The sequence below is a fragment of the Sporosarcina sp. So3-204 genome (assembly GCF_058068165.1).
In genome coordinates this window covers 346,030-807,402 of the sequence record NZ_CM176485.1, presented here as the reverse complement: position 1 = coordinate 807,402, position 461,373 = coordinate 346,030, and the positions used below count along the sequence as shown (strand labels likewise).

421 protein-coding genes, 11 pseudogenes, 2 riboswitches and 1 other annotated feature (2 of these 435 cut by a window edge) are annotated in these 461,373 nt (G+C 37.6%); of the genes and pseudogenes, 108 read left to right on the top strand and 324 right to left on the bottom strand.

Going from position 1 to position 461,373, the window contains the following annotated elements; all coding sequences use genetic code 11:
- From pepF to AC3RV6_RS03795, 5 genes are all read right to left on the bottom strand, one after another.
- On the bottom strand, positions 1-249 hold the beginning of the coding sequence (gene pepF, locus AC3RV6_RS03815) for an oligoendopeptidase F (RefSeq protein ID WP_489748137.1). It extends 1,575 nt beyond the left edge of the window; 249 of the gene's 1,824 nt are visible here — the first part of the coding sequence; the start codon lies at positions 247-249; its stop codon lies beyond the left edge, outside the window.
- Positions 250-300: 51 nt separating this feature from the next.
- Entirely contained in the window at positions 301-1,443 is a 1,143-nt protein-coding gene (locus AC3RV6_RS03810; protein ID WP_489748136.1) for a competence protein CoiA, read from the bottom strand.
- A 202-nt stretch (positions 1,444-1,645) separates the two neighbouring features.
- Entirely contained in the window at positions 1,646-2,305 is a 660-nt protein-coding gene (mecA, locus tag AC3RV6_RS03805) for an adaptor protein MecA (protein WP_489748135.1), read from the bottom strand.
- A gap of 245 nt (positions 2,306-2,550) precedes the next feature.
- Positions 2,551-2,946: a transcriptional regulator SpxA gene (spxA, locus tag AC3RV6_RS03800; RefSeq protein ID WP_489749178.1), complete on the bottom strand. Its 396-nt coding sequence runs from the start codon at positions 2,944-2,946 to the stop codon at positions 2,551-2,553.
- A 409-nt stretch (positions 2,947-3,355) separates the two neighbouring features.
- The gene (locus tag AC3RV6_RS03795) at positions 3,356-4,561 is read right to left on the bottom strand and encodes a putative glycoside hydrolase (protein WP_489748134.1); all 1,206 of its coding nucleotides are present in this window, start codon (positions 4,559-4,561) and stop codon (positions 3,356-3,358) included.
- A 124-nt stretch (positions 4,562-4,685) separates the two neighbouring features.
- Positions 4,686-4,917: a binding site (T-box leader), on the top strand.
- 62 nt (positions 4,918-4,979) lie between these two features.
- On the opposite strand from AC3RV6_RS03795, the gene trpS reads away from it, so the two are divergent.
- Positions 4,980-5,966 carry a tryptophan--tRNA ligase gene (trpS, locus tag AC3RV6_RS03790; RefSeq protein ID WP_489748133.1) on the top strand — a complete coding sequence of 329 codons (987 nt, stop codon included), beginning with the start codon at positions 4,980-4,982 and terminating at the stop codon, positions 5,964-5,966.
- On the opposite strand, the gene AC3RV6_RS03785 is transcribed toward trpS, so the two are convergent.
- The 3 genes from AC3RV6_RS03785 to AC3RV6_RS03775 form a co-directional block, all read right to left on the bottom strand.
- A complete protein-coding gene (locus tag AC3RV6_RS03785) occupies positions 5,923-6,216 on the bottom strand; it encodes a YuzI family membrane protein (RefSeq protein ID WP_489748132.1) in 294 nt (97 codons plus the stop codon). The two genes, trpS and AC3RV6_RS03785, sit on opposite strands and share 44 nt — an antisense overlap.
- Before the next feature lie 51 nt (positions 6,217-6,267).
- Positions 6,268-7,506: a beta-ketoacyl-ACP synthase II gene (gene fabF / locus AC3RV6_RS03780; RefSeq protein WP_489748131.1), complete on the bottom strand. Its 1,239-nt coding sequence runs from the start codon at positions 7,504-7,506 to the stop codon at positions 6,268-6,270.
- Between the two features lie 67 nt (positions 7,507-7,573).
- Positions 7,574-8,506: a beta-ketoacyl-ACP synthase III gene (locus tag AC3RV6_RS03775; protein ID WP_489748130.1), complete on the bottom strand. Its 933-nt coding sequence runs from the start codon at positions 8,504-8,506 to the stop codon at positions 7,574-7,576.
- A gap of 188 nt (positions 8,507-8,694) precedes the next feature.
- Between AC3RV6_RS03775 and AC3RV6_RS03770 the strand changes: the two genes are divergently transcribed.
- Complete coding sequence (locus AC3RV6_RS03770; RefSeq protein WP_489748129.1) at positions 8,695-8,877, top strand: DUF2929 family protein; 183 nt, start codon at positions 8,695-8,697, stop codon at positions 8,875-8,877.
- Positions 8,878-8,970: 93 nt separating this feature from the next.
- On the opposite strand, the gene AC3RV6_RS03765 is transcribed toward AC3RV6_RS03770, so the two are convergent.
- The 3 genes from AC3RV6_RS03765 to AC3RV6_RS03755 all read right to left on the bottom strand — a co-directional run bounded on the left by AC3RV6_RS03765 (position 8,971) and on the right by AC3RV6_RS03755 (position 12,397).
- Positions 8,971-11,121 (bottom strand): ATP-dependent Clp protease ATP-binding subunit, encoded by a 2,151-nt coding sequence (locus tag AC3RV6_RS03765; protein ID WP_489748128.1) that lies wholly within the window; start codon positions 11,119-11,121, stop codon positions 8,971-8,973.
- A gap of 146 nt (positions 11,122-11,267) precedes the next feature.
- On the bottom strand, positions 11,268-11,576 hold the full coding sequence (locus tag AC3RV6_RS03760) for a metal-sulfur cluster assembly factor (protein WP_489748127.1): 309 nt from the start codon (positions 11,574-11,576) through the stop codon (positions 11,268-11,270).
- A gap of 50 nt (positions 11,577-11,626) precedes the next feature.
- A complete protein-coding gene (locus AC3RV6_RS03755; RefSeq protein WP_489748126.1) occupies positions 11,627-12,397 on the bottom strand; it encodes a prolyl oligopeptidase family serine peptidase in 771 nt (256 codons plus the stop codon).
- A 137-nt stretch (positions 12,398-12,534) separates the two neighbouring features.
- Between AC3RV6_RS03755 and AC3RV6_RS03750 the strand changes: the two genes are divergently transcribed.
- The 3 genes from AC3RV6_RS03750 (at position 12,535) to AC3RV6_RS03740 (ending at position 15,717) form a co-directional block, all read left to right on the top strand.
- A complete protein-coding gene (locus tag AC3RV6_RS03750; RefSeq protein WP_489748125.1) occupies positions 12,535-13,350 on the top strand; it encodes a Cof-type HAD-IIB family hydrolase in 816 nt (271 codons plus the stop codon).
- A 166-nt stretch (positions 13,351-13,516) separates the two neighbouring features.
- A complete protein-coding gene (locus AC3RV6_RS03745; RefSeq protein ID WP_489748124.1) occupies positions 13,517-14,380 on the top strand; it encodes a DegV family protein in 864 nt (287 codons plus the stop codon).
- An 11-nt stretch (positions 14,381-14,391) separates the two neighbouring features.
- On the top strand, positions 14,392-15,717 hold the full coding sequence (locus AC3RV6_RS03740) for a CoA-disulfide reductase (protein WP_489748123.1): 1,326 nt from the start codon (positions 14,392-14,394) through the stop codon (positions 15,715-15,717).
- 110 nt (positions 15,718-15,827) lie between these two features.
- Here AC3RV6_RS03740 and AC3RV6_RS03735 read toward each other — a convergent pair whose 3' ends face one another.
- The 7 genes from AC3RV6_RS03735 to AC3RV6_RS03705 form a co-directional block, all read right to left on the bottom strand.
- Positions 15,828-17,273, bottom strand: a complete 1,446-nt coding sequence (locus tag AC3RV6_RS03735; protein WP_489748122.1) for an alpha-amylase family glycosyl hydrolase — start codon at positions 17,271-17,273, stop codon at positions 15,828-15,830.
- A gap of 270 nt (positions 17,274-17,543) precedes the next feature.
- Positions 17,544-17,927, bottom strand: coding sequence for a YisL family protein (locus AC3RV6_RS03730; protein WP_489748121.1), 384 nt, complete (start codon positions 17,925-17,927; stop codon positions 17,544-17,546).
- A gap of 63 nt (positions 17,928-17,990) precedes the next feature.
- The gene (locus AC3RV6_RS03725) at positions 17,991-18,890 is read right to left on the bottom strand and encodes a fumarylacetoacetate hydrolase family protein (protein ID WP_489748120.1); all 900 of its coding nucleotides are present in this window, start codon (positions 18,888-18,890) and stop codon (positions 17,991-17,993) included.
- A 76-nt stretch (positions 18,891-18,966) separates the two neighbouring features.
- Positions 18,967-20,133, bottom strand: coding sequence for a DUF418 domain-containing protein (locus AC3RV6_RS03720; RefSeq protein WP_489748119.1), 1,167 nt, complete (start codon positions 20,131-20,133; stop codon positions 18,967-18,969).
- Complete coding sequence (gene addA / locus AC3RV6_RS03715) at positions 20,130-23,822, bottom strand: helicase-exonuclease AddAB subunit AddA (RefSeq protein WP_489748118.1); 3,693 nt, start codon at positions 23,820-23,822, stop codon at positions 20,130-20,132. The genes AC3RV6_RS03720 and addA overlap by 4 nt, the downstream gene beginning before the upstream one ends.
- Positions 23,815-27,300, bottom strand: coding sequence for a helicase-exonuclease AddAB subunit AddB (gene addB / locus AC3RV6_RS03710; RefSeq protein ID WP_489748117.1), 3,486 nt, complete (start codon positions 27,298-27,300; stop codon positions 23,815-23,817). Before addB ends, addA begins: the two co-directional genes overlap by 8 nt.
- A 126-nt stretch (positions 27,301-27,426) precedes the next feature.
- Positions 27,427-28,032 (bottom strand): TVP38/TMEM64 family protein, encoded by a 606-nt coding sequence (locus tag AC3RV6_RS03705; protein WP_489748116.1) that lies wholly within the window; start codon positions 28,030-28,032, stop codon positions 27,427-27,429.
- Between the two features lie 136 nt (positions 28,033-28,168).
- On the opposite strand from AC3RV6_RS03705, the gene AC3RV6_RS03700 reads away from it, so the two are divergent.
- Together AC3RV6_RS03700 and AC3RV6_RS03695 are read left to right on the top strand one after the other, a co-directional pair.
- Positions 28,169-28,894: an AzlC family ABC transporter permease gene (locus tag AC3RV6_RS03700; RefSeq protein WP_489748115.1), complete on the top strand. Its 726-nt coding sequence runs from the start codon at positions 28,169-28,171 to the stop codon at positions 28,892-28,894.
- The gene (locus AC3RV6_RS03695; RefSeq protein WP_489748114.1) at positions 28,894-29,202 is read left to right on the top strand and encodes an AzlD domain-containing protein; all 309 of its coding nucleotides are present in this window, start codon (positions 28,894-28,896) and stop codon (positions 29,200-29,202) included. The genes AC3RV6_RS03700 and AC3RV6_RS03695 overlap by 1 nt, the downstream gene beginning before the upstream one ends.
- 48 nt (positions 29,203-29,250) lie before the next feature.
- Here the strand turns inward: AC3RV6_RS03695 and AC3RV6_RS03690 are convergent, their stop codons facing one another.
- From AC3RV6_RS03690 to ftsE, 8 genes are all read right to left on the bottom strand, one after another.
- The gene (locus tag AC3RV6_RS03690) at positions 29,251-29,502 is read right to left on the bottom strand and encodes a CsbA family protein (protein ID WP_489748113.1); all 252 of its coding nucleotides are present in this window, start codon (positions 29,500-29,502) and stop codon (positions 29,251-29,253) included.
- 32 nt (positions 29,503-29,534) lie between these two features.
- A complete protein-coding gene (locus AC3RV6_RS03685; RefSeq protein WP_489748112.1) occupies positions 29,535-30,704 on the bottom strand; it encodes a PDZ domain-containing protein in 1,170 nt (389 codons plus the stop codon).
- Positions 30,705-31,042: 338 nt separating this feature from the next.
- Positions 31,043-32,470, bottom strand: coding sequence for a S41 family peptidase (locus AC3RV6_RS03680; protein WP_489748111.1), 1,428 nt, complete (start codon positions 32,468-32,470; stop codon positions 31,043-31,045).
- 66 nt (positions 32,471-32,536) lie between these two features.
- Entirely contained in the window at positions 32,537-33,103 is a 567-nt protein-coding gene (locus AC3RV6_RS03675; RefSeq protein WP_489748110.1) for a peroxiredoxin family protein, read from the bottom strand.
- Positions 33,096-33,755 carry a hypothetical protein gene (locus tag AC3RV6_RS03670; protein ID WP_489748109.1) on the bottom strand — a complete coding sequence of 220 codons (660 nt, stop codon included), beginning with the start codon at positions 33,753-33,755 and terminating at the stop codon, positions 33,096-33,098. The genes AC3RV6_RS03675 and AC3RV6_RS03670 overlap by 8 nt, the downstream gene beginning before the upstream one ends.
- Positions 33,756-33,878: 123 nt before the next feature.
- Entirely contained in the window at positions 33,879-35,237 is a 1,359-nt protein-coding gene (locus AC3RV6_RS03665) for a murein hydrolase activator EnvC family protein (RefSeq protein WP_489749177.1), read from the bottom strand.
- Between the two features lie 44 nt (positions 35,238-35,281).
- Entirely contained in the window at positions 35,282-36,166 is an 885-nt protein-coding gene (ftsX, locus tag AC3RV6_RS03660) for a permease-like cell division protein FtsX (RefSeq protein ID WP_489748108.1), read from the bottom strand.
- Complete coding sequence (gene ftsE / locus AC3RV6_RS03655) at positions 36,156-36,842, bottom strand: cell division ATP-binding protein FtsE (RefSeq protein ID WP_489748107.1); 687 nt, start codon at positions 36,840-36,842, stop codon at positions 36,156-36,158. Before ftsE ends, ftsX begins: the two co-directional genes overlap by 11 nt.
- 236 nt (positions 36,843-37,078) lie before the next feature.
- On the opposite strand from ftsE, the gene AC3RV6_RS03650 reads away from it, so the two are divergent.
- Positions 37,079-38,652 (top strand): IS3 family transposase gene (locus AC3RV6_RS03650; protein ID WP_489748106.1). Its coding sequence is split into 2 segments (ribosomal slippage): positions 37,079-37,721 and positions 37,721-38,652, totalling 1,575 coding nucleotides; the frame shifts between segments, so codons are not numbered across the junction.
- Between the two features lie 72 nt (positions 38,653-38,724).
- Here AC3RV6_RS03650 and cccB read toward each other — a convergent pair.
- The 15 genes from cccB to AC3RV6_RS03575 form a co-directional block, all read right to left on the bottom strand.
- A complete protein-coding gene (gene cccB / locus AC3RV6_RS03645) occupies positions 38,725-39,054 on the bottom strand; it encodes a cytochrome c551 (protein WP_489748105.1) in 330 nt (109 codons plus the stop codon).
- Positions 39,055-39,290: 236 nt separating this feature from the next.
- Positions 39,291-40,392 (bottom strand): peptide chain release factor 2 gene (prfB, locus tag AC3RV6_RS03640; RefSeq protein ID WP_489749176.1). Its coding sequence is split into 2 segments (ribosomal slippage): positions 39,291-40,319 and positions 40,321-40,392, totalling 1,101 coding nucleotides; the frame shifts between segments, so codons are not numbered across the junction.
- 277 nt (positions 40,393-40,669) lie between these two features.
- Positions 40,670-43,177, bottom strand: a complete 2,508-nt coding sequence (gene secA, locus AC3RV6_RS03635) for a preprotein translocase subunit SecA (protein WP_489748104.1) — start codon at positions 43,175-43,177, stop codon at positions 40,670-40,672.
- Between the two features lie 535 nt (positions 43,178-43,712).
- Positions 43,713-44,276 (bottom strand): ribosome hibernation-promoting factor, HPF/YfiA family, encoded by a 564-nt coding sequence (hpf, locus tag AC3RV6_RS03630; RefSeq protein ID WP_489748103.1) that lies wholly within the window; start codon positions 44,274-44,276, stop codon positions 43,713-43,715.
- Between the two features lie 138 nt (positions 44,277-44,414).
- On the bottom strand, positions 44,415-44,786 hold the full coding sequence (locus AC3RV6_RS03625; RefSeq protein WP_489748102.1) for a PilZ domain-containing protein: 372 nt from the start codon (positions 44,784-44,786) through the stop codon (positions 44,415-44,417).
- Positions 44,787-44,943: 157 nt separating this feature from the next.
- On the bottom strand, positions 44,944-45,297 hold the full coding sequence (gene fliT, locus AC3RV6_RS03620) for a flagellar protein FliT (RefSeq protein ID WP_489748101.1): 354 nt from the start codon (positions 45,295-45,297) through the stop codon (positions 44,944-44,946).
- The gene (gene fliS / locus AC3RV6_RS03615; protein ID WP_489748100.1) at positions 45,294-45,695 is read right to left on the bottom strand and encodes a flagellar export chaperone FliS; all 402 of its coding nucleotides are present in this window, start codon (positions 45,693-45,695) and stop codon (positions 45,294-45,296) included. The genes fliT and fliS overlap by 4 nt, the downstream gene beginning before the upstream one ends.
- Before the next feature lie 37 nt (positions 45,696-45,732).
- Positions 45,733-47,259, bottom strand: coding sequence for a flagellar filament capping protein FliD (gene fliD, locus AC3RV6_RS03610; protein ID WP_489748099.1), 1,527 nt, complete (start codon positions 47,257-47,259; stop codon positions 45,733-45,735).
- A gap of 17 nt (positions 47,260-47,276) precedes the next feature.
- Complete coding sequence (gene flaG / locus AC3RV6_RS03605; RefSeq protein ID WP_489748098.1) at positions 47,277-47,654, bottom strand: flagellar protein FlaG; 378 nt, start codon at positions 47,652-47,654, stop codon at positions 47,277-47,279.
- Positions 47,655-47,871: 217 nt separating this feature from the next.
- Positions 47,872-48,663, bottom strand: coding sequence for an ABC transporter ATP-binding protein (locus AC3RV6_RS03600; protein ID WP_489748097.1), 792 nt, complete (start codon positions 48,661-48,663; stop codon positions 47,872-47,874).
- A gap of 45 nt (positions 48,664-48,708) precedes the next feature.
- On the bottom strand, positions 48,709-49,965 hold the full coding sequence (locus AC3RV6_RS03595; RefSeq protein WP_489748096.1) for an ABC transporter substrate-binding protein: 1,257 nt from the start codon (positions 49,963-49,965) through the stop codon (positions 48,709-48,711).
- Between the two features lie 67 nt (positions 49,966-50,032).
- Entirely contained in the window at positions 50,033-51,094 is a 1,062-nt protein-coding gene (locus tag AC3RV6_RS03590) for a branched-chain amino acid ABC transporter permease (RefSeq protein ID WP_489748095.1), read from the bottom strand.
- A 4-nt stretch (positions 51,095-51,098) separates the two neighbouring features.
- Positions 51,099-51,983 carry a branched-chain amino acid ABC transporter permease gene (locus AC3RV6_RS03585; protein WP_489748094.1) on the bottom strand — a complete coding sequence of 295 codons (885 nt, stop codon included), beginning with the start codon at positions 51,981-51,983 and terminating at the stop codon, positions 51,099-51,101.
- A 3-nt stretch (positions 51,984-51,986) separates the two neighbouring features.
- Positions 51,987-53,882 carry an AMP-binding protein gene (locus AC3RV6_RS03580; RefSeq protein WP_489748093.1) on the bottom strand — a complete coding sequence of 632 codons (1,896 nt, stop codon included), beginning with the start codon at positions 53,880-53,882 and terminating at the stop codon, positions 51,987-51,989.
- A gap of 16 nt (positions 53,883-53,898) precedes the next feature.
- On the bottom strand, positions 53,899-54,675 hold the full coding sequence (locus tag AC3RV6_RS03575) for an ABC transporter ATP-binding protein (RefSeq protein ID WP_489748092.1): 777 nt from the start codon (positions 54,673-54,675) through the stop codon (positions 53,899-53,901).
- A 341-nt stretch (positions 54,676-55,016) separates the two neighbouring features.
- On the opposite strand from AC3RV6_RS03575, the gene AC3RV6_RS03570 reads away from it, so the two are divergent.
- Complete coding sequence (locus tag AC3RV6_RS03570; protein ID WP_489748091.1) at positions 55,017-55,937, top strand: C40 family peptidase; 921 nt, start codon at positions 55,017-55,019, stop codon at positions 55,935-55,937.
- A 210-nt stretch (positions 55,938-56,147) separates the two neighbouring features.
- On the opposite strand, the gene AC3RV6_RS03565 is transcribed toward AC3RV6_RS03570, so the two are convergent.
- From AC3RV6_RS03565 to AC3RV6_RS03555, 3 genes are all read right to left on the bottom strand, one after another.
- Positions 56,148-57,533, bottom strand: coding sequence for a Mur ligase family protein (locus AC3RV6_RS03565; RefSeq protein ID WP_489748090.1), 1,386 nt, complete (start codon positions 57,531-57,533; stop codon positions 56,148-56,150).
- A 47-nt stretch (positions 57,534-57,580) separates the two neighbouring features.
- Positions 57,581-57,733, bottom strand: a complete 153-nt coding sequence (locus tag AC3RV6_RS03560; RefSeq protein WP_489748089.1) for a hypothetical protein — start codon at positions 57,731-57,733, stop codon at positions 57,581-57,583.
- A 114-nt stretch (positions 57,734-57,847) separates the two neighbouring features.
- Positions 57,848-59,239, bottom strand: coding sequence for a Mur ligase family protein (locus tag AC3RV6_RS03555; RefSeq protein ID WP_489748088.1), 1,392 nt, complete (start codon positions 59,237-59,239; stop codon positions 57,848-57,850).
- Between the two features lie 160 nt (positions 59,240-59,399).
- On the opposite strand from AC3RV6_RS03555, the gene AC3RV6_RS03550 reads away from it, so the two are divergent.
- The gene (locus AC3RV6_RS03550) at positions 59,400-60,635 is read left to right on the top strand and encodes an ATP-grasp domain-containing protein (RefSeq protein WP_489748087.1); all 1,236 of its coding nucleotides are present in this window, start codon (positions 59,400-59,402) and stop codon (positions 60,633-60,635) included.
- Between the two features lie 638 nt (positions 60,636-61,273).
- On the opposite strand, the gene AC3RV6_RS03545 is transcribed toward AC3RV6_RS03550, so the two are convergent.
- The 4 genes from AC3RV6_RS03545 to AC3RV6_RS03530 all read right to left on the bottom strand — a co-directional run bounded on the left by AC3RV6_RS03545 (position 61,274) and on the right by AC3RV6_RS03530 (position 66,624).
- Positions 61,274-61,708, bottom strand: coding sequence for a BclA C-terminal domain-containing protein (locus AC3RV6_RS03545; RefSeq protein WP_489748086.1), 435 nt, complete (start codon positions 61,706-61,708; stop codon positions 61,274-61,276).
- Positions 61,709-62,596: 888 nt separating this feature from the next.
- Positions 62,597-64,765, bottom strand: coding sequence for a YheC/YheD family protein (locus AC3RV6_RS03540; RefSeq protein WP_489748085.1), 2,169 nt, complete (start codon positions 64,763-64,765; stop codon positions 62,597-62,599).
- A 127-nt stretch (positions 64,766-64,892) separates the two neighbouring features.
- Complete coding sequence (locus tag AC3RV6_RS03535; RefSeq protein ID WP_489748084.1) at positions 64,893-65,306, bottom strand: CotY/CotZ family spore coat protein; 414 nt, start codon at positions 65,304-65,306, stop codon at positions 64,893-64,895.
- A gap of 106 nt (positions 65,307-65,412) precedes the next feature.
- Positions 65,413-66,624, bottom strand: coding sequence for an ATP-grasp domain-containing protein (locus tag AC3RV6_RS03530; RefSeq protein ID WP_489748083.1), 1,212 nt, complete (start codon positions 66,622-66,624; stop codon positions 65,413-65,415).
- 104 nt (positions 66,625-66,728) lie between these two features.
- Here AC3RV6_RS03530 and AC3RV6_RS03525 point away from each other — a divergent pair, with 104 nt between their 5' ends.
- The gene (locus AC3RV6_RS03525; protein WP_489748082.1) at positions 66,729-68,732 is read left to right on the top strand and encodes a methyl-accepting chemotaxis protein; all 2,004 of its coding nucleotides are present in this window, start codon (positions 66,729-66,731) and stop codon (positions 68,730-68,732) included.
- A 297-nt stretch (positions 68,733-69,029) separates the two neighbouring features.
- On the opposite strand, the gene AC3RV6_RS03520 is transcribed toward AC3RV6_RS03525, so the two are convergent.
- The 7 genes from AC3RV6_RS03520 to AC3RV6_RS03490 all read right to left on the bottom strand — a co-directional run bounded on the left by AC3RV6_RS03520 (position 69,030) and on the right by AC3RV6_RS03490 (position 75,998).
- Entirely contained in the window at positions 69,030-70,016 is a 987-nt protein-coding gene (locus tag AC3RV6_RS03520) for a YheC/YheD family protein (RefSeq protein WP_489748081.1), read from the bottom strand.
- Between the two features lie 77 nt (positions 70,017-70,093).
- On the bottom strand, positions 70,094-70,531 hold the full coding sequence (locus AC3RV6_RS03515; protein ID WP_489748080.1) for a hypothetical protein: 438 nt from the start codon (positions 70,529-70,531) through the stop codon (positions 70,094-70,096).
- A gap of 490 nt (positions 70,532-71,021) precedes the next feature.
- Positions 71,022-71,297, bottom strand: a complete 276-nt coding sequence (locus AC3RV6_RS03510; protein ID WP_489748079.1) for a zinc ribbon domain-containing protein — start codon at positions 71,295-71,297, stop codon at positions 71,022-71,024.
- A gap of 20 nt (positions 71,298-71,317) precedes the next feature.
- The gene (gene fmdA, locus AC3RV6_RS03505; protein ID WP_489748078.1) at positions 71,318-72,496 is read right to left on the bottom strand and encodes a formamidase; all 1,179 of its coding nucleotides are present in this window, start codon (positions 72,494-72,496) and stop codon (positions 71,318-71,320) included.
- Between the two features lie 535 nt (positions 72,497-73,031).
- Positions 73,032-73,763, bottom strand: coding sequence for a hypothetical protein (locus AC3RV6_RS03500; RefSeq protein ID WP_489748077.1), 732 nt, complete (start codon positions 73,761-73,763; stop codon positions 73,032-73,034).
- Entirely contained in the window at positions 73,750-75,093 is a 1,344-nt protein-coding gene (locus AC3RV6_RS03495) for an AAA family ATPase (RefSeq protein ID WP_489748076.1), read from the bottom strand. The genes AC3RV6_RS03500 and AC3RV6_RS03495 overlap by 14 nt, the downstream gene beginning before the upstream one ends.
- Before the next feature lie 707 nt (positions 75,094-75,800).
- Entirely contained in the window at positions 75,801-75,998 is a 198-nt protein-coding gene (locus AC3RV6_RS03490) for a hypothetical protein (RefSeq protein WP_489748075.1), read from the bottom strand.
- A 141-nt stretch (positions 75,999-76,139) separates the two neighbouring features.
- Here AC3RV6_RS03490 and AC3RV6_RS03485 point away from each other — a divergent pair, with 141 nt between their 5' ends.
- The gene (locus AC3RV6_RS03485) at positions 76,140-76,475 is read left to right on the top strand and encodes an LLM class flavin-dependent oxidoreductase (RefSeq protein WP_489748074.1); all 336 of its coding nucleotides are present in this window, start codon (positions 76,140-76,142) and stop codon (positions 76,473-76,475) included.
- A gap of 126 nt (positions 76,476-76,601) precedes the next feature.
- Here AC3RV6_RS03485 and AC3RV6_RS03480 read toward each other — a convergent pair.
- The 5 genes and pseudogenes from AC3RV6_RS03480 to tnpA (AC3RV6_RS03460) form a co-directional block, all read right to left on the bottom strand.
- Positions 76,602-77,129: pseudogene (locus AC3RV6_RS03480) on the bottom strand (IS66 family transposase); the annotation flags it as partial.
- Between the two features lie 25 nt (positions 77,130-77,154).
- Positions 77,155-78,302, bottom strand: a protein-coding gene (locus tag AC3RV6_RS03475) for an IS3 family transposase (RefSeq protein ID WP_489748073.1) whose coding sequence is annotated in 2 segments (ribosomal slippage) — positions 77,155-78,056 and positions 78,056-78,302 — 1,149 coding nt in all. Because the reading frame shifts where the segments join, the coding sequence is not laid out codon by codon here.
- Positions 78,303-78,370: 68 nt separating this feature from the next.
- The gene (gene tnpC, locus AC3RV6_RS03470; protein WP_489748072.1) at positions 78,371-79,432 is read right to left on the bottom strand and encodes an IS66 family transposase; all 1,062 of its coding nucleotides are present in this window, start codon (positions 79,430-79,432) and stop codon (positions 78,371-78,373) included.
- Positions 79,433-79,472: 40 nt separating this feature from the next.
- Complete coding sequence (tnpB, locus tag AC3RV6_RS03465) at positions 79,473-79,826, bottom strand: IS66 family insertion sequence element accessory protein TnpB (RefSeq protein ID WP_489748071.1); 354 nt, start codon at positions 79,824-79,826, stop codon at positions 79,473-79,475.
- Positions 79,826-80,128 carry an IS66 family insertion sequence element accessory protein TnpA gene (gene tnpA, locus AC3RV6_RS03460; RefSeq protein ID WP_489748070.1) on the bottom strand — a complete coding sequence of 101 codons (303 nt, stop codon included), beginning with the start codon at positions 80,126-80,128 and terminating at the stop codon, positions 79,826-79,828. The genes tnpB (AC3RV6_RS03465) and tnpA (AC3RV6_RS03460) overlap by 1 nt, the downstream gene beginning before the upstream one ends.
- 509 nt (positions 80,129-80,637) lie before the next feature.
- Here tnpA (AC3RV6_RS03460) and AC3RV6_RS03455 point away from each other — a divergent pair.
- From AC3RV6_RS03455 to AC3RV6_RS03440, 4 genes are all read left to right on the top strand, one after another.
- Positions 80,638-80,790 carry a hypothetical protein gene (locus tag AC3RV6_RS03455; protein ID WP_489748069.1) on the top strand — a complete coding sequence of 51 codons (153 nt, stop codon included), beginning with the start codon at positions 80,638-80,640 and terminating at the stop codon, positions 80,788-80,790.
- Positions 80,791-81,221: 431 nt separating this feature from the next.
- On the top strand, positions 81,222-81,377 hold the full coding sequence (locus AC3RV6_RS03450) for a PDC sensor domain-containing protein (RefSeq protein WP_489748068.1): 156 nt from the start codon (positions 81,222-81,224) through the stop codon (positions 81,375-81,377).
- 327 nt (positions 81,378-81,704) lie between these two features.
- Positions 81,705-82,070, top strand: a complete 366-nt coding sequence (locus AC3RV6_RS03445; protein WP_489749175.1) for a methyl-accepting chemotaxis protein — start codon at positions 81,705-81,707, stop codon at positions 82,068-82,070.
- A gap of 105 nt (positions 82,071-82,175) precedes the next feature.
- On the top strand, positions 82,176-82,370 hold the full coding sequence (locus AC3RV6_RS03440) for a hypothetical protein (RefSeq protein ID WP_489748067.1): 195 nt from the start codon (positions 82,176-82,178) through the stop codon (positions 82,368-82,370).
- Between the two features lie 250 nt (positions 82,371-82,620).
- Here AC3RV6_RS03440 and AC3RV6_RS03435 read toward each other — a convergent pair.
- A pseudogene (locus AC3RV6_RS03435) lies at positions 82,621-83,196 on the bottom strand (transposase); the annotation flags it as partial.
- Between the two features lie 126 nt (positions 83,197-83,322).
- Here AC3RV6_RS03435 and tnpA (AC3RV6_RS03430) point away from each other — a divergent pair.
- From tnpA (AC3RV6_RS03430) to tnpC (AC3RV6_RS03420), 3 genes are read left to right on the top strand one after another with little or no spacing between them, the layout of a single operon-like run.
- Entirely contained in the window at positions 83,323-83,646 is a 324-nt protein-coding gene (gene tnpA, locus AC3RV6_RS03430; protein WP_489746065.1) for an IS66 family insertion sequence element accessory protein TnpA, read from the top strand.
- Complete coding sequence (tnpB, locus tag AC3RV6_RS03425; protein WP_489746066.1) at positions 83,636-83,992, top strand: IS66 family insertion sequence element accessory protein TnpB; 357 nt, start codon at positions 83,636-83,638, stop codon at positions 83,990-83,992. The genes tnpA (AC3RV6_RS03430) and tnpB (AC3RV6_RS03425) overlap by 11 nt, the downstream gene beginning before the upstream one ends.
- Before the next feature lie 38 nt (positions 83,993-84,030).
- A complete protein-coding gene (gene tnpC / locus AC3RV6_RS03420; protein WP_489746067.1) occupies positions 84,031-85,620 on the top strand; it encodes an IS66 family transposase in 1,590 nt (529 codons plus the stop codon).
- 394 nt (positions 85,621-86,014) lie between these two features.
- Here the strand turns inward: tnpC (AC3RV6_RS03420) and AC3RV6_RS03415 are convergent, their stop codons facing one another.
- The 22 genes and pseudogenes from AC3RV6_RS03415 to fliB (AC3RV6_RS03310) all read right to left on the bottom strand — a co-directional run bounded on the left by AC3RV6_RS03415 (position 86,015) and on the right by fliB (AC3RV6_RS03310) (position 107,719).
- Entirely contained in the window at positions 86,015-86,686 is a 672-nt protein-coding gene (locus tag AC3RV6_RS03415; RefSeq protein ID WP_489748066.1) for a methyltransferase domain-containing protein, read from the bottom strand.
- Between the two features lie 26 nt (positions 86,687-86,712).
- Positions 86,713-88,764, bottom strand: coding sequence for a sulfatase-like hydrolase/transferase (locus AC3RV6_RS03410; protein ID WP_489748065.1), 2,052 nt, complete (start codon positions 88,762-88,764; stop codon positions 86,713-86,715).
- Between the two features lie 45 nt (positions 88,765-88,809).
- On the bottom strand, positions 88,810-89,964 hold the full coding sequence (gene pseC / locus AC3RV6_RS03405) for a UDP-4-amino-4,6-dideoxy-N-acetyl-beta-L-altrosamine transaminase (RefSeq protein ID WP_489748064.1): 1,155 nt from the start codon (positions 89,962-89,964) through the stop codon (positions 88,810-88,812).
- A gap of 12 nt (positions 89,965-89,976) precedes the next feature.
- Positions 89,977-91,023 carry a pseudaminic acid synthase gene (gene pseI, locus AC3RV6_RS03400; RefSeq protein WP_489748063.1) on the bottom strand — a complete coding sequence of 349 codons (1,047 nt, stop codon included), beginning with the start codon at positions 91,021-91,023 and terminating at the stop codon, positions 89,977-89,979.
- The gene (gene pseG, locus AC3RV6_RS03395; protein WP_489748062.1) at positions 91,020-92,012 is read right to left on the bottom strand and encodes a UDP-2,4-diacetamido-2,4,6-trideoxy-beta-L-altropyranose hydrolase; all 993 of its coding nucleotides are present in this window, start codon (positions 92,010-92,012) and stop codon (positions 91,020-91,022) included. Before pseG ends, pseI begins: the two co-directional genes overlap by 4 nt.
- Before the next feature lie 135 nt (positions 92,013-92,147).
- Entirely contained in the window at positions 92,148-93,338 is a 1,191-nt protein-coding gene (locus tag AC3RV6_RS03390; protein ID WP_489748061.1) for an acyl-CoA reductase, read from the bottom strand.
- Positions 93,335-94,396 carry a LuxE/PaaK family acyltransferase gene (locus AC3RV6_RS03385; RefSeq protein ID WP_489748060.1) on the bottom strand — a complete coding sequence of 354 codons (1,062 nt, stop codon included), beginning with the start codon at positions 94,394-94,396 and terminating at the stop codon, positions 93,335-93,337. Before AC3RV6_RS03385 ends, AC3RV6_RS03390 begins: the two co-directional genes overlap by 4 nt.
- A complete protein-coding gene (locus tag AC3RV6_RS03380; RefSeq protein WP_489748059.1) occupies positions 94,393-95,748 on the bottom strand; it encodes an AMP-binding protein in 1,356 nt (451 codons plus the stop codon). Before AC3RV6_RS03380 ends, AC3RV6_RS03385 begins: the two co-directional genes overlap by 4 nt.
- Positions 95,749-95,903: 155 nt before the next feature.
- Positions 95,904-96,743: a TylF/MycF/NovP-related O-methyltransferase gene (locus AC3RV6_RS03375; RefSeq protein WP_489748058.1), complete on the bottom strand. Its 840-nt coding sequence runs from the start codon at positions 96,741-96,743 to the stop codon at positions 95,904-95,906.
- A gap of 216 nt (positions 96,744-96,959) precedes the next feature.
- Positions 96,960-97,934, bottom strand: a complete 975-nt coding sequence (locus AC3RV6_RS03370) for a transketolase family protein (RefSeq protein ID WP_489748057.1) — start codon at positions 97,932-97,934, stop codon at positions 96,960-96,962.
- On the bottom strand, positions 97,927-98,769 hold the full coding sequence (locus AC3RV6_RS03365) for a transketolase (protein WP_489748056.1): 843 nt from the start codon (positions 98,767-98,769) through the stop codon (positions 97,927-97,929). The genes AC3RV6_RS03370 and AC3RV6_RS03365 overlap by 8 nt, the downstream gene beginning before the upstream one ends.
- Positions 98,762-99,520: an SDR family NAD(P)-dependent oxidoreductase gene (locus AC3RV6_RS03360; protein WP_489748055.1), complete on the bottom strand. Its 759-nt coding sequence runs from the start codon at positions 99,518-99,520 to the stop codon at positions 98,762-98,764. Before AC3RV6_RS03360 ends, AC3RV6_RS03365 begins: the two co-directional genes overlap by 8 nt.
- A gap of 38 nt (positions 99,521-99,558) precedes the next feature.
- The gene (locus AC3RV6_RS03355) at positions 99,559-99,798 is read right to left on the bottom strand and encodes an acyl carrier protein (protein ID WP_489749174.1); all 240 of its coding nucleotides are present in this window, start codon (positions 99,796-99,798) and stop codon (positions 99,559-99,561) included.
- A gap of 86 nt (positions 99,799-99,884) precedes the next feature.
- Positions 99,885-100,424, bottom strand: coding sequence for a UDP-4-amino-4,6-dideoxy-N-acetyl-beta-L-altrosamine N-acetyltransferase (gene pseH / locus AC3RV6_RS03350; protein ID WP_489748054.1), 540 nt, complete (start codon positions 100,422-100,424; stop codon positions 99,885-99,887).
- A 103-nt stretch (positions 100,425-100,527) separates the two neighbouring features.
- A complete protein-coding gene (locus AC3RV6_RS03345) occupies positions 100,528-101,154 on the bottom strand; it encodes a cytidylyltransferase domain-containing protein (RefSeq protein ID WP_489748053.1) in 627 nt (208 codons plus the stop codon).
- A complete protein-coding gene (locus tag AC3RV6_RS03340; RefSeq protein WP_489748052.1) occupies positions 101,151-101,939 on the bottom strand; it encodes an SDR family NAD(P)-dependent oxidoreductase in 789 nt (262 codons plus the stop codon). Before AC3RV6_RS03340 ends, AC3RV6_RS03345 begins: the two co-directional genes overlap by 4 nt.
- A gap of 3 nt (positions 101,940-101,942) precedes the next feature.
- On the bottom strand, positions 101,943-102,821 hold the full coding sequence (locus tag AC3RV6_RS03335; protein WP_489748051.1) for an aldo/keto reductase: 879 nt from the start codon (positions 102,819-102,821) through the stop codon (positions 101,943-101,945).
- 42 nt (positions 102,822-102,863) lie between these two features.
- Positions 102,864-103,829 (bottom strand): UDP-N-acetylglucosamine 4,6-dehydratase (inverting), encoded by a 966-nt coding sequence (gene pseB, locus AC3RV6_RS03330; protein ID WP_489748050.1) that lies wholly within the window; start codon positions 103,827-103,829, stop codon positions 102,864-102,866.
- A 9-nt stretch (positions 103,830-103,838) separates the two neighbouring features.
- A complete protein-coding gene (locus AC3RV6_RS03325) occupies positions 103,839-105,749 on the bottom strand; it encodes a motility associated factor glycosyltransferase family protein (RefSeq protein WP_489748049.1) in 1,911 nt (636 codons plus the stop codon).
- A complete protein-coding gene (locus AC3RV6_RS03320) occupies positions 105,703-106,305 on the bottom strand; it encodes a DUF8042 domain-containing protein (protein ID WP_489748048.1) in 603 nt (200 codons plus the stop codon). The genes AC3RV6_RS03325 and AC3RV6_RS03320 overlap by 47 nt, the downstream gene beginning before the upstream one ends.
- Before the next feature lie 232 nt (positions 106,306-106,537).
- A pseudogene (gene fliB, locus AC3RV6_RS03315) lies at positions 106,538-107,224 on the bottom strand (flagellin lysine-N-methylase).
- Positions 107,225-107,242: 18 nt separating this feature from the next.
- Complete coding sequence (fliB, locus tag AC3RV6_RS03310; protein WP_489749173.1) at positions 107,243-107,719, bottom strand: flagellin lysine-N-methylase; 477 nt, start codon at positions 107,717-107,719, stop codon at positions 107,243-107,245.
- 203 nt (positions 107,720-107,922) lie between these two features.
- Here fliB (AC3RV6_RS03310) and AC3RV6_RS03305 point away from each other — a divergent pair, with 203 nt between their 5' ends.
- The gene (locus AC3RV6_RS03305) at positions 107,923-109,188 is read left to right on the top strand and encodes a motility associated factor glycosyltransferase family protein (protein ID WP_489748047.1); all 1,266 of its coding nucleotides are present in this window, start codon (positions 107,923-107,925) and stop codon (positions 109,186-109,188) included.
- Between the two features lie 51 nt (positions 109,189-109,239).
- On the opposite strand, the gene AC3RV6_RS03300 is transcribed toward AC3RV6_RS03305, so the two are convergent.
- The 13 genes from AC3RV6_RS03300 to AC3RV6_RS03240 form a co-directional block, all read right to left on the bottom strand.
- On the bottom strand, positions 109,240-110,055 hold the full coding sequence (locus AC3RV6_RS03300; RefSeq protein ID WP_489748046.1) for a flagellin N-terminal helical domain-containing protein: 816 nt from the start codon (positions 110,053-110,055) through the stop codon (positions 109,240-109,242).
- 159 nt (positions 110,056-110,214) lie between these two features.
- The gene (gene csrA, locus AC3RV6_RS03295; RefSeq protein ID WP_489748045.1) at positions 110,215-110,436 is read right to left on the bottom strand and encodes a carbon storage regulator CsrA; all 222 of its coding nucleotides are present in this window, start codon (positions 110,434-110,436) and stop codon (positions 110,215-110,217) included.
- Between the two features lie 3 nt (positions 110,437-110,439).
- Entirely contained in the window at positions 110,440-110,889 is a 450-nt protein-coding gene (fliW, locus tag AC3RV6_RS03290; protein ID WP_489748044.1) for a flagellar assembly protein FliW, read from the bottom strand.
- A 160-nt stretch (positions 110,890-111,049) separates the two neighbouring features.
- Entirely contained in the window at positions 111,050-111,604 is a 555-nt protein-coding gene (locus AC3RV6_RS03285) for a DUF6470 family protein (RefSeq protein WP_489748043.1), read from the bottom strand.
- A gap of 104 nt (positions 111,605-111,708) precedes the next feature.
- Positions 111,709-112,608 carry a flagellar hook-associated protein FlgL gene (flgL, locus tag AC3RV6_RS03280; protein ID WP_489748042.1) on the bottom strand — a complete coding sequence of 300 codons (900 nt, stop codon included), beginning with the start codon at positions 112,606-112,608 and terminating at the stop codon, positions 111,709-111,711.
- A gap of 93 nt (positions 112,609-112,701) precedes the next feature.
- Positions 112,702-114,222: a flagellar hook-associated protein FlgK gene (gene flgK, locus AC3RV6_RS03275; RefSeq protein ID WP_489749172.1), complete on the bottom strand. Its 1,521-nt coding sequence runs from the start codon at positions 114,220-114,222 to the stop codon at positions 112,702-112,704.
- Between the two features lie 9 nt (positions 114,223-114,231).
- Positions 114,232-114,729, bottom strand: coding sequence for a flagellar protein FlgN (locus AC3RV6_RS03270; protein ID WP_489748041.1), 498 nt, complete (start codon positions 114,727-114,729; stop codon positions 114,232-114,234).
- 23 nt (positions 114,730-114,752) lie between these two features.
- Positions 114,753-115,013: a flagellar biosynthesis anti-sigma factor FlgM gene (gene flgM, locus AC3RV6_RS03265; protein WP_489748040.1), complete on the bottom strand. Its 261-nt coding sequence runs from the start codon at positions 115,011-115,013 to the stop codon at positions 114,753-114,755.
- A 96-nt stretch (positions 115,014-115,109) separates the two neighbouring features.
- Positions 115,110-115,544: a TIGR03826 family flagellar region protein gene (locus AC3RV6_RS03260; RefSeq protein WP_489748039.1), complete on the bottom strand. Its 435-nt coding sequence runs from the start codon at positions 115,542-115,544 to the stop codon at positions 115,110-115,112.
- A 31-nt stretch (positions 115,545-115,575) separates the two neighbouring features.
- A complete protein-coding gene (locus AC3RV6_RS03255) occupies positions 115,576-116,178 on the bottom strand; it encodes a ComF family protein (protein WP_489748038.1) in 603 nt (200 codons plus the stop codon).
- A gap of 2 nt (positions 116,179-116,180) precedes the next feature.
- Positions 116,181-117,548: an ATP-dependent helicase ComFA gene (locus AC3RV6_RS03250; RefSeq protein WP_489748037.1), complete on the bottom strand. Its 1,368-nt coding sequence runs from the start codon at positions 117,546-117,548 to the stop codon at positions 116,181-116,183.
- Between the two features lie 20 nt (positions 117,549-117,568).
- A complete protein-coding gene (locus AC3RV6_RS03245; RefSeq protein WP_489749171.1) occupies positions 117,569-118,417 on the bottom strand; it encodes a DegV family protein in 849 nt (282 codons plus the stop codon).
- 88 nt (positions 118,418-118,505) lie between these two features.
- Complete coding sequence (locus tag AC3RV6_RS03240) at positions 118,506-119,732, bottom strand: EAL and HDOD domain-containing protein (RefSeq protein WP_489748036.1); 1,227 nt, start codon at positions 119,730-119,732, stop codon at positions 118,506-118,508.
- Positions 119,733-119,954: 222 nt separating this feature from the next.
- Here AC3RV6_RS03240 and AC3RV6_RS03235 point away from each other — a divergent pair, with 222 nt between their 5' ends.
- Both AC3RV6_RS03235 and AC3RV6_RS03230 read left to right on the top strand, forming a co-directional pair.
- Entirely contained in the window at positions 119,955-120,731 is a 777-nt protein-coding gene (locus AC3RV6_RS03235) for an enoyl-CoA hydratase-related protein (RefSeq protein ID WP_489748035.1), read from the top strand.
- Positions 120,732-120,744: 13 nt separating this feature from the next.
- Positions 120,745-121,605 carry an RluA family pseudouridine synthase gene (locus AC3RV6_RS03230; RefSeq protein ID WP_489748034.1) on the top strand — a complete coding sequence of 287 codons (861 nt, stop codon included), beginning with the start codon at positions 120,745-120,747 and terminating at the stop codon, positions 121,603-121,605.
- A 377-nt stretch (positions 121,606-121,982) separates the two neighbouring features.
- Here AC3RV6_RS03230 and AC3RV6_RS03225 read toward each other — a convergent pair whose 3' ends face one another.
- The 3 genes from AC3RV6_RS03225 to AC3RV6_RS03215 form a co-directional block, all read right to left on the bottom strand.
- On the bottom strand, positions 121,983-122,267 hold the full coding sequence (locus tag AC3RV6_RS03225; protein ID WP_489748033.1) for a late competence development ComFB family protein: 285 nt from the start codon (positions 122,265-122,267) through the stop codon (positions 121,983-121,985).
- 105 nt (positions 122,268-122,372) lie between these two features.
- The gene (gene aspA / locus AC3RV6_RS03220) at positions 122,373-123,815 is read right to left on the bottom strand and encodes an aspartate ammonia-lyase (RefSeq protein ID WP_489748032.1); all 1,443 of its coding nucleotides are present in this window, start codon (positions 123,813-123,815) and stop codon (positions 122,373-122,375) included.
- 137 nt (positions 123,816-123,952) lie between these two features.
- Entirely contained in the window at positions 123,953-125,929 is a 1,977-nt protein-coding gene (locus AC3RV6_RS03215) for a S9 family peptidase (RefSeq protein WP_489748031.1), read from the bottom strand.
- A gap of 454 nt (positions 125,930-126,383) precedes the next feature.
- Between AC3RV6_RS03215 and mntA the strand changes: the two genes are divergently transcribed.
- Together mntA and hepT are read left to right on the top strand one after the other, a co-directional pair.
- Positions 126,384-126,791: a type VII toxin-antitoxin system MntA family adenylyltransferase antitoxin gene (gene mntA / locus AC3RV6_RS03210; RefSeq protein WP_489748030.1), complete on the top strand. Its 408-nt coding sequence runs from the start codon at positions 126,384-126,386 to the stop codon at positions 126,789-126,791.
- On the top strand, positions 126,781-127,194 hold the full coding sequence (hepT, locus tag AC3RV6_RS03205; protein ID WP_489748029.1) for a type VII toxin-antitoxin system HepT family RNase toxin: 414 nt from the start codon (positions 126,781-126,783) through the stop codon (positions 127,192-127,194). Before mntA ends, hepT begins: the two co-directional genes overlap by 11 nt.
- 78 nt (positions 127,195-127,272) lie before the next feature.
- On the opposite strand, the gene AC3RV6_RS03200 is transcribed toward hepT, so the two are convergent.
- The 7 genes from AC3RV6_RS03200 to lplA form a co-directional block, all read right to left on the bottom strand.
- Positions 127,273-128,976, bottom strand: coding sequence for a methyl-accepting chemotaxis protein (locus tag AC3RV6_RS03200; RefSeq protein ID WP_489748028.1), 1,704 nt, complete (start codon positions 128,974-128,976; stop codon positions 127,273-127,275).
- A gap of 179 nt (positions 128,977-129,155) precedes the next feature.
- Positions 129,156-130,709 (bottom strand): fatty acid--CoA ligase family protein, encoded by a 1,554-nt coding sequence (locus tag AC3RV6_RS03195; protein ID WP_489748027.1) that lies wholly within the window; start codon positions 130,707-130,709, stop codon positions 129,156-129,158.
- 340 nt (positions 130,710-131,049) lie between these two features.
- A complete protein-coding gene (locus AC3RV6_RS03190) occupies positions 131,050-132,984 on the bottom strand; it encodes an FtsX-like permease family protein (RefSeq protein ID WP_489748026.1) in 1,935 nt (644 codons plus the stop codon).
- The gene (locus AC3RV6_RS03185) at positions 132,956-133,738 is read right to left on the bottom strand and encodes an ABC transporter ATP-binding protein (RefSeq protein WP_489748025.1); all 783 of its coding nucleotides are present in this window, start codon (positions 133,736-133,738) and stop codon (positions 132,956-132,958) included. Before AC3RV6_RS03185 ends, AC3RV6_RS03190 begins: the two co-directional genes overlap by 29 nt.
- Positions 133,689-134,741, bottom strand: a complete 1,053-nt coding sequence (locus AC3RV6_RS03180) for a sensor histidine kinase (protein WP_489748024.1) — start codon at positions 134,739-134,741, stop codon at positions 133,689-133,691. Before AC3RV6_RS03180 ends, AC3RV6_RS03185 begins: the two co-directional genes overlap by 50 nt.
- A complete protein-coding gene (locus tag AC3RV6_RS03175; RefSeq protein WP_489748023.1) occupies positions 134,738-135,442 on the bottom strand; it encodes a response regulator transcription factor in 705 nt (234 codons plus the stop codon). Before AC3RV6_RS03175 ends, AC3RV6_RS03180 begins: the two co-directional genes overlap by 4 nt.
- A 76-nt stretch (positions 135,443-135,518) precedes the next feature.
- Positions 135,519-136,511 carry a lipoate--protein ligase gene (gene lplA / locus AC3RV6_RS03170; RefSeq protein WP_489748022.1) on the bottom strand — a complete coding sequence of 331 codons (993 nt, stop codon included), beginning with the start codon at positions 136,509-136,511 and terminating at the stop codon, positions 135,519-135,521.
- A 140-nt stretch (positions 136,512-136,651) separates the two neighbouring features.
- Between lplA and yhfH (AC3RV6_RS03165) the strand changes: the two genes are divergently transcribed.
- Genes yhfH (AC3RV6_RS03165) through yhfH (AC3RV6_RS03150) form a run of 4 tightly spaced genes read left to right on the top strand, consistent with a single transcriptional unit; the run spans position 136,652 to position 137,249 of the window.
- Positions 136,652-136,777, top strand: coding sequence for a protein YhfH (gene yhfH / locus AC3RV6_RS03165; RefSeq protein ID WP_489748021.1), 126 nt, complete (start codon positions 136,652-136,654; stop codon positions 136,775-136,777).
- A 31-nt stretch (positions 136,778-136,808) separates the two neighbouring features.
- Complete coding sequence (gene yhfH, locus AC3RV6_RS03160; RefSeq protein ID WP_489748020.1) at positions 136,809-136,934, top strand: protein YhfH; 126 nt, start codon at positions 136,809-136,811, stop codon at positions 136,932-136,934.
- 30 nt (positions 136,935-136,964) lie between these two features.
- Positions 136,965-137,090: a protein YhfH gene (gene yhfH, locus AC3RV6_RS03155; RefSeq protein WP_489748019.1), complete on the top strand. Its 126-nt coding sequence runs from the start codon at positions 136,965-136,967 to the stop codon at positions 137,088-137,090.
- A 33-nt stretch (positions 137,091-137,123) separates the two neighbouring features.
- Positions 137,124-137,249 (top strand): protein YhfH, encoded by a 126-nt coding sequence (yhfH, locus tag AC3RV6_RS03150; RefSeq protein ID WP_489748018.1) that lies wholly within the window; start codon positions 137,124-137,126, stop codon positions 137,247-137,249.
- Positions 137,250-137,297: 48 nt separating this feature from the next.
- Here the strand turns inward: yhfH (AC3RV6_RS03150) and AC3RV6_RS03145 are convergent, their stop codons facing one another.
- The 4 genes from AC3RV6_RS03145 to hemE all read right to left on the bottom strand — a co-directional run bounded on the left by AC3RV6_RS03145 (position 137,298) and on the right by hemE (position 141,686).
- Positions 137,298-138,149 (bottom strand): glycerophosphodiester phosphodiesterase, encoded by an 852-nt coding sequence (locus tag AC3RV6_RS03145; RefSeq protein ID WP_489748017.1) that lies wholly within the window; start codon positions 138,147-138,149, stop codon positions 137,298-137,300.
- A 111-nt stretch (positions 138,150-138,260) separates the two neighbouring features.
- Positions 138,261-139,676 (bottom strand): protoporphyrinogen oxidase, encoded by a 1,416-nt coding sequence (hemY, locus tag AC3RV6_RS03140; protein ID WP_489748016.1) that lies wholly within the window; start codon positions 139,674-139,676, stop codon positions 138,261-138,263.
- Between the two features lie 5 nt (positions 139,677-139,681).
- Positions 139,682-140,614: a ferrochelatase gene (hemH, locus tag AC3RV6_RS03135; RefSeq protein ID WP_489748015.1), complete on the bottom strand. Its 933-nt coding sequence runs from the start codon at positions 140,612-140,614 to the stop codon at positions 139,682-139,684.
- A 28-nt stretch (positions 140,615-140,642) separates the two neighbouring features.
- Complete coding sequence (gene hemE, locus AC3RV6_RS03130) at positions 140,643-141,686, bottom strand: uroporphyrinogen decarboxylase (RefSeq protein WP_489748014.1); 1,044 nt, start codon at positions 141,684-141,686, stop codon at positions 140,643-140,645.
- A gap of 201 nt (positions 141,687-141,887) precedes the next feature.
- Here hemE and AC3RV6_RS03125 point away from each other — a divergent pair, with 201 nt between their 5' ends.
- The 3 genes from AC3RV6_RS03125 (at position 141,888) to AC3RV6_RS03115 (ending at position 144,900) form a co-directional block, all read left to right on the top strand.
- Positions 141,888-142,406, top strand: coding sequence for an antibiotic biosynthesis monooxygenase family protein (locus AC3RV6_RS03125; protein WP_489748013.1), 519 nt, complete (start codon positions 141,888-141,890; stop codon positions 142,404-142,406).
- A 104-nt stretch (positions 142,407-142,510) separates the two neighbouring features.
- Positions 142,511-143,674: an amidohydrolase gene (locus tag AC3RV6_RS03120; protein WP_489748012.1), complete on the top strand. Its 1,164-nt coding sequence runs from the start codon at positions 142,511-142,513 to the stop codon at positions 143,672-143,674.
- A gap of 716 nt (positions 143,675-144,390) precedes the next feature.
- Positions 144,391-144,900 (top strand): competence protein ComK, encoded by a 510-nt coding sequence (locus AC3RV6_RS03115; RefSeq protein WP_489748011.1) that lies wholly within the window; start codon positions 144,391-144,393, stop codon positions 144,898-144,900.
- Here the strand turns inward: AC3RV6_RS03115 and AC3RV6_RS03110 are convergent.
- The 4 genes from AC3RV6_RS03110 to AC3RV6_RS03095 form a co-directional block, all read right to left on the bottom strand.
- On the bottom strand, positions 144,897-145,256 hold the full coding sequence (locus AC3RV6_RS03110; RefSeq protein WP_489748010.1) for a YhjD family protein: 360 nt from the start codon (positions 145,254-145,256) through the stop codon (positions 144,897-144,899). The genes AC3RV6_RS03115 and AC3RV6_RS03110 overlap by 4 nt on opposite strands.
- Positions 145,257-145,380: 124 nt before the next feature.
- Entirely contained in the window at positions 145,381-145,941 is a 561-nt protein-coding gene (locus tag AC3RV6_RS03105; protein ID WP_489748009.1) for a nuclear transport factor 2 family protein, read from the bottom strand.
- Between the two features lie 70 nt (positions 145,942-146,011).
- The gene (locus AC3RV6_RS03100; protein ID WP_489749170.1) at positions 146,012-146,686 is read right to left on the bottom strand and encodes a response regulator transcription factor; all 675 of its coding nucleotides are present in this window, start codon (positions 146,684-146,686) and stop codon (positions 146,012-146,014) included.
- A 26-nt stretch (positions 146,687-146,712) separates the two neighbouring features.
- Entirely contained in the window at positions 146,713-147,870 is a 1,158-nt protein-coding gene (locus tag AC3RV6_RS03095) for a sensor histidine kinase (protein ID WP_489748008.1), read from the bottom strand.
- Between the two features lie 147 nt (positions 147,871-148,017).
- Here AC3RV6_RS03095 and AC3RV6_RS03090 point away from each other — a divergent pair, with 147 nt between their 5' ends.
- Together AC3RV6_RS03090 and AC3RV6_RS03085 are read left to right on the top strand one after the other, a co-directional pair.
- A complete protein-coding gene (locus AC3RV6_RS03090) occupies positions 148,018-148,650 on the top strand; it encodes a YigZ family protein (protein ID WP_489748007.1) in 633 nt (210 codons plus the stop codon).
- Between the two features lie 153 nt (positions 148,651-148,803).
- Positions 148,804-149,865: an LCP family protein gene (locus AC3RV6_RS03085; RefSeq protein WP_489748006.1), complete on the top strand. Its 1,062-nt coding sequence runs from the start codon at positions 148,804-148,806 to the stop codon at positions 149,863-149,865.
- 287 nt (positions 149,866-150,152) lie between these two features.
- On the opposite strand, the gene AC3RV6_RS03080 is transcribed toward AC3RV6_RS03085, so the two are convergent.
- On the bottom strand, positions 150,153-151,196 hold the full coding sequence (locus AC3RV6_RS03080) for a glycosyltransferase family 4 protein (protein WP_489748005.1): 1,044 nt from the start codon (positions 151,194-151,196) through the stop codon (positions 150,153-150,155).
- 264 nt (positions 151,197-151,460) lie between these two features.
- Here AC3RV6_RS03080 and secA2 point away from each other — a divergent pair, with 264 nt between their 5' ends.
- The 3 genes from secA2 (at position 151,461) to AC3RV6_RS03065 (ending at position 155,234) form a co-directional block, all read left to right on the top strand.
- On the top strand, positions 151,461-153,821 hold the full coding sequence (secA2, locus tag AC3RV6_RS03075; protein ID WP_489748004.1) for an accessory Sec system translocase SecA2: 2,361 nt from the start codon (positions 151,461-151,463) through the stop codon (positions 153,819-153,821).
- Positions 153,822-153,823: 2 nt separating this feature from the next.
- Complete coding sequence (locus AC3RV6_RS03070) at positions 153,824-154,726, top strand: accessory Sec system S-layer assembly protein (protein ID WP_489748003.1); 903 nt, start codon at positions 153,824-153,826, stop codon at positions 154,724-154,726.
- Positions 154,727-155,015: 289 nt separating this feature from the next.
- Positions 155,016-155,234, top strand: coding sequence for a hypothetical protein (locus AC3RV6_RS03065; RefSeq protein WP_489748002.1), 219 nt, complete (start codon positions 155,016-155,018; stop codon positions 155,232-155,234).
- Positions 155,235-155,318: 84 nt separating this feature from the next.
- Here AC3RV6_RS03065 and AC3RV6_RS03060 read toward each other — a convergent pair whose 3' ends face one another.
- Complete coding sequence (locus AC3RV6_RS03060) at positions 155,319-156,020, bottom strand: glucosamine-6-phosphate deaminase (protein WP_489748001.1); 702 nt, start codon at positions 156,018-156,020, stop codon at positions 155,319-155,321.
- A gap of 258 nt (positions 156,021-156,278) precedes the next feature.
- Between AC3RV6_RS03060 and AC3RV6_RS03055 the strand changes: the two genes are divergently transcribed.
- The 3 genes from AC3RV6_RS03055 to AC3RV6_RS03045 are packed head-to-tail and all read left to right on the top strand — an operon-like array spanning position 156,279 to position 158,605.
- On the top strand, positions 156,279-156,425 hold the full coding sequence (locus AC3RV6_RS03055; protein WP_489748000.1) for a cytochrome c oxidase subunit 2A: 147 nt from the start codon (positions 156,279-156,281) through the stop codon (positions 156,423-156,425).
- Positions 156,426-156,446: 21 nt separating this feature from the next.
- Positions 156,447-156,950, top strand: a complete 504-nt coding sequence (locus AC3RV6_RS03050) for a cytochrome c oxidase subunit II (RefSeq protein ID WP_489747999.1) — start codon at positions 156,447-156,449, stop codon at positions 156,948-156,950.
- Positions 156,950-158,605: a b(o/a)3-type cytochrome-c oxidase subunit 1 gene (locus tag AC3RV6_RS03045; protein WP_489747998.1), complete on the top strand. Its 1,656-nt coding sequence runs from the start codon at positions 156,950-156,952 to the stop codon at positions 158,603-158,605. The genes AC3RV6_RS03050 and AC3RV6_RS03045 overlap by 1 nt, the downstream gene beginning before the upstream one ends.
- A gap of 335 nt (positions 158,606-158,940) precedes the next feature.
- On the opposite strand, the gene AC3RV6_RS03040 is transcribed toward AC3RV6_RS03045, so the two are convergent.
- Positions 158,941-160,254, bottom strand: coding sequence for an NAD-dependent malic enzyme (locus tag AC3RV6_RS03040; protein ID WP_489747997.1), 1,314 nt, complete (start codon positions 160,252-160,254; stop codon positions 158,941-158,943).
- A gap of 239 nt (positions 160,255-160,493) precedes the next feature.
- On the opposite strand from AC3RV6_RS03040, the gene AC3RV6_RS03035 reads away from it, so the two are divergent.
- The 3 genes from AC3RV6_RS03035 to AC3RV6_RS03025 all read left to right on the top strand — a co-directional run bounded on the left by AC3RV6_RS03035 (position 160,494) and on the right by AC3RV6_RS03025 (position 163,564).
- The gene (locus AC3RV6_RS03035) at positions 160,494-160,838 is read left to right on the top strand and encodes an SCP2 sterol-binding domain-containing protein (protein ID WP_489747996.1); all 345 of its coding nucleotides are present in this window, start codon (positions 160,494-160,496) and stop codon (positions 160,836-160,838) included.
- Positions 160,839-161,020: 182 nt separating this feature from the next.
- Complete coding sequence (locus AC3RV6_RS03030; RefSeq protein ID WP_489747995.1) at positions 161,021-161,773, top strand: NlpC/P60 family protein; 753 nt, start codon at positions 161,021-161,023, stop codon at positions 161,771-161,773.
- Between the two features lie 198 nt (positions 161,774-161,971).
- Positions 161,972-163,564: a SulP family inorganic anion transporter gene (locus tag AC3RV6_RS03025; protein WP_489747994.1), complete on the top strand. Its 1,593-nt coding sequence runs from the start codon at positions 161,972-161,974 to the stop codon at positions 163,562-163,564.
- 95 nt (positions 163,565-163,659) lie between these two features.
- Here AC3RV6_RS03025 and AC3RV6_RS03020 read toward each other — a convergent pair whose 3' ends face one another.
- On the bottom strand, positions 163,660-164,748 hold the full coding sequence (locus tag AC3RV6_RS03020) for a glycosyltransferase (RefSeq protein WP_489747993.1): 1,089 nt from the start codon (positions 164,746-164,748) through the stop codon (positions 163,660-163,662).
- Positions 164,749-165,271: 523 nt separating this feature from the next.
- On the opposite strand from AC3RV6_RS03020, the gene AC3RV6_RS03015 reads away from it, so the two are divergent.
- The 3 genes from AC3RV6_RS03015 (at position 165,272) to AC3RV6_RS03005 (ending at position 170,323) form a co-directional block, all read left to right on the top strand.
- Positions 165,272-166,177 carry a C40 family peptidase gene (locus tag AC3RV6_RS03015; RefSeq protein WP_489747992.1) on the top strand — a complete coding sequence of 302 codons (906 nt, stop codon included), beginning with the start codon at positions 165,272-165,274 and terminating at the stop codon, positions 166,175-166,177.
- A gap of 153 nt (positions 166,178-166,330) precedes the next feature.
- On the top strand, positions 166,331-167,989 hold the full coding sequence (locus AC3RV6_RS03010; RefSeq protein WP_489747991.1) for an N-acetylmuramoyl-L-alanine amidase: 1,659 nt from the start codon (positions 166,331-166,333) through the stop codon (positions 167,987-167,989).
- 168 nt (positions 167,990-168,157) lie between these two features.
- On the top strand, positions 168,158-170,323 hold the full coding sequence (locus AC3RV6_RS03005; protein WP_489747990.1) for a 5'-nucleotidase C-terminal domain-containing protein: 2,166 nt from the start codon (positions 168,158-168,160) through the stop codon (positions 170,321-170,323).
- Between the two features lie 145 nt (positions 170,324-170,468).
- Here AC3RV6_RS03005 and AC3RV6_RS03000 read toward each other — a convergent pair whose 3' ends face one another.
- The 4 genes from AC3RV6_RS03000 to AC3RV6_RS02985 all read right to left on the bottom strand — a co-directional run bounded on the left by AC3RV6_RS03000 (position 170,469) and on the right by AC3RV6_RS02985 (position 174,828).
- On the bottom strand, positions 170,469-171,557 hold the full coding sequence (locus AC3RV6_RS03000; protein ID WP_489747989.1) for an S-layer homology domain-containing protein: 1,089 nt from the start codon (positions 171,555-171,557) through the stop codon (positions 170,469-170,471).
- A 221-nt stretch (positions 171,558-171,778) separates the two neighbouring features.
- Positions 171,779-172,918, bottom strand: a complete 1,140-nt coding sequence (locus AC3RV6_RS02995) for a M20 family metallopeptidase (protein WP_489747988.1) — start codon at positions 172,916-172,918, stop codon at positions 171,779-171,781.
- Between the two features lie 59 nt (positions 172,919-172,977).
- Complete coding sequence (locus AC3RV6_RS02990; protein WP_489747987.1) at positions 172,978-173,241, bottom strand: hypothetical protein; 264 nt, start codon at positions 173,239-173,241, stop codon at positions 172,978-172,980.
- Positions 173,242-173,658: 417 nt separating this feature from the next.
- Entirely contained in the window at positions 173,659-174,828 is a 1,170-nt protein-coding gene (locus AC3RV6_RS02985; protein ID WP_489747986.1) for a pyridoxal-phosphate-dependent aminotransferase family protein, read from the bottom strand.
- A 282-nt stretch (positions 174,829-175,110) separates the two neighbouring features.
- Here AC3RV6_RS02985 and AC3RV6_RS02980 point away from each other — a divergent pair, with 282 nt between their 5' ends.
- Positions 175,111-175,341, top strand: coding sequence for a hypothetical protein (locus tag AC3RV6_RS02980; protein ID WP_489747985.1), 231 nt, complete (start codon positions 175,111-175,113; stop codon positions 175,339-175,341).
- Between the two features lie 70 nt (positions 175,342-175,411).
- Here the strand turns inward: AC3RV6_RS02980 and AC3RV6_RS02975 are convergent, their stop codons facing one another.
- Positions 175,412-175,567, bottom strand: a complete 156-nt coding sequence (locus AC3RV6_RS02975) for a hypothetical protein (RefSeq protein ID WP_489747984.1) — start codon at positions 175,565-175,567, stop codon at positions 175,412-175,414.
- 504 nt (positions 175,568-176,071) lie between these two features.
- On the opposite strand from AC3RV6_RS02975, the gene AC3RV6_RS02970 reads away from it, so the two are divergent.
- Positions 176,072-177,370, top strand: coding sequence for an oligosaccharide repeat unit polymerase (locus AC3RV6_RS02970; RefSeq protein WP_489747983.1), 1,299 nt, complete (start codon positions 176,072-176,074; stop codon positions 177,368-177,370).
- Between the two features lie 179 nt (positions 177,371-177,549).
- Here the strand turns inward: AC3RV6_RS02970 and AC3RV6_RS02965 are convergent, their stop codons facing one another.
- Complete coding sequence (locus AC3RV6_RS02965; RefSeq protein ID WP_489747982.1) at positions 177,550-179,814, bottom strand: phosphodiester glycosidase family protein; 2,265 nt, start codon at positions 179,812-179,814, stop codon at positions 177,550-177,552.
- A 184-nt stretch (positions 179,815-179,998) separates the two neighbouring features.
- On the opposite strand from AC3RV6_RS02965, the gene AC3RV6_RS02960 reads away from it, so the two are divergent.
- From AC3RV6_RS02960 to AC3RV6_RS02920, 9 genes are all read left to right on the top strand, one after another.
- Positions 179,999-181,915 carry an S-layer homology domain-containing protein gene (locus AC3RV6_RS02960; protein WP_489747981.1) on the top strand — a complete coding sequence of 639 codons (1,917 nt, stop codon included), beginning with the start codon at positions 179,999-180,001 and terminating at the stop codon, positions 181,913-181,915.
- Positions 181,916-182,356: 441 nt separating this feature from the next.
- Positions 182,357-183,502, top strand: a complete 1,146-nt coding sequence (locus AC3RV6_RS02955) for a polysaccharide pyruvyl transferase family protein (protein ID WP_489747980.1) — start codon at positions 182,357-182,359, stop codon at positions 183,500-183,502.
- Between the two features lie 177 nt (positions 183,503-183,679).
- Positions 183,680-185,218: a murein biosynthesis integral membrane protein MurJ gene (gene murJ / locus AC3RV6_RS02950; protein WP_489747979.1), complete on the top strand. Its 1,539-nt coding sequence runs from the start codon at positions 183,680-183,682 to the stop codon at positions 185,216-185,218.
- 156 nt (positions 185,219-185,374) lie between these two features.
- Positions 185,375-185,488: riboswitch (SAM riboswitch) on the top strand.
- Positions 185,489-185,767: 279 nt separating this feature from the next.
- Positions 185,768-186,589 (top strand): MetQ/NlpA family ABC transporter substrate-binding protein, encoded by an 822-nt coding sequence (locus AC3RV6_RS02945; RefSeq protein ID WP_489747978.1) that lies wholly within the window; start codon positions 185,768-185,770, stop codon positions 186,587-186,589.
- Between the two features lie 301 nt (positions 186,590-186,890).
- Positions 186,891-187,904 carry a methionine ABC transporter ATP-binding protein gene (locus AC3RV6_RS02940; protein WP_489747977.1) on the top strand — a complete coding sequence of 338 codons (1,014 nt, stop codon included), beginning with the start codon at positions 186,891-186,893 and terminating at the stop codon, positions 187,902-187,904.
- 3 nt (positions 187,905-187,907) lie between these two features.
- A complete protein-coding gene (locus AC3RV6_RS02935) occupies positions 187,908-188,579 on the top strand; it encodes a methionine ABC transporter permease (RefSeq protein ID WP_489747976.1) in 672 nt (223 codons plus the stop codon).
- A gap of 13 nt (positions 188,580-188,592) precedes the next feature.
- Positions 188,593-189,369, top strand: coding sequence for an enoyl-CoA hydratase/isomerase family protein (locus AC3RV6_RS02930; protein ID WP_489747975.1), 777 nt, complete (start codon positions 188,593-188,595; stop codon positions 189,367-189,369).
- A 240-nt stretch (positions 189,370-189,609) separates the two neighbouring features.
- Entirely contained in the window at positions 189,610-190,752 is a 1,143-nt protein-coding gene (locus AC3RV6_RS02925) for an alpha-hydroxy acid oxidase (protein ID WP_489747974.1), read from the top strand.
- Positions 190,753-190,770: 18 nt separating this feature from the next.
- Entirely contained in the window at positions 190,771-191,961 is a 1,191-nt protein-coding gene (locus AC3RV6_RS02920) for a CaiB/BaiF CoA transferase family protein (protein ID WP_489747973.1), read from the top strand.
- A 46-nt stretch (positions 191,962-192,007) separates the two neighbouring features.
- Here the strand turns inward: AC3RV6_RS02920 and AC3RV6_RS02915 are convergent, their stop codons facing one another.
- The gene (locus AC3RV6_RS02915; RefSeq protein ID WP_489747972.1) at positions 192,008-193,381 is read right to left on the bottom strand and encodes an FAD-binding oxidoreductase; all 1,374 of its coding nucleotides are present in this window, start codon (positions 193,379-193,381) and stop codon (positions 192,008-192,010) included.
- Between the two features lie 546 nt (positions 193,382-193,927).
- Here AC3RV6_RS02915 and sda point away from each other — a divergent pair.
- Positions 193,928-194,068 carry a sporulation histidine kinase inhibitor Sda gene (sda, locus tag AC3RV6_RS02910; protein ID WP_489747971.1) on the top strand — a complete coding sequence of 47 codons (141 nt, stop codon included), beginning with the start codon at positions 193,928-193,930 and terminating at the stop codon, positions 194,066-194,068.
- An 824-nt stretch (positions 194,069-194,892) separates the two neighbouring features.
- On the opposite strand, the gene istB (AC3RV6_RS02905) is transcribed toward sda, so the two are convergent.
- Together istB (AC3RV6_RS02905) and istA (AC3RV6_RS02900) are read right to left on the bottom strand one after the other, a co-directional pair.
- Positions 194,893-195,645: an IS21-like element helper ATPase IstB gene (gene istB / locus AC3RV6_RS02905; RefSeq protein WP_489747970.1), complete on the bottom strand. Its 753-nt coding sequence runs from the start codon at positions 195,643-195,645 to the stop codon at positions 194,893-194,895.
- A complete protein-coding gene (gene istA, locus AC3RV6_RS02900) occupies positions 195,638-196,930 on the bottom strand; it encodes an IS21 family transposase (protein WP_489746254.1) in 1,293 nt (430 codons plus the stop codon). The genes istB (AC3RV6_RS02905) and istA (AC3RV6_RS02900) overlap by 8 nt, the downstream gene beginning before the upstream one ends.
- Before the next feature lie 518 nt (positions 196,931-197,448).
- Here istA (AC3RV6_RS02900) and AC3RV6_RS02895 point away from each other — a divergent pair.
- The 4 genes from AC3RV6_RS02895 to AC3RV6_RS02880 all read left to right on the top strand — a co-directional run bounded on the left by AC3RV6_RS02895 (position 197,449) and on the right by AC3RV6_RS02880 (position 202,459).
- Positions 197,449-199,098, top strand: a complete 1,650-nt coding sequence (locus AC3RV6_RS02895) for an ATP-binding protein (protein WP_489747969.1) — start codon at positions 197,449-197,451, stop codon at positions 199,096-199,098.
- A gap of 4 nt (positions 199,099-199,102) precedes the next feature.
- Positions 199,103-199,807, top strand: coding sequence for a response regulator (locus AC3RV6_RS02890; protein ID WP_489747968.1), 705 nt, complete (start codon positions 199,103-199,105; stop codon positions 199,805-199,807).
- 206 nt (positions 199,808-200,013) lie between these two features.
- Entirely contained in the window at positions 200,014-201,348 is a 1,335-nt protein-coding gene (locus AC3RV6_RS02885) for a CitMHS family transporter (RefSeq protein WP_489747967.1), read from the top strand.
- Between the two features lie 628 nt (positions 201,349-201,976).
- The gene (locus AC3RV6_RS02880; RefSeq protein ID WP_489747966.1) at positions 201,977-202,459 is read left to right on the top strand and encodes a VanZ family protein; all 483 of its coding nucleotides are present in this window, start codon (positions 201,977-201,979) and stop codon (positions 202,457-202,459) included.
- A gap of 238 nt (positions 202,460-202,697) precedes the next feature.
- Here the strand turns inward: AC3RV6_RS02880 and AC3RV6_RS02875 are convergent, their stop codons facing one another.
- From AC3RV6_RS02875 to AC3RV6_RS02850, 6 genes are all read right to left on the bottom strand, one after another.
- Positions 202,698-204,467, bottom strand: a complete 1,770-nt coding sequence (locus AC3RV6_RS02875) for an L-lactate permease (RefSeq protein ID WP_489747965.1) — start codon at positions 204,465-204,467, stop codon at positions 202,698-202,700.
- Positions 204,468-204,658: 191 nt separating this feature from the next.
- Positions 204,659-206,122, bottom strand: a complete 1,464-nt coding sequence (locus tag AC3RV6_RS02870) for an FAD-linked oxidase C-terminal domain-containing protein (RefSeq protein WP_489747964.1) — start codon at positions 206,120-206,122, stop codon at positions 204,659-204,661.
- Positions 206,122-207,483, bottom strand: a complete 1,362-nt coding sequence (locus AC3RV6_RS02865) for a (Fe-S)-binding protein (protein ID WP_489747963.1) — start codon at positions 207,481-207,483, stop codon at positions 206,122-206,124. The genes AC3RV6_RS02870 and AC3RV6_RS02865 overlap by 1 nt, the downstream gene beginning before the upstream one ends.
- Position 207,484: 1 nt before the next feature.
- Positions 207,485-208,807, bottom strand: coding sequence for an FAD-binding oxidoreductase (locus AC3RV6_RS02860; protein ID WP_489747962.1), 1,323 nt, complete (start codon positions 208,805-208,807; stop codon positions 207,485-207,487).
- A 769-nt stretch (positions 208,808-209,576) separates the two neighbouring features.
- Positions 209,577-210,455 carry a formyltetrahydrofolate deformylase gene (purU, locus tag AC3RV6_RS02855; protein WP_489747961.1) on the bottom strand — a complete coding sequence of 293 codons (879 nt, stop codon included), beginning with the start codon at positions 210,453-210,455 and terminating at the stop codon, positions 209,577-209,579.
- A gap of 106 nt (positions 210,456-210,561) precedes the next feature.
- Entirely contained in the window at positions 210,562-212,259 is a 1,698-nt protein-coding gene (locus AC3RV6_RS02850; RefSeq protein ID WP_489747960.1) for a S8 family peptidase, read from the bottom strand.
- A 380-nt stretch (positions 212,260-212,639) separates the two neighbouring features.
- On the opposite strand from AC3RV6_RS02850, the gene AC3RV6_RS02845 reads away from it, so the two are divergent.
- Positions 212,640-214,667: a methyl-accepting chemotaxis protein gene (locus tag AC3RV6_RS02845; protein WP_489747959.1), complete on the top strand. Its 2,028-nt coding sequence runs from the start codon at positions 212,640-212,642 to the stop codon at positions 214,665-214,667.
- A 121-nt stretch (positions 214,668-214,788) separates the two neighbouring features.
- On the opposite strand, the gene AC3RV6_RS02840 is transcribed toward AC3RV6_RS02845, so the two are convergent.
- Positions 214,789-214,959 carry a hypothetical protein gene (locus AC3RV6_RS02840; protein WP_489747958.1) on the bottom strand — a complete coding sequence of 57 codons (171 nt, stop codon included), beginning with the start codon at positions 214,957-214,959 and terminating at the stop codon, positions 214,789-214,791.
- Between the two features lie 354 nt (positions 214,960-215,313).
- On the opposite strand from AC3RV6_RS02840, the gene AC3RV6_RS02835 reads away from it, so the two are divergent.
- The gene (locus AC3RV6_RS02835; protein WP_489747957.1) at positions 215,314-215,499 is read left to right on the top strand and encodes a hypothetical protein; all 186 of its coding nucleotides are present in this window, start codon (positions 215,314-215,316) and stop codon (positions 215,497-215,499) included.
- A gap of 353 nt (positions 215,500-215,852) precedes the next feature.
- Here AC3RV6_RS02835 and AC3RV6_RS02830 read toward each other — a convergent pair whose 3' ends face one another.
- From AC3RV6_RS02830 to AC3RV6_RS02815, 4 genes are read right to left on the bottom strand one after another with little or no spacing between them, the layout of a single operon-like run.
- Positions 215,853-217,205, bottom strand: a complete 1,353-nt coding sequence (locus AC3RV6_RS02830; RefSeq protein WP_489747956.1) for a tripartite tricarboxylate transporter permease — start codon at positions 217,203-217,205, stop codon at positions 215,853-215,855.
- Positions 217,206-217,207: 2 nt separating this feature from the next.
- Positions 217,208-217,447, bottom strand: a complete 240-nt coding sequence (locus AC3RV6_RS02825; RefSeq protein ID WP_489747955.1) for a hypothetical protein — start codon at positions 217,445-217,447, stop codon at positions 217,208-217,210.
- 51 nt (positions 217,448-217,498) lie between these two features.
- Positions 217,499-218,059, bottom strand: a complete 561-nt coding sequence (locus AC3RV6_RS02820) for a helix-turn-helix domain-containing protein (protein WP_489747954.1) — start codon at positions 218,057-218,059, stop codon at positions 217,499-217,501.
- A 4-nt stretch (positions 218,060-218,063) separates the two neighbouring features.
- Entirely contained in the window at positions 218,064-219,344 is a 1,281-nt protein-coding gene (locus AC3RV6_RS02815) for a hydroxymethylglutaryl-CoA reductase, degradative (RefSeq protein WP_489747953.1), read from the bottom strand.
- Between the two features lie 501 nt (positions 219,345-219,845).
- Here AC3RV6_RS02815 and AC3RV6_RS02810 point away from each other — a divergent pair.
- Positions 219,846-220,328, top strand: a complete 483-nt coding sequence (locus AC3RV6_RS02810; RefSeq protein WP_489747952.1) for a sigma-70 family RNA polymerase sigma factor — start codon at positions 219,846-219,848, stop codon at positions 220,326-220,328.
- Between the two features lie 62 nt (positions 220,329-220,390).
- On the opposite strand, the gene AC3RV6_RS02805 is transcribed toward AC3RV6_RS02810, so the two are convergent.
- The 3 genes from AC3RV6_RS02805 to AC3RV6_RS02795 all read right to left on the bottom strand — a co-directional run bounded on the left by AC3RV6_RS02805 (position 220,391) and on the right by AC3RV6_RS02795 (position 223,195).
- A complete protein-coding gene (locus AC3RV6_RS02805; RefSeq protein ID WP_489747951.1) occupies positions 220,391-220,924 on the bottom strand; it encodes a competence protein ComK in 534 nt (177 codons plus the stop codon).
- Between the two features lie 134 nt (positions 220,925-221,058).
- Entirely contained in the window at positions 221,059-222,114 is a 1,056-nt protein-coding gene (locus AC3RV6_RS02800; protein WP_489747950.1) for a DNA sulfur modification protein DndB, read from the bottom strand.
- Positions 222,101-223,195, bottom strand: a complete 1,095-nt coding sequence (locus AC3RV6_RS02795; RefSeq protein ID WP_489747949.1) for a DNA sulfur modification protein DndB — start codon at positions 223,193-223,195, stop codon at positions 222,101-222,103. The genes AC3RV6_RS02800 and AC3RV6_RS02795 overlap by 14 nt, the downstream gene beginning before the upstream one ends.
- Positions 223,196-223,553: 358 nt before the next feature.
- On the opposite strand from AC3RV6_RS02795, the gene AC3RV6_RS02790 reads away from it, so the two are divergent.
- Positions 223,554-223,730: a hypothetical protein gene (locus AC3RV6_RS02790; protein ID WP_489747948.1), complete on the top strand. Its 177-nt coding sequence runs from the start codon at positions 223,554-223,556 to the stop codon at positions 223,728-223,730.
- A 451-nt stretch (positions 223,731-224,181) separates the two neighbouring features.
- Entirely contained in the window at positions 224,182-224,772 is a 591-nt protein-coding gene (locus AC3RV6_RS02785) for a transposase (RefSeq protein WP_489749169.1), read from the top strand.
- A gap of 295 nt (positions 224,773-225,067) precedes the next feature.
- Here AC3RV6_RS02785 and AC3RV6_RS02780 read toward each other — a convergent pair whose 3' ends face one another.
- The 5 genes from AC3RV6_RS02780 to AC3RV6_RS02760 form a co-directional block, all read right to left on the bottom strand.
- Positions 225,068-226,648: a BCCT family transporter gene (locus tag AC3RV6_RS02780; protein ID WP_489747947.1), complete on the bottom strand. Its 1,581-nt coding sequence runs from the start codon at positions 226,646-226,648 to the stop codon at positions 225,068-225,070.
- 38 nt (positions 226,649-226,686) lie between these two features.
- Complete coding sequence (locus AC3RV6_RS02775) at positions 226,687-227,802, bottom strand: mandelate racemase/muconate lactonizing enzyme family protein (protein ID WP_489747946.1); 1,116 nt, start codon at positions 227,800-227,802, stop codon at positions 226,687-226,689.
- Positions 227,803-227,852: 50 nt separating this feature from the next.
- A complete protein-coding gene (locus AC3RV6_RS02770) occupies positions 227,853-228,992 on the bottom strand; it encodes a mandelate racemase/muconate lactonizing enzyme family protein (protein WP_489747945.1) in 1,140 nt (379 codons plus the stop codon).
- A gap of 68 nt (positions 228,993-229,060) precedes the next feature.
- A complete protein-coding gene (locus AC3RV6_RS02765; protein ID WP_489747944.1) occupies positions 229,061-229,690 on the bottom strand; it encodes a GntR family transcriptional regulator in 630 nt (209 codons plus the stop codon).
- Between the two features lie 287 nt (positions 229,691-229,977).
- The gene (locus AC3RV6_RS02760; RefSeq protein WP_489747943.1) at positions 229,978-231,360 is read right to left on the bottom strand and encodes an aspartate aminotransferase family protein; all 1,383 of its coding nucleotides are present in this window, start codon (positions 231,358-231,360) and stop codon (positions 229,978-229,980) included.
- Between the two features lie 258 nt (positions 231,361-231,618).
- Between AC3RV6_RS02760 and glnH the strand changes: the two genes are divergently transcribed.
- From glnH to AC3RV6_RS02730, 6 genes are all read left to right on the top strand, one after another.
- Positions 231,619-232,434, top strand: coding sequence for a glutamine ABC transporter substrate-binding protein GlnH (glnH, locus tag AC3RV6_RS02755; protein ID WP_489747942.1), 816 nt, complete (start codon positions 231,619-231,621; stop codon positions 232,432-232,434).
- An 88-nt stretch (positions 232,435-232,522) separates the two neighbouring features.
- Positions 232,523-233,191 carry an amino acid ABC transporter permease gene (locus AC3RV6_RS02750; RefSeq protein ID WP_489747941.1) on the top strand — a complete coding sequence of 223 codons (669 nt, stop codon included), beginning with the start codon at positions 232,523-232,525 and terminating at the stop codon, positions 233,189-233,191.
- Complete coding sequence (locus tag AC3RV6_RS02745; protein WP_489747940.1) at positions 233,188-233,910, top strand: amino acid ABC transporter ATP-binding protein; 723 nt, start codon at positions 233,188-233,190, stop codon at positions 233,908-233,910. The genes AC3RV6_RS02750 and AC3RV6_RS02745 overlap by 4 nt, the downstream gene beginning before the upstream one ends.
- A 26-nt stretch (positions 233,911-233,936) precedes the next feature.
- On the top strand, positions 233,937-234,734 hold the full coding sequence (locus tag AC3RV6_RS02740) for a nitrilase-related carbon-nitrogen hydrolase (protein WP_489747939.1): 798 nt from the start codon (positions 233,937-233,939) through the stop codon (positions 234,732-234,734).
- Between the two features lie 25 nt (positions 234,735-234,759).
- Positions 234,760-235,632, top strand: a complete 873-nt coding sequence (locus AC3RV6_RS02735) for a MurR/RpiR family transcriptional regulator (protein ID WP_489747938.1) — start codon at positions 234,760-234,762, stop codon at positions 235,630-235,632.
- 211 nt (positions 235,633-235,843) lie between these two features.
- Positions 235,844-237,247 (top strand): IS110 family RNA-guided transposase, encoded by a 1,404-nt coding sequence (locus AC3RV6_RS02730; protein WP_489747924.1) that lies wholly within the window; start codon positions 235,844-235,846, stop codon positions 237,245-237,247.
- Between the two features lie 694 nt (positions 237,248-237,941).
- On the opposite strand, the gene AC3RV6_RS02725 is transcribed toward AC3RV6_RS02730, so the two are convergent.
- From AC3RV6_RS02725 to AC3RV6_RS02705, 5 genes are all read right to left on the bottom strand, one after another.
- Positions 237,942-238,712, bottom strand: coding sequence for an ABC transporter permease (locus AC3RV6_RS02725; protein WP_489747937.1), 771 nt, complete (start codon positions 238,710-238,712; stop codon positions 237,942-237,944).
- A 49-nt stretch (positions 238,713-238,761) separates the two neighbouring features.
- Positions 238,762-239,511, bottom strand: coding sequence for an ABC transporter permease (locus tag AC3RV6_RS02720; protein WP_489747936.1), 750 nt, complete (start codon positions 239,509-239,511; stop codon positions 238,762-238,764).
- A complete protein-coding gene (locus tag AC3RV6_RS02715) occupies positions 239,508-240,323 on the bottom strand; it encodes an ABC transporter ATP-binding protein (protein ID WP_489747935.1) in 816 nt (271 codons plus the stop codon). Before AC3RV6_RS02715 ends, AC3RV6_RS02720 begins: the two co-directional genes overlap by 4 nt.
- A gap of 99 nt (positions 240,324-240,422) precedes the next feature.
- Complete coding sequence (locus AC3RV6_RS02710) at positions 240,423-241,499, bottom strand: ABC transporter substrate-binding protein (protein WP_489747934.1); 1,077 nt, start codon at positions 241,497-241,499, stop codon at positions 240,423-240,425.
- 1,107 nt (positions 241,500-242,606) lie between these two features.
- On the bottom strand, positions 242,607-243,794 hold the full coding sequence (locus AC3RV6_RS02705; protein WP_489747933.1) for a polysaccharide deacetylase family protein: 1,188 nt from the start codon (positions 243,792-243,794) through the stop codon (positions 242,607-242,609).
- Positions 243,795-244,299: 505 nt separating this feature from the next.
- On the opposite strand from AC3RV6_RS02705, the gene AC3RV6_RS02700 reads away from it, so the two are divergent.
- Entirely contained in the window at positions 244,300-244,734 is a 435-nt protein-coding gene (locus AC3RV6_RS02700; protein ID WP_489747932.1) for a universal stress protein, read from the top strand.
- 169 nt (positions 244,735-244,903) lie between these two features.
- On the opposite strand, the gene AC3RV6_RS02695 is transcribed toward AC3RV6_RS02700, so the two are convergent.
- Positions 244,904-245,908 (bottom strand): Rpn family recombination-promoting nuclease/putative transposase, encoded by a 1,005-nt coding sequence (locus AC3RV6_RS02695; RefSeq protein ID WP_489747931.1) that lies wholly within the window; start codon positions 245,906-245,908, stop codon positions 244,904-244,906.
- Between the two features lie 806 nt (positions 245,909-246,714).
- A complete protein-coding gene (locus AC3RV6_RS02690; RefSeq protein ID WP_489749168.1) occupies positions 246,715-248,325 on the bottom strand; it encodes a polysaccharide deacetylase family protein in 1,611 nt (536 codons plus the stop codon).
- Positions 248,326-248,853: 528 nt separating this feature from the next.
- Between AC3RV6_RS02690 and AC3RV6_RS02685 the strand changes: the two genes are divergently transcribed.
- Positions 248,854-249,753 (top strand): hypothetical protein, encoded by a 900-nt coding sequence (locus AC3RV6_RS02685; protein WP_489747930.1) that lies wholly within the window; start codon positions 248,854-248,856, stop codon positions 249,751-249,753.
- A gap of 723 nt (positions 249,754-250,476) precedes the next feature.
- Here the strand turns inward: AC3RV6_RS02685 and AC3RV6_RS02680 are convergent.
- Together AC3RV6_RS02680 and AC3RV6_RS02675 are read right to left on the bottom strand one after the other, a co-directional pair.
- Positions 250,477-251,622, bottom strand: a complete 1,146-nt coding sequence (locus AC3RV6_RS02680; protein WP_489747929.1) for a hypothetical protein — start codon at positions 251,620-251,622, stop codon at positions 250,477-250,479.
- Between the two features lie 6 nt (positions 251,623-251,628).
- The gene (locus AC3RV6_RS02675) at positions 251,629-252,888 is read right to left on the bottom strand and encodes a hypothetical protein (protein ID WP_489747928.1); all 1,260 of its coding nucleotides are present in this window, start codon (positions 252,886-252,888) and stop codon (positions 251,629-251,631) included.
- A 341-nt stretch (positions 252,889-253,229) separates the two neighbouring features.
- Here AC3RV6_RS02675 and AC3RV6_RS02670 point away from each other — a divergent pair, with 341 nt between their 5' ends.
- From AC3RV6_RS02670 to AC3RV6_RS02655, 4 genes and pseudogenes are all read left to right on the top strand, one after another.
- A complete protein-coding gene (locus AC3RV6_RS02670; protein WP_489747927.1) occupies positions 253,230-253,493 on the top strand; it encodes a hypothetical protein in 264 nt (87 codons plus the stop codon).
- Positions 253,494-253,713: 220 nt separating this feature from the next.
- The gene (gene uvsE / locus AC3RV6_RS02665; protein ID WP_489747926.1) at positions 253,714-254,679 is read left to right on the top strand and encodes a UV DNA damage repair endonuclease UvsE; all 966 of its coding nucleotides are present in this window, start codon (positions 253,714-253,716) and stop codon (positions 254,677-254,679) included.
- A 138-nt stretch (positions 254,680-254,817) separates the two neighbouring features.
- Complete coding sequence (locus AC3RV6_RS02660) at positions 254,818-255,042, top strand: nitrilase-related carbon-nitrogen hydrolase (RefSeq protein WP_489747925.1); 225 nt, start codon at positions 254,818-254,820, stop codon at positions 255,040-255,042.
- Between the two features lie 85 nt (positions 255,043-255,127).
- Positions 255,128-255,322, top strand: a pseudogene (locus AC3RV6_RS02655) (MurR/RpiR family transcriptional regulator); the annotation flags it as partial.
- 429 nt (positions 255,323-255,751) lie between these two features.
- Here the strand turns inward: AC3RV6_RS02655 and AC3RV6_RS02650 are convergent.
- Together AC3RV6_RS02650 and AC3RV6_RS02645 are read right to left on the bottom strand one after the other, a co-directional pair.
- Positions 255,752-257,155: an IS110 family RNA-guided transposase gene (locus AC3RV6_RS02650; RefSeq protein WP_489747924.1), complete on the bottom strand. Its 1,404-nt coding sequence runs from the start codon at positions 257,153-257,155 to the stop codon at positions 255,752-255,754.
- Between the two features lie 120 nt (positions 257,156-257,275).
- The gene (locus AC3RV6_RS02645) at positions 257,276-258,439 is read right to left on the bottom strand and encodes an acyltransferase family protein (protein WP_489747923.1); all 1,164 of its coding nucleotides are present in this window, start codon (positions 258,437-258,439) and stop codon (positions 257,276-257,278) included.
- A 546-nt stretch (positions 258,440-258,985) separates the two neighbouring features.
- On the opposite strand from AC3RV6_RS02645, the gene AC3RV6_RS02640 reads away from it, so the two are divergent.
- From AC3RV6_RS02640 to AC3RV6_RS02620, 5 genes are all read left to right on the top strand, one after another.
- Positions 258,986-261,220 (top strand): S-layer homology domain-containing protein, encoded by a 2,235-nt coding sequence (locus AC3RV6_RS02640; RefSeq protein ID WP_489747922.1) that lies wholly within the window; start codon positions 258,986-258,988, stop codon positions 261,218-261,220.
- A 161-nt stretch (positions 261,221-261,381) separates the two neighbouring features.
- On the top strand, positions 261,382-262,164 hold the full coding sequence (locus AC3RV6_RS02635; protein WP_489747921.1) for a glycosyltransferase family 2 protein: 783 nt from the start codon (positions 261,382-261,384) through the stop codon (positions 262,162-262,164).
- Position 262,165: 1 nt separating this feature from the next.
- Positions 262,166-262,504: a DUF2304 domain-containing protein gene (locus AC3RV6_RS02630; RefSeq protein ID WP_489747920.1), complete on the top strand. Its 339-nt coding sequence runs from the start codon at positions 262,166-262,168 to the stop codon at positions 262,502-262,504.
- Positions 262,505-262,507: 3 nt separating this feature from the next.
- Positions 262,508-262,849: a DMT family transporter gene (locus AC3RV6_RS02625; RefSeq protein ID WP_489747919.1), complete on the top strand. Its 342-nt coding sequence runs from the start codon at positions 262,508-262,510 to the stop codon at positions 262,847-262,849.
- A 22-nt stretch (positions 262,850-262,871) separates the two neighbouring features.
- Positions 262,872-264,128 (top strand): ArnT family glycosyltransferase, encoded by a 1,257-nt coding sequence (locus AC3RV6_RS02620; RefSeq protein ID WP_489747918.1) that lies wholly within the window; start codon positions 262,872-262,874, stop codon positions 264,126-264,128.
- Positions 264,129-264,245: 117 nt separating this feature from the next.
- On the opposite strand, the gene AC3RV6_RS02615 is transcribed toward AC3RV6_RS02620, so the two are convergent.
- Positions 264,246-266,480, bottom strand: coding sequence for an S-layer homology domain-containing protein (locus tag AC3RV6_RS02615; RefSeq protein ID WP_489747917.1), 2,235 nt, complete (start codon positions 266,478-266,480; stop codon positions 264,246-264,248).
- Positions 266,481-268,269: 1,789 nt separating this feature from the next.
- Between AC3RV6_RS02615 and AC3RV6_RS02610 the strand changes: the two are divergent.
- Positions 268,270-268,468 (top strand): annotated as a pseudogene (locus tag AC3RV6_RS02610) (ATP-binding protein); the annotation flags it as partial.
- A 347-nt stretch (positions 268,469-268,815) separates the two neighbouring features.
- Here the strand turns inward: AC3RV6_RS02610 and AC3RV6_RS02605 are convergent.
- The 4 genes from AC3RV6_RS02605 to AC3RV6_RS02590 form a co-directional block, all read right to left on the bottom strand.
- Positions 268,816-271,443 (bottom strand): YfhO family protein, encoded by a 2,628-nt coding sequence (locus AC3RV6_RS02605; RefSeq protein ID WP_489747916.1) that lies wholly within the window; start codon positions 271,441-271,443, stop codon positions 268,816-268,818.
- Positions 271,444-271,547: 104 nt separating this feature from the next.
- Positions 271,548-271,958: a GtrA family protein gene (locus tag AC3RV6_RS02600; protein WP_489747915.1), complete on the bottom strand. Its 411-nt coding sequence runs from the start codon at positions 271,956-271,958 to the stop codon at positions 271,548-271,550.
- 4 nt (positions 271,959-271,962) lie between these two features.
- Entirely contained in the window at positions 271,963-272,889 is a 927-nt protein-coding gene (locus AC3RV6_RS02595) for a glycosyltransferase family 2 protein (RefSeq protein WP_489747914.1), read from the bottom strand.
- A gap of 29 nt (positions 272,890-272,918) precedes the next feature.
- Entirely contained in the window at positions 272,919-274,466 is a 1,548-nt protein-coding gene (locus tag AC3RV6_RS02590) for a glucosyltransferase domain-containing protein (protein WP_489747913.1), read from the bottom strand.
- A gap of 314 nt (positions 274,467-274,780) precedes the next feature.
- Between AC3RV6_RS02590 and AC3RV6_RS02585 the strand changes: the two genes are divergently transcribed.
- A complete protein-coding gene (locus AC3RV6_RS02585; protein ID WP_489747912.1) occupies positions 274,781-276,028 on the top strand; it encodes an S-layer homology domain-containing protein in 1,248 nt (415 codons plus the stop codon).
- A 277-nt stretch (positions 276,029-276,305) separates the two neighbouring features.
- On the opposite strand, the gene AC3RV6_RS02580 is transcribed toward AC3RV6_RS02585, so the two are convergent.
- The 11 genes and pseudogenes from AC3RV6_RS02580 to AC3RV6_RS02530 form a co-directional block, all read right to left on the bottom strand.
- Positions 276,306-278,858, bottom strand: coding sequence for an S-layer homology domain-containing protein (locus tag AC3RV6_RS02580; RefSeq protein ID WP_489747911.1), 2,553 nt, complete (start codon positions 278,856-278,858; stop codon positions 276,306-276,308).
- A gap of 799 nt (positions 278,859-279,657) precedes the next feature.
- Positions 279,658-282,495: an S-layer homology domain-containing protein gene (locus tag AC3RV6_RS02575; protein ID WP_489747910.1), complete on the bottom strand. Its 2,838-nt coding sequence runs from the start codon at positions 282,493-282,495 to the stop codon at positions 279,658-279,660.
- Between the two features lie 478 nt (positions 282,496-282,973).
- Positions 282,974-283,693 (bottom strand): tyrosine-type recombinase/integrase, encoded by a 720-nt coding sequence (locus AC3RV6_RS02570; protein ID WP_489747909.1) that lies wholly within the window; start codon positions 283,691-283,693, stop codon positions 282,974-282,976.
- Between the two features lie 86 nt (positions 283,694-283,779).
- The gene (locus tag AC3RV6_RS02565; RefSeq protein ID WP_489747908.1) at positions 283,780-283,911 is read right to left on the bottom strand and encodes a hypothetical protein; all 132 of its coding nucleotides are present in this window, start codon (positions 283,909-283,911) and stop codon (positions 283,780-283,782) included.
- A gap of 190 nt (positions 283,912-284,101) precedes the next feature.
- Positions 284,102-284,425, bottom strand: a complete 324-nt coding sequence (locus tag AC3RV6_RS02560) for a hypothetical protein (protein ID WP_489747907.1) — start codon at positions 284,423-284,425, stop codon at positions 284,102-284,104.
- Positions 284,425-284,559 (bottom strand): annotated as a pseudogene (locus tag AC3RV6_RS02555) (JAB domain-containing protein); the annotation flags it as partial. The gene AC3RV6_RS02560 and the pseudogene AC3RV6_RS02555, both read right to left, overlap by 1 nt.
- 274 nt (positions 284,560-284,833) lie before the next feature.
- Complete coding sequence (locus AC3RV6_RS02550) at positions 284,834-285,820, bottom strand: DUF4179 domain-containing protein (RefSeq protein ID WP_489747906.1); 987 nt, start codon at positions 285,818-285,820, stop codon at positions 284,834-284,836.
- Positions 285,801-286,337: pseudogene (locus tag AC3RV6_RS02545) on the bottom strand (sigma-70 family RNA polymerase sigma factor). The gene AC3RV6_RS02550 and the pseudogene AC3RV6_RS02545 overlap by 20 nt, the downstream one beginning before the upstream one ends.
- Positions 286,338-286,557: 220 nt before the next feature.
- Entirely contained in the window at positions 286,558-286,923 is a 366-nt protein-coding gene (locus tag AC3RV6_RS02540) for a DUF6262 family protein (protein WP_489747905.1), read from the bottom strand.
- Between the two features lies 1 nt (position 286,924).
- Entirely contained in the window at positions 286,925-288,838 is a 1,914-nt protein-coding gene (locus tag AC3RV6_RS02535) for a tyrosine-type recombinase/integrase (protein WP_489747904.1), read from the bottom strand.
- A 2-nt stretch (positions 288,839-288,840) separates the two neighbouring features.
- Positions 288,841-289,027 (bottom strand): annotated as a pseudogene (locus AC3RV6_RS02530) (tyrosine-type recombinase/integrase); the annotation flags it as partial.
- Between the two features lie 109 nt (positions 289,028-289,136).
- Here AC3RV6_RS02530 and istA (AC3RV6_RS02525) point away from each other — a divergent pair.
- Both istA (AC3RV6_RS02525) and istB (AC3RV6_RS02520) read left to right on the top strand, forming a co-directional pair.
- Complete coding sequence (gene istA, locus AC3RV6_RS02525; RefSeq protein ID WP_489746077.1) at positions 289,137-290,678, top strand: IS21 family transposase; 1,542 nt, start codon at positions 289,137-289,139, stop codon at positions 290,676-290,678.
- Positions 290,671-291,423 carry an IS21-like element helper ATPase IstB gene (gene istB, locus AC3RV6_RS02520; protein WP_489745758.1) on the top strand — a complete coding sequence of 251 codons (753 nt, stop codon included), beginning with the start codon at positions 290,671-290,673 and terminating at the stop codon, positions 291,421-291,423. The genes istA (AC3RV6_RS02525) and istB (AC3RV6_RS02520) overlap by 8 nt, the downstream gene beginning before the upstream one ends.
- 53 nt (positions 291,424-291,476) lie before the next feature.
- On the opposite strand, the pseudogene AC3RV6_RS02515 reads toward istB (AC3RV6_RS02520), so the two are convergent.
- From AC3RV6_RS02515 to AC3RV6_RS02465, 11 genes and pseudogenes are all read right to left on the bottom strand, one after another.
- Positions 291,477-292,382: pseudogene (locus tag AC3RV6_RS02515) on the bottom strand (site-specific integrase); the annotation flags it as partial.
- Between the two features lie 131 nt (positions 292,383-292,513).
- A pseudogene (locus tag AC3RV6_RS02510) lies at positions 292,514-292,858 on the bottom strand (JAB domain-containing protein); the annotation flags it as partial.
- Between the two features lie 356 nt (positions 292,859-293,214).
- Positions 293,215-295,827 (bottom strand): hypothetical protein, encoded by a 2,613-nt coding sequence (locus tag AC3RV6_RS02505; protein ID WP_489747903.1) that lies wholly within the window; start codon positions 295,825-295,827, stop codon positions 293,215-293,217.
- A 467-nt stretch (positions 295,828-296,294) separates the two neighbouring features.
- Complete coding sequence (locus tag AC3RV6_RS02500) at positions 296,295-297,266, bottom strand: Rpn family recombination-promoting nuclease/putative transposase (RefSeq protein WP_489747902.1); 972 nt, start codon at positions 297,264-297,266, stop codon at positions 296,295-296,297.
- Positions 297,267-298,038: 772 nt separating this feature from the next.
- On the bottom strand, positions 298,039-298,827 hold the full coding sequence (locus AC3RV6_RS02495; RefSeq protein WP_489747901.1) for a hypothetical protein: 789 nt from the start codon (positions 298,825-298,827) through the stop codon (positions 298,039-298,041).
- A 30-nt stretch (positions 298,828-298,857) separates the two neighbouring features.
- Positions 298,858-299,733, bottom strand: coding sequence for a tyrosine-type recombinase/integrase (locus AC3RV6_RS02490; RefSeq protein ID WP_489747900.1), 876 nt, complete (start codon positions 299,731-299,733; stop codon positions 298,858-298,860).
- 103 nt (positions 299,734-299,836) lie between these two features.
- Entirely contained in the window at positions 299,837-301,684 is a 1,848-nt protein-coding gene (locus AC3RV6_RS02485; RefSeq protein WP_489747899.1) for a DUF927 domain-containing protein, read from the bottom strand.
- An 81-nt stretch (positions 301,685-301,765) separates the two neighbouring features.
- Positions 301,766-302,095 (bottom strand): hypothetical protein, encoded by a 330-nt coding sequence (locus tag AC3RV6_RS02480; protein WP_489747898.1) that lies wholly within the window; start codon positions 302,093-302,095, stop codon positions 301,766-301,768.
- A 23-nt stretch (positions 302,096-302,118) separates the two neighbouring features.
- Positions 302,119-302,496 (bottom strand): hypothetical protein, encoded by a 378-nt coding sequence (locus AC3RV6_RS02475; RefSeq protein ID WP_489747897.1) that lies wholly within the window; start codon positions 302,494-302,496, stop codon positions 302,119-302,121.
- 424 nt (positions 302,497-302,920) lie between these two features.
- Positions 302,921-303,100: a hypothetical protein gene (locus tag AC3RV6_RS02470; RefSeq protein WP_489747896.1), complete on the bottom strand. Its 180-nt coding sequence runs from the start codon at positions 303,098-303,100 to the stop codon at positions 302,921-302,923.
- Entirely contained in the window at positions 303,097-303,726 is a 630-nt protein-coding gene (locus tag AC3RV6_RS02465; protein WP_489747895.1) for a hypothetical protein, read from the bottom strand. The genes AC3RV6_RS02470 and AC3RV6_RS02465 overlap by 4 nt, the downstream gene beginning before the upstream one ends.
- Before the next feature lie 538 nt (positions 303,727-304,264).
- Between AC3RV6_RS02465 and AC3RV6_RS02460 the strand changes: the two genes are divergently transcribed.
- Positions 304,265-304,771 (top strand): hypothetical protein, encoded by a 507-nt coding sequence (locus AC3RV6_RS02460; RefSeq protein ID WP_489747894.1) that lies wholly within the window; start codon positions 304,265-304,267, stop codon positions 304,769-304,771.
- 64 nt (positions 304,772-304,835) lie between these two features.
- On the opposite strand, the gene AC3RV6_RS02455 is transcribed toward AC3RV6_RS02460, so the two are convergent.
- From AC3RV6_RS02455 to AC3RV6_RS02375, 17 genes are all read right to left on the bottom strand, one after another.
- Positions 304,836-305,264, bottom strand: coding sequence for a ribbon-helix-helix domain-containing protein (locus AC3RV6_RS02455; protein WP_489747893.1), 429 nt, complete (start codon positions 305,262-305,264; stop codon positions 304,836-304,838).
- 163 nt (positions 305,265-305,427) lie between these two features.
- Entirely contained in the window at positions 305,428-305,688 is a 261-nt protein-coding gene (locus AC3RV6_RS02450) for a hypothetical protein (RefSeq protein WP_489747892.1), read from the bottom strand.
- Entirely contained in the window at positions 305,678-305,959 is a 282-nt protein-coding gene (locus tag AC3RV6_RS02445) for a DUF960 family protein (RefSeq protein WP_489749167.1), read from the bottom strand. The genes AC3RV6_RS02450 and AC3RV6_RS02445 overlap by 11 nt, the downstream gene beginning before the upstream one ends.
- Before the next feature lie 57 nt (positions 305,960-306,016).
- Positions 306,017-306,892, bottom strand: a complete 876-nt coding sequence (locus AC3RV6_RS02440; protein ID WP_489747891.1) for a tyrosine-type recombinase/integrase — start codon at positions 306,890-306,892, stop codon at positions 306,017-306,019.
- Entirely contained in the window at positions 306,892-307,023 is a 132-nt protein-coding gene (locus AC3RV6_RS02435) for a hypothetical protein (RefSeq protein WP_489747890.1), read from the bottom strand. Before AC3RV6_RS02435 ends, AC3RV6_RS02440 begins: the two co-directional genes overlap by 1 nt.
- A 180-nt stretch (positions 307,024-307,203) precedes the next feature.
- Positions 307,204-307,527 (bottom strand): hypothetical protein, encoded by a 324-nt coding sequence (locus AC3RV6_RS02430; protein ID WP_489747889.1) that lies wholly within the window; start codon positions 307,525-307,527, stop codon positions 307,204-307,206.
- Positions 307,527-308,009 (bottom strand): RadC family protein, encoded by a 483-nt coding sequence (gene radC / locus AC3RV6_RS02425; RefSeq protein ID WP_489749166.1) that lies wholly within the window; start codon positions 308,007-308,009, stop codon positions 307,527-307,529. The genes AC3RV6_RS02430 and radC overlap by 1 nt, the downstream gene beginning before the upstream one ends.
- Positions 308,010-308,334: 325 nt before the next feature.
- The gene (locus tag AC3RV6_RS02420; protein ID WP_489747888.1) at positions 308,335-311,574 is read right to left on the bottom strand and encodes an S-layer homology domain-containing protein; all 3,240 of its coding nucleotides are present in this window, start codon (positions 311,572-311,574) and stop codon (positions 308,335-308,337) included.
- A 407-nt stretch (positions 311,575-311,981) separates the two neighbouring features.
- Positions 311,982-312,692, bottom strand: coding sequence for a WecB/TagA/CpsF family glycosyltransferase (locus AC3RV6_RS02415; RefSeq protein ID WP_489747887.1), 711 nt, complete (start codon positions 312,690-312,692; stop codon positions 311,982-311,984).
- Positions 312,689-313,996, bottom strand: coding sequence for a nucleotide sugar dehydrogenase (locus AC3RV6_RS02410; RefSeq protein WP_489747886.1), 1,308 nt, complete (start codon positions 313,994-313,996; stop codon positions 312,689-312,691). Before AC3RV6_RS02410 ends, AC3RV6_RS02415 begins: the two co-directional genes overlap by 4 nt.
- A gap of 113 nt (positions 313,997-314,109) precedes the next feature.
- Entirely contained in the window at positions 314,110-315,273 is a 1,164-nt protein-coding gene (locus AC3RV6_RS02405; RefSeq protein WP_489747885.1) for a S41 family peptidase, read from the bottom strand.
- Positions 315,274-315,999: 726 nt separating this feature from the next.
- Entirely contained in the window at positions 316,000-316,896 is an 897-nt protein-coding gene (locus AC3RV6_RS02400) for a nuclease-related domain-containing protein (protein ID WP_489747884.1), read from the bottom strand.
- A 951-nt stretch (positions 316,897-317,847) separates the two neighbouring features.
- Positions 317,848-318,738 (bottom strand): DMT family transporter, encoded by an 891-nt coding sequence (locus AC3RV6_RS02395; RefSeq protein WP_489747883.1) that lies wholly within the window; start codon positions 318,736-318,738, stop codon positions 317,848-317,850.
- 112 nt (positions 318,739-318,850) lie between these two features.
- Positions 318,851-320,155: a uracil/xanthine transporter gene (locus AC3RV6_RS02390; RefSeq protein ID WP_489747882.1), complete on the bottom strand. Its 1,305-nt coding sequence runs from the start codon at positions 320,153-320,155 to the stop codon at positions 318,851-318,853.
- Between the two features lie 192 nt (positions 320,156-320,347).
- Positions 320,348-321,646 (bottom strand): efflux RND transporter periplasmic adaptor subunit, encoded by a 1,299-nt coding sequence (locus tag AC3RV6_RS02385; protein ID WP_489747881.1) that lies wholly within the window; start codon positions 321,644-321,646, stop codon positions 320,348-320,350.
- Entirely contained in the window at positions 321,643-322,335 is a 693-nt protein-coding gene (locus AC3RV6_RS02380; protein WP_489747880.1) for a hypothetical protein, read from the bottom strand. The genes AC3RV6_RS02385 and AC3RV6_RS02380 overlap by 4 nt, the downstream gene beginning before the upstream one ends.
- A gap of 867 nt (positions 322,336-323,202) precedes the next feature.
- Positions 323,203-323,658, bottom strand: coding sequence for a transcriptional regulator (locus tag AC3RV6_RS02375; protein ID WP_489747879.1), 456 nt, complete (start codon positions 323,656-323,658; stop codon positions 323,203-323,205).
- A 201-nt stretch (positions 323,659-323,859) separates the two neighbouring features.
- Between AC3RV6_RS02375 and AC3RV6_RS02370 the strand changes: the two genes are divergently transcribed.
- Both AC3RV6_RS02370 and AC3RV6_RS02365 read left to right on the top strand, forming a co-directional pair.
- Complete coding sequence (locus AC3RV6_RS02370) at positions 323,860-325,440, top strand: hypothetical protein (protein WP_489747878.1); 1,581 nt, start codon at positions 323,860-323,862, stop codon at positions 325,438-325,440.
- Complete coding sequence (locus AC3RV6_RS02365; protein ID WP_489747877.1) at positions 325,437-328,181, top strand: DEAD/DEAH box helicase; 2,745 nt, start codon at positions 325,437-325,439, stop codon at positions 328,179-328,181. The genes AC3RV6_RS02370 and AC3RV6_RS02365 overlap by 4 nt, the downstream gene beginning before the upstream one ends.
- Positions 328,182-328,242: 61 nt before the next feature.
- Here the strand turns inward: AC3RV6_RS02365 and AC3RV6_RS02360 are convergent, their stop codons facing one another.
- On the bottom strand, positions 328,243-328,404 hold the full coding sequence (locus tag AC3RV6_RS02360; protein WP_489747876.1) for a hypothetical protein: 162 nt from the start codon (positions 328,402-328,404) through the stop codon (positions 328,243-328,245).
- Between the two features lie 201 nt (positions 328,405-328,605).
- The gene (locus AC3RV6_RS02355) at positions 328,606-329,046 is read right to left on the bottom strand and encodes a single-stranded DNA-binding protein (RefSeq protein WP_489747875.1); all 441 of its coding nucleotides are present in this window, start codon (positions 329,044-329,046) and stop codon (positions 328,606-328,608) included.
- Between the two features lie 276 nt (positions 329,047-329,322).
- Here AC3RV6_RS02355 and AC3RV6_RS02350 point away from each other — a divergent pair, with 276 nt between their 5' ends.
- Positions 329,323-329,754, top strand: coding sequence for a YwpF family protein (locus tag AC3RV6_RS02350; protein WP_489747874.1), 432 nt, complete (start codon positions 329,323-329,325; stop codon positions 329,752-329,754).
- Positions 329,755-329,815: 61 nt separating this feature from the next.
- Here the strand turns inward: AC3RV6_RS02350 and AC3RV6_RS02345 are convergent, their stop codons facing one another.
- The 40 genes from AC3RV6_RS02345 to AC3RV6_RS02150 form a co-directional block, all read right to left on the bottom strand.
- Positions 329,816-330,184: a hypothetical protein gene (locus tag AC3RV6_RS02345; RefSeq protein WP_489747873.1), complete on the bottom strand. Its 369-nt coding sequence runs from the start codon at positions 330,182-330,184 to the stop codon at positions 329,816-329,818.
- A 90-nt stretch (positions 330,185-330,274) separates the two neighbouring features.
- Positions 330,275-330,670: a hypothetical protein gene (locus AC3RV6_RS02340; RefSeq protein WP_489747872.1), complete on the bottom strand. Its 396-nt coding sequence runs from the start codon at positions 330,668-330,670 to the stop codon at positions 330,275-330,277.
- Between the two features lie 107 nt (positions 330,671-330,777).
- A complete protein-coding gene (fabZ, locus tag AC3RV6_RS02335; protein ID WP_489747871.1) occupies positions 330,778-331,221 on the bottom strand; it encodes a 3-hydroxyacyl-ACP dehydratase FabZ in 444 nt (147 codons plus the stop codon).
- 33 nt (positions 331,222-331,254) lie between these two features.
- Positions 331,255-331,551 carry a DNA-directed RNA polymerase subunit beta gene (locus AC3RV6_RS02330; RefSeq protein ID WP_489747870.1) on the bottom strand — a complete coding sequence of 99 codons (297 nt, stop codon included), beginning with the start codon at positions 331,549-331,551 and terminating at the stop codon, positions 331,255-331,257.
- A 51-nt stretch (positions 331,552-331,602) separates the two neighbouring features.
- Complete coding sequence (locus tag AC3RV6_RS02325) at positions 331,603-332,442, bottom strand: flagellar hook-basal body protein (protein WP_489747869.1); 840 nt, start codon at positions 332,440-332,442, stop codon at positions 331,603-331,605.
- A gap of 205 nt (positions 332,443-332,647) precedes the next feature.
- Positions 332,648-333,487, bottom strand: a complete 840-nt coding sequence (locus AC3RV6_RS02320) for a flagellar hook-basal body protein (protein WP_489747868.1) — start codon at positions 333,485-333,487, stop codon at positions 332,648-332,650.
- Positions 333,488-333,518: 31 nt separating this feature from the next.
- Positions 333,519-334,514, bottom strand: coding sequence for a rod shape-determining protein (locus AC3RV6_RS02315; protein WP_489747867.1), 996 nt, complete (start codon positions 334,512-334,514; stop codon positions 333,519-333,521).
- A gap of 152 nt (positions 334,515-334,666) precedes the next feature.
- Positions 334,667-334,957, bottom strand: a complete 291-nt coding sequence (locus AC3RV6_RS02310) for a sporulation transcriptional regulator SpoIIID (protein ID WP_489747866.1) — start codon at positions 334,955-334,957, stop codon at positions 334,667-334,669.
- 274 nt (positions 334,958-335,231) lie between these two features.
- Positions 335,232-335,900, bottom strand: a complete 669-nt coding sequence (locus AC3RV6_RS02305; RefSeq protein WP_489747865.1) for a peptidoglycan DD-metalloendopeptidase family protein — start codon at positions 335,898-335,900, stop codon at positions 335,232-335,234.
- A gap of 31 nt (positions 335,901-335,931) precedes the next feature.
- On the bottom strand, positions 335,932-336,897 hold the full coding sequence (gene spoIID, locus AC3RV6_RS02300) for a stage II sporulation protein D (protein WP_489747864.1): 966 nt from the start codon (positions 336,895-336,897) through the stop codon (positions 335,932-335,934).
- A 96-nt stretch (positions 336,898-336,993) separates the two neighbouring features.
- Positions 336,994-338,292, bottom strand: coding sequence for a UDP-N-acetylglucosamine 1-carboxyvinyltransferase (murA, locus tag AC3RV6_RS02295; protein WP_489747863.1), 1,299 nt, complete (start codon positions 338,290-338,292; stop codon positions 336,994-336,996).
- A gap of 365 nt (positions 338,293-338,657) precedes the next feature.
- A complete protein-coding gene (locus tag AC3RV6_RS02290; protein WP_489747862.1) occupies positions 338,658-338,894 on the bottom strand; it encodes a DUF1146 family protein in 237 nt (78 codons plus the stop codon).
- Between the two features lie 64 nt (positions 338,895-338,958).
- Positions 338,959-339,369: a F0F1 ATP synthase subunit epsilon gene (locus tag AC3RV6_RS02285; RefSeq protein WP_489747861.1), complete on the bottom strand. Its 411-nt coding sequence runs from the start codon at positions 339,367-339,369 to the stop codon at positions 338,959-338,961.
- Positions 339,370-339,522: 153 nt separating this feature from the next.
- On the bottom strand, positions 339,523-340,938 hold the full coding sequence (atpD, locus tag AC3RV6_RS02280; RefSeq protein ID WP_489747860.1) for a F0F1 ATP synthase subunit beta: 1,416 nt from the start codon (positions 340,936-340,938) through the stop codon (positions 339,523-339,525).
- A gap of 189 nt (positions 340,939-341,127) precedes the next feature.
- Entirely contained in the window at positions 341,128-341,982 is an 855-nt protein-coding gene (gene atpG, locus AC3RV6_RS02275; RefSeq protein ID WP_489747859.1) for an ATP synthase F1 subunit gamma, read from the bottom strand.
- A 98-nt stretch (positions 341,983-342,080) separates the two neighbouring features.
- Entirely contained in the window at positions 342,081-343,589 is a 1,509-nt protein-coding gene (gene atpA / locus AC3RV6_RS02270) for a F0F1 ATP synthase subunit alpha (protein WP_489747858.1), read from the bottom strand.
- Between the two features lie 25 nt (positions 343,590-343,614).
- Positions 343,615-344,154 (bottom strand): F0F1 ATP synthase subunit delta, encoded by a 540-nt coding sequence (locus tag AC3RV6_RS02265; RefSeq protein ID WP_489747857.1) that lies wholly within the window; start codon positions 344,152-344,154, stop codon positions 343,615-343,617.
- Positions 344,151-344,705: a F0F1 ATP synthase subunit B gene (gene atpF, locus AC3RV6_RS02260; RefSeq protein ID WP_489747856.1), complete on the bottom strand. Its 555-nt coding sequence runs from the start codon at positions 344,703-344,705 to the stop codon at positions 344,151-344,153. Before atpF ends, AC3RV6_RS02265 begins: the two co-directional genes overlap by 4 nt.
- Positions 344,706-344,838: 133 nt before the next feature.
- Positions 344,839-345,063, bottom strand: a complete 225-nt coding sequence (gene atpE, locus AC3RV6_RS02255; protein WP_489747855.1) for a F0F1 ATP synthase subunit C — start codon at positions 345,061-345,063, stop codon at positions 344,839-344,841.
- Positions 345,064-345,131: 68 nt separating this feature from the next.
- Positions 345,132-345,842: a F0F1 ATP synthase subunit A gene (atpB, locus tag AC3RV6_RS02250; RefSeq protein WP_489747854.1), complete on the bottom strand. Its 711-nt coding sequence runs from the start codon at positions 345,840-345,842 to the stop codon at positions 345,132-345,134.
- Positions 345,843-345,963: 121 nt separating this feature from the next.
- The gene (locus AC3RV6_RS02245) at positions 345,964-346,335 is read right to left on the bottom strand and encodes an ATP synthase subunit I (RefSeq protein WP_489747853.1); all 372 of its coding nucleotides are present in this window, start codon (positions 346,333-346,335) and stop codon (positions 345,964-345,966) included.
- A 428-nt stretch (positions 346,336-346,763) separates the two neighbouring features.
- Positions 346,764-347,915, bottom strand: a complete 1,152-nt coding sequence (wecB, locus tag AC3RV6_RS02240; RefSeq protein WP_489747852.1) for a non-hydrolyzing UDP-N-acetylglucosamine 2-epimerase — start codon at positions 347,913-347,915, stop codon at positions 346,764-346,766.
- Positions 347,902-348,531 carry a uracil phosphoribosyltransferase gene (upp, locus tag AC3RV6_RS02235; protein WP_489747851.1) on the bottom strand — a complete coding sequence of 210 codons (630 nt, stop codon included), beginning with the start codon at positions 348,529-348,531 and terminating at the stop codon, positions 347,902-347,904. Before upp ends, wecB begins: the two co-directional genes overlap by 14 nt.
- A 289-nt stretch (positions 348,532-348,820) precedes the next feature.
- Entirely contained in the window at positions 348,821-350,095 is a 1,275-nt protein-coding gene (glyA, locus tag AC3RV6_RS02230; RefSeq protein ID WP_489747850.1) for a serine hydroxymethyltransferase, read from the bottom strand.
- Between the two features lie 419 nt (positions 350,096-350,514).
- The gene (locus AC3RV6_RS02225) at positions 350,515-351,057 is read right to left on the bottom strand and encodes a TIGR01440 family protein (RefSeq protein ID WP_489747849.1); all 543 of its coding nucleotides are present in this window, start codon (positions 351,055-351,057) and stop codon (positions 350,515-350,517) included.
- A gap of 20 nt (positions 351,058-351,077) precedes the next feature.
- Positions 351,078-351,515, bottom strand: coding sequence for a ribose 5-phosphate isomerase B (gene rpiB / locus AC3RV6_RS02220; protein ID WP_489747848.1), 438 nt, complete (start codon positions 351,513-351,515; stop codon positions 351,078-351,080).
- Between the two features lie 173 nt (positions 351,516-351,688).
- Entirely contained in the window at positions 351,689-352,126 is a 438-nt protein-coding gene (locus AC3RV6_RS02215) for a low molecular weight protein arginine phosphatase (RefSeq protein ID WP_489747847.1), read from the bottom strand.
- A 55-nt stretch (positions 352,127-352,181) separates the two neighbouring features.
- Entirely contained in the window at positions 352,182-352,682 is a 501-nt protein-coding gene (locus AC3RV6_RS02210) for a manganese efflux pump (RefSeq protein ID WP_489747846.1), read from the bottom strand.
- A gap of 68 nt (positions 352,683-352,750) precedes the next feature.
- Positions 352,751-353,770 carry an L-threonylcarbamoyladenylate synthase gene (locus AC3RV6_RS02205; protein ID WP_489747845.1) on the bottom strand — a complete coding sequence of 340 codons (1,020 nt, stop codon included), beginning with the start codon at positions 353,768-353,770 and terminating at the stop codon, positions 352,751-352,753.
- Between the two features lie 50 nt (positions 353,771-353,820).
- A complete protein-coding gene (locus AC3RV6_RS02200) occupies positions 353,821-354,390 on the bottom strand; it encodes a stage II sporulation protein R (protein ID WP_489747844.1) in 570 nt (189 codons plus the stop codon).
- Between the two features lie 44 nt (positions 354,391-354,434).
- Positions 354,435-355,289, bottom strand: a complete 855-nt coding sequence (gene prmC / locus AC3RV6_RS02195) for a peptide chain release factor N(5)-glutamine methyltransferase (RefSeq protein ID WP_489747843.1) — start codon at positions 355,287-355,289, stop codon at positions 354,435-354,437.
- Positions 355,282-356,358: a peptide chain release factor 1 gene (gene prfA / locus AC3RV6_RS02190; RefSeq protein WP_489747842.1), complete on the bottom strand. Its 1,077-nt coding sequence runs from the start codon at positions 356,356-356,358 to the stop codon at positions 355,282-355,284. Before prfA ends, prmC begins: the two co-directional genes overlap by 8 nt.
- Positions 356,359-356,797: 439 nt before the next feature.
- Complete coding sequence (locus tag AC3RV6_RS02185) at positions 356,798-357,403, bottom strand: thymidine kinase (protein ID WP_489747841.1); 606 nt, start codon at positions 357,401-357,403, stop codon at positions 356,798-356,800.
- A gap of 161 nt (positions 357,404-357,564) precedes the next feature.
- Complete coding sequence (rpmE, locus tag AC3RV6_RS02180) at positions 357,565-357,798, bottom strand: 50S ribosomal protein L31 (protein ID WP_489747840.1); 234 nt, start codon at positions 357,796-357,798, stop codon at positions 357,565-357,567.
- A gap of 195 nt (positions 357,799-357,993) precedes the next feature.
- Positions 357,994-359,262 carry a transcription termination factor Rho gene (gene rho, locus AC3RV6_RS02175; protein WP_489749165.1) on the bottom strand — a complete coding sequence of 423 codons (1,269 nt, stop codon included), beginning with the start codon at positions 359,260-359,262 and terminating at the stop codon, positions 357,994-357,996.
- Positions 359,263-359,381: 119 nt separating this feature from the next.
- The gene (gene glpX / locus AC3RV6_RS02170) at positions 359,382-360,347 is read right to left on the bottom strand and encodes a class II fructose-bisphosphatase (RefSeq protein WP_489747839.1); all 966 of its coding nucleotides are present in this window, start codon (positions 360,345-360,347) and stop codon (positions 359,382-359,384) included.
- A gap of 63 nt (positions 360,348-360,410) precedes the next feature.
- Positions 360,411-361,691: a UDP-N-acetylglucosamine 1-carboxyvinyltransferase gene (murA, locus tag AC3RV6_RS02165; protein WP_489747838.1), complete on the bottom strand. Its 1,281-nt coding sequence runs from the start codon at positions 361,689-361,691 to the stop codon at positions 360,411-360,413.
- 20 nt (positions 361,692-361,711) lie between these two features.
- Complete coding sequence (gene fsa / locus AC3RV6_RS02160; RefSeq protein ID WP_489747837.1) at positions 361,712-362,362, bottom strand: fructose-6-phosphate aldolase; 651 nt, start codon at positions 362,360-362,362, stop codon at positions 361,712-361,714.
- An 80-nt stretch (positions 362,363-362,442) separates the two neighbouring features.
- On the bottom strand, positions 362,443-363,300 hold the full coding sequence (locus tag AC3RV6_RS02155) for a class II fructose-bisphosphate aldolase (RefSeq protein ID WP_489747836.1): 858 nt from the start codon (positions 363,298-363,300) through the stop codon (positions 362,443-362,445).
- 146 nt (positions 363,301-363,446) lie between these two features.
- Complete coding sequence (locus tag AC3RV6_RS02150) at positions 363,447-363,794, bottom strand: response regulator (RefSeq protein ID WP_489747835.1); 348 nt, start codon at positions 363,792-363,794, stop codon at positions 363,447-363,449.
- Positions 363,795-363,936: 142 nt separating this feature from the next.
- Here AC3RV6_RS02150 and AC3RV6_RS02145 point away from each other — a divergent pair, with 142 nt between their 5' ends.
- The gene (locus AC3RV6_RS02145) at positions 363,937-364,446 is read left to right on the top strand and encodes a DUF2529 family protein (RefSeq protein WP_489747834.1); all 510 of its coding nucleotides are present in this window, start codon (positions 363,937-363,939) and stop codon (positions 364,444-364,446) included.
- A 96-nt stretch (positions 364,447-364,542) separates the two neighbouring features.
- Here the strand turns inward: AC3RV6_RS02145 and pyrG are convergent, their stop codons facing one another.
- The 34 genes from pyrG to AC3RV6_RS01975 all read right to left on the bottom strand — a co-directional run bounded on the left by pyrG (position 364,543) and on the right by AC3RV6_RS01975 (position 400,721).
- Positions 364,543-366,165, bottom strand: a complete 1,623-nt coding sequence (pyrG, locus tag AC3RV6_RS02140) for a CTP synthase (RefSeq protein WP_489747833.1) — start codon at positions 366,163-366,165, stop codon at positions 364,543-364,545.
- A gap of 218 nt (positions 366,166-366,383) precedes the next feature.
- Complete coding sequence (gene rpoE / locus AC3RV6_RS02135) at positions 366,384-366,926, bottom strand: DNA-directed RNA polymerase subunit delta (protein ID WP_489747832.1); 543 nt, start codon at positions 366,924-366,926, stop codon at positions 366,384-366,386.
- Between the two features lie 215 nt (positions 366,927-367,141).
- Positions 367,142-367,294: a hypothetical protein gene (locus AC3RV6_RS02130; RefSeq protein ID WP_489747831.1), complete on the bottom strand. Its 153-nt coding sequence runs from the start codon at positions 367,292-367,294 to the stop codon at positions 367,142-367,144.
- Between the two features lie 134 nt (positions 367,295-367,428).
- On the bottom strand, positions 367,429-370,686 hold the full coding sequence (gene icmF, locus AC3RV6_RS02125; protein WP_489747830.1) for a fused isobutyryl-CoA mutase/GTPase IcmF: 3,258 nt from the start codon (positions 370,684-370,686) through the stop codon (positions 367,429-367,431).
- 57 nt (positions 370,687-370,743) lie between these two features.
- Positions 370,744-371,373, bottom strand: coding sequence for a TetR/AcrR family transcriptional regulator (locus AC3RV6_RS02120; protein WP_489747829.1), 630 nt, complete (start codon positions 371,371-371,373; stop codon positions 370,744-370,746).
- Between the two features lie 19 nt (positions 371,374-371,392).
- On the bottom strand, positions 371,393-372,532 hold the full coding sequence (locus tag AC3RV6_RS02115; RefSeq protein ID WP_489747828.1) for an acyl-CoA dehydrogenase: 1,140 nt from the start codon (positions 372,530-372,532) through the stop codon (positions 371,393-371,395).
- Positions 372,533-372,829: 297 nt separating this feature from the next.
- Positions 372,830-373,966 carry an acyl-CoA dehydrogenase gene (locus tag AC3RV6_RS02110; RefSeq protein ID WP_489747827.1) on the bottom strand — a complete coding sequence of 379 codons (1,137 nt, stop codon included), beginning with the start codon at positions 373,964-373,966 and terminating at the stop codon, positions 372,830-372,832.
- Between the two features lie 34 nt (positions 373,967-374,000).
- The gene (locus tag AC3RV6_RS02105; RefSeq protein ID WP_489749164.1) at positions 374,001-374,852 is read right to left on the bottom strand and encodes a 3-hydroxybutyryl-CoA dehydrogenase; all 852 of its coding nucleotides are present in this window, start codon (positions 374,850-374,852) and stop codon (positions 374,001-374,003) included.
- On the bottom strand, positions 374,842-376,056 hold the full coding sequence (locus AC3RV6_RS02100; RefSeq protein WP_489747826.1) for an acetyl-CoA C-acetyltransferase: 1,215 nt from the start codon (positions 376,054-376,056) through the stop codon (positions 374,842-374,844). Before AC3RV6_RS02100 ends, AC3RV6_RS02105 begins: the two co-directional genes overlap by 11 nt.
- A gap of 328 nt (positions 376,057-376,384) precedes the next feature.
- Positions 376,385-378,532: a (Fe-S)-binding protein gene (locus AC3RV6_RS02095; RefSeq protein WP_489747825.1), complete on the bottom strand. Its 2,148-nt coding sequence runs from the start codon at positions 378,530-378,532 to the stop codon at positions 376,385-376,387.
- A gap of 568 nt (positions 378,533-379,100) precedes the next feature.
- A complete protein-coding gene (locus tag AC3RV6_RS02090) occupies positions 379,101-379,817 on the bottom strand; it encodes a class I SAM-dependent methyltransferase (RefSeq protein WP_489747824.1) in 717 nt (238 codons plus the stop codon).
- A gap of 99 nt (positions 379,818-379,916) precedes the next feature.
- Positions 379,917-380,120, bottom strand: a complete 204-nt coding sequence (locus AC3RV6_RS02085; RefSeq protein WP_489747823.1) for a hypothetical protein — start codon at positions 380,118-380,120, stop codon at positions 379,917-379,919.
- Between the two features lie 80 nt (positions 380,121-380,200).
- On the bottom strand, positions 380,201-380,761 hold the full coding sequence (locus AC3RV6_RS02080; RefSeq protein ID WP_489747822.1) for a cysteine hydrolase family protein: 561 nt from the start codon (positions 380,759-380,761) through the stop codon (positions 380,201-380,203).
- A 97-nt stretch (positions 380,762-380,858) separates the two neighbouring features.
- Entirely contained in the window at positions 380,859-381,035 is a 177-nt protein-coding gene (locus tag AC3RV6_RS02075; RefSeq protein ID WP_489747821.1) for a hypothetical protein, read from the bottom strand.
- 103 nt (positions 381,036-381,138) lie between these two features.
- The gene (locus tag AC3RV6_RS02070; protein ID WP_489747820.1) at positions 381,139-381,333 is read right to left on the bottom strand and encodes a hypothetical protein; all 195 of its coding nucleotides are present in this window, start codon (positions 381,331-381,333) and stop codon (positions 381,139-381,141) included.
- 377 nt (positions 381,334-381,710) lie between these two features.
- The gene (locus tag AC3RV6_RS02065) at positions 381,711-382,505 is read right to left on the bottom strand and encodes an SDR family NAD(P)-dependent oxidoreductase (RefSeq protein ID WP_489747819.1); all 795 of its coding nucleotides are present in this window, start codon (positions 382,503-382,505) and stop codon (positions 381,711-381,713) included.
- Between the two features lie 51 nt (positions 382,506-382,556).
- Positions 382,557-383,570, bottom strand: coding sequence for a helix-turn-helix transcriptional regulator (locus AC3RV6_RS02060; protein WP_489747818.1), 1,014 nt, complete (start codon positions 383,568-383,570; stop codon positions 382,557-382,559).
- Positions 383,571-384,570: 1,000 nt separating this feature from the next.
- The gene (locus tag AC3RV6_RS02055) at positions 384,571-384,933 is read right to left on the bottom strand and encodes a DUF4181 domain-containing protein (RefSeq protein ID WP_489747817.1); all 363 of its coding nucleotides are present in this window, start codon (positions 384,931-384,933) and stop codon (positions 384,571-384,573) included.
- Positions 384,934-385,079: 146 nt separating this feature from the next.
- Positions 385,080-385,436, bottom strand: a complete 357-nt coding sequence (locus tag AC3RV6_RS02050) for a nuclear transport factor 2 family protein (RefSeq protein WP_489747816.1) — start codon at positions 385,434-385,436, stop codon at positions 385,080-385,082.
- Positions 385,437-385,938: 502 nt separating this feature from the next.
- Complete coding sequence (locus AC3RV6_RS02045) at positions 385,939-386,211, bottom strand: YesK family protein (RefSeq protein WP_489747815.1); 273 nt, start codon at positions 386,209-386,211, stop codon at positions 385,939-385,941.
- An 89-nt stretch (positions 386,212-386,300) separates the two neighbouring features.
- Complete coding sequence (locus AC3RV6_RS02040) at positions 386,301-386,543, bottom strand: hypothetical protein (protein WP_489747814.1); 243 nt, start codon at positions 386,541-386,543, stop codon at positions 386,301-386,303.
- A gap of 110 nt (positions 386,544-386,653) precedes the next feature.
- Positions 386,654-387,217, bottom strand: a complete 564-nt coding sequence (locus AC3RV6_RS02035) for a DUF6434 domain-containing protein (protein ID WP_489747813.1) — start codon at positions 387,215-387,217, stop codon at positions 386,654-386,656.
- Positions 387,218-387,313: 96 nt separating this feature from the next.
- Positions 387,314-387,538: a hypothetical protein gene (locus AC3RV6_RS02030; RefSeq protein ID WP_489747812.1), complete on the bottom strand. Its 225-nt coding sequence runs from the start codon at positions 387,536-387,538 to the stop codon at positions 387,314-387,316.
- Positions 387,539-388,614: 1,076 nt separating this feature from the next.
- The gene (locus AC3RV6_RS02025; RefSeq protein ID WP_489747811.1) at positions 388,615-388,788 is read right to left on the bottom strand and encodes a hypothetical protein; all 174 of its coding nucleotides are present in this window, start codon (positions 388,786-388,788) and stop codon (positions 388,615-388,617) included.
- Positions 388,789-389,086: 298 nt separating this feature from the next.
- Positions 389,087-389,773, bottom strand: coding sequence for a DUF3888 domain-containing protein (locus AC3RV6_RS02020; protein WP_489747810.1), 687 nt, complete (start codon positions 389,771-389,773; stop codon positions 389,087-389,089).
- Positions 389,774-390,256: 483 nt separating this feature from the next.
- Complete coding sequence (locus AC3RV6_RS02015; RefSeq protein ID WP_489747809.1) at positions 390,257-391,453, bottom strand: NAD(P)-dependent malic enzyme; 1,197 nt, start codon at positions 391,451-391,453, stop codon at positions 390,257-390,259.
- 54 nt (positions 391,454-391,507) lie between these two features.
- Positions 391,508-392,902: an allantoinase AllB gene (allB, locus tag AC3RV6_RS02010; protein ID WP_489747808.1), complete on the bottom strand. Its 1,395-nt coding sequence runs from the start codon at positions 392,900-392,902 to the stop codon at positions 391,508-391,510.
- A gap of 27 nt (positions 392,903-392,929) precedes the next feature.
- Positions 392,930-393,865 carry a dihydroorotate dehydrogenase gene (locus AC3RV6_RS02005; protein WP_489747807.1) on the bottom strand — a complete coding sequence of 312 codons (936 nt, stop codon included), beginning with the start codon at positions 393,863-393,865 and terminating at the stop codon, positions 392,930-392,932.
- Positions 393,865-394,653: a dihydroorotate dehydrogenase electron transfer subunit gene (locus tag AC3RV6_RS02000; protein WP_489747806.1), complete on the bottom strand. Its 789-nt coding sequence runs from the start codon at positions 394,651-394,653 to the stop codon at positions 393,865-393,867. Before AC3RV6_RS02000 ends, AC3RV6_RS02005 begins: the two co-directional genes overlap by 1 nt.
- On the bottom strand, positions 394,637-395,881 hold the full coding sequence (locus AC3RV6_RS01995; RefSeq protein WP_489747805.1) for a Zn-dependent hydrolase: 1,245 nt from the start codon (positions 395,879-395,881) through the stop codon (positions 394,637-394,639). Before AC3RV6_RS01995 ends, AC3RV6_RS02000 begins: the two co-directional genes overlap by 17 nt.
- Positions 395,882-396,015: 134 nt before the next feature.
- Complete coding sequence (locus AC3RV6_RS01990) at positions 396,016-397,290, bottom strand: TRAP transporter large permease (protein ID WP_489747804.1); 1,275 nt, start codon at positions 397,288-397,290, stop codon at positions 396,016-396,018.
- 14 nt (positions 397,291-397,304) lie between these two features.
- Positions 397,305-397,778 (bottom strand): TRAP transporter small permease, encoded by a 474-nt coding sequence (locus tag AC3RV6_RS01985; RefSeq protein WP_489747803.1) that lies wholly within the window; start codon positions 397,776-397,778, stop codon positions 397,305-397,307.
- Between the two features lie 95 nt (positions 397,779-397,873).
- On the bottom strand, positions 397,874-398,935 hold the full coding sequence (locus AC3RV6_RS01980) for a TRAP transporter substrate-binding protein (protein WP_489747802.1): 1,062 nt from the start codon (positions 398,933-398,935) through the stop codon (positions 397,874-397,876).
- Positions 398,936-399,131: 196 nt separating this feature from the next.
- Positions 399,132-400,721 (bottom strand): PucR family transcriptional regulator, encoded by a 1,590-nt coding sequence (locus AC3RV6_RS01975; protein WP_489747801.1) that lies wholly within the window; start codon positions 400,719-400,721, stop codon positions 399,132-399,134.
- Positions 400,722-401,160: 439 nt separating this feature from the next.
- On the opposite strand from AC3RV6_RS01975, the gene AC3RV6_RS01970 reads away from it, so the two are divergent.
- A complete protein-coding gene (locus AC3RV6_RS01970) occupies positions 401,161-401,352 on the top strand; it encodes a hypothetical protein (RefSeq protein WP_489747800.1) in 192 nt (63 codons plus the stop codon).
- A gap of 252 nt (positions 401,353-401,604) precedes the next feature.
- On the opposite strand, the gene AC3RV6_RS01965 is transcribed toward AC3RV6_RS01970, so the two are convergent.
- From AC3RV6_RS01965 to AC3RV6_RS01890, 16 genes are all read right to left on the bottom strand, one after another.
- On the bottom strand, positions 401,605-402,294 hold the full coding sequence (locus tag AC3RV6_RS01965) for a hypothetical protein (protein ID WP_489747799.1): 690 nt from the start codon (positions 402,292-402,294) through the stop codon (positions 401,605-401,607).
- Complete coding sequence (locus AC3RV6_RS01960; protein ID WP_489747798.1) at positions 402,291-402,776, bottom strand: ECF transporter S component; 486 nt, start codon at positions 402,774-402,776, stop codon at positions 402,291-402,293. Before AC3RV6_RS01960 ends, AC3RV6_RS01965 begins: the two co-directional genes overlap by 4 nt.
- A 3-nt stretch (positions 402,777-402,779) precedes the next feature.
- The gene (locus tag AC3RV6_RS01955; RefSeq protein ID WP_489747797.1) at positions 402,780-403,364 is read right to left on the bottom strand and encodes a cob(I)yrinic acid a,c-diamide adenosyltransferase; all 585 of its coding nucleotides are present in this window, start codon (positions 403,362-403,364) and stop codon (positions 402,780-402,782) included.
- Positions 403,365-403,603: 239 nt separating this feature from the next.
- The gene (locus AC3RV6_RS01950; RefSeq protein ID WP_489747796.1) at positions 403,604-403,993 is read right to left on the bottom strand and encodes a bifunctional adenosylcobinamide kinase/adenosylcobinamide-phosphate guanylyltransferase; all 390 of its coding nucleotides are present in this window, start codon (positions 403,991-403,993) and stop codon (positions 403,604-403,606) included.
- A complete protein-coding gene (locus AC3RV6_RS01945) occupies positions 403,945-404,547 on the bottom strand; it encodes a histidine phosphatase family protein (RefSeq protein ID WP_489747795.1) in 603 nt (200 codons plus the stop codon). The genes AC3RV6_RS01950 and AC3RV6_RS01945 overlap by 49 nt, the downstream gene beginning before the upstream one ends.
- Entirely contained in the window at positions 404,520-405,284 is a 765-nt protein-coding gene (cobS, locus tag AC3RV6_RS01940; protein WP_489747794.1) for an adenosylcobinamide-GDP ribazoletransferase, read from the bottom strand. Before cobS ends, AC3RV6_RS01945 begins: the two co-directional genes overlap by 28 nt.
- Positions 405,281-406,111: a cobyric acid synthase gene (locus AC3RV6_RS01935; RefSeq protein WP_489747793.1), complete on the bottom strand. Its 831-nt coding sequence runs from the start codon at positions 406,109-406,111 to the stop codon at positions 405,281-405,283. Before AC3RV6_RS01935 ends, cobS begins: the two co-directional genes overlap by 4 nt.
- The gene (locus AC3RV6_RS01930; RefSeq protein WP_489747792.1) at positions 406,108-406,692 is read right to left on the bottom strand and encodes a bifunctional adenosylcobinamide kinase/adenosylcobinamide-phosphate guanylyltransferase; all 585 of its coding nucleotides are present in this window, start codon (positions 406,690-406,692) and stop codon (positions 406,108-406,110) included. Before AC3RV6_RS01930 ends, AC3RV6_RS01935 begins: the two co-directional genes overlap by 4 nt.
- Complete coding sequence (locus tag AC3RV6_RS01925; protein WP_489747791.1) at positions 406,674-407,753, bottom strand: pyridoxal phosphate-dependent aminotransferase; 1,080 nt, start codon at positions 407,751-407,753, stop codon at positions 406,674-406,676. The genes AC3RV6_RS01930 and AC3RV6_RS01925 overlap by 19 nt, the downstream gene beginning before the upstream one ends.
- Complete coding sequence (gene cbiB, locus AC3RV6_RS01920; protein ID WP_489749163.1) at positions 407,740-408,696, bottom strand: adenosylcobinamide-phosphate synthase CbiB; 957 nt, start codon at positions 408,694-408,696, stop codon at positions 407,740-407,742. The genes AC3RV6_RS01925 and cbiB overlap by 14 nt, the downstream gene beginning before the upstream one ends.
- Complete coding sequence (locus AC3RV6_RS01915) at positions 408,696-410,162, bottom strand: adenosylcobinamide amidohydrolase (RefSeq protein WP_489747790.1); 1,467 nt, start codon at positions 410,160-410,162, stop codon at positions 408,696-408,698. The genes cbiB and AC3RV6_RS01915 overlap by 1 nt, the downstream gene beginning before the upstream one ends.
- A gap of 2 nt (positions 410,163-410,164) precedes the next feature.
- The gene (locus AC3RV6_RS01910; protein ID WP_489747789.1) at positions 410,165-411,160 is read right to left on the bottom strand and encodes a FecCD family ABC transporter permease; all 996 of its coding nucleotides are present in this window, start codon (positions 411,158-411,160) and stop codon (positions 410,165-410,167) included.
- Positions 411,153-412,139 carry an ABC transporter substrate-binding protein gene (locus AC3RV6_RS01905; protein WP_489747788.1) on the bottom strand — a complete coding sequence of 329 codons (987 nt, stop codon included), beginning with the start codon at positions 412,137-412,139 and terminating at the stop codon, positions 411,153-411,155. Before AC3RV6_RS01905 ends, AC3RV6_RS01910 begins: the two co-directional genes overlap by 8 nt.
- A gap of 117 nt (positions 412,140-412,256) precedes the next feature.
- Positions 412,257-412,445: riboswitch (cobalamin riboswitch) on the bottom strand.
- Positions 412,446-412,520: 75 nt separating this feature from the next.
- A complete protein-coding gene (locus AC3RV6_RS01900) occupies positions 412,521-413,693 on the bottom strand; it encodes a M20 metallopeptidase family protein (RefSeq protein WP_489747787.1) in 1,173 nt (390 codons plus the stop codon).
- Between the two features lie 114 nt (positions 413,694-413,807).
- Complete coding sequence (gene argS / locus AC3RV6_RS01895; protein WP_489747786.1) at positions 413,808-415,475, bottom strand: arginine--tRNA ligase; 1,668 nt, start codon at positions 415,473-415,475, stop codon at positions 413,808-413,810.
- The gene (locus AC3RV6_RS01890) at positions 415,472-415,957 is read right to left on the bottom strand and encodes a YwiB family protein (RefSeq protein ID WP_489747785.1); all 486 of its coding nucleotides are present in this window, start codon (positions 415,955-415,957) and stop codon (positions 415,472-415,474) included. Before AC3RV6_RS01890 ends, argS begins: the two co-directional genes overlap by 4 nt.
- Before the next feature lie 168 nt (positions 415,958-416,125).
- On the opposite strand from AC3RV6_RS01890, the gene AC3RV6_RS01885 reads away from it, so the two are divergent.
- Entirely contained in the window at positions 416,126-418,183 is a 2,058-nt protein-coding gene (locus AC3RV6_RS01885) for a transglycosylase domain-containing protein (protein ID WP_489747784.1), read from the top strand.
- A 388-nt stretch (positions 418,184-418,571) separates the two neighbouring features.
- On the opposite strand, the gene AC3RV6_RS01880 is transcribed toward AC3RV6_RS01885, so the two are convergent.
- Positions 418,572-419,090 (bottom strand): YwhD family protein, encoded by a 519-nt coding sequence (locus tag AC3RV6_RS01880; protein WP_489747783.1) that lies wholly within the window; start codon positions 419,088-419,090, stop codon positions 418,572-418,574.
- A 66-nt stretch (positions 419,091-419,156) separates the two neighbouring features.
- Here AC3RV6_RS01880 and thmT point away from each other — a divergent pair, with 66 nt between their 5' ends.
- On the top strand, positions 419,157-419,342 hold the full coding sequence (gene thmT, locus AC3RV6_RS01875) for a 2-hydroxymuconate tautomerase (protein ID WP_489747782.1): 186 nt from the start codon (positions 419,157-419,159) through the stop codon (positions 419,340-419,342).
- A 36-nt stretch (positions 419,343-419,378) separates the two neighbouring features.
- Here the strand turns inward: thmT and AC3RV6_RS01870 are convergent, their stop codons facing one another.
- Both AC3RV6_RS01870 and AC3RV6_RS01865 read right to left on the bottom strand, forming a co-directional pair.
- Positions 419,379-419,885: a YwgA family protein gene (locus tag AC3RV6_RS01870; protein ID WP_489749162.1), complete on the bottom strand. Its 507-nt coding sequence runs from the start codon at positions 419,883-419,885 to the stop codon at positions 419,379-419,381.
- Between the two features lie 15 nt (positions 419,886-419,900).
- Positions 419,901-421,199, bottom strand: a complete 1,299-nt coding sequence (locus AC3RV6_RS01865) for an HD domain-containing protein (protein WP_489747781.1) — start codon at positions 421,197-421,199, stop codon at positions 419,901-419,903.
- A 158-nt stretch (positions 421,200-421,357) separates the two neighbouring features.
- Here AC3RV6_RS01865 and AC3RV6_RS01860 point away from each other — a divergent pair, with 158 nt between their 5' ends.
- The gene (locus AC3RV6_RS01860) at positions 421,358-421,990 is read left to right on the top strand and encodes an RsfA family transcriptional regulator (RefSeq protein ID WP_489747780.1); all 633 of its coding nucleotides are present in this window, start codon (positions 421,358-421,360) and stop codon (positions 421,988-421,990) included.
- A 41-nt stretch (positions 421,991-422,031) separates the two neighbouring features.
- On the opposite strand, the gene lipL is transcribed toward AC3RV6_RS01860, so the two are convergent.
- Positions 422,032-422,871, bottom strand: a complete 840-nt coding sequence (gene lipL, locus AC3RV6_RS01855; RefSeq protein ID WP_489747779.1) for an octanoyl-[GcvH]:protein N-octanoyltransferase — start codon at positions 422,869-422,871, stop codon at positions 422,032-422,034.
- Between the two features lie 67 nt (positions 422,872-422,938).
- On the bottom strand, positions 422,939-423,910 hold the full coding sequence (gene pta / locus AC3RV6_RS01850) for a phosphate acetyltransferase (RefSeq protein WP_489747778.1): 972 nt from the start codon (positions 423,908-423,910) through the stop codon (positions 422,939-422,941).
- A 184-nt stretch (positions 423,911-424,094) separates the two neighbouring features.
- Here pta and hemQ point away from each other — a divergent pair, with 184 nt between their 5' ends.
- From hemQ to gerQ, 3 genes and pseudogenes are all read left to right on the top strand, one after another.
- On the top strand, positions 424,095-424,844 hold the full coding sequence (gene hemQ, locus AC3RV6_RS01845; RefSeq protein WP_489747777.1) for a hydrogen peroxide-dependent heme synthase: 750 nt from the start codon (positions 424,095-424,097) through the stop codon (positions 424,842-424,844).
- A 119-nt stretch (positions 424,845-424,963) separates the two neighbouring features.
- Positions 424,964-425,059, top strand: a pseudogene (locus AC3RV6_RS01840) (cell wall hydrolase); the annotation flags it as partial.
- A 24-nt stretch (positions 425,060-425,083) separates the two neighbouring features.
- Positions 425,084-425,428 carry a spore coat protein GerQ gene (gene gerQ, locus AC3RV6_RS01835; RefSeq protein WP_489747776.1) on the top strand — a complete coding sequence of 115 codons (345 nt, stop codon included), beginning with the start codon at positions 425,084-425,086 and terminating at the stop codon, positions 425,426-425,428.
- A 49-nt stretch (positions 425,429-425,477) separates the two neighbouring features.
- Here the strand turns inward: gerQ and AC3RV6_RS01830 are convergent, their stop codons facing one another.
- The 6 genes from AC3RV6_RS01830 to AC3RV6_RS01805 form a co-directional block, all read right to left on the bottom strand.
- Entirely contained in the window at positions 425,478-425,858 is a 381-nt protein-coding gene (locus AC3RV6_RS01830; protein ID WP_489747775.1) for a DUF423 domain-containing protein, read from the bottom strand.
- Between the two features lie 87 nt (positions 425,859-425,945).
- Entirely contained in the window at positions 425,946-426,104 is a 159-nt protein-coding gene (locus AC3RV6_RS01825) for a hypothetical protein (RefSeq protein WP_489747774.1), read from the bottom strand.
- A gap of 36 nt (positions 426,105-426,140) precedes the next feature.
- Positions 426,141-426,401, bottom strand: coding sequence for a YwdI family protein (locus AC3RV6_RS01820; protein ID WP_489747773.1), 261 nt, complete (start codon positions 426,399-426,401; stop codon positions 426,141-426,143).
- Positions 426,398-426,574, bottom strand: coding sequence for a uracil-DNA glycosylase (locus tag AC3RV6_RS01815; protein ID WP_489747772.1), 177 nt, complete (start codon positions 426,572-426,574; stop codon positions 426,398-426,400). The genes AC3RV6_RS01820 and AC3RV6_RS01815 overlap by 4 nt, the downstream gene beginning before the upstream one ends.
- Positions 426,575-426,620: 46 nt before the next feature.
- Positions 426,621-427,307, bottom strand: a complete 687-nt coding sequence (locus AC3RV6_RS01810) for a uracil-DNA glycosylase (protein WP_489747771.1) — start codon at positions 427,305-427,307, stop codon at positions 426,621-426,623.
- Between the two features lie 6 nt (positions 427,308-427,313).
- Positions 427,314-428,066: a DUF4230 domain-containing protein gene (locus tag AC3RV6_RS01805; protein ID WP_489747770.1), complete on the bottom strand. Its 753-nt coding sequence runs from the start codon at positions 428,064-428,066 to the stop codon at positions 427,314-427,316.
- 263 nt (positions 428,067-428,329) lie between these two features.
- Between AC3RV6_RS01805 and thiD the strand changes: the two genes are divergently transcribed.
- The gene (gene thiD, locus AC3RV6_RS01800) at positions 428,330-429,160 is read left to right on the top strand and encodes a bifunctional hydroxymethylpyrimidine kinase/phosphomethylpyrimidine kinase (RefSeq protein WP_489747769.1); all 831 of its coding nucleotides are present in this window, start codon (positions 428,330-428,332) and stop codon (positions 429,158-429,160) included.
- 129 nt (positions 429,161-429,289) lie between these two features.
- Here thiD and AC3RV6_RS01795 read toward each other — a convergent pair whose 3' ends face one another.
- From AC3RV6_RS01795 to AC3RV6_RS01760, 8 genes are all read right to left on the bottom strand, one after another.
- Positions 429,290-429,676 (bottom strand): cupin domain-containing protein, encoded by a 387-nt coding sequence (locus AC3RV6_RS01795; RefSeq protein WP_489747768.1) that lies wholly within the window; start codon positions 429,674-429,676, stop codon positions 429,290-429,292.
- Between the two features lie 42 nt (positions 429,677-429,718).
- On the bottom strand, positions 429,719-430,483 hold the full coding sequence (gene allE / locus AC3RV6_RS01790; RefSeq protein WP_489747767.1) for a (S)-ureidoglycine aminohydrolase: 765 nt from the start codon (positions 430,481-430,483) through the stop codon (positions 429,719-429,721).
- Positions 430,484-430,506: 23 nt separating this feature from the next.
- Positions 430,507-431,736, bottom strand: coding sequence for an allantoate deiminase (gene allC / locus AC3RV6_RS01785; RefSeq protein ID WP_489749161.1), 1,230 nt, complete (start codon positions 431,734-431,736; stop codon positions 430,507-430,509).
- Between the two features lie 211 nt (positions 431,737-431,947).
- Positions 431,948-433,306: an allantoinase gene (locus AC3RV6_RS01780; protein ID WP_489747766.1), complete on the bottom strand. Its 1,359-nt coding sequence runs from the start codon at positions 433,304-433,306 to the stop codon at positions 431,948-431,950.
- A gap of 61 nt (positions 433,307-433,367) precedes the next feature.
- Complete coding sequence (allB, locus tag AC3RV6_RS01775) at positions 433,368-434,738, bottom strand: allantoinase AllB (RefSeq protein ID WP_489749160.1); 1,371 nt, start codon at positions 434,736-434,738, stop codon at positions 433,368-433,370.
- Positions 434,739-434,974: 236 nt separating this feature from the next.
- On the bottom strand, positions 434,975-436,372 hold the full coding sequence (locus AC3RV6_RS01770) for an NCS1 family transporter (RefSeq protein ID WP_489747765.1): 1,398 nt from the start codon (positions 436,370-436,372) through the stop codon (positions 434,975-434,977).
- A gap of 121 nt (positions 436,373-436,493) precedes the next feature.
- Positions 436,494-437,921, bottom strand: a complete 1,428-nt coding sequence (locus AC3RV6_RS01765; RefSeq protein WP_489749159.1) for a YfcC family protein — start codon at positions 437,919-437,921, stop codon at positions 436,494-436,496.
- Positions 437,922-438,368: 447 nt separating this feature from the next.
- A complete protein-coding gene (locus AC3RV6_RS01760; RefSeq protein WP_489747764.1) occupies positions 438,369-439,592 on the bottom strand; it encodes a pyridoxal-phosphate-dependent aminotransferase family protein in 1,224 nt (407 codons plus the stop codon).
- Between the two features lie 223 nt (positions 439,593-439,815).
- Between AC3RV6_RS01760 and AC3RV6_RS01755 the strand changes: the two genes are divergently transcribed.
- Complete coding sequence (locus AC3RV6_RS01755) at positions 439,816-441,450, top strand: PucR family transcriptional regulator (RefSeq protein ID WP_489747763.1); 1,635 nt, start codon at positions 439,816-439,818, stop codon at positions 441,448-441,450.
- 232 nt (positions 441,451-441,682) lie between these two features.
- Here the strand turns inward: AC3RV6_RS01755 and AC3RV6_RS01750 are convergent, their stop codons facing one another.
- Entirely contained in the window at positions 441,683-442,066 is a 384-nt protein-coding gene (locus tag AC3RV6_RS01750; RefSeq protein WP_489747762.1) for a RidA family protein, read from the bottom strand.
- 194 nt (positions 442,067-442,260) lie between these two features.
- Here AC3RV6_RS01750 and AC3RV6_RS01745 point away from each other — a divergent pair, with 194 nt between their 5' ends.
- From AC3RV6_RS01745 to AC3RV6_RS01735, 3 genes are all read left to right on the top strand, one after another.
- Positions 442,261-442,611 carry a YojF family protein gene (locus tag AC3RV6_RS01745; protein WP_489747761.1) on the top strand — a complete coding sequence of 117 codons (351 nt, stop codon included), beginning with the start codon at positions 442,261-442,263 and terminating at the stop codon, positions 442,609-442,611.
- Positions 442,612-442,625: 14 nt separating this feature from the next.
- Positions 442,626-443,318, top strand: coding sequence for a bacillithiol biosynthesis deacetylase BshB2 (gene bshB2, locus AC3RV6_RS01740; RefSeq protein WP_489747760.1), 693 nt, complete (start codon positions 442,626-442,628; stop codon positions 443,316-443,318).
- A 277-nt stretch (positions 443,319-443,595) separates the two neighbouring features.
- On the top strand, positions 443,596-444,948 hold the full coding sequence (locus AC3RV6_RS01735) for a YjiH family protein (RefSeq protein ID WP_489747759.1): 1,353 nt from the start codon (positions 443,596-443,598) through the stop codon (positions 444,946-444,948).
- 77 nt (positions 444,949-445,025) lie between these two features.
- Here the strand turns inward: AC3RV6_RS01735 and AC3RV6_RS01730 are convergent, their stop codons facing one another.
- The 7 genes from AC3RV6_RS01730 to AC3RV6_RS01700 form a co-directional block, all read right to left on the bottom strand.
- Positions 445,026-446,093, bottom strand: coding sequence for a hypothetical protein (locus AC3RV6_RS01730; protein WP_489747758.1), 1,068 nt, complete (start codon positions 446,091-446,093; stop codon positions 445,026-445,028).
- A gap of 124 nt (positions 446,094-446,217) precedes the next feature.
- The gene (locus tag AC3RV6_RS01725) at positions 446,218-446,850 is read right to left on the bottom strand and encodes a YczE/YyaS/YitT family protein (RefSeq protein ID WP_489747757.1); all 633 of its coding nucleotides are present in this window, start codon (positions 446,848-446,850) and stop codon (positions 446,218-446,220) included.
- 113 nt (positions 446,851-446,963) lie between these two features.
- Positions 446,964-447,452 (bottom strand): Cys-tRNA(Pro) deacylase, encoded by a 489-nt coding sequence (gene ybaK / locus AC3RV6_RS01720; RefSeq protein WP_489747756.1) that lies wholly within the window; start codon positions 447,450-447,452, stop codon positions 446,964-446,966.
- Positions 447,453-447,510: 58 nt separating this feature from the next.
- A complete protein-coding gene (locus tag AC3RV6_RS01715; protein WP_489747755.1) occupies positions 447,511-448,059 on the bottom strand; it encodes a hypothetical protein in 549 nt (182 codons plus the stop codon).
- 462 nt (positions 448,060-448,521) lie between these two features.
- A complete protein-coding gene (locus AC3RV6_RS01710; protein ID WP_489747754.1) occupies positions 448,522-450,681 on the bottom strand; it encodes a DNA topoisomerase III in 2,160 nt (719 codons plus the stop codon).
- A 124-nt stretch (positions 450,682-450,805) separates the two neighbouring features.
- The gene (locus AC3RV6_RS01705) at positions 450,806-451,369 is read right to left on the bottom strand and encodes an NADPH-dependent FMN reductase (RefSeq protein ID WP_489747753.1); all 564 of its coding nucleotides are present in this window, start codon (positions 451,367-451,369) and stop codon (positions 450,806-450,808) included.
- An 87-nt stretch (positions 451,370-451,456) separates the two neighbouring features.
- Entirely contained in the window at positions 451,457-453,337 is a 1,881-nt protein-coding gene (locus tag AC3RV6_RS01700; RefSeq protein ID WP_489747752.1) for a cation:proton antiporter, read from the bottom strand.
- 136 nt (positions 453,338-453,473) lie between these two features.
- Between AC3RV6_RS01700 and AC3RV6_RS01695 the strand changes: the two genes are divergently transcribed.
- Both AC3RV6_RS01695 and AC3RV6_RS01690 read left to right on the top strand, forming a co-directional pair.
- Positions 453,474-454,535 carry a PseG/SpsG family protein gene (locus AC3RV6_RS01695; RefSeq protein ID WP_489747751.1) on the top strand — a complete coding sequence of 354 codons (1,062 nt, stop codon included), beginning with the start codon at positions 453,474-453,476 and terminating at the stop codon, positions 454,533-454,535.
- A gap of 23 nt (positions 454,536-454,558) precedes the next feature.
- Positions 454,559-454,747 (top strand): SE1832 family protein, encoded by a 189-nt coding sequence (locus AC3RV6_RS01690; protein WP_489747750.1) that lies wholly within the window; start codon positions 454,559-454,561, stop codon positions 454,745-454,747.
- A gap of 55 nt (positions 454,748-454,802) precedes the next feature.
- Here the strand turns inward: AC3RV6_RS01690 and AC3RV6_RS01685 are convergent, their stop codons facing one another.
- The 3 genes from AC3RV6_RS01685 to AC3RV6_RS01675 form a co-directional block, all read right to left on the bottom strand.
- Positions 454,803-456,254 (bottom strand): phospholipase D-like domain-containing protein, encoded by a 1,452-nt coding sequence (locus tag AC3RV6_RS01685; RefSeq protein ID WP_489747749.1) that lies wholly within the window; start codon positions 456,252-456,254, stop codon positions 454,803-454,805.
- A gap of 96 nt (positions 456,255-456,350) precedes the next feature.
- Positions 456,351-456,896 carry an RNA polymerase sigma factor gene (locus AC3RV6_RS01680; protein ID WP_489747748.1) on the bottom strand — a complete coding sequence of 182 codons (546 nt, stop codon included), beginning with the start codon at positions 456,894-456,896 and terminating at the stop codon, positions 456,351-456,353.
- Positions 456,897-457,016: 120 nt separating this feature from the next.
- On the bottom strand, positions 457,017-458,261 hold the full coding sequence (locus tag AC3RV6_RS01675; protein WP_489747747.1) for a hemolysin family protein: 1,245 nt from the start codon (positions 458,259-458,261) through the stop codon (positions 457,017-457,019).
- Positions 458,262-458,428: 167 nt separating this feature from the next.
- On the opposite strand from AC3RV6_RS01675, the gene AC3RV6_RS01670 reads away from it, so the two are divergent.
- On the top strand, positions 458,429-459,826 hold the full coding sequence (locus tag AC3RV6_RS01670; protein WP_489747746.1) for a dipeptidase: 1,398 nt from the start codon (positions 458,429-458,431) through the stop codon (positions 459,824-459,826).
- 41 nt (positions 459,827-459,867) lie between these two features.
- On the opposite strand, the gene AC3RV6_RS01665 is transcribed toward AC3RV6_RS01670, so the two are convergent.
- A complete protein-coding gene (locus AC3RV6_RS01665) occupies positions 459,868-460,464 on the bottom strand; it encodes a nitroreductase family protein (protein ID WP_489747745.1) in 597 nt (198 codons plus the stop codon).
- Between the two features lie 200 nt (positions 460,465-460,664).
- Here AC3RV6_RS01665 and AC3RV6_RS01660 point away from each other — a divergent pair, with 200 nt between their 5' ends.
- On the top strand, positions 460,665-461,373 hold the 5' portion of the coding sequence (locus AC3RV6_RS01660) for a DegV family protein (protein WP_489747744.1). The gene runs 143 nt beyond the window's last position; only the first 709 of its 852 coding nucleotides appear in the window; its start codon is at positions 460,665-460,667; its stop codon lies beyond the right edge, outside the window.

Genomic DNA, 461,373 nt, shown 5'->3' with positions numbered 1-461,373 from the left:
ATGAGCATACGTGTACAAACGGCGCAATCTTTCCGACAAAGAATCGCGGTATGTTAATGCTTTAAAAAGGGCATCAGAACCATCTCCAAGTGTTCCTTTGTATGTTTCTGCTTCCTTTGAAAACTCCTCAATCAGCAAGTATTCTTCTTCCCATGCTTGATCAGTAGCAAAAATATCTTCAAGGCGCCACGTTTCCTCAACTTTCACTTCATCGCGAGTTAACACTCTATTCTTAGAATCAATCGACATTTAATATCCCCCTTGTATACTTATTTCGAGTTACGGAACATCTCTATTTTCTCAATCTTCACTACAGTTTGCAAGTAATGTATTTTCAATACAATTAGCGAGTAGTTTATCACCGAATACAATATCATCTTTTAAAGATTCTACACCCATTGATTCAAGAAAAAATTGATATTTTATACAAGCATTCACTTGTCTTTTCGATACACCTTCGAACTTTTTTACAAAACTGTACATATCCCCCTTTGTAATTTCATTAAATTTCATACCTCTCTTTTTAAAAAAGTAAACAAATAAAAGTTGCCACTCGACAGCCTCTTCACGAAAAGGATTCAAACTTGTCAAAGGCACGCCAATCCATAACGGCAATTCAAGAGGTCGCACTCTCAGCTCATAGCATCCCCGTAGAAACGGTTCATTAATCCCTCTTCTGTTTAATAAAACTTTCGTATTCAGAAATTTATTCCGCATAGCGCGAAAACTCAATGCATAACTTTGAAAATCTTTAAAAGTAGGATTTTTCACGCGCGCAAAAGGAAAAATTTGTTTTGACATACACAAAGTACGATGAATACCTATATACCTTTTTCCAGCAATTTGTAGGAGACTGTGTACATAATGGAATTGTTCTAATTTGGGATCATATGTTAGTAGAAAAATATTTTTTGGAAAACTTCGGCTAATAAAAGTTTCCTCAAATTTAGATAGATAGAAGATGCCAACACCTTGGGGAGATTTCTTTATCTTTTCAGGGGTATTCAAAATCCAAATAGGCTTCATACCTACACGATTAAAACCTTGTGTTCTAGACTTAATTTCAGCAATAGGTATAGAACTACACTGAAACTCTATTGGAATACTTTCTTTATTATAGGTTATAAGAAGATCTGGACGCTGGGCCAAACTTTTAGAATAAGGTTCTAGCTTTACCTCACTAACTTTCTTCTCGAAAAAATTAAATAACTGTTGTTTACCAATTAGGTGTTCTGTAGACTCCCCTTCAGAAAATGTAGCAGAGCAGGAAACATTCACCTCATGCGCAAAATGGGGTATTACTATTTCACCCACTTTTAGTTTTACAGCATTATCACATTGTGTACAATAAAATTTTGTTACCTTTCTCCATTCTCTCAATTGATTCTTATCCATCTTCTGAGAAAGTATAATATACTTTCCTTCAATAGTCTTTGCCGTCAAAATTGCGCATCACTCCTTTTTATAATATTACGAACTATTCAGAGAAATTGCAAGTGTATTAGAAAAAACTGTGGCATTCATCGGTAGCAATGTCTTGGCATGATTTCAAGTTCTTAGAAACTTGTTTAAAAGAACCTTAAATATTTACACACAAAAAAACGCAATAGCAAATTAAGCTATTGCGTTTACTAATTTTTATACTTTAAAAATATTTAACAACTTGAGTGAAAACATCGGATTCCATAACAATATCTCCATATTCCTCAAGACGGTGAATGGTCATATTCGACAGCGAGCCAAATTCAGTAAGAAAACTAAACAAATCTGACTTACTATCATCTTCCATTAAGTCTTTATCATACTCGACATACAAATAATACATGTCTTTTAAGAAGTATAAAGAAGTGTTAGCTTCATATCCTAACTGTTCAACTCGTTTCGAGAGTCGGATTATATCTTCGAAGTCTTTAAAGTAAAATGTATTATCCGTCCATTCTACTCCACTATTTCCACCGGCTGACAAAGCGTCATCAGCATTTTCAAACATAGTACCATCTGCTTGCTGAAACAACTTTTTTGTTTCTTCTTGATCAAATGGATGCTCTTGCGAGTGTCCATCTTCGTTTTGAGCACGCGTTACCGTAACTTCAATTCCATTGTTCATTGCATGGACTTGAATCCAAAGTGGACCTTCCACTTCAAACTCGGATTCTTCACTTATTTCGTCCATCATATCCCAAAAAAGTTCTTCACTTTTATCACGGTTATACCAAACTTCTTCACGCGTAAAGCCACGCTCTTCTATATCAATATACGTTAAAAAGAATTTAACTGTGTTTTCGTTTATTCGTTCTATTTCCATTCCAATCTCCCCCTCCCTATTGAATAGGATTATAGCAGTCCCTTAAACTAAAAAATAAAACCTACAATGCTTATTCTTACTATATGACCGACCGTCAATATTTGTAAGGGTTTTTCCACAGTTCTCTACTTTTATTAGTATAAGCAATTGTAGATAACATTTATTAGGAAAGCAAGGAAAAGATAAAAGCCGATAGGTTTTGGCATTTTACAATGACCCACCTATCAGCTTTTTATTTCATACACTTAGTTTACCATTCGACGTGCTTCAAGCAACTGATAAGCTCTTACTTTTCTAGGTAAGAATCGACGTATCTCATCTTCATTATATCCTACTTGAAGTCTTTTTTCATCAAGTATAATTGGTCTTCTGAGAAGACCTGGATGTTCTTGAATTAATTCATATAATCTTTGCAATGGTAAACTTTCTACATCGACATTTAATTTTTGATATATTTTAGATCTCGTTGAAATTATCTCATCCGTACCGTCTTCTGTCATACGAAGGATTTCTTTAATTTCAGCGATATTTAAAGGTTCTGAGAAAATATTTCTTTCTGTATATGGAATTTCATGTTCCTCAAGCCAAGCTTTAGCTTTCCTACATGACGTACAGCTTGGTGATGTAAATAATGTGACCATCATATGCTGACACTTCCTTTCAATTCGGCTAATTGATAAATCATTTTATTTTATTATAGGTTAATTAGAATAATTTTAATCGAAATCCTTATACTTAAGTATACACAATTTCATTAATTAAGAAAACACTTTTTAAAAATTACTTTATTTCTAATGTTACTTTCGTCACAATTCCGCAATATAAAAGACTTTACAGGAAATTTTGTTGTACATATACTGTTATTCCCATCTGATATACTTTTTAAACATCTGATTCAAAAATTAAGTAGAAATTCTCATTTAGGTTCTCCTTATTGAAAAAGTTAATTACTACTTAATAGTACGTTCAACCAATTAAAAGGTTTCATTTTAATTAAACTTAATTAATTTAATTGAAAATAAATCATAATCCATTCATCAGTTATTAATTTTACTGCTTATAATTTACGTCCTTTGAATAAGTATTTCCAGCATTCCATAAAAGATACTCATCTATACCATTATCTTTTAAACCTTTAATTTGCGCTTCGACTTCTGACTTACCATATCTAATGTAATTGCCCTTTCCTAACCATGAAGCGGTAAAGTCTTGTAGCCATGGTCGTGAAACAGGTTTGTTTTCAAGTGCCTCTAGCACCTTGTTTTCAACCTTGGCGTATTCAGCAACTAATTGATAAGGCTCCAAATCAGGTTTCGCAATTCCGAAATAAGAAGTCCAATGACTTGGATAGATCATTGATGAAATGACATCAACATTTTCTGAGATTTTCGAAAAGTTTTGTCCGATGCCCGGCGCTTCAGTTAATGTTGCAGCATAACCAAATATATCTACAGAAACTTCAACTCCGTAAGGTTTTAACTGCTCTCTAGCATAAGCTACAAAATCTGTAATCGCCTCAACACGGCGTTGTATGGGATCAAGTTCAGATTGTGAATAGTCTTGAAAGTCAAATTTCAATGTATCATCTCGATTTTCAAACCCTTCAGGAAAACGGACATAATCAAATTGAATTTCCTTAAAACCCATTTTTGCTGCTTCAATTGCCACTTCTACATTATGTTCCCAAACTTCTTTCATGAATGGATTAACAAATGCTTCACCACGTCGATTTTTCCAAACTGCGCCATTATCCATAAATGATAATTCAGGACGCATTTCCGCAAGAACACTATCTTTAAAAACGACAATACGTCCAATTGGATAGATTTTTTTCTCCTCCAAAACTTTCAACATATCATTTGGATTCGTAATATATGGTTTACCTATATTCAATTCTTTTAATGGCGAATCATCATCTGGCAAATATGTAATATTCCCATAGTCATCTTTTATATCAATCACCATGGCGTTAAGATCAGTATTATCAAGCAAGTCGACTAACTTATTGAACTTTTCCCCACCAGCGGAATGACCTGTAACATAAATTCCGCGAACAGCATCCGGATATTCAAAGGTTAATCCTGAATTATATTTAAACAAAGATGAAGACGCAATAAGTTGTAAATCTATTAACTTAAGGCCGTGTGTAATCTGAGTAAAGTCTTCTATTTCTTTATTTTCCGTAGCTTGAGTAGTTGATGGAGCAGCAATAAAAATGATGCATACCAATGATGCAATCCACTTCGTTATTCTCAATACGACACACTTCCCTTCTATTCTCCTTTAGTTTAACAATGTTTCGACACGATTGATAGAGCTAAACAGGACTTATTTCTTGCAATTGTAAATACTTCAACATATAATACATAAAATATGTATAGTATCGGCGTTGAAGGAAATAGTAAGTCCGTGACAGTTTTCAGGGAGTCTGTGGGTATTGTGAACAGATAGCTGGGCGGAGTGAATGGGTTCCAGAGCCTTAATAAGTGAACGCGAGGGAATTTTTTTGCCTTTGCCAAGTAAATTATTACGTCATTCCGCGTTAAGGAGCTTGAGAGGCCTACGGGCAATTCGGGTGGTACCACGATTAAAAAAGATTAGTCGTCCCTATTTTAGAGGGGACGACTAATCTTTTTTGCGTACAACTTTTATTTAAATTAGGAGGAGAATGATTATGAAAACGATTTTTTCAGGCGTACAACCTACTGGCACTGTAACATTGGGGAACTATATTGGGGCATTTCGTCAGTTCGTTGAATTACAACATGAAGCTAATTGCTTATTTTGTATAGTTGATCAGCACGCAATTACTGTTCAACAGGATCCAAAACAATTACAAGAAACAATTCGATCACTAGCTGCTCTATATGTTGCTAGTGGAATTGATCCAGAAAAGGCAGTATTGTTTATCCAATCAGAAGTTCCTGCACATGCACAAGCTGGATGGATCATGCAATGCGTGTCCTATATCGGAGAACTTGAAAGAATGACTCAGTTTAAAGACAAGTCAGAAGGTCAAGAAGGTGTTTCTTCGGCATTGCTAACTTATCCACCTTTAATGGCTGCTGACATTCTACTGTATAATACTGACATTGTTCCTGTAGGAGATGATCAAACACAGCATCTCGAATTAACTAGGGATCTGGCAGAACGTTTCAATAACCGTTACGGGAAAACATTGACGATTCCTGAAATTCGTATTCCTAAAAATGGAGCACGCATAAAATCACTTCAAGATCCTTTGAAGAAGATGAGTAAGTCCGATCCGAATAAACGTGCTACCATTTCACTCCTTGATACACCTAAAGAAATAGAAAAGAAAATAAAAAGTGCTGTCACAGATTCTGAAGGTATCGTAACTTTTGACGTTGAAAACAAGCCAGGCGTTGCAAACCTACTAACAATTGAAGCCGCTATGAGCAATAAAACAATCGAGGAACTTGTCTCTAAATACGATGGGCTTCGTTATGGTGATTTCAAAGCTGGCGTTGCTGAAGCGATTATAAATCATCTAACACCTATTCAAGAAAAGTATTATAATCTACTTGATTCAAATGATCTTGACAGAATTTTAGATAATGGTGCAGAACGTGCGAATGCCATTGCGACAGTAACTCTTAAGCGGATGGAGAACGCGATGGGGCTCGGTAGAAAACGATAATCATTAGTGTGATTGCTGAAATAATTAAAAGCGCAAAGTCTGCTGTTCGAACAATAAAGTAAAAAACTTGGCTCCATTCATAACCAAGTGTTCTATAATTAAAATAAAAAATAATGTGAGATATGCTAATAACGAGAAGTCCATAGCTTATTAGAAATAAAAATAGGCGTGTAATTGCACATCTTCCTTTGCTTTTTATTAAGTATATGAAAAGAAAGTTACCTTTAAGACAAGGGTAACTTTTTTTCATTTGAAAAATAAAAAACGCCCCATGATCTGGGGGCGCTTCGTTAAAATAATCTTATATTTTCTTGAAAATAAGTGACGCGTTATGGCCACCAAAACCAAGCGAGTTACTCATCGCATACTTAATGTCAGCTTTTCTAGCTTTATTTGGAACATAATCTAAATCACATTCTGGATCTGCCGTTTTATAATTAATTGTTGGAGGCAAAATACCTTCTTCAAGTGCCTTACATGTGAAAATTGCTTCAATACCACCAGCAGCTCCTAAAAGATGCCCTGTCATCGATTTTGTCGAGCTCATTGCAAGTTTATAGGCATGGTCACCAAAAACGGTCTTCGCCGACATCGTCTCAAATTGGTCGTTATATGCTGTACTTGTTCCATGCGCATTAATATAATCAATTTTATCGGGTGAAATTCCAGCTTCTTCAAGCGCTTGCACCATTGCACGTGCAGCACCTTCACCACCAGGTGCTGGAGCTGTAATATGATGAGCGTCACCTGTTGAACCGTAACCAATCAATTCAGCATAAATTTTCGCACCACGCGCAACTGCATGCTCATATTCTTCTAGAATTACAATCCCAGCGCCCTCACCCATAACAAATCCATCACGCTCATTATCAAATGGACGTGATGCTGTTGACGGATCAGGATTTAAAGAAAGTGCTTTACTTGAACAAAATCCTGCAACAGCCATTGTCGTTATTGGCGCTTCTGCACCACCAGAAATCATTACATCTGCTTCTCCGCGACGAATTACTTCAAATGCGTCACCGATTGAGTTTGTACCAGATGCACAAGCTGTTACCGTACAAGAATTAACTGCTTTCGCGCCGAAATAAATAGACACTTGCCCTGAAGCCATGTCCGGAATCATCATCGGAACGAAAAATGGGCTAACACGGCGATATCCACGTTCTTGGAATATCTTAAACTGCTGCTCATGTGTTTCCATTCCGCCAATACCAGAACCAATCCATACACCCGTACGTAAAGCAGTTTTATCATCAAGCTTTTCTAGACCTGCATCTTTCATTGCCATAATAGATGCAGCAAGTGCGTAATGTGTAAAGCGATCCATTTTACGCGCTTCTTTTTTCTCGATATAATCTTCTATTTCAAAATCATTTATTTCCGCTGCTACTTTTACCGGAAACTGATCACTATCTAGTCTCGTTAGCATGCCTATTCCTGATTTCCCAGCTAGCACAGCCTCCCAAGACTTCTCAGCTGTATTCCCAACTGGCGTTACAGCACCAATACCCGTTACAACAACTCGTTTATAACCCATTTATATAACTTCCCCTCAATATTTTTAATTTTCTATACAATAAAACAGACTGTATTTAGAGGTAATATTATTTTCCCCAACGCAAGCAAATGCCGCCCCAAGTTAAACCGCCGCCAAATCCAACCATCACAATAACATCATCATCTTTTATTTTGCCTGCCTCAAGATCATCAACAAGTGATATTGGAATTGATGCAGCAGAAGTATTCCCGTATTTATGAATCGTTTTCGAAACTTTCTCTACTGGCAATCCAAGACGTTCTCGTGAAGCTTCCATAATACGAATATTCGCTTGGTGTGGAATTAAATAATCAACTTCTTCAGTCGTTAATCCAGCTTTCGTAATGACATTAACAGCAGTTGCGCCCATTTGACGGACAGCAAATTTAAAGACATCTGGTCCACTCATACGGAGTTTAGTATCTTGATAAAGAAGATGACCACCCGATCCATCTGCGCCAAGTTCAAATGATAAGATTCCTCGTCCTTCACTTACATTACCAATGATTGCTGCACCAGCACCATCCCCAAATAATACTGCAGTGTTCCGATCTTCCCAATCAGTAATTTTTGATAACTTTTCTACACCAACAACAAGCACATAGTCGTAAGCTCCAGTTTCCACAAATTGTTTACCCGTTATAATACCATACATAAAACCTGCACATGCTGCTGAAATATCCATAGCTGCTGCGTTCTTAGCACCTAATTGATGTTGTAACATTGAAGAAACTGATGGAAAAGGTTGATCTGGTGTTACGGTCGCAACGATGATTAATCCAATTTTTTCAGGATCGATGCCGGCATTATCAATAGCGGCCTGTGCTGCATGAAAAGCCATATGTGAAGTATCAATCGAATCATCTGCAATATGTCTTTGTTCAATACCTGTTCTTGAACGAATCCATTCGTCTGATGTATCCATGCGTTCTTCTAAATCGTGATTTGTTAAGATATTCGGCGGAACGAATTTTCCTACCCCTATTAAACCTACACTCATTCTATATCCCCCGTCCTTTTAATATCTATTATTAGTACCTGGTGTTAATCATAAAATAAAAATGAACTTTTTACAACCGCTCGACACTATTTCGTCAAAATAATTCATTTATAAATGAATACTACTTTAAGGTCTGGACAGCCTATGATACAATAATTAAAGAAATAGTAATGTTGAGGTGAAATCCATTGAGTTATATATTTACATTTATTTGGTCATTCCTATTAGTAACTATGTTAAATTATGTTGTTAGTTCGATTGCAGCAGTAGAGTTCCATTTACTTTCGGGCGCTATCGTGTCAGCTGTTCTTGCAATTCTAATCATTATCATTGGTGAAACATTACCAAAAGGTCCAATTTCAGATCATTAATTTGTAAGTTAAGCCGTCTCATTACTATGGGATGGTTTTTTTATACAAAAAATCCGTTCAGCCGATTTTTCATCAACTGAACGGATTTTCATTTTAATTATTCTCTACGATCAACTTTCCATTTCCCATCGATAACGCTATTTCTTTATTAGCGCCAAGTTCTCCTGAGATCAACTCTTTCGCAACAGCTGTCTCAATATAACGTTGGATAAAACGCTTCAATGGCCGAGCCCCAAAATCAACATCCGTGCCTTCTTCTACAATCCAATCCAGCACTTCTTCAGTATAAGTTAATTCGACTTCTTGTCCAGAGACTCTTTTAACGAGATCTTTAAGCATCTTTCCGGTAATTAATTTAAAAGTATTCCCTGTAAGCGAATGGAAGATTATAATATCGTCCATCCGGTTTAACAATTCAGGTTTAAAGTGATTTTTTAATTCAGCCATTACCAAATCTTCAGCTGCATGATTCTCAGTGTCTGTTAGACCATGTAATAAGTATGACGAACCTATATTAGACGTCATAATAACAACTGTATTGGTAAAATTAACAACGCGTCCTTGACTATCCGTAATTCGTCCATCATCTAATATTTGCAAAAGTATATTCGAAACATCTGGATGTGCTTTTTCTATTTCATCAAGCAGTACAACTGAATATGGATTACGTCTCACAGCTTCTGTTAACTGTCCGCCCTCTTCATAACCAATATATCCTGGTGGTGCACCGACAAGTCTTGATACGCTATGCTTCTCCATATATTCAGACATATCTATGCGAATGAAATGATCTTCCGAATCAAATAAAGTTGCTGCCAACGTTTTTGCAAGTTCAGTCTTCCCGACGCCAGTAGGTCCTAAAAACAAAAATGAGCCGATTGGTTTTGATGGATCATTTATTCCAGAACGCGCACGCCATACTGCCTCTGTTACCAACTGAACAGCATCATCTTGTCCAATGACTCGTTCTTCTAATGTTTCACGGAGACGAAGTAATTTATCTCTTTCCCCTTCAACAAGTTTTGTTACCGGAATACCTGTCCATCTAGCAACGATTGACGCAATTTCCTCTTCTGTTACTTCCTCACGAAGCAATCGATTTTCCTGACTGTCTTGGAGCGGTTCTTCTAGCTTTTTTAATACGAGTTCTAATGCCGGAATCTTACCGTATTGAAGTTCAGCAGCTTTTGTTAAATCAAAACGATTTTCAGCATCTTCAAGTTCACGTTTATATTGATCCATTTCTGCGCGCTTACCTTGAATTTCTTTTAGTGCTGATTTTTCTTTATCCCATTGCGCACGCATTCCTGAAGAAGAATCTTTTAACTCTTTTAGTTCAGCACGCAATATCTCTAATCGAGTTTTACTTGCCGAATCTTTTTCTTTTCTAAGTGCTTGTTCCTCAATTTCTAATTGCATAATTCGACGAGTTACCGCGTCAAGTTCTGTCGGCATCGAATCGATTTCTGTCCGAATCATTGCACTCGCCTCATCGACTAGATCAATCGCTTTATCTGGTAAAAAACGCTCTGTTAAATAACGATTTGATAAAGTCGCCGCTGCAACGATTGCGCGGTCATGAATCCTTACACCATGATGCAGTTCATAACGCTCTTTTAAGCCCCTTAAAATTGAAATCGTATCTTCGACAGACGGTTCCCTTACTAGTACTTGTTGGAAGCGTCTTTCTAGTGCAGGATCTTTTTCAATATTCATACGGTATTCATCCAATGTCGTTGCCCCTATACAATAAAGCTCGCCGCGCGCAAGCATCGGTTTTAACATATTACCTGCATCCATCGCGCCTTCTGTTTTTCCGGCACCAACAATTGTATGAATTTCATCAATGAATAAAATAATTTTTCCTTCACTATCTTTTACTTGTTTTAAAACACCTTTTAAGCGCTCTTCAAATTCACCCCGATACTTCGCACCTGCGATTAAAGCACTCATATCTAGCTCGAAAATTTGTCTGTCTTTTAAGCCATCTGGCACATCACCTTTTACAATTCTTTGTGCAAGTCCTTCTACAATAGCAGTTTTACCAACACCTGGTTCGCCAATTAAAACAGGATTATTTTTCGTTTTTCTAGATAAAATACGAATTACATTCCTAATTTCTTCATCGCGACCAATAACGGGATCCATTTTCCCTTTTTTTACTTCTTCAACGAGGTTACGACCAAATTGTTCAAGCGGTGTACGTTGATCCTCTTCTTGTAATCCACCCATACGCATAAACATCTACCTCTCTATTTTTTCATTATTTGACTTTGACTATCTTTGACTATCTTTATAATATAACGGATTATGGGCATTGTAAAGTAGATTGCTTACAAATAAAAAAGGCTACAAGACCTTAGAAACAAGTCATGTAGCCCTTACTATTATTATCTAACGCCAAGTGCCATTTTTGCGTAACGCGACATATTATCTTTTGACCAAGGTGGACTCCAAACAACATTTACATCCACTTCTTTTACTTCAGGAAGTTCCATTAATTCTAATTTAATACTAGAAACAATTTGTGGCGCCATCGGACAGCCCATAGATGTAAGTGTTATTGTGATAACTGCTTTACCTTCATCATCTAACTCTGCATCATAAACAAGTCCTAAGTTAACAATATCTATACCTAATTCTGGATCGATTACGTTTTCAAGTGTGCCATATAAATATTCTTTCATTTCTTCAGCCATATTCATTTCACTCCTTATTCATTTAATATATTAATCATAGCAGTGGACGTTCATTCATTCAAATAACTTGCAAGTTTATTTGTAGCTTCAAGCATAGCCGATCTAGATACAACATGTCCTGCCTCATTATCCACAGTGAAAGATAATCTTTCAGGAACCTTACTATAATCCGCCTTTATGGACTCATAAAACTTACTCGTCGGCTCAAATGGAACAACGACATCCTTTCGACCATGCCAAAAATGAATCGGTCTTTTATTTAATAAAGCCGGATATATCGTCAAATCGAGCATCGATAAGTCTTCAAACAATAAAGTCTTTTCTTTTTCAGTATGCGGTATTTTAAAACCATCTTTTTCAAAACTGCTAATTTGATTTTTAGCCAACTCAACAAAACCTGGTGCGCCCATCATTATCGCTGCCGCATCTATCCAATCGTATGTTGCAAGCATACCTAGTGATGTAATGCCGCCAAGTGATGTGCCACTTACCCCTATTTTCTTCGTTGTTAAAAGTTTGCGCTTGAACAATTCTTCTCGAAGCATTCCAAGCTCTTCTATAGAAGTGAGTACAATTTCCCAAAAACGTAAGCCCAATTGAACAGGATCTAGATTTTCTTCTCTAGCACCGTGTAGAAATGCATCTGGTAATAATACCCGAATACCTTTCGATGCTAGATTAAAAGCAAAGTGAAGATTATGTTCTTTCGCACTCATGAAACCATGATGAAAAACAACAACCGGAATTTCTTTATTGGCAAACTCTTCGCTTACTACATGTAATAGTGGAACTTCTCCCCAATTTTCTTCTCTTAGGATCATTAACTAGTCATCCTTCCTACTTCATTTTAGATTACCAAAGTTTTTTTAAAATACCAATGAGTTGCATTGTCTGGCAGAATTTTTTGACTTAGATCACAACTTAACGATAAACTTATACTAATAGAGGAGGAATAAATTTGAAACCACATTTAATTGTTCTTGACCTTGACGGAACTTTATTAACAGATAAAAAGATAATCACGCCTAAAACTGTAAATGCTTTATTAAAAGCGCAAGAAAACGGTCATCATGTCATGATTGCAACAGGTAGACCTTACCGAGCAACTGAACCTTATTATAAACAGCTCGGATTAACTACACCAGTCGTTAACTTTAACGGTGCCTTTGTTCATAGACCTAACGACAGTTCTTGGAAAGTAATTCATGAGCCGCTTAAACTATCGGTTGTGAAAGAAGTCGTCGAGGCTATGGAGCAATTTCCACATAATAATATCATTGCAGAAGTTATGGATGATGTTTATATGAACTACCACGATGAAAAACTGATAGACGCATTTAGTTTCGGAGGTACGCGAATTAATGCGGGTGCCATTAAAAGCTTTCTAAAGGATAATCCTACAAGCTTACTCATTCAAGCAGACGAGGAAAATGTCGAATTAATCGCTAACCACCTCCGTCATATACATGCCGAAGTCATTGATCATCGATTGTGGAAATCACCTTGGGGTCATGTCATTGATATTTTCAGACACGGACTTAGTAAAGCGGAAGGGCTTGCACATGTCTCCAAATGGATGGACATCCCAAGAGACCGCATAATTGCATTTGGCGATGAAACAAATGACCTTGAAATGATAGAATTTGCAGGCGTCGGCGTTGCCATGGCCAACTCAATCGATGAATTAAAATCGATCGCCAATGAAGTTACAACTTTTTCTAATAATGAAGACGGCATCGCACAAATACTAGACGATCGTTTATTTACAAGATAATTGAGTCGATTTCATAATTACCTTAACTTGCTACAACGACACAACATATTGTTCGAGAACGGTTCAACTCGACTATATGTTGTGGTGTGTGGCGATAAAATCCTATTATGAAATTGATTGAATTATAACAAAATAAAAATAGGACAAATCATTAGGGGGAATTAAAATGAAGATATTTGCAGACAGTGCGTGTGATTTGCCATTAGCATTTTATAAAGAAAATAATGTAACATTGCTTCCTTTACATGTTTTAGTTGACGAAGCAGAATATGAAGACATTGTAGAAATTGATTCCAAGGAAGTTTATAAAGCAATTAGGGGTGGTAAACAACCAAAGACATCACAAATTTCGCCAGAACGATTTGTTGAGGAATGGACAGAACTTGCCAATTCAGGTGAAGATGGCATTTATATCGCATTTTCTTCAGAGTTATCAGGTACTTATAGCACCGCTGTTATGATTCAAGCGCAAATTAAAGAACAACACCCTAATTTAAACTTGATTATTATAGATTCGAAATGTGCATCATTAGGTTTAGGACTTCTCATTAAAGAAGCGGTAAAACTTCGGAATCTCGGAAAAGACCTTACTACCATTGAGCAGCATATCAAATTTATGGCCGAGCATATGGAGCATCTATTCACAGTTGAAGACCTTGATTATATGGCTAGAGGTGGACGTGTTTCTAAGGCAAGTGCGTTCATTGGCGGACTTTTGAATATTAAACCGTTACTACACGTAGCAGACGGAAAACTTGTGCCTATTGAAAAGCTTCGTGGTCGTAAAAAAGTGTTGCGTAGAATTATTGAACTCATGGAAGAACGAGGAGATCAAATTTCCAAACAATCAATCGCGATTAGTCACGGTGATGATGAAGCGATTGCACTCGAACTAAAATCAATGGTAGAGGAAAAGTTCAATCCACTAGAAGTTGAAGTGCACCTTATTGGCTCTGTTATCGGAGCACATGCTGGACCTGGTACTGTTTCAGTATTTTTCCTAAATAAATTAAATCAGAAATTAGATTAGAAGGTGATTATATGAAAGTACTAATTGTTGGAGCAGTGGCTGGCGGATCTACTGCCGCTTCTCAAATTAAACGTGCAGTTCCTGAGGCTGCAATAACCCTCATTGACCGAGAATCTGAAATTGGCTACGGCACTTGTGGTATGCCTTATGTCATTGGTGGATTAATCGATGACCCCAAAAAAGTAGCTGGTCCTTCTCCTGAAAGTTTCGGAAAAGACCGTGATATTAATGTGCTTATTAAGCATGAAGTCTTATCAATTAATCGAATTAACAAAACGGTTGAAATCAAAAACCTTGAAACAGACGCTACTTTTACGGAAAACTATGATAAGTTAATCTTGTCGCCAGGTGGTCAATCACGAATACCAGAACTAAAAGGATTAGGCGATTTACCTTTACTTACGTTAAAAAGTTATGCAGATATGGAAAAGGTTTTACACTATATCAATGAAGAAAAACCTAAGTCATGTGCAATTATTGGCGGTGGTTTTATTGGTGTCGAGTTTGCAGAGAACTTCGTTAGATTAGGCCTTAAAACGGCTTTAATTGAACGAAATGAACGCGTTATGAAAATTATGGATCCAACTATAACTGATATTTTATATAATGAAATGAAAGACCACGGTGTAGATTTTTATTTTAATGATGCAATTGAACGTATTGAAGGTAATAAATTGATAATGAAAAATGGCTTCAATTTAGAAGTTGACTTCATTGCCGCTAGTGTCGGAATCATACCTAATACAAAACTTGCTGAAGATATCGGCCTAACAGTCGGTCCAACAAATGGAATTGTCGTCAACGACTATATGCAAACTGACGACCCAGACATCTACGTTATTGGTGACATTGCCGAATGTAAAGACTGGTTTACCAAAAAGCCAAAAAGAGTACAACTAGCGTGGCATGCGCATCGACAAGCCTTTATTGTCGCGCGTCATCTCGCTGGAAAACCAGTTAAGATAAACGGGTTTCTTGGTGCAACAATTACAAAAGTCTTCAACTTAACGGCAGCAATGACCGGACATTCAGCTAAAAGCTTGACAGAAGAAGGTATCGACTTTGAAACAGTTACTCATTCAGGGAGAACAAACGCAGGCTATTATCCTGACACCGGAAATATTACACTCCTCGTTCACTACGACCGTGTATCAAGGCTAATTCTTGGTGCACAAGCAGTTGGAGATAAAGGTGTGGACAAAAGAATAGACATAATCTCAACCGCAATCATGGGGAAAATGACTGTCGACGACCTTGCCGCTCTTGAATTAAGCTATTCTCCACCCTACTCTTCTCCAAAAGATCCAATTAATATGCTTGGTTATAAAGCAAAATAAGTACGTAATGATTGCACAAAAATCACGCAAGAGGTAAACAGACTATTTCAACACCTATTAAACAAAAAATAAGCCTTGAATGACCTAATTGTCATTCAAGGCTTATTGAGTTATTTCTTAGGTTGTTGCTTGTTTTTTCTACCTCTACGTAAAAGTACATATAGGAAACCTAGAAAAACCGTATAAATCAAAATAGAAATAATTAGGTAAGGCATATTAAATCCTTTATCTTCTTCAACAATATATACTTCCGCAAGTTCTCGTTCTAATACAACATTATACACGCCACTGTCAGCCTGAAGTGTTGAATTCCCATCAAGAACACCACGAAGTTTTTTATTTTCCCCGATAAACTCTTCAGGGATTTCAAAGTTTTGCGTTTCAGTTGTATTGTTTAAAACAATTATCCAGTTCTCTTCATCAGAGCTACGCTTATAAACTGAAAATCCATCCTTATTATGAAGCATTTCAAAATCGCCATTGCGCAGTGCAGCCGATTCATTCCTAAGGTAATTTAAATCTCCTATTCGGTCATGTAATTCCATATCTGTCTTGAAGTTTGAATATGGATGTGTTTCAGGTGCTTCTTTACCATTAACCGCTATTTCCGAACCATAAGGCATAACTGGAATGCCCGGTAATGTAAATAAAGCTGTAGCAGCTATTTGCCATCTCGCAGGCGGGAACATCCTATTCTCAATCATTTCATATGTAAACCTAGTACCCAATAAATCATCTAGTTGCACGATGTCTGTTTGTTCCTTATCATCAAACAGCGCGAGTGGTGATGTATCTGGATCAAATTTTACAAATGACTGTCTTAACGCATTCATTTTTTCTAGATTAGGTACTGCATCGAAATCTGCATCTGATTCTTCATTTGATATTACGTAAATAGCAGGATTTACTTCACGTACAGCTTTAATTACTTCATTTAAATAATCAGCTTCGAAATCTGTTAGTGCTGTTAGTCTAATTCCATCTAACTCATAAGCTTCTACAAATGAAACTATCGCTTCTTTCAAGTTATCCTGCACTTGTATATCCTTACTGTCCCAATTTATCTTTCCCTCTTCAGCAGCAGTGAAAGGCATTGTTCCGGCTTTGGCCCATACATGATTTTCACTAACACCACTTAATGGGAAATCTACAACAACCCCTAAATTTTCACCATGAAGATTTTCTAGAAATTCTTTAAATTCAGTTTCAGTTCCAAAACGGGGTTCTATTTTACTATAATCAAGTACTTCACTGCCATCATATTTTGCAGTTTCAAAAATTGATCCAAGTGAAATCATCGTAAAATTCATCGTTTTAATATAATCAAGTCTGTCGATGATCCCTGCAAAGTCACCACCCGCAAATGTACTCGGATCTTGAGCGTCAGCATCTTCATCATTTTTATCATCTCCATTATTAAAACGGTCAACGAGCAAATCGTATATACTTTCATCCGTAAGTTCTTTTTTTGGTTCTGCAAAGACGCTCTGGGGATTTATTATAGACAATAATAAGCCGAGCGAAACCAAAATTCCAACCCATCTATTCACTTTCATAAAAAGCCTCCTCTAAAAACTATCACTTCCTATTTTAACAAAACAATCATTTTGTCGCCATGCTTTACTTTAGAATACAGTGGTTAACTGTTTAAATAGGTCAAAGATGTGAAAAAAACGCCTACTGGCAATTTGCCAGCAAGCGCTTCTTTATTTTTACTTTAGCTCTTCATTTTTCGAAATGACAGATAGACAGATACGACGAATAGGCCCATGAGTAGTATAAGAACAACTAATAAAATAGCACCTACATCAATTCCCATCTGACTATTAAGCGAACCAATCAATACCGACTGGGAGTTTGAAACCTAAGAACATTGTTGCAATTAAGAAGATGAAAAACAAAACCCCAAAAGTTGAAGCTTTCTTACCTTTACTTGATTTAACAAGTGTCATCTCCATAAACACAATCGTTAATAGACCAAGTAATAGCTTAACGCCGTATAATGCAGCGTCATTGCTTTGCCACTTCATAAACAACAAGATTCCTGAAAGTAAAATTAACACATAAAATAGACGTGTAATCATATGTGTAATTTTCTTTCCTTTCGAACCATTTGCCATCGTTAATGATACGAAGAAAACGATAACACCTACAACCCATGCGAAAATATGAAAATGTGTAGTATTTGCTAATGCATCCAAAATATTCACCCCATATATTATTATATCAAAGTAATCTTATCACATCGAAAAAGATCGCGGAAGGATTGTCACTTAAATAAAACTGTTTGCAAGTGTACCAATACCTTCAATTGATATTTTAACCGTATCACCTTTTCTCAAGAATATAGGTGGATTAAAGCCTTTTCCAACACCTGCTGGCGTTCCCGTCATAATAACGTCTCCAGGTTCAAGTGTCATGAATCTAGATATTTCTGCAATTAATTCATCAATTTTAAATATCATAGAACTCGTATTATCGTTTTGTCGAACTTCTTCATTTACTTTAGTGACAACTGATAAATTCTGTGGATTTGGGATTTCATCTTTCGTTACAACATACGGTCCCATTGGACATGAGCCATCAAAACTTTTACCTAGGAAAAACTGGCCATGAGCCGTTTGCACGTCACGAGCTGTTATGTCATTGGCAATTGTGTAGCCGAAAACGTAATCATACGCTTGTTGTTTAGGAATATTTTTACCGCGTTTACTAATTACAACAGCTAGTTCGCCTTCATAATCCAGATGACTTGTAACGTCTGCATGAATAGGTAACTCTTGTTCATCAGCCGCAATGGCAGTTGGCGCTTTTGTGAATATCATTAATTTTTCTGGCGGTGAATCTTCACCCATTTCAGCTACATGATCTGCATAATTCTTTCCTACGCAAATAACATTTTTAGGTGTTCTTGGGATAGGTGCCAACCATTCGATATTACCAAATTCATATTTAAAACGAGTTGGATTTTCATCCTTTTCGGCACGTTCAACGAGTTTGCGCATCTCTTCAACAAAGTCAAATCCAAGTGCAATACCTTCTATAATTGTTTTCGGAAAATTATTCGCTTCATATTCTTCTGCGATGGCTATAACATCCCACACAGCTTCTTCTCTCTTAACTTTCGGACCGAATAACGTTTTGCCATCATATTGAAACGATAATAATTTCATTTTCCCTTTCACCCTCCTCAAAATAATTACAGCCTATCTACACTACCTAATACGGCAAAAGACATTGAAATACCTCTTATTTCGATGAATTTCTTCCATAAGTTCCTTTTCTCCAAAGCCATTCTAATGGCCCCATTGGAAACTTTGAAAGCCACAATTCCGCAAAAATAACTTGAATTACGAATACACCGACTGCAATCCAAGTTCCTGTTGCTAAATCTACTTTACCGTATAAACCAAATCCATACGAATAAAAAAGTGTTGTCGCAATGATAGATTGGAAAATATATGTCGTTAGAGACATCCTCCCTGCTTTAGCTATAGGTCTAAGTATAGTTCGAAAAATAGGTACGGTACTTAATAATAACAGCAAACCAAAATATCCTGCAGCAACTATTACCCCACCGAATGTATCCTGTAGTAAAACGAGATCTGTTGTCGGCTCCATTCTATGTGGTAGTCCTTTCATCCAAATACCAAAACCGAGACCAATTATTACAACTAATGCAAGACGACCTTTTATTTGGGCAGCCCGCTCAATTACTTTCCATTTAGACAACGCAGCACCAAACATAATAATCGGTAACACGATGAAAAATCCCATCATAGCGCCGCCCAATCCAACAACTAACCATTCAGAAAAACGAAACATAAAAATTTCACTGAATGTACCTTGAGCAAATGCACTAATCGAAAGCTCAATTTTTTGAATATCTGCATATTCCGATAGTAATGCATTCGGATTGGCTTTCATTATAAAACGCGTTAACAAATACAATAACCCAGTAGGAACTATATAAAGCAGCAGCGCAAATGGTGTTAACCACTTAGCCGGAATTCGAACAAGTAAAATAAGTAAGAAACCCATAATTGCATACGTAAATAATACATCCCCCGACCAAATAAATAGCGCATGAATTAATCCTATGCCCAATAAAATACCTAGTCGTTTTGCCATTAGAGGCGCAAATTGAGACCCACGTGCAATCGCTTTTTCATATTGCATATTAATGCCATAGCCGAACAAAAGCGCAAAAATCGGATAAACACTACCTTGTACAAATATATCAATGCCCTGAAACGTAACACGATCACTTATAGTAGAAAAATAAGTAAAAGGATCTAAATAAATATAAGGCGTATGAAACAACAGCATATTCGCGATAAATATGCCTAGTAAAGAAAATCCCCGCAATAAATCGATTGCTTCAATGCGATTGTCAATAGTTGGTGTTAATTTCAATTGTCTGCCCCCTGAATCTGTACTGTCCTCTCTCCGTCAAAGAGATAAAGAACCATTTCTTTAATTTCCACTTTAGCAATGGCTTCGATTGCACTCCGATATAAATTCAACTGAATGCCGTAACGCTCCTGCATTTCTTCATCTATTTCGGCATCTGACTCGAAACGGCCACTCACACGGTCCGTTTTATAATCAAGTAAAACCCAACCATCATCTTCTTTAAATAAACAATCCGCTATTCCTTGTAAAATCTGATAATCGTCATCTCCGCCGTCATGCGCATAGGTAAATGGCAATTCACGGAAAACTTCCTCTGCCTTCATCAATCGCTGTCCAACCTCTGTTTCAAAAAACTGAGCAACTGCGGGCACATTAACAGCCATCGCTTCTTCCACCGTCAACAGTTGACGATCCGTTAACTTCGCAATTAAGTCATCGATACTAATCTTATCATGCATTTTATGAACATCTACATGTTGCATAATTGTGTGCATTGCTGTACCGATTTCTGCCGGTGATAAAGCACGCGTTTGCATAAATTCAGGCCGACTATGAAGATATGCCGTACTTACACTATCACTTTTTTCAATGAATGGATCGTTTTCTGCAAGCTCCAAAATCGCCAGCCGCTTCAATTCACTAACAGTTTGTTTTGAACGTTTCGAAACCGAAAGTTCATGTGGGTATGTCCAATTAAACCTGTTTTGAACTTCAGCAAAGGCTGTTTCATCAACAACATTTACATTCAAAACTTTCTCTTCAACTACATCATCTTCAGAAACTTCCACAACGACATCAAGCAATGCCGAAAATGGCAGCGCATCGATTTTCCACTTAGAAGTATCATCGATAAATCGTCCACCCTGAACAACATCAAACTTCGCAAAACTTGGATGCCTTGCAACTGCCGGACCAATCCAATCAAGGTAACCATTCGCACGTGATCTAGTGTAATCGGGTAACATAAGTGTCGGATCAATCAACTGGGCATCCTGCCACTTACCTATTTCTCGTTCAATATCCTTCACAGAAGCGATAATTGTTAACTGCTCTTTGGCGCGAGTCATCGCAACATATAATACGCGCATCTCTTCAGCACGCATTTCCAATTCCTTCTTTTCTTTGATTGCTAAAAACGGTAACGATGTATACGTAATTCTGTTGTCCGGGTCAATCGCTTTAACTGCAAGCCCGAAATGCTGATCGAATAAATACGCTTCATTAAAATCCATTTTATTGAACTTTCGGCCAGCCCCTGCGATAAATACATGCGGGAACTCAAGCCCCTTAGAAGAATGTATCGTCATCAACCTGACAACATCATCCTGCTCACAGATCGAACGTGCTTCACCAAGATCATCACCGCGCCTCTGCATACGGTCAATAAACCTTAAAAACCGGAATAATCCACGAAACGAGGTCTTTTCATAATCAATCGCTCGGTCATGTAGCGCACGTAAATTTGCCTGTCGCTGCTTACCATTCGACATGGCACCAACCATTTCATAATAATGCGTATCTGTATACACTTGCCATATTAATTCAGACAAAGAACCACGACGCGCTAAATTACGCCAATCTTCAAATTGCGTAAAAAACCGCTGTAATTTCTCCTGCGTTACCGGTGCAACACCCACGCCGCCTATCGCAATAAATCGTTTTAACGCTTCATAAAAAGGCTCGTTTTTCGCAGCAAGCCGAATACCTGCCAACTCATTTTCAGTCATCCCGATAAATGGAGAACGGAGGACCGAAGCAAGCGCAATATCCTGATACGGATTATCAATCACGCGCAGTGTGTTTAGCATAATCATCACTTCTAGTGCATCAAAGTAGCCACGCGATAAATTCGCATATATCGGTATATCTGCTAACTTAAATTCCTCAACAATTTCTCCAGACCAAGTCATCGAACGCATCAAAATGACGATATCACGGTATTCAAGTGGTCTCCGTTTATCACTAAACCCGTCTGTTACTTCTGCACCCGAATCCATCAATGCCTTTATTTGTTTAATCATATAACGCGCTTCAGCTTGTGAACTCTTTATATTTTCTACTTCTAAATCATCTTCTTCATCATCTGGATATAGAATGACTAAATCTGCAGCTGCTTCTTTTTCAGGATAATTTGCGCCGTACTTTAAAGCTGCTGCATCATCATAATCAATTTCTCCAACGCGCTGACCCATTACTTGTGAAAATATAAAATTTGTCGCATCAAGCACTTCTTTTCGACTTCGAAAGTTAGCATTCAAATCGATTTTCAAACCTGTTGAATCGCCTTTATCCGTAAAACGGTTATATTTCCCGAGAAATAACTGTGGTTCGGCAAGGCGGAACCCATAAATCGACTGTTTGACATCGCCCACCATAAACAAATTTCCGTCTATTTCGCTACCTTTTTTCACAAGCCCAACAATGGTCTCCTGTAACAAATTTGTATCTTGATATTCATCTACAAGAACTTCAGCAAATCGTTCTCGATAATCAAGTGCAACATCTGAAGGCACAAGTACACCCTCTTCTTCACGCGACAAAATTTGCAACGCATAATGCTCTAAATCTGAAAAATCAAGCATTCCTTTGTCAATTTTCACTTGTTCAAAACGTTTGCTAAAATCAATAACTAGCTCTATTAATGTTTTCATAGCAGGCGCCATTAACGTGATTTCCGTGAGTAAACGTGCTGGCGGTCTTATGAAATAAGCATCTTTTACTTCACTAACAACTTTCTTCACAGCGTCCCGAATGGCTTTCGCTCTTTTTGCCAGTTCTTCATCACAACTGTCTTTTTTAATCGCCCCAGCACGTGCCCATTTCAGTGTCCCGAAAAATGTATACGTATCTTCCCAAGACCCTTCAGTTATTCGTCGAATTGCTTCATCAATCCACAACAGATCCATTTCAGCAGTAGCCACAAGTGGTTCAGGTCCTTCAGGCATTTCTGCCATACGCTTTAAATCTCCCGTTAGTGCAGCCGCTTCTTCAAGCGAATGTCTTATAGAGACTTTTAAAGAATCAATAAACCCCAAGTCATCTATGCTTTTCACATCTTCAATTTCATACTGCGCCGGAATGGCACGCAACCATTTTTCAGGCGATGGATGGACACGAGCGTAATCATATAACCGGTCAATCAGTTTCTCTATTGACTGATCATCACGATCCGACGTAAAACTATCTGCAAGGCGGTACATCGCTTCTGGATTTTCCGCACCATAAGCTTCCTCTAGTACTTCCCCTATCGCGTCATCACGGAGGAGAGCCGCTTCTGTACTATCCGCAAGCCTAAAACCAGGATCAATATCTAGGTAATAAGCGTATTGACGCACAACATTTTGACAAAAAGAATGCAATGTAGAGATTTGAGCTTTATTCAATAAATTAAGCTGTCTACGTAAATGAATCGAAGACGGATTTGCCACAATTGCCTCTTCCAACGCTTCCGCCATTCGATGTCTCATTTCAGCAGCAGCGGCATTTGTAAATGTCACCACAAGTAGCTGATCAACATCAATCGGATTTTCTTCATTTATAACCTTCTCAATCATTCTTGTAATTAAGACCTTCGTCTTACCCGAACCAGCGGCGGCAGATACGAGAATGTCTTTTCCCGAAGCCCAAATCGCTTTCCACTGTGCATCAGTAAACGTTACGCCTTCAGGTTTTATAGGTATTTCATTCATCTAAGTCCACCTCTTTCCGCATTTTATCGAGTGATTCTTCAGGATCTAACACATCATACTGGCGATACTTTTGAGTTGGGTCTGTCGGATCAAACTGACAAACCGAACGATACGGACAAAATTGGCAAGGCATCCGATCACGCAACTTATAAGGATAGACACGGGTATCCCCCACCAACATCGCATCCCCAGCTAACTTATGACGCGTTCTTACATAGGACCGCATCATTTTCATATCATCAGTCGACAATACTTTAGAAGCTTTTGTAAATGAACCATCTGTTTTCAATGCTGCAGGAATAATCGCTGATGATCGACCTATATCAGCATCCATCGCTTCAACTACAGACGTATCTTCTAACAAATATCCAGTCATTTTATAAGACTTAGCAATCTCTGCTTCTAGTAAAGCAGGCGTCAGTTCAGAATCCGGCCGAATCATCGGATTATGCACATGCATATACAACAGTCCTGCAGGTTCTGCATCGAAACCCAATAAATCATCCGCAAATTCCAGCGCCACATCTAAGTAGGTCATCATTTGCAGTGATAAACCATGCAACACTTCTGTTAAATCTAAATTTCGGGCGGAAGATTTATAATCTACAACTCGAATATAATTACGGCCATTAATTTTCGTTGCGTCAATCCGGTCTATTCGACCACGTAACTTCATCGAGTCCCCTCTTCGTAGCGGGATTTCTAAGGATGGTAAATCCTCCCCAGGACCAAATCCAGCCTCAATTGCAATCGGTTTGAAAGTTGTTACTTTCGCCTGCGTATTGAGTGAGTAAATCGTGCGCTGAATAATTTGTTTTAATTTACGCTTAATATATAAATAACGACTTGTAGACAATAAAATTCGATTAAAGAAATATGGTGTAATTTCATCTACTGCTTTCCTCGCTAAAGACCAACATTCTTCTTTGGATAACTCTGCCCACGATTTTCCTAGACTCATTACTTCGTCAGAGACCCATTTTAGCGCTGCATGAAATAAATCCCCAATCGCAGGTGCTTCTAATTTATATTCCGAACGCTCACGAAGTCCAAGCCCATATGAAGCATAATGTTGGAAAGGGCAACTATAATAAGATTCGACTCGTGACACACTTGATACGAAAGAATCCCCGTAAAGACCTGCAGTCATTTCCGGTCGCAAACGTTCCGCATCATTTTGAACGTCCATTGGTCGACGAATTCGATTGATAACAGATTTCCAATAAGGATCTCGCTCATAATAAGCTAAGACAGCTCGCCACTCGCTTGCCATTTCCCCTGATTTTTTTGATAGCTTTAACTTCATCGCTACATGCGGTAGTGCAGCACGTGGATGACTAATATACGCAAACGGATCTATCTCCTCCGTTAAATCTGAAGGATCAGTGACGGCATAAGTTGTTTTAGTCCCCGGTAAAACTTGTCCGATTCTTGCGATATACAACGATGGAATAATCGCTTTACCTTCTTCATCTGCCACAGGATAAGTTATAAATAATCGTTCACGCGCTGCCGTAAATGCACGGTAAGCCATAAACGTTTCATCCATTAATTTCATTTTAGATGTCGGTGCCAACTCAAAGCCAAGTTTTGTAAACCATTCACGATCCGCATCCGACAAAATCCCTTCACTATCCACACGCTGTGGCAGCACACCATCACTTACGCCAATGACAAAAACGGCATCTATATTCATTAAGCTCGAAATTTCAATTGTCGACACTGTTACTTGATCCAACGCCGGCGGAATGCGTGTGAATTCTAGCGAATCAAGCCCTTCATCTAGTATCTTAGCCGCATCACTTAGATTCATCTCTTTCTCACCGAACATCAGTACAAACTGGTCTAGTACATTAATCCAGCCATTCCATGCTTGCTCATGCTCAGTAGCCCCTAGAAGTCGACCCGCACGCTCTTCAGCAGCACGTAAGTCAATAACTTTTTCATACACATGTAAGTTTTCCATAAAGAGAAACAAAGCTTCTGCAACATCACGGCCATATTTTGCAGCTTTCAACCGCTTTTCAAACGCCATTAACGGCTCCCTAATTTCATCGCGTATTAAATGCAAGTCCTTCTCCTGTGCAAGTTCTGCATCCGTCTGCACAGTCGTATGCAGCTCAAGTCCACGGTACTTCTTCACACGCCAGCGTTCATCATCAAACCAACGAGAACTGTATTGTATGCCGTGTGCTAAAACATAGTTTTCCAGTCGATCCGCACGTTCACGCCAAATGATTTTATCTTCCCCATGTGGAAAAAACAAATCCGTTTTAACTGCACGGAACACCGATTCATACGACCAACCAGATGTTACGGCTTCTAAAACTGAACGTGCAAACTCAATAAGTGGATGGTGTAACATCGGCTTTTTCCGACTAATAAACAAAGGAATCTCATAATTAGGGAAAATTGTTTCAAATAATTCATCATAAACTTCTGGTTGTCTATACAATATTGCAATATCCTTGTAACGTTTTCCAGACCTCATCAACAAGCGTATTTCCCTAGCAACAGCATGAACCTCAGCTCTTCGATCCGCCGCTTCAATAAATGATACGCATCCCTCTGATTCCCGTGATACTGTCGGATAACTATCAAAATGAGTTTCTAAATGCCTTAAATCCCCATTATTAAACCTAAGCGCATCTGTTAAATGAACATCTTCTTCAATCTCTACAGACTCAACCTTCGCTACATCTCTTAATCGAAGAGAAGTTCGGACAGGATTAAAAAAGAGCTCATGATCACCGTACCCAGTCAAGTCTGATTCCATCGGTAAAACAACTGTGACACGATTCCCAAATTTCAACAACTCAGTAAGTATTTCATATTCCCTTGTCGTGAAATTTTCAAATCCATCAATATAGATAGACGCTCCATGTAAGAAATCTGCATACTTAATTTGCGAAGCGAGTAACGCCAAATGTCCTTCACTGTCGACATATGCTGTGCCTAGGCGTTCTTCAATTTTAGTTAATAAAAGTGCTAAATCACTTGCCTTATCAATTAATGTCCGAGGTGCATGCATGGCTTCTAGCGATGTATGTAACTCAGTCATCGTATTAAAGTCTAAACAATAACGACTAAATTCTTTTAATAGATCCCCTATTTGTTCAGTAAATCCCCGCTTACTAGCTGCTTGTCTGAATAATTTAAATTCCTCTTGATTCTCTTCAAGCACACTTCGAACAAGCATACGGTAACCAAACCCATCCACTTCTTTACGTGTAATGCCCCCCGTTTCCTGTAGCACACGCCACGCAAGCCGTTTAAAAGTAGATACTTGTGCGCGTATCATTCCGTTTAACCCATACTTAACTGATAAACTATGTTCAACAGAGAAAGACATTTGATCTGGCACGAGAACAATAATCGGCGCACCTAACGGCTGTCGTTCTAATTCCTCCGCAATTTCCTGCTGAATAAATGTCGTTTTTCCAGCCCCAGACCTACCTGTAATAAATCGTAATGACATAGCGAACTCCTCCTTTCAAAACAATAAAAAAACCCGTCACACTATCTTTCTATTGTAACGAAAGAAAGGTCTGACGGGAAACGATTATAGATATTACAATTTATTTCTATTAATAAAAAAGGAATATTATTCACTTTCTATAATCTCAGCTGCTAGTTTTTTATCTAATCGACGCTCAAACCATTTACCAACAAACCACAACAAAACGATTACAGCTATAACAATCGCTGTCCGAATCGGCTGAGTCAGAAGTGCCTTTAAATCTGAACCGATAAAACTAATCGTAAAGATCATCACAAACTTACCAGCCATCAGTGTAAATAAATAATGAGTTTTCTTCATTCCCGATAAACCAGCAACTAAATTAACAAGTGCAGATGGTGTAAAAGGAAAACATATAAATAAGAACAAAGGTCCAAAACCATTACGATCAACCCATTTAATCAATTTCTGAACACGTGCACCTTTTGTTATAAAACGAAAAATCCGTATATGTCCGTACCTTCTGATTAATATGAATACCGCATACGATCCCGCTGTTGTTCCCGCCCAAGATAAAGCAAAGCCTAGCCATAAGCCGTAAGCACTCGCATTTGCAAAAACAAAGACAAAAAGAGGTAAAAAAGGCAGAAAGGATTCAATGAAAGGAAAGAGTAATCCTATCAATGGACCAAGCGCTTTATACTGCTGCGACAATTCAATAATATTATCAACTTCAAACCACTCATTCATTCCATTCACCCTCACTACTTAAACATTAAGTATATATTCAACTATAAATAAGAAAATAGCCTAATACCTATATATACCCATTAAAGCATAAAACTATAGTATAATTATAAAATATATCTTAGAAAGATGTGACAAAATGAAGAAAAACGAATTTTTAACCGGTGTTAAAGCCGGTATGAGTATCGCTATCGGCTACTTTCCTATAGCACTCACATTTGGACTTCTTGCAAAATCTGCAGGCCTTTCCATTATTGAAGCTACAGCAATGAGTGTTTTTGTCTTTGCTGGCGCTGCTCAATACATAGCACTTAGCTTAATTACAGCCGCTGTAGACCCGATACTTATCGTCTTAAATACGTTTGTCGTCAATATTAGACACTTTTTAATGACAGCTTCATTAAACGAAAAGATGAAACCCGAAAAACGGTGGATAAAAGGGGTTTACGCATTTGGAATAACAGACGAAACTTTTTCAGTTCTAGCGACAAATAACAAAGAAAAAGTTTCTACTTCATTCGCATTTGGCGTTACCTTTATCGCCTATCTAAGTTGGTTCTCCTTTACAGCGGTTGGTCATGTAATCGGGGCAAATTTACCCCTCTTTATTCAAGCAGCTATGTCCATCGCACTTTATGCAATGTTCGTAGGGTTACTCGTACCATCGATGAAAGGCAATCGTAAAATTGTCATGCTAGCCGGACTCGCAGCTGCTATCCACTGCCTACTCTACTTTTCAGGCGCACTATCAACAGGCTGGGCAATACTTGTTGCCACTCTCGCTTCTTCAATTATTATAGAAATTGTTTATGCTAGACGGGGTAAAACTGTCGAAACAGCTTATAATCGAAGGGAGGAAGAATAATGGGCGCAACTTATTGGTGGATGATTTTAGGCATGATGCTCGTTACTTACATCCCGCGCATGATTCCACTTACGTATCTTGAAGGTAAAGAATTACCACCTGTTATTTCAGGTGTACTTAAAAATATTCCTTATGCAGTACTCGGCGCACTTATTTTTCCAGCTATTTTATTTGTTCAAGAAGGCAATATTTTATTCGGCATCATCGGCACCATTGTTGCATTTGGAATTGCTATTTTAGGTGGCGGCGTCATGACCGTCGTATTGGGTACAATTGGTGCACTTGCTATTTACAGTTATTTTATTTGATAAAACATAAAAATGAACCCACTCCCAATAAACAGGAGTGGGTTCATTTTATTCTGCACCTATATTTTTACGTGCTCGTTTAACCATTCTAGTTGAATACCAAAACCCCGCCGTTAACGACAAAGCATCAGCCAAATACAGTACCCAGTTATGCGTGAAACCTGCATAAACCGATGCTGCGATGAGCGCGACTGTTAATATTAACCCAACTACATGATGAAACGTAACCCGCGTAAAAAAGACAACTAGAAGAGCAGGCATAATTATCGCAAGAATTAACTTTGTTTCAAATAACTCCATCCTACTCAACCCTTTCAAAATCAAACTTAATCTTACTGTACGACGAGTAGACCTAGACGATGATGATCATGTCTATAAATAACTTGTTGCATGAGCCGCACTTCACCGTCTCTTCCTAGTACCTGCAAACGACAATGTGCAGCATTTATTTGTATCGCATCGTATAATTCCTTTTCATTATGAACTTCTTGTCCATTAACCGAACGAATACATTCTCCTGAAACAAGCCCCATCTTTTCACCCGGCGAATCAGGAAGCACACCAGCTATTACAACGCCCATTGAACGAGGAGAAGTAACAAATCCGTCAGTTCGATCCTGAACAGACACAACGATGGAAATTAAAGCACGACATACTAAGCCGATTATAAGTGCTGTCCAACCAAGTACCGGCATCCACAGTGCTAAAATACCAACAATAACCACGACAGCGCCCAGTAGTACGATACGTCGTCCTATTTTAGGAATGATAACATCTGGATACATCGATTTTGTCAGTTGTGAGAAGCCTATTAAAATGGGGACAGGAATGAATGAAAAAGATGTTTCTCCAAGCATAAATTGTGGCCAATACGGAACATATGCTGAAACCATATCTCCCGGAACAAGAAATAATACAGGTAACAACCATAAACGCTTCGATTTATATACAGCTGCTTTTAATCCACGCTTCGTTTCCATTAAGAAAGGCGATGAATCCCTAGCGCCAAAACGGCTTATTAAAAGGCCTTCCGTAATAAGCAATAGCCCCGCTATAACCGCTATTGTAATTGATAAATCTCCATACAAATCAACTTGTTCCAATGACCATCCGCGATATGAAAACATAACTCCATAATGATTCATTAAAAATAGTACAAAAAAAGCAACAGCCGAAAAATAAATTGGTGACATCATTTTATAATAAAACGTTAATACGCCTATAAATGTCATAACACCAAAAAGAACAAGCCAACCCGGATCAACAATAAGACCAACTCCAGAAATGACGATAGATAACACAAGCGCGTACATCCATGACTCGGATATAAGCCTTCTTAACTCAGTAAATCCTGGTAATAAACGAACTCTAAAACTTCTACGTTCACGCTTCACCCTGAAATACCCTAGAATAACTGCAACGATAAGCGCGGTTAAAAAGAGTGGATTTAGAAAAAAGAACATAATTGCCTTCAACGCGTCAAATAAGCCATTTTCAATCACTAACCGTCACCATCCCATTCACCACTACATTATTTCACTCTATTGTAACAAACAATAGATACATATGGCGAATCGATATACATTATTTTCAATCTTATATTACGGAATGTCAGTCCAACTGCTATGACACGAATGATTAAATTCATTATATCAGCGCATTTGCCACTTATATCGGACAGTTGGGGAGTTATATCGGCGCTTTCGACACTTATATCGGACAGTTGGAGAGTTATATCGACGCTCATCATACTTATATCAGCAAAACGGGCCTTTACTCCTAATAGAAAAAAGTGTCCGATGATAAAATCAACGAACACTCCAAAATTAAAAAATTACCCCTACTTCAATAAATGAACTAAATAATCTACTCCCATACGCAGCTGCTTGTCATTTTCTGGGCTATCCCGATACTTTTCAACTTGATCTTTCAGCGCCGCAAAAAACTTTACATCCATCTCATTTTTACCGCCAATTTTAGCCTCCACACGGTAAGCTTGAACAGCACTGGCCGTTGATTTATCAAAAAATCCATCATCACGCTCAATACTATAACCAAGTGCTTGTAATAACCTTTGACCATAAGCTACATCTTCATTAAAATCTCCCGCTTTATACTTAGCCGTTACAATTCTGATATGCTCATTGAATAACTCATTTTGCACTACTTCCAAATCAGGCTTAACCCCTTTTCCGTGAATCCATGTTTCTTTAGGCGTTAACCATTTATTTGTCGACAACTTCACTTCGCCACCATTAGATAACTCAATTGTCTCTTGAACAGTTCCTTTCCCAAAACTTTGCACACCCGCAATAGAACCTCTTTTTAGATCTTGTATCGCACCACTTAACACTTCACTTGCGGACGCACTTCCTATATCTTGTAATAAAACGAGCGGAATAGTCGTTAATCTTGCATCACAAAGAAAATCTTCAGGTGGTTCAACAACTAATGGTGTCATTGCTCCATCAGCAGTTTGCATGAAAGCATAGACCGTGTCATCCCCCAATAAACTTCCTGCAATATCTCCTACACTACTCAAATAACCACCCGGGTTACCTCTGACATCAACTACCAACGCCTCTGCACCTTCACTTAGCAGTTTATCAGTAACTTTCGCCCATTCCTTCGCCGTATCTTCTCCGAACGTCGTAATCGATATGTAACCGATATTCCGCTCTTTTTCCTTCATTAATTCACCCGATACCGTTTTTACAGCAATCGCTTCACGCATAATCGAAAGCTCAATATGCTTATTTAATTCAGGCCTGTAGATGGTCATCGTTACTTCCGTTCCTTTTTTGCCCTTTATTCGCTTCACGACATCGCCAAGTGTATCCTCGTCCAACGCTTCCCCGTCAATCCGGACAATTTCATCATATGGCAAGAGTCCCGCCTTGTCCGCAGGCGATTTCTTTATTGGCGCAACAATGATGAACTTACCATTTGATCTCGTAATCTCCGCACCAATTCCAATTCGCTCACTCGCAAGCGACTCTCTATGTGCAGCAGCTTCTTCCTTCGTAAAATACGTAGAATACTTATCACCAATCGCATCTGCCATACCTCGAAGCGCGCCCTCTACGAGCATGTCTCCATCAACCGGATAAACACCCTTCTCTTTAATAATTTCCAACGTCTCATCGATAACACCTATTGTTGTAGGTGTATTCACAGACTTTTTCTCTTTCCACCCATCAAATCCCCAGAAAACTGCAACTGCTGCAATGATGATTATAATGAATAGAAAAAACCGGCCTTTACGCATAATACTCCCTCCTCAATCCACTATATGAACGAGTTATGAACATTACGACAGCAAAGCCGGCTTCTATTAGTGGAGATTTTCAATTAACCCTTTTAACGTTTTTTCATCAATCGCTTGCGTAAACTTCTGTCCAATTGTACCATCCGTATTTAATAAGTAGGTTGTCGGAATAGCGATGATTTGATAATTATCCATGACTGCTCCGTCTTCATCTAAAGGAATCGGAAATGTTAGGCCATGTGCATCAACAAATTGTTCAATTCCTTCCATCCCTTTTCTTTCTTGACGTGTCATATTTACCGCAAGGATTTCAACATTATCAGCTTCCGCTTTACTTTTATAATAATTTTGCATATGCGGCATTTCCGCCTTACAAGGGCCACACCAAGATGCCCAGAAATTAAGCATCACTTTTTTCCCTTTATAATCAGATAACTTAACGATATCTCCAGATAGTGTTGTTAGTTCAAAATCCGGTGGAAGTTTACCTTTTTCCAAACCAACATCTTCAGTAATATTTTCACCGCTTCCTGTTATTGGTGCAGCTTTCTCAATATTTGATTTCACTGTTAATACAATCATTGCACCAACTACTAAAACTGTAATCAATAACCCTATTGTTTTTTTACTCACTATAATCCTCCAATCCTGTTTCCATATCATCACTTCTAAATAAGAAAATCACTATAAATAAACTTAGAACAAAAGTTGAAATCACTGGTGTATCAAAAATACCAGCTGGTTGAAAAGCAGCTATAAAAAAATGCAAAGCCATAAATAATAAAGCAAATTGTATAGGTGAAATTTTCTCTTTTGCCAATGAGATCCAAGTGAATAGAGCAAATATTGTAAAGCCAATAATAGTTACAATTTGTGTAATCAATTCACCTTCATTCAACAAAACCATCATTACTTGATAAACAACTTGAACAAAGACAACCCCAGTAAAAAGTGCTATCCGATCCATTTGTGTTAAACCTTTTTTCTTCTGCTCAATTAACACTCTTACACAAGCAGTAAGTACCCCTAAATAAAAGCCAACAAGTCCACCATGGAAATAAATAATAGATAATGGCAACTTTATGACACTACTAAAATCCGTTAAAATATAACTAAATTTCCATACTATTAAAAAATAAAATAGTGCATCCGAAAAAACTTCTGAGATTCTCTTTCCATATCTGACCCTCAAAACAATATACGTTACGATTAGCGCTATAATTAGTGCTATCCAAGACGAGGGCAAGGCCATCTTACCAATCGTAAAAAACTCAGTGACCAACATATTATACGACCCCTTTACATACCTTACGCTACTGCATCTTACCTAAATGCTAACATGAATGCTACATTTTTGCCCATAAAAAAAAAGGCCCAATCGTCTCCGAAGTGGGCCTTTCACTTATTTTTACATTGGAACATAGTTACTTGGATTTACGGCACTTGGACCATAACCCGAGTAATAGCCAATATGAAATTCAAAATGTAAATGAGGTCCTGTTGAGCTACCCGTACTACCCATCTTACCAATAAGTTGACCTTTGCTTACATGTTGACCTGCACTTACTGAAAGGCTAGACATATGCGCATATAAAGTCGTATACGTTTGACCATCGATAACATGTGTAATCATAACGTGGTTACCATAAGAACTATGAAATTGCGCACGTGACACAACTCCGTCTCCTGCTGCAACAATAGGCGTTCCTACTGAATTCGCAATGTCAGAACCGCGATGTTGTTTACTCACACCAGTTATTGGATGTATACGCCATCCAAAACTTGATGTACTACGTCCATTTGCAGGTCTTGTCCAGTTACCACTTGAAACTGAAGGTGCAACTCCTCCACCTGAAGAACCTGCCGATGAGCCTGATGATGAACCTGATGATGAATTTGAAGAACTATTATTTTGAGACTTCACTGCTGCCGCTGCCGCCGCTAACGCTGCTTGACGCTTACGCTCATCGGCTGCTTTTCGAGCAATTTCAGCAATTCTTTTTTGCTCAGAAACAATCTCTGATTCTAACTCATTACTAATCTCATGAGCTTCATCATAAGTAACTTCAAGATTGGTTTTCTCTGCACTTAATTTTCTCTGTTCTTCTTCAAGCTCACTTACTAGCACATCTTTTTGTTGCTTCTGTGATTCTAATGAATTCTTTAACCCTACTAATTCATTTTTTTTAACTTCTTGCTCTGCTAATTTCTCTTCAACAAGTGCTTTTTCTACTTCAAGTTGTGCAACATCTTCTGCCTGTTGCTTCATTATAGAACGATCGGCATCCAATAATGTCGTAACAGCAGAGAAACGGTCAATGAAGTCAGAAAAACTATTCGCTCTAAGAAGGACGTCTAAATAACTAACAGACCCCCCGCTGACTTGCATTGCACGAACCCGGTCACGTAAAACGACATCACGTTCAGCAATTTTAGTCTCTAAATCATCGATAGAAACGTGTAAAGCATTAACTTCTTCAGTCGTTTGCGCAATTTCTGCTTCAACGCGGTGAATATTCTCAGTCGTTTCGGCAACTTTAGCGTTCAGAGCTTCAATTTGCTCTGTAATCGTTTCGACTTTTGTTTTATTCGTAGTCAACTCAACTTCTTTTTTCTGAATACTATTACTCAATTCATTTTTCTTTTGATCTATCATTTGTTTTTCTTGTTGCAAGTCTTTTAATGAACTTGCTAAAACTCCAGGACTAGCTACAACTGTAGATAACAGGAATATAGCTAGAAAACTGGAAATCATCAATTTATTCATTCTCAACTTGTAATTTCCCCCTTAAACTTATACATATCTCTTTTTTATACTTTCAAAAACTTTCGAACTGACATAAAACTACCCCATATACCGATAAATACCCCCATAAATAAAAGCAATCCGTTTAACTGCAATATAAAAGGCATCACTGGAAGCAATTGAAATACTTCGCCATCAAGCTTAGGACTAAGTACATCAAATAACTTATAATAAGATATTGAAATTATTAGCATTGGTAGAATTGCACCTAAAATACCCAGCCACACACCTTCAAGAAGGAATGGAATACGAACAAAGTTATTTGTCGCTCCAACAAGCTTCATAATTTCAATTTCTTTCCTACGTGCAACAATTGTAATACGTATCGTGTTTGATATTAGGAACATCGCCGTAAATAACAAAGCCACAATTAGAACGAGTCCTACATTACGACCAGTATTCAATAGATTAAATAACTTCTCAATTTTACCTTCACCGTATATAACTTTGAAAGAATAGTCATATGTATCAATCTTTTTAGCAATAGCTTCGGTTTGTTGCGGTACAGCGGCTTTTACATAAAATGCATGGCGGAGCGGATTATCCTGTTTATATAAATTAAGCTCATCACCTAAACCTTTAATCATTTTGTCAAGTTCTTCTGATTTGGGAGAAAACTTAACTTCTTTAACACCGGGCGTATTTCGGATTTCTTGTTCTAAAACCTTGACCATGGCATCATCCGCTGCAAGATCGACATGAACCTTTATTTCTACATCTTTTTCGATATTGTCTGCGGTATTATTTAAGTTCATCATGATAACGATAAACACACCGACTAGTAAAAGTGTTACGGTAACGGCACTAGCAGATGCAAAAGTCATCCAGCTGTTACGCCCCAAACTTTTCAAACTTTCTCTTATATGACGCCCTAACGTTCTAGCTTTCATAGCCGTAATCACCTCCGTACTCATCCCGGGTGATTAATCCGCCTTCAATTGCTATAACACGATGTCTAAGCGTATTTACAATTTCTTTATTATGCGTAGCCATTACAATCGTTGTACCACGTGAGTTTATCTCTTCTAGAACTTTCATTATTTCCCAAGACGTTTCTGGGTCAAGGTTTCCTGTAGGCTCGTCAGCAATAACAACTGGAGGAAAGTTTACAATAGACCGCGCAATAGAGACACGTTGTTGTTCTCCTCCCGATAATTCGTTTGGAAACATTCGCGCCTTCTGTGTTAGCCCTACAAGTGCAAGAACTTCATTCACTTTTTTTCTAATCTCAGTTGGTGTTTCTTCAATTACTTCTAAAGCAAATGCTATATTTTCATATACATTTAACATTGGTAAGAGTTTAAAGTCTTGAAACACAACACCGATTTTCCTACGTAGAAAAGGAACACGTTTATTGCGTAGCGTCGACAAATTAATACCGTTAATGATAATATCACCGCTTGTTGGTTTTTCTTCTCGGTACATCATTTTAATAAATGTAGACTTACCAGCTCCACTTGGTCCGACCACAAATACGAATTCACCACGTTCAATTTCTATATTAATGCCATGCGACGCAACGACACCGTTCGGGTACTTCTTATAAACATTTTTCATCACAATCATATTATAACCACCTGAATATTAATAGATCTGCTATCTTTCAACAATATTATTATAGCACGTTTTGCTAAACCTTTTATTACAGTTACATTTCATTTGATTAACTTCATGACATTAAGGGAATAATACCCTTTTTATAAAAACTGCATATAAAAAACGCCACCAGTTAAATTGATATGCTCCCCATAAGGTAGACAGATTAAAAAATAAAATCTGTTGACCTAAGGGGAGTATTTTTTATGGCCAGAAGTAAACATTCCGTTGAAGTGAAACTACAAGTTCTTCAGCTGTTAAATGAAGGGGACTATTCTCAAAGAGAATTATGTGAAAAGTTCTCTGTCACTAAAAGCACGATTCATCGATGGAGGATGAAATTTGATCAAGATGGATTGGATGGGCTAATCGAGTCGACTACTTGGAAAAAATATTCGAAAGAATTGAAGATGTACGCAGTTGAAGACCTTCTATCCAATGACTTTACGCTTATTGAGGTTTTGGAAAAGTATAATATTAGCGATGGTTCTGTTTTAAGAGCATGGGTAAAAAAGTATACTAGTCATAGTGAGGTAAAAGATTCGGGTAAAGGAAGGAGCCGAACTATGACTAAGGGAAGAAAAACAACTCTTGAAGAACGTATCCAAATTGTTGATCATTGTTTAAGACATCAGAAAAATTATCAAGTAACATCCGAAACATACGGAGTTTCGTACCAACAGACTTACCAATGGGTAAAGAAATTTGAAGCCGTTGGTGAAGCTGGTTTACAAGATCGCCGTGGACGTACCAAAGAAGTAATTGAGTTAACAGCGGAAGAAAAACTACAAGTAGAAATCAAACGAATTGAGCGTGAAAATGAACGATTACGCGGGGAAAATCTATTTTTAAAAAAGTTAGAGGAAATCGAAAGGAGGCATCGCTAAGTCAAATCCGATTACAACAGCGCTATCTAGCGATTCAAGAGCTGCATAAAGAAGCACGGCTGGCAATCAGTTTACTTTGCGAAATCGCGGATGTTTCGCGTGCTGCGTACTATAAATGGCTTCATCGAACAGCTCCAGCGAGGGAGCTGGAAAATGACCGTCTATGGGTCGGGATTCAATTACTTGCGCAACAAGTAAAAGGCATATATGGCTATCGTCGTGTGACGTTAACGATTAATCGTTATCGGGCATTGGCTAATCAACCCCTAATTAATGAGAAGCGCATTTACCGAATTATGTCTACACATAATTTACAGTCGGTGATTCGCCGAAAACGAAAAGGTTATCGTAAAACAAAGGCTGATCATGTCGCAGACAATCTATTGAATCGTGAATTTAAAGCAGACAAGCCAAACGAAAAATGGTGTACGGATGTGACGGAATTCAAATATGGCGTTGGGAAAAAGGCTTATTTGAGTGCGATTATTGATTTGTATGATGGATCAATCGTTAGCTATCGATTTGGTCGCTCGAATAATAATCCACTCGTGTTTGAGACGATAAAACCAGCCATTCAGGGACTGCCGTTTGGGGCACGTCCACTCATTCATAGCGATCGTGGTTATCAGTACACATCAAAAGGTTTTAAACGAACAACAGAAAAGGCAAATATGACCCATAGCATGTCACGTCCTGGTCGTTGTCTAGATAATGCGCCAATCGAAGGGTTTTGGGGTTCTTTGAAATGTGAAATGTATTATTTGAGCAAGTTTCATACTTACAGGGATTTGGAAGAGGCCATCGCCTTGTATATTCACTTCTATAATACAAGTCGTTACCAAAAACGATTAAACGGCTTAAGCCCTTTAGAATACAGAGCTCAAGCCGCTTAACGATTTTTTATTATTTCCACTGTCTACTTGACAGGGAGCAGTTCAAATACCGGTGACGTTTTTTATATTCTATTATTTCTTTTCAGATAACCATTTAGCAACAGCGTCAGCTTCTTCGCCTTCAATTACTTTTGCAGGCATTCCACCTTGACCATTAATGATTACATCGTGGATTTCACTTTCAGATAGGTGACCGCCAACTTTATCTAAAGCTGGACCAGCTCCGCCTTCAAGGTTTCCACCATGACATGAGATACACTTGTTGTTAACGATTTTTTCTGCATCAACTGAAGCAGTTTCGCTACCTGTAGTTGTACCTTCGTCTTTTGCTTTATCTCCGCCGCCACATGCTCCAAGTACAAGCACTGCACCGAATACTAAAGCGAGTAATGTTTTCTTCAAAATATTACCTCCTTCGTCTCATTAATATGCTACACATTTAGTATACCAAAACAACACACTTTTGAACCCTTTAACGCAAACCTCATTGTGTCAATTTTAGGGATAAATGCCAATTATTCTGTTATCAACATCGTTCTTTGCAGACTTTGTCGAATTTTCCCATCAAAATTAACCCAATATCGAAAAATAGCATACATTAATAACTATATACACCATTTATCTCTTTAATAAACCTTTTAAGAAATCTGTGAACGTAAATATGCATTAATAAACAAGTCGATATCTCCGTCCATTACTGCACTCACATTTCCAGTTTCAGCATCTGTTCGGTGATCTTTAACCATTGAATAGGGATGGAATACATATGAACGTATCTGACTGCCCCAACCAATTTCTTTTTGATCTCCACGAATCTCAAGTAAACGCGCTTCTTCTTCTTCAACTTTAATTTTATACAATTTTGATCTTAGAAGATTCATCGCACGTTCACGGTTTTTAATCTGCGACCGTTCTGTTTGACATGTAACGACTGCATTTGTAGGTAAATGCGTAATACGTACAGCTGAGTCAGTTACGTTAACGTGTTGACCACCCGAACCACTTGAACGATATGTGTCGATTTTTAAATCTTCTGTACGAATCTCAATATCGATATCTCCATCAAATTCTGGCATTACTTCAACTGAAGAAAATGACGTATGACGACGGCCTGATGAATCGAATGGAGAGATTCTAACGAGTCTGTGAACGCCTTTTTCAGCTTTTAAATAACCGTAAGCATTATGCCCTTTAATCGCCAATGTCACCGACTTTACGCCCGCTTCGTCTCCAGCCTGATAATCAAGCGTCTCCACTTTGAAGCCTTGATCTTCTGACCAACGCGTGTACATTCTTAAAATCATTGAAGCCCAGTCCTGTGATTCAGTTCCACCAGCACCAGAATGAATTTCGAGAACAGCATTGTGTTTGTCAAACTCTCCACTTAATAGCATTTGAAGGTCAAATGCTTCAAGTTTCTTCTTAAAAGTTTTTAAATCCGCACCAAGTTCTTCTTGCATTTCTTCATCAAATTCTTCTTTTAACAGCTCTAGCGTCATTTCTAAATCTTCCTGCTGATCTGTCATTTCTTTAAAGTTTTCAACAACATCTTTTAGTGCATTAGATTCAGAAATCACTATTTGAGCCGCATTTTGGTCATTCCAAAATCCTGGATCTGCCATTACTTCATCTAATTCTTGGATTCGTGCCTCTTTGTTCTCTAAGTCAAAGAGACCCCCTAAAGTCCACTAATTTCTTAGCTGAAGTGTCGAGATCGTTACGTACGTTGGATAGTTCTATCATTATAATTTCCTCCTGAAATGGGTTGCTTTTAATTTTTATAAGTTGAAATAAACAGTATTGCATAATGTACACCGTTGTTTTCCGCTTCGAATAGGGCTTCCGTACTTTCGAAGTCCCGCTTTGGTGGACGCTTTCCTAGGGGCTCGATCTCAGCCTCCTCGTCGCTTCGCGCCTGCGGGGTCTTCAATCTTCACTATTCCCTCAGGAGTCGCCACTTTCCGCTCCAAACAACTAATATATTGGTTAAGACCTTAAGTTCAACATATATAGTTACTTAACTACGACCGTGACAATTCTTGAATTTCTTACCGCTACCGCAAGTACATGGATCATTTCTTCCAACGCTTACTGCACGACGCACGGGTTTCTTCTTAACTTTTTCGCCTTCTTCTTGCGGATTAACTGCCTGACCTTTGACAACCTCTTCACGTTCTAGATTGTTACGAATTTCTGCCTTCATGGCATATCTTGCTGTATCATTCTCGATTGACAATACCATCTCTTCGAACATCGCAAATCCTTCCGACTGGTATTCCCGGAGTGGATCCGTTTGTCCATATGCACGTAAATGAATACCGTGACGAAGTTGGTCCATGGCATCGATATGATCTGTCCATTTCGAATCAATTGCACGGAGTATGATGACTTTTTCGAATTCGCGCATGCGCTCTTCCGTCATTTCCGCTTCTTTTTCATCGTAACGCGCAGTTACAGCATCTTGAATGAGCACTGTTAATTCCTCAGCATTTTTACCTTCAAAATCTGCTTTTGTTAAGCGTCCTTCAGGCAGTAAATTGGCACCGATAAAATCTTCAAGACCTTTAAAGTTCCAGTTGTCAGCATTTTCTTCTGTCGTATGCATAGCAACTGTTCGTTCAATAACATCCGTCAACATTCTTTCAACAATACCACGGATATTTTCAGATTCAAGAACATCATTTCGTTCTTTATAGATGATTTCACGTTGTTGACGAAGTACATCATCATACTGGAGCAAACGTTTCCGCGCATCAAAGTTATTACCTTCAACACGTTTCTGAGCGGATTCAACTGAGCGCGATACCATTTTAGACTGTATCGGCGTCGTATCATCCATGCCTAGTTTCTCCATCATTGATTTCATCTGGTCAGAACCAAAACGACGCATTAACTCATCCTCAAGCGATAAATAAAACTGCGTAACCCCTGGATCTCCTTGACGACCCGAACGACCACGTAACTGATTATCGATTCTTCGTGACTCATGACGCTCTGTTCCAAGAACCGCAAGTCCACCCGTCTCAATAACACCTTCACCGAGTTTAATATCCGTACCACGTCCAGCCATATTCGTAGCGATTGTGACTGAACCTTTTTGTCCAGCACCCAAAATAATTTCCGCTTCTCGACCATGGTTTTTCGCATTCAAAACATTATGTTCGACGCCGAATTTTGTCAAATACTTAGAAATTATCTCAGACGTCTCAATCGCAACAGTACCAACAAGAACTGGTTGCCCCTTGGCATTACGCTCTTTAATATCTTCCGCAACGGCTCTGTATTTACCTTCCATTGAGGAATAAATTAAATCTGCGTGGTCATCTCTTGTAATTGGTCGATTCGTCGGAATTTCAATAACATTCATATTATAAATATTACGGAATTCCTCTTCTTCAGTTTTAGCTGTACCAGTCATTCCTGATAACTTTTCATATCTTCGGAAATAGTTTTGGAATGTAATCGTCGCAAGTGTCATCGACTCGTTCTGAACTTCCAGACCTTCCTTCGCTTCAATCGCCTGGTGAAGCCCTTCACTATAACGACGACCTTTCATAAGTCGACCCGTAAATGAATCGACAATGACTACATCGCCCTCTTCAACAACATAATCAACATCGATATGCATACTAGCATGTGCTTTCATCGCCTGATTAATCCCGTGAAGAAGTGTCACATGGTCCAAATCGAATAAGTTATCAATGCTAAACGCTTTCTCAGCTTTTTCAACACCGCTTTCAGTAAGCGTTACACCTTTTGTCGACTCATCATATGTGTAGTCTTCTTCTTTTTTCAACGTCTGAATAAATTGATTCGCCAATCGATATAAATTTGCTGCCTTAGCTGCTTGCCCAGAAATAATTAACGGCGTACGCGCTTCATCAACTAAAATCGAGTCAACTTCATCAATGACGCCAAAAAATAGCGGGCGCTGTACTTTATGTTCACTGTAAAGCACCATATTGTCGCGTAAATAATCGAATCCAAGTTCGTTATTCGTACTATAAGTAACATCTGCTTCATACGCTTCACGTTTTTCTTCTTTGGACATACTATTCAAATTTAGCCCGACTGTAAAACCGAGAAATTCAAAAAGTTCGCCCATTTCAGCCGCATCACGACTGGCAAGATATTCGTTTACCGTAACAACATGGACACCTTTATCCGCAAGCCCATTTAAATAAACCGCCAGAGTAGATGTCAACGTCTTACCTTCACCCGTTTTCATCTCTGCGATATTACCCTCGTGTAAAGCTGCAGCACCGATAAGCTGAACGCGGAACGGATACATACCAAGCGCTCTACGCGACGCTTCACGCACAACCGCAAACGCCTCTACTTGAAGGTCATCAAGTGTCTCCCCGTCGATATAGCGTTGCTTAAACTCATCCGTCTTCGCCTTTAAGGCATCATCCGAAAGTTTTTCTGTATCCGAAGCAAGCGCCTCGACTTGATCTGCGATTCGTCCAAGTCGCTTCAAATCCCGTTTATTCGAATCAAATATTTTCGTTAATACACCAAGCATCTAGGTCACATCCTCATTAAGTTCACTCACTATTTTAACACTGCAAAATGCGCGGCGCAAATGTACCAACCAACTTTTTCAATTTAATTAAAAGTTTGACCTCAGAAGTACATAATATATTGGTGGAATTTCACCCGAAGCTGGCTATATTCGGACCGGTTTGGGCTGGTTAACGGAAACTTCATAACGTGTGGGTGAAACTTTGCAACGTCTTGCTCTAACCTCTCAACGTAGACAAGAAACTATGCAACGTTTTAATCAAATCTCTCAACATTAACATGTAACTTGCAACGTTAACAGGAAACATCACAACGTCCGGCTGAAACTTTGCAACATCTGGTCCACTTCGTAACATTTTGATCAAACCTCTCAATATCGACAGGTAACAATGCGACGTTAAAAGAGAACTTCACAACGTCCAACTGAAACTTCGCAACATCTGGCCGAATACGCCTCACAAAATTTCTCTTCCATTAAGTTAAAAAACCTCCAAGTGGTCTAGCCACTTGGAGGTTCCATCTATTCATTCGTTTGATTAATTCGTTTCAATCAAACCATATTTTCCATCTTTTCGCTTATAAACAATATTCGTGCCATTTGACTCGCCGTCTGTAAAGATAAAGAAATTATGTCCAAGCATGTTCATTTGTAGAATTGCTTCCTCTTCATCCATCGGTTTTAAATCAAAGTTTTTTGTACGTACTACAGAGAACTCTTCATCCTCTTCAACCGCAGTAGCAGTTTGACTTGCATCTTTATTAACTGATGCGAAGAATGCAGCTACACCTTCACGCTCACGGAATTTACGATTGACTCTCGTTTTATATTTACGAATTTGTCTTTCAAGTTTATCGACGATTAAATCAACCGCTGCATACAAATCATCATGACTTTCTTCAGCACGTAGTGTTAAATTTTTCATCGGAATTGTAATTTCCACTTTTGTTTGCTTATCATTATACACTTTTAAGTTCACATTTGCCGGTGCGTCAACACCTTCTGAAAAGTACTTTTCAAGCTTGTTCACTTTATTCTCAACGTGTTCACGAATCGCTGGAGTTACCTCTAAATTTTCACCGCGGATGTTGTAATTCAACATATGAACTCCTCCTTTAATTAAAGCTTATAAGTATACTTCTATACGTGCCCTAAAAAGTCCTTCAAGAAACATTAATTTTTTAAAAAAATTGTCGAATTTTAGCGAAACGCTGTCATATCGCACTCTTAAATATAATAATTATTTTTTCTTTTTTTCAATTTCCATCTTTCGAAACAATTTCAACTCGTGAACAATGAGCTGCTCCTTCGTTAAATCCTCCTCAAATTTATAACCATACGTATATCCATCATGATATGGTTCTTTCCAGATAACTATACCCCTTACATCAATCTGAACTTGATATAAAGTAAATTCAATATGCAAATGTACAGCATCCTTTTGAAATGGAATATTAAATTTTGAATAAAGCTTAGCCCCGCCAGGACTTAAATCCATAAGTGAACAATCACCTAATCCAGATTCTTTACCATCAGCCATGATAATTCGAAATCTCGCATCGAGTGGCGCATCGAAAGTATGCCGAAAATATTCAGTTCGCTTGTAGAGCATTTGCCGCCCTCCAATTTTTAATGACATAACTACTTTTGCCAATTATACCACAAATATTCAGAATATATTAACAATTATTAAATCCACAGACCTACATATCTAGAATGGTTTATTTCACAATAAAAATTCCAGAAGAGTCTTCCTCTTCCGGAACATTTTACTGTTTCGTATCATAAAAAGTACCATCACGCGCAACATTACTATAAGGATTCACATAGTTTTTCATGTGATCCTTTTTTGATTGAGCTTCTGTAATGTCCATCCGAATTTGATTATTAAAAAGGGTTATTTTTTTCTGCAATTCCGCTTCCAAAATGACTAACTCCTTACCATAAAGTTCTTCTTCTGGTGTAAACGGCGCTAGTATTTCAGGCTGAAGGACATCGCGCACATCAAGTAACGATTCAATATTTTGTATCGCCTCATCACGCGTTTCCTCAGCAACCTTCTGAGTTTCAAGAAGTAAACCTTCAGTCGCTTTTCGCCATGTAATTAGTGCTGCTCGAATCATATTTTTTCTACATTCGCATATTGTTTTTGTCGGTTTATTTGGATTACTTGCTTCCAAGTATCTCGGAATTCTGTAATGATTTCAGCAGCTTCTGCAAATAAAGCTACATCATTTTTAATATTCCCATCAATTAAACGACTATTTGCAAACTCGTATAAAATGAGCATGTTTTTAGCGACAGGAATGGAAGTGTCCAGTGTCAGCATAAGTTCAGTAATAATGGCCTGCGCTTTTTTAATTGCTATATTTTTCTCTTCAATTTTATTATCTTCGAGTGCTCTTTTTGCTTGTACAATAAATTTCAAACAACCGTTATATAACATAAGCGTCAGCTCACCCGGTGTCGATGTATTTACTGAGTTATTTTGATATGTTGCATATGGGTTATTCATAGCCATAAAATATCTCCTTTTGTAATGCTATGTTTGATCACATTCAGCTGCCAAATGTACTCATTAACTGTGCCGACTGAGCGTTCGACCTTTGTATTGACATTTCCATCGCAGCGAATTGCTTCCATAAACGGTCTTCGGATGTCTTTAAACGTTCTTGAAAACGTTTAATTTGGTTGTCCATTTCTTTCATTGATTGCCCTAAAGTATATCTATCGTTCACATCACCAACACTTCCTGCACGTGCAGAAAGCGACTTGACACCTTCATCAACAGCAGCACGAAGTCTAACCGCAAGACCGGCATTCGTATTATCTACCTTTCCATTTTCACCCGTTACACCCGACTTACCAAATATTTCATAGACTTTATTTGGTTCGTCTGTAATCGCTTTACGAAGCGCTGTTTCATCAATGATGAGCTTTCCGTTATCCCGCCAGTTTGTAGCTGTCGTAATACCGATGTCACTTAAAAAAAGTTTCCCGGGATTATTATCTGTATCCGGATTTTTTGGATCTGGAATCGATCCATTCAACGCAGCACGCATACCTGATAACAGCTTCTGAATTGCTGGATCGTTTCGAAGCGTTCCGCTCATTGCTTTCTCTTCCCACTGCTCTATTTCTTTTTCTTTCATATCCTTTTTTTGTTCAGCGGAGAGCGGTTGAAAATCACGGTGTTTTGCTTCACCTAACTTTTTGTTCAATTCTTCAATCATTTTATTGTAGTCATTCACGAATTTCACGATCGTGTCTAGCACTTTGTCTGTATCTGGTGATGAGTTAAATGTAACCGGTGCTTCTGCTTCTGTTACTTGCTTCAAGTTAATTTCAAATCCACTAATTCGGAATGTGTTAGATGAGCGTTGAGTATCAAGTCCATTGAAAGTGAATACGGAATTTTTGCCTGCCTCGGCTTTACCACCATCATTGAATCCTTCGACTACAATCAAATCTTGAGCAACACCCACACCTGTTGTCAGATCAGCATTCGGACCTCCGCCACTATTTTTTGCAGTCATCGCAATCTTTCCACTATGTGAATCGTAGAATGCATTGACATCGGTATTCTTATTTATTTTATCAAGCAACGACTTTATTGTGTCTGTTGAATTTATATCAACCGATTTTGATTCCAACACGCCTTTGGAATTAAGCGCTGTAATATTAATTTTTGGTCCTGTTATACCAAGTTCAACTAAGCTTGAGCTTTCATTCTCATCTAATCCTGATTTCGATTTCGTACTTTGCCACGTACCTTGTATGGCTAACTGTTTGACAGAAATCGATCCCGTAAACTCAGATGTAGCATTGATACTTTTAATCCCTACTGCATCCGGATTCGAGATATTCACATTTTTCGCCATAAAAGAGCTTTCCATCATAACTGTATTAAATAGTTTATCACTTGTCGATTGCAAGTTCCTATTTACACTTCTATAATCATTTAACTGCCATTCAAGATACTGTTTCTTTTGTGTAATTTTATCAAGGGGAATACTTTGTGCTTTAATCAAATCCCTAATAATCTCATCAGTATTCATTCCACTTGCCAATCCACCAATTTTCATAATCCTTCACGCCTTCCTTAAATTTTTCGGTCTATTAGTAAGCCCACGAATTCTCGCATTGCCGCGTGGATATCCAATAGTTTTTTGGAGGGTATTTCACGAATGACCTCATCTGTCTTGGAATCAACGATTGTTACATAGTACTCGTTTAGCTCATTATGAAATACGAACTTCAACTGTGAATCAGCACTTGTCAAAAACTTATTCATACTGTCTATCATCTCTACCGCTTGCTCAGCGGGCATAATACGTTCAGTATTTTCAGCGTTTTTTTCTGCTTTTGTCGTCACTCCTTGAACCGGGGCGACTTCACGAAATTCCTTGTCCATTGCACTTGCCCCACTAGAACGAATCACTTGAACCGTAATTGTAGTACTGTCCACAAGACCAACCATACCAAATACCTCCTTGTACTTGAGAATGCTTCTATTAATAATTATATCGGCTTATTGAAATCTAAGTTAAGCTTTACTAATAAATAACGACCTATTTGTCAATAACCTATCATTAAACAACTGCTAGTTTCCAAAACCTTTACTTATTAATTTAAAACTTAAAAACCCACTTTAGACGTATATGTCTAAAGTGGGCGAATGCTGTAAATGAGATAGACTACCAAACAATTCTCTGACGGCGCCTATACACTTTATTCTCTTTGTAATTTACGGCGCCTTCCTTACCAATTCCTAAATAATGTTCACGTACTTCTTCGTTGGACAATAAGGAATCTACATCGCCTTGCATCGCAACACGGCCATTCTCCATAATATAGCCGTAATCAGCGATCGATAAGGCAACATTCGCATTTTGTTCCACAACTAAAATTGAAGTACCTTCCTCTTTATTAATCTGTTTAATATTTTTAAATATTTCTTCCACTAATAAAGGAGCAATTCCTAGTGAAGGTTCATCAAGAAGAAGTAGCTTTGGTTTTGCCATAATGCCCCTACCAATAGCCAACATCTGTTGCTCTCCTCCAGATAGGAATCCTGCTTTCCGATGTTCTAGTGCTTTTAATTTCGGGAAATATAGATAGATCTTGTCAATATCTTTTTTCAGGTTTTTGCGATCTTTTCGAGTGTAAGCACCTGCCATTAAGTTTTCTTCCACCGATAAATTCTTAAAAACTCGTCTTCCTTCCATTGACTGGAAAATACCGTTCTTTACAATCAAATCAGGTGTTACACCTTTTATACTTTCACCTTCAAATTCAATTGTACCGGCCGTAATTTGTCCATCTTCACCCGACAGTAATCCCGAAATTGCTTTTAAGGTTGTCGACTTGCCAGCGCCATTTGCACCCAATAAAGCAACAATTTTACCTTCCGGGACATGAAGCGACATTCCCCTTAAAGCAAGAATTATTTTCGAGTAAACAGCTTCAACATTGTTAACTCTAAGCATAATCATCATCCTTCACAAAAAGAAGTTGCAAACATGGGTCCAATATTAATCTTTATAACTAAAGTAGTCTGTTAATTGCTCCCACTTGCCGTTTTTCACAATACCTAAACGTGTTTGTTCAGTACCTGCATGGTTTTCAGCACTGAAAGTAACAGGTGCAGCCAAACCACCTAAATCATAATTATCTAGCGACTCTAGACCTGCTCTTAGATCTTCTCCAGTTAGTTCGCCCTCTTTTAATTCAGAAGCTTTCTTAATGCCTGCAACAACTATTTTAGCTGCAGACCATCCTTGAATAAATTTCTGATTAATATCTTCAATTGTTTTACCTTCTGCTTCTAAATACTCTTCGATTTCTGCCATTCCTTCAAAATCTTCATAAGGCATAGCATGTGAAAGAATGCCCATATAGCCTTCAGAAATCTCTTCACCTGCGATATCAATAACCCCTTCACCAGAAGCCCAGTTTAAACCAATAAATTGCGTATCGATATCAAGCGTCTTCGCATCCCTTAAGATTGTCGCTGTAGCGCCCCAAGTCTGTTGGATAATCGCATAGTCAGGATTTTTCTTTTCCATATTGAGTAACTGAGATTGCGCCTCAGTTGCTTGTACATCAATTACTTGTTCATCCACAATCTCAATACCAATTTCTTTTGCATAATCTTTAATATCTTCAACTGGTGAACGTCCGAAAGCCGTATCATTATATAGTAAAGCTACTGTCGGATCTGCGCCTTCATGATTATCTTGAATCCATTGTAAAATCGCACGACCTTGATCTGAATAAGATGCAGCAACAAGGAAGTTATAAGGACTTTCTTCTAAATTCTTCAGGTTTTCAGAATAAGAAGCAGAAACAAATGGAAGTTTATCATTCGCCACTTGCTGACGTAATGCTTCTGTATCTCCTGTTCCCCAGCCTAAAATTGCAGAAACGTTATCTCTATCACGAAGTGCCTGATAGATTTTTTGTGCCTCTGGAATCGCATAAGCGTAATCTTCTCCAGTAAGTTCAATTTTCAATCCATCGATGCCACCTATATTATTTAAGTGTTTGAAGTAAGCTTGCTCTCCTTCTGCATAAGGTGTTCCTACATCGCCCGTTGCGCCTGTAATATCATACAAGCCACCTACTTTAACAGTTCGCACATCGCCTTCTGAAGTGTCACCGCCACTTGGCTTATCTGCATCTGGTCCTTTACCCGCATCCTTAACATCGTCATCCCCACACGCGCTAAGAATAAGCATCATCATCAAAGCTAGCAACAAAACCGTGAATTTATTCCTTCTGTTTTTCATGATTTTTCCCCCTTTTTATATGTGCTACTATGGAAAGAAACCTAATTGGTCTCATAATCCCAACTGTCTAATATGAAAATGGCCATAACCTAAAGTACTTCTTGATGTTGATCCACATATGTGCCAAGCCTCCAGGTTCAAAAATAAGAAACAGGATAATCACTGCCCCAAAAACGAATTCCCTAAAAGCTGACAATAACTGATACATATCTGGCATAAATGCTGCCATAAATTCAATTAGCATACTTAGACTTACAGGTAAAAGCGTAATAAAAATAGCACCTAATATTGAACCTAAAACACTTCCTAAACCGCCTACTAAAATCATCGCTAAATATTCAATAGAAACTTGGATACTATAAAGTTCTGGACTTACAATCATCGTATAATGTGCAAGAAGTGCACCGGCAATCCCAACAAAAAATGAACTAATCGCAAATGCCATTACTTTATATTTAAATAAATTAATCCCCATAATTTGTGCCGCCACATCACGATCACGTACTGCCAAGAAAGCTCGTCCTGTCCGTGTGCGGATTAAGTTTGTCGCGTAAAAAGTCGTTAATATTAAAATGACTACACATAAATAGTAATAGCCTGTGTTACTTGAAAGTGATAGCTTTCCAATGGTTGGACGATTCAACACCATTCCAGCTGTTCCGCCCGTTAAACTATCCCAGCGACTAATCACAAACAAAATGATGACCTGTGCCGCTAGTGTTGCAATGGCTAAATATAATCCTTTTAAGCGTAACGAAGGTATGCCGAACAGACCACCGACAATCGCCGTCATAATTCCAGCCAAGGGAAGCGCAATCCAAAAACTTAAGCCTACTGTAGATGTTAAAATCGCTGACGTATAGCCCCCGACTCCTAAGAAAGCACCAACACCTAATGAAATTTGACCTGTAAAACCAGCTAATATATTCAGGCCTATAGCGCCTACGGAAGCAATAGCACATAAAGTTAACAGACCGATAACATAATTAGATGTAATCAAAGGTAGTGATAGTACAGCAATGATGAGAACAACAATTGCAATTTTCCCACCAGTCGTTCTGAACATCGTCATATCTTTTTTATAGCTCGTCTTATAATTTCCACTTTCTCTCACGAATGGATTCCGCACGCACTCACACCCTTTCTATTCCGCCTTTTCCAAATAAACCATATGGCTTTATCATTAAGATAAGCAGGACAACGATGAACGGCGCGACTTCCTTTAACCCTCCACCTACTAGCGGATCTAAGTAGCCACCTGCCATACTTTGTAAAATACCAATCATAAATCCACCAACAATCGCACCTAAAATACTATCTAGCCCACCTAAAATAACGACCGGTAGAACAGTTAACCCGATTGCTGCCATCGTGGGACTTACCCCGTTTATATTTCCTAGCAAAACACCGCCGACTGCAGCAACTACGGAAGCAATTGCCCAAGTTGTGGCGTAAACAGATTTCACACTAATTCCCATTGATAAAGCAGCTTGTCGGTCATCTGCAACCGCACGCATAGCAACACCCATCTTGGAAAACTTGAAGAAAATAGTGAAAATGAGAAGTAGTGATATAACTACGACAAACGACCATAAGTAAACAGGTGTAATGATGACACCTCCTAAACGAATAGGCGTGGGCGGAAATATTTGCGGAAACGTCTTCGTCTGATGTCCCCAGATCATATGAACCGCACCTGCTAATAAGCTGGATAACCCTATGGTCGCCATTATAACCGATATGACCGGCGCATTTTGTAGTGGCCGAATGACGACTCGCTCGATAACAAGTCCTAACAATGCACTGAAAATAAGTGTGATTAGCAGCGCGAAGATGAAAGGTATCTTATAGGAAGTCATTAATATTAAGCAGACATATGCCCCGATAATGACAAACTCACCATTCGCTAAGTTTAACGCATCACTCGCCCTATAAATTAGGACAAAACCTAGTGCCACGAGTCCGTAGATACTACCAACAACGATTCCTGTAACAAGCATTTGAATGAAGAAAGTCAAGACTTATGCCACCTCCTGCCCAGTTTCTAGCTGAACGACTTGTAAACTTACATCACCCATAGCTTCATGATTTTCACCGCGCATTAACACTTCTTTTGAATTTGAATAAAGTCCCTCGATAAGTAACGCGTAACTTTCTTCGACAAATTTTCTCCTCACTTTTAACGTTCGGGTCAGCTCACCGTCATTTGCATTTAACTGCTTATGCAAAATCGCGAACCGTTTGACACGCGCTGATTGAGGCATTTCTTTCATTAACGCCTGAACTTCTTTTTCTATAAAATTAATAATTTCTGGATGCCTTGATAAATCGGAATACGTCGTATAGACGATTCGATTTTTATCTGCCCATCGCCCGACGCTATTCATGTCTATATTCAAAATAGCTGTCATATAAGGTCTTCTTTTACCAAAACAAACGGCTTCTTGGATATACGGACTTGCTTTCAACTTATTCTCCACAACTCTCGGATAAACTAAATTACCATCAAGTGCTGTAACGACATCTTCCTGTCTATCTAAAATATAAAGATGACCATTGTCACCTATATAACCGCAGTCCCCAAGTGTGATCCAACCATCATCTACTTGTTTCTCTTCTTCATCATTTAGATAAGCTGAGAAGATTGCTGGGTTTCTAACAAAAATATCTCCTAATTCCCCGATTCGAACATCCGTATTAGGCAGCGGTGCACCAGCGCTTCCGACTTGAATATCATCGTCCCGATGAACAAATGCAATACCCGCAACTTCTGTACCACCGTATGATTGTTTTACATTCACACCGATACTATGATAAAAGTGATAGGCCTCTGCTTCCAATGTTGCACCCGCCACATAAGCTCGCTTTATTCTAGCTAATCCCAAGTGGTCTCGAACCGCACTAAATACCAACCAATCACCCATCTTATACATAAAATTCTCCCTAAATGAAAGCGGTTTCTTATTTAACTTTGCATCAGCCGCTTTATCTCCATATCTCTTAAAGGTTTGATAGACCTTCCTTTTAAACCAGCTTGCTCCTTCAATTCGCGTTGTAAAACTAGATCGTAATGTTTGGTAGACCCGGGGCGGGGCTAAAAGTGTATGTGGACCTATTTCTCGTAAATCTACTAAAACAGTATGCGGTTTCTCGGGAAAATTAATAACTACCCCTGTCTTTAAAGGCATTGCGATACTTATAATTTGCTCATGAATCCACGCAAGCGGTAAAAATGAGAAGTAATCATCTTTTTTCTCCATTTTGTCAACAGAGTCTAAACCATCGGCTGCATAAATTAAGTTATTATGCGTCAACATGACACCTTTAGGATCACCCGTCGTCGCCGCACTATAAGCGATAATTGCTATATCTGTTCCGAGCGTGCGCTCAATCTGAGTACGAAAAAAATCAGGCTGCGTCATTCTCAACGTTTCACCAATTGCTAAATCCTCGTAGAAGTCTGATAATATAACTTGCTTATAATGCCGCATACCTTGTTTATTGTAAAAAATAATATGTTCAACAAGTGGAATTTTATCTTCTATTTCTAATAACTTATCAACTTGTTCTTGCCCTTCTACAACAACGATGCGCGCCTTACAATCATTTAAATAGTAAACTAGCTGTTCCGGGAGAGACTCCTGGTAAATGCCCACTGAGATACCACCCAACACTTGTGCGGCCATCTGGGAATACAGCCATTCTTCGCGGTTCTCACCAATGATTGCAAGTTTTTCTCCCTTTTTGAATTCATACTTTTCTGATAGTACTAAAGACAATTGTTCTACTTTTTTATAATAGTCTGACCAAGTTGTTTCATTCCAGATGCCTAAGTTTTTTTGCCTCAATGCCACAACATTTTCATCGGTCAATGCCCGTTTAGCTAAAAGTTTAGGTAAAGTATTCTCTGACTCCATTGTTTGGCCCACCCCTCTAAATAACTTCTTCTTCTCCGATGTAAGCCCTGATAACTTCCGGATTTTTCTGTATTTCTTCCGGCGTACCAAATCCAATTTGTCTACCAAAATCCAACACTGCGATATGGTCGGATAAATTCATGACTACCCCTAAATCATGCTCTATTAATACAACTGTAATATCCATCACTTCATGCATATCTAAAATAAATCCAGCCATTAGCTCCTTTTCAACATTATTCATCCCGGCCATTGGTTCATCTAACAAAATTAGTTCTGGACCAAGCGCAAGTGCTCTGCCAACTTCAACACGTTTCTGGAGACCGTATGGAAGTGTACCAACAGGCGTATGCCGAATATCTTGTAGCTCTAAAAATTCGATTACTTCTTCAACTTTTTGTCGATGTACTATTTCTTCTTTAGAGGCTTTTCCAAAGTAAAATCCGCCACTGATTGGACCCGAAGTCATCAAAGCATGTCTTCCTAGTTTCAAATTATCCAGAACCGACATATGTGCAAATAACGCAATATTTTGGAAAGCACGTGCAATTCCTAATGATGTCCGGCTATAAGGTTTCATCGTTAACAACTCTTGACCTTTGAATTTAATCGAACCATTGGTAGGTTGATAGATACCACTAATACAGTTCAACATACTTGTCTTACCAGCACCATTCGGGCCAATTAGTGAAAAGATTTCACCTTTTTCAATATGGTAACTGACCCCGTCTAATGCCTTAACACCACCGAATTGCAAGGATAGATTTTCTACTTCTAATATAGACTCGGCCACGAACTTCCCCCCTTACATAATAATTTTTAGATATGTTCACATTGTTGAAAGTTTACACACTATTCACATATATGTCAACAAAGTATTTAGAATAAAACAACAATTAAGATATTTTTTTATCCTGAATTAGTTTCATAGTGTCGAGCACTAATTTGCAACTAAATTACAGTTTAATGTCGCTCGTAATCAAAATGTAATGAAGTAAGCTCAATCCAATAAGCGCCTAGCTTTTCTCCAATCTTTATTTCAACTGGTAACCTTTACCTCAAAGTCACCCTACATATCCATGTTATTGTTGAATTCGACATCAGATTCATGATATAAAAATTCAGGAGGTCATTATGAGAAAACAACTAATTACAGCAACACTAGCAATTTCAATAGGATTTAGTTCAGTTGGATTGTCTTTCGCTGAACCAATAGAGGTTTCCGCTGCAACCACTACCCAAGCGAGCCAGAAGGTTGTTGAAGCAAAAGCAGATCAATTAATTGAGACTGGTAAAAGTCTAATCGGAAAGTCAACGTATAGTACAACAGTTTATAAACCAACTGCTCCGTATAAGTTTTCATGTGCGACATTTCTTATGTATATTTTCGAAAAAAATGGCGTAGATATTGGTACTTATAATGAGGATTATATGATGCAACAAGGAACAGCTGTTGCTAGAAATCAATTACAAAAAGGTGACCTTGTATTTTTTGACAGTCGAGGCGGTAATGTGCCTAACCATGTTGCGATGTATATCGGGGATAATAAAGTAATTCATATGGCAGATTCAAAACAAAATATTGTGATTTCAGATATGAATAGTAAACCTTACTATAATGATAGCTATATAACAGCACGAAGAGTTATACCTGGATTACTGCCTTCAACCCCAGCTACTAAAGGGGACAATATCGTTAAACTTTCTTACGATATAAAAGATAAGGTAACAATGGGCAGAGTAAATAACGAAGCTTCCATGAGTTTTACTGGCGCAGGATACGTCAACTATATTTATAAAAAGAACGGCGTTAATTTAGGTGCTACTTATGCGAGAGACTTAATGAAAAAAGGGTCTACTGTTTCTAAAGCAAACTTACGAAAAGGGGATTTAGTCTTTTTTAATAGCGTAAAAGGATCAAATACACCTTCAATCGTTGCTATATATGCCGGGGAACAACGAATTATTGTCCCAAATTCAAGTGGTGTTCTTACTCGAGTTTTGCTAGCAGATTATTATAAAGAACATTATATTACAGCGAAACGTGTGTATTAAGGTGCCTGTGTAAGACACTATTCAGAATATACACTACAATTGCATGAATTTTAAAAGGAAGTCAGCGTTGCATTAATTTGCTGGACTTCCTTTTGCATTTTCATACCATAACGTGAATTGTCATAAATGTATGCAACACAGGCACCATTAGAAAGAAGAGGAATCCGTCATAAAGCAAAAGCATTCCAAATTTATGGAATGCTTTTTGTTTTATGGTTTTTTCATATCTTTCGCTAATGCAATCATTGCACGACTAGACATAGGTCCTTTAATTAACACAATCGAATCGCTATCCAATAATGGCACCAATTCCTCCATCAATCCATCTATCTTCTTAAAAGAATGAATAGTGGCTGTACTTTTATCAAGAATCGCTTGTTTTGCAATTTCTTCTGCTTTTTCCCCTATTGTAATTAATGTATGAATTTTTCGCTTTGCAACTAAGCTTCCAATTTCTCGGTGATACTTCTTTTCAAATTTCCCCAAACGATTAATATCACCCAATATAAGGATAACTTTTTTTCCTTTTCCGATATAATCTAAAACTTTAAGTGCCGCTTCTATAGATGTAGGGTTATTTGTCCAAGTATCATCTATAATCGTACTTCCCCCAATCCCCTTCGAAAACTCTAAATGTCTTGTCATATTTTCAAAAGTTTTCAGTCGGGAAATTGCTTTATTCATGTCCATTCCCATTTCATAAACGGCAGCAAGTGAAGCAAGTGCATTATAAACCTGATGTTCACCATATCCAGGAATAAACGCATCATACTTTTGATTTTCATGATAGAAGGTAAACGACATTCCACTATCGGTAAATTCCATAGTAGAAATCCTAAAATCCGCTTTACTTTCTTTCCCAAAATATAATACTTTCCCTTTAAATGATCGAAGAGAAACTTTTCGTGTATTTTCATCATCCGAATTTAAAATCAACGTGCCGTCATCCTTTAATCCATCCACAATTTCAGCTTTCGCACGTATATAACCTGCTAAATCTATACAGCCGTCCAAATGATGAACACCGATTGTCGTAATAATCCCGATTGTTGGTTTATAGATCATACATTGATGTTTGATATTACCCGTATTTCCTAACCCATGTTCGAAAACGGCTGCATCTGTTTTTTCATCAATTCCCATCAAGTAGGGCAAGGATCTTCTTGGTTCATTCTTACTACTTTCCGAAGCTTGAACATTCTTATCCTTACATAAAATATGTTTAATCATATCTTTCGTCGTTGTTTTCCCACAAGTTCCCGTAATTGTAACGACGGGTAAATGAAAGAGATCACGATAATAGTTGATGAATTTCCAGTAGGACTGAACAAGACTTTCAACTTTGATTACCGTCGTATTGGACATTGCTTTTTTCAATTCAGCGGTTGTTTTATCAGATATAACAAGTGAAGGGCCTTTACGATCGATTTCATGCCAATTAACCGAGTCACTTCTACTAACAAATAATAGCGTATTTTTATTAGTTAAATCATGCCGTTTATAATAAATCGCGTTCCTTACAAGCCAGTTTACTTTTCCGGTAATTAATTCCCCCTTCAGTAATGCCTTAATTTCGCTTACTACTAATGGTTTCAATTTAACAACTCCTTTTTTATTATTTTATTTAATTCCCAAGTCCAATCTCATTTTGTATATTCCCAATATCCACGATTTTTCATATCCTTTTTCATAGGCAAACTTTTTCCAAATAGGTCATCTATCGAAAATATATCAGTTCCCCTATAAGCATTTGCAACCCTACTTTCCGACAGAATGACACCAATCCTTCCATTCATTCTTTTTGAACTACTTTATTATATTAATAAATTTGAAGTGATAGCTTGGTGTTTGTCCCATAGGACAACAATATATTTTTATGAATGAATTAATTAATCCAGGTGGTGGTATTATTACTCTCTTCTCCTTAACTTTTCGGCTAGTTCTATAATTGGTTTGCTGTACATATCGCCTTTAATTAAAATGATTGTATTGCTATCAACGATTTCTTCTAACAACCGATAAGCAAGAATATCATTGTTAAATGTAAAAACTTCTGATTTCAATCCACATTTAACCGCATGGTCAGCCATGACTTTCGCATGAAATCCAATTGTAATGAGCTTATCGACACCAACTTTTTGGATAAGTTCACCGGCTTGTTCATGGATCACATATCCCCATGATCCTAGGTCGGTTATCGTTCCAATAATTGCGATTTTTTCTTTTCCTTTTCCTAAATCATTTAATACTCTTAAAGCAGCTTCTAGTGAAGTTGTTGTAATACTCCATGTGTCATCGAGAACAGTACAACCATTTATTCCTTCGTATATTTGAAGCATCTTATTATACTTTTTAAATGTCATTAATCTCTTACCTATCGTTTGTAAATCAACCCCAATTTCATGCGACGTCGCTATGGCAGCAAGCGCATTATACACTTGATGCTCCCCGTACCCGGGCACAAACATTGGGTAATCTTTATTTTTATATTGAACAATAAAACTCATGCCGTCTTCGCTATAAATCATATTTTTCGCGCGGTAATGACAGGAAGAATGAATGCCGACTTTTATGATTTCCCCATTATATTCAGTAAAATCTAATGTCTTTGTATTTTGGTCCTCCCCGTTAATAATGAGTATTCCAGATTGATTAAGTGCACGCATCATTTCACCTTTTGCTTGAATATAAACTTCTGGCGTTTTGCAATAATTTAAATGGTGGGCACCAATATTTGTAATAATCCCGATTGTCGGTTTTAAATATTTACCTGCTTTTATTATGTCTCCAGGGGCCCCCACTGCCGTCTCAACAACAGCAACTTTCGTTTTATTATCAATACTTAGTAGATAATTTAAATTCTCTGTTCGCGAATTTGTCGAACTGCCGGTTGCTATGACGATATTATCTTCGGACAGTATGTGGTTAATCATTTCTTTCGTTGTTGTTTTTCCAGAAGTACCTGTCACCGCTACGATTGGAATTTCGAATAAACTGCGATAGTGCGTGACAAACGTCCAAAAAGCCTCTTCTACATCACTCACTTTTATGAATGTGATCCCTGTTAAATGTTCATGACGACTACATTCTTTATCTGTTACTAATATGATTGGAAAAAACTGCTTCAAATCTTCCCAATTTACAATTCTTTTTTTTGCAAATAAAATTGTGTTTTTATTTTTCACTTGTTTCAGCCGATATGCACCATAGTGAACCATTTCGTTTTCACTTCCTTGCATTAATTCACCCGATATAACGATTTTTACCTTTCCAACCGATAGAGGTATCAATTTATTATTCACACTCCTTTCCTATGGCTTAGCATATGGTTATTTTTACAGACGACATATACGAATACCTACAGTTACATAATATTTTATTGCTTAGGGGTAAATAACCATGTATTACACTGTTTGTCTCATAACTATAGATAGAGCTGCAAAAATGTATTTTTAGGGGGAAGTGATCTGTTTGAAAACAATTATCTTCATCGGGACAAATAAATCCGGATCAAGTCGGGAAGCAATAAAAGCCGCAGTGAATCTTGGATATTTTACTGTCCTATTTACAAATAAAGAAAGACAAATGGAACAAAGGACGGCTTACGATGATGTTCATGAAATGGTTTTGGTAAACACCGAGAGTATTTTAGAAATGGAAAAAGAAATAAAGAAATTGATGATTAACGGCAAACAAATCCAATCTATTGTCAGCTTCATCGATTCAAACGTGTATAAAGCATCTATTTTATCCGATGAATTTTGCGAGAATAAAATGTCTTCTAAAGTGATTAACATAATGGAAAACAAAGCAGAGACACAATTATTCTTAAAGGATCAATCTTATATCCCAATGTATAATGTCATAAAACAAGGGAAAAAAATTGATTACAATAAAATACTTTCAAAATATAATATGCCGGTTATCGTCAAATCTTCGACCTCAACAGGATCCAAAGATGTTTTATTGGCGAAAACAAAGGGTCAAATAAAAAAGTATTTTAAGAAATTACGGAAGAAAAATCCAGAAGATGCTATTATTGTCGAAGAATATATTGAAGGCGATCAATACTTGGTGGAAGCAATTATCCATAACGGAGTTATCCAAATCGCAGCGATTGTGAAACAAGAAATCACATTTGACAAACGATTTATTATAACGGGCTATGGCGTTCTTGTAGATATTCCAAAAGAAATAAAAAAAGGGATTGAAAAAGTACTAAACTCTGTCATTCATCAATTCCAGATAAACAATGGTTCATTGCATCTGGAAATAAGACTATCAAAAAGTGGATGGAAGCTTATAGAGATTAACCCAAGAATATCTGGGGGAGCTATGAATAAAATGCTAGAAGCTGCATTTGGTTTTAACTTAGTTGAGGAGACATTAAAAATTAGTTTAGGAGAAAAACCTTCACTTGTACCAAAACATAAAAAGTTCGTATTTACACAATATGTGACTTTATCAGAGAGAGGTATTTTAGATAAAGTAACGGGTAAACAAAGAGCCAAAAATTCTCCGGGAATTATCGAAGTATACGTAAAGCCAAAAAAAGGCACACTATTAACCCCACCACTTTCAATGGGTCATAGATATGCTTATGTCATCGCAAGCGCAGATACGATAGAAGAAGCAGAGATATTAGCTAAAAATGCGGCGAGTGAAATTAAGTTTCATTTGAAAAAGGAAGAAGAATAAATCAAAAAAATCTGGGTACTCTGTAATATTAAAGACAAGCGATTGTACATGATGATTTATCTCATCACGACTTGTTTATAATGTTACACACATTATAAACATGCACATCACTAAAAAAGTGATGTGCATGTTTATTTTGGCTAGCTTTTCTGCCTAGTTTTATTAAAATACTAAACATTTTACACTTACAAAGAATAGCATTAGATGAGAACTAATATCCTTTTATTAACTAAAAACGGTACAATTTGATCATCTGTTAAAATCGCTTCTTCTACAACTTGTTTACCATTAATTCCAAAATATTAATAGTACTTCAACGAAACGGAGCTGCTCCCTTTTGTCGAAAACAAATGGAAGGCATCCCTATTTTAGTTAAAAAAGTCCCGGCATTCTTATGCCGGGACTTCCAGGACTACAATAACTTCTGACATCCTATTTTAATAATAGGAATTTGAAGTTTAGATGTAACTCCTTCTATCGTTCCACTCAAAACTGACACTATCATTATCCGAGAAAGCTTAGACTAAAACTCCACAAGGGCAAGAAATACCCATATTCTATCTACTTTTTCAATCGGTACACTAGTATCATCAAACAACTTCTACTTAATTTTGTGAGAGTAACATATGCATTAAAAATTAGTCTAACTTTTTAATGATAACAGAAGCGTTTACGCATGCTTCTGTGCCTCCAATTGGAGTTGCAAGACCAACAGCTGCTGCAGAAGAATGATTCCGTAGAGTAAGAACATCTCCGGCTCCTATTGTGAATATTGCTTGACCATTGGTTTGCTGCGTTCCGGCACCTGAAACATAAATTGTTCCCGGAACCAAGTCGCCATTTAAGAAGAGTGCGAATTGATTCGGTTCTGTACCAGACACAGAGAAAGTAACCTCGTAAAGACCAGCATTGGTAATTTGAATTGAAGGTGATCCTGGAGCATGCAAAATTCCAGTTGTAAGAAAACCATTCGTATCAAAATTTACATCTGCCCCAATTGCAACCGTTTGTGCATCCAAGTTATAAATGTACGCCAATTCAGACAAACAATTACATGGTGTAATAATTCCCATAATTATCACCTCCTTTCAATCTATAAATCCCCATAATTATCACCTTCTCTCAATCGTAGTATTTGTAGTCTATGGTTGTGGTCACACGTTTGCTTGTACTATTGAACCGGTTTAACAATTGTTCTGTAAAACTAAGTGCCCATACAATGTTTATCTGCGCTACAGTCGAGCTCTTTCCATAGGCGGAGCTACTGTCAATCGAACAATGAAGCATTCAATTTGTAAACATTCTGCGTATTCTTGCAATGCTTTGCTTTTGTTCGAAAGTATTGTTCTTCACAACTGTATTCGCTCGTGCTGTTCCTTGGGGCCTATAGGGAGTAGGTCATGCCACTGTGACTGCAGAACGTAGCGAACGGAAGAAAATCTTACCTTCTAATCATTCGTGTATTTGGATGTTGCCGGATATCCAAACACAAAAAAATAGCCCCTTAATCAATTACTCGATTAAGGAACCACTTCTTTGATGTTACACTTAACTTGAATGTGTAAAGTTCGTAAGCGTAAGATAGTCCACAGTTGTCCATTTAGGTGACATTAAAAAAGCCCCGCATCAGGTGTTTCTGCTACACGTTATGGTCCGAATGTGACATAAAAAAGATCGTCAATGACAATCTTCTGTTGTTCAATATATAGCTCATATAATGTTGCACATTGTGTAAAAGTTCATGACATATCAAGTAAAACGTATTATTTGTTGACTTATAACAAAACTAGTTATACTCTTCGTCACTTAAAACTAGGACCCTTTCATTTAGAAAGTGTCCTAGTTATTTGATTATTTTAGTGGGATATAGTTGATTGGAGCGGAAAGCGTTCGTCTGAACCGCAAAGCAAAATGGTTTCTATTATAAAGTTTATTGCTCAATTATGAATTTAAATCTTATATTATCTTTCACCAAAATTATCATCAATAAATTTTACTGTATCAAACATATTTGTTTTACTAGCGCCTTTTATTAAAATAGTATCACCAGCTTTAATTAAACCTTCCAGTAAGTGATGTAATTTATCACGGTTCGTAAAATGGTAGTAGTCACTTTCAGGAAACCCTTCTACTATTGCTTGCTCGCCAATTTCTTCAGTGCGAAAACCATACGTAATTAAACAATCTATATCTTGCTCCTGAATGTAATTACCTACTTTTAGGTATTCAGCTTCTCTTAAATCTCCCAACTCCCTCATCTGTCCAATGATCGCTATTTTCCGCCCTTTTCCAATCGAAGTGAGTACATCGATTGCAGCTTTCACACCTTCTGGATGGGAGTGAACAGTATCGTCGATGAGTGTAATATTGTCGCGGCATTTATAGATTGTTAGTCGTCTTGGCGGCTTTCGAAATACCAAACCTAATTTAATTTCAAGTGGAGAAAACCCTAAATGACTTGCCACAGCAATAGCATTTAATGCGTTATATACATGATGTTCTCCTAAAATTGGGACAAACAATGAAATTTCCTGACCTTGAAATTTCATCTTAAAGCTCATGCCGTTTTCTTCATATTTAATCGCATACGCTTGATAATCTGCTTCAGAATGAATCCCAATAGTAATAATCTTTCCTTTAAAACTCTTCATTTCCAAATGCCTTGAATTCTTATCATCTTTATTTATTACTAATATCCCGTTTTGATCCATTCCTTTAATTAATTCGGATTTTGCCCCGGCTACTTTTTTTATGTCTCCATCAAAGTTACCGATATGAGCCATTCCGATATTCGTTACAACGCTAATATTCGGTGTAATAATTTTACAATGTTCCGTAATAACCCCGGGATACGCCATGCCGTATTCCAGTACAACTGCATCATGCGTAGGTTTTATATCTTTAGCATGTTTCTTAGTATGATCCGTCGTATTCCAATAATCTTTTGATTCGAATATTGACCATTTCTTAGAGAGGATGGAAGCTAAAAATGCTTTAGTCGTCGTTTTTCCTGCGCTACCCGTTATCGCGATTATCGGCATCTGTTTTTCTTCAATATGCTTTTTCTTTAAGAGGTTTATTTTCTGCTCAATTATTTCTTGATTATTCGCAAGATACATTGCATACCGAATTGTATGAATCACTACATCTAGTTCTAGATAAAAAGCAGGTGGACAACCGGGTCGCCAATTCACCTCGTAAATCCAAATTTTTAAATTCTCATCAAATCCAATGTCGACACCTATTTCATCAATTAATTCTCCGAACTGGACCATTTGTAGCTCATCTAAATGTTTGGCTAATGCTAAAGAAAAATACTGTAATGTCTTTTCAATATTGAAAGCATCTTCTTTAAATTCCTGCTGTAAAAATGGTTTCAAGTAATTTGTAAACCCGCCACTATTAATATTTGGAATGAAAGATCCTTTTGGCGCAACACGAGGATAGATTGTCGTAATTACCCATTCGCCCTCGCCATTTTTTTGAACATGTAGCCTAAAATCAAATACTTGCCCTGATTTTGTGACCGATTGAATATAAGGTTGAAGGATAAATGTTCCTTTCGATAGCTTCAATTTAAGAAAGTTTCTAAGTTGTTCTGAACTGTAATTACTAATGGCAGAGCCTTCCCTTACTTCAAAGCCTTTTGTTGTTTTTGAAATAAAGTAGATTCCCTTCCCTTTTCTACCGTCAATTGGTTTAAATACTACTTTATTAAACGCACTTATAAACTTCATAAAGTTTTCAGCATTTCTCACAATTTCGGTAGGTATCAAATAACCCGAGAATTCTTTAGCGTCTTTTAATCGCTCATTCACATTCCACTTATTACCGATAGAATTTGTCGTGAATGGTATTTCCTTTTTCAACTTGTTGATAATTTCTATTGATTGGAATAGTTTCTCGGGACTACCTGCGTTGTATATTACATCTGGAAATGGCATGACTCTTTTCACCCATTTTCCTTTTTCATAAACTTGTCCTGTAATGGTTCTGTTGACAAAATTTACTTCTCCTGGAGAAAAGTAAAAAAAACGTGCCCCTTCAGATTTAGCAACAGCTGCATAAGCATAAGATTTTATGACAGTTGTTGGATCTTTCCGGTGATGTAACATGCCTATTAACGTCATAGTATACTCTCCTTTTTTCATTCTCTCTATTACATTCGAGGAACATTCGTTGTATATAGACAAACGTTTAGTTGCGCAATAAAAAATACCCCAGTTGAGTTAATTTTGGGGTATTTCATCTTGTTATTTAACATTTTGGTTCAATTATAGGTAGCTTTCGGCAGACAAATTCTGGTGGAAGCGGAATTATGCCTTGGAAACAATTTATGTTTACGATAATACAAGTTTTTGTTTTTCGAAGGGCGTAAAAGTCATCGCATGGATCAACTGTATTTCCTTCCATATCAACTGCTTCAAGTAGTAATAATTGTGCACACCCACTTTTTTCATCTAATTTTTCCAAACGAAAGTACATTGTGGACATGCAGTCGTGATGTACAATAAATGAATCAATATCAGGTGGTGGGATTAAAGAAAAAGGAATCGTATCTCTCTTTACCTGCCCACATATAAATTGAAAATGAACATTTTTAAATGAAATAATATCTTGTTCTTCCAATAGTCTTTTCATTGCAATTGAAATACATCTATCTTGATTCATTTCGGCTTTTCGCCCTCCTTCCATTTAGTATTTCATTAAAACTACTATAGTCATAATATATGGCCGAGGAGGTTTGTTTGAATGGGTTAATTGGTAAAAGCTTGTTTTAAATTTGTTCTACGTAAAATTTAATTTTATTCGCAGCCTCTACTGCATACGATTTTGCTTCACTGGCAGAATTCCCAGTTGCCATAACATATCCATAACGATGACCCATGGACACTGCTGGCATCACTATTTCTCCGGTGCGGGGTTTGATATAAACCTCTTTGACACCTGGCATTTGTGCTGCGCTAATTTCTCCTGTGACTTTCAATAGATATCCGCATATACCAATTGTAATAAAATGTGTGTATAAAAATTTCTTGTATTTAGGGTTTAATTTAGGCGCTGAACCGAGATAAAGTTGAATTGTTTCTTCTACTAGATTAATTCCCAACGCTTCCTCTAACATATAGTTCATTGCACCACCAGAAATTCGAGGATTTATTTCAACTAACATCCATTCTCCATTTTTATATTTCATTTCCAAATGGCATGCCATATTTGTAGCATTTAAATCTTCTAAAATTGACGTAACCGTATCATAAAGTTTTTCTTGAAATTCCTTGCTAACGTTATGCCGAATTTCATAACCCGTTACGATAAACTTCATTTCTTTCGTTATATGTTGTTTAAAAATCGCAACAATACTAATATTCCCTTCATGGACAATCACCTCTATTAAGTATTGTAGACCTTCTAAATATTCTTCTAGGACAATCTGTTGTTCTGGATAAAGGCTGTTTAGTTTCTTAATCGTTTTTTGCATGTCATTATAATTTTCAATTAAATAAACATCCTTTGATGACTTTGATATTGATGATTTTATGATAATTGGGTATTCAAATTTGTTTGGAAGGGTAATATCTTCAGTTAGGTGATATATATGAAACAAAGGTGTAACTCTATTGTTTTTAAGCGCTATCCTTGTAGCTGCTTTATCTTCCATAATTTTTAAAGCTTCTACAGAAATGTTCGCACCACAAAATTTATTCATTAAATATGCAGCCATTGATACATTTGGATCAACAAAACTTAGTATTGCTTTAACGACTTTTCCAGTTTGTTGTAAGCTAATGATTTCATTTTCTATCAGAAGTTCATTAATAGTTTCTAGCAGAACAATCTGATTTATCATAGTGAAATCGTTTTTCTCCTCTAAAAAGCTCTTTTTTTCAGTAAATAAGACTGTATGAAAACCAAGTCTTTTAGCAGTCTTTATCGCTTCTAGACTCGAACCATGCTTTGTTGTTTCAATAAAACAGATGGTCTCCAATTAATCCCAACTCTCTATATTTTTTATTCCCTAAACAATTCCCGAATAATACCGAAAATAATAAAAGGATACACAATACATCATGATAAATGAGGAGTATTTGCATGTTTAATTCTGTAAAAACAAAGATTATATTAACAGTGACCCTATTATTTATTTTGGGTGTCACGACAATGACCACATTAAGTAGTTTGCAAGTTAAGAAGAAAACAGAGGAAAGTTTGATTAATCAAAGCTCCGTAATCGTTGATGAAATGGGCAGTTCTATTGTCAATTTTTTAGGTCAATATGAAAAAGGCTTATTACAAATGACACATGCGCCTACTATTACAGACTTTGTTACAGAAGATGCCACAACAGATAAGAAAACAGCCGATCAAGCACTTGCTGTTGCAAAAAATGAATTTGGCGATTTTCTAGATGTATACGAAGAAGTCTCTACTATCTATTTCTCGACGAAAGATAATTACTCGGTGTTGGTGCCCCATTTCGAATTGGATGCTAGCTATGATGCTAGAACGCGCCCCTGGTATGAGAATGCGGTTGCCAATCCAGACGCAGCACAAATTACTAGTCCATATATTGATAATGGAACTGGAGAGTTTGTCATCACAATGTCCAAAGCTATACAAAAAAATGGTGAAATCGTTGGTGTAGTCGGAATTGATATTCTTTTGACAACGTTAACGGAGAACATTTCTAAAAGTGAACTCGGTTATGAAGGCTATCCAATTGTTTTAGATCCTGAAGGGGTTGCGGTCGTTCATCCTTCTGAAAACGGTAAAAGTATGATGGAAGAATCTTTTGTTAAAGAAATGTTTGGCGAAGGTAATGGTAAAGGTGCTATAAATTATAATGACGGGGATGACAAAGTTGCGGTTTTTACAACGATTCCTGGAATTAGTTGGAAAATAGGTGCCATATACGACGAAAAAGTGATAAACAAAACAGCCGATGATTTACGTAATTCGATGATATATATTGCTTTAATCACGTTAGCGCTATTCTTTATTGTTCTCTACATCATGATTAGTCGCATGATTAAACCTTTAGCTAAGCTAAAGATACTTATGAGCTCGGTATCAGATGGTGATTTAACGGTGCGTTCTGAAATCAATTCAAAAGATGAAATCGGTGCTTTAGGTGAAAGTTTTAACGGCATGATTGAAAATATGAATTCTATCATTACAGTTGTGAATGGTTCCGCATCTAATGTCCGGATGAGTTCCGAAAGTTTAAGTGCAGTAGCAGAAGAAACGAGTGCTTCAAGTGAAGAGGTAGCGCACGCGGTAAATGAAATTGCACACGGTGCATCTCGTTCTGCGGAAGATGCAGAAATCGTGACAGAACGCGCTAACTTACTAGGTCAACAAATAAACGAAATTACAGTTAAAGCTGGTGTTATGACGGATATCGCGACAAAAGCGGGCGTTATGAATTCTAATGGGCAAGGACAAATGGCTGAGCTTAATACATCATTCTCTACTTGGGAAAAAAATCTTCAAGCGATGGCCCAAGCAATTGGAACGCTGGAGGATAAAGTCGGCGCAATCGGAAGTGTTATGGAAACAATTACCGAAATCTCTGCACAAACAAACTTGCTTGCTTTAAATGCGAGTATTGAAGCAGCGCGTGCTGGTGAACACGGTAAAGGCTTCGCTGTTGTGGCTGATGAGGTTCGTAAATTAGCCGAACAATCCGCACGTGCAACTGAAGAAGTAAAAGAAACTGTTCAGGAGCTACAAACAGAATCGCGACTCGTTACAACGCAAATGCATGAAACGAGAGAAAATTTCCATAACCAAGGCTCGGTCGTACACGACACTGAAGTTACGTTTAATGAAATTTCAACATTGATGGCAGACATGCAAGATTCTATTGACTCAGTCTATGATGAAATCAAAAAAGTTGACGTCCATAAAGACGATGTTTCTGACACCATACAAACAATGGCAGCAACATCAGAAGAAACAGCAGCTGCTTGTGAAGAAGTTAGCGCATCGACTGAAGATCAACTCCGCGCAATCCGTTCTGTATCAGATGCTGCGGAAACGTTAACGGAATTGAGTGAAGAACTAAGTAATGCAGTTAATCGATTTAAAGTTTAAGGAAAGTAAAACGGCAATTCCAGGTTAATGGAATTGCCGTTTTTTTTGTGTAGATTTATATTTTAAATGGAGGTTTTGAATATATCGGGCAAAAAAGTAATTATATCGGCGCTTACTCGTGGTATATCGGCGCATCCCACTGTTATATCAACGCTTAAAGGTGTTATATCGACGTTCCCGACACTTATATCGGCAAATCAGGACCTTCGCCTCACACTTTTAAGCTTTATAAATACAGATGCATTTGTTATCAATCATCATTATAGTAGAAATGTTACCTCGTGCACCCCGAACACATTATACTCTTTTGTATTTATAAATATTTCTATATATTTCACCGTCCTCGAATTTATGGAACATGGCTAGATTTGGCGCATAATTCCCTTCAATTACCCATACTTTTCCGTCATGATCAATTCCAATATCGAAACCTATAATGTCAATTTCATTATTTTCTTTTTCAAGTTGCTTAGCAGCACATAAACAGATGTCTTCAATTTGGGCATTCAATTTAGTAAGATTCACCAGTGAGATTGTTGATAGATGGATAGCCTCATCCAAGCTCAGTAGTTTTTGAGCCACATTTGTAACCCAGTACCCCTTTGCAGCAACTTTAACGACTCCCCCTGTTACAATCCATTTGGACTGGTACTTTTGCGTAATCACACGTACATCCATTGGACATCCATCAATCGATGCAAGCTGTATTTTTTTTTGAATAATATAATTTCTGTTTGAAAGGAAATGTTCCAATAAGTACTGATATGTTTCATCAATCGTTAACGAAGGGATTTTTTTATGTCCCAGTTGAATCTCATAAGTAAGCCTATTAGTTGTAGAAATGTGTACAATTCCTTGCCCTTGTTGGCCTACAGACGGCTTAATAAAAACTTCGTTATATAGCGTTAGAAAACGCTTAAGGGACCATTTTGTACATAGTTCAGTTTTCGGTATAAATGGCCGGAGGGTATGTCCTTGCATATAAATTAAATGCTGTGTCCATTTACTATTTCGGTAATGGCGCACTGCATCGACTACTTCTACGTTTCCCAGAGCGTCCCAACAGACATCTATCACGATACACGTACATTGGGTAAAGTTCTTTCCAAATTTACTCGCAGTTTCCACACAAGTTTTTCTAACTTTCTTGTAATGAATAAATCGAAACAAATGATAGAATGTTCTTTCATCTGCATAAGTGATTGAATGTATTTGCCATTTTTCAGTTGCTCTATTTCTAAGAACAGTAACAATACAATTAAAACGTTTATCTAATTTCTCCATTTCATCCTCCCCTAACTAATAGTAAATAGAAAGAAGAACTCCCAGTAAGTTAACTGGAAGTTCTTAGATCGTTGTTTTTACTCACAACCTAACGCAATAATGCTCCCCTGAGGAACAGGAGCCGCACCATTTTGATCAAAGTAATTTGTGATAACAAAACTTTGCACATTATCTACTGTTGCCGGAGCCACTTGGTCTCTAAATACAGCTACGAACGAATACTGTACACCGGCTACAGTTCCCGTACCGGTAACCGTAACTTCACAGTCCTGACCAATCTTATTACATACTACTGATGTAATCTCATTGGCAAGAAACTCGAAACTAAGTACAGCTCCAACTATTTCAGTAACTTCGAATGCTAACGTTAACGTCGACGTGTCAAGTGTAGTAACACAGACATCAGCCGTATAAGTTAAGTCGCCTTTTATCGTACCTATCACACCAGTGAACATGACATTATTATCTGTCGAGACAGCATTGACTAGAACACCACAAGGACAAATTATACCCATTGAATATCCCCCCTTTCTATTGTTAATATTCTATTGTATTAACAACAAAATGAATGTCTCTTGGTGTTTGTCCGCCCCAAGATACAATTACTTTTAATAGACGGGATATTCCTCTGGCATTTAGTAGGATGAATCGTTTTATAAAAACAGTATAATTTGTCTTAATATATGGAGCGAACACTAGCGTTGCATGAATTATAATTAAACCGATTCATAACAAAATATGTAATTCAACAATAATTAAAAAGTACTCTTCCTGAATTTATATCGGGCATAAAAGTGATTATATCGGCGCTTACTGGTGGTATATCGGCCCATTCCAATGTTATATCGACGCTTAAAGCTGTTATATCGACGCTCCCAACACTTATATCGGCAAACCAGGACCTTTGCCTCAACCCAAAATACTTCACAATTACTTATTTTCACGCAATATTATTAGCCATAAAAAAATCGTTTGGACGACTTGTCCAAACGACTTTTTCATTATTTAGTTTCCAACTTGCCACGGACGTTTATTCGCAACTGGCCTTTTTCTTTTCGTATTAGGCCCTAAATCTGCGCGACTCATTTTCTGCGGCTCCATTCCTTTTTCAATACGCGAACTAACCGCTCTTGAAAGTGTATAAACGTTCGGAGCAAAAAATACCCGATTAGATTCTAATTTACAAGTTGGACATTCAGCATTCTCTTTGTTGGCAGCCATCGTTTTGAAAAACAACGTGAACTCGCCGCATTCTTGACAACAAAATGTATAGCTCGGCAAAACTAGCCCCCCTTATTTGTTTATTTTGGTCTAATGTCTTTATCGAATATTTGGGTAGGAATGGCTATGGTACAACATGCATTTGGAATATCTACAATCCCATTAATTCTACTTTCAACAGGTGCTGTACTCAGCAACATATAGGCTTGTTCACCCGTGTAACCAAGTGTTTTCAAGTACTCAATCGCATTCAAGCAAGCTCTACGGAACGCCAAGTTTGCATCAAGATAAGTTTGTTTTCCATCCCTATCATCTACAGATACCCCTTGAAAAACGAGGAAGTCATTGTAATTTGGATCCATAGGTCCATGTTGAAACACAGGATTTTCCTTGATTTGATATTTTTCCATTCCGCCTTTAATGACATCTACTTTAAGATCAATCCATCCGGACATTTCTATACCACCACAGAAAGTGATTTCCCCATCCCCTTGCGAGAAATGAAGATCCCCTACCGATAACTTTCCGCCTTTAACGAATACCGGAAAAAAGATTTTAGAACCTTTTGAAAGGTTTTTAATGTCACAGTTTCCGCCATTCTCTCTTGGTGGAACCGTTCTAGCCCCTTCTTTAGCAACTCTATCAAACTCTGCACCTTTTAACGAACCAAGTACAGCACTCTCCGCAGTAGGTGGATTAGCAAGAGGAGGTACACGATTCGGGTCAGTATCTATTAAGGCTTGTTCTCTTTTGTTCCACTTTTGTAAAAGCTCGATAGAAGGTGCCACGCCAATTAATCCTGGGTGCATAATGCCTGCAAATTTTACGCCAGGTACATGTCTTGAAGTCGTATAAATACCTTCAAAATCCCAAATTGATTTATGTGCTTCGGGAAACTGATCAACTAAAAAGTTTCCACCATTTTCTTTCGCAAAAATCCCGTTAAAACCCCATTCAGATTCTTGATGTGTGCCAATATCTAATATATCAACGACTAGTAAATCTCCAGGCTCTACCCCGTTCACATGAACAGGCCCACTTAATACATGTACACGTTCTAAATTCGCATTTTTTATATCATCTGCACTATCATCATTTTTAATTTGTCCATCTGTCCATTCCTTACAATCCATCCTAAACGAGGTTCCTGGATCTACCGCAAATATCGCCGGAATATCTGGATGCCAACGATTGTGACCTGGTACTGCTTGTTCTTCCATAGTCTTACTTAAATCAAGTTTAAACATAGTCTTTGCCATTTCAACTATTCCCCCAATTCATAATAAGTAATACATGCATCTTCACCTTATCCAACATTTACCAATAAGTCAAACTGTTTCAATAATTTAGATACTTATACTTATTCGGAATAAAATTATATTATTTTGTAGTCTTTAATGCTTATTATGAATTAATTAAAAACTAAAAATCCTCTATTCAAATCAGCACAATTTAATAAGAGTCTTTAATAACAGTTTGATTTATTATGAGTGAAAAGTATGGAATTTGTAGTTTTTTGCATAGCTTTATAATTGACTCATTTATTTCGATAAGAAAATGAAAAATCCCCTAACCGATGAATATTCGATTAGAGGACACGCTTCTGTTCACCTATTCTAATAAGTTTTACGCTGCCTAGAGATTTATTCACAGCCCTTTGTAATTCGTTACATAAACTTTGATAACTACTTTACTTACTTGCTTTTAAATGCATTCATTAGACTGGTTGACTGTGCATTCGTAAGACTGATGGCAATTTCCATCGCTGCAAACTTTTAGCATGGCTATATTCCCTTACTCTAATTCTATATTCAGCCTTATAAAGTCAAATAATAACGGTACATTTGTCAGTCGATGTAATGATTCCGTATTTTGAAATATTTGAGTCCATGTTTCTGTATACGCATGATTAATATCATTTCCACTCGTTATATTCATATATCGCGTTAAAAACTCTTCAATTGGTACTTCTAAGTTTTCAATAAATTCATCAACATCTAATACTTTTGTAGTTTGTGCTGGATTTTGCTCATCAAAAAGTACATGTTCTAAATTTCTAGAGAAGTAGTACATCCTATACATCGTATGACTAGGGAAAATCGTTTCTAGCGTATTCATCATGCTGATATTTTGACTTCTTTGCTTATTTCTTTCAATTATACGATCCTTTTGGAGCTCACTTGTCACACTTATATTTTCCAGATGATACATGGTCATCTTTTCCTGATCCTTATCAATCGTTATATTATTATCCCCAATGAGACAACCATCAGTATCAATAATATGTAAAACCGCCAAAATATCGCTTGTTTTAAGTTTATTTTTCGCTAGAAACTCTTTAACGGTATCGCCGATAACTCCTTTAATTGATTTCTTTCTTCCAATCTCATATAGAATGTCTCCACCGTAAATTCTAAAACGAATGCCGTGGTGCTTGAAGAGATTCCGTAAACGATCAAACAATAAACTTTCCTCACTATTACCCTCAACAATTAATAAAATGACTTTTTTCTCATGTTTTGTCATTTGAAATTCCTGCTTTTCTAAATGATCTTTTAATATCATATAGGTCGGTATCGGCATAGATTCCTTCACTTTGACCGCCTAATTGCACTGCCCTCAAATAAATATCACGCGCATTACTAAACTTTTTGACACCTTTTAATTGGAGATAACGCTCATTTTCATTAAGTGTTGTAAACCATAAGTTACGAATCGGAAGAACTTCCAATATTCGTAAGTTATGTGAAGTGAAAATTAGTTGTCCTTTACTATTATCGCTTAACACTTCCAATATCTCACCAAGTAAATATTCAAAAATTCCAGCATCTAGCTCATCAATAACTACACAAGCATTTGGATTATTATATACAGCAATTAATGTGCCTAAAATGGAGATGATTTTCAGGATACCATCGGATTCACTTCTTAAAGGAAGCTCAACATCACCTTTTTTAGATAAGAACTCAAAATGGACTCCTTCGCTCCCATCCATTAATTTTTGAAAGTTTATTTGCCTTACTTTTATTTGCAGGTTGGGAATAATCGTCCGCAAAACAATATTCGTTTGTTTAATGACCTGCTCAATCGTTTGGTACATATCTGTCGGTAGAACCATCGTATCCTTCATTTCATATGGAATATGCCCACGCTTGTTTTCAAAATGGATACTAAATGGCATAATGATATTTGCAATGAGTAATCCATATTGAACAGTGTCAATTACATGTAAATCTCGATAAAAATCATTCGATAAATTTTTCAAGATTTCAAGTTCAATCTCATTCAAATAAATATCATAAGCTTCCATTAATTCTTCCCTGAACACAAATGAAGTTGAGTTTCCAATCGACATTTTGTTTGCAACCTTTATAGAAACTCTTATCGTCTCATTCATTTCATCCGCGGGTTTAGTTCTAATTGATATTTCATTTTGATCCTTTGATACAAGTTCTTTATAACGCTTGCTCTTCACGTTTTCTCTATAGGATATTTCTTCCTTAATCACTTGCAATTGTTTTTTCCCCGCAACTAATGAAACTTCATAGTTAACAAAGTATTCACCAAAGCGATTACGTACAATAAATTGAAAAGCCAATCGCATTATTTTCTCATTAAAGTAAATTAAGTTATCAGTGACCGGTGGTAATGGCCCACTATCATCAGCTGATAGTAAAACTTTTAATATGGAGAAAGCATCAACAACAGCAGTTTTACCAGATCCATTTTGTCCATAAAATCCAACAACATCTGCTTGATCAAAATGATTGAAACTCGAAATTGTATTAAACTTTCCCTTTTTCACATTTTTCAAATGATTAATTTCTACATTTGTAACCCTAATTATACTTTCCATAGTCTTCCCCCATATCGTGGCTCTTAATGACAGTATAACATAGCTTATTAACTGATAATTAATTTTGGTAAGTAATTTACCTTTTTTAACTTTAATAATAAATAATATTTACTCTATCTATAACTATTAACATAAATTTATTGATTTAATCATTTACAATTGTTCGAGTAACAATTATAACGACTACAAAAGTTCCTATTGTAACAAATTCAGTTGTTCTTTCAATTAGCATATGTAAGTCATCTTTCTTCTTATATCTAGCAACTACTTCTTTATTAGCGCATAATACAATGAGTGATATTGATAGTTCAACTGTGGATCAATTAGTCGGCATTGGTACACTGACAGTTAAATTCAAGGCCTATTTCCAACAGGCCATTAAAGTTTCAATGTTATTCCTCTACAATCCAGCTGCCTCACGCCCCATTTTCAAAAAAGCATAATAGGCGACATCATCACTATACATCGCTTCAATCTATCCAACTCACTCGTCAGCGCTACAAGTATATGATCCTTAGCTTCTTTTCCTTGTTCCAATTGGAGTGGATGCCTGCGCATTAAACTTTCACGTTAGTTCAAACAAACATGAATAACTATACAATCATATTTTTCTCTTGCACGCCAATCGAAATAAATCAGACAGGTAAAATGCATATAAACACGGCTACAAAATTAATTCATACCAAAGTTTTGCACTTTTCAAAAGTTTATAATAGCCGCATTTTTTCTTCCTCTATTAATAAATCCCTACCTTTAGCAACTGTTTCAACGTCCATATTCCCCTCTAATAAATTGCGTGCAGTTTCTTCTCTGCCGTCTCTTAATCCTTCATCTTGCGACGCATCTAGTCTCATTTCTTGTTCGAAGAGGAATTTTTCTCTCTTGTATCCAAGCTCGCGCATCATTTCGTCTTAACTAATATTTTAGTATCGTGCACATGCAACTAAATTTAATCAAAATATAATTCTTTGACTCAATAAAGTAAGTGCGTTCTAATTAAGTCACAAACGATTAGCAAGCTAACTAATGATATCAGGGGTTTTCTTATGACAATCGAACAATCACAGACCAATTTAAAGTTATCCATATTAGATCTTGCGACGATTTATAACGGAGAGACGGCTACTGAAACGTTACTAAATTCTACGAAACTCGTCCAGTTGGCAGATGAACTTGGCTACACAAGGTACTGGTTTGCAGAACATCATAATACGAAATACCAAATGAGTGGTTCTCCGGATTTGTTAAGCGCACATGCGGCTAATGTCACTAAACACATTCGTGTTAGTTCTGTCGGCATTATGTTGCCCAATCACAGCCTACTAAAAGTTGTTTATAACTTATCTCCACTAGAAGCTTTCCCCCCAACAGAATCGATTTAGGTATCGGGCGCGCACATAGAATCGATGGCTAAACTGCATTAGCTTTACGTAAGCGTTCAATAAAGAACACCTAGTTTCTTAGAAAACAAAATGCCCTTCCGACTTTTTTGTTGGAAGGGCATTTTGTTATTTTCTCTTTTGGATATAACAGTCCTTGGGAAGTTCTTTCGACCAAGGCATCAGATAATCGATTTGCAGCTTCTCACTCATATCAAGTTGCGGAAGTTCTTCGAAAAGAAATTGAAGATAGAAAAATGGATTTAAGTTGTTCTCTTTGGCCGTCTCTACGAGACTATAAGCGATCGCGCTGGATTTCGCTCCTGTCGTCGAAACAGCGAACAGCCAATTCTTTCTTCCAATGACAAATGGTTTAATCGATCGTTCGGCACGATTGTTGTCGATTTCGATGCGTCCATCTTTCATAAAGGTCGTCAGTTTTCGCCATTGATTCAACGAATACGTGATCGCACCGCCGGTTGCTGATTTGGGCGCAATGATTTCTTTCTGTTCCGTTAGCCAGACCAAATAAGCATCCAGCACAGGCTGACTGTCTTGTTGTCTAATTTTCAGGCGCTCTTCTGGATTTTTATCCTTGATCTTACGCTCAATCGCAAATAATTGATTACAGAAAGCAAGCCCCTTCTTCGCAATCGTCGAACGGTGGATAGTCAACACTAATTCAAACAAAACTATTAAGGGATATTGCTTTATAAGCAACTGGACTTAAGTAGCCTAATGTACCGTGTGAACGGATATTGTTGTACCAATTGACGTAATCAAAAAGTTCAAGCGACAGTTGATCAAGCGTTTGATAGTGCGCGCCGTTAATCAATTCTGTTTTTAAAATCTTAAATGTAGCTTCTGCCACCGCATTATCATAAGGGTTTCCCTTTTGGCTAAGAGATCTCGTAATTTTATAATCACTTAATAGCTCATCGATGCCAACGTTTTTAAATTCTGAACCACGGTCTGTATGAAACAAGTTCACAGTTCCTAGTGGGTATTTAACTGAATCGAACGCACGTTGAACTAGGGCTGCGTTTTTTTGTGCGCCGACGCTCCACCCGACAATTTCACGATTATATAAATCAATTAAAAAACAAACATAATTCCAACGACGTCCAACTTTTACATACGTTAAGTCGCTAACTAACACGGACATTTCTTTATCCACTTCAAATTCTCGGTTTAACACATTTCGAATAGATTCTTCATTAGGGCTTGTCGCCATTGGCTTATACGATGGTTTAGCATACTTCGATTCGAGGCCTAGCGCGCTCATTAAACGGCCAATTCGACGTCTGGAGACCGGAAATAATGCTTCCTCTTTATCTAATTCAATCTTTATTTTTCGAGTTCCGTAGACTTTGCGATTGTCATTAAAAACATTTGTGATTTTTTCTTTTAATACGCATTCTTCTGCTAATTTTTCTTGTTCTTTTTGAGCAGCTATTTCAGTTTCATAATAGAAAGTACTACGTGCAATTTGAAGGACTTTACACATTGCTGATACCGAATATTTGTGGCGATTCTTTTGAATAACCTCTATTTTCGTCCCATGATCAGCGCGGCTTGCTTTAAAATATCAACTTCCATTTCAAGTTGCTTGTTTCGCTTGCGGAGTTCAATTACTTCTTGTTCTTCTAGAGATCTGTTGTCTTTCTCTTTGAAAGAACCAGACGCTCTAAATTGTTTAATCCATCTATCCAATGCAGACGGCGTTAATTCGTATTCTTCAGTAATTGCTTGTCGGCTTTTCCCATTTTCGTAGAGTGCAACGACTTGTTTTTTAAAATCTGTTGAAAACGTTCTTCTTTTTGTGGACATAGTAGATCTCCTCACTTCTTTTGTATGATTCTACATGCCCTTAATTTAATTGTCCAACTAAGTGTAACCTATTCACGGGTCGAATCTGACGGCGCACCTTTAGTTGCCTTGAGGGCTTCATCAAATTTTCGGCGTGCGTGCGCCCAACACCCTGAAAGTTCGACATTTTCCAGGGATTCATAACCCGCATACCCGTCGACATGGAGATATCCCGTGAACCCTTCCAAGAACTTTTGTGGATTTTCTTTCGCGCGATTCGGACGGTAATCGAAGAGAACCATCGGTTTTTTTGAACTACCACTCGTGCGATAGAGCCACATGTAGGACTTAGATTGTGCCGACTTATCCGGCTCATCCAGTACTTGTACGCTGGTTTCATCAGCGTGAAGTAGGTTTTCCTGCATCAATTGCCGATGAAGGTAATCATAGACTGGAGTCAACCAACGTGTCGTGGCGGAGATCACCCAATTTGAGAGCGTCTGTCGATTCAACGGAATCCCCATTCGTTCTAGCTGTTTTTCTTGACGATAAAGGGGCAGACCATCCGCAAACTTTTGGGTCATGACAAAGGCAATCGCTGAAGGAGAAGCCAATCCCTTCGGGATGACGGGTTTCGGCATCTTTGCCTTCACGATTGGCGTAGTGATTGAATGGTTCTCGCAATGACGGCAACTGTAAATGTGCTGTATATGTTCGACGACCTTCACTTGTGCCGGTACAATCTTCAACTCTTGTCGGGTTTGAAGACTCATTTCATGGAGTTCGTGATCGCATGCCAAACAGACCTTCTCTTCGTCCAAGAGGTCATAATGAACGGTTTCAACCGGAAAATCCTTAAATTTTTCTGCACGGTCGCCGATTTTTTTGCGTGTATAGCTAATGGTCTCCATTGTAGGTTCTGCCAACAAGACAGAAGCAGAAACTTCAGCCTCGTTAAATAGTGGAAGCGCCAACTGATTGTCATCGGTCTTCTCACTTGATGAACCGAACCGTTTCTGCTGGGCCAGTTTAAACTGTTCTTCGTACCACTGTAGCTTCAATTCCATGGTCTTCACCTTGTTCTCCAGCTGCGCGTTCTTTTTCTCAAGCTCTTCAATTGTGGGTGAGGTGTTTCCGTCCAGTGTTTTCATAAGTCTTAGAATAGCATAAATCTGTGCGCTCCAAAAGTACCTAAATAATTTTTTTCGCTGCCACGGAAGGATGCGCTTGGCGTTGGTTCAGTGGAAGACCATCAAGTAGCCAGTTCAACTGTCGGGATGTGATAGGAAGTGGCTGGCTAGACCCAAGGTCTGGCCAATCGAACAACCCTTTTTCGAGCCGGCGGTAGTAGAGCCAAAAGCCATTGTGATCCCAAAATAAGATCTTGAGTTTGTCCTTCTTCCGATTACAGAACACAAAGAGCGCGTGGGAGAAAGGGTCAAGTTCAAAAAGCTCTTGAACGATGACAGCCAACCCATCGATTGATTTACGAAGATCAGTCGGCCCAGCAGCTAAATAGACCTGTTCTACTGTCCGCCCGTTCATCATAGTTCTTCAAGTGTCCGAAGGACCCTGAGTAACAATTCGTCTTGGAAGCCACTCAATACTTGGATTTCTACATTCTTAACTTTTAATGTAATAGAAGTACTTGAATGTTCCTCGACCACGCAGGGAATCCAAGCAGTTTCTTGTGATTCGGTGGATACTGGCGATTGCTTCCGTAACCAGTATTTCATTGTGTGGATTTTGACTTCTTTCATCTCACACCACCGAATCAGGGATTCTCCACTTTGTCGATAGTCATTTATTTGATTCATCCAATACAATTCTTTCTCTTTTCTTTTCAAAAAAAACCCTCCCAGAATTTTAAATCTGGAAAGAGTATCTCATGGAAAACCTTCTATTAGAATGTGTTGACTATTGGACGCTTACAGCTTTACGACATTAGCGCGAGGCTGTTACAGGGGATGATTTCCCAGAATAGCTGAATGAATTACTTGCCTTCTTTACAAGAAGTTTCCCTGATGACCATCCTTACAACAAAATTATGCCGACACCAGAAAAATCTTTAATTCCAGACATCTATATGCTCGGTTCAAGCCATGGCGGGATGCAATCAGCTGTGCAAAATAGGTCTTGGCTTTGTGTTCACCGCACATATTCCCCCCTCAGTTAGCCGTACCCATGTTGCGGGCATATCGTAAAAACTTCAAGCTGTCGACATTTATGCCAGAACCTAAAAGTATTTTAGCCATCATTGTCATCTCTGCCGAAACCGCTGAAGAAGCGAGTTCCCATGTTTATTCAGCAGCAGAAACAACAGCCGCTCGACATGAAGGCAAAGGAAGTATCGTCATTGGAAGTACTAAAAAAAGTATCAGCAAAACTACGTAACCTTGCAAATGATGTGCTCATTGATGAAGTTATGATTTTAAATATGATCACAGAAACAACAACACGTCATAAATCCTATACATTGTTAGCAGAGGGATTTATTCTTAATTATTAAGCAACATGAAAATCCCGTCGAATGTTTTTATAAATAGTCGACGGGATATTTTATAATACTATTTTCAGCTCTTTTTAAATCGCACACATTAGTTAACGCATCTCATAAAACCATTCTGAGTTATATATTTCCTTCTCTTTGTCCAAATAAATTATTTAAAAAATAGAAAATGAAATAGTATAAGCATATTAAAGAAAAGGGAAGGTGTAAAAGTGTTTAGAACTATCAAAACCAAAATTTTCATGACCGTCATGGTATTATTCCTCATCGGAATTTTAGAGATGACATTCATTAGCAGTACGCATGTAAAAAATAAAACAGAGGAAATCCTCATTGATTCTAGCTGAGCACTCGTAAATAGAATGGGCTTCTTATAGAGAACTTTTTCGGTTTCTACGAGGACTCTACTTCCAACAAAACATGCGATCATTTTGCCATCTGCAAATTTAGTGAATGATTTTGATCCAACGAAACATGAGTGGTACACGGATGCGGCTAAAACACCAGATGCTATTAAAATGACAAGTCCATATATTGGTCAGGCAACAGGTGAATTTGTCGTTACTGCTTCAAAAGCAGTTGAATAGAACGGTAAACTAGTCGGTGTCATCGGGCTTGATTTTCAGCTAACAGCATTGATAGACACGATATCAGCAAGTGATATTGGCTACGGAGGATACCCGGTTATATTAAACAATGAAAGGATAAAAAATTTCCCACCCAGCTTTACAAGGGCAAAACATATTGGATCTACCCTTTATTGCAGAAATGTACAGTGTGCGTAATGAAGGCGGCGCAATCCACTATAATCACGTGGGTAAAGCCTAATCGAACATCTGCACTACGATTCCAAACTTAGGATGGAAAGTTTGCACCCTCTATGAACAAATAAGTATCCATGCCATGGCGAACGGATTACGAAACTCAATGCTAATCATCGCACTTGTGACATTGCTACTCATATTCGAGCAATCCGCACACTCGAAGAAAAAGTCGGTGCAATCGGTGGCGTTATGGATGCCATCACGGAAATTTCTGCACAAACAAATCTGCTCGCATTAAACGCAAGTATTGAAGCGGCACGTGCAAGCGGGCACAGAAAAGAGTTCGCTGTCGTTGCCGAAGAAGTACGTAAACTTGCTGAACAATTCGCACGTTCAACAGGCGAAGTTCAAATAAACATTCGCGAACTTCAAGAAGAATCACGCCAAGTAATTACCCAAAGGGTAAACACGCGTGTAATCTTCGCCCGTCAAGGTGGTGTCGTAAACGATATGTAGATGACATTTATTGAGATTTCAACATTGAAGACAGACATGCAGGACTCCATCTACTCCGTTTCCGCAGAAATTACCACCGGCGCGACATTAAAAGACGACGTATCTGTGATGATCCAAACGATGACAGCCACATCACAAGAAACAGCGGCTGCTTGTGATGAAGTAAGTGCCTCAACCGACGAACAACTTCTCGCCATCCTATCCGTAACGGATGCAGCCGAAACGTTAACCAAGTTGAGTGAAGCGCTAACTAATGCAGTGTATCGATTTACAGTTTACATTAGCTCTAAGTATGTTTAATTAAGGTGCAAGGTGTAGACACCATTTACGCTTACTCACCAAGGCTACCTTGTTTTAAGCTAATTGATACTTCTTACCTTCACATCTCAGGATTTTCACCCTATAGATTACGCCCATGCTGAGCACACAATAAAATTTACCCAGCATCAAAAGAGAGGTCACTGAAAAAACTTTGCAAGAAGTACTAAAATTAAAAAGGCGACATTTCGTTCTATTTTGTACGAAATGTTGCCTTTCTAATTAATATTTCTTAATCTTCTTCCTTCATCAAGGTTAGTATACGTTTAAGGTTGACGTAAAATATCGCCATTGCACCCTGCATCTGCATCCAAAATAGACAAGAGGAATTGGCTATATCATACCCGTGTCTATGCTTTAATTCACTATTCTTCGCTTCAATTTTATAGCGACATTTCGCTTTCTCCTTAAATTCCTCGCTATTTTGAAAGGCTTCTTGATCCTTATGTTCCGTCGATTTAATGGTCACGGAATAGGTTTTACTTTTGGCTCCTTCCTTATAGCACCCTTCTTGAAACGGACAGACCATACATTTTCCGGTGTAAAATAATATTTTATTTTAGGATTCTTTCCTCTCTCCCGTTGCTCTCGTTTCCCGTCATGCGCTTGGCGAACCGCCATATGCCAAGCTTTACAAACATACATCCCCCACATCTTTATTGAACTCAATTTCCATACCTATGTCCTGACTTTTTTCAATCAATTCCTGCAAATACTTCCCATCGCTTTTCTCACCTGTTGTTACAATTGCCGCTGTAATAATTCGTACATCATTCATCGAAATATGTGTTTTATAACCAAAGAAAGAACACCTATCCTTTACTTGTTTCTCGTTAACTCAAGTATAAAAGTAAGCGTCAAATACACCCCACCTTCTAACCATTTTCGTAATATGTGATAATCACCTTACGATCAAAAGTTAGGAGGTTTTTACATGACAAGAGACGCACGCCGAGAAATGTGGCAAGCACGAATTAATGTATTTAAAGCAAGTGGTGAATCTAGCGTCAAGACCTGGTGTGCTGAAAACAACATCAGTTACCAAAGTATGTATGCATGGCTCAAAAAGGATTGGCCCCAAACGGATACTGCAGATTCAGCTCCTCAATGGATCTCTTTCGATAAAGTCATTCAGGAAAGTAATTCCACTACATCACTATTACTTACAATCGGCGCTATTTCCATTCAAATTGAAGAGGGTTTCAATCCTATACTTTTGGGTGAAGTTCTTCAGGTGCTTCAAACAAATGTTAAGTAAAACGCAAATCAACCATGTTTATTTGGCCTGTGGCCATACTGATTTACGCAAATCGATTGATGGTTTAGCAGTCATTGTACAGGAAAGCTTTCAGCTTGATCCGTTTTCCCCTAGTTTATTTGTTTTTTGTAATAGGAACCGCGATAAACTGAAAATTCTTCATTGGGATCATAACGGTTTTTGGCTTTACTACAGAAGGTTGGAAAACGGTCTGTTCCAGTGGCCAAATGGTTCAACCACACAACCACTATCTATTAGCCATCGACAATTAAATTGGCTACTGGATGGCTTGCCTTATGAACAAAAACAAGCCCACAAAAAAGTTTCTGCAAAAGTCATCATTTAAAAAAGGAATTCGGCGAGTCTTGTCGAATTTCTTTTACTATGGAAAAAACAACATCGGTCACCTCATCTACAATTGAAGAACTTACAGCGAAAAATGCGGAGCTAGAAAAGCAAAATGAAGCGCTACAGGCTAAACTCAACTGGTTAGAAGAACAATTTCGCCTCAGCCAACAACGGAAATTTGGCGCTTCTAGTGAAAAAAGCAATCCGGATCAACTCGCACTCTCTCTTTTCAACGAAGCTGAAGTCACAGCGAATGAAAAGGTGGAGGAACCAACGCTTGAATCGATTACCTATCGTCGTAAAAAACGTACTGGCCAAATCGAAGCAATGCTTGAAAATCTGCCAACTGAAACGATTCACTATCGTTTACCAGATGAGGAACAGGCTTGTTTGTGTTGCGGTGAACAAATACATGAAATGAGTACAGAAGTACGTCGCGAGTTGAAAGTCATTCCAGCTCAAGTGAAGGTCGTTAAACATGTACGCCATGTCTACAGTTGCCGGAATTGTGAACGGGAAGGCACCGAAACACCGATTGTCACAGCGAAGATGCCAGCACCTATGTATCCGGGAAGTTTAGCATCGCCATCGGCGATGGCTTATATTATGAATCAAAAATACGTCGAAGGTATGCCTCTTTATCGACAAGAAAAACAATTGGAACGTTTAGGTGTTCCTTTATCGCGTCAGACTTTAGCGAACTGGATGATGTACGGGGCAACTCATTGGCTAATCCATCTTTATGAACATATCCGCACCTATTTATTAATGCAGGATGTTCTTCATGCGGATGAAACGACACTTCAAGTCCTGTCCGAACCTGGACGTCCAGCGACATCCAAGTCCTATATGTGGTTGTATCGGACGGGGCATGATGCATCGGCCGCTGTGTTGTATGATTACCAACAAACAAGGGCAGCCAAACATCCTAAAGCTTTCCTTTTAGGCTTTGAGGGATTTCTGCATGTCGATGGATACCAAGGGTATAATGATTTACCGAAGGTGAAATTGGTAGGGTGTTGGGCACATTCGCGTCGAAAATTCGATGAGGCCCTAACGGCCTTGCCAGCAGAAGCAAAAAACAAGGAAACACCTTGCGCGGCAGAAGAAGGGCTTCGTTTCTGCAACCAATTATTCGCGATTGAACGCGCACTAAAGGATCACACCCCTGAAGAACGCTATAAAGAACGACTTGAACGCAGTCAGCCTGTACTGGATGCTTTTTCAACCTGGCTACAAACGCAAAGCTCACGTGTTGCACCGAAAAGTGCGTTGGGACAAGCCATCAAGTATTGCAGAAACCAATGGATACGCCTTACAATGTTTTTACAGGATGGGCGTTTGGAAATAGATAATAACCGAGCTGAACGTGCTATCAAACCTTTCGTGATTGGGCGCAAGAACTGGTTATTCTCTCAATCTATGAAAGGTGCAAAAGCAAGCGCAATCGCCTATAGCATTGTGGAAACTGCTAAAGAAAATCAGTTGAATCCACTGATTTATTTAACCTACGTATTTGAACAGCTTCCTTTAATAGATTTGAAGGAGCCAAAGGCACTAGATCAACTGCTTCCATGGTCGGAGACCCTACCAGCAGATTGCCACGTTCCCAATAAAACTAAATAAAGCATATAATATGCGCCCCCTGAAAGACAGGTGGGCGCTATTTGACGCTTACGTATAAAAGAACAGGTGATTTCGTGCATTTTTTTTATTCACGAATTGTGCAGATACCCCAACAAATATTATAGAACCGAATTTAATACCCTTATTATACAACAAAAATCACGCCATTTCTCAATCAAATCAAGAAATGGCGTGCTTCATATAAATAGGGTGAACTTATGAAAATCAGATGTAAAGCGAAGGCGCCTACCAGTGGTAGCCTAGCTTATGGCGGAGGCATCCGCAAACGCCGAAGCGTGTTGAGTGAGATTCAACAGTTCAAGTTACCTTGGTAGGACTTTTTCAGTGGCCTCTCAAAAGACACTAAGGCGATTCATCAACATTTTCTAAAATATTATAATTTCTCCGCAATTACTCTTGCCAAAAATGGATCTTCTTCTTTATATATGGACAATCCAGTCCCTTTGTAAAATTCACTTATTGAGAAACCTCTAGCTTTCATTTCTTCCAGAAAATCATCTGTATAAATAAATCTGCGGTAATGATCATCGTATGTCTTTGATTTATCCTCGTCTTCCGATGTTCTAAATTCTGCTGCGAAGTAAGAGCCACTTGGCGTATTTTTTGCAAGTGCATCAAGTAACACTCTTTCTGTTTCTTCATCAATTGCATGTAACAAAAATCGCAAATAGAGGACAACTTTCTTTCCCTCTGTTTCAGCTTGCTTAACAACTCTATTTAAGAGGCTCTTCAAACCGCTTGGATCGCCTAAATCTATTTGCTCAAAAAATAACTTACCTTTTGTTACTCGTTCCCCAGCTAACTTCATATTAGCTGAAATTGCTTCATTAGAACGATCAATTCCAAATACATCCACTCCTGCTGCCGCAAAAGAGAATGAATCTCTTCCAGATCCACAACCGATATCTATTACAATATAATCATTTTGAAATCTCTCACGTACTTTTGTACAAAAAGTTGATTCACTTAAATTTCGATTGTTTGCATAAAAGTTCTCCCAATGGTCACTATTTATTGCAGCTATATTTTCCTGCTTAACTTTCATCTAATTACCCCTATTCACTAACCTGTTTAAGACGACCATCTCAGCATATCTTTAATTTCATTAAATACAAATTCATCATAGATTATTTTCTTTTCAAGATTTTCTTCAGTAACATCCAAGCCCGATTGCTTATCAATTATATACGAATGATAGTCTTCTAAGCATATCGATAAGTCATCAAGAACTAAGTGCTTCGTTTCAAGATAGTAACTTACACTTTCTTCATGGATCCCAACTTTATAAGTCTGCTGGGGGTGAATAATTTGTGTAAATGTAAAGTCTCTTTCTACACCCCCACCTAAAACTTTTGGAAGTCGTCCATCGATATTATTCGTTAGTTCCAGTTCACAACTATTTAAAATACTAGGTAATATATCTACTGTTTCAATCAATTCTTCGCTTTGTCTAACTGGAACATTTCTCCCCCTCATCATAAACGGAACCTTCAAGCGATTATCACTTAATAAATTAAATTCATCTGCCAAAAATGATTGTCCATGATCTGAGTGAAGTGTGATAACAAATTCATCTTCGGTGTAATTTTTCAAGATATAGTCGTATAGGACACTTAATATTCCGTCAACTCTTTTGATTTCTTCACGATACTTCGCAACTTTACTTTCATCATACTTCGTTTGAACTGAAGTAGTTCCTATTTCATTTTTATATAATCTATCCTTGATATCAGTGTTTACCTGACTGTATAAATGATTCTCAATCTCGTCCGGCACATTATGTAAGTCCATCAATGATATAGTCATAAAATTGTTTGTCTTGTCAAAAGACATTAAGTGTTCAATTGTCTCCATAACAACATCTTTGCCATCCATCCCACCTAAAAGGTTCTGATAAATCATTCGATCAAAGCCCCTATGAGTACCTAAAGACGGTGTTGTTCGCCAGTTCGAAGAAATATTTGTGCAGTAGTAGCCTTTATCCTGAAAATACTCAGCCAGTAACTTTTGCGTATCGAAATATGTGAATAAATGATTCGGCTGCAACATTTTATGTTTAGTTGCATACAACCCTGTATTTATGCTCGATTTACTCGGCAATGTCCACTCACTCGTTGTGTAACAATTACTTGCCATAAACCCTTTCCCAAAGAATTCATATGTATTCGGCATGACTTTTTCCAATTTATTCTCTTCTAGGAAGTTATAGGACAACCCATCAATGAAAATTTTCATGAAAAGCTTTACAGGTTTCTTCGCTGGTTCTAGTTCAATAATATCCCCAATAAACACCTCGGAATCCGATGAAATTTCAATGTCTCCCGGTTCAGAGATTCTAATATAGTGAAATTGATTAATTTTTAACATATCTTTTGTAAATATATACTTTTCACCATTGACTTTCACTTCAATAGTTGACGAATGATCAATTTTAGATATCCGGATAACAACAGGACCTTCTGTACTAAATTTCTTCTTACTTCGACCTGTTTTACCTTTTATTAATTCACTTTTAAAAAATATTCTAGTATTCAAATCTACATCTGTTATATCTAGCACTTTATACATGTTGATCATATATTCATCGGATAAACCTACGCATTGTGGCTTACGAATAAGACTAATTCCTCTCTCATCCATTGGATAAACTCTTGCATCATGTTGATTCAGTTTTTTCTTCAATTCATCAATCTGATTTTGTTTTATTGAAGATGTTTTAGATTTTTTGCTATTACTATTATCTAAAACTATAATATTTTTGATTTCTCCCAACGCTTCTTGCTTATCCTCTTCTGACAAACTGAACTTTACCGCATTAAAGAAACTTTCAAGTGCTAATTCAGATTCCTTAATGGCATTATACATGAATCCTAAATTATAATAAATATTAAAACTAAAAGGATGCTCTTTAGCGCCCTTCTTTAATTCTTTAATAGCACCATCAACATCCTCATTTTGAAATTTTAAAATAGCTTTATAACAATATTTTGCACTGTTATTAATAGTAAAAGAGTACTCTTCTAGTTTCTGCTCTGCCTTATTTAAGTCATTTGTCGCGATACTTTCTTCAATCTCTTTCGCGAGTGATGTATAATGCTCTATTTTAAAATCTAATGAATACACAGGGTCAACTCCATTTATTAATTTATATAAAAAATATTATCAATTCTAGTTATATCGGCATAGGACCTCCTTCAAAGCACCAACAACATCCCCGACATCATCATCAGTCATCCCTGGAAAAATTGGCAAGGTTAATGCCTGCTCATACCACTTTTCCGCAATCGGACAAAGTCCCAGCTCATAGCCTAAATCCCTATAATAAGGATGCCAATAAACAGGAGTATAGTGAACATGGACACCAATATTGAGTTCTCTCATTTCACCAAAAATCACTTTGCGCGATTTCGTTATTACTTCGCTGTCCAATTGGATCATATATAAATGCCACCCTGAATCAGTACCATCCAACTGCTTCGGCAAAATTACACCGGGTACATCTGCTAAAATCTCATTATACAGTACAGCGATTTCACGCCGTCTTTTTATAAACCCATCAATTTTACGCATTTGAGACAAACCTAATGCAGCCTGGATATCATTCATTCTATAATTAAATCCAAGTTCAGTCATCTCATAATACCAATCGCCTTGCACAACAGCATAAGGTGTCTTACTAATGCCGTGGCTACGGAATAATTTTAGCTTCTCATAAAACATATCAGAATTCGTCGTAATGATACCGCCTTCACCCGTTGTAATCGGCTTAACTGGATGGAAGCTGAACATTGTCATATCCGCCTGTGATCCGACTTTACGGCCTTTGTAATCTGCACCTAATGAATGGGCACCATCTTCAATAACGACTAAATTATGCCTTCTAGCAATGTCCATAATCGCATCAATATCAACAGACTGTCCTGTAAAATCAACAGGCAAAATCGCCTTCGTTTTAGACGTAACTTTCTTCTCAATTTCCAGTGGATCAATATTATATGTACGCTCATCTATATCCGCAAACACCGGCATTCCACCACAATATAAAACCGCATTAGACGTCGCAACGAATGTAATTGGCGTTGTAATCACTTCGTCCCCATCACCAATTCCTGCCGCATAACAAGCCCCGTGTAAGGCGGCTGTACCATTTGAAAAAGAGACTGCATACTTCGCACCTACGTAATCAGCAACAACTTGCTCAAATCCCCCAACTTTCGGTCCTTGTGTTAAAAAAGACGACCGTAATGTTTTCACTACAGCCGCTATGTCATCTTCGTCTATATATTGTTTTCCGTATGATAAAAACATAGTTCTTTTTTTCATTAAGTTCATTCCTTATAATAAAGTATCAAAGCTTAAAGGTGTTCCCTTTTCAACATCTACTTTAACAGCCTTCCCAAGTACAAGTTCTAAATACTTAGGTGCCAAGCCAAGTCCTGGCCGAATCACACGAACATTTTCTTTTGTTAGCACATCGCCCGCTTTTAGGTTTTCCCCAATATAAAGTGACCTGCGATGGTCTAAAGATGATTTCTCATCATCTGTTGGGCCATACTGAATACTTCCACGACTCAACCACGCTCTTTCCGTTTCCTCTACTAACTGTTTCAACTCATTAGGCTCCAATGAAAAGGCAGCATCAACCCCACCATCTCCGCGAGAAGTCGTGAAATGCTTTTCAATAATCACAGCACCAAGTGTTACGGCAGCAACAGATGTTCCAATTCCCATGGTATGATCAGATAATCCAACCTCCACACCGAAAAGCTCCTTCATATGTGGAATTGTAGCAACATTAGAGTTTTCCGGTGTTGCAGGATAAGTACTAGTACACTTTAATAAAATCAATTGATTATTGCCTTGGGAATGGACAGCTTGTACCGCTTCATCAATTTCAGCAACAGATGCCATACCCGTCGAGATAATAACTGGTTTTCCTGTAGAAGCAACTTTTTTTATCAAGGGTATATCTACAATTTCAAAAGAGGCAATTTTATATGCAGGAACGTTTAGTGTTTCCAAAAAATCGACAGCAGTTTCGTCAAATGGCGAACTGAAAGACACCATTCCATGCTCTGTACATCTATTAAAAATCGCTTCGTGCCATTCCCAAGGAGTATAGGCCTTTTTATATAAATTATAAAGAGACTGCTTATTCCACAAATTTGATTCAATATCAATAATAAATTCACCTGTATGAATATCAAGGGTCATAGTATCTGGAGTATATGTTTGTAGTTTAACAGCATCTGCACCTGCACGGGCAGCTAAATCCACAATATGTAAGGCTCTATCTAGTGATTGATTATGATTGCCCGACATCTCGGCAATAATAAACGGTTTTTTATCTTTTCCAATCTCTTTATGTGCAATTCTTATCATTTAATCATCTCCAATATCTCATCTATCCAAGGATTAGGCTTATTATCACTTGCAGTTATTTTTAGCCCCATCTCACTTATTTCTTTTAGGTATTCTTTTCGTTCAGATAACTCGTTTATTAATAAAACATAGTTATCAACTTGAACTTCTTCATGCCACCCCAAATTCCAAACGGCCCCATATGCTGCTGCCATTTCGGTTCCAATCAACTGATTGGCTGCAACAATCGTGCTAGAAGATGGTAATCCAACATAACAACGTTCCCACGTAGTGCTTCCACCTGCACCAATCGAAAAATCTGCTTCCATCATAAGCTTTGCGATATAGTCAATTTGACAATGGTAATGATATTTTCCCACTTTACAAATTGACTCAATCTGTAATTTATAAGAGTTACCACTCCCAACCACTACATCTATATGTTCAAAAACACGCTGACTTACTTTTAAGGCGTGCAAAACCTTCAATGTTTCATTCGTAGGATCAGTGCCACCCATAAATATAAGTAAACGGCTTACTCCAAAACTCCGCAATCTCTTTTGCATACGCGCTTGAATAAATTCTTCACGCATTATTAAATACTTCGGTCCTAGCAACTTCACACAATAGTTTGGCACCAAATCTTCATACCGAGTGTCAAAGTTCGGTAAAATATTTTGATCCAATAAAATATCACATTTGTGGAAACGATTGGCTAAGTCATCAATAACCATTAGTTTTCTCGCAAAGTTCCGGATTCCCACTTCCCACGAAATGTCGATTTCGTAATGATCAACAATATACAATTCCGCATTCTGAGGTTCTTTAATATTTACAAATCCCTGCCCTTCAATATAATTAATTAAATTCCCGGGTAACTCCTTCATATAAAATAGCACACTAAATCCCTTTTCCCGTAATACTTTCGCAATCGTTAAACATCGCATCACATGTCCACTACCAATTTCAAACGAGGCATCGGTTCTAATAATTACAGTCAAATAAACCACCTCCATTTTATCAAAAGTGTACTTTAAAGCTTCCTACATCTCATTATTCCATTCACATTGAGTATGTTTTCTGGTTTTATTCTCCTGTGCCGAACAATAACCATAATTATAAGTGTTCAAGAAAATACCCTTCATCTATAAAATCACAATTTCCCTTGTAAACGATTTTAAGAAACTTTGTCCATCCCATACTCCATCAAAGTTAAGCGCCTGACCTACTGGTACAATTCGATCCAGACCTCTTGACGATACTTCTTCAGCAAGCTTTTCAAGATCCAGTCGTTCAAAACCAAAGTAAGCAAGAGTTTGATCTTTATCTACAACTACTCTTGCAAGATCATTCAATTCTGCTATATCATACTCGAAAAATAACCCTCCACCACAATGCCGCTCACGTATTTCTTCTGAAATATCTGTCAGTTGCACCCGAGAAAAATACTTTTCATTAATCACATGACTCGTAGGTCCATCCGCCGCAAGCCATAAACTTGTTGTATATTTTAATACTTGTATTGCGGAGTATAACTCATACTGCTTATTTTGTACTTTCAATTGAAACGCTTTCCAAAAACGCTTCTTGGCTTCTTCAGCAAAACTCCCAACCCATATAATTAGCCTAGGAGAAGAACAGGCCATTTGATCAAACCAAAATACATCATTATAAAACTTCTCAACTAGTTGATCTAATGCTTCATCGCTAGTTCCCAATATTGTTTCCGAAGAAAATACTACTAAAGAAAAGCGATTCGAAAAAGCAAGCTCATTTGCCATCGGAGCAATCGGTATTTGACGAATTGTTCCTACTGTCTCATCTCCACCCCAAATTACGCGCGTATGACATACCGAACTTAGCAATTCGGTTTCCCTTCCCTTATGACCATATGTACATATTATCGTCCGGTTTGCTATTTTTTGAAATGCAGTCTCACCAAGTACAGTCAAAATCACATCTAGGAGTTCATTTGACCGTTCCTTGCTTGAAATACGAATAACATTGCGATTTCCGGCAAGTAAAGATAACAACCAAGAATATACAAAAATCGTATCTACATTCGACGGTGCTATATGAAATATAGTTCCCCGCGCCTTAATTGTTTTGCTATCTGTCTCGGCTTCCCAATTTTGCTTCATCTTCTGTATACTCGACTTACGCAACCAGTAACCTAATGCTACTACCTCTGGTATTTGACGCATACGAACAAGTCGCTTGGATAACTCTTTCGTAAAAGCTAACACTTCTTCATCAAATGGCATAAATAACTTTTGACTTGACATATCTGCAAGCGCCTCTTTAATATCAATTTCTTTCGGCCAATACAACTTCATGCTTCTGTACCTCCTTCAAACGTGTCACTACATCCTCGCAACTCCGCTTTTGGAATACGACCTGCGATACTAAAGTACTTCCCTTTCCAACCGCATTCGCAATCATCCTCCCCTAAAACCTTTCCTAGATCCTCTGTCAATAGAGAATGTCCTGGATAACTTTTCGGGAGTTCGCTCAACACTTGTATTAATCCCTGTTGTCCGTTTGGAATAGGCTCGAACGTTATAGGATCACGTATAATTACATCAGCAAAACTAGGTGCATGAAAATGCATTTTACTACATTCTAAAAAAATTGAACCAACCTGTTCAACCATACCGTAATAATTATGTACCTCGTGAATACCAAGTTGTTTTTTAAGTAAGGTATTAAAAGTCAGTGAATCAACAGATTCGTCTTTTAATTTCTTCCATCCACCTCCATGAATTAAAATGCTATCACCAATATCTATTTGTAAATCTTGGGCTAATATTTCTTTGTAAACATACTGCCAAATCATGAAAGTAAAGCCAAATAATAAAATACGCTCCTCTTTATGTTCTTTTAAATATGCCTGCAAACCTTCAACGTCTAAGCTCATATCATCATTAAGCGCATAAAAATGCTTGCGACCAAAATTTGAAAAACCTAAAATACCAGCCCCGCGTGCACTAAAGGATTTCCGATCTTTCAAAACAGATTTCGTGTCTAAAATAATCATTGGCAATCTTTTTCCTGAAAGTAAGGGCTTCATAACCTCGACTAAAGCCTTTGTTTGTGCAGCTGAAGTTCCTTTATCTAAAAAGATTTTTGAAACTTGCTGTCCAGTTGTCCCACTTGAAGTTAGTACCTTAAACACTTCCTCCTTAGGCACAGAAACTAAGTCCATTACTTTAAATAATTGTACAGGCAAATATGGCACACCTTCTAACTTAGTTGCTTCTATTACGCTTCCACTCTTCTCAATCATCGCACGATACTGTTGATTATTCCCCACATGCCATTTCGTCAATAAATTTAACTTTACTAAAAGAGCTGGCGCTTTTTTATCTTTTGCTAAATGATAAGGAATTGTCATGAATATACCCCTTTTAATTTTACATAATCTGTTTTTCCATTGGCAAGTCGGGGAATAGAATTTAATACAACGACCTTATATGATGATTTATGAATTTTATATAATTGTGAAGCGACAGTTTTAACTTTATCGATAAATAGTTCATTTTCTATTACTATAATCAATTTTTCATCATTACCAGTACAAGCTATAGAAATATGAAGTTCAGATTCCAACTTCTGTTCTACCTCATCTAAATTAATCCTCAATCCAAATAATTTTATAAAGCGTTTCATTCTTCCAGTAATTGTAAAGTACCCATCTTCGTCGACGGTAGCTGTATCACCAGTATATAAAACGCCCTGCATTTCATCACCTTTGGATAAGTCCATTTCACACTCTGCATACCCCATCATAACGTTTTCACCTTTGTAAATAAGTTCCTCGGTTTTAGTGTCTATTATCAGTTTTCCACCTGGAATCGGAATACCAATTGAACTTTTTTTATCTAATAAACTCTCAGAAGGAACATATGAAATTCGAGGCGATGCCTCTGTTTGACCATACATTACAAAAAAACGCTTATCTTGACTCCGTGCATACTCTGCAAATGATTTCACTAACCTTTCGCTTAAACGTCCCCCCGCCTGTGTTAGTGTTTTTAAATGTGGCAAATCCATTTTCAAAAAACCATTACGTTCTAGCATTTGATATGTAAATGGAACACCCGCTAATGAGGTCACCTGATATTTCTTTACATTTGTCCAATACGACTTCGACATTACGCTATCCTCTGTCAATAATATCGAAGCCCCTACTAACAGATGGCTATTTATAATAGATAAACCATAAGAATATGACATCGGTAAGTTCATTACTGCAATCTCAGTTTTGCTAATCCCTAAATATTCGACAATCGACTCCGCGTTGGCTTGAATATTTCTATAAGACAATCTGACAAACTTCTGACTACCTGTAGTACCAGAAGTATTTAACAATACAGCTAATTCTGGATGGATTTCTATATTCATAGATTCTTTTCTTGTCCAGACTAATTCATTCTTTTCATATCCGGAAAACTTTATATCGCTTAAAATCCATTTAGGTTTATACTCATTAATAATACTTTGCAAAAACTCTAGGTTTGTACCAGTACCCATTAACATAACAGCATGCCCAGCTTTTAATGCTGCAATATATGTTGTGATTACTTCTAGTGTATTTTCGCATAAAATTAAAAGTAATTCTTTTTGATTACTGGTAAGAATATTGAGGGTATTTTCGATATGATTACTTACATCCTCATTCATATATTCCTTCTGTGGTGTAATTAAATTACACTCCATACATGCATTACTTTCCCAAAACTTCATAACTTCACTCCTTATAAAAAAACAAGAGTTATAGCTTTATACTATACTCTTGCAATTTTAGTTATTCTTATTTCAATAGGACGAAGCATTTGTATCACAGTAATTTTTTCACTACCAACTGATAATTAATATCTATTCGAATTCTTTTACCCACTTTACTTTATAACTACAACACTTCCACTAACATCGTTTAATGGCATATATCGGCCATCAAATTCAGAACAGAACCTTCTAACTGCTTCTTTTACACCTGTAAATCGTAGACTATTATAATCATGAATCAGAATATATCCTCCCTTAGACATTCGAGGAAAAAAATATTTAAGCCCCTCATACGTCGGTAAGAATAGATCAACATCCAAACTAACGAATGCAAACGTATCCTCCAAACTATCTATAGATTCAGGGAAATATCCTTTTTTTATAATACAAGCTTCTCTATTGACCATTTTATTTAAAACTAATTGTATATCATTATTATAATATTCTCCAATGCTTGCATTCGAATACTTTTTTTCATCTTCTACAATTGTATCTTTTTTAGAAAAACCTTCAAATGTATCAAATAAATAAAGTTTTCTATCTGGAAAAAGTCTATTTATGTATTTGGCAAAATCACCCTTAAATACACCAAGTTCTGCAATATTTCCAGCAATATTATTCTCATGAATCTCACTTGCAATTTGTCTGAGATATACTAATCTATTATCAAATCTCAAATCTATTGGATAATCAATTATTTTTTCTGTTGTTATACATAGTTCGTTTGTTAATTGTTCATATACGCTATCCTTATGTATATTTGAAACTATTACTTTATCGTAATTCTCGTTTACGATATCCTTTGGTCGAATAACCTTTTTTCCAAATAATAATTTCCCTTGTTTATTTACATCGTTATCAGCAAAAGCAATCACTTCAAATTCATCTGTTAATGATTGGTAAGCTCTACTACCCACTTCACCAGCACCAAAAAGAATAACTTTTTCTTTCATAACTCATACCTCCAAATTTGGTTTACCCAAAGTTTAATTTATTAATTATACATGTTATACAATTGTTAGTTTAATTTAAATCTAAATAATAATTCATACCCAAATAGTATATATGTGATTTTAGCTTAGAGAGTAATTTCTTACTTAAATCCCTAAATATAATTATTTACAGCCTTTATTTAAATTACATGATGATTGATAAATTATAACTTTCATTTATAAGATCTGGTTGTATGTATCCCTAATTCTAGATACAATCTCTACGGACGTTAGACCATAATGCTCCATCATTTCTTCGTAGACTCCAGCACGACTATAATCATTAGGTAACCCCATAATTAAATGCGGTGGCTTATTTTTTAAAAGTGAAGCACATTCGGCAATCGTACTTCCAAGTCCCCCTACCTTATTATGTTCTTCAACTGAAACTATTAATTTTTTATTAGCATATGCCTGGTGTACAATATGTTCATCTAACGGTACTATTGTATGCATATTAATCACTTCCACAGATAACCCTTCGTCACTTAAAACTTTTGCTGCCTCAAGGCAGGAAGATACAATTGTACCCGTGGTAAATATAGTTATATCCTTACCTTCTTTTAGAACTATTCCTTTTCCAATTTCAAATTCATAATCCTCTTTATAAACTATCGGACAAGGAACACCACCCGTCAATCGCAAATAAATAGACGTATCATGTGAAATTGCCGCTACTAATGCTTTTTTTAACTCGAAACTATCAGCCGGAGAGATGATTGCTATATTATGAATTGAACGGATTATGGCAATGTCTTCAAAACTACAATGCATGTTACCAATCATTCCTAAAACAACACCACTAGATAGCCCAACCATTATTACTTTATGCTTCATTTCGCCAAGATTATGGCGGATTTGTTCTAAGCAACGTAATGTATGAAAAGGTGCATAAGTAGTTGTTACTACATCGAAGCCTTCACTTGCAAGCCCAGCGGCTACTCCAATCATATTTTGTTCCGCTATTCCAATATCCAAAAATTGAGTAGGGTTCGCCTTTCTATATCTGTCCAACCCAGCTGGAATTGAGACATCAGCAGTAATAACCATCAAATTTCCATTTTCTTTTGCCATCTCTAACATAGTCATACCAAATGTAGCCCTCTGTCCAATTAAAGCAGATCTTTTAATTTCTAAACCTACTTTACTCAATCCAATCACCCCTTTCCATCAATTCATACATAGCTCTCTTATATAGTTTCTCTGTTAAAACAGCATGATGCCAATCAATACTATTTTCCATAAAGGATATCCCTTTACCTTTTACTGTCTTAGCAATTACTGCCATAGGCTTATTTCGCTTTTCGCTCGTAAATACGTCAAATAATGCAGCAATATCATGACCATCTACTTCTGAAACATCCCACCCAAAACTCTTAAATCGTTCATTTAAATTAGATGAATCCATTATTTCATCTGTTGTACCACCTAACTGAATACCATTTGCATCAATTATCATTGTTAAGTTCGTCAAATTTAATTGTGAAGCCGACATTACTGCTTCCCAAACAGACCCCTCATTACACTCCCCGTCACCTAGGAGTACGTAAACATTACTTTCAATACTTTTCATTTTTAATGCTAATGCTACGCCGACACCTAGTGAAAGACCCATTCCTAGACTACCACTAGTGAATTCGATGCCTTTTTTGCGATTGATTACAGGATGTCCCAGTAATGCGCCCCCTGTTTTCATAAATGATTGCAAATCTTCTTGAGATAATATCCCGGCCTCTGCCAATCCACTATAATAAGCTAATACGCCATGTTCTTTACTTAAGATAAAACGGTTACGATCCTCGTGCTCAACATTATCTAATGTTATGTCTAAAACATGACCATATAATACCGCGAGAATCTCAATTATTGAAAGGCCTGGTCCAACATGTGCTGCATTGTCGCCAGAAGAGAATGCCAACTTCAGTGCATTCACTCTCATACGTTTAGCTTTAAGTTCAAGCATATTAATTATCTGCTGCTTATCCATAATATAACCCTCCATCCACACGTATTACTTGACCAGTAACATATGATGCCATATCAGAAGCTAGAAAGAGTACAACGGAGGCAACCTCTTTTGGATTTCCTAATCGTTTAATACAAGTTTGTTGTATAGTGCTTTCCAGAAAATCTTTGTTTGATATCGAACTTTCAAGCATCCCAGTATCAATAAATCCTGGTGCAACCGCATTCACACGAATATTATAACCTTCCAATTCTTTGGCAAGTGTTTTTGTCATTGAAATCAGTGCCGACTTACTAGCTGCATATGTAAGCATGCCTTTATAGTTATCTTTTGCTGCGACTGAAGTAATATTTATTATCGTACCTTTATTTTTTCTAGTCATCCACTTAGAGATATATTGTGTGAATTTCATTGTAGCGAAAAAATTGACATCCATCATGTGCTTTGCTTTATCTATAGATGTCATTTGAAACAGAGTATCGCCTGCAATACCTGCATTATTAATTAAAATATCTATATCTATTTTAGAAGCTTTAATTTCTTTCAACGCTATAAGCATTGATTCATTATCCTGCATATCAAAATACAACGGCATAACTTTGCTTCCTGTCTGTTGTTGGAGGTTATAAATATACTCTTCAAACTCGTCAGTTCTTTTTCGAGCACAAGCAAAAACACTAGCTCCATTCTCTGCTAATGTAGTGAGTACAGCTTTACCTATCCCTCTATTACTTCCCGTTATAACAGCCGCTTTCCCTTCAAGAAGATTCATTAAAGTTTCACCTCATTTTTTCTTCATGCATGAAATAATCATATTTCTATATCATATTTCCTTAGAATCTTTTTACCAATATCATAAGAACTAAAATCAATAACATCATCAGTTTCCATCATAATATCAAACGCTTCTTCTATTTCTGCTATTAACGACATATGACCAATGGAATCCCATTCCATGATTGAGTTATAAATCAACTCACTATTTAATTTACTCTCATCTATCTCTAAACACTCAATAAACACATTGTTGTACTTTTCTAAGTTACACATCAATTCTTCTCCTCACTTATAAACAAACAATTATTTAACATTCAATCATACAAAATTAATACAATAAAAATAGCCACAGTTTCAATCTATAGCGGAAAATCTGCTATATAACGGTGATATTTATCGTATTTTTCTTTCCAAACCGTAGACAATAATTCTAGTACTTCTACATCATGATATAATCCGTACTTATATACATGTTGCTCAAGAGTGCCAACATGTCGAAATCCATATTGCAAATCTATTTTTATAATCCCTTTATTTTCTGACATCACTTCAATACATAACTTCCGCAAACCGTACTTTAAAAAAACAAAATTAAAAAAATAAGGCATTATTCTACTTGCTATTATAGAGTAATTAGTATCCCCTATATAAAACCCGGAAGTTGCTCTTTTATTTTGTAAATCTATATTATTTAAAGATATTAATCCAATTGAAGTTTCTTTGTATTTTATTATCCAATAAAGGTTACTATCGTCTTTAGAGATTTTAGAAAACCATACTTTTTGTTTATTGATATCATTTTCAATATCATTGTACATATACTTTGTAACGTGTTCTGTTGTCCGCCATTCTAATACAAGTTTTAAATCACTTTCTTCCAACTTTTTAAATGTAAGCATTCGTATTTTCAATTCCTTTTGTAAATCCCATTATTATATCTTAAAACTTATTTTAATGATTCAAGTTCCTTATCTTTAAAAGATTAGACTCCTAATTAATTCTTTATTCAACTAAGTTTTTATATATTTTAAAAACTTGCATATAATCCTCAAGTGTATCAACTGTTACACTTTTTAGATTTTCAGTGTAAAGTCCCAAATCTATATTTTTGTTATTGTATATTTGATCATTTTGATAATAATATGAAGTAACATGTTCAATATTATGTTTAGAAAGTTCACTTTTCTTGACGATATCTCTTAAACTTATAAATGAAAAAGCTTCAACACCTGTCCCTGCTACAATATTGCTAAAAGAAACATAATCATATTGTTCCTTCAATATTGATTGAACTGCTATATCTATATAGGTAGGCTCTGTTAGTGGATTATCAGCTGTTACCCTAATTACTATATCTGCTTTTGCTAATTCCGCTGTTTCATAGTATCTACTAATAACATTTTCTAAACTTCCTCTATAACAGTTAACACCAATCTTTTTTGCAACCGCTTCTATTAAATCGTCCTCTAAATTAGTTGATGTAGCTATCCATATTTCATCTACTGACTTCGCAAGTCTTACTCTGTCCACAACGCGCTCCAATACTGTCTTTCCCACTAAATCCAGCATGACTTTAGCAGGAAGCCTTGATGATGACAAACGTGCTTGAATAATTGCAACAACCTTCACCAGGCAGTCCACCCGCCATCTACTGAAATATTTTGACCAGTAATATAACTTCCCGCATCCGATGCAAGCAGTAAAGCAATTCCCTTTAACTCCTTAGGTTGACCTATTCTTCCTAAAGGGTTTTTCTTATCTAGCTCTTTAATAAATCCATTATTTTTCTGAACTTCCCTAGTTGGAAAAGGGCCTGGAGATATCGAATTCGCACGAATACCATCCTTTCCATAATGACAAGCTATATACTTTGTAAACTGAATAATAGCAGCTTTTGCAGCTCCATAATGCGGAGGATTATTTTGTTTTTCATCTCCATAGATTTCAGGATTAGGTGATACCACACCATACATGGAGGCAATATTAATGATGCTTCCTGACTGATGCTCAATCATTGATGGTAATACTGCCTGAACAAGTCTAAATGCAGAATGGATTGAGCCGTCAAATGATTCCATCCAATTCTTTTCAGTGACCTCCAGCATAGTTCCAGTCTTACCTTGATATGAGTTGTTAACAAGTACATCTATCTTTCCTTCTATTGAAAGAATATGACTGATTGCTTCCTCTACTGATTCTGGTTCTGTTGTATCCAGGTATTGATAGTATACTTCCCTATCATATCTCGACGCCAAATATGCCGCATACTCTTTATTTTTATCAGTATTTCTGCTTGCTAGATATACTTTGCCGCCATATTGGACAAACGCTTCAGATAGTGCAGAACCTAAATGACCAGAACCACCTGTAATGACAATCACCTTATTATGCAATGAAAAAATATCTGAGTGCATTCTTTACCAACTCCTCGGATCTATAATCTTTTCATCATGAATCGCATACTTAGAAAAATCAATTTTTGTATCTACACCCGTATTAACCTTCTTATATGCTTCATAGACTTCTTCCAATTGCTTCCCGTCATTAATACCGACAACGGCATAATCAATTTCTTTAATTTTACTAATAAACAGTAAAGCTCCTTCTAGGGGCGATAAGCCTTGTACAGACAAGTCTTCATGATATTGCTCTAATGTAAAGAGTGCTTCCTTGAATCTATCATCTAAGGTAGATGGCTTATTCAACAAAACCCCTTGTAGAAAAATAGAACGTGCATAAATTTCAATGTTTTTCTTTTTCAACATCTGAAATGTCTGACTTTCCAAAAGTCTTTGATCTAGTATATTGATTGGAATTTGAATCATATCAAATGAATATCGGTTGTATAGGTAATCAATTTCCGCCTTACTATAAACAGAAACACCAATTTTCTTTACAAGTCCTCGTGCCTTTAGTTCGACAAGTTTCTCATATAATATTTCTGCATTTTGTTTTCCTAAATCACCTGGACTATGTATAAGAAGACCATAAACAGATTCAATCCTCATTGAATTCAGTGAGTCAAAAAACTCGTTCTCCATCTGAAATATATCAGAACCAGCTATCTGTTCATTTTGAATAGCAATCGTCTTTGTAATCACCCTAAAATTACTTAAATCATGGAACCCAAGTACCTTTTCACTATCTCCATAAGCGGCAGCTGTATCCAAAATGGATAAGTTGTTGTTTTTGGCGAAAGCCAATATAGTTGATACTTCCTCTGATGAGGTTTTACCAGATCGATTTGTAATACCATAATCCAAGCCAAATTGAACGGTTCCAAGCGATAGTTTCATTAAATCAGCCTCGTATTTAATTTTAAAATGATTTGATAATTTTCACATTTTCTCTACCAATGCATGCAATTCTTCTATGCCAAGCCACTCTACATTACTATCACTCGTATATTTAAAGCCATCTGAAAGTGATTTTCCACCTTCTATGAATTCCTTTGAGTACCAAGTAAATTCTGGATGAATAACGTAATACGTATCGAATTCTTTCGTGTGCCTCGCATCGTCTTCCATAATCATCGATTCATGTAATTTCTCACCCGGACGTATTCCTACAATATCAATCTCACATTCTGGGGCAATTGCCTTTGCTAAATCCATGATATTCATACTAGGAATCTTGGGAACGAAAATCTCTCCACCATTCATTCGCTTTAAATTGTCGAGTACAAATTGGACACCTTGATCTAGTGTAATCCAAAAACGTGTCATCCGCTCATCTGTAATAGGCACACGACCTGTTTCCTTTATTTTCATAAAGAATGGAACAACACTCCCTCGGCTTCCAACAACATTTCCATAACGAACAACAGAAAACTTAGTTGGTTTCTCACCAACGTAGGAGTTTGCGGCAACAAATAGTTTATCTGACGCTAATTTTGTTGCACCATATAAGTTAACTGGACTGGCTGCTTTATCCGTACTAAGCGCAATCACTTTTTCAACACCACAATCAATAGCAGCTTCAATAACATTTTGCGCACCATGTATATTCGTTTTAACAGCCTCAAAAGGATTATACTCACAAGCTTCTACATGTTTCATCGCAGCTGCATGAATGACGATATCTACACCATCAAAAGCACGATACAACCGATCCTTATCACGTACATCGCCAATAAAAAAGCGCATTCTCGAATCCGTGAATTCTTGTGCCATTTCATATTGCTTTAATTCATCACGGCTGAAGACGATTACTTTTTTTACGTCATCTTGAAGTATACGAGTAATGAACTTTTTTCCGAATGAACCTGTACCGCCTGTTACTAATATTGTTTTATCTGTTAACATATTTTCCCCTCACAATTCTTTTGACTTCTGCAGGTTAATTTCTTCAATTCTTGATTTCATTTCTTCAAAGTAAGGTAAAACAAATTCATGATGCAGATGAATTTCCTGAATGAATGCATAAAATGAACGAACAACGACTTCTGCTTTTTTCAAAACATCCATCTCGTATCTTATCGATTGACTCTCTTCCGAAAGACGCTCATTTTGAACTTTAACCATGGGTTCAATAAAACCAATATAGAAAGAATTTTGCTTTAGTTTCGTGAATTGTTTATCAAACGCAGCAAAACGTTCCTCCATATTTTGTGATTGTTTATTTCGCCTCGCGATTTGAATGACTTTTAATTCGTCTAGTAAATTTTGCAAGAGCTTTTTACAGTCGCTTTCCGCACGTGTAAGTATTTCAAGACGCATTTCTGTATATTCCAAGCTATAGATGTTTGGATAATCACTCCATGCTTCTACAACTGATTCAACTTTTAATTCTTGATTTATCAGTTCTTCTAGGGCTCTAAATGATGTGCCCTCAATTTGAGCACCACCTTTAGTTGTATTAATTACTTCAATATGACTATTTAATTGAACGTGTATTTCAAGTTGTTCACGCATTTTATTATAGCCATCATCTGTTTGAATATTATTTCCGTAGACATCCTTAACACAGAATGTTGCTTTCTGTTTTTCTTCGCTTAATTCATTTTCAAAATTGTCGTATTTAATGCTTGTTGCATATCTTTTATTATTTTGGAAGCTTAAATTCTGCCCGACTAATATAATTGGATTTATTTTAAGTTTGGTTAGCAATTGAAATGTGACAACCGCGATTGAAGGTGCATCAAACACTATACCGATAGATTGACTTGTATCTAATAGCTGCGCTGACACTGTGTCCTGACTCGTAATCATATGGAGCATCTCTCCAGGATAATTTTCTAATGTTTCAAAGCCAACGCTACTTCCAAATACTAATGGGATTTCTTTTATTTTTTTGTCTTTAATAATTTGAATCACTCGGTAGTTAATGTCTTGTGGATCATACGTACAAGCTGCATCCGGGTAAATCCCATGCTCGATCAACGCATTAATGGCCGATCCTACAGAAAATATATATGCCAATCCATTTTCTTTTATATATAGAAGGTTTTCAAACTCCTCATTTAATGAAGGACCAGCCGCGACAATAATTGCCGGTTTTCCTTCAAAAGCACTTCTATCAATATCATGCAGTATATTTGGTGTTTTCAAGACTGTAGGGAAGTTTTTAATGGAGTTGATTGTCCAACGTTTTTGGAATGAAAGATTTGTTACAAGGGCGCTTTGTTTATCTATCAGAGACGCCAATGCCTTTTTCATAATCACTTTAATTTGATCACCGTACAATGACTCATAGACAGGCAGTGTGTAAATACGAAGCTGACTATTAGATGACTGCAACAATGCAGCAATTTCCTCTTGCAACATAGACTCGTCACTACCCGTGAAAATAGTACCTAGATTGTTTAATGGAAAATCTACTAACTTTTTATTTGATAAGTAACTGATGAGCACTTCCTCATTCGGTTCATAGATTGAGAACTTCATGGTTGGATATTGTTCAGTAAACTTCTGAATATGATACCCTAACCCAGCACCGACGAAAAGGATGTGTTTCGAGTTCCCGATGTCCCCTAACTGGGTCATTAACCGTTCCGCTTCCTTTTCGGGATCATATTTACTATGTATGTACTGGGTTTTACCATCGATATCGAGTTTCAGTGTAGGGACTCCCGCTTTCGAGGGTTCAACAATGGTCTTAAAATAATTATGATTCTCTTCGAAAGTGGAGAGATACGTCAACAATTCGCGATTTCGAAGCCTTAATATATTTCGGTTCTCAACTAAAATCATGACGAGTTGCCATCGTATCGATTGTTTTTCCAATCTCAGTTTCCAACGACTCAAATAGTGGAATAAATTCATATTGAATAATGTCGGCGATCAGGACATTATCTCTATTATCTACAGCTTCAGAGATATTCAAAATCTCACCTTTCATTGACTGTGACAGTCCCATGCACGTATCCCAATCCACCGGACGCTCATTACTCTTGTCAATAACCAGTAACATTTCATCCAACCACTGAAGCCCTTCCATAAGCTCACTGAAGCTAACACGTATTTCAGGAGATGGATTCGAATAAAACCCATCTGGAAGTGAAGCAAGTTCTGATTTAGCACGTTTTAAATAATCATCCGTTGAAAGTAGAAGTTCATTCAAAAATTCATTCTCCGTCTTTCCAACCACTTCAAGTTTTTCAATTCGATCAAGGTTTACAGTTAAATAGTATTCATGGTCTTCATAAATTTCAATTCCGTCCGCAATGAAGTGACTGAAATAATAATCATCTTTAAGGTATTCATTTATTTTCGCAACGACTTCATCTGATGATGCTGTCTTGCCACATTTAAATTGTTGGGTCTGAAAAATCAATTCCATGTTGCATTCCTCCAATAATCTATTTATCTATGCGTATAATATTATACTCTTTATATCGGTTTAAAAACGTGAAATTCAAATGGCATTTTGTGTGAAGTTGTTACGTTCCCATTAACCGAATCGGAGAGTATGTTTATACAACAAGAAATTAGCAAGTTAGCAATTTGACTAATTAAAAAATACAAACACAACCGCCTTCACGAATTATATTTTATTAGTACAAGATGACTGGCTAGTTTTTGATAAGTACAACCATATGCGCCATCGTTGAATATCCACTCTCTTTCAGAAGTTTTTCTACGTCCTTTAAGTACTCCTTATTATGTTCCATTCTCTTCGAATAGGACTGTATTAGCTTTATCACTAAATCAATATTCAATTCTTTATAATATTTTGCCATTCCAATAAAATGCATCTTTATCATTGAAAAGTTTATGACTAACATTACGAAAATTTCAAAAAATGTACCTTTATTGAAAGAAAACATGTCTTTAAAAACCTAATTCACTAATTAATTTTCAAGTATGTAAGCACGCTTCTCCATAAATGGCTTATAATTATTTTCATACGCCCCTTGATATCGTTCGATTAACTCTTCTTCTTTAAGTCCTTCATTAATTGCCAAACCCTCAATCATTTTGTTAATGCAATCAATATAGCGCTGACTTGTTATTTGGGATGTCTGTCTATATTTTATTAAGTTTTTACACATGTTCAATTGAATTCAAAGATCTGTAGGCAAATTGTTAATGGATGAAAGAAATTCTTCATTTTCGATTCTATTTTCAAAGTCTTGCTTTATTGTTTCTTATTGCTCTTTTCTTTCTAGCAAACTCAAGGGCTCAATTCTTTGATAGAATAACCCCAAAATAATAAGTCGTTTTTCAATTGATATTTTCCGATCCTGTAATATTCGAATTGTAAAGATTCGAAGTTCTCAAAACAACTCTTCTTTCCCCTTTAAAGCTATATCTTTACCTATAAAACCTCTGGTAGTAGCTGGCTCTTGTGCTTCTACGAATCCAATGCCTTCTTTATTCAGTAATGCTAACCTAGCCGTTTCAAGGCATGATAAAGTTGCACTTTTCTCTACGATATTATCTACTCTATTTAATGTTCGTGGGTAAATTGCACATGTATTCGATAAAAATTCTTGTCCGAGTTCTTTTTGGAGTGTACACAATCGTTCTTCATCTAACATTGTACAACTCCCCGAATTATCCAAAACGATTCGTGAGTATGATTCATCAAATTGACTTGATCGATTTCTCTTCACATTGCCTTTTAACATTCCTTTCAAATCTGGGTGCCTTGTTTTCCGGTACTTTTGAAAAGTACTTTTATCCACAGTCACTTGCCCCCCCGCGCAACTTGTATCCTCGCATGCGGATCCAATGCATTGAAATCCCTTCATATATTCAGGAATAAGAATTGTTCTAGTTTTTCCTTTCATTTCATTTCATCACTTTCTTTCAAATTATTATTTAAATATGTACCCTTTATAGCGGCTACATTTCATCTTTTTCTAATAAAGGAACTAATACATTCCAACTACTTTTATAAAGAAACAGGTATACTATTATTATAACAATTAATTAGCATTGGAGTGTGTGGAATTTGGACATCAAAATTTTGGAAACAAAAACAGTCCCTACTGTTCAAATACAACTTAAAGGTAAACAAATAACTTTTCATAGTAAGTATGATCCAATAAATGAAGCACGTCGTTGGGCGCAGACTGAACTAGAACTTGTCGATTTAGATTATGGCATTACAATACTTGGATTAGGAGCAGGTTACCATGCGATAGAGATTGCTCAGCTCCATCCTAATTTAGATGTCCATGTGATTGAATTTAATGAGCAGTATTACAACTGGTTTATGAGCAGTCTATTTTCGCATAAAATAAATAATTTTAAGAACGTTAAGATTTCTACTATTAATTCCCTTTCAAAAGATCAACAGAGAATAGTTTTCTCACAAGAATACACAAATAATGTACTTATTCATAAAAGTGCCTTGGATATTTTGCCTACTCAATTCATGAGAATAGAAACAACATTGAATGATATCCAAATGAAACAAAGGTCCATCCGTAGCCAAATTGATAATATGAATGACAACTTTGATAAAAACAGGCAATTAAAAGACAAAGGTATTGCAGATTTACATAAACATTGGCTTGGTCGACCTGCTATTCTTGTCTCTGCAGGCCCATCACTTCATAAACAACTACCTCTCTTAAAGATAATTCAAGAAGAAAGTGATATCCCTATTTGTGCTGTTGGTACTGCAGTAAAACCTTTGCTCCAATCAGGTATTACACCTGAAATTATCATCATAATTGATCCGAATATCGATACGATTGAACAGTTAACAACTTTAAATTTACCAGAGACACCCCTTTTTTACTTAAGTACAGCTTTTCACGACACAATCCGACTTCACACCGGCCCTCGACGAATTTTATTTCAAGATGGATTCGACAAAGCCATAAATCTAGCCGAACTACGAAAAGAACCACTTATTAAATCCGGTGGCTCTGTAGCAACAGCACTTTTAGATTTGCTTGTCTACCTCGGCGCAAATACCATTGCATTGGTCGGCCAAGATCTCGCGTATACAAATAATTTAAGTCATACCGATGGCGCTCATGCTCAAAAAGAGATCAGCGGTTCTTTAACTGTTTTAGATTATTATCAGAAAGAACAAGTGACAACGGAAAGAAATCTAAACAGTTATCGACGCTGGATTGAAAACTATGTAAAGAAAAACACAGACGTCCAATTTTTTAATTGTACAGAAGGTGGTGCTTATATTAATAATTGGATTAATATTCCTTTAACTAATTTTTTTGGCATGTATTCGCAAAAGAATGTTTAACTAAAAACAAAAACACGGTCGCTTTCGCGGACCGCGTTTTTTTTAGTACTATTAACGGAGGAGTTGTAAAACACCTTGTGGTTGTTGATTCGCTTGCGCAAGCATTGCTTGTGCTGCTTGAGTAAGGATATTATTCTTCGTGAAGTCCATCATCTCTTTCGCCATGTCAACGTCACGGATACGTGATTCTGCTTGCGTTAGATTCTCAGTAGATGCGCCAAGGTTGTTGATTGTGTGCTCTAGGCGGTTTTGAACAGCTCCAAGATCTGAACGGTTTACAGATACTGTATTGATTGCTGCTTGAACACCTGATAAACCAGCTTTTGCAGTAGCATTTGTTCCATCCAATGCACCTAGAGCCTTTATTGCTAAAGTAGTAGAATCGTTCTTGCTTAATTTGAGTGTAATTATTTCATCAGTATTAGCACCTACTTGGAAAACAATATCAGATGAACTATTTAATAGTGTCTTTGTATTGAATTGAGTTTGACTTGCAATGCTATCGATTTGATCAGTTAGTGCAGTTAGTTCAGATTGAATTTTGTCATTGTCACTTGTTGTAAGTGTTTCGTTACCCGCTTTTGTATAAAGCTCAGCCATTCTTTGTAGCATTGCGTGTGTTTCGTTCAATGCACCTTCAGCTGTTTGGATAAGCGAAATACCATCTTGTGCGTTTGTAGAAGCTTGCTCCATACCGCGGATTTGGTTACGCATTTTCTCAGAAATTGCAAGACCTGCTGCGTCGTCTCCTGCACGGTTGATTTGAAGACCTGAAGATAGTTTCTCCAAGTTCTTTGAAGCTGCGTTGTTATTCATACCTAGTTGACGGTGCGTGTTAAGGGCTGCAATGTTATGATTGATTCTCATGATTAATTTTCCTCCTTGAGTTGTGTGTTTGATCCACTTCCTTGTGGACCTACAATTTTATTGTTGTTCACGGTGCAAGAGTCGGCCGAACTCTTATCTGCCGCTTACAATACTAATATCGGACAAGCTTGTTAAGTGTTTAGCTTTTTTACAATCTTTTTATTTCTTCTTTGTGAGTTGTGAGAAGAGTGCAGCATCAAGGCCTGTTGCTTCAGTATTTGATTCAGAAATCGAGAGAACAAGTTCACCGCGTAAGATGTCTACTGATTTCGGCGCTTCAATTCCAATACGGACAGTATCGCCTTTTACTTCAAGTACACGTATTTCAATATCATCACCGATTTTGATTGTTTCGTTTGATTTACGAGAAAGTACGAGCATGGGTTACGCCTTCCCTTCTGTTGCTATGACTTGGGTGCCAATGGAGTGACGCATGGAGAATTTGTTGTCGTTTAGAATCATCTGTTTTGCTTTTTTTTTGTTTGATTGGAAAATCAGTGGTGCTTGTAAGTTAATTGTTGAGGTTTCGAATGGTTTTTTTAATGAGAGAACGCCGAGAACGAAGATGTCTTTGTACGTTTTGATTTCTAGCAGGTCGATGGTTGGTTCATCTATGTTGAATGAGTAGTCTTCGACGAGTGTATATGGGTTCGCGACGATGAACGCTACGACTGGCGTTTTGGTTGATTGGAGCACTTGAAATGTGTCGTTTCCTTCTATTGGAAGGAGTGCAAATTCATTTTCTGTTTTAAAGCCTGGCATTCCTTTTGGGAAGTGCCATATATGGCTCGTTTCAATTTTCAAATCACCGTGAAATTTTGTTTGGATTTTCATTTCTGTTCGCTCCTTTAATAGTGACTGTTTTTTTAGCGTAACATGGTTTAAGTAAGAAAAAAAGATTGGTAGTGGAAAACCAATCTTTCATTAGAGTGCCAAGCTCTGCCACCCAGTACGATTGTAGAGATTGGGTGTTACTAGCCCCCCTTGACACGGACTACCATTTAACATCAATCTGTATCGATGGGTATTGTTCCATTTCTCCTGTTACTTTTCCTTGTACATAAGTGTGGATTGGTTGATTGATTTGAGTGTTGATGATTGGATTTTGTCTTGTTGATTGGACATTGGTTGTCCCCGGTGTGATGGACATTTGAATTTTAGTTCGGTCACCAGTAAAGCCTATGCCAATTGGTGCAGGTGGTGGTGTTGCGTTTTGCTTCGCTATATGTGCAATCACGTTACCGACATGCTCAATTTTCATAAGTTGTTGGCCTTCTTGAACACGTCTCGCGACGCCTTCCATTGCACCTTGTTGACCGTATTGTGCATTTTCTTCAATTCGTCTTCTCACGCTTTTAATATCGATTTCGGCACGGTTTTCAGCTGTATCGATTGATAGTTGAGGTCTCGTTGTTGATATTTCTAAGGTGGCGGCTGGTTGTTGGATGTTCATCATCGCTTTTGGTTGTTCAATTTCCTGGGTCGATTTGGTGATTTGAAGAGCAAGGACGCCGCTTGTTGTTTGAATTTGTAATTGTGGGATGTTCATTTGACTCCCCCCTATTCAATGGAATATGTAAGGGTACCAGGTCACTGACATCCATTCGTGTTCTTACTCGAATTGTGATAGCTCCTAACATCCCGATTTACGATTTATCGAAGGAAATCAACAAGTGATGGTTGAATAATACGTGCACCAACGGAAAGTGCGGCACGATGAATCGCTTCTTGTGTAACCATCTCCGTAATTGCTTCGGCTGCGTTAACATCTTCATTTTCACTCATTTGTTTTTTTGCAATACCTTCTTGCGCTTCAAGACGATTCTGCATCATTTCAGCTCGATTTTGACGTGCACCGATGTCTGCTCTGGCAGTTAGGACATTACCTAGTTCTTCATCGATTGTGGTCATTGCTGCGTTAAAGTCGGCATGAACAGGAACTCCGGCGTCTACTAGGTTTTGAAATACATCATCAATTTTCTTAAATAGTTCCAACGCTTTCGTATTGACCTCTAAAGATACGCCGTCAAACACTTCAACTTCCACGGAATTAGTAAATCCTGGTGGCGTACTGTTACCAGTGATAGGATCCACCTGAGGATATCCATTAACATTATCATGTAGCGGAGTTGAGGTTTTCGTTCCACTAAATATATACTTATCCCCTACCTTAGTGTTCGCCATATCTTGGATTTGTTCACGTATTTGCTTCAATTCGCTCATGACATTGTCACGATCTCCAGGTGTTAATACATCGTTCGCCGCTTTTTTAGCAAGTTCACTTGCACGACCAAGTGCTTTCCCTACATTATCGAACGCATCATCTGCGCTGTCTAATCTACTATGCACCTCACCTATATTCCGTTGGTATTGCATAACCTTTTCGACTTGAATACGATACCCCATACCTTTCATGACGACGACAGGGTCATCTGATGGACGGTTCACTTTTTTACCCGTGAGAACTTGTTCTTGTATTTTCCCCATTTTATTATAACTAGCGGTTAGATTTCGAAGCATATTATTGGATAGCATTGATTGTGTAATGCGCACTTAATTTCCCCCTCTAAGTAAATTTGACACACATTCGCGCCCTCCTACGAATTGCAGCAGTGCCTGGGCATCCCTTTAAAATGGCATTCCAAATTATCTTCCAACGACGCCCATACCGTTGATGATTTTATCAAGTGTTTCATCTACAACGGTTATCATACGTGCAGAAGCATTATAAGCTTGTTGGAATCTAATCATGTCTGTCATTTCTTCGTCCAATGAAACAGCGCTGATAGATGAACGGCGATGTTCGACCGCACCAAGTAATGTGATTGAATTGACTGCATTGCGCATCGCTTGTTGGCCGTCGACGCCTAGTTTACCAATGACGCTTTGAAAATATTTTTCTAAGGTTGCGCCACCAAGATCCGGATTATCCGAATCTCCCAATGGTTTAGAATTAATATCAGAAAGTCTTTGTGCATTTTTACCGTTACCTGGCTCAGCGTCATTAACTGAAGAATCCGATGCAGCTAGCTTATTAGGGTCTTTTCTGAGATCTTCTGATACTTTCATATTCCCAAGCGTAAAGGGTTCAACAAAAAAATCGACACCCGTATCACCATTGATGTCAGTTCCCTGTCCATGAATTTTATTGAATTCCTTTACAAATGCTTCTGCCATTTTATGCAAATCATTAATCATGTCAAGGTAAAGACCTTTGCCATCAGCTGTGCCATACGAACTCATCAACGATTTTATTTTACCGCTTTCTAAGAAGTCCGCATGTCCAGGCGTTTTTGTTGTTCCATCACTCGATATAATTGTCATTCCTGAGATTGGGATATTCCCTGTTAGTGAGTCCGGATTTGTTTTCAGTGTTGCCGATTTGCTACCTGAAACAAGTTCAACAGGATCACCATTTTTCATTTTCAACGTAATCGTAACGGAACCCTCAGCTACCGCAAGTGCACGTCCACCTGATTTATCATAACTCGTCTCTATAGGGACATACATAGATAATTCATCTATGAGCAAATCTCGTGCATCGTATAAATCATTTGGCAGGTAGCCGTTTGGTTCTACTTCTGAAATTTGGCGGTTTAATTCGGCTATTTGTTGGAGCTTAGAGTTTATATCTGTCGTCGAGATGCTAATCTCTTTGCCGATGTTCGTTTGAATATCGCTTAGAGATTTATGCATGTAGTTAAATGAATCAGCTACCGCTTCACCTCTACGGACTACGACTGAACGCGCACCACTTTCGCTTGAATTGGTGGCAAGGTCTTGTAGTGATTGCCAAAATTCACTGAGTGATTTTTGAAGTCCGTGTGCAGAAGGCTCGTTCAAGACGTCTTCCATTTGTGATATTGCAGCTGATTTAGATTCCCAGAAACCGAGCTTGGTCGACTCTTGTCTAAACTGGTGATCGACAAAACCATCGCGAATCCGCTGAATCGAACCCGCCGTAACACCTGTCCCTAGAAATCCCGGCATAGTACCAGCACCTAGACCGACGCCTGGATGACCTGCTGTCGCCTCCATATTGACGCGTTGTCGTGAGTAGCCAAGTGTGTTGGCATTGGAGATGTTGTGGCCTGTTGTATATAATGCGGATTGCTGTGTGAAAAGTCCGCGTTTACTCGTTTCAAGTCCCATAAATGTAGACAATATTTTACCTCCTCAGGCGTTGGTGTCGAATGTTGGTTTTTCTTTGGTCTGAGCGCGTCCTATAACTTCTGTTTTTGAGTAATTGACCGCTTCTGAGCGCGGTCTGACCATGTCCAGCGATAGATTCACGAACTGAAGGGATTGATAGGTCAATTTCTGATTCAAATCATTTTGCCATTTCAAGTCATGAATCGCATGCAGGAGACGGTCCCTCGCCTCCTCAAGTTGCTTTCTTTCTGCATCTTTTGCAGCTGTTAGTACGTCGGCTACGGTTGGTTGTACGGGCACGAATCTTCCTTGATTCGTTAAGTATTCCGCCACTGCGACTTGCCGTTGGTTGTCCATTTGGGCTATTGCTGCAAGATGGGCTTGCTCCCCTTTTATAAGTTCATCGAGTGCGTCCATGTCACCATTTTTAATGTGTGCTGTCTTGTCGTACGCAAGTTTTAGTAGACTGCTGTGTAGTTTTTCTAGGTTGTCGAGTGTCGTCAAGATTGTTGTGATGGACATATAATCCGCTACTTTCGTTTGTTTTATTTATTGTAGTAAGAAGTTAGTTTTTGCGCCAGTTGTTCTGGGTTAACTTTGTATGTGCCTGCGTCTACTTGTGCTTTTATTGCTTGGACTTTTTCGTTCCGTTCTAACGTATATGAAGAAACCTCTGAGAGTTGCTTTGCTTCGGATGAGATTTCAAGTTTGTCGCCTTGTTGTACTTTTTGTGCTGTTTTCTCTGTCTTCAATTCATTTACTTTATACGGATTCATTGCTGGAATATTAATTTTTGGAATTTTCATCTTCTTAACTCCTCTCTTTTTTAAGTTACTATACCACTTACGTTCTTAGTTCGGCATTTAAAGTGAAATATTTAGAGGTCTTTTGGACGAAAAGCATTAAGTGATATTTTTCCCATTACGATCTATATAAAAAGTTCCTTTTTCTTTTTCCTCAATCGATTCTCTAATTTCTCTTGCCGCCTCAAACTGATTTAGGTCAGCTTGTAGGGTGTTTGTACAACGCTCACATAGTTTTCCACTTTGTGTAAGTGCACCGCATTTATCGCATGGGTAGCCGAGGTTTGGGAATAAAGCTGGTTGCAAACGACCTTTACGAACCCATTTATGAAGAAGTGTTTCAGTGACTCCGGTTACTTCGACTATTCTTTCAATAGTTGCCGCGCGATTTTCACGTCTTCTTAAAAATCTGGACACTTCTTCATATAATTTCTCTTCGCTTTGTGCACAATTCCCACAAACGTCCCGTATACCTGTGTAGTTAAAGAAGCCGCCGCATGTAGGGCAATTTTTAAGTTCTGCTTGGTTTTTCATTCGTAGTTTCTCCTGTCTGGTGTTTGTTTAATCAGGCACGAATTAGCGTGATAGCCTCTACTCTCTTAGCACCTGCTTCCTTTAAAAGGATAGCCGCATGTCGAAGTGTTGTGCCTGTTGTATAGATATCATCTACTATTATATAAGTTTTAGGTTCAATGATTATAGATGGTTTAATTGTGAATAAAGGTGCCATTTCAAGGCGTTGTGCGCGAGATTTCTCACCCATTGATTCAGTATTCGTTTTTTCCAAAATGTCTTCATAAGGGATTCGTGCACGTTTCAGTAGTTCTTCTATATGAGAAAAAGTTCTTTGTATTTTCTTATCAGCATGCATTGAAATTGGAATGATACGTTTCTTTGATTTCAATACATCCCGTAAATCATTTGCGAAAACACCTGCTAGTGCGACGTCTTGTAAAAACTTATATTGGTGTAAATAATCTTTCATCGCCTCATTGTATACGTAGAGGGATGTTAGTTGGTCAATGTTTTGGTGTTCTTTATTAATATCGGCACGTTTAAATCTTTTTGAACAGTTAGCACAAATGATTGATTTTTTATCAATGCCAATAAGCGCTTTCCACGTTGTAGGTGTAGCTATCGGTTTTTCACATAGGAGGCATTCGTTCACTTTCAAACACCGCCTTTATTCAGTAAAAGAATTTCTTTTTTTGCATCATCCATCGCATGTGAAATGCCGTGGTGAAAAAGGACGAAATCGCCTGTTGGGTAGTCGGATGATCTACCGACGCGTCCGCCAATTTGGATGAGTGCACCTTTGTTGAATGTTTGTTGTTCAGCACCGATGACGGCTACTTGGACATTTGAAATCGTGATGCCGCGTTCTAGGATGGTAGTTGTAAGGAGGCCTGGGAGTTTTTTGTCACGCAGTAATTGAACATATTCTTTACGTTCAGGATGTGCCGCGTGAACGGCTTTAATTCGCGAATCAAGTAGTTGAAAAAGTGGTTCGGCTTCTTCCATGAGTTCGATGTGGTGAAAGAAGATGAGAAATGGTTCTTTATTTTTAAGTCTTTGCTCAGTCCAAGTGATCAACTTTTTCGGTAATTTCCCTTTATTAATGTGACGGGCGTAGTTCCAGAGTGAATTGTAGCGTGGTACTGGTAAGGGATGTCCGTGGTATCGGCGGTTGATTGTCGAGACGGCGCCTGACTTTTTAATGTCATAAATGAGTTTTTTTGAAGGTGTTGCGGTGACAGCTATAATTGGTGCATTTGGTTTTGCGGCTTTTTTTACAGCGCGTTGAAGCGTTTCGTCTGCTGTGTACGGAAAAGCATCTGCTTCATCGACGAAAATGACATCAAAAGCGTGTTGGAATCTATATAGTTGGTGGGTTGTGGCGAGTATAAGTTGGGCTGGTCCGATTCCTGTTTTTGCGCCGCCGTATAATGCTTCGATGGTCGTTTTCGGGAAAGCTGCGCGGAGGCGTGGTTCAAGTTCGAGGATGACATCGACTCTTGGTGCGGCGAGGCAAATGCGTTTTCCTTCTAATAGAAGTTTGTGAATCGGTTCAAATAGGATTTCGGTTTTTCCTGCGCCACAAACTGCATGAATGAGATGTGGTCTTCCGAGTAGCGTACTTTCTGCAAGTTCGTTGGAGGCTTGTTGTTGTCGCTGCGTAAGCGTACCTTTCCAAGCGATCGTATGTGTCGTTTCGTAAGTTGGAGAGGCTGCATCCCAAATGATAAGTTCTGTGCAACTCGAAACGCGCCCCATTTTGAGACAATGCCTACAATAAGTACAAGGTGCGTCGCATTTTGCACAGTTGAATGTGGTGAACCGGTTTTGTGCGTCATTCTCACACCGATTACAAAAGTGGCGCGGTTTATTCAGCAGTGTGACAGTTTTAATTCCTTGGATTATTTTAATATGTCCCGCTGTGATGGATTCATCAATTTCCGCTTTTGAAAAAGGTGTATGTAATCTGTGCCAAATACGACCGCTTAGAAAATTTTGAATAGCAAGATCAATTTTTTTCATTGGCATAACTCCTTTTAGTATTAGTCTAAATGACGCTTAACCCAACCCAATCCCATTGCGCCTTCGCCTAGATGTGTACCGATAACGGGACCAAAATGGCTAATTGAAAATTTAGCACTTGGCACTTTCTCAATCAATTCATCGCGCCAAATCTTTGCATCTTCTGGGCGATTGGCATGAATAATGACAGCTTCCAGTCGGTATTTCCCAGCATCTTCAATTAATAATTCCATCATTCGATTCATCGCTTTTTTACGTGTGCGGATTTTTTCAAATGGGACAATTACTTTTTCTTGGAAATGCATGAGTGGTTTTACTTGCAGCAATCCGCCGATAAGTGCCTGCACGCTTGTAAGTCTACCACCGTGTTGTAAATGAATTAAATCATCTACCATGAAATAAGCACGCATCGTCTTTTTCATTTCATTCAGTTCGTCTATAATTACTTGTGGTTCTGCGCCTTCTTTGGCCATCTCCGCAGCACGAATGACGTAAAAACCTTGTAGATAGCATGAAATCTCGGAATCATAGGCGTATACATCAAGACCGTCAATCGCTTCACCCGCCTTTACAGCACTGTCATATACACCACTAATTCCACTTGATAGATGAATAGAAATAACCGCATCGTATTCAGTTTTTAGTGATTCAAATAATGTAGCAAACTTTTCAGTTGCCGGTTTAGACGTTTCAGGCATGACCTCTTCACCACGCATCTTTGTATAAAACTCTGAAGCAGTTATATCAATGCCTTCTTCATAAGTTTTCGCTTTAATAGTGACAGTAAGCGGAATCATATGAATATTGAGTTCCTTCATTATATAGGCCGGTACATAAGATGTACTGTCTGTAACAATAGCTGTTTTCAACATGATCACCCCTTCTTGATTGCTAGAAAAAACTTGCTTAGAAATTATGTAAATAAAAATAAGTGATTAGCCGTATTCTTATATAACTTCAATCCAATAATTGTATCCAGTGATTGGAGGTTTGTGTAAACTCTTGCAGGTTAGAATAACTAATGTTTAATTCATCCGTTAATTGATTCACTTTTTCCCACTCGAATCGTTCAACGGCAATTGAAAGCTCCAAAAAAGGTTTGATTTCTGTATCGCTTCCTATAAGCGTGCGCGCAACTTCATCTGAAAGTGGCAACATTTTAAGAATATCATCCCAATTACGACTTGTAATTACATCCATTAAGGAAAACATACCAGTCAAAAAGTAGGATTCTGGATTTTTCCTGCCAGTATTGATAGCAAGTAGCTCGCACATCTTAGCCCGTATTAGGGAATATTGCACCAAAGCTTTTACTTTTCCATTCTCGGTATTGTCGCTTATATCACGAAGGGTAAGAACGTGCATCCACTTTTTCATACCGTTTATGCCAATTACCATGATCGCTTGATTAATGGAACTTATTTTCCTTGGCATTCCAACGCCAGCAGAATTAATGAAGCGAAGTAGTTTATAAGATAAAGAGACATCACGTTTTATAAATTCAGCAATTTCCACAATATCTGGTTCAATCGCACTTAGCTTTTCTATAATTTGGAAATTAAGTTGTATATGTGTTGGAATCTCATAGCCTGATATAATTTCCGGTTGTGCAAAATAATAACCTTGGAATAACTTATAGCCAGATTCTTTAGCATAATTATAATCTTGTATTGTTTCTACTTTTTCAGCTATGAGTTTAATATGCGGATATTTCAATGCGAATTCTTCGATTATAAGCCGTTCCTTAATTGATGAAGCAAAAAAATCTACCTTTATATAATCAATAAACTCGAATAAAGAAGCGTGTGTTATATATTGCTTTTGCATGATAAAATCATCCATCGCAATTTTAAAGCCATCTTCTTTCATGAATCGAATTTTAGTAATAAGTGATGGCGTAATTTCTACGTTTTCAAGAATTTCAATGACGACAAGTTTTGGATCAAGGTAATTAAATACTTCCTTGGCTAGTAAACTACCTGTAAAATTAATAAAGGATAGGCCCTCATTATTTATTTTATCAATACCAATTGACATAAACGTATTAACAATGAGACCAATTGTTGCCTCATCTGCATCAATATCAGGGAAACTATTTTTACTACTGTTTCTATATAGTAGCTCATAAGCAAAAATGTTTTCATCTAGATCCAGAATGGGTTGCCTCCCTACGAAGACATTCATGCTTATCACCTCTTTTTGAATTATTGTATCACAATTACCGACATTACACAGTTCGAAATAGACTAACAAAATACTACAATAGCTTTTTAAATTAACTGCATTTTATTGAAACCACTTTTTTCGCGTCATATTCAGTTACTGCGATTGATTAACATAGCAAGGCGCCTCATTTCGTGGTATCTTTTACAGTATATAATGTTCGATTTCAGGGAGGGACTAAATGTGGAATGTATTCGTTATGAACAAAAGGGGAATATTGCATTTGTGGCGTTGAACCGTCCAGGAGCGATGAATGCTTTTAATTACGATTTGCTCGTAGAACTAAGTCAAGTCACAGAGTCTATTAGAATTAATCCCGATATACGCTTAGTTATTTTCACAGGTGAAGGCGAGCGCTCATTTAGTGTCGGGGCGGATTTGAAGGAACGGAAGACGCTGACCGACTTACAAGTGAAGCGGAATTTATTTAAAATTGGTGAAGTTTTTACCGCGATAGACGGTCTACCTCAACCGACGATTGCAATGATCAACGGATTTGCATTTGGCGGTGGGATGGAACTAGCGCTTGCATGTGATTTCCGAATTGCGGCACATACCGCATTGATGGGACTTACTGAAACAGGACTCGGCATTATTCCAGGAGCTGGCGGTACACAGCGCTTACCGAGGTTAATCGGCGAGACAAAAGCGCTTGAACTTATTTTAACAGCAAAAAGATTAACAGCGACTGAAGCTTTTGATTATGGTTTATTGACGCGTGTTGCGGCACAAGATAAATTAGAACAAGAAACAATAGATTTTGTCAACACTATTTTAGCAAACGGCCCAATCGCCTTGCAACAAGCCAAATTCGCTATTAAACACGGCATGAATGTTGATTTACAAACTGGATTGGCCATTGAACGTAAAGCATACGAAATAACAATTCCTACTGAGGACAGGATTGAGGCTCTCAATGCATTCTCTGAGAAGCGTAAACCAATATTCAAAGGAAAATAAAGGATGGTTGTAGATGAATAATGAATGGATTGCAGAAGAATCAACAGAGTTACTGAAATTTTTGTTTAAGGCAATGCCAAGTAAAAGTCGAAATTCGGTTAAATCGATTTTGAGTCGCGGTCAAATAAGTATTAACGGAGAGAAGACGACACAATTTAATGACACAATTAAACCAGGTGATAAGGTTGAACTTCGTGTCCGCGTCGCATCTGATGACGTTAAAATGACTGGCATAAAAATTATGCATGAAGACGATGAAGTCATTGTAATCGAAAAAGATGCAGGTATTTTATCAATTGCATCCGAAACTGAAAAAGATTTAACGGCATACCGCCAAATTACAAATTACATTAAAAGTATTTATCCTAAAAACCAGATTTTCGTCGTTCACCGATTGGACAGAGATACTTCTGGTGTCATGATTTTCGCGAAGAGCAAGGAAGTCCAGCAAACGCTACAAATGACATGGCAGGAATCGGTTCATGAGCGTACATATATCGCGCTTGTTGAAGGTGTTGTGAAAAAAGATGGTTCGTTGACTTCTTGGTTAACGGAAAGTAAAGCTTTCGTCGTCCATTCAAGCGATAGAGATAACGGCGGTCAAAAAGCGATTACGCATTATAAAGTGATGAAGTCAAACCGCTCGATGTCGTTGCTTCAAGTAAATTTAGACACGGGTCGTAAAAATCAAATCCGCGTTCATATGAAAGAAATTGGACATCCAATTGTTGGCGATAAAAAGTACGGCGCGAGCTCCAATCCACTTCGTAGACTTGGACTACATGCTCACGCAATTACTTTTGTTCATCCAAAAACAGGAGAAGCAATGCGCTTCGAGTCGGCAATACCTGCATCATTTCTACGATCAATATAATTCCAGTGTGTCGTATATTTTTGAAGGCAGCAACCTAAAAATGGAGATGCCCTATATGTACCTTAAATAAAACAGGTAGAGAAAAGTTATTGACTTAGAATGTTTGTTTAGTAACTTTCATCTTATACTTGATGTTGATTTCTTTGTATACTTTGATACGTCCAGCTGATTTGAATGCAGGCGGCGACTCCTGCGGGAACAGCGCGAACTGAAGACCCTGGATCGAGCACAGCGAGTGAAGCGGCTGAAGTCGTGCCCGCGGAAAGCGTCCGCCGGAATGGAAATCAGCGGGTTTCAAGATGAAAACGGGACTGCTCCAAAAGTCATTAAATGACCTTTGGGGTCAGTCCCATTTTTTAGATTCATTCTTTTTTCATTCATAAAGAATTCGATAACACACAGCGTGGACTTTTAGATACGAGTAATGAGGCTTGTGTGACGGCCATTAAAATATGCGTCGCCCCTTGTCGATCTGCTTCATGTGAAGCGCGAATAATAGGACTGTTTGCTTCATCCACAATATAACGCGGTGGTAAGTCATTGAGCGCAATCGCCATTATATCGTCTAAGCATCTTTCACACTTACATGATAAATGTAACTCATTTTTATTATTCAAAAGGACATCACTTACCACTTTTTCCATAACATTTATGATCGCCATATACTCATCCCCCAGTAGTTACCAAAAGAATCTTACATAATATACCAAGTATATCATTTAAAATATTCCCGGACAGTAAAATACTGAAGTTACGCCATACTAAGTTTAAATCTTCAATAAGTCATGATTTTTCAATAATGACTTTCCTGAAATTCCTGGCACTGTCATTTCATAAGGATGTAAAATAATATCCAGTTCCTCTGAAGTTAACACACCACTTTCGATACATAATTCCCGAATTGGTCTACCTGTTTCAAGTGCTTCCTTCGCAATTGCCGCAGCTACTTCATAACCTACATGCGGATTAATCGCTGTAATAATTCCGATGCTATTATTTACATACGCTTCCATATGCTCTACATTCGCAACGATATCTTTTAAGCAATATTTATTAAACACTGTGAAAACATTCGTCATAATTTCGATTGATTGAAGCAAGTTAAATACAAGTACAGGCTCCATAACATTTAGCTCAAATTGCCCCGCTTCAGACGCAAGACAAATCGTATGGTCGTTACCGATTACTTGGAAAGCGACTTGATTCAACACTTCTGCCATTACCGGATTCACTTTACCAGGCATAATCGAAGAACCAGGTTGACGTGCTGGTAGTGATATTTCTGCTAATCCCGTTCTAGGACCAGATGCCATCAGGCGTAGGTCGTTTGAAATTTTAGACATATTGATCATACAACCTCTTAATGCTGCTGATACTTGAACGTAAGAGTCCGTATTTTGCGTAGCATCTACAAGATTTTCTGATGAATGTAAATCAATTCCACTGTTCTCGGATAAAAACTGTACGACCTTTTCAATATAAAGTGGATCAGCATTCAAACCAGTACCTACTGCAGTTGCGCCCATATTCACTTCATATAAATACTTTCTAGACGCACCGACACGCTCAATATCTCTGTTTAAAACACGTGCATAGGCCTCGAATTCCTGCCCCAAACGAATTGGAACTGCGTCTTGTAAATGTGTACGCCCCATCTTTAACCACGGGTGGAATTCTATCGACTTTTGCATAAATGTGTCATATAAATTATTCATGACCGAAAGGAGTTCTTCAACTTTAACGAGTGTCGCAATATGAATAGCTGTTGGGAATGCATCATTTGTTGATTGTGCCATATTGACGTGTGAGTTTGGGCTAATGACACCATAATTCCCTTTTTCTAGTCCCATTATTTCCAATGCACGATTCGCAATTACTTCATTGGCATTCATATTCATCGACGTACCTGCCCCGCCTTGTATCGGATCTACAAGGAATTGGTCATGTAACTGACCAATGATAATTTCATCTGAAGCTTGGATAATTGCTTGTGCCACTTTTCCATCAAGTTGACCAGTAAGTAAATTTGCTTGCGCTGCAGACTTTTTCACAATCGCAATCGCCTTTATTAAATGTTTATTCACCGGGTATCCAGTGATAGGGAAATTTTCAACAGCACGCAATGTCTGTATGCCATAATAAGCATTTTGAGGCACATTCTTTTCACCAATATAATCTTTTTCTATTCTAAAATTGGTTACTTGTTCCATTCAGTTCACTCCCACACTTGTCTTTCTTTAACAGTAGTACTTTTCATATAAATACACAACGTTATTCTCAGAATAATTTAACAACGTTTTCTATTGATTTTTGTCCAATAGGATAGTGGGCATATTTGACAAGTACTTTATAAATACCTTGCAAACCAACCTGTTATTTCTTCGAGTTGTGCAACGCGCAAATTAGGTAAGCCTGTACGAGATAAATTATGATCTGATTCTGGAAAACGAACAAATTCTGTTGTTTTCTCCATGCTTTTTAACGTTATATAAAGTTGCTCTGCTTGCTCAATTGGACATCTCAAATCTTTTTCCGAATGGATAATTAAAAGCGGTGTTTCTATATCTGCTGCATATTTCAACGGCGATATTTCCCACAATCTATTCACATCTGTCATAGCTACCTCGTGTTGCCAGTCACTGAAATAATAGCCAACATCTGATACGCCGCAAAAACTGACCCAGTTAGAGATAGAGCGTTGCGTGACAGCTGCTTTAAATTTATTCGTATGACTGACAATCCAATTCGTCATAAAACCCCCATAGCTACCGCCAGTTAACCCAAGTCGTTCAACGTCAATCCAGTCATTTTCTTTACTTACATAATCAAGCCCCAGCATAATATCTTCATAGTCATTACCGCCGTAATCACCACGAACAGCATCTACAAACACCTGACTATAACTATGGCTGCCACGGGGATTTACATATAGCACACCGTATCCTTGTGCCGCCAATAGTTGCATCTCGAGGAAAAACAAATTGGCATACATTACATGCGGACCGCCGTGGATTTCAACAATAAGAGGATACTTCTGACCTTCTTCATACCCCACTGGTTTCATAAGCCAGCCATGCACATCCCAATTTTTCGCACCATTATAAACAATCGCTTCTGGCTTGATAAGTTCAACTTCATCCAAAAACTTATTATTAAATGAAGATATCGCCTCGCGTTCGCCAGTCATAATCGTTTGCTTAAATAACTCACCAGGATTCACAGCATCACTCACCGCAATAAGCGCAAACTCACCACTTCGAGCCACACTATAGCCGTATATCGTCTCATTTTCAGGGGAAGCTGGATAAACAGCACCGTCAAGCGATGCGAAATAAAGCCGTACATCACCCATTGTGGATAGTTGGAAATAGAGGTAATTGTCTGTCGTCCACATAAGAGCAGGTGCAGGCGCATCTTGATGCAAGTCTCCGATGCTATGATCCCCAACTGGTGAGTCAATGCCATCTGTTAAGTTCATACGCGTTTCATCTGCTGTATCATAGACAAACAAATTTGTGTGCGTCGCGTTTTCATATTGACGGTCCGCACCCGTGAACGCGATATATCGATCATCAAAAGAGAATGACGCGCCGCTGTAATAGCCTTCTTCATCCATCAATACCGTTTCTTCTTTCGTATCAATATCAACGACATAAAGGGGCTGATGAAATAAGTGGTCTTGATTTTCACTTTTATTAACACTCATGACCAATTTCTTGCCATCATGCGAAACCGCTTGCAGCGTATAATTGTGATTCAAATTTGTAAACTGTTCAACTTCACCTGTTTCAATATCTATGATGCCTATCTGTCTAAATTTATCTTCCTCAACAAAACCGACTCCATCCATTTTATATTTCATCTTCGTAACACGGACGGGTTTCGGTTTACTATTCCCTTCTTCTTCCTTTATATCCGTAAATGTACCGCCCGCTTTTATGACCCCATTTACCCAAATATTTTTGCCGCAAGATGCCCATTGGAAACTCGAAACACCAAGTTCAAAATATGTCAGTTGTCTCGCTTCCCCGCCTCTTGTCGGTAATATATACACTTGATTATTTTCGTCCCGATTTGATAAAAAAGCGACTTCAGTCCCATCAGGTGACCATTTAGGAGAACTCACACTACCTTTTCCATATGTCCACTGCGATACTTCATTAGATTGAATAGCCACATGAAATAAATTAGATATATATGTATTTGCCTCTTGATCAATATGCGTCTTCAAAAATACAGCTTCCTTACCATCTGGTGAAACTTGTGGATTCGTGACCGAACATAATTCAAACAAATCCTCAGCAATCAATGTACGTTTCGTCAATTAATATTCCCCCTTATGATTTAGCACAACAACAAAGTCTATACTTGACTGTAAAAATGAAATATTATTTATATGATTTACCACTTCATTCTTAGGATTGGAGCGGAAGGCGACGACTCCGGCGGGAATTAGGATGAATGTAGTTCAATTCATCCCTGAGACAGGTGAGACCCTGGAAGAAGCTCAGCGACTGAAGCGGCTCACCGCTCGCCCCGCGGAAAGCGTTCGCCTGTAGCGGAAATCCGGTGGCATTGTATAATATTTATCAAGAACATCTTTTGGTGAAGAGCAATGATTCCCTATAATATATTTCGACATTCGTAACAGTCCACCTTTTATAATAAAGAATAAGCAATGCCATTTCCAGTTCAGTAATCTTTAATTAGAAATAGTTTACACAGTTAAAAACCTTTATATTTGATATACTTAGATAACTACTATTGGGGGTGTTTTCATGCATGACAATATCTTCAAACAGGTTCAAGAATTCATTATCCATAAAATAAAGCCTGACTTCATTATCATTTTCGGATCCTATGCAACAGGTGCTACGCATAGCGAAAGTGATATCGATATCTCATTCTACCGCGAAGATCATACATTCTCATCTTATGAACTGTTTATGTTGGCACAAGAGTTAGCCGAGATTTTAAAGAAAGAGGTTGACCTAGTGGATTTAAAAGAAGCTTCTACCGTATTTGCGGCTCAAATATTTTCAACAGGAAAAGTAATTTACAGTCGTAATGAAAGGCTACGCATGGAATTACATGCCCGAATTTATAAAATGTACGCCAGATTAAATGAAGAACGTCAACCCATTCTCGACAAAATTAATGAAAGGGGTTCAATCTATGGTACATGATGTTATTTTAAATAAGATTAGCATTATAGAAAGATGCATTGAGCGAATTAACACAGTATATGACAATAACGAAGCTAATTTATCCGATTTTACTAAACAAGACTCTATCGTTCTAAACATCCAACGAGCTTGTGAAGCAAGTATCGACCTTGCCATGCATTTATGCGCCACAAATCAGTTTGGGTTACCACAGAAAAGCCGTGACGCTTTCGACTTTCTATTTACAAACGGAATTATCACGACAGAGTCCACCGCTACCATGAAAGCAATGGTCGGTTTCCGCAACATTGCAGTCCATAACTATCAAACGATTAACATCAATATCCTAAAAGAAATCGTCGAACGTCATATAAATGACTTTTCAACTTTCACAAAACAAATTCTAAAATATCAAGTAAAATAAAACCCTCTCTAAAGGGTTTTATTTTTATTTCCATTTAAATAACGCTAACCCACTTACTCGGTCAGCGCAACAATCCAATTATTTAATTTTAAAAACAGCAATCATCTCACTTAAAGATTCCGCCATTGTGCTAAGAATTACAGCCGAAGAAGTAATTTCCTCCATCGTCGCATTTTGCTCTTCCGCAGCGGCCACAATATCATGAGAATTGGCATCAGAGCGCTCTGACATTGCAGCCACTTCTCCGACCAATTGCTTCATCGTTAATGTACTCGCACTAATTTCTTCACTTATTGCAGAAATCTCAATAGACTGAACGGATACTTCGCTCACCATCCTTGAAATCCCTTTGAAACTATCGCCCGTTTGCTGAACCATCGTAAGCCCCTCGGAAACAAATGATTTAGACGTATTCATTGCCGTAATCGCGTCTGCAACCTCACGCTGTATTTCTTCAATAAGTCCACGTATGTCATTCGCAGCAGATCTAGATTCCTCAGCCAACCCCTTAACCTCGCCTGCCACGACAGCAAAGCCTTTTCCATGCTCACCCGCTCTAGCCGCTTCAATTGATGCATTAAGCGACAATAAATTCGTTTGTCCTGCGATATTTGTGATGATTGAGACAATTTTCCCGATTTCTTCAGATTTCTTATGCAATGCCTCTACAACATTAGCTGTATTGTCAGTTGATTGTTCAATATCTTTCATTTTTTTAACTGTCGATTCCATTATGACTGTTCCCGTTTTTGTAAATTCTGTAGTCGACAACGCCAAATCTGAAACTTTCGAGATTGAGGCGGATGCCTGGTCCATCCCCTTCGCTATTTCATCTACAATTAAACTACTAGATTGCGCACTTTCTAATTGTACCGATGTGCCTTCTGAAACTTCAATAATTGAGTCGGTAATTTGTGCGGACGCATGTGTTGTTTCCTCTGCACTTCTTGATAATGCCACTGAAGTAGCTGCAACAGTTGTAATATGTTGATGAAGATTGGTCAGTAATTGTTTTAATTGTGCCAACATCGCATTAAAGTCATGTGTTAATTGACCGATTTCATCATTGGATTCAAATGCTAATGGTTCGATCGACAAATCTCCTGTTGCCATTGACTTGAAGTTTTCTGACAAACGTATAATTGGTTTTTGCACCGTTTTTATTAAATATCGTATTGCGATAGCGGATATAATGATAGCTACAATTGTAAGAACGCTCATTAAAATTAAAACATTTTTATAAGATGCCTCGCCCTTTTCTTCAATTGCCACAGCTTCTGCATGATGCAAATCACTTAACGTATTGAATTCCTCGTTAATCGTATTGAGCGCAATTATCGCAGCATAGGTTCCCTCGGTTGCCTCATCATCTCGATCAGAGCCACTCAAGTCTATGATTACTCTCGTCTGTTCAACGAAACCTGACCACTCATCCGTAATTTTATTAAGTAAGTCTAACTCTTTTTTTTCTTTCAATAAATTTTTATACGAACTAATAACTTTATCCGTTGTTTCTATATCTTTATTAATTTGCTCTTCATACTTTAATTCGAAAGCACGGTCTGTTGAAAGAATATGCCTTTGCGTAAACCCAAGAACATTTTGTGTCACTTTCTCAAGTTCATTTATATTTTCAATTTTGGGGATGATCTGTTGATTTATTATATTTGTATTTTTATTCAGTGTGTAAGAGCTAATTACCCCGCCAATACTGACTGCAAAAATTAGGCCCATCATTATCGTAAATATTGCAGTTAACTTTCTTCCAACAGTCCATTTCATCCTATTTCTCCCTTAGAACACTTTCTTTTTATTATCGTCATTTTTACTCATATTGTAAATAAAATATAAATTTTATTTTTGCATCATACGAAAAGGAAGTTGTCCCTATAATATATAAACCCACTTTTACTCAACGGTCAAAAAAGGCCTCCCCATATCAGGGAGACTTTTCATTTAATTTATATCCCTACTTGTTCTTTCAATGATCGTCTTAATATTTTACCCGTAGCATTTTTTGGTAGCTCTTCTAAAAACTCGAAACGCTTCGGCACTTTATATTTAGCGAGACGTGCTGCACAATAATTTTCTAGCGCTTCTGCATCTTCTTCTATGCCTTCTTTTAAGACGATAAAAGCCAAAATTGATTCGCCGAAATCAGGATCTGGTAAGCCTACAACCGCAGCTTCAACAATGTCACGATGTGCGAATAGCACTTCCTCAATTTCTCTTGGATAAACATTGAATCCCCCTACGATTACGAGGTCTTTTTTCCGATCAACAATATAGAAGTAACCATTTTCATCACGTTTTGCCATATCGCCTGTATACAACCAACCATCTTTAATTGCAGCAGCCGTATCCTCTGGCAATTTATAATAACCCTTCATCACGTTAGGTCCGCGCACTATGAGTTCTCCTACTTCATTTACCCCAACTTCAACACCTAGTTCATCAACGACTTTATTTTCAACGTTTATGATATTTGTCCCAATTGATCCTGGAATCCGGTCACAATCTAACGGATTGAAACAAGTAACCGGTGAAGCTTCTGATAAGCCGTAACCTTCTGAAATACGCACGTTAAACTTCTCTTCAAACTTATGAAGCAGTGATACTGGAAGTGAAGAACCTCCTGATATTGCCAATCTTACAGTTTCAAAGTCTTCAGTTTTTCCATCTGGAAATTGATATAAGAAGTTGTACATTGTTGGAACAGCCGCAAATACAGTCGCCTTCTGTTCTCTCACAGTATTAAATACATCCACTGGGCTAAAACGCGGAACAATTAACACTGTAGCACCAGTCAGTAAAGGAGCATTTACAACAACGGATAGTGCGAATACATGAAATACGGGTAGCGTCGCGACAACGCGGTCATTTTCAGTGAAACCAAGATAATCTGCAATATCTCTCGCATTTGAGTATATGTTTTTATGCGTCAACATAGCCCCTTTTGGTCGTCCCGTCGTTCCAGATGTATAAAGAATGATAGCGGTTTCATTTTCATCTAAAGCCATTACATCAACATCTGGTTTACTAGTTGCCAATAAACGGGAGAATGAATGAACCTTCGCTTTCACTTCTTCCGGCAACGCCGCCATCTTCTCAGTTGTTTCTGGAACCGTTTCGCAAATGATATATTTTTCAACAGTCGGAAGTGCTGCCGCTGCTTTTTCAACAAGTGGTAGTAATAAATCGAGTGCAATAATTACCTTAGCGTCACTATTATGTACAATATACATAATTTCATCAGGACTATAAATTGGATTAATCGGAATCGCCGTAGCACCAAGTCTCATCGTCGCATAAAGCGAAATTAGAAAATGAGGTGTATTTCCTAATAAGAAAGCTATATGGTCCCCTTTTTCAACACCAAGATCTTGAAGCGCAGAAGCGAACATAGAAACGGATTGATCAAACTCTTTATATGACGTGTCTTTCCCCATAAAATGGTAAGCCGCCTTCGTAGGTTGCGCGACAGCCGTATTGTGTACACTAGAAACTAAATTCATACATACATCCCCTTTTTATTGAATGAATAGTCATTCAGTTATCCCTCATAATCATTATATAAGAAAAGTTCTGTCAATACAATATTGTTTGTGTTTTGAATTGAATTAAAGTAATTAAATCACTAATAATTCTCTTACTATAATTTTGGCAAGTCCCGTTGATTGGAGTGCAAGGCGGCGACTCCGGCGGGATTAGCGGGAAAGGTGAGACCCAGCAGGGAGCGCCAGCGATCCGATGCGGCTCACCGCCCGCCCCGCGGAAAGCGTCCGCCTGGAACGCAAATCAACAGTCTTCTATAGCAGAACCCCGCACCTAATTGACTTTTTCAGCTGCCGAAGCCTATCTAGAAGCCTTAATATGCGTTAAATAGCGCCAACGAATTAAATAAAAATAACATAACTGCATAATAGAAAAGCCTACAAGCACACTTACAAGTTCTTTCACAATAGAAATCTCAGCAAGCGCATCCCAAATCACCTGTAAAGATAAAAACGCAAACGAACTATGAAGAAATGCGACACCCCACGGCAAGAAAAACTGTGGCATTAACTGGCGATTGACAATCTTTTTAAATTCTCGATCTGTTAATCCTAATCTGCGGAGCACATCAAACCTTTTCCGGTCCTGTTCTAGCCGCGTATATAATCGAAAATAGATAAAACTTCCGGCCGCAAGTAGAAATACTTCTGCCAATAAAAGCCCGATAAACAGAAGCAATGAAAACGTCGTATGGATAACCGAATAATTAAGCCCTGGATTATCAAAAGAATAGGGCAGTGAATTTGCATTCCCAGACATAAAGGATTCAGTTATATTCGTATCTAATGACAAACCAACATCTTTTGTTCGTTGCCAATCTGGTACTTGAAAAGCATAATACATAAATGATTGTGAACGATTAGAAATCCCATTCGCTTTCACAGTTTCAAAATCAGCATCGTTTAAAATGATAGCATTTGTCCCAATTGAATTAGAAGAAAATAATTGATAAGGATAAGCACCATCAATCTTAACCTTGACACCACTTCCCTCTAAATTTGTGTTTACAATTCGCTTGTTTAAACTTTCATAAGAAGAATTAGATGGTGGTAAAAAAAGTGCCTTCCCTTCTTCTATGACAATTTCAGGATGACCAGATGCTTTTGCTAATACATTTACATCTGCATTGCGCAGGACTTCAACAGAACTACTTGAGTAAGTTGACGTTTGTTCCACTATCGGAATCTCTACGAGCGTATAGTCAATTTCATGCGCTTTAAGCTCCGCCTTTAATTGTGCAATATGCACCTGCTCTAGGTCATTTTCAGCATCACTAATATAAACCAAACCAAGCGGATTCATCTCACGATATTGTGAAGCAAATGAAGTAAGTGAAGCAAGTGTGCCCACCGACATAAAAGCAATCGTTGAAACAATGGTCACGATAAAAAACATTCGCGCATTTTCCCGTAAGCTAACGGCACCTTCGGAAATTGACAACAACCTAAAATTTCGCCAATAAAAACGTCGATGTTTTCTCATTTTATGGAGAATCATCGGGACAGATTCCGTAAAGAAGTAAAATGTACCGATTGTCGCAAGTGGCGGCAAAAATATGAGTAAATTAATAACAGTCACATAAGATGTCGAAGCTGCCATCACATAGGAAAGTCCGAGAAAAGCGAGCCCCATATAACCACGAACTTTTGAATAGCCATACAATCCTTTTTCACTCACATCACCCGAAAGTAAATCTACAACTTTCCCGGAACGAATAAACACAGGTGCAACGAATGAAATAATAATAAATAAACTTAGAAATGCGCCTATCGTTAACGCAAATGGTTGCCAAGAAAAATAGAGTGGTAATGCTGGAAGTAATAAAATCTCACGTAGTATCATGAAGAAGAACTTTGAAAAAATAAAACCTAAAGCAGTTCCAACACCAATTGACGTAACACCAATTATCATTGTTTCAATAAAAATAAGTCGATTTAGTTGTCTCTTTTCCATACCTAAATGAAGCAGCACACCAAACTCATTTGAACGTGCTTGCAAAAAAGCGCGCATCGAATAAAACAGGAAAAATAATGTAAAAATGTATAAAACGATTTCAGCTGCACCCATCCCCATTACCGCAATGTCTTGGACGAAACGATTTTCAATTGATGGATGAAAAAGCAACATAGAGTATAAGAAAAATACCATAACTGAAAAAACGCTGGCCATAAAAAATGCAGCGTAAATACGGCTATTTCTAATTACATTACGGTAAGCAAACTGACGAAAGGTCATCCGAGTGGCCTCCCAAAAGTGAAACGACATTTAAAATTCGTTGAAAAAACGTCTGTCGTCGTTCATCTTTATAAATTTCATTAAAAAACGTACCATCCTTTATAAACAGCACACGATCACAATAACTTGCTGCTATCGGGTCATGGGTCACCATAATAATTGTCGTTCCTATTGTAATATTAATTTCGCTTAATAATTCAAGCACATCTTTTGCCGACTTTGAATCAAGATTTCCCGTTGGTTCATCCGCCAGTATAAGCCTCGGCCTGTGAACGAGTGCCCGCCCAATCGCAGTACGCTGTGCTTGACCACCCGACAATTCATCGGGTCTTTTATTCAAAATATCAGTAAGTCCTAATCTTTCCGATACAACCGAAACGCGCTGCTGCATTTCCGCTAACGGTAAGCCGTCTAACGTGAGTGGCAACACAATATTTTCTTCGACTGTAAGCATAGTAAGGAGATTGATGTCTTGAAATACAAAACCTAAATTACGACGCCTGAATAAAGCAAGTTCATTCTCCGACAATAATTCCGGCTCAACGTCCCCAATTTTTATCCGCCCATAAGTAGGTAAATCTATTGTTGAAATCAGGTTTAACAAGGTCGTTTTGCCACTTCCTGAAGGACCCATAACAGCTATAAATTCACCCTCACCCACTTCAAAGTTTAGACGATTTAATGCCCGGTTCATTACTTTACCTTCATAAATCTTCGTTACTTCCTGCATATCTACCATTAGTTTTGCTGTCATTCGCTTCCTCCAGTCCGCCCGTTGCAAACGCCACTGTCACTGTTGTCCCAACGCCTAACTCAGAATCGATGCTAAGTTGATGATTCAATCTGTTACATGCTTCAGAAGCAATATATAAACCCATCCCTGTTGACTCGCCGGTTAGCCGACCATTTTCTCCCGTAAAAAACGCCTTCGTAACACGGTTTAAATCCGACGTTGGAATACCTACACCCTCATCACGCACCTTGAGTAAAACTTGGCCCTCTTTTTGTTCAGCAGTAATATGAATTTTTTTTCCACGTTCAAAAGTGTATTTCACTGCATTTGTTATAAATTGAGAAATGGCGATTTTTAGCCATTTCACATCTGTTGCAACTGTAATAGAACTATCTATTAATACATTTGGAAAGATGCCCTTTTTGATTAATAAACGCTTATGATCCGTTACGACTTCCTGTACGATAGTTTGTAAACTAATCCGCTCAATATTCATATCACGTTCAAACGTTTCAAGCCTCGCATTAACAAGGACAGAATCTAACCCATTTTGAATTCGTTTAACCTCTTCAGCAATGCTTTCACGATCAAGTTCTCCGTCTTCCTGCAATAAAAGATTGATGACAGAAATCGGTGTTTTCATCTGGTGAACCCAATGATTACTAAATTCAAGTTGCCGACTTTGAGATACATATAAAGTTTGTACCTCTTTTTGATAAAGTTTATACAAAATGCGTGTAAATGTAGTCGTTGCAATATGCTCAGCGCCTGTTGCATGACGAATGAGCGCGTCTTCCATTTTTTCAGGACGTCTCGTAATCGCCGAATAAAAGGAGCGCCTTAGAATAAACTTAGCGCCTAAAAAACCAAAAGTCATTAATGCACTAACTACAATTGCATAAATCGCTGTATTGTAATTTCTAAAGCCATCTAACCAAAATAAAATGAGCAAAAATGACACAAGTACACCTTGGAATAAGAAAAAAGATAGATGATCTCTTAAATAAAGCCGAATCCCTATCATGCTTCTTCAACTGCAAGGACAAAGCGGTAACCTGCACCTCGGACCGTTTCAATTGTTGATAAAATATGATAATCCGACAACTTTTTCCGAACACGTGTCATATTGACATTCAATGTGTTCTCATCAACAAATGATTGATCGTCCCATAACTCTTCTAACAATATTTCACGCGAAACCACTTTCGGCGAAGCTTCAAGTAGCAACTCCAATATTACGCATTCTTTTTTCTGGAGAGGTACGATTTCATCAAGGACATGAAGTTCCATTCTTTCAATATATAAATTCATCGCGCCATGTTTAATTGTTCTTTCAGTTTGTCCAAGTGCATACTCACCAAACGATCTACGCAAATGACTACGTATTTTTGCAAGGACGATTTCATAATGAAAAGGTTTCGTAATAAAATCATCTCCACCATTTTCTAACGCAAATACCTGATCCATGTCACCAGATCGAGCAGAAACGAATAGTATAGGACACGTCGTATGTATGCGTAATTGTCGGCACCAATAGTAACCATCATAAGAAGGTAAATTTATGTCAAGAAGGATTAGATGTGGATTAAATGCCAGGCATTCTTCAGTTACTTGATCAAAATCTTCAATAATTGCAACATCATACTGGTATTTCCGTAAAGTATCTGCCAGCAGATGTGCAATTTTCCGGTCATCTTCAACGATGAATATTCTGTGGTTTCCCATCAAGCATTCTCCTTTCACTTATACAGTTCATTGTATCAAAAAAAAGCCCGACGAATGTCAGGCTTTGTGAACTTTCTTAATAAATGAGTTGAACAAACTCTTCTTGCGTAATTCCACCTAAATAAGTTGGTATATCGATTCCGGCAAGTGCTTCATCAATCTCCTGTCGATTATACTTAATACCTTTTAACTTTTCGCTAATGACTTCCACTTCACCAACGCCGAAGAAATCACCGAAAATCATAATGTCTTTTATTTCTCCTTTATCCACTTGAAGATGAACATCTAGTCCGCCAACTGGAAATCTATGTGAATGCTGCATATTGAACTTCGGCGATTTCCCGTAATTCCATTCCCAATTTCCGTAACGCTCTTTTGATAACGCACGGATGTTTTCCCAATCTGTATCACTTAACACTTTATATTTAATATTTTCTTCCCCTTCAAAAACGAATTTTAAAATTTCTAGACGAAATTGTTCAATCGTCATTGGTTCTTCTAAGAACTCAGAAATGTTCGCAACACGACTGCGTATCGATTTAATTCCTTTAGATTCTATTTTATCTTTTCTAACTTTAAGTGCTGACACTACTTTATCTATTTCAGTATTAAACATTAGCGTACCATGGCTGAACATCCTACCTTGAATCGAAAACTGTGCATTTCCAGACACTTTCCGTCCATCGATTAGAATATCATTTCTACCAAGAAGTTCCGCTTTGACACCCATCTTCGCAAGTGCTTCAACGACAGGTTCAGTAAATTTCTTGAAGTTTCTAAAGGAGTCACCATCATCTTTTGTAATAAAACTGAAATTCAAGTTCCCTAGATCATGATAAACCGCACCGCCACCTGACAAGCGACGTATAACATGAATCCCGTTTTCATCAACAAAATCTGTATCTATTTCTTCAATTGTATTTTGGTTCTTCCCAATTATAATTGAAGGCTCATTGATATAGAACAGTAAGTATGAATCCTTATCTATGTCCATCGTACGTAGTAAGTATTCTTCAATTGCTAAATTAATCCTAGGATCTGTAATCCCTTTATTATCTATAAAATGCATCTAATTCGCTTCCCCTCATTAATTTAGTTCATCACTTATTTTATCTGAAAAATCAACAAATGTGTTGACATTTGATTCGCTGTTGTAATACACTACTAGTATCACCTACAGTACTAGTACAAGGAAGGAGATGAAGACGAATGATTGGAAACGTAATCGAATTCTTTAAAAACCTACCCGCTAAAATGTGCGCGACTTGTGGTAATGAAATTGATGAACAACATGAGTGTTACAGCAATAAATGTGATAATTGTAACGGACTTTAAGACAACTAAAATCGGAAGGAGATGAAGACAAATGATTGGAAACGTAATCGATTTTTTTAAAAACCTACCTGCTAAGATCTGTACGACTTGCGGCAACGAAATTAATGAACAACATGAGTGTTACAGCAATAAATGTGATAATTGTAACGGACTTTAAGACAACTAAAATTAAAAGGAGTTGAAGATAATGATTGGAAACGTAATCGAGTTTTTTAAAAGCTTACCACCTAAATTATGCATCACATGTGGCAATAAAATCGCTGAACAACATGAGTGTTATAGCAACAAATGTGATAAATGCAACATACTTTAATCTAAGGAAGATAAATAGAGGAGATGAAAATAGATGATTGTTAATATAATCGAATTTTTCAAAAACCTACCTTCGAAAATGTGCACGACTTGCGGTGGTGAAATCGATGAACAACATGAGTGTTATGGCAATAAATGCGATACGTGCAACATGCTCTAATTATAAATAGCAGCTATCTGGAATAACGAAATCCAGTAGCTGCCTTTTTTATTTCTCCAATATATCTGGACGATCTGTATGGATACCATTCGTACCTATCCCCATTAGTTCACTCGCCGCTATCGCATCATTTACAGTGTAACCATAAACCGCCAATCCCTCTTCATGCATTTTCTTAATAAATTCCTTATTTAGTGCTTCGTAACTCACGCCCACGCCTGCCGCATATGAAGTTAATTCTTTCATTTTCTTATCAGTTATCGTTGCCTTTTCATCATCTTTAAATGAAATTAATTGTAGTAAGGGTACCTTTTCATTTAATTTATGTACTTTTTTCAACGCTTTCTTATTGAATGAATGAATAACAACTTTCGGATACCCATTTTCAGCAACACCAATTAGTTCATACTCTTCCAACAAAGTAACTAACTCTTTTTCAATGCCTGGATAATTTTTCGGGTCTTTTAATTCAATAATAAAATGCATTTTCCCGCTAAATTGATCTAGTACTTCTTTCAAAGTTGGTATTTCATATTCTTCGGCAGGTCCTTTTACAGCCTTTTTCGCACCTTCATCATGTCGGAATGTTGCGGACAGCTCTTTTAGTTCAGAAAGTGTTAATTCCTCAATTTTACCATCAGCATCCGTTGTATTTTTCACATCTTTATCATGCATGACAATAAGTTGTTGATCTTTCGTTAACTGGACATCCAATTCTATGTAATCCGCCTTTAACTCTTCGGCTAATTCAAATGAAGCCAATGTGTTCTCAGGTTCATAAGCTGACGCCCCACGATGTGCAATAATCAGAAATTCGTTCTCAGGCATCGGCCCGAAATCTTTCCCACATCCTGTTAATAGGACTGCTGCAATGAGTATTCCAACCAAATTCTTTTTCATACGTTTCCCTCTTTCACCATTTCTTATCTTTGTGTATACCCCTTAAACACAAAAAAAACACCTTGCTAAGCCGACAATTTACGGCTTAAACAAAGTGTTTTTTAACTTATTTTAAAATAATTCATCTAATACTTCTCTGACAGCGGCTTTCCCCTGATTTATACAATCTGGTAATCCCACGCCTTCATAAGAAGCACCCGCCAACTTAACATGTGGAAACTTATTTTTAATTTCAGCACGTGCTTCGGCAATACGTTGCTTATGACCGACCCGATACTGCGGACGATCCTCTTTCCAACGTGTTACGACTGTGAAATCCGGTTTACCTTTTAACTCCAATATTTCCCCGAGATCAGCGAGAACAATCTTTTCGATTTCATCATCTGGCAAATCGACAATTGCATCCTCGCCTACACGACCGACGAAAGAGCGAAGCAACACTTTCCCTTTCGGCGTTGTCGTTGGCCATTTCCGATGCGTCCAAGTACTAGCTGTAATCGAATAATTACTACTTCTAGCAACAAGAAAGCCAGTCCCTTCCCTGTCTTGCACAAGTGACTCTTCTGGGAAAGCCAAAGCAATTGTCGCAACAGATGTCGTTGGAATTTTCCTTAGCTCTCGCAATAAACCATGCGGTTCAAACAAACGTCCGGCCATTTCATGACCCGTTGTCAAAATGATAGCGTCAGCCTCTAGTTGCTGTCCATCATTCAAGCCAAGGATAGTCTTATCGCCCTCTGTTTCAATCGACACAACGCGTACGCCCTTGATAACGGAACCAGGCTCTAACTGCTGCTCAATTGCTTCAACAATCGTTTCAAGGCCATTGCGGAACGTTTGAAAAGCGCCCTCTTTTTTTTCAACTTGGCCATCTTTTTGAATGACTTGTTTCGGCGTCGTCTTTTTCATTCCAAGAATGAGACTACGATGCTTTTTTTCTACCTCATAAAATTGTGGAAACGTCGATTCCAAACTCATCTGATCAATATCCCCCGCGTAAACACCCGAAAGAAGAGGCTCAATTAAGTTTTCAACGATTTCGCTTCCAAATCTACGACGAAAAAAAATACCAAGTGACTGATCACCTTCAATACCTGAACGTGGGAGAATGAAATCTCCAGCCGCACGTATTTTACCTACTAATGAAAAGAGACCTGTTTTCAAAAATGGTGTAATTTCTGTAGGTATGCCCATAATTGAACCACCTGGAATAGGATGTAGCACTCTATTTACAAGTACATACGCCTGTCCAGTAGCATTCTTTACGAGTTCATTTTCAATACCAAGGTCTTTTGCTAAAATGCCAACACTCTTTTTTCTTGTTAGAAATGAATCAGGGCCACGCTCGATAATAAAGCCATCACGTCTTACTGTTTGAATTTTTCCACCGAGACGATTTGATGCTTCTACCAATACAACATCTAATGGTAGCCCTTTTTCTCGTGCTTCTTTTTGCATATAAAACGCAGCTGATAATCCCGTAATCCCACCGCCAACAATCACGACTTTCTTACGTTGTTCATCCATATTCATCAGTTTTCCTTTAGCTTTTCAAATACTGCATCTACCATCGCATTTATAAATAGTGGATCTGTATTCGGCATCGCAGGTCTGTAATAAGACGCGCCTATTTCATCACACACAACTTTACATTCATAATCATTGTCATAGAGCACTTCTAAATGATCAGAAACAAATCCGACTGGTGTGTAAACGAATGTTGTATAGCCCTTTTCTTTGTGTAAATTACGCGTTAAATCCTGTACATCCGGACCAAGCCATGGATCAGGCGTCTGTCCTTCGCTTTGCCAGCCTATTTCATACTTTTCTATGCCGGCTTCTGCCGCTACTAAGTCCGCTGTTTCCTTGAGCTGATCAGGATATGGATCGCCATTTGCAATAATCTTTTCAGGCAGTGAGTGTGCTGAAACAATGAGACAAGCATTTGCACGTTCTTCATCACTCATATTGTCATAAGTACCCTTCACTTTATCAGCCCAGTACGTAATAAATTTCGGCTGTTTGTACCAACTTTCAACCGACGTTATTTTAATACCATGCTTCTCTGCTTCTTCTGCTGCACGCGCGTTATAAGACTTCACTGAAAACGTAGAGAAATGTGGTGCTAAAACAATCGATACTACTTCAGTAATACCATCATTATGCATTTCCTCAACAGCATCTTCTATAAATGGCGTAATATGTTTTAAACCAATATAGGCTTTGAATTCAATTGTTTCCTGTACTTCATTCATACGATTACAAAACGCATTTGCTTGGTCTTCCGTTATTGTCGCAAGCGGAGAAATACCACCAATTGCTGCATAACGATTTTGAAGGTCTTCTAATTGTTCAGGTGCTGGTGGACGTCCACGGCGAATATGTGTGTAATAGGATTCAATATCTTCTTCTTTATTCGGCGTACCGTACGCCATAACTAATAAACCCATTTTTTTCTTAGACATATTGTCACCTCTTTTTTAATTATGAAGCTTATGCTTTACGTAATTCTCTACTGTAATCATGAACAAGTTCAGTTAACTTTTTAAGTGTTGCCGGTTTTACGTCTGGGAATACACCGTGCCCAAGGTTGAATATATGGTTACCATGTTCAACACCTTGCTCAAGAATTACCTTCACGCGTTCTTCAATGATTGGCCAATCTGCTAAAAGAAATGCAGGATCTAAATTTCCTTGTACAGGCTTTGTAAGACCTCGCTGTCCCGCCTCTTGAATCGGCAAACGCCAATCTAGTCCAACGACATCTACCGGTAGGTCATGCCATTCATTCGCAAGATGACTCGCACCTACGCCAAAAGTAATAAGAGGTACGTTTAACTTACGTAATTCTGTAAAAATATGTGTCATTGTTGGTTTAATAAAAATTCTATAATCAGCTACATTTAAAGCGCCGACCCATGAATCAAAAATTTGAATTGCCTTTGCACCAGCATTGACTTGTGCAGTTACATAAGTAATTGTCATTTCAGCAAGCTTGTCCATTAATGCGAACCAAGCTTCGGATTCTGACACCATAAATGATTTTGTTAGGTTATAACTTTTAGAAGGACCGCCTTCAATCATATAGCTCGCTAAAGTAAACGGTGCGCCCGCGAAACCAATTAACGGTACATTCAATTGTTCTTTTGTTAAAATCTTAATCGTCTCAAGAACGAATGGAATATCATCTTCTGGGGAAATTTCTCCGAGATTATGTACGTCTTGTACAGTACGGATTGGATTGCTAATAACTGGCCCAACACCAGCTTTGATTTTCACATCGATACCTATTGCAGGTAGTGGTGTTACAATATCTTTATATAAAATAGCAGCGTCAACATTGTATTGATCGACAGGGAGTTTCGTTACATATGCGCATAATTCAGGTTGATGTGTAATTTGTTCGAGTGAATACTTTTCTTTAATTTTCATGTATTCAGGCTGCGAACGACCTGCTTGTCTCATATACCATGCTGGTGTGTATTCAATTTTTTCACCGCGGGCCGCTCGTAATAAAATATCGTTAAACTTAGTCATAAACGCCATTCCCACTTTCGTTTTATATTTAAATAAATATTTGTTTATCCGTTATAATAGTAGACGTTTCACCATGCATTGTATAGATGAACGCTTCATTTGTCATATAATTGTGCCACACGCGTGCCACAGTTTCGTCAAGGTTTGTTTTAAAGTGGGAAATGAGGGAAAATATAAAGTGAGAAAAGGAGTGATTGAAAAATGAATATCTATTTAACTTCAGGAACAATATATTTTATGGATATTGTTAAAAATCGTTATCCAAATGAAATGATGGTTGTTATGCAAGGTGCTGGAAATTCTGTTTTATTACACGAGACAGAAGGCAAAACCGTTTTTCAAACGCCGCGTAGTTATGAGGTCATTAGTTCCTCTGGTGATTTAGAAGACAAAGGATTCTTCGTTTTTAATAATATATCTGTGACGGATGAAGGACGTCCTGTTTTTGAACATCGCTTCCAAAACCGTGCAGGTGCAATTGAAAACGAACCAGGATTTGTCGCATTTCGTCTTCTTCGCCCACTTGATTCAGATACGTATATCGTTATGACACAGTGGACAAAGTCGATGTTTTTTGATGCTTGGAAAAATTCAGCTGCCTATTCAGAAGCACACGAGAAAAGAGATAGCCGTGTTGGTACGGATAAAACTTCCCATATCTTTTCAAGCGCACCTTATGTAACAACATTCCATGTAAAAGAAGAAAATAACGATAAGTAATCTTGAAAAGTTATCGAATCAATAATTCTTGGAGCGTTGCTTGAACGTATTTTCATTGTTATAATTAACTTTATTGATTTTTTATTTTGAAAAGGGGTAATTATATGAAAGAAAAATTATTCGAGAAACTTACAAATTCTTACGAAGATATGGTCGTTATGCGTCGCTACCTTCATATGAATCCAGAGTTATCTTTCCAAGAAGAAAAAACAGCAAAATATATACTCGACTTTTACGCTGACCTTGGCGTTGAAGTTCGCTCAAATGTTGGTGGTAATGGTGTCGTTGCACGCGTAAAAGGCGGAAGACCTGGTAAAACTGTTGCACTCCGCGCTGATTTCGATGCACTACCTATTCAAGATGAAAAAGATGTACCTTACAAATCTACTGTCGCTGGTGTTATGCATGCTTGTGGACATGATGGCCATACAGCTACGCTTCTTCAACTTGCTAAAGCCATCCATGAAATGCATGAAGATCTTGCAGGTGAATATGTATTTATTCATCAACACGCGGAAGAGTTTGCACCTGGTGGAGCGAAACCTATGATCGAGGACGGCTGTCTAGACGGAGTCGATGTTATTTTTGGGACGCATTTATGGTCATTAACTGATTTTGGAACGGTTGAATACTTGGCTGGCCCTGTAATGGCGGCTGCTGATAGATTCGATATTCTCGTAAGAGGTGCGGGTGGACACGGGGCTGCACCACATCAAACCAAAGATGCCGTTGCTATCGGCGCACAGCTTGTTGTGAATCTTCAACAGCTTGTCTCACGCCGCGTCAATCCAATTGATTCAGCGGTCTTATCAGTTGGTTCATTCGTTGCAGAAAATGCGTTTAATATTATTGCAGATACAGCGAAACTTGGCGGTACAGTGCGTACGTTTAATCCCGAAATTCGAGATTTAATGGAACGCGAGATGCAGCGAGTTATTGATGGAACAGCACTTGCAAATGACTGTGTCATTGACTTTGATTATGTTCGCGGCTATCCTGCGGTCGTCAATCATGCAGCTGAAACTGAGTTCTTTAAAACAGTTGCTGAAACCGTATTAGACAAAGAATTAGTCGTTGAATCAACGCCACAAATGGGCGGAGAAGACTTTGCTTATTATCTTGAAAAAGTACCTGGTACATTCTTCTTTACTGGTGCAAGGCCTGCAAATGCATTTCCACATCATCATCCTAAATTCGACTTTGATGAAAATGCAATGCTTGTCGCAGCAAAACTTCTCGGTGCAGCAGCGATTGATTATCAAAACTAATTTTTTCCATTAGACCCTTCAAAGTGAAGGGTCTTTTTTTTATTATAAAAACTGGTTCTTTATCAAATGACGTTAGTGAAGTGTTTTCAGTCGACTGTGACTGGATAAAATAAGTTGAAATAAATGGTCCTTAATCACCGTAGATTTCAATCCTATCGCCATTACGCTTCTAAAGCAGGATCATACTGCATTAGCGTGTGGTGATTTTTAATTTATTTTAACAGGTTTTGGCTCAATTAATTTCAACTTAAAATGAATGAGAATCCGCTTGTTTTCTATTTATATTGAACGTATATAGCCTACACTTTTAGCTAATTGGCGTGCAGAGCGGCGATTTCGGCGGGAGTTTTGGACGAATGAAAGTTCAATTTGTCCGGAGTACAGGTGAGACCCCGCAGGCGCGCGGTTTTCGCGACGAGGAGGAGGGAAAGATTGAACTGCATCTTTCCGCACTTATCCGCGCGCCGCTCGGAACGGAAATTAGCGGGGGGTAGGATTCTTTGGGTCAATATCTTCAAAAAATGACGTTAGTGAATTTCCATCCTCTTCACCTGTTTTACAGAGAAGGGGGTTTTCTTTACCAACGTCATTTATTGTACAACCAAAAAACTGAATACCTAATTTTAAAAATAGTTAATATTAACTATTTTCTATTTACATTATTCAAATGTTCTTATATAATGAATATTACAAATATAATGAAAGTAGTGATTTTATTGAATCCAAAAAGTCAAAACGCTGCGTATATTATTTCTTTCGACACATTCGTACTACAACCGGTTCTGAAAGAAAATAAGATGATGACGAGAATCATCGAAAAGAACCGAGTGCTATCTCTCCCTAGAAAGCCATTTCATATCGTAAACAAGTCCTGTACCTATTATGGAAACTCTTTTAAGACAGCTACAAACAGTTCCAAGTATATTCTTCATAAACGACATAAACTGCCCTTTATCATAGCAAATGATGGTGGTATACCACTTATTTTTCTACCTACAATGTCTGCTACATCGGAGCAGAATATATGGATTGCTTTACATGCGATTGAAAACTTTAAAGGTAATAATATGGGATGTACAATCTATTTAACGAATGGTTATTCCATAGATGTCAACATTTCCTTATCAACAATACAACGGCAATATTCATTAGCTCATTTGTTGAGAATAAACTTCCTAAAAAAACAACAGCAATTAATAGGTTCAACAAATTTTATTAATAACTAATTACGTGTCGTTGAAAAGTATACCGTTAGTAGTTCCTCTGTTCTATTTCGCAAACGAACATTTAAATACCGGCGATGATCTTCATAGCCACCATAAATAAATGCATACTCAGTAAAGGTGTCATCCGTTTTCCCACGAATAACTTTCATATTATTACGTTGCAAATAAATAGTTGTTTCTTTCAATTCTTTTTGCACCGATTGCACCACCTCATCTACGATTTGTACATAAGGTCTTTTTAACTTGAAGGAGCCATTTTCAAATACCTTTCGATCACGTTCCAAAACAATCAGTATCATCGGTAAATAAATCTTATTCTCAAAGTAAGGCAATGCCTCTTTTGGTATTAACGGCAATTTTTCTCATCCGCCTTCCCGAACACTAGTTCTTACTTTATTATATGTTTAATTACCGAAAATATCAACCGATATGGAAATAAATAAAACCTTCTAGCGATAAAATGCTAGAAGGTTTTATAAATTATTCTGGATTCCCTATATAGCTCAGTGACGCCACTTTCCACACATCTTCTTCTTTCACAAACACAGTCACTTGACGTCCAGAAGAAATTGTTTCTTCCCCAGAAGCGAGTAATTTTGATGTCGTTGTTACTTCAGAAAACACTTGTGCTTCTGTTGCAGAATACTTTGTAATCGTTACATTAGATACTTCTTTTACGACAGTATATTCACTGAAAATTTTCTCCATAAATGCTTGCTCTTCTTCAATATCAAAACTTTTTTCAGATAAGGTTGCCAGATAAGCATCCATGTCTTGGTCGTTGGAAGTTTCAACATACCGATTAAGCGCTTTGACAAGTTGATCCTTTTCCTTAGCGGGCACACCCGAAGCTTCTTCGATTGTACCACCGTCTACGGTAAAGCCGATTCCTTTATCCTCAACACCGTGGTCTATCGCGCCGTATTCATTTGTAGCTTCTCCGTCATTTGTGGAGCCACTTTCCCCTGTTTCTTTATCACTACTACAAGCACCAAGCACAAGCATAGCACTTAAAGTAATCGCAATTGGCAACTTCTTCATGTCTTACCTCCTGAATAATTAAGAGAGCCAATCCAAACGGAAGGCCCTCTTTTCTTTATTAATCAACTACTTATTTAACTTCGACCCAGCCATTTTTTATTGCAGAGACAACTGCTTGTGTTCGGTCATTAACAGCCATTTTCTGCAGGATGCTGGATACATGGTTTTTCACAGTTTTTTCAGAAATAAATAGCGTTTCTCCGATTGTCCGGTTACTTTGTCCATCTGTTAATAGCTGAAGCACTTCACATTCGCGCTTAGTTAGTAAATGATATGGACGACGAATATCGTTTTGTTGGAAAGCACCTTTATGTTCCCGTTCGCTTAATCTACGGAATTCTGTAACTAAATTACGTGTTACTTTCGGATGAAGGTAAGAACCACCCTCTGCAACTACTTTTATTGCCTGTATAATTGACTCGGCATCCATCTCTTTTAACATATAACCAAGTGCACCTGTTTTTAATGCATGTGTCACATAAGATTCATCATCGTGAATCGACAAAATAATTACTTTCGCTTCTGGATGCTCTTTAAGTAGCAATTCAGTTGCATCGACACCGTTCATACGTGGCATATTGATGTCCATCAGAATAACATCTGGCTTATTTTCTTCATAAAGTGATACGACCTCACTACCATCATCGCCTTCTGCAACTACTTCAAAAGAGTTCTCAAAATCAAGAATTCGTTTTACACCTTCACGGAATAATTGGTGATCATCTACTATTACTATTTTTATCATTGTCATTTTTCTTCCTCCTAAAGGAATTAGCCTTTAATTGTACCGCTTTCAAATGGAATACGGAACAAAATAGTCGTTCCGTTACCCGGAGCTGAATTTATTTTCATTGTACCTTTTAGTAAAACTATTCTTTCACGCATCCCGATAAGACCAAATGATTTATCTCTCACTTCATTCTTATCGAACCCTTTTCCATTATCTTTAATCACTATATTTATTATATCGTTAAGCCACTCAATCTTCACCCAAATGTCCTTGGGTTCACCATGTTTTATTGCATTGGACACAGATTCCTGTACAAGTCGAAACACCGCTACTTCGATATTAGTATGAAAGCGTTGTTCTTGTCCACTATTTTGAAAGTGAATATATATTTCTTTTTCAAAATCTGTAATTTTTGATAAGTACTTTTTCAATGTAGGAATTAAGCCTAGGTCATCTAAAGCCATTGGACGCAAATCGTAAATAATTCGTCTCACTTCTAAAAGCGCATCTTTAACTGTCACTTTTAGATCAGCTAACTCAACCATAGCATGTTCTGCACCTTTTTCAGTATACGTTTTTTCAATTAATTCAGATCTGATCAACACATTCGCAAGCATTTGTGCAGGTCCATCATGAATATCACGGGAGAGTCTTTTACGTTCTTCTTCTTGTGCTTCAATAATTCGGATTGCGAAATCTTGCTTATGCTTTGCCGTTTCAAGCGCTTCACCAATATTTTTCAAGTCTGATGTTAAATAATTGCTAACAGTCGCCACTTGATTAACAAGTTGATCTGCTCGCTCAATCGTATCTAGAAGTTCAACAAGACGTCTATCTAGTTCATCCCTACGTTGGCGCAGCTGTTTTTCTTCCATTCGATTGATTGACAGTTTCACCAATAACTTATTAGCTACTTCATATGTTTCCCTTACTTGATTTTCAGAATAATTTCCAAAGTTTTTAGAAACATCAGCTAGACGTTTACGTGAATAGCCGGTTAACTTCTCAATAGCGTCACCTTCGGTAATTAACCTCAAGATCTCAGCTTTTATGATTTCCAACTCACTCTTCATCTTATCAAAGCTTTTGCGACTTTGTTCACTGATAATGAAGATATCATTCTTTGATTGATCCATCGTGCGTATAATAGTATGAAAAATCGTATCCAAGGCTTTTATGTCAACTTCACTGTTAACCAATTTCTTCCCTCCAGCCCAAAACTTAAAATTTCTTTATTATGTAGAATGTAAGTGGTATGACATATTCAATTACACACTTACTTCATTATATCATTAGACAGCCCGATTCGTGTTAAGATTGTATTACAAAGTAGTGGAGGTGTTACTATGAGAATTGATTATCGCACCGTGAAAGACTACGGAGAGAGTGAATTCGTTATTCAAAAGTCACGATTTATTACGTACATTAAACGAGTAGAAACCGAACTAGAAGCGCTTGACTTCATTAATGAAATAAAAAAATTACATCATACAGCAAATCATAATTGTTCTGCATATATGATTGGAGAACATGATAATATTCAAAAAGCAAATGATGATGGTGAGCCATCCGGAACCGCTGGGGTCCCTATGCTTGAAGTGTTAAAGCGACAAGAATTGAAAGACACAGCTGTCGTCGTAACACGCTACTTCGGTGGCATTAAGCTTGGCAGCGGCGGACTCATTCGTGCATACGGGCGCGCTACTTCAGAAGGAATTTCCGCAACTGGAGTTGTTATAAGGAAATGCCATTTTCTGATGAAAGTATCTGTTGATTATACATGGCTTGGCAAAGTTGAGAATGAAGTTAGACAGTCTGTTTACCCACTCAAAGAAATTACATACGCTGAAGATGTCGAGCTATATTTATATATACCCATTTCACAGGATCTTAATTTTAAAGAATGGATGATTGATATGACTAGTGGACAAGCAAAAATCGCCATCGTTAATCATGCTTTCTTAGAATTCGACGCTTGATATATTTTACGAAACACAAAATAAAGGGTATAATATAATAGACTGTAAAATTGTGCGCAACAAAAGGGTTTAAGCCCATAGCGACATAATTTTTTTCGTTTTTATAAATCAGTTATGAGTGAATTTATATACTGAGGTCGGAGGAAATAATAGATGAAAAGAACAGATTATAAAAAAAGTAAAAAACAAAAGTCTGGAAAAAGACTAGTTATAAAAATAGCGCTCCTCGTAACCTTATCTGCCTTCCTAGTCGTCGTTGCTTACGCAGTTAATCTACAACAAAAAGCTGCCAATGCTGCTGATCGTGCCTATGAAGAAATTGAAAACAGAACCAAATCTGATTTACGCGCTGAAGTGGTTGAACCTATTCGTGACAACGTCTCTATTCTATTTCTAGGCGTAGATGAAAGTGAAAAAAGAAAAGAAGGCGGACATGGCCGCTCTGATGCACTACTCGTTGCAACACTAAATAATAAAGATAAAACGGTAAAACTCATTAGCATCCCCCGTGATTCGTATGTTTATATTCCCGACAGAGGTCGCGAAGACAAAATTACGCATGCACATGCTTTCGGTGGTGTAAACGGAACAATTGAAACAGTAGAAGGAATGCTTGATATACCAATCGATTATTATGTGAAAATGAATTTTAATGCTTTCATTGACGTTGTTGATGCATTTGGCGGAATTGATCTCGATGTTAATATTCCAAAAGAAATCCTCGAGTTAGATGAAAATGACAAACGCACAATTCAGTTAACGCCTGGTAAACAACATCTTGACGGTAAACATGCATTAGCACTTTCAAGAACTCGTAAAATCGATAGTGACGTTGAACGCGGAAAACGTCAACAAGATGTTTTGCAAGCAATATTAAAGCAAGCAACTTCTGTTAAGTCCATCACAAAATACGGTGATGTCATCGACGCTGTTGGCGATAATATGAAAACAAACATGACTTACAATGAAATGAAATCGTTTATTGAATATATCAAAGGCGGTATGCCTGATGTCAAAGCAATTACATTGGACGGTTCTGATGATATGTCCACAGGAACCTACTATTATATGCTCGACCAAAACAAACTCGATTTTGTGAAAGAAGAAATCCAAGTGCATCTCGGTCTTAAACAAAAATCCACTAAACTAACTGATAGCGAAACTACACCATCTAAATCAAATGAATCAGCAGTTCAAGATGATTACAATAACTAGCTAAGAAGAACGTGAATATTAAGGGTGTTGTGTATTTTACACATCACCCTTTTTTGTCGTTTATTTAACGCCAATTATTAACACGCATAACAGATAGGACTTCAGCAATAACGAAGTCCCCCTTTGGGTAAACGCCAGCCGTGAACGGGTTCGGCTACATAGATGTTAACTTCAGGATGATTGCTCTTCAAATCATCTTTAGAGATGATTGCATTTCAAATCATCTTACTACAACAATATAAAAAGTCTAGACATTCTCAAAATGAGAGCTGCCTAGACTTTTTATTTTACTTTCCAATTAATCGAACAAGATTTAAAATCGGACGGTAGTTAGCACCTGCGAGACCAATAAGCTCGACAAACACTTCAATCGCAACCAGCATGACAATAAGAAGTAAAACTGATCCCCATACAGTCGCTTGTGAAAACAATATAGCAGCTAAGCCAAACAAAGCCGCAATACCATAGATAATTAACACGGTCTGCTTATGTGAAAAACCAGTATTTAATAAACAATGATGTAAATGTGATTTGTCTGGCGCCATGATCTTTTGTTTCATTCGAATACGTCGAATAATTGCGAAAAACGTATCAGAAATCGGAACTCCGAGCATAATAACCGGGATAATTAACGCAATAACAGCTACGTTTTTAAATCCTAATAACGCAAGTACTGAAATCATATAACCTAGAAATAGTGATCCTGTATCACCCATGAATATTTTCGCTGGATGAAAATTAAAGAATAAAAACCCTAGTGAACTTGCGGCAAGTATCGCAGCAGTCGCCATAACGAACGGGTCACCCATAATAATCGCCATAATAGAAAGTGCTATAAGCGCAATTGATGAAACACCAGCTGCAAGACCATCTAATCCATCGATTAGGTTAATCGCATTCGTGATTCCAATAATCCAAATAATGGTAATAGGAATACTAAGATAACCAAACTCCAACTGACCACCAAAAGGTAAGTTAATAAACTCAATTTGTAATCCGCCCCAATAAATGACAACAAGTGCAGCTGCAAGTTGACCAGCCATTTTCACCTTAGCCGATATTTCAATCATATCGTCAAGGAAACCAATCAAAATAATAATACAAGCGCCGACTAGAATACCACCAGCATGTTCATCTACAGGACGTAATAAAACATATCCAATTAAAAAAGCACCAAATATAGCAAGGCCACCAATACGGGGCATTAAAGTCGTATGGACTTTCCGATTATTCGGGCGATCAACTGCTCCGATACGGATAGCAAATTTTTGGACAAGCGGAGTCAGCAAAATTGATGCTACAAACGCTACCGCAATTGCAATGTATAACATGTCCTTCCTCCCTAAAATTAACTAATTATTTTCATCTACCTTCTATAATTATACCACGTGAATTTAAAGAAAGCACCTTTTGGTACGATCTGAAATCTTCTGCTACGTGGTTCTAATCTTAAAGTATTCATTCTCCCAAATTTCTTACTATCCATTCTACTTATTTCCTAACAAAGAAATGCCCTTGTAGTAGTTATTTAACATGATTTTTGATAAAATGAAAGTGAGTCCTATATTATGGACTGATAAAAGGAGCGTTTATGTATGTTATCAATTTTCAAGCGTTCGAACAAAACGAGCGAGCGCCAATTAAAAAAATACCGAAAAGTTGTCGACCAAATTAATAAATTAGAAGTAACCTATGAAAGTATGACTGACCTACAATTACAAGAGATGACGAATACACTGAAGGAACGGTTGCAGAAAGGTGAAAAAATTCAATCGGTTATTCCCGATGCTTTTGCCGTTGTGCGAGAAGCGTCCAAACGTGTTCTTGGCATGCGTCCCTTTGATGTGCAGTTAATTGGTGGTCTCGTTTTAACAGAAAGTAACATTGCGGAAATGCCAACAGGCGAAGGTAAGACACTTGTCGCTTCTCTTCCTTCCTATATTAAAGCACTTGAAGGAAAAGGTGTTCATGTAATTACAGTAAACGACTATTTAGCGAAGCGTGACTTTGATCAAATCGGACAAGTTCACCGTTTTCTAGGACTTACTGTCGGTCTAAATATACCGATGATGCAAGGAGAAGAAAAAAAAGCAGCCTATAATGCTGACATTACTTACGGTGTTGGTACTGAATTCGGGTTCGATTACTTACGTGATAATATGGCGCAACAGCCACACGACAAAGTACAACGTCCATATCATTTTGCAATTATAGATGAAGTAGATAGTGTTCTCATTGATGAAGCTAAGACCCCATTAATTGTTGCAGGTAAAATGGCAGCAGACGAGGACCTCCATAATATAGCAGCTCGACTTGCCCAGCGTTTCATAGAAGGTGAAGATTATGATTTTGATGATGAGACAAAGGCAACTTCCCTAACAGATACTGGCATCGAAAAAATCGAACGCGCTTTTGGCATTGATAACTTGTATGAATTAGATCATCAAACACTTTATCATTATGTAATTCAGGCGGTGCGTGCATTAGTCATATTCAAGCGCGATGTCGATTACATTATAAAAGATGAAAAAATTGAACTTGTTGATATGTTTACAGGAAGAATTTTGGAAGGTCGAACGCTTTCAGACGGACTCCATCAGGCTATAGAAGCGAAAGAAAAACTTCCTATAACTGAAGAAAATAAAGCTCAGGCACAAATTACAATTCAAAACTATTTCCGCATGTACCCAAAACTTTGCGGGATGACAGGTACTGCGAAAACTGAAGAAAAGGAATTCCGTGAGATTTATGGCATGGACGTCATTCAAATTCCTACAAACAATCCGTTGCAACGAATCGATGCTTCAGATCGCGTATACGTAACAATAGAAGGTAAATATAATGCGATGGCAAAAGAAGTTGCCGCGCGTCATAAAAAAGGACAACCTGTTCTTGTTGGAACAACTTCAATTTTACAATCTGAAGAAGTCGTTAAATACTTGGATAAACATAAATTAAAATACAATTTACTAAATGCCAAAAGCGTTTTGCAAGAAGTGCAGTTAATTTCTGAAGCTGGACAGCATGGTGAAATTACCGTCGCAACAAATATGGCAGGACGTGGTACGGATATCGTTTTAGGTGAAGGTGTTGCCCAAAATGGCGGACTTTTTGTTTTAGGCACAGAGAAACACGAAAGCCGACGTGTCGATAACCAATTACGCGGGCGTTCCGGCCGTCAAGGAGATCCTGGCGAAAGTCAATTTTTCCTTTCTATAGAAGATGATATGTTAAAGCGATTTTCCAAAGAGGAAATTGAAAAGTTCAATAAAAAAATAACTGCTGATGATAATGGTCTTGTTCTTAACGCAGACGTTCACGAATTAACAGAACGCACGCAACGCATTGTTGAAGGTGCTCATTACTCAATGCGTGAATACAATTTAAAACTTGATGATGTGATAAACGACCAAAGAAAAGTAATCTATACTTTGCGAGATAATGTACTTGAAGGTGAAGATATACTAAAACAATTAAAATCAATGCTTGATGAAACAGTAGATTTTGCGGTTCACGAGAACTGCCCTGAAAACGAGAGTGCTGATCACTGGAATTTCGAACGAATTGAAGAGACGATGAACTCACTTCTGCTTGAATCTGTTACACTACCTAGATCACTTGAAAAGCCATCTGATATTATGAAGGTACTTGAAAAACCGCTAACTGAATTGCTTGCTTATATTGATACTTTCGTAGATAATGAACAAATTCTACGAATGATTCCACATGCTATGCTTTCCCATATTGATGCAACTTGGGTAAAGCACCTAGAAGTCATGACACGCCTAAAAGAAGGTATTGGTCTAAGATCATATTCACAAGAGGATCCAATGCGGATTTATCAGCGAGAAGGTCTTGAAATTTTCGCTCGACATTACCAACAGTTACGTCGCAATATCGCTTCTGAAATTATTGCGTTCATGAAGTCTATTAAAGAACACCAGGAGGCACAATAATTATGAATCTTTTTTCATTCTTCAAAAAAGCTGAAAAAACCGGGATTGAAAGTTCGGTTGATTCAACAGAAATTGTTGATGGCGTTAACACAACAAGTGCAACTGATGACGTAAATACAACACTTTCTCTACATCCAGAGTGGAATATCCCCCAAGAGCAAGATTACGTATTTCGTTTTCTTTCGAATGAATTGGAACCACTTAAGCCCAATCAAATTTCCTTATCTGGGATTGACATTGATGTCGAACCTGCAAATGGAAGTTGGCTTGTTAAAGCATTCTTCCGCTCATCACTAGACCAAGAAATTTCTATTGGAAGTGTTGAACTAATGCTTCTTGATGAAGACGGAAATACACTTGCTTCAAATGAATTTGACTTAAAAGAACTTGGTGATATCCCTGCACGCAGCGCGCGTCCTTGGGTATTCGTTTTCACTAAAGAAAATACTTTTGCAGAGCAACCACCTACTGAAAACTGGAAATTAGCTTTTAATGTACAATCGATGGTGCCTCATAAACTCGAACTAGACAAAGCATGGGATGAGGGTTTATCAGAGGAACAGAAAGAAGGACTTTCTAAAGTAGTAGAAGGACTTCCGAAGTTGAAACCACGTGAGGTGAACATTAGTGGATTCCAGGTTAAAATAGAGGATAACGGTGGTATCGCCGCTTCAGTTTTCATCCGTAATGGTCACTCTAAACAAATCAATATTGAGAAATTGCCACTTGAACTCATCGACGCGACTGGTGATCTTATAGCGAGCGGTTCTTTCACACTTGAGGAACTCTCAGTTAAAGCGAATACGTCTAAACCTTGGACATTCATCTATCCTAAAGAATTAATCCAAAAAGAAGAACCAGATTTTTCACGTTGGACAATTCGTGTACCGCAACAAAATGCATAATTAATTTGAAGTAGCAGAATCACTTATCTAGTGATTCTGCTACTTTTTTTATAATTAATTACATATTGACGTAATCGTGTCCAGATTCTTCGTGGTCGTTTGAAATAAACCTAAAAACTGGCATACATGCATTCAATCTAGAAGAGAGTTTTCCGCTTCTCTCCACCTTCCCACTTATAAACGCAGGAAAATTCTGATGAATTCAATAAAATGTTTCAATTATTGTTTATAGGCTTTCATGGTGGGTATATTAATTATAAGAGTTCGATACTTCGAGGAGGTAAGTTTTATGCAACGAGAAGATCAACTGTTTGAGGATGTACTAAAAATATTCCATAACGCAAAAGGTTTGATAGAAGTTAATATTGATAGATGGCAAGAGGAACAAATTGAAAACTGTGAAGTAAATCAGGAACTACCAATTAGCTATACTGCAGGACAATTTGAATCATTGCCAAAAAACAAAGAATCGTATGAAGAATATAAATCTGGAAAAATTAATCGGTAGTAAAAAACAGAAAAGGAAAGGCTACATCCAATTAGTGGATGTAGCCTTTCCTTTTTTAAATTCTGTGACTTCTGCTTAATTCTGTTAAAGGTTAAGATCTGTAATAACGATTAAATCATCATGATCTAAAAGCTTTGTAATGGGCCAATCCGGCGTTACTTTTCCTTCAAGTAATTTCGCAATCGCCTGACGCTTCTTCTCACCAAACGCTACAAGGACTAGCTTCTTAGAACGCATAATCGTCAATATTCCCATTGTGAATGCAGTATCTGGGATTTTTTCGTCATTGTCAAAGAAACGACTATTCACACTAAGCGTTGAATCTGTAAGCTTCGCAACATGTGTCAACGAATCTGCAGACGTACCCGGTTCATTGAAAGCAATATGTCCATTCTCACCCACACCTAATAATTGTAAGTCTAGCGGGTTTTCATCAAGTAACGCTTCATAAGATGCGCATTCTGCATCTAAATCTGTAGCCAAACCATCTAATATATATTTCTCTTTAAAGTTTTTTTCTTTATAAAGATGTTCATTCATGAAGTATGCGTAACTATTAGGATTATCTGCACTAACACCCACATATTCGTCTAAATTAAATCCGATTACATTGTTAAAATTAAGATCTGACTCAACCCATCTTTTATATATCGGAATCATCGTATCGCCCGTTGCAAGTCCTAGTACATGAAGCCGATCATTGTCTAATTCGTTTTTTATAACTTGAAAAAGTGCTTCTGCGCCTTCTTCTCGACTGGTAACATTAATAACTTTTAAATTTCCCATTTCATCAACCGACTTTCACTAGAATTTAACTACTGTCTAATTGTAGTTTCTGTCACCCCCACGGTCAACTATTACACATTTCAAATCATTAATAAAAGAAATATTACATGTCAATTTTCTGACCAGCTTGTGAAGTTACTGTGAACAATTAGCCAATTTAATAAAACATAGGGATTTCCCTAATTACCATTTTAATTTAATTAACTATGCTATTAGTAACAGACATTTACAACATAGAAAAAGAAAGGTTGTGAGCATATGGGCGGGAAAAATACAACAAAGCATTCTTCAAATAAAGATAATCCAGGCATTCATTTTAAAGGGACTTTTATCGCAGTCATGCTATTAGGTTTATTCATCCTAGTTTTCTGGTTCGGCATATACGCTTTATTTTTATCTAGATAATAAAAGACAGGAGGAAACAGTATGCATTTACACAAATACGAAAAGATTTGGCTTACACTCGGAATTGGTTCACTGGCATTATTCTTAATAATTATCGGATTCGCAGCCTTCTGGAAAGGTACACATCCTCAAAGTCATATGGAAACAATAGATCCGCAAAATGTTGAAGCCCATGACGCATTTAAACCTGAAAACCTCGGATTAACAGAAGTGGGCGAAGGTAAATATATACTCAATATGGTCGCTTCAGCTTTCAACTACGACTTTGGTGTTGATGAAAACGGGGATCCAGTTAAAAAAATTCGCGTACCAAAAGGCGCTACCGTTCTTTATCAAATTACAACAAAAGACGTTGTTCACGGTTTCCAAATAGCCGGAACGAACGTCAACATGATGGTTGAACCGGGACATATTAGTCGTTTGGAAACAGTTATGAAAAACGCTGGTGAATTTACTGTCGTTTGTAATGAGTATTGCGGCATCGGTCATCACATGATGTACGGAACAGTGGAGGTGTATGAATAATGATTGCGAAAGAACGAAAATTCTCTAAAAAAGAGTCTAGATTATACATGGCATTTATGTACGTCACATTCGCCTCTCTCTTAATTGGTGGTTTGATGGGTTTACTTCAAACACTTGCACGTTCAGGTAAATACACACTCCCCTTTGGAATCAATTATTATACTATCCTTACTGTGCATGGCGTTATTTTAGGACTTGTTCTTACTACTTTCTTCATTATTGGATTCCAATTTGCGTTACTGGGAAAAACAGTTGGTATCTCGGATAAACAAATGAAAGTTGCATGGGCATCTTATTGGATTATGTTGGTTGGTACAATTATGACCTCTGTCATGATTCTTACAGGTCAGGCATCTGTTTTATATACATTTTATGCACCGCTACGGGCCCATCCACTTTTCTACGTCGGATTAGCACTAGTAATCATCGGAAGTTGGGTTGCCGGAATCGTTAACTTCCGCCAACTTTATGTCTGGAAGAAAGCACATAAAGGTGAAAAGTCACCACTTCTTGCATTCATGGTAACGATTAATATGATTATGTGGATCATTGCTTCACTTGGTGTTGCTGTATCTGTTCTTGTTCTGTTTATTCCTTGGTCTCTAGGTTATACAGCAACAATTAATGTGTTGTTAAGTCGAACATTATTTTGGTACTTTGGACATCCGCTCGTTTATTTCTGGTTATTACCTGCTTATATGGCATGGTATGCAATCATCCCTAAAATTATAGGCGGAAAAATATTCAGTGATTCACTTGCAAGATTATCTTTCGTTTTATTACTAATGTTCTCAATTCCCGTAGGTTTCCATCACCAACTAACTGAACCTGGAATTGATTCGACATGGAAATTCATTCAAGTTGTTTTAACTTTTATGGTCATCATCCCTTCGTTAATGACCGCATTCTCAATTTTCGCTACTTTTGAAGCGACAGGACGTAAAAAAGGCCATAAAAGTTTATTCGGTTGGTTCAAAAAGTTACCTTGGAAAGATGTACGCTTTTTCGCACCTTTCGTAGGAATGGTCGCATTCATTCCCGGTGGTGCAGGCGGAATTATTAATGCCTCTCACCAAATGAACGCAGTAGTCCATAACACGATTTGGATTACCGGCCACTTTCACTTAACCGTTGCAACGACTGTTATATTAACGTTTTTTGGAATCTCGTACTGGCTCGTTCCACATCTAACTGGTAGGAAATTAACGCCGCAAATTAATAAGCTAGGGATTATTCAAACGATTATTTGGACAGTTGGTATGACTATTATGTCTACTTCAATGCATATTCAAGGACTACTAGGCGGACCTCGTCGTTCTAATTACTCAGAATATGCAGGGGGCGACCAAGTAAGTACGTGGATTAGTTACCAACTTTGGCAGGCCGTTGGTGGAACAATTCTCTTTATTGGTGTCGTATTAATGGTTTATATCTTTATTAAAATGGCATTCTTTGCGCCTATTGATTTGGAAGAGTTTCCAATCGCAGAAGAGGAAGAAGATGCAGATCCTACACCGAAGTTTCTTGAAAACTGGTATCTTTGGGTCGGGATTACAATAGGATTAATTCTATTCGCATATACAATCCCAATCTTTGAGATATTAAAACACTCACCACCAGGATCAGTACCATTCGATTGGCCGATCGGGAAATAAGAAAAGCTATTTTCGCCCTTTAGACACGACATGCGCTGGAAGAAATTTAAGAGAAGTCGCTCTTTGACTTCACTTAAATTTTTGAAGCGACACGAGTGTCTGGCGAAAATAGCTGGACAATAAGAAAAGCGAAGTGCGCCCGGGTAGACGCGAGATCGGTGGAAGACATGAAAATGAAGTCGGACTTTGACTTCAATTGAATGGCTGAAGCGACTCGAGCGGCTGGCGCACATAGCTGGACAATAAGAAAAGCGAAGTGCGCCTGAAATATGAAACTGCTCCATCCTGCAAATAACATTCGCAGGATGAAGCAGTTTTTTTATTCAATATTAAAATTAATTGCCTGTCGCAGCACGTTCAACAGCTTCCGCAACATTTTGGTGTACATTTGGATCTAACGGATGTGGAACAAGATCACCAGGCTTCGTCGTTTCAACGATAGCCAACGCCGCAGCAATCAGCATTGGATACGTGATTTCCTTCGCACCTGCATCCAAAGCACCGCGGAAAATTCCCGGGAAACCTAGAATATTATTTACGAGACGTCCGTCAGCAGCAAATGACGCACCCGCTTCAAGTGCTACAGTCGGGTCAATCTCCGCATTAGGATTAGAAAGCGCTAAAATAATCTGTCCTTTTCGAACCATTTCAGGCTTAATTAAACCTTTAACACCCGTAGTCGCAACAATAATATCTGAAGTTGCCATCAGTTCTTCAAGTGAATCTACAGTGACACCGCCGTGTTCTGTCAATCTATCAAGCGCGACTTGATCTCTATCAACACCACGTACTTCCTTCACACCATAAGCAAGAAGCATCCGACTAATTGCAAGTCCAGCAGCACCAAGGCCTATTTGACCGACAACTGAATCTGTAAGTTTAACGCCCGTTTGCTTACAAGCCGAAATAACAGAAGCGAGCGTAACGACAGCCGTACCATGTTGATCATCATGCATAACCGGAATCGAAAGTTCTGCTTTCAAACGTTCCTCTATTTCGAAACAATGCGGTGACCCGATGTCTTCAAGTAAAATACCACCGAAGCCTTTAGCTATATGCTTCACCGTATTCACCACTTCATCAGGATCACTTGTATCTAGAAGAATCGGAATACCACTAATTCCCGCAAACTGATCAAATAAAACTGCTTTTCCTTCCATTACAGGCATCCCTGCAACAGGCCCTATATTGCCAAGTCCCAAAATAGCAGTACCATCCGTTACAATCGCGACAGTATTCGAAATTCCTGTAAAGTAATTCGCTTGAATAGGATCATTTTTAATTAATTCACAAACGTTCGCCACTCCTGGCGTATAGACGCGTTGCAAATCTGCTAATGACCGAATTTCCATACGGCCTTTCATATGTATTTTACCGCCTTCATGCGCCTTTAAAACGTCATCTGATACGGCATGAACGAATATACCGCCACCAATATCATTTACAGCTTGTACAATCTGCGCTAAATGTTCCTCATTTTGACACTGAACTGATACGTCACGAATCGTCGTTAGTACACCTATCTTAAGTGTTTCAATATCCCCAATATCTCCACCCAAATCACCAATTGCCATTGCAACTTTTGCAAGATTACCAGGTAATGAAGGTGTTTCAACAATTAGATTTCTTAAAAATTCAGCTTGCCCCATTAAAATACCCCCTATATATATATCACATATTCATTTTACACTGATTATGCATATTCGTAAATCAAATTTTATTTCTTTTGATTAATTAAACAACTTTCCTCTTTAGCTTATCACAGTTCTGACTATATTTAATCAATTAAAATATCAAATACCGTCTATATTCAATAGTAGATATTTTTATTAGAAATAAATGGTATAATGGATTATGAATGAGTATTCATTAATGAGGAGTGTTAACTATGGGAATAAATATTGATTCGATGTCTATGGAAGATATTTGGATTATGATTGATGAAAAGCTAAACGGAGAATCCGGCCCCATTACTGGGATGAATACTAGCTATTCGTTTGAACTCGATGGTGAGAAATACGGTTTAATTTTCAAAGATGGATTAGCTAAAACCATTACAGGAGATCCCGGCGAAGTAGATTGCTCACTTTCAATGAGTGTTAAAGATTTCAAAAAATTACTTGTTGGAAACTTGAACTCTACCGCTTCTTATATGATGGGAAAACTGAAAGTTAAAGGAAGCCTTGGACTTGCACTAAAACTTGAAAGCCTATTAAAACAATACTCATTTTAATGTTAAAAGTTACATTAATCGGTCCATATCAAAATTAAATTTAGATATGGACCTTAATTACTTTCACCTCTATGATTCAATAGATCCTTTTGCCAATAAGATTAATATTATCTGACTATTGCGAAAGATGTTTGAAAAGGTTACTATGTAATAGATTGATTGAATCTCAAGGGGGTAGACTAATGAAGAAGACTGCTTTTTCGGCAATAGCTGCACTTGCTCTTACCGCATTTATCACAACTAGTAATGCAGAAGCAAGTACAGGTACCTACATAGTTAAACCTGGTGACACTTTATGGAAAATTGCATTCGAGAATAATATATCTGTTAATCAATTAAAAGAATTGAATAAACTTAACGTAGACAGTATTTTTGTTAATCAAACGTTATACACTACTTCAAAACCAGGTTCATTTAACAAACCTAATTCTGGGACAACCCAAAGCAAAAATTATACCACTGTCGTTCAAGCCGGAAAAAAAAGGAATGTTCTCGTCACTGCTGAATCGACGCTTAAAAAAGATGAAGCTGCGACTAACTTACCGCTAACAGGAGCTTCTAGTAAAGTCTTGGGAACCGCGGTCAAAATAGCGCTGCCCCTTCAAGGAACACCCTATCTATGGGCCGGTTCTTCTATAGAAGGTTTCGATTGCAGCGGATTCCTTTCTTATGTGTATAAAAATGCTGGACTTAACCTTCCAAGAACCGACACTATTGGTTTATATAAACTTTCTTCTTATGTAGACAAGCCAGCAGTAGGAGATATTGTCTTTTTTGAAAATACATATCGCATCGGCATTTCACATGCTGGGATTTATTTGGGTAACGGGAATTTCATTCATGCCGGATCAAAGCAGGTTGAAATTTCATCAGTTAACTCAACTTATTGGAAAGACAAAGTTATGGGCTACAAAAGGTTTAATTCTTTAAAATAAATCAAAACTAACTTCCCTTTTTTACAGGAAGTTAGTTTTTTTTCGGAATAAATTTGCGGAAAATTAACTTATCCCTATCAATCTACAAGGCTTCTCCTATATTAATACCTTGTAACAAAGCCATTTATTGGTTATACTTAGTATTAGTATCAGGTCACTATTTCATATATATATCTTGAACGAAACGGAGTGGATAAAGTGTTCAAGGATAAAAGGTATTTAAATTACAACGCAGCTGGGTTCCGTAAGGATCTTATTGCGGGTATTACTGTGGGCATTGTTGCAATTCCTCTTGGTATGGCCTTCGCAATTGCTTCAGGAGTGAAACCTGAATATGGCCTCTATACGACCATTATTGCCGGATTCATTGTCGCATTACTCGGGGGTTCCCGTTATCAAATCGCTGGACCTACCGGCGCATTTATACCAATTCTACTCGCAATTGTCATTCAATACGGTTATGAAGATCTTCTTCTCGCAGGATTTCTCGCAGGAATATTCCTCGTTATTATGAGTTATGCTGGAGTTAGTAGCCTCATTCATTTCGTTCCTAAGTCTGTGACAATTGGTTTTACAACAGGAATCGCAGTCATCATTTTCATGGGCCAACTCGGAAACTTTTTCGGGCTAACTGGTCTTGAACGCAATGAATTTTTCCATGAAGACATGATCGGGATTATTAAACAGTTTCATACAGTAAACTCCTTAAGTATCATGACCGCAGTTCTTGGAATCGCAGTCATTTTTATTTTACCAAAAATCGCACCTAAGATTCCTTTATTTCTAGTAGCACTTCTCATACCAACAATCGTTTCCGTACTATTTTTCCCTGGAAAAGTGGAAACAATTGGCTCTGCTTTTGGTGGCATACCAAGTTCACTTCCCAGCTTCCACTTCCCCGAGATTACTCTATCAAAATTAGTTGCACTTTGGGCTCCAGCCCTTGTCATCGCAGCACTCGGATCAATTGAATCACTCTTATCAGCAGTTGTTGCCGATGGTATGAAACCCGAGGATAATCAAAAGCATGACTCAAAACGCGAATTATTTGGGCAAGGCATCGCGAACATCATCACGCCCCTATTCGGTGGAATTCCAGCAACCGGTGCAGTTGCACGAACAGCAACAAATATACGTGCAGGTGCAGTCAGTCCCGTTTCGGGCATTGTCCAAAGTTTATTAGTTCTAGCTTTCTTAGTTTTATTCGCACCTTACGCTTCCTACATTCCACTCGCTGCGATGGCACCTATTCTAATGTTTGTTGCGTGGAATATGAGCGCCCGCAAAATATTTTTACATCTTCTTGTAATAAAATCTGGCGACTCAATTGTACTCATAACAACTTTTTTACTAACAATATTCGTCAATTTAACAGTCGCAGTCCAAGTAGGTATGTTAATAGCAGTCATCTCATTTTTACGGAAGATGATCAATAAACTTGATTTAAAAGTAGCCAAAGCATCTGACGTTGAAATTACGAGGTTTAGTAACGGTGATGAAACATTATTAAAAAAGTATATTGTTGACGGACCCCTATTTTTCGGATCAGCAAAGTCTTTAGAAGATAAGTATCCAGCTATACTAAAAACAACCGCAACAAGTATTATTCTCGATATGGAACACTTATCCGCAATCGATGCAACAGGTGAAGCCGTACTTTCACAACTCATTGATGAAGCTAGAAAAAAAGACATTACGATTATTATTAAACGGCTCCATAAAAATAAAATCGAACACTTCAAGAAAAGTGGACTCTACGATAAAATTGGTGAGCATAACTTCTTTATGTAAGAAAAAAGCCTTTCACTCCATAAATTCTATGGAATGAAAGGCTTTTTATCGTTACTAAGGACAAATTAAACACAATTAATTATCAAAAAAAGATCTTAGCATTTGTCCACCTTACGATAAATGATTAATAAGTTTTCAAGTATAGTGTCAAACGAGTTTGATGTCACACGCTCCCGAACAATGTCATCCCGGATTGCAATATTATCGGTTTCAAACGCAGTAGCCAATCCCTTTGCTAATGACTGCGGATTTTCTGGTTCCACTAGAATGCCTGCATGCCCATCTAGTAAGTATGATAGTCCACCGACATCTGACCCAACAACTTTCGCTCCTGAGGCCATCGCTTCTAGCGCAACTAATCCAAATCCTTCATGATGCGAAGGCAGAACAAGTATATCTGAAGCACCCATCCACCGTGCAAGCTCTTCTTGACCTAATGGATCTTTGAAATGAATGCCTGTTAGTTCTTCACGCTGAATGAGCAATCGTAAGTCTTCCATAAACGACTGATCTCTCTGAGAACCAATTATGTACAATGAACAATTGTTTTTTTCGTTTATAATTTTAAAGGCATTTACTAGATCCAATAAACCTTTAGCTTTAATGACATTGCCTACAAATAAGATTACTTTTTCATTTTCGGACAAACCAAGCGCCCGTCTTGTCTCCCCCATAACAACAGGTTTAAAGACAGATGTATCAACACCCATACTCATCACTTCGACACGCTCCGCAGGTACACCAAAACGATCTACCACATCTAATTTCAGCTTCTCACCAACTACAATGACTGTCTTCGCATCTATTAAGATCTTTCTCGTCAACTTTTCAATTCTTACACTTTTTGCTGCCATCTTATCAATATCACCGCCGTGGACAGTCACAACATATGGAATACTAAAGTACTTGTTACCGATTAATGAGAGTAAACCAGTTGGAAATGCATAATGAGCATGCGTTAAAGTGAGCGTTTTTCTATTTTTCAGCATGTAAAACAAGGACTTTAAAAACCATGATGCATACTTCTTAATGGTAACGACTTTACCTTTTTGTGGGTTATCGATTGCAATAACATCAATATCGACATTTGCTGCGCGAAGAAGTTCAACTTGATTTTTTACAAATATCCCAAAAGTGGGATGTTCTTCAGATGGATACATATTACTGAACACTACTATTTTCATTAGAACTCAACTACTCCCGTCAATAATATATTAGTTAGTTTTCTACATTTATTTTCATTGAATAAGTATAGCATATCCTCAATAGATGAGCCTTTCATCAAAATAAACCAATTGAGTCAATTTCATAATTACTTAAATCCGTTACATCACTACAATATATAGTTGAGAACGTTTTAACTCAACTATATATTGTAGTGATGTGGCGATAAAATCCTATTATGGAATTGACTGAATTAGATTCAAATTATTCGTTTTGCACACAATACTTTTTTAAAAATCAAATAAACTTTTTGCTCTATCTATATTACTTTAAAGTCTAAAAAAGTAAAAAACGGCACTTAAAGGGCTGTATTTCCGCTTTAAGTGCCGATTTCTACTAAAATGTCAAAAAACAAAGAGATATGTAATGTCTTTGTAATATAACTGTAATCATATTGGTAGACTTGCTATGTTAAGATTATCACAGATAAAGCACATACAACCAAAAAAAACGAAAGTGTGCGAAAGGGGAATATGAGAAATAATGAAACGATTCTTTTTTATGGTATTAGCGAGTATCATCATTACGACGTCTATACCGGCAATGGCTTCAGCTAACTCATCAACTTCACTTATAAATGCTGCACGCGGACACTTAGGAACTAAATATGTATATGGTGGGACAACCACTTCTGGATTTGATTGTTCAGGCTTCACTCAATATGTATACCGTCAAGCTGGGGTTTCAATCCCACGTACTACAGGTCAACAATATGCAGCTGGCACCCCTGTATCAAGAGCAAACTTAGAAATAGGTGACATCGTATTCTTTAATACTTCTGGAAAAGGTGTTTCACATGATGGTATCTATATCGGAGGCAACTCTTTCATCCATGCTTCTACAAGTAGAGGCGTAATGATTTCCTCACTTAGCGACCCGTATTACTGGGGAAGCCGTTATATCGGAGCACGTCGACTTGCTGATTTCAATGAAGCACCACAAGTATCTGTAACTGAATCTAAAAAACCAGCACCTACACCAGTTATTAATTATCCAACTCGTGCAGAAATTGCTGAAACACTTGTAAAAGAACTTGGCTTAACTGCTAGTAATGACGCTCCTTTTAAAGATGTACCAAAAAATCATGAACATGCAAATGCAATTGCAGCAGTTGCTGAAGCGGGTATCTTTTCAGGTAGTCAAGGAAAATTCAATCCAGATGCTTCATTAACGCGTGCGCAGCTTTCTAAAATACTTGTTGAATCTTTCGCTTTAGACGGAACTTCGGATATTTCATTCTTAGATGTACCTGCTACTCACTGGGCAAAAGAATATATCGGTACGCTTTATCATAATGAAGTTACAATAGGATATCCAGATGGTAACTTTGGAACAAATGATCCTGTAACATATAGCCAGTTTCAAACATTCATTTCACGCATTAACTAATAATTTATATTTCTATCCTGGAATTCCGCTAAGGGAATTCCCTTTTTTTTAATTAGGTCTAGTAAACTACTTTACCCAAATTAAATTCACATAGACTTATATACTGTAAACTGCTAAAATTATACTATATTTTGATTCAACTAGGAGGACACAATGAAATCATCAAAATTAGCACTAATCTTCATCCTTGTTATCTCTCTCATTTCAATTGTCCCGGACAGCACTTCTGCAAACACTCAGTTTAAAGACATAAAGCAAACTGATGAAATTTACAAGGAAGCCAATTATCTAGCCGGTAAAAAAGTAATTTCAGGCTATCCTGACGGTTCCTTCAAACCATCTTATAATTTAACAAGAGCACATGCTGCTAAAATGTTAATCATTGCAACAAATAAACAAAATATAGTTCAGCCACCCATTACCTTCAATGATAAAGGTATAGATGCAGAGCAAGTTGCAAATTTAAGTCGCGCAGTAGCTCTTGGCTATTTCAAATTAGGTGCTGATAAAAAAATCAAACCTAATGAGTACATAAAACGCGATGAAATGGCTTATGCGATTGCGACTGCGTTCAATATTTCAACAGCGGTAACATCTTCAACCCCTCTTCAATTTAAAGATATTAATAGTGGGCATAAATACGCTAAACAATATAACGGCCTATACTATGCTGGTATTGCGCAAGGCGTTGATGGCAACTTCAAACCGAATAACCTTTTAACACGTGGACAATTTGTGCTTTTCGTTGCACGTGCAGCTGACCCTTCTAACTTCTCTTTACCCGTTAAACCACCAGATGAAACCGCGGGAACAAGTTTTGTTAAAGTTAATACAGGAAGTGATTCACTAAATGTACGTACTAGCAGCTCAGACGCGAGCGCAGTCATTGGTAAACTCTCACATGGTGAAATCGTTGAAGTATTAGGAAAAAGTGGTGATTGGCTTCTCGTCAAAACCAATTTCGGTCAAGGTTATATTCACGGTTATTTCACAGTCCCTGCCGGTACAGATACACCGAACGATAATGTAAAACCAGATGCACCAAGTCCTACAAGTGGATTGGTCGGCAAAGTAACCGTGGCTAGTTTGAATGTCCGCTCAAGCGCATCGGATAATGTAGCTGTAATCGATACTTTAAAACGTGGCCAAGAAGTACAAGTTCTTAGTGTAAACGGCTACTGGGCATCTATTAAATACGGTTCAAAAACTGGTTTTGTTCACAAATCCTTTTTAAAGTTAATCAACAAATCTAGCAGCCCTTTAAAAGACCGCATCATTGTAATTGACGCAGGTCACGGCGGTTCAGATCCTGGCGCTTCTGGCAATGGGTTAACCGAGAAAGGTTTAACGCTAGATGTTTCCAAGCGTGTTGAAGCGAAACTGAACAGAGCTGGAGCTAAAGTATTAATGACACGCTCAGGTGATTCTTACCCTTCCCTATCAGCTCGTACAGAATACGCGAAGAAAAACTTTGCAGAAGTATTTATTTCTATTCACATTAATGCTGGTCCCTCTTCAGCTAGTGGTACTGAAACTTTTTATGATTCTTCTACAAATCCAAATGCGGTAGAAAGCCAACTACTTGCTACTTATATCCAAAACAATATTGTGAAAAAAGCTAACATGAAAGACCGCGGCGTAAAACCCGCCCGCTTCCAAGTTTTACGTGATAATAATGTTGCAGCTGTTTTAGTGGAACTCGGATTCATATCAAATTCTAGTGATGCTAGTAAACTGGCAAGTAGTCAATACTTAGAAATTTATGCTGAATCTATTTACCAAGGACTAGTTCAATACTATTCTGCGCAGTGATGAATTATGCCGAAGAGATTTTATTATCTCTTCGGTTTTTTTATGTTTAATTCTGATTACCCATTCGTTAATCAGAATTTACAAACAACTAATTGTCCACCACTAGATTAAGTGATACACTAGCATGGACTCATAGTTTTACCATAATATGAAAAAGGAAGGTGCAAAATGAAAAATACTTTTTTCAAAGTCACAGCTACTGCTTCATTATTATTTGCTACTGTAGGTTTAACACCTGTTAGCGCAGCAGAACAGCCAGGTGACTATTCTCTATCCGTTTTCCATACGAATGATACCCACGGAAATCTTGCGACAACTCCGGAACGCGCAGCACTTGTTAAAAAATTACGCACAGAAAAACCTGCCAATCTTCTTCTTGACGCGGGTGACGTATTCTCTGGAACACTTTACTTTAACGAGTTTAAAGGACAAGCTGATCTAGCCGTCATGAATTATCTTGAATATGATGCCATGGTATTTGGTAATCACGAATTCGATTTAGGTGGATCTGACGAAGGTCATCAAGCACTTGCTGAATTTATAAAAGGTGCAAAGTTTCCACTTCTCGGTACGAATGTAGACTTTTCAAAAGACCCTCTCTTTGACGGGCTACAATCTAAAACAGTTGTAGATCAACATGAAAACGGCCATATTTATAATGGTATTATTAAAGAAGTAAACGGTGAGAAAATAGGTATATTTGGTTTAACAACTGAAGAAACTAAAGACATTTCTAGCCCCGATAAAATAACATTTACAAATTATATTACTGAAGCAAAGGAAGCTGTTGCAGCTTTTGAAGAAATGGGTATTAACAAAATAGTTGCTGTTACACATATCGGCTTTAACGACTCCGATAAAATAGATAATGACATTTTACTAGCTAAAGGTGTTCCTGGAATCGATATTATCGTAGGTGGACATACACATTATAAACTAGAAAAACCATTTGTCGTAAATGAAGACAGCGAACCGGTCGTTATCGTACAAGCAAATGAATACAACAAATTCCTCGGTCAACTTGATGTTGTTTTCAATAAAGATGGTGTTATCAAGGACTATAGCGGAGTACTGCATGCAGTTGGCGGTAAAGATGCACCACGCGACGAAGCTGCCGCAGAACTTATCAAGCCTTATGCAGCTAAAGTGAAAGAAACGATGGAAAAGTCTACAGGCGCAACTGCTGACGTATTCCTTAGTGGCCTTCGTGGTTTAGGAGGCGTGCGTACAGCAGAAACGAATTTAGGTAACATCGTTACAGATGGTATGCTAAAAACTGCACAAGGAATTGATGCATCTACTGTCATTGCATTCCAAAATGGTGGCGGATTGCGGACTTCAATTCCAAAAGGGCCGATAACTTACGGTCAAGCTATAAGCGTTCTACCTTTTGGTAACTCACTTGCGCTAGTCGAATTAAGCGGTAAAGAAATAAAATCAGTATTCGAACATTCTGTTAGAGATTATCCTGCAGAATCAGGTGGTTTCTTGCACGTCGCTGGTATGAAGCTTCTTTTTGACGGTGAAGCTGAACCAGGAAAACGAGTTGTCTCTATGAAGATTGACGGCAAAGAAATTCAAATGGATAAAATCTACAAAACAGCAACAAATGTCTTTACAGCACAAGGTGGAGATGGCTATGAAATGCTGAAAACGGCTTATGAAGATGGCAGAGTTAGTGAACCTGGCTTCGTTGATTGGGAGTCATTCGCCAATCAAATGGCATCAATTGGTTCAGTCAAAACAGGCCTTGAAAATCGTATTGTAGCAACTGTACCTTTTAAAGATATTAAAACGAGTGATTGGTCATATCAGTCTATTTCTGACCTTTATTACCGTGAAGTCCTAAAAGGAACAACAGCAACAACTTTTTCACCTGAAAAGCATTTATCACGTGCTCAAGCTGCTTCTTTAATTGTTAGAGCACTTGATCTAACAACAGATAAAGCTGCCTCATTTAAGGATATCGACGGTTATGCAGACACAACAAAAGCAGAAATCGCTGCAGCCCAAGAGTACGGCATCGTTAATGGAAACAATGGTAACTTCTCACCATCTAAAAATGTCACTCGTTCTCAAATCGCTTTAATGATTCAACGTGCGATTGAGCACTACACTGGCGAAAAGTATACCGCTAAAGCGAAAGCTCCTTACGCTGATATCGGCGGCTACGATGACGAAACAGTAAACGCGATTTCTACTCTTTACGAACTAGGGATTGCAACAGGATTTGAAGGTAATTACATGCCTACAAACTCTACGACACGTGAACAATCAGCAAAAGTACTTTCAAACTTCATTTACAACACAAAACAAATGAAAAAAGCAGAGTAAACTCGTTTCAGCAAATTGAAACATCAAAGAATCAGGTAGGGGTTCAAACTCGCATGTTTGGTAAATCCACCTACCCTAACGCTTAGAGATAAAAAAATGGCTCCACAAACCATATCTGGTTTGTGGAGCCATTTTCATATAATTGTTATTGTCGGGAAGCACGCTTTATTAATTCAGCAAATACGACACCTTTTTCTACTGATTTAATTAAGCCGACATTTGGTGCGTAATAATAAATCCAACCATCACTTGTCTTGACCTCTACGACATTTTTAAATGTCCCTGCACGCGTTGTTACTTCTTTGGAGATAGACGAAACTTGGGAAGATTCCGATGAAGAAGGGTCAATAAAAGTTAAACCTTTAGATAATGGATACTCGAGTTCAACACTGTAATATGCGTCCTGAAAACCTAGATACAAGCCCTTTTCATCTTCCCTCACAAGGAAATAGCCTATTTCATTAGTAGTTATGTCTTTTTCTTCCCACACATCCCATTTCTCCATACCATTATTTTCTAGTCCTACATAAATTATTTTAGTCAAATACGTTTTCCCTTGATCTCTATATTCCCATAAATAATCCATTTTTGTGTGCATTTTGTAACTAATCATCTTAGTTTTAGTTTTAAAGCGATTGTCAAGTGCTCTAGCAATAAATACAGCGATATGTTGACGCGTCACACGATTATTCGGTCTAAATGTCTGATCAGTGTAACCTTCCGTAATACCTTCCGCTACAAGTGTGGATATATAATTATAATAATTATTTGATGGCTGTACATCTAGAAACGAACTATCGCCCCGTATAGGATAATTCATTGATTCTACAATAATTTTAGCGATCTGGCCACGAGTTAACTTGCCTTGCGGATCAAAATACTTCGTTCCGTCTTCATTTGTTTTACCAGAAATTATACCAAGCTGCACCGCTTTCGCAACTTCAGCATAGCCGTAAGAACTTGGTGACATATCAGTTAAATTAGGATTAGGCGCACGTAAGTCCGTAATACGTTTTGCTCTCAGCAACATTTTCACACCATGTAATCGAGATACTTCTTCATTAGGAAGAAATGTACCGTTTGGATAACCATTTATAATTTCTTTTTGCACAAGATATTCAATTTCATTTTCATATGATATTACATCAGAGAATGTTGCGGCACTTACTTCTGAATCTGGTAATGATAAAAATAACACCAAGCACATTAAAGTAAAATAACCAAACTTCGTCAAAATAATCACCCCATTAATCTATATTGATGTCAATAGTCTAGCTGCATACTAAATTTCTTATATAGATCAATTAATTTCATAATAGGGTTTTATTGCTACACCACCACAATATATAGTTGAGTTGAAGCGTTCTCAAACTATATGTTGCGTCGTTGTAGCAGATTAAGGTCATTATGAAATTGATTCAGATAATGTATATGAACACAAGCGTTAGCAATCAATCAGCCTATTATTGTCAACCGTTGAATCACGTTCGCTAATAACTTTGTTCTTCCTACCAAACTTGATACTAATAAATACTCTTCTTCAGTATGCGCCTTGCCACCAACTGGACCTAAACCATCAATTGTTGCAACTCCTAGGGCAGAAGTAAACGAAGCATCCGATCCGCCACCTGTCGAAACATCTTTGAGTTCAATATTTAATGATAACCCAACTTCCTGGATTGCTTTTAAGAGCTTTATTGTTTGTTCATTTTTTACCATAGGTGGTCGATCAATCGCGCCAATTAGTTCAATCGTTGTCCCTTCAACATCAGGAACAGAACAAATCGCTTCCACTTGTTGTTCGAGCCAAGCCGCTTGTTCCATCTTACTTATTCGTAAATCAATATGCGCAACGGCAGAAGAAGCTACTGTATTCACTGTAGTCCCACCCTCTATGATTCCTACATTTACACTAATACCAGTTGGTGGATTGGATAACGCATGCAATTTCGTAATCTTTCTTGCTAATTCTTCTATTGCACTACGACCTGCTTCTGGCGCAATACCTGCATGTGCCGCCACACCTTTTACATACATTACGTATTCACCTGCACCTCGACGCGCTGTTACGAGTGAGCCATCCTCTCTAGCAGGCTCCATTATAAGCGCGTACTTTTTATTCAAAGTATGCGCTTCGATTAGTTTCCTAGAAGTAGTAGAACCTATTTCCTCATCACTGGTCAATATAATAACAATATTCCTAACGCCTTCTGCATTTTTTTCAACGAGCGCTTGCACCGCATAAAGCAACGATACAAGACTTGCCTTCATATCAATAACACCTGGGCCATAAGCTTTACCGTCAAGCACCTTGAAAGGTCTTTCTTTTGCAGTTCCATTTTTAAAAACTGTATCCATATGGGCAACAATTAAAATCTCGGGTTCATTCAATTCACAATGACTTATGACTAAATGATTCCCTTGAACTTCTTCAATGATTGGTTCTGTGATAAATCCAAGTTTAGTAAACTCATCTTGCAAAATGCTTCCTATTTTATCAATCCCACATTTATTTGCGGAGCCACTATCAATATTAACAAGTCTTTCAAGTAACAATAAAATGTCCATTTCTTTATCATTCAGAAAAGAGTTCACTTCATTATCCCCTATCGAGTAGATTGGATACTATTATATCATTCAATATTCCGCATGTCCTACTCTTCTTTTCCACGCCCTTTTCTCCCATAAGTTCCTGGTAATATGTACATATAATGATGAAAGGTAATATTATTAATATTACCCGTTAAGCTAGAAGCACCTTCAGGCGATAAATAGATGACGCCATCTCTCTCCTTAACTTTAGATGTCTGTGTGTAATCAATTACATAGATTTCATTTTCCTTATTTCTTTTTAAAACCCGGATTTTTTCATATGTTTTAATAGTTACCCCTAAAATCATATGAGATGTTTTAGTCAATAGACCGCACCTACCGCTTCATTTTATTTTTTATTCATTACTTAAAGTAATCCTTCTCAAAAAAATCTTATTCACATACGTTATGTACTTAGATAAAATGAGATAAAGTGTTTCCCCTTTAAGTTATTACCTCTTAATTGGTTAATAATTCAAAAGATTCCACGTTATTAATATACAATAACATAGTACTTTTAATGGGTCTAGCTAATAAATTAGTTTTATTTAACTATTGAAAATATGAGCCCTAATTAACCATAAAACAAATTTAAAATGCAGAGATAACAAAGAATCTAATAGGTCAATTCTATTCTGCTCTCCATAAATAAACTAAGTACGTCGTAGTGTTAAAAGCTAAAATTATCCTAAAAAAATCCTTCTAGTCGTGTTGACTAGAAGGATTGATATTATTTTTTCTAATTATGCTGTTTGTAATGCAAGTACTTCTTTAAATTGGTTTACTGCTTTATCTGTATCAACAGCATGACCCAATTCATTCAGTGTTTCACCAATTTGTTGAACTGCTTTTTCAAGCATATCTGGTGTTGTGTTGCCCATATGTCCGATGCGGAATGCTTTTCCTGCTAAATGAGCAAGTGCCCCAGCAAAAACAGTTCCTTTCGCTGCAAGTGCTGCGCGGAATTCAGCGTCATTTACACCTTCTGGATACAAGAAACAGCTAAGAGTTGAAGCCGCAACTTCTTCACTTGCCAAAGCTTTAATACCGTATACAGATAGTGCTGAACGTACTGCTTTTCCAAATGCTGCATGACGCTTATAACGATTATCTAAACCTTCCTCAAGAACAAGACGCATACCTTCTTCATATGCATAAACCAAGTTTACTGCTGGCGTAGCAAAGTATTTACTCGGATCGTTCATTACTGGAATCCAGTTATTAATATCTGCGTAATAAGCTGATACACGTCCTAATTTTTCACGTGCTGCTAGCGCCGTTTTATTAAACGCAACAATTGCAAGTCCTGGTGGAACACCGATTGCTTTTTGTGAGCCAGTTAAGATTACATCAATCTTATCGCCTGCCTCACCATAAGATTTACTCATATCCTCTTCCATTGCCGCTGTTGCACAAACACCATCTACAATAACAAGTGCTTTATGCTTTTTAATAACCGGAACCAACGCATCTAGATCTGCCGCAACTCCTGTAGATGTATCTGCGTGAGTAACTGTAACCGCTTTATAAGTACCTGTAGCAAGCTTCGCATCTACGTCAGCTGCTGGAACTTGTTGACCCCATTCTGCTTGAAGAACGTCTACTTCAATACCAAACGCTTCTCCTAGTTTAATGAAACGATCGCCGAAGTATCCTTGGCTCACAACTAGAATCTTTTCACCTGGTGCAACCGTATTCACAAGCGCCATTTCCATTGCAAGTGTACCTGTACCCGCAACAACAAATGTTTCGCCGTCTGTTTTAAACATATCTGCTGTCATCTGAATTGCATTTTTATAAATTGCAACAAATCGTGGATCTGTATGGCTTCTCGTTTCACTAGACAATGCATCATAAATCGAATCTACAACTGGTGTCGGTCCTGGAATAAGTAACATTTCTTCATTTCTCATTAATTCATCCCCTTATTTTTAAGTAACTTTACGCTCATAATTTTTATCTTACATCAAACTTCAAAATAACATAGATTCGCAATTCAGTCTACAATTACACTACTAACTTAATCATATAGCCATATTCATCTTATCATCGGACTACTATTTAGTCTAGGTAAAGATTCTTTTTCTAATGAATATTTCGTCTATTATTTAACTGAATTTCGGAATGCTATTATTAGTTGGCTTTATTTGTTATAATTAAGCATAATACTATTAATTTAGTTTGGAGGGCATAATATGAAAAATGCTGGTATTGCTGCTGTGTTAAGTTTTTTTTGGACAGGTGTTGGACAAATCTATAACGGTCAAATTTTAAAAGGACTAATCCTGATTGGCGTTCAAGTCATTAACGCTTTACTTATGTTCGTCCTAATCGGTTTTATAACATATCCTATCGTATGGATTTGGGGTATTTACGATGCCTATAAAACAGCAGAACGAATAAATGCAGGTAATGTTACCTTTTAATAGATTATAAAAACCATTCACATACTTACCTGCGAATGGTTTTTATTTGATTTAGCGTAAAATATTCGATTCAATCTTCATTAGAATAGATATGCTTATACCCTTCGATTAAATGTCCGTAGCTTAATGTTAGCAAGTCTTCATATAATACATCACTCACTTCAACATCATTCGGTATGATAAAACGGATTTTACTTTCTATATAACAGACGGAATATCTCTTCATTTTTCAGTAATTCCGAAATTATCTATGAAATTATGAACATTGTCACATAAGTCAACAATTAGAATTCCTCTTGTCTTTTTTCTAAATAATTCTACCGCAAAAGTAAAATGACAAGCGTAATTGCAATCTTTACGATTAGAATAAAATACTTTTTTCTTGTCATTACATGTATCTCTATAATTTATTAATAAATAAAATATCATATAGTTTACAGGAGATTCCTTATTTTAAATATAAAGATTACCTTCCAATTAATAGTTTGAAGGGTATCCTATCGAATATTCCATTTACCTTGTATTGTCATATAAATCGCGAGACATCTTAAATTTAATATACCTTAGTAACTTATTCTCAACTAAATTCCTTTCTTTTCTCTACATATTAATATAGTTCAAAATAATTCTCTTATATGATTTCTAATACTCTCTTTTTCATGTTATAATTACATTTGTTTTACAGCACCATAATATGTCGACATTAGTAGTTGAAAACAGAGGAGGGCAAATGCATCATGAAACAAGATGCATCATTATAATGAAAAATTTAAAGTCGAGTTTCGCAAAAATAAATAAAATCGATACGTTTTCACCTTATTTCTTTTTACCTTTTATTTTGTTACTGTACTTTTTCACAAGTTTGTTTGATTTCCATAGATTTGAGCTATTTAAAGTTAGGGAATCTATTTGGCCAGTTGTGATATTAGCGTTACTTTGTTATTACATAGGCGTTTACCTGATTGATAAATTAGGATGGACGTTGCCTACATTCGGACTTTCATCGTTCAGCAAATATATCCGGCTTGCTATTATTCTGTTGACTACAATTGGTTTAGTAACCTATTTAATGATGATTTTCGGCGGCAGTCTAGGTATCTCTGACGAATCAGCACGTCGAGGTCTAGATCCGAAGCTTAATTTCTTTAGCCAGTTATTATGGTTTGGTACATTATTACTGCTGTCCTATAAAATGATTTTAGAGAAAAAGATGACGTGGAAAAAAGCATTAATTTATGGCTCAGTGTTTGGGTTTATAATGTTCCTGTTTTTACTTATGGGCTATCGAACGCCGCTTATCATTATGCTCTTTACAGGATTAATCATTTTTCACTATGTTGTCAAACGTGTTAAATTAACATGGTTTTTATCCGCATTACTCGTTATTGGTGTTGCATTTTCGATGTTCGGGTTTTTACGAGTTATGTCAGAAGATACAACGCAAGAATTCAACAACCGAGATCAACCAGATGTTGAACTAACTTTCGAGGAAAAAGAGCAGCTTTTAACGGTGGAACAAGAAGTTAACCTCACGCCTAAATGGATACGTTCATTGAACGGCGAGAGCGTTACAGGACATATTGTCTTAAGCAAAATTATTGAATACACGAAAGAGGAAGGGACGTTAAATGGTGAACTCCATAAAGGGGTATTCAACACCATTTTGTCTGGGGAACAAATCTCACCACGTATGCGTGTTACTGAAGTAGTGAATTCACTAAGCGCGGACGAAGGGAAGTTTATTACCCGCCCAACGAGAACGACAACGCCGACATTTATTGGCCAATTATTTTTAGATGGTGGTTATTTATTAGTCGCTGTTGGATTCCTATTTTATGGTGTTTTGATTTCTCTAATCTATAATAAAATGAAGCTGAGTGGTATTCGTAGTTTCAATGCTGTTACTTATGCTTTTGTTATTACACTCTTTGCTGTATCCATGCATACAGGACTTCTTGATTTAATCTTTGTTTTGATGCTAGGCTTTGTCATACTGGCATCTGCCATTACCAAAACTGAACCAACGTAAACTTTATTAAAGGCATGTGTCCAGTAATCTACATCTTGATAATTAATCATTCAAGATGTAGGTTACGATGGACACGTGTTTTTTTGTGTAACAAAAAGCAACATTATGTCAATATTAGTCAAATAACAAAAAAAGCAACTTCGTCAATAAACTCATTGACGAAGTTACTTTCAATTACTTTATTTAGGTATAGCTCTGTAAAGAAAAACACTGAAATGCACACGACTGATAGGCGTATTAGGCTTATAAATATTACCTTTATATCCAGTCGTTATATTATTTGCAGCTAAAAGATGGATATATTCATACGACCACAAATCTTTTGGAACATCTTTAAAAGTCATTGTACTTGTTCCTTTTAAGTTATAGGCAATCGCTACAACTTTGGCCATTTGTTCCCGTGTTAAGTTTGATTTCGGATCAAACTCTGCCAGACTTTTGCCATTCATAATTCCTGCAGCAATAACCGCCGCAATTTCGTCATGATATATATACGTTAAAGGTACATCAGTAAATCCTGGATCTATAACGTTTGTTATATCTAATTTCAGCGCTCTTGCAATAATTACAGCTGCATGTCCACGCGTCAATGAATCATTCGGCATGAAATAGCCATTATTTCCGGTAATAATTTCTTTACTAGTTAAAAGCTCTAATTCTTTATAGTAAGTATAGTTCGAAGGGATATCTTTATACAAAGCAGTGTTAGGGACAGTTATTGGAAATTCTACTTTTTTTGTACCCAACTGTGCAGTTACTTTCCCCGTAGCACCCGCTTGATTTGCAGTAAATTTACCATCACTCGTAATCGTGCCTATATTCCCTTCAACAGACCACTTTAATTGAGATGGATGATAGACTAGATCCTTTCCATTCGCATCTTTTGCACTCACATTAAAGCCCACCGTTTCACCAAGATTAACAGTGTTTACGCTCGGAGATACAGTTAATGTCGTTGGTGCATCCACAACTTTTACCGGGAATGACTGTACAGCTTGTCCATCATAATTAATGTAGATACGATCGTCCCCTGGTTTCGTCGTTGTAAATCCAAACCCTTTAACATTTAATGTGCCATTTTGTGATGTAAGTGAAACACGATTGCCCAGTGGTAAAGTATTGTAATTAGCATCCAACATATATTGCACAGCAACGTTCGATGATGCGCCTGCTAGTAATGTTGCATAGTTTGTACTATTTGTAAATTTCGCATGAGCCGCTTTTCCAGTAGGTGCTGTACTTACTGCTAAAAGCGTAGTCGATACGAGACGTTGGAAGTTATTAGCGTTTGACGGTAAATTAGCTAATACAACATTATTACTTCCATATTTTCGTATGCCCATTGTTGTAGAACCACCACCGTCTAAATTCACTGCACGGTCCACACCTAATGTAATTAAATAGTTAGCTAGTTGAGACATATTCATACCTTTACTATGACTTTGACGACCATCCACAGTTATGAAGTGTACAGTTTGTCTGTCCTTACTAACCCCGACTACAGTTCGCGGTGCAATTTCTTTCGCTCGCGCGCTTGATGTACTCATCATAATGTAAGGTTTCCCGTCTTTCACTAAGTAAGGGCCACTCGCTAAAACGAAATCAGCGTCTTGCCACTGCTTATCAATCGAAAAGTTCGTACTTACTTCATCTCCCACTTTTAAAGGTGAAAGCTTCTTATGCCAATCCCCACCTTGCGTTGATATAACAAAACCGGTAGCGGGTATTGTTGTTGTTACTTTCGAACCGTAAGCTGAAATACTTATAATTTTCCCTGTTAACGTTTGATCGAATGTATTCTCTGTTACCACTTTTCCAGTGTCTACAACGATTTCAAATCCATATTCATTCGTGTTCGTTGTCTTACTATAAAATTGTGGCGTATAAATTACCGCATTACCAGGATTTCGCGAATGGTTTAAACCTGTCATTTCATAGTTTATTCCTTTATGCGAAAGAGAGACATCAAATTTGAAGTTATCTATAAGCCCTTTTCCATCAGCAGTCATACCGAATGCAGTAGGGACATTCATATATTGATCTGAACCAACTGAAATAGCCCCACCGTTGATGATCTTATTATTTTGAGCTAATAAAAATAACGGATAGCCTAATCTCATATCGAAAAAACTTGCATTCACAGCACCTACAACACGATTCCCTTCTTTTGAATGGCGTGTTGCCATATTTGTTGTAGATTCTTTCCCGTTAACGGCGGGCGGTAGTCCTAACTGCACCTTCGTGTTTGGGTTTCCAACATTAATCTTTAAATGGTCAATCGTGTTCACAGACGCATCTTTATATGTATATTTATTATATTGAACCCCTTCTGATAACGGTAAATCTTGTACGACTGTTTGTTGTGCACTCACTTTAAATGGTTGCGAAATCACAACTGATATAATCATTAAAAGGAGTAGTATTCTATTCATTTTTTTCAGCATATAATCACCCTTTATTTATAAAGAGCTGTCCACCTTCCCTTCATCTTGCTTCATTAATACTATCAAAAAATATCAATTTATACTATTAAACTAAAGTTGTAGTTTTCAATCTCTACCATTTAGTTCTTAAACTATTAGACTATCTCTGTTAGTATTAAGGGACAAGTATAGGAGGTTAATAATAATGCAAAAAAAATCATTACATGTATTATTTATTGTGCTACTACTTTCGCTGATATTAAACACAACTACTGCTTCAGCGGATGAAATTTCGGGTCACGAACATGAGCCAGGATTACGTTATTTAATCATTAAAAATGCCTTAGAGAAAAACTCGAATGGTAGCTACTCACCTAATAATATCGTCACGCGCGGGGAATTCGCAGCCTATCTGTCACGTGTTTTGAATCTTAAAGGTGGAGAAGATATTACCTTTAATGACGTCCCGACAACACACGCTTATGCTGTAGACATTCAGCGTGCAGCGGCAGCCGAAATCATTACTGGTTATCCAGTAGCTGGAACATTTAAACCTGATAACGCTATCACCCGTCAACATATGGCGATTATTTTGGATCGTGTAATGGATCATTTAAAATTTAAAAAAGTAGTTGCTACTTTAGATTTTAAAGATGCAAATCTAGTTTCTGATGATTATAAACAAGCCGTTGCTAACGGTGCAGCTCTAGGCATTATTAAAGGAGAAAATGGCAACTTTAAACCTTTAAATAATGCTACTGTCGCACAATCAGCTACATTTATACATCGGTTAATGTTATTAACAGGTGATCCACAAGCTGATATCCCGATTTATTCTGTAAAAGAAATTTCAAATAGCACACTTGTTGGCAATCAAACATTTATGAATTTCACAGATGCAGAAAAAGCCATGAATAAAAGTTCACAAGTCATTGTTCTAAAAGACAAAATCATAAAGATGAATGCAGGTTTTGTCGTTACTAATAAATATGTTGCACTTTACTCCGAGACACTTAAAGATCAGATGCCTGTTGCAGCAAATACTGAAATGGAATACCTTGGAAGTGACGGCACAAATGCTAGAGTTCGACTTGCAGGACAAGTAGGTAATTTAAAACTAGCTGATGTCTCACTCATTCCATTTTCAATGAGTAAAGGACGTTCTTATTACGAAAATGTTAATGGCGAAATAACACATAAACTATACAACCACGCTACCGGAAAAAGCGCTGGAAGCTATAGCTATGGTAAAGCGCCCGCCTTCATGAAAAAAGATGCTATATACTATAGTTGGAACGGGATTAACTTCACCAATTCTAATGGGACAACTGCTGGAGAATCATATAACTACTATCAATTTCTTCCTGCACGATCAAAAACTAACTACAGCGCAGACGAGATAAACCAGTATATTGATAAAAAGTTAACTGAACTTGAGAAAACGAATTTATCTCAATATAAAGATGCCACTACTAAAAGTAAATTAGTTGGACTCGGTAAAACATTAAAGGATATCGAAGTAAAACATCAAATTAATGCCATGCTTATTTTAGCACTTGCACAACATGAAAGTGCATACGGTATGAGTGATCATGCACAAACTTATAATAATCTATTTGGGCTTTATGTCTATGACACAAACCCACTAAACAAAAACTTTGATACTGTCGCTGCTAATATAGATGAACTTATCACAAAGTTCTTACAGCCAAACTACATTACACCAAAAACACCTCTCGCAAACGGTCGCTTCAGTGGTCCCTATGCAAACGGTGCAGTTGTTGGCTCTAACGCTGTCGGTTTCAACGTGAAATATGCTTCTGACCCTTTCTGGGGTGCAAAAATCGCAGGTCATTATTACCGCGCAGAAAAAGAAATGGGCTATAAAGATGCGAAAAACCCATATACAATCGGCTTAACAACAACACCTGGCTTAAACGTCAGAACTGTTCCTACTTCTATAAATAACAAAGAACTATTTAAGTATACAAGCGCAGGCATGCCCGTCATCATCACAAGCTCAGCAACAAATGGCTGGTACGAAATTTTATCCGATCAACTCTACTCTCAACCTGTCTATGTAAGTAAGGATTATGTACGAGTGATTGATACTGTTAAATAACTAATCTATATTAGTGAGATAAATAATACTGCATCTAGTTGATTGAAGTGGAGAGCGGCGACTCCAACGGGAAAAGCGTGTCCAGGTGAGACCCCACAGGAAGAGCCGTTACGCAGAACGGCTTTTGCGACCAATAAGCGTAGCGTTTGAGAGCACGCTTTTGAGCGACGACGAGGAGAGATGGATTGAACTCTATCTTTCTGCACTTGTCGGACCGTCCGCCAAAGCGGGACTTCGAAAGTACCGAAGCCCTATCCGGAACGGAAATCAACGGTTTGGTAAAGCATGAATCATCAGTTCAACCTGTAAAATATTGAATAGAATATAAAATGTGGGTGATGCGTAAAACACATCATCCATATTTGACGTATAATTGATTTACATAGATAATAGTTTGATGTGGTATAATCGCAACATAAAAAGAATAAAGGATGTAGTTTAATGAAGATTGGAATTGTGGGGAATTATGGAAATGATAATAATGGCGATGAGTCCATTTTATTTGGGATTCTCCAACAAGTAAAAGAAGTATTTTCAGTATCCCCTGAAGACATTACCGTTTTTAGTAACAGCACACAACAAACATCCGAACGATACGGTGTACAAAGTTACCCATTATATTATAAACAAAGTAATTTATATAAAACTTTCTTTCACACATTCAAAAACAACAAACAATACGTTTCAGAGTTCGATCTCCTGATTATAGGTGGTGGAGGTCTTTTAATGGACTTTTACAGACGAGAAGCACATCTATACGGGACATATGCAATGATGGCCAAGCAAAGCAAAGTTCCATATATTATCTACGGTTGTGGAGCTGGTCCCCTAGATACAATATCCGGCAAAATTAGTATTCGAGCAATGTGCAGATACGCAACGAATATCTCTGTTCGAGATCCTAAATCAAAACAACTTCTAGAGAAAATTGGCGTAAAAAAAGAAATTCATATCGTTGGTGACCCTGCCTTTTCAATGAAAGTTAACAGAATGAAATATAGCGAAAAACCACTCAATGTCGGTGTGTCAGCAGTTCCCTTTTATAATGCCAACTATTGGCCTAAGGGTGACGTCAAATTATATGATGAATATACGACAAGTATGGCGAGAAATCTTGACAATGCCATTGCTCAACACAATATCACCATAACTTTCTTTGCAACGAAATTCCCGCAAGACGTCATTGTTACAAAAGATATCCAAAAAAAGATGACTCATCAAGAAAACACGAAAATTATTGATGAAAATCTTGTACCAGAACGTTTACTTGAAGTAACCGGTAATCTCGATTTAGTAATTGGGACAAGGCTACATTCTTTAATACTCGCAACTAGTTCGGAGACACCAATCATTGCAATCTCTTACCATACTAAGGTTCAAGATTTCATGTCTTTTGTCGGCTTATCTGATCGTTGCTTACAAATGGACGACCTAAAAGTAAATGATGATGCAATTGCTGACGTCTTTAAAAAGTTAAGCAATGACTGGGAGAATACGATTATGAAAACGAAGGAAGTTTCTAATTTTATTAATCAGGAAGCATTGAAAGGTCTAAAATTAATGAAAAAGGCTGTGACGCGTTTATGAAACAAATACTCGTTCTCAGCAAATTACTGTTCACTTCCAATCGCCTAACTTTTAATGTTTCCAAGAGTTTTCTAGCTGTATCTTATAGATATGCCTATATTAATAAAACGGATATCGCTATGGCCCTTTTAAGAGTTAAATGTTATCGAAGTCGACCAATGAAGGTAGGGACGGCATATGAATTCATTTGTTAAAATTGTTGGCGTTGTTGCGATAATAAATGTCGTTGCTCGTCTGTTTGGCTTTTTTCGTGAAATCGTAATTGGCTATCAGTATGGTAGCAGTTATATTGCGGACAGTATTTTCACCGCATATATGATTCCAAACTTTCTCTACTTAGTTGTCGGTGGTGCTTTTACGACAGCTGTCATTTCTATTTATAGTCGCGGCACAACTGATAAAGCACTTTTCGTTAAGCAATCTTTTACAATTGTATTGTTTCTCGTATCAGCCATGACAGTCGTTTTATTATTATTTACTGATCCAATAATGGCGTTATTCAATAGCGAGAAAGTTGCGAGTGGACTTAGCCAAGAAGATATCGGATTAACTAAACATCTTTACTATTGGATGTTACCTTCTTCTATTTTACTTGTCCTTTCATCTTGGTATAGCGGATTACTAAATGTAAATCAAAAGTTTCATTTATCAAGTTTTGCTATATTAATTTATAATGCAATCTTTTTAGTCATTGCAGTAGGTTTATCATTTTTCTTTGGTCCAATTGCATACGGAATTAGTGCGATGGCAAGCTCAATCTTAATGGTTTACTTCTTGGTTGTTGGTTACCGAAAATTAAAAACGCATCCTGTAGGTATTTCCTTTAAACATAATTTATCATCAAAACAATTATGGTATATGATAATGCCAATCATGCTCGGTGGCGCAACTATCCAGCTTTACGCCTTGCTTCAACGGCTTTTTGCAGGTATGTTATCTGAAGGAGCGATTGCATCTGTAAACTATGCATCAAAACTTATGCAATTTCCGCAGGCCATATTAATTACTGCAGTAACAACGGTTATTTATCCAATATTAAGCTTAAAAGAAAATGACAATGATGTAACTTCGATTCGCAGTCTTTATTCCAAAGGCTTGCATTATTTGTTATTATTGCTCATTCCAGTTACAGTTTTCTCTTATTTTTATTCGGAAAACTTAGTACAAGTTATTTTCCAATACGGGAACTTTGATGCACAGTCAACAGCTATAACAGCTCCCATATTAGCGATTTTTGTACTAGCTATGTATTTCCTTGCGGCAAACACGTATATCACACGCTTTTACTATGCTAAAGGTGACTCCATGGCACCGGTTATTTTTAGTTTAATAAACGTCTTCGGGGTCAACATTGCAATCATTATGTCGCTCGTAGACTCTATGGGCGCCGCAGCGATTGCCTGGGGTACATTAGTAAGTTCTGTTACAAACTTTATCATGTTAATCGCCTATGCTAATAGAAAGTATAAATTAAAAATGGGCGTTTTCAGTAAGGAATTAGAGTTTTACCGTGCGATTTTGCCAATTATCATCATTACAGTCGTTGTTTATTATTCAAGTCAGTACTTAGTATTTGATTATAAATGGTTGACTTTTATTGTTGGTGTAGGGATCTTCGGAATTACAGTAGTAGGTTCCTATTTCCTATTTGGAATAAAAGAAGTTCAAGAATACACACATAAGCTCAAAAGAAAGCTTTTAAAACATAAAAATTAAGCAAAAAGTGTGGGGATTTTATTATCCCACGCTTTTTTCTATTAATTAATCTAAGTCATTTCGTCAAATAACGACAAAATAGTAGAATTAGATTGACAGTGTATTCTTTACATTGTAATATGTGGGTGTGAACCAATTTGAAAATTAAATAGAAATCTCTTATCAAGAGTAGCTGAGGGACTGGCCCGTTGAAGCTCGGCAACCATCTATAGTAATTGCTATAGACAGGTGCTAAATCCTGCAAAATGTTTTTGTTTTGAAAGATGAGAGAGGACGATCTTATTAGCCATACATAAGTGTGCCTCTCTATTTTTGATAGAGGGGCTTTTTGATTTTTCAAAATAAGTATTGTTAACATCCAGTGTTGATTTACGCTGCAGGCGGACGCTTTCCGCGGGGCGAGCGGTTAGCCGCTTCAGTCGCTACGCTCCTTCCAGGGTCTCACCTGTCTCGCTAATCCCGTCGGAGTCGCCGCCTTTCGCTTCAATCAATAATATTATTAACACAGTCTTCAAAATAAATATACATACAAAAACAGGGGGAATTCAAATGAAAAAAGTTAGTATTTTATTGTCAATCGTATTATTACTCGGTATCCTTACAGCTTGTGGAACTGGAAAAGATGACAAAGGAAAAGTCAACGCACTTAATGAATCGAAACTTTTAATTGGTGTTACGGGTGGCCCACATGAACAAATTATGGAAAAAGTAAAAGAAATTGCAGCAAAAGATGGACTGGAAATTGATATCAAATCATTTTCTGACTACGTAATTCCTAACACTGCTCTATCTGAAGGCGATTTAGATGTAAATAGTTATCAACATAAACCATTCCTAGATAAATTTAATGCAGACCACAGTACAGATCTTGTTACAATTGGAAAAACAATTTTAAACCCAATGGCTGTTTATTCAAACGAATATAAAGACATGAAAGACCTTCCAAACGGTTCAAAATTCGGACTACCAAATGACCCAACTAACGGATCACGTGCATTATTCATTCTTCAAGAAGCTGGTATTATTAAATTAGATGAAGCGAAGAAAGAAACAGCTAATATTCATGACGTAATCGAAAATCCACAAAATCTTGAATTCATCGAACTAGATGCAGCACAAATTCCGAACCAACTTGGCGAGCTTGCTGCAGCTGCAATCAATACAAACTTTGCGATTGCAACTGGTCTTAACCCGAAAGAAGATTCAATTCTTTTAGAATCAACTGACTCACCATATGTTAACTACATCGTTGTTCGTGCTGAAAACGAAAATGATGAAGTTCTGAAAAAACTAGTAAAAGCTTATCAATCTCCAGAAGTTAAAAAGTTTGTAGAAGAGGAATTCGGCGGCTCAATCATCCCAGGTTGGTAAGGTTGAGTCACTCCCCTTCTACACAAGTTACCAGTTCAATCAATTTCATAATATTATTTTATCGCCACACCACCACAACATATAGTCAAGTTGAACCGTTCTCGAACAATATGTTGTGTCGTTGTAGCAAGTTAAGGTAATTATGAAATTGACTCTGTTCAATCAATTTCATAATAGGATTTTATCGCCACACCACCACAACATATAGTCGAGTTGAACCGTTCTCGAACAATATGTTGTGTCGTTGTAGCAAGTTAAGGTAATTATGAAATTGACTCTGTTGTAGAAAGGAATGGACTATATGATTTTATTAAAAAACGTTACAAAAACATTTGAAACGAAAAACGGCGTTGTTGAAGCAGTAAAAAACGTTAACCTCCACGTTAAAAAAGGTGAAATTCACGGCGTTATTGGTTATAGTGGCGCTGGTAAAAGTACGTTAATCAGATGTGTTAACTTACTTGAAAGACCATCTGAAGGCCAAGTATTCATAAAGGGACAGGAAATCATGTCCCTTCCTTTGAATCAATTACGTGAAACAAGAAAAGGAATCGGCATGATTTTCCAAGGTTTTAATTTACTTAAAACAGCAACTGTTTACGATAACATCGCTATTCCGTTAAAACTACTCGGATTTGATAAAGAAGAAACGAAAAAGCGTGTCATTAAATACTTGGAAATTGTTGGTTTATCCGATAAACATAAATCTTTTCCAAATCAATTATCAGGCGGACAAAAACAGCGTGTCGCCATTGCAAGATCTCTTGCGCAAGAACCAGAAATACTGTTAAGTGACGAAGCAACAAGCGCACTAGACCCTGAAACGACAGAATCCATTCTAGATCTTCTATTAAAAATTAATGCAGAACTCGGAATTACGATTTTACTAATTACGCATGAAATGAACGTCATCCAAAAGATTTGTGATTATGTCTACGTGATGGAAGACGGGAATGTCATAGAGCAAGGCACGACAATCGATTTATTTTCACGTCCACAGGAGCCTACAACTCAGACGTTTCTCAACACGATCTCACAACGGAAACTATCTCCTTCTTTAATTCAACAACTAAGCCTAACAGGTGCTGTTACAAGACTCACTTTTGTAGGCGAATCAACAAGTCAACCGCTTCTTGCGCTTGCGACAGAAAAATTTAACGTAAAACCGAATATCTTATCTGCAAATATTATTGAACTAAAAAATGGCATCGTCGGAAACTTGGTCATTCACCTCGTTGGTGAAAAAGAAAATATTGTAAAAGCGTTACAGTTCTTAACTGAACAAGGCGTCGGTACAGAAGAATTGGAGGGGTAAGACATGAACAATGATGCGAATTTTATTGATAAATGGGTTCCGATTATTTGGAAATCAATCGTAGAAACTTTTCAAATGGTAACTGTCTCCCTCGTATTTTCAGTTGTTCTCGGTGTACTGTTAGGGATTTTGTTAGTACTTACCCGACCTGGCCAATCTTTTGAGAATAAATTCGTCTACAATCTATTTAATTTAATCGTCAATATTCTTAGATCTATTCCATTTATTATTTTATTGTTTTTCATTTTGCCATTCACGAAAATTATTGCTGGTACAACCATTGGCGTGCAAGGTGTTATCGTTCCACTCGTCATCTATACAGCACCATATATTGCGAGATTAATGGAAACCGCATTACTAGAAGTCGACCAAGGTACAGTCGAAGCTTACACAGCGATGGGTATTAAAAGAAGATCAATCATTTGGAATGTCCTTCTTAGAGAAGCAAGACCTTCCATTATACTTGGTTTAACAATTGCTACCGTTAGTTTAATTGGTGCAACAGCAATGGCCGGACTTGTTGGTGCAGGTGGTCTCGGTGACCTTGCTTACAGATATGGACATATTCAATACGAAGTTGAAGTCATGTACGCAACAGTCTTCATATTAATTGTTCTCGTCCAAGGAATTCAAATGCTCGGTAACCATTTTTCAGCGAAATTAAAGAAAGATTGAACGGAGGTTTATCATGACTTACGAAGTATTTTCAACCATAGACGGCCAGGTCGCAACAATCGTTTTCGATCGACCTGCTAAGAAGAATTCATTTTCACTGGCAATGTTTAAAAAACTTTATGACGTTTTGGATGAACTAGAAAAAGACCCATCAGTGAAAGTACTCATCGTCCGTGGTGTCGATGAAACAGCATTCTCTTCCGGTGCTGACATCAGTGAATTTCTCGATGCACGGTTCGAAACAGACAAAGCAAAACAATACAACGACGAAGCGCTCCGAGCAATCGATAAACTATACCGCTTCCCTCGCCCTACAATCGCATTAATACGAAAACTAGCAATTGGCGGCGGGTTAGAACTCGCAAACTCATGCGACTTCAGATTTGCATCAACAGATAGTAAACTCGGCATTACAGCAGCAAATGTAGGCATCGTCTACAACCTATCCAGCACAAAAAGACTTTACAACCTAATAGGCCCATCAAAATCAAAAGAACTTCTCTATACAGCAAAGCTAATTAGCGCAGAAGAAGCAGTCTCAATTGGCCTAATTAACGAAGCCTATAGCCCTGACACGATAGATGAAGAAGTAAACTCATTCGCACAACTCATAATTAGCAAATCCTCCGTCGCCAATGCAGGCATAAAAAAAGTCATCCAAGCAATCGTCGACGGCGAAAACGAAGAAAACGAAGAACTAGCAGAAATGATTTTAGAATCCTTCAGCTCCGATGACTATAAAGAAGGCATCGACGCTTTTTTGAACAAGAGGAAACCTAATTTTAAATAACTAGAATTCAACACCTAAAATCAACTATATAAGTTGAAATTAGGAATACTACATCTAGTTGATTGAAGTGGAGAGCGGCGACTCCAGCGGGAAAAGCGCGTCCAGGTGAGACCCCGCAGGAGCGTAGCGACGAGGAGGCTCACGGACCGCCCGCGGAAAGCGTCCGCTCGGAACGGAAATCAACGGTTTCGTAGAACTAAATTCATTAGTTTAATCCCAATAAAAAAGGACTGATCATTCATGACAGCAAATAAAAACGCCGATAAACTACTCGACAACATCGCCTCAAACGACATACATCCAATCGGATACGAAGAACTCGAAGCATATGCCGAAAAACACCTACCACTTGGTAAATTCGGATACATCCGTTCAGGCGCCGGCAACGAAGAAACACTACATAAAAACACCACATCATTCGTGAAGTACTCACTCGTACCACGCTTTCTAAACGACGTTTCAACAGTTGATACAAGCGTCACTTTATTCGGAAAAACCTATCCCCACCCTATTTTACTCGCACCTGTTGGCATGCAGAAACTGGCACATGAAGAAGCTGAACTCGCTACTTCTAGAGCGGCAGCTACATTCGGAATTCCTTATATTCAAAGCACGGTTTCTAGTTTCTCTATGGAAGACGTTAAAAAAGAATCAGGAGACAGCCCTAAATGGTTTCAACTTTATTGGTCCGCTAATAAAGAAATCTCTTATAATATGGTAAAAAGAGCTGAAAAAGCTGGTTTTGAAGCACTTGTCGTAACGATTGACACCGTGATGATTGGCTGGCGTGAAGAGGATTTACGCAATAAATACTCTCCGTTAAAACTTGGTCTAGGTATATCAAATTACAAGTCTGATGAAGTCTTTATGTCATCCATTTCCGGGACGGATGATGAATCGATTATTCAAGGAATGGTTAACAATATTCATCACCCGACATTATGTTGGGACGATATTATTGAGTTAAAGAAGAGAACGACGTTGCCTATCCTGTTAAAAGGAATTTTACACCCAGAAGACGCTTTACTTGCGATTAAACATGGTATTGATGGGATCATCGTTTCCAATCACGGCGGTAGACAATTAGATGGTGTGATCTCAACAATTGATGCCCTTCCACCAATTGCAGAAGCTGTTAATGGAAAAATTCCAATATTATTAGACAGTGGCATTCGTAGAGGGTCAGATATTATTAAAGCACTAGCTTTAGGTGCTAATGCGGTACTAATTGGTAGACCTTTTGTTTACGGACTTGCAGCTGATGGTCAAGCCGGCGTTGAAAGAGTCATTGAGTCGTTTATTCAAGAAACTGAAGTGTCACTTGCATTGACGGGTGTTTCAACTTTAGCCGACATACAAAAAGTTACGATTGTAAAAGCTTAAATTTGGAGGTTTTAATTCGTGGAACAAGCATTAAAAGGTTTGAAAGTCATCGATTTGTCCCAAGTATTGGCGGGACCTTATTGCACAATGGTTTTCGGCGACATGGGTGCAGATGTAATTAAAATCGAGAAATACCCAAAAGGCGATGATACGCGCTCGATGGGACCTTATATTAACGGCGAAAGTTATATGTATATGATGGTCAATCGAAATAAAAGAGGGTTATGCCTTAATTTAAAAAGTGATGAAGGTTTACAAATATTGTATGACCTCATCAAAACCGCCGATGTCTTCGTTGAAAACTTTAGACCAGGTGTAGCTCAGAAATTAAAAATGGATTATGACACACTGTCGGCAATCAATCCTGCCCTAATCTACTGTTCGATTTCAGGTTATGGACAAACTGGACCATACCGCGAAAAAGGCGGATTCGATATTATGGCACAGGGTTTATCTGGATTAATTGATATGACAGGTGAAAAAGGTGGGAAACCCGTTAAAGTCGGGATTGCGATGCATGATATCGCGGCTGCACAAACTGCGATTCAGTCGATTTTAGCTGCTTATATTCATAGACTTAAAACTGGTGATGGTCAGTATATCGATGTATCTCTCGTTGATGCGGGACTTGCTTGGACAGTTTGGGAAGCGGCTGCTTTTTTCGGAAATGGAGATCTTCCACAGCGGAATGGCACAGCACACCGCGTATCTGCACCGTACCAAGGTTACAAAACGAAAGACGGTTATATTTTAATCGGGGCTGCCAATCAGAAGTTATGGGAGATATTTTGTTTACAAGTTATGTCAAAACCTGAATGGCTTGTGGATGAAAGGTTTACAACAAACAGTATCCGAAATGAAAACGCAGATGAACTTGAAGTGGAGATTGAAAAAATCCTTGTTGAGCATCCATCTGACTACTGGCTTGATTTATTAAGCACAAATAATATCCCTTCAGGTCCTATTTTGAACTATGGTCAAACACTCACGGATCCACATGTTTTAGACCGCGATATGATTTTAGATTATGAACACCCTATTGCTGGTCCTATGAAGACTTTAGGATTTCCGGCGAAACTTTCTGCTACACCAGGGGTAATTTCTAAACCCGCTCCCCTACTTGGTCAGCATAATGAAGAAGTGCTGAGTGAACTTGGCTATAATGTAGATGTGCAACATGCATTGAAAAAAGCTGACGTTACTAATTAAAAAAAAAGAGATATAAGAGAAAACTTTCTCTTATATCTCTTTTTTATTATGAATCTAAATCGACAATCAGTTTACCTGGGTTTAAAATATTATTCGGATCAAATGTCTTCTTAATTTGTTTCATCATTTCATACGCATAACCGTGTTCCTCGGCCTGATACTTCGTCTTACCGACACCTACACCGTGTTCACCTGTACATGTCCCGCCTATAGATAAAGCAAATTTAACAATATGTTCATTCAACTCTTTCGCTTGTGCTACTTCTTCTTCATTTTCTAAATCAATCATTAAAATGACATGATAATTCCCGTCACCTACATGTCCTACAATGGCAGCGTCTAGACCCATTTCATCGATTTTCTCACGACTATTTGCAATCGCATCTGGGAGTAAATCCATCGGTACACTAGCATCCGTTACCATCATTTTCTTACCCGGCGCACCGTGAATAAAAGCATAAGCTAAGTTATGTCGGATTTCCCATAGTTCATGTCTTGCCTTCGAGTCGCTTTCAAATGCAAACGCTACGCAATCAAGGTCTTCTAATAACTCTTGGGCAAAGTCAATGTCTTCTTTCATCCCTGCTTCATTTCCGTGGAACTCAAGGAAAAGTGTTGGTAGTTCTGGGAATGACGTATCCGAATAAACATTTACTTGCTGAACTGAACGTGCATCAACTAACTCAATCCGCGCCATCGGAATTCCTGCGCCCATAATTGTGACGACTGCATCAACAGCATCTTGAACCGTTTCAAATGAAGCCCGTGCTGCCATAATATGTTCTGGAATACCATGTACTTTCAATGTAAGTTCAGTAATGACGCCTAAAGTCCCCTCAGAACCAACCATTAAACCGTTTAAATGATAGCCTGAAGATGATTTCGCTGATAAACCGCCCGTACGCATGACGTTGCCATCCGCTAAAACAACTTCTAAATCTCTTACTTGATCACGCATTATACCGTAACGTACAGAAGTCGTTCCACTCGCATTCGTAGCAGCCATTCCACCTAGTGTTGCATCTGCACCCGGATCGACTGTGAAAAATAAACCATGTTTCTTCAACTCTTGATTTACTTGACTACGTGTCATGCCCGGTTGAACTCTAACAAGGAAATCTCGTTCTCGAATTTCAAGTACTTTATTCATCAATGACATATCTAATGAAATCCCGCCTTCATAAGGGATAATATGACCTTCTAAACTCGTACCCAGTCCAAATGGGACAACTGGAATCCTGTTTTCATTCGCAAATGCGAGTACTTTACTCACTTCTTCAGTCGTTGCAGGAAAAACGACAACATCAGGTAAATGCGGTTCATGATACGATTCGTCTTTACCGTGGCGTTCCAATATCGTTTGATTCACAACAACTTGATCTTCCGGTAATATTTCTCTTAGCCGTTCAATAAATAACATACTTACTTCCGCCTTCCTAAATAACAAATCTACTCTGAGTTAGATCATTAATCATTAATCTTTCTTCTGTCTACTATTCTACCATCTGTTCGACTTGATTCGTGTAGAAATGTTTTAATTCTAGTAGCTAATCGATGAAAAAGTTATCTGGAACTACTAATTGTCTTTCTAAGTAAAAATTACTACCATAATTACTAAATATTATGAATATTTAATCAAGATTAGGTTTTATTTAAAAGAGGGAGAAGCTTATTTAGGTAAATAAAATTTATGAAAATTGAATTCTTATTGATTTAAAAAGAATAGTTTTCGACATTTATTCTATCATTTATGGGTTGTGGATAAAGTTGTTAACATTATCCCGTTCACTGAGTATGACTTTGCCGTTTTATGAACAAGTTACACACAGGATGTCCACTAAACATTGTGGATAACAGAACGGTTGTTCCGAAACATTATATGTGCTAGAATCTAATTATATGAATGATCTGTACATTTTATTAATTAAAAGTAAGGTTGAAAAACTATATGGAGGTGGATTGTTATATGTTAAATATGTCGGATGACCTGTTAATTGAATCATACTTAAAAGCCATTGAGCATAATCTAAGTCTTGAATTTATTAAACAATTAGAAATTGAAATTAGCCGTCGGTCCCTTCTTATTAAATTAAAACAAACATCATGATATATACACATAGTAAAATGCCTTCTAGACGGGAAATCTACCGCGTAGAAGGCATTTTTTAGTTTTTATAAATCCGATTTATTATATATAGATTCAACATGTATTATAATTTTCAAAAAGATGTTTAGAAATGTTTCATGTGGGTAAATACTAACTACAAGGCTAAACGAAGTTAGAAGAAAGCGCGTAGACGAGTAACCTTCCGTGGACTTCAAACAAAGAATTGCACAGCCTTGGCGGAAAATTTGCTTTACTGACGATTGTAATCTCGTCGGGAACAGGTGTCACCTAGTAAGTGTACCAACAAGCAGTAAGTTTTTTGTGGTAGTGCACTTGAAGATCGACTGTAGAAGGTGTTAATCACAAACAGATTTTTGTGAAACCCTTACCATCAATTTGGTTTAAGAATTCAGTCGGCTCATCAAACTGCATAGACGGGGTTTTATAGTTTCGTCAGAAAGAACAGTTTGTAATTGAATAATAAAGAACGATAAGTTTTCCGCGCATGTCTCTTCCGAGGGACAAGAAGAAGCATGATCTAGCAACTTAGATCATGCTTTTTCTGTTGTATCATTATTGAATTGCTGTCGTGGGATTGGCAGTTTGCAACGTTTTTGGTTTTCCTGGCAACGCATTTAGGAAACCTCGCAACGTTTTAAGTAAACCTCTCAACGTTATGAAAGCTATGCAACGTTTTTGGCTTTCTTCACAACGTCTAGCCGTAACCTTACAACGTATTAAGTAAACCTCGCAACGTTTTGGAAGCTATGTATAAATGTCAACCTAAGTATGTACACTTTCGCTTGTTTAAAGATGTACAGAAATCACTCCTCTTCCTTTTTGAGGTGATCCTTTATTCTGTAGGATGGTCCCACGATACTAACGACTGTTGCGTGATGAAGAACACGATCTAGTATGGCATTAGCCAATTTGGTGTCCTGGAAAACCTCATCCCATGCTTTTAAATTTATATTCGTCGTTAAAATCGTACTTCTTTTTTCATACCGCATATCAATGAGCTGGAAGAACATCTTCGCATCCTCAGCTTCGATTGGTAGGTAACCAATCTCGTCAATAATCAATAGTCTATATTTCGTATAATGCTTTAAACGGACTTCTAAGCGATTCTCTATCTTTGCACGCTTCAAGTTCTGAATTAAGTCATGACACTTTATAAAGTAGGTACTAGTACGTTTCTTTGCGGCCGCAATACCTATGGATGTTGCCAAGTGAGTTTTTCCAACCCCACTAGGGCCTAAAAACACAATATTCTCTTGTGCCTCGAGGAAGCGTAATGAAGTGAAATCTTGAATTTGCTGCTTATTAATACTTGGTTGAAATTCAAAATCAAATTCTGCGACCTCTTTTCGGTGAGGAAACGCACCTACCTTAACCATTGCGTGAATCATATTTTGTTCTTTCACATCAATCTCGTAATTTGTAAGTTTGACTAAAGTATCGATAAATGACAATTCATTTTTAATGCTGAAGTCGACGACTTCTCCTAAATGGTGTGTCATTTGTTTCATTTTTAAGTACTCCAAGTTTTGGATTAGTTGCTGATAACTATTATTCATTTCTATACACCTCACCAATTGCTTCCAGGTTTTGTTTAGCTAATTTATCGATATCCGGATAATACGGAATTGCTTTGGCGAGTGTATCTTTGTAATGTATTTCTTTATAATTTAGTTTTGCTGTAGTTATCTTATGCTGCACAATTAAATCCATGGTATAGTAGATATATAAATGATCATCATATACTTGTAACCCGACCGTCTTTCCCTGATACTTGGCTGGAACTGAGTACTGGTTTGACTTGTAGGAAATCATGTTTGAGGCATTGACTTTTACAAGTGTATGTTTGATTTTGTAAGAATCTTTTACTTTGTCCTGTGGTAGGGGGAGTAAGAGGTTCTTTTCTTGTTTGTGCGCAAAAAGTGGAATCTTATTCGTTCCCTGATTGACACTTTGATTAATGCGTGTACATAGCTTTTGCACGAATTCGTGCAATTCTTCATAATTGAACTTCCCCTGGTAAGCATGAATCTCATCTAACAGTTTCATGGGCGCTTCTACTTTTCCTTTTGTTCTAGGTCTCCCAGCAACACAAGGTTGGACTTTAAAACCAAAATCCTGTGCAAATTGAGTAAACTTGTTATTTACAACACCTTTGAAATAGTCTGTTCTAGCATCGTCCATTACAGTTTTCATATTGTCTGTCACAATCACTTTCGGTACGCCTCCAAAAACTTCAAATGCTTCTGTCATAAATGATAATAAGACAGCCTGTGATTTTGAAATACTTAAATGAAACGCTCTAAATCTTGAATAAGAAAGTAGTAACACTGCTACGTTAACATATATGATTTCACCATCTTTCATTTCATAACGGATGCTCTCTTTCCAGTCTAGCTGTGCTTGTTCACCAGGCTTCGTCTCGTAACGAATACCGGATGATGCACTTGATGTTGTACGTTTACCATCATCGAAGTACGCCTTGAATTCTGGCTTTCGATTAATATAAGCACCAAAATTAGATTGTGAACATTGTAGATTATGGTTATCTTTTAAGTACTGCCATAAAACTCTTTTGTAATAAAAAACTTGTTTGGATTCTGTGGATAACAACTCCGCGATATCTTCATAATTTTTATCGATTTTAGATTCTTTCTTTCTCGTTTGCTTGGGTGTAAAACCATTTAAATACTTATCAATCGTGCGACGATCTGCACCTAATTCTCTAGCTAACTGGCTTTTGTTTATTTTCATTTTTAAGTTCTCCATTAGTGTTTTTAGTTTGGATAAATCACAAAGACTCTTTATCTCTATTTCTGTTTGAATATCTAACTGTAGATACATTCCAATCACCTCATAATAATTATGAGGATTACAATTAAGTTTGTACATATTTATTCAAGCATTTGTGTACATATCTAAACTATCATTTATAGCTATGCAACGTTTTTGGTTTTCCTTGCAACGTCTAGCCGTAACTTTGCAACGTATTAAGTAAACCTCGCAACGTTTTGGAAGCTATGCAACGTTTTTGGTTTTCCTTGCAACGTCTAGCCGTAACTTTGCAACGTATTAAGTAAACCTTGCAACGTTTTGGAAGCTATGCAACATTTTCGGTTTTCCTTGCAACGTCTAGAGGAAACTTTGCAACGTATTAGGGAAGCCTCGCAACGTTTTGGAAGCTATGCAACGTTTTCGGTTTTCCTTGCAACGTCTAGCCGTAACTTTGCAACGTATTAGGGAAACTTCGCAACGTTTTCAACTGCATCTGCTTGATATTCCACTATATTACATATTTACTTATCCTCCACATGCAAAAAGTATATACTTGAAGTCTACTAACCATTAAAGGAGCTTCATAGATGATTCACTTACACAAGAATGATATTAGAAAACACATTATAAAACCAACAGTCTTCATGAATTTGAAAATGAAAATGATTCTGCTCATTGGGGCATTGGTCGTCGCAATTATTTTGATTATAGGTGGGTTTCTTTCCCATTTCTTAGAAAAAACACTAGAAGAGCAAATAGGTGATAGAGCACTGAGCGTCGCGAAAACCGTTGCGCTTATCCCTGAACTGTCAGAAGCTTTTCATTCTCAGGATCCTGCTACTATTATTCAGCAAATCGTTATACCGATTCAGCAATCTACTGGTGCTGAGTTTATTGTAATCGGGAATAAAGATGAAATCCGTTATGCGCATCCAAATCCAAGCGAAATTGGACATAAAATGGTTGGTGAAGATAACGAAGCAGCTCTAATCCGCGGTGAATCTTATACTTCAATCGCCACAGGTTCTCTCGGGAAATCTTTACGTGCAAAAGTGCCTATTGTACTTGACGGCGAAATCGTCGGTGTCGTTTCTGTTGGTTTTCTAGTCGATAATATTAAGACAATTATTTGGAATTATAGTAAAGAATTATGGCTTGTACTACTCTTAATCACAGTTGGCGCAATTGCCTTTGCTGTCCTTATCGCAACGCATATAAAGAAAGACTTATTCGGATTAGAACCAGAAGAAATTTCACATTTACTATTCCAAAAGGAAACCATTCTTCATTCTACACATGAAGGGATTCTTGCTGTAAATGGTGAGGGTTTTATTACGATGATGAATTCAGCAGCAGAACGGCTTTTATTTGACGAAGAGACATCTGCTGAACAGTATATCGGTCAATCAATTCATACGACCTTCCCCACTTCTGAACTAGCAGAAGTGCTCAGTTCCGGTAAAGGTCAGTATGACAAAGAAAAGATTTTTGGTAATAATATTGTATTTGTTAATAGCTTACCCATTTATTTTGAAAATGTAATTGTTGGAGCTGTTTCAACTTTTCGAAATAAAACTGAAATCGAAGTTTTATCCAAAGAATTATCTCGTGTTAAGCAATACGCAAATGCTCTTCGTGCACAAACACATGAATTCTCAAACAAACTTTACACGATTATGGGCTTGGTCCATTTGAATAAAAAGAAGGAAGTCATTGATTTCATTCAACTTGAAAGCGCTGTACAACAAGAATGGATTTATGCGGTTATCGAAAAGATATCAGATTCCCTTCTTAGTGGACTTCTAATTGGTAAGCTGAATACAGCGAGTGAGAAACAAATTGAATTAACGATTCACCAAGAGAGCGAATTGAGCATACAGTTATCCGATAAACAAAGTCACGCATTACTTACCGCAATAGGAAATTTAATAGATAACTCTATAGATGCAGTAAAGGTTTTGTCTCCCGAAAATCGTAAAATCTCATTATTTTTTACTGATATAGGCGACGACATTCTTATTGAAATAGATGATTCTGGAATCGGTATTGCAGCCGAACACGTCAATAAGCTATTCCAACAAGGGTTTTCTACGAAGGAAGGTTCGGACCGCGGCTTTGGATTAGCATTAACTTACCAATTAATTAGTAATATTGGCGGCCATATTTTTTTAGATGAAAGTGAACTGGGCGGCTCTTGTTTTGTCGTTTCAATACCGAAGTTTAGTGAGGGGAAGTAATAATATGAATGACTTAATCCGCGTTTTAATAGTAGAAGATGATTTCCGTGTTGCAGATATTAATTGCGAACTTGTCAACAATGTTGAAGGATTCAAAGTAATTGGTATCGCCAAAACGGGAAAGGAAGCTTTATCAATATTAAATGAAAGCGATGTCCAACCTGATTTAATTCTTTTAGATGTTTATATTCCGGATAGTGAAGGTTTGAGTTTATTTTGGACAGTTCGAAAAAGCTATCCTAAAATCGATATTATTATGATAACGGCTGCAAAAGAAGTGGAGACAATTGAAGAAACGTTAAGAGGCGGTATTTTTGATTATATTGTCAAACCGATTAACTTTAACCGCTTTGAAAAGACATTGGAACGATACAAAGAAAAGAAGCAATTATTGTCTTCTAAAAAGGAACTCGAACAAGATGATATAGATAAGCTTATCGGACAAAATCCAGACGAAGGAAAACAAGACGGATTTAAAGTTTTCCCAAAAGGAATTGACCAAATAACATTAGGTAAAATAAATACAGTTCTAAAAGAGTGCGACTCTAGTGGTGTAAATGCATTGGAGATGGGTGAAGAAGTAGGTGTCAGTCGCTCTACAGCAAGACGTTATCTTGAATATCTCGTCTCCATAAACGAAGCAAAAGCACAACTTATTTACGGTGAAGTTGGCAGACCTGAAAGAAAATACATTCCGTGGACTTTATGAACTATATACACATAATAACCATTAGACTTCTTAGTTAATTAAACTTATTTTCTGCATCCCTCTATGTTAAATTTTGAAGAAGAAAGAAATTTAAAAGAGGGATGTTAGTTAGTTATGCAATTTTTAATCGCTCTATTGTATACGCCTTCATAACGACGTCTCCCTTTTGAAATTAAACGATTGTTTAGTCGAAAGGAGAAAATTATATGCTCAGTATTATTGGACTTTTAGTTATTCTTACCATCGTTATTTTATTAATTAGTAACCGAATTACACCGATTGTTGCGCTCGTACTTGTACCAATTGTAGGTGCTTTTGCTGCAGGTTTTAATTTTAAGGAAATCGGAGAATTTTTTAATAGTGGAATTACTTCGGTTATCAGTGTTGTTATTATGTTCATCTTCGCAATTCTATTCTTTGGTATCATGCAAGACACGGGTGTTTTTGATCCTTTAATTAATAAAATGATTACGATATCACGCGGAAATATTATTGCAGTTTCTATAGCAACCGTTATTATTGCAGCAGTTGCACAACTAGACGGATCGGGTGCTTCTACCTTTTTAATTACAATACCCGCGTTACTTCCGCTTTATAAACGTTTGAAAATGAACCCGTACTTACTCTTATTACTCGTCGGTACATCTGCAAGTATTATGAATATGGTGCCTTGGGGTGGCCCTCTGGGAAGAACCGCGTCTGTCCTCGGAATGGACGTCACTGAATTATGGAGACCTCTTATTAAAATTCAAGTGATTGGATTGGTTTTATTAGTCATATTGGCAGTAATTTTAGGTATGCGTGAAAAACGACTTATCGCCAAAAGAAGTTTGTTAAATGTAGATATTTTTGAAGGGGCTAACCCATCAATCGCGCCTTTGGATGAAGAAGGTCCAGCTGCAACAAAGGCCGCTTCACTTAGACGTCCAAAGCTGTTATGGCTAAACGTCATACTCGCAGTTAGCGTTATTGGTATTCTCGTATGGGGCATTATTCCAGCAGGATTTGCATTCATGATTGGTGTGAGTATTGCGCTACCGCTTAATTACCGCAGTGTTGACGCACAAATGGATCGCATTAAAGACCATGCGCCAAATGCTCTGTTAATGGCTGCGATTATACTCGCGGCAGGTTCGTTCCTCGGTATTTTGAATGGCACGAATATGCTTGATTCGATTGCAACTGATCTTGTAACTATATTACCTGCGTTTATCGTTCCTTATTTACATATTATTATCGGTGTTTTCGGGGTACCGTTTGATTTATTACTAAGTACAGATGCATACTATTTTGCACTCTTCCCGATTGTTGAACAAGTCGTAACAACTTTCGGTGTCCCTTCCCTATCCGCAGCTTATGCGATGATTGTCGGGAATATTATCGGAACATTCGTCAGTCCGTTTTCACCAGCACTCTGGCTCGCACTCGGGTTAGCAGGGCTTGAAATGGGTAAACACATACGTTATTCATTCATGATTATGTGGGGCTTCAGTATCGTATTACTTGTCATCACAATTATGCTAGGTGTTATTACGATTTAAGTGTTAATCAAACGGCGTGTGGTCCCAACAGGTTAATACTTGTTGGGACTTTTTTACCCCCCCTAATTTTATAACTTTTCTTGTAGTTTATAGTTAGTAATGTTCCTAATGGTAAACTTCGCAACGCTCAGATGAAACTATGCAATATCCAGCTGAAACCTCGCAACGTTTCGGATTGTATGCAACATTTTAGAGAAACCATGCAACGTCAGCTAGAAACTATGCTACGTCTACACTAAACTATGCAACGTCAAGACGAAACCTGGCAACGTTTCGGATTGTATGCAACATTTTAGAGAAACCTTGCAACGTCAGCTAAAAACTATGCTACGTCTACACTAAACTATGCAACATCAAGACGAAACCTCGCAACGTTTCGGATTGTATGCAACATTTTCGAGAAACCATGCTACGTCAGCTAGAAACTATGCTACGTCTACACTAAACTATGCAACGTCAAGACGAAACCTGGCAACGTTTCGGATTGTATGCAACATTTCTGAGAAACCTTGCAACGTCAGCTAGAAACCATGCAACGTCTACCCTAAACTTTGCAACATCCAGACGAAATCCCGCTACCCCGTCCCTATAAAATGAAATGAGCTTCTATTTATGGTAAAATTCACTTATGAGAAAAATAATCCTACTATTATTAGTAATTGCAACACTATTCGTTTCATCTGGACAGTCTTATGAACAACAATCGCTTATTCCTACACTTGAAAAGTGGTTGCCGAGTAAACCACTAGAAGAACCGTTATCCAAACTAGAAATTCCTTATTGGGGAAAGACGATTTCAGTTGAAGAACGGGGCTATTATTATTTCGTTGAATTTTTATTGCGGAAAAGCGCACACTTCTTTATTTTCGGCGTACTTGCCACTATAATCTATTCGATTATCCCAGCACGTCGTAATCGAATGCTTATTGCACTTCTTGTCACAACGGCTTTTGCAATCGCAGATGAATACCATCAATCACTGACAGGTGGTAGAACCCCATCCGCAAAAGATGTATTGCTCGATATGTCCGGTGCTGTAACATTTCTTGTTATTCTGCGCATTCTGCCGAAGAAGAAAAAACGTAAAAAACCGATTAAGTCTAAAAAATAACTTAATCGGTTTTTCTCTGTCCATTTTCATGTATAAAAAGAAAACTAGTTACGTATACTACTAATCACAGAGAGGCGGCACTCCTCTGGCCCGCCACGGGGCACTCTCAGCGCTGAGAGTGAGAAATAATACAACGCCTTTCCGACTAGGGATTGCCTAGTAGTGCCGCATATACATAAGGTTAAAACGAAAAAAATCACCACGACCATCTAATATGGTTGTGGTGATTTTCTATTACTTACTTAAGGTTGTTTGGTAATAATGCCAAACGCTTTTTATTTGTTGCAATAATATAAATTGCGACAAATGCAATTGCAATTGCTACGAAACTACCAATATTGAAGATTCCTTTTGTTGAGAACCAAACAATAGAATAGCCAAGTGCACCGGTAAATAACGCGTAATAAAAGAACGGGAATAAAGTCTTCCGAATAATTGTTCCTTCCTTACCTGTTAAACCAACAACTGCAGAAGCTGCTACTACGTTATGCACACAAATCATATTACCTGCTGCGCCGCCAACTGCTTGAAGCGCAACGATCCATCTAGGATCTACACCAATCTGAGAACCAACATCGTACTGGAACAACGCGAACATCATGTTACTAACCGTGTTACTACCCGCAATAAATGCACCTAGTCCACCAATGAATGTTGCGAAGAATGGCCAGAATTCACCCGCCATAGCAGCGGCACCATTTGCTAATGCAATTGGCATTCTTTCAAATCCTGCTAAACCATTACCCGTGTTCAAGAATACTTGAACCATTGGAACTGTAAACACAAGTGCCGTTGAAGCAGCAATTGTTGTTTTGAATGAAGTCTTCCATGCTCTCTTATAAGCAGCTCCACTCATACCGTGAAGGAAGAACGTAATAATTGTTACTAAAACAAAAAGTGTACCTGGTAAATACAAAGGTTGGAAAGTTGATGAAATCGCTGAACCGAAAATTTCTGTTGGCCCAACAACCCATGACTTTAACCAGCCTACGAACGGTAAAGAAGGTAATCTTGAAAGCACCAAAAATAGTCCAACTAGCACATAAGGGAACCAAGCACGCATCATACTCATGTCGCCGCTCTTATGTGTAATTTCTTTTATTTCTGTTGTGCCAACCCAACTTGGATCCCACTTAGATTTATGTTCAAAGTCCCAAATCTCGTCATCTTTAGGCATTAAGAAACCTTTCTTAGACGTATAGACAACAATCGCTAAACCAACAAGTCCACCAACCATAGACGGGAACTCAGGCCCAAGTGTATTTGCTACAATTACATAAGGAATTGTCATTGCTAGTGAAGCAAAAAGTGCGAATTTCCACATTTTAAGTCCTTCAGCGAATGATTTATTTTTCCCGAAGAATCTTGTCATAATCGCTACAACAAATAATGGAATTAATAGACCTGCAACTGCATGTAAAATGGCTACTTTTCCAGCAATATCTGTTGTTAATAGTAAAAAGTCATTCGTAATACTTGGATCCGCCGATAAACCTGTCTGAACACCAACAATCATCGGTGTACCTACAGCTCCAAATGAAACTGGCGTACTTTGGATTATGAGTCCTGCAACAATCGCTGCCATCGCTGGGAAACCTAACCCAACCATTAACGGTACAGCTACTGCAGCTGGCGTACCAAATCCTGCTGATCCTTCGATAAATGATCCAAATAACCAAGCGACAATAATAACTTGAACGCGTCTATCTGGAGAGATATCTGTAAAGCCACGACGGATTGTTTTGATTCCGCCACTTTCTTGAATTGTATTAAGAAGTAAGATTGCGCCGAAAATAATAAACAGAAGCGTTCCTGCTGTAATTAGACCGTGTACCGTTGCACCTGCAACAGTTGCACCAGGTACTTGCCAAACAAATAATGCCAGAACTACTGCTACTACATAAGAGATAGGCATCGCTTTACTTGCAGGCCAGTTAAGTCCTACTAAAAAAACTGCAACAGCGATAATTGGTAGTAGTGATAAAAGAGCTAATACGCCAGTACTCATAAATTTTTCTCCCCTTTTAATGTCAATTTTATATTTAATTAATGCCGTAAAACACATTGGTAATCGTTTGTGCAGTAGGTAAGGTAAGGTAAGGTAAGCTACATATGTATCTGCGATGGCAACTGTCTAGTACAACGAATCGTTCCCCTAGATAATACTAGACGGAAATAGCCCACTACATTTTCTTTTTATTAAACCCTACTAGCTGCGACTTCTTTCATATCCCTTTTAACTTCCGCACAACGACCCGGAGAAGGAAATAACTTTCCAGCATTCAGTAAGTTATCAGGATTAAATACTTCACGAATATCAGTTTGCGCTGCAATTTCCTGTTCGCTAAATACGAAACGCATTTCATTAATTTTTTCAATGCCTACGCCGTGTTCCCCAGTAATTGTACCGCCGACATCTGCACAAATTTTCAAGCATGCACTGCCCGCTTCCAAAGCTTTTTCAATTTCCCCTGGTACCCTAGCATCAAATAAAACGAGTGGATGAAGATTGCCGTCCCCTGCATGGAAAATATTTGCGATTCGAAGTCCATACTCTGAACTGATTTCGTTGATTTTATTTAATACTTCTGGTAATTTACTGCGCGGAATAACACCGTCCTGAACTAAATAGTCCGGGGATATCGCGCCCATTGCTCCAAATCCTGTTTTACGGTTTGCCCACCACCTTTCACGTTCAGCCTCGTCTTGCGCCACTTTCACTTCGCGCACATTATGCTTGTTGCATACAGCTAAAATCTCATTAATCTGTTCCTCGATACCCGCTGAAATCCCATCGACTTCAATAAGTAAAACGGCTGCAATATCCTTTGGATGTCCTACCGGAAATGCGGCGGCTTCAACCCCTTCAATTGCGATTTTATCCATCATTTCAAGCGCAGCTGGCACAATTCCAGCTGATATAATATCAGAAACAGCCTGACTGCCATCCACTACATCATCGAAATAAGCTAGAACAGTTTGTTTCGCTTCTGGATTTTTCAAAATACGAACCGTAATTTTTGTTACAATGCCAAGCGTTCCTTCAGAGCCGGTAATCAAACCTAATAAGTCATAGCCTGGTTGATCAGGAATACCGTCTTGCCCAATTTCGATAATTTCACCATTTGGTAAGACGACTTCCAAGCCCAATGTATGATTCGTTGTGACACCATACTTTAAACAGTGTGCGCCTCCAGCATTTTCAGCAATATTTCCACCAATCGTACAACAAGATTGACTAGATGGATCAGGGGCATAATAATAGCCTTTATCTGAAATCGAGTTTGTCAGCTGAAGGTTAATAAAACCAGGTTCAACGACGGCACGACGATTTTCTAAATCTACACTGATAAGTCGTTTCATCTTCACGAGACTAATGATTACTTCACCATTTATTGGCGTTGCACCACCGCTTAATCCGGTTCCAGCACCACGAGCTAAAAATGGTAAGTTATTCGCTGAACAGTATTTCACTAATTCCGCAACTTCTTCCGTATTTTGCGCAAACACAACAGCTTTAGGTAATTGCTTCGTCAGTGTAAAACCATCACAATCGTAGGCGATTAAATCATCTGTATGATACAAAATAGAAAACGGCCCACTTACAATTTTCGACAAAGCGATAATATGCTTATCTTTTGACGTCATTTTATGTCTCGCCATTAGTACTCCCCCTCTTGTCCATCTTCTTTCTTATAAGCCCAATCGAGAAGCTGAACAGTGTGGACGACTTTTTGATTTCTACCGTACTTTTTAACCCCGATTGCCATTTGCAACATACAACCCGGATTCCCCATTGAAATCATTTCGACATCATCCGGCACGTTTTTCATCTTACTTTCGAGTATCGGCGATGCTAGGTCAGGACTCGTAATATTATAAATTCCTGCACTACCACAGCAGCGATCCGAATTCGCCATATGCACCATTTCTACCCCAGGAATATTAAGGAGCATGTCACGCGGTTCTTTACGAATACCTTGCCCATGCGCTAAATGACACGCATCATGATAAGCAATTTTCGCGTTAATCGCAGCTTTAGGTTTCTCGTAACCAGTATCATAGAGATGTTTCGAAATATCCTCCACTTTTTCTGAAAACGTTTGCGCTCTTTCAAGCCATTCAGGTTCATCTTGGAATAATTCCTCATACTCTCTCAACATACAACCACAACCAGCGGCATTCGTAATAATTTTCTCTGAATCTTTGAATGCTTCAATATTTTGTTTCGCTAATTTTCTACCCATATCGCGGTCACCTGCATGCACATGTAACGCGCCGCAACAAGTTTGTTTCTGAGGTATCGTTACTTCATTCCCATTACGTGTTAAGACATTTATAGTAGATTGGTTGATATCGCTAAACATAACATCCATTACACAACCTGTTAATAAGGCGACTTCACGCTTTTTCTCACCTTGAGCAGGAATGACTGGATTATTTTTGTACTTCTTACGTACGCTTTGATTCACTTCTGGCATTACTGATTCCATTTCCACTAAATGCTGCGGCATAATGTTCATCAAGCCAGTTTTCCTAACAACTTTTTGAATACCACTCTTTTGATAGAACTTCAAAAAGCTACCCATTGTATTTAAACGGTTTTGATGCGGGAATAACCCTTCAAGAAAGACTTTACTAACCGTTCCTTGCCAGCCTGTTAATGGCATAACTTGTCGAATTTGGCCCCTAGCCTCTTCAATCAAACCACCAACATCTACACTTGCAGGACAAGCAGTTGTACAAGCTCTACAATCTAAGCAAGCGTTTATAGATTCCTTAAACTGTTCATTCACTTTCAACTTCCCATCAGCAACGGATTTAATAAGGTATACACGACCACGTGGTGAATGTTGCTCCTGTCCAGTTAACTCGTAAGTTGGACAGGATTCCAAACACAATCCGCAGTGCACACAATCTGCCCATTTGCTTTCATCCGGTGTATCCTTTGAAGAATAATTGCTTAAACTGGGCATCGACGCACATGCAGGCACTTTGGGTTTCGTCATTTCTTGTACAGTCATTTTATAACCCTCCTACAAAGCGTTTATCATTTAAGGTTCTTAACGGATCAATCTTCTCTTTAATTCCTTCAAATAAAAAGAAGAATGCCGGTTTTTTCCCCCATACATCTAGCTTTTGCCTAAGTGCTAATGGTGCATGCTTGATTACAACATAACCGCCTAGCTCTTCTACAGTTTGGGTTAATGAACGAATCGCTATTTCAACTTCTTTAGACATTCCTTTTAGATTAACACCACATAATCCATGCCCTAATCCGCCATGTGCTTGAACGCGAAGTTCATTCCCCTCAAGTAAGTGAGCGGCTTGAACAACTTTCAGAACATCAAGGTTTTTAACGCCTACTTTTAACGAAACCTCAAGTTGTTCATCTTGGACTTCAGAAAAACCATTTGGCGTAATCTTATAGAACTCCTGCCAAAACAACTGTGCGTCGCCTTGAGCCAATATCGCCATTTCAACATTATCTGGTTTGACTTGTTTTACAAATTCCTCTTGATAGCGAACAGATTTTTCGACATCTTCAAAACTAATTGCTAAAGCATAATTTGACTGACCTGATAAAGCCTTTGAAATAGACGGACTTAATAATTCTAAGGAATTAGGTTCCATCAACGAGTCTAGTAGACTAACAGTAAATGTACGAATTTCTTCTAAACAATCATCCGGAAATGATAGTAATACAATACTTTCATATTTCGGTAATGGGCGGAGCTTCAATGTAATATCCGAAAAGACACCTAATGTACCCATTGAGCCAACAAACATTTTATTCATATCGTAACCCGCGACATTCTTAACAACTCTTCCCCCAGAACGAATTACTTCCCCGTCCGGATAAACAATTCTTAAACCAATGACTAAGTCTCTCGCCGAACCATAGCCAAGTCTTTTTGGTCCACTATCATTCGCCGCAATAACACCGCCGATTGTCGCATGTTCTGGCCAAGCAGGGTCAAGTGGAATTGTTTGTTTATGCGTGGCCAAGTACGCCTGAAGTTCTTGAAACCGCGTACCGGCCTTAACAGTCATTGTCATATCACCTACAACATGTTCGACAATTCCGTTATATTCTTTCAATGAAAGTAAAATATCAGACGAAGCTTCAATTCCACCGAAACCTCTTTTCGAGCCCAATCCAGTAACGGTTACTTTTTTCCCATTATCATTTGCAAACTTTAAAATCTCACCAATTTCTTCTTCAGTAGTTGGATAAATAATAATGTCGCTCGTATTCCCTAATGTGTCAATAAGCTTTTTTCCGTCCTCAATTAAAACGTCTGGCAGAACAGATTTCAAATCTGTCATTAGATCCGATGTAATCACGATAACGCCCCTGTCTGTTTCATTGTAGAAACTTTATTTATTATTTTGTCTGTTGGCACAACTTATTATAAATAACGATAAATAAATAATTGAAAGCGTTTTCAGAGTGTCGCACAAATAGACTCACTTTTAACATTTTAACGGAATAATTAGTTATTTGTTTTTATTAAAATTCGGTTCTTTATTCTTTTAAATAGTTAACAAGTTTACAAGAAAGTTAGAAAATGGCTCTTCTCTTTTATAACAATAGGTTATCAGATGACCCGATTTAGTGTATATCTTATTAAAGCACTATTTCATTAAATCTACAACACATTTTTTCAATTGTTACAAATTTTATAATTTATTTACTCTGTTAATCAAGACTATATGTTGTTAATAAACACTATATGTATTTATTAAAATAATATTAGCTACAAATAAGTGCTTTATGTCGATAAGTTTGAATTATGTCATACTTCTATTTTTACACTCGTGCGCAGTCACATTTATATACTAATAATATTGATTTCTGCTCCAAATAGGGCTTCGGTACTTTCGAAGTCCCGCTTTGGCGGACGCTCCAATCAATAGAGCTTCCATTAAAATTAGCGAACAACTAAACATATTTCATTAAAATCATTAGGATATTTCGTCGAAAGTAGTAATTATGAAATTGACTCAACTATTTTAGTTTTATGTTTTAGTAGGTTTAATCATTCTACTTGTATTTAACCATAAAAAATAACCCTTTCACTTCTAACGACAGGAAAGGGTTATTTTTTCACAATTACTGAAAGACGATTGTTTTATTGCCTTCGACGATAATGCGATCCTCTAGATGCCATTTCACACCTTTCGCAAGGACACGTCTTTCAATTTTACGACCGATTTTCTTTAATTCAACAACGTCATCACGGTGATCAACACGTTCTATATCTTGTTCGATAATTGGGCCTTCATCTAAATCATTCGTTACATAATGAGAAGTTGCCCCAATGATTTTCACACCACGATCGAATGCGCGCTCATATGGATTTGCGCCAATAAAGGCAGGTAAGAATGAATGGTGAATATTAATAATTTGATTCGGGAAGCGGCTCACAAATTCAGGTGTTAGAATTTGCATATAACGTGCTAGGATAAGCAAATCAATATTATATTCTTCCATTAAACGAACTTGCTCTGCTTCGACTTCTTTACGAATATCTTTATTTGCAGGAATATAGTGGTAAGGGATTCCCAACGCTTCAACCATTTCACGGGCATATTCATGGTTACTAATGACAACGACGATATCAGTTTCTAAATCTCCGTTTTGCCATTCCCATAATAATTCCATTAGACAATATGGCTCTCTTGATACAAAAATTGCTGAACGTTTACGCTCGTTACCAAAACCAAGCGTGAACTCCATTGAATGTTTATTGGCTAGTTCTTGAAAGTCTTCTTTCATTTGTACGGACTTTTCCATAAGGTTTTCACAGTGGAATTCAATGCGGATGAAGAACTTTCCGCCTACAGGATCTGTTGAGTAATGGCTTGATTCAATAATATTAGAGTCATGCTCAAGTAAAAACTCAGATATGGCAGCGACAATTCCCGGTTTTTCCGGACATTTTACCAATAAACGACCACGATTTTCATATTTCTTTTTTTGCTCAATCATTTTCGCACAACTCCTATACATATTATACTTGCTTATTATTATGGATCATTAGAACTGTCTTAGCAATGATTTAGTGAAAATTTCTGATAATGCGCTTTATTAGTAATCAAGGTGTCACTTTAAGCGTTTCAAAGAGCATTTCATAACTTTTACCTTTCTCCACAAAAATAACAAGACGATAAGAAGTCGCTGCTTCAAATGGTGAAATTGGGGACGCAATGATTTCTTTTTCTTCTATATTAGATTGTAGTGTTAGCGGTACTTCGTTTTCTCCTTCATATAGCTTAATATTGACAACGTTTTGTTCAGTAAGTTTTTTGTTAAACTTAATGCTCCAATCAGTATCCAAAGCGACTTCTTTTTGTTCGGGTAATAAAACAAAAGCTGATGCTGTTGGTTCATTAGGATTTTCTATTTCATCGACAGGCTCAACAATCATAAGCAATTCGAATAAAACAGGCGCACTCTTTCCATCCGTCACCGTAATTGTAATGGTATGTTCACCAATCATCGGCGTTTTAAAAGTGAGCTGATTTCCGACCAAATCGCCGCCATCTGCAGTAAAAGTCAATGGATCTTTATCTAGGTCTAGTACAAAACGGGATAAATCAATCGTGATAGCTTTATCTTTTTTCAATGTAAAGACCCGTTTTTCTTGATTAACAACAGGAATATTATTTTTCGCAATTGGTTTTTCATCGTATGCCGCAACATTAACAATTCCTTCTCCGTATAAAGGATCCCAACCAATCGCACCGCGGTCATCAACATACTTTTTCAATAACTTCTCCAGCTCATCATTTGTCTTTTTCGGATTATCAAGCCGCATCATCGCAGCAACCGCACTGACATGAGGAGCAGCCATTGAAGTACCACTCATTACTGCATATTTCCCGCCGCGTATACTTGAAACGATGTCAACACCGGGAGCTGCCACATCAACAGTTGCCCCGCGATTGCTAAAACTGGCTATTTTGTCTTTTGGATCCGTTGCTGATACGACAATTGCTTTTGATTCAGACGAAGGATAATATTGGGTCGTATCGGCTCCATTATTTCCTGCCGCTATAATAATAAATACATTTTTGGATAATGCATACTTAATTCCTTCTGATAAATGCATTGAGTATTCTTTACCACTTAAACTTAAATTAATAATTGAAGCCCCGTTCTCTACCGCATAATGAATACTCTTTACAACATTCGAATCATAGCCATCACCTTTACTGTCCAATGCGCGTATCGGCATGATTTTTATATTTGCAGGTGTCGAATCTGCAATAATACCCGCCACATGCGTCCCGTGATTATTAACATCCATGGGATCTGTATCATTTTCTACAAAATCATATCCCTTTACCATCCGACCTTTTAAAAGTGGATGTGTGTAATCAATTCCAGTATCAATTACCGCTATAACAACCGTACCTTTTAAGGTGTTAACTTGTTGGCCCATTTTTTTTGCACCAATACGCGTTGTCCCCCACGATATGGATTTTCCAAATTCTGAAAATGGCCCAGCTGTACGTATGTAATCAGGTTCTAGCTCTTCTACTTGGGCTGCAGTATGTAAAACCGATGAATCAGCCGGAAGAGAACCTTCGTTAAATTGTTTAAGCTCTTCAGTAGAAACACTTTTAATTAGTTCATTTCCAGACTCATCGATCATTTTAACAATTACACGATCAGTTTCATCTACCGAAATAGCATTCACACTTACAACTGGCGCATCGTCTGAAAAATAGGCCAGAGATGAAAATCCAGCTAATATAATAAAAGTTAACGCAAGTAACCATTTCTTCAATAAACACACCTCTATTCAATTGGTATAAGTACAAGATAATCCATAGACTTTACTTTCCTTCTATTATACTACTAATCTTTGAGAGGTGTAGTTTTGGATGGTGCCTGTTTGCACAGGGCCAACTTTTGTTTTGGATGGTGCCTGTGTATCACACAATAATAACAATTCACTACCACAAGTTTATATACACCGAAAAGCCAGCCAAGTATTAACTTGGCTGGCTTCTCATAAAAACTTATGCAATTGTAGTGTATTTTCTGAATAGTGCCTTGCACAGGCACCATCTTAAAAAAATCAGAAAATAGTTACACATTATTTCGAATAATCGTTATAATAGACCTACAGTTCTATAGAATTACTATCATTTTAGGAGGAATCAGATGAAACGAAAGAGTATATCTACAAAAGTAGCCCTTGTTCTATTTTTTGTTATTGCAATCGTTCTTTCAGTTACAGGTATTTTAGTTAATATGTATACTAAAAATATTGTGACGCAAAATATCGAAAGTGAAGTAGCTACTGAAAGTAAAGCCATTTCAAATCAAGTAAATAATTTTTTCGAGGATAAAGGCAATCTTGTAAATCAAATTACAACCAATCAAACAGTACTTCAATACCTCGATAGCGCGAAAACTCGTGATAAATCATTAACGAATGAACATTACAAAGATATGAATAAATCCCTAGAAGCAATAAAAGCTACGGATCCTGATGTTGCGATGGTTTGGGTAGCAAGTGAGCAAGGAAACTTTTTAACAGGGACTGGAGATGTTCTGTCTGGTACAGATTTCGATTTATCGGAGCGACCATGGTATAAACCAGTATCTGATGCAGATGGTGTGTATTATACTGACCCCTATATGGATCAAGTTTTCGGAAAAGTTATTATGAGTGTTATGAAAAAAGTTGAAGTGAATAATAAAGTAGTTGGTATTGTTGCCGCTGACTTATTCCTTGATTCCCTTCCTTCAATAATGGAACAATATAAAATCGGTGAAACAGGTTATAGTATATTATTAGCACCTGACGGAAGTATTGTTTATCATCCAGACCAAGATCTTATTATGACCGAACCTCTTACAAGTAAAGGTGGAGATATCGGCGCTATTGCAAAAAAAATGATAGGTGGACAAAGCGGATTAGAAACGGCAAAAATTGATAATGAAAATTATTACATAGGTTATGAACCAGTAACATCTGCCAGCTGGTCTGTCGCAACAACTGTCATGCATAATGAAGTATTTGCACCATTAAAAAGCATGACCAATAAACTTATTATATTTTTCGTTATAGCAGCTACAATCCTAGTGGCAATTACTTATTTCCTACTTAGATTTATGTTAAAAAATCTTCCGAGTATGTCAGAAATGATTAATAAAGTTGCTGCAGGAGATTTGACGCAACGACTTGATATTCATTCAAATGATGAACTAGGTCTGGTTTCTAAAAATTTAAATCATATGCTAGATAATTTAAATGGGTTTATCCGTATCGTGCAAGAAAACGCACTACAAGTAGCCGCCTCATCTGAACAGTTATCTGCGAGCACAGATCAAACTGCACAAGCTGCACAAGTAGTAGCAGGTACCGTAGATTCCGTAACCGCTGGAACTATTAAACAAATTAACAGCTCAAAGGAAGCTAATGAAATAGTTGTGAACATGTCAAAAACGTTCCATATAATTTCAGCTAATTCAGATGCAGTCGCTAAAAGTTCTAAGGAAGCCGTTGAAAAAGCGAAGTTAGGTGAAAATGCAGTAGAATCTGCAATGGCACAAATGGAAACGATTAAAGTAGCAGTCAATGCAACTGCGGATATTATCGCTAAACTCGGCAAACGGTCAAATGCAATCGGTCAAATTGTTGACACGATTTCTGATATTTCCAATCAAACCAATATGCTCGCTCTAAATGCATCCATTGAAGCGTCGCGTGCAGGTGAGCACGGGAAAAGTTTTACTGTTGTTGCGAATGAAGTAAAAAAACTTGCTGAACAATCAAATCAAGCTGCCAACCAAATTGGTTTGTTAATTAATGAAATACAAACAGATACAGAGCTTGCGGTTAACTCCATTAATAACGGAACATATGAAGTGAAGGCGGGATCAGATGTTGTTCAAACTGCTGGTCTGACATTTAGTGAAATAACATCAATTGTTTCACAAGTCTCGCATCAGATGAACGATATTTCTTTATCTATCCAGCAACTATCGTCTAATACGAAGCATATCGTGACCGTCATACAAGAAGTAGATGATCTTGCACATTCGGCACAAGAAGAGTTTGAAAATGTAGCATCTGCAACTGAAGAACAAACAGCGACTCTTGAAGAGATTGCATCAGTCAGTCATGCATCATCCATAAGAGCACTAGAATTACAGGATGCCGTAGCTAAATTTAAAATATAGGTATGTGTTTCCTCTTATCTGGATGGTGCCTGTGTAACACATAACAACAATTCACCATACTAAAAATATATACACTAAAAACCAAGCCAAATATTGATATGGCTTGGTTTTTATATTTTCTTCAATTGTAGAGCACTTTCTGAATAGCATTATGAACAGGCGCCGCTACAATTAAATCCATAAACCTTTTCTCATCTGTGCTAGCCGTGACTGGTACTAATGCTGAGGCAACAAGTGCTGATGATGCTTCACTTAATAAGAACTTTTTATACTTTGAAGATTGACCAGACATTAAATTGCTTCCTCCTTTTATTAGTAATGAGTACTATGTATGCCAATCATTCCCTGGAGTAAATGGGTACAATAAAGTCCCCTTTCCATTTACCTACCAATATTAGCACAATGAACATTGTCTACCACAATCCAATTCATGGCATATAGGAGGTTAGTAGGTAGTTTTGAGTGGTGTCTATTTTGCTAAATAGATAGAGGAAAACGCAAAAAAACATTGTTTTAAGGGTATAGAGAAAGTATTAGTCACAGAACTTCCTAAATCCCACCCCACTAAAAAGAGGAGCTGAAAACAATGCTTATACAATCATTAAATCATATTAAGGGAAAAAACTGAAGCTATTGGAATCCTTTGATGAGGAACCCAGAAGCAGATAAATACTGTATTGTCGCGGTTGATGCAGCGAAGTATGTGAATGCGACAATGATTTGTACGATTTACGGGGATATTTTGGTGGGTCCATTTGAGTTTGATGGGCAATTAGTCTCATTCACAAGCGCCCTATATGCAAACACAAAAACTGAACAAGTCCAACATTAGGCTTGTTCAGCTCTTTAAAAGTATAGTTCTTTCTATCAATTCATATTCTAGTTCTTTATCAAATTTTAATAACCAACATTTCGATATAGCCTTTGATGTTAATCTTATTTAAGTAATCTTTCAAAGCAGAGTATTTTTATACTATGATTAATGTAAGTTTCTGAAAAATATAAATTACTAATACTTCTCCATTTCCTCACTGTAATACCTTAAAACTTTATTATTTAATTAACCTTCCCACTAGTTTCCATTCTTCCTCATTTTAAAGAAAAAGACCGTTTATAAATTTCTACTTCAATACCATCTATAAAAAAGCAGATAACTATTTTATGGATCTCTCATTAATAATAAATTCAGCCAAATAAACCTAATAACCACGGAGCTGCATATAGAACCATAAACATAACACCGTAGTTTACACCGTGTTTATGGAGAAGTCCTGCAACTAGCGCAACAACCATTACACCAAAAATATTTATCCATCCTGCATCCATGAAAGCAAGCATTATTACAAGACCTGCAAAGAGTCCTATTAAAGCTTCGTGTGGAATTCTCTTGAACACAAACTTACTAATATTGCTAGCGAACCTTATCGTTGCGTAAAAGGTTACTAAAATTGCTATTGAAGCTCCTATTATTGTCACAATCATAATCTCACTTATCGTAAGAATATGATGAATATTATGCTCTGGTGTAAAGACAGGCGGAGCATTAAATAATGCACTTGCCGGACCAATTGCCATTGGTGACAATGGTAAACCAATCGCAATGAGGGGTATAAGTGTACCCGAAATATAAGATGCATTTGTTAGTGCATCCATAGTAGAAATAGCGCGTGATGCTCTTTTTACGGGATCTTTAATATGTCGTGTCAAAAATTCTCCTAGAAAAACAGTCATTCCTACTGGTGAAAGAAAAAACGTAATTGAGCCCAATAAACTCCCTAGTGATGCCGAACCAATTTCTTCTTTAGTCAATATCTTAAATGGATTCGGAAAACCTTTTTCTGGAATAGACTTTTTCAACGTAATTTCCTTATTACCAAGAATAGGCAATTCATTACGGTATTCTTTATTCAGTAATTCAAATAACTTAAATATAATTGGGCCTATAGTTATTCCTAGAAAAAAAGAAACAAACACAGTTTTATTGGGCGGTATAATATCCATCCCCCAATAAAGGTGTCGAAGTCCTTGTATGAGGAGAGCAAAAGGAATAATAATAGACAAAGATAGGATTTTATTTTTTGTCATAAGAGCTAGAAATATAGCACCCAATAAGAAAATTAGACCCGCGTGACTGCTTATTTTATCTGCAACTGGAATGATCAGGCTTGCTATCAGCAGACTCGTTGGTATTGCAACAATCGTGCCGATAACAGATCCTGAAGCCATTTTTTTAATGCTGACATCTGGTAATCCATGATCCTTTAAGACCATAGCGTGTTCTACCATCGGTGCAGCCATTACACCACCTGGAATTCCGGCAACTGCAACTGGTATTGAATCCGTTAGCTTTTTCGCTACTATGGCTGACATGAAAAAGGCTAGAACAACATAAGGAGAGGTTCCCAATAAAACAAGTGCCAACGTTACTGGAGCAAGAACTGCAGTTTCATCCGTGCCCGGTGCTATACCGATAATGGTATATATAACAGCACCACCAATACTAGCCAAAATCATTTGTATAATTATTGAAATATCCAATATTACTCCTCCTCTCCCATTTCAGAAATAGTCCTTTTGGGTTTAATAATTAAAACACTTATTAAAAATCCTATTAGACCGCCAACCAAACCAAAGATTAGTGGTTGAGGGGCCCCTCCTGGAGCAATTAGATATCCACCGAGTGTAAAGAATATAGACAAACCCATTGCAATACCAAGATCTTTTAAATCTACATTGTCTCCCCAAATATCTACGTATTTCTTACTCTTTTCTTGTTCCAAAACGACTCCTCCTTTTCATTTAACTAATACATGTATTACACGTCTGATTATTTAATGATTTGCAATAAAAATCGTTAATACTTTTGCTTCTTTACGGTCAACCGGAAGAAAAACATGTGGAACAATTCCTTTAAAATAGGCACTATCTCCTTCCGCTAAATAATATAGCTCCCCACCATAACTTAGGTTAATTTCTCCAGATAATATATAAATAAATTCATCTTCTTGATGCGTAAATGGTTCTTCTTTTATTGGCTCTTCCAACACGTTAACTACAACAGGTTCTATTCTACTAAATGATGAAAGATTGGCTAATTTTTCATATGAATAACCAATATCAATATCTCCTGAAATAGTTTGGCGAGCTTTTTTCTTGGTTATCGATAGGCTTTTTTCTTCCTCCTCCGCCAATAACCAAGAGAGTGACAAATTCATTTCATTTGCAATTTTTGACAACGTAGCTACAGCGGATGTAGTTTGGCCATTTTCAATTTTTGATAATAAGCTTTTCGTGAAACCACATCGTTCTGCAAGTTCCTGTTGAGTTAAACTTCTTCTTAGTCGTTCTTTTTTTATTCGTTGACCAATTATTGAAACTACGATAAAAATCACACCCCTACTTCTTTCTTAAAAGTTCTTTTGCCTTATCAATAGAAACCTCTTCTACTTTTATCATTTCTGCAGTTAACCACTCAATTAGATTTGAAGGTGCTCCAGCCTGGATTGCAATATTTCGTGCATGCAACGCCATATGTCCTCTTTGTATACCTTCGGTTGCAAGCGCCTTTAAAGCACCCATATTTTGGGCTAGACCGACAGAGGCTATAACTTGTGCTAATTCCGCCGCAGAATCTATATCCATAATCTTTAGACTAAGTTGTGCAGCCGGATGAGTTTTAGTAGCTCCCCCAACAATACCCAAAGCCATTGGAATTTCAATTGATCCAATTAAATCTCCCGCCTTATTTCTTTCCCAAGTTGTTAAGGACTTGTAGGTACCACTCATTGCTGCATAAGCATGAGCACCCGCCTCAATTGCACGCCAATCGTTACCCGTAGCTACAACAACGGGATCTATCCCGTTCATAATCCCTTTATTATGTGTTGAAGCTCTATAAGGATCAATTAAGGCAATATAGTTTGCCTTTACCATCCGTTCAGCAACTTCCTCACCTGAAAACTCTGATGTCTTTAACTTTTCCAATGGTACTCTCGTCTTAGCACGAGCTATTCGGTATTCCGCTAAATTACTCAATATGCGCAGCAACACATTTCCATTCGTTATTAACTCTACTTGTGGTGCGAGTTTCTCAGCCATTGTGTTTACCGCATTAGCACCCATAGCATCCAATACATTAACGAGTAAATGCAACACAATAACTGGATCAGATTGGGATTGATCAAGCACTCGGATTTCAATATCTTTGGCTCCACCGCCTAACGAAACAAGTGTCCTATCACAACTATTAGCAAGCGCTAATAACTCATCTTTTTTCTTATAAAGTGCATGTTTTGCACCAAATGGATCAGCTACATTTACTACATGGATTTGCGCAATCATCGTAGACCCACTGTATGATGTTTCAAACCCACCTGACCCACGTACTAGTTTCGCCATATGACTTGCCGCTGCTACAACAGAAGGCTCTTCCACTGCCATCGGAATTAAATAATCTTTTCCATTTATAATGAAATTTGTAGCAATTCCTAAAGGTAGTTGAAACCCTCCTATTACATTTTCAATCATGTTATCTGCCGTTTCAGACGGAAAACCTTCACTAAAACTAATTACCTTCTTATCGTTTTCGTTCATTCCAGTCATTTCACTTATGATACTAAGTCTTTCCTCTACACTTTTTTTATAAAACTGCGAAATCCGTGAATTTAATTTTGTCATTTACCTATCCCCTTTCTGTATATAAGATTACTCACTGGATAATTATATTCAACTTAGTTGAATATAATTCACCCCATTACCAAAAAAATACACACATTTATCTGTATAATCAAATTATTGCATAATACTAAAAATCTTACAACCCTTTTTTTATAGCTCAACACCAAAGTATATACTTGACTATAAATATGCAATAGTAACTATATAGTATTCCGCACTATTTTCAGGATTGGAGCGCAAATCTTGAGGCACTCGCTAAAACTTATCAAGAACATGTTTCGGTGTTGAACTAATAGTGTCGTGCACAGGCACCATCCAAAGAAAAAATCCCATTGCAAAGCACCACTTTCCCCAAAACAAACAACTCATTTCCAACCATTCAAAAAGCCCTTTTCCACCATACAAAAGCCCATAACGGTCGTTCGCTTCCTTATTTCTATTGTCTTACGATAAGGGTACCCGGGAATAAAACGTATCGTGCACGGTCGAAAGGGCCGCATTTTGACGAATTTCGAAGAGGTATTAACACAGTTTGAACCGATGATTTACGCATCCTTACGCCAACTGAATATTTACCGTGATCACGATATCTTTACACAAGCTGGACGTTTTGCGCTCTGGCAAGCATGGACACGGTTTGATGAGGAAAAGGGGCATTTCGCACCTTACGCATCACGTAGTATACGAGGTGCAATGCTCGATGAATTAAAGAGAGAAACTCATTTCGAAGACAATGTCGGACATGCAGATGAGGAAAGTTTAGAGTATATGAACGAAATGCAAGCCCCGCTTCCTATTGAATGGTCAGACCGACTTGCAATCGCTTTTGAGTTATTAACGCAAAGCGAAAAAGAACTTATTCAGTGGTTCTATATTGACCGACTGACACAAGTGGAATGCGCTAAAAGATCAGGTTTATCAGTTGCAGGTATTAAAAAGAGGCGTGAACGACTTCTTATAAAATTAAAAACAATTATAAGTTAAATTTTGAAACGAAAAACCAGCTATCACTTATTGTAGTGGCAGCTGGTTACTATTGAATTACTCTATGTTAAAAGAAACTCATTGATAAGTAGATTAACATCCTTAGACCCAGCGGCTATTGACAATGGATTTTTTGTACGACCTTCTAACTCACCTTTTAATTTATAGGCACGTTGAACTTTTTGATTAAACGAATCAACGCTTATGTCGAGTACAAGCGAATAACCATTTTTAAATACCAAAAGCGTTTCTTTGTTGCCCATCTTTTTATATTCTTTAATATGATGCAAGCCAATCCATATGCAATCATCTCGGTTTGATGATTTAGTTGGAAACCAGTATAAGTTGAGTCTTTCATTAATCGCGACTGGAAACATTTTAATATCACCTAAAATCGCTTTTGCACCGTCATTAGCGCCTCTTAGACTATAACCGTAGTAATTAAGATTAAAATCGATTAAATCGGTTGGACTTTTCCTAACCTTTTGAGCACCATCATTTTCAATTACAATCGTATACAAATTTCCATAACTATCATACTTAGGATGAAATAAAACTGCGTTATAACCCATTACAAATTCATTAGCTACATTCACTTCAATTCCCCCTTTTTTCTGTTGTTCTCTCTGTAAAAAGGAGTATACTCAAACTAGGTTGGTATACACCAATTTGCTTCCCCAGGTGTGTCTGACTGGACAATGTCACCTGGGGATTCTTTATTTGTTCAAATTTATTCACATTTCACACACCCCCTTTGAAGCCGGAGCCAAGCAGCAATTGCCATTATATTCGTCTTATTATTCGTCAAATAAAAGTAACCATTTGCTCCCTTTACTGAACCGTCAAACGTTCTCCAAATTTCGTTCGTACTTGCCCAATCAACACTTCCCAAACGCTTCATTCTCGCAATCATTTCTTCCTGTCTACCTTCAATCGACATATCCTCAGTACCAATTACAGCGTAAATTGCGACGGCATTAAGTAGTGGAAAACTTGCCAACATCGATGTTTCATAATTCCCAATCGATTCAGCTGGATTCAAGTTAAATAATGCTTCAAACCAACTATTAACCAATTGAATACGATCCTCCATACGGTATGGAATATCATCGTTTAATGACGCTTGGCTCACACTCGTTTTCGCTGTTAGCAAACAAGCAATGAGTTGACGGAGTTGAGGGAGTGAAAGCAAGTTCTTGTTTTTAGGACGCATAATAGCACGCTTTTCTTGATCAACCCCCGCCACTTTCAATGCTAGATTACCCTTTAATACTTCATTCGTCGTTTTATTAATATCATTGCGTGAATCATAAACAATTCTTTTTGATAGCGCTACCTTTTTCACTTTTGTATTTAGATCTATGTATAACTGATTGGCTTCTCGGTCAGTCAAGCCTTCAAATATTTGAACCGAAACTTCTATGTCGTCTAGCATATAATGCAATCTAAATCCTTTTTCACGTTGATCAGCCACGTCACCACTGATTGCTTTCTGCACGACTGCTGCCAATTGCGACAACGCTTTGATCCGCTGCGTACCATCAATAATCGCTAATTTAGTTGGTTTACCATCTGCTAAAACTCCTTCTTGCAGCTGCGCAACTATCGGCGGTAAGTAAATTCGCCCTGTAAGTATATGATCAATCATATACTTTTTTAACTTCCCCACTTGATGACTATTCGTCACTTTAATCGTCAATCTATTATGTGCTAACATCTGAGTAATTTCCTTAACAGAATAATTAACAATCGTTTGCCGCTTCGTAAAAATATTACTTACAATCAATCGACACGCTCCTCTCTTTCTCAATCGCTGATAAAAATACAAGTGCCGTTCTTTTAATCGCAGTAGTAGTCGAATGACTTGTAAGTTGTTTCCTTGATTTACAATACATATGATCAAAAATAACATCAGTGTGTTTCCAATTTTGTTGTTTGTTTAGCAGTTCTAACATTGCAATTGCTTCTATATGAGTAACTGAATAGCGCCTCGTTAGTAAATGAACCGCGTAAGCTAATGCAACTTGGATCCCTGTTAATCCCGAGACATAAATATCCCGATTACTCATATTCCGCGGAAACAAACTAGTCCATGAAGCAAAAAAATGACTAGATATTACTGGAACGTCCTCCGGTTTACAATTCCTAAAATAAGGGTCTCCTTTCTTTTCCGTTAACCTCCCTTCAAACATCGCAATTAGGCATTTTCTCATCGTTATTATAGAAGTAATTGCAGAGTTTTGATTTGTAAGTCTTGAAAACTGCACTTCAATGTCTAATTCATTTTCTAACTTACTGGCTACCTCTCTTGCCAATTCCACATATTTATCGCGTTGATCGAATTGCATGACTAACCCTTTATGTGCTTTTTTTCTTTCTGAATTATAATCAGAATATAACTGTGCTTCCCCTTGATGATCCAAATCTAAATAAATTTGCATAGCGATTGGATACGTACTGAGAATATCGATAAACCGTTGTTGCTGGATGGCTAATTCATGATTATTTGTTTCCTCGGCCACTTTCCTTTGCGTTTTCAAGTAACGTAATGTTGACGATAGTGCTGCCATTCGATGAAGACCATCTAGTAAGTATATTTTACTACCTGATTTAAGTTCAAAACCCCCTTCTACCTCATAAATGCTTGACCGACTCGAGAAGATAAAAGAGGAAAAATAGAAACTTTGGTCGCTAATTAAATTAGTTAAAATATCATCACTAATTTCAGTTATTCTTCTAAGATCTAATCGAATGCGAACTTCGTCATCTATTCCAACCATTTTCTCGAGTATTGAAAATTGGATTTGCGTAGATAATACATCATTTCCGAATTGATTATACCGAGCACCTTGCATTTTTTTTATCATGTAAACACCCCCAAAGTCTTTATACCCCCATGCCCTTCCGTCTATTATACATCGCCCTAAATATTTGTCTAACAATTCTTAATATTTAGCGTAGTTATCTTTGATTTTAAGTTGTGTTTCTCCTTTTTTTACCCCACTCTTTACAATTTGGGATTGTGTGTTAGAATAACGGTTTTCAAAAATTTAACTTGAATTTAACCTTTTTATCCTAAAATGGTATAAAAGCTATGTTTAGGAAACAAGGAAAATAGTAAGACATTTTATAGGAATTATTTTGATTAATGTCATACACCACAAAAAGTCCAATAGTATAGTTTCTTCCATTCTGCACATAGTAAAGGTTGGGAGGTGAACTTCTGTGGATAAGAATAGTAAAAAGACGATGAATGAGCGAACACACAATAGTCATGAGGTATACAAAAATAATAAAAACAGTAATAGTAATAATAACAATCCCGGTGAAAATATGAATGTAGAAATTGCTAATGAATTTAATGCTAATCCGAAAAACAAGCGCAATAAAAATCGCAAATGACAACCTAACGTGATCGGTATATCAATTCATATTGAAGTCCAGCAAATGTATATATTTGCTGGACTTCTTTTTTTACATATGAAATTTGAAGTGGTGCCTGTGCAACACACATTTATGACAATTCAAAATATAGTATATTAATACAATAGGAAGTCGATCGAATTAACACATCACTAACTTCTTATTTTTATATATGCGATTTTAATGAATAGTCCGAATAGTATTTTACACAGGCACCAAAAACTAATAGTGTCTTACACAGGCACCAAAGAAAGAAGGCCAGGAAAAAAAGTAGAGGAAGAAAAAAAATTACAAAACCAATTCCTCAATATTGTATTCTACCCCTCTTTCCTCAATAACAACTCAAATTTCAAATTCTATCATTTTTCATGGTATTGTCAGTTAATTAAAAGTACGATACAGTTAAAGAAATGGAAGGTGGTGAAATAAAATAGCCAGACGTAAACGAATATGGAATCCAAATGCTTATTATCATGTCATCATGCGTGGTAATAACCGCATGAATATCTATCAAACTGAAGAAGACCAAAAAGAACTCATGCGTGCGTTTGAATATACTTATGATAAATACCCATTCACCCTATCAGCATATTGCATCATGACTAACCACTATCATCTACTCATCCGTTCCGAAAATATCGAACTTGGAAAAGTTATGGGCCGCATCAATCGTCGGTATAGTGATTACTACGCCAAACGCTATAATCACGTCGGTCGCATTTATGAAAAAAGATATTTTTCAAAACAAGCTGATGGACCTAAAGCTGTACTCGCAATTAGTAGTTACATCCACAGAAACCCTATCGACACAACGATTCCTATGGTCCGCGATCTAAAAGACTATCCATACAGTTCATTTCCTTACTACGTCAATAAAAACAAAACACCGCCTCGTTTTCTACAAACAAACGAAGTCGCCGCCCTTCTACCCAACCCATATGAAAAAACAAACTATGCTTATTGTTTATATTGCTTGACCTATAAACAGGAAGTAGAAGAAGATAAAGTTTCAGAATTTTGAATAGGGATAACTTTTTCAGGGATACCTCTCTTCTCTCTTCTCTCTTCTCTTCTCTCTTCTCTTTTCTCTTTTCTTTTTTTGATCGTGCCTGTGTAACACACATTTATGACAATTCACATTAGTGTGTATAAATACAAAAGGAAGTCAGACGAATAAACACATCGCTGACTTCCTCTTTTAATACATACAATTGTAGTGTATATTCTGAATAGTGTCTTACACAGGCACCAAGAAGAAAGAGAAAAGATACCAAGAAAAAAGAGAATACCATTTTGCACCTAGAAAATGAGTTTCCTCACTTTCCTTCTTTCTCGTCTTTTACAACTTCTGTCTCAATGATTCCATTTGCGCTAATTTCGCCAATCTTATCTGCCGGAATATGGCCAAAGTCTTTAATCATCCACTTCATCCAGCCAATGACCATGATTAGCATGATAAAGATGACAGGGACTCCGGTAATAATTGCACTTGTTTTAATAGTATTCAAGTCTGCCCCTATAAAAATCATTGTTAATGGTACCAAAGATAACATTACACACCAGAAAAGTCGGTGCATTGGATGTGGATCTTCATTTGCTTTCAATTTTGGCGTTGCTGTGGATGCCATTGTAAAAGCAGCACCATCCAATGTTGTTGCAAGGAACAAGACAGATACCAGACAGAATAGAATCATAAAAATACTACTAAGCGGTAATGTCTGTAACACAGCAATAATCGCACTATTATCTTTGCCATCATTTAAAATGCCAACAACATCTACCATGCCTTTCATTTGACGATCCATAGCAAGGCTTGAAATGATGCCGAAGAAAAAGAAACAACCAGCGCTACCACTAATTAGTGTGTTCGTAATAACAGAGCGTATTGTACGGCCTTTCGAAATTTTTGCAATGAAAATACCTGTGAAAGGTGCATAGGTAATCCAATACAACCAATAGAAGATTGTCCATGATTGTGGAAATCCAGATTTCCCAATCGGATCTGTAAACAAACTCATTTGGACAAAGTTTTGTATTAGCAAACCGAGTGCATTTGTAGTGTTTGCAATGATAAAGAAAGTAGGACCTACAATCAGAATACCTAAGCATAAGATAATGGATAACTTTGTTGTCCAATTTGAAACGCGCGCCATTCCTTTTTGTAAACCAATATAGGAACTTAACGAATACACGACTGATATAATAACGATTAATACAATATTTATATAGAAGGATGGTTCAATACCAAGCACAGTACTTAGTACTTGAGTTACCAACGGTACTGAAACACCAAGCGTAATACTCAATCCACCAAAACAGATGAAAATGAACATAATATCAATAATCCGTCCAATAATTCCGTTTTGCTTGATACCTGTAATTGAACTGACAATGGAGCTTAAACTAAGTCCCTGATTTTTCCTTATATAAATGTGATAGCAAATGGGTATACCGACTAACGCATATAATGTCCATGCGCTAAAACCCCAGTGCAACATATTGTATGGCAATGCCATTTCAAAAGCTCTTTGAGAATTAGGCTCAATGCCAAGTCCCGGTGTTCCAATATAATAAGCCCATTCGATAAATGCCCAGTAAACCGTGGCAGATCCCAGTCCACAAGCAATCATCATGGAGATCCATTTGAATGTTGAATACTCCGGCTTTTCATTACCAAGACGAATGTTCCCATATTTACTAAAGGCAACAAAAGTAAGAAGTATTACGCCGGAAAATGCAAACAGTAACGCAGCCGACCCGAACCAATCAGTCATTTTGCTGAATATGGTATTTGCGACTGTCTGGGATTCACTAGGATTAAAATATAGTAAGCCTACGATAATCAATACAAGACCAATACTAAAAAAGATAAGTACTTTATCAACTTTTTGGTTCATAGCTAGTCTCCATTCTATTATTTATTCTTCTTTATCAATTAAATCTTGTATTTCTGAATCACTTTTTCATCTAACTCTACGCCTAGTCCAATGGTATCCGGCACTTTTACATAACCATTCTCAAAGGGAAGTAAGTTTTTCACTAGATCATTAAATAACGGACTCGTACTTTGTGAATACTCCATTAAATCACCGTCTTTTGTTGCTGCCAGAAATTGTACGGTAGCGGCTAATAGGATACCTGTACTAAAACCATGGGGAATGAGTTTAATTCCATTCATTTCAGCCATGTCGTTAATGATACGCATTTCACTAATCCCACCGCATCTCGTAATATCAGGTTGAATAATATCAGGCTGGGCCTGTTTGATAAAATCATCAAATTCATAACGCGTCGTTAATGATTCCCCACCAGCAAGCTTCGCTACGGACAAATTCGACAATTTACGATAGCCTTTCATATCGTCTGCTAATATCGGTTCCTCAATCCAATTTAAATTGAAGGGCGCAACCTTTTTGAACATATGTGCCGCATGACTATAAGTTTTCCATTTGGAAGCCAAATCAATTTGCAATTCGAATTCTTGACCTAATTCTTCACGAATGGCTTTAATAATTTCATAGTCAATTTGTGCATCATCACCTAAAATCCCACCACCAAATTTCAAGCTAGTAAATCCTTTTCCCTTGAGATTTCGTGCCAATACTCGATTTTCTTCAGGTGTATCTGCGGGTATGAACGTGCCATATGCTCGTATCTTTTCTCGGTATTTTCCACCCAACAACATATGAATAGGTACTTGATAATATTGAGAAGCAATATCCCATAATGCAATATCTATGGCGCTCATCGCATGAATGCCCACCCCGCGTCTTCCTAGATAGTTCGAACCCCAATACATTTTGTCCCATAATCTTTGAATCTCTAAAGGGTTTTCACCCAATAAAAGCGCTTTCAAACCCGAGCAATAAAGATTTGAACTCGGTGCTTCAATAACAGCTTTTGCTACTAATGGCGAGGTGTCACTTTCCCCGAGTCCAACAAAACCATTATCTGTAATCACTCGAACGATAAAAGCATCTTCACCCCAAGTACAATCTTCATCCAAAGCCGGAACCCTTAGGGATATGACTTCTATATCAATTATTTTCATGAATAAACTTCCTTTTTATCTATATTTTAATTAACAATGATATTTCTTTTTTATTCTATCCAACCGGATTTATCGAAGGCTAATTTGTGCACAGCCACTTTATTAATCAAAGCCCAATCCATTTCAATTCCCAGACCATTTCCTTCTGGCGCATGAACATAGCCATCTTGATCTGTTCTGATTTTCGTAATTGCTCCAAATTCTAACGGCTCAAGTGGAACAGCTTGCTCAAAATAGTCACTATTATGACTAGCGAGCATCAAATGTAAGTTAGCTGCTTGTGATAAGGTATATCCCCATGACTGTAATTCCACAGTCATTGCATTTGCTTCCGCAATACCCATTATCTTTTTAGTTTGCGTTATTCCGCCTGCCAAAGTAGCATCTACACGCACACTTGACCAACAGCCTTTTTGGATGCCTTGCTCAATTTGATTCAACTGAAGTAATGTATTTCCAGCAGCAATAATTGGAATAGCAACGCGCGATTTCAAATCCCTATATCCTTCCAAATCCGTGTCAGGTAATGGCGCTTCGAACCAAATATAATCAAGCTTTTCCAATATCACAGCAGCACGTAATGCCTCCGCCCTGCTGTAAGCGCTTTCCGTATCAATCATGAATTTTAGACCTGAGTCCTTAAATTCTTCATGAATCGCATTAACTAAAGCCATATCTTCTTCAAACGTACACCATGTATGGAATTTGATAACTTTATAGCCTTGCGCCTTAAGCTTATGAACGTATTTAATATAATCATCAATACTAGGTAAAAATGGTGTACTAGCGTAAGAAAGTATTTTATTTCTCGCTCCGCCTAATAGTTGATACAAAGGCATTTTTGCGTATTTAGCAACCAAATCCCATAAAGCGATATCAATGGGCGACTGAGCTTGCGGTGTCATTTGCACACAACGACTTGCCAGTAAAGCATATATTTCTTCTCTTTGTAACGCAGATTTCCCAATTAAAAATGGCATTAGATGGCGAATCGACTCGGCAAGACTACTGTCCACACCGCCTTCTGTCCAAGATATCGCTCCTCCATATCCCTCGTAACCATCACTCGTCTGTATTTTGACAATGGTGTTTGTAATGGTGAGATCTTCATAATGTGATGATGTCTTGTATTTCGCATCAGGACCTACTACAACAAATACTTCCACTTTTGAAATTTCTAATACTGTCATTTCTCGTTTTCGCCTTCTCATACTTCGATTATGTTAAATTGGTACTTTTCTTTTCAAATGATTGATTATTAATCTAATAAATAAACGTCTGGAATGTTCGTATCGACAATATGTTTTCGCAATGACTCCGCAGCCGCTAAAACCGAATCACCATTAACAAGAATATCTACCAGCTCTTCATGATCAATAAGCCATTTCTCCAAAGTACCGGACTTGCTATTTTGATATAAAAAATGAAGCCTAATTCTGTGGACAATACTTTCCCAAATCCTGCTTACATTTTCAATTTCAGAGGACATAACAATTAGCTCATGTAATTGAATATCTAATTCAATAAAGTTAGACAAGTCTTCATATATTACGGCTTGCCTCATACCTTTTAGGATTTGTTGAAATTGCTCCTTAGTTTTATCATCCCAATTAGAAAATCCTTTTTTTAATGCATATAGTTCAATATGAAGTCGCATAGGAATTAATAATTCAATTACTTCTTCCTGTGTTATTGTCGCTACCCGAGTGTCCTTATAGGGTTCAGATATAAGTAAGCCTTCCAATTCAAGTAGTAAAATAGCTTCTCGGACAGAGGTTCTACTAACTTCTAAATTCTTCGAAATTTGTAGTTCTGTAATTTTCTCACCTTGTTTTAATTTCCCATCAAATATCCACTTTTTAATTTGCTGTGAAATTTGGTGCTTCAATGAGCTTTTAGAAAAGTTTGTGTCAATAACGCATACCCCCTCGACATTGTCTGATTGTCGACAATGTATCTAATAATTTTATTGTAAATTAATAAATTCTGATTGTAAAGTCTTTTTAAACTGCTTTAATGGTGCCTGTGTAACACACATTTATGACAATTCAAATTAAGGCATATAAATACAAAAGGAAGTCAGACGAACAAACACATCGCTGACTTCCTCTTTTCATATATGCAATTGTAGTGTATATTCTGAATAGTGTCTTGCACAGGCACCAAACAAACATATTAAAACAACTTATTCAACGTTTGTTTAAATGCTTCTAGTGTACGCTCGACTTCTTTTTCTCCATGTACTGTTGAAAGACTATAGCGATTAAGAGGCTTTGTGTAAACTCCCTTTGTTAATAGGTGGTAATCAATTTCTTTTCTTAATGCGAAATTGGATTCTTGTAAATCTCGATAGCTTTGGACTTTTTCTTTTTCTGTAATAATGATATTGAAAATAGATCCCATACCTATTGTTTGCGCATTGATTCCTTTTTGTGAGAACAATTCATTAATGCCCGACTTTAATTGTTCAGTAATATTGAAAACTTGTTGCATTTCCTGTTCAAGTACTTCTATTGTCGCTAATCCAGCCGCAAGAATTGTAGGGTGTCCGTTGTAAGTTCCACTATGGAATAGTACATCCTTAGCGCCAGACTTTTTGCTTTGACTATTATCAAAAACGTCTGAAGCCGCCGTTGGTGCACTCATGTCCATTATTTCTTTTTTACCACCAATAATTCCTACTGGGAAACCACCTCCAACAACTTTTCCTAATGTTGTCAAATCAGGTTTAATACCGTAAATCTCCTGCGCTCCACCTAGTCCCAAACGGAAACCAGTCTTAACTTCATCAAATATTAGAAGGATGCCTAGTTTCTCCGTGATTGCTCGTAAACCATCCATAAATTCCTGTTCAGCAGGAATGAAACCACCTTGTATCGGCTCCAAAATGACAGCCGCGATTTCATCTTTATGTTGCGTTAAAATTTCAATTGTTGCCTCCAAGTTATTAAAAGGCAATATAATTGTGTGTTCCTTATGATAAGGATCTACCCCTTTTGATTCAGCAATGGCATTCGGTCTATTTGCTGGTCCTGCCTCATTAATAGAAGGATTTACACTAAGTAAAACCTGATCATAACCGCCGTGATAATGACCTTCAAACTTCGCAATTTTATACTTTTCGGTATAGGCATATGCCATTCGAATTGAAAGTAATGTCGCTTCTGTTCCCGAATTCGTATAGCGTAGTTTTTCTATACTTGGATATAATTCTTTAATTTTCTGTCCCATTTTGACTTCCAAGTGATGAGGCGTTCCAAATAATAGCGTTCCCTCATCCTCTAGTTGGTTACGGATTCCTTCCAATACTTTTGGATGACCATGCCCCGTCATCAACGCCCCATAGGATAGTAGATAATCGATGTACTCATTTCCATCCACATCTGTAAGGTATGCACCAGAGCCTTTTTTCATAATAAGAGGATACGGTTCAAAAAACTTAATATTAGCAGTAACTCCCCCTGGCATTACTTCCATTGACGTTTTCGAAAACTCAAGTGATTTAGGCGTCATTCTTTTATACTCTTCAATCCCGGAAAGTACTTTGCTTTCTGTCATTAAATTCACCCTTTTGAATTTTTTATTTCATTTTTATATGTAATGAAATATTTATTTCAACTATACATAAATAATGCTAGATTGTAAATACCGAAAATAGATTATTTTAACTATTCTACAAACCTATCCAACCCAATCCAAATAATGACAAATATGAAATTAATGTTTATTTTATTATTTTAAATGAAATAACTATTGCATAATTAACTGTATTCGAATATTATGAATACTAGAACTACCACAAAAGGGGAGATTAATATGCAAAAAAGAACTTTCAAAAAATCAATATTAGGAGCTGCATTTGCTAGTAGTTTACTATTAATAGGATGTGCTTCAGACAAAGCTTCAACAGATGAGGCAAAAGATAATTCAAAAGATGAAGTGAAAAAAGAGGTTTTGACAGTTGGCACAGACACTAGTTATGTACCTTTTGAATTTTTAGATCAAGCAACAGGTGAATATGTAGGATTTGATATTGACTTATTGAAAGCGATTGCAGAAGAAGCAGGATTTGAGTATGAGCTTAAACCAATGGACTTTACTGGTATTATTCCCGCTCTCCAAACTAAAAACTTAGACTTAGCAATTGCCGGCATAACAATAAAGCCTGAACGTGAAGAAGTAATTGATTTCAGTGCTCCTTATTACGATGCAGGAACAGCAATCTTAATTAGAGAAGATGAAGAAAATATAAAATCCGTAGCCGATTTAAAAGGGAAAGTTGTTGCTACGAAACAAGGAACATCTAGCTATGATTATGCGACAGAAATTGAAGGCCTGAAAGACTTAGTCCCTTTCCCGAATATCGACCAAGCCTATATGGAACTTGAAAAAGGTTCTGCAGATGCTGTCATTTTTGATTTACCAAATATCCAGTACTACATTAAAACAAATGGTCAAGGCAAAGTTAAAACAATAGACGAATTACTTGAAGGGCAATCATTTGGTATCGCTATGCCTAAAGGAAGCGAATTGAAAGAAGACGTCGACAAAGCTTTACAAACATTGAAAGAAAACGGAAAGTATGAAGAATTGTACAAAGAATGGTTCGGAGAAGCACCTCCGAAAAAATAACATTGTCGCGGAGAGCATAGTATATATGCTCTCCCGCCAATTACCGTCAGAATTTTGATTCGGATTTAGTTGAAAGTAGGGATGATTTATGAATAATGGTTTCACGTTAGATTGGTCATTTGCAATTGAGGCACTTCCTTTTTTACTAAAAGGAATGAAATACACTGTAATGATTGCAATCATTGGTATTCTGATCGGGTTTATCATCGGGATAGCTGTAGGATTAGGCAGACTTTCCAAAAATAAAATCCTCTTTAGTCTATCTACAATTTATGTAGAAATTATACGCGGTACCCCTATCATGGTGCAGGCACTTTATATTTACTTTGCACTACCGATGATGTTGGCAATTAAAATAGATCCTCTTGTAGCAGGTGTCGTTACTATCGCACTAAATGCTGGTGCATACATCGCAGAAATCGTCCGTGGATCGATTCAAGGTGTTGACAAAGGTCAAATAGAAGCTGGAAGATCACTCGGACTCACAAAGCTTCAAACTTTATACCGGATTACATGGCCACAAGCATTTAGAAGAATGATTCCACCACTTGGCAATCAATTCATTATCAGTCTTAAAGATACTTCTTTACTTACAGTAATTGGTGTAGGTGAACTAACACGCCAAGGAACAATTGTCGTTTCATCCAATTTCCGAGCCGTCGAAGTGTATACAGCAGTTGCCGTTCTATACCTAGTACTAACGCTATCAATTTCATTAGGTTTACGTTTTCTTGAAAGGAGGTTGCATGTCAAATGATCCAAGTAAATGACTTACACAAATACTACGGAGAATTGGAAGTCTTGAAAGGTATTTCATGTAAAATTAAACCTAAAGAAGTAATTTCAATAATAGGCCCATCTGGCTCAGGTAAAAGCACTTTTCTTCGCTGTTTAAATTTATTGGAGGAAGTTACTTCAGGAGAGATTTTTATAGAAGAAGTATCTTTAACTGACAAAAAAACAGATATCAATAAAGTACGTAGTGAAGTGGGTATGGTGTTCCAACAGTTCAACCTCTTCCCTCACATGACAGTTATTGAAAATGTTACATTAGCACCAAAGATTGTAGGTAAAGTTAGTAAAGTAGATGCTCATGAAAATGCAATGAGACTTCTTGAGAAAGTAGGTCTTGCAGATAAAGCAAATGTCTATCCCGATAAACTATCTGGTGGTCAAAAACAACGGGTCGCGATTGCTCGCAGCCTTGCCATGAATCCTAAAATAATGTTATTCGACGAACCTACTTCAGCATTGGATCCTGAATTGGTAGGAGAAGTACTAGAAGTTATGAAAGATTTAGCGAGAAGCGGAATGACTATGGTCGTCGTTACACATGAAATGGGTTTTGCCCGTGATGTCTGTGATCGTGTCATATTTTTCGACCAAGGCATTATTATGGAGGAAGGTCCTCCTGAAAAGATATTTACCAATCCAGAAAACGAACGGACAAAATCATTTTTGCGTAAAGTGTTATAATATACTAAATAAAGGAAGTGTTTTGATTGGTTAAAGTTGCTGCCCTACAAATGCATTCGAAGCCCAATCTTGGGGATGAAAATACAACAAATGCGATTTCTATGATTTCAGAAGCTGCTAGTCAAGGCGCACAGCTCATTGTGTTGCCAGAACTTTGGATAAGTGGCTATTATTTATCAACAGAAGAATTTAATGTTTTTGCTGAAACACCACAAGGCAAGACAATAGCAATCTTCCAAAAACTAGCGAAAGAACATAATGTCGTACTTGTTGTACCATTCGTGGAAAAAGAAGGAGAAAATATTTACATCGCCACTGCAGTAATCGAGAACACCGGCGAATTACTGTCTTCTTATAGAAAATCTTTCCTGTGGGGCCGCGAAAAGAATCATTTCACAGCTGGCGAAAGAAAATACAATGTAATTCATACATCCATCGGTAATATCGGCGTTCTAATTTGTGCAGATATAGAGTTCCCTGAGCCAAGCCGAATATTAGCTTTACAAGGTGCACAACTTATTATTTGTCCTTCCGTATGGAGTATTCCAGCCCAATCAAGATGGGATATCCAATTGCCCGCTCGTGCATTAGACAACACAGTGTTTGTACTTGGTGTAAATACAGTAAATGAAGGAAGCTGTGGTAAAAGTAAACTCGTCGCACCAAACGGAGAAGTACTAATTGAATCACCAACTGATGAGGAACATATCCTTTTGTACGATATGGATCTTTCTCTTATAGAGGAAACGAGAATTATTGTCCCTTACCTAGACGATTTAGATCGTAACTTACTTCCCGGAAAAGACCCAGTCATCAATTACTAAAATATAGCTCAAGGGATTGAACCTTATGACTAAAAAAAATGTTTTTCAAAACATAGCCGAAAATATTACCCAATTGAGCAAATCACATAAAAAAATCGCAAACTACATATTAAAGAACGCCAATACTGTCCCCTTCTTTAATGTAGCAGAATTAGCCACAAAAGCTGAGGTTAGTGAGGCGACAGTCGTTCGATTTGCCACAGCATTGGGTTATTCGGGTTACCCGGAAATGCAAAAGCATATGCAAAACTCCATCCAGGAACAACTAACCACAACCGAACGGCTTAAAATGTCCTCTCATGTGTATGATGACAAAGAACAAGCAATCTATGATATCTTCAATGATGATATTAATAATATAAAGGCAACTATGGAGAATTTGGATATTAAAGCTTTTCACAAAGCGGCTACAGTTCTTCTAAATGCGAATAAAGTATATATCTCTGCAAATAGAAGTACCGCATCCCTAGGAATTTTCTTACACTATTATTTAAATATTATTCTTGAGAACTCAGAAATTCTAGGTTCTTTTGAAGTCATCCCGGAGCAACTATATGATTTGAATAAAGATGATGTCGTTATCGGAATAAGTTTTGCTCGTTATTCAAGCAGTACCATTAACACCATTGCATTCGCAAAAGAGATGGGCGCCAGTACTATCGCGATTACAGATAACTTGTTGTCTCCCCTTTTGCCACATGCAGATATAACATTAACTGCTTCCAGCGATATGCCATCATTCATCGATTCTTTCACAGCACCTTTAAGCTTGATTAATGCTTTAATCGTCTATTTAGGGAAAGAACGAGAAAAAAACGTTGAACTACGGCTTAACCAAATGGAAGACATATGGAGTAAGTTTGGTGTATTTTATAAAAGGGAAATGTCGAATGAATAGCGCTTTGGAGGTACCTTTTTTTTGATGGTGCCTGTGTAAGGCAGGCTGGATGGTGCCTGTGCAAGACACATTTATGACAATTGGGTGGATGGTGCCTATTATGTTAAATAGATAGAAAAAAACGCAAAAAACCATTGTTTTCAGGGTATAGAGAAGTACCAATCACAGAACTTCCAAATCCCACCCCACTATAAAAGAGGAGCTGAAAACAATGGTTATACAATCATTAAATCATATTCAGGGGAAAAACGGAAGTTATTGGAATCGTTTGATGAGGAATCCAGAAGCGGATAAATACTGTATTGTAGCGGTTGACGCAGCGAAGTATGTGAATGCGGCAATGATCTGTACGATTTACGGCGATATTTTGAAAGGGCCATTCGAGTTTGATGGTTCAATGACTGGTTTTCATGTATTGCAGATGGCGATTGAAGATACGAAGGAAGCCTACGGACTAACGGATGTGATTCTAGGCATTGAGACAACTGCCCATTATTATGAGGATTTAGTGAGGATATCTATGGATCAAGGATATGTTGTTAGGGTCCTAAATGCAGCCACTACTGCGAAAGAGCGGGAGACTATGCTGAGCTACACGAAGACTGACCGAGTGGATTTGATGGCAATTGTGCAGTCAATCTTGCATGGACGTGGAGGAACAAGTCTGGAAAAGCGACAGGAATTAGAAACACTCCAAACACTGACACGGGCAAGGCGTCGGCTGGTGAATGATCGAAGTCGTTGTATTAATCATCTTAGGATGTACATGGATCATATTTTCCGAGAATTTCAGGGGAAGAATGTAAGAATAGATGGCAAGAATCAAGTAGTCAAAGTGTTAGATTGCTTTGATTCTAAGACATCCCTTTACTTGATGAAACATTATCCACATCCATCGGATGTAATTGCACTCGGGCACTCAGGACTACGAAAACTGTCGATTGAACAGAACTTGAAGCTTCGTGACACAACAATTGAGCGGCTACTCGCTTATGCTGAAGACTCGATATCTAAACCAAAGGATATGCTTTACAGCGAGCTTCTACTTCTAGGTTTAAAGCTTGACGAGTATGAACTATTGCAACGACAGATTGTTGAGTTAGAGACGATTATAGAAGAGCTTCTTCTCCAGACAGATGGAGGTATTTTGTTAAGTGTGCCAGGAATCGGGGTCACAATCGCGGCAGAATTAACCGCGGAGATGGGGAATGTAGAGGACTTTTCAAATGCCGGTCAACTCATCAAGATGGCGGGCACAAATCCAATCGTGAGGCAGTCAGGTGGTAAACAGGCGAATCATTACCGGATTTCGAAGCAAGGTCGGGCCTCTTTCCGTCAAATCGTGTATCAGGCAGGGAAATCTGCAGCACAACAGAATCCTGAAATGAATGAACATTACAAGAAGTTAAAAGAACGTGGAAAATTAACAGGACAGGCATATATCGCGATTGGAAACCGAATTTTACGTATCGCCTATGCAATGCGGAAACATCAGGAACTTTATCAAAGTAAACAACCAGATTACGTCTTACAGAAAGTTATTGCCGGTAAACTGCGGAATAAACCGAAACAAATGCAATTTTACAGTCGATTCGTTATGTCAGAAACAGTTTAAGTAATTTTTAATAATCAATTTGAAAGTGAAAAAACAAAAGGCGTCTTCCTGGAGCGTAGACCACATAGGATTGAGTGCCTGAGGCCTTATTGGACCTCGTTGCACAGCGTTATGGGTCTTGTTCCACAAATACGAATAAAACGTGAAAGCACAGAGTTTATATTTAATAGGATGTATCCCTGTGGGAACGAAAACGCGAGACCTTTCACGCTCCAGAAAGACGCCATTATAGAGTGTTCTGTGATTGTCGAGTTTCAAAAAAATTCAACCATGAGGCTTTGGTTTCGTGCGGCCAAAAATCGTTTAACATAGTGCTTGACTTATTCCACATTAAACGCTGTGCAAGACACATTTATGACAATTCAATCCAGGGCATATAAATACAAAAGGAAGTCAGTCGAATAAATACATCGCTGACTTCCTCTTTTTATATATGCAATTGTAGTGTATATTCTGAATAGTGTCTTGCACAGGCACCTGAGAAAACCTGCACAAAAAAGTAACTTAAAAAGAAGGTGCCTGTGTAAAACACACTTATGACATTTCACAGTAAGGTATATTAATACAAAAAGAAGCTAATAAACCTCATAGGTTATTAACTCCATTTTTGTAAACATGCAATTGTAGCGAGTGATTTGATTACGATCTTACACAGGCACCTAAAAATTACTATGCTATCAAATTGACTATATCTTTACCCTACGTTGATTTTCCCAATCTTTTGCTCGTTCTTTTCCTGCCATAGTAAAAACAAAAATGTAATAAAAAAAGCTATAAATATTATAATCATAATTATCGCGAATATAGCTGCAGGCATATTAAGAGACATATACTGAACAAGTCGCGATCCTAATCCTTCAAAAGATGCAAACATTTCCGCTAGAATCAAACCAAGGAAACAAAGACTAAAACCCATTCGTAATCCAACTACCAAATGCGGTTTAATGGCAGGTATAAGAATTAACCTAGCCTTTTGAAGAAATGTCATTTGATAGGAACCAGCTACTTTAAGATAGATTTCAGGAATAGTACGGGTGGCTCCTAGGCATATAATGATTATTGGAAAGATACCATGAAAAACTGAGAATGCGATTCGGCCTTCCATTGTCAAACCAAATATTAATAAAAATATTGGGTATAAAGTTATTTTTGGAATGGAATATACCCCCAAAAATAAAGGTGATAATGTTTTACTCCAAAAAGGACTTAGACCAACAAAAAAACCTATAATCATGCCCCCCGTAGCCGCAATTAAAAATGAAATTATCAAAGTCAATAAAGTTGTGCCTATATCCCCCAACCAATTCATTTTATTTTCGTATAAGGATTGTATACTTTGCAAAGGTGACGCCATTGCTGGTTCACCAAATATAATATAAATCAATTGCCATAACGCTACTACTACTACTGGCACTAGAAATCTTCCTACTGTATACCACTTATTTTTTGAGGTTCCTTTTTTCAAAAAAGTTTCTCCTCCTTAATCTTCCTTCTAATTTTAAATCCTAACAAACTTATAGACTTTTTTTATAAAGCCTGGATTCTATATAACCTAATACCGTATTTACAATTAGCGCAATTAATATAACTAAAAGAATTGAGCCGTACATACCATTTATATTAAAACTGTCATAATCAAATGAAATTGAATAACCCAATCCTTTTGCTGATAATATAAATTCCGTCGCGATAACTCCCACTATTGAGTATGTAACAGCTAATTTTAGCCCTGTAAAAATATGTGGCCACGCTGCCGGAAAGTAAATATGAATTAGCATGTCACGAAAGGATAGATTCAAAGAATGCCCAACTTTTTCAAACGACTTTCTTATTTCAAGGAAGCCTGTCGCTGTATTACTAGCTACTGCTGGTAACGAAAAAAACATACCTATCATAATAACAGGTAAAGAACCTACTCCTAAGACGCTTATAAATATTGGATATAAAGCAAAGAACGGAGTCGCATAAAAAAGCATTAAATACGGTTGCATCACATGGAAAGCAAATCGGGAACGCCAAAGAATTATCCCAAGCAGTATACCAAAGATTGTAGCTCCCAAAAAGCTCATAATAATCTCGAAAACTGTCACTCCAAAATGATTCACAAGATAATCTACATCAGATAATTTACTAATCATGTTAAAAACCATCGAAGAAAATGGTATGAAAGTAAAGGTGTCTAACCACTCCATACGTACTGACAACTCATAAATTGCTATAAAACTTACAACAATTATAATTCTAACTAATTGATGTTTTTTCATTGGATTACCACTCCAGAGGTTCCATTTAGAGTAGCACGCCTGTCATTTAATGATTCTTCCTCAAGACTAGACCATAAGTTTTGTGTAATTTTTGCAAATTCCGGTAATTTTAGCGCAGTTGCATCACGCGGCTTTGGTAGTGTACTATTTATTATTTCTTTAATGCGACCTGGTCTTGCCGACAAAACAATAATTCTATCAGATAGTAAAGCAGCTTCCTGAATACTGTGCGTAACCAAAACTATTGTCGCTTCAGTTTTTCTAACAATATTCAAAAGTTCACCTCCCAATATTAATCTGGTCTGTTCATCCAGGGCACCAAATGGTTCATCCATAACAACAATTTCTGGATTAGTAACCAAAGTTCTTGCAATTGCTACTCTTTGACGCATTCCACCTGAAAGTTCATATGGATAAGAATTTTCAAACCCCTCTAGGCCAACAAGTTGGATCATATTATAAGCTCGTTCTTTATATTCTTTTTTGGGTACTCCTTGCATTTGCAGGCCAAATTCTACATTTTCTTGAACTGTACGCCACGGAAAGGTCGATTCTTCCTGAAATACAATCCCTATTGATGAATGGGGTTTTGTTATAACCTGCCCTTTAATTTTCACCGTTCCCGATGAAAGCATCCTAAGTCCTGATAAAATTTCCAATAAGGTTGTTTTTCCACACCCACTAGGTCCAACTATTGAAATGAATTCCCCTTTTTGAACAGAAAAATTAATATCGCTTAAAGCTATTACTTCGTTATCCCCACCGGTATAAACTTTTGTGGCATTCTCTACTTTCATAAGCGGTTCAGTCATATTATTTCTCCTCCCTTGTATAAATTTCTATCAATATACGGCCATGTTCTGTCAAGCCAACAAACTATGGCCGTATTAAATAAAATATAACAATACGGGCTAATAATTAATTTTAGAAAGATCAAGTTGCTGTTCTTCAGGAAGCTGGTTAGTATCAAATAGACTATCCCACTCAATATCCATATCCTTTTTCAAGGTACCAATTAGCTCCATTCCGTTTAACATACTATTAATAGATTCAGGATCTATTTTAACTCCCCAATGCTTAACTTCTGATAACGCTTTAACCGAATCAATGGAAGCGTTCTCATCTATTTCAGCACTTTGAGAAAACAATTTACCTGCTTCTTCCTGATTTTCGTATATCCAATCCACAGATTCTTGGTAAGCCGCTAGAAACCTTTTTACTAAATCCGGATTTTCTTCCATCAATTGAGGACTGGTAATAATAACACTTTGTTGATAGTCTTCAATATATTCCGAAACGCGAAATAATAATTTCCAATCATCTTTCTGTACAGAGTAAGCAGGATCAAGCATCACTGTCGCATCTACTTCACCGGCTTTCAACAGTGTTAAACCTTCACTTATTCCACCCGAAGCAACCAATTCTAATGATTCAGGATCAATATTCGCCTTTTCAAAGATTAGTTGGGTAACAGTTTCAGTCACAGAACCCGGACTGGTAAATGCCCATTTCTTACCGACTAAGTCACTAACATCATTAATATCTGAATCTTTACGAGTAACGTAAATCACGTCGTTAACACTTCTAACTCCACCGCCCACAATTTTCAACGGTGCGCCAGATAAGTAGGCTTGTATAGCAGCTGATGGCGCTACATCCCCAAACGATAAACTTCCTGATAATACATTTCGGACTGTAGTTCCACCCCCACTACTCCCAACAATTTTCTTAATTTTAATACCTTTTTCTTCAAAAAAACCTTTTTCCATTCCCACATTGTAAGGTACTGCATAAGTTCCTGTTGGAAAGTGTGTCACACTGATTTCAATCTCATCTAATTTCTTTTCCGTTGTATCATTTTCATTTTCATTCTTCTTCTCATTCTCACTACACCCCACTAGAATAAATAACAACAATAAAAATGTTATAGCAACCTTAACAAATTTGTATTTCTTTTCATTCTCATCTCTCATGTCTATTATACTCACTTTTTCTCCTCCTATTTTTTACTAGGTATTAGACCCTTTAGAATCATACTTAAAATAGTAACAAGCGGATGTTTACATAATTCCTAATATCATCCTGACTTTCACTGTGACCTCTTGAGTTTTAGTCTATCAACGACCAATAATATAACTTTTGTTATGAAATTACCTTTCAGTAAATAGTTCCAAAAATGACGCGCATATTGTTTTAGCCTTAAATCATATAAAAATGTTGCTTTTTCATATTCATATATAACTACTTAAAATTTATTTAATAGTTATAGATCAATTTAAAATCAATTTCCCAGTTTTTATTGCCTAAGTTTTCATGTGACGATTTAACTTATACATTCTTTCACACCTCTTTCCAAACACTAATTATTACACGAATTGAATATTACGAATATACTGCAAATTTATCACTTTGTATACAGTATGTCAATAACCATTTTTACATCTTTACTAAAAATTGAAAATTGTTTGTAAAATAAAGTAACTATTTCATATTAATTTATTTAATAGAGCTAAAAATAAATACCCCTTTCCGCATTGTATACAATAAGAAAATACGAATGCTATATTTACATCTTCTATAAATTCAATTAAACCACGAAATACTTAACCCAAAAAGAATAACTATAAGGCGTAGTTAACTAGTATTACAAATACAGGAAGAGTATTTTAACGTATCTTGGTAAACTTTTAGGACGTTTCCTCCTAAGCCTTGCCATATCACCTGTGGAGATGCGGCTTTCTGCATGCGCACTCAAATTAGTCTCCTCGACTAGTAGTTTTGAGCTCATTCCCTTCATACTACTATTCACGCTTAAAGATAATTAGTTACACGATATCCTACAAGAGTCGTTACGTTTGGATGGTTAAGTTCCCATTCACTATATATTGCAACCAAGGATTGGTCGTTGTGCATCTAATATGAGGTGCCTGTGCAAGACACATTTATGACAATTCAATCCAGGGCATATAAATACAAAAGGAAGTCAGTCGAATAAATACATCGCTGACTTCCTCTTTTCATATATGCAGTTGTAGTGTATATTCTGAATAGTGTCTTGCACAGGCACCTGAAAAAACTTGCACAAAAAAGTAACTTTACTTACTAGTACTAAAATCCTTCCAGATTACATCTCTTTTATTATCCTTATATACAACAATCATTTTCAACGAATAGTTTCCTTTGCCGAGCTTTCCATCTTCTATTGAAACTATCTGACTCATTTTATCTGGTATTGATCGATAAGCGCCAAATTGCTTGATCAAAACTCTTTCACCGGTAGAAAGTTGTTTATATAACTCAAACTTAGCTTCCTTCATATCTGTAGATGAAGTATATTCTTGACCACTAATCCAAGTGTGTGCTTGGATTTTTTGACCTCCATCGTAGACACCTACCCAGCCTTTCGGTTTATTTGTTCGTTCATTCATATAGGTAACTATTGTATTTAAAAGTTGATAAGGACTTATCTTATCGTTTATGCCGATACGTTTTAAACGAACCAAACTATCTCCTTGGAAATGCACACCTTCTTTAATTGTGTGCACAATTTCATATCCAGCTTTTGCTACTGCTTTTTCTGCTACAGCATCATAAACCCCATATGGGTAAGCAAAGCTAGTGGGCGTATATTTTACATGTTTTTCGATAAGCTTATGCGCATGTTTTAGATCTTTAATAATTAACTTACTGCGCGCATCATTCGTAAGCTTCTTACCACTCTTAGTTTTATTCGTAATCATCGCTTCGTACCCTTTTTGATTACCATTACCTCTAAAATGCAGATCATGTGTATGATTCCCAACCTCGATATATCCAGAATCACTCATCTCTTTTATTTGACCCCAACTCATCATCGGTACATTAAATCTTTCGCCTGATTCTATATGGCTCGTAATAACAAACAAAGTTGCTTTCATATCTAATTCTTTCAGTATTGGATAAGCTGACTCATAAACACTTGCATAACCATCATCAAGTGTGATCATAAATGGTTTTAAAGGTAGCTTTTTCTTCCCTAATTGATATTGAATTAATTCTTTCGTAGTAATTGCAGTAAATCCATGTTCTTTTAAATACGTTAATTGGGCTTTAAAGTTTTCTGGCGTCGTATTTATGCCCGGAAGCAGTGCATTACCTTTATCAAATTTGTGATACATTAAAATAGGAACTGCTTTTGCATTTCCATTTTCTCCTTCAAATGTTTCTGCTTCTACTTCCACATTTATATTTGTATATAGTAATAAAGTAACTAAGAATAATAGCGTGACATACTTTTTCTTCAATTTACATTTCGCATCCTTTTATGTTTAATATTTCCGTTGAAAGATGGCAGCATTATCGCCAGTTGGAGTAAAAGCGTTGGACATTGGGAAGGTATTAGTTAAACTTCTGTAAAACGAATAATCCAAAAGTTATTCTTATTCTATAAGGAGGGTCAATGACTTTTAAACAATTAAGTCTCATACTAATTATACCTAATTCAACAAAACTTACTAGTGCATAAAACTATTAAATCTTCTAGTTCCTGGAAGTAATACGGTTAGAGTACCTGTGAAATATGCATTATGACAACTTCCATTTAAGTACACAAATGCAAAAGGAAGTCAGGCGAATTAACAAGTCGCTGACTTCCTTTTTTTATGTATGAAATTGTAGTGTATATTCTGAATAGCGTCTTGCACACCTAAAAAATAAGGTATAATAAAAACAAGGTACAATCATAGCCGCATGAAACAAAATGAACAATTGACCAAAATTCAATTGAACTTAAGAAAGGGGAATTGTAAAATGAATGGTTATAAAAATATTCTAGTCGCTGTAGATGGTTCAAGAGAAGCTGAAAGTGCCTTACGGAAATCAATCGAGATTGCAAAATTCGTTGACGGTTCAATTCTGCATATCGGTAATATAATCGATACATATTCAATCGCAGAAGAGGACATTTCAACACTAAAACAAGAGCAGCGACAGTCAGAGAAACTGCTAAACAACTACAAATCAATCGCCGAGGGTGAAGGGATTACAAACGTTGAAGTACAAATCAAACACGGGTCCCCTAAAAGCTTGATTACCGAAGAGCTTGCTCCCTTAGTGAAGGCAGATTTAATAGTGTGCGGTGTCCAGGGGTTAAAAAATGCCGAACATTTCTTCCTTGGATCTGTATCTGAGGAAATTGTTCATACAGCTACATGTGATGTTTTGATAGTCCGTTCTCAGCGATAATACGAGGTGCCAATACGAGGAGCCTGTGCAAGACACATTTATGACTATTCACACCCAGGTATATAAACACAAAAGAAAGCCAGGCGAATTAACACACTCCTGACTTCCTCTTTTAACACATGCAATTGTAGTGTATATTCTGAATAGTGTCTTGCACAGGCACCTATTACTATTGAATATATCTCCTAGCCTCATCTATTTCCTGGAACTTGAAGCTGTTTACTAATAAAAGTTTTAAAGCAGCTGTATCCGCGTTCGCGATACCGTCTTTGATATCTTGTGGGACTTTTCCGAATCTCTCGATCAACATCTGAATAGCTGTTTCAGATAAAGCCACAACCCCGCCTTTTTCCATTCCTGCTAACATACCTTTTTCCATTCCTTCTTCTCTCCACATATCAGCTAATGTCATAGCTACTTCACTCCCTTCAGGATAACTCATTTCGAACTGCCGAATAATTTGGTCTACATCTTTTTTCGTCAGGTCTTTAGCTGCACTAAATATATACCGAATCATCGTTTCAAAGTATTCAATCCCCGTTTTCTTATCTTCCAATTCATTTAGGTATTGGATAGACAGAAGAACCGATTGTAGGAGTTCATCATGCTCTTTTGTGTAAATATCGCGAAGAAGCGTCAACAAAATGCGCGTTTGTGCCTTCCCTTTTATTTCTTCATCAGCATAAGTTGAAAAGTCGTAAAGTAAATACTCGAAATCGGGTACATATATTTTCAATTCTTCTGGAAGTTCTTCGTATCCATTTAGCATGGCACTTAAATTAAAAGGGATACGCCAATTCGAACGACCATGATGAATAACGAGCGGAATAATAATTGGCAGTTCCTTAGCATTTTCTTTATTTTTCTTGGCTTCCCAAATTTCAACCATGTATTTTAACAATTGAAAAGCAATGCCTATATCTTCGTAACTCTTATGTTCAAATAGAAAGTAAAGATAACCTTCTTTTTCATTGATGTCTACTTTAAAAAGTAGATCAGAGAAGCTTTCTTCTAAGTTTTTATTAATATAACTGTCTTTTTGAGGTTCTAACGTGTTCACGTTTATGATTTTTACGAGGTTTTCTGGCAAGTAATGGGTAAGAAAGTCCTTCGCTGTTGACACATTTCCTAATGTTTCTTTGAAAAATTTATCATGTGGATTTTGCACTTTCATAAAGAGAGTTTCCTCCTTCAAAAGAAGTATTCAGTCAATTACCCTTACTTTGTATTATACAAGCTAACCTCGCACTTGACCAATAATCTACATGGTGCCTATGCGATATGAATTCACGCTAATTCATATTAATGTATACAAATTGAAAAGGAAGTTCATAGAATTAATATCTCGAAAACTTCCTGATTTTCCATAGACATTTATAGTTTAAATTCTTAATTGCGTCGTGCCCCGAAAATATTATGCAACTGTACTGTGGATACTAATTTAAAGAGCGTTATTTAGTGAGGTGTATTAGGAATATAAAAGTCCGGTTTGAGGGTTTTATTGTAAGGCGATATTCTGAGTGGCAGCCCGCCTGCGTAACCCATTTTATTTTTGAAGGTGCTTGCAATATGTATTTATGAGCAATGAGGATTTTATAAAGCTAAATTGTATTTATCAAAAGCTTGAAAATCTACGGCCGTACCTTGTTTGATTATTTCTCGTGTGCAAGTTTATAAAGTACGGACTGTAGTTATTTGCTAAAAAATATACTTGACTATAAATCATATGCATTTCTGAAGAGTTATAAAAGATGGCTATAAGTTGCCAGCATAATTTTATATAACGAATCAAGCAATCTCTCAAACTTGATTGCTATGCTGCAGATATGTAATGCTAAGTAGTTTATTTTAGAGTGGTAAAACTACTGTCACTCGTTGGTAAAGTAGATTTCACTATTGGTACATTTTATTACCTAAATTATAAGTAATTCATTAGTTTTTATAACCCAGATTAATCAAAAGTATTGTCCAACTGTGCACTTACACCAACTCAGAAACTATCTTTTTCCACGGTCTCCATGTAACTCCGTATCCCGTTCGGTGGTAGATTATATTGTCGAATCGGTCTACCAATTCCTGTTTTACATAATCATGATTTATAGAAACCTCAGTGGTGAGCATTGCCGCTCCTTTTGTTGGGAAAGTTTGGTTCACCATATAACTTGCCGCCATATAATCTAATGTTCTTTTTCTAATTGGGTATGTGTCGGGTAGGCTTTCATTCTTCCCCACATTCAGTCGATGCTCGTTAAGGTCTGTTGAAACTACAGTTTTCGCCCACGGCTTCCATGTAGTCCCATACCCTGTACGATGGTATAGCACATTATTATGACGGTCTACCAATTCTTGTTTTACAAAATCGTGATTAATAGCAACATCAGTAATAAGCATTGCGGCTTCTTTTGTGGGGAATGAACGGTTTGCCATATAACTTGCCGCCATATATTCGACTGTTCTCTTTTTAATAGGGTAAAAGTTAGGTAGATCTTCGTTTAACCCTGTATTCGAACGGTATTCATCAATTTCAGATGCAACTACCATCCTGTTCCACACACCCCAACCGCCATCAGTTAAAGCGTGGCGAGAGTATGTTTCGTCACTATTATACTCTCGATATTCCTGCCTACTGTATGCTGGCTCCGAACCCGTGTATTTGAAGGTGTATAGTATTCCACCGGCATTAACAGGGAAAGAGCCGTCAGATATAGCGAAGGTCTTAGTTATTTGGATTACTGTCATACCTACCCCATAGGCAGTTATTAAATTAGTTGCCCCTAAAGTGTTTATAGGCAAGTGCTCCGACTTAAAATGACCGTCAAGGCGCAACTTGTAATTTCCCGAAATAGTTTCGCTCCCGACCTTTAAATATGACTCTGTTTCATCTCCTATGAACAGTTTCGGACCGTACATTTCGTAGCCCTCACTGGGTGTCACTACGTCGATGTCTTTTGTTTGAATGTAATCCAAGAGTTGTTCTAAAACAGCATGTTCCTCTACGCTGTCAGTCCCTACGTGAAGCATAAAGACCAACCAACCCCCATTGGCTACTACATCATCCACATGTGCCTTATATACTCCGAAATCCGCTCCCGAACCCCAATAACCAAATCCTATGCGCTCTATTGCCATAGGATTGACGGTACCTCTGTTGATGCCCGTACCTCCAAAAGAAAAGTCAAAGTGACTTTGTACGGCTCTACGGATATAAGGGTTCTGTCTGTTTTGAGGGTAAACGAACCCTCTGCTTTTCGACCCGAGTAATTCTAATTGTCGCCTGTTTTCTTCCATGTCCACAAGTAACTCTTCGTAATTTTTCATTTCCATGTTAGGGCTGTGTGCGTTGTGAGTATGTCCCATAATCTCGTGACCATCTGAAATTAAATCCCTAATGTTTTCACGAGTCATCGTGCTGACTGGATTACTGTCTATCCAACCAGTAACTATCCCGAAACTACAAACCAATCCCCGCGAATTGAACATGCCGCGCAAGATACTGTGCGCTTTTTTGTGTCCGTCATCATCAATAAAGGATATAATCGGACGCTTCGGAACTATGCTTTTAGTTTCTGACTTGTTCTTGGAGGTTTTCACAGCAGTATCAGCCAACTGCTAACCATCACATGTTATTGTAACTGTCAATTAGAATTGGTTCTTAAGTGCTTTTGATAAGTCCATATTTCCATTACTTCCTAGGATTAGGAATACTCAAATAGAACCGGAGGGTAATCAAAAGTAAAAAACAAAAAAGCAATCATTAGACGGAAGCACTTATGGTTGCTGTTTTTTTGCAATACTAACTAGCGGCTCAACTACCTACAAACAGTCGCCCAAAACTTTGCTTAACTGGCTCATTCAGTCTGCAATACTTATATAGAAGATATAATATGGTTAATAGCCTGATACTAGCTGGTAATTCCGTTGTCATTTGGTGGTAAAAAAGATGTCACTGGTGGTACACCTTATTGGCTATAATCAGTTTCTTGCACCCGAAAACTAGGAATTTTAATTTCTGGCACCTAAATAGAAAACTAGCATGCAGCTATTTCCAAAATAAGTGAAGATATTTCCATTAAAGGAATGATATACTAAAAACAAAACAATAGAGTTGGAGGAATAAAATTGAACACTAAATTGGATTTTGCAAAAGTGATTACAATAATGGTACTTATACTTGGGCTTTTTCTTAGCGGAGTCAATACAATAGAAGCAAAAGATCATTTGCAGACGAACACAGATCAGGCAGCAAAGCAATCGACAACCAAGTACACCAGCAAAGTGATGAAAGTTCTACGTGTCAGCCTCGGAGTGGACAAGCATTCCAAAGTAAAAGATGACGTCATTAGCAATATGAAAAAGGTCGATGTGATGGACCGATATATGACTTCATTCGGAGAGAAATTGAAGGCCAATGAAGTTCGAAAAGCAGTGCAAGAGGTTTTTGCAATAGATTTGGATTTGATTTCTAAAAAATCAATCGGAACGACGGTGTCAACTTATGATCCAGCTGTTATGGAAATACTACGCCTCTATTTAAAGCTTGATAAGAATGACACAACTTACGATACAGACATTATGGATATGACCAAAAACCATGTGTTGGACCGCTATAGCAAAATGCATAACGATAAGCTTTCAAGCATGCAATACCGTGTTTTGATTAATCAAATCTATGGTGTGAATTTAAACGGAATTTCCAGTCTTGAGCACGCTCGCGTTTCAATCAAATCTAAAGGACAAATGATTTTACAAAGTGCTCAAGATCTAATTATTCTTTCATCCAGTCTCGATGACGTAGAAGTTTTTGTAGCGCCGACCGAGCTTTATATTGAAACAACGGGATCCACTCAACTTCCCGCTTCTTTAATTGAAAAGCTTTCAAGCATGGGCTTCACGTACGACGTTCCGACAAACGCTTACTATTATGCGAATCCAACAGGTGAGTCCATTCCTGATGCATTTAAAGGACAGACGTTAGGGTCGATTGTAGGAACGATTGCTGCTGAATTTCCGACTAACTGAATAACATAAAAAAAGATGCATTTGATGTATCTTTTTTTATTTCACTAAATTATAGGATGTTGGTATGTCTATTTTAGAAGTATGAATAGATAATGGGGTAATATGTGATGCGCTTACAATTATATGGATAAATTTTATTGGTGCTGTGCAAGACACATTTATGCCTTCTTCTTTTTTTTGATACAATTGTAACCTATTTTCTGAACAGTTTCTGCAAAGGCGCCCTTCACTAATTCCATGAAAATCGAGAATATCCTATATTGATAAAAATGTATTCACATATTCCACTGCCTCAATCACTAAAATATAATTATTGAATAGTACTGGGTTAGATTCCCGCCGTCACCACATGACTTTTTCATGGAAAATGTATAGATTATTGCAAAAAACATACGTAAGCCTAAAGCTAAAGCCACGTCTTCCGATGCGGCTAAGTTACTCCAATTCAATAAACTTTATGTTAGTACACCTCTAATTACTTAAATTAGCATCATGCACCATTTACTGTCGGTGCTATGTATAACACAATTATTTTATTTTTTCGTGGTGCCTGTGCCACACACATTTATGACAATTCACATTCAGGTATATAAACACAAAAGAAAGCCAGGCGAATTAACACACTCCCGACTTCCTCTTTTAACATATGCAATTGTAGTGTATATTCTGAATAGTGTCTTGCACAGGCACCAAAAGCTCTTGCACAGGCACCAAAAGCTATATTTAGTTTAGGCTTGTTTTTAGGAAAGGTACGACAATTTTTTCATCCATGAAATGATAAACATAATAATGTTTAAATGATTTCTCATCTTTTTCATGAATTTCATAAGTAGGTTTTAATTTATAAAATTCCTCTTTAAAATCTTTGGCAATGACTCTTAATACTTTTACTGCGATTTCTCTGTCATTCAAAAGAATAGTAAACGTTTCTTGATCCGCGTCATACATTTCAATTTTCATCTCTTTTAAATACGATTGATAATAATAACTTAGCACGTCGTTGATATTAATTTTAGATTGGCTATTTAATAAATATTGTATTTCTGTTATATTTTTTTCGTTAGCTAATAGCCTATTACTAATTAATTCCATCTCTTTTTTCATATCTTGCAGATCATTTGAGATTCCTTTTGTTACTTGTCCGTTTAATTGTTGCAACTGCTCTTGAATATACGCATTTTCGATTGCATTCAATCTTAACTCTTCCGCCTTGGACTTAATGCGCTCTTCATACTCTATTGATGTCTCAAACTCATCTTTTTCACCTAGCTCAATTTTGGCTGCATCGACTATGAAAATTTCCATATTTTGTTCAATTGCTGTTTCCATTTCCATTTCTAGTTCTAGTTTAGCTCGAGTAGGAGATGCTTGTTCACTTAGTGATGCATACTTCATTTCTAATTGTTCTTTCTGCGTGACTAATTCTTCAAATTGTCCCTTATAATCGATTGGGTTTTGACAATATGAAATAAATTGAGCGTAATTCTTCTTATATAATTCATCTATATATACTTTAATTTCATTTTGCTTTTCTTGGATTTTCATTTGCATATCTGACTCTGCATTAGCTGTTATTTCAGCTAATTCAAAGTTTAATAATGCCTTCTCATTTATAAAATCCACACCTTTTATTGCCGCTTTACCAAATTTACCTTTCATTGTCGAGCTCTTTAGTTCTTTAATCATTTGTATTAATTTATTATCCAGCAACTTATATGCTTCAGGATAAAAATCTGCTGACTGATCTAAACTAACTAACTGTATAGCCGTGTGACCTAAAAAATTTTGGTCATTCACTTTATGGTTATTTGCCAACAACCTAACACCATCAATATCCTTTTGAACGATAAAATGCATTAAAGCTGACATTCCCCATTAATCTTTAATACTGATTAACTGTGGGTGGTTCTTAAAGAAAGGATAATCTTTATTCAACACAGCCTCTTTAATCTTGTCAATGACTCGTACCTTTGAAGTTTGAAGGTTTTCAGATAACTTATAAGCAGTTTCTTTATTTTCCATTTGACCGATTTTTCTCTCAGCTTCAGCAAATTCGTAAAGTCCAATTTTTGCAGTAATTTCAAATTCTTCATAATTCACATCTGGATTTAATTCTTCAAGCAATTTTAGCGATACTAACACTTCATCATACGTTTCATTATGAAGATTTGTAGCCATTAATTCTTCGATTCCTTCAATAAACTTCTGTTTCAATAAAAGAATACGTTCAATTTCATTTTGTATTTGAATTTCCAGTTTTACATTTAATACTTTTTGTTCACTTACAATTATAAGTGCTTCATCATATTTGTGGTTTTCCAGGAAATTATTTTTTTGGATTTCTAATTGATTAAATTTATATAGTGCCTCATGTTGTCCTATTAATAATTCTAATTCTACAAGTTTTTTTGTATCCCACTCATTTAATTGCTCTAATTTATTGACATATTTATATGCTTCATCAAAATAAAATTGATTCATTTTAATCAATGCACCGAAATGGTAAACGGAAGCCACAAAATTTTTATTCATATGTAATACAGTGTTTTCAATCATAATAAAACGACTTTCAATGTCATCAATTAAGCCATTTTCTATATATTCTTGAATTTCCTTCAACTCACTTGCAATATATTGTTCATATTTATCTTTTAAATAGGCATCTTCTGATATTAAGAATTCTTTTAGTTGTTGAATGAGCGTGGTAAATTCTGTTGTTCTTAATTCATGCTGTTCATTATTTATATATAACGAATTAGTTGATTTTCTAATTCCACCTATGACAAGATCTTGATATGGAATAGTTGTTGCATCTTTAAAACCGTGTTTTATTCCTACAAAGTTATCTGTAACTATTAAACCATCTTTTCCCGATTTAAAAACAGTTGTATCATAGAGCGCTAAAACTTTCTCACTCTCGATATTGTATATTTTCAAAACGTTCGTCAGTTTTTTCTCTGGAATAAAACCAATGCTTAACTTCTCTTCTTCTACGTTCTCTTGAACTAATTGTAAAACCCCATTTATAACATCCGAAGAAACACTATAATAGTCAAATTCCGTGTAACTTTCTTCATCTTGAACCATATCTATTATATCACTCTGTGACTTGCTTCCAAAAAACCGTTTAAACATATTTCCACCTACTTTTCATAAATTAATAAACTCTATTTAGCGTTTAGGTATTTAAACACATGATAATAGTAGCAAATATTTTTTAGTATGTAAATGAAACTTAAAAAAATGCACGAATGTATCATTAAACTAAATTCCATCAAACCCACATGCCGTTAATTTATATTGCGGGATGCACAGGTACGCTTTTTTTAGGTACCCCACAATTAATTAAATTGAGCCAATTCATTTCTTCTTTGATTTCATCGTTAAATACATATAAAATAAACTACTGTAGTTCTTTAATTTACAGAAGAAGTATGAACTAACATAAAGAATAAATATTTGAACGGAGGTTTATTATGGATTATAGAATTTTTAACAAGCAAGTATTCGAACAAGCACAAGTTCGTTCGGTTTCAGATGTAACATTCACCGAGGAAGAACTCCAAAATGGTATGAAGTTAGCAGTGTCTAAAGAGGACAATACATTAGAATTGTATCTAGTGGAGGTAAACGGTCAGAAGAGATTTGAAGTTCGTTGGGATGATTCGCAAGAGGTTTTCACTGGTTGGAATTCCGCTTGGGAAAATTTCAATTGGTGTTTAAGCATCACAGCTAATTAATACGAGGTGCCAATACGAGGTGCCTGTGCAAGACACATTTATGACAATTCACTATATGACATATTAATACAAAAGGAAGTCAGGCGAATTAACATAACCCTGACTTCCCCTTTTTTTGTATGCAATTGTATTTTATATTCTGAATAGTGTCTTACACAGGCACCATACAATATGTTTACTGCCACCCTATTAGCTCCATACTAAAGGTTGAGGTGGTAAAATGACGATTGTGCGACTAGGATATGTTGCAATGAGTATGGAGCTGAAAAATGCTTCCCCTTCTAAAACAATGACGTATGCCCAGTTCCAAAAGATCAGGGAGCGTGAAGCGGCAATTCGCAAGTTGGAACGGATTTCGCTTACTAATTTAGAAAATACACATAGGCTGCTTAAACATAATATGTTTAATGAAATTCATTTTTATCGTTTAACTTCGCGACTCATTCCGTTAGCAAATCATGGAGATCTTTCCGATTGGGATTATATGAAACCGTTAAAAAAGAAGTTGGACGAAATAGGGGAATTTGTGAGAAAACATCAGATGAGGATTGATTTTCATCCGGATCATTTTGTTGTGCTGAATTCCTTAAAAAAAGAAGTGTTGATCAATTCATTAACCACCTTACGCATGCATTATTTATTGTTAAAAGGCATGAATATTGATGCAACTCATCGTTGTGTGCTCCATGTAGGTGGCAATTATAAAGATACAGAAAAATCATTAGAGCGTTTTGTTACAAATTGGAATACTATTCCCCAAAACATACAAAAGATGGTTATGCTTGAAAATGATGATACTTCATTTACACTTGATGATACGCTTTATTTATGTGAGAAATTAGCGATTCCGCTTGTTTTTGACTTTCATCATCACCTGGCACACCATCAAAATGAAAAATGGGAAGATAATTGGAGCCGTGTAGTCGATACATGGAAGGATTCGCCCCTTCCAATTAAAATGCATATCTCTAGTCCGAAAAGCGAGGCACAATTCCGTCACCATTCAGATAATGTGGATGTCGACATGTTTTTCAGGTTTTTAAAAGAAATAAAAGGTACAGTTCCGCAAATAGATTGTATGATTGAGGCAAAAGAAAAGGATAAAGCTCTATTTAATTTGATCAAAGAAGTTGAAAAAAGAGATGATGTAGAGCTAATTGATGGATCAACGTTTTACGTGAAGTAAAGGATTAGGCGGTACCTGAGCCAAGCCGAATATTAGCTTTACAAGGGGCACAAACTTATTATTTGCCCTTCCCTATGGAGTATTCCAGCCCAGTCCAGATGGGATATTCAATTACCAGCTCGCGCATTAGATAACACGGTGTTTGTACTTGGCGTAAATACAGTTCATGAAGGTAGCTGTGGTAAAAGTAAACTCGTCGCACCAAACGGAGAAGTACTAATTGAATCACCTACAGATGAAGAACATATCCTTGTTCACGAAATGGATCTTTCTCTAATTGAAAAAACGAGAATTGTTGTTCCTTATCTAGACGATTTGAATCGTAACTTACTTCCAGGTAAAGACCCAGTCATCAATTACTAAAATATTGCTTCAGGGATTGAATCTTATGACTAAAAAAAATATTTTTCAACATATAGCGCAATTAGCCACATAAGCGGAGGTAAGTGAGGCTACAGTCGTTAGATTTGCTACAGCATTGGGCTATTCGGGTTACCCGGAAATGCAAAAGCATATGCAAAACTCTATACAGGAACAGCTAACTACAACTGAATGGCTTAAAATGTTCTCCCATGTGTACGATGACAAATACGAGGTGCCTGTGCAAGACACATTTATGACAATTCACTATATGACATATTAATACAAAAGGAAGTCAGGCGAATTAACATAACCTTGACTTCCCCTTTTTTTGTATGCAATTGTAGTTTATATTCTGAATAGTGTCTTACACAGCGTTTAATGTGGAATAAGTCAAGCACTATGTTAAACGATTTTTGGCCGCACGAAACCAAAGCCTCATGGTTGAATTTTTTTGAAACTCGACAATCACAGAACACTCTATAATGGCGTCTTTCTGGAGCGTGAAAGGTCTCGCGTTTTCGTTCCCACAGGGATACATCCTATTAAATATAAACTCTGTGCTTTCACGTTTTATTCGTATTTGTGGAACAAGACCCATAACGCTGTGCAACGAGGTCCAATAAGGCCTCAGGCACTCAATCCTATGTGGTCTACGCTCCAGGAAGACGCCTTTTGTTTTTTCACTTTCAAATTGATTATTAAAAATTACTTAAACTGTTTCTGACATAACGAATCGACTGTAAAATTGCATTTGTTTCGGTTTATTCCGCAGTTTACCGGCAATAACTTTCTGTAAGACGTAATCTGGTTGTTTACTTTGATAAAGTTCCTGATGTTTCCGCATTGCATAGGCGATACGTAAAATTCGGTTTCCAATCGCGATATATGCCTGTCCTGTTAATTTTCCACGTTCTTTTAACTTCTTGTAATGTTCATTCATTTCAGGATTCTGTTGTGCTGCAGATTTCCCTGCCTGATACACGATTTGACGGAAAGAGGCCCGACCTTGCTTCGAAATCCGGTAATGATTCGCCTGTTTACCACCTGACTGCCTCACGATTGGATTTGTGCCCGCCATCTTGATGAGTTGACCGGCATTTGAAAAGTCCTCTACATTCCCCATCTCCGCGGTTAATTCTGCCGCGATTGTGACCCCGATTCCTGGCACACTTAACAAAATACCTCCATCTGTCTGGAGAAGAAGCTCTTCTATAATCGTCTCTAACTCAACAATCTGTCGTTGCAATAGTTCATACTCGTCAAGCTTTAAACCTAGAAGTAGAAGCTCGCTGTAAAGCATATCCTTTGGTTTAGATATCGAGTCTTCAGCATAAGCGAGTAGCCGCTCAATTGTTGTGTCACGAAGCTTCAAGTTCTGTTCAATCGACAGTTTTCGTAGTCCTGAGTGCCCGAGTGCAATTACATCCGATGGATGTGGATAATGTTTCATCAAGTAAAGGGATGTCTTAGAATCAAAGCAATCTAACACTTTGACTACTTGATTCTTGCCATCTATTCTTACATTCTTCCCCTGAAATTCTCGGAAAATATGATCCATGTACATCCTAAGATGATTAATACAACGACTTCGATCATTCACCAGCCGACGCCTTGCCCGTGTCAGTGTTTGGAGTGTTTCTAATTCCTGTCGCTTTTCCAGACTTGTTCCTCCACGTCCATGCAAGATTGACTGCACAATTGCCATCAAATCCACTCGGTCAGTCTTCGTGTAGCTCAGCATAGTCTCCCGCTCTTTCGCAGTAGTGGCTGCATTTAGGACCCTAACAACATATCCTTGATCCATAGATATCCTCACTAAATCCTCATAATAATGGGCAGTTGTCTCAATGCCTAGAATCACATCCGTTAGTCCGTAGGCTTCCTTCGTATCTTCAATCGCCATCTGCAATACATGAAAACCAGTCATTGAACCATCAAACTCGAATGGCCCTTTCAAAATATCGCCGTAAATCGTACAGATCATTGCCGCATTCACATACTTCGCTGCGTCAACCGCTACAATACAGTATTTATCCGCTTCTGGATTCCTCATCAAACGATTCCAATAACTTCCGTTTTTCCCCTGAATATGATTTAATGATTGTATAACCATTGTTTTCAGCTCCTCTTTTATAGTGGGGTGGGATTTGGAAGTTCTGTGATTGGTACTTCTCTATACCCTGAAAACAATGGTTTTTTGCGTTTTTTTCTATCTATTTAACATAATAGGCACTTATAAACTAATAAAACCCGAAATAAAAAGTGATGAACTTACCGTAATGCTTAACATGACGACCAGCAATACAACGACTTTACCTTTGCTCTTTTTAATATCCAACTTCAACATAGGTGCTTCAAGTAATTTTGTTGAAAGATAGGCTAACAGAATCGTTACGACTAAAATTAATGCGCCGTCAATAATCGGAACAGTCTTCGTGTTCATATACGATTTATAAAAGATTAAAAGTGGCCAATGCCATAAATAAATACCGTATGTAAGTCCACCTAAAAACATCAAAGGTTTTAAACTTAATAGTCGATCCACACCAAAACGCGTACTGTTTTCAGAAGCGATGATGATGAATAAAACACCGGAAATCGGAACCAACGCCATGTATCCTGGAAACACCGTTGATACAGGTAATAAAATACCCGTCAAACAAATTGTTAATAACCCGATCCAACCGATAAAAGTGTTGACCCATTTATTGAAAAATATATAAGGTAAAACCAACGCCAATAAACCACCTATAGCAAACTCCCAAATTCGAGCAAATGTATCAAAATATGCCCATGGTTGGTTGAGATTCGTTTGATAAATGGAATAACCAATTGAAACCGCAAAAACGAGTAACAACGCAACTAAAAATGTTTTTCTTACAGGCGTTTTGAATACCTTTTTTGCTAGAAAATACACGGCGATGATAAATAGCGGCCAAAAAATATAAAATTGACCTTGTACACCTAGTGACCAATAATGCTGAAACGGACTTGCTGCATTATCAAGCGCTAAATAATCTACCGCATCAAAAGCCAAACGCCAGTTTTCAAAATAAAAAATAGACGCTGTCATATGCGGTAGTATTTCACCCCATTGTACTTTCGGTAAAAATACTAACGCCAAGCTACCTACAACAATGATAACAAGCAATGCTTGCGTAAATAACCTTCTCGCTAACCCTAAAAGAAACTCACCAAGCTTAACCGTTCCCGTTCTCTCTATTCGCGATAAAAGAGACATCGTTATTAAAAAACCTGAAAGAACAAAAAAGACATCTACTCCTCCAGATACTCTTCCCAACCATATATGATAAACAGCAATGAGCAATGTCGCGATCGTTCTAACGCCTTCAATTTCTGGCCGATACCGCTTCTCAGGCTGTTTTAAATCTGCCATACCAAAATTCACTCCACTCTTTAAATACTTCACAAATCTTATCTTAACATTTTACCGCCTATCACAACTAGAAAAAAGTTTAATTCTACTTCGATTCCCGGGGATGATCCCTGATCCCCGGGGGGTGCCTGTGTGAAATACATTTATGACAATTCACATTTATACATAATAATGCGCGTTTAATTCGGTGAATCCTTTATTTTATTGACAAATTTTCCTCGGGCATACAATTGTAGTGAATAATCTGAATAATGCCACGCACAGGCACCTTCAAAGATTATGTATATTTACCTACTATAACCCCGAGGGTGCCTGTGTGATATACATTTATGACAATTCACATTTATACATAATAATGCGCGTTTAATTCGGTGAATCCTTTACTTTATTGACAAATTTTCCTCGGGCATACAATTGTAGTGAATAATCTGAATAGTGCCGTGCACAGGCACCTTCAAAGATTGTGAATATTTACCTACTATAAGACATAGTATATCGAAGTTTGCTATAATTGTAGAATAATAAAAAAAGTGAGGTCAAACAAAAATGAAAAAGTCGATGGTAGGTTTACTTGCCGCTATTTTTATAGTTTTCATGCTCCAAGGGACAGCAGAAGCTAGCGAATTGGTCATTACACCTAAAAAAGATCTGGTACCAATTTTCGACAACCGCTCAGAAACCTTTAAAGAAATCGGTAAAATGCGCTTGGATGAACCCTTAATCGCCGTACAAAGTTATGGTACTAACTGGTGGCAAGTAAGATTTGCTAATGCTTATGGCTATATTAGAAAAGTTGATGTTGATATTCAAACAAATATGACTGTTCCAGCAAAAAACAAACAAAAAAATTCAAACACAGTTGTTTTAATTAATAAAGATACAGATATCTATGATAATTCTTCGGGTAAGCTTAAAAGTTTTGCCATTGCGAAAGAAGGCTATAAGTACCCTGTCCTTTCAGACTTCGGAACTTGGTGGAAAGTCGATGCCGGAGGACGTGTCGGATTTATACATAAAAATGCTACAACAACTGACAAAGGCATTCGCGTATTAATGTATCACCATATTTTAACTGCAGCTGAAAAAGCAGACTCCCCTTTCGCAAAATCAAATACGACGATCACTGACACACAATTTAATCACCATATGGATTATCTAAAAGACAATGGCTTCACAACAATTAGCACGAAGGATCTTGAAGGCTATATTAACCGGCAAGTGAATCTACCTGCCCGTTCAATTGTACTCACAATAGACGACGGCAATATAAGCTCCCGTATTTATGCCTATCCAAAGCTAAAACAATTAGGGTTTACAGCTGACCAATTTATGATTACATCAAGAATCGCTAAAACACCGCGAACATTTAACCATAAACAACTCCACTTCTTAAGTCAGCAAGAAATGAATGAAACGGCAGACGTCTTTAATTATTACGGCCATACACATGAACTTCATTCATTAACAAAAGATAATATTAGCTTCGTAACAGCGAAGGATCGTAACTTCGTTAAAAATGATTTACTATTAAACCGAAAATTGCTCAATAATATGCCCTATTTAGCTTATCCATTTGGCCAATACAATAACGATACACTCGCTATTTTACGCGAAACTGGATTCACAATGGCTTATACAACTAAAGGCGGGTATGTTACACACGCGACCAATAAGTTATTAATTCCACGGATGGGTATTGAACCAACACTAACGATGAAGACATTTCAACAAATTGTTGATACAGGGATGCCTGCTTTCAAACCGGGAATACCAAAGCCGGAGCCTAAGCCAGAACCTAAGCCAGAACCTAAGCCAGAACCTAAGCCAGAACCTAAACCGGAACCAAACGGCCTATTTACAGATGTAAACAAAACGCATGACTATTATGAACCAATCTTAAATTTAACACAAAGAGGTATTATTCAAGGATTTCCAGACGGAACATTTAAACCTCATAACAATGTAACGCGTGGTCAAGCAGCAAAAATACTTGCCAATGTGCTAGATCTTGATATGGTAAATATCGAAAATCCTGGATTTACAGATGTCACTGAAACAAATCAATACTATAAACCAATTGCAGCTTTAGTAAAACTAGGCATTGTTGGCGGATATGATGACAAGACATTTAGACCAAGCAACAGTTTAACGCGTGCGCAAATGGCGAAAATTATAACACTCGGCTTTGACCTAGAAGATGAAGTACTCACAGACACCCGATTTACAGATATTAAAAAAAGCGACCTATTTTCTGGTTATGTACAGTCACTACTTACACATAACATTACAATCGGAACAACACCAACTACCTTCTCACCAAATACATTTGTAAAAAGACGTCAGTTGGCTCTATTCGTCACAAGAAGCGAAGCAGCCGTCGTAAATAAACCTAAAGCACCTGCTGAAGTAGTATCTGTAAAAGCAATTCCTAAAGAGGTTGCGTTAAAAGGCAATATTATTGTAGATGACTTCAGTTTGATCGACGGCTTAAAATATGTTACAACAGCAACCTTAACAGAGGATCAAACAGTAAAAGATATTGAAAAGTTAACAGTTCAATGGTTTAATGCAGCCAATGAATTAATTGGCACAGGCACACTAACAGATAAATTCAAAACCGAATTCCCAAATGCCACAGAAATTTCAATGCCTTATGATGCATCGTTTAATTATGAAACAGACGGCGCTTGGATTGTCGAAGGTGCATTTAGTGAAGAACCTATTAAAGTTGTAGTCACCGTTACCTTTGCTAATGGTAAAGAAGTAACTGTGAAAAAGTAATACAAAAATCCCGATTAAGACGATAAAACGTCTTAATCGGGATTTTTTCGGTTGTAGGATTTATTCCAATTCGAGTGACAATTCGTGTGCTTCACAATCACCCACCCTAAGATTTTAGTATTTCTGGAAAAATCTATGAATAATCGAGGGTACAATATGTTATGATTAAGATTAGTGACTTGAAGGATAGTATTTGTAATGAAAGGGGCTTTTCGTTGAATACTCATATTGGAGATTCGACTGTTTTAATCATCGTTCCCGCTTTTAATGAAGAGGAAGCGATTGAAGGTACGATTGAGAAACTACAGAAATTAAGAACGACCCATACCTCTGTGGATATATGTGTGATTAATGACGGTTCTAGAGATCGAACGGCAGAAATTGTGCGGTCGCATCCGGACATCATTTTGATAGATCTTGCAAATAATTTGGGTATCGGCGGTGCAGTTCAAACCGGTTATAGATATGCGCATGAATACGGCTATGATGTCGCTGTTCAATTTGATGCAGATGGACAACATAACGAAGATGATTTGGCGTCGATTGTAAATCCAGTTCTCGCTGGAGAATGTGATATGTGTATCGGATCCCGTTTCGTGGAAAAGACTGCATATGAAGGAAGTACGGCACGACGTATGGGTATTTATTACTTTCAATACCTCATCTTTTTCTTAACGGGTCAAAAATTCACAGATGCAACTTCTGGGTACCGTGCGATGAATAAGAAAGTCATTGCTTTATTTGCTTATGAATATCCGCGTGATTATCCGGAACCTGAAGTTATTATTTATTTACGCCGTAAAAAAATGGTCATAATTGAAAAGACGGTTAATATGCATGCACGTCAAGGCGGCGTATCTTCTATTACACCATTTAAATCACTTTATTATATGGTTAAAGTGACGCTTTCAATTATTATGCAGAAATTGATAAAGGAGAACTAATATGACTATTAGCTTGCTATCATTTTTTATCGTTCTCTTGTTATTTTTTATTATCATCGAGTCAGTTCGAAGAGGAATTTTAGAGACGAAGTATTCCCTCTTATGGATTGTTACGTGTATCGCAATGGGTTTCCTAACACTTAATGTGAATTTTATTAATACATTAAGTGACTATATTGGCATCTTTTACGCACCTTCCTTGTTATTTCTTTTCGGCTTATTGTTTTCACTTCTTCTTATTTTCGATTTGACTAGAAGGATTTCTAAATTAAACAAAGAGTTAACTACGCTAACACAGGAACAGGCGATATTGAAAAAAAAATTAGAAGAGAAGGAATAAGATATGGTATATGTATTATTATTAATTAATATTTCTCTCCTCGTAACTGGGCAAGTCTTATGGAAAATGGCTGTAACAGGAATTGAACAATGGAACGTATCAACCGCAATCGGCGTTATCTTTTCCCCTTTATTTATCGGCGGTGCTTCACTATATGTCATTGCAACAGGTATTTGGCTTGTTATCTTAAGTAAATTGCCACTAAGCGTTGCATACCCAAGTCAAAGTATTGGTTATGTTTTCGGTGCTATCCTTGCGCTGTTCATTTTCCGTGAAACCATTTCAATTACACAATGGAGCGGAATGGCTGTTATTATATTCGGCGTGTATCTTGTAGCTAAATAGTATATTGAGGTGGAAAAATTACGTGAAGTTTATTAAAAATCATATTGTCATTATTGGTTTATTACTTTTATATTTGATTGTAAATCTCTTTTTCTTAATTATGCATCCAGGTACATTATTTAACCAACCCGAGCGATTTGGAGAAGCGATTTCTACTTACGGTTCAAGAGACGCCTCGCTTTACGCGAAAATGGCATGGCAACTCATTACTGACGGGGTTTACGGCTATAATATTGAAGGCTCCAACGCATATGTAACGTACGGCCAGCCACTTTATTTAACAATACTATTTTATATAGCAGACTTATTTAATACGAATCATGTAATGGTCTTTCGACTATCAAACATGATGTTGAATCTCGGCATTGTCATTCTAATTTATGCAATAGCAATGCGTTTATTCAAACATAAATGGGTCGCAATCCTTGCTAGTATTTTCTATATGACACATATCGGTCCGCTTCATTACTTCCGAACTGCACTTACGGAAATTCCGTCAATCTTTTTATTAATGCTGACGATTTGGCTGTTCTTATTCTCTTTAGAGAAAGACAAATACCGTTACCATGTCTTATTTGGCATTGTTGCAGCACTTCTATTAATGTTCCGTGCAACACCAGCACCAATGTTGTTGTTCGCTTGGTTCATCGTGATAGGTCATAAAGGATTTAAAGAAGCTGTAAAAATCGGTTTTATTTGGGTCATTGGACCTGTTGTCGTCATGGTGCCTTGGGTAATTCGAAACCTAATCATGTTCGGGGAACCTTATTTATTTTCTTCTCATGCAGGTGGGCCACTTCTAGGTGGTGCGAACCCATTTTACTTAATCCCTCAAGCGGATCTCGTTAAGGAATCGATTGATGCAGGATTATTGGATTATGAATACGGGAAACAACGAATTATCGAAGGGTTTCAAAATGATTTCCCACTTTGGTTTAGCTGGTTTACATTAGGTAAGACTTTCTGGTTATTTTTCGATAACTTAGGAAATCCGGATGGACTAGGACCTTACAGCGGCGTTTTCTCGATCTTCTGGCTTAAGTTTTTCAAGTTTCAAAATATCTTCGTCGTAGTAATTGGTTTCCTATCTGCTATTTTATTGAGAAAACATAAACCGCTTGTGTATATGAGTACTTTACTACTCATTTATATATTCTTCTCAAATATTTATTTAACCATTCCAAGATACGGGTTGCTTGTTTTTCCGATTGTGTCGATTGTTGCTGCTTATGGACTCGTTACATTTTGGACGTTCTTAATAAATAAAATTAAAAAATAAAAAGAGTAAACTCATTAGAAGAGACGCCTTACTGTAAATTAAAACTGGTTCGTTCTCAGTTTTAATAGCACAGCAGGCGTCTTTTTTATAATGTTATTTATTCATTAAAAACGTATGTTATCTGATTGACTTATTTTCTGATAAATAAATTTTTAGTAAACTTGTTGATGATTTTTTATTGTATGTGTTTATGATTTCAAACTCGAATTCTTCTGTTTTGTTAATATTAGACTTATTGTTTGCCGGAACGTATTTATATTGACCGTTATTCGCTATTTCTAATTTTCCATATTGGCCTTGAATCGTTTTTGTTATTGAAGTTAATTGAGTTACAGCGCCACTTGACACTAATTTTACGGTTGAAATATGAGCATTATTTTTAGCGCCTACAATCTGACCATCCAAAAGGTTTCCTGTCACTACGGATTCTGCTGTTGAAACTTGTGAGTAATCCCTGTTTCCTACATCATACATTTTAAATGGAATGGCTTCTACAACTGATAATCCAGCACCTTGGCTAAGAAGAATACTATATTCACCTTCTGTAAAAGTACCCAAATCTATCTTTGCTTCTTTACCGATGAAGAGTGCTCCTCCAACTGAATCTTTATAGTTTTTAATGTTTGTTACTTCATCTCCATTATGTTCAAGAACGGATACAGTAATTTCTTTTCCACCTAGCAGTGTATGAAGCGTAGCAGAAACTTTCACATCTTTCTCATTGTCTTTTTCAACTTTGAAATGATGAGTATTGTTTTCATTTTTTGCTAAGTCAGAGATTTGATTTGCGCTAAGTAGTCCTAGATCTATGACACCTAAACTCAATCCTATAAGGCCGCCCGAAGTTTTTGTAAATGGTTCTTCTTCCGATACGATAGGCTGCGTAAACAAAGGTGTTGATTTCGTTTGGCTTGCTGCTTGTGGTCCAGCAGAATCTAATATCTCTTTAACTTTCGCTAACCGTTTTTCTAAAGCTGTTTTTTGTGAACCTTCAGGTAAAGAGTTTACCAGTTCTTTAGCAGTGTCATAGTCTTTTTGAGACATAGTACTTTCTGCTTTTTCAACAGCTTTGTTCACATCGTTTTTAGTGGAAGTGGCTTTCAACTCTTCTATCGCTTTGATTAGAGCATGATAGCTCTCATTTACTTGCACTTGTGTCGCCTCTTCATTTGCATTTACACTTTCAGCTCTATTTAAGGCTTTTTCAAGAGCTAACCAAGTTGCAGTTGTAAAGTCTTCTTTAGATAAGCCTGTTGCAGTTTTGATAGCACTATTTAAAAGTTTTTTAGATATCGTATTAGGATCTACTACTTCTAATCTATCTAGCGTCGTCATTAAATTATTATAAGCGTCATTTACTTGCGCTTGTGTCGCCTCTTCATTTGTGTTTATACTTTTAGCTGACGTTACAGCTGTTTCAAAAGTTGTCCATGATTTAGGTGTATAGTCTTCTGCTACTAAATTTGCTGCAATTTTAATAGCTCTGTCCAACATTTTTTTGGACACGGCATCCAGATTAGATTCTTCTAAGTTTTTTAATGCATCTTCTAGTTCTTTCAATACTTTATCTACAGCAGCTTGGTTCGCATTTACATCTGCAGCTACCTTTTTGGCAGCTTCAATTGCTTCTTGTAGTTTGTCCCATGTCTCTTTTGAAAAATCCGATTCTTCTAGGTTTTCAAGGTCTGTAATTTTATCATTAATGCGCTTTACTTTTTCGCCACGTACGACGAAAGAGGCCATTTGACTTCTCGTTACATTAGCATAAGGCGAAAATGTATTTGATGTTGTTCCTCTTGTAATGTTATGAGAGAGAAGAGATTGAACATGATCTGCAAAGTAATCCGATTTTTTTACATCTTTAAATCGATTGTCAGATAGTTCTTCTACTCCAAATTCAAAGCCGATTGTCAGCATTTTAGCCATTTGTGATCGGCTAAGCACATTATTAGGTCTGAATGTATTATCTTCTTTATAGCCATCAACAATTCCAGCTTTAACGAGTGCTGAAATCGGACCGTAATACTCGTTTGAAGTAGATACATCCTTAAAGCCTGGATTAGAAATTCCTGTTGTATCTAAATTTAATGCAAGAGAAATAATCTTCGCAGCTTGTCCACGTGTTAAAGAATTAGCCGGTCTGAATGTACCGTCCTTATGTCCTTTTAAAATGCCTCTTTCACTCAAATTTAAGACATTCTCATAATGTTCTTGCCCTGGACTAAAATCTTTGTAAGAAATTGTCGCTGCACTTGTAGTCATTGGAACTGAAGCTACTAATGCACCAGTTGCAACAGAAGTAGCGATAGCAACATTAAAAAGTTTTCTAGAGTAATTGTAATTTTTTTTCATAAATTATATTCCTCCTTTTACTAATTATATGACTACTAAATATATAGTGATTAAATCACTTAATTTACATAATAATATAAATAGTTTCATATTATGAATAATATACATACCTCCTTATTTGAATGCAAGACAATTGATTGTCTTTTTCATTCTATAAATGCATACAAAATTAATAGACTAAATATCGTAATAACACAGACTTTTCTCATAGATATTATACTCATTAATATATTTACTGACGATTCAAGTATATAAACACAGATAATGATCTTAAAGATATAAATTATTTCCTTATTTATACATCTAAAAAAAGGTTCAAAGAACTATGAAGTTTACTGTTATTTAAATTTCAATTTATTTTATTGTGATATTTAAATAATTAAACTAATATAGATATTTAATTTCAGTACTTTAGTCCGGAAGATTATTAGGGGATATATAGTTTTTATGACAGTTCTCGCCAAGTTAAAATTCGACTTTTCACTTTATAAATCGTCAAATTAAGTCGAACACAGAAAACAGGTGTATTTCGCAAGCGAAAAATGGTTCTTATACAAAATTGGTGAATCCATATGTATGCTGTTATTAAATCATGTTATTATTTTAAAATATAATTATAGACGATAAAGAATACGTTTTTCTAATAGTTTTAGAATCGCCCTATCATAAGTGACTCTTTTAATTGTTTTTAAGCAATTAATTAGATCTATAAATGGCCATATCATCGAAAAAGGTACAATTCTTCTTATAGTGATAGGTAAGCCTTTGAAGTTATCGCCAGCTTTTCCCCCACTTCACACCGTACGTGAAGCTTTCGCTTCATACGGCGTTCCAACTAATCCAATTCCATTCAATCATCAACACGTGATGTGTCTCAACTCTTCCGTTTCAATAAGTCGGTGCCTTCCGTAGAAGGTGAACCTCTATTAGTCTTACAAGAACCTTATTAACCGATAAAGATTTGTCTAACATGATTGAAGGAATCTTTTACTAGTCTAGTGGCTATCCCTCCACGTTCATTACACGCTTCAACGGTACTGTGCCACCACTTTCACTGATATGAAGAAAAGTTATATAGTCGCTAGTCTCACGACTATTTTCCTGTTCAACGCTTCATCAAGAGTAAGCTCTCCACGTTATCAGCTTACAATGTTGAATTATATCTATTATGGAACAGACTTAGGTGCTTCCTATGAACCTGTTAGCATTGCATGTGCCTGTAACACAAGATGGATTTTCATATAACCGATTCTTACTCATCCACAGCTAACCCTACATTTGGTAGTAAATACATTTCTATATAACGTGCGTCTAGACCCGTACATTCAGAAGTTCGTCAGCAATACAGTATCTTATTGTATTTACATTGCATTCTCACCATATTTGTTCAACCCAAGCATCATGATTTACACCACCCCATCGGGTAGGCTTTCGTCAGCCAAACTAAACTGTTACGGTAAATTCTCACACCTATTAGCCGAGCTTATAACACGCTTTTTCTTACTAATCAGCGTGCTATTCGACACAGGGGAAGCCTTTCAGAGCGTTACCTCCTCATTCGACTTCTCGATATAACCCTTTAATTTTAGAAATCTAAAACTACCTGATTTTTACCGAAATTGTGTGACCACATTTCGTTTGAATCAGGAACGTTTCGCACCAAGAATTGCACCCATTAATGGGAGAGGATTTCACTAAACATCCCCCCAACCACTAATACTGAATGTTTTCTAAAACCGAAGGATTATATCATTTTTTTGAATAACCTTTTTCAATCACCATTAACGTCGAGGCCATTGATACGCGCTATGAAAAAAGAAGTACGATCTTAACGACGAATATAAATATTAAAGCACGGGATGATGTTTTTCCAGGACACCAAATTGGCTAACGCCATACTATATCGTGTCCTTCATCACGCAACAGTCGTTAATATCGTGGGGCCATCCTACAGAATAAAGTATCACCTAAAAAAAGAAAAGAAGTAATTTCTGTACATCTTTAAACAAGCGAAAGTGTACATACTTAGATTGACATTTTTAACCGGTTAGCAGCTTATTTTTTTGATCCAATTAATTCTGTTCAGTTCGTAAACATCTTGCCCTGTTTCTGCGAAGTAGGCTGTATAAGGCTTACGCCCAATCTTGAGTTGTGTCTTTGATCCAAGCTTCAGTTCATTGGTTATCTTTTGGTGAACGCACCTTAAACCTCTTGCGATCTCTCGGTTGAAATGTCCTTCTTTGCGAAGGACAGCGATTTGACCACTTTCAAAAGTGGATAGGTGTTTATTTTTACGATTTTGTACGGTATTCTCAGTGTGTCCAAATTTAGGTGGTTAATTTGATTTTTTAACTAACCTTGCGTATTTTAACAATAAAATTATTACTAATGCAATCAATGTTCCAAAAGAAATACTTAATCCTGTTCTTAAAAAAGGACTATGATAGGTTAATTCAACCTGCTTATCGCCTTTATTTAAAGGAATACCGACAAATGCTTCGTTAATACGTTCAAGATTCACTTGCTTCCCATTGACTAACCCTTTCCAGCCTTGACTGTACGGAATCGATGTCACAAGCATCCCGTTTTTATGGGCTTCGCCGGAAAGTGTTACTTTATTTTTCTCCATTGCTATTAAGTCAAATGCATTATTAGTGGCGTTTGATATATATGCTGAAATCCTGTCAATTGGTAGCATTTCAATATGCAAGTTCGAGAAGCGATATGCACCTTTTGTTAAGGTCAACGTTAATTCATTCGATTGTACAGCTTCATCGATATGCATTGTAAAGTCTTCTATCGGTAATGAATAGGTGTTTTGGTCATTACGTTTCTCCATACGAGTGTTTCCGATTGTTATTGTAAATTCATTGCCGTTCACTTCTTCAAGTGTAAAGGTAGCGAGTAGCTGGGCAGATAATAGCGGTGATTTATTCAATGGGATGGTAAATTCCATATCTTCATTCACTATTAACATTTCTTCATTAGCTTCGTACGCATCATTATTTTGAAATGGTTTATCAACATTATATAACGTTGAAGGCAGATCATAATCTATTAGTCGTATATTAGTTGCATCATTTTCGGAATGATATGCCTGCAGCAACAACATGTCGCGCGTTCCGACAGATAACTTATCATAATCATTCGCGTGTATTGCACTAGATTCCACATATGCAAATGGCATCGGCGTATCTAGTTTATAGATTTGTGTAGTTCCTATTGTTTCTATTAATGAATACCCTTTCGGAATATACGCAAATGATTGATCGACAAGCATATAATTCGCTTGTAAATACGTTTGTAAAAATAATCGCTGATCAACATTGTAAAAGTGGTTAAACGAATCGAACTGTTTTATTTGGAAATCTTCATAAATGAACTTCCCCAAATCACTTGATAATAAGCTGTGATAAGATGATAAGCCCGGCATTCCAGTTACCATACTATTATTATGTTCGGCAAAATTACCAACCTGTTTTTCGTATGGTAAATACCATTCATATCTTGAAAAGTGTGAATCATTTTCTTTAAGCCACTGGATTACTTCTTTATTCCCTTCATCATAATCCCAGGCTTCCATCTTGTCGCTAATCCCCTGTTTGTACGCTAACGGCTCACCAAGTTGTAAGGTAAAGTAACTATTTTGCTGCAATGAAACCACAACAAATAAAAAAGTCGTCATTAAAATCACTGATAGACTTCTATACTTTTTAAAAATTTTTAATAGTATTGGAAGGATTACATGAATAATAATTATTAACCAGTTACCTTCGTTTGTTAGAAATTCTGCTAATCCATTTTCAAGGATAAGTGCGTAGGCGATATAACTATAATAAAAAACAAAGATGAAGATGCTAATATTTTGCCCCTTTATATATTCGTCAATCACATACGTTATCAGAACAGCAAATGCGAAAATAAGTAAGTATACCCAACGTGACTCCATCGCGGAAAAGCCATTAAATACCGAATACATAAATGGAATCTGATAAAAAATAAAAAATAAAAAAGCCATAACAAAAGGTGTCGCAGGAATTAGTTTTCTATATTGTACACTTGCGAATAACAACAAAATGATAAATGCAGGTATCGTAATGGTCGTTATTTTAAAGAACAACCCGACAGGCATATTCATGTAAAATTCAACCGGATAAGTAATTGGAATAACATATCCTTTTGAAAACCGATAAGCATTTAAAAACTGATAAACTGCTGGTATAAAACTATAAGAAGCAAGTAAAATACCGACTATATAGACACTCGCCACAGACAATACTTTTCTATAAATATCTTTTAACCGTTTCTCTTTCATCGTAGTTATCCCAAATACAATCGTATATAATACGATGTAAATAGTTGTAATATATGCAAAGTAAAAATTGGATTGCACGATACAGAAAATCATAATGATAAAAAAAAGAGGTTTTCCTTCTTTTAATAACCTATCCAATCCCCATATAACTAGCGGTAGAAATACAAATGCATCCGACATAAACTCTGAAAAAAATGATGATTGTACTAGTTTAATCGAACCTATATAGACGAGCGCTCCAAGTAATGATGCACTTCTAGTTTTAGATGAAGCAACCATATAAAAATAAAAGAAAGCTCCCGCTAAAATGGTTTTGGCGATACTTATATACAAGCTTACTTCAGCTAATTGTGCGAATGAATTTATTGGGAAGAGCAATTTTATTAGAAAAAAGAATGAAGTCGCATAATAATAAATAAACTGACCAAAAATATCACCACCCAGCCCATGCTGCCATGACCATTCGAAATTCCAATCACGGAAATTCGTATATAACATGCGTTGAAATTTAACATATTGGTCAAAGGGATCTCCGCCAGATGATAAAAATGGAATCGAGTCTTTCAGAAAGTAAAAATGCAATGAAAATGCCAAGCATATGATAAAGAACAAGGATAGGCTATGCCTTTTCAAAAAAACCAAAATCAATCATACCTTTCCATTATACTGTACTATCTTATTATGTTTTAATGGGCTTGTAATACGAAAAAAGATATCCCGATTTCACACAAATGAAAAGGGATATCTTTACCTTATGCTTTAAATGCAAAAAATCGTTGACCTAAATAATTAAATGCCGTAAACAAAACCATGCCAACTACCATTGCAATATTTTCTTGAACTGTGATGCTGTAATTCGTTACGAGTAAAAGTGTTATTGGTTTAGCAATTCCGTATGCAAGTACATAGCAAACAGCGATATTAATAATAAATCTAATGCTCACCCAAATTGACTTGTCTTTATTTTGAAATGTAAAATGTTTATTCAAAAAGAAACTTAAAATGCTCGTTAACATATAATTTGAGCCCGAAGAAAACCAGTAAGAAGCACCTGCAAGATTGTAAAGACCAAACATAATCGCTGTACCAACGATTGTATTAATAATACCAACTATGATAAATTTCCACAGCTTTTCATCGAATAGCGATAATAACTTTTTCATAGATTTACCTTTCATTCGTAATTCTGTCTGAAACGATGTATCTTGGTCTCTTTCTCGTTTCTTCATAGATTTTCGAAACGTAATAGCCAATAATCCCTAAACTAATCATAATCGTACTACCAATAACGAGTAGCAGTAATATAATCGTAGTAAACCCTTCAAGTGAGTCCCCTCTTAGGAAATTCACTAATGATTGAATGCCGAGTATCCCCGCAAATATAAAGTATACAATCCCAACAAGCGTCACAATTTGCATCGGTGCAGTAGAAAATGATGTAATATTTGAAATGGCATACTTCACGAGTGAAATATACGACCATTTCGTCTGTCCTGCCTCTCGATCACGCACTTCAAATTCGACTGTCGTACTATTAAAGCCTAACCAAAAAGAGAGCGCTCGGAAAAACAACTTTCTTTCTGGTAAAGTTAAATAAGCTTCTACTACTTTTTTATCAAGAAGCTTGAAATCAGAAGAGTTTTGCATATCAAAACCAGTCGCACGATTAATTAATGCATAAAAGGATTTCGCGAAAAAGCCGTGTAATTTCCCTTCCTTTCCCCTCGTTGATTTGACACCTTCGACTATTTCATACCCTTTTAACCACTTGCTATACATTTCAATAACGGTTTCAGGTGGGTGTTGTAAATCACAGTCCATCACGACAGAACAATCCCCTGTTGCATGGTCAAGCCCAGCTAATATCGCCGCCTCTTTTCCAAAGTTTCTAGAAAAACAGATCCCTTTCACATGATCAAACTCTTCACTCGCTTTTTCAATTTCGCGCCAAGTATGATCTTTTGAACCGTCATTAATAAAGAGAATTTCAATTGGAATTTCTTCGTTTTGGAGGCATTGTGTAATTTCTTTTACAGCGTTTAAGATCATATCTTCTTCATTATATGCTGGAATAATAATAGACAACAATTTCATGCTCTTTTCCTTTCCACGCCTTCACTCAATTACTTTTCCTCAAACTTTATGACGACTGTATCATTTATTTTTTTGACGGACGTTGCACCTGGCCATACGTCCATGTCTTTAAATTCACTCGAATTCTTAATTTGCTCCAAATTCTCGTCCGTAGTTAATTCAATCGGGAAGCCGTAAAACGTTTCTAATACCGCTTTATAATGATACGGTTCAACTAAAAATGTTTCTCCGATACCACCAATCATATTAGGAATACTGTTCGGGATTGTTTGTGCTGCCATCTTCGAATACATCGTAACGCGCCCGACAACTGCCAAGTCTTCGATTTCATCGTATTCTTCTAGATGCTCAATTCGGTCTAAAACTCGATTCACAAGTGCCATAGACTTTTCATATCGTAACTCCATATTAAAATACGTAATATTTGCGATTAAACCAAAGTTAAATACTGTGACACTTAGCAGTATAACTGAAACCCAAGATGTTATTTTATCAAAGCGATTCTCATTATGACTATCTATCGTGTCATATATTAATATTAAATACATATACACGCTCGTTATACTAAACACCATAAGCATATGGTAAAACGTGTCTGGCGAAAGGAAATATACGATATAATAAGCAAATGGTAAACTGAAAATTAGGACAAAAATCGCAATCATTTGTACAATATTTTTATAAATTCCACGTTTAACAATAAGCCTTGCTGTCACAATGAAAATAACGATAAACATAATAACATTCAGAACTTCGAATAAATTCACACCGTGAAACGTGAAGAAACCTCTGAAAAAGAAGTCAATCACTTGATCCTTAATTTGAAAAATGCGCGTAGAAATATCACTTAATGGAAGTGAGCCAACTCTATCTAGACCTTGATAAGGCGTTATATAACCGCTAAATAGACCTGTATACGTTTTGAATGATATATAGTACAAACCAAGTCCTATGACAGTTGCTAAACCAAACTTAAATATGTAAGTTAATAATGATTTTGTTTGCAAATTAAAGCAAAGAATCTCTCTTAATAAAAACAAAATCATAAAAGTTAATACGACAGACAAATTCGCTTGGTACACGCCGATTGAAATACAAACAAGAAATGCTGCAGTAATAAACCCGTATTTATATTTCTTAGCAACAAACACGGCTAAAACCGCAATAAATGACCCCAACATATACCCATCTGCTGTGAACATATAAGAAAATGTAGAGGTTACACTTGGAAATGCAACTACAATACCTGCCACTAAGATAATCGATAGCGTTTTTCTTAATTCAAATAATTGAACGATACAAATAACAGTAAATGCTAAAAATAAGATTGATAGTAGACCAATCACCCAAGGTAAATCAAAGAAAGTACTCATACCACTCGCAGGTCCTAAAAAGAAGCGCCCTGACTTCACTTTCGCTTGTGTATTATAAATATTATGTAAACTATCATGATTCATTAATCGATTCGTAAATATAAAAAAATGAACGAGTAGCCCAATCACGATTGTCGAATAAAATGCAACCTTCCATTGATGACTAATTTTACTTTTAAACTTATCCAATAAATTTTCCGGCATGGTTAACCTCCACATAATAAAATAGAGAAAAATGCATTCTTCCCTATATTATACTATATCTTATGTCGTTTTTTTTAGCTACTTCTGCGAAAGATTTAGCTAACTGATGGTGATTCAAATTTTTGATTTACTAATCTTTTAGGGCCTTTATCTTAATACAATGCTACTAGAATACACGTTATTTTAATCATTTAATGTAACAGTTAAAAGTAGTGCGTTAAACCTATGTACTTTATAATGATTCTATTATACTATAAGTACATAATAATGTTACTAGGTAAATTGATTTATCGTATAGAAGCGGAGGAATTTGAATGAAGAAGATTATATCACTATTTTTAGCATTATCATTGGTTTTTACTTTTGGAAATAGTACAGCGACAGAAGCAGCTTCACCAACAGACTGGTGGACAGAGCGAGATGCACAGGTTACACCGTACGTATACTCATTTTTACTAGATCGTGCAGGCTTTGCATCTTACATCTATACAGATACAAAAGTGAGTATGAACCCGCAAAACCTTTCTAATTTCACAATCGAAGAAAAGTTTAATAACTTTTTTGTCGGAAGTTTTAATGATAATTCCAATAAAGTACTCGTAACAAAAGACGGTCTTGTTGTTGCTTATTCTCCAAAAAATGTAGCTCATACTACTTATAGAGACAACTTGCATCTTATTAACGTTCAAAATGCTGTTAAAATATTTGTTGGACCAACAATTACAACAGCAAACTATTTAAACTTCTCCAGTTTGGAAAGCAATAAAGCTCTATCATACTTTGACGGATATAGTAATAATCATTTAATAATTCCCTCAGATAGCAAAATAAATGATATTGGCTATGCGCTTACATCTGGTGAAGGTTATTTTAAATCAGACTATGGCACAATCGTTTCCGGTTCTTTACAGCCAGGAGTTACCCACTCAGTTTACGACTACGGTACGACTATTGATAAGGTAAAAGTTTATAACGTAGGTGCTAATATTATGAGTATCTTTTATACAAGCCAAAATTCAATCGGAATTGAAGGTACAGAAGATTACATTAAATATGACTTGACAAATAAATTCGTCCCAGTCATTACTGATACGCCAAAATCCCATTGGGCTTATGACGATATTAGTTGGGCTGTTAAACAAGGCATGCTACGTGGGTACGAAAATGGTTCTTTTAAACCCGAAAATACATTGACTGAATCACAATTCGTCTCTGTTTTATCAAAATATTATGGCTTAAACACATCATTAGATGGTCAATCAACTATGTACAATGAAGACGGTGCATATATCCATCTGCAAAAATACAATTTGCCGTTAAAAGGTTATAAGAATAAAGCAGAACGACAAAAACCAATTTCTCGTGGCGTTGTTGCTCAAATCCTTTCGATGACTCAGGGTGGTCCAAAAGATGCCCGCGGCGCAGTACAATTCTTACAAAATAATAATCTAACAACAGCGACTTCATTTGAATCATATAACGCTTCTGGAATTTTAAGAAGAACACAAATTTCAGCATTCTTTAAACGAATGAATGATGCAAATTTAAATGAAATTAAATAACGACAGCATTTAATCCAATTTTAAAGCACCTTACTGATTAGATTTACTCTAATCAGTAAGGTGCTTTTTTGCTAGCTAATTTATGAAGTTTGGTTTCGTTATTTATTTAATGGTGTGAATTGTAGATTTCTTTTTGCATACTAACAAAAGAACCTACTATTTAGATAAAAAAGCTTAGTAGAAAAGTACATTGACCAATTTTCAATCAATGTACATTACTACTTACACACTACACTTTCAATATATTCGAATGGTATCGTGTATAATAACCTTTTTCTTAGTTCGCTGCAACTTCGATTGAACTGAATTTCAAAAGATTCCCTGCTGAATCTTTAACATCAATACTTGAAGTCGGCTTAACCAGTATTGGATCTAAACCCGTTAAAGCATTTGTCAGTGTAATAACAGTCTTCTTATTTGTAGTTGTTCCAGCAACATTTGAAACACCTGTTTCTGCTGTTGTAGAACCGCCTATAAATACATCGAAGTTAGTTGTTCCAGTTAATGTAACATTTTCTGAAAACGTTAATTCAATTGTTGTCGGAGAAGTCACTTTTGATCCAGTTACAGTTGGTTTCACGTTTTCTTTTAATGAAACATTACTCATTGAAACTGGATTCATCACTGCCGTAGATCCTTCTACTTTTACATTTTGTACAGAAATATTGCGAACTCCTGTAAACGTACTTGAGTTTTCTGCCAGTTTTAATGTAGCAACTTGTGTAGTACCAGAAGCTGCACTTAAATAAATCGATTCAATTGTCGCACCAGAAATTGAATAGTTTGCAAGATTAGTTGCTGTAGCGCCATCTAATTCTGTTCCTGTTGGAATTGTAAATGTAACAGTAACTTCATCCGGTGTGCTACCTTGCGCAACTAAAACGCCAGTCACTACGCCTGTATTCGATGTTGAACCATCGATACCACGAGTAAATACAGCATTAACTGAAGCCATATCTTTTCCAGATTCGCTCTGAATACCGTTCGTGTTTAGTGTTTTATTTACAATTGTTACATTATATGCAGCATCTGTTACTCCTAAATTTGCGTGTGTTAAAGGAAGTAGTATAACTTTTTTATTATTTGGATTTGCATAGCTTGCAACTACATCTGTAGATAGAACTGCAGTTGTAACAAAATTCTTCACTTTACTTCCTGATATAGTAACCTCTTTATTTCCTGCAAGTTCAACATTCTTATCGAATGTTAACTGTAAATACTCTTTATTATTAACTTTAACAATTTGTGAAGTAGCTGTTGGTGCTACTGTATCTTCAACAAATGTCACTAGTTTTGTTAATGCAGCTGCATTAATTTGACCAGATAAGTCAACTGCCTTATTAGCCGCAACTGTTACAGTTTGTAATCCACTTAGATTATTATTCACTGTTATTTCATATTCACTTGCAGAGACTTTTTGGATTGATTGAGCCGTTGCGCCACCTGTTAAGGTAACATCAGCCGCTGCTAAAGCTCCGTCTAGATTTTTATTAAACTTGAGTGTGAATTTCTTTACTCCTGTTTGTGTAACTGAAGCTATAGTCGGTTCGATGCCGTCTACAGGCTCTTTTACTACCGTAACTTTTGACGGTTGAGGGCTAATTAAGTTTCCTGCCATATCCGTAACACCGTTAAGTGTGATTTCTATATCTTTATTAGTTACAATTCCGACATTTGATAAATCTATTTCTAACTCAGTTTCTCCCCCACTCAAAGATAGACCTAAAGATGGTGACACAGGTGCGCCATCAACATACAATTCTGTAATTGTTCCAGCTTTTACTGGCTCTGAAAACTTAATTGTCATTTTATTTGAAGATATACGTTCTACAGTTGTTACTTTAGGAGCTGTTGTGTCTGCTTCAAATTTCACAACTTCATTATAATTATCAATAGCCGTTACGCCGTCTTCTGATAAAACGCCAGTTGTTTTAACTTGGTAACGATCAACTAATGGGCTATTTACCGTCAATAATACAGTCTTCCCGTCAGCTTTTAATTCAGCTTTCGTAGCCGTTGTAGCTGATTGACCGTCTAATGCACTGAAAGTATAATTTCCAGGCGTTGCTGTTGCACTAGCCTCATCAACTTTTACTCCAAATTCAACTTCAACTTGTGTAGCGCTAATCGATTTAACTGATTTAACAGCAGACACTTCTTCAACAACATGAACAGCATCATATGAACGAACTAGGAAACTCGCCATTTGGGAACGTGTGACAGGACCCGCCGGATTAAAAGTTGTTACATTTGTAATGCCATGTGAAGCAATTGTCTCAATAAACCCTTTAGTTCCAGCATCTAATTGGCCAATATCTGTTAAGTTCGATACATAGTCTGAAACTTTTTCAAGTTTAAAAGTTTGTGTAATAATTTTAGCCATTTGTGAACGTGTTACGTTTCCAGTTGGGTTCAGGTTACTCTGAGTAAATGCACCAGCATTTTTCACAACTAAAGAAGCGTAGTAAAGTTCTTGTTGGAAGTCAGCACCATTTTTATAACTAACTGGTATATCGTTGAATGCAGTTACTGTGCTTTCAAGATTATTTGCTTCCGCATATGCTTTAACAGTAATATCTCCGGCAATATAACGTGCAAGCGTAAGCGCTGCTTGTCCGCGAGTTATTTTTGTGCTTGGATTAAATGTTGTAGCGTCTTTAAAAAATCCAAGATCAACCGCTTTATTGATTTCTGTTTTTACGCTCGCATCCACATTGCTTATATCTGTGAATCCTGCTGCTGATGCTACTGGCACTACTGCGGTTGCTACCATTGCAGCTGTTGCCACACCTGTTGCGAATTTATTTAAATTAATTTTATTTTTAGCCATAGAATAATATCCTCCTAGATTCTTTGTTTGAAGCCATTCTTAACTCTATACTTATCTATTAAAGATAACAAGAGAACTATAATTCCAATTAAGTTACAAACTGGTAGTATTACCAAGGTCTTCAATTTAATAGATTAACAGATTAACAGATTATAAAACCTTATTTAATCTACACAATAAACATACCATATAGATATTCTAGTTGGTAGTTATAGTGATTGGGAGTAGTTCCCCATTTTATAAAAATTTGTTTTCATACTTCTTTGTAATAAAAGTCATATTTAAAATGGCAATAAAACCTGGATTTAAAATCCTAAATGGGAGTATTTTTAAATTTAATTTCAATTAATTCAAACCTATTAAATTTATTACAAATTAAAATTGATAGGTTAGTAGGTACCTTTTAAATAAACGTTAACATTAAAAATAAAAACTATCATTCTTTAACATTTAATGAATATGCTATTGCATATCAGAAGTTGTAAGCGGAAGCGACATTTTTGATTGATTCATAATCCATCCTGATAAATAATCGCGTCTGTACTTGGCACCCAAAATTTATTAAATAGGTTCCTCACCTTGATATAAACATAGAATATCCAATTATATGTTTAAAAAAAGTTTTTAAGAGGATTTTTTTGTACCTGGTTAAGATAGCATTTTTTATCTTTGGTATGAAATATATTCAATACAAATGGTGATAAAGAAAGCTCCATAACCAATCGCTTGGCTATGGAACTCGTGTTAGATTTCATAAAGTCTGTGTTTAAATTAAGCGAGACACAAGTATCGATTTTGATTACTCGGTAACTTTGGTAATTAAAGTGTTATCAATGTTATTAAGCACAGCATTACCATCTTGATAAATAGCTATTTTAATTACTTTATTATCATCAGTAGCATTTCCAGCATCTGTGCCATCTTTCACTAAAGTAATTCGATAGGGCATGTTTTTATTTCCACCAACTTTTAACTTATTCCAATCTGCAGTACTTAAAACTTTGTCAACAATCTTTATATTTCCATCTGTTACCTTAATTGCATTAATATTAAAATTAACTTCATATTTTTCATCAATCCAAACTTTTGCATTTGCTAATGTAACAGGAATTTGTTGATTTAATTCATTGAGGTAGCCAGCAACAAGGAACATTGCATTAACTGTTTTTACATCTTCAAAAGTTTTCTCTACCGCTCCGTTAATTGGTGCTTCCAGTATTGCAAATGGTACAACTCTCTCCTCAGATTTGAATATATAATTTGTATAATCTTCTTTACCAATTCTATTATCTTTTGCAGATTTATATGGAGTGTGAATATGTTCCTCTAATACACTAGCGTTTTCTCCGACTGTCCAAATATAGACATCTTCATCATGTTTACTTGTTTCCTCAACAGTTAATAAAGATTCCTTATTCACGCCTTCACCTTGGGATACTTTAATGCCTCCGTATCCATTACCCGCAGTCTCAATACGCTTAACTGTCACTTTAGATCCATTAACAAGTAGACCCGCATATGCATTTTTAAGCGTTACCTTATTAAGTTCAACATTAGCTGAGTTATTTACCTGCAAGGCATACAAACCTTCCACTTTTTCATTATCTTTACCTTTAGCATCAATAACCAATTCATTAAATGTCACATCATTTTGCCCATCAATAATTACAACTGAATTATTATCATCACTCATAAAACTTTCAGATTTATAAATCATTTGATGGCTTCCACCAATTTCAATACTTCTTTTAATATACAAAGGTGATGTTAATTCTATGTCATTAAGAAGCCAAATCTTTGTAATACCGGTTTCAGTTTCACTTTCAAGTTCCAAAATTTCTCTGAATTCTTTTTCATTTGACACGAATCCAGTATCTTTAAACTCACCATCAAGAGTAATACTCCAATTATTGTCAATAAAATTTACCTTCATACGTTTTGTACCATCGAAAAAGTAAAAATCTTTTGTAGCAGCAGTTACTGTAAACTTTCCATTTGAAAAAGAAACTCCTGGATAACTAAGTTTTACTACAACACCTGGTGCATAAGGTATTTGTATTGTTTGAGGACGTGAAGGTCCAACATTACCGCCACCAGTCGAAGGTGGTGTTACTGGTTTTGCATCTACGTTTGTTTCTCCGCCTACTTTATCGATGTTTCCTTTTGATTCGTCATAATTCTTAATAATATCTTTTGCCGCAGATCCAGATGGTAATGTCAAATCACCAACTCCTGTATTTGCACCAAGCGTAATATTGGCAGTTGGAGATGCTACATCTAGCTTACCGACATTACCTTCGCCATCAACTGATACATCTGCGCTACCTTCAATTGTTACTTGTGGAACTGTTACACCTGCTCCAACTGTTAAATTACTGTTTGAAGATATTGTGAATGTCGTTAATGTTGTGCTTCCAGATAGTCGAATCGCAGCATTGTTTCTTGAAACACTTACTGTACTTAAGTATGCATTCTCAAATCCGATATTCGCTCCAGTTGCAGTTGCTGCTACAGTTGCATTAGAAGCTGTTACAGGTACGACAAATGCAACTGATTTATATACTTTTTCTAAACTTGCTTGGGCTAAGGCTTTTGCACTTTTTTTATCAGATATGATTGTTTTTCCCTTAACAGTTATGTCTTTACCTAGGAAGCTATTTTCTATATCACTACCAATTTCTAAATTCCCGTTAATCGTCAAGTTCTTAACAGTTATGTAATCACCATTAACGATGAGGTTTCCAGGAAACGATAAATTTTTCCCATCAAGTACTATATTTTCTGTCGAATTTCCGTTCGCTGTAAGCTCAACTGAATTTATTTTTACAGTTAAGTCACTTGCAATCGAATAATTCAAAATTGCTCCCTTAAGTGCATTTGTATTATCTGTATTTAGTAAATCTTTTAAGTCAGTTGGAATAGGGAATGTCCCTGTTGATAATACGACTGAGTCCTTAGTAAAACTTTCAATGTTAGCTGTTATATCATTACTAGCTACTGCTTTTTCACTTCTAACGACGAATGAAGCCATCTGCGCACGTGATACAGATTTTGCTGGGCTAAAAGTAGTAGCTGTCGTACCTTTTGTAATTTCATTCGTTAACAGTGATTGTACGTAACCAGAAAACTCATCGCTTTTCTTAACGTCAGAAAACCTTGAATCTGTGAGACTTTCTTCAGATAAATCGAAACCGATTGCAATAATTTTGGCCATCTGTGAACGCGTTAATGTATCAGCTTGTCCAAATCTTTTATCGGGATATCCTTTAATAATACCTTCTTTAGCTAAAGCGGCAATCGCACCGTAATACTCATCTGTCTTTTTCACATCAGTGAAACCCGGATCTGCAACATTTTTCGTGTCTAAATCTAGGACGTCCGCTAATATTTTTGCTGCTTGTCCACGTGTTACAGCATTATGTGGTTTATAAGTTCCATCTGGAAAACCTTTCACAACATTACGTGCTACTAAGTTTAATACATCAGTGTAATAATCCTGTGTTTTGTCCAAATCTTTAAGTCCCTGTTCAGCCGCCTGAGCAAAAATTGGAACGCCAACAACCATCGCTCCAGTAGCAACCGTTGTTGCTAAAGCTGCTTTAAATACTTTTTGATAAGATGTAAAGTTTTTCTTCATAAAATCTCCTCCAGTTTTTTAATGATAATTCTGTTTATATAGTCTATGATACTATAGTTCTTGCATTATAGGCACATATATATGTTAATAAATTCTATTATTTACTTTTTTTAGACATTAATTACTACTACGAATATCAGTCACTCATAAAATTCATCACTCATTTACAAATTTTAATTTCAAGACGATTTTACTTTATAAATTAAATTTTGCCCTGTTACTGAACATCTTAATTTTACTGACTAATTGTACGTTCATTTGCAACAATTGCTCTTTATATTGCTTTCAGATATGGTGTTAAAGACTGTAATGTTCCAATAGTAATTCTTCTACAATGACTCTAGTTTCATAGATTAGTTTCTCCAATGAAAATATAATACTCAGTTCTTTCTTAACTCTCTAAATCCCTTTTCCAAAAGATCCAACGCATCTTTTTTATCTTTCCGTGAAGTCTGAATATACATTTTAGACGTCATGTCTACTGAATGATTACCGAGTATCTTGCTAACAGTGACGATTGGAACACCCCTTTGTAATAAAAGTGTTGTACGGGTTCTACGAAAAGGTATGGGTGCAGTTTTAAATCCACGTCTTTAGAAAGATGTAAATGAAGGTCTTGGACTGCGTCTCTATGCATTTTTTGACTCCGTTGCGACACCAAAAGGTAGGGGCTCTTATTAAACTTTGATGTCTGACGTTCTCCGTTTTGGTACACTTTTATGAGTTCCATTAAATCATTCCGAATGCCAACCTCCCGTACCTTGCCACCTTTGTCAGTAACCATGAGTGTATGTTGTACAAAATCAATGTCTGTCAGTTTAATAGCTGTTAATTCGGATACTCGGACAGCGGTATACAGTAATAGATGCACGATTAACCGATTTCTGATACTTACTTTTCCATCATCAGTTACATAGGCAAGTACACGATCCACTTCCACATCACTTAACGCTTCTACCACTTGTTCACTTCCTGAAGCGATACACACTTGATCTCTTCTGACTTGAATGTAGTTGTCTTCAACTATGTCTTTCATCTGGAGATAGTCGTTAAACACTTTTAGACTGTTGACCTTTTTGTTAATGGTAGACACTTTATAGTCTCCGTCGAGTAACGATTGCTTGTAGCGCACAAAAGAATAGCGACTTAATGGCATTACTTCATCTTCTGCTTCTTCTGTTAAGTACTTTTGAAACATTTTTACATCATTGCGGTAGGATTCTATTGTCTTCGGACTCTTTCAATCTTCCAGTAACCATTGACTGAAGCCTATTAAATAATTCATTAGACGTCCCTCCACAAAATAAAAGGACCATGAATGCTAATTTCCGCATCCATAGCCCCTTGATTGATCATTTCAGTCTCAATGATGAGTGTCTCTGGTGTGAGAATCATCGGTTTCATTTTCCACCACATTGCTTTCACCATCCTTAGATCTTTTTATCTCTTTTTAATCAACTCGCGTCAGTTATTTAATAATGTCATGATTCTACCTCTACTTAAACATCATCGAATCCTTCTACATCAATGTTTCCGTTAACCTTTACAACTACTCCTTAGTAATGTCGTGAGAATACAGGTCTTTTCTTTACTATTGTCGTGAGTTTTATTCAGTGAGTAGTACCGGTTTTCTGTACACTAGCTGTCCATTTTTCGTGATGACTTGCAGACACCATTCTGGACTATTCGGATAAAATCCAATTGCACCTACCCATTCTGTTTCGTTATCATCATCCGCAATCATGATTTCATACAATAAAGTTTCTGGTAAATCGGTAATGACTTCCCTCGGAATAAAGTATTGCGCTACTTCATTCATACCTAGCTCAGTTGCTTCTACAGCTACATCATCGACTAACCGACTCACATTAAACTTCTCTTCTAAGGACCATAGAAACCAATCTAGTTCTCTTGAAAGACGATTCATCATTAGACCATATACCCCTTTTCCTTTAACGAAATGAATTGATCATCGCCAATGATGAGATGATCAAGGACTTCTATGCCTAATATTTTACCTGCTTCGACTAATCGTTTCGTCACATCGATGTCCTCTGGAGAAGGCTCAACTGTTTATCAATAGTAAAGTAAAAAAACATTATAATATGAGCGGTTCTACTTTAACTACATGTCTTTAAAGTTGTCTTGATTTATTAATAAATGTACCTATTTCCATGCAAATAAAATAACCAATCTACCCTATAAATTAGATTGGTTATTTTTAATGTGACTGTTCAACTAACATCCCCGGTAGTAGAATAGTTTAATTAATTGAAAAAGGTGATAAATGAAATCCAAAAAGTAACAACACCTTTTCAGCCTTCATTTAATTGGCTATTTATTTCTTATTTAAGTCTACTTTCAATGATTCTAACTTGATTAGTTCCTTACCCTTTGAAAATTCAGGGTGAATCATCAAGAATTCTGTGTCATCATCTATACCTTCACTCAAAATTGCCCGACCTGACCCGACACTATCTAATGATAACTTTTTTCCATGATTATCAAAGACCTGTAAATTAAACAGATATTCTTCTTCTATCATGGGTTTAATTATTTTATAATCTAAAACTGTTGTTGATTCAGCTTTTGTAACAGATTCCATAACGAAGGAATAGGCGTGGTCCTGAGAAGTGCTTCTTTCTCCTGTCATAATTTTTTCAGTATGAATTTGCGTTACCGGAACATTAAATTGCCAAGTTCCTTTTACCCCTCCTGCAAAGGTGAACGTCAATGGCAAAGTAAAATCAGCCGGCAATTGTTTATGAGGGTATTCTAAAGTCATGGCACCGATATAACCATCATCGGTTTTTATCAGTTGCTCCATTGTCCCTCCCCATTGTTCCGACTCTGTTCCCTCGAATAAATGATATGAATAGCCGGCTTCTGGACTATTTTCAGCATTAAGAGTCTCCGAGAGTCCGTTTCCATCTGCCTTAAACGTGATGCCAATATAATTACCGTCATAAAAAGCACTCGTTACTGTTATGTCTACTCCACTACTAGACGCTACCTGATTATGCTCCGTTACTAAATTTTTAGAGGCCAACTCTTTACCAACTTCAGAATTAAATTGTTCATATATAGAGCCTATCAAAGGAACATTTGCTAAAGCATTTGTTATAGGAGAAAATATAAATCCTGACGCCAAGAAAAGTGTTGCAGCAGTTGATGTAATAATAGATGTCATTTTTATTATTGATTTTCTCTTTTGAACTTTTATTTCCTTTTCCCCCAGCTTTATTCCTTTATCAATGGCTAAGAATACCTCATCCGTTGGTACTTCTATTTCGCTTAAGGATTTATCAAACCATTCTTTGTTCATAATGATCCTCTCCTATCATTTTTTTTAATTCGATTTTTGCACGTCGAAGATAAGTTTTTATGGTGCCTTCTGGCTTATCTAATGCTTTGGAAATGTCACGAATAGATAAGTCATTGTAATAAAATAGAATAATAACCGTTTGGTAATTATTGTTTAGTTTTGAGACAGCATATGATAAGTCTATTTGTTGTTCATATTCTGGAACCTCTTTATCTAAAAGTTCCGTTATTTAATCGTCATCTATAAAACCTAATTTTTTTCTCTGCTCAAGCATCCTATAAGCCGTTCTAATTAATATTTTCACAAGCCAAGTACTAAAAAATTCAGAATTTTTTAACTTTTCAATAGAAATGAAAGCTTTATAAACTGACTCCTGAATTACATCTAAAGCATCCTCTTTATTTCTCACATGTAAAAATGCTATCTTGTACAATTTGTCACTCTCTTGTTTTATTAGTAATTCAAATGCTTCTCCGTCGCCGTTAATAGCTTTTTTTACAAGGTTATTATATTGCACACTCTTAACCTCCCTTCACTTATTAGAGCCTACAAACAGGTAAAAAGGTTTCAAAAACAGAATGATTTTTTTAAGTATCATAAAAAGACTGCCATAATGACAGTCCAAATCGATGATTTAAAATTAACCAGCCTCGTTACCTCAACAAGAAAAAAAAGAAATAAGTTATCATTTCACTTCTAACTAAAAATAGATATACATTTTAAGATGCACAATACAGCTAAAACAACTTACCGTGTAATTTTTGAACTTGATCTTTTAATTGTTTGTTCTCTTCTTCTAATGCCTTTATACGGCTTTTTAAGGTCTTTATTAATACTTCCTCTGAACGGGGACTTTTACTAGGTTTACGAGGGGTTAACTCACTTATTTGCATCCCTCTAAATGTCTCCACTCTGGTTCTAATAACTTTTTGTTTGTAAAGCCATGACTTTGAAACATTTGCCTTTTGTGCAACGGAATTAAAATTAATCTTCTCCTTTTTCAATGCCATCTCTGAAATTGTCTTTTCAACTCTAATTCTTGTTTTCTCCGACTTTTCTTTTGATAGTTGAATTATGGCAGTTGTGTTACTCTTTCTAGTCATCTTAATTCGTCTCCTTTAATGAATGAATAATCTGTTCTAACCTATTTTTAACATGTTCGTTAGTTTCAACCTGACGCTGCCATTGGTTCTGTTTAGCCCTATTTAGTATTTCTTTAGTTCGGTCTAAGTGTTCTTCATGTTCATTTAGAAATTGTTTACTTGTACAGAAGTTCGTACAATCTAAACAAGCATTTGCATGAAGACAAGGTCCGGCAATTACTGGTAAACGACAATAGCCATTGGGAAGTGCTTGTGCATTGATATTCTTTTTAAACCATTGAAGATCTGTATTGTCAGCTTTACTATTTTCTTCACTTAACTCCAGTATACTACCGTTATTCGTTACCAAAGTTTCCTTGAATCTCGTAAATTCTTTCTTTAGGGTTTCATCAAAAATATGTGCATATCTCGCCGTCATCTCCGGTGATTCGTGACCTAAGAATTTCTGGACAATATGTTGTGGCACACCGTTATTTATCATTCTAGTGCCAACTGTATGCCGAAAAGCATGAGCATGAAACCGAAAAGTTTCTCCTTTACTGTCCGTTATCTTTTCTTTATAAGCTAATTCGTTTAATTTAACTCTGAAGGTGTCTTGCTTCAATGGAGAGCCATCTTTTCGGGGAAATACATATTGACATCCATCATCGAATTCATCAGCCACTCTTTGCTCTTGAATTAATATCAATGCGGCAATTTCTTTAGAAATAGGAATGATATGTTCTTTCTTCATTTTCCACTGATAATACTTTAAAAAGCAATCCCCTTCTTTATCAGTTATGACACAACCTTTTTTCAATGTACAAAGCTCACTGATACGCATTCCGCATTCTTGAATTACCATAACCATTGCGGCTATATAAGGTTCCAATTTATCTATTTTCCGATTTAATTGTTCAAGTACTTGTTCATCAATATATCGTGGTAGCGCCTTCGGCACTTTAGGATAATCTTCTTGAAAGATAAGGATTTTAGAAGGCGTATCCTCACAGTCATACCTTTGAATTGTAGTGAAAAAAACGTCTAAAGTAGATATTCGTCCAGTTACGGTACCAGGTTTTAAGCCCTTTAAATTAATATAATTTAAATATTGCTCAATTTCATTTCTAGTTAATTGATGAATCCTTCGAATACATTCACATTTTTTGTTCATAATATTAAAAAACTCTTTTAACTTTGGGGCTATATCTCTCACGTGGCAAAAACTGGAGGTGTTTAACATTAATTTACAATACCGCTTAACTACTTCTTTAAAATAATCATTTTCAAAACCCTTAAAATTGATCGTATACTCATAAGATGTTGGATTTACCTTATCTTCCGGTAACGAAAATTTTCTTCGATTCCAAACATCTTTATCCCATTCCTCGCCATCAAAATAGAAATCCTCATAAAATTCCATAAATTGCTTAAGATTAGTAACGTAGTAGGAATTCGCATGTACAGTGATTTTCTGTTGATTTACATCAAGCTTATAGTTCGTAGTGGTAGTTCTTACTCCTTGTTCCGCTAAGTAAGTTCGGTATTCCGTCAAAGCTTTTATTATCGGCACCTCAGTTATAGATGTAATGCCAGGATATTTTAAATTTAAAAACCCTAACATTCGGCTTATCACTGTTCCTTTTCTAATCCAAACAGATTTTGCATTCCAAGTTCCATTATTTAAGTGAACATAATAAAAGTACTTTAATTCTGTTTTCAACCAGATATTTTCGACTTTATTGAAATTTATCCAACGATTTTTTAATGATGGATTCTTACTTAACTCAATCGCACTAGGATGTGGGCAAATTCTTATATCCCATCTATCTGTTGCCCAAAATCCTTGTAAGACACTAGTCATATCCGCTATTTTTTTATTAATCTCTGTGCTAGTGACAAGCTTTCGATTAGTTGCAACGCTTGGAAATTTCATTTTTATGTTTCTCTCCCTTGAAGATACGCCTTATATTTATTCTTCATATCCTGATCAGAAAGATGAACGTACGTATCAAGTGTTGTTTGTACATGTGCATGACCTAACCTTTTTTTGTACGTAAGCAGCATCCCATCCACTTCTAATGTGTTCTGTGGCATGCGTATGACGTAACATATGGGCAGTAAATGTATATGGTAACTTAAAAGTGAGCCACCATAGCACTTGAAAACTGAGCCACTTTTGATAGAAAATAACCCTAGATCTATATTAGGGGGAATTATCAGGAGTGATTACATTGAATGATAAACAGAAAATTATTAAATTGTATTTGGAAGGTTTAAGTAAGAGAAAAATAGCAAAAGAATTGAAGAAATCCAGAAATACAGTTGATAAATATATTAAGCTTTTCGAACAAAGCAAACATAAAGATACTCGTAATCTTCCGATTACTGAAGACATCATGAAGCCTCCGACTTACAAAAAAAGAAAAGGTAGAAAACCAGTTTTAACGGAGGAAATCAAAAATATATTACGAGGTTATATAAAAGAGAACAAATGGAAAAGAAATCATTACATGACAAAGCAACAAATGAAAATAGTTGATATGCATGAAAAGCTCGAAGATGCGGATTTCGCTATTAGCTACACTACTGTACGAAACTTTGTGAATGAAGAGAATGAAAAATCAAAGGAAGTATATATCCGAAGACATTCTAAACCAGGGTACGAAGTAGAATTTGACTGGGGAGAGGTAAAGCTACAAATAGACGGTAAGATTAAAAGTTATTCCCTAGCAGTATTTACTTTAGCCCACAGTAATTATCGATTCGCTATGCTTTATGAATCTGAAACACGTGTCTGCGTTCTAGATGTTCATACAAACTTTATTGATCATGTAGGCTTCATACCGACGGTATTTACTTATGACAACATGAGAACAGTCGTTAAATCATTTGTTGGAAATGAAAAAGTTATAACAGATAGTATGGTGAATTTATCAAACTACTACAATTTTAAAATTAGGTTATGTCAAGCTAGAAGAGGAAATGAAAAAGGTCACGTAGAACGAAGTGTTGAATTTATTCGAAGGAAGACATTTTCTTCACAATTTACTTTTACTAGTTTGAAAGAAGCTGAAGAATACCTGTCAGTTGTTCTGGAGAAGCTAAATAACCGAAAACATCATGAACATAAAATTAGTCATAAGAAATTGATGGAGAATGAAAAAGCTGTATCAAGTCCTGCAATCGCACCTTTCGATGCCACAGACTTCATAGAGTGCCGGGTTGATAAATATAGTACTGTAACAATCAACCAAAATCGTTATTCTGTTCCAGAAGGTCACGTAGGTAAGCATATAAAGGCTAAAGTAGGAGCAAAGAGAATTAAATTATTTATAGACGGAGAATTAGCAACTGAGCATTTACGTAGCTGGGGTTTACATCAGTGGATTATGAATATTAATCACTTTCTAAAAACATTTGAAAAGAAAAAAGGTGCCATAGCTCAAAGTGAATGTTTGAGGCAGGCACCAACGCAAATAAAAAACTTATACAATGACCATTATATCGGAAAAGAGAAAGAATTCATAGAGTTACTTCTTTACATAAAGGAAAATAACAGACTAGAAGAAGTTTTAAGTGCAGTTAATAAACTAAATAATATTAGATTAGGCTATGTAAGTACTGAACGAATCCTTTTCATCTGTGAGCAATCGCCAACGGCGAATATTGATGATTTAAATCGTGATGAAACGACAAACCAATCAGAAAACAATATGCGAGCATATGCAAATATGTTTGAGCAAACAGAGAAAGAAGGCGTTTATTGTGGATAAAAAAGAGAAAGTAATTGAGATGTGTAGGGAGCTTCGTCTCCCTAGTATTAGGAGTATGGCTAAAGATGAAACATCGTTTGAGAATCCTACTTTAGCATATGATGTGTTATATCAAGTGCTTGTACAGGAACAAAAAGATCGTTTCTTACGTGCAAAACAAAATCGAATCCGTGCAGCTAATTTTCCTCAAAGAAGGTTACTAGAAGAAATTGTTCACGATGCTTTACCTGATCAAGCAAAGCAAAAGTTGCCTCATTTAAAATCATTAGATTTTATCAAAGAAGGACAAAATTTAATTTTAACAGGATCTCCAGGCACCGGAAAAACTCACATTGCCATAGGACTTGGAATGGAAGCATGTCTCGCGGGATACAGAGTGTTTTTTGCGACAGTGCCTTCACTAGTGAACCAACTAAAAGAACATCGTTCAGAACGAACGCTTCGATCTTTTGAGATGAAATTTGAAAAATATGATTTGGTTATCCTTGATGAGTTAGGATATATTTCTTTTGATAAAGAAGGAGCAGAATTATTATTCTCGCATCTTTCCTTACGAGCAGGAAGAAAATCAACAATTATAACAAGCAATTTATCTTTTTTAAAATGGCAAGAGGTTTTTCATGATCCAGTATTAACCGCTGCATTAACAGATCGCTTAACTCATAAATCTCATGTTTTAAATATGAATGGGCCCTCTTTTAGAATGAAAGAAACGGAAGAATGGATGAAATCTGGTGCTAATTAACGTGGCTCAAAATTGAATTGCGAAATGGCTCACTTTTCACTTGCGAAATACACAGTAAAGGTAATCCCTGTCCGTTTTACCAATCGCCTTATAAGGTCTAATACACTTTGATATTTTAGTGGTTGCCCAAAATAAGATTCTTTGAGATTTATAAATATATAATCATGCTCCAAATCTTCACCATACTCATGAACTAAATAATCGGTATATAAAGTCATTAATTCCTTGCTAACATCGATTGTTCGTTCTTTTCTAAGCTTAATATAAGCCCCGTTTTCATTGTGATCTCTTGGCGTGATATTAATCTGGTTATCCCAAGTAGAAATATCTTCGATACGAAGTGATAATACCTCTCCTACCCGAAACCCTCCTTCATACATAAGCATAATAAGTAACTTATCTCTTTTTGTATGACACGCATCGATTATTGCCTTAACTTGTTCGTGTTCTAATACTTGTACAATTTTCTTTTTTACTCGAAGCTTTAAAATATTTTTTTGATAAGATTTGCCTTTAGCTATATGGTGAAGAAACCCCTTAAAACTTCTTCCCCTTGCCTCTTTAGACATGTCTATAGCTTTAAAATCTCCTGTACGATTTAAATAATCTAAAAAACTAGTTACAGCATTAAGTATGGAATTAACTGAAGTTTCTTCTCTTTTAGCCTTCTTTGGTTGTAAATCTATTACCCTTACATCTCCTGTTGAATTTCTTAACCATCCTACAAATTTCGCTAATTCCTCAAATTTTAAATCTTCTAATCCAATTCCTCTCTGGCTCATAAATTCATAAAAGAGCTTGAGATGATAACAATATGTTTTAATCGTATTTGGAGCTTTCCCCGTATTATCCAAGAACTTTATATATCTCTTAACTGGTTCTACAACTTCAAAGTCTTTGTCTAGCAGTATGTATAGCGGATATGGTTTTTTCTCCAAAATTACTTTTTGAACTTTCATTTCTCCACCACCTTTAAACACTTTAACTACTATAAATAATACCTTTATATATTCAATAGTTAAAGCAGTAAAATTAAAAAAACCTAAACTTAAAGTACTTAGAGTACTCAAGTTTAGGATACTATGTTTAATGGTTGACCCGACGGATGGTTATGTGCAACTAAAATAGAACCTGAATTTGAAAGGATTGCTGTTTTCATGACTTCCCTTGGATGAACGATACTCGCATTCAAACTGCCAATGTGACAAACATTAATCGCTGTCGGTTGATTCTTAACATCTAAACACATGACGACAAAATATTCACGATCTAATTCCCCTAGGAATTGCTTAAACAAATTGTAACCATCTTCTGGACTTCGGATCGTTCGATCCTTGTACAACAGACTTGTCTCCTTTACGAGTCGAAGTGAAACGATGTCCACTCTTTTTGCTGGGATGTGTTTGTGGTCTTCCTTTACCGTTAGTAGTTCCATTTGTTCCGCTTGATTTTTATACGTCATCATTTTTGCTCTCCTCCTGAAATTAAAATAAGCCCTACCTCCAGTAAAGGAAGTAAGGCTTATTATTTATTCTATCAATATAACAATATATTCTTGAAGGGAGATTTGTTACTATTGATACTAAATTCTCTGTGTATACCATTTATGAACTACTACTACTAACTATAAATTAAACACAAAGAAAGAGCCCATTGACCGATTGCTCGATCAAAAGACTCTCTCTATTTTCCAAATTTCTAACTACCAGTTGTTTGTATTATGTTATAGCCTGTTTGTTGGACAGGTTCATACACTTTTAGAAACTAGTATTTAAAATCTGTTCGTTCTAATTAGCGAGTTGCAGTGATAAGGTTACCTAATTGTACAGTATTACCAGCTTTGTCTTTAGCCGCTGCTGCTGCTGCAAATTCAACAGTTACAGTTCCAGTTGCAAGGCTTACAACGCTACCAGATTTAACAGAAACAACAACTTGATTTTTAGAAATCTTAGTTGGATTTGCTCCTACTACTGCATTGTACTCTGTAAGATCTAAGTCTGCTGTAGCAACTGTTGTGCCTTCAACTTTAACTGCTAAATCAGCAATTGCTAAAGCTACACCAGGAGAAGCTAATGATGTTGCATCAACGTTTTCATTGAATGTAAGGATTAACTCACCAGCAATAACTTTTGCTGATTGAAGCTTAATTTTCTCGTTTTCGCTCACTGTTTTAACAGCTTGATAATCGTCCATTACTGTTCCAGCAAGGTTACGAGCACCTGTTACTGTTACAACACGATCTTTAGTTTCCTTATAAGCTGCTTCTGGAAGTGTAATTGTTAATCCTGTTCCAGCTGCATTTAATACGAAAGTAGATGCACTTGGAATTACAATTCCATCAATTTTATAGTTAAGGTGATTTGCTACAGATGCATATGTTACTGGTGCATCAAATGTAACAGCCACTTCACCTGCAGTTGAGTTAGCAACTAATGCAGCAACGTTAGGCTTAGTTTGTAAACCAGTTCCTACAGCAAATGGAATACGGATTTCATTATTTTTATTACCATTGTTTAATGAAAGATCTGTTAAAGTATCTTTTTTAATTACTAAAGTGTAGTTACCTTCTGTTAATGCACCAGGATATGTGAAAGTAAATTCACCTTTAGCCTCATTAATAGCAGTGAAATCGCCTGCTGCAACTGGAATTTGACGACCATTCTCAGCTAACACATACGAACCTGCTGCTAAATTAGCTGCATTAGTTGCACTTGGTGAAGTAGTAGCCAATGAAGCAATTCCTCCTGTTAAAGTAACGTCTAATACAGTACCTGTTGACACTGCTTTTTCTACAGTTGGCTTAGTAACGTCTTTACTTAATGTTACTGCTGTACTACCAGCAGCTGTGATGTTACCAACTGAATCTTTGATTGCCGGAATATATACTGTTAAGTTTGTAGATGTTTCATTTTTAGAACGATCATAAAGAACATCTAAATCAGCATCCGTACTAGCTAATGTTACTTTATACTGTCCCGGTTTTCCAGATACAGGAGTTGTTGTTTTCGTAACTAATTGTTTCGCACCTTTGTTAACTTGAACAGTTAACGGTCCTGCAGGAGATACATCAGTCACATTTTTATTAAATTCTAAGATGAATGACTTCTCATCTACAGCTGTTACTGATTTTAATACAGGTGCATTTGTAACTGGTGCATATGTGAAGTTAGATGAATATACAGATGTTGCTAAGTTTTTATAAACATCTTCATGTCCAGAAACTGCAATAGTATACGACTTACCTTGTTCAAGACCAGCTTGTGCTGAAGCAATTAAATCTGCTTTTGCGATAGTCGCTGTAGAAACGCCTGCTACTTTATCAATTTTAGCTTTATTCGCTCCTGCTGCTGCATCAAAGATATAAGAAACACCATTCACAGTAACTTTTGATACTGCTGGAGATGGTGAAACAGGCATTGTAGCCGCAGTTACAATTTGTTCGTTAAACGTAACAACTAGGTCACCATTTTCAGCTACTGTTACTTTTTGGATAGCTGGAGCTGTTGTATCGTTTAATTGGAATGCTACTGTAGCATTCTCTTCTAATACTTTACCTGAAGTTGATTTCAATTTAAGTTTTTCAACTTGTAACGCTAACGCCGTTTTATTATTTAGCACGCCTGCTGTAGTTCCAGCAACGCTTTCACCATCAGCTAAAGTAATAATTACAGTCTTTTTATCATCTTGAAGACTTGCTTTAGTACCCGCATTAGCAAATGCTAAATAAGTTGGTGTTGTTGGAGTAACAGTTAATTTATAATTACCAATTGTTTCAGCAGATGTTTTATCCATCTCTTGGTTATAAACAACTTGGATTTGCTTAGAGTTTAAAGCTGTTACGCTTTCAACTTTAACTTCTGTTACTTTAGCAACTGTAAATGCTGAAGATGTTACCGTTGCAGTTTCTTGATATCCTACTGTGTAAGATACGTTTTGATCTGCTTCATTAGCATAGATTGTTGGTACTGCAATTTTAGCCGTTTTCGTAGCTGCATCCCATTGAATAGATGAAGCGTTAATAGCTTTTGTAGCGCCATTAATATTTTGTGTTACTTTGAAGTCAGTTACTGCTGGTACTGATTTAGGATCCTTGTTGAATACTAATGTTACTGTACCGTTAACTGCTGTTGCACTTGCAACTTTAGCTGCAGTATAATCGAACGCAACTGAAGTACCGTTTACACTCACAGTACCCGCTTTTCCATCCAGGCTAGCGTGTGTAAGTGTATAGTTAGCGCCTGTTGCATCAGAGATAGCTGAAGTTGGTACAACTTTTTGTCCACCAACTAATACAAGGAAATCTGCTGCTTTTAAATCAGTTGTTGGTGTTTTTAGTTTAACTGATAACTCTGTAGCGTTAATCGACGAAAAACAACCTAAAAAATGGAATAAAAAGGATTCCAAGAAACTCACTCACACCAAGACTTTGTCCTGTTTTGTTGCTCCAAGCAGAGTTGTTCAATACAGATTAAAAAGTAAATGTTGCAATACATACGAAAACAAGACAGAAATAAAAAGAGTGTTTCAAGAGTTCTAGCAACTTTTTCTGCTCCACTTTGCGACAAAAACCCAAGCTCTTTTCTGCAAAACACTAACGAAAAGTCAGCTTTAGGTTCCAACGATTCCATACGTCTCAAGGCTTTTCAATAAAAACACCAAAACCACTGCACTTTCCTAAAGAGATTTACCTACATACACATCACTTTTCCAAGTACAATAGGTTAACCAACCTGGAATTTTGTTGCACCTTGCGAACAACTCACTCTCAGGAAGACAACAACTTTGGAAACCCAGACGCCAGAAAAAAGTAGTTTTTTACAGATTTCTGTCACAGCTAAGACTTTTAACATCAGCAGTCTTCTTTTCGCAACTTACATCTTATTTTCAAGCAACTGGATCTCTTCTATAGTTAATCCTGTTAAGCTAGAAATTTCTTTTATGTCCATACTTATCTGTAATAGCTTCATTGCCATTTTTTCATTTGCTTCGCGTAATCCCTTTTCAATACCTTGTTCTAATCCTTGTTCCAAACCTTCAGCCATCGCAGCTTCTTCTCTTAATTGTGCTTCTTTAATAAATGATTCTTCATCCAAGACTTCTTTTAATCGAGCACGATATGCCAAGAGTCCTGCTGGTTCTACACTGATTTCATTCCAACTTGCAAATGCATCTTGTAAATTTTCGTCCTTCATCGCAACCGCCTCCAATTCTTTATAAATCTCTTCATAGTAAGTTTCTTTTCGTTGATCTACCATTCCGAGTAGTAATAGCCAACGAGCTAATACATCATTCCAAGGATCTAGTAGATCTTCTTTCCAGTGTGTTAACAGTTTAGGTATTTCAATAAAATGCAATTCTAGTACATCATCAATACGAAACTTTTCTTCGTCTTCATATAAATGATAAGAGGTATGAAACAAATCTGTTTGTGGAATAAGATTAAAGTTCAATATATTAATAACGATTGTTGGTTTTAGTTGAGTATATGGCATGCCTTTGAGTATTTGATCTGAATAGATACGGGACCAATAATAAAGACTACGATTGACCATGTCATACTTATTCGCAAACTGAATTTCCACATTAATTTGATGTCCATCTTGCGTAGTCACTAATATGTCTAAACGGGATTGTTTGTCTGTCTGGTAATCGCCGCCAATTTCCACATTATTAAAAGTAACTTCTTTAATCGTATCTCTACCTGTTCGCTTTAAAATCGCATTCAAGAATACAATTGTAATCTTTTTATTCTCATCTGTACCAAATAGCTTCTTAAAGGCAAAGTCGATTTTAAGATCCATAAGTTTAGATAATGGGAGTCGTTTCATTACTCGTTTATTCATGCAGCCACCTCAATCTTCTTATAGCAATTATACCATATTTCAATCCGTATTTCTAAAATAACTGATTTTTCTTAACGATGTTTTCTGCCAAGTATCTGAGCTCAATCTGAGAAGGTTATTTTTTTATGTCCCTTACAATAAAACCCCTCGTTAGCTCTTCTAAAAAAGGATAAAAACTAAATTTATTTTCTTGAAAAAGTGATGCCATACATGGAGTGATTATAAAAATCCCAAAACCCCTTTAATTTTTTAAAGAGAGTATTATAAACGTCTTTCATTTCAGTAATCTTAAAACCATATTTCATACTTAATCAATACCGATACATCCATCAAGAGAAATCTTAAGTTTGTTAAATCCAGAAGAACAATGATCTATTCCCATCTATATGAGCCATAGAACCTTTCAAGTAACATACTTTATAAAAACTACTAATAATGAGAGTAATTTCAAAATAACAGAACTGCTACCCATTCTTTTTTTAGAGATGCTTTGAGTAACAAATGTAGGGATAACAGTATATATCCCTACAGACATTCCAAGAAGAGAGGGTTGACTGGGACAGTCCTTCGTGTTTTCTCTCCTAGGATTTCACTCCAAAAAAGAAGCAAGGGGTTTAGTGGTTTTCCCTCTCGTTCCTTGCGGTGCATGGCTTTGTCGATCTATTTTCTTTGGATGTTCAGGACTTTCTGCGGTGCTTGCAAGGTTTTTTTTGCGGAGTGGTCTTCAAAAGTGTAGTTTAACTACAAAAAAAGAAGCAGTAATGGCTGCTTCCTAGTGGATGTTCAACAATTGAGCAAGCTCTTTTTCATATCCATACTTCCGAAAGAAATCGATCAGTGCTACTTCAAAGATATCTCGTTGATTGACATTCTTTTCTTCTGAGAAATCTTTTACCATCGTAGCCAGAGAATGAGCAATCTGTGTCGTTTTGGGTGCGCTCACCCCTTCAATGATGTATCGTGGAATTTTACTACCATTACCGTACGGTTGAAGAATCTCCGTTAACTTGTCTTGATTATGTGACAGCATCTTTAGTAATGGAAGATAGGCAGCAAGTTCGGAATCACTGTGAGTAGGTTGAAGACGTTCAGCGGTCACACTTATTTCCTGTGACTGCTGCTCACCTTCTGCAAATGATTCGTGTGCATCTTCCTTAGACGATCCAACTATCTGTGGTTCTAACTCGTAATTATTGAGTTCTGAGTTCCACTTGTATCCTTTACACCCCATGTATTGTGCAAGCTCTGTCATATCCTTAAAACTAAACTTCTGACAGGACAAGGCTGGTTGTTCAGGGTTTGTAGCCAACCACTGGATGATTCGTGAGGGCTTTGAAGTATCTTGTTGCTGAGACACTACCATCAACTGAGGAATATAGTTTTGAAGACGTGCATCAAAACGGTATCCTTTGCGTCGCATGTAAATGTCTAATGACTTGTAAGTCGCGTAATCATAGTCAGTGGCTAATTCCTCCCTTGTCTTTCCAGCAGTTAAGCCCGTCAAGATGGCATGTACGCGCTCGTCATCTTCAGGTGCAACTAATTCAACAGGTTTTTTCATAGTCATTCACTCCTCTTCTAATCCTGTATCTTACAAGTTCAATCCATTTACAGCCGACTGAAGATCACATTCATCTATGTGAACGTAGACAGCCGTTACTGTTCGGTAATCCGAATGTCCTAACAAAGCCGCAACTGTAGGAATCCCTGTTCCGTTCTTCACGAGTTTGGAAGCAAAAGTATGACGTAACACATGGCAGGTGACATTCTTTTTCCACTTCAATTCTTTAACTGCTTCATTTAACAGGCGGTTAATGTACTGAGCAGAAATCGTTCCCGTTTTGGCTGTCGCAAAGAACAACTTACTACCTTTCACAAAACCTCTTGGCCCTTTCTTGTAGCGGAGTAGGTAAGGCTTCAAGTCACTAGACAAAGGAAGCGTGCGTGGCTTATTCCCTTTTCCATGACGTACGTGAATTTTGTTGTTGGTAAAGTCAATGTCTTCAAACGTTAAGGCAAGACACTCGGAAATTCGTAAACCAGTAAAGGCCAATGTACGAACGACTATGTTCCCAATCTCATGGTCTATCGTTCCAAGCAACGTCTGAACTTCATCAGCCGTTAGGTAATCTCTCCTCAACGTGTGATTCTTAACATTTTCAAGGTATTGTGTGGGATCTTTCTCTAGTAATTCCATTCTCATCGCATACTTAAACAGATTACGAATACCATTCAATGCGACATTGATACTCGCAGGTTTATATCCCTTTTCTGTGTCTAACCAGTCTAAGTAGCGTTGAATGTCTTGCTCTTTAACGTCCTTCAGCAGTACAGGACCGTTCTTTTCCGATTGAATCCAATGCGTGAACTGACGACAAGCATTGATGTAACTTCGAATCGTTTCCTCACTCTTCTTCGCAGTACGTAATTGAACTTCAAACCCCGGTAAACTATTCATTGTATACATAGCTATCGCTCCCTTATTTTAATCATTATATATAATTAAGAATCCTGCTGATTCGGCGGCCACCTTACCAGCAGGTCTTAACAACTGATGTTGCGTCGTCTGATTACCGTTGTAAATCCTCTGCGATCATTGCTTTTATGTCAGGTCTTACCCCTTTTATCTTCTTTAGAGGAGTGATGCCTTTCTTCTGAGATGGAGGTGCAAGTACGACTTCTTCATTGGCACTAACAGAATCCAACAAGTCTAAAGACATTTTCAGCACATACACTGTTTGCTTTGCTTGGACACCTTTGTCATTAGGTAATTTTCGATCTCGTGAATGTTTATTGGCTTCATGATCCAACAGACCGTCCTTCTTCAGACCTTTCAAAACCACATCGCTACTACTGAATTTGCCTTCAGTGAGCCATTCATCCATGACTCCTTTTAAAATCGCAACTTCCAAGTAGTCGGCTTTCTTCTTGATACTCCCGTAGCATTTCATTCCTGTAAACTTAGTTATATTGGTATTAAAACCAGCCTGGTTCTGGAGCACTTTCTGTTGCAAGAAGTCAAAGGAACGGGTTTCGAGTGAACGATTTTCCATGTTCTCTTGGTCAATCTCAATGAGGAAATCTTGAAGTCCATCAATGGAAACTTCAAAGTCAAAACAATCATTCATGAGATGTGCGGTCAACAGTTGAATGGCATACTTATTAGCTAATCGCTCTGAGAAACTGTCTTTACTTGGCATCTCTTCAATCAAATCCAGTTTTATCTGATCGAAAATTTCCGACCATTCTGCTTCTTGGTAGTGATTAATGACGTATTGTGCAAATAGAGGCCCTGCTTGTCCATGATTGGCCATCAATTGGTTCTTGATGACTTCTGCGTGTGCAGCAGACTCTGTCCAATTACGATTGCCAATTTCAATGATTCGTACTTCTTTACCTGTATTCTGATTAGATAGTGCAGTAAGTGGCTGTTCACCAGTTGAACCAAAGGCACCATCCCATTCTTCTTGATCTTTCAATTTCGACTCACTGTCTAAACGTGCTTTATCTAGTCCTGCCGCTATTAGATAAATGATTTCTGTGAACTGTGCATTAGTCTTCGTACTGGACTCATCTAACACAAGAGGCACTCCATGATTTCCTGCAAGGATTTTCATAGTGGCATTAAAAGTACCATTCCAGCTTTTCAATAAGCCACTACTGTTCGGTTTTCCAAATCCACTGACCATAAGTTGAGAAGCTGTTGTTTTACCCGTTGAACTATCTCCGTAAATATGAAGCATTAGCACATCTAAACTCTTTGATTCTGCTAGTAAAGCGTTGATGACTGCACTGAACCCATATACCAATACAAACTCTAATTGTGGTCTGCCTAGAACTTGTTCTGTGATGACTTTTCTCCACCCTTGGTAGCTGCCTTGTGGTTGAATGTCAAAATTTCCGTTGTACGTTGATCGCGTTTCATTTGCTACTTCTTTTTCCGTCAAACTTTTCGCATGGTAGTATACGAGTTCATTTTCATTCTTCTTCCACCCCAGTGACGAATGCTCGTAATGTGTGTTTTTAAGAATGCGTTCTTGTTCCAAAAGGTAGGAGATGACAGCTCTGTAATTACCTTCACTTACATCTGCGCCTATCTCTGCAAGTTGTTGAATTTTCTTTTCACTGAAAATGGCTCGTGTAGTAAATACACGATGGAACTGTTTTCGGGCATAAAAGATAATATCAAATGTGACTGTACCTGTTTCAAGATTTTGAGTGATTCGATCAATCCAGATTAATTTAAACAGCATGGACCTCGTGATTTCATTCGTTTCCGATTCTATTTCCTTTAGAAACACAGCTGTCTGACTCACACTGTAGTTTGGCAACTCCACGTACTCATTACGTTTAATTGGTATTGTCATTTCGCTAGGTTTAATCGGTCTATCGTATTTCATTACTTTCTTAAAGCTCATGTGAACTACTCCTTTTTCAAAGGCGATTGTTTGACCAACCACCTTTGAGAATTATATTTGCTACTTGTATTCAATGAAGAATTAAGCAAACTGGAAGCGGTATTCGTACTTTACATCGACGTCTAGTTCCTTCATTTGCAAGTCATAAGCGTCTACAAGAAGATCCACATCTGCCTCTGTTTCCATCGCCCAAGGCATTCCTAGAATTGTATGAACGTCATTGTCCTTAATTATCACTTCTTCAATATCGCAAATATTCCCGAACTTTTCTTTACAGTACTTGTGGAACTGCTCTAAATCAACACCTGCTGAGATAGGGCTTATCGTAATACCACCAATTGTTAGAAGACCAACATCCTTCACACCATTTGCGTAAAACACTTTTTCACTCTTCATCTTAGTCGTTTTCATTTCTAACACGCCCTTTTCATTTTTTAGAAATCATATCTTTCGGTTGTTCTAATGATTTGATAGAGGGTTTCTGGTTGCTTTATCCCATATTCCAATAAAAAATAGTTGAAATAATCTTCCAAAGCTTTAGCTTGTGTTGCTTTCACAGTTAAATGATGTTCTGGAAGAAATAGATCTTCGTATCCACCTTCTAGAAATAATTCTTTAATATCCTCAATGTCAAACTTAACATCATAACGAATATCGTTAATTTTAGATTTAATGATATCCAGAACTGATTTTTCTCCTAAACCAAGATAAGCACGTGGTAAAAACATATTTTCTATTCCAATAGCTGAAGTATCCTCTATTGGATGAATCTGCATTTGGTTGGCACGTTTACTATCGATTTTTTTTGTCAATTTACTCTACTCCTGTCTTTTTTTAGTTTTCATTAAGCTAAGTTAGCAAATACTACTACTCTCATAATTTCGATGCTGACTTTCATAAGTCGTCTCCAACACATCCTCTTCTTTTTTTTGGAAATCATATCTTTCGGTTATCTTTTTAGGTATGCTAGAAATTAGGTTGAATTTGTACATGGTACTTAGGACAACAGTGACGGCTGCAACCATCACTGTTGGTTTTTTTAGTCGTGTTAATTTCCATCTTCATCTGGATAGGGTTCAAACACGTACTTGTAGTTAACTGAATCATTAAGAACATTCATGCAACTATCAAAGAATGACGCGCACTGTACGATGTCCTGTTCGGATGATATATGAATGTGCTCTTTTAGCATGATATGCATTGCACCCCACATTAAAAAGACACTCGTGTCAAAATTTACCGAACGAAAATGATTTTCACAAAAGCAACCAGTACTTCAATCGCTAGTTCAATAGATTCATCTGGAACATCAGGAAGATAAACCACTACATCATAAATTTCAAAATCACCTCGTTTAATGTGAAGCTCTTTGAGTTGAAAGAGTGCTTTCTCGTATGGGGTTACCTCAGGCATCATTCGACATTTTCTTCATGACTATTTGCATTAACATCTATCGTAATATTCACGATTGTGGTCCCTTCAATTACAATGACTTCGCTCTCACCAAACGTGATGGACGTTCGGTTACTGAAGTCTAAGTCGAACAACTCAGTGATGCAGTTTACTAAGCTTGCAGAGTAGATTGTGTTCTCTTTTGTCTTGCCCTTTAAGTAATGGGAATTCTCACTAGAATCGTCACAGTATACAGAAAGAACTTTCTCAGCATCGTCTACTACAATTTGTACTGCTGATGGCCAGTTTAATGAGTCTAGGATGTCATCAGCGAGTTTAGTTCGCTTACCGTTAGGACTGTTTACTACTGACAATGCACCCGATCCTGCACTACCGCGACCGTTAGAGGACTCGATTTCGACTTTCCCTTGTCGCCATGTTGACATTGACATTGACATTGAGTCTAGTGCAGCAGCAACTGATTCTTGTTTTGCTTCAACCGTTTCAGGCTCAGTTTCTTGAACCGGCTTTTCTAATGTCAGCAGTGCTTTCGATTCATCAGATTTTTCTTTGCCTCGTTTATTTGCCGTTCTCAGTCTGTCTATCGCACTTCCACCTAATGGTGTTTTTTTCATCGTTGGTTCAGTCATTTAAATTCGCTCCCTTTGTATTAATTTGATTCAACAGATATGACAGATAGTTCAAATTTGCTTTACGCTTTACCTGTTGCTCTTAGCAGTAGTAGTTTAGAAAACAAGTTCCACATGAGTAGTCCCTCCCTCGTATGTAATTGTGAATTGCTTTGTTTCAAATGTGTGTTTTAACACCTCGCAATTTGAACTATACCTAGCGTTTTTCTTCAAATCAAGTGTTTATTGGTTGTTAACGACTCAGCGTTAAGTTATGATATCTGTGTATTGACAACTTTTTTATGATATTATCATATAAAGTTTCAGCAATAAGTATCGCTAGTAGCTTGATGAATCAAGCTTCAGATGAGTTTATTGCAAAATAAGGGGCAGTGGACCTTTATTTCCTCTAGAACGTACGAACCACAGATAATTTGACCACTTTTAAGTATGTCTAAATTGTGACATCCTTCTTTTTAATTAGCTTTAAGGATGATACCTAATCAAATCAAGCAACGGAAACGTGCATTATTAAATTGATTAAACGAGGAGAGAGTAAATGAGGAAGAGTGAAGTAGAACGAAGACGGGATGCTATTCGAGAACTTATCTACGAAGGAAAAGCAATCCGTACGAAAGAAGAATTTAAAGAACGACTAGAAGAAAAGGGGTTTTTCGTAGCGCCTACGACAATTAGCAACGACCTGAATGATCTAGAGATCGTCAAGGACCCTAGAAGAGGTTATACGTTTATAAAAACAGAAGAACACAATAAAAATATTAGTACCTTAGGCAAAATGATTAAACAAGAAGATTGTTACAGTCCAGTTCCTCACGTCACAATCATTAGCTATGACCGCGGTCAATATACTGCAGCTGAAATCTCCTCAACTATCATGAAGAGTCGAGATTTTTATGGAAAAGATCCAACGAAAATAGCCATCTCAGAAAGTTTAAATGGGAATTTAGTCATTATTTCTGAGGAACCTGATTTCAAACGTGAACTACCTTTAATACACATTGAAGATATTCATAAGGCCATGGCAAATGATACTCAAACCAAATGATGCATTTCTAAAATTTAAGAGTATGCAAATTTAACCCCTATACGATAAAAGTATAGGGGTAGTTTTATTTCGCTAGGTACGCTTCAAGCGCTTTATAGATCACTTCTGTCATTGGCACATTGCACTCCTGCTTGATTTGTCGCAACTGTTTTAATTGATCATTATAAATGTAGGTCGTAACACGCGTATTGATCTCTTCAAACCGTTTTCTCTTACCCACACCTAGCTTCTCTTCAAATTTGCTATTATCTTCAATGATGATTTTGTTCACACTAGTGACCTTCTTTGGTCTTACAACTTTTCGTTTAGGTAGTTCTGGCTGAACTTCTGATGATTCTTCCATTCGCATTATCTCTTCTTTCTTCTCTGCAGCTTCTTTTGCTGCACGTTCACTTGCAGCTTGATTCACTTCTCGCAATCTTTGTCTGGTTTCATTAGGCTCTGGTGGTTTCTTAGTTGTAAAGCTTGGTAGTGTTGGATCATTCTCTGGCATGGGTAGTGCCTCCTTATGAAGTAATGTAGACTAAGACGCATATGTCTCCATCTATTGATTTGTTTCCAAAGACATTTACGTTTAAGTGGATGTGTACATCTACCTGATTTATTTGCAGACAAAAAAAGAAAGCCCCAATGAAAATGAGCTTCCTTCCCAATCCTTAATTATCTGACAGCACTTCTTCGACAATTGCAGATGCAGCTGCAATGACAGTTACTAAAATGACTTTTTCCCACATGATTGTCCACCACCTTTCAAAATTGGTACGCTCTTGACGTTTCTTTCCCTCGGACAGCCTGTTTTTCTGCCTTTGAGCGTGTTTATTTGGACTGCCTTGACGTTGACCTTCGTCGCTGACAAAAAGCGCCACAAGCTGAATTTCCTCGTCCCTGTCCTTTTCAGCTTTTCGCTTAGTAATCACTTGGAAAGAGAATCATCGTGCCATCACTTCCTTGATCCATCATCCAAACCGTTACCTCAATTGGCTTCTCTTCCTGTAAGGTCACATGAATGACTGTTTCTCGTTCAGGTTCTTCTTGTGATTGAATGACGAATTGATTTTCTTCTTCAGCGTAAAACTTAAACACCTGCAGGTAATCGGTCATGATATCGTTATGATTCGAGAAGAATTGATACAGAAATAGCTGATGTTCCGCTGGTAATTCTTCCGCAATGGCTCTTGTGACGTAAATGGGTTTCTCTATTGAAAATATGATGATCAGTCCTTTCTTTAAAGATTAAATCTACTTTTACAATAGTTCTAAAGCACTGCTCTTGTCATTCCTTGAAGTCTGGATGTACATCTGAGAAGTCATGTCTACGGAGTGATGCCCTAGAATCTTGCTGACGGTGACGATCGGAACACCTCTTCTCAGAAGTAGGGTTGCACAGGTCCGTCGAAAAAGATGCGGATACAGTTTTAAATCCACCTCTTTAGAAAGATGTACAAGAAGATCGCGGACGGCGTCTCTGTGCATTTTTTCGCTTCTCTGGGACACCAAAAGATACAGACTCCCATTAAATTTAGATGCCTGACGTTCTCCGTTTTGGTACACGTTAATTAATTCCATGAGATCAGTCCGAATGCTCACTTCTCGAACCTTGCCACCTTTGCCAGTAACGATTAAAGTATGTTGGACAAAATCAATATCATTTAGCTTAATAGCGGTTAATTCGGATACTCGGACAGCAGTATATAATAATAGATGAACGATTAAGCGATTTCTGATGCTAACTTTTCTATCATCAGCTATATAGGCAAGTACACGGTCCACTTCTGCATCCGTTAACGCTTCGACCACTTGTTCACTTCCTGAAGCAATAGACACTTGATCTTTTCTCACTTGAATATAGTTGTCCTCAACGATTACTTTCAACTGGAGATAATCATTGAACACTTTGAGACTATTGACCTTTTTATTAATAGTGGACACTTTATAATTGCCATCGAGTAATAATTGCTTGTAACGGACAAAGGAATAGCGACTTAATGGCATTACTTCATCCACTGCTTCTTCTACTAAATACTTCTGGAATTGCTTCACATCATTAGAATAGGATTCTATTGTCTTCGGACGCTTCCCATCTTCCAGTAGCCATTGGCTAAAGCCCGTTAAATAATTCATCAGCAGTTCCTCCACAAAATAAAAGGACCATGAATGCCGATTTCTGCATCCATAGCCCCTTGATTGATCATTTCATTTTCAATGATGATTGTATCTTGTGTGAGAATCATCGGTTTTAGTTTCCACCACATTTAGTTCACCATCCCTTTATCGTTTTAAGTAACTCGCGTCAGTTATTTAATAATGTCGTGAGTCTACATCCACTTAAACATCATCGAATCCTTCTACATCAACGTTTATGTTTACGGTTACGTCTACTCCTTAGTAATGTCGTGAGAAAGGAGCACTATTCTTTACTAATGTCGCGAGTTTTAATCAGTCAATGACAGTGTTTTTCTGTAGACTAGCTGTCCATTTTTTGTGATGACTTGCAGACACCACTCTGGACTATTCGGATAAAATCCAATTGCACCGACCCATTCTGTTTCGTTATCATCAGCAGCAATCATGATTTCATAAAGTAACGTATCTGGTAAATTCTTAATGACTTCACGCGGAATAAAGCATTGCGCTACTTCATTCATACCTAGCTCAGTTGCTTCTACGGCTACATCATCTACTAGTCGATTCACATTAAACTTTTCTTCTAAGGTACATAGAAGCCATTCAACTTCTCTTGAAAGATGATTCGTCATTAGACCATATACCCCTTTTCCTTTAACGAAATGAATCGGTCATCACCAATGATTAAATGATCAAGGACGTCTATGCCTAATATTTTACCTGCTTCAACTAATCGTTTCGTCACATCGATGTCCTCTGGAGAAGGTTCGGGCTGTCCTGATGGATGGTTGTGTGCGACTAAAATAGAAGCTGAGTTGGATAGTATGGCTGTTTTCATGACTTCTCTTGGATGAACGATACTCGCATTCAAACTACCAATGTGACAAACGTTAATCGCTGTCGGTTGATTCTTCACATCTAAACACATGACGACAAAATATTCACGATCTAATTCCCCTAGGAATTGCTTAAACAAATTGTAACCATCTTCTGGACTTCGGATCGTTCGATCCTTGTACAACAGACTTGTCTCTTTTACGAGTCGAAGTGAAACGATGTCCACTCGCTTTGCTGGGATGTGTATGTGGTCTTCTTTCACCTTAAGTAGTTCCATTTGTTGTGCTTGTTGATTGTACTTCATCATTTTTGATCTCCTCCTGAAATTAAAATAAGCCCTACCTCCAGTGAAGAAAGTAAGACTCGATGTTTGTATTCAGGTTTATAATATATTCTTGAGAGGAGATTCGTTACTGATAAAACTATACTCTTTGTGGATGCCATTACTGAACTACTACTAACTATAGATTAAATACAAAGAAAGAGCCCCTTGATCAATTACTCGATCAAAGGGCTCTCTGTTTCAACAACTAAAACGAATTGTCTAATGTATTGATAATATTTAATAAAAAACGGTATCAAACTTAATATTATTTATAATATTAGCGAGTTACATTTACAATTTTCGCTGTAGCTTTGTTACCTGCTAGATCTAAAGCTTGTGCAGTTTCTTTAACTTCTACAGTAATTGTACCTGTTGCAAAGTTAACACCTGCTGGTGCTTTAATACGAACTTGATTTACTTCAACTTTAGTAGTTGCTGTATCATCAGTTTTGTTATATGCCTGTGCAACTGTACCTACGTCTGTTCCATTAACTTTTACAGTAAAGTCTACTGGAAGGAACTTGTTACCAGTAGTCATAACACTAGTATCAACATTCTCATTGAATGTCAAGATGATATCATCACCTGATACTTTAGCAGTTTGTAGATTTACTTTTTCATTTTCAAACACTTTAGCTACAGCCTGATATTCTTCCATTACTGTTCCAGCAAGGTTACGTGCTCCTGCAACTGTCACAACACGATCTTTAGTTTCTTTATAAGCTGCTTCAGGAAGTGAAATCGTTAATTTAGTTCCAGCAGCATCTAAAACAAATGTTGATGCGCTCGGAATTGCGATTCCATCAATCTTGTAATTTAGGTGATTAGCTACAGATGCATAAGTTACTGGAGAAGCGAATGTTACATCTATTTCTCCTGCTCTTAAATTATTATCTGCTTTCAATGCTGTAACGTTCGGCTTAATTTGTAAATTTGCACCTACTGCAAATGGAATACGGATTTCATCGTTTTTGTTACCATTATTTAATGATAGGTCTGTTAATGTATCTTTCTTAACAACTAATGTGTAATTACCCTCTACTGTTGTTAAAGAAGTTGGATATGTGAACGTGAATTCACCATCAGCTTCATTAATAGCAGTAAAATCAGTTGATGCAACTGGAATTTGACGACCATTCTCTGCTAAAACATATGAACCTGCTGCTAAATTAACTGCACTAGATGCACTTGGTGAAGTAGTTGCCAATGAAGCAATTCCTTCAGTTAAAGTAACATCTAATACCGCACCAGTTGAAACTGCTTTTTCAACTGCTGGCTTAGTAACATCTTTACTTAACGTTACAGATGTGCTTCCCGCTGCCGTAATGTTACCAACCGCATCCTTGATTGCTGGAATGTATACAGTCAAATTAGTAGAAGTTTCATTTTTTGAGCGATCATATAATACATCCGTAATTACATCTGCACCAGTTAATGTTACTTCGTACTGACCAGGTTTACCAGGTACAGGAACTGCTGCTGTTGTCGCCAATTGTTTTGCACCTTTGTTCACCTGAACTACAAAAATACCAGATGGAACAAGCGATACATCTTTATTAAATTCTAAGATAAATGATTTTTCATCTACTGCTTTTACTGTCTTAAATACTGGTGCATTAGTTACTGGTGCATATGTGAAGTTGGAAGAATAAACAGATGTTGCTGTTTCATTATAAACATCTTTTTGTCCTGAAACTGCAATAGTGTATGATTTACCTTGTTCTAATCCAGCTTTTGTTGCAAGAATCAAGTGAGCTTTAGTTATCGTAGCTGTTGATACTCCACCTACATGTGCAACTGCTGCATCACCTGTACCTGCTGTTGGTGCTAGGTTATATGCCACGCCATTAACTGTAACTTTTCCTGTTGCATTGTCAACTTGTTCATTGAACGTTACAACTAAGTCGCCATTTTCAACTACTTCAACTTTTTGTACAGTTGGTGCTGCTGTATCATTCAATTGGAATGTAACTTTTTTTGCTGTTTCCAGTACTTTACCTGAAGTAGATTTGACATTTATTGCAGCAACTTCCAAGCCAAGCGCTGTTTTATTATCTAATAGTCCAGCAGCAGTCAATACCGCTGTAGCTTTTTCAGTAGCACTCAAAGTGATAATAACAGTTTTCTTATCATCTTGTAGTACGGCTTTTGTAGCCGTAGAATCAAATCCTGTGTATCCTGTTCCAGCCAAAGGTGCTTTAGTTAATTGATAGTTAGTTATATCCTGAACAGATGTTTTATCCATCTCTTGGTTATAAACAACTTGGATTTGCTTAGAGTTTAGAGCTGTTACGCTATCAACTTTAACTTCAGTTACTTTAGCAACTGTGAAAGCTGAAGATGTTGCTGCAGCAGTTTCTTGGAATCCTACTGAGTAAGAAACATTTTGGTCTGCTTCAGTAGCATAGATTGTTGGTACTGCTAGTTTAGCAGTCTTAGTAGCTGCATCCCACTGAATTGAAGAAGCGTTGATCGCTTTTGTAGTACCATTGATGTTTTGAGTAACTTTGAAGTCAGTTACAGCTGGTACTGATTTAGGATCTTTGTTGAATACTACTGATACTGTACCGTTAACAGCTGTAACACTCGTAACTTTAGCTGCAGCATAATCAAATGCAACTGACGTACCATTTACACTAACAGTACCCGCTTTTCCATCAAGGCTAGCGTGAGTAAGTGTATAGTTAGCACCTGTAGCGTCAGAGATTACTGAAGTTGGAACAACTTTTTGTCCATCAACTAATACAAGGAAATCTGCTGCTTTTAAGTCAGTTGTTGGTGTTGTTAGTTTAACTGATAACTCTGTAGCGTTAATCGACGTTACAGTTGCAACTGGATTCTTTAACGCTTCTGCATTAACAACATCATTCGCACGAACTAGGAAACTAGCCATTTGTGAACGAGTTACATGACCAGCAGGCATGAATTTATTTACTACTGTAACATTTTGAGAAGCGATTGTTTCGATATAACCTTTTGTTTCTGCATCTAAATGATCGATATCAGTCATTTTCGAAACATAGTTTTCAGCTTTTTCAAGTTCAAAAGTTTGTGTAACAATTTTAGCCATTTGTGAACGAGTTACATTACCAGCTGGGTTAAGATTTGATTGCGTGAACGCTCCTGCATTTTTAACAACTAAAGACGCATAGTAAAGTTCTTGTTCGAAATCAGCTCCTGATTTATAGCTAACTGGAATATCATTGAATAGTGTAACTTTGCTTTCAAGGTCATGTACTTTCGCGTAGTTTTCTACTCCTGAATCTCCAGCAATATAACGAGCTAGTGTAAGCGCTGCTTGTCCACGAGTGATATGCGTGCTCGGGTTAAATTTTGCTGCATCTTGGAAAAAACCAAGAGTAACTGCTTTATCGATGTCAGCTTTAACGCCTGCATCAACACCATTTAAATCACTAAATCCTGCTGCTGATACTACTGGCGCTACCGCCGATGCTACTAGTGCTGCTGATGCTGCTGTTACTACGAATTTCTTGTACTTACTTGGTTGGTTAGCCATTAAATAATTTCCTCCTCTTAATTACAATTAATATAGTCATCTACTTTCACGGCAAAATGAAGAGTCGAAGACATTACACACTAAAGTATAGATTTCAACGGTCAGCATGTCAATAACAAGTTAGTAATATAACAAACTAGTTGCCCCACATTGCCTAATATATACCGTCACTACTATACTACTCTATAATTAATATATTTCAAGTGTTTTACTATATTTATAAGTCAGTAAAGAATAATAGGTTTTCAAAACTAGAGAAACACAAAGCGCCTTGAACAGAATGGGATCTGTTCAAGGCGCTTCGTTTGGTCAACCAACCAACTTGCTTTTATATATGTTATAGAGGAAATTACCCTTACAACTTTGTATTCTATCAGTTCTATTCCTATCTTACAAGTCTGTATTGCTTATTTACCTGATAATATTTCCAAGAGAAATTTTGGTAAATTCATTTGCCTTTTTATTCGACTTGGTTCCTTTAATAACCGGTACAACCATTCAGCACCAAACTTTTGAAATAGCGCCGGGGCTCGTTCGATATTTCCTGCTAGTACATCAAATGACCCACCTACCCCTTGATAAAGATAAGGATGCAGTTCGTTTCGGTGTGCTTCTATCCATTGTTCTTGCTTTGGTGAACCCATGGCAACGAATAAGATATCTGGCTTCGCTTCATTTATTGTTTGAATGACTTTACTGTTATCTGATTCATATCCATCTTGAATGCCTGCAATAATTAAGGTTGGATAGATTTCTATTAATTTAGCTGCAGCCTCTGCTGCAACTCCTGGTTTTGCGCCGTATAGAAATATAGACTTTTGTGTTGCCGCCGCCTCTTTAACGATATGGTCCATCATATCAATACCTGTTACGCGTGATGTAACATTGCCTTTTTTTAGTTTAGAAGCAATGATAACGCCAATGCCATCAGGAATTTGGTATTCAGCACGGTTAAGAAGTGCTTTAAGTTCTGGGTCATCTTTCGCTTTCATCAACTTTTCAGGATTGATGGCAACGATAAGTGCTTTTTCTTGTCGTTCTATATTACTGAAAAGCTTCGGTATGAGCTCGTCGTAACTTTCGGTGTTAACCGAAACCCCTAGTATCATTTCCTTCATATAATAGGAAGTCCTTTAATGGGTAGTCCTTTGTTCTTTCCGTCTCCGAGTTTCTCAAATTGGAAGCCGGCTTTTTCCCATTGCTCACGATTTAAAGCGTTTTTCGTATCAAGAACTAGCGGATTACTTGCTGCCATTTTCAACGTTGATGGATCAAGATTCTTAAACGCTGTATGGTCTGTCGTTAAAATAAGCAAGTTTGCATTTGCAACAGCTTGGTTTAAAGTTGCTTTTTGAGTTGGGTGCTCGAGATTATGAATATGTGGATCGAAAGACGTAACTTCAATATTTAATTGCTGAAGTTCTTTAATCACTTCTGTTGACGGACTTTCTCTAAGGTCATCAATGTCCCCTTTGAAAGCCAGTCCTAAAACTGCGACTTTACCGTTTTGGATGCCATGTTCTTCAAGCAATGTTTTAGCTTTTTCTGCAACGAATTTTGGCATACCATTATTAGTCAAACGAGATTTTTTAATAATATCCGAGTTTTCTGGGCTTAATTCAACAAGGAACCATGGATCTACAGCGATACAATGTCCGCCAACACCAGGTCCTGGCGTATGGATATTAACGCGTGGGTGGAAGTTCGCAAAACGAATCGCTTCCCATATATCAACGTCAATCGTTTCTGCAATTTTAGCGAGTTCATTCGCAAATGCAATATTAACATCGCGGTACGTATTTTCCATAACTTTAACAAGTTCTGCCGTTGTTGCGTCAGTAAGGTGGATTTCCCCTTTGACAAATACTTTATAAAGTTCTTTTGTAAGTTCAGCCGACTTTGGTGTCACACCGCCTACGATGCGGTCATTGTTTACGAGTTCTTCTAATATACGACCTGGAATAACACGTTCCGGTGAATGCGATACGTAAAGTTCTTCTCCAATTACAAGATTTGCTTTACGCAGTTCAGGAAGCATGACGTTTTCAACTGTTTTAGGTGGAACGGTAGATTCTAAAATAACGAGTGCACCTTTTTTCAAGTACGGAACGACGGATGCAGTTGCGCTACGAATGTATTCAACGTTAGCTGTATTGTCCCGGTTAATTGGCGATGGTACAGCAATGATATAAACGTCAGCTACTATTGGTGTTAGGCCTACTGTGAAAGTACCCGCATCAATTGCTTGCTCGAGTTTTTCTTGCAAACCGTTTTCTTCTATATGTAGTTGCTTGTTGTTAATCATTTTGATAGCTTTTTCATTAACGTCTACGCCGTGTACATGGACACCTGCATTAGCGAATGTGATTGCTGTTGGAAGACCGATGTAGCCGAGACCGATGACACATAGTGTTTTGTTCATGGTGAACTTCCTTTCATAAGTGCGTTTGTTTGTTATTGTGGTACCAGTACAGTAGCTGGAACCCAAGTTGATGTGTGTTTTTACATTTATTTATTATAGCACGGTTAATGTAATTATTGTCTTAATGTGTTATTCATGATTAATGTATATGTTTTGCTGCTTCTACGTTTTCCATTTATGCGTTCTGTAGTTGGTTCTATGACGACCATATACTCTTTGTTTAGCGTTGATGAAAAATGTGTGATATCAAGTGTGAGACGGTCTTTTGGTTGTGTCATTTTTACCGGAATTTGTTTCCCGCCTAGGTGGATCACTTGTACTTTATTGGACGCGCGAGGCCCAATAAAGTTCAACTTATATGGTAGTTTTAAATGGATGGCTGTATCGCTCATTGTCTGCTCAATACTTTGGTCGGCTTGATAATTCATTTGCTTGAATTGGTTTTCTAGTAGTTGTTGGTGAAGCGTTGTAAGTTCTTTGTCAATTTCTACTTTAATATCCGGTGTGACACCGACGCCCTGAACATTTGTACCGTTAGGACCTGTAAACTTTCCAGTAGTTAGTTTTAACGCGCTACCGTCATCAAATTCGTATAAGGACTGTACAGTTGCTTTCCCTTTCGTTTGGCCGCCTACTATAATTGCTGCGTTTTGGTCTTGTAAGGAGATTGCTACCATTTCAGAGGCAGATGCCGTATATCGATTGACTAGAATATATGGTTTATATTTTATACTCACGGTTGACGGACTAGATTGAACGATTTTATCTCTTTCTCGTGTGGAGATAGCATACGCGGTAGGTGCATCCGGGAAAAAACCAAGAAGTCTTTCAGCAATATTGACATATCCTCCACCGTTGTAACGAAGGTCAATGATTAGTTCTTTGGCTCCTCTTTTTTCAAGCCGTGTATAATGAGCAGCTAGTTCTGTCGGCAAATCCATTGTGAAACGGGCAATTTTGATGTAACCAATATCCCCGTAAAGAAGTGCTGATGTAACTGTCTCTATATCGAAATCCGTTTCTATTTGCGCAGTTGCGAAAGTTACGCCTGTTTTATATTCTTTGTATTCTGTGGGTGTCATATATCGTGAGTATTCATCCAGTGTTTGTGTAATCTCTGCAATCGTCTGCATACTTTTTATATTTTTCGGTTGGTCACCGTAGTAGAAACTTTCAACATAAAACCTAATATCATCAACAGTAGCCGCCTCTGCTTCAGTTGTATATATAAATATAGTGAGAAAAAATAGCACTAGTGCTATTTGAAGTTTTTTCATTTGAGTCAGCTCCTTTGAACTTCTTCATTTAGTATAAACTATACCCAATTTTAATGGCGCTTACACACTGACAATGTTGTGAAGTTTCGAAGAAACGTTGCATACTTTCAAGCACGTTGCATGGTTTCACGGTGATGTTGCATACTTCATGCGCAGTGTTGCAAAGTTCCGAAGTAACGTTGCATACTTTCGAGCACGTTGCATGGTTTCGGGCCGACGTTGCATACTTCATGCGCGGTGTTGCAAGGTTCCGAAGGAACGTTGCATACTTTCGAGCACGTTGCTTGGTTTCGTGGTGACGTTGCATAGTTCATGCGCGGTGTTGAGAAGTTCCGAAGGAACGTTGCATACTTTCGAGCACGTTGCATGGTTTCGTGGTGATGTTGCATACTTCATGCGCGGTGTTGCAAGGTTTCGGGCCGACGTTGCATGGTTTCGCCGTGATGTTGCATACTTCATACGCGGTGTTGCAAAGTTACGAAGGAACGTTGCATACTTTCGAGCACGTTGCACGGTTTCATGGTGATGTTGCATACTTCATGCGTGGTGTTGCAAGGTTCCGATGAAACGTTGCATACTTTCGAGCACGTTGCATGGTTTTGCGGTGATGTTGCATACTTCATGCGCGGTGTTGCAAGGTTTGCGGGTAGATTATATTAATTCCATTAAAAAAACCATTAAGTGAGCATGAAAAAACCGACCATTTTTTAATGGACGGCTTTAGTTTTACTTTTTGGGAAACAAGGGCGACTTGTAGTCCCAAGTATAATAATTCGTAGGCGGATTCCCTCTCCGGTTTAGTTTTGATTCGCGAAGCAAAATACTTGCTGCATATTTTGATTTTAATAATAGAAATTGGCGGCATTGTTTGTTTGATAGAGTAGGACTTAATAGCAAGAACCAATCTGCTATCGATTGGGCGATTTCCAAATCTCCGTATTTCCCACAAATTCGGCAATGCCACTTTTGGCCTTTTCTCCTTGACATAGCGCTATTACATTTTAGGCACAGAATACCCTTTTTGAGTGTGGATGGGTCAATTCTATATTTTTCACAAGTCGGTATTCTACGTATGGAAGATTGGTGTCGTTTTATTTCAGTGGCTAGCGATCTAATATTTATAGCAGAATGTGAAGTTGGTTGTTCCAGAAGTTCTCTTAGATAGCGCGGGAGTTGCTTTCTATATTTAACTGGGACAGTTGTAGGCATTTGTTCAATAATTGTTCTTTGATTGGCCATGACGAGTAGCCCGCCTATTTGAAGTTCGTAGTTTCTTATTGCGAGCCACTGTCGGAGTCCTTCCTTTGCTCGAAGAAGTTGATGAATGATGCAATCGTATTTTTCTATCGTTCCGTCGGGTGCAATTTTGGTGGTTTTTCCGGATAGCTCATCGAAGACGACAGTGCCCGCGTACTTTTTCACTTCTAGGATGATTGCTCTAGTTGGGGTTATGATAAGTGTGTCGATTTGGCATTCGTATTGGGGATTGATTTGTAGGGTGATACTTTTGAGGATGATTGTATCGAGAGGGAATTCAATTTCGTGAAGGATACGATCTACATCTTGCTCTCCTGAATATCCTGCCCTTAGTTGATACTTTTTCTCTTGAATACTTTCAAACATTTCGTGATTTTCTGGCAGCCTTGCAAGTAGTCTTTTTAATGCAGTTAGGTCTGGCGGCAGAAATCTACTAGTGTGAATAAGCGCCCTCTCCTTTAATTGAGTATTCTGTTTTCATTCTAAATATAGCATTAAAAAGCAGTATTTTCAAGTGGAAATCGGGAGTTAATGTTGCGAAGTTTTTGGCTGACTTTGATTGATTCCGCGGACGTTGCGTACCTTCGAGACGATGTTGCATACTTCACGCACGACGTTGCGTACTTTCCCTAAAACGTTGATTGGTTCCACGAACGTTGCATACTTTTGGGATGATGTTGCATACTTCACGCCCGACGTTGCGTACTTTTCATAAAACGTTGATTGGTTCAGCGGACGTTGCATACTTTCGAGAAGATGTTGCATACTTTACGCCCGACGTTGTTAACCTTTTCTAAAACGTTGATTGGTTCCACGAACGTTGCATACTTTCGGGATGATGTTGCATACTTTACGCCCGACGTTGCGTACTTTTCCTAAAACGTTGATTGGTTCAGCGGACGTTGCATACTTTCGGGATGATGTTGCATACTTTACGCACGACGTTGCGTACTTTCCCTAAAACGTTGATTGGTTCCACGAACGTTGCATACTTTCGGGATGATGTTGCATACTTCACGCCCGACGTTGCGTACTTTACTTAAAACGTTGATTGGTTCCACGAACGTTGCATACTTTCGAGAGGATGTTGCGTACTTCACGCTCAACGTTGTTAACTTTTCACAAAACGTTGATTGGTTCCACGAACGTTGCATACTTTCTAGAGGATGTTGCATACTTTACGACCGACGTTGCGTACTTTACCTAAAACGTTAATTGGTTCCACGAACATTGCAAACTTCACGACCGACGTTGCGTACTTCCCCAATAGCGTTGCAACCCCCAAAAATAGTCACTCCAAAAAGCAAAAAACCTCGCTCACGCAAGATTTTTAGCTTTTTTTCTATTTCTCCACATATCTTCCGCCGCACCTGAGCCAATGATGACGCCAGTGACGATGAGGAACAGGCCAATTAAATGACGGCCGGAGATAATTTCTCCGAGGAAGAGTACGGAACCGATGAGTGCGAACATTGTGTTTAAGTTAATGAAGATAGCGGCTTTCGATGGTCCTACTTGGCCGACTGAATAATTGTACATCATATGACCAACAGCGGTTCCAATTATAGCGCTTGCTAGGAAGCCTACCCAAAAGACGGGTGGAACGGTTGCGAACGCCATGATTTCGCCAGGTTCTTGGATTAGGCTGATGATGATTAAAAAGAAACTTCCAATGACCAACATATAAGCGGTCATAAGACGCGGATCTAGTGTTGTTGCCGCCTTCGCGATAACTAAGAATGATAGCGCTTGTGCTGCGATTGATAGGAATACATAGACATCGCCCATCGCTAGACCTAATTTTTCATCACCAGCGAGTACGACAAGTGCTACACCTAAAATACCAATTAAGAAGCCGCCCCACTGCACTTTTGATGGATAAGCGCGCAATATAAGGGATGCGAAAATGGCGGTTAGGACGGGACCTGTTCCTAGAATGAGTCCAGCATTGGTTCCTGTTGTTTGGGAGATGCCCATAGCAAGGAAGTAATGATGTAAAACGACGTTTAAAAGTGCGCCTAAAATTACCCAACGCCATTCACGTTTAGTCGGTAAACGTATGAGTTTAAAAAAGGCTAGAATTATAAAGACAGTAATACCTGCGATGAGCATGCGGAATGATGTTACGGTCACTGGACCAACTGTGCTGACTAAGTATTTTATGAGAGGAAGATTAAATCCCCAAGCCATCATGACGAAAACAAGCATGGTATATATTTTCCATATTTTGATAGGGCTTCCCTCCTTTAATATGCGTGCCAAGTGCTGCCACAGTTTAAAGGTACAAATCGTATCCATATCTGACAACAATCTTAGTTCTTCATTTATTCAAACGAATGCTACTTCCTATATAAAATAATAATTCCATAAAGAGCGCGGCTAATATGCCGATAAGTAATCCATTTGAAAGTAATGGTTGAACGAGTTCCGGAAGTGTTGAAAATGCACTTGCAGGAAGTCCCATAATAGCAAGTCCAAGCAGTGCTGGTAAAGCGACCCGATAGACGTTTTTTGGCTGGAATGTGAGTTTTTCAATATTACGTAATGCTGAACCGAATAATTGTAAATAAGCGACGAATAAAACCGTGTTTCCGACACTTTGTGGAATTGTTGAGAAGAAGTTGCTCAGTGCTGGTACGAGTCCCATGATAATAAATAATACTGATCCTAGAAAAAATGGTGCCCGTTCGCGAATTCCAGTCGCTTGGAGAAATCCAAGTGATGAAGCATACGGCGCGTATGGAACAAGGCCGAGTGCGCCTGAAAGTGTCGTAAGTGAACCAGTAATAACAAAGGAAGAACGATATTGTTTCGCTGTCGTATCTTTTTCAAAAATCGGTTCTGCACCTTTAAGTGTTGCGATTGTATTCGTAGTGTTCAGGAGCCCGGTTATGACAACCGTTGTGACAATGCCCCACTCAAGTGTAGGCTGTCCCCACGGAAACCAAGTAATAAAAGGTGTTGTTTGAATTGTTTCAGTTGCCTCTGCAGGGAATAATAAGACGGCAGCTATCCAACCTACGACCATACCGATGAGTAAGTTTAAGCTGCTCACGATACCCTTCCCTCTTACGTGGATGAGGATGACAAGTGCAGCGAGTGCGAATGAGAAAACTGCTGCTTTCACATCGATAGAGTCACTTGTGTTGAGACCAAGCATTCCTTTGAGGAAAATTGTGATGAGTTGGTTACCTAATAATAGAAGAAACACAAACATAACTGTCGGTGTGAACCACTTTTTCAAGACTTCTCCCATCCCAAGAATACCGAATATGATGACGAGGACACCGGAAACCATTGCACCGACTGCGATACTACCACCAATTACAGAAGGTTCAAGATTCATTGTACTAGCGGTTCCAGCCAGACTTAAAATAACGCCCCACCAAAGTCCTGATTGCCCTTCCATCAAAGCTAAACGATGACCTAGGAAGCCTTGTAGAAGACAAGCGATACCCGTTAATATGAAAGATCTTTGGATTGCGGAAATAATTTCAATTTGTTCGAGGCCAAATGCCCCCCCAACCGAGATTGGAATGACAACTGTATTAGCGAACATAAAAAAGAGCCACTGAAATCCAGCAAGCATTGTGACTGATATTGTTAATCTCTTTATTTCCATCATAACCTACTCCCTCACTATAAATCTCTCATTCAGAACCCGTATGTAAGTATTTTATAATTCAAAATTAATGTTCAATGTGTTTATTATACATAACTCTGAAAAGGTTAGACAGTTAATTTTAAAAGATAGCATAAAAAAAGGACCGCCCACAAAGTCAGTTAGATGACTTTGCGGGCAGTCCCATATAATTTCTTAATTTAAAAGAATTTGCTTAACATACGTCTTCCAACCATGTTTTCTCCACTCAGTCTTTGTCGGCATATACGCCGGCATTGGCAAGAACACCCTTTGCGGACCTACGTACTCACGCAGTTCACTTTCATTCAGAACTACATCACCTTTAAATAAGCCAGCTGTTACAACAGCACGTTTATTCCAAGTAAACGGTGATGTCACCAGAACATTAACAGCCTTCCCTGACTTATCAATCATCACACCCATACGGTTATCATCAATTCCACGAAGCCATTCTTCATTCATCGAAACAGCATCCAGTACTTCATTCGTCACAATATGCGCATTCACGTTATTTCCAAGTGGCACATTGTTTAAATCTGCATCTGTCGTGATTCGAACTTCATAATAAGCTAGTGGATTAGTTGCCGATTCTGGATCCAACACTTTATAAGCTTTGAGCTCAGCGTCGTTTAAAGCAGGCGTCGGAGAAATCGAAATAATCGTCCCCTCTCCCACACCGCCTATACCGTCACCTTGAAGGATAACGCGGTCACCCAATTCAACATCCAGCCACTCATTATCTTTAACATAAGTCGTGATGACCTTTTGCGTACTGCTAATATCAACCGCTAATGTAGAACCGCGTCTTGTAACTTCTAAAATAACACCATCTACCGGGCTCACCAATGCCGGATGATCCGGGTTTTGATCAAGTTGTGCATCTAAAACGACAAGCTGACGTGTTATATCCGTCAATTGTTGTTCTGCCGCCGCAATTGCCTGTGCATAAGAACCATCCTGCGTAAGGTCTACACTTAACTCAAAGTCTACACCAAAATCAATCGTTGTTTTGTCTTTCGTTTCAGTTACATTTTGTCTATTCGTATCTGCTTTAGCAGAACTCGTCGTAGTCGAACTCGATTGACTCGATAGAAGGTTAGAAATAATATTGTTTAACTCATCTTCTTGTCTATAAAGGGCATCACGTTCAGACTCCCAAGTACTCCGTTGCCCATCTGCACGTTCAGTGTTTAATAATGCAAGTTCATCACCAGCAAAAATCGAGTCCCCTTCTGTAACTAACCATGACTCAACCGCATCATCACGCCCAACATAAATTGTATAAGTTTCCAGAGGTGAAACGAGCGCTTCTTTCACTATTTTTTCATTGAAATCATCAATCGTCATACGCTCGTACTTATCTACATAGACTGATTTAGGAATTGTTGTTTTGTCACTGAATAATAAATAGAGATTAGCGCCTAAAAACGCACTTACTGCAATTGAGATTAAAATATTCAGGTGTTTATTCATTTAATAACACCTCCACCAATCACTACATCAACTATACGCTCAAAAGGTATGTAGCCAACACCCGCTGTAATTAAAGCCATTGCAATATGAATGACAATTAATACAAAAATCAACTTCTTCGTTCCAGCATTCCCTATAAATGGACGAATAAATCTAGATTGAAAAGCGATAATTATTACAGTTGTAATCGTCAACTGATTCAAAAAGAAAATCCAATAATCCGTTTCAAGAAATGTAATCGCAAGTGGTCCAAATGATAGAAACGAAACATTCGCTACTTCACCTTTCATAACAAAAACAAGGAATACCAATGCTTTTTCAAGTAGCAATAAACCAGTCATCAGTAATTGTAATGGAAGAAGTTTCTTAAAAGGTATGCCCGTCAAACGACTTAATAAAAAGGCAAAACCATATAAATGAAAGGATATATAAATAACTGCCCAACAAACAGCACCAAAAAGTGACGCATATCGAGCTACTGTATAGTCTGCAGTTGACACTGTAGTTAGAAGAGACGTTAACGACTCTGTCCCCATGCCCCACCAGTTTTGCAAGCCAAATAAAATAATGCCCAATAAAAAAACAAAAAGAACCCGTTTTTTAAAACCACGCATCGAAGAAGATTGAAGTTGTTCTGCCAAATCATGTGGATTTGTTAAGTAATGTCGAAACGTAAAGTTAAAAAACATAATTGTAATCCCTTCCTATGTCCTAATATTGATTGACTCTACTCATTTTAACAAATTATACGAGTTTTGTAACGTCAAATCATTATTCTGACAAAAGTCGCTTAACTTTAACGACATATAAAAAATGATTGTTTAACATTTCCTATTCCTGTCCATCCTTTTACTAAGAACTTCATCCCAGAAATAGTCACGATTTATTTCCCGGGAAATCGACAAAGGGGCGATTCATTGTGAATAAAGACGAAATATACGGCCTAACATGGCAAGACTTTATCTTCGGTTTAACAGGATCAACCATTTTCATCCTAATATTGCACTTTATAACTGTATAATAGGCTGAATCAATTTGATATGAGAGTTAGAAAATGATTACTATATAGGTTGAAATAAACAATCCGACTTTCCAACCGTTGTTTTCCGTTCCAGGCGGACGCTTTCCAAGGGGCTCGATCTCAGCCTCCTCGTCGCTTCGCTCCTGCGGGGTCTTCAATCTTCGCTAATCCCTCTGGAGTCGCCGCCTTACTCTCCAAACAACTAGCATGCCAAATAACAAAGAAACTTTAGTTCAACTTATATATATTTAAATGTACACACTTTGAAAGTCGTTGAATAAGGCGAGACTCCTGTAGGAACTAGGATGAATGCAGTTCAATTCATCCCGGCTGAAGACCCTGGACTGAGCGTTAGCGAGGGAAGCGGCTTAAGCCGTGCCCAAAGAAGAATGAACTTTATTCTTCTCTCTTGGAAAGTGAGCCGTTTCAACGATTTCTTGTTAGGAAGTAATCTCTATTGTGATTACTTTTTTGCACAACAAAAAAAACACCAATCGTTTTACGTAGACGATAGGTGCTTTTTATATGAAATTAGTCAAGCCTGCTGCAGTCCTTCCGTCAACTCATTAAACAGGAGCAGATTTTTTGTTTCCAACGCATAATCAATCATTCGCGATCGATTCTTAGTCTCCATGTCTTTAATCAATTCACTCGCCTCAGATGCAACAACGTCAGAAATAGCCATTTCAATTTTCATGTCAATGCTCCCCTCGAGTATTAAATTTAAATGCATATGAAGATCAGAGATTAGAAGCAGCTGATAAAGTGGTAATCGAATAAAACGATTGCCCCGTTGGAACACAAATACTTCTCCTAAATTCTCTACCTGTAAACTTTTCGTATTAATAACGATTTCTTTGCCCTCTGATGGTATAAAATGAAATATTTCATCACCTTTACTAATTGAAAAATATTGATAGGCAAATACTAATCGCAATCGGAATTCCTCTTTTCTAGTAAAAAACGGTGTCATCCGCTTAACCGATATCATCTGGCACCCTCCTCAATTTGAAGATTATTATTACTATCATTCTATCACACAATATACTGAATTGTGAATGTATTTAGACCTTTTTATCCGTCTTATATTTTTTCTTCAACGACAGATCGAAACTTAATAATCAAAGTTATTTACGAAACCACGTAACACACGTTATACTAGGAGGAATGCTTTTTTGAGGAGAGTGGCCTGATGCACATGACTGTAGAACGTGTTTCCAATTTGCACGAAAGTGAACTAATTGATTATATGAATGAAATCAAACACTCGCTACGACCGAGCACACCCGATGAAGCTGAAATGATTCAACAAGCAGTGACACTTGTGCGAAGTGGAGCAATTGATTCCTATAAATATGATACGTCTAATGAAACTGTCACTGTAAAATTTAATGCAGACGAAACTGCGCAAGTTGTACTCTCTTTTAATCAACTGGGTATTCGTTGCACATGCAATGAATCTGGGTGGTGCGTACACGCTGTCGCAGTCGTTTTTCACATGTACTTACAATTCCATTCTCTAACAGACTGGCTCCATGAATGGAGAAGAACAGAGATTGACCAAATGACTTTTAAAATTTCAGACCGTACACCTCAAGCATGGAACGATGTGCTTTCACGTCTAATGAATCCTATTCGAACCGTTGCATTCATGGAAAATCCGGCTGTTTTTATTCATAAATTTTCAATTATTGAACAAAATGCAAAACCGTTAATCCCTTTTGAATGGGAATGGAAACCACTTTTCGATGTTTATTTTCGCTGGCATGCACTCGAGGCTGCTTGGCCTTATGTCGCATTCCATTTGACTGGAGCTGGAACAAACTTTTCCTACGGGAAGTGGTACATTAAAAACTGGTTAACCGAACAACTTGGTGATTTAAAAAGCAGCGTTAAATCAATCGCATCGAAGCCAAGACTTTTCGAGACGGATCCTTTTTATGAAGAATTGAAAGGAATGGCACGCCTTTTCACCCTTGAAAAGACCGGACTTTTCGAAGAGCGTTTCCATGTATTCCAAATCTTTTGGCAGTACCTTTTCACAAATCAAGCATTACAAAATACAGAACGAGACAGACTTGAAAAAGAAGAGATACCAATTGCCTCTATTTTAGTCGCCTTTTTTCATATTCTACAAAAGAACGAGACGGAACTCGCCAAACTTGCAACAAATGTGGATGAAGAAAATTTCGCACATTGGTTACCGCTCGCCTATATTGCTGAACGTGAAAATGAAATAGAATCACTAGCCATTGTTATGGAGGCACTTCTTCCTTTCATTGGTGATTACTTAAAAAATATTGTTCCTATCTCCCAACGGTCAACTTTCGTTCGAAAAATCGATGGTTTTTTGGATGCAGCGGACTTTCCTGAGAAACAACGAGAAGAAATGTTTTCCTATTATGGTGAAACGGGTGTCGACGTCTATGCGGACTTCCTCGTGGAACGTGAGCGCTTTACTGAGTGGGCAGCATTAATGCATAGATACGGCGTCTCATACGATGTAGCCGAAGCAGGCGGTCTTAAAATCGCATTAGCGAATGACCCTGCGGCAGTGCTTCCCCTTCTTCATCTTTATGCAACGAAGTTTATTAACGAGCGTAGTCGACAAAGCTACCGACGCGCTGTGAATTTATTTAAGAAAATGAAATCAGGTGCCAAAAAGAGTGGCAAACATGACTTCTGGAATCGTTACTTAGATACAGTGCGCGAAAAAAATCGCCGTCTCCGTGCACTTATGGAAGAAATGGAGAAAGGAAATTTATACTTATGAACGGAACATTCACATTGGAACGCCCTCTTCGAATTAAACTTGAACGAATGGAGGAGAACACTTTCTCCGTAAGCGCCTTTGATGAAACCGGCCTCCTGATCAGTCCAGATGAACTTGTTACGTATCTTTTCTTTAACGATGAACAAAACTTTTATGGCCTAACTATCCAAACGAATACTGAAGATTTAACACTTCGGACTGACCAGCTACTGCATTCATTTCCAGAAAACCACCCATACGTTAATTTTAAAGGGTTAACAGCTGAAGATGATGCACAACTTGTCATCATTCGCGAGGCAGCTAGCGCTTGGCGAGATCCTGAATTATGGAACTATGCCGATGTCGATGAATTTGGCATTAAATTTGATACAAGTGAATTTAATATTACTGAAGATGTGGCACAAATCATTCAATCTGCTGTGCATGGTAAGTTAGCTGATTCTACAATACGACCTGACCAGCTTCCAACCTTACTACCGCATTTGCGGAAATATGGCTGGCCAGGCGATTCAACATCTTTACTTCCAGTGCGCGTCGCATTACGTCTTACTGAACCTGAAGGCGATGAAAGTGCTGATTGGCTACTGGAAACAGTCGTCATCGGGGAGCGCGGAACACACTGGACGCCTGCGATTAAAAAGCGTACTGAACCAGCAGCCGAATCACTTCCTGCACGGTGGAAAGAATACGCAGCAGATATTGTCGAAAAACAATCTGAAATGACTTCTTTCCTAACTTCAGTCGATATTGTTCAAGACGAAAGCTTTCTATTTTTTCCTATGCAAGACGCACAAGTACGTATTTTTATCCAAGAAGACTTACCACTATTACAGTCATTCGGCTTTTCAGTTATTCTACCAGCTTGGTTAAAGTCAATTACTGAATCCAAAATGCGTATCCGTACAAATGCGGGTGTGCAATCCTATAACTCAGCGACCGGACTTGATGAGGTACTCTCATTTGATTGGAACTTCTCGCTCGCTGGAAATCAAATCGATAAAGAAGCATTCAGGAAACTTGTTGATGAAAACCGCGAATATATTCGGTCGGGTGATGAATGGTTTCATATTGACCCACTTTGGTTAAAAAAGATTAAAACATTAATTGATCAAGCAGACGCAGGTGAGTGGACTGTGAAGGATCTCTTATTCCAAGAACTACCTGAAGAAATCGTTCCCCTGACAAACGAAGATGAGGAAGATGACGATCCCCTTTTCGAGTTTACGATGCAAAAGACACTTCAAAGTTATGTGGAACTGTTATCTGAGAAGAAAGGGCTTCCATCAGCCGGCATTTCTAATCAACTAAAAGCAGAGCTTCGTCCGTATCAAGAAGAAGGATACGATTGGCTTGTTTTCATGCGCGATAACAATTTCGGGGCTGTTCTTGCTGACGATATGGGACTTGGAAAAACGGTACAACTCATTACCTATTTACTACATGTTCACGCTAGAAAAGACACGACTGTACCCTCTTTAATTATTTGTCCAACAAGCGTTTTAGGTAATTGGCAAAAAGAAATTGAACGGTTCGCACCCTCACTTAATGTTTATACACACTATGGACCAACAAGAGTGAAGGATGAGGAATTTATACATCTTCTTACTGAAACGCGACCAAATGTCATTTTAACGACTTACGGGACCGCAACTCAAGACGGTGAAATGCTGTTAGAAACTGAATTTACTAGCATCACATTGGATGAGGCGCAAAACATTAAAAATATGCAAACGAAACAGTCACGTGCCATCCGTAAACTCAATGGTCAACATCATATCGCTTTAACAGGAACACCAATCGAAAATCGTTTGTCCGAGTTATGGGCAATTTTTGATTTTATTCATAAAGGTTATTTTGGAAATTTCAAAGCGTTTACAGATAACTTTATCATCCCTATAGAGCGTGATGATTCTGAAAGAGACAAACAAAAACTTCGTGCTAAAATTAGGCCATTTCTTTTACGCCGTACGAAAAGTGATCCTGATCTATTGCTTAATTTACCGAAAAAACTTGAACAAAATGAATATTGTCCACTAACAACTGAACAAGCCGCTTTGTATGAAAGTTTTCTTGATGAAACAAAGTTCAAATTAGGAACATTAACAGGCTTTGAAAAGAAAGGTCTTATTTTAACGATGCTTAGCCGCTTGAAGCAGCTATGTAATCATCCAGCGCTTTTCTTAAAAGAACCTAACCGACCTGCAAGTGAGATGATATCGCGTTCGGAAAAGTTACGCAGTATTGTATCTATGTCTGCAAATATCGTTGAAAATAATGAGCAATGTATTATTTTCACACAGTATATCGGCATGGGTAAACTTATTCAGCACTGCCTCTCTGAACTGCATAATATTAATGCACCGTTTCTGACAGGTAGCATGCCTAAAGGACAAAGAGATCGTCTTGTAGAGTCCTTTGAAGCTGGAGAATTCCCTGTGTTCATATTGTCTTTAAGAGCTGGAGGTACAGGCTTAAACTTAACGGCCGCAAACCATGTACTACATGCCGATCGATGGTGGAATCCAGCTGTTGAAAACCAAGCGACAGACCGTGCATACCGAATTGGACAAACAAAGTTCGTTCACGTTCATAAGTTTGTAACGATTGGCACTATAGAAGAAAAAATTGATAAAATGCTCGTTGAAAAAGCGACATTATCTGCAGATTTAATCCAATCAAGTCAGTGGCTTACTGAATTATCCGAAACAGAACTTGATGATTTACTGTCATTTAGACTATAAAGTATCAACCTCAGAGCTTTCATTCTCTGGGGTTTTTTTACGACTAGGCGTCTGCAACGCTTCATAAAGACATTTTTCGCTTATGTGGGTAAAGTTTAAACCTTATTTCTTTTTGCCCTAAATCTTCTATAGTTGTTAGTCGTCCATTTAAATTCGCAACCATTCTAATTAATTCGACCACTTGTAATTCTAATCGTAGGACTTCCTTTTCAAGACTACTCATGTTTTCACTTCCTTTCTCATTGCTATTCCGCAATCATGAAACCTGCGAATAGAAGCAGTCTCCATTCCAGGAATCAATCGCGGGTTTTCATCAAGATAATTAGCTATCCAGTTCCTATGCTGGATATAAGTATTATTCCCATTATTCCTTAACATAACTTTGAGCCGATCCCCATCTGGCCCAGATTTCGTTCCTAACTCTTCACATAATCGGTAGTTCATTCGTTTCGGTTTTCGGGAGATGAAAATGCTCGTTTTCTACATTCGTTTCCGCTATTCTTTCACCACTTACTGTTGCGCCGCCATAAAGATTATCATCTGAACGGCGTTTCGTTGAAATAAAACGGACTTCTTCCCCGATTACTTCGGTTACATATACCCGGCTTCCATCCTGGCGTTCATAGGTTCTAGATTGAATTCGACCACTTACAGCAATTAACGAGCCTTTACCACAATGTTTCGCGGTATTTTCCGCCAATTTCCCCCACAGCGTACAGAGTATGAAATCTGCTTCTACTTCTCCTTTCAAGTTTTTAAAATTACGGTTGATTGCAATCACAAAGCTTGATTGTAATCGCTCCCTTGCCAATTCTCGCAGGATTGGATCTTTCGTAATACGTCCCACAAGCGCTACTTGATTCAATGGTTTTCCTCCTTTCTTTTTGGATTGACTTCATCTTACAATTTGTTTCAACATTTAAGCAAAAGGCCATTTTTAAGTTCTCTTGCACTTTTTAATCCCAAATTCATTTATTAAAACTAGTTAATTAAACGCAATATTTAGACAAACGATGCCGCAGCTACATTCACTACTTTTTATCTAGCTAGCAATAACTCGGGTTTAGTACATACATGTTTTTGTCTTTAATTCGAGTACTATGTGTTATACTCAAGGAAATTAATTTATGGGGGTATCACTTTGAAAACCTTTAAAATGTTATCTGTTGGAATTATTGACGACGGACAATTTATCGATTTCCCATTAACGGATGGTATTATTATTAACCAAGAAAACAGTCATCATATGTGGATACTTGAGATGTTCATCGATAAAAAGCATATAGCGTTTTTCGAAGAACGGATGAAAATCGAGGAGTTACTTGAAGCCAAAGTTGTCATTTCATATCCTGAAAATGAACCTGCCTCTTTTCTTGTTGATATCACAAAAGTTAAGCAAATTGGAGAAAATATTTCAGTGCTCATGAAAGGCCGTTTGAAGAGAGCACGTACGCAATATGCCGAACAGCTTCTTGAGGAATTGCTCGGTGAAGGGTTAAGCGGGGATGATTTACTAAAACGATTTGAATCGGATATGATTGCACGTCCACGTTTAAAAAAAGATTATAAATAAATCGAATAATAAAAAGCCGCTCCCATTTTAAAAAAGGGGCGGCTTTTTTCGCGGCTTGCGGTTAGCGGTTATTTGTTCCATTCATCTTCGAGTTCGGAGCGTTATTGTTATTTGTTCCGTCCATGTTCGAGTTAGAATCGTTATTGTTCATTGTTCCGTTCGGTGTATTGTTGTCGACTCCGTTATTCATCGAATCATCTTTGATAACGCCATCATTTACACCAGTGCCTGTTCCATCAGTATTATTGTCGAGACCGTCTATATCCATTCCGCCTTGGCGCTCATCACGAACGTTGGGCGTCCAGTCCTTATCGCGGTCTTCCAGGTTATTCATCGGTGTCTCATTTTTGCTTGGAACTTCGTTATTCGTTCCACAAGCGCCAAGTATAAGTCCCGACATCAGAAAAAGCGGTATCGTTTTTTTCAGCATGAAAAAATTCCCTCCTTTCCACAAGCCGTCTATCACACATGTCTGCATGATACTTTGTAGGTTGTTCTAGAAAGGGGGAATTATCCGCATTTAATTTTTGTTATTATTTTCAAGTGATTTTAATAAACGTTCGACGTATGCAGCTTCTGCTTTACAGTCATACTCATAATGAGTATTCAACTTTTCTTGCATCATTTGAATGTTCGCGATTTGATTATCATTAGGTGGATCTTGTAAAATCCGAGCAATGATATCATTAATTCGCGCAGCAAGTTCCTCATGAAATTCCACTTCAGTTTTTACTTCATCCGGAATTTCCGAATACCAAAGTGCTTTTGTTGTAATATATTTTTGCCAGCTTGAAATAAAATCTTCAATTCTAAACTTATCTTCACTCCATGCAATATCGCTCATATATTGCTCGAAGGTTTGTGTGATTGACCTAGTAATACTTATTTTCAGGTTTGGAGAAAGGTTATTGTACATACTATTCGGAACCTCCTACTGTTGTTGTGTGCCTATTATAAGCGCATACAACACATAATTCCACATTTTACCTAATTTTTCACCATAGTGCAAATTAATCGGGATACTTAGGACTTTTCTGGACTAACAGGACCGAGTGCTAATGTAATTTCAGTTTCACAAGCAATCTCTCCGTCAACAGTTGCAACTGCTTTCGCTTTCGCTATCGTGCCGCGCATTCTTGTGATTTCAACTTCCAAACGCAATGTATCGCCTGGTACGACTTGTTTTTTAAAACGACAATTATCAATTCCAGCAAAGAAGCCAATTCGACCTTTATTGCCTTCACTTTCTAATAAAGCGACTGCACCGACTTGAGCAAGTGCCTCGACTATGAGAACACCAGGCATCACTGCGTAGCCAGGAAAGTGACCATTGAAAAATTCTTCATTTATCGTTACGTTTTTTAGTCCAACAGCCTTTTTTCCTTTTTCAAGTTCAAGAATTCTGTCCACCAAAAGAAACGGATAGCGGTGTGGTAAAATTGCTTTAATTTCTTCTATTGTTAGCATGCCCATTCTCCTTTACTTTCATTACTGTCGAAGTTATTCTTTTCCACTTATAATGTCAACAATATGCGTCCATGTTTCTTTTTTTAATACATCACTTGGATCGCCATCTCCAATTATTCCATAGCCGATTCGTAAACCGATAATTGTAACGCCCGCAAGAAGTAATATAATAAGTAGAACGCGGACATAAATAGGAAGTATTCGCATTTGCACCCATAAAGTCTTTTTAGGTACAACTGTCTCAGTTTCCTTTTCATCAAGTTTTAGCACTTCCGCAGGTGACTCTATTTTTATTGATTTTTTTGAACGAGTTAATTTTTCCTCACTCATGACTTTGATACTCCCTACTTGTCCAGACTCCAAGCCTATTATTAGTGGACTTTATCGAATTCCGTTAATCAACCCAAGCATCTGATCTGCAAGTGTTACAGCGCGCGCGTTAAACTGATAAGAGCGCTGCACTGAGATAAGATCCGTCATTTCTTTTTGATAATTGACGTTTGATGCTTCTAGTGCATTATTTTGCAACGTAATATTATTTCTATTCGCACCTTGTAGATTTGTTAGAACAGCTGTTGGCGCAATGCCGAGTTGCCCAATATTTTCCGGTAGCCCTATGTATGTGCCAGAAATATGCGTCATTAAATCAGGTCGGTCAACAGATGCTACACCTAGCTGTACATTTTCAACTGTGCCATTATTATACTTAATTTCAAGTGTACCATTTGCTCCGACAGTATAATCTTTTACGTTATCAGAAAAAGTGATTGGTGAACCATTGGCGTCCGCCACAGGATAGCCATCGCCGTTTACGAGCATTACTTGTTGATTCGCAACTGGTGAGACATAGAATGCACCTTGACGCGTATAAGCCGTTTGTTCAGCACCACCTTCATTAGGCATGATCACGCTAAAGTATTGTTTTGGTGTTGTTAATGTAAAGTCTAGTGAACGATTTGTCTCCTGAATAGAACCCACTTTCCAGTTCATTTTCGCTTGTCCAATCATTGCACCAGAGCCGTAACGAATGCCTTGTGGTGACTGACGTGGTGCTACGTCGGACTTATCGTTATTGAATTGCTGATAGAGCAACTCCTGGAAACTCGCTTCACTGGCTTTAAATCCGTGTGTTGATGAGTTGGCAAGATTATTACCAATTATGTCTAGCTTGTTTTGAAGTTGACTCATCGTATTTGTTGCTGTAGTCATCGTCCGTAGCATCCATTTCGTCTCCTTATTGTGCTTAATTTCCTTAGTTTCTAGCTGCTGCGCTTGTCGTTGCAGATCAGGCGCTTCCGCTTTTCTTATTGTCCAGCTGCTGCGCCTTGCAACTCGAGTCGCTTCAGGTCTGAGCTAAAGGCAAAGGACGCCTTTTGCTACAGCCCTTCCAGCGCTTGTCGTTGCAGATCAGGCGCTTCCGCTTTTCTTAATTCACTCGTCCTATTTCGTTTACTGCTTTTTCCATGCTACGGTCGTATGCTTGTAGTATTTTTTGATTGGCTTCGAAGGCACGGTAAGCCGTTAGCATGTCGGTCATCGTTTGTGCAGAGTCGACATTTGAACCTTCAAGATACCCTTGTTTAGTCGAATAACTAACGCCAGCGGTTTCATTTGCAGCGGCAAGGTTTTGGCCATTTTCTGTAGAAAATAAACCATTACCTGTTTTCATTAGCGTGTCAGGACGCGCCGAAAATGAAATACCGAGTGTTGCTACCGCATTATCCCCCTGCATAACGACGCCATCATCAGTTACTTGAAAATCATCATTTTGAAGTGAAATTCGGTTACCATTCGTATCGAGAACATAATGCCCCGAAGGATTGGTTAGGAATCCAGCGCCATCAAGTGAAAAGTTTCCATTCTTTGTATAAAGCTGGGTGCCGTCCTCGTTTTCAAGCGTGAAGAATATCGCGCCTTGTGTACCTGTTTCAGCATCTACCGGCAATCTACCATCTACTAGCGCAACGTCCGTCGTCAACTCCGTCTCCAACAATTGACCTTGCATAAACAATGGCAAAGTCTCTTGCATATAAACACCTGTCGACAAAGGACCAACTGGAGAAAAACCGTTTAATGAGAAACCATCCTTAGTCGGAATCCGTGTAGATTCTAGACTCGAGATATACATTTCTGGAAAAGAACGAATCGTTGATTGCTCGGCTTTAAAACCAGGCGTATTCGCATTTGCCATATTATTCGTCAGCATTTCTGTTCTACGTTGTTGAGCAATCATTCCAGATGCAACTGTTTGAAATCCGCGAAACATGCACCCACCTCCTTATTATTTTATCTTTCTATTATGAGTAAACTTTCTCTTTACCTATTCGATCTAATAAAATACCAGTGCCTATTGCAACGCACCTAAGTGGATCATCAGAAATAAAGACAGGTACTTTTAATTCCTCGGCTAGTAATTGGTCAATGCCGTGGATGAGTGCCCCACCACCCGTAAGGAATATGCCACGATCAATAATATCCGCTGAAAGCTCCGGAGGCGTGTTTTCTAGGACATTTTTAGCTGCTTGAACAATCATTTGGACTGACTCTTTCAAAGCGCCGCCTATTTCATCTGAATAAACAGTGACTGTACGTGGTAATCCAGAAACCATATCACGACCACGAATATCCATTTGTTCTTTACGTTCTCTAGAAAAAACAGTCCCAACATTAAACTTAATTTCTTCTGCCGTACGTTCACCAATAAATAATTTATACTTGCTCTTTATGTATTGCATAATATCATTGTCAAATGTGTTCCCCGCAACGGTTACTGATTGAGAAGTTACAATATCGCCCATAGATAGAACTGCTACATCCGTTGTTCCACCACCGATATCAATAATCATATTTCCACTTGGCTGAAAAATATCCATACCAGCACCAATTGCAGCTACTTTTGGTTCTTCTTCTAAGTATACTTTCTTGCCTCCAGCTTTCTCTGCTGCTTGTCTAATTGCCTTTTGTTCAACACTTGTGATATTAGTTGGACAGCAAATTAAAATACGCGGCTTCGAGAAAAAACCTTTAACACCTAATTTATCTATAAAGTGACTTAGCATAGCTTCTGTCACATCAAAATCTGCGATGACACCATCTTTTAGAGGTCTAATTGCAATAATATTCCCTGGTGTTCTACCAACCATTTTCCATGCTTCTTCTCCAACTGCAAGGACTTTATTACTTTGTTTCTCAATCGCAACAACAGACGGTTCGTTTAGAACAATCCCTTTTCCTTTTACATGGATTAGGACATTCGCCGTGCCGAGGTCAATTCCAATATCTTTAGCAAACATTGCGCCCGTTTCCCCTTCCAACTTTTCATTGGCCAATTTTCTAGCAGTTTACACGCTCTTAGTTCACAATTTTACCATAGTTCAATGCGATTGAACATACTCTGGAGCTATTTTCACAATAATTCAGCATTAAAAAGAGCGTGCTCATGAAATCATGGCTCCGCTCTTTCACTTAATGAACCCTCTAACTTTGCAGTCTTCCTTATCCATTTGATTCTCGTCGCCTCGCCGCCTCGTAAATGTCTTACTGATTTATGGTAAGCAAGTATCTTTGCAACATCTTCTGACAAAGCTGCATCAACGATTGGCAAACGCTCAGTTAAGTCTTTATGAACAGTACTCTTTGAGTAACCTGTCGCTTTTGCCAGCGCTCTTACCGTAACTTCAGTTTCTAGCAGCAACTTACCGAGACGCACGCATCGCCTACGTATTTGCTCGTGCACGCCCTCTTCCTTTCATGTCAGATAGCCGTAACTTCATTAACTATATGCAATGGTTTCGGACGTTATGCGCGGTTGCGACAAGGCTTGCTTAGCTTTTGTTGAATTAACTCTATTAAATAACAATGCCTTAATTAAAAAAATAGCCACTCTGAATTAAATCAGAGTGGCTTGGTGCATTCATAATGAATTACGCCTCAAAATGTTTTTTCGGGCTCTTTCCAAAAGTCCCCTTAAAAATCTATGACATCTGCCGGAGGGGCTTAACTGAATTCAGTTAAAATGCCAAAGAAGATCGTGGGTTAATCGGTTCGCCGTCTTGCAGTACCTCAAAATGTAAATGAGTACCTGCGGTTGGATTCCATTCGTTAGATGAAGCAGTTGCTAGTGTATCTCCTTGTGAAACTTCATCGCCTTTTTTCACAACTATTCCTGTTACAGAACTATAAACAGTTTGCATGCCGTCAGCGTGAGTTAAAACAATTTCATCACCTTGGAAGACATCTGTTATAACTTCTTCAACGACGCCACTCATGGATGCGACAACTTCGAAAGGTTCACCATCTATCGAAATCGATAGACCAGTATTCGTTATATACGTCTGATTAAACACAAGCAATGCATTTTCACGCATCTCTTCGTCTGCTTCCATATCATAGTATTCTTGTATGATCGCTACATTATCTAGGAGGGTTTCAGAAAAAGGGTATTTGAGCGCCTCCTTTTGAGCGTTCGTCTCGACAATAAGCTCACCACCGCCTTCTTTATCTTTCGACGCAGTGTCTTGTAGACCTGGGGTTCCTTCATTTACAAAGGCGCTATACCCCCAAATCAGGCCAACGAATACAATTGCAATACTAGAATAGATAACAGGCCAAAACCAATTTTTCTTCTGTGGACCATTCTTCTTAATTTGAGAAGGAGATTTCGGTTTTTCTTCTCTCATAATCATCACCTCAATTGCTATTCTTAGCAAGTTAAGGAGTTTTTAAACATTCAGGCTCATTAATTGTTAATTTTTTTATTGTTGTTCCAGTATAATAGTGTTGAATGATTTTATTCGCGGTCCATCCTGACTGAGCCAATGCCTCCGCACCATACTGACTCATACCTACACCATGCCCATAACCAAGTGTTTTCACATGAACAATATCATTTGTTACATCAAAAGCAATGTCAAAATCAGTCGATCGCAAACCAAGGATTTCACGTATTTCACGTCCATTCTTCTCAAATCCAGTTGTAACAACTTTCTGTACACGTCCAGTTGGATTCCGAACGAGTTGAAGCGTTTTAAACATTTCGGCATTCCAGTTGGTACCAAGCGTAGCATTCCAAACATCAAGTGAGATTTCAGTATTTTCTTCATAGGACGGCGCTACTTCTGCTTCCCCTAGACTCTCAACACTTTGCAAGTATGGTATATCATTACCGCCATAATTTTTTGCTGTTTCTGTTTTCCCATTAGAAGTAGAGAAAAACATTGCAGAAATTAATTCATCTCCATATAAAACGATGTCCCCAGCCGTCTCTTCTGTCGCAAGTTTAATTTTTTGCTCATTTTCAGCGAAATCTTTGCCCCAACGCTTTTTTCGATCCTCCTCACTTGAAAATACTTGCGCAGAAACATCAACTGCAATTGGCTTTTTGCCGTTCTCCGTCAGTCTTAGTGCATAAGTACGCGCAGCAATCGCTTGTGCCTTTAACGCCTCTTCATGGAATGTAGACGGCATCTCGGCCGACACAACACCTCTCACATAGTCTTCAAGTGGAAGAGACTTGTCCGTACCTGAAACTGTAATCTTAATTGGACAAAGCTCAGCTTCTACAACTTCCTCATCTTCTTCTCGATTGACGACAATATCTGAAGCTTTTTGCAATAAAAATGGCGTATAAAATAATAAAAGAATCGATAAAATCAAGATAGCCCATAATTTTCTCATATCCAAATATATGCGCGCGACACTAATTTATGTATGATTTTAAAAACACAAAAAGGCCATCGCCTTGTTAATTCGATAGCCTTTTTATTAATTTTTTTATACGAGCTGAGCTGTTTGTTCTACTTCAACTTCAGGTGAAATACGAACAATGTCTGCACCTAGAGATGCTAACTTAAGATGGAAATCAACATAACCACGATCTAAATGCGACAACTCTGTCACACGCGTCACGCCTTCTGCTGCGAGTCCTCCAAGTATAAGCGCTGCTGCTGCACGTAAATCCGTAGCCGCTACTTCAGCTCCTTGTAAATCAGATGGTCCTTCTAAAATAACAGATCTGCCTTCAATTTTAACCGTACCATTCATGCGTCTAAATTCTTCTACATGCATAAAACGATTTTCAAAAACGGTTTCCGTTATAATACCTGTTCCAGTTGCAGTAAGCATAAGTGCCATCATTTGTGATTGCATATCTGTCGGGAATCCAGGATGTGGCATCGTTTTTAAGTCGACTGATTTAAGTGGATAAGCCGCTTGAACACGAATTCCTTCATCTAATTCTGTAATTTGTACACCCATTTCACCCATTTTAGAAATAAGTGCAGTGTTGTGTTCAGGTACAGCATTTTCAATGATCACATCGCCACCCGTAATTGCTGCTGCAACCATGAAAGTGCCCGTTTCAATCCGATCAGGAATAATATGATGAGTAGTACCATATAATTTTACTACGCCCTCAATGCGTATCGTATCTGTTCCAGCACCAATAACTCTACCGCCCATTTCATTAATGAAATTAGCAAGATCGACAATTTCTGGCTCTTTCGCTGCGTTTTCAATAATCGTTGTACCCTTCGCAAGGGCTGCAGCTGTCATGATATTTTCTGTTGCACCAACACTTGGAAAGTCGAGATAAATTTTAGCCCCTTTAAGACCATTAACAGCTTTCGCTTCAACATGACCATGACCAAAAGAAATTTCAGCACCCATCGCTTCAAAACCTTTTAGATGTTGGTCTATCGGACGTGAACCAATTGCACAACCACCTGGAAGAGCAATACGAGCGTAACCGTTACGTGCAAGAATTGGACCCATTACCAAAATAGACGCGCGCATCTTACGTACATATTCAAATTGTGCTTCATTTGATAGAGTACCAGTTGAGTCAATAATGACTTCATTTCTTTCAGGATGCCATTCAATTTTAGCATCTAAGCTTTTCAGCACTTCATTTATCGTACCAACGTCCGATAGATTCGGAACATCCTTTATAATATTAATACCATCTGATGCAAGTAAAGCTGCTGCCAATACCGGTAGCACTGCATTTTTAGCACCCTCAACACGGACATTCCCTTGTAATACACGTCCGCCCGTTATAATAATTTTATCCATTAAAGTCCCTCCGACTCATAATTCTTAAATACATATAATAAAACTTTTCATTATTTTTTAAAGTATTATTTAATAATCAAAACTCTTATCATTGTACCTTGTATAAACTAATTAAACAAGCTTCATTTTACCTAATTAATGGCTAAAGACGATGTGGTTTATAATATGTACACATTCATTGTTTTGTGTCATTTGGAACCGACAACCAAACATCACTCGAGTAATGTTTTTAAGCAACTAAATGCTTATTCTTCCATTTCCCCAAAAACGATGAGATAAACCCCAAATACGTTTTTTAAATATTTATTAACATGATATCGCTTTATATACAGCTTACCATATACAAAGCGATAACATGTGTCGAATTAATTAAACATAAACGGTAATCGTCCTGACCAATAGGATATCTCAAGAAAGAAATTTGATACGGCAGAACCAATCAGAATACTCAAAAAAATAAATAATATTTGTGCTTGAAACACACGATTTTTACGAACAATTTTTTCTGGCATAACTGCTTGTAATGCATAAAATGCGACAGCGATAAAAAAGATATGCGAAATAATTGCCAGTAATGGTTGGAATCCAAATACACCTTCCATTTAACTGTCTCCTTTCATAAAAAAAAGGACAGAAGAAGTTATTCCTCTGCCCTAAGTATTATTTTCAAGAATTTTTAATGCCACCGTGAACATTAATTCTGTTCATGGCACGTTTCAAATCAAGTTCAGATTTAGTAGCATCTGATTTCTCTTGTTTCGTTTGAAGTTCTGCTTCTGCACGTTTTGCAGCTTCTTTAGCACGCGCAAGATCAATTGTTGCTGCAGTTTCTGCACTTGGCGCAAGAACTGTAACAACATCAGGACGTACTTCAATGAATCCACCGTGAACAGCAACAACTTGTGTCGAATTATCTTTTTTAATAAGAAGCCCGCTTATTTGAAGCGGTGCGACCATCGCGATGTGACCTGGGAGTATTCCCATTTCGCCAGCCTCGGTAGTCGCAATAACCATATTCGCTTCAGTTTCAACAACAGGGCCGTCGGGAGTGACGATATTAACTTTTATTGTCTGCATTTTTTTCCCTCCTGGTCCCATCTAATCAAATACGCCCCGGTATAATTGCACTTAGTTTTTAATTAGAAAAGCATAATGCCCTCCTAAAAAATTCTATGCATCACCCGAGGCATTCATTTGATTTAACCGGGATTTTAATCCTGCTGAGGTATGTTAGACTTCTACACCCATAGCTTTAGCTTTTGCAATAACTTCCTCAATGCGTCCAACTAAACGGAATGCATCTTCTGGAAGGTGATCATAGTTTCCTTCTAGGATATCTTTAAATCCTTTTACTGTTTCAGCAACTGGAACATAAGAACCCTTTTGGCCAGTAAACTGTTCAGCAACGTGGAAGTTTTGTGATAGGAAGAACTGGATACGACGTGCGCGTCCAACGATAAGTTTATCCTCATCGCTTAGCTCATCCATTCCTAAAATTGCAATGATATCTTGTAATTCAGCGTAACGCTGAAGTGTTACTTGTACTTCACGCGCAACATTATAATGCTCTTCGCCAACGATTTCCGGGCTAAGTGCACGAGATGATGATGCTAGTGGGTCAACTGCTGGGTAAATACCCATTTCAGAAAGTTTACGCTCAAGGTTCGTCGTCGCATCAAGGTGAGCGAACGTCGTTGCAGGAGCTGGATCCGTATAGTCATCCGCAGGTACATAAATCGCTTGGATAGATGTTACTGAACCTTTGTTTGTTGATGTAATACGTTCTTGAAGAAGACCCATTTCTGTTGCAAGTGTTGGCTGGTAACCAACTGCTGATGGCATACGACCTAATAGTGCCGATACCTCAGAACCCGCTTGTGTATAACGGTAAATGTTGTCAATGAATAGTAGAACGTCCGCGCCTTGTTCGTCACGGAAATACTCTGCCATTGTCAAACCAGTCAAAGCAACACGCATACGTGCACCCGGTGGCTCGTTCATTTGACCAAATACCATTGCTGTATTTTTAATAACGCCAGAATCCGTCATTTCGTAGAAAAGGTCATTACCTTCACGAGTACGTTCTCCAACACCCGCGAATACGGAAATACCACCGTGTTCTTGAGCAATGTTATTAATTAATTCTTGAATTAGAACTGTTTTACCAACACCAGCTCCACCGAACAAACCGATTTTACCACCTTTGATATACGGAGCTAATAAGTCAACTACTTTTATGCCCGTTTCAAGGATTTGTACTTCAGTTGAAAGGTGTTCAAAAGTTGGTGCTAGGCGGTGAATCGGGTCGCGACGTTCAGACGCCGGAATTTCTTCACCTAAGTCGATAATATTGCCGAGTACGTTAAATACGCGACCAAGTGTTACGTCACCAACAGGTACGGAAATTGCAGCACCTTGGTCTGTTACTTCAGCTCCACGCTTAAGGCCGTCTGTTGAAGACATTGCGATAGTACGTACTGTGTCGTCACCAAGATGAAGTGCGACTTCTAGCGTCAACATTTCAGCATCCGCGTTTGGACGTTGAATCATAACTGTCAATGCGTTATAGATTTCTGGCAAATGACCGTTGTCAAACTTAACGTCTACAACTGGACCCATGACTTGAAGAACATGTCCTTTGTTCATTTTGTTTCCTCCTGTCTTACTGTATATAGAAAATTACTTTTTAAATTTTGGCCGAATAAATCAAAGTACGATTTTGGCTCTAAGTGCTAAAAAGTCTTAGCTCTAAGTGCTAACTTTTCCTGGCCCTAAGTTCGAAAAAGTTTTGGTGCCAACTTTTTTGGGCCGAATAAATCAAAGTACGATTTATTCCTATTCTAACGCTGCTACTCCACCAACGATTTCTGTAATCTGTTGTGTGATTGCTGCTTGACGTGCACGGTTAAATTGAAGTGTTAACGAATCAATTAATTCGCCTGCATTATCGGTAGCGCTCTTCATCGCTGTCATTCGTAATGCATGTTCACTAGCCTTACTATCGAGCAACGCACCGTAGATTAGGCTTTCTGCGTATTGTGGAAGAAGAACTTCTAGGATTGCTTCACTAGATGGCTCAAATTCATAAGAAGCAGTAGCTGTACCTTGTGCGATGTCCGTAAGTGGAAGCACCTTTTGACCCGTAATTTCATGGGAGATGGCACTAATAAAGTGGCTATAGTACAGATAAAGTTCATCATACGTACTATCCGTGAACATACCAACAGCATTATGAGCGATTTCTTTTATTTCAGCAAATGACGGGTGATCAGTTAGACCGACTACACTGTCAATAATGTTGAATCCGCGTTTCGTGAAAAATTCGAAGCCTTTGCGTCCTATCGGGAAAATAACAACGTCATCTTTTGACTTATGACGTGTTGCAATCGCGCTGGAAACTGCACGTAGCACGTTACTGTTATAAGCACCCGCAAGTCCTCGGTCAGAAGTGATGACGATGTAAGCTGTCTTCTTTACTGGCCGACTCACAAGCATTGGATGCTCATCAGCAGTACCTGATGCTATAGCACCTGTAACTTCTTGGATTTTCTCCATATAAGGTACAAATGCTTTAGCATTCAATTCTGCACGATTTAGTTTAGATGCTGATACCATTTGCATGGCACGTGTAATCTGGCTCGTCTTTTTTGTCGATTTTATGCGGTTTTGTATTTCGCGTAATGATCCCATTGGTAATTCACCACCTTTGTATTTTTAGATTTATCGTTCCGACAGTAACTGTCAAATCCGACACGTATTGATTTATTTCGCAAAATGCAAAATCTCAATTATTCAGATACAGCGAATGTCTTTTTGAATGCATTAAGAGCTGCAGCCATGTCTTCATCAGATGGAAGATCTTTCGTTGTAAGAATATGCTCTAAAATATTTGTGTGGTTTGATTTAAGCCAGCTAGTAATTTCAGATTCAAAACGAAGAATATCTTTGACAGGAATATCGTCAAGGTATCCGCGCGTAAGTGCATAAAGAACAGTTACTTGAATCTCAACTTTAACTGGTTTATTTAAATCTTGTTTAAGAATTTCAACTGTACGAACGCCTCGGTCTAGTTTACCTTGTGTAATTGCATCAAGGTCAGAACCGAACTGAGAGAACGCTTCAAGTTCACGGAATGCTGCAAGGTCAAGACGCAGTGTACCGGCAACTTTTTTCATTGCTTTAATTTGTGCTGATCCACCTACACGAGAAACCGATAGTCCTGCGTTGATAGCAGGGCGAACGCCCGCGAAGAAAAGGTCAGACTGTAAGAAAATTTGACCATCCGTAATAGAAATTACGTTTGTTGGAATATAAGCAGAGATATCTCCCGCTTGTGTTTCAACGAATGGAAGTGCAGTGATTGAACCAGCACCTAAAGTATCATTCAATTTCGCAGCACGTTCTAGTAAACGTGAGTGTATATAGAACACGTCTCCTGGATATGCTTCACGACCTGGTGGACGACGAAGTAGTAATGACAGTTCACGGTAAGCTGCTGCTTGTTTAGATAAATCATCATAAACGATAAGTACATGCTTGCCGTCGAACATAAATTCTTCAGCCATAGTAATTCCTGTATATGGAGCTAGGTATAGAAGTGGAGATGGTTGTGAAGCCGAAGCTGTTACAACGATTGTATAGTCAAGTGCACCGTTTTTACGAAGTGTTTCAACTACTCCACGAACTGTTGATTCTTTTTGTCCGATAGCTACGTAGATACAAATCATATCTTGGTCAGCTTGGTTTAGGATTGTGTCAATTGCGACAGTTGTTTTACCTGTCTGACGGTCTCCGATAATTAATTCACGTTGTCCACGGCCAATCGGAACAAGAGCGTCAATCGCTTTTATACCCGTTTGAAGTGGTTCGTGAACTGATTTACGTGCCATAACCCCTTGTGCTGGGCTTTCAATAGGACGTGTTTTTGTTGTTGCGATTGGTCCAAGTCCATCAACTGGTTGTCCCAATGGATTTACTACGCGGCCAATAAGTTCTGGTCCAACTGGTACTTCCATAATACGGCCTGTTCGACGTACTTCATCGCCTTCTTTGATGTCTGTATATGGTCCAAGGATAACGATACCAACGTTATTCGCTTCCAAGTTTTGTGCCATACCCATAACACCTGTTGAGAATTCTAAAAGCTCTCCGGCCATGACGTTGTCGAGGCCATGAGCACGTGCAATACCGTCACCAATTGCGATAACCGTACCAACTTCGCTCACTTCCATCTCAGATTGATAATTCTCAATCTGCTGTTTAATGAGAACGCTGATTTCTTCAGCTTTGATGCCCATGTATGTCACCCCTCAAATTTAAGATTTACGAACTAATAAGTTCCTTTTTTAAACGCTCAAGTTTAGCACTTAAGCTACTATCATAGATGCGATTTCCTATTTGCAGGCGAATGCCTCCAAGTAAGCTCTCATCTATTTTATTTTCAATGCGCAACGACTGTTTGCCAATATTTTTAGCGAACGTTGTTGAAATAGCTGTTCTTTCTTGTTCTGTAAGCGGTCTTGTTGAATAAACTTGAGCATCAGCTATTCCAGACACATCATTTGCTAGTTCATGGAACTCGTTAACAATGTTAACAATCTCGTCCATACGGTCCTTTTCAAGAACGACAAACAAAGTGTTTAGAATAAGTGGATTTGCTCCCTTGAAAAGGCTAGTTAGAAGGTCTTTCTTTTCTATCTTGCTCAATTTAGGGTTTTCAAGCAATTGCTTAAGTTCTACATTATCTTGATAAACCTTTTTAACAACATGTAGGTTTTCATGCACTTCAGTGATGTGCCCAGTCTTTTGCGCAAGGTCAAACAATGCGATTGCATAGCGTTTTGCTACAACTGATTGGCTCATTTAGCCTCGCCTGCCTTCGCAATCGTCTCTTCAATCAATGCGCGGTTATCTTCTTCGGAAACTGTTTTCCCAAGAACTTTAGACGCTGCAAGAACAGAGAGTGATACGAATTCTTCGCGGACTGCTGCAACTGCTTTTTCTTTCTCAGATGCAATCTCAAGTGTTGCTTCTTCTTTCAAACGAATCACTTCATTACGCGCTGCTTTCACAATGCTTTCACGTTGAGATTCTCCTTGTTCACGAGCATTTTCGACAATTGATTTCGCATCATCGCGTGCTTCTTTTAACAGACTACGCTGCTCTTCAAGAAGTTGCTTTGATTCTACGCGGCTTTTTTCAGCCTGTTCGATTTCAGTTGCGATTAATTCTGCCCGCTGATCCATAACACCCATTAACGGACCCCATGCAAATTTCTTTAGAAGTAGCATGAGAATCGTGAAAAATGAGACCGTAACGATTATGTCGCCAAGGTTAAGTCTTTTATTCAGGCCTGCTAGAAATCCTGGATCGGTTACATCTGCAGCCAATAGGACAAAGCTATCTAAAAACACGATTGTTTCACTTCCTTCAAGTGATTTCGTTAAAAACTTGTAACTTTTCTTATCGAAAAATAGTCATATACATAGTAGAACGGCGAAGGACATTAAACTACGCTCTTCGCCATTTTATATTGTATCGAACAAATTATTGATTCAAAGCGATAAACGCGATAACTACTGCAATAATAGGAACAGCTTCAACTAGTGCTACCCCGATAAACATTGTTGTTTGAAGAACACCGCGTGCTTCTGGTTGACGTGCAATACCTTCAACTGTCTTTGAAACGATCATACCGTTACCAATACCTGCACCTAGTGCACCTAAACCAACTGCAATTGCTGCTGCTAATAAACCAACTGAACCTACCATAATATATTTCCTCCTATATTTTCGTGTTTTTTTTGTTCCACCCGATTTTTCAGGCAATATATGCTTACTTAATGGTCCGTGCTCACTTTGTGTGACATATAAACCATTGTTAACATAACAAAGATAAATGCTTGGATTGCCCCAATAAAGATTGAGAAACCTTGCCAAGCGAGAGCAGGAAGTATCGCGCCGAAGTAGCCGAAAATACTAGAACCCCCAAGTGTTGCAAGAAGACCGATTAGAATCTCACCTGCATAGATGTTACCGTAAAGACGAAGACCGAGTGTCAACGTATTTGCAAATTCTTCAATGACGTTAAGTGGTGCTAGGAATGGAAGTGGTTGAATATATGTCTTCGCATAGCCTTTTGCGCCAAGAAGTTTAATTCCAAAGTAATGTGTCATTGCGACAACCATTACGGCGAGCGTCATCGTGATTGTTGGATCTGCTGTTGGAGATTTCCACCATAAGTAATCATCCCATACAACCGCGAATGGTAGTCCAATAAAGTTTGCTACTGCAACGAACATGAGAAGTGTGATTCCAAGTATGTGGAATTGTCCACCTGTTTTCCAATCCATGTTGTTTTTGATAATTCCTTTTACAAAATCCATAATCCATTCCATAAAGTTCTGCATACCTGTAGGTTTAACTTGCATGTTACGCGTTGCAAAGAATGCAATTAAAAATACAATTAGGCATGTTACGAAAAGCATTAGGATATTTGATGGATTGAAGTGTAATCCAAACCATATTACATCCGGATTTTTATGGTGCACGTTTCGTTCACCTCCCTTTAATTCGGTTTAGGCTTATTACTTTGATGTAGCATGATGTAAAAACTTAGCTACTTTTAGCGAAAAAGCAAAGTGCTTTGTAAGCTATTTTCTGCGAAAAGCTTTATTCATGCCTTTTGTGATATACGATCCTATCAACTAACAATAGGACATACGGTATCATCAAACCAATTACCGTACTACTCATGTCAAACTGCTCGGGGAGTGAGATTGCAATTGCCGCTGCCGCCACGCCTGATGCAAAACGCATCGCTGTTCCGAGTGAAGTTACCTTCTTTCCTTCCGTAAAACTACGGTCAAACCTTTCTAATCTACGAAGGAGAATCCAGAAATTGTACATTCCAAACAATGATCCTAGAATGAATCCTGCAAATACAGTTTTCCAGTCGGTGAATCCCCAACCTAGTACGAACAAAGCGAGCAAAAAAAAGAGAGCTCTTCTCTGCCTGTTATAGATTTCCTGAAATGACTGCATTTTCGTTATTCTCCCGATTCGTATTTCGTGAATTGTCTAGCCGTCCATAAGGATTGGAACAATGACACTGCGAGTACACAGCCATGATGAAGCGTTATTATGCATTCTCTATCACTAGATTAAATTAGGATTGAAAGAACTAATCCATATTCAACTCCCCAGTGAAAGTATGATAGAAATAGCATGTAACAGGTCATAAATTCAAGCTTCATATGTATGAAAGGCTATCATTGTTACCCTTTGTAATCATACATTAGGCTAAAAATGATGTCAATTGATTCCCAGGATATTATTCACTTTATAGATACATTGTCAAACATCGGACAAAATTGGAGCACTTTTGTCGAAATTACTTATAATTAACGCAAAGCGTGGCCATGATTTTACAGTTTTATACAATTTGATAACTATTAACGGTTATTAATCAATTATAAGGAAGAAAGATACTCTTTTAACGCGACAACGATACGCTCAGAAGCATGTCCATCTCCGTAGGGATTTGAAGCAAATGCCATTCTCTCGTATTCTTTTGCATCCGTTAAGAGTTCATCCGTTAATTCAAAAATCTTGTTTTCGTCAGTACCCGCAAGTTTTAATGTGCCTGCTTCTATGCCTTCTGGACGTTCTGTCGTATCGCGTAGCACGATGACTGGTTTTCCAAGCGAAGGCGCTTCTTCTTGAATGCCGCCTGAATCAGTTAAAATAATATGTGAAGCTGCTGCAAAGTTATGGAAATCAACAACTTCTAGCGGTTCAATTAAGTGTACACGTTCATTTATTCCGAACATTTCATCTGCGATTTCACGTACAATCGGATTCATATGTACCGGGTAGACCACTTGAATATCATCGTGCTTCTCAAGTAAGCGATTGATTGCGCGGAACATATTACGCATAGGTTCACCTAGGTTTTCCCGACGATGTGCAGTGAGAAGAATAAGTTTATCCTGACCAATTTTCTCTAAGATAGGATGTGTATATTGTTCTCGTACCGTTGTTTGAAGCGCATCGATTGCCGTGTTCCCTGTAATATATATACGATCCTTAGGCTTGCCTTCATCTATTAGGTTTTGTGCTGATTTATCAGTTGGTGAAAAATGAAGATCCGCAAGCACACCAGTTAGCTGGCGATTCATTTCTTCAGGATACGGTGAATACTTATCCCATGTTCGAAGTCCTGCCTCCACATGACCAACCGCAATTTTATTGTAAAATGCAGCAAGACTACCAATGAATGTCGTTGCAGTATCACCGTGAACTAGTACGATATCAGGCTTCGCTTCTTTCATTATACGATCTAGCCCTTCAAGTCCTCTAGTTGCTACGTCAATCAGCGTTTGCCGATCTTTCATAATATTCAAGTCATAATCAGGTTTAATATTAAATGTTGAAAGTACTTGGTCAAGCATTTCACGGTGCTGCGCAGTAACTGTCACAATCGATTCGATGTCTTCCTGGTGCTTCTCAAGTTCGATTACGAGCGGGGCCATTTTAATCGCTTCAGGTCTCGTACCAAAAATCGTCATTACTTTCCATTTCTTCTTCACAACGTTCACGCCTTCCAAATCATTTAGTTCCATAAAGTCGGTCACCTGCGTCACCAAGTCCAGGAACGATATAACCTTTTTCATTCAACTTTTCATCCAATGCAGCAATATATAAATCTACATCTGGATGTGCTTCAGTCAACGCTTTTACTCCCTCAGGCGCAGCAATTAAACACATAAACTTTATCTTTTTAGCGCCGCGACTTTTTAAAGATTCAACTGCAGCAATTGCAGAACCACCAGTTGCCAACATCGGATCTACAAGAATAAAATCACGTTCAGCCACATCATTTGGTAATTTCACATAATATTCTACAGGCATTAGTGTCTCTGGATCACGATAAAGACCAATATGCCCCACTTTAGCAGCTGGAATCAAGTTTAAAATTCCTTCTACCATACCTAAACCAGCACGTAGGATTGGTACGATTCCTAGCTTTTTGCCTGCTAGAATTTGTGATGTTCCTTTTTGTACAGGCGTTTCTATTTCTTTTTCTGTAAGTGGTAAGTTTCGTGTAATTTCATAAGCCATAAGTGTTGCGACTTCATCAACAAGCTCTCTAAATTCTTTAGTCCCTGTATTTTTATCCCTTATATACGTTAATTTGTGTTGAATAAGTGGATGATCTAGTACATATACGTTAGCCATTTGTTTTCGCTCCTCTTTAGAAATGTCCCGTTTAGTATAGCAGAATTTAGTTCGTTCTAACAGATAACGCCTTGAAAAATTAGTTTGTGCTTTAGGATTTCCGCCTCAGATAGAGCTTCGGTACTTTCGAAGTCTCGATTCGGCTGAAGCCAAGCCCGCGGAAAGCGTCCGCCTGTAGCGGAAATTAACGTTTTCCGGAGATTCCAGTACCTCTTACGATTATGAAATCTACCCAGGTATAAAAAAATAAGCCACTTTCTTTAAAAGAAAGTGGCTTACCAGTATTTACTTAATCAACATAAATCGGGAATTTCGCAACAAGTGCGCTAACGCGTGCCGATGCTTCTTTTTTAATAGCTTCATCTTCATGATTCTTCAGAACTGAAGCCATAATAGATGCAACTTCTTTCATTTCTTCTTCTTTAAAGCCGCGTGTTGTAACCGCTGGTGTACCAATACGGATACCAGAAGTTATAAACTTGCTTTCAGTATCGAAAGGAACTGCGTTTTTATTAACAGTGATTTGAACTTCATCAAGAACTTCTTCCGCAACTTGACCAGTAATGCCAAGTGAGCTTAGGTTAACAAGTACTAAGTGGTTATCTGTTCCACCCGATACAATGTTAATACCTTCTGCTTTTAGACCTTCTGCTAATGTTGCTGCATTTTTCTTAACTTGTTGAATATGTGTTTTGAATTCCGGTTGTTGCGCTTCTCCAAATGCAACCGCTTTCGCTGCAATAACGTGCATTAGAGGTCCACCTTGAATTCCTGGGAATACAGTACTATCGATTTTTTTGCCGAACTCTTCATTACATAAAATAAATCCACCACGTGGTCCACGAAGTGTTTTATGAGTTGTAGAAGTTACAAAGTGAGCATGTGGAACTGGGTTAGGGTGTTCGCCTACAGCAACAAGACCAGCAATATGTGCCATGTCAACGAAGAAGTACGCGCCTACTTCATCTGCAATCTCACGGAATTTAGCAAAGTCAATTTCACGTGGGTATGCGCTTGCGCCAGCAACGATCATTTTTGGTTTGTGCTCAAGTGCTTTTTGACGAACATCTTCATAATCGATTAGTTCATCTTCTTTTTTAACACCGTAATCAATAAAGTTATATAGTTTACCTGAGAAGTTTACCGGGCTACCGTGCGTTAAGTGACCACCGTGTGAAAGATTCATACCTAGAACCGTGTCACCTGGTTGTAGCACTGTGAAATAAACTGCCATGTTCGCCTGTGCACCTGAGTGAGGTTGAACGTTAGCGTATTCTGCACCGAAGATTTCTTTCAAACGGTCACGTGCTGCATCCTCAACGACGTCAACATGTTCACAACCACCGTAGTAGCGTTTGCCAGGGTAACCTTCTGCATATTTATTAGTCAATACTGATCCTTGAGCTTCCATAACAGCTTCTGTTACGAAGTTTTCTGAAGCGATCAGTTCAATATTAGATTGTTGGCGTTTTCTCTCAGCCATAATTGCATCGTAAATTACAGTATCCTGTTTCTTTACTTGCTCTAGCTGTGCTGAAAGATTCTTAATTGTAACTTGTCCCATTCGTCATTCCCCTTTTATGTTAATATTTTGTCCAGTGAATAGCAGTCAGAAGAACAGTCACAAACCAATTTAGTTCATACCTATTACATCTAAAAGCTCACGACCGTTTGGAAATCTTACAGTCGTTGTCGCTGTTACCCCGACAATAAATTTGATAGTCTATGCGCTATCTTTATCTTTTATGATCGCTTACTGTTTTACGTTCAAAACGACCTCGTTCGAACAACTCCCTGAACAGTAACTAAACACAAAGTTGTCCGGGCTGACCGAACTAAATCAATTATAACATTTTCAGACAATTATGATAGTATAATCCGTCTACTTTCATGACTTCTTGCACACCTTACGTTTGGAGAAGGGGTAATCCATACGTAAGTTACCTAAATTCTTTATTAGCATAAAATTAACTTCAAAATGCTTTAGTAAGTAGCACGCGCTCCACCTATTAATTTTGGTCGAGTCGTTGCGATTGTAACAACTGCATCTCCAATTTTAGAAACAGAAGTTCTAATCGGAATAACAACGGCTTTTAAATGCATGCCTATTAAAGTTTGTCCAATGTCAATCCCAGCTATAGCACGAATTTCTTCTACAACGACAGCATCATTTAAATGTTCAAATGCATAAGCTGACATTGAACCACCGGCATTAATTACCGGAATGACAGAAACCGGCTCAAGATTGAACAACTTTGCAACTTGCCGCTCAATTGTAAGCGCTCGATTAATATGTTCACAACCTTGAAAAGCAAGATGGATTTTATGTTGTTCTGCAAATTCTTTTAATGGTTCAAATAGTGTTTCGCCAATTTCCATTGCGCCAGCGGTTCCTATTTTCTTCCCTGCAATTTCAGAAGTAGAGCAACCAACTACGAATAGCCCACCTTCTTCAAATTGAACCTGTTCAGCCATTTCAGCAAGTAATACTTCGAGCTGATGCTTCCACAATTTTAAACTGTCCACAAGTATCTCTCCTTACGGTCTCAGTTTTCTAGTTCCATTATTTTACTAACGCGTCGTTCATGTCGGCCACCTTCAAAAGAGGTATCAAGCCAAGTTGAAACGATTTCTAGTGCGTGCCCTGCGCCAATTACACGTTCTCCCATTGCAAGCACATTCGTGTCATTATGCTGACGCGTCGCTTTTGCACTGAAGACATCATGGACAAGCGCACAGCGAATGCCTTTTATTTTATTTGCAGCAATAGACATACCAATGCCCGTTCCACAAATTAATATTCCGCGATCAAATTCCCCACTAACAACGCCTTCACATACTGTTGAAGCGTAATCAGGGTAATCAACTGAGTCGTCTGTTTTTGGACCAAAGTCTTTAAATTCTATATTACTTTCAGTTAAGAACTGCATGATTTCCTTTCGAAGCCTATTTCCGCCATGATCTGAAGATATTGCAACTTTCATGAAATCCCTCATTTCTTAATATACTTATTATTCATTCTACCATTTTTTCAGAAAAAAGACATAGGTCTTCCCTCTATATACACACTTATCTAATAAGAGGTCATTTTGATTGATCAAATTGTCGATCAAACTCGATATGCTATACAAAGACTATTATATGTAGACATTTCTTTTCAACTGTCCAATTTTCTTTCGAGTGCATCCATGAGCATTGTTAATTCTGTAAAAGTTTCTTTGTAAGTGGACAAATTCCCACCAAACGGATCATGGACATCACTGGAAAAATCAGAAGTTACGTAACTTTTTAAAGTAAATACTTTATTAACAGCTTCAGGATAGAAATTGAGCATCATTTGTTTATGTGATTCGGTCATTGTCAGTATTAAGTCAGCCCAAGCAACATTCTCTTTTATTACCGCTTGCGAAACAGGTGTATAGGGCATTCCCGCCTCTTCGATCAGCGTTTTTGCGTTTTGCGAAATCGGTATGCCGTTCATTGCGTTGATTCCAGCAGAGCGAACAGATACTTTTTCTATGTTTCTACTTCGAAGAATCGCTTCTGCCATCGGGCTTCTACATGTATTACCTGTACAAATTAAATAAATATTCATATATATCCCCCTTTAATAGAATAGTTAATTTACCAGAATAAATAAACTGTTTATTTCAATTCAACCATGTCATTACACCTATAATTAATAGCGCTAAACCTGCAACTCTTCTTAACACCTTACCACTTTTCAACCCAAGTCTATCTTTATAATAAAGTGCAAGAAAAGCAAAAATAAAAGAAAAAGCACCCGATGCTAAAATAAATAGTATTTTGTTCATATGAAGCATACCAAACGATACGCTCACCGAAAATGAGTCTATGCTAACCGCAAGCGCAATAATCGCCGGGTTTAATTTTAATGAAGACTTCTCATCATTATCTTGTAAAAGCATATGTAACCCAATTAGAACAAGTAATAGACTCGATAGTATTGTACTCCAGCCTGTGAAAATCGACAGAGAAAATTCCCCCAACAAGAAACCGAGGAACGGAAGTAACATATTTAAAAAGGATGTCCAAACCACTAAGGTAAACTTACCTTTTTTTATTCTCAAAAGTATATAGACGACTATAATATCAATCGTTGTTACCGCGGCTGCGAATAACTCCTCCAACACCAGGCCTCCCCACATATTACGTTCTTTCAACGTATGCGGAGATTGATTGACGTATTCAGTTTACTTTATATGTTTTTCCCGTTTGAAGCTTTTAAAAGACGATTCATAAAGGCTGTGCCCACGCCTTCCAAATCAGTTTCAATTGCAAGTATTACAGTTGCATCCGTCATATCACATTGTCGAAGCGCACGATATAAATTTGCCGCCAATGCTTCTTTATCATTGATTGAACCAATTGCAAAATACCAATCTGCTGATGAAAATATGAATTCATCAGGTCCAATGACCGCAACTCGTTCATCTTTCAAATGAAGTTTGGTAATTGTTTTTTCTATAGTCTCTATCACTGGCTCTATTATATAAAGCGGTGCATCTGGTGCATAATGTGTGTACTTCATTCCTGGTGAACGCGGTGCTTTTTGATTTGTCGCATCGCTCGTTGCTACTGAACCAATAACCGTTTCAATCATTTCTCTCGTTACGCCACCTGGTCTTAAAATAATTGGTGGCGTAGTCGTCATATCTATAACAGTTGATTCAAGACCAACACCTGTTTGTCCACCGTCTAAAATCAGTGGAATCAAACCGTCTAAATCTTTCCGCACATGTTCAGCCTCAGTCGGGCTAGGCTTTCCACTTCGATTTGCACTTGGTGCAGCGAGTGGTGCTTTTAATGCCCGAAGAAGTTCAAGCGCAACAGGATGATCAGGCATTCTTATACCAATCGTTTCAACACCTGGTGTTACGTTCGGTGCAATAATACCGGGAATTCGTTCAAAAACAAGCGTCAGTGGCCCAGGCCAAAAAGTTTTCATTAATAATTTCGCATCATCATTAATATTTATAGCGTAGCTGGCAACTTCTTCTTGCGTGCCGATATGTACGATTAACGGATTATCAGAAGGGCGTCCTTTTGCCTTGAATATTTTATCCACAGCCGCTTCTTCCGTCGCAACTGCTCCAAGTCCGTATACCGTTTCTGTAGGAAAGGCGACAAGGCCACCATTTCTTAATATATCCACAGCTTTTGCGTATTTCTCCTCATTATCCACAATGTTATCCACTGCCACAATAATCGTTTCCACAAATTAAACCTCCTTTATCCACAACTTTAGAGAGTTACCCACATTAAATGTTAGTAACTTTCTGAAAATAAGCCTTTAAACCATTCAAAAATGAAAAATGTCACTTCTTCTTCCTCTTCAACTTTTTCATCCACAAAACAAACTTTCGGAAAAAGTGCACACCACCAATTATCTCCACGTCCACTGCCAATGGTCATAATATAAGCGTCGTAAGTGGCTTGAGGAGTAACGAAGAAACCAGCTCGTTTTGGCGGGAATAGTGCTTCCCTTCTTTCTAACGTAATTTTTTTACCATTTGAAAGCGAACTAGCAATTTCAACTATTTTCCCCTCAAGTACTTCCAAGTTATCACCGAGCTCATCCACAGATTTAGAAGCTTCAACCGCATCTTGAATTAACGGCTCAATCTCTAGCTGTATCTTCTCTTTCATATCCTGGTCCGCCGCAGTGTTTGAATGCGCAAGAAGACGAAAACGAATTTCTTCTTCCTTTTCATTCACCCCTGCTGAAAATAGATAGATAATAGACTGCAATATGATTAATATAAGTATAAATTCAATAGTAGGCATTAACTTTTCAATTTTTGATGGTTTTTGTTTAATCTCGTAATCTGTTAGCATGTTCATCCCCCCCTACTCCGCATTGTTGCCGAAGAAAGAGTTATTTATTCATGAACCTCACAAAATATCATTCTATCTTTGCCGTTAATATCTTTTACAGTTTCAACTCGTGCATTCGGAAAGGAATTCTCAAAAAGTTTATGCACAGCTGCGGCTTGTTGATAACCTATTTCGACGCCAATTAAAGAAGGATTGTTCATAAGTCGGGGCAGGTTTTCGGCAAGCTTACGGTAAAAAAACAGGCCATCTTCTTCTGCAAATAATGCTTGATGGGGTTCATGGGATAATACAGTATCAGACATTTCAACAGCTTCCTCAAAAGCGATATAAGGTGGATTCGATAGAACGAGATCCCATTTTTCATTCGCAATCGGCTCAGTTAAGTCGCCTTCTTTAAATGTTATAGCCGCCTCATAGTTGGCAGCGTTTTTAATTGCGGTAGCAAGGGCATCTTTACTAATATCCGTTGCTGTCACATTAGCTTCTGGCCACTCTTTTTTAAATGTAATCGCAATTGCTCCGCTTCCTGTCCCAATATCAGCCATCTCAATTTCTTTATTCTCGAACAGACGATGTCCTCTTTCAAGTGCGTTGTATATTAATTCTTCCGTTTCAGGTCTCGGAATTAATACGCTCGGATTGACTTCAAAAATACGACCAAAAAAACTTTCTTCACCCAAGACGTACTGAATAGGCTTACCCATTTCAAGTTCTTTTACTTTGTTCCAAAATAAAGTCTGTTGTTCTTCTGTTAATGGTTCGCGAAAATTCATAAGTAATGATGCGCCTGTAAGTCCAGTCACATATTCCATTAAGATACGAACTGCGCCCGTATCCAGATCTTTTGCTTCTAATAAAGAAGAAGCCCGATTTAGGGCCTCAAAAATTCGTTCAATCATTATAATCCAAACTTTCTAGTCGATGCGTCTGCTCTTCCATAATGAGCGCATCAATTATTTCATCCATATTTCCTTCGATAATTTGATCAAGTTTTTGAATAGATAATCCTATTCGATGATCTGTTACGCGGTTTTGTGGGAAATGATACGTACGAATTCGTTCAGAACGGTCACCTGTACCAACGGCCGATTTCCTTTTTTGATCATATTCAGCTTGCGCTTCCCTAGTGAATTTATCATAAATTCTCGCACGAAGAACTTTCATCGCTTTTTCTTTGTTCTTAATTTGAGATTTCTCATCTTGACAAGATACAGTAATTCCAGTCGGTATGTGGAATAAACGTACCGCTGACATCGTTGTGTTTACGGATTGTCCACCTGGTCCTGACGATGCAAATGTATCTGTTCGTATATCTTTATCATGGATATCAATTTCCACATCTTCCGCTTCCGGCAAAGAAGCAACTGTCGCAGTAGATGTATGCGTTCTTCCGCTAGATTCAGTTTCAGGAACTCGCTGAACGCGATGCGCACCATTTTCATACTTTAATTTCGAAAATGCGCCATTGCCATTAATCATGAAAATAATTTCCTTAAAACCACCTAGTTCAGTTGGTGATGAATCCATAATTTCGACTTTCCAATTATTCATTTCCGCGTAACGGCTATACATTCTGAATAAATTGGCCGCAAATAATGCTGCTTCATCGCCACCGGCCGCGCCTCGTATTTCCATAATTACGTTTTTATTGTCATTTGGATCTTTCGGAATTAGCAGCAATCGCAGCTGATCTTCTATTAATTCGATTCGGTCTTCTAGGTCGGAAATTTCGAGTGAAACGAGTTCTTTCATTTCTTTATCTAACGGTTCGTCCAATAAACTTTTTGAATCATCTCGTTCTTGAAGAACGTTTTTATATTCGCGGTATACGTCGACAGTTTTTTGTAGACTTGCTTGTTCCTTTGAGTAATCACGAAGTTTTGTTATATCACTTACAACGTCTGGGTCGCTTAGTAATTCGTTTAATTGGTCATATCGGTCTTCAACTATTTGAAGTTTTTCGAACATAGTATACACCTCATTTTATCTATTTATTGTACGTGAAACAGCGTCTTAAATACAATTATTTCTCTGAAAAATAATCCTAAGTCAAATATTGCAGTTATATGCTCACTTCACTCTTTTTTTGTTACTATATAAATGAATCGTGTTGATTTCCGCTACAGGTGGACGCTTTCCGCGGGGCGTGCGGTGAGCCGCTTCCTTCGCTTCGCTACGTCCAGGGTCTCACCTGTCCCCGGGACGAATTGCACTTCATTCGTCCTAAATCCCGCCGGAGTCGCCACCCCGCCACTCCAATCTACAAGTACGTGGGGTTTCCTTCAGTTTCATACATTTCATTTTACGATTTGTATGAATAACACATTTTATTTCGGCGTATCTCAAAAACTAAAGAATAAACGAACAAAAACCCGACCGCTGCTTATCGACGGTCGGGGAATTGACTTTATTCATTTATAGCAACGTGTGCTGTGACACCTTTTGGTACTTCATGATGCTGTCTACATCTTGCTTCATATGCTTCGGCAGCGCCAACCAAAATGACTGGGTCATCAAAACCGGCTGGTATGCCATTAATAAGGCGCTGAGTACGGCTTGCAGATGTGCCACAAACTGTGCATACGGCTTGTAGTTTTGTTACATTTTCTGCAACCGCCATGAGAAGCGGCATAGGTCCAAATGGTTCACCCCGGAAATCTTGGTCGAGGCCTGCAATGATTACGCGGTAGCCCTGATCTGCAAGTTCCATCACAACGTCTACAATGCCGTCATCAAAAAACTGCGCTTCATCGATTGCGACTATGTCATAGTTAGATACAAGATATTTCTTAATTTCTGAAGAGCTTGAAAGGGCATTTGCAATTACTGTTGTTCCATTATGGCTAACTACAGCATTTTCACTGTAGCGATCGTCAATTTGGGGTTTGAAGACTACAATTTCTTGTTTTGCATATTGCGCTCGGCGTATGCGGCGAATTAATTCTTCTGATTTCCCCGAGAACATGCTCCCACAAACAACTTCAATCCATCCACCTTGAAATGTATTATTCATGCTTTTTTCTCCTTTCACAAACACGCTATATATCGTCTTGCTTATTATTCAATTTGAATTCATATCATACCCGAAATACCTGTTTTAAGTAACTTTTTTTATGTAAAACATAGAAATACCCGCCCGGCGCATATGCACCTGACGGGTATTTAACGAAGGACTTATGCTTCTTCTGTTTCTTCTTCGCGTCCTTCTTCTTTGAGGCCATACTTTTTGTTGAAGCGATCGACACGGCCGTCCGCTTGAGCAAATTTCTGACGTCCAGTGTAGTATGGGTGGCATTCCGAACAAACTTCAACTCGGATGTCCTCTTTTACTGAACCTGTATCAAATGTGTTTCCACATGAACAAGTAACATGGGAAACTTTGTAATCTGGGTGTATTCCTGCTTTCATCGGTCTCTCTCCTTTCGCTCTGAACCATCTGGAACAGAATGTTATAATAGAAGTTGTTTAACTTCTAATAAGATCGATGCCTTACACGGCCCGTATCGTCAGCCGTATATGCAGCAAATCGTATTTTCGATACCTAAGCAATTGTAGCAAATTAAATGACGATATGCAACTTTTCTATTTTTTAAAATGTAAAAATTAAATTATGCCTTTACCATTACGGTGTGCTTTCATTTCTGTATTTAATTTTTCAAAAAAAGCTTCATTTGTTTCTGATTTACTAAGTTTTTTCAAGAAGCGTTCAACAAAATCCGGCGTATCAGAAAATGTTTTTCGAATTGCCCAAAGTCTCTCAAGCTGATCTTTAGGAATAAGTAATTCTTCTTTCCTAGTTCCAGAACGACGAATGTCAAGTGCAGGGAAGATGCGACGCTCAGCGAGATTACGGTCAAGGTGAAGTTCTAAGTTACCCGTTCCTTTGAACTCCTCATAAATAACTTCGTCCATTCTTGAACCTGTATCAACAAGCGCAGTTGCAAGAATCGTTAAACTGCCGCCTTCTTCTAAATTACGCGCTGCACCAAAGAAACGTTTCGGTCGGTGGAATGCTGCCGGATCAATACCACCGGATAGCGTTCTTCCACTTGGCGGAATTACAAGATTATATGCACGTGCAAGTCGAGTAATCGAGTCCATCAAGATAATGACATCTTTTTTATGCTCTACTAGTCTCATTGCCCGTTCAAGAACAAGTTCAGCAACTTTAATGTGATTTTCTGGTACCTCGTCAAAAGTAGAACTGACAACATCAGCTTTAACAGATCGCTCAATATCCGTAACCTCTTCAGGTCGCTCGTCAATTAACAAGACGATAAGTTCAGCTTCCGGATGATTCACACTAATAGAGTTAGCAATTTCTTTTAAAAGTAATGTTTTCCCTGCTTTTGGAGGCGCGACTATGAGACCACGTTGACCAAATCCTACGGGTGCAACAAGATCCATAATTCGTGTCGATAAGTTTGCAGGGTCTGTTTCAAGTTTTATATGGCGGTCTGGATAAAGAGGTGTAAGTGCTGGGAAGTGGACACGATTTCGTGATTCTTCCGGATTTTCACCGTTAACTGCTTCTACTTGTAAAAGCCCATAATAACGTTCCGATTCTTTTGGAGGACGCACTTTCCCTGCTACTTTATCTCCATTACGAAGATCAAAACGTCTAATTTGGGAAGCGGAAATATAGATATCTTCTGAACTAGAAGAATAATTAATAGGTCGTAAGAAGCCATATCCCTCTGATTGGATAATTTCAAGAACACCTTCCATAAAGAAAAAGCCTTCTTGTTCTGCCCTCATTTTCATAATGGCAAAAATCAATTCTTTTTTTGTTAGTTTTGAGTAATAAGTTACTTTATATTGTTTGGCGTGTGTATATAACTCTTTTAAAGTCATTTCTTCTAGCGTAGACATTGTTAGTTTCGTCAATTTACTGGCACCACTCTTTTAGGTTGATGGGCTTAATTTTGAAAGAAGATACCTTGCCAATTATAGGCAAGGTGGAAGTTATTATATCTTTTGAAACTTTGGGGTCAGTCCTGCATGACGAGATGAGGTTTTTTCTCCATGCTGTGACGGCCTTCTACAAAACGAATAGTACCTGATTTAGAACGCATAACAAGTGAATGTGTTTCACTGTATCCGCCATTGTAACGTACACCACGAAGCAATTCTCCGTCAGTTACACCAGTTGCAGCAAATATTGCATCGTCACCTTTAACAAGGTCATCCATTTTCAGGACTTTATCAACATCGATACCCATTTTCAAGCAACGTTCACGTTCTTCATCATTTGAAGGAATTAATTTACCTTGTAATTCTCCACCAAGACATTTTAATCCTACTGCTGCGATTACGCCTTCAGGTGCGCCGCCGATTCCAAATAAAATATCGACACCAGTTTCAGGAAATGCTGTGTTAATTGCTCCTGCAACATCCCCGTCATTAATCATTTTAATTCTAGCACCCGCTTCGCGAATTTCAGCGATTAATCCTGCATGACGTTCTCTATTTAACACAGAGGCAACAACATCCTCCATATTTTTATTTTTAGCTTTTGCAACTGCACGTAAGTTATCAGCAACAGATGCATTAATATCAATTTTACCAACAGATTCAGGACCTACCGCAATTTTATCCATATACATATCTGGTGCATTCAAAAGATTTCCTCTGTCTGCAATTGCAATAACAGCAAGCGCATTCCAGCCGCCAGCCGCAACAATATTCGTTCCTTCAAGCGGATCAACTGCTACGTCTACTTCAGGACCATTTCCCGTTCCTAATTCCTCACCGATATAAAGCATAGGCGCTTCATCCATCTCGCCTTCACCAATTACAACAACGCCGCGCATCGGAATTGTATCAAAAACAGTACGCATTGCTTCTGTCGCTGCGTCGTCTGCTTCGTTTTTTAAACCCCGTCCCATCCAACGTGCTGCTGCAACACCTGCTGCTTCAGTAACTCTTACTAACTCCATTGTTAAACTGCGTTCCATTATTGTTCCTCCCAATTTTACGAATATCTCGTAAGTTCATCTACTTCGTCTATACTATCACATTTATTTTGTCAGTTTTGCAGATTCTTCAGGTATTTCCACTTTACGAATATCAGCGCCAAGACCTTGAAGTTTTTTTATTAGCGAACCATAACCACGTTCAATATGTTGAATTTCACGCACTTCTGTTTCACCGTCCGCAATAAGTCCTGCAAGTACTAACGCTGCTCCTGCTCTCAAGTCCGTCGCACTTACAATTGCTGCCTGAAGTGGCGTTGGACCAGATAGTATAGCGGATCTTCCCTCTACACGGCCTGTCGCATTCATTCTGACAAGCTCATCGATATGCTTAAATCTCGCGGAATAGACAGTATCAGTAATAACAGAAGAACCTTTCGCTTGCGTGAGCAATACTGATAAAGGTTGTTGTAAATCGGTTGGGAAGCCAGGATAGACAAGTGTTTTTATATCTACTGCTTTTAGGTCCGTCGATTTCGGAATAAAGATTCTCTCATCTTCTTCGACGATATTAACGCCCATTTCACGAAGTTTCGCTGTCAATGCTTCAACGTGGAACGGTATTACATTGTCAATTGTTACACCGTCTCCAGCAGCCGCGGCCATAATCATAAATGTACCAGCTTCAATTCTATCGGGAATGATTGTATGGCGCGTTCCGTGAAGCTTTTCTACGCCTTCAATACGAATAATATTTGTTCCGGCGCCTTTAATATCTGCACCCATATTAGTAAGTAATGTTGCTACGTCAACAATTTCAGGTTCTTTCGCTGCATTTTCAATCGTTGTACGCCCTTTTGCAAGGACAGCTGCAAGCATAATATTAATTGTTGCGCCAACACTTACAACGTCTAGATAAATTTTCGCACCACGAAGTTCTTCTGCACGCAAATAAATCGCACCATGCTCATTCGTCACTTTCGCACCAAGAGCTTCAAATCCTTTTATATGCTGATCAATGGGTCTTGGTCCTAGATGGCAACCGCCGGGGAGTCCAATCACTGCATGTTTAAAACGACCAAGCATCGCACCCATTAAATAATACGAAGCGCGTAGTTTTTTCACATTACCATTTGGAAGAGGCATAGAAATTATTTCAGTTGAGTCAATCATCATTTCCCCATCTTTAAATACAACTTTGCCCCCAATATCCTCGAGAAGTTCTTGCAATATGTGTACATCAGAAATAGCTGGAAGCCCTTCAATTGTGACGATAGAATCCGCTAAAATCGATGCAGGTATGAGAGCCACCGCACTATTTTTTGCACCACTCACTTTTATTGTACCTTGTAGGCGCTTGCCGCCTTTTATCTTATATACGTCCATTACAATCTCCTTCAAACATATTACTTATTCTTTCTGTTCTCCCAATCCGAGAGAAATGCTTCAATCCCTTTATCCGTAAGAGGATGGTTAAATAACTGTTTCAAAACATTAAACGGTGTTGTAGCAATATGAGCACCTTGTAACGCTGCGTCTGTAATATGTTGTGGACTACGAATAGATGCCGCAATAATTTCAGATTCGATACCGTGTATATCAAAAATCTCTGCTATTGTTCTAATTAAAGTCATGCCATCTTGCCCAATATCATCTAGTCTGCCTAGAAACGGTGATACATAAGTCGCTCCCGCACGTGCCGCAAGAAGTGCTTGGTTTGCACTAAAAATTAGAGTTATATTCGTTTTAATTCCTTCTTTAGAGAAAACAGAACAAGCTTTTAGACCTTCAGGTGTCATAGGTAATTTAACTGTGATATTCGGAGCAATTTTAGCAAGCTCACGTCCTTCTTTCAGCATACCTTCTGCGTCTAATGCAATTACTTCTGCGCTAACTGAAGCATCTGTTATAAGTGTAGTAATTTCTTTTAAACGTTCATGAAATGAAACGTCTTCTTTTGCTACAAGGGAAGGATTAGTTGTAACTCCTGATAAAATCCCCCAACTATGTGCTTCTTTAATTTCATCAAAATTTGCTGTATCTATAAAAAACTTCATTATAATATTCCTCCTCTAAATAATCCAAATAAGGAGAATGTCTTTATTTTCTAGACGTTTCTCCTTATTTTAAATATTAATTAACCTTGTTGAGAACTTCCGAATTCACGCATTTTACCAATAACTGTTGCTTTAATAGCTTCACGCATAGGTCCTAAATACTTTCTTGGATCATATACGTCAGCATCAGCTGCAAGTGTATCACGCACTGCTTTCGTACCTTGAATTTGGTTTTCAGTGTTGACGTTAATTTTTGATGTTCCAAGTGAGATTGCTCTCTGGATATCCTTAGTTGGGATCCCAGTTCCACCATGTAATACGAGTGGTAGATCGGATTGTTTAGAAATAGCTTCCATCTCTTCAAATCCTAAATTCGGCTCGCCTTTATAAGGACCGTGAACAGAACCAAGTGCAGGTGCCAAACAATCAATATTTGTATTGTCAACAAGCTCCTTACATTCAGCAGGATCTGCATAAATGACACCATCTGCAATTATGTCATCTTCTTCGCCGCCAACTACACCTAATTCAGCTTCTACCGAAATTCCACGCGCATGCGCATATTCCACAACTGCATTTGTAATTTCAATATTTTCTGCAAGCGGCTTTGAAGATGCATCAATCATAACCGATGTAAAGCCAGCGTCAATTGCTTCTTTACATTTTTCAAGGCTAGAACCGTGATCCAAGTGGATAGCAACTGGGACCGTTGTTTTATATTCTTCCATAAGCCCCTTAACCATACTTACTACTGCTTTAAATCCACCCATATAACGTGCTGCGCCTTCAGATACGCCAAGTATAACTGGTGATTTCTCTTCTTCAGCGGCTTGTAGTATCGCCTGTGTATATTCTAAATTATTTAAATTAAATTGCCCAATCGCATAGCCATTTTGTTTACCTTTAATCATCATTTCTTTCATTGAAACAAGTGCCATTAAAAATCCTCCTTGGAGTGATACCGTAATCTAAGTATTAAATTAAAAGCGTTCGAAAACCAATCGTTCACGAACAATCGCTTATATATCTTTATAATTATAACAAATAAATTGGGCATTTACCACTTCACAGGCTGTTAGCTTTCCTATAGCCGTTTTACAGTAGCTAGAACATCGTTTATATCAAACGGTTTCACAAGGAAATGAAAAATGTTTTCAAGTAATTCTTCAGATATATCCGTTCTATCATATGCAGTCATTAATATAACAGGTATGTTGGGCCATTCAACTTTTGCTTTTTTCAAAAACTCAGCACCATTCATGCCCGGCATCTGCATGTCAAGAATAATACAATCTGGTTGTTTAGTATTAACCAATTGCATTGCTTCTATGCCATTTGCAGCCGGGAAGGTCTTATAGCCTGCATTATTTAATACTTCGCAAAGTAACATTCTTATACCTGCTTGATCATCTACAATTAGAAGTTTTTTCATTTGTCCGTTCCTCCTAATAATACTCCATTACATTATACTATTAGACATAGGTCTGTATTTTCCCTTTATTCCTACAAAACTTTTATTTTTTGCTTTTCATATGAGCAATTCCTATAATGACTATGGGGTGATTAAGATAAAAATGTTAGCGACGCAAATTAGTGGACTTTTACAGCAAATAGTAACTAGCAACGAAGAAACAATAGAAGAAACTGCTCGACTTTTGGCTCAAGCAACAGTCGGAAAAGGTCGGATTATAATTTTCGGACTAGGTGAAATGGCTGCAATTCCGATAAATGCACTAGAAAGTGCTGAACCTTTATTTGGAGCAGTTTATTACGAAGAGGGTATGATTATAAATAAAGAGGATCGTGTGTGGATTATTTCAAGGTCATCTAGCGATAATCGTACTATTCATATCGCACGCCAGCTTTCCAGTCAATTCATCCCTTTTGCTGCCATTGCTACCGAGCAACCAGATGATTCAAATGAACTCGCGACATTGGCGACTACTTATATTCAAATTGGCTTATTAAAAGGTTTACTTCCAGCTGATAATGACAAGCGCATCGTTCAACCACACGCACTTGCAGCATTATTTATCTATGAAGCAGTTAAAATCGCTTACGATGAAATGTTATCATTTGATTGAACCTTAAGAACACGGCACAGTCTGTTTGATGCTTTCTTAAATTAAAATTAAAAACTGTACTAAAAATGGACTTATCCATTTTTAGTACAGTTTTATTTATTCTGACGCTTCTTTAGTATCAATTATCGCTTTTACATAAGCTTTAATTAATGGTTGTGGGCGTGTTGGACGTGATACAAATTCTGGATGGAACTGGCAACCAACGAAGAAAGGATGATTTTCAAGTTCAATAATCTCCGCAAATTGGCCATCAGGACTCATACCCGAATATGTTAAACCAGCCTCTTCTAGTTGTGCACGGTATGCGTTATTAAATTCATAACGATGACGGTGACGTTCATAAACAAGCTCTTCTCCGTATGCAGCACTCGCTTTTGTTCCACTCTTAACTTTACATGGATATAAACCAAGTCGCATTTCGCCTATTTCATTATTATCGCCGTTGCTGTTTCCTTTTTGTTCAGAAGGAATTTTAACAATTGGATTTTTTGTGTCTGGATTAAACTCTGTTGAGTGAGCATCAGCTAGTCCAAGGACGTTACGCGCATATTCTACTGCTGCAAGCTGCATACCAAGTGAAATTCCGAAGAACGGTACTTGGTTTTCACGTGCATACGTAACTGCTTCAATTTTACCATCGATACCACGATCACCAAATCCACCAGGAACAATAATTCCGTCTACATCTTTGAGGTGCTCGGCAACATTTTGCTTTGTCACTTTTTCAGAATCAATCCATTTTATGTCTACTTCTGTACCGTAGCCATAACCCGCATGTGATAATGCTTCAACAACAGAAATGTATGCATCTTGTAGTTCAACATATTTACCAACAAGTGCAACACGAACCTTTTTCGTAAGAGATCCGACAAGTTCAATGATGGCATTTAATTCGGTCATATCAGCTTCATCTGCTTGGAGATTTAAATAATCAATTACAATTTCGTCCATTTTTTGCTCTTTTAGCATAAGTGGGATTTTATAAAGTGTATCAGCATCTACTGCTTCAATTACTTCTTCTGGTCTTACACTACAAAATAACGCAATTTTATCTTTCATTTCCTGAGGGACATGCTGTTCAGAACGAAGAACGATAATGTTTGGCTGAATTCCGAGTCCACGCAACTCTTTGACACTGTGTTGTGTTGGTTTCGTCTTCATTTCGCCCGCAGCTTTCATATATGGAATAAGTGTACAGTGAACGTACATCACATCATTTTTACCAAGATCATTTTTCATTTGTCGAATCGCTTCTAGATATGGTAGTGATTCGATATCTCCCACACTACCGCCAATTTCAGTAATGACGACATCCGCATTCGCTTCTTTACCAGAACGCATCATGCGCTCTTTTATTTCATTTGTAATATGAGGAATTACTTGTACTGTAGCCCCACCATAGTCTCCGCGACGTTCTTTTTTCAAGACAGATGAATACACTTTACCCATTGTCGCATTAGAATATTTGTTCAAATTAATGTCTATGAAACGCTCATAATGACCCAAATCCAAATCTGTTTCTGCGCCGTCATCTGTCACAAATACTTCCCCGTGTTGATAGGGACTCATTGTACCTGGGTCCACGTTTATATACGGATCGAATTTTTGAATCGTCACCTTAAGTCCTCTATTTTTCAGTAAACGACCAAGAGATGCAGCTGTAATTCCTTTTCCTAAAGACGAAACAACGCCGCCAGTTACAAAAATATATTTTGTCATTTAAAATTCTCCGTTCGTTTTAGTATATTTTAAAGAAGTAAACCAATTCAGACACAGCAAGTACAAGCCAAAAGTAATGAAGATATGTCTTAGAAAAAATTAAAAAACGCCCCGTCTGCAAAGGTTTGCAGTAGGAGCGCACAAGTACTGAGTTTATATGTCCTTTTTTAAGGAGCCCAGTAGAATCTTACATTGCGCCTTGTGATGAAGTCAAGAAATTAATCTTCTTCCTCTTCATCTTCTTCTTCGTCGTCGAAGTCTACATCTTCTGGAATTTCTTCCTCATCTTCTACTTCAAGAAGGTCCGGGTCGACTTCATCTTCATCACTTACAACAACAAAGTCTTCTTCGATATCATCTTCGTCATCTTCATCGACGTCAATTTTATCAAATCCATCCTCGTCCAATTCATCTTCGTCATCTTCATCAATTTCATCAACTTCATCAGCTGACTTTCTTCTTTTTCTACGCGTTCTTACTACTGGAGCCGATTCTACCTCAAGTTGGTCAACAGGATACCACTCGCGCAGCCCCCATCTGATGTCATCAATTGAAAGAAAACGACCGTCAACATTAATATCTGTATTCACACGGTGCAATCTATCAGCCATTCCTCTAACAGTAACGCCATTTAGTTTACGAACCTCATCCATTAATTGTCTTAATGTTAAGTTTTCGCGTTTTTCAGCTAAAACAGCATAAGCGATGTCAATCATCGATTCTTCTGCAAGTTGTTCTTTCGTCATTTCACTGATATTCAATAAAACGCACGCCCTTTCTCAAATACATATCTATATTTACTAGTATAGACAAAAAGTAGTCTTAGAAGCCACTTTTTAATAAAAATGATTTTTTACATAAAAAAAGACCAGAACAATCCAGTCTTCAAATTAATAATTAAATGTAGGTTGAATCTTAACTTTATTATTATACCATAAGTCCAATTAGTACGTAAAGAAACCATTACAAAAAAATATTATTTCCTTACACGCTTAACTTCTTTAACGAAAATTAATCCTAGATAAGCAGCGGCAAGTAAGAATGATACAGCACCTAAGCCATCTTTATAAAAAATAAATGTGAATACTGCGAGGGCGGACACGATTAATATGTGCTGATATAATTTCACCTCGGCACCTCTTCCCTGCTTCCGAATATACTATAAAGTTTCGCCTTCTATACATTGTCCCATAGCATTTGGAAATAATCCACAAAGATGATAATGGATTATTTCCAGATTAGTTTTCAGACGACTAGTACCTATTACATATTACGGCGATATTGGCCGCCTACTTCGTATAAAGCATTCGTTATTTGACCAAGGCTTGCGACTTTTACTGAATGCATCAGTTCCTCAAAGATATTGCCGCCTGTTACAGCAACTTCTTTTAATTTAGCTAATGCTTCTATAGTCTCGTCTTTGTTCTTATTTTGGAAATTGCGTAAGTTTATGATTTGTATTTCTTTCTCTTCTTTTGTTGCCCTAGCTATTTCCATATTATCAACATCTTCTTCGGAAGGTGGGTTTGGATTTAAATAAGTGTTCACTCCGATTATAGGAAGTTCACCAGAATGTTTTTTCATTTCATAGTACATTGACTCTTCTTGAATTTTACCACGTTGGTACTGCGTTTCCATAGAACCAAGTACACCGCCACGGTCGTTCAGACGATCAAATTCTTGGAGTACCATTTCTTCAACGAGATCTGTTAATTCTTCAACAATAAATGCACCTTGTAACGGATTTTCATTTTTAGATAAACCATGCTCTTTTGTAATAATCATTTGAATGGCCATTGCGCGTCTAACAGATTCTTCTGTCGGTGTTGTAATGGCTTCATCATACGCATTAGTATGGAGCGAGTTACAGTTATCTTGAAGTGCCATAAGCGCTTGAAGCGTTGTTCTAATATCATTAAAATCAATTTCCTGTGCATGCAAGCTGCGTCCAGACGTTTGTACATGATACTTTAATTTTTGGCTACGCTCATTTGCACCGTATTTGTCGCGCATCGTAACAGCCCAAATTCTTCTAGCAACTCGCCCAATAACCGTGTACTCAGGGTCTAGTCCATTAGAAAAGAAGAATGATAGATTAGGTGCGAAATCATCGATGTTCATGCCTCGACTTAAATAATACTCAACATAAGTGAAGCCATTTGAAAGCGTGAATGCAATTTGTGAAATCGGATTAGCTCCCGCTTCCGCTATATGGTAGCCGGAAATAGATACCGAATAGTAGTTCTGAACTTTTTTATCAATGAAATACTGTTGAATATCACCCATCAGACGGAGTGCGAATTCTGTTGAGAAAATACATGTATTTTGACCTTGATCTTCTTTTAAAATATCCGCTTGAACAGTTCCGCGAACAACTTGCAGTGTCGTATCATGCACTACTGTAAACTCTTCGACAGTTAATGTTCTTCCTAGTTCTTCTTCTTTTATGCGGACTTGTTGATCAATTGCTGTGTTCATGAACATTGCTAATATAATCGGCGCTGGACCGTTGATTGTCATCGAAACAGAAGTAGACGGTAAGCAAAGGTTAAAACCTTCATACAGCTTCTTCATGTCTTCTAACGTACATATACTAACGCCTGATTCGCCGACTTTACCGTAAATATCTGGTCGTTCATGCGGATCTTCTCCGTATAATGTAACCGAATCAAATGCAGTAGAAAGACGTTTTGCATCATCCCCCTCCGATAAGTAATGGAAGCGGCGATTCGTTCGTTCAGGTGTTCCTTCTCCTGCAAATTGACGTTTCGGATCTTCACCTTCACGTTTAAACGGAAAAACACCTGCTGAATACGGGAATGAACCTGGTACATTTTCACGATATACCCAACGTAAGATTTCACCATAATCTTTAAATTTCGGCAATGCGATTTTCGGTATTTTCACGCCTGATAAACTTGTTGTCCGAAGAATTGTCCTAATTTCTCGATCGCGTACTTTTGTGACAAATTCTTCTCCTGCATAAGATTCTTTCAATGATTCCCAATTGTCTAGAATTTTCTTTGATAAAGGCGTTAGTTCTTCGCTTACCCCTTTTGCCAACGATTCAAGTGAATGTACAAGGGCATCGTCGGGCGCACGGTCTTTCACAACTTGAATCGACCCTTCTAGTTGAAACAGTTGTCGCGCAAGACTTTCTTGTACTTCAGACTTTCTATGGTAGCCGCGTACCGTCTCAGAAATTTCCCGTAGATAATGCAATCGTTCTGTTGGGATAATGACATTTTGTTTTTGCGTTTTCACAAAATCATCATACGATGTCTCCCAATCAAGACCATACTTTTCATTTAACACACCAACAATTGCCGCAAACAATGTATTCGTTCCAATGTCATTGAACTGACTTGCGATTGTCCCGTAAACTGGCATTGTATCGATTTCTTGGTCCCAAAGTAGACGACTTCTTTGGTATTGCTTCTGAACTTGACGCATCGCATCTTCAGAACCTTTTCGTTCGAATTTATTTACCGCAATTAAGTCTGCGTAATCAATCATATCAATTTTTTCTAGCTGCGTAGGTGCACCAAATTCGCTCGTCATAACATACATCGTTGCATCAGAGATGTCCGCAATATCTGCATCTCCTTGACCAATCCCGCTCGTTTCAACGACGATTAAATCATAGCCAGCTACTTTCACGATATCAAGAACATCTTGCATCGCTCCGGATAGTTCTGAACGTGAACCGCGCGTTGCCAAACTGCGCATAAATACACGGTCATTAAAGATAGAGTTCATCCGAATACGGTCACCAAGTAATGCGCCACCTGTTTTTTGCTTCGTTGGATCAATTGAAAGTATCGCAACTTTTTTATCAGGAAGCTCATGCAAAAACCGTCGAATTAATTCATCTGTTAATGAACTTTTACCCGCCCCACCTGTACCTGTAATTCCAAATATAGGTGTGTTTTTCGACATTTCACGCGCATTTATTATAAGTGCTTTAGCGTCTTTATCGTCTTTTGCATACATTTCCTCTGCATACGTAATTAGATTTGCTAGTTTTTCAGGACTAGTCGTATTTATTTCATCGAGACTTGCAAGCTTGCCTCCAGCCGTAGTTTTAAAATCACATTGCTCCATAATACGATTAATCATACCTTGAAGACCCATTTTACGACCATCTTCTGGTGAAAAAATCCATGCGATACCATATTCGTGTAATTCTTTAATTTCTTTCGGTATAATAACTCCGCCACCGCCTGCGTAAATCCGAATATGCGGGGCTCCTCTTTCTTCTAAAAGGTCATGCATATACTTAAAATATTCAACATGCCCACCTTGATACGAAGACATCGCAATTGCCTGCACATCTTCTTGAATTGCTGCGTTCACAACTTCTTCAACTGACCGATTATGTCCTAAATGAATAACTTCTGCGCCACTAGCCTGTAAAATACGGCGCATAATATTAATTGATGCATCATGTCCATCAAATAAACTAGACGCTGTAATCATACGAATGTGATTTATTGGTTTGTATATCTCAATAGTCGCCATTAATAAGCACTCCCCTACAAAATAGTTACCGTTAATCCATAAAACTTACACTTCGTTTTAGTCTCTCACTAAACCAGCAAATAGCTGATCTGTTTGTATCCTTATATAATCTTCAATTGTATAGGATGAATGAAAAGCCCATCTTCTAAATGCCCACATTTGTCCTTGGACAACAACATGATGTGCCGCTATTTCGATGTCTTTCGGTTTAATGCGAAGTACACCTGTTTTTGCACATGCATGTAGTATATTTTCAAAAAGAGCGACCATTTCCATCTCTTTTTTCAATACATATTGAAGCGCTTCTTTCGTCAATGATTTAGACTCCTGATACATGACAACAAATTCATCAGACATATCATCAATTAACTTGAAATAAAGATTAATTGCAGTTTTAAAGCCTTCTATTGTTCCCGGTTCCTCTTTCTGGGTAATAGATACAAGTCGATCGCTCACCTTATTGTAAATATCGTCACAAACGAGGAACAAGACATCTTCTTTTGTTCTAATATATTCATAAAGTGTGCCAATACTGAAACCAGCCGCCTTGGCAATTTCTCGAGTTGTCGCTCTGTGGAAACCTTTTTCCCTAAAAAGTTTTACCGCGCCGCGCACCATTTGTTCACGTCGCATTTCAATTAAGTTCTCATCTTTCACAGAAGATTTCACTTCACGTTTTATATCCATCATGCACCACCAAACTCAATCAATTTGTCAGCATGCGTGAGATTACGAGGCGCTGTATTTCCTGCGTGCCTTCATAAATCTGTGTAATCTTCGCATCCCTCATGTAACGCTCAACAGGATAGTCTTTCGTGTAACCATAGCCACCAAATACTTGAACCGCTTCAGTCGTTACTTTCATCGCTGTATCTCCAGCCATTAGTTTAGCCATTGCTGAAGCTTTCCCATAAGATAAGTTATTCGACTCAAGCCATGCAGCCTGATAAGTAAGAAGTCTTGAAGCTTCAATTGCTGTTGCCATATCCGCTAATTTAAAGCTAACGCCTTGATTAACCGCAATCGATTTCCCAAACTGTTTGCGATCCTTCGCATAGTTTACAGATGCATCTAATGCACCTTGTGCGATACCAACCGCTTGTGCTGCAATACCATTACGTCCACCATCTAGTGTTTTCATCGCAATTTTAAAACCATCGCCAATTTCTCCAAGTATATTTTCTTTAGGCACGCGACAATTGTCAAACATGATTTCTGTTGTAGGCGAAGAACGTATCCCTAGTTTTCTTTCTTTCTTCCCAACAGAAAAGCCTTCGAAATCCTTCTCAACAATAAACGCGCTTGTTTCAGGACGGGCTCCGCTTGAATCAGTCACAGCGAATACGATATAAATATCCGCAATTCCACCATTTGTAATGAAGATTTTAGAACCGTTTATGATATAGTCATCGCCGTCTACTTTAGCCGATGTCTGCATGCTTCCAGCGTCTGATCCAGCTGATGGCTCAGTTAATCCGTATGCACCAATTTTTGTTCCTTCTGCCATTGGACGAAGATACTTCTGCTTCTGTTCTTCTGTTCCATATTTAAATACTGGCCAACCTGCAAGTGATGTGTGTGCAGAAAGTGTTACACCGGTTGAAGCACAGACGCGTGATAATTCCTCAACTGCAATTACATACGCCAAGTAGTCGCTACCAATTCCACCGTATTCTTCAGGCCATGGAATACCTGTTAAGCCTAGTTCAGCCATTTTTTTGAAAATATCCATATCAAATCGTTCTTCTTCGTCTCGTTCTGCGGCAGTTGGTGCTACTTCTTTTTCTGCAAAGTCGCGCACCATTTTACGTATCATTTCATGTTCTTCAGATAGTTTAAAGTTCATTATTGTTTTCCCACCTTATTGTTTTTATTTGCTATATAAGTACAATTAAACATTCTAGCTCTCTGAAAACCGTTGATTTCCGTTTCAATCGGACGCTTTCCGCGGGCATGGCTTCAGCCTCCTCGTCACGAAAAAAGAGTGCTCTCAAACGCTACGCTTTTCGGTCGCAAAAGCCGTTCTACGTAACGGCTCTTCCTGCGGGGTCTTCGGCTCATGCTATTCCCGCTGGAGTCGCCGATTTCCACTCCAATCAACTAGTATGTCAATTAACATAGATAGATCAGTTCAACACAGATACTAGCTCAATAGTTTTTTACTAATTACAATACGCTGAATCTCGCTCGTGCCTTCGTAAATTTCCGTTACTTTTGCATCTCGGAAATAACGTTCAACTGGATAATCTTCTGTGTAGCCATATCCGCCGAATACTTGAACTGCCTCTATTGAATTGTCGACAGCAGTTTTTGATGCAATTAATTTCGCCATAGAAGCTTCTTTCCCGCATGGCAATCCTTCAGCTCGTAACCAAGCGGCACGGTAAACGAGTAATTTTGATGCTTCAACGGCAGTTGCCATATCCGCTAGTTTAAAGGCCACGCCTTGTTGTACTGAAATTGCCTTGCCAAACTGCACCCGTTCTTTCGCATAGTTTGTTGCCGCCTCAAGGGACGCTTCTGCGATACCTAGAGCTTGAGCCGCGATGCCAATGCGCCCGACATCTAAATTAGCCATTGCTATTTTAAAGCCTTGACCTTCTTCACCAAGAAGATTGCTTGCCGGAACTTTCATATTCTCAAATATTAATTCAACTGTACGAGAACCGTGAAGGCCCATTTTCCGTTCGTCTTTACCTATGATCAGCCCAGGTGTATCTTTATCCACAATAAAGGCCGATATGCCGTATGTTTTTTCTGCTGGATTCGTGGATGCGAAAACGATATAAACATCTGCTTCCCCGCCATTTGTAATGAACATTTTAGAACCGTTCAGCACGTACTCATCGCCATTTTTTACGGCACGTGTTTTTAGTGAACCTGCATCAGAACCTGAAGATGATTCAGTTAGACAAAAAGCACCGAGGTATTCTCCGCTCGCCATTTTCGGTAAGTAGTGCTCTTTTTGTGTGTCATTCCCATATTGTATAATCGGGTTTATGCCAACGGATGTGTGAACAGATAAAATTACACCTATGACAGCACTTACTTTCGACAATTCCTCAATTGCTAAGATATACGAAAGAAAATCCATTGCTGCTCCCCCGTATTGCTCAGGCACCGTAATGCCCATTAACCCAAGCTCGCCCATCTTCTCAAGAATCTCTCTAGGAAATTCCCCGGCTTCCATTCTTGGAATAAAAGGCTCTATTTCAGTTTTCGCAAAATTACGTACCATATCGCGCATCATTCGCTGTTCTTCGGTTAATTGTAAATCCATCTATTAAACACTCCTACTTGTTCGAATCAAAATTTTAACGATAGTCATAGAATCCACGACCTGATTTCTTACCTAGCCAGCCTGCTTTCACGTACTTTCTGAGCAGTGGACAAGGACGGTATTTAGAATCTCCAAATCCTTCATGCAATGTTTCCATAATATATAGACAAGTGTCGAGTCCAATGAAGTCTGCTAGTTGAAGCGGTCCCATTGGATGATTCATACCGAGTTTCATCACTTCATCAATCGCTTCTTCTGTTGCCACGCCTTCATAAAGTGTATAAATTGCTTCGTTAATCATCGGCATTAAAATTCGGTTTGCGACAAATCCAGGGAAGTCATTTACTTCGACCGGAACCTTTCCTAACTTCTTCGTCATCTCTTCAATTGATTGATAGACATCATCTGCTGTTGCCAGCCCGCGAATAATCTCGACTAATTTCATTACAGGAACAGGGTTCATAAAGTGCATACCAATGACTTTTTCAGGTCTATTTGTTGCAGCTGCAATTTCTGTAATCGGAAGTGATGATGTATTTGACGCCAAAATCGCATGTGCTGGCGCAATTTTATCAAGCTTAGCGAAAATCGTTCTTTTGATTTCCATATTTTCAACAGCTGCTTCAATAACGAGGTCAACAGAAGACGCATCAGCTAAATCAAGTGATTTTGTAATACGGCTTAATGTATCCGCTTTCTCCGTTTCGTTCATGCGTTCTTTTTCGACATTGCGTGCTAAGTTTTTCGTAATTATCGCAATCCCTTTATCGTATGACGCTTCACTTATATCATTTAGCAAAACCTTATAACCAGCTTGTGCACATACTTGCGCAATTCCGGCACCCATTTGTCCAGCACCTATTACCATTATCTCCTTAATTTCCATCATTAGATCCCCCCGTTTTTGGTACTTCAATCATGATTGCATCGCCTTGACCGCCACCTGAACAAATTGCCGCAATACCAATTCCACCACCACGACGTTTTAGTTCATAAGCAAGTGTTAAAATAATCCTCGCACCACTCGCACCAATCGGATGACCAAGCGCAACTGCTCCGCCGTTAACATTTACTTTCTCTGGATCTAATTTAGCAATTTGCGAACTCGCAAGCGCAACTGCAGCGAACGCTTCATTTATTTCAAATAAATCAATATCTTCTAGTGTTTTACCTGTTTTATTTAGCAAACGATTAATGACAAGACCTGGTGTTTGTGGAAAGTTTTCAGGTTCAATCGCTACTTCTGCATGACCAATAATCGTAGCAAGCACTGTTTTACTTTCAGATTTTGCACGTTCATCACTCATAAGTACAAGTGCACATGCCCCGTCATTTATGCCAGGTGCGTTACCCGCTGTAATTGTACCGTCCTTACCAAATGCCGAACGTAATTTCGCAAGTGTTTCAAGAGAAGTATCACGCCTCGGCGCTTCATCTGTTTCGACTATTAATGCATCACCGCGTCGTTGTGTAATTTCAACTGGCACAATTTCTTCTGCAAATAAACCATTATCAATCGCATTTAGTGAACGTTCATGACTGCGCAAAGCCCAAGCATCTTGCGCTTCACGTGTAAGTCCAAATTCAGCCGCTGTTTTATTGCCGTAAGTGCCCATATGGACACGATCAGGTGAGAATGAACAAGAGAGCCCGTCATAAATGAGGCCGTCTATTAACTGGGCATCACCCATTTTCAAGCCGAAGCGTCCTTTTGGTAAATAATAAGGTGCGTTTGACATCGATTCCATACCACCCGCAACGATTACTTCTTCATCCCCAAGGCGAATCAACTGGTCTGCTAACGTGACACTTCTCATACCAGAAGCGCAAACTTTATTGATTGTTTCAGTTTTAACTGACCAAGGAAGGCCCGCCTTTGTCGCAGCTTGTCTTGATGGGATTTGCCCTTGGCCAGCTTGTAGGACTGTTCCAAGTATTACTTCATCAACTTCATCTGATTTCACGCCCGTGCGTTGCATCGCTTCTTTAATCGCGATACCACCTAGATCGCTTGCTGAAAGGGTTGCTAGAGAACCACCGAATTTACCAAAAGATGTACGTGCTCCATCAAGAATGACTGTTTTCCTCATCTGAATCGCCTCCACTTTTTGTAATTAAGTATTTTATTTAGTAGGTATAAGGTAATGATTTGCCGATATGTATGTCATAAGCGTCGATATAATCTTGTAACTGTCCGATATCTGCTCTAAATCCGCCGATATAATTGCGAAACTGTCCGATATCTGCTCAGTATCCGCCGATATAAATCTAAGTCTGTCGGATATCCGCGATGTTCCCATTAATCCCAATGACTGAACGCTCGCTCGACTACTTGTTAATGAAAAAAGAGAGCGTAAACACTCTCTTTTAGTTATTCTAATTGTACAACAATACTGATAGTTCAGCAATATGATTCTCCTATTGTACCATTAATTCTACTTCTTCTGTAGCAGGTTTAAAATCTTCCCCAAAGATTGAACGCTCCAACAGTTCAGCGATGTCGTAAGTGCCAATCTTATCGTCTACTTCTTTCGCCTTCGTTCCGTCAGACAACATTGTCAAGCAGTATGGGCAACCCGATGATATAATGCCCGGGCTTACTTCTATTGCTTGTTCTGTACGCGCAACGTTAACGCGGTGACCTGAATCTTCTTCCATCCACATGAGTCCTCCACCAGCACCACAGCACATCGCGTCTTGTTTATTACGTTTCATTTCAACAAGATTGACGCCTGGAATCGCTTTTAGGATTTCACGAGGTGGATCATAGACATCATTGTAACGGCCTAGATAACAAGAATCATGGAACGTAATCGTTTCATTAATTGGATGTTCAGGTTTTAAAATCCCTTTTTGCACGAGGTCAAATAGCATTTCCGTATGGTGAACGACTTCTGCTTTAAAACCGTAATCTGGGTATTCATTTTTAAAGATATTGTAAGCATGCGGGTCAATTGTAACAATTTTTGTGACGCCTGCTTTTTCAAATTCTTGAATATTCGCTTCAGCTAGTTCTTGGAATAAAAACTCATTACCGAGACGTCTCGGTGTATCTCCAGAGTTCTTTTCTTTATTGCCTAGAATTGCGAATTTAACGCCTGCTTTATTCATGAGGTGAACGAATGATTGAGCAATCTTTTGTGAACGATTGTCGAATGCACCCATTGAACCTACCCATAAAAGGTACTCGAACTCTTCACCGGCTTTATTTAATTCTTTTACAGTTGGAATATGAAGATCCGGTCGCCCGTCGCGCCATTTCTCTTTCTCTTTACGATTCAAGCCCCATGGATTTCCTTGACGCTCAATATTCGTCATTGCGCGCTGTGCATCAGGATCCATTTTACCCTCAACCATAACAAGATGGCGGCGAAGATCAATAATCTTATCAACATGCTCGTTCATAACTGGACATTGGTCTTCACAGTTACGACAAGTCGTACATGCCCATATCTCTTCTTCTGTAATGATATCGCCGATTAATGAAGGGCTATAAATATCATCCATCGTCGCGCCTTCAAGTCCTGCTGCAAAAGCAATTTGGTTACCTTCAGTGTTTTTGAACATTTGTGCGGGTACCCATGGTTTTTGTTTCGTCATCAGTGCGCCCGTATTCGTTAAATTATCCCTAAGTTTTGTAATCAAATCCATTGGAGACAGCATCTTACCTGTTCCAGTTGCTGGACACATATTCGTACAGCGACCACATTCAACACAAGCATAAAAATCAATCATTTGTAATTGTGTGAAATCCGTTATCTTACCAACTCCGAGAGCCGGCATATCTTCTTCTGTTTCAGCATTTTCCATCGCTTCAAAATCAATCGGGATAAGTCTACCCACATTATCAAGACGGTGAAAATATGTATTCACCGGACCTGCGATTAAGTGTGCATGCTTCGATTGCGGCACATAGATTAAGAATGTTAATAGAATTAATAAATGAATCCACCAACCTATGAAAAATACAGTAGCTGCTGCGATTAATGGGATACTACCAAATACAAAAGCAATGGAAGACGCGACAGGCTCAGTCCAAGTCAATTCATGCCCTTGCCAAATCATATTCATTCCGTTCGCTAAAAGTGTCGATAGCATTAAGCCACCGATAAAAATAAGAACAAGTCCAGATTTCCAACCGCGTTTCAAACGAACAAGTTTTTCAACGTAGCGGCGGTGAAATGCCCAAACGACTGCGACTAAAATGGTCAGTACGACAATCTCTTGAAAAAAAGTAAATGCGCCGTAGATAGGTCCTAATGGTAAATGTGAACCTGGCTTTAACCCTTTCCATACGAGGTCTATTGCGCCGAATTGTACAAGTAAGAAGCCATAAAAAAACATGACGTGAATCGTTCCACTCTTTTTATCTTTCAACAACTTTTTCTGCCCGAAGACATACACCCAAATGTTGCGTAGACGATCAGCAACATTTTCATCAAACTCTACCTTGCGTCCAAGCTTAATAAATTGGTACCTCGTTTTTAATAGATGGGTGAACAAAGCAAGTGCGTATGTAACAACGCCTAAAAATAATATCCAATTGGCAATTAGCAATGGGTTCATTCTTCCTCTCCCCTTTCTTGTAATGACTCTTTGTTCTCTAGTGTAGTAGATAATTGTAGTTCAGTCGATACTCTATTTTCTATTGTAAAATATGAATGAGCATTCAGTCAATGAAAATTTTCAAAAGTTTCGTTATTTTAGTGAATTTTGTATTCGGATAACATTGATACGTATTACAATTAGCAACGCCGTTAATTTCCGTTCCAGGCGGACGCTTTCCACTACAATCAACCAGTAATGGGTAATTGTTTAAAACCCATTATTAGGATATCTCATTATTCATAAAAAAATAAAACCCGCAAACAATATTAACGGGATCGGTTGATGGTTAGAAAAACGACAATAACAAGTCAAATAACAACCTATTTAGCATGCGTTTTATACATGAATTAACTATAGAAAAAGCAAAAGAAAACGCACAAACTATTACGCCTGTGCGTTTTTTACTTACCGTATTTCCTAATATAAATTTCGTATCACTTGTTCCACAATCATCCCCCGATTGCTTTATAATGGCCGGTATTTTATTTGTTAGCGTGCTCGGCTGACATACGGAGAAACCCCTTATTTATTTTACACCGTGAAAAATAAATGATTTTGTTACCTCAGTTGCCTGTTTAAACTCCCAATCTCCATAGGTTTGAATTTGTGAAAAACCTACTTGGTGTAATGATTCATAAATCTCTTCTTGGTTTCGGAATCTTAATTGCATTTTTTCACGAATAACTACTTCATCCGTACGTGCATTTTTCACAGTTTCATAAAACGTAAATACATCTTCTACGAACCCCTCGTATTCCGTCCAAATTTCAAGAGGTTCACCGCTCAGCTGATCCGTTGCAACATCAGGAGTTTGATCCTTTTCCCACTGTTCCCATGCTTTCGCTAATGGATTACGTGTATCAAAAATAAAGTGCCCTCCAGATTTTAATGCTCGATATACATCTGAAATGACGTTCTGCCAACTATCCTCTGTAAGAAATACTTGTGCAACATTTGCAGTCATAATTACAGCATCGAACGCATTTGGTTGTAAATTTGTGCTATCACCAACAATCCAAGTCACTACGTCTGGATATTCCTTACTTTTCGCATATTCAATCGCTTCTTCATTCGGGTCAATAGCTGTAATATGATATCCTACTTTCGCAAAATGAGTTGTCAGTCTTCCTGTTCCACAACCCAAATCAGCTATTTTTTTAGCATTTACCTTATTCAGGAGCCCTAAAAAGAATTCATCGTCTTTGCCCCAGCCATTAATTTGGTCATATACTAATGGAATCATTTATTTACCAACTTTCTAAATGAAACTTTTTTCTTTTATTTTTTCCGCAAAGTGGCCCGTTAATGGCATAAAGTTTGTGCCATAATCGCACCCAATTGCTTAAAAGTTTACCTCTTCTTTTTCTCTTTTTCGCCATTTCATAAAGACAACTAACTCTCCAATTATTAATCCAAATGAAATAGCGAAAATTGCAGTTTTATAATCTGGTGTTTCAAATATAAGTCCACCAATAAAAAATCCAATTAAAAGGAAAACAAATACAGATATAAAATTCATTACTCTTTTCTTTAAGTATTCCGTCATAATAAGCACCTCCAATTAACAATTCCCAAATATTGAAATTGGGGCAAATCCTTGTTCCTGAATAGCACACGTTAATAGAGTTAGACTAGAAATTCATTAATCAATTGATTTGTTGTAAGTACCTTAGCAAATTCATCATTTATTGTAGCTAAAGATACATCGTGTATAGTTTGAGCATCGTAGTATATATTATTTTGATCCTTCAAGCCGAAAGCAGCTGTTGCATCAGAAATCAAATATGTTTCAAAACCTAAATTGCCACTCATTCTTGTAGTCGTTGACACACAATGCGGCGTAGTCAAACCAGTAATAACAACTTGTGATATTTCATTGTCTTTTAAAAAACCTTCCAGATTTGTACCAATAAAGCTACTGTTTACTTTCTTTTCAATGACTACTTCTTCACCAATAGGTTCTACTATTTCTTTAATTGCAAAACCTTCATTCTCCGGATAAAATACTGAGCTAGGATTATCGGAAGTATGTTGTATATGTATCACCAACCAGTCCTTCTCCCTCCATAATTTTAGGATATGACTGATATTTTCTTCCGCGTTGAGGTTATTGCGTTCACCCCACTTTTTGTTTTCGAAAGCCTTTTGTACATCAACTATAATTAATGCCTTTTTCTTTCCAACCATAAGATCACTCCTGTATTTTAATTTTTCAATAATCATGGCCCCTTTGCGATATTGGCGCAGTTACATGTACAGCAATCGCCTTAATAGCTATATACAATTAATTCTTCCTACTTTTTTGAAAAGCCAATACCACTGCTCCTACTAAAAACACCGCTCCAATTATGTTCATAATTTTACTACCTTGCACTCCTAAATTATTACTGGTAATAGAAAGCATAAGTCCCCCTAATACTGCAAAAGAAACTATTAATATTTTCCACCAAATAATAATCAACTCCTACTATTTATTTCAAGAATGCAATTCAACACTAATGACAAAAAACTATCTGACTTTTATATAGTTCATGGGCAAATTCTTATGCGAGAATCGCCCCCGTTTATTGCACATATTTATTGTCAGGAGATTTCGATTCGCCTTTAACAAATATCATAGAAATTAACATAATAATGCCTATAATCCCTACTATGAATTCAGCGATGTAAAAGTCAGAATCTCTTATTAAACGAATAAGAAATCCTCCACCAAAGATTATTGTCATACTCATACCAAGAATTAGAAATGCAGTTTTCATTGCTTCACCTCCAAGCATAAACTATTTCGCAAAATGGCCCTATTACTGAAAAGGGTGCAGTTCCTCTTCAAGAAATGCCCTCGATTATTGTTGACATACGAAATCAACATATCTACTATATTGTACCAAAACTCCAGCAAGTTATCGGACTCCTCTTGAATGATAAATTGAATACCTTATATTTAAATGAACTCATGCAAGAAACAATTACACTCTCCAAATAGCAATGTTGAAAAACCCACACCTAATAATAGACGTAGGTATAAATTGAAAGGTACCTGTGTGTGAAACTGACATGTATACTAAACAAACACGATAGTTTCTTTCATAGGTACCTTCTTCTTTTCTTTTTTTCTAATTCTCGAAATAGAAGAGTGTTAAAAAATAGTCGGTATCATTCCCCCGTCCATACGGATTGGGGACCCTTTAAATGCGGATGAATAAGGACTACATACAAATGTAGCGAGTCTACCTATTTCAATTGGCTTGATAAATCGCTGTATTTCAGATTGGGGTAGATTTTTAGTCATAAAGTCTTTCTCTTTTTCCGAAAAAGTCATATCTTCATTAGTGTAGATCCCCTCTATTATTTTTTGTACATTTTCAGACAACGTTGGTCCTGGCATGATTGTATTGACTGTAACTTCTTTTCCTACTGTTAATTTAGATAAGCTTTTTGACAATGATAATAGCATGGACTTTGTCATACAATACTGAGGCATTTGTCCCGATGGCATAATTGCTTCTTCACTCGCGATAAAGATGATGCGGCCATAATCTTTATTCATCATTTTAGGTAAATAAAATTTAGATAATCCATTTGCAGCAAGAACATTAGTACGAAAATATTTAATCCATACTTCATCGTCAACGTCCTCATATTGCATAATTTCATAAATACCCATATTGTTAACTAAAATATCAATATCGGGGTACTTTTCGAATAAATCCTCTCTTTGTTGAACATCCACAATATCGGCTGTAGCATTTTGAGGAGAGGTAGCAGGGAAATCGGATTTAATTTCATTTACAATTTGTTCTACCTCTTCATAATTCCGTCCATTAATTAGAACATTAACACCTTCTTTGGCAAGTTCAATCGCAATTGCTTTACCTATACCTTTCGTCGACCCTGTAACTAATGCTGTTTTATTGTTTAATCCCATATCCATTATATATTTCCCCTTTTAATCCAGTTTTCAATACTTACTTTCTAGACAAAATTAATTGATTGGGCTGGTACCTACATGTTCAATACGCCAGTTTGAAGGAGTATCACCTTCCCAAAGGTGGAAGGCGCGATAGAACGAGTTTTGGTCTTCATATCCAATCAGAAATGCCACTTCTTTAATATCAAGCGATGAATCTCTCAAGTACTCTCGTGCCTGATTGTGTCGTGTTTGAGTCAACAGACTCTTGAAACTTGTCCCTTCTTCCGAAAGCCGGCGCTGCAAGGTACGATTGCTCATGCCGATTTCTCTAGCAATAGTCTGAATGTCTGGGCGACCTCCTGCTAGGCTATGTTTTATGATCCACTTGACCATCTCTGTGATTGAGCGACTATCTTGTTGCTCACCTAATGATTGATCCAGTACGGGAGTCAGAATTTCCAGTAACTCTGCATTATACGAAACAAAATAACGGTCCAAATCTCTTCGATGTAGCGTCAACCGATTGCAATTCGAACCCATCCGGACAGGGCAGCCGAAGTAATCTTCAAGTGTCTTCACATCGCCCATTAGGTGTGAAAATTCGACAAAATTCGCCGTCAATGGTTGACCCGTTCCCCGACGCCCTAGCTCCAAGAGGAACGCCAACGTGATACCCACGAGTATCGGCGGACCGGGTTGCTCGGTATACGACCATTCCAGTTCGATTGTACAGCGCTCGCCTTCCTCGGTAATGCGTAATTTTTCAGGAGGACACAGTTGTTTGTACCGGGCAATTCGGTTTAGAGCATCGCGGTAGTCACGAGCGTGATAAGCCGTTAAAACGGACGGTGGATAATGTGCTGTTTCAAAGGCGGTCGCAAGCTTAATGATACCTTTGGAAGTATCATCCACGAGATTGGAATACGCCTGCCAGATTGCGAAGTATTGGGCAGTAGTGACAACTGGTTCAGTAATAATAGTGAGCGGTAGTCTTGCTTTTCGAACCACGTCTTGGGCTGCAATTCCTAATTGACGTAACCCATCCCAAAATCCTAACGGCATTTTAATACGACTATTGATCGTCATACATACTGCCTCCTTTAGCTATCTACATAATCACTAATTAAGATTGTGTCTTGCCGGATTAATTATAATAGTAACTTCCCATTGTCATTCTGTAACTAGCAAAGGACGACATTCACCTTGCTAATCACGCCAAATTCTTGGATTTGCAATAGGTACCCTTTTGGCGCTAATTGAAGTACGCTAATTCAAAATCCATTTTCACTCTTGTATGGCTTTTAGGATATTTATAAAACCCTAAATAAATCGACACTTACAATTAAGGTGGCACAATTTCAAAGTTATGCCACCTTAATTACGTTGAAAAAGACCAATAAAAGGAGCGGTCCTTCTACTTCAACTGCCATCGATTGAGGATTAACAAAACGATACTCGTAAAAACAGGAACAAGTAGTATATAGCCGGAACGAACGTTATAACAAGCCCTACGACCTTCATACGCTTCTTAAATTGTAATGAAAATCCTATACCCCATAAAACAAATAGCAACATAAAGTATCGTCTGTAAACTGGTGTGTCGGTCTCAGCAAGCCCTAACTATTGTTTTACCCATTTCCCCACTCCCTGCTTTATTTGCTATCACCTTATTCATCTTTTCTATTTTCCCTAAATAACACATTGATAATGTAATCAATAATAATGCCGTATATTAACCACAAGAAAAAGTGCACAAAAAAGCCTGAAAAAAGGATTTTAAAATTTTCGTTATCATACAAAAAACCATTACTATTAAGCAATCCAAATACTTTTGTTAGCAAGGGATCGAAGGCGAGCACTATGTCTTTAACTGGGTTCCACAACAATTCAAATATGTAGTGAACGACTGCCATTACAGGTAACCAAAACGCAAAACGTTTTAACAGCGACATAAATTTCTTCCCCAACTTTTTGCATAATCTTCTCTATTGCCAATGGCATCGGTTTTCAAGAAAAGGCCCAGATTGCAGCCCTGTCCTTATGCATTAAACGCACCCAGATTCTTGAATATCTACGCAGGTTTTCATCAGAATATCTTAAGTAAATATTCCAGGTTGTACATTATAATTACACTTAACAAAAGAAAAGCAAATGTGACTATATGTTTATTAGAATTCCTCAGATATCTCCATTCTAAAATAAATTGAAAACCAAATACTACCATGACGAAAATGGTGAAAAACCACTTCGTTATATTCGTATTCTCTCCCACGACAAAAGGAAGACAACATAATGAAATGACTGCTATAATACCTCTACCCCATTGGTCGATTCTTTTACCAGGTGTTTCTGCAAGACTCTTTTTTTCTACACTAAACAACCTGTTCAAGAGCTTTTCTAATAGTAAAACTACAATTATTAAAATTATAAAAAGAAAAAGTAACTTCACTATACTCCTCCCAATCCTAATATCTTTATTAGTTAAATTAAATATAAAAATGGCTCGATTAAGGTACTAACCTTCTACCGTTAAAGCACCCGATTACTTTAGAACAGCACTTCACATTCTAATCCAATGTTCTTTGTGAAAACATATTAAGTAGTAGGGGTTCCCTGGCGGAACATCATTTGCCATTTACTTTCGCTTAATTTCCAAATAGAACTTCTTAGCACAAGTTTACTATCGCTATGTCTCAATGTTCGATACGTTGCTAAAACAACGTCTGAGGATAATAATTTGATTTTAAAGTTTGTAATTGTGATTTGATTTGTACTAATAGGCGTAACCCTATTGTTAGCCGCGTCAAGTTGTACCTTTTTATCATATACGCTTCCAGAGCTTCCAAATTCCATAAAGTCATCTGCAAGAAGTGTGTTTAATTCTTCATATTCATAACTCATCAACTGCTTTTCAAGTTGAAGAATACGTTCTTCAAATAAAGAAGGTTCCATCAGAATTTCCCCCTTATACTTCTTTAGCTTTGGATTAGATTGTGGCACAGATGTGTTCAATTATCGCCCCCGTTTGCGGATTACCAAAAAACTACCCAACGTATTGAAGAATCATCAGATATAATGCTATACAAAGTCCTAAAATACTTGCTTTCATTTTAACTGGATGGTTCCTTTCACTACGAAACAAATAAATGAAAACTACTATAAATCCCAAGGGAAGCCATAGCTCAAAAACCCCTTCCTCTGTACTGCGAGAAAAAACTGGAGTAATCCAAGTGCTAATTAGAAAGTAAAAGAAAATTGTGAAACGTCGTGTTTCTAATTGTTTGCTCCACCTTACTAAAAGAATAATTATTATAATTGAGATAATCGTAATAGGGAAAGAAGGTAGAACAATGGAAGCACCGTTTCCAATATTGAATTCCATCCTGATTTGCTCCTTTCTAGCCCGATTGAATGCCAGCCCTTATGCAGTTATCGCACCCGTTACTTGAGTAAATCATCTTTGTTTTTTAAAAGTAATACCAAGAACGGTGCCTATCCATATTCCTATTAAAATACAAACTGTAACAGCTCCTACTCCCAGACCTTCCCATCCACCAATAAAAACTATGCTGTAAATAACCGCCACGATGCAGATTAAACTTAAAACGTTGGAAACTTTAAACAACGTTTTCCTTGAAACTTTAAGGGATACAAGGAAAATGACAATAGCAAATGCTATTCCGACTAGTAATATGGGCGTCCATCCCTCTAACATAAAAGCATCCATTTAATGACCTCCTATTTGATAATATGGCCCGATACTTGCACAACCATGTTCAGTTAATGCCCCCGATTGCTGGTTGAACAACTCATTATCTAGAAAATACCATCAATCTCTATTAAGTTCCATACTTCCTTTATTTGTTTCCCATCAAGAATAACTTTTCGAAGTAAATCCTCGCCATCTTCTCCTATAATTTCACTTGCAGGATCATAGAACTTCCAAAACATAAATCTACCTGTTCCAGCACCTATATAGTAATTTTCATTTCTATAAATAAAATGAATCTCTCTTCCTGTATCTAAGTCTTCAATAAATTCCTCGTAACTGTAATTCATTCGTTTGAACTCCTTTAATTAGCCCAGTATAGGAATCGGGGGCAATTCTTCTTAAAGAATTGCCCCCGATTCTGTAATAGCACTTTCCGGTACTAGTGATGCGAAAATATTTATCCTTTATATTTATTGTTACCCGGTAAAGCTTTAATAACATTCCAAGCTTGAATTGCATTTTCTCTGTTTTTATCATTGTTTTTGGGATCCGCAAAATAATCTCTGGTAAATTGATTGTATTCAAATTGTGAACCTATTTGTCTTTTATAGGATGGGTCTTTTTTTCTTTGCTCTTCCTCATACCATGCATCAATAACATCCTGATATGTTTTCCCTACATTTTCCTTGAAATAATTTTGAATATATGTAGAGAAATGAAATTTAGGAATTACTGATTTAAAGAAAGCTCTAACTACCTGACTACAACGATGATTTTCTATAATAACCGTATCTAAACTTAACTCATCCAATTTTATTTCTTGCAAGGAAGAACTTCTTTTCCTCATTGGCTTTTGAATTTTTCCTGTTTCAAGAAATATAGAAATTCTGTCTGTGATTTCAATTTTGGAACCAGATGCACCCATACCATGTTCTTTGCAAAAAGTTTGTAATTCTTCTTTCAACCAATAAAAGTCTCGAAATTCATTTGCTTTTAATTCTTTTTCTAATTCAGGTCTCACTTTATAGCCTACCCCTATTTTATATTCTATTTATATCGTAAAATGGCCCGTTACTGAAAAGGGAGCAAATCCTTGTTAAAGAATTGCCCCCGGTTATTAAACTTCTTGTTTTTTATACTTTTTGCTTTGTAAAGCAAAGAAAGCCCAAATTACAACAAGCAAAATTACGAAGCCTTTACTTGCTTCAATAGGTCTGCCTAAAAGCCATCCTACAACATCTGAACCAAACAATGACATCAACGTTAAGGCAACCACAAGAATAATTGAATGTGTTATCAACTTAGGAAATCTAATCATTGATACTTCAGGAAAATTAAACACTTATAAAACCTCCTAACGATTTTTTATCGTATTAGATTTACACACAAGCATACTTTTTTTCGTAACTGACTCCTCAAAATGGCCCGATTAAAGCACAAAGCTTATGATAGTGATAGGTAAGCCTTTGAAGTTATCGCCAGCTTTTCCCCCACTTCACACCGTACGTGAGACTTTCACCTCATACGGCGTTCCAACTAATCCAAATCAATTCAATCATCAACACTTTATGTGTCTCAAGTCTTCCGTTTCAATAAGTCGGTGCCTTCCGTGGAAGGTGAACCTCTATTAGTCTTACAAGAACCTTATTAACCGATAAAGATTTGTCTAACATGGTTGAATGAATCTTTTACTAGTCTAGTGGCTATCCCTCCACGTTCATTACACGCTTCGACGGTACTGTGCCACCACTTTCACTGATATGAAGAAAAGTTATATAGTCGCTAGTCTCACGACTATTTTCCTTTTCAATGTTTCACCGGGAGTAAGCCCTCCACGTTATCAACTTACAACGTTGAATTATATCTATTATAAAGCAAACTTAGGTGCTTCCTATGAGCCTGTTAGCATTGCATGTGCCTGTAACACAAGATGGACTTTCATATTCTCGATTCTTACTCATCCACAGCTAACCCTACATCTGGTAGTAAATACATTTCTATATAACGTGCGTCTAGACCCGTACATTCAGAAGTTCGTCAGCAATACAGTATCTTATTGTATTTACATTGCATTCTCACCCTATTTGTTCAACCCAAGCATCATGATTTACACCACCCCATCGGGTAGGCTTTCGTCAGCCAAACTGTTACGGTAAATTCTCACGCCTATTAGCCGAGCTTATAACACGCTTTTCCTTACTAATCCGCGTGCTACTCGACGCAGGGGAAGCCTTTCAGAGTGTTACCTCGTCATTCGACTTCTCGATATAACCCTTTAATTTTAGAAATCTAAAACTACCTGATTTTCACCGAAATTGTGTGACCACATTTCATTTGAATCAGGAACGTTTCGCACCAAGAAATGCACCCGATTATGGGACTCCATTTATAATAGTCTTATTGAAAATAAGCATCCCATTATTTAGGATGATTGTTGTTTTTCTTTCCTCTTCCAACTAAAACACCAACATAGATAATTCCAAACCCTATGATTTTCATAATTGCATTTCCTAAACCGCTAATTTGATCCATTGTTAATCCCATTAAAAGAGCACCAACCAGAATAAATGGAATAGCGATAAACCATCTCAAATTATTCAACCCTATCTTTGTATTGTCTATGATTAAATAGTCTTTTTTTAACAATCTTAGCTCAATAACGAAAAAAGCGGATTTTTTCAAAAATCCAATTTACTATATTCCAGATTTAAATTATTATAGTGATAGGTAAGCCTTTGAAGTTATCGCCAGCTTTCCCCCCACTTCACACTATACGTGCGACTTTGGGCAGATTGCGATATAGACGAAATCCCTTATAAAGCAATCGCACCCGATAAAAGAATAAGTAATTAGTCTAATGCCTGCGTTAGCCCAAAACAGAAATTTAAATTCAATTAATTTCTAAAGGCATTTTTTCGATATTCGAAATATCTTTATGTTCGTATTTTACCACTTCGAAACCTGGTATTTGCAATGTAATTATATCGAAACCAAAAGGGGGCATTATCGGTCCTTTATAAGTAATAATTTGAATTGTTACGTTGTACTTATCATCATTTTCATTCCAAGTAATATCAGTTATTCTTTCAGAATAAAAAAGCCTTTCCTCGCCATAATATGATTTTGTCGCCTTTAGTATCTCTGGTCCAATCGCTCTCAAGAATGCCTTTTCAAGTATAATTTCACTACCAACATTAGGGAGTTTTTTTTCTTCCCTTTTAATTACTTTCCATTGGTCGTTTTCTTTTTTTAACGTAAATAAAATATTCAATCCGTCCAACTCTACTGCGTGTATATAAGCAAGATCGCCTTTCACATATATCCTTGGTTCTTTAACCCATTTCCGTACATCTGATGTTAATACATTTAAAACAGTTTTACCTAAAGGGGTAATTTGTCCTTTATCATTGTAAAATGGAAAATCTCCAAAGGTATATAATTCTTTAAATCCATTTAAATTGACATCAAAAAAATACTTATTTATAAAATCTTGACTGGGTGTTTCTTGTTTTGCAAAGACAACAGTATTATTTATGAGAAATAAGATACAAAAAAGGACATAGAGTTTTTTCTTCAATAAAAACCACCTACCTTTTCTTTATAGGTATCTTTCCCGAATTTTCTTCAATTATAATGCTCTTTAAACTAATACCAATTATTTCAAACCACCTTTTTTCACAAGAAGTTATTCGATTATTTGGCCCGTTTATTTAATAAGTTGTCCTCTTACAATTTATTTTAGCACAAAATACCTTATTCCTTTCAAGGTTTTCAATTAATTCAAAATCCTTTTCAAGGAAGCCATTTCACCCACCAATTAACAAGCATATTAACAACGTAATTAGCAGTGGCACATAAATTTATTTGCCACTGCTAATTCGTCCACCATTTTAATACGATTTACTATCGATAATCGCCTTAAGCAATGATACAACAACAAAAAAATAGGGACACCAATTCATGTGCGAATTGAGTCCCTATATGCCATGCTCTTTAACGTTTTCTCCCCATGTACCGAACCCGTTAAATCAATCTGCGGGTTTTGTTACTATTATGATTTTTATACTTCAAGTGGTTTTGCAACTGTCTGCGCTACGCCTGACTCGATTGCTGCTCTAGAAACAGCTGCAGCAACATGAGTTGCTACTCTTTCATCGAAAGGTCTTGGAATAATATATTCAGAACTTACTTCATCATCTGATATAAGTGAAGCGATGGCATATAATGCCGCCACTTTCATTTCGTCATTAATTTGACTTGCGCGCACATCTAAAGCGCCGCGGAAGATACCCGGGAAAGCCAAAACATTATTTACTTGGTTCGGATAATCTGAACGACCCGTTGCAATTACCGCTACGCCAGCTTTTATTGCATCCTCAGGCATAATCTCTGGAATTGGATTTGCCAAAGCAAACACGATTGGATCATTTGCCATTGTTTGAATCATCTCAGCCGTAATTGCGCCTGGAGCCGATACACCAACGATTACGTCCGCACTTTCAATTGCACATGCTAATGAGCCTTGTACTTGATTACGATTCGTAATTAATGAAATTTCGCTTTTTATTTTATTCATGCCTTCTTGACGATTTTCGTAAATAATACCTTTCGTATCACAAACAAGTACGTCTTTTACGCCTAATTTAACGAGTAACTTTGTGATCGCTATTCCTGCAGCTCCGCAACCATTTATAACGACACGAATCGTCTCTAGTTTCTTGTTAACAACTTTAAGCGCATTGACTAATCCTGCAGCAGTAACGATAGCTGTTCCGTGTTGATCATCGTGAAATACGGGAATATTACATTCCGCTTTCAAGCGTTCTTCAATTTCAAAACAACGTGGGGAAGAAATATCTTCGAGGTTAACTGCACCAAATGTTGGCTCAAGCATTTTAACCGTATTCACAATCTCATCCACATCTTTGGAGTTAAGAACAAGTGGAAAAGCATCAATATTTGCAAACCTTTTCAATAACAAAGCCTTTCCTTCCATAACGGGTAGTGAAGCTAGAGGACCAATATCTCCCAAACCTAATACTGCAGATCCATCGGAAATAACGGCTACTAAATTACCTTTAATTGTGTAATCATAGACAAGTTCTTCATTTTCAGCGATTGCTTTACACGGTTCTGCAACGCCAGGTGAATACGCTAGACTAAGGTCATATGCGTTGTCCATCGGTACTTTTGAAGTTATTTCCATCTTTCCTAACCCTGCTCTGTGAAGGTCTAATGCTTTTTGATTCATATCCATTTTCTCACTTCTCTTTTCTATTTTGGATAGGCTGTTTTTAGCAACCTTCATTTGTTATTTAGATGGCGTAACTAAGTTCCCCAATGGTTCACTAATTATTTCGCCGTCTTTCATAACGACTGTTCCCCTCACAATTGTCATGACTGGAACACCTTTAATGGGTACACCATCATAAGCTGTTACTTTGCTCTTACTATGAAGTTTTTCTTTTTGAATAGCCGCTCTTTTATTCATATCCACAATTGTGAAATCTGCATCTGAGCCAACTTGAAGTGCACCTTTTTGAGGATAAACACCATATTGTTTCGCAGGATTGGTTGATAGAAGTGAAACGACTTTCTGGAGCGTCAACTTTTTGTCTGATACGGCATTTAGCATTAAAGGTGCTAATGTTTCAACGCCACACATACCGGCTGGAACCGTCCACAAACTGCCTTTCTTTTCCTCTTCCGTATGCGGTGCATGATCTGAACAAACGAATGAAAGGACACCATTTGAAATACCTTCCCATAACTTGTCTTGGTCTTTTTGGTATTTCACCATTGGGTAAACTTTCATAGATGGGCCAATTTCATCATAGTCTTCATTTGTTAAAAATAAATAATGAGGACATGTTTCAGCAGTTATTGGGTAACCTTCTTCTTGTGCTTGCTGAATTAGTTGGACACCTTCTGCTGAACTTACATGAAGTATATGAAGTCTTGTTCCTGTTTTCTTGGCCATTGAAATGCCCGTTTGAATTGTTAGTTCTTCAACTAAGCTCGGTCTAGAAGCAAGGACAGTTTCGTAATCGTCTTTCCCTGTCGCTTTCATTACTTCAGTTAAGTGATTAATGACATCACTATTTTCCGCATGAATAGCAAAGGTCTGGCCTGTTTTCGCAACTTCTTCAAGCATTCTATAAACTTCACCGTCATTACAAGGCGGAATGACGTCTTCCATACCTTCAACATAGTTATAAATTAGTTGGTAAGTATTTTTATTTACGGCATAGCCCCAAAAGTATTTAAAACCAATGACGCCTGCTTGATGGAGCCCTTCGAGATCCTTAACGTTCAAATCTCCTAAACAAATTCCCCATATGCCGAAGTCTACATGTGCTTTACTTTTCAAGTTATCCACTTGTTTATAGAAATTTTCTTTATGATTCACCGGCGGATTCGTGTTCGGCATTTCAAATACCGTTGTAATCCCACCAGCAGCGGCTGCTTGCGTCGAATGATAGAAGTCCTCTTTGTATGTTGCTCCACCATCACGTGAATGTACGTGGGTGTCTATAAGGCCAGGCAAAACATATAAACCAGTTGCGTCTGTCGTTTTTTTCGCTTCTCCGCCTAAAGGAATTTTGGAAATCGCACTAATCTTTCCATCTTTAATATATATCGTCGCTTGATATTCGTCTTCAGCTGAAACGATGGTGCCATTACTAATTATATGGTCCCAAATCATATTTTAAACACCCCCTTTAAGGTTCTGTTAGCAAAGCCCAACTTTTTGCCCTGGAATTTCAACTTTTCCGACGAGATCATTAATATCTTCAATTTGATAGGCAATCATATATTCTTCAATGCCTTCAATAATTTCAATCATCGCCATCGGATTAATAAAACTAGCAGTGCCGACTTGAATTGCATTTGCACCTGCCAAAATCATTTCAATCGCATCTTCCCAGTTCATGACACCGCCACATCCTATAATTGGAAGCGAAGAAACTTTTCTTACTTGATAAATCATGCGTACGATAATTGGTTTAATCGCAGGACCGGAAATACCACCTAACACATTTCCAATTTTCGGTTTACGCGTATGAATATCAATCGCCATCGCTAAAATGGTGTTGGCCACATTTAAACCGTCAGCTCCAGCCTTCTCACAAGCAAGCGCTATTTCTTGTATACTCGTTACATTCGGCGTGAGCTTCGCAATTATTGGTTGATCGGTCACATTCTTCACCTTTTTAATAAGTTGGTATGATAATTCAGGGTCCATACCAAAAGACTTTCCATCCCCTTCAAGATTCGGACAAGAAATATTTAATTCAAGTCCAGAAACACCTTTCGTATTACCGATGATTTCAGACATCTCAGCAAACTCATCCATTGTATCTGCTGAAATACTCGCAATAAGTGGTGTATCGTATTTACGATATTCAGGAATCGTGTGCTCCAAATAATAAGCGAGACCTTTACTTTGAATACCGATTGAATTAATCATGCCGCCCGTTACTTCACACACTCTCGGGGTAGCATTTCCACCGCGCGGAAATTTTGTAATACTTTTAGGCACGACCGCACCAAGTTCGTTAAAGTCAAATAATGATTCCATTTCATGGCCAAACGCACCTGATGCTGGCATAATCGGATTCTTTAATTGTAATTTTCCAATATTTACAGATAAATTGAGTTTTCTCATTATACTAACATCACCTTCGCTAAGTCAAATACAGGGCCGTCTATACAAACACGAACAGACTTGACTTCATTTTCTTCTTTAATATCACAAACGCAAGCGTAACATACACCCATTGCACACCCCATATGTTCTTCTAGCGCAATTTGGCCCGGAATATTATTTTGTTTAGCGACTTTCTGCATCAATTTAGAAAGGCGTTTTGATCCACATGTAAAGGCTGCTTTAATATCATTTTCTTCAATAATTTTCCCAATTAATCGTTCAACATTTTCAACACTGCTAGTTTCATCTTCTTCTGTTACCTTATAAACCGTCGCACCAAATCCTTGTAATGTTTCCGTTGCAAGTAAGTCGTTGTGACTTCTGGCGCTTAGTATCGCAATACATTTAACGTTTTTTGCAGCTGCTTCTTGCGCGAGTGCGGCAAGGGTTGCTATTCCAACACCTCTTGCTAATAAAAGGATTGTATCCCACTCTTTTTCTAATGAAAAGCCAACACCTAGTGCGCCGAAGATATCTACTTTATCTCCTGCCATTACGTCTGTAAGTTTAATGGTACCGAGCCCTTTAACTAAATATAAAAACTCAATGGTGTCTTCATCTTTATTGATTCGGTAAATACTAAATGGGCGTCGTAGAAAAGGTAATGCCTCGTCTGAACATTTAATGTTAAAAAACTGTCCTGGCACTATTGTTTCTGTTAGCAAAGGTGCGGCCAATTTCATATGCCAATACCTTTCGCTCACTTGAATATTCGACAATACCTCTAGTTTATGAATTTTCATCATGATCACCAGCCCATTTTAATATTTCCTTCTCTAGTAAAGTTATACCTACACCTATTTGTTCTAACGTGCTATATTCAGCCGGATTATGACTTAAACCATCTTTTGAAGGGATAAAAATCAATCCTGTCGGACATATAAGCGCCATATTCATCGCATCATGACCTGCTCCACTAGGCATTAATGTAAAATCAATACCGTTCATCTCACAAGTTTCTTTCAAACTCTTAATTACTAACTGATTCATATCCACAGGAGATTCATCACATAATTCATTACTAATGACAGTAATACCGCGCTTTTCTTTAATTCTTTGTATAACTTTTTTTAGCACCTTCACAACTTCAGTCTTTGACTCTTCTGATGTGCCGCGAATATCTATTTTCATCTCTACATTACCAGGCACAACGTTCATAGCCCCTGGCGCTACATCACACACACCAACTGTTGCAACTGTTCCATATGCCGCTTCTTCAAGAGCAGCTTCTTCAAGAGCAAGGGCAATTTCCGCAGCCCCTAAAAATGCGTCTTTGCGATAACCCATAGGTGTCGTCCCCGAATGCGATGCTAAACCAGAAAGAAGTAATTGGAATCTAGTCGGTGCAGCAATCGCTGTCACAATACCAATTTGTTTTCTTTCACTTTCCAACACTGGACCTTGTTCTATATGAAGTTCCAAAAATATTTTAAATTCTTCTCTATCTCTTTTTGCTTGTTCAATATTGTCTATAGACATCGAATATTTAGAAAATTCATCGCGTAAAAAATGACCATCTTTACCCTTTAAATCAACTAAATCCTCTTTTTTCAAAATTCCGATCATCGCTTTACTGCCAAGTGTCGAAAATCCAAATCTAGCAGATTCCTCACAAGCAAAAACGATTAATTCCAACGGGTGCTTAGTAACAATGCCCTTCTCATTCAAGTTACGCATCACTTCCAAACCTGCTATAACGCCAACAGGACCATCATACTTGCCAGCTTCGTAAACGCTATCAATATGAGAACCAAAAGCAACTACAGGAAGTTCTGGATATTTCCCTTCGCGTCGCGCAATTAAGTTCCCTACTGCATCTTGCCTAACCTTCAGTCCTTCTTTTTCACATAAACCTTTTATAAATTCTGTAGCTTTTCTTTCTGTATCCGTATAGGCTAGTCGATTTACACCTATATCTGAACCACCAAACTCTGTTAGTTCATCTAACGTTTGTTTAAAACGTGAAAAGTCCATTGACACTGCCTCACCTTCATTCAAATTCCTTATTTAAGTATAGTACAGGTCAACCGACTTTTTTCATGTCTAAACAAACAGAAGACTATTCCCATCTTTATCACTATCGATAAAGTCAATTCAACTATCCAACGTTAATCAAGCAGGTGGACAAGGAATAATGATAATTCTGGGATATAAGTAATGAGTAATAACGCAATTAAATTAAAGCCTAAAAATCTTAATATGCCTGGCATCATTTCACTCATGCCCATTTTCGTAATCGTTTGTGTTACGAATATATTAATTCCAAATGGTGGTGTATACATACCGATTGCTAAGTTTGAAATCATAATAATACCAAGATGTACCGGATCTATTCCTAATAACATTGCCGCTGGATAAATCAGTGGTGCAGTAACGATAATCGCAGCAACACCCTCCATGAACATACCCATAAGGAGTAATATAACGTTCAGAACTAACAAGAAAATAATTGGTGAAGTAATATTGTCTGCTATTAATTCTGCAACCATTTGCGGCAAACGCTCTCTTGTTAACACCCAGCCAAGTATTTGCGCCGCTGCAACAAGAACAAGAACTTGCGCTGTCGTAATTGCAGATTCTACACAAATCGTATAAAAGTTTTTAAGCGTCATCTCTTTATACACAAAGAAACCAATAATAAATGCATAAACAGCCGAAACACCTGCTGCTTCAGTTGGTGTGAACATTCCAGAATAAATTCCGCCCAAAATAATTACAGGAATTAATAATGCCCAACCTGCCTTACCGAATGCACTCAAAAGCTCACTTTTAGAAGCTTTTTTATCTCTAGGTAGATTGTTCTTTTTCGCATAATAATAAATATAAACCATTGAAGATAAACCAAAAATCAGACCTGCTCCAATACCTGCAATAAAGAGGTTACCTACAGAAGCACCTGTTACAGAACCGAAAATAATTAATGTGATACTTGGCGGGATAATAAGTGACACCGAACCGGAAGATGCTAATAAACCGGCAGCGAATGATTTACTATATCCACCTCTAAGTAAGTCAGGATACATGATTTTCCCTATCGCAATAACTGTTGCGGGACTCGATCCTGATAATGCTCCAAAGAACATACTAGACACTTGTGTCGTCATCGCAATTCCACCTGATAGATGTCCGACAAGCGCACGTGAAAAGCTAAGTATTCTTTTAGATAGACCGCCACCGTCCATAATATTAGCGGCTAAAATAAAGAATGGTAACGCCATTAATGCGAATTGGTCTAGTCCACCGAATAACCGTTGAATTAAAATCATTGGTTGAATATCACTTAAGAATAGAACTGATAAAAATGCAGCCATTCCTAAAGAAATAAAAATCGGAACACTAGTAAACAAGAATAGAAAGATTAAAATTCCTAATGCTATTAACATTTTTATTTCCCCTTTTAGTCAAAGCTCACTTCAGATTTTCGTAATAAATGATACGTTTGAACCAATAAATGTATAATGGAAAGCATTGCTCCTACAGGGATCGCTAAGTAAATCCAAAACGTCTTGACCTGTAATGATGGTGATATTTGGCCTGTTTTCACACTAAACAAAACTAAATCAAAACCGTACTTAATTAGAAAACTCATAAATACAATGGCGATGATATTAATATATAACTGTAAGAAACTTTTTCCTTTTTTCGATAAGCTATTCATTAACAAGTCAACACCAACATGAATTCCTCTTCGGAAGCAAATACTAGAGCCAATAAAAGCAATCCAGATCATTGCATAACGGATAAACTCTTCGGCCCAGGATGTGTTGGCACCGAAAAAGAAACGTAGAATGATGTTGACGAAAAGAACTAGTGTGGCAGCTATTATACTTACGCCAACGAAAAAGTCTTCAACTTTTTTAAGTGCTTTCATAATTTTCCACCTCAATCAAACTTAATAAAGAAAACAAGGGATTAAGAACTTGGATATTGTTCAAATCCCTTGTTAACAACTATTTGTATTACTATTTATTTATTACTTTCAATTTCTGCTTTAAACTTTTTCAATAATTCTAATTGCGCTGGTTTGTTATATGCTTTTTCATGGAATGGTTCTGACATTTTTCTAAATACTTCAACTTCATCATCTGTTAATGCATAGAAATTAACACCTGAGTCAATGATTTTTTGTTTGTAATCTGCTTCAGTTTCAGCAAGTGTTGTTCTAGCAGCAGTTTTTCCTTCTTCTTCAGCTTCTAAAATAATTGCTTGTGCTTCTTCTGGTAGTCCTTCAAACCAAGCTTGGTTTGCTAAAAGTACATATGTCATTGCACCGTGGTAACTTTCAATAATGTTGCCTTGAACTTCTTGGTAGTTATTTAAGTAAATTGTTTGAAGCGGATTTTCTTGTCCATCTACTACACCTTGCTGAAGCGCGTTATATACTTCTGCATAGCCTAAAGGAACGGCGTTTGCTCCCCATAACTTATATTGCTCGATTAATAAAGGCGATTCCATAACTCTCATCGTAAGCCCTTTCATATCGGCAGGTGATTTAATTTCTGTATCTTTCGTTGTCATTAATTTATAGCCACCTGGCCAGAAGCCTAATCCTTTAAATCCACCACTTTCTAAAGTGTCAAGAATTTCTGTTCCAACTTCGCTATCTAGTGCGCTGTACATTTTTTCAGTATCTTTTGGTAACAAGTAAGGAAGATCAGTAATTTTAATATCATCTACAAATGGTGTAACAACTGCTGATGGTTGCATTGTAATATTAATTTCACCAATTTGTGTTGATTCAACTTGTTCTCTAAGTCCACCAAGTTGAGATGCTGGATATAAATCTACAGTGATTTTACCGCCTGACTTTTCTTCTACTATTTCTTTAAATTTAGTCGCACCTGCGTGTTCTGGACTTTCTACAGGTTGATTGTGACTGAACATAATTGTGAAATCTTCATAATCACCGGCAGTTGCTTCGCCTTTAGGCTCGTCCTTTCCTTTTCCTTCATCTTTAGCTCCGCCACATGCCGCTAGTATTAGCAGTAATGCTGCAAGCAGCATAAAATGCATTTTTTTAATTTTCATTAATTTTCCCCCTACTTTTTCTATATTAGTAAATAATTAAAACCTATTATCAACTTGAATGTCCGACGCCTTACTTGACTGTTAATTAAGAATACTCTATATTTAGAAATTCTTAAATACAGAAATAACACTAAAATGAGCAGTTTTTTTCGTCTAAACAGACTATGATTATACAATTTATTAATGATTTTATCTATTATTTATCATCATGAAGAAGTTCATATATTTTCAGACCCAAAAAGAGGTTCATTTTCCCTTCTGATTTCTTCAAGTCGCATCCAGTAATCGTTTCTATTTTGGAAATGCGGTATTTCAACGTATTCACATGAATAAATAAGGCAGTTGCTGTTGCCTTCATAACTTCATCATAATAAAAATATGTTTTCAACGTTTTAAGCAACTCGAAGTTTGTATCTTGTTCTAAGAGCCTTCCAATTGTTTCTTGATGAAAATCAATCATTTCCCGTTGCCCTTTTAGTTTATTAAGTAAGCGATAAGCGCCTAAATCATCATAACGAACGATACCATCTAACCCTTTTATCGTTTCACTTAAGTTCAACGCTTGTTCTGCCTGAATAAAACTATTTTGAATACCCTCTGGACCTTTGCCTATCCTCCCAATACCGAGCGATAATCTATGGGCAGGACCAATATACGTTGACAAAGCATTGAATATTTTTTCGATAACCTCTTTTATTGAGCCATCTTCTGAACGAAGAATAATACAAACGCCATTACGAATATGACCTGATAATGCGGTGGATTGAATTTCCTCTATAATGGAATTAATCTTAGAATCTTTAAGTTTAATATAATTTTTTTCATTGGAACTTGTATTCATCGCACTCAGCAACAAAACAGTATACGTATTACTTTTTGTAATGCGATACTTCTCGCCCCATTCAATAACATCTTTTTCTTTAATACTTTGACTGAATAGTAATTCCCTTATAAAATCACTTTTATACTGTTGTTCGATATCGTACTTAACTTTTAATCTTAAAAACTCAAGTGATAATAGTGTAGAAGCTTTCTCCAAAATGGCAACATCCATTGTTGAATGATCATTGTTTATTGCCCAGCATGTAATATTCCCATAGACTTTACCATCCACCATAATTGGCGCAATAATACACGATGTAATTTCACCATCATATTCACGCTTAAAGTGAATTGGTCTTTGAATTAGGAAAAGCTCATACTTCTGCTCTTTTGTTAAAGGCGACACTTTCTTGTCATTAGTGGGGACTTGAATAAAAGTAAATTCACTCTCAATTGTAATAATATTCTTCGTTAAGTAACTTACATTTTCTACAAATACATCCACGCCTCGGGCATTCAATAAAACTTCATTAAGCACCTTGGTCATTTGTTCAACATCTTCTTGTAGCAACACTTTTTCGTTAAATATATGATGCATAATTGGCGACATGATATCCAAGTATTTAACATTTTCCGGGATTTTTATTATTGGAAAGCCTATTTTATTTGCACTGTCTAATATACCTTGCGGGATAGTTTTTAACGTCGGAAAAGGTTTCACTGCCAATGCTGTCGCACCTGCTTTATGCAAGCTGTGAACAAGCATATTCTGTGCATCCAAATCGTCCTTTATCGCAAAGAGTGAAGTTAAAATCAATTCTCCACCTTTTAACCATGGGACTAATTCGGGGACTTCCATAATTGTAATGTTATCTACTATCCGTCCCAACCCAGTTTCACCAGCAACAACTTCACATTCACTAAACCTGCCAAGTTTCATAGCATTTTGTATTGATAGTCCCAACGCATAACCTCCTTTAAATCTTTAAAAAATGTAACTTCAATCAGCGGGGATGATCTATCTTTCAACAAAAAAATATTATTAGTTATTGCTTCAAACCTTTACACTGTGTATCATTTTAATATACCAATGATTTTATGTATATACGCTCAAGCATTTTTAATTAATTTGACACATATCACTAAACTAGTTCTTTTTGAATATTTACATGACACCTGAATACCCGATTACGATGCTTGTATTAGCCGACAATATTCATGTGCCATTATCTACTTTACAAAACTATGACATGAATAGCAATACTTCTATTTAACAATCGGTTCTAAGACTATTCACTAATAATTTTCATAACTTGCATGCATATTTAATCTACTTATAGTATAATATTACAATTAGTAGTTTTTAATTAAGCGGTTTGTTATTTGAAAGGAGGCGAATATAGATGGAGGAAACTAATAAAGCAAAAGTATTTTCAGAGTTGTACGATTTGATGGTTTTTTATTCAGAAAATCGTGATCAACCTGTTGATAAAGACTTCGACTTCTTTAAAGATGTGAAGCGCTTATGTGAAGGTCTTGAATTAGACTATGATGAATTTAAAAAGGAATTTAACCTTAATGAAGGCGGTTTTTAATTTTATTATATAAGTTGAAATAAACTTCCGGTATTCTAAATGCCGTTGTTTTCCGCTTCAGGCGGACGCTTTCCGAGGGGCTCGATCTCAGCCTCCTCGTCGCTTCGCTCCTGTGGGGTCTTCGACCTTCGCTGATTCCTCCGGAGTCGCCGCCTTACGCTCCAAACAACTAGTATGTCAATTAACATAGATATAAATTCTATTCAAAAAACAGAGTTGTATGACATGATGATCATGTCATACAACTCTGTTTTAATGTGCGGAAATAAAACGTAGAGCAGTTAAGTTTTTACCGAAATGTATTTTCGCTTCTTCTATTTGATTTACTGGGACGGCTATTAAAACTACTGTTGAAGGTCCCGCCGATTTCTTAGTATCTAGTCGCGACTTAACTTCAGCAAAATCATTTCCAGTCATTACACGTATTTCATTTAAAATCCCTTGCGATCCTACAGGCCATAGTTTGTGAATGATTCCAACTTTTATCGCTCTATGAATTTTATTGACAGAGGCAACTTCGCTTGTATGCTTCATCACTTCTTCGCCCACCAATGGTTTACCATATGCAAACCATTCCACTTCTTGGTTATCGATAACTACGGACTTCTTGCCAATCATCGTTACCGCAACAGCGGATTGAATTAAATCCATATTCGTTTCAGTACTGCCACTAATTTTAGGCAATTCAAGATTCGCTTCCAAGAATAAATCCGTCACGCCACCCACATACTCATCCCAACTTGAGGATCCACTAAAATTGTGTATAAGAATCGAGATGGGCGTCGCATTTTCTGCCCATTGTTCAAGTAATGCTACACGTGAGGTGAAATAGGCTGTAACACGATTCGGAACAGAAACTATATCATCTACCTTTTCACCAATTCCACCCGCATTATCTGTTGTGACGATAAAGCCGTGTCCAATATCAGTCGCATTTCTCATTTAATTTCACTCATTTGCCCAGCCATGACATTTTGAAGTGCTGGCATAACGACAGCGGAAATAGCCGCATTTACAATTGTTGCTATAAATATGGCTGGAAGCACACTCAGGAAAAATGCGGGTGAGATAAGGAAATAGAACGGCAGTGGTGCAAGCATGCCGTTTGCAATTATGAAAAATACCCACTTCGAAATATTGCGTTCCGCTTTATGCAAGCGTGCGAAAATCATTACAATGACGAACATTTCTAACGCAATCAGTATATGAAATGGTCCTAAAGGAAATCCAACATACATTGCTGAAGCAGTATGCCCAAGAAATCCCGCAATGCCTGAAAAAATGGGAGGAAGGAAAGCTGCTGACAATAGTGCTGGTGCAGCATCGAGTGCAGCGGAACCTATGCCTAGTGGAATTTTAATTAATCCCCCGACTGCACATAGTGCTGCAAACATGGCTGTTATTGTTAGTAATCTAAGTTTCACTATTTATGCATCCTTCTTCTTTTCATCAGTTCTAAATACTTTTGCACTTCGAACATATTCATTATCCGGCACGTTAACTCTAGAATTAGCAATTCGAGCGGCGACAAATAAATAATCAGAAAGTCTGTTCAAATATCTTACGACAACTGGTGAGACGTCTTCTTGTGCTTTCATCAGCGTAACTGTATGACGCTCTGCTCTTCTAGTAACCGTACGCGCGATATGAAGTGATGCCGCAGCTGGTGTTCCACCTGGTAAGATAAATTTTTCAAGTGGCGGCGCTTCTTCCATTAATTGATCGATACGTTGTTCTAATACTTCTATTGGTTCTTCTGTAAGTTTGTAATGACGTTCTTTCATCACGTTTGATAAATCTCCGCCGCCATCAAATATTTCGTTTTGCACGGCTTCAAGATCTTCAAGTAGGTCTGCAAAAATTTCTGGGTCGAGTTCAGTCATTGCTTTTCCTATGAATGAGTTTAGTTCGTCCATTGTGCCGTATGCTTCTACGCGAAGGTCGTCTTTATCGACTCTGCCTCCGATTAAGCTTGTTTTTCCTTTATCTCCTGTTTTCGTATAGATTTTCATATTTTCTCTCCCCTTCTTTTGGTAATTTAAGTTCAACACTAAAACTTGTTCTTGCCAGGTATTAGCGAGTGCTGCCGGATTTGCGCTACAGGCGAACGCTTTCCGCGGGGCGAGCGGAAAGATACAGTCCAATCTTTCCCGGCCGCTTCAGTCGCTGCGCTCCTTCCAGGGTCTCAACTGTCTCGCTAATCCCGCCGGAGTCGTCGCCTTCCGCTCCAATCCTGAAATGGTGTAAAAAATTACTTATAAGGCTTAATCCTTTGCCCAATGCCATACCAAATACGTGTTACTTCGTCTGCTTCTGCAAACAGCTTTTGATTCAGGCGACCGCATACGTCTCGCAGGTTTCTTTGCTTCGCGTCTACTGGTACAATGCCTCTTCCAATTTCGGTTAAAATAAAAATTATATCTCGGTTTGCAATATGCTCTACTATACTAGCAATTGCATCTTCTTCTGATAAATCAGTTTCAGCGAGCCAGTTTTCTATTCCTGCTACGACAACTGGATTTTTTCCAGGTGGCGGTAGCTCGCATTCAATCCATTGTACATGTAATTGCCCTTGGCTTTCCAATAAACTCCTTACATATTGTCGTTTGCCGTTATGGGCACCTCCGAAATAGATTCGCACTGTTTCCCCTCCTTCCAATCCTGGACAGATGCCCATTCGAAACGCCAAGCAGATCCGTGTGGGATTATCCATGACCAAAATGGTTTTTCTTCAGGGGAAAATTGTGTTAACAAAATTCGAATTGGTCCACCGTGTATGACTAAGAATGTATCCTCTTTGCCAACAGGTAACTGTGCAAATGCGGCAAGCACGCGAGATTTTATTTCCTCTATATGCTCGCCAGCAGGCGGTTTATTCGCAAAAGGATCGTCAATCCAAGCTCGGTACATCTTATCCTTTTTCAACGTCAAATAGGTTTTACCTTCCCACTTACCAAAATTACTTTCACGGAAGCGAGGATCACTTTTGTATTCCGCATTTGGAAAATAGATTTCTGCGCTTTGTTTGGCTCGAAGTAAATCGCTGCCAAATACTTTGTTAGGGTACCAAGGGATATGCCACTTTTCATGATCCACTTCTATAATTGGTTCATCTGTCCAGCCGATATACTGTTTTTTTTGATTTCCTGCCGTAGGTAAATGACGCATTACCAAAATACTAACACGATGAACCATAATACAGCCTCCAGTCCTTCAATGAGGGCACCAGATAAGTCTCCGGATATTCCACCGAAATGGTTAATAGACCAATTTCGATACAAGAGCAGAATAACTGTAATTGCTCCTAATAAAATGACCGGCAAAATAGAATTACCTGTGAGAAATCCGACACCGAGCAATACAAATAATCCACTAATTAGGGATATGTAAAAAACCAATTTGGTTTCCATTTTCTCCTTGAAAAAGTGTGCGATTCCATTCTCTTTCGCTGCTCGCGTCGTTGTAAAATACAAATTCAATGTAATCCTTACTAAAAACGGGATTATAATAAAAGGAATATAGTTGCCATATCCGCGCATTAAGATTTCATTAAATAAAGCGGTTTTAACAATAATTATTAAAACAAGTGCCATCGTCCCAAATGCGCCAAGTCTTGGGTCATCTAATATTTCTAATCTCTTTTGGCGGTCTCTATAAGAAAAATAAGCATCACTCGTATCTGCCCACCCATCTAAATGGAGACCGCCCGTCAAAACAATACTTGTTAATGTAATAAAAACAGCAGCCAACAGCGTACCCGTCTGTAAAATATTCAGCATGAACAACGACACGGCGTACATGAGGAGTCCAATTGCCGCCCCGACGAAAGGAAGCGACACATACATTGTCGTTACTTCTTTTCGACCAATAGGCAATTCTTTATGGATAGGAATGATAGTGAAAAATTGAATAGCGAGTAAGAGCCCTTTCACGTAATCCCCCCAACTAGAATTTCTTTAACTAGCTTCCAATCGAGATGCTGATTCACATGTTCTGCCCATGAATCATAGACATCAACGCCTTCAGGAGCTTTCAATAAGGGGCGTTCCACATCTTCCTCCTCAATCCCGTGGTCGTTTTTAAAAGGAATAACGCCAACAACCGGAATTCCAGTATAAGTCTCTATGAAATTAACACCTTCTGAAAATAAAGAGACTTCTCCGTGAAATTTATTAATAATGATTCCTTTTACTCGCGCACGATGTTGCGGCGATAGCAATTGTAATGTCCCTACTATTGACGCAAACGCACCACCCCGGTCGATATCTGCTACTAACAGCGCAGGTACATCCGCGATATCAGCGACACGCATATTCACAATTTCTCTTTCATTTAAATTCACTTCAGCTGGACTACCTGCCCCTTCAATAATGACAGTGTCATATGATTCGGCTAGTTTTCCTAACGCTAACTTAATCGCTTCGATACCTTTATTAAAAAATACTTCTCGATATGACATTCCTGGAATAGCCCCGAGCTTTTCTCCAAAAAAGTATACTTCTGAGCTCATCTCTGCCACTGGTTTCAATAGTATTGGATTCATATTACTGGAAGGCGTTGTCCTAGCTGCGATCGCTTGGATAAATTGAGCACGACTCATTTCTTCTCCTTTTTTAGTTACAGCAGAAAACCTTGACATATTTTGAGATTTGAATGGGGTAACACGGACGCCTTCATTTGCCAACAAACGGCAAAACGCTGTGCAAATCATGGTTTTTCCTGAGTCAGACGCCGTTCCTAACACGATAAGACCATTCAATTTGCTTCCTCCCCTTTCCAAACTTTTGCATAACCCGACTCCATCTCAATCGCTCTATCAGCTTTTCCAACAATCTTCTGGTGAATGCTACCAAGCCATTTACTATAGATTTCGACTTCCTCATAGGTTGACGGTAACTCATCGAATACTTCATTTGAAACAATGACAAAATGCTGAACCTTAGCCAATATGTGATCAATTGTCTTATACAATTCCCTTTCCTTTTGTTTCATACAAGATGGCTGTTCAATGCATGGTTTACCTACGTCAATGCCATCATATAATTCATTGGCAAGCCAAGTTGTTACACAATCCCAAAGGACAAAATCTCCTTTTTCAATTAAGGGAAGAACTTCTTCCAATTTCACGGGTTGTTCTATTGTTAACCAATTCATTTCAGCACGGTCTTGTTGGTGCTTTTTTATGCGGTTTTTCATTTCTGCATCGGTTTTAGTTCCAGAAGCGATATAAACAAGTCGCCCTCTATACTTATGTGATTCTTGGATTAGATATTGTTCTGCATAAGCGCTTTTCCCACTTCTTACGCCGCCGCTAATAAAAGTTAATTGTCCACGAACCACTTCGACAACTCCTTTTTCAAGAAATTCATATCTTCTCGGCTTTTCATTCCGATACGCAACCAATTTCCGTCCATGCCGACAAAGTTTTCAGTATGTCTAAGGACAATTCCTTTTGCTAACATGTCTTCGTATAGCTTCCTTGTATCTTGCCTGTTTCCCGGTGTAAAAGAAATAAAATTCGCAGATGCTTCTGTATATTGCCAACCAAGATTTTCAAAAAAAGATTTAATTTTTTCAACTTCCCCAACGCTTTGCTTAATCGCTCTCTTTTGATAATCAATTTCTTGTAAGCAAAGCACCCCAATTTCTACTGCAATGCCATTGACATTCCAATGCGGAGCAAATGCCTTAATCGAATGAATGACCTCCGAATGAGCTACGACATAACCAAGTCGAATTCCAGGTATCGCATACATTTTCGTCATTGAACGAACGACGATGACATGTGAGTAATTGATTAATTCGCCTATAAAAGACCGTGACTCGTCAATGAAATCGATGAACGCTTCGTCTAATACAATTTCACAATCTACTTCTCGACCATGTCTAATTAATTCGATTAAATCACTTTTTGCTGGCATAACGCCTGTTGGATTATTCGGCGTACATAAATATAGGACTGAAGCGGATTCCATCGCTTCTTTTATCTGTTGAATTGGTAACTTAAAATCAGTGGACGCCGTTGTTAAAATACGTGCAATTTCCACATTTTTAATTAACAAAGTCGCTTCATATTCAGAAAATGTAGGATGAACAACAATTGCCCTTTGTCCTCTGTAGCGTTCCGCAATTAAAGAGAGAAGTTCAGTTGCACCATTTCCCACAAAGACATATGACTTTTCTATTCCATGATATTTCGCAACCGCAGTAGTGAATGGTTCTCCATTAGGATCTGGGTACGCTGTTAATTTTGAAAAGAGATTTTGCCACTTCTCCATCACAATTTCAGGAGGTCCTGCTGGATTTACATTTTCACTAAAATCGATTACGCGCATCGGAGCCTGCAGTCCTAGTTTTGTATAAACGGTTTGCGGATTTGCACCATGCTTAGGCAATTGCATTGAGCAGCACTCCAATCATGATAAAAAATATTAAAAATAATACTGATGCCGTATGCATTTCTTTAATAGAGGATTTAATATGCGCCGCTTTTAAAGGAACGATACCAGGTCCCATTGTTGCGCGATTGCTTAATTTCCCCCGATATGTACTTTCCCCACCCAGTGTTATACCTTGTTGCCAGGCTGTTGCCGCCTCTAAATAACCACTGTTTGGACTTTGATGTCGCAATGCATCTGTTCGCCAACCAGCAAAACGTTTTGCGAGTGATATGCCGCTTTGATTCCGTGTAAATAATAAGATTATAAAGCCCGTTAGCCGTGCTGGAATAAAGTTTAAAACATCATCCGTTCGCGCCGAAAACTTGCCGAACTGTTCAAAGCGTTCATCTTTATAGCCGACCATTGAATCAAGCGTGTTAACCGCTTTATACACCCATAATCCCGGCGCTCCAAATAAAATAGCCCAAAACAACGGAGAAGTGACGCCGTCTGCTGTATTTTCTGAAACAGTTTCAACTACACCACGCACAATCTCGCTTTCACCTAATTTATCCGTATCACGACCTACGATCCATGATAACTTCGTTTTAGCTTCACTTATATCACCAGCGACAAGTGGTTCATAAACCGCTAACGCAGCATCCTTTAAACTTTTTTGGGCAAGGCCGATTGCTATGAGGATACTTTCCATTGCAATACCAACATATAGGTGAACCGAATATGAAAAAAGCGTAAGCAATAGAACGATAAAAAATACGAAACCAACAGTTATAACACATAATAATGATCCTTTAATAAAACGATGTTGTCCTTTATTTAGAACAGTTGTCATTTTTGAAATAAATGTACCTATCCACCTTACTGGATGTGGCCAATTCGGCGGATCTCCGATAATTCTATCAAGAATGAAGCCGATTAATACTGCGATAAAATGAGCTGGAATCACGTCGTCCACCCTTTTGCTTTTTTATATGCTCTAATCGCACGAACTGTACATTCATAAACGCCGTGCCCAATTTGTTTCCCTACGCTCGTAATCGGTCCAGCATATTCATGTATATGTCCTTGCTGCGTCGCGGCAATTAGTAAGCTATCAGTCGACGTACCTGTTGCAATTGTTCCTGTTAACGGATCTAACACTTCTTCAGTTTGGAACGCCTTCACTTTCGCTTCCGTTGCCGTAATCATCGCCTGAATGAATGCTTCCTCGGTTAATTCACCGTTTACAATAACCCATGTATTAACCGTACCGATTCGTACTTCTCTCGTTAACGCTTGTGATACATCAACGGCATTACCCACGCCAGCTGTAACAGCAACTAAAATCGAACCAAATTCATCTTTATATTCTTCGATTTCTACATGCTCAGCCATAACAGCTGTCATCATAGCGACTGTATCCGTTAATGGGAAATTATTCTTTTCTAGGTAACTCGCTAATTCTACTTTAACATCATTACAATGATAATCAGCCGTCACATGACGATTAACAAAATTACTATACCAAGCTGTTCCAGGATTATGAACGGCCGATGAAATTGTTTTAAGTGGCTTTTTTGTGCGTAACGAAACATATTCTGCCGCTATTAGGAAATCTTCTTTAGTAACAGTATTGGGTAACTCTATTTCATTTGTATTCGACAATAAAGTAATTTGTGGCTTAGGTAGTTCTGGATGTGCTTGCGTCTTTACCCGCGCTCCGTAAACCCCATCAATAAAACTCTCTCTAACAACTTGTTGCGGTGTGCCAATTTGGGCAATTTCACCTTTATCTAATAATAAAAGACGGTCACAATAAAGAGAAGCTAGATTAATATCATGAAAAACCGAAACAACGGTAAGTCCCCTATCAACTGCTTGCTGACGAATCGTATCGAGTAATTGTTGCTGATGTGCAATATCTAAGTGATTTGTTGGTTCATCTAGTAAAAGAATTGGCGCTTCTTGAGCCAGTGCTTGCGCGACAAATACACGCTGCTGTTCTCCTCCTGATAATTGTTCAATCGCTTGCTTACCGTAACGGGTAACAGAAGTGCTTTTCATAGCGTCGACAACTGCTCGTTCATCGTCATCTGACCAGGAAGAAAAAAAGCCCGATTGATATGGATATCTACCGAGTGATACCGTATCTATGACAGTGTGAGAAAAAGCATGTGCATGAAGTTGGGGCAACACTGCTACTTTTCTAGCAAATTCTTTTTGTGAATAAAGAGATGAATCTTTCCCTTCAATTATCACTGACCCTTCTTCTTTAGAAAGGATTCCAGAAATTAATTTGAGGAGCGTCGACTTTCCACTACCGTTCGGCCCTAGAATACCGAGCACTTCTCCTTTATTCACATTGAATGTCACTGATTTCACAATAGGCGTCTTGCCGTACCCGCCAGTTAATCCATTTACTTGCAGCATAACTACATAGCCCCTTTTCTACGTTGTCTGTAAAAGATAAATGCGAAAACAGGTGCGCCTATAAACGATGTAATGACACCGACTGGGAGCTCTGATGGAGAAATAATTGTTCGTGCGACTAGATCACAAATAATCAGAAGAGACGCGCCGTTTAAAAAGGATAGCGTCAGTAAATGACGATGATCTGAGCCCCATAAAAGCCTTGTCATATGAGGAATAACGAGTCCTACAAAACCGATTGTACCAGATACAGCAACTGCTGAACCCGTTAATATCGATCCTCCAATTAAAATCATAAACTTACGTCTGCCTACATTCACACCTAGATGTTGTGCACGCTCTTCACCGAATAACATGACGTTTAACTCGCGCCTATTAAACCACAGCATAAGTGAACCGATAATGACAAATGGTAAAATCATTGTGACGTAATTCCAGCCACGCATCGAAACACTGCCTAGCAACCAACCGATTACTTGTCGAAGTTCTTCACCTGTCAAAGCAATCATGAGTGAGAGAATAGAACCTAAAAAAGAACCGAAGATTATTCCAGTTAATATTATGGTTTCCATTTTCATTGCACGATCAACAAGTCGCGCAAACCCAAGAACGAGGAACATTGTAAGCGCCGCACCAACCATACTAAATACAGGTAATGTGTAGTTGCCGAGAATTGGAATTGAAATACCGAAAAAAAGTGTCATCACGGCACCGACTGAGGCGCCGGATGACACTCCGAGTGTGTATGGGTCTGCAAGTGGGTTCTTTAAAAGCCCTTGAAAAGCTGCACCAGAAATCGCAAGTGACGCACCTACAAGACCAGCAAGCACAACACGCGGCATCCGAATTTTCCATAAAATATTCGTTGCCGTCACATCTACACCTGAATTCCAAAACGTGCTAATCGGTATTTGAACAGTTCCGATTGTTACACCGAGCCAGATTGCCCCAACGAGTGTGGCAATCGACACAATGTAGGCGACGCTTGATTTACTCACCAAAAACCTCAGGGTAAATTGCTTTCGCTACTTCTTCAAGTCCTTCGGCAAGACGGGGACCTGTACGGCTAGTTGTATTTGAGTCAACTTGGACAACCGCATTTTCTTTAACAGCAGTAATGATATCAAAGCCATCACGCTTTTTAATGCTTTCTATAATATCAGGCGCGTCATATATAACGACAATTACATCCGGATTTTCTTTTACAATAGCTTCTGGATCTATCTTGATCCAACCTTCGTCAGTGACCATATTTTTAGCACCAATCATATCAAACATTTCTTGGATGAAAGTTCCTGTACCAGGTGTATAAATATCAGGGACATCAGACGTTTCAACGAAAACTGTTTTTTCTTTTTCAGCTGTTGCTGTTTTAGCAACTACCTCTTCAACTTTAGCTTTCATATCCTCAACAATCTTTTCAGCTTCTGCTGTCTTACCTGTTGCTTTACCTATCGTTTCAATTGTCGTATACGTTTCTTCAAAATTCATAGCATTTTTCACAACGAATACTGTAATTCCTGCGTCGCGAAGTTGTTGTAGTCCTTCATCGCCCATGCCAATATTCATTCCATGCGCAAAGACAATATCAGGATTTTTCGCAACAATCGCTTCTACGTTAAATTCCTGACCACCGATTTTGTCGATTTTAGCAACTTCAGGTGGATAGTCGTCAAAGTCATTTACACCGACTACTGCATCACCAAGTCCAAGCGCAAATAAAATTTCTGTATTACTAGGCATTAATGAAACGATTGATTCTGGTGCTTTTTCAATCGTAATTTCATTGTCAACTTCATCGGTAATTGTGACCGGAAATGCCGCTTCGTCATTAACTTCAACTTCTTGTGTATCTACAACTTCTTCTTTCGGTGCATCTTCTGTAGCTGGTTTCTCTGGTGCTGCTGTAGAACCACACGCCGCTAGCATAAAGACAGCAAGAACTGCCGTTAGCCATAACTTCCACATATTTTTCATTGTTTTTCCTCCTGTTTTTGCCAAACGAAAACCCCCGTATGACTACGGAGGAATAAGTTGTGTAAAAATCTGCATATGAAAATGCGCTGACTTTCACAAATCCTATCCACGTAGGGTCATAAGTGATTCATAAAGGCAGGTCTCCTGGCTCGTGTTCATAGCGTATCGCATCTTCCCAGAAAAGTTTCTCCAGTGACTATTAGCGACTTGCTCACACATACAGTGGCGGGACCGCGTCGGCATTCAACCGACTTCCCTATTAACCCCCACTTTTTCAAGCGGGGGACCTTTATGTTTGGTATGTAGTTTTTTCTTCACTTTCCAGTATACTACAAAGTTCACAACTGTCGAGAAGGTAAACTACTTAAAAGTTAACACTATTTATTTTTGCGCTTCTAAATAAGTTGCAGCAAATACTTTCGTCGTCATTTCCATCGCATTTTCATCAAAATCAAATTTCTCATGATGATGTGGATACACTCTATCTTTATCAGATAATCTTGCACCAATGAAGAAATAAGCACCCGGTACTTTTTGCAAGTAGTACGAGAAATCTTCAACCGGCATAATTGGCTTCGTTTCAACAAATGCATCTTCGCCGAATGATTCCGTAACTGCACGTCGAACAACATCTACTGGTTCAGTATGGTTCCATAATGAATCATAACCGCTTACAATATCCACTTCTACTTCACAGCCAAGTGCCACGCCGACAGATTTTGCAATCTCCGTAAGACGACGTCCTGCTAACTTACGTAAATCCTCATCAAAAACACGTATCGTACCAGTCATCTCAGCTTTTTCCGGGATGACGTTATCTGCATCACCAGCGTTGAATTTACCAACTGATACGACAAGTTGTTTTAAGGGATCTGCATTTCTACTTACAATAGATTGCAGCGCAACCATGATATGACTCCCAGCTAAAATCGGATCAATTCCAGTATGTGGTTCCGCGCCATGTGTTCCTGAACCTTTTACAACTATCTTAAATGAATCTTCAGATGCCTGTAAATAACCTTCGCGTGTGTAAACAAAGCCGGCATCAAATGTTGACTGTAAATGCGCACCGTAAATGAAATCGACCCCATCAAGACAACCATCCTCAATCATACCAAGCGCGCCACCAGGGGATTGCTCCTCACCAAATTGATGGATAAGCACGATATTCCCTTCAAGTTGGTCTTTCACCCCATTCATCACTTTCGCAAATCCCAGCAACGAAGATGTGTGCCCATCATGACCACAAGCATGCATTACGCCAGGAACAGTCGATTTATAAGGTACATCTTTTGCATCTTGAATTGGCAATGCATCAAAATCAGCTCGAAAAGCGATTGTCTTACCAGGTTTTCCACCATAAATTTTGCCCACAACACCTCGTCCACCTACACCACGCCTAACTTCAATACCAAGGTTTTCTAAGTAAGAAGCGATGAATTCTGGTGTTTCTACTTCTTGATGGGATAATTCAGGATGCATATGTAAATGACGTCTAACATCAATTAATTCCTCTTTGTTTCCTGCAATTTTATCAAAAATAAGATCTTTCATATTATGTCAACTTCCTTTCTTCTATTTACTAATTGCCAGTAAAGCCCGACATGATTACCTGCTTACAAAATCTATAAAAACAGCTACCGCATTGAATCATACGGTAGCTAATAACTACATTCTTTCAGGTGCAGATACACCAATAAGTTTTAAGGCATTCGCAATTGTTGTACGCGTCGCAGTAATTAAAGCCAAACGTGCTTCAGACAATTCTTTATTATCAGAATCTAACACTTTTTCAGCATTGTAGAATGAATGGAATGTCGCAGCAAGTTCTTGAATATACGTTGCAACACGATGTGGTGAACGCGTTCTAGCTGCATCAGCAACTACTTGCGGGAAATCACCAATCTTTTTCAATAAATCAATTTCACGTTCCGCAATTAACAGTTCAACATTTTCTAAAGAAGCATTGAAATTCATTTCCTCAGACTGTCTCAAAATAGATGATATACGTGCATGTGCATATTGCGCATAGAAAACTGGATTTTCGTTCGATTTAGATACAGCTAAATCCAAGTCGAAATCCATTTGTGCATCGCCAGAACGCATTACGAAGAAATAACGAACTGCATCTAGACCTACTTCCTCAACAAGTTCACGTAATGTTACAGCTTTTCCAGTACGTTTACTCATCATCATACGCTCGCCGTCTTTGAATAAATGAACCATCTGCGAAACAATTACTTCAAGGCGGTCTTTCCCGTATCCAAGCGCTTCAATTGCTGCTTTCATACGTGGAATATAGCCGTGGTGATCCGCACCCCATATATTAATGAGTGTATCGAAGCCACGTTGAATTTTGTCCTCATGGTAAGCAATATCAGGCAAGATATATGTGAATGAACCATCTTTTTTAATTAACACACGGTCTTTATCATCACCAAATGTTGTTGAACGGAACCAAGTAGCACCGTCTTCTTCAAAGATATGACCATTTTCACTTAACTTTTCAAGCGTCGACTCGATTTTACCGCTTCCGTATAAAGTAGACTCAGAAAACCAATTGTCAAATTGAACACGGAAATCTTCTAAATCTACTTTTAATTTTTTAAGTTCGTAAGCTAAGCCATAAGAACGGAAAAAGTCATAACGCTCTTGGTCCGGTACGTTTTTATATTTATCCCCAAATTGTTCAACGAGGCTTTCACCAAGTTCAATAATGTCTTTCCCTTGATAGCCGTCTTCTGGCATTTCTCTTTCTTCACCCAACGCTTGAAAATACCTAGCTTCAACCGATATTGCTAAATTTTCTATTTGATTTCCAGCATCATTTATATAATATTCTCTTGAAACATCATACCCCGCTAAATCAAGCACATTACAAAGAGAATCCCCTACAGATGCACCTCGTGCATGTCCAAGATGGAGATCTCCCGTCGGATTCGCAGATACGAATTCAACTTGAATTTTCTCGCCTTTACCTGCATTTGAGCGACCATAATCAGCGTTTTGATTTAGAACCATTTTCACTATTTCTTGTAAATAATCTTTCTTTAACGTGATGTTAATAAAGCCAGGACCTGCAATATCAACTTTTTCAATTGAAGCACTCGCTTTATCAATATGTTGGACAATCGCTTCAGCAATTGCACGCGGTGGCTTTTTAGCAAGTTTAGTTAATTGCATAGCAATATTCGTTGCGTAGTCCCCGTTCTCTTTACTTTTAGATGTTTCAAGGTAGATATCTGGCATATCAGCCGTCTCTATAAGATCTGCTTCTACCACTGCTTTATGTAGCGCTAACTTAACGTCATTTTGTATTTGTTCAACTGCGTTCATGTTGTTCCCTCCGTATATGTAATAGTCAATTCGTATGTTCCTAATAAAGCACCTTCGGCATGTAATTCATAGACTACGTTAAAACGGCCTTGTTGTCCCTTTTTAATTGCCAGTTTTTTAGTTTTCACCAGTAATTTAAAACTTGCAGGTCCATTGCCATAAGTACCTGGTAATTCACTATCCACATTAAATGGTAAGCGCATATCCAAAGCGCCTTTTCTTAAAATAAGTGCGTCATTGTCCCCCATTTTAACAGTCGTTCTAATTTCCTGACCATCTGTTGTTTCCACGAATTTCAGGTAAGATGTTCCTGATTTCTCTATATAAGTACCTGTCGCTTCCAGTTTGTGTGTCTCTACATCTTGTCCAGGATGTTGGATTGAAGACTGAAGTTGGATGAGTACAGGTTGGTCAATCGCAATCGAATCCACATCATTCACCGCCCTATTATATCTACTTAAGTGAATACGTACTAATTTCAAGAAAGTTAACCTTGCTCAGGATTAACTAAATATCTTTTCATTATATCCTTCTTCTACCCTACATTTCAATAAAGCTTATCATTTATAGAAAAAATCATTATATAATCCGTTTAATCTTCCGTCTTCGGTCGCATACTACAAACAACGACTTGGACGGGGTGGGATGGTATGCAGCGAACAACTTTTGTAAAAAAGAAGAAAAAGAGAATGTTTTGGCGGCGCTTCTTATTGCTTACAATTACAGTTATTACCGCTGCACTGACCTCATATGGCGCGCTACTTCTGTATGCTCAAATAACCGGTGCGCCATCGCTTAGTGTCCCAAAGTCTTCCGTTTTTTTAGATAAGGACGGCAAACAAATCGGTGATAAGTTCTCTGCCGAACGAAGGTATTGGGTCTCTCTTGATAAGGTTTCCCCTTTTCTTGTAGATGCAGTCATCGCAACAGAAGATAGAAACTTTTATAAACATAATGGATTTGATTATAGAAGAATCGCAGGCGCCGTTTTGAAAGACATTAAAACGCGACGTAAAGCGGAAGGTGCTAGTACAATTACACAGCAATATGCACGTAATTTGTATTTAACACATGCCAAAACATGGAAACGTAAAGTTAATGAGGCATTGTACGCTTTTAGAATGGAAAGATTTTATGAAAAAGATACCATACTAGAAGGTTATTTGAACACTGTTTACTTTGGTCATGGTATGTACGGCGTGGAAGCAGCAAGCAAGTTTTATTTCGGTAAGCCAGCAATTGATTTAACTCTAGAGGAATCGGCCGTCATCACAGCGATTGCCAAAGGTCCATCTGCTTATTCACCTGTCGACAATCCGGAGAACTCCAAAGCGCGCAAAGAACTTGTATTATCCTTGATGGTCGCGCAAGGAGTCGTCACTGAAAGACAAGCTGATCGCGCAAAAGATGAAAAAATTGTTTTGAAAACACGTGAATGGGTCGACACGAAACTTGTAGCCCCGTACTTCCTCGACGAAGTATGGCGAGAAGCTGAAAAAATACTGACTGAGAAAGGGCGCAACCCTGCTGAAGGCGGTTGGTCTATACAAACAACGCTTAATGTACATCATCAACAAACTGCGGAGGAAGTAATCGCCAAATGGATGCCAGAAAACGAGTTACAACTTGGCTTTATGTCAATTGAACCAAATACCGGGGGAATTACTTCGCTCGTGGGTGGTGTTGATTATACAGAAAGTCCCTTTAATCGTGCGACACAGGCTAAACGGCAACCCGGTTCTGCAATAAAACCAATACTTTATACAGCTGCACTGGAAAATGGCTATAATCCATTAACGTTTTTAACTGCTGAGAAAACGATTTTCACTTACGATGAAGGTCGCTCTACTTATGAACCGAAAAATGTGAACGGTAAATTCGCCAATCATCCAATTTCATTGGCACAAGCGATTGCCATTTCGGATAATATTTTTGCAGTAAAAACGTTAGAAGACATCGGATATAAAGATTACAGTAATATGGCCAAACGTCTTGGCATTCAAGCAAATATTCCGCCATCGCCAGCTACTGCACTTGGCACATCAGATGTTACATTGTTGGAAATGACGAATGCTTTTAACAGATTTGCATCAGGCGGAACTGAAGTAGTGCCCACAACTATTATTTCTATTGTAGACACAACTGGTAAAACCATCTACGAAAAGAAAATAAAGAAATTAAAACAAGTTATTTCTGAACAAGATGCATTTATAATGACACATCTTTTAACTGGTATGTTTGATCCTGTTTTCAATGATTATTCAACTTCAACTGGCTTGTCTATGCGTCAGAACCAAACAAGACCGTATGCAGCTAAATCTGGTACGACGGTTTCTGATCAATACTTAATTGGCTATTCTCCTTCAATTACTGCTGGTATTTGGACTGGCTACGATATAGGCGAACAAATAACAGATGCTAGGGACAAAGCTGCTTCAAAGAAAATATGGATTGAATTCATGGAATCAATTCATAGCGGCATACCCCCTGAACCTTTTATTCCGCCAGATGGCGTAAATGGTGTAATTGTTGATGTAGAGACAGGCGGTTTAGCAATTTCAGAATGTGAACGCCAGCGACTCGTTTATGTAAAAGAAAAAGATATGCCTCAAAAACTTTGTACTGATAAAAGCCTTAGAGAATTACGCGAATCTGATAAAGATGTCGACAAAGGATTTAATTTATTCCCGTTTTCATTCTTCGATTAACAGGTACGGGTTATGGTTTCATTAATTTTGCACGTAAAATCAGCGGTACGGAAATAAATTCATCTGCAGCAAGTACAAAGTATGCCGATGTGAAATTAAAAAAGCTTCCCTTTCCCATTTACGGGAGAGAGAAGCTTTTTTTACCTACTCTGTGTGGCTTTAAAAAAAGAAATCATGCTTGGGTTTGTCTGACTTCATAATCAAAAGCACACGGCATTTCGGTAGTCCTAGCTTACTTGGCAAGCTATGTTTTTAAGTGTACTTCCTTTTTGATAGACATTCAACCTCTACATCAATTCTACAGAAATAAACATATTTCAAACTAAGTTTAATCCTCAATTAAGCAGAGTTTTAAAGTCTTTTTATGCAAATACGTACGAAGCTTAAATTAATCAATCTTGAGAGATTCGTGCAATGCCGAATTACTATTATTCCATAATTCTTTATTATGACCGACTAAGAACTCAGTAAGTACACGCTTAGAAGTATCATCCATATCATCTACCATAATATTTCTTTTAATGGATTTGTCCATTTTGTTCATATGTTCAATAAAGTTTTTATATCCTCGGCGTTTTTCACGATTCACGACCATTTCACACGCTGTTACGCCCGCATAATAAGGACCGTTTTCTTTATAATCTATCGTTACCCAAATAAGCCAATACTGTTTGCCGCCTTCGGAATCTTCACGGTCCATCGTGAATTTAATGCCGCGTTCCAAAGTACTTCTTGCATGCATTGCCCCAATTTCGATTGTAGCAACCTCGTCTTCTACGTCAATAACGACTGGTGACACGTTCTCCAAAGACAATGACCCAATACCGAAACCTTTATGCCCGTCCGTTGGATCGTCTTTTATAATCGTAAAGCCCATCTTAGGCTGTGGTTTCTTTTCATTTTCCATCCGTTAATCCCTCCAAATATGCTATTATCCATAGTATACTGGATATTAGTGAGGAGGGGAAAATAAATGCCGTATGTAACTGTAAAAATGATCGAAGGACGTACTGATGAACAAAAACGTGCTCTTTGCGAAAAAGTAACAGCTGCCGTCTCTGAAACGACTGGCGCACCTGTGGAAAATGTTACTGTTTTCATAGAAGAAATGTCTAAAAACAATTATGCTGTCGCAGGAAAACTTTTTAGCGATAAATAATCATTTTAAAAAAGCTGACCCGTGAAGGTCAGCTTTTTATATATTAACTTGTAACTCTAATTGTCCAATAAATTCAAATGCCTCTGCCATTTCCGCATCGGTAAACTTTAATTTGTTTTTCACAATATGTACCTTCTTTATCTGCTCTTCTTTTTCTAGATGGTCGAAATAAAGTAATGTAGACACAAGTTCAAGAAAACGAGAACTTTTAACTTGCATCATATCAATAAAGCCCTCGAGACGGTCATGAATATGATCATTTGTTTCCGAAAATTGAACACCTTCGTTCGTGACATTGTATTGGTATTGAACGTACGACCCTTTATTTACAAGCTCTTCATTTAAAAAACCCATCTTACAAAGCTCTTCAATGCGAAGCGTTAACTCTTCCGAATAAGGTCCATACATATGGAGTTCGTACTTTTCAGCAAATGGGAAATTCATTTTCTTCGCAATATAAATCATTTTTTGAAACTTTTTACGTCCAGTGACTTCATTGGCCAATAAAACAAATTGTACAATCTTTGCGTGCTCTTGTAGCAATTTAGACACCCTTTCCTATCCTTTTAACATTTGGAGAATTTGACGATACAATGGATTTTCTGCTTGACCTGCTGCTAATATATCCTCAGGAAAATAAAGCTTATGATCGGTTCTTATTTTACCGGAAATCGCCTCAACAATATCTGACGACCGGGATATCTCACTTAATTCTCCATTAGGCTTCTTCAGAAAAATGGGTAAACGTTCGTTTTCTTCTCCTGGTCGATAAAAATCGTATGGCAAATCTGAAGAAGAATCAACAACTAGATAATATTCTGGATCAAGTCCAGCCTGTTTAAACAGTTCTCCTAATTCATAAATCTTTTTATATTGTGTTGCTGGATTAAATTCAACATATTGAAACAATTTACGGTTAATAAATCTATTGCTTAAGTCCGCTAAAATAGGATCTGACTCTTTTATCCAAAGCTGGAAGTACGTAGTCATAACACCTTCATCTAGCGATATATAGTCTTCTAATAAAAATGTACGATCAAAAAACGTTAGAAAATGAACAGGTTCTTGTTTAAATTGATAGCCTGATTCATAAAGATATTTGGCGCGATGTAAAATCTTCGTTAAAATAACTTCTGCACTTCTTGATACTGGATGGAAATAAACTTGCCAGTACATTTGATAGCGACTCATAATATAATCTTCTACAGCATGCATGCCAGTAGATTTGATAACAACTTGGTCTTGAGTTGGACGCATAACACGTAAGATTCTCTCCATATCAAAATGGCCGTAAGATACACCAGTAAAATAGGCATCTCGTTGTAAATAATCCATTCGATCCGCATCAATTTGACTCGATATTAGACTGACTACTAGTTTGTCTGGGTACGTTTTCCCGATTACATCCGCTACTTTTTGTGGAAAATCAGGAGAAACCCTACTAAGCACTTCATTTACTTCAGTATCACCAAGTAAAATAGCTTGTGTAAATAATTCATGATCGAGATTAAAAACATTTTCAAAGGCATGTGAATAAGGCCCATGTCCCAAATCATGTAATAATGCAGCGCAAAGAGCAACGAGTCGCTCATCGTCATTCCATTCAGGTCTTCCGCTAAAACCATCATCTACAATGCGCCGAATAATTTCGTAGACACCCAATGAGTGATGAAATCTGCTATGTTCTGCCCCGTGAAATACGAGATAAGTTGTCCCAAGCTGTTTAATACGGCGTAATCTTTGGAATTCTCTCGTTCCGATAACATCCCAAATTACTTTATCACGTACATGAATATAGCGGTGCACAGGATCTTTAAATACCTTTTCTTCCGCAAGCTTCTCATTTTTGTACCCCATTTGCACACCTCCGTTAACAACCTTATTCTATTGTACTCAAAAAATGTAGTCTCTGAAAGCAGAAACTGATTAATACTTTATTCATAATGAATAAAATAGTTATACAATGACCACACTAGCAATAGAAAGAGATATTTGACAAGGCAGGAGGCACAGCAATGGTGAAAGTTAGACAAGATGCTTGGATGGAAGAAAATGATGTATTATTGGCCGAAACTGTACTTAGACATGTGCGTGAAGGAAGTACGCAACTCAGTGCTTTTGAGGAAGTTGGAGATGCACTAAATCGAACAGCTGCAGCATGCGGATTTAGATGGAACGCAGTTGTAAGACAAAGCTATGACCAGGAACTAGAAGGCGCGAAAAAAGAGCGGAAACAGGCAATGCGAATGCTAGGAAATGATTTCAAACGGCGTGGCCAGCTTTTATACACGCCAACACAGGCTAGTGATGAATCGACAAAAATAAGTGTTCCGTTATCGGCACTATCGCTCGAAACGGTTATTGCTTATCTCGTAAGACTTCATCACACAGGTGCAGGTGATGGTGATTCACTACGTTGGAAACAAACAGCTAAGGCTGCGACTGACAATGTATTAAAGTTAGAAAATGAAATTAAAAAGCTTGAACTTGAAAACAAAACACTCCGTACGGATTATGAACAATTTGTACAAATTATGAACAGGGCACGGCGTCTCGTTACGCTCGACGAGGATGAAGATCGTAATGCTACTGTTTTCACGATGGAGAAGAATGGTAATCTAGTATCAAAAGAGCCACCGATTAATTAATCGGTGGCTTTTCTTTATGCTTTTTTATTAAATTAATTAAGTTAATCTGCAAGCATTTTTTTATTCCGTTCAAAAACGCGTTTTAAATAGAATCCGTACAAGTCCATCTCATCTTGTTGAAAACCCGACATATTGAAACCTTTAGCAAAATCACGCAACAACAACTGAACGCGAATGACAACATCGTTTACCGTGATGGGCATTTCCAGCAATTCAGCTAATGATGCCATGACTTCAGGTTTTATCGTTGGATAAACGAGTTTGCTTTCTTCCCCTTGTAAACCAGTCTTATAAAATTCCCCAATTAATGCAGCCCGCTCAGATCCACTTCCCTCAACACAAAGATAGACTTGAACCGCGATACCTTGCCGTAAACGCCGTTGTGAAATACCCGCAAATTTTCGTCCATCGATACTAAGGTCATAGGAACCAGGGCAATAAGAGCCTACAATTTCATATGCCTTTATTTGTTCGCTTACTTCTGGAAATAACAGTTTTACAAATGCCAACATAACTTCATAACCTGTCGGAATATCGATTGAAGCATCATATTCAGATAGAACCATCGAGATATTTAAAACACCGTCATCAAGCACAACTGCCAGACCACCAGAGTTTCTTACGATGGCATTATAGCCCTTCTCTTCTAATGTTTCTATAGCCTCTGCAACATAAGGAAGGCGATGATCTTGTATACCCAGCACAACTGTCTTATCGTGCACCCATATACGGATAGTTGGCATACTCATCCGTTGTCCAACTAGATGACATAGTGTGTCATCGGCAGCAAAAGATTCCAACGCTGAACGATTACGTCCACTCATTGATTCATCCATTAACCGCCACTCAGGTATGCGTAAAAGTGATTCATAATTTAACATATTATTGCTCCTACGTAATTTAACATAATAATTACTATTGCGTATTTTAAAACATAATTACGCTTGCTTACAGACTTTGAGCTGCGGTTAAAAGGCTAAGCTTGTAAACGTCTTCCGCCGAACAACCGCGTGACAAATCATTTACTGGTTTATTTAACCCTTGTAAAATTGGCCCGATTGCTTCATAACCACCGAGTCTTTCTGCTATTTTATAACCTATATTACCAGCTTCAAGAGACGGAAAGATGAAAACGTTCGCGTCACCCTGTATTAAAGAGTCAGGTGCTTTTTTCGCAGCAATTTCTGGAATGTATGCAGCATCAAACTGGAATTCTCCATCAATTATTAAATCAGGCGCTAAAGTTTGGGCGATTTTTGTAGCCTCGACAACTTTCTCAGTTTCTTCTGTGACTGCTGACCCTTTCGTCGAGAAAGAAAGCATCGCGACACGAGGGTTAATTCCAAAAGAAGCTGCTGTTTTAGCACTTTCAACGGTAATTTCAGCAAGTTCTTGTGAAGTTGGCACAACTGTAATTGCACAATCTGCAAAAACGAGACGTTCTTCGCCCTTCATCATAATAAATGCACCACTTGTTCTTGAAACGCCTGGTTTCGTACGAATAATTTGTAGTGCAGGTCTAACAGTTTCCGCAGTTGAATGCGCAGCACCACTGACAAGTCCATCTGCACGTCCCGTATGTACAAGCATTGTCCCAAAGTAATTCACATCCTGAAGCGCTTCACGTGCTTGATCAGCAGTCGCTTTTCCTTTTCGACATGCAACGAACGCTTCAACAAGTTCCTCGAAATAAGAAGCTTTTATAGGATCAATTATTGTAATGCCTGAAATAGCAATTGCGGATTCATTTGCTACACGTGTTACTTCTTCTTCATTTCCTAGTAATACCGGATTTATAAGACCTTCACTATGTAGATGCACAGCTGCTTCAAGTACGCGTACATCGGTTCCTTCTGGTAAAATAATCGTTTTTTTATCGTTGCTAATTTTACGTTTTACTTCACTAAAAAAATCAGTCAATTATATGCACACCTTTCGTTTTTTAATTATTTTGTATTATTAATATCATACATGAACAGATTGAAGATGAAAAGCTGAGCAAGATGTCAAATTCATGACAAACTACCTTTCCGTAAGCCTTTCCGAAATAGGTGTGCTACACTATTTAGGATATTTACAATACGATATGAGGAGTGTACTATACATGAACGAAGCTGCAATTACACTTGATGGTTGGTATGCACTACACGATCTTCGCACAATTGATTGGGTAGCTTGGAAAACGATTTCAAAAGAAGAACGTCAAACTATTTTGGATGAGTTTTTAGTATACTTAGATAAACTTCAAAAATCACATGATGAAAAAACTGGTAGCCATGCTTTTTACACAGTTATTGGTCAAAAAGCTGACTTTATTCTTATGATATTACGTCCTACTATGGATGAACTACAAGAGCTTGAAGCAGAATTTAATAAATTGGCTATTGCAGACTTTACAATTCCGGCTTACTCATATGTTTCAGTCGTTGAATTGTCTAACTATTTGGCTGGCGATTCTAATGAAGATCCTTACCAAAATCCACATGTACGCGGACGCCTTTATCCTGAACTGCCACGCAATCAGTACATCTGTTTCTACCCGATGGACAAAAAGCGTGACGGCGATGACAACTGGTATATGTTAGATATGGACAAGCGTAAAGAATTAATGCGCAGTCACGGACAAATTGGTCGCGGTTATGCCGGTAAAGTAAAACAAGTTATATCAGGATCTGTCGGATTTGACGATTATGAATGGGGCGTAACATTGTTTGCGGATGATGTACTCCAGTTCAAAAAGTTAATTTACGAGATGCGTTTTGATGAAGTCAGTGCGCGTTATGCAGATTTCGGATCTTTCTTCATAGGTACACTTCTGGATAATGAAAAAACAACTGCATTATTCACTATATAAATTAATTTAAAGGAGTCGCGAGTTCATATGCGACTTCTTTTTTTGTTCTATCAACTTGCTTAATTGCATATGGTTCATGTGAGGGGGTTGTTCTTTGGCAACTATTGAAAATAACAATAGATTGCCCAGTGCAATGGTACAATCAGTGGAATACCGGTAGATACAAATCACATTGTTTTTTCTCCCCTACTACACAAGATTGCCCTAATGTATAAATTAGATGAAGAAAGGATGAATTAATGGTTCAATATTATTGGAACCCGAATTACCAACAAACGATGCCTCCTCAAGGAACAATCCCAGGCGGAGGAAGACCACCTGGTGGACCTCAACGCGAGGAATCCTACATTGAAAATATTTTAAGATTAAATCGAGGTAAGCCCGGAACTTTCCATTTTTCATTCGAGAACGCGCTCGAATCTGGTAAAAATACGAAAGCAGTACGTGGCTTGGTAGAAGCTGCAGGCAGAGATCATGTCATATTAAGTGAACAAAGAACAGGTCATCGTTTTCTGTTCCCAATGATTTATTTTGATTATGCCGAGTTTGACGAAGAACTAAACTACTTCCCACAAACTCAATGAATCAAAAAAGTCTTCCACACCAAAATTGGCGTGGAAGACTTTTTTTGTTTCATTTTCCAAATTTAATAGTTGCTACAATAAGCAGGATCCAGCCGAAAATAAATGCAACGCCGCCAATTGGTGTGATAGCACCTAAAATGCCGATGCCAGAAAGACTAAGTACGTATAAACTTCCAGAAAAAATAATAATTCCCACGAGTAGTAAATAACCCGCCCAACTCAATTGTGTGGATGATCCAAGTAATGCAGGACTCATTAAAATCCCGATGACAATCAATCCAAGCGCATGAAACATTTGATACTGAACTGCAGTTTCCCATATAGCTAAATAATGTTCAGACAATCTATCCTTAAGCGCGTGCGCTCCAAATGCACCAAATGCAACAGCAATCGCTGCGTTAATCGCACCTGCGATAATGAAAAACGGCATAACTTCTCCTACTTTCTTTAATAAAATCATTTATTTCACATTATATCATGATATATATTCAAACTATCAGCGGTTCGAATTATTATATCAGACACTTCCATCATTATATCGGCGCTCACGAACAATATATCCGACACTTCCACCATTATATCGGCGCTCACGAACATTATATCCGACACTTCCACCATTATATCGGCGCTCACGAACATTATATCCGACACTTTCACCATTATATCCGCAAATCATGACCTAATACCTACCCGCAATTCAAGCAGACTCAGGTTAAAAATCAAATAAAGAGCCACCGTTTGCATCCTTTTCAACTAACGGCTTCCCTTCGATTGAGCTAATCGATTGCACTTCACTTGTCGCCATCATTTTAGGAAATATTTTCTTTTCTCCGCCAACATTATCGCCAAGTGTAACTTCACAAAGCGAACGGATTGCGCTAAGTGCTTCGCGTGTTTTACGTTCATCAGACGTATTACGTGCAATATGCAATTGACGTTCTAATTCGTTTAATATTTGATCAAATGAAATCAACGTCTAACATCCCCTTTTTTCTGTACAAAATTTAAACACTCAAGCCCAGATGACCTTTTCACTACAATTGATGGAAGCTCCCTCGTTTTAAAGCCATATGCTTTACAACCTCTTGGATTTCTTTGATCCCAAGTCACAAAAAAGGATTCACATTGAAAACAATTAACAGGCATAGCGTTCACCCTCTTTCCACTCACTTTATCACGACTACTTGGCAAATTAAAGCCCTTCACTAGTACGACACCAATCAATCTGCTGTTTATTCCAAGACGCTAATAATGCATTCGTTTTTGAATAAGGGCGGCTGCCAAAAAAGCCACGACTCGCGCTAAGTGGGCTCGGATGAAACGCTTCGACAATCCCATTTTTAGTTAAGTCAATAAGCGCTTTTTTCTCTTGAGCTGGTCTTCCCCATAAAACGAAAACGACTGGTTCTTCCCGTTCAGACAACCGACGTATAATTTCATCCGTGAAAGTTTCCCATCCTTGGCGTTTATGCGAATGTGCTTGACCCTCCAGCACAGTTAATACAGTATTCAGCATAAGTACACCTTGTTCAGCCCAGCCTGTTAGGGAGCCATCTGATGGCACTGGACAACCTATATCACCCGCAAGTTCTTTAAACATATTACGTAGACTTGGTGGGATCTTCACGCCGGGTTTAACTGAAAAACTAAGCCCATGCGCCTGACCTGCTCCGTGATAGGGATCTTGTCCTAAAATGACAACTTTCACCTTATTAAATGGCGTTAGTTTAAATGCTGTCCACATATCTTCTTTTATTGGATACACAACTTCTTCCATGTATTCTTTCTGTAGAAATTGACGAAGTTTTATATAATAGGGTTTCTGGAACTCTTCACTTAACGCTTCATTCCAGTCGTTACCCAAGTCATCACTAGTCACAATACGTCACTCCTTGAAATCAATTGAAACATCGTAGCCTGCGAATGAAAACATTTCACGTAGCGTCTTTTCAGCATTCTCTTCAGCCTTTTGCAACACACCTTGGCCCTTCGTTTCTTCTAAAATTAGTGCTTTTGCTTCTGAAGCAAGCTCATACGCTTCTTCAATATTTGCCTTTTCACGGAAAAGACCTTCATATGAGAAGACTTCTACTTGATCAAAGTTAATTTCGGCTCCACCTAAAAACTCGGCTGGTGGCAAGGTTAGTTTCACAGTTTTCTTTTCTTCATTAACAAGGACATCTTCATCTGAAAGTCCTGACAACTCAACACCGGCCTTGACAGAACCAGGTATCACGACTAGAAGTTGACGTTTCGTTCCAGGCACATCAAGCCCGATACTTTGGCCAAATATCGTATTATCTTGTCGTTCAATAATTACTTTCGTATAAGCTTCAGCTGTCGCAAGTTCATTCAACTCTTGAACCCGCTCTAGAAAAACACTTTTTTGTTCCGTAAATGTACTCCCACTTTTCAAAAAGTACATCGTGACAAATGGTAAAGCCGCAACTAGTAATATTATACAAAGCGCTATAAGTAAAAACGACCGCTTCCATAATGAAAAGAAGAGTTTTCCTGCACGCCAAAACCCAAATCGTGGTCGTGTAAACTCTTCAACCGTCACACTTGTTTCATTTTTGGCAGACTTAAGTTCAGCCAATAACCTTTCAATCTCTTCAATCTTTCTATCATTCGCCATAATCCACCTCTTTCATATGTTTTCCGACTTAATCATGTATGTTTACATTATAGGATATTTACAATGCAAACAACTAGAAAGACATGGTAAGATGAGTTTAAAGGGATTATATATGTCTAATTTGCATATGCGTAACAAAGTCAGAAATGTTACGGGTGCCGCAAAACAAGGCAATAATGTTCCTCATCTTATTTAAGTTTTATCAGCGAATGATAGTCAAATAACTTAACCATTCTAGCCAACTAATAAGGAGGATTACATTCATGTCATTAAAAAAGATTTTAACAATTGCAGGTTCAGATACATCTGGTGGGGCTGGCATTCAGGCTGACCTAAAAACATTCCAGGAACACGGAACATATGGTATGACGGCGCTAACAGTCGTTGTCACGATGGATCCTACTAATTGGAATCATAGCGTATATTCATTGCCAATCGACGTTTTAAAGGCACAAATTGCAACCGCTATTTCTACCGGAATTGATGCAATTAAAACTGGAATGCTTAGTACAGAAGAAGTCATTGAAACAGCCGGAAATGCAATCGCTGAATCAAAACTAGAAAAAGTTGTTATCGATCCAGTGATGATATGTAAAGGGGACGACGAAGTGTTAAACCCTGGCACAGTAGATGCAATGATTGAACACTTACTGCCACATGCACAAGTCATCACGCCGAACTTATTCGAAGCTGGACAACTTGCGGGTACAGGTATACCGAAATCAATCGATGAGATGAAAATAGCTGCAGAGAAAATTCATGCACTTGGAGCAAAAAACGTCTTTATTAAAGGCGGGAAAGGACTTAGTCGGGATACTGCTGCTGACCTACTTTATGACGGTAAAACTTTCACTCTTTTAGAAGCAGAAAAAAGTGATAATCATTTTAATCATGGTGCAGGTTGCACAGTGGCAGCAGCAATTACAGCAAACTTAGCTAACGGTATGAACGTCAACGAGGCGGTCACTGAAGCAAAGAAATTTGTTACAGCTGCCATTTCAAACGGTTGGCAATTAAATGAATTCGTCGGCCCAGTTCTTCACGGCGCTAAAAATAAGTTCGGCACTCAGGAAATTACGATCACAGAAGTTTAATTAGAACGTTCCTCAATTAATTGGGGAACGTTTTTTAGCATTTATTTTACAAACACACGAAAAACCCCGCAGCAATGGCGAGGTCCTAAGTGTTTTTGTTTTTTATTAAAATTAGTATGACTAAAATTTTTAGTATAAAGTAATATCCATTGGGATTGTACCAGCAGCAAAACCAACAAACATAAAACGTTCAGTTCCTGTGTTCTTCATGCCATGAATCTGGTTAGGCTTCGCTAATAAAACCATACCTTGTTTAATATGAATTTCATTCTCTAAATCCGGATAATATGTTCCTTCTCCTTGAACACAAACCCACATATCATCGACATCCGAATGAGAATGCGTATAGACAGACTGTCCAGGTTCTAGACACCAAATAGCGCCTACTGTTTTGTCCGTTTCATAAAAGTAATTCTTCTGAGGCTCGTCTTTATCAAACTTCGCAATGTCATCTATACTAAAAATTCTTTCCTTAATTATCTCATCAATCGCTGCTGTATTTATACTATTTCCCAAAGTTAAACACTCCTCCAATTATATCGATTAAATTAACAAGTTTTATAGTTCAACATCACGGTTACAATCTTTAGAGTAGACATAAGTCAAGTTCTCTCTTCCAACGGCATATGCTGCCTGATGGACGTATGGACCCATGAAAATATAATCATCTTTCTTTACTGGAATCCATTTATTATCTAGGTTGTACATACCTTCTCCTGATAATAAATAAGCCCCGTGTTCTTGCACATGTGTCTCAATGAACGGATGACATGCCGCTGGTTCAAATGAAAGTATGTGGAAGTTCATATCAAAATCGAATTCAGTAGGTAAAAGATCTTTTAAATGCACATTATGCATACCATCATAAATTTCAAACTCAATATCATTTGCATGGTTTGAAACTACCCAAGGCTTACGTCCTTCAAGCGGGCGATACTTTTGCTTGTATAGGAATATTTTAGAATCAGTTTCCCCAATATTTTCCAAGTACATTGTAGTACCAGGTGGGCAATATAAATAGCCACTTTCTTTAAGTACAAATTCTTGATCGTCAGCAGAAGCTTTAATTTCACCATTAACAACATAAACGAATGTCTCTATATTGTCCTGGCCGCCAAAACCATCACTATTTTTTCCACCTTTTTGCATTGTAATAATATAATCCACAAAACTTGCACCTAATCTAGGTGAACCTAGAATTGAAACGATACAGTTTTCAAATCCTGGAACGCTATTATTTACTAAACCTTCTGGTGCAATTAATGCAAATTTACCATGTTCAATAATTGATCTACTCGTTAATAAGTCTTTTGGATAACCCATTTTTTATGACTCTCCTTTTATGATCATTCTTTATATGCAAGTTCATGCAGAGTGCCAATCAGCGCTTTAACGCCATGCGCTAATTCGATAGGCTTTGTATATTCTGCCGGATTATGACTAATGCCGTCACGACTTGGAACAAATAACATAGCCGTCGGAACAATTTCAGCAAATATTTGCGAATCATGGCCAGCACCACTGTGCATGACTTTATAATTCATATTTTCTTTTTTGCATTGCGCCTCAATAATCTTAACGATTGTATCATCCATAGGAACTGGATCTGCATCTAACCACATGTCTATTGATACTTCGACACCATTCTTTTGAGCATTCTCTTGTATGTTATTTGTTAGTACATCAGTAAATTGGATAAGTGCACCTTTATCAGTATGGCGCATATCTACTGTGAAAATAACTTTCCCAGGAACGACATTGACGATATTCGGTTTAACTTCCATTCTTCCTACGGTGAAAACTAACGGATCGCCTTGTTCTACTGCTAAACCCATAAGTTCATAAATCATTTGACTCGCTGCATGAAGAGCGTCTTTCCTGTAACCCATAGGCGTTGTACCAGCATGGTTTGCTTCACCCGTAATTTCAATCGTGAATCTTCTTTGGCCAACTATGCTATGAACTACACCTACGGATTTTTCTTCTATTTCTAATACTTTCCCTTGTTCAACATGAACTTCAACGAAAGCTTTTAAATCCTGACGCACGGGTTTGGTTTCATCCCTAAATGAAAATCCGGAATCTTTCATAGCTTCAACGAAAGGTACACCATTAAAATCAGCTATATTTTCTACGTCTTCACGGCTGGCAGTTCCAATAACATTCTTCGATCCCCAGAAAACATAAGGAAACCTGCTACCTTCTTCTTCCGCTAGAGATATAATTTCTAAATTACGTTTCGGCTGACCATATTGTTTTTTCAGATGCAGTATCGCTATAATTCCCGCTACAATCCCATATTGACCGTCATATGTTCCACCATTAGTTACAGTATCCACATGAGATCCAGTCAATATTGTTTCGCTTGTGTCACTACCTTTTAAAACGCCACTAAGATTACCGACTTCATCAAATTGGACTTCGAGGCCTTCTTCTTCCATCCAGCCTTTTAATGCATGCTGGGCTTCAACCCAATCCTTCGAGTAGAGTAAACGCGAAACTCCCCCTGCTGGATCTTTACCGAAACTAGCTAACCAATCGAGCTTTTCAGCAACCTCTTGCGCTAACTTTTCAATTCCCTGCATTTAAATTTTACCTCCTTTTTACCATAAAACGATTACTTAATCCCGATGTGTATCTGTCTATTATAAGTGTTTTCAATCAATTTATCATTAGCAATAATAAACAAATACAACTTAATAAACTATGCACTTCGCATATAGAGCGCTATCTAATAAATTGAGGGGTTGGCCAATAACGATAAAGATGAATTAAAACCACTATCTTCTAAAAATTAATTTCTATTCCTTTTCTAGCATGTATTTCTCCATTTTCAAAAACTACTTGGCCATTTACAATCGTTGTTTTTACTTTACCAATGAATTCTTTACCAATATAAGGAGACTGCTTATGACGATAAAACAAGTCTTCTTTTTCAAGTACGAAGTTTTCATTTAAATCAATAATTGTAAGATCAGCATCACTTTCTACTGAAATTGTTCCTTTATTAGGATAAAGTCCAAATAACTTAGCTGGATTCGTCGCAGTTAGCTCCACGATTTTTTCCAATGGAAGTTTGCGATTAACATACCCTTCCGTCAACATAACATTTAAGGTACTCTGACCACCTGATATGCCACCCCAGGCTTTAAAATAATCGCCATTCAATACTTCCTTCATTGCTGGAGGTGCCGGTGAGTGGTCAGAGGCTATTATATCAATCTCACCTTCTGCAATCGCCTTCCATAAACCTTCAATTTCATCCTCATCACGAAGTGGTGGACAACATTTTGCCAAGCCGCCTTTTTCTTCCAAGTCTTTAATCGTCAAGGATAAGTAATGCGGACATGTCTCAACCGTGATATCAACACCTCTTTGTTTAGCTTCATTAATTTCTGCCACAACTTTTCGGCTACTTGCGTGAACGATATGAAGTTTACAACCAGTTGCTTCCGCATATGAAATGATTCTTCTGACAGCTTCAATTTCAGAAATAATTGGTCGAGATTCAACAAAATCCCTAGCAGATGTTTTATTTTGGCTTTGTTTTTCTTCAGCAAGTTGATCGCAGATGACTGTACTTTCAGCGTGTACAGCAAGTAAAGATCCTATTTTCGCAATTTCGCTCATCCCTTTGAAAATTGTAACATCATCTACATGATTAAAATCGACAATTCCGCTTGGTGACATAAATGCTTTAAAGCCAATAACACCATTTTCATGGAGTTCTTTAATATCCTGAATATTTTCTGGAACTAATCCTCCCCAAAAACGATAATTCACAACTGACTTTTCTTCGGAAGCAGAACGCTTTACCTCCAAATTCTCTTTATTAATCGTTGGAGGTGTACTGTTCAACGGCATATCAAAATAAGTTGTTACACCGCCCGCAGCTAAGCTTCTACTTCCCGTTTCGATACCTTCCCATTCTGTTCTACCCGGTTCATTAAAGTGAACATGAGTATCGATTAGTCCCGGAAGAATATGTTTACCTTCAGCATTAATTTCTCGATTGGCAGTCGCTTGAAGACTTTCTCCTATGAATATCTCTTTAATTTTACCGTCTTTAATTGCGATATCTCCTTGAATAACTGAATCTGTTGATACAATCATGCCATTTCTAATAATCAAGTCATAGGTAGTCATGTGCTTCTCTCCTTTAAAGAAAATGTGATTCGTTTTCGGGTTGATTATACTAAAACTATCTTTACTTCTTATTATAACTAACGAGTTTGCCGACAGGTTCGCCTATAATTCCTGTTTCTACATCAAAAACTAGATTTCCACGAACGATTGTTTTTGTCACGCGACAATTAATAGTTCTTCCGATATAAGGGCTATGCTTATGTCGGTAATAAAGATCCTCTTTCTTAACTTCATAAGATTGATTCGCATCTACAAGAATAATATCAGCGTCTTTTGCAATCGCGATTTCACCTTTAGTAGGTAAATTAAATCGCTTCGCAGGATTTGTAGCAATCATTTGAACAAAATCAGTTACCGGGACATTCCGTTTTAAAACAGCTTCATCGAACATTAAATCAACGTTATTTTGACAACCTGTGATGCCGCCCCATACTTCAAATATATTATTAGTATCACTATGTTTCATTTCTGGTGGGCACGGAGAGTGATCTGACGTAAGCATGTCAATATCCCCGGCAATTAGTTTACTCCACAATTTTTCTTGCTCTACTTCATCCCTAAGTGGTGGTGAACATTTAGCGACTGGGCCAATTTCTTCAAATTGTGCTGTAGTAATTGTAAAGTAATGCTGGCAAGATTCCACAGATACATCTTGGCCACTGTTACGAGCAGCAGTGATTTCTTCTATTGCTTCAGCTGTACTGATATGTACAAAATGAAGTTTACAACCAGTTTCTTTAGCCATAAACAATGCTCTTTTAACAGCATCTACTTCTGTAAATACTGGTCGAGAAGCAACATAATACGTCGCCGTTGTTTTTCCTTGCTTGACCATTTCTACTGCTAAACGATCTGTTATAACAGCATTTTCAGCATGTATTGAAAGCATATGACCTAGTTCAGCCAGTTTTTTCATTCCCGCATAAAGTGTATAATCGTCAACATTTGTAAAGTCATCTGGAATATCTGAACCACATGTTGCCATAAAGCACTTGTAAGCAACAACGCCCTCATCAGATAGTTCTTCTAATTTATCTAGATTACTTGGAACAAGTCCACCGTATAAGGCATAATCAACATAATTTTTGCCCTTGGCAGCTTCTTTCTTTAATTGAATTGAGTCCTTGTCAACAGTTGCGGGTAGTGCATTTAAAGGCATATCCACATAACTAGTTGTGCCCCCTGCCGCTAACGCTTTTGTGCCCGTTACAAAACCTTCCCATTCAGTACGGCCAGGCTCACATATATGAACATGAGTATCAATCATTCCAGGCATTACATATTGCCCCTCGGCGTTAATTACTTGCTTTGCTTTACTATCTATTGCTTCAGCAATCGCAGATATTTTTCCATCTTTAATTGCGATATCTACTATCTGTACATCGTCTCTAAAAACTACCTTACCGCCTTTAATAATTAAATCATACATTATGTTTCACCCCTATATATATTTCTATTAAATCTTATTCTATAATGCGGAAATACCACAACCTAAGTGACTGTGGTATTTCCATAAACTTTTAAAGGTTCTATTAGAATCAATTTCATAATTACCTTAACTTGCTACAACGACACAACATATTGTTCGAGAACGGTTCAACTCGACTATATGTTGTGGTGGTGTAGCAATAAAACCCTATTATGAAAATGATTAATTATTATAAGCTTTTACTTTTCAAATATCGTTCCTTTTCTGAATCTAGAGTCTTTGTATGCAAATTTCATAAGAAGTATATATGCAATACCTGCAACAACGAAACCAATGATCCAAGCCAACTCTACTACTGTAAATGCAGCAGCGGCACCGATAGCCAAAGCAATCAAAGCGGCTGGGTTATATCCAGCAAACTGACCTTCATCATCATACAAATCTTTAATATCAATTTTTTGCTTTCTTAATATATAATACTCGATTAGCAAGATAGAAACGATTGGTCCTAGGAATGCAGAGTAGATAAGAATGAACATTCCAAGTCCTTTTGCCGAAGAATCTTGTACAAGTATCCACGGGAATGAAAATGAAGCAAGTATTCCAGTAATGACAACAGCTGGCTTATACTTCAATTTCGTAAGTAATGTAATAACATAAGTTGGTGGAATGATATTCGCAACCATGTTTACTGCAATTACACCTAACACAATAAATGCTGATACAAAGACCGTAATATACGGATTATCTACTACAATTGCAAATGCTTTTACAGGATTAGAGATCCCTGTTGCAGATGCTAACATAGCACCGATTGTCAATGTTAAACCATAAGCGATTAAGATTGGCGCAAAGTATAGAAGTCCACGTTTACCGTCACTAATACCCGCTTTCAATTCTCTTGAATAGTCACCAGCACTTAAGAAGATTGCTGCATAATTCCCTAGGAAGATCATGATAAACCCGAAGAATGGTAGACCCCATGACCCTTTAGCATGTACCCATTTCTCAGTAATAACTTCACTATGAGATGTTAAAAGAAGTCCAAATACATAAATAAGCGCTACCATAATTACAAGTGAAGCAACTGCCTCGACCCATTTAATCGCATGGAATCCGAACAACGATAGAACAATTTGTAGCACTTGAAGTGCTGCGAAACAAAGAAGAACACTATCAAACGAACCGTTTGTAAATATTTTCATAATTTCATTTAAAGCGGTTCCGCCAATCCAACTTTGGAAGCCGTACCAAACAATAGCAGGTACACCACGCATTAAGGAAGATATAACTGAACCTTTTACTCCAAATGACATTCTAAGTTGAACAACATATGGTATTCCCGTTCTGTATCCTAATCTATCATTTAGTGCGAAAATAGTTGAAATAATTCCGATTGCTATAATAGCTGCTGCAAATGTCTGAAAAATGTTGAGTGTTGCAAGTCCAGCTACAACTAGACTAGCCCCTAACGTCATATTTCCAAGATTTACGCCATCCCCTATCCACATAAATAAATATGCGATGGGTCCTACTGTTCTCTCTTTATTCGTTTTCGGATATAATGATTCATCCATACCCGGAACATGCTCGATATGCACTTCAGTTACACTTTGACCGTCTAGTTTTACTGTCATAACACTCAACTCCTTTTAGGGTTTGCCGCTTTTGCAACCTAAACCTGTCATAAAAGCGGGCTTTATTACATAGAGCAATTACTAACAATCATTTTAGTTTTTTATAACATTTAGTATCTTATCAACCAGTCCATTGAATGAACTGTGCAACCAGAAGGTATACAACTGACAGACAAGAGAAGATTATGAATAATGGTAAGAAGAAACGAATCCATTTCTGCCAAGAAACACCCGCTAAAGCAAGTGCTGCCATAAAGTACCCAGATGTTGGATAAAGAATATGTGAGAATCCGTCACCTAATTGGAAAGCAAGTACTGCTGTTTGTCTTGTAACACCGATTACATCTGCTAAAGGTGCCATGATAGGCATTGTTACAAGTGCTTGACCACTACCAGATGGAATAATAAAGTTTAAGAACAACTGAATAATATACATTCCTACAGCAGCTAAGGCTGGTGGGAAGTCGCCTACTAAGTTTCCAAGTGTGTAAACGATTGTATCCATAATATTACCGCTTTCCATAACAACGGAAATCGTTCTCGCTACTCCGACGATCATCGCACCGACTAATACATCGCGGAAACCTTCGTTAAATCCTTCACTAATTTCTAAAGTTGAAAGTCCAGCAATGAGTCCAACAACTACACCCATAATGATGAACAATCCAGACATTTCCATCATAAACCATTTTAATTCTAGTATTCCGTAAACTAGCACGCCAAAGAATCCGAGAATCACAACAGCTGCAACTTTTTGTCTTCCATTCATATGCTTCTGTTCCTGAACAACGCCTGAATCTAAGTATAAACCTCTTTTTTCTGTATCATCGTCGTACACATAACTTAACATTGCATTTTTCTTAATTTTATTCGCATAGCGCATTGTGTATATAAATCCTACGATAATTGAAATAATTAAAATAATTATTCTATATCCAGATCCAGAGAATAGTTCAACATCTGATACTTGTTGTCCAATTCCTGTGTTTGCTGGAGTTAAAACGCCTGCTGTATATCCTACCCCGGTTCCAACTAACGCAATGGCTGCTGCCACTATGGAGTCATAACCTAGCATAATCATTAAAGGTAAGATAACAGGTATGTAAACAAGACTTAATTCCGGTACACCGATGATCGTAGATATGACTGCAAAAACCGTCATTAAAATCGGAATTAATAGGATACTTTGTTTAGTAAACCTTCTCGCTAATTTATCAACACTAATTTCAATAATGCCTGTTTTACGTAACACCATGAACATTCCACCGATTATAAATGTAAAGAAAACAATTTCTCCGGCAGACATAAGGCCTTTTGGAAATGAGAACATAAAATCTTGGAAACTAACTGGTGTTGATTCGATAATTCTAAAAGATGTTTCATCAATTGTTTCTCGACCATTTGGTCCTGGTATTCTGTCGAACGTTCCAGCTGGAATAATGTAACTTGCTAATGCAGCAAGTGCACTTAATACAAATAAAATTACGTAAATATGTGGTAGCTGGAAACCCTTTTTCTTTTTCTTCGACTCTTCTTCATTTTTCGGCATCGTCAATTAACTTCCACTCCCCTTATCATCCTTCGACTGCTCAGTTACTCATAAAAGTCATTACTGACTTCACTCCGTTCCAATATCGTAAACTCCAAAACAAATGAAAGATTTCCCATCCGCCCTTGCAATCTCGATATATCTGAATCTAATTAATACTCTGATTGTAAGCGTTGCCAATGCAGTTGTCACTATACATTATGAACAATATACGGAGTTCATTTTTGTTAATAATGAACAACACCTTGGCGTTGTCTTATACAACAGCTTTCATGTAACAATATATTATAATTACACATTAAAATTAACTAAATAAAAGTGTTAATGGCGCGGAATTTCTAATTATTAACAATTAACCGTCAGTTCTTGGCTAATGATTATAAATAAGTAAGCCCTTGAAAGTTCATTAATAAATGAACTTTCAAGGGCATTTATCGATAACCTAATTTATTTTGAATGGTCGCTTCCTTCATATTCAGCGAGTGCTGCCTGAAGTGCTTTACCTGCATTCACTTTTCCACCGTGGTAGCAAACAGATGCTTCAAGAGCAGCAAGAACCTTCAAGATGTTTTGCTTACGACAACTGAATCCCATTGATCCGATACGCCATATCTTACCTGCAAGCGATCCAAATGAGCTAGCAATCTCAACGCCGAAATCATTCGCCATCGTTGCACGAACAGCATCACCGTTAACACCTTCAGGAATGTTGATGCAAGTTACCATCGGAATTTTGTGATTCGCATCGCCAAACAAAGTAAGCCCCATTGCTTCCAGACCAGCTAAAAGCGCTTTTTCATGCATTTTATGTCTTTCAAAACGCGCTACTAATCCTTCTTCCTGAATAATTCTCAAGCCTTCACGAAGTGCATATAGCATTGAAGTCGCTTCAGTATGATGATTAAGACGTGTCGGACTCCAGTATTCTTGAAGTTGACTTAAATCAAAATAGTTACTTTGAATTCTTCTAGGATTTTTTGAAGTAGCATCTAAACCTTGTTCTATTTTTCTACGTTCCAAAATAACTTTTTCAATCCGATCATTATAAGTAATTGGTGCCATACCTGTTGGCACTCCTAAGCACTTTTGTGTACCTGTGATAGCAGCATCAACGTACCACTCATCTGTTTTAAAATCTGTACCTGCCAATGTAGCGACGGCATCAACAACGAATAAGACATCGTTTTCACGACAGAATTTACCGATTTTATCAAGCGGTTGCATAATTCCGGTTGAAGTTTCACCATGTACAAGCGCAACTACTTTAGGTTTCACTTTTTTTATCTCAGCAATAATCTCATCTTGGTCAAAAGCTTTGCCCCACTCACATTCCATTGTTGTATAATCTGCACCTGAGCGGTAAACAATTTCTGCTAATAGATGTCCAAATCTGCCGTACATCGGCACCAATACTTTATCACCCGGCTCAATTATAGAAGTAAGTACAGCCTCTAGTCCTGAACGCGATGTGCCGTCAATTGGATAAGCCCAATGATTTTTCGTTTGAAATGTTTTTCTGATCAATTCCATTGTTTCATCCATTATCTCTAAAAACTCCGGATCAAATTGTCCTATAATCGGTATCGTCATTGCACGAAGCACACGTGGTTCAGCCTCTACTGGGCCTGGTGTCATTAACGTACGTAAAGAAGGATTTAATTCTTTCAACATATCAATACTCCCTTTCCTTGACTATAATATAGAGCGCACAACTTTTCTCACATTAAAATCATATCTAATAACGATTGATTTTAAAGAATATTCTATGTAAAGTTAATTGTAAGTCAATAAATTATATATGTCATTATCGATAGTAAACAATTATGATTAGTAATATTGGTTAAATGATACAGTTAAGAATTATTGATCGTGACTAAATAATAGAGGTGTAATGATGAAAAGAGTAGAAGACTTATTTTACTTAGAAGTATTTCAAGAAGCCAAAGTACTTGCAGGTCACGGTGGACTTAAAAGAGACGTCGATTTAATAGAAATTACAGAAACACCAGATGTTTTGCAGTTTTTAGCTAAAAACGCCTTACTCGTGACAACTGGATATGCTTTTAAGGATAACCCTGCTGCACTGGGAAACTTAATAAAACAAATCAATGAACACCCATGCGCTGGAATTGCAATCAAACTTAAAAGATTTATAGATGAAATCCCACAAGAAGTAATCGATTTAGCCGATTCTTTAGACTTCCCAATTATCCAAATTCCTGAATCACTGACTTTAGGAACCGTCGCACATCAACTGTTAAGCTTTCTTTGGGATAACCAAATTCAAGAGTTATTTTATGCAATCCATGTACATAAAAAGTTTACCAATATGATGATTAAAGGTTATCAACCTCAAGCCTTAATTGAAAATCTAGGTACCTTACTCAAAAGCCCAGTCCTTCTACTAGACCCCATGGGAGAAGCTATTTCTTATACGTCACAATTCCATGATGATGATATGAAAGTAGTATTGAATGACGTTGAGAACCTTATTCAAAGTAATATTGAGATGTATCGCAAAACAAATAATCTTTCAATTGACATTTCAAACGCAATTAATGCAGAGGTCACAATAAAAGTATTTCATATGAAGACAATGCACCCTTATCCCTATTTACTAATTATTTTTAATCCTAGTGAATTGCCATATCCCTCTAGCCAGTTAGCTATTGAACAAGCTTCGACAGTAATTTCATTCACCCTTCTTAAAAATGAGGCTATTAAAGAAAACACCCGGATGTTGGAAAACAACTTTTTCACTTCCCTAGTTGACGGAAATATTAGTACGCAGCAGGAGATTATTCATAGAGGAGAACAGCACGGCTTAATTAATAATCTAAAATACATTTGTATCGTCTGTAAAATCGATGGCGATAACCAAAGTACAGATATTTTGGAATTACTGTACGACTATTTATCCAAGTATCTCGGAAAGTCAGTTCTTAACACTGATACTGAGAATATCATTTTTATGAAAGATGATTATTTGGTTATTTTAATGCAGTTCCCCAAAAGTACGAGTGATCCAATTAAATCATTATTGGAAGAAAAATTAGAGATTTTCCAAGATAAGGTTTATAGAAATTTAAACATCTCAATTTCATTTGGTGGCGGTAATCTGTTTAACGATGTTACTTCCATTCCAATCACATATACAGAAGCCGTCGATGCTTTTAAACAAGGAGCAGAATTATTTAAATACAGATTTATTAATTTCTACGTCCCTAAACAATTAGAGGAACTTATTCGTTTAATTCCTGAAGAAAACTTACTGAAGTTTTATGAAAATACTTTACTTACGCTTTCCTATCCGAAAAACGGCGAGGAGGAGGATTTAGTAAATACGCTCATTGTTTATTTAGATAACAGTTGTCATATCGCGGTAACATCGAGAAAGTTGTATGTTCATCGCAATACTGTGAAATACAGAATTTCCAAATGTGAAGAAATATTGGGCCATTCCATACACGACCCACAAAAGTCTCTTCATTTGCGCATGGCCTTATTAATGCGTGGTATGTTTGTTTGATTAACTAAAGATAGATTAGAATAAGAGTGTACTTAATTTGTGGCCATTGAAAAAATCCATAATCAAATCCGGGTTTCTGCTTTCACATAGAGTCGATTTTCGTTCCAGGCGGGCGGTGAGCCTCCGAAGTCGCCGTCTTTCACTCCAATCTAAAAGCCATTTAAAATAACGAATGGTTAAAAAAAGAAGCCAATTCGTTCAAAATCGAACGAATTGGCTTCTTTTCTATCTATTACGATGTTTTTTTGGCAATCATTTCAATTTCTACATCAGCACCAAGTGGTAATGCTAGGACAGCTACGCATGTTCTAGCTGGAAAAGGCTTAGAAAACTGTGTTTCATAAACTGCATTCATTTCATTAAAATCATTCATATCTGTTAGGTACACATTTACTTTCACAACATCATCTGCCGTTAAGTTAGTTGCCTCTAACACGTCAAATAGATTAACGAAGCATTGCTTTGTTTGTCCAGCAATATTTCCAGTTAAATCCTCTTCCGTAACGGAATTCATAGCTGTTTGTCCAGAGAAATATACTAATTCTCCTGCATCTACAGCATGTGAATATGGCCCAGATACCGTTGCACCTTTTGCGTTGTATGCTACTCTCGTCATAATCATTCTCCTTTATGTATGTCGTAATGTTAAATTATAACTTAAAGACAAAATTATTCAAATTTTATTAATAAACTAATTATCGTTTTGGCTTTTTAATTCCACCTTCATTGTAAGCACACCTGTCGCAATCAACATAATTTAGCTATATACTAATTAAGAAAGATTGAAATTGTTGTTAAGGAGGATTTCTTATGGAAATCGTAAAACAAGACCAATTACAGGAGCTAATTTCTTCCTTCGCGAATAAAGATGTATATATTCATCTTGAAACGACGAACGGTTCATATGCAGGACATTTTAATGACAAGTTTTTTAATGCAGGTGCTTTTATCCGTAACGTAGTTGTTAAGTTCGAGCTCGGAAAAGTAGCCGGTGAATCACCTCACAGAATCGGTTTAAAACTACCGCATGGTTGGATTTATGCACAAGGAATTACACATTACGAGGTAGATGAATTTGGGAGACTGCTTATGGCAGGGCTTGATCCTGAAGGAAAACTAGCCGTTGCACTTCATATTAGTGAAACACCGTTTACTTATTAAGGAGGAAATGATTTATGATTGAAAAAGAGCGCCATGTACTTATCATACTTCCACATCCTGACGATGAAGCATTCGGGATTTCGGGTTCAATATCCGCGTATCGTAAAATGGATATTCCTGTAACTTATGCATGTCTAACACTCGGAGAAATGGGTCGGAATCTAGGAAATCCACCCTTTGCAAATAGAGAAACGTTAGCACAAATTCGAAAGAATGAACTTATAAATGCATGCAAAGCAATGAAGTTAGATGATTTACGCATGATGGGATTTCGTGATAAAACAATAGAATTTGAAGATGACGAAGATATGGTAAAACTTGTTGAAGACTTAATTGAAGAAACAAATCCCTCTCTCATTATTTCCTTTTATCCTGGATTTTCCGTCCACCCAGATCATGACGCATCCGCGAGAGCAGTTGTTCGTGCTGTTAGACGGATTAATGAAGTAAATCGTCCAAAACTTTACACAGTGGCGTTTGCAAATAACACTGTTGAGGTACTTGGTGAACCTGATATTATTCATGATGTGCAAGATACAATTAATCAAAAGATAGCTACATTGAAATCTCATATATCTCAAACCTTTCAAATGATGAAGGATTTGGAAGAGAGACTTCAAAATAAAGACCCCGAAGCAGAAAAATGGTTGCGCTATGAACGTTTTTATTCGTATAAGTGGGATCAAGATTTCGAAGAATCATTTTAAAATGCGACGCTGACGATACAGCTTTGAACAAATTAGTATTCTTATAATTTTTAAGTAAAGATGTAGCGCTATGACCGATAACTCATAACGCTACATCTTTTATTTATTATTTTTCTCTTATAATTATCTAAGTAAAGTTAAACATATTTAATACTAAACTTTGTTAACAAGTGACTGAAAATTAGGAATGTGCGCCATGCTATTTACATAATGACTAAAGCGGTATATTGTGTATAAATATACAATAAAGAGACATGAAACGAAGGAGTTTACTACTTTGAAAAAATTTAATTTAACCACTTGGCTAACCTTCCTAATTCCATCAATAATTGGTGTATTTCTATTTATGGTTCCCCTTAAATTCGATGGTGAATGGAAAGTTCCAGTTGCAAAACTCGCAAAAACGCTTTCTACAATAATTGAGCCTGTAATGCCTATGGCTGCTATGATAGTAATTGTTATTGCAGCACTTGGTTCACTTTTATATTTACCAATTCGTAATGTTAGCGCAAAATATCAATTTCCGTTTAGCCTATTCAAAGTAACTATCTTTTGGACATTTGTGCGGGTTTTAGGCGCAATATTTGCAGTTATGGTTACGTTTAAGATTGGCCCTGAAGCAGTCTGGGGTGATAGCACAGGCGGCGTTCTACTGGCACCAGACGGACTTGTCTCTTTTCTATTCACAGTCTTTTTATTCGCAGGACTATTTTTACCGCTATTATTAAATTTCGGATTGCTTGAGTTTTTCGGAACAATGATGGTAAAAATTATGCGTCCTTTATTTAAGCTACCGGGTCGATCCTCAATCGATGCACTAACCTCTTGGATTGGCGACGGCACAATTGGTGTGTTACTTACAAGTAAACAATACGAAGAAGGCTACTATACTAAAAAGGAAGCCGCTATTATTGGAACAACTTTCTCAGTCGTTTCTATCACATTTGCTTTAGTTATACTTGATACCGTTAACTTAGCGGTATACTTTCCTTTATTTTATATAACAGTTACATTAACTGGATTTATACTCGCACTAATTATGCCACGAATTTATCCTTTGTCTAGAAAGAAGGACGAATACATTGATGGGAGTCCGGCTACCGGAGAAGAAGAGAAGGTCCCTGAAGGATATAATGTGATTAGTCACGGTCTTGAAAATGCATTATATCAAGCGGAGAAAAGCCGTTCTTTCGGCAAAGTTCTTAAAGATGGAGTGAAAAATGTCCTCGATATGTGGATAGGTGTCGCACCTATCGTTATGGGATTTGGTACAATCGCACTCATACTTGCGGAATACACTTCCCTATTTAAAATTTTAGGGAAACCCTTTGAACCTATACTAACTGTGCTCGGGATTCCAGAAGCGCAAGAAGCAGCTCAGACAATGGTTGTTGGATTTGCTGATATGTTTTTGCCCGTTATTTTAGCGGACGGCGTCATTACATCTGACCTAACCTTGTTCGTCATCGCAGCAATTTCAGTTGTTCAACTCATCTATATGTCGGAAGTCGGCGGACTTTTACTTGGAACGAAAATTCCAATTAACATTTTTGACCTCCTTGTCATTTTCCTATTACGCACATTAATCGCTTTACCAATTATTGCAGGTATCGCACATTTGTTTTTTTAATAACGTCGAAGAGACCGTCCATTAAATTGGACGGTCTCTTTCGTTATAAGGGATGGGGCATGTTTTCCTCTATTAATTCACTCTGTCTTTATCAACTGTTCAGCTTTCCGTTCAAAAACATCTTCTTTAATCGCTGAATCCATCGCTATTTTTAATTCGTCCTCCGCCTGTGAGTACGATTGCATATAGCCAACTGCATCAAGTACTTTTTCCTGATATGCTGTTTGGAAAGCAGCAATTTTTTCTTCTACTGATTCCTCTTCTGCACACATATGAACAAGGTCGAGCAACTCATCCCCTGGCTTTTCAGGGTCATAAGCATGCGGTGCCGTCGCATCGATTAAACAAATGGAGAGCTCCGGAAACAATACTAAGTCTACTCCATTCGGATCAAGCCCACACCAACCGTAAAGTACATCGAAACCTCTTTTTTCTCCTTCTTCACCAAGTGCTTTCATCAAAGTAGACTTACCAGTACCCGGAAGTCCTTTTATAAGAATACGGCGATCTAAATTCCTTGTAATTGAAGGTATGAAATCACGCGCCCCGCCAGAAGTTAAAGAACCTATGAGTCTATGTGATACAGATGACTCCTTATTCAAAGTAATTGATCCAAATAATTCCTCTTTTAAAGAAGCAATTAGTTCTTCATGTAACGTCCACATCATCCTACTAATATTCACCACTTCCCAATCGTCATGAATAGCCAAAGCTTCTGAAAGTGCTTTTAATGATTTCTCTAATGTTTTTTCTGCTTCCGCGAATTTCCCTACGATATGTTTATTCTGATCCCTTAATTTTTCTTCAGTGTACATATCGTAAAAACTAACAACCCTATGCTTACCTCCTATATCTGTTGGTTCAAGCGCAACAGGATGGGAAGCTTGAAGAAAAAGTATATTAGGACCTTTCACGAAAACCGCATCAGTCTTTTCGTAATGGACCGGATTCATAAACTTATCTATATCGAATCCACGCTTAATATAATGCATACCTGTTTTATTTAATAAGTTTGAAATGGCAGTTGTTGGTGGACATTTTATAAAAACTGTTTCTGATGCCGATGCTATAAGCTGATCATATTTATGGGTAATACCGCGTCCCGTATAGGCCGTCCCCATGTATTCTGTGACTGTACCATACATGTCGATCATCCTTTCTATTCATAAGAACATCGTATGCGTAGAAAACAAAAAAAAGCACAACGCTTAGGAATATAAATCCAACAGGATTATATTTCCAGCATTTGCTTTTTGATTTGTAAACATATTAAAGAAGCACACTCTCATCTGTTTCGCCAATAACTTTCAGTAATAATGCCCTAGCCTGCGGAAGTGTAAACTGAATAATTTGGCCGCTAAGAAGGGCGATTATTACAGTCCCAAAACCAATGGGCCCTCCGAGAATCCAGCCTATTATTGCAACAATTACCTCAATAATTGTTCGTGCTTTCTTAATGCTTAATCCGAATTTATCAACAATAACGAGCATTAGGCTATCACGGGGACCAGCGCCAATATTTGGCGATATGACAATACCAACGCCGTATCCTATAATAAAAACTCCTAATATGAATATCGTAATTTGCCCGCCAAATGTTTGAATTTCAGGGATAATCCAATTAAACATATCTATAAACATACCAATTGAAACCATATTAATCCAAGTTCCGATTTTAGGCCATGTTCTTAAAAAGATTGCTGTTGTGACGACAATAAAAAAACCTGTAATTATTCCCCATGACCCAATTGTTAAGCCAAAGTTTTGATACAGCCCTACGTGGAGCACATCCCAAGGAGATATGCCTAGACTTTGACCCTTTATCGTCATTGTAATTCCAAGCGAAGTAATTAGCATGCCCGCAAGGTAAAAAGTCCATCTCCAAAGATTTATTTTTTTCATATAAATCCTTCTTTCTTTCAATCCCAAAATTCAATACTACGCCTTTACTTTGTAAGACTATCGTTTCGTTTCATCTAATGATACCACGTTTAATTGCGCGAATAGGAAAAATATTATTTTACAATGTCTCGGTAACTTGATTCAGCGGCGCTTGATAAGGATTTTGGTGTTAATTTCATCTGCACCCCTGGTTTACCTGCGCTAACAACCATATATTCTAGCATTTCAGCGGAAGCATCTATAAACGTGGGATATTTGCGTTTCATTCCTATTGCTGAGCAGCCGCCTCGAACATATCCCGTCTCTTTCGTTAAATCTTTCAAAGGTAGCATCTCAAGCTTTTTGACACCTGCCGCCTTTGCAGCTTTCTTTAAATCTAGTTCTAATGCTACTGGCACAATAAAAACATACAATGCCCTTGGTCCAGATGTTGTAACGAGTGTTTTAAAAACGACATCAGCTGCATGGTTCGTTTTTTGAGCGACAGATACACCATCCACATGCCCATCACTTACATCGTACTCAAATAGTTCATATGGAATTTTTTCATTTTCAAGAATACGGATTGCATTCGTTTTAATTATCCCATTCGACTTTGCCATTGCTTTCTCCCCTTAACAAATGAAAAGACCGCCTCTATACGGCGGCCTAATCTAATAATTATGCAACTCTAAAGAAACTAGGCCAATTATATTTAAATCCATTCTCCCTAGCTTGAAGTTGGAAAGAATAAGAAGTAATTGCCCTTTCATATCTTTTCTGTAAGTCATGTGCTTTGCTGTCCGTTACCAAAGGAAGTTCCATGGATGCCGCTTTGACTGCCAGCTTATTCAAACCAATTTGTGCTTCGGCTCCTCTAATCTTTGAAGATGCTATTGCAGCTAACTGGTGATCATTCGTTGTTGGCTTCGGAACTGATATGGCTTCACTTCGAACACCACGCCATAAATCAATTGATTCTTCAAGCGTTTTTCCGATTGGTAATGCCACTTGTTTCACTAGACCACCATCTAGTTTTTTAAAATTTTTTTGACTTGATATCGTTTCACTTTTGCCACTAGTCAATTGCTCCAGCTTACTAAGTATCTTTTGATTAGCGTCATTATACTTTACAGTTCTGCCATAAGCTTCCTTAGCATTTCTACGCTTGATCATTTCACTTCGAATCAAATAATCCTGGCTCGTTACTTGTGTCATAACAGCATTCATGTCACTTAACCTCCCAACAGATATACTTTTCCAATAGTGCAGTTAATTGATTATACCACTTTAAAACGCACTTGAAACCCTACTAAAGCTTCTTTAATCAGTTAATTCGACTTTGCTAATAAATATCCTTTATTTGAATCGATTTCATAATGGCACAATCTACTTTAATACACGAGATATATTGATTTCCGCTCCAAATAGGGCTTCGGTACTTTCGAAGTCCCGCTTTGGCGGACGCTTTCCACGGGGCGTGCGGTGAGCCGCTTCCTTCGCTTCGCTCTGTCCAGGGTCTCACCTGTCACGCTAATTCCCGTTGGAGTCGCCGCCTTCTGCTCCAATCAATAGAGCCTCCATTAAAATTAGTGAACATTTAAACATATTTCTTCAAAACTGTTCGGATATTTCATTGAAAGTAGTCATTATGAAATTGACTTATTTAGGTCCATATTATTCAATCGCTATTTACTTGTCGAACAACTTTTTCAGTGCTTCTGCCATTGCATTATTTTCAGGCTCTTCTTGTTTTTTCATATATTTTTGAACATCTTTTTTATCAGCTTTTTTACCACCAGATGAAGCACGTCTTTTTTGGAACACTGACAGTTTCTCACGATGTCCACAAAGACATACAAATATTTGACCATCGCCTTCTCCGCGTAATTCAAGACGTTTGTGACAAACCGGGCATCTTGCATTTGTTTGTTGAGAAATTCGTTTGCGGTATCCGCATTCACGATCTTGACAGACGTTCATCTTCCCTCTTTTTCCATTTACTTCAAGAAGATGCTTACCACAATCTGGGCATGTTTTCCCCGTAACGTTATCATGTTTAAACTTTTTATCATCGTTTTTTATTTCAGAGACTGCTTGCTTAGAAAAAGCAATCATATCTTTCATGAATTCTGCTTTTTTCATTTGACCATTTGCAATTTTTGAAAGTCCTTGCTCCCATTCCGCTGTTAATGCAGGTGACTTCAAATCTTCTGGAACAAGTTCTAGAAGCTGACGACCTTTTGACGTCGTGTAAATATCATTGCCCTTTTTCTCAAGAACAAATGACTTGAACAATCTTTCAATGACATCTGCACGTGTCGCAACGGTTCCAAGTCCACCAGACTCACCAATCGTTTTGATTAAGTCTTTTGATTCCCCCTGCATAAATTGCGACGGATTTTCCATTGCCGCAAGAAGTGTTCCCTCATTGAATCGTGCAGGTGGCTTCGTTTCACCTTCCGTCATTGTAACGGCACGAATTACCACTTCTTCTCCCTTTTTAAAAGTCGGAACAGTTTCTACTTCTTCATCATCGATACCATAGACTTTTTTCCAACCTTCATCCGTAATTGCGCGGCCTCTAGTTTTAAAAGATTCATCACCAATTATAAGTTCAGCCGTTACTTGGTCATAACGATACGGGCCAAAGAAAACTGCAAGGAATCTGTTAACGATTAATTCGTATAGTCTCTTTTCTTTATCTGTTAAGTCTTGTAAAATCGGTGTTTCTTCAGTTGGTATAATGGCATGATGATCTGTTACTTTTTTATCATCAATAACGCCTTTTTGTCCTTGAATTTTTCCAGCGCGAAGTAACGAATTTACCGTTTTACGAAATGGACCATGATCAACAGCTTTTACGCGGTCAACTAAAGTACTCTCCATATCCGATGTTAAATGTTTTGAATCTGTACGAGGATACGTCACTGCTTTATGGCGCTCATATAAACTTTGCAGTGTATTCAACGTTTCTTTTGCTGACCAAGACCAACGTCGATGCGCTTCTTTTTGGAGCTCCGTTAAATCAAATAGATGTGGAGCCGGCTGCGCTTTAGCAGTTGTTGTTACATCTTTAATCTTACCGATATGAATACTATCAAGTTGTTTTAATTTCTCTTCGATTGTCGATTTATCAAATGAGCGCGCCTGTCCAGCTGCGTCATTCCATGTAAAACGAGTCGTTTCTGATAATGCTTGCATGCCATAGTAGGATTTAGGTTTAAATCCAGTAATTTCTTTTTCACGCTCTGCAATCATAGCCAATGTAGGTGTTTGAACACGACCCGTTGAAAGTTGTGCATTGTATTTTACAGTTAGCGCACGTGTCGCATTAATACCCACGACCCAATCTGCTTCTGCGCGTGCAACTGCGGCTTCATAGAGGTTTTCATATGCGCTACCTGGTTTTAAGTTGTCAAAACCGTCTTTAATCGCTTTATTTGTAACCGATGAAATCCAAAGTCTTTTCACAGGTTTCTGGCATTTTGACTGTTCCAAGATCCATCTTGCAACGAGCTCTCCTTCACGACCCGCATCCGTTGCGATAATAACCTCAGTTACATCATTACGTTTCAACTGCGCTTTAACCGCATTAAATTGTTTCATCGTTTGTTTAATTGGTACAAGTTTAAAAGGGTTCGGAATAATTGGAAGGTGCTCAAGTTTCCACTCTTTAAATTCATTGCCATAACCTTCAGGATCTGCATGCGTAACAAGATGGCCTAGTGCCCAAGTCACAATATAATTTGTACCTTCTAGAAAACCATTTCCTTTTTTATTACAACCTAATACCTGCGCAATATCACGCGCTACAGAAGGTTTTTCGGCTAATACAAGTGATTTAGACATTTATAAATCCCCTTTCTTTATACTTAGATTATACGGTACAATGTGATTCCTTGCTTGTCGTGTGAATAAAAAGAGCCCATACACCATAAATATAGTTTGGTGTACGAGCATAATTCTGCATTACTCAATCTTGATCTAATGCATCCTTTGATAAATCCGAACCCATTTCAGCATACTTGACAAAAACTCTCGCCAACTCACGTAATCGATTATGCACATCTTCGTTAATAATTGTGTTATTCGTGTCAAAGTGATTAGTGTGTGTGTATACATAATTCGGAGTTACAAGGCAGCGAAAATAATTCAGTATAGGCTTCAACTGATTTTCAATCACAAGATGGTGTTGATATGTGCCACCATTCGCAACAATTGACACCGGTTTATAGCGCATTGTGTGCGGGTGTAGCATATCAAAAGTATTTTTTAACACGCCAGGAATTGATCCTTGAAAAATAGGTGTTGCTAAAATATAGCCATCCGCTTCTTCAAACTTTTTCACGAGATCTTGCATATCTTGATTATAATCGCTCGCTGGACGCCCATCGACGAATTGATGATTATAATCTGCCAGACTAATTAATTCTAAATCAAATCCACATCCTGTCTGCTCTATATATTGCTTAACAGACTTCAGAACAATCCCCGTTTTTCTTCCAATGATTGTTCCGTCAACAAATAATATTTTCAACTCAAATCACCCTATCTACAATATCTACTTCCCTTATAGTAGCAAAAAAACCGAAGACAAGCCTGATAAAACGATTAGTTTACCAATTTAAAGTTTTGATTCATTAACAAATAATTCTTCTATCTTTTCAATAGGTATTTCTATATCCATATTTTCGTCCAGTCTTTCTTTAACACGTTCCACCTTTTTTGCAGGGAAAGCAAGCGCTACAACTGTATCTTCTGCTTTCGCTTGCAGTTCAATATTCGGATTATAGAATTCGATTGAATTATCTGCTCGTAAAATATAAAGTAATATCGAATTATCATCACGTTCCATTAAATACTTTGTATACGTATAATGATTTGTAATTTCTGTTTTCCTAATAATATGACCTGCATTTAAACGTTCTTCCAAGTCCGTTATCGTGACTGCCGGCGTAAACAAAGGCTGGCCACCATGAGCAGAACTTAATTCTCGCTCTATCCCTCTATGATTTGCTGTTTGATACAAATGGTCTTGCCCTAAATCCGGAGCAAAATCCTCACAAATATGTGTATTGTATAGATCTTGCTTTGAAATCGCTAAGATGAAACGGTATGGACTTAAATCGATATGATAATCCAATTGCTCGGTTAGTATATCTCCCATATAACTACTAAGACCTAGTTTCCTAGCATGAAATAACCCATTCCACGTTTGGTCTATAATAAGCACTTCGTTCCCGGTTTCCTTCAATGAATTTGCGAGTTCTGCTGCAAATCGGTTTCCACCCACAATTAGTACACCAGATTCGTCTGCAGTCGTTAAATTCAATTTCTTTGCTAGTGGACCGATTGAGAACCCATGGACAACAACTGTCGCAAGGACAAGCGCAAATGTTAGAGCCGTCAGTAGCTCAGCATCTGGATACCCATGCTCTTGTAAAATTGTTGAAAAATAACCCGATACAGTTAATGCAACAATTCCACGCGGTGCAATCCAACCAATTAGGATTCTTTCTTTAGCAGTTAAATCCGTTCCAATCGTTGAAAGCCCAATCGATAATGGTCGAACAATAAATAACATTGCTGAAACAAATAATATGATTTTCCAATTAAAAATTTCTATTAAGATGTGGGGATTTAAAGAGGCCGTCAACATTACGAAAACACCAGAAATTAAGAGTACAGATACATTCTCTTTAAAGTGTCGAATATCATGAATTGAAGTTAAATGCATATTCGCCATCGTCATCCCCATTGCAGTAACTGCCAAAAGCCCAGTATGCTCCATAATTTCATCTGCAAACACGAAAGTGAAAACGACTACAGCAAATAACACTGGCGATTTTAAAAACTCTGGTACACGCCCTCGTTCAAATGAAACACCGAGTACTCGCCCTACTCCCCAACCTAATAAAACAGAGAATACAGATGCAGCAAAAAATAGCAATAAAGAACTTAGTGTTAAATCATTATTTAGAAATCGAATAAACTCAAAAGCCAAGACTGCTAGAAGTGCACCAACCGGATCAACAACAATCCCTTCCCACTTTAAAATTGCAGCTGTCCGCGGCTTCAGTTTCGCCTGTCTTAAAAGAGGTAATATAACAGTTGGTCCAGTAACGATAAAAAGACCGCCAATTATAAATGAGACTGCTAGCGATAATCCTGCTAAATAGTGTGCAGCCAACGATCCTCCAATCCAAGCTATAAATGCCCCTATCGTGACAATTCGGAATAAGGGTTTATTAAATCCTCTTATTTCTTTAAAATCTAAATTTAAACTTCCTTCAAATAAAATGATTGCGACCGCAAATGTAATAATTGGCCCAAATATTTCCCCCATACTCTCTTGAGGGTTTATCAATCCTAAAACAGGTCCTATTAATAAACCCGCAACGGACATGACAACGATTGCCGGCATTCTAAAGCGCCAGGCCAACCATTGCGATAAAATTCCAATTAAAATCACAAGCATTAAATCAAATAATAATGAATCAAACAACAGACATTCCTCCTTTACCCTTATAAATAAGTAAAATGATCTTAACGTAATGATAAACTCTTAGTTCAGAAAAACACATAAATTCTTTCTCTTAACCATACGATAGAGAGATGTAAAAATCGATTGGATAGGAAGGATGATTCCAATAGACGGACAACTTAAAAAGAGTTTAGCGGTCTATGTTTCTCGTGCTGATGGTAAAGGAACATACCCATTCAGAAGAGCTCAAATAATCGCTCGCTCACTACCAACAGATATCGAGACTACTTTCATTTATGACAAAGGGACAACAGTTGAATCTAACGACTTTAAAACTGTATTTATTACGAACCATTCTTCGTTTTTAAAGGCTTTAAACGAAATTAAACCAGATTTATTACTGCGTGATAGCGGCTCTACCTCTCAAGATGAAATATCGGAAATCAAAGAAATCGTACCGTCAGTTATTCATTTTGACGATTTCGGTGAGGGCGGTAAACTTGTGGACCTTGTATTCCAAACACTTTGTCCCGAATCAAGTGAAAAACCTCTAAATCACTATGTACTTGGCACGACTGGTTTTATAGTAGATGAAAAAGTAGTTCCACTAAAACATATTGGACTAAGGAAAAAACCAACGCGTCCAATTCCGCATTTAGTTATTACATTCGGCGATGAAGATACAGGAAACCTATCTTACCGTGCACTTCGGCATATGATGCAACTTCAAATCCCACTAAAAGTAACAGTACTAATCGGCGATAAGTATTCACATGATGTGAGTGAACTACGTATGATGGCACTTGGCAGAAGAAACACCTTCATCAAGGAGCAACCTTATGCTACAGAAGAAGTTCTCTCTACGGCAGATATCGTTCTTTGCTCATCCGGCTATACGCCTTATGAAATTGCATATATGGGAATTCCCGGGGTTATACTAGCACAAAATGAATTTGAATTATCTCTCTCTTTCCCAAGAGAAAAACATGGGTTTATCCATTTAGGAGCCGGGAGAAAAGTTAAGCAATCGGAATTATTAAACGCGATTATGGAACCCTTATTACATGAATCACGCCGAAAAAAAGCAATCGCTCGGCAAGTTTCTCTCAATTTAGGTAATGGTAAAGATGCTATATGTGAAGCAATCCTTTATTTTATTGAATACCCAAAGCGTACAAGCCTTGGAGAAACAGGTAAAAAAACTTCAGACATGGTATAGTAGGTGTAAAGACTGGGGTTTTTATGTTGAATAAAAAACAATTAGAATATGAAATTACTGAAATAAAAATGGACTATATAAATTTACAAGGTGATATCGAAAAACTTGAATCTACAGGCAATGATAGTTATGTAAAAAAAGCTGAAATTCGTCTCGCTACAATGGAAGAACAACTCTCCGTACTTAATCAAAAACTTAAAGAACTTTCATAATGAGTAGGCTGTCACGACTTCTGGCAGCCTACTCTATTTTTATATCTTATATACATCAATAAGTTGTTATCTTAAACAACTTCTGTAAACTGTAAAGTCCTCTTTGATAAAATGTGAATTCATCCTGGAATTCTTCTAAATCTAACGTATAAAATGCATCTTCGTTTTTCCATAGTTTATTAAAATAAGCATCTAATTCTTGTGCTAATTCACTATCATTCGGAGCAATCACACGTAAATTGGCTTCCAAATTATAATTATCAAGCGTTCTCTCTGTTAAATTGGCTGAACCATTTGTAATGTATGTTTCATCTGCTGTCTGAATGATCATAAGCTTCGTGTGATATTGCCCAACAACCGTATTATACCAGCGAATATCAGTCATTCCATTTGAGCCTTCTACCATCTTTTGCGCAACTGGCCGGTTTGGTAATCCTGATTTTTCACTACCAAAGGAGTTCTCGTTCGGATCCAATATCATATCAACTTTAACCCCACGATTAGCAGCGTCAGTTAGTGCTTGGACAAGATCAGCTTTTGCAATAAAAAACATTCCTATTTTAATTGTATCTCCTTTCTTTGCCTTTGCAATATCTTCTAGCATTGCATCAAGAATCTTTATTTCCGTTAAATATTGGACTGCGTATTCACCGTTATCCGAGTCTTCTATTTCCACGCGGGGTAATGTTCCGCCGTTCGTATAATTAACGACAGCTTCTTCAGCCTCTAAAATGTCGTTCAACACGCCGCCTTTTACTTTTAACGCCACGTTTCCGTGAAAACCACTTGCATTATGTGGATTACTAGAAGTGACAAGAGCTTCCTTATCGGTAACAATTGTTTTCCTATGATTCGCCTTAATATTAAGCAATGTCATATAAGAAGCCAATGTCATCTTCGGCGCCTTGCTGGCCATCGCGTTGTCAATCCATCCTTCCTTCTCAATATCCACCCACTTAAATAGCATTCGATACAATCCAGAGTAAATAGGTGTCGAATCGCGTAGTGAATCTAAATCTGTAAAGACGACTTCTACTCCCGCGTCCTTCATCTGATTGAACCACTTAGATTCGTATGAACCGTATCCTACATTCAAAGGATCGGTAATGAATACTATCGGCATATCAGGATAGGCTTCTTTCTTCTTCACAAGCTTACCCGTAATCGTTTGGACTATTTTAGGAAACTCGATATCCTCGTCGCTATATTCATCGAACAGGAAAAAATCCAGCACGATAAACTTCTCCGCATCGTCAATCATTTTATACACTTCATCAAATATTTCCAGATCATGCTGCATCTTGTCGCTATCCTTATTTATTACGTATGTTAAATCCGTAAACAATTTTACGTCATCCGTTTTATGTAACTTACCTTCATAAGCTACGCCCTTTGGCAGCGGCTTATATGTATGCCATAAAATAACGCTAATATATAGTAATATGAAACTTCCGATTACAATCCACTTAGTCTTCTTACGATTTTTACCTTTTCTTTTAATCTTCATTCTATCAGCTCCGTTTCCTTTAAAAAACCTCATTTTTAGGATTCCCTTAGTTAAAGGTTTGCAAACAAAAACACAGCCTATAATTGGCTGTGTTTTTTATGCAGTGACGTATTCACGAACTGAATGATCCTCAATCATCAATTCTTTCAAACATTTTCTAGCTCGGAATAATCTGGATTTAACCGTCCCAATAGAAACTTTCATCACTTCGGAAATCTCAACAAGCGAATATTGATATACATAGAAATATTCAATCGTTTTTCTATAAATATAATCAAGACTGCCCACTTTTTCTCGCACAAGCGCTTGAAGATCATTTTGTTCAACAAGTTCACCAGGCGTTAACGTATCACTTGCAACCAAATCTAAAATGGGTACATCTAACGTTGCCGGCTGGTTCATTACATACTCGCTTCGTCTCGTCGTTTTCCTATATCGATCACGAAAAGTATTCATACAGATTGTTGTCAACCATCCTTTAACATGATCCACGCCGTCCAATTTATCACTATAGCGAACCACTTTAACCCAAACATCTTGCATAACATCTTCTGCTTCTTCTTTATTACGTGTCAATTTTAAACATAAATGATAGATATAACGACCATACTCTTCATAAAGTTCATCAAGATTAGTTTCCATCTTTTTGCGCCTCCGTCTTTTTACTGTTAATCATATTATCAGCAAAAAAGACGTTTTCAACTATCGTATTCTCTTTCAGTATCCTTACAAATGTGTAAGGTTACTGAATGAAGTTAAAGGTTATGGCGTATTCGGAACATCTTTTTGAACCGATATCGTCATACGAGCAATGCGGTTACGCTCCATTTCTTCAATTTCAAAGCGTATATTTGCAAATGAAAAGCGTTCCCCCAACTCTGGTAAATGTCCAAGTTGCTGCAGGACAAAGCCACCTATTGTTTCATGGTCTGTCGGTAAATCGATACCTAGAATCTCCATCACATCAACAATTTCCAGCCGGCCATTACAAGTTAGTACATTGCTCGATTTCTCGTAAATATGTTCTTCATCTTCAATATCTGTTTCATCTTCAATATCTTGTCCAATCATTTCTTCAATAATATCTTCTTGTGTAACAATACCGAGCGTGCCACCATATTCATCAAGTACGATAGCCATATGCTTCTTGCGCGCAAGCATCAACTTAAACACACGTTCAACACTCACTGTTTGAACGACAAAAAGCGAATCACGGTCTATTAATTCACCAAGTGTCTTCTCAGGTTCCATAGACCACTCGATTAGCATTTTAGAATAGAAAATACCTACGACTGAATCGATACTTTCTTCGTACACAGGATAACGTGTGTAAAAGTACTGAAGAATTGTGTCCCGTACCTCTTCGTATGTTGATGTTACCGATAACCCAATAATATCCGTTCGATGCGTCTCCATTACATCCGATACGTCTTTGTCTGGGAAATCTAATACGCCACGAAGTCGAAGTGTTTCATCCGCTTTAAAGGTTCCTTCAAAAGATGCAATATCAACCATTGACCTTAAATCATCTTTCGTTAACGTAGCTTCGGTTACGGCACCTTTTGATATTATGCGAATAAAAACATTTGTAAAAGAGCCAAGTAGTACCGTTAAAGGCGTTAATAATTTTACTAGTACATTAATGACAGGCGCAACGAAATAAGCAACTTTATCAGCAAACGTAGCGGCAATCGTTTTCGGCAAGACTTCACCGAATACTATGACAACTACAGTTAAAATACCGGTAGCAATACCGACTTTCCATCCTCTTTCTATTCCAATCATCGTAACAATTGTTGGCATCATTATATTTGCAATATTATTCCCAATCAATATTGCCGTAATCATTCGATCAGGCTTTGAGATGAGTTTTTGTAACTTTATAGCTTGCAAATCACCTTGTTCCGCCCGAAACTGAATTTTCATCCTGTTAACAGCAGTAAGTGCTGTCTCACTACCTGATAAGAAAAACGACATAAATAAAAAGAAACCGAGTGCGATAAACAACGAGCATTCCTCCTGGGATTGTTGTTCTTAACAATATGTATAGATTTAACAAATAACTTCTCTATAGCATATCACGAATACTTTCCGTCTACACTATCATTGACCTAGATTAGTTAACTTCGTTATACTATTTCTATACACGAAATAAATTGAAATGAGGAATTTAATTGACACATCTAGATAAACTCAATCAATACTTTACTGATAACCGAGATACGCACCTTGCAGAGCTGCAGGAATTTTTACGCATCCCTAGCATTAGTGCCCTATCAGAACATAAAGAAAACATGCAACAAGCAGCTGAATGGTTACTGGCATCATTTAAAAAAGCCGGTCTTGAAAATCTATCTATTGATGAAACTGACGGACACCCTGTCGTTTACGGAGATTGGTTACATGCGGAAGGTAAGCCTACGATTCTTGTCTACGGACATTACGATGTTCAACCAGTCGATCCGCTAGAGCTTTGGGATAGTGCGCCTTTCGAACCCGAAATACGAAATAACAAGCTATACGCTCGCGGAGCAAGTGATGATAAAGGACAAGTATTTATGCATATAAAAGCTTTTGAAGCGTTAATGCAACAATCAGGTACCCTACCAGTCAACGTTAAGTTTTTAATTGAAGGCGAAGAAGAAGTTGGTAGTCCAAATCTTGAAAAGTATATCGTGCAAAATAAAGAGAAGTTAGCAGCCGATGTCATCGTTATATCCGATACTGGGTTGTATGGACCTGGTCAACCAGCTGTTTGTTATGGACTTCGTGGCCTTTGCGGCGTTCAAATAGACGTGAAAGGTCCTAAAGGTGACCTTCACTCAGGTCTATACGGCGGCGGTGTTCAAAATCCACTTCATGCACTTGTAGAAGTGATGGCGTCGTTCCGAGACAAAGAAGGTACGATAGCGATCGACGGATTTTATGACAATGTTAGACCACTAAGTGACGACGAACAAAAAGCTTATGTAGCACTTGGCTTTAATGAAGATGATTTGAAAGATGAAGTCGGTGTAACAGAACTGTTCGGTGAAAAAGGATTTACGCATCTTGAACGCGTATGGACCCGCCCGACATTAGAGCTAAACGGAATATTTGGCGGCTTTTCAGGCGAAGGCATTAAAACTGTTCTACCTGCAGATGCTGGCGCTAAAATTACATGCCGACTCGTCCCGGACCAAGACCCCGAAGAAATCGTCACGAAATTAAAAGCGCATATTGAGAAACACAAACCTGCAGGTGTAACGATAACAATCACAGAGTTTGACAAAGGGAAGCCATTCATCACCCCTTTTGATCATCCAGCCATTCAAGCAGCCGGTCGTTCTTACGAAAGAGTGTATAACGTCCCTACAGCCTATACGCGTATGGGTGGATCAATTCCTATCGTTGCAGCTTTCGATGAAATTTTAGAATTACCTGTTGTTTTAATGGGTTTCGGTCTGAATTCTGAAAACTTCCATGCACCTAACGAACATTTCCACTTGGAAAATTTCGACCAAGGACTTCGAGTTATTAGTGATTATTATTACGAGATCGCAAACTTTTCCAAAGAACAACTAAAGAAATAAAACAAAAGCCGAAATCCTAGTTATGGATTTCGGCTTTTATATTACTCCATTGCTGATTCTTCTATTTCTTGACCATAATAAGTAACAATCTCATCAAGTGGTGTTCTCGGACGACTTTTCGGTATATCGTCAAAATAGCCAAACTGAAGCATACTAATAATACGCTCACCCGGCTTGACGCCTAGTTCATCTCTAAACTTTGGATTATCTAGAAAACCAGGTGTTTTCCAACAAGTCCCAATACCTTTATCCCAAGCGAGAAGCATCATATTCTGAATGAATATACTTGCAGCAGCATAATCCTCAAGTCTTTCTTTTTGACGTACATCTTCAGGAACTATAACAAGGATGGCCGCACTTGGTCCAGCAAATTTCTTCATTTGTTTCTCGAGGTCCTCTTCCGACAAGTCTTTCCACTTCGGAACGCCAAATTCCCGTAAAACATTTAAAAAATCCGTATAACCTTTTTCAGCCGCAACAACGAATCGCCAAGGATTTCGATTGCCGTGATTCGGTGCCCAAGTGGCGTCCTCTAGTATCTCAGCAATATTCTCCATTTCAACCGGTTGCCCATTAAAGTTCTTTATAGAACGACGTTTAACAATTGCATTTCTTACAGATAAAGACTGTTCATTCATAAACAATGACCCCTTTTTATATACTTTGTCCATTATACAATAAAAACATTTGATTTGCGCTATTATCTTTTTCAGTTCTCATTACATGCCTACATAAAATGAACCTATTTAACTAGCAATTCAATGCAAATCTATCACTCAATTACTTTCCATGGTATAATATTAATTAACTAAATAAACTAATAAGGATGATTTCTCAATTGACTAAAAAACCGATTGCTTGGATTTCAGACAGCACTGCCTATATCCCACAAAGACTTTTAGATCATCCAGACTTTTATACCGTTCCTCTAAATATACACTTTGGAGACAAGCAATATGCTGACGGTATCGATTTAACGTCTGAACAATTGTATTCAGAAATTAAGAATGCTGTTGAATTCCCAAAGACATCACAACCTTCAGCAGGACTATTCGCCGATAAGTACAATGAAATCTCTAATAACTATGACGAAGCAATTGCGATACATTTATCCACGAAAATGAGTGGAACACAAGACTCGTCCATTGGAGGCGCTGAACTTGCAAATTTCCCTGTCACTTTCGTTGATTCGCTATCCCTTTCATACGGTGCTACGGCTTTAATTGATAAAGGTATGGAAATGCAAGCCGACGGAGCTACAGTTTCAGAAATAAAAGAAGCACTTGATAAGATGGCTGGAACAGTGACTAACTACATTTTAATGGGCCAACTTGAACAATTATATAAAGGTGGACGAATGAGCGGAGCGCAATACTATCTGGGAAGCTTATTAAAAATAAAACCAATTGTCCAAATTTCTAAAGAAGGAAAACTTGAACCAATAGATAAAGTACGCTCCGAAAAAAGAGCATTACAATATTTAGTAGATAAAGTCATTGAAGCCCATAAAAGTGGCCTAAAAAAAGTCTATTTAATGCAAGGAAACG

Excerpts from the sequence above, each read along its gene's own strand:
- AC3RV6_RS02780 (WP_489747947.1), bottom strand. The coding sequence starts at position 226,648 with ATGAACCAAAAAGTTGATAAAGTACTTATCTTTTTTAGTATTGGTCTT.
- rpmE (WP_489747840.1), bottom strand. The coding sequence starts at position 357,798 with ATGAAAGCAGGAATACACCCAGATTACAAAGTTTCCCATGTTACTTGT.
- AC3RV6_RS03725 (WP_489748120.1), bottom strand. The coding sequence starts at position 18,890 with ATGAAATTATTATCGTTTCAATATGATGGCAAAACGTTATTCGGTCCG.
- AC3RV6_RS03005 (WP_489747990.1), top strand. The coding sequence starts at position 168,158 with ATGAAAAATACTTTTTTCAAAGTCACAGCTACTGCTTCATTATTATTT.
- AC3RV6_RS01665 (WP_489747745.1), bottom strand. The coding sequence starts at position 460,464 with ATGAATGAACAGTCTTTATCTGTAAGAAATGCAATTGTTAAACGTCGT.
- AC3RV6_RS03415 (WP_489748066.1), bottom strand. The coding sequence starts at position 86,686 with ATGAAAGTTAAGCAGGAAAATATAGCTGCAATAAATAGTGACCATTGG.
- ftsX (WP_489748108.1), bottom strand. The coding sequence starts at position 36,166 with ATGAAAGCTAGAACGTTAGGGCGTCATATAAGAGAAAGTTTGAAAAGT.
- ybaK (WP_489747756.1), bottom strand. The coding sequence starts at position 447,452 with ATGGCAAAGTCGAATGGGATAATTAAAACGAATGCAATCCGTATTCTT.
- AC3RV6_RS01865 (WP_489747781.1), bottom strand. The coding sequence starts at position 421,199 with ATGGGGTACAAAAATGAGAAGCTTGCGGAAGAAAAGGTATTTAAAGAT.
- AC3RV6_RS02105 (WP_489749164.1), bottom strand. The coding sequence starts at position 374,852 with ATGGAAATTAAGGAGATAATGGTAATAGGTGCTGGACAAATGGGTGCC.
- AC3RV6_RS01725 (WP_489747757.1), bottom strand. The coding sequence starts at position 446,850 with ATGAAAAAAATAAATCTTTGGAGATGGACTTTTTACCTTGCGGGCATG.
- AC3RV6_RS03735 (WP_489748122.1), bottom strand. The coding sequence starts at position 17,273 with ATGAAAGTGAATAGATGGGTTGGAATTTTGGTTTCGCTCGGCTTATTA.
- AC3RV6_RS02395 (WP_489747883.1), bottom strand. The coding sequence starts at position 318,738 with ATGCTTGTTTTCGTCATGATGGCTTGGGGATTTAATCTTCCTCTCATA.
- AC3RV6_RS02925 (WP_489747974.1), top strand. The coding sequence starts at position 189,610 with ATGACAGCAAATAAAAACGCCGATAAACTACTCGACAACATCGCCTCA.
- spoIID (WP_489747864.1), bottom strand. The coding sequence starts at position 336,897 with ATGAGAAAATTATGGGCTATCTTGATTTTATCGATTCTTTTATTATTT.
- AC3RV6_RS02460 (WP_489747894.1), top strand. The coding sequence starts at position 304,265 with ATGAGGAAGAGTGAAGTAGAACGAAGACGGGATGCTATTCGAGAACTT.
- AC3RV6_RS03120 (WP_489748012.1), top strand. The coding sequence starts at position 142,511 with ATGAAAGAAAAATTATTCGAGAAACTTACAAATTCTTACGAAGATATG.
- AC3RV6_RS02340 (WP_489747872.1), bottom strand. The coding sequence starts at position 330,670 with ATGTACAATAACCTTTCTCCAAACCTGAAAATAAGTATTACTAGGTCA.
- allB (WP_489747808.1), bottom strand. The coding sequence starts at position 392,902 with ATGATTTGGGACCATATAATTAGTAATGGCACCATCGTTTCAGCTGAA.
- AC3RV6_RS03670 (WP_489748109.1), bottom strand. The coding sequence starts at position 33,755 with ATGTTGGTCACTGAGTTTTTTACGATTGGTAAGATGGCCTTGCCCTCG.
- AC3RV6_RS02865 (WP_489747963.1), bottom strand. The coding sequence starts at position 207,483 with ATGACTGTACAAGAAATGACGAAACCCAAAGTGCCTGCATGTGCGTCG.
- glyA (WP_489747850.1), bottom strand. The coding sequence starts at position 350,095 with ATGGGACAAGTTACAATTAAGAATCTTTCAGCACAGCTAGAGCAAGTA.
- spxA (WP_489749178.1), bottom strand. The coding sequence starts at position 2,946 with ATGGTCACATTATTTACATCACCAAGCTGTACGTCATGTAGGAAAGCT.
- AC3RV6_RS02635 (WP_489747921.1), top strand. The coding sequence starts at position 261,382 with ATGATTAAGATTAGTGACTTGAAGGATAGTATTTGTAATGAAAGGGGC.
- AC3RV6_RS02385 (WP_489747881.1), bottom strand. The coding sequence starts at position 321,646 with ATGAATAAACACCTGAATATTTTAATCTCAATTGCAGTAAGTGCGTTT.
- AC3RV6_RS02615 (WP_489747917.1), bottom strand. The coding sequence starts at position 266,480 with ATGAAAAAAAATTACAATTACTCTAGAAAACTTTTTAATGTTGCTATC.
- AC3RV6_RS02285 (WP_489747861.1), bottom strand. The coding sequence starts at position 339,369 with ATGCAGACAATAAAAGTTAATATCGTCACTCCCGACGGCCCTGTTGTT.
- AC3RV6_RS02975 (WP_489747984.1), bottom strand. The coding sequence starts at position 175,567 with ATGAAGAGATATTCCGTCTGTTATATAGAAAGTAAAATCCGTTTTATC.
- AC3RV6_RS03695 (WP_489748114.1), top strand. The coding sequence starts at position 28,894 with ATGGGCGCAACTTATTGGTGGATGATTTTAGGCATGATGCTCGTTACT.
- AC3RV6_RS03540 (WP_489748085.1), bottom strand. The coding sequence starts at position 64,765 with ATGACGTTAATAGGCATGTTACATCACCGGAAAGATCCAACAACTGTC.
- AC3RV6_RS02115 (WP_489747828.1), bottom strand. The coding sequence starts at position 372,532 with ATGAACTTTAAACTATCTGAAGAACATGAAATGATACGTAAAATGGTG.
- AC3RV6_RS02065 (WP_489747819.1), bottom strand. The coding sequence starts at position 382,505 with ATGGATATGGGATTAAACAATAAAACAGCATTAGTTACAGGGTCGACG.
- fliW (WP_489748044.1), bottom strand. The coding sequence starts at position 110,889 with ATGAAAATCCAAACAAAATTTCACGGTGATTTGAAAATTGAAACGAGC.
- AC3RV6_RS03270 (WP_489748041.1), bottom strand. The coding sequence starts at position 114,729 with ATGTCCATCACAACAATCTTGACGACACTCGACAACCTAGAAAAACTA.
- AC3RV6_RS02070 (WP_489747820.1), bottom strand. The coding sequence starts at position 381,333 with ATGAAAACTGCATTTCTAATTCTTGGTATGAGTATGACAATAATCTTT.
- AC3RV6_RS03145 (WP_489748017.1), bottom strand. The coding sequence starts at position 138,149 with ATGAAAAAGAATTTGGTTGGAATACTCATTGCAGCAGTCCTATTAACA.
- AC3RV6_RS03105 (WP_489748009.1), bottom strand. The coding sequence starts at position 145,941 with ATGAAGAAGTTGCCAATTGCGATTACTTTAAGTGCTATGCTTGTGCTT.
- hemQ (WP_489747777.1), top strand. The coding sequence starts at position 424,095 with ATGAACGAAGCTGCAATTACACTTGATGGTTGGTATGCACTACACGAT.
- AC3RV6_RS02985 (WP_489747986.1), bottom strand. The coding sequence starts at position 174,828 with ATGAGAAATGAAGAAATGTTACTTATTCCAGGACCGACACCAGTTGTA.
- AC3RV6_RS03035 (WP_489747996.1), top strand. The coding sequence starts at position 160,494 with ATGGGAATAAATATTGATTCGATGTCTATGGAAGATATTTGGATTATG.
- AC3RV6_RS03065 (WP_489748002.1), top strand. The coding sequence starts at position 155,016 with ATGCAACGAGAAGATCAACTGTTTGAGGATGTACTAAAAATATTCCAT.
- lplA (WP_489748022.1), bottom strand. The coding sequence starts at position 136,511 with ATGCATTTTATAGATAATAAAGGGATTACAGATCCTAGGATTAATTTA.
- AC3RV6_RS03765 (WP_489748128.1), bottom strand. The coding sequence starts at position 11,121 with ATGTTTATGCGTATGGGTGGATTACAAGAAGAGGATCAACGTACACCG.
- AC3RV6_RS02085 (WP_489747823.1), bottom strand. The coding sequence starts at position 380,120 with ATGACGGAATACTTAAAGAAAAGAGTAATGAATTTTATATCTGTATTT.
- hepT (WP_489748029.1), top strand. The coding sequence starts at position 126,781 with ATGGTACATGATGTTATTTTAAATAAGATTAGCATTATAGAAAGATGC.
- glpX (WP_489747839.1), bottom strand. The coding sequence starts at position 360,347 with ATGGAACGCAGTTTAACAATGGAGTTAGTAAGAGTTACTGAAGCAGCA.
- AC3RV6_RS01945 (WP_489747795.1), bottom strand. The coding sequence starts at position 404,547 with ATGGTTCATCGTGTTAGTATTTTGGTAATGCGTCATTTACCTACGGCA.
- AC3RV6_RS03040 (WP_489747997.1), bottom strand. The coding sequence starts at position 160,254 with ATGGGGCAAGCTGAATTTTTAAGAAATCTAATTGTTGAAACACCTTCA.
- AC3RV6_RS03525 (WP_489748082.1), top strand. The coding sequence starts at position 66,729 with ATGTTTAATTCTGTAAAAACAAAGATTATATTAACAGTGACCCTATTA.
- AC3RV6_RS01915 (WP_489747790.1), bottom strand. The coding sequence starts at position 410,162 with ATGCTGCAAGTAAATGGATTAACTGGCGGGTACGGCAAGACGCCTATT.
- AC3RV6_RS03380 (WP_489748059.1), bottom strand. The coding sequence starts at position 95,748 with ATGAAGTTTTGGGAAAGTAATGCATGTATGGAGTGTAATTTAATTACA.
- AC3RV6_RS01990 (WP_489747804.1), bottom strand. The coding sequence starts at position 397,290 with ATGTTAATAGCATTAGGAATTTTAATCTTTCTATTCTTGTTTACTAGT.
- AC3RV6_RS03030 (WP_489747995.1), top strand. The coding sequence starts at position 161,021 with ATGAAGAAGACTGCTTTTTCGGCAATAGCTGCACTTGCTCTTACCGCA.
- AC3RV6_RS01900 (WP_489747787.1), bottom strand. The coding sequence starts at position 413,693 with ATGAAAGATCTTATTTTTGATAAAATTGCAGGAAACAAAGAGGAATTA.
- AC3RV6_RS01770 (WP_489747765.1), bottom strand. The coding sequence starts at position 436,372 with ATGACAGTAAAACTAGACGGTCAAAGTGTAACTGAAGTGCATATCGAG.
- fliB (WP_489749173.1), bottom strand. The coding sequence starts at position 107,719 with ATGAAGGGATTTCAATGCATTGGATCCGCATGCGAGGATACAAGTTGC.
- AC3RV6_RS02895 (WP_489747969.1), top strand. The coding sequence starts at position 197,449 with ATGATTCACTTACACAAGAATGATATTAGAAAACACATTATAAAACCA.
- AC3RV6_RS02200 (WP_489747844.1), bottom strand. The coding sequence starts at position 354,390 with ATGCTAACAGATTACGAGATTAAACAAAAACCATCAAAAATTGAAAAG.
- gerQ (WP_489747776.1), top strand. The coding sequence starts at position 425,084 with ATGGTTCAATATTATTGGAACCCGAATTACCAACAAACGATGCCTCCT.
- AC3RV6_RS02835 (WP_489747957.1), top strand. The coding sequence starts at position 215,314 with ATGAGGAACCCAGAAGCAGATAAATACTGTATTGTCGCGGTTGATGCA.
- AC3RV6_RS03600 (WP_489748097.1), bottom strand. The coding sequence starts at position 48,663 with ATGCTTAGAGTTAACAATGTTGAAGCTGTTTACTCGAAAATAATTCTT.
- AC3RV6_RS01730 (WP_489747758.1), bottom strand. The coding sequence starts at position 446,093 with ATGTATGGTACAGTCACAGAATACATGGGGACGGCCTATACGGGACGC.
- AC3RV6_RS02930 (WP_489747975.1), top strand. The coding sequence starts at position 188,593 with ATGACTTACGAAGTATTTTCAACCATAGACGGCCAGGTCGCAACAATC.
- AC3RV6_RS01765 (WP_489749159.1), bottom strand. The coding sequence starts at position 437,921 with ATGCCGAAAAATGAAGAAGAGTCGAAGAAAAAGAAAAAGGGTTTCCAG.
- AC3RV6_RS03745 (WP_489748124.1), top strand. The coding sequence starts at position 13,517 with ATGAAGATATTTGCAGACAGTGCGTGTGATTTGCCATTAGCATTTTAT.
- AC3RV6_RS02845 (WP_489747959.1), top strand. The coding sequence starts at position 212,640 with ATGAAACGAAAGAGTATATCTACAAAAGTAGCCCTTGTTCTATTTTTT.
- AC3RV6_RS03190 (WP_489748026.1), bottom strand. The coding sequence starts at position 132,984 with ATGACCTTTCGTCAGTTTGCTTACCGTAATGTAATTAGAAATAGCCGT.
- murJ (WP_489747979.1), top strand. The coding sequence starts at position 183,680 with ATGAATTCATTTGTTAAAATTGTTGGCGTTGTTGCGATAATAAATGTC.
- AC3RV6_RS02680 (WP_489747929.1), bottom strand. The coding sequence starts at position 251,622 with ATGTCAGCTTTAATGCATTTTATCGTTCAAAAGGATATTGATGGTGTT.
- AC3RV6_RS01860 (WP_489747780.1), top strand. The coding sequence starts at position 421,358 with ATGGTGAAAGTTAGACAAGATGCTTGGATGGAAGAAAATGATGTATTA.
- AC3RV6_RS02795 (WP_489747949.1), bottom strand. The coding sequence starts at position 223,195 with ATGATAAAAAAAATGCAAGGTGCTCGGTATAATCAATTCGGAAATGAT.
- secA2 (WP_489748004.1), top strand. The coding sequence starts at position 151,461 with ATGTTATCAATTTTCAAGCGTTCGAACAAAACGAGCGAGCGCCAATTA.
- atpE (WP_489747855.1), bottom strand. The coding sequence starts at position 345,063 with ATGGTAGGTTCAGTTGGTTTATTAGCAGCAGCAATTGCAGTTGGTTTA.
- AC3RV6_RS03360 (WP_489748055.1), bottom strand. The coding sequence starts at position 99,520 with ATGAATCTTCTTGAAGGGAAAGCGGCTGTTATAACGGGAAGTAATAGA.
- AC3RV6_RS02570 (WP_489747909.1), bottom strand. The coding sequence starts at position 283,693 with ATGTTTCAAAAGTACTTAACAGAAGAAGCAGAAGATGAAGTAATGCCA.
- AC3RV6_RS02540 (WP_489747905.1), bottom strand. The coding sequence starts at position 286,923 with ATGACTAGAAAGAGTAACACAACTGCCATAATTCAACTATCAAAAGAA.
- AC3RV6_RS03175 (WP_489748023.1), bottom strand. The coding sequence starts at position 135,442 with ATGGGAAACCACAGAATATTCATCGTTGAAGATGACCGGAAAATTGCA.
- tnpB (WP_489746066.1), top strand. The coding sequence starts at position 83,636 with ATGTTAAGTAAAACGCAAATCAACCATGTTTATTTGGCCTGTGGCCAT.
- AC3RV6_RS03680 (WP_489748111.1), bottom strand. The coding sequence starts at position 32,470 with ATGCGTAAAGGCCGGTTTTTTCTATTCATTATAATCATCATTGCAGCA.
- AC3RV6_RS03240 (WP_489748036.1), bottom strand. The coding sequence starts at position 119,732 with ATGAATGTCTTCGTAGGGAGGCAACCCATTCTGGATCTAGATGAAAAC.
- AC3RV6_RS01805 (WP_489747770.1), bottom strand. The coding sequence starts at position 428,066 with ATGGCGAATGATAGAAAGATTGAAGAGATTGAAAGGTTATTGGCTGAA.
- AC3RV6_RS03125 (WP_489748013.1), top strand. The coding sequence starts at position 141,888 with ATGAATATCTATTTAACTTCAGGAACAATATATTTTATGGATATTGTT.
- prfA (WP_489747842.1), bottom strand. The coding sequence starts at position 356,358 with ATGTTCGAAAAACTTCAAATAGTTGAAGACCGATATGACCAATTAAAC.
- AC3RV6_RS03260 (WP_489748039.1), bottom strand. The coding sequence starts at position 115,544 with ATGAAAAACCAAGCAGAACTTAAAAATTGCCCTACATGCGGCGGCTTC.
- AC3RV6_RS01880 (WP_489747783.1), bottom strand. The coding sequence starts at position 419,090 with ATGGAAAATGAAAAGAAACCACAGCCTAAGATGGGCTTTACGATTATA.
- AC3RV6_RS02880 (WP_489747966.1), top strand. The coding sequence starts at position 201,977 with ATGAGAAAAATAATCCTACTATTATTAGTAATTGCAACACTATTCGTT.
- AC3RV6_RS02915 (WP_489747972.1), bottom strand. The coding sequence starts at position 193,381 with ATGTTATTTATTGAACGGCTAAGAGAAATATTACCGGAAGATCAAGTT.
- AC3RV6_RS03100 (WP_489749170.1), bottom strand. The coding sequence starts at position 146,686 with ATGATAAAAATAGTAATAGTAGATGATCACCAATTATTCCGTGAAGGT.
- hemH (WP_489748015.1), bottom strand. The coding sequence starts at position 140,614 with ATGTCTAAGAAAAAAATGGGTTTATTAGTTATGGCGTACGGTACGCCG.
- argS (WP_489747786.1), bottom strand. The coding sequence starts at position 415,475 with ATGAACGCAGTTGAACAAATACAAAATGACGTTAAGTTAGCGCTACAT.
- AC3RV6_RS01965 (WP_489747799.1), bottom strand. The coding sequence starts at position 402,294 with ATGAGAAATGCGACTGATATTGGACACGGCTTTATCGTCACAACAGAT.
- AC3RV6_RS02415 (WP_489747887.1), bottom strand. The coding sequence starts at position 312,692 with ATGAAGGAAATGATACTAGGGGTTTCGGTTAACACCGAAAGTTACGAC.
- AC3RV6_RS02320 (WP_489747868.1), bottom strand. The coding sequence starts at position 333,487 with ATGTTTCGCGGATTTCAAACAGTTGCATCTGGAATGATTGCTCAACAA.
- AC3RV6_RS03760 (WP_489748127.1), bottom strand. The coding sequence starts at position 11,576 with ATGGCTGAAGAAATGAAAGAATATTTATATGGCACACTTGAAAACGTA.
- ftsE (WP_489748107.1), bottom strand. The coding sequence starts at position 36,842 with ATGATTGTGATGAAAAATGTTTATAAGAAGTACCCGAACGGTGTCGTT.
- AC3RV6_RS02580 (WP_489747911.1), bottom strand. The coding sequence starts at position 278,858 with ATGGCTAAAAATAAAATTAATTTAAATAAATTCGCAACAGGTGTGGCA.
- AC3RV6_RS03080 (WP_489748005.1), bottom strand. The coding sequence starts at position 151,196 with ATGTTATACATTGCAATTGCGGTAGCGTTTGTAGCATCAATTTTGCTG.
- radC (WP_489749166.1), bottom strand. The coding sequence starts at position 308,009 with ATGGAACTACTTAAGGTGAAAGAAGACCACATACACATCCCAGCAAAG.
- AC3RV6_RS01825 (WP_489747774.1), bottom strand. The coding sequence starts at position 426,104 with ATGATTTGCGGATATAATGGTGAAAGTGTCGGATATAATGTTCGTGAG.
- allE (WP_489747767.1), bottom strand. The coding sequence starts at position 430,483 with ATGGGTTATCCAAAAGACTTATTAACGAGTAGATCAATTATTGAACAT.
- AC3RV6_RS01690 (WP_489747750.1), top strand. The coding sequence starts at position 454,559 with ATGTTGAATAAAAAACAATTAGAATATGAAATTACTGAAATAAAAATG.
- AC3RV6_RS02770 (WP_489747945.1), bottom strand. The coding sequence starts at position 228,992 with ATGACAGTATTAGAAATTTCAAAAGTGGAAGTATTTGTTGTAGTAGGT.
- AC3RV6_RS02290 (WP_489747862.1), bottom strand. The coding sequence starts at position 338,894 with ATGGAAGGTGTATTTGGATTCCAACCATTACTGGCAATTATTTCGCAT.
- csrA (WP_489748045.1), bottom strand. The coding sequence starts at position 110,436 with ATGCTCGTACTTTCTCGTAAATCAAACGAAACAATCAAAATCGGTGAT.
- AC3RV6_RS02700 (WP_489747932.1), top strand. The coding sequence starts at position 244,300 with ATGAATGGTTATAAAAATATTCTAGTCGCTGTAGATGGTTCAAGAGAA.
- AC3RV6_RS03050 (WP_489747999.1), top strand. The coding sequence starts at position 156,447 with ATGCATTTACACAAATACGAAAAGATTTGGCTTACACTCGGAATTGGT.
- AC3RV6_RS03090 (WP_489748007.1), top strand. The coding sequence starts at position 148,018 with ATGAGAATTGATTATCGCACCGTGAAAGACTACGGAGAGAGTGAATTC.
- AC3RV6_RS03740 (WP_489748123.1), top strand. The coding sequence starts at position 14,392 with ATGAAAGTACTAATTGTTGGAGCAGTGGCTGGCGGATCTACTGCCGCT.
- AC3RV6_RS02735 (WP_489747938.1), top strand. The coding sequence starts at position 234,760 with ATGACTAAAAAAAATGTTTTTCAAAACATAGCCGAAAATATTACCCAA.
- AC3RV6_RS01970 (WP_489747800.1), top strand. The coding sequence starts at position 401,161 with ATGGAGGAAACTAATAAAGCAAAAGTATTTTCAGAGTTGTACGATTTG.
- AC3RV6_RS02330 (WP_489747870.1), bottom strand. The coding sequence starts at position 331,551 with ATGAGTGAGGAAAAATTAACTCGTTCAAAAAAATCAATAAAAATAGAG.
- AC3RV6_RS02890 (WP_489747968.1), top strand. The coding sequence starts at position 199,103 with ATGAATGACTTAATCCGCGTTTTAATAGTAGAAGATGATTTCCGTGTT.
- AC3RV6_RS02485 (WP_489747899.1), bottom strand. The coding sequence starts at position 301,684 with ATGAGCTTTAAGAAAGTAATGAAATACGATAGACCGATTAAACCTAGC.
- AC3RV6_RS03365 (WP_489748056.1), bottom strand. The coding sequence starts at position 98,769 with ATGGATAAGCAGCAGATAATTAATATGCTTGAACTTAAAGCTAAACGT.
- AC3RV6_RS02400 (WP_489747884.1), bottom strand. The coding sequence starts at position 316,896 with ATGTTTGAAAGTATTCAAGAGAAAAAGTATCAACTAAGGGCAGGATAT.
- AC3RV6_RS02155 (WP_489747836.1), bottom strand. The coding sequence starts at position 363,300 with ATGGCACTTGTTTCAATGAAAGAAATGATGATTAAAGGTAAACAAAAT.
- AC3RV6_RS02100 (WP_489747826.1), bottom strand. The coding sequence starts at position 376,056 with ATGAGGAAAACAGTCATTCTTGATGGAGCACGTACATCTTTTGGTAAA.
- AC3RV6_RS02095 (WP_489747825.1), bottom strand. The coding sequence starts at position 378,532 with ATGAACCCATTGCTAATTGCCAATTGGATATTATTTTTAGGCGTTGTT.
- AC3RV6_RS01955 (WP_489747797.1), bottom strand. The coding sequence starts at position 403,364 with ATGAAAATCTATACGAAAACAGGAGATAAAGGAAAAACAAGCTTAATC.
- istA (WP_489746254.1), bottom strand. The coding sequence starts at position 196,930 with ATGTATCTACAGTTAGATATTCAAACAGAAATAGAGATAAAGAGTCTT.
- AC3RV6_RS02080 (WP_489747822.1), bottom strand. The coding sequence starts at position 380,761 with ATGGTTGGAAAGAAAAAGGCATTAATTATAGTTGATGTACAAAAGGCT.
- trpS (WP_489748133.1), top strand. The coding sequence starts at position 4,980 with ATGAAAACGATTTTTTCAGGCGTACAACCTACTGGCACTGTAACATTG.
- purU (WP_489747961.1), bottom strand. The coding sequence starts at position 210,455 with ATGATTGAGCAAAAAAAGAAATATGAAAATCGTGGTCGTTTATTGGTA.
- AC3RV6_RS02490 (WP_489747900.1), bottom strand. The coding sequence starts at position 299,733 with ATGTATACAATGAATAGTTTACCGGGGTTTGAAGTTCAATTACGTACT.
- AC3RV6_RS02060 (WP_489747818.1), bottom strand. The coding sequence starts at position 383,570 with ATGACGATCAATAGTCGTATTAAAATGCCGTTAGGATTTTGGGATGGG.
- AC3RV6_RS02775 (WP_489747946.1), bottom strand. The coding sequence starts at position 227,802 with ATGAAAATAATTGATATAGAAGTCATATCCCTAAGGGTTCCGGCTTTG.
- AC3RV6_RS03560 (WP_489748089.1), bottom strand. The coding sequence starts at position 57,733 with ATGAATGGAAGGATTGGTGTCATTCTGTCGGAAAGTAGGGTTGCAAAT.
- hpf (WP_489748103.1), bottom strand. The coding sequence starts at position 44,276 with ATGTTGAATTACAACATCCGCGGTGAAAATTTAGAGGTAACTCCAGCG.
- AC3RV6_RS02840 (WP_489747958.1), bottom strand. The coding sequence starts at position 214,959 with ATGTCTGGTCAATCTTCAAAGTATAAAAAGTTCTTATTAAGTGAAGCA.
- AC3RV6_RS02005 (WP_489747807.1), bottom strand. The coding sequence starts at position 393,865 with ATGAGAAAACTCAATTTATCTGTAAATATTGGAAAATTACAATTAAAG.
- AC3RV6_RS01760 (WP_489747764.1), bottom strand. The coding sequence starts at position 439,592 with ATGTTGAAAGAATTAAATCCTTCTTTACGTACGTTAATGACACCAGGC.
- AC3RV6_RS02120 (WP_489747829.1), bottom strand. The coding sequence starts at position 371,373 with ATGGATATAAAACGTGAAGTGAAATCTTCTGTGAAAGATGAGAACTTA.
- AC3RV6_RS02465 (WP_489747895.1), bottom strand. The coding sequence starts at position 303,726 with ATGACTGAACCAACGATGAAAAAAACACCATTAGGTGGAAGTGCGATA.
- AC3RV6_RS02405 (WP_489747885.1), bottom strand. The coding sequence starts at position 315,273 with ATGAAAAAACTTCAAATAGCACTAGTGCTATTTTTTCTCACTATATTT.
- AC3RV6_RS02730 (WP_489747924.1), top strand. The coding sequence starts at position 235,844 with ATGGTTATACAATCATTAAATCATATTCAGGGGAAAAACGGAAGTTAT.
- AC3RV6_RS02360 (WP_489747876.1), bottom strand. The coding sequence starts at position 328,404 with ATGAGTAGTCTTGAAAAGGAAGTCCTACGATTAGAATTACAAGTGGTC.
- AC3RV6_RS03375 (WP_489748058.1), bottom strand. The coding sequence starts at position 96,743 with ATGAAAGAAAAAGTTATTCTTTTTGGTGCTGGTGAAGTGGGTAGTAGA.
- fmdA (WP_489748078.1), bottom strand. The coding sequence starts at position 72,496 with ATGGCAAAGACTATGTTTAAACTTGATTTAAGTAAGACTATGGAAGAA.
- AC3RV6_RS02325 (WP_489747869.1), bottom strand. The coding sequence starts at position 332,442 with ATGCTACGGACGATGACTACAGCAACAAATACGATGAGTCAACTTCAA.
- AC3RV6_RS02265 (WP_489747857.1), bottom strand. The coding sequence starts at position 344,154 with ATGAGCCAATCAGTTGTAGCAAAACGCTATGCAATCGCATTGTTTGAC.
- bshB2 (WP_489747760.1), top strand. The coding sequence starts at position 442,626 with ATGATTGAAAAAGAGCGCCATGTACTTATCATACTTCCACATCCTGAC.
- AC3RV6_RS02875 (WP_489747965.1), bottom strand. The coding sequence starts at position 204,467 with ATGAGTACTGGCGTATTAGCTCTTTTATCACTACTACCAATTATCGCT.
- AC3RV6_RS02390 (WP_489747882.1), bottom strand. The coding sequence starts at position 320,155 with ATGATGGAAATAAAGAGATTAACAATATCAGTCACAATGCTTGCTGGA.
- AC3RV6_RS03500 (WP_489748077.1), bottom strand. The coding sequence starts at position 73,763 with ATGACAAAACATGAGAAAAAAGTCATTTTATTAATTGTTGAGGGTAAT.
- AC3RV6_RS02745 (WP_489747940.1), top strand. The coding sequence starts at position 233,188 with ATGATCCAAGTAAATGACTTACACAAATACTACGGAGAATTGGAAGTC.
- AC3RV6_RS01780 (WP_489747766.1), bottom strand. The coding sequence starts at position 433,306 with ATGACTACCTATGACTTGATTATTAGAAATGGCATGATTGTATCAACA.
- AC3RV6_RS01985 (WP_489747803.1), bottom strand. The coding sequence starts at position 397,778 with ATGAAAGCACTTAAAAAAGTTGAAGACTTTTTCGTTGGCGTAAGTATA.
- AC3RV6_RS02980 (WP_489747985.1), top strand. The coding sequence starts at position 175,111 with ATGAAAAATGCTGGTATTGCTGCTGTGTTAAGTTTTTTTTGGACAGGT.
- rho (WP_489749165.1), bottom strand. The coding sequence starts at position 359,262 with ATGTCTACGCTAGAAGAAATGACTTTAAAAGAGTTATATACACACGCC.
- AC3RV6_RS01830 (WP_489747775.1), bottom strand. The coding sequence starts at position 425,858 with ATGCCGTTTTTCATTATCGCAGGTGCGATTAACGCAGCGATTGCTGTT.
- AC3RV6_RS02750 (WP_489747941.1), top strand. The coding sequence starts at position 232,523 with ATGAATAATGGTTTCACGTTAGATTGGTCATTTGCAATTGAGGCACTT.
- AC3RV6_RS02935 (WP_489747976.1), top strand. The coding sequence starts at position 187,908 with ATGAACAATGATGCGAATTTTATTGATAAATGGGTTCCGATTATTTGG.
- AC3RV6_RS03570 (WP_489748091.1), top strand. The coding sequence starts at position 55,017 with ATGAGAAAACAACTAATTACAGCAACACTAGCAATTTCAATAGGATTT.
- AC3RV6_RS02670 (WP_489747927.1), top strand. The coding sequence starts at position 253,230 with ATGGATTATAGAATTTTTAACAAGCAAGTATTCGAACAAGCACAAGTT.
- AC3RV6_RS02945 (WP_489747978.1), top strand. The coding sequence starts at position 185,768 with ATGAAAAAAGTTAGTATTTTATTGTCAATCGTATTATTACTCGGTATC.
- yhfH (WP_489748019.1), top strand. The coding sequence starts at position 136,965 with ATGATTGGAAACGTAATCGAGTTTTTTAAAAGCTTACCACCTAAATTA.
- AC3RV6_RS02495 (WP_489747901.1), bottom strand. The coding sequence starts at position 298,827 with ATGAAAAAACCTGTTGAATTAGTTGCACCTGAAGATGACGAGCGCGTA.
- flaG (WP_489748098.1), bottom strand. The coding sequence starts at position 47,654 with ATGGTTGGTCTTGTGGACAGTACTACAATTACGGTTCAAGTGATTCGT.
- AC3RV6_RS01685 (WP_489747749.1), bottom strand. The coding sequence starts at position 456,254 with ATGAAGATTAAAAGAAAAGGTAAAAATCGTAAGAAGACTAAGTGGATT.
- aspA (WP_489748032.1), bottom strand. The coding sequence starts at position 123,815 with ATGGAACAAGTAACCAATTTTAGAATAGAAAAAGATTATATTGGTGAA.
- wecB (WP_489747852.1), bottom strand. The coding sequence starts at position 347,915 with ATGGAACTAAATGATTTGGAAGGCGTGAACGTTGTGAAGAAGAAATGG.
- AC3RV6_RS02650 (WP_489747924.1), bottom strand. The coding sequence starts at position 257,155 with ATGGTTATACAATCATTAAATCATATTCAGGGGAAAAACGGAAGTTAT.
- pyrG (WP_489747833.1), bottom strand. The coding sequence starts at position 366,165 with ATGACAAAATATATTTTTGTAACTGGCGGCGTTGTTTCGTCTTTAGGA.
- AC3RV6_RS01695 (WP_489747751.1), top strand. The coding sequence starts at position 453,474 with ATGATTCCAATAGACGGACAACTTAAAAAGAGTTTAGCGGTCTATGTT.
- tnpC (WP_489748072.1), bottom strand. The coding sequence starts at position 79,432 with ATGAAAACACTGGACGGAAACACCTCACCCACAATTGAAGAGCTTGAG.
- flgM (WP_489748040.1), bottom strand. The coding sequence starts at position 115,013 with ATGAAAATTCCAAAAATTAATATTCCAGCAATGAATCCGTATAAAGTA.
- AC3RV6_RS02575 (WP_489747910.1), bottom strand. The coding sequence starts at position 282,495 with ATGAAGAAAAACTTTACATCTTATCAAAAAGTATTTAAAGCAGCTTTA.
- addA (WP_489748118.1), bottom strand. The coding sequence starts at position 23,822 with ATGAATGAAATACCTATAAAACCTGAAGGCGTAACGTTTACTGATGCA.
- AC3RV6_RS02675 (WP_489747928.1), bottom strand. The coding sequence starts at position 252,888 with ATGTTTAAACGGTTTTTTGGAAGCAAGTCACAGAGTGATATAATAGAT.
- AC3RV6_RS02110 (WP_489747827.1), bottom strand. The coding sequence starts at position 373,966 with ATGGATTTACAATTAACCGAAGAACAGCGAATGATGCGCGATATGGTA.
- AC3RV6_RS03020 (WP_489747993.1), bottom strand. The coding sequence starts at position 164,748 with ATGAAAATAGTAGTGTTCAGTAATATGTATCCATCTGAAGAACATCCC.
- murA (WP_489747838.1), bottom strand. The coding sequence starts at position 361,691 with ATGGACGTATATAAGATAAAAGGCGGCAAGCGCCTACAAGGTACAATA.
- mecA (WP_489748135.1), bottom strand. The coding sequence starts at position 2,305 with ATGGAAATAGAACGAATAAACGAAAACACAGTTAAATTCTTTTTAACG.
- AC3RV6_RS03185 (WP_489748025.1), bottom strand. The coding sequence starts at position 133,738 with ATGACAGCAAAACTAATGGTAGATATGCAGGAAGTAACGAAGATTTAT.
- AC3RV6_RS03595 (WP_489748096.1), bottom strand. The coding sequence starts at position 49,965 with ATGAAAAACAGAAGGAATAAATTCACGGTTTTGTTGCTAGCTTTGATG.
- AC3RV6_RS02960 (WP_489747981.1), top strand. The coding sequence starts at position 179,999 with ATGCAAAAAAAATCATTACATGTATTATTTATTGTGCTACTACTTTCG.
- AC3RV6_RS03070 (WP_489748003.1), top strand. The coding sequence starts at position 153,824 with ATGAATCTTTTTTCATTCTTCAAAAAAGCTGAAAAAACCGGGATTGAA.
- AC3RV6_RS03230 (WP_489748034.1), top strand. The coding sequence starts at position 120,745 with ATGAATAATGAATGGATTGCAGAAGAATCAACAGAGTTACTGAAATTT.
- AC3RV6_RS03010 (WP_489747991.1), top strand. The coding sequence starts at position 166,331 with ATGAAATCATCAAAATTAGCACTAATCTTCATCCTTGTTATCTCTCTC.
- tnpC (WP_489746067.1), top strand. The coding sequence starts at position 84,031 with ATGGAAAAAACAACATCGGTCACCTCATCTACAATTGAAGAACTTACA.
- pseB (WP_489748050.1), bottom strand. The coding sequence starts at position 103,829 with ATGTTAACAGATAAAACAATATTAGTAACAGGCGGTACAGGTTCATTC.
- AC3RV6_RS03055 (WP_489748000.1), top strand. The coding sequence starts at position 156,279 with ATGGGCGGGAAAAATACAACAAAGCATTCTTCAAATAAAGATAATCCA.
- tnpA (WP_489746065.1), top strand. The coding sequence starts at position 83,323 with ATGACAAGAGACGCACGCCGAGAAATGTGGCAAGCACGAATTAATGTA.
- AC3RV6_RS01995 (WP_489747805.1), bottom strand. The coding sequence starts at position 395,881 with ATGGACTTTTCACGTTTTAAACAAACGTTAGATGAACTAACAGAGTTT.
- AC3RV6_RS02375 (WP_489747879.1), bottom strand. The coding sequence starts at position 323,658 with ATGATATCGGTTAAGCGGATGACACCGTTTTTTACTAGAAAAGAGGAA.
- AC3RV6_RS03700 (WP_489748115.1), top strand. The coding sequence starts at position 28,169 with ATGAAGAAAAACGAATTTTTAACCGGTGTTAAAGCCGGTATGAGTATC.
- AC3RV6_RS03300 (WP_489748046.1), bottom strand. The coding sequence starts at position 110,055 with ATGAGAATCAATCATAACATTGCAGCCCTTAACACGCACCGTCAACTA.
- fliD (WP_489748099.1), bottom strand. The coding sequence starts at position 47,259 with ATGAAAATTGGTGGATTGGCAAGTGGAATGAATACTGATGAGATTATT.
- fabF (WP_489748131.1), bottom strand. The coding sequence starts at position 7,506 with ATGGGTTATAAACGAGTTGTTGTAACGGGTATTGGTGCTGTAACGCCA.
- AC3RV6_RS02715 (WP_489747935.1), bottom strand. The coding sequence starts at position 240,323 with ATGACTGAACCGCTTATGAAAGTAGAGAATGCCACAAAAGTTTATACC.
- AC3RV6_RS03180 (WP_489748024.1), bottom strand. The coding sequence starts at position 134,741 with ATGATAGGGATTCGGCTTTATTTAAGAGATCATCTATCTTTTTTCTTA.
- AC3RV6_RS02215 (WP_489747847.1), bottom strand. The coding sequence starts at position 352,126 with ATGAATATTTATTTAATTTGTACAGGTAATACATGTAGAAGCCCGATG.
- AC3RV6_RS02565 (WP_489747908.1), bottom strand. The coding sequence starts at position 283,911 with ATGTGGTGGAAAATGAAACCGATGATTCTCACACCAGAGACACTCATC.
- AC3RV6_RS03225 (WP_489748033.1), bottom strand. The coding sequence starts at position 122,267 with ATGGCGATCATAAATGTTATGGAAAAAGTGGTAAGTGATGTCCTTTTG.
- tnpB (WP_489748071.1), bottom strand. The coding sequence starts at position 79,826 with ATGAACGGGCGGACAGTAGAACAGGTCTATTTAGCTGCTGGGCCGACT.
- AC3RV6_RS02185 (WP_489747841.1), bottom strand. The coding sequence starts at position 357,403 with ATGAATAATACATTTCAAGGTGGATGGATTGAAGTTGTTTGTGGGAGC.
- upp (WP_489747851.1), bottom strand. The coding sequence starts at position 348,531 with ATGGCTAACGTATATGTACTAGATCATCCACTTATTCAACACAAATTA.
- AC3RV6_RS02535 (WP_489747904.1), bottom strand. The coding sequence starts at position 288,838 with ATGAAATTTCCAAGCGTTGCAACTAATCGAAAGCTTGTCACTAGCACA.
- atpG (WP_489747859.1), bottom strand. The coding sequence starts at position 341,982 with ATGGGATCATTACGCGAAATACAAAACCGCATAAAATCGACAAAAAAG.
- AC3RV6_RS03485 (WP_489748074.1), top strand. The coding sequence starts at position 76,140 with ATGACAATCGAACAATCACAGACCAATTTAAAGTTATCCATATTAGAT.
- AC3RV6_RS03195 (WP_489748027.1), bottom strand. The coding sequence starts at position 130,709 with ATGAATTTAGTTTCTAGTGTACACAATACGGCTGTCGCGCAACCTACG.
- AC3RV6_RS01750 (WP_489747762.1), bottom strand. The coding sequence starts at position 442,066 with ATGACGAGAGTAGCATACAACGCAAAAGGTGCAACGGTATCTGGGCCA.
- AC3RV6_RS02045 (WP_489747815.1), bottom strand. The coding sequence starts at position 386,211 with ATGGATGCTTTTATGTTAGAGGGATGGACGCCCATATTACTAGTCGGA.
- fsa (WP_489747837.1), bottom strand. The coding sequence starts at position 362,362 with ATGAAGTTTTTTATAGATACAGCAAATTTTGATGAAATTAAAGAAGCA.
- AC3RV6_RS02550 (WP_489747906.1), bottom strand. The coding sequence starts at position 285,820 with ATGAACAAAGAATGGTTTGATAAATCCTTAAGCGAAATAGAAGTACCA.
- AC3RV6_RS01680 (WP_489747748.1), bottom strand. The coding sequence starts at position 456,896 with ATGGAAACTAATCTTGATGAACTTTATGAAGAGTATGGTCGTTATATC.
- AC3RV6_RS02760 (WP_489747943.1), bottom strand. The coding sequence starts at position 231,360 with ATGACAGAAAGCAAAGTACTTTCCGGGATTGAAGAGTATAAAAGAATG.
- fliT (WP_489748101.1), bottom strand. The coding sequence starts at position 45,297 with ATGATTCGAGCAGCACTAATTACATGGCGAAAAGCGACTGAAGGTTTA.
- sda (WP_489747971.1), top strand. The coding sequence starts at position 193,928 with ATGTTAAATATGTCGGATGACCTGTTAATTGAATCATACTTAAAAGCC.
- AC3RV6_RS03200 (WP_489748028.1), bottom strand. The coding sequence starts at position 128,976 with ATGAAATGGACTGTTGGAAGAAAGTTAACTGCAATATTTACGATAATG.
- glnH (WP_489747942.1), top strand. The coding sequence starts at position 231,619 with ATGCAAAAAAGAACTTTCAAAAAATCAATATTAGGAGCTGCATTTGCT.
- AC3RV6_RS02315 (WP_489747867.1), bottom strand. The coding sequence starts at position 334,514 with ATGTTTGCTAAAGATATTGGAATTGACCTCGGCACGGCGAATGTCCTA.
- hemE (WP_489748014.1), bottom strand. The coding sequence starts at position 141,686 with ATGACTAAGTTTAACGATATTTTATTACGAGCGGCCCGCGGTGAAAAA.
- AC3RV6_RS02370 (WP_489747878.1), top strand. The coding sequence starts at position 323,860 with ATGCACATGACTGTAGAACGTGTTTCCAATTTGCACGAAAGTGAACTA.
- AC3RV6_RS02345 (WP_489747873.1), bottom strand. The coding sequence starts at position 330,184 with ATGCTGAAAAAAACGATACCGCTTTTTCTGATGTCGGGACTTATACTT.
- AC3RV6_RS03785 (WP_489748132.1), bottom strand. The coding sequence starts at position 6,216 with ATGAAAAAAAGTTACCCTTGTCTTAAAGGTAACTTTCTTTTCATATAC.
- AC3RV6_RS03755 (WP_489748126.1), bottom strand. The coding sequence starts at position 12,397 with ATGATCCTAAGAGAAGAAAATTGGGGAGAAGTTCCACTATTACATGTA.
- AC3RV6_RS03665 (WP_489749177.1), bottom strand. The coding sequence starts at position 35,237 with ATGAATAAATTGATGATTTCCAGTTTTCTAGCTATATTCCTGTTATCT.
- fliS (WP_489748100.1), bottom strand. The coding sequence starts at position 45,695 with ATGGCTATGAATAACCCATATGCAACATATCAAAATAACTCAGTAAAT.
- AC3RV6_RS03250 (WP_489748037.1), bottom strand. The coding sequence starts at position 117,548 with ATGAAAAAAATTGATCTTGCTATTCAAAATTTTCTAAGCGGTCGTATT.
- AC3RV6_RS02560 (WP_489747907.1), bottom strand. The coding sequence starts at position 284,425 with ATGATGAATCGTCTTTCAAGAGAACTAGATTGGTTTCTATGGTCCTTA.
- AC3RV6_RS03015 (WP_489747992.1), top strand. The coding sequence starts at position 165,272 with ATGAAACGATTCTTTTTTATGGTATTAGCGAGTATCATCATTACGACG.
- AC3RV6_RS01715 (WP_489747755.1), bottom strand. The coding sequence starts at position 448,059 with ATGAATGCTGTTATGACACAAGTAACGAGCCAGGATTATTTGATTCGA.
- AC3RV6_RS02480 (WP_489747898.1), bottom strand. The coding sequence starts at position 302,095 with ATGAAAACGACTAAGATGAAGAGTGAAAAAGTGTTTTACGCAAATGGT.
- AC3RV6_RS01885 (WP_489747784.1), top strand. The coding sequence starts at position 416,126 with ATGCAGCGAACAACTTTTGTAAAAAAGAAGAAAAAGAGAATGTTTTGG.
- AC3RV6_RS02410 (WP_489747886.1), bottom strand. The coding sequence starts at position 313,996 with ATGAACAAAACACTATGTGTCATCGGTCTCGGCTACATCGGTCTTCCA.
- AC3RV6_RS02600 (WP_489747915.1), bottom strand. The coding sequence starts at position 271,958 with ATGAAAAAGTTATTATCGCTATTCGATGAAAAGCTGTGGAAATTTATC.
- AC3RV6_RS02590 (WP_489747913.1), bottom strand. The coding sequence starts at position 274,466 with ATGCCGGAAAATTTATTGGATAAGTTTAAAAGTAAAATTAGTCATCAA.
- AC3RV6_RS03545 (WP_489748086.1), bottom strand. The coding sequence starts at position 61,708 with ATGGGAATTATTACACCATGTAATTGTTTGTCTGAATTGGCGTACATT.
- secA (WP_489748104.1), bottom strand. The coding sequence starts at position 43,177 with ATGCTTGGTGTATTAACGAAAATATTTGATTCGAATAAACGGGATTTG.
- AC3RV6_RS02050 (WP_489747816.1), bottom strand. The coding sequence starts at position 385,436 with ATGGAACCTTCTTTATTTGAAGAACGTATTCTTCAACTTGAAAAGCAG.
- AC3RV6_RS03515 (WP_489748080.1), bottom strand. The coding sequence starts at position 70,531 with ATGGGTATAATTTGTCCTTGTGGTGTTCTAGTCAATGCTGTCTCGACA.
- AC3RV6_RS02595 (WP_489747914.1), bottom strand. The coding sequence starts at position 272,889 with ATGAAATTGTTGTCTATTATTATTCCAGCATATAATGAAGAAGATATG.
- thmT (WP_489747782.1), top strand. The coding sequence starts at position 419,157 with ATGCCGTATGTAACTGTAAAAATGATCGAAGGACGTACTGATGAACAA.
- AC3RV6_RS03045 (WP_489747998.1), top strand. The coding sequence starts at position 156,950 with ATGATTGCGAAAGAACGAAAATTCTCTAAAAAAGAGTCTAGATTATAC.
- AC3RV6_RS02305 (WP_489747865.1), bottom strand. The coding sequence starts at position 335,900 with ATGAGAGAAGAAAAACCGAAATCTCCTTCTCAAATTAAGAAGAATGGT.
- AC3RV6_RS03335 (WP_489748051.1), bottom strand. The coding sequence starts at position 102,821 with ATGAAACTATCGCTTGGAACCGTTCAATTTGGCTTGGATTATGGTATT.
- prmC (WP_489747843.1), bottom strand. The coding sequence starts at position 355,289 with ATGATTGAACGAATTTTTGAGGCCCTAAATCGGGCTTCTTCTTTATTA.
- AC3RV6_RS02940 (WP_489747977.1), top strand. The coding sequence starts at position 186,891 with ATGATTTTATTAAAAAACGTTACAAAAACATTTGAAACGAAAAACGGC.
- istB (WP_489747970.1), bottom strand. The coding sequence starts at position 195,645 with ATGAATAATAGTTATCAGCAACTAATCCAAAACTTGGAGTACTTAAAA.
- AC3RV6_RS03385 (WP_489748060.1), bottom strand. The coding sequence starts at position 94,396 with ATGACAATTCCTTATCATTTAGCAAAAGATAAAAAAGCGCCAGCTCTT.
- AC3RV6_RS03060 (WP_489748001.1), bottom strand. The coding sequence starts at position 156,020 with ATGGGAAATTTAAAAGTTATTAATGTTACCAGTCGAGAAGAAGGCGCA.
- AC3RV6_RS02145 (WP_489747834.1), top strand. The coding sequence starts at position 363,937 with ATGTTAGCGACGCAAATTAGTGGACTTTTACAGCAAATAGTAACTAGC.
- AC3RV6_RS02455 (WP_489747893.1), bottom strand. The coding sequence starts at position 305,264 with ATGCCAGAGAATGATCCAACACTACCAAGCTTTACAACTAAGAAACCA.
- AC3RV6_RS03340 (WP_489748052.1), bottom strand. The coding sequence starts at position 101,939 with ATGCACTCAGATATTTTTTCATTGCATAATAAGGTGATTGTCATTACA.
- AC3RV6_RS01745 (WP_489747761.1), top strand. The coding sequence starts at position 442,261 with ATGGAAATCGTAAAACAAGACCAATTACAGGAGCTAATTTCTTCCTTC.
- AC3RV6_RS03320 (WP_489748048.1), bottom strand. The coding sequence starts at position 106,305 with ATGGAATTGATTTTTCAGACCCAACAATTTAAATGTGGCAAGACAGCA.
- AC3RV6_RS02815 (WP_489747953.1), bottom strand. The coding sequence starts at position 219,344 with ATGACAAAATTAAATTCACGGATTTCGCAGTTTTATAAAAAAAGTGTA.
- AC3RV6_RS03085 (WP_489748006.1), top strand. The coding sequence starts at position 148,804 with ATGAAAAGAACAGATTATAAAAAAAGTAAAAAACAAAAGTCTGGAAAA.
- AC3RV6_RS01905 (WP_489747788.1), bottom strand. The coding sequence starts at position 412,139 with ATGAAAAATATGTGGAAGTTATGGCTAACGGCAGTTCTTGCTGTCTTT.
- AC3RV6_RS02870 (WP_489747964.1), bottom strand. The coding sequence starts at position 206,122 with ATGGCGAGACATAAAATGACGTCAAAAGATAAGCATATTATCGCTTTG.
- AC3RV6_RS02955 (WP_489747980.1), top strand. The coding sequence starts at position 182,357 with ATGAAGATTGGAATTGTGGGGAATTATGGAAATGATAATAATGGCGAT.
- AC3RV6_RS02470 (WP_489747896.1), bottom strand. The coding sequence starts at position 303,100 with ATGATGCCTGAGGTAACCCCATACGAGAAAGCACTCTTTCAACTCAAA.
- lipL (WP_489747779.1), bottom strand. The coding sequence starts at position 422,871 with ATGTTAAATTATGAATCACTTTTACGCATACCTGAGTGGCGGTTAATG.
- AC3RV6_RS02365 (WP_489747877.1), top strand. The coding sequence starts at position 325,437 with ATGAACGGAACATTCACATTGGAACGCCCTCTTCGAATTAAACTTGAA.
- AC3RV6_RS02630 (WP_489747920.1), top strand. The coding sequence starts at position 262,166 with ATGACTATTAGCTTGCTATCATTTTTTATCGTTCTCTTGTTATTTTTT.
- AC3RV6_RS02430 (WP_489747889.1), bottom strand. The coding sequence starts at position 307,527 with ATGACGAATCATCTTTCAAGAGAAGTTGAATGGCTTCTATGTACCTTA.
- AC3RV6_RS02420 (WP_489747888.1), bottom strand. The coding sequence starts at position 311,574 with ATGGCTAACCAACCAAGTAAGTACAAGAAATTCGTAGTAACAGCAGCA.
- AC3RV6_RS02150 (WP_489747835.1), bottom strand. The coding sequence starts at position 363,794 with ATGAAAAAACTTCTAATTGTAGATGATCAAGCAGGTATAAGAATGTTA.
- AC3RV6_RS03535 (WP_489748084.1), bottom strand. The coding sequence starts at position 65,306 with ATGAATCAAGATAGATGTATTTCAATTGCAATGAAAAGACTATTGGAA.
- AC3RV6_RS03775 (WP_489748130.1), bottom strand. The coding sequence starts at position 8,506 with ATGAGTGTAGGTTTAATAGGGGTAGGAAAATTCGTTCCGCCGAATATC.
- fabZ (WP_489747871.1), bottom strand. The coding sequence starts at position 331,221 with ATGCTAACAATAGAAGAAATTAAAGCAATTTTACCACACCGCTATCCG.
- AC3RV6_RS03705 (WP_489748116.1), bottom strand. The coding sequence starts at position 28,032 with ATGAATGAGTGGTTTGAAGTTGATAATATTATTGAATTGTCGCAGCAG.
- AC3RV6_RS02245 (WP_489747853.1), bottom strand. The coding sequence starts at position 346,335 with ATGCAGTCATTTCAGGAAATCTATAACAGGCAGAGAAGAGCTCTCTTT.
- AC3RV6_RS02090 (WP_489747824.1), bottom strand. The coding sequence starts at position 379,817 with ATGATTCCATTAGTATATGACCAAATTAATGGCTGGGGCAAAGACGAT.
- AC3RV6_RS02500 (WP_489747902.1), bottom strand. The coding sequence starts at position 297,266 with ATGAATAAACGAGTAATGAAACGACTCCCATTATCTAAACTTATGGAT.
- AC3RV6_RS02000 (WP_489747806.1), bottom strand. The coding sequence starts at position 394,653 with ATGATGAAAATTCATAAACTAGAGGTATTGTCGAATATTCAAGTGAGC.
- uvsE (WP_489747926.1), top strand. The coding sequence starts at position 253,714 with ATGACGATTGTGCGACTAGGATATGTTGCAATGAGTATGGAGCTGAAA.
- pseH (WP_489748054.1), bottom strand. The coding sequence starts at position 100,424 with ATGCTTACATTTAAAAAGTTGGAAGAAAGTGATTTAAAACTTGTATTA.
- AC3RV6_RS01815 (WP_489747772.1), bottom strand. The coding sequence starts at position 426,574 with ATGCCTGTTAATTGTTTTCAATGTGAATCCTTTTTTGTGACTTGGGAT.
- AC3RV6_RS02435 (WP_489747890.1), bottom strand. The coding sequence starts at position 307,023 with ATGTGGTGGAAACTAAAACCGATGATTCTCACACAAGATACAATCATC.
- AC3RV6_RS03355 (WP_489749174.1), bottom strand. The coding sequence starts at position 99,798 with ATGTGTAACTTAGAAAAGTACAACAATGTGTTTATTGAGTGTTTAGAG.
- AC3RV6_RS02645 (WP_489747923.1), bottom strand. The coding sequence starts at position 258,439 with ATGGCAGATTTAAAACAGCCTGAGAAGCGGTATCGGCCAGAAATTGAA.
- AC3RV6_RS02040 (WP_489747814.1), bottom strand. The coding sequence starts at position 386,543 with ATGAATTACAGTTACGAGGAATTTATTGAAGACTTAGATACAGGAAGA.
- thiD (WP_489747769.1), top strand. The coding sequence starts at position 428,330 with ATGTCATTAAAAAAGATTTTAACAATTGCAGGTTCAGATACATCTGGT.
- AC3RV6_RS02640 (WP_489747922.1), top strand. The coding sequence starts at position 258,986 with ATGAAAAAGTCGATGGTAGGTTTACTTGCCGCTATTTTTATAGTTTTC.
- AC3RV6_RS03690 (WP_489748113.1), bottom strand. The coding sequence starts at position 29,502 with ATGGAGTTATTTGAAACAAAGTTAATTCTTGCGATAATTATGCCTGCT.
- pseC (WP_489748064.1), bottom strand. The coding sequence starts at position 89,964 with ATGAAAAAAAGAACTATGTTTTTATCATACGGAAAACAATATATAGAC.
- AC3RV6_RS02720 (WP_489747936.1), bottom strand. The coding sequence starts at position 239,511 with ATGAAAAAACATCAATTAGTTAGAATTATAATTGTTGTAAGTTTTATA.
- AC3RV6_RS03490 (WP_489748075.1), bottom strand. The coding sequence starts at position 75,998 with ATGATGCGCGAGCTTGGATACAAGAGAGAAAAATTCCTCTTCGAACAA.
- yhfH (WP_489748020.1), top strand. The coding sequence starts at position 136,809 with ATGATTGGAAACGTAATCGATTTTTTTAAAAACCTACCTGCTAAGATC.
- AC3RV6_RS03285 (WP_489748043.1), bottom strand. The coding sequence starts at position 111,604 with ATGAACATCCCACAATTACAAATTCAAACAACAAGCGGCGTCCTTGCT.
- icmF (WP_489747830.1), bottom strand. The coding sequence starts at position 370,686 with ATGGCGACTATTGAGATATACAAACCAATAAATCACATTCGTATGATT.
- AC3RV6_RS02625 (WP_489747919.1), top strand. The coding sequence starts at position 262,508 with ATGGTATATGTATTATTATTAATTAATATTTCTCTCCTCGTAACTGGG.
- AC3RV6_RS03520 (WP_489748081.1), bottom strand. The coding sequence starts at position 70,016 with ATGGAGAAATTAGATAAACGTTTTAATTGTATTGTTACTGTTCTTAGA.
- AC3RV6_RS01925 (WP_489747791.1), bottom strand. The coding sequence starts at position 407,753 with ATGCAATTGCCTAAGCATGGTGCAAATCCGCAAACCGTTTATACAAAA.
- AC3RV6_RS02970 (WP_489747983.1), top strand. The coding sequence starts at position 176,072 with ATGCATCATGAAACAAGATGCATCATTATAATGAAAAATTTAAAGTCG.
- pseI (WP_489748063.1), bottom strand. The coding sequence starts at position 91,023 with ATGATAAGAATTGCACATAAAGAGATTGGAAAAGATAAAAAACCGTTT.
- yhfH (WP_489748018.1), top strand. The coding sequence starts at position 137,124 with ATGATTGTTAATATAATCGAATTTTTCAAAAACCTACCTTCGAAAATG.
- AC3RV6_RS01980 (WP_489747802.1), bottom strand. The coding sequence starts at position 398,935 with ATGAAAATTAAAAAAATGCATTTTATGCTGCTTGCAGCATTACTGCTA.
- AC3RV6_RS02885 (WP_489747967.1), top strand. The coding sequence starts at position 200,014 with ATGCTCAGTATTATTGGACTTTTAGTTATTCTTACCATCGTTATTTTA.
- AC3RV6_RS03580 (WP_489748093.1), bottom strand. The coding sequence starts at position 53,882 with ATGGAGTCAGAGAATACTTTACCTAAACTTTTAGCTAAACGGGCATTG.
- AC3RV6_RS03390 (WP_489748061.1), bottom strand. The coding sequence starts at position 93,338 with ATGAAGTTGTATTGGCCGAAAGAAATTGATATTAAAGAGGCGCTTGCA.
- AC3RV6_RS02440 (WP_489747891.1), bottom strand. The coding sequence starts at position 306,892 with ATGAATTATTTAACGGGCTTTAGCCAATGGCTACTGGAAGATGGGAAG.
- AC3RV6_RS02965 (WP_489747982.1), bottom strand. The coding sequence starts at position 179,814 with ATGCTGAAAAAAATGAATAGAATACTACTCCTTTTAATGATTATATCA.
- AC3RV6_RS03495 (WP_489748076.1), bottom strand. The coding sequence starts at position 75,093 with ATGGAAAGTATAATTAGGGTTACAAATGTAGAAATTAATCATTTGAAA.
- AC3RV6_RS03625 (WP_489748102.1), bottom strand. The coding sequence starts at position 44,786 with ATGCTCTACAAGCGAACTGAATATTTTCGGCATACTTTCGATGCGCCA.
- rpiB (WP_489747848.1), bottom strand. The coding sequence starts at position 351,515 with ATGAAAGTTGCAATATCTTCAGATCATGGCGGAAATAGGCTTCGAAAG.
- hemY (WP_489748016.1), bottom strand. The coding sequence starts at position 139,676 with ATGGATGAACAACGTAAGAAAGTCGTGATTGTTGGCGGTGGGATTACG.
- AC3RV6_RS02695 (WP_489747931.1), bottom strand. The coding sequence starts at position 245,908 with ATGAAAGTGCAAAATCCACATGATAAATTTTTCAAAGAAACATTAGGA.
- AC3RV6_RS02585 (WP_489747912.1), top strand. The coding sequence starts at position 274,781 with ATGAAGAAGATTATATCACTATTTTTAGCATTATCATTGGTTTTTACT.
- yhfH (WP_489748021.1), top strand. The coding sequence starts at position 136,652 with ATGATTGGAAACGTAATCGAATTCTTTAAAAACCTACCCGCTAAAATG.
- atpD (WP_489747860.1), bottom strand. The coding sequence starts at position 340,938 with ATGAACAAAGGACATGTTCTTCAAGTCATGGGTCCAGTTGTAGACGTT.
- murA (WP_489747863.1), bottom strand. The coding sequence starts at position 338,292 with ATGGATAAAATTATTATAACGGGCGGACGTGTATTACAAGGGAATGTC.
- AC3RV6_RS02015 (WP_489747809.1), bottom strand. The coding sequence starts at position 391,453 with ATGGATATGAATCAAAAAGCATTAGACCTTCACAGAGCAGGGTTAGGA.
- AC3RV6_RS01755 (WP_489747763.1), top strand. The coding sequence starts at position 439,816 with ATGAAAAGAGTAGAAGACTTATTTTACTTAGAAGTATTTCAAGAAGCC.
- AC3RV6_RS02380 (WP_489747880.1), bottom strand. The coding sequence starts at position 322,335 with ATGTTTTTTAACTTTACGTTTCGACATTACTTAACAAATCCACATGAT.
- atpA (WP_489747858.1), bottom strand. The coding sequence starts at position 343,589 with ATGGGCATCAAAGCTGAAGAAATCAGCGTTCTCATTAAACAGCAGATT.
- addB (WP_489748117.1), bottom strand. The coding sequence starts at position 27,300 with ATGTCATTACGATTTATTACAGGTAGGTCTGGGGCTGGAAAAACGACA.
- mntA (WP_489748030.1), top strand. The coding sequence starts at position 126,384 with ATGCATGACAATATCTTCAAACAGGTTCAAGAATTCATTATCCATAAA.
- AC3RV6_RS01710 (WP_489747754.1), bottom strand. The coding sequence starts at position 450,681 with ATGTCTAAATCACTTGTATTAGCCGAAAAACCTTCTGTAGCGCGTGAT.